The organism is Parajatrophihabitans canadensis (assembly GCF_053764775.1).
This window is the reverse complement of sequence record NZ_CM132445.1, coordinates 4345026-4806398: the sequence shown is the minus strand read 5'-3', so window position 1 is coordinate 4806398 and position 461373 is coordinate 4345026. Positions and strand designations below refer to the sequence as shown.

The 461373-nt window shown below is 63.4% G+C and carries 424 protein-coding genes, 6 tRNA genes, 1 other RNA gene and 5 pseudogenes (2 of these 436 running past the window's edge); 228 read left to right on the top strand and 208 right to left on the bottom strand.

All coding sequences use genetic code 11. The annotated features are described in order from the left end of the window. The 4 genes from ACSMXN_RS23090 to ACSMXN_RS23075 all read right to left on the bottom strand — a co-directional run. Positions 1-491 carry the 5' end (the start) of an MFS transporter gene (locus ACSMXN_RS23090; protein ID WP_022915063.1) on the bottom strand. Its footprint begins 859 nt before the window's first position, so only the first 491 of its 1350 coding nucleotides appear in the window; the start codon lies at positions 489-491; the stop codon falls past the left edge of the window. Between the two features lie 157 nt (positions 492-648). Continuing rightward, entirely contained in the window at positions 649-1344 is a 696-nt protein-coding gene (locus ACSMXN_RS23085) for an N-acyl homoserine lactonase family protein (protein WP_455407792.1), read from the bottom strand. Positions 1345-1357: 13 nt separating this feature from the next. After that, positions 1358-1867, bottom strand: a complete 510-nt coding sequence (locus ACSMXN_RS23080; protein WP_022915061.1) for a DinB family protein — start codon at positions 1865-1867, stop codon at positions 1358-1360. A gap of 57 nt (positions 1868-1924) precedes the next feature. Continuing rightward, entirely contained in the window at positions 1925-2116 is a 192-nt protein-coding gene (locus tag ACSMXN_RS23075) for a hypothetical protein (protein WP_027139876.1), read from the bottom strand. A 148-nt stretch (positions 2117-2264) separates the two neighbouring features. Between ACSMXN_RS23075 and ACSMXN_RS23070 the strand changes: the two genes are divergently transcribed. The 3 genes from ACSMXN_RS23070 (at position 2265) to ACSMXN_RS23060 (ending at position 7460) form a co-directional block, all read left to right on the top strand. Then, complete coding sequence (locus ACSMXN_RS23070) at positions 2265-2834, top strand: hypothetical protein (RefSeq protein ID WP_022915059.1); 570 nt, start codon at positions 2265-2267, stop codon at positions 2832-2834. Between the two features lie 104 nt (positions 2835-2938). Beyond that, positions 2939-5803 (top strand): BTAD domain-containing putative transcriptional regulator, encoded by a 2865-nt coding sequence (locus ACSMXN_RS23065; RefSeq protein ID WP_022915058.1) that lies wholly within the window; start codon positions 2939-2941, stop codon positions 5801-5803. A gap of 70 nt (positions 5804-5873) precedes the next feature. Then, positions 5874-7460: an MFS transporter gene (locus tag ACSMXN_RS23060; RefSeq protein WP_022915057.1), complete on the top strand. Its 1587-nt coding sequence runs from the start codon at positions 5874-5876 to the stop codon at positions 7458-7460. Here ACSMXN_RS23060 and ACSMXN_RS23055 read toward each other — a convergent pair. From ACSMXN_RS23055 to ACSMXN_RS23045, 3 genes are all read right to left on the bottom strand, one after another. Then, entirely contained in the window at positions 7445-9457 is a 2013-nt protein-coding gene (locus ACSMXN_RS23055) for an ABC transporter permease (protein ID WP_022915056.1), read from the bottom strand. The two genes, ACSMXN_RS23060 and ACSMXN_RS23055, sit on opposite strands and share 16 nt — an antisense overlap. 126 nt (positions 9458-9583) lie before the next feature. Further along, positions 9584-10408 carry an NAD(P)-dependent oxidoreductase gene (locus ACSMXN_RS23050; RefSeq protein ID WP_022915055.1) on the bottom strand — a complete coding sequence of 275 codons (825 nt, stop codon included), beginning with the start codon at positions 10406-10408 and terminating at the stop codon, positions 9584-9586. Positions 10409-10556: 148 nt separating this feature from the next. After that, positions 10557-11180, bottom strand: coding sequence for a maleylpyruvate isomerase family mycothiol-dependent enzyme (locus ACSMXN_RS23045; protein WP_022915054.1), 624 nt, complete (start codon positions 11178-11180; stop codon positions 10557-10559). A gap of 208 nt (positions 11181-11388) precedes the next feature. On the opposite strand from ACSMXN_RS23045, the gene ACSMXN_RS23040 reads away from it, so the two are divergent. Both ACSMXN_RS23040 and ACSMXN_RS23035 read left to right on the top strand, forming a co-directional pair. Further along, positions 11389-12747 carry a hypothetical protein gene (locus ACSMXN_RS23040; RefSeq protein WP_022915053.1) on the top strand — a complete coding sequence of 453 codons (1359 nt, stop codon included), beginning with the start codon at positions 11389-11391 and terminating at the stop codon, positions 12745-12747. A 122-nt stretch (positions 12748-12869) separates the two neighbouring features. Further along, complete coding sequence (locus ACSMXN_RS23035) at positions 12870-16127, top strand: hypothetical protein (RefSeq protein ID WP_455407642.1); 3258 nt, start codon at positions 12870-12872, stop codon at positions 16125-16127. A gap of 90 nt (positions 16128-16217) precedes the next feature. On the opposite strand, the gene ACSMXN_RS23030 is transcribed toward ACSMXN_RS23035, so the two are convergent. After that, the gene (locus ACSMXN_RS23030) at positions 16218-17456 is read right to left on the bottom strand and encodes an ABC transporter substrate-binding protein (RefSeq protein ID WP_022915254.1); all 1239 of its coding nucleotides are present in this window, start codon (positions 17454-17456) and stop codon (positions 16218-16220) included. 370 nt (positions 17457-17826) lie between these two features. Between ACSMXN_RS23030 and ACSMXN_RS23025 the strand changes: the two genes are divergently transcribed. After that, positions 17827-18441, top strand: a complete 615-nt coding sequence (locus ACSMXN_RS23025; RefSeq protein ID WP_035944650.1) for a TetR/AcrR family transcriptional regulator — start codon at positions 17827-17829, stop codon at positions 18439-18441. Here the strand turns inward: ACSMXN_RS23025 and ACSMXN_RS23020 are convergent. Beyond that, on the bottom strand, positions 18428-19570 hold the full coding sequence (locus ACSMXN_RS23020; RefSeq protein ID WP_022915256.1) for a glycosyltransferase family 4 protein: 1143 nt from the start codon (positions 19568-19570) through the stop codon (positions 18428-18430). The genes ACSMXN_RS23025 and ACSMXN_RS23020 overlap by 14 nt on opposite strands. Next, the gene (locus ACSMXN_RS23015) at positions 19567-20766 is read right to left on the bottom strand and encodes a cytochrome P450 (protein WP_081649335.1); all 1200 of its coding nucleotides are present in this window, start codon (positions 20764-20766) and stop codon (positions 19567-19569) included. Before ACSMXN_RS23015 ends, ACSMXN_RS23020 begins: the two co-directional genes overlap by 4 nt. 485 nt (positions 20767-21251) lie before the next feature. On the opposite strand from ACSMXN_RS23015, the gene ACSMXN_RS23010 reads away from it, so the two are divergent. Continuing rightward, positions 21252-21821: a GNAT family N-acetyltransferase gene (locus ACSMXN_RS23010; RefSeq protein WP_022915258.1), complete on the top strand. Its 570-nt coding sequence runs from the start codon at positions 21252-21254 to the stop codon at positions 21819-21821. Positions 21822-21825: 4 nt separating this feature from the next. Here the strand turns inward: ACSMXN_RS23010 and ACSMXN_RS23005 are convergent, their stop codons facing one another. Together ACSMXN_RS23005 and ACSMXN_RS23000 are read right to left on the bottom strand one after the other, a co-directional pair. Beyond that, complete coding sequence (locus ACSMXN_RS23005; RefSeq protein ID WP_155958538.1) at positions 21826-22035, bottom strand: hypothetical protein; 210 nt, start codon at positions 22033-22035, stop codon at positions 21826-21828. Positions 22036-22512: 477 nt separating this feature from the next. Further along, positions 22513-23238 carry an alpha/beta fold hydrolase gene (locus tag ACSMXN_RS23000; protein WP_022915260.1) on the bottom strand — a complete coding sequence of 242 codons (726 nt, stop codon included), beginning with the start codon at positions 23236-23238 and terminating at the stop codon, positions 22513-22515. Between the two features lie 107 nt (positions 23239-23345). Between ACSMXN_RS23000 and ACSMXN_RS22995 the strand changes: the two genes are divergently transcribed. The 6 genes from ACSMXN_RS22995 (at position 23346) to ACSMXN_RS22970 (ending at position 27383) form a co-directional block, all read left to right on the top strand. Further along, positions 23346-23906: a hypothetical protein gene (locus ACSMXN_RS22995; protein ID WP_022915261.1), complete on the top strand. Its 561-nt coding sequence runs from the start codon at positions 23346-23348 to the stop codon at positions 23904-23906. Between the two features lie 170 nt (positions 23907-24076). After that, positions 24077-24916, top strand: coding sequence for an alpha/beta fold hydrolase (locus ACSMXN_RS22990; protein ID WP_022915262.1), 840 nt, complete (start codon positions 24077-24079; stop codon positions 24914-24916). 31 nt (positions 24917-24947) lie between these two features. Further along, positions 24948-25805: an alpha/beta fold hydrolase gene (locus ACSMXN_RS22985; RefSeq protein ID WP_155958539.1), complete on the top strand. Its 858-nt coding sequence runs from the start codon at positions 24948-24950 to the stop codon at positions 25803-25805. A 59-nt stretch (positions 25806-25864) separates the two neighbouring features. Beyond that, on the top strand, positions 25865-26503 hold the full coding sequence (locus tag ACSMXN_RS22980; protein WP_081649330.1) for a TetR/AcrR family transcriptional regulator: 639 nt from the start codon (positions 25865-25867) through the stop codon (positions 26501-26503). Between the two features lie 89 nt (positions 26504-26592). Next, complete coding sequence (locus tag ACSMXN_RS22975; RefSeq protein ID WP_022915265.1) at positions 26593-27075, top strand: hypothetical protein; 483 nt, start codon at positions 26593-26595, stop codon at positions 27073-27075. Further along, positions 27072-27383, top strand: coding sequence for a transcriptional regulator (locus ACSMXN_RS22970; protein ID WP_022915266.1), 312 nt, complete (start codon positions 27072-27074; stop codon positions 27381-27383). Before ACSMXN_RS22975 ends, ACSMXN_RS22970 begins: the two co-directional genes overlap by 4 nt. A gap of 48 nt (positions 27384-27431) precedes the next feature. Here ACSMXN_RS22970 and ACSMXN_RS22965 read toward each other — a convergent pair whose 3' ends face one another. From ACSMXN_RS22965 to ACSMXN_RS22955, 3 genes are read right to left on the bottom strand one after another with little or no spacing between them, the layout of a single operon-like run. After that, the gene (locus ACSMXN_RS22965) at positions 27432-28004 is read right to left on the bottom strand and encodes a dihydrofolate reductase family protein (RefSeq protein ID WP_022915267.1); all 573 of its coding nucleotides are present in this window, start codon (positions 28002-28004) and stop codon (positions 27432-27434) included. Positions 28005-28028: 24 nt separating this feature from the next. After that, on the bottom strand, positions 28029-28514 hold the full coding sequence (locus tag ACSMXN_RS22960) for an SRPBCC family protein (RefSeq protein WP_022915268.1): 486 nt from the start codon (positions 28512-28514) through the stop codon (positions 28029-28031). Beyond that, the gene (locus ACSMXN_RS22955) at positions 28511-28843 is read right to left on the bottom strand and encodes a metalloregulator ArsR/SmtB family transcription factor (protein ID WP_022915269.1); all 333 of its coding nucleotides are present in this window, start codon (positions 28841-28843) and stop codon (positions 28511-28513) included. Before ACSMXN_RS22955 ends, ACSMXN_RS22960 begins: the two co-directional genes overlap by 4 nt. A gap of 226 nt (positions 28844-29069) precedes the next feature. Here ACSMXN_RS22955 and ACSMXN_RS22950 point away from each other — a divergent pair, with 226 nt between their 5' ends. Further along, positions 29070-29294: a DUF5652 family protein gene (locus ACSMXN_RS22950; protein WP_027139915.1), complete on the top strand. Its 225-nt coding sequence runs from the start codon at positions 29070-29072 to the stop codon at positions 29292-29294. A 214-nt stretch (positions 29295-29508) separates the two neighbouring features. Further along, a complete protein-coding gene (locus ACSMXN_RS22945) occupies positions 29509-30342 on the top strand; it encodes an acyl-CoA thioesterase domain-containing protein (RefSeq protein ID WP_022915271.1) in 834 nt (277 codons plus the stop codon). 78 nt (positions 30343-30420) lie between these two features. Here the strand turns inward: ACSMXN_RS22945 and ACSMXN_RS22940 are convergent, their stop codons facing one another. From ACSMXN_RS22940 to ACSMXN_RS22930, 3 genes are all read right to left on the bottom strand, one after another. After that, on the bottom strand, positions 30421-31521 hold the full coding sequence (locus ACSMXN_RS22940; RefSeq protein ID WP_022915272.1) for an acyl-CoA dehydrogenase family protein: 1101 nt from the start codon (positions 31519-31521) through the stop codon (positions 30421-30423). 105 nt (positions 31522-31626) lie between these two features. Beyond that, positions 31627-32751 carry an acyl-CoA dehydrogenase family protein gene (locus ACSMXN_RS22935; RefSeq protein ID WP_027139916.1) on the bottom strand — a complete coding sequence of 375 codons (1125 nt, stop codon included), beginning with the start codon at positions 32749-32751 and terminating at the stop codon, positions 31627-31629. A gap of 204 nt (positions 32752-32955) precedes the next feature. After that, positions 32956-33522, bottom strand: coding sequence for a dihydrofolate reductase family protein (locus ACSMXN_RS22930; RefSeq protein ID WP_027139917.1), 567 nt, complete (start codon positions 33520-33522; stop codon positions 32956-32958). A 188-nt stretch (positions 33523-33710) separates the two neighbouring features. Between ACSMXN_RS22930 and ACSMXN_RS22925 the strand changes: the two genes are divergently transcribed. After that, positions 33711-35024 (top strand): hypothetical protein, encoded by a 1314-nt coding sequence (locus ACSMXN_RS22925; RefSeq protein WP_022915273.1) that lies wholly within the window; start codon positions 33711-33713, stop codon positions 35022-35024. Between the two features lie 32 nt (positions 35025-35056). On the opposite strand, the gene ACSMXN_RS22920 is transcribed toward ACSMXN_RS22925, so the two are convergent. Beyond that, positions 35057-35641, bottom strand: a complete 585-nt coding sequence (locus tag ACSMXN_RS22920; protein ID WP_022915274.1) for a DsbA family protein — start codon at positions 35639-35641, stop codon at positions 35057-35059. A 286-nt stretch (positions 35642-35927) separates the two neighbouring features. Then, positions 35928-38768, bottom strand: coding sequence for a LuxR family transcriptional regulator (locus ACSMXN_RS22915; protein ID WP_022915275.1), 2841 nt, complete (start codon positions 38766-38768; stop codon positions 35928-35930). A 201-nt stretch (positions 38769-38969) separates the two neighbouring features. On the opposite strand from ACSMXN_RS22915, the gene ACSMXN_RS22910 reads away from it, so the two are divergent. The 4 genes and pseudogenes from ACSMXN_RS22910 to ACSMXN_RS22895 all read left to right on the top strand — a co-directional run bounded on the left by ACSMXN_RS22910 (position 38970) and on the right by ACSMXN_RS22895 (position 45401). Continuing rightward, on the top strand, positions 38970-41741 hold the full coding sequence (locus ACSMXN_RS22910) for a helix-turn-helix transcriptional regulator (RefSeq protein ID WP_022915276.1): 2772 nt from the start codon (positions 38970-38972) through the stop codon (positions 41739-41741). 230 nt (positions 41742-41971) lie between these two features. Then, positions 41972-43246: pseudogene (locus ACSMXN_RS22905) on the top strand (NAD(P)/FAD-dependent oxidoreductase); the annotation flags it as partial. Positions 43247-43599: 353 nt separating this feature from the next. Further along, complete coding sequence (locus ACSMXN_RS22900; RefSeq protein ID WP_081649336.1) at positions 43600-44760, top strand: LLM class flavin-dependent oxidoreductase; 1161 nt, start codon at positions 43600-43602, stop codon at positions 44758-44760. Continuing rightward, entirely contained in the window at positions 44757-45401 is a 645-nt protein-coding gene (locus ACSMXN_RS22895; RefSeq protein ID WP_022915279.1) for a CE1759 family FMN reductase, read from the top strand. Before ACSMXN_RS22900 ends, ACSMXN_RS22895 begins: the two co-directional genes overlap by 4 nt. A gap of 88 nt (positions 45402-45489) precedes the next feature. On the opposite strand, the gene ACSMXN_RS22890 is transcribed toward ACSMXN_RS22895, so the two are convergent. The 4 genes from ACSMXN_RS22890 to ACSMXN_RS22875 all read right to left on the bottom strand — a co-directional run bounded on the left by ACSMXN_RS22890 (position 45490) and on the right by ACSMXN_RS22875 (position 56814). Further along, a complete protein-coding gene (locus ACSMXN_RS22890) occupies positions 45490-46053 on the bottom strand; it encodes a sugar O-acetyltransferase (RefSeq protein WP_022915280.1) in 564 nt (187 codons plus the stop codon). An 84-nt stretch (positions 46054-46137) separates the two neighbouring features. After that, positions 46138-47529 (bottom strand): mercuric reductase, encoded by a 1392-nt coding sequence (locus ACSMXN_RS22885; protein ID WP_022915281.1) that lies wholly within the window; start codon positions 47527-47529, stop codon positions 46138-46140. A gap of 343 nt (positions 47530-47872) precedes the next feature. Continuing rightward, positions 47873-49834 (bottom strand): alkaline phosphatase family protein, encoded by a 1962-nt coding sequence (locus tag ACSMXN_RS22880; protein WP_081649337.1) that lies wholly within the window; start codon positions 49832-49834, stop codon positions 47873-47875. A 32-nt stretch (positions 49835-49866) separates the two neighbouring features. Continuing rightward, a complete protein-coding gene (locus tag ACSMXN_RS22875) occupies positions 49867-56814 on the bottom strand; it encodes a lamin tail domain-containing protein (RefSeq protein ID WP_022915283.1) in 6948 nt (2315 codons plus the stop codon). Between the two features lie 106 nt (positions 56815-56920). Between ACSMXN_RS22875 and ACSMXN_RS22870 the strand changes: the two genes are divergently transcribed. The 4 genes from ACSMXN_RS22870 (at position 56921) to ACSMXN_RS22855 (ending at position 59603) form a co-directional block, all read left to right on the top strand. Further along, a complete protein-coding gene (locus ACSMXN_RS22870; RefSeq protein WP_022915284.1) occupies positions 56921-57628 on the top strand; it encodes a hypothetical protein in 708 nt (235 codons plus the stop codon). A gap of 71 nt (positions 57629-57699) precedes the next feature. After that, the gene (locus tag ACSMXN_RS22865; protein ID WP_022915285.1) at positions 57700-57978 is read left to right on the top strand and encodes a type II toxin-antitoxin system TacA family antitoxin; all 279 of its coding nucleotides are present in this window, start codon (positions 57700-57702) and stop codon (positions 57976-57978) included. Between the two features lie 6 nt (positions 57979-57984). Then, positions 57985-58488 carry a GNAT family N-acetyltransferase gene (locus ACSMXN_RS22860; RefSeq protein ID WP_196811433.1) on the top strand — a complete coding sequence of 168 codons (504 nt, stop codon included), beginning with the start codon at positions 57985-57987 and terminating at the stop codon, positions 58486-58488. Between the two features lie 416 nt (positions 58489-58904). Continuing rightward, the gene (locus ACSMXN_RS22855) at positions 58905-59603 is read left to right on the top strand and encodes a hypothetical protein (protein ID WP_022915288.1); all 699 of its coding nucleotides are present in this window, start codon (positions 58905-58907) and stop codon (positions 59601-59603) included. Positions 59604-60363: 760 nt separating this feature from the next. On the opposite strand, the gene ACSMXN_RS22850 is transcribed toward ACSMXN_RS22855, so the two are convergent. Genes ACSMXN_RS22850 through ACSMXN_RS22835 form a run of 4 tightly spaced genes read right to left on the bottom strand, consistent with a single transcriptional unit; the run spans position 60364 to position 62685 of the window. Next, complete coding sequence (locus ACSMXN_RS22850) at positions 60364-60807, bottom strand: nitroreductase family deazaflavin-dependent oxidoreductase (protein WP_022915291.1); 444 nt, start codon at positions 60805-60807, stop codon at positions 60364-60366. A gap of 37 nt (positions 60808-60844) precedes the next feature. Then, positions 60845-61180 (bottom strand): VOC family protein, encoded by a 336-nt coding sequence (locus ACSMXN_RS22845; protein ID WP_022915292.1) that lies wholly within the window; start codon positions 61178-61180, stop codon positions 60845-60847. A 24-nt stretch (positions 61181-61204) separates the two neighbouring features. Then, positions 61205-61948: an SDR family oxidoreductase gene (locus ACSMXN_RS22840; protein WP_022915293.1), complete on the bottom strand. Its 744-nt coding sequence runs from the start codon at positions 61946-61948 to the stop codon at positions 61205-61207. 2 nt (positions 61949-61950) lie between these two features. Further along, the gene (locus ACSMXN_RS22835; protein ID WP_022915294.1) at positions 61951-62685 is read right to left on the bottom strand and encodes an SDR family oxidoreductase; all 735 of its coding nucleotides are present in this window, start codon (positions 62683-62685) and stop codon (positions 61951-61953) included. 197 nt (positions 62686-62882) lie between these two features. Here ACSMXN_RS22835 and ACSMXN_RS22830 point away from each other — a divergent pair, with 197 nt between their 5' ends. The 3 genes from ACSMXN_RS22830 to ACSMXN_RS22820 all read left to right on the top strand — a co-directional run bounded on the left by ACSMXN_RS22830 (position 62883) and on the right by ACSMXN_RS22820 (position 64492). After that, positions 62883-63500 carry a TetR/AcrR family transcriptional regulator gene (locus ACSMXN_RS22830; protein WP_081649338.1) on the top strand — a complete coding sequence of 206 codons (618 nt, stop codon included), beginning with the start codon at positions 62883-62885 and terminating at the stop codon, positions 63498-63500. A gap of 262 nt (positions 63501-63762) precedes the next feature. Continuing rightward, entirely contained in the window at positions 63763-64296 is a 534-nt protein-coding gene (locus tag ACSMXN_RS22825) for a site-specific integrase (protein WP_027139921.1), read from the top strand. After that, positions 64289-64492 carry a tyrosine-type recombinase/integrase gene (locus ACSMXN_RS22820; RefSeq protein ID WP_027139922.1) on the top strand — a complete coding sequence of 68 codons (204 nt, stop codon included), beginning with the start codon at positions 64289-64291 and terminating at the stop codon, positions 64490-64492. Before ACSMXN_RS22825 ends, ACSMXN_RS22820 begins: the two co-directional genes overlap by 8 nt. A 51-nt stretch (positions 64493-64543) precedes the next feature. On the opposite strand, the gene ACSMXN_RS22815 is transcribed toward ACSMXN_RS22820, so the two are convergent. The 5 genes from ACSMXN_RS22815 to ACSMXN_RS22795 form a co-directional block, all read right to left on the bottom strand. After that, positions 64544-64843, bottom strand: a complete 300-nt coding sequence (locus ACSMXN_RS22815; protein ID WP_022915296.1) for a helix-turn-helix domain-containing protein — start codon at positions 64841-64843, stop codon at positions 64544-64546. After that, positions 64840-65190 (bottom strand): type II toxin-antitoxin system RelE/ParE family toxin, encoded by a 351-nt coding sequence (locus ACSMXN_RS22810; protein ID WP_035944672.1) that lies wholly within the window; start codon positions 65188-65190, stop codon positions 64840-64842. Before ACSMXN_RS22810 ends, ACSMXN_RS22815 begins: the two co-directional genes overlap by 4 nt. 224 nt (positions 65191-65414) lie before the next feature. Beyond that, positions 65415-66338, bottom strand: a complete 924-nt coding sequence (locus tag ACSMXN_RS22805) for an SDR family NAD(P)-dependent oxidoreductase (RefSeq protein ID WP_022915298.1) — start codon at positions 66336-66338, stop codon at positions 65415-65417. Further along, positions 66335-66655 (bottom strand): DUF1330 domain-containing protein, encoded by a 321-nt coding sequence (locus ACSMXN_RS22800; RefSeq protein ID WP_022915299.1) that lies wholly within the window; start codon positions 66653-66655, stop codon positions 66335-66337. The genes ACSMXN_RS22805 and ACSMXN_RS22800 overlap by 4 nt, the downstream gene beginning before the upstream one ends. A 71-nt stretch (positions 66656-66726) precedes the next feature. Then, the gene (locus ACSMXN_RS22795; protein ID WP_022915300.1) at positions 66727-67476 is read right to left on the bottom strand and encodes an SDR family oxidoreductase; all 750 of its coding nucleotides are present in this window, start codon (positions 67474-67476) and stop codon (positions 66727-66729) included. A gap of 93 nt (positions 67477-67569) precedes the next feature. Here ACSMXN_RS22795 and ACSMXN_RS22790 point away from each other — a divergent pair, with 93 nt between their 5' ends. Both ACSMXN_RS22790 and ACSMXN_RS22785 read left to right on the top strand, forming a co-directional pair. Further along, entirely contained in the window at positions 67570-68175 is a 606-nt protein-coding gene (locus tag ACSMXN_RS22790) for a TetR/AcrR family transcriptional regulator (protein WP_027139924.1), read from the top strand. A 375-nt stretch (positions 68176-68550) separates the two neighbouring features. After that, the gene (locus tag ACSMXN_RS22785; protein WP_155958540.1) at positions 68551-69411 is read left to right on the top strand and encodes a hypothetical protein; all 861 of its coding nucleotides are present in this window, start codon (positions 68551-68553) and stop codon (positions 69409-69411) included. Between the two features lie 281 nt (positions 69412-69692). Here ACSMXN_RS22785 and ACSMXN_RS22780 read toward each other — a convergent pair whose 3' ends face one another. From ACSMXN_RS22780 to ACSMXN_RS22770, 3 genes are all read right to left on the bottom strand, one after another. After that, positions 69693-73283 carry a hypothetical protein gene (locus ACSMXN_RS22780; RefSeq protein ID WP_155958541.1) on the bottom strand — a complete coding sequence of 1197 codons (3591 nt, stop codon included), beginning with the start codon at positions 73281-73283 and terminating at the stop codon, positions 69693-69695. Positions 73284-73896: 613 nt separating this feature from the next. Then, positions 73897-74298 (bottom strand): Abi family protein, encoded by a 402-nt coding sequence (locus ACSMXN_RS22775; protein ID WP_196811434.1) that lies wholly within the window; start codon positions 74296-74298, stop codon positions 73897-73899. Positions 74299-74806: 508 nt separating this feature from the next. Continuing rightward, positions 74807-74880: transfer RNA gene (locus tag ACSMXN_RS22770), tRNA-Phe, on the bottom strand. A 120-nt stretch (positions 74881-75000) separates the two neighbouring features. Between ACSMXN_RS22770 and ACSMXN_RS22765 the strand changes: the two genes are divergently transcribed. Next, entirely contained in the window at positions 75001-75729 is a 729-nt protein-coding gene (locus tag ACSMXN_RS22765) for a peptidase E (RefSeq protein ID WP_022915305.1), read from the top strand. 11 nt (positions 75730-75740) lie between these two features. On the opposite strand, the gene ACSMXN_RS22760 is transcribed toward ACSMXN_RS22765, so the two are convergent. From ACSMXN_RS22760 to ACSMXN_RS22730, 7 genes are all read right to left on the bottom strand, one after another. Beyond that, the gene (locus tag ACSMXN_RS22760) at positions 75741-76433 is read right to left on the bottom strand and encodes a sirohydrochlorin chelatase (RefSeq protein ID WP_022915306.1); all 693 of its coding nucleotides are present in this window, start codon (positions 76431-76433) and stop codon (positions 75741-75743) included. After that, on the bottom strand, positions 76430-77653 hold the full coding sequence (locus ACSMXN_RS22755) for a low temperature requirement protein A (protein WP_022915307.1): 1224 nt from the start codon (positions 77651-77653) through the stop codon (positions 76430-76432). Before ACSMXN_RS22755 ends, ACSMXN_RS22760 begins: the two co-directional genes overlap by 4 nt. Positions 77654-77713: 60 nt before the next feature. Next, a tRNA-Asp gene (locus ACSMXN_RS22750) sits at positions 77714-77787 on the bottom strand. 102 nt (positions 77788-77889) lie between these two features. Then, positions 77890-77962, bottom strand: a tRNA-Glu gene (locus tag ACSMXN_RS22745). Between the two features lie 75 nt (positions 77963-78037). Further along, positions 78038-80575 (bottom strand): amino acid permease, encoded by a 2538-nt coding sequence (locus ACSMXN_RS22740; RefSeq protein WP_022915308.1) that lies wholly within the window; start codon positions 80573-80575, stop codon positions 78038-78040. Positions 80576-80713: 138 nt separating this feature from the next. Continuing rightward, positions 80714-81664, bottom strand: coding sequence for an asparaginase (locus tag ACSMXN_RS22735; RefSeq protein ID WP_022915309.1), 951 nt, complete (start codon positions 81662-81664; stop codon positions 80714-80716). A 69-nt stretch (positions 81665-81733) separates the two neighbouring features. Beyond that, positions 81734-82822 (bottom strand): prephenate dehydrogenase/arogenate dehydrogenase family protein, encoded by a 1089-nt coding sequence (locus ACSMXN_RS22730; RefSeq protein ID WP_022915310.1) that lies wholly within the window; start codon positions 82820-82822, stop codon positions 81734-81736. Between the two features lie 335 nt (positions 82823-83157). On the opposite strand from ACSMXN_RS22730, the gene ACSMXN_RS22725 reads away from it, so the two are divergent. The 6 genes from ACSMXN_RS22725 (at position 83158) to ACSMXN_RS22700 (ending at position 86435) form a co-directional block, all read left to right on the top strand. Then, positions 83158-83646, top strand: coding sequence for a tRNA adenosine deaminase-associated protein (locus ACSMXN_RS22725; protein WP_022915311.1), 489 nt, complete (start codon positions 83158-83160; stop codon positions 83644-83646). 7 nt (positions 83647-83653) lie between these two features. Then, on the top strand, positions 83654-84163 hold the full coding sequence (locus ACSMXN_RS22720) for a tRNA adenosine deaminase-associated protein (RefSeq protein ID WP_022915312.1): 510 nt from the start codon (positions 83654-83656) through the stop codon (positions 84161-84163). 49 nt (positions 84164-84212) lie between these two features. Continuing rightward, complete coding sequence (gene tadA / locus ACSMXN_RS22715) at positions 84213-84644, top strand: tRNA adenosine(34) deaminase TadA (protein WP_027139926.1); 432 nt, start codon at positions 84213-84215, stop codon at positions 84642-84644. 16 nt (positions 84645-84660) lie between these two features. Next, positions 84661-84749: transfer RNA gene (locus ACSMXN_RS22710), tRNA-Ser, on the top strand. Between the two features lie 485 nt (positions 84750-85234). Beyond that, on the top strand, positions 85235-85705 hold the full coding sequence (locus ACSMXN_RS22705; RefSeq protein WP_022914241.1) for an SRPBCC family protein: 471 nt from the start codon (positions 85235-85237) through the stop codon (positions 85703-85705). Positions 85706-85757: 52 nt separating this feature from the next. Beyond that, entirely contained in the window at positions 85758-86435 is a 678-nt protein-coding gene (locus tag ACSMXN_RS22700) for a methyltransferase domain-containing protein (protein WP_022914242.1), read from the top strand. Here the strand turns inward: ACSMXN_RS22700 and ACSMXN_RS22695 are convergent. From ACSMXN_RS22695 to ACSMXN_RS22685, 3 genes are read right to left on the bottom strand one after another with little or no spacing between them, the layout of a single operon-like run. Next, positions 86432-87520: a glycosyltransferase family 4 protein gene (locus ACSMXN_RS22695; protein ID WP_196811350.1), complete on the bottom strand. Its 1089-nt coding sequence runs from the start codon at positions 87518-87520 to the stop codon at positions 86432-86434. The genes ACSMXN_RS22700 and ACSMXN_RS22695 overlap by 4 nt on opposite strands. Positions 87521-87536: 16 nt before the next feature. Continuing rightward, positions 87537-87935, bottom strand: coding sequence for a 6-carboxytetrahydropterin synthase (locus ACSMXN_RS22690; protein ID WP_022914246.1), 399 nt, complete (start codon positions 87933-87935; stop codon positions 87537-87539). Positions 87936-87939: 4 nt separating this feature from the next. Next, positions 87940-88959, bottom strand: a complete 1020-nt coding sequence (locus tag ACSMXN_RS22685; RefSeq protein ID WP_051148960.1) for a dehydrogenase — start codon at positions 88957-88959, stop codon at positions 87940-87942. A 243-nt stretch (positions 88960-89202) separates the two neighbouring features. On the opposite strand from ACSMXN_RS22685, the gene ACSMXN_RS22680 reads away from it, so the two are divergent. Both ACSMXN_RS22680 and ACSMXN_RS22675 read left to right on the top strand, forming a co-directional pair. Further along, positions 89203-89892, top strand: coding sequence for a methyltransferase domain-containing protein (locus ACSMXN_RS22680; RefSeq protein WP_035944228.1), 690 nt, complete (start codon positions 89203-89205; stop codon positions 89890-89892). Beyond that, on the top strand, positions 89889-90770 hold the full coding sequence (locus ACSMXN_RS22675) for a class I SAM-dependent methyltransferase (RefSeq protein ID WP_022914249.1): 882 nt from the start codon (positions 89889-89891) through the stop codon (positions 90768-90770). The genes ACSMXN_RS22680 and ACSMXN_RS22675 overlap by 4 nt, the downstream gene beginning before the upstream one ends. Here ACSMXN_RS22675 and ACSMXN_RS22670 read toward each other — a convergent pair. The 3 genes from ACSMXN_RS22670 to ACSMXN_RS22660 are packed head-to-tail and all read right to left on the bottom strand — an operon-like array spanning position 90725 to position 93127. Beyond that, positions 90725-91393, bottom strand: coding sequence for a GTP cyclohydrolase II (locus tag ACSMXN_RS22670; protein ID WP_022914250.1), 669 nt, complete (start codon positions 91391-91393; stop codon positions 90725-90727). The genes ACSMXN_RS22675 and ACSMXN_RS22670 overlap by 46 nt on opposite strands. Next, a complete protein-coding gene (locus ACSMXN_RS22665) occupies positions 91390-92094 on the bottom strand; it encodes a dihydrofolate reductase family protein (protein WP_022914251.1) in 705 nt (234 codons plus the stop codon). Before ACSMXN_RS22665 ends, ACSMXN_RS22670 begins: the two co-directional genes overlap by 4 nt. After that, positions 92087-93127 carry a lysylphosphatidylglycerol synthase transmembrane domain-containing protein gene (locus ACSMXN_RS22660; RefSeq protein ID WP_196811351.1) on the bottom strand — a complete coding sequence of 347 codons (1041 nt, stop codon included), beginning with the start codon at positions 93125-93127 and terminating at the stop codon, positions 92087-92089. Before ACSMXN_RS22660 ends, ACSMXN_RS22665 begins: the two co-directional genes overlap by 8 nt. Before the next feature lie 140 nt (positions 93128-93267). Here ACSMXN_RS22660 and ACSMXN_RS22655 point away from each other — a divergent pair, with 140 nt between their 5' ends. From ACSMXN_RS22655 to ACSMXN_RS22640, 4 genes are all read left to right on the top strand, one after another. Beyond that, a complete protein-coding gene (locus ACSMXN_RS22655; protein ID WP_022914253.1) occupies positions 93268-95619 on the top strand; it encodes a CDP-alcohol phosphatidyltransferase family protein in 2352 nt (783 codons plus the stop codon). 335 nt (positions 95620-95954) lie between these two features. Further along, positions 95955-96911: a hypothetical protein gene (locus ACSMXN_RS22650; RefSeq protein WP_022914254.1), complete on the top strand. Its 957-nt coding sequence runs from the start codon at positions 95955-95957 to the stop codon at positions 96909-96911. A gap of 16 nt (positions 96912-96927) precedes the next feature. Beyond that, entirely contained in the window at positions 96928-97191 is a 264-nt protein-coding gene (locus ACSMXN_RS22645; protein ID WP_022914255.1) for a hypothetical protein, read from the top strand. A gap of 238 nt (positions 97192-97429) precedes the next feature. After that, a complete protein-coding gene (locus ACSMXN_RS22640) occupies positions 97430-98575 on the top strand; it encodes an amidohydrolase family protein (RefSeq protein WP_027139671.1) in 1146 nt (381 codons plus the stop codon). A 25-nt stretch (positions 98576-98600) separates the two neighbouring features. Here ACSMXN_RS22640 and ACSMXN_RS22635 read toward each other — a convergent pair whose 3' ends face one another. From ACSMXN_RS22635 to ACSMXN_RS22620, 4 genes are all read right to left on the bottom strand, one after another. After that, on the bottom strand, positions 98601-99338 hold the full coding sequence (locus tag ACSMXN_RS22635) for a TetR family transcriptional regulator (RefSeq protein ID WP_155958446.1): 738 nt from the start codon (positions 99336-99338) through the stop codon (positions 98601-98603). A gap of 213 nt (positions 99339-99551) precedes the next feature. Beyond that, positions 99552-100736: a hypothetical protein gene (locus ACSMXN_RS22630; RefSeq protein ID WP_022914258.1), complete on the bottom strand. Its 1185-nt coding sequence runs from the start codon at positions 100734-100736 to the stop codon at positions 99552-99554. Next, the gene (locus ACSMXN_RS22625; protein WP_027139672.1) at positions 100733-101236 is read right to left on the bottom strand and encodes a SigE family RNA polymerase sigma factor; all 504 of its coding nucleotides are present in this window, start codon (positions 101234-101236) and stop codon (positions 100733-100735) included. Before ACSMXN_RS22625 ends, ACSMXN_RS22630 begins: the two co-directional genes overlap by 4 nt. Positions 101237-101350: 114 nt before the next feature. After that, a complete protein-coding gene (locus ACSMXN_RS22620) occupies positions 101351-101491 on the bottom strand; it encodes a hypothetical protein (RefSeq protein WP_022914260.1) in 141 nt (46 codons plus the stop codon). A gap of 133 nt (positions 101492-101624) precedes the next feature. On the opposite strand from ACSMXN_RS22620, the gene ACSMXN_RS22615 reads away from it, so the two are divergent. Continuing rightward, the gene (locus ACSMXN_RS22615) at positions 101625-102806 is read left to right on the top strand and encodes a beta-propeller fold lactonase family protein (RefSeq protein ID WP_022914261.1); all 1182 of its coding nucleotides are present in this window, start codon (positions 101625-101627) and stop codon (positions 102804-102806) included. Positions 102807-102882: 76 nt separating this feature from the next. On the opposite strand, the gene ACSMXN_RS22610 is transcribed toward ACSMXN_RS22615, so the two are convergent. Together ACSMXN_RS22610 and ACSMXN_RS22605 are read right to left on the bottom strand one after the other, a co-directional pair. Then, positions 102883-103125 (bottom strand): hypothetical protein, encoded by a 243-nt coding sequence (locus ACSMXN_RS22610; protein ID WP_455407641.1) that lies wholly within the window; start codon positions 103123-103125, stop codon positions 102883-102885. Beyond that, entirely contained in the window at positions 103100-103765 is a 666-nt protein-coding gene (locus ACSMXN_RS22605) for a sigma-70 family RNA polymerase sigma factor (RefSeq protein WP_022914263.1), read from the bottom strand. Before ACSMXN_RS22605 ends, ACSMXN_RS22610 begins: the two co-directional genes overlap by 26 nt. Before the next feature lie 123 nt (positions 103766-103888). Between ACSMXN_RS22605 and ACSMXN_RS22600 the strand changes: the two genes are divergently transcribed. The 3 genes from ACSMXN_RS22600 (at position 103889) to ACSMXN_RS22590 (ending at position 106233) form a co-directional block, all read left to right on the top strand. Next, complete coding sequence (locus tag ACSMXN_RS22600) at positions 103889-104392, top strand: SigE family RNA polymerase sigma factor (protein ID WP_022914264.1); 504 nt, start codon at positions 103889-103891, stop codon at positions 104390-104392. After that, entirely contained in the window at positions 104389-105336 is a 948-nt protein-coding gene (locus tag ACSMXN_RS22595; protein ID WP_022914265.1) for a hypothetical protein, read from the top strand. Before ACSMXN_RS22600 ends, ACSMXN_RS22595 begins: the two co-directional genes overlap by 4 nt. A gap of 120 nt (positions 105337-105456) precedes the next feature. Then, positions 105457-106233, top strand: a complete 777-nt coding sequence (locus ACSMXN_RS22590) for an IclR family transcriptional regulator (RefSeq protein WP_022914266.1) — start codon at positions 105457-105459, stop codon at positions 106231-106233. 43 nt (positions 106234-106276) lie between these two features. On the opposite strand, the gene ACSMXN_RS22585 is transcribed toward ACSMXN_RS22590, so the two are convergent. The 5 genes from ACSMXN_RS22585 to ACSMXN_RS22565 are packed head-to-tail and all read right to left on the bottom strand — an operon-like array spanning position 106277 to position 111038. Next, the gene (locus ACSMXN_RS22585; RefSeq protein ID WP_022914267.1) at positions 106277-107110 is read right to left on the bottom strand and encodes an ABC transporter ATP-binding protein; all 834 of its coding nucleotides are present in this window, start codon (positions 107108-107110) and stop codon (positions 106277-106279) included. Then, the gene (locus ACSMXN_RS22580) at positions 107103-107897 is read right to left on the bottom strand and encodes an ABC transporter ATP-binding protein (RefSeq protein WP_196811352.1); all 795 of its coding nucleotides are present in this window, start codon (positions 107895-107897) and stop codon (positions 107103-107105) included. Before ACSMXN_RS22580 ends, ACSMXN_RS22585 begins: the two co-directional genes overlap by 8 nt. After that, a complete protein-coding gene (locus tag ACSMXN_RS22575; protein ID WP_022914269.1) occupies positions 107887-108954 on the bottom strand; it encodes a branched-chain amino acid ABC transporter permease in 1068 nt (355 codons plus the stop codon). The genes ACSMXN_RS22580 and ACSMXN_RS22575 overlap by 11 nt, the downstream gene beginning before the upstream one ends. After that, entirely contained in the window at positions 108951-109820 is an 870-nt protein-coding gene (locus ACSMXN_RS22570; protein ID WP_022914270.1) for a branched-chain amino acid ABC transporter permease, read from the bottom strand. The genes ACSMXN_RS22575 and ACSMXN_RS22570 overlap by 4 nt, the downstream gene beginning before the upstream one ends. Positions 109821-109832: 12 nt before the next feature. Continuing rightward, positions 109833-111038, bottom strand: a complete 1206-nt coding sequence (locus tag ACSMXN_RS22565; RefSeq protein WP_022914271.1) for an ABC transporter substrate-binding protein — start codon at positions 111036-111038, stop codon at positions 109833-109835. 212 nt (positions 111039-111250) lie between these two features. On the opposite strand from ACSMXN_RS22565, the gene ACSMXN_RS22560 reads away from it, so the two are divergent. The 5 genes from ACSMXN_RS22560 to ACSMXN_RS22540 all read left to right on the top strand — a co-directional run bounded on the left by ACSMXN_RS22560 (position 111251) and on the right by ACSMXN_RS22540 (position 116580). After that, positions 111251-112078 carry an IclR family transcriptional regulator gene (locus tag ACSMXN_RS22560; RefSeq protein ID WP_196811353.1) on the top strand — a complete coding sequence of 276 codons (828 nt, stop codon included), beginning with the start codon at positions 111251-111253 and terminating at the stop codon, positions 112076-112078. Positions 112079-112087: 9 nt separating this feature from the next. Next, positions 112088-112966, top strand: coding sequence for an isocitrate lyase/phosphoenolpyruvate mutase family protein (locus ACSMXN_RS22555; RefSeq protein WP_022914273.1), 879 nt, complete (start codon positions 112088-112090; stop codon positions 112964-112966). A 36-nt stretch (positions 112967-113002) separates the two neighbouring features. After that, positions 113003-113674 (top strand): cysteine hydrolase, encoded by a 672-nt coding sequence (locus ACSMXN_RS22550; protein ID WP_022914274.1) that lies wholly within the window; start codon positions 113003-113005, stop codon positions 113672-113674. Then, positions 113667-115016, top strand: a complete 1350-nt coding sequence (locus ACSMXN_RS22545; protein WP_022914275.1) for a dihydroorotase — start codon at positions 113667-113669, stop codon at positions 115014-115016. The genes ACSMXN_RS22550 and ACSMXN_RS22545 overlap by 8 nt, the downstream gene beginning before the upstream one ends. 163 nt (positions 115017-115179) lie before the next feature. Then, a complete protein-coding gene (locus ACSMXN_RS22540) occupies positions 115180-116580 on the top strand; it encodes a glutamate decarboxylase (protein ID WP_027139675.1) in 1401 nt (466 codons plus the stop codon). Positions 116581-116642: 62 nt separating this feature from the next. Here the strand turns inward: ACSMXN_RS22540 and ACSMXN_RS22535 are convergent, their stop codons facing one another. The 5 genes from ACSMXN_RS22535 to ACSMXN_RS22515 all read right to left on the bottom strand — a co-directional run bounded on the left by ACSMXN_RS22535 (position 116643) and on the right by ACSMXN_RS22515 (position 122832). Next, entirely contained in the window at positions 116643-117458 is an 816-nt protein-coding gene (locus tag ACSMXN_RS22535; RefSeq protein WP_035944210.1) for a tyrosine-protein phosphatase, read from the bottom strand. 97 nt (positions 117459-117555) lie between these two features. Next, entirely contained in the window at positions 117556-119043 is a 1488-nt protein-coding gene (locus tag ACSMXN_RS22530) for an aldehyde dehydrogenase family protein (RefSeq protein WP_027139677.1), read from the bottom strand. Between the two features lie 104 nt (positions 119044-119147). Beyond that, the gene (locus ACSMXN_RS22525; protein ID WP_022914280.1) at positions 119148-120518 is read right to left on the bottom strand and encodes a cytochrome P450; all 1371 of its coding nucleotides are present in this window, start codon (positions 120516-120518) and stop codon (positions 119148-119150) included. Between the two features lie 125 nt (positions 120519-120643). After that, positions 120644-121306 (bottom strand): TetR family transcriptional regulator, encoded by a 663-nt coding sequence (locus ACSMXN_RS22520; protein ID WP_022914281.1) that lies wholly within the window; start codon positions 121304-121306, stop codon positions 120644-120646. After that, complete coding sequence (locus tag ACSMXN_RS22515; RefSeq protein ID WP_196811354.1) at positions 121303-122832, bottom strand: MFS transporter; 1530 nt, start codon at positions 122830-122832, stop codon at positions 121303-121305. The genes ACSMXN_RS22520 and ACSMXN_RS22515 overlap by 4 nt, the downstream gene beginning before the upstream one ends. A gap of 106 nt (positions 122833-122938) precedes the next feature. On the opposite strand from ACSMXN_RS22515, the gene ACSMXN_RS22510 reads away from it, so the two are divergent. From ACSMXN_RS22510 to ACSMXN_RS22500, 3 genes are all read left to right on the top strand, one after another. Next, entirely contained in the window at positions 122939-123766 is an 828-nt protein-coding gene (locus tag ACSMXN_RS22510; RefSeq protein ID WP_022914283.1) for a GNAT family N-acetyltransferase, read from the top strand. Between the two features lie 46 nt (positions 123767-123812). After that, a complete protein-coding gene (locus tag ACSMXN_RS22505; RefSeq protein WP_022914284.1) occupies positions 123813-125420 on the top strand; it encodes an HD domain-containing phosphohydrolase in 1608 nt (535 codons plus the stop codon). Between the two features lie 113 nt (positions 125421-125533). Then, the gene (locus ACSMXN_RS22500; RefSeq protein ID WP_035944246.1) at positions 125534-125911 is read left to right on the top strand and encodes a cupin domain-containing protein; all 378 of its coding nucleotides are present in this window, start codon (positions 125534-125536) and stop codon (positions 125909-125911) included. Positions 125912-126054: 143 nt separating this feature from the next. On the opposite strand, the gene ACSMXN_RS22495 is transcribed toward ACSMXN_RS22500, so the two are convergent. From ACSMXN_RS22495 to ACSMXN_RS22485, 3 genes are all read right to left on the bottom strand, one after another. Next, positions 126055-126711 (bottom strand): MarC family protein, encoded by a 657-nt coding sequence (locus tag ACSMXN_RS22495; RefSeq protein WP_081649218.1) that lies wholly within the window; start codon positions 126709-126711, stop codon positions 126055-126057. 287 nt (positions 126712-126998) lie between these two features. Beyond that, positions 126999-127736: a DUF5995 family protein gene (locus ACSMXN_RS22490; RefSeq protein WP_022914287.1), complete on the bottom strand. Its 738-nt coding sequence runs from the start codon at positions 127734-127736 to the stop codon at positions 126999-127001. A gap of 7 nt (positions 127737-127743) precedes the next feature. Continuing rightward, positions 127744-128577 (bottom strand): hypothetical protein, encoded by an 834-nt coding sequence (locus ACSMXN_RS22485; RefSeq protein ID WP_022914288.1) that lies wholly within the window; start codon positions 128575-128577, stop codon positions 127744-127746. Positions 128578-128770: 193 nt separating this feature from the next. Here ACSMXN_RS22485 and ACSMXN_RS22480 point away from each other — a divergent pair, with 193 nt between their 5' ends. From ACSMXN_RS22480 to ACSMXN_RS22470, 3 genes are all read left to right on the top strand, one after another. Next, entirely contained in the window at positions 128771-129625 is an 855-nt protein-coding gene (locus ACSMXN_RS22480) for a hypothetical protein (protein WP_022914289.1), read from the top strand. 181 nt (positions 129626-129806) lie between these two features. Next, entirely contained in the window at positions 129807-130385 is a 579-nt protein-coding gene (locus ACSMXN_RS22475; RefSeq protein WP_022914290.1) for a VOC family protein, read from the top strand. A 57-nt stretch (positions 130386-130442) separates the two neighbouring features. After that, positions 130443-131303: an enoyl-CoA hydratase/isomerase family protein gene (locus ACSMXN_RS22470; protein WP_035944211.1), complete on the top strand. Its 861-nt coding sequence runs from the start codon at positions 130443-130445 to the stop codon at positions 131301-131303. 500 nt (positions 131304-131803) lie between these two features. On the opposite strand, the gene ACSMXN_RS22465 is transcribed toward ACSMXN_RS22470, so the two are convergent. Together ACSMXN_RS22465 and ACSMXN_RS22460 are read right to left on the bottom strand one after the other, a co-directional pair. Next, positions 131804-133237: an HNH endonuclease signature motif containing protein gene (locus ACSMXN_RS22465; RefSeq protein WP_196811355.1), complete on the bottom strand. Its 1434-nt coding sequence runs from the start codon at positions 133235-133237 to the stop codon at positions 131804-131806. A gap of 257 nt (positions 133238-133494) precedes the next feature. Beyond that, positions 133495-133890, bottom strand: a complete 396-nt coding sequence (locus ACSMXN_RS22460) for a hypothetical protein (RefSeq protein ID WP_155958448.1) — start codon at positions 133888-133890, stop codon at positions 133495-133497. Between the two features lie 487 nt (positions 133891-134377). On the opposite strand from ACSMXN_RS22460, the gene ACSMXN_RS22455 reads away from it, so the two are divergent. From ACSMXN_RS22455 to ACSMXN_RS22445, 3 genes are all read left to right on the top strand, one after another. After that, positions 134378-135130: a PAS domain-containing sensor histidine kinase gene (locus ACSMXN_RS22455; RefSeq protein ID WP_022914294.1), complete on the top strand. Its 753-nt coding sequence runs from the start codon at positions 134378-134380 to the stop codon at positions 135128-135130. A 132-nt stretch (positions 135131-135262) separates the two neighbouring features. Next, positions 135263-135448 carry a hypothetical protein gene (locus ACSMXN_RS22450; protein ID WP_022914295.1) on the top strand — a complete coding sequence of 62 codons (186 nt, stop codon included), beginning with the start codon at positions 135263-135265 and terminating at the stop codon, positions 135446-135448. Between the two features lie 130 nt (positions 135449-135578). Beyond that, a complete protein-coding gene (locus ACSMXN_RS22445; RefSeq protein ID WP_196811356.1) occupies positions 135579-138503 on the top strand; it encodes a helix-turn-helix transcriptional regulator in 2925 nt (974 codons plus the stop codon). A gap of 36 nt (positions 138504-138539) precedes the next feature. Here the strand turns inward: ACSMXN_RS22445 and ACSMXN_RS22440 are convergent, their stop codons facing one another. Then, positions 138540-139181: an NAD(P)H-binding protein gene (locus ACSMXN_RS22440; RefSeq protein ID WP_022914297.1), complete on the bottom strand. Its 642-nt coding sequence runs from the start codon at positions 139179-139181 to the stop codon at positions 138540-138542. Between the two features lie 43 nt (positions 139182-139224). Next, positions 139225-140601, bottom strand: coding sequence for a DUF3533 domain-containing protein (locus tag ACSMXN_RS22435; RefSeq protein WP_455407640.1), 1377 nt, complete (start codon positions 140599-140601; stop codon positions 139225-139227). 260 nt (positions 140602-140861) lie between these two features. On the opposite strand from ACSMXN_RS22435, the gene ACSMXN_RS22430 reads away from it, so the two are divergent. Continuing rightward, on the top strand, positions 140862-143216 hold the full coding sequence (locus tag ACSMXN_RS22430; protein ID WP_022914299.1) for an arylsulfatase: 2355 nt from the start codon (positions 140862-140864) through the stop codon (positions 143214-143216). 73 nt (positions 143217-143289) lie between these two features. Beyond that, positions 143290-143880 (top strand): redoxin domain-containing protein, encoded by a 591-nt coding sequence (locus tag ACSMXN_RS22425; RefSeq protein WP_022914300.1) that lies wholly within the window; start codon positions 143290-143292, stop codon positions 143878-143880. A 23-nt stretch (positions 143881-143903) separates the two neighbouring features. Here the strand turns inward: ACSMXN_RS22425 and ACSMXN_RS22420 are convergent, their stop codons facing one another. Continuing rightward, positions 143904-144548, bottom strand: coding sequence for a TetR/AcrR family transcriptional regulator (locus ACSMXN_RS22420; protein ID WP_022914301.1), 645 nt, complete (start codon positions 144546-144548; stop codon positions 143904-143906). Between the two features lie 109 nt (positions 144549-144657). Between ACSMXN_RS22420 and ACSMXN_RS22415 the strand changes: the two genes are divergently transcribed. The 5 genes from ACSMXN_RS22415 (at position 144658) to ACSMXN_RS22395 (ending at position 149351) form a co-directional block, all read left to right on the top strand. Then, positions 144658-144849 carry a ferredoxin gene (locus ACSMXN_RS22415; RefSeq protein ID WP_022914302.1) on the top strand — a complete coding sequence of 64 codons (192 nt, stop codon included), beginning with the start codon at positions 144658-144660 and terminating at the stop codon, positions 144847-144849. Positions 144850-144929: 80 nt separating this feature from the next. Further along, the gene (locus tag ACSMXN_RS22410) at positions 144930-146282 is read left to right on the top strand and encodes a cytochrome P450 (protein ID WP_022914303.1); all 1353 of its coding nucleotides are present in this window, start codon (positions 144930-144932) and stop codon (positions 146280-146282) included. A gap of 54 nt (positions 146283-146336) precedes the next feature. After that, on the top strand, positions 146337-147215 hold the full coding sequence (locus tag ACSMXN_RS22405; protein ID WP_022914304.1) for an alpha/beta fold hydrolase: 879 nt from the start codon (positions 146337-146339) through the stop codon (positions 147213-147215). A 105-nt stretch (positions 147216-147320) separates the two neighbouring features. Further along, positions 147321-148493 carry an amidohydrolase family protein gene (locus ACSMXN_RS22400; protein ID WP_022914305.1) on the top strand — a complete coding sequence of 391 codons (1173 nt, stop codon included), beginning with the start codon at positions 147321-147323 and terminating at the stop codon, positions 148491-148493. Between the two features lie 66 nt (positions 148494-148559). Next, positions 148560-149351 (top strand): maleylpyruvate isomerase family mycothiol-dependent enzyme, encoded by a 792-nt coding sequence (locus tag ACSMXN_RS22395; protein WP_022914306.1) that lies wholly within the window; start codon positions 148560-148562, stop codon positions 149349-149351. Positions 149352-149362: 11 nt separating this feature from the next. Here the strand turns inward: ACSMXN_RS22395 and ACSMXN_RS22390 are convergent, their stop codons facing one another. Beyond that, positions 149363-149953 (bottom strand): TetR/AcrR family transcriptional regulator, encoded by a 591-nt coding sequence (locus tag ACSMXN_RS22390; RefSeq protein WP_022914307.1) that lies wholly within the window; start codon positions 149951-149953, stop codon positions 149363-149365. 191 nt (positions 149954-150144) lie between these two features. Here ACSMXN_RS22390 and ACSMXN_RS22385 point away from each other — a divergent pair, with 191 nt between their 5' ends. After that, positions 150145-152868 (top strand): glycoside hydrolase family 3 C-terminal domain-containing protein, encoded by a 2724-nt coding sequence (locus tag ACSMXN_RS22385; RefSeq protein ID WP_022914308.1) that lies wholly within the window; start codon positions 150145-150147, stop codon positions 152866-152868. 64 nt (positions 152869-152932) lie between these two features. Here the strand turns inward: ACSMXN_RS22385 and ACSMXN_RS22380 are convergent, their stop codons facing one another. Both ACSMXN_RS22380 and ACSMXN_RS22375 read right to left on the bottom strand, forming a co-directional pair. After that, positions 152933-153685 (bottom strand): PASTA domain-containing protein, encoded by a 753-nt coding sequence (locus tag ACSMXN_RS22380; RefSeq protein WP_022914309.1) that lies wholly within the window; start codon positions 153683-153685, stop codon positions 152933-152935. 270 nt (positions 153686-153955) lie between these two features. Next, positions 153956-154585 carry a TetR/AcrR family transcriptional regulator gene (locus ACSMXN_RS22375; protein WP_022914311.1) on the bottom strand — a complete coding sequence of 210 codons (630 nt, stop codon included), beginning with the start codon at positions 154583-154585 and terminating at the stop codon, positions 153956-153958. A gap of 177 nt (positions 154586-154762) precedes the next feature. Here ACSMXN_RS22375 and ACSMXN_RS22370 point away from each other — a divergent pair, with 177 nt between their 5' ends. Continuing rightward, positions 154763-156136 (top strand): diacylglycerol kinase family protein, encoded by a 1374-nt coding sequence (locus ACSMXN_RS22370; protein ID WP_081649222.1) that lies wholly within the window; start codon positions 154763-154765, stop codon positions 156134-156136. Next, positions 156133-156720 (top strand): phosphatase PAP2 family protein, encoded by a 588-nt coding sequence (locus ACSMXN_RS22365; RefSeq protein WP_022914313.1) that lies wholly within the window; start codon positions 156133-156135, stop codon positions 156718-156720. Before ACSMXN_RS22370 ends, ACSMXN_RS22365 begins: the two co-directional genes overlap by 4 nt. Before the next feature lie 83 nt (positions 156721-156803). Here the strand turns inward: ACSMXN_RS22365 and ACSMXN_RS22360 are convergent, their stop codons facing one another. Continuing rightward, positions 156804-157490: an N-acetylmuramoyl-L-alanine amidase gene (locus tag ACSMXN_RS22360; protein WP_022914314.1), complete on the bottom strand. Its 687-nt coding sequence runs from the start codon at positions 157488-157490 to the stop codon at positions 156804-156806. On the opposite strand from ACSMXN_RS22360, the gene ACSMXN_RS22355 reads away from it, so the two are divergent. The 3 genes from ACSMXN_RS22355 (at position 157459) to ACSMXN_RS22345 (ending at position 159185) form a co-directional block, all read left to right on the top strand. Continuing rightward, a complete protein-coding gene (locus tag ACSMXN_RS22355) occupies positions 157459-157842 on the top strand; it encodes a hypothetical protein (RefSeq protein ID WP_196811358.1) in 384 nt (127 codons plus the stop codon). The two genes, ACSMXN_RS22360 and ACSMXN_RS22355, sit on opposite strands and share 32 nt — an antisense overlap. Positions 157843-157929: 87 nt before the next feature. Continuing rightward, on the top strand, positions 157930-158379 hold the full coding sequence (locus ACSMXN_RS22350; protein ID WP_196811359.1) for an OsmC family protein: 450 nt from the start codon (positions 157930-157932) through the stop codon (positions 158377-158379). Positions 158380-158507: 128 nt separating this feature from the next. After that, positions 158508-159185, top strand: a complete 678-nt coding sequence (locus ACSMXN_RS22345) for a class I SAM-dependent methyltransferase (RefSeq protein WP_022914317.1) — start codon at positions 158508-158510, stop codon at positions 159183-159185. Positions 159186-159195: 10 nt separating this feature from the next. Here the strand turns inward: ACSMXN_RS22345 and ACSMXN_RS22340 are convergent, their stop codons facing one another. The 3 genes from ACSMXN_RS22340 to ACSMXN_RS22330 are packed head-to-tail and all read right to left on the bottom strand — an operon-like array spanning position 159196 to position 161774. Next, on the bottom strand, positions 159196-159855 hold the full coding sequence (locus ACSMXN_RS22340; protein WP_022914318.1) for an HAD-IA family hydrolase: 660 nt from the start codon (positions 159853-159855) through the stop codon (positions 159196-159198). Positions 159856-159858: 3 nt separating this feature from the next. Further along, positions 159859-160815 carry a non-homologous end joining protein Ku gene (gene ku, locus ACSMXN_RS22335; protein WP_022914319.1) on the bottom strand — a complete coding sequence of 319 codons (957 nt, stop codon included), beginning with the start codon at positions 160813-160815 and terminating at the stop codon, positions 159859-159861. A gap of 41 nt (positions 160816-160856) precedes the next feature. Continuing rightward, positions 160857-161774 carry a hypothetical protein gene (locus ACSMXN_RS22330; RefSeq protein WP_022914320.1) on the bottom strand — a complete coding sequence of 306 codons (918 nt, stop codon included), beginning with the start codon at positions 161772-161774 and terminating at the stop codon, positions 160857-160859. 131 nt (positions 161775-161905) lie between these two features. On the opposite strand from ACSMXN_RS22330, the gene ACSMXN_RS22325 reads away from it, so the two are divergent. Then, positions 161906-163327 (top strand): AlkA N-terminal domain-containing protein, encoded by a 1422-nt coding sequence (locus tag ACSMXN_RS22325; RefSeq protein WP_022914321.1) that lies wholly within the window; start codon positions 161906-161908, stop codon positions 163325-163327. A 106-nt stretch (positions 163328-163433) separates the two neighbouring features. Then, on the top strand, positions 163434-163910 hold the full coding sequence (locus ACSMXN_RS22320; RefSeq protein WP_027139683.1) for a methylated-DNA--[protein]-cysteine S-methyltransferase: 477 nt from the start codon (positions 163434-163436) through the stop codon (positions 163908-163910). Here ACSMXN_RS22320 and ACSMXN_RS22315 read toward each other — a convergent pair. Next, positions 163899-164519: a hypothetical protein gene (locus tag ACSMXN_RS22315; protein ID WP_022914322.1), complete on the bottom strand. Its 621-nt coding sequence runs from the start codon at positions 164517-164519 to the stop codon at positions 163899-163901. The genes ACSMXN_RS22320 and ACSMXN_RS22315 overlap by 12 nt on opposite strands. 80 nt (positions 164520-164599) lie before the next feature. Between ACSMXN_RS22315 and ACSMXN_RS22310 the strand changes: the two genes are divergently transcribed. Then, complete coding sequence (locus tag ACSMXN_RS22310) at positions 164600-164965, top strand: DUF488 family protein, N3 subclade (protein ID WP_022914323.1); 366 nt, start codon at positions 164600-164602, stop codon at positions 164963-164965. 5 nt (positions 164966-164970) lie between these two features. On the opposite strand, the gene ACSMXN_RS22305 is transcribed toward ACSMXN_RS22310, so the two are convergent. After that, positions 164971-166872: a transketolase gene (locus ACSMXN_RS22305; RefSeq protein ID WP_035944258.1), complete on the bottom strand. Its 1902-nt coding sequence runs from the start codon at positions 166870-166872 to the stop codon at positions 164971-164973. Between the two features lie 208 nt (positions 166873-167080). Between ACSMXN_RS22305 and ACSMXN_RS22300 the strand changes: the two genes are divergently transcribed. Together ACSMXN_RS22300 and ACSMXN_RS22295 are read left to right on the top strand one after the other, a co-directional pair. Further along, positions 167081-167590, top strand: coding sequence for a gluconokinase (locus ACSMXN_RS22300; protein WP_051148963.1), 510 nt, complete (start codon positions 167081-167083; stop codon positions 167588-167590). Positions 167591-167759: 169 nt separating this feature from the next. Further along, on the top strand, positions 167760-168551 hold the full coding sequence (locus tag ACSMXN_RS22295) for a methyltransferase domain-containing protein (protein ID WP_022914327.1): 792 nt from the start codon (positions 167760-167762) through the stop codon (positions 168549-168551). A gap of 2 nt (positions 168552-168553) precedes the next feature. Here ACSMXN_RS22295 and ACSMXN_RS22290 read toward each other — a convergent pair whose 3' ends face one another. Further along, a complete protein-coding gene (locus ACSMXN_RS22290; protein WP_196811360.1) occupies positions 168554-168904 on the bottom strand; it encodes a nuclear transport factor 2 family protein in 351 nt (116 codons plus the stop codon). A gap of 127 nt (positions 168905-169031) precedes the next feature. Here ACSMXN_RS22290 and ACSMXN_RS22285 point away from each other — a divergent pair, with 127 nt between their 5' ends. Continuing rightward, positions 169032-171527, top strand: a complete 2496-nt coding sequence (locus tag ACSMXN_RS22285) for a CoA transferase (protein WP_022914329.1) — start codon at positions 169032-169034, stop codon at positions 171525-171527. A gap of 49 nt (positions 171528-171576) precedes the next feature. Then, positions 171577-172218 carry a nitroreductase family protein gene (locus ACSMXN_RS22280; RefSeq protein ID WP_022914330.1) on the top strand — a complete coding sequence of 214 codons (642 nt, stop codon included), beginning with the start codon at positions 171577-171579 and terminating at the stop codon, positions 172216-172218. Positions 172219-172265: 47 nt separating this feature from the next. Here ACSMXN_RS22280 and ACSMXN_RS22275 read toward each other — a convergent pair whose 3' ends face one another. Continuing rightward, entirely contained in the window at positions 172266-172505 is a 240-nt protein-coding gene (locus tag ACSMXN_RS22275) for a CBU_0592 family membrane protein (protein WP_022914331.1), read from the bottom strand. 257 nt (positions 172506-172762) lie between these two features. Here ACSMXN_RS22275 and ACSMXN_RS22270 point away from each other — a divergent pair, with 257 nt between their 5' ends. The 4 genes from ACSMXN_RS22270 to ACSMXN_RS22255 are packed head-to-tail and all read left to right on the top strand — an operon-like array spanning position 172763 to position 176368. Next, positions 172763-173713, top strand: coding sequence for a metal ABC transporter solute-binding protein, Zn/Mn family (locus tag ACSMXN_RS22270; protein WP_196811361.1), 951 nt, complete (start codon positions 172763-172765; stop codon positions 173711-173713). After that, positions 173710-174546 (top strand): ATP-binding cassette domain-containing protein, encoded by an 837-nt coding sequence (locus tag ACSMXN_RS22265; RefSeq protein ID WP_022914333.1) that lies wholly within the window; start codon positions 173710-173712, stop codon positions 174544-174546. Before ACSMXN_RS22270 ends, ACSMXN_RS22265 begins: the two co-directional genes overlap by 4 nt. Further along, on the top strand, positions 174543-175469 hold the full coding sequence (locus ACSMXN_RS22260) for a metal ABC transporter permease (protein ID WP_022914334.1): 927 nt from the start codon (positions 174543-174545) through the stop codon (positions 175467-175469). Before ACSMXN_RS22265 ends, ACSMXN_RS22260 begins: the two co-directional genes overlap by 4 nt. Beyond that, positions 175466-176368 carry a metal ABC transporter permease gene (locus ACSMXN_RS22255; protein ID WP_022914335.1) on the top strand — a complete coding sequence of 301 codons (903 nt, stop codon included), beginning with the start codon at positions 175466-175468 and terminating at the stop codon, positions 176366-176368. Before ACSMXN_RS22260 ends, ACSMXN_RS22255 begins: the two co-directional genes overlap by 4 nt. Here ACSMXN_RS22255 and ACSMXN_RS22250 read toward each other — a convergent pair. The 3 genes from ACSMXN_RS22250 to ACSMXN_RS22240 all read right to left on the bottom strand — a co-directional run bounded on the left by ACSMXN_RS22250 (position 176321) and on the right by ACSMXN_RS22240 (position 179630). Continuing rightward, positions 176321-176719, bottom strand: coding sequence for a DUF779 domain-containing protein (locus ACSMXN_RS22250; RefSeq protein WP_022914336.1), 399 nt, complete (start codon positions 176717-176719; stop codon positions 176321-176323). The genes ACSMXN_RS22255 and ACSMXN_RS22250 overlap by 48 nt on opposite strands. Positions 176720-176723: 4 nt before the next feature. After that, the gene (gene exaC / locus ACSMXN_RS22245) at positions 176724-178247 is read right to left on the bottom strand and encodes an acetaldehyde dehydrogenase ExaC (protein WP_022914337.1); all 1524 of its coding nucleotides are present in this window, start codon (positions 178245-178247) and stop codon (positions 176724-176726) included. 105 nt (positions 178248-178352) lie between these two features. Next, the gene (locus ACSMXN_RS22240; protein ID WP_155958462.1) at positions 178353-179630 is read right to left on the bottom strand and encodes a helix-turn-helix domain-containing protein; all 1278 of its coding nucleotides are present in this window, start codon (positions 179628-179630) and stop codon (positions 178353-178355) included. A gap of 174 nt (positions 179631-179804) precedes the next feature. Here ACSMXN_RS22240 and ACSMXN_RS22235 point away from each other — a divergent pair, with 174 nt between their 5' ends. Together ACSMXN_RS22235 and ACSMXN_RS22230 are read left to right on the top strand one after the other, a co-directional pair. Further along, positions 179805-180419: a cysteine hydrolase gene (locus ACSMXN_RS22235; protein WP_022914339.1), complete on the top strand. Its 615-nt coding sequence runs from the start codon at positions 179805-179807 to the stop codon at positions 180417-180419. Between the two features lie 8 nt (positions 180420-180427). Next, positions 180428-180829: a gamma-glutamylcyclotransferase family protein gene (locus ACSMXN_RS22230; protein WP_022914340.1), complete on the top strand. Its 402-nt coding sequence runs from the start codon at positions 180428-180430 to the stop codon at positions 180827-180829. Positions 180830-180841: 12 nt separating this feature from the next. Here ACSMXN_RS22230 and ACSMXN_RS22225 read toward each other — a convergent pair whose 3' ends face one another. Genes ACSMXN_RS22225 through ACSMXN_RS22210 form a run of 4 tightly spaced genes read right to left on the bottom strand, consistent with a single transcriptional unit; the run spans position 180842 to position 184418 of the window. Then, on the bottom strand, positions 180842-181603 hold the full coding sequence (locus tag ACSMXN_RS22225) for a class I SAM-dependent methyltransferase (protein ID WP_035944214.1): 762 nt from the start codon (positions 181601-181603) through the stop codon (positions 180842-180844). Then, positions 181600-182310 (bottom strand): M24 family metallopeptidase, encoded by a 711-nt coding sequence (locus ACSMXN_RS22220; RefSeq protein WP_022914342.1) that lies wholly within the window; start codon positions 182308-182310, stop codon positions 181600-181602. The genes ACSMXN_RS22225 and ACSMXN_RS22220 overlap by 4 nt, the downstream gene beginning before the upstream one ends. A 45-nt stretch (positions 182311-182355) precedes the next feature. Beyond that, positions 182356-182811 (bottom strand): VOC family protein, encoded by a 456-nt coding sequence (locus tag ACSMXN_RS22215; RefSeq protein ID WP_022914343.1) that lies wholly within the window; start codon positions 182809-182811, stop codon positions 182356-182358. Positions 182812-182822: 11 nt separating this feature from the next. Then, complete coding sequence (locus ACSMXN_RS22210; protein ID WP_022914344.1) at positions 182823-184418, bottom strand: MFS transporter; 1596 nt, start codon at positions 184416-184418, stop codon at positions 182823-182825. A gap of 186 nt (positions 184419-184604) precedes the next feature. Here ACSMXN_RS22210 and ACSMXN_RS22205 point away from each other — a divergent pair, with 186 nt between their 5' ends. Both ACSMXN_RS22205 and ACSMXN_RS22200 read left to right on the top strand, forming a co-directional pair. Continuing rightward, positions 184605-185672 carry a hypothetical protein gene (locus ACSMXN_RS22205; RefSeq protein ID WP_155958449.1) on the top strand — a complete coding sequence of 356 codons (1068 nt, stop codon included), beginning with the start codon at positions 184605-184607 and terminating at the stop codon, positions 185670-185672. 27 nt (positions 185673-185699) lie between these two features. Then, entirely contained in the window at positions 185700-186353 is a 654-nt protein-coding gene (locus ACSMXN_RS22200) for a VOC family protein (RefSeq protein ID WP_022914346.1), read from the top strand. A gap of 7 nt (positions 186354-186360) precedes the next feature. Here the strand turns inward: ACSMXN_RS22200 and ACSMXN_RS22195 are convergent, their stop codons facing one another. Continuing rightward, entirely contained in the window at positions 186361-186678 is a 318-nt protein-coding gene (locus ACSMXN_RS22195; RefSeq protein ID WP_022914347.1) for a hypothetical protein, read from the bottom strand. A 9-nt stretch (positions 186679-186687) separates the two neighbouring features. Further along, the gene (locus ACSMXN_RS22190) at positions 186688-187629 is read right to left on the bottom strand and encodes a LysR substrate-binding domain-containing protein (protein WP_022914348.1); all 942 of its coding nucleotides are present in this window, start codon (positions 187627-187629) and stop codon (positions 186688-186690) included. A 71-nt stretch (positions 187630-187700) separates the two neighbouring features. Here ACSMXN_RS22190 and ACSMXN_RS22185 point away from each other — a divergent pair, with 71 nt between their 5' ends. Beyond that, positions 187701-188654 (top strand): DMT family transporter, encoded by a 954-nt coding sequence (locus ACSMXN_RS22185; RefSeq protein ID WP_022914349.1) that lies wholly within the window; start codon positions 187701-187703, stop codon positions 188652-188654. Between the two features lie 325 nt (positions 188655-188979). Here ACSMXN_RS22185 and ACSMXN_RS22180 read toward each other — a convergent pair. Beyond that, positions 188980-189903, bottom strand: a pseudogene (locus tag ACSMXN_RS22180) (DUF222 domain-containing protein); the annotation flags it as partial. A 225-nt stretch (positions 189904-190128) separates the two neighbouring features. Further along, positions 190129-190929: a TrmH family RNA methyltransferase gene (locus ACSMXN_RS22175; protein WP_022914352.1), complete on the bottom strand. Its 801-nt coding sequence runs from the start codon at positions 190927-190929 to the stop codon at positions 190129-190131. Between the two features lie 41 nt (positions 190930-190970). Between ACSMXN_RS22175 and ACSMXN_RS22170 the strand changes: the two genes are divergently transcribed. Further along, entirely contained in the window at positions 190971-191483 is a 513-nt protein-coding gene (locus ACSMXN_RS22170) for a tRNA (cytidine(34)-2'-O)-methyltransferase (protein WP_027139690.1), read from the top strand. Positions 191484-191502: 19 nt separating this feature from the next. Here ACSMXN_RS22170 and ACSMXN_RS22165 read toward each other — a convergent pair whose 3' ends face one another. The 8 genes from ACSMXN_RS22165 to ACSMXN_RS22130 form a co-directional block, all read right to left on the bottom strand. Beyond that, positions 191503-193578, bottom strand: a complete 2076-nt coding sequence (locus tag ACSMXN_RS22165) for a recombinase family protein (protein WP_022914354.1) — start codon at positions 193576-193578, stop codon at positions 191503-191505. A 180-nt stretch (positions 193579-193758) separates the two neighbouring features. Then, positions 193759-194046 (bottom strand): hypothetical protein, encoded by a 288-nt coding sequence (locus ACSMXN_RS22160; RefSeq protein ID WP_155958450.1) that lies wholly within the window; start codon positions 194044-194046, stop codon positions 193759-193761. A gap of 144 nt (positions 194047-194190) precedes the next feature. After that, the gene (locus ACSMXN_RS22155) at positions 194191-195075 is read right to left on the bottom strand and encodes a replication-relaxation family protein (protein ID WP_022914356.1); all 885 of its coding nucleotides are present in this window, start codon (positions 195073-195075) and stop codon (positions 194191-194193) included. 283 nt (positions 195076-195358) lie between these two features. Beyond that, on the bottom strand, positions 195359-197542 hold the full coding sequence (locus ACSMXN_RS22150; RefSeq protein ID WP_022914357.1) for a type IV secretory system conjugative DNA transfer family protein: 2184 nt from the start codon (positions 197540-197542) through the stop codon (positions 195359-195361). Between the two features lie 320 nt (positions 197543-197862). Further along, entirely contained in the window at positions 197863-198486 is a 624-nt protein-coding gene (locus ACSMXN_RS22145) for an MT-A70 family methyltransferase (RefSeq protein ID WP_022914358.1), read from the bottom strand. Between the two features lie 326 nt (positions 198487-198812). Further along, on the bottom strand, positions 198813-198992 hold the full coding sequence (locus tag ACSMXN_RS22140) for a hypothetical protein (RefSeq protein ID WP_022914359.1): 180 nt from the start codon (positions 198990-198992) through the stop codon (positions 198813-198815). A gap of 17 nt (positions 198993-199009) precedes the next feature. After that, positions 199010-199294, bottom strand: coding sequence for a hypothetical protein (locus tag ACSMXN_RS22135; protein ID WP_155958452.1), 285 nt, complete (start codon positions 199292-199294; stop codon positions 199010-199012). A 252-nt stretch (positions 199295-199546) separates the two neighbouring features. Then, positions 199547-199852, bottom strand: a complete 306-nt coding sequence (locus tag ACSMXN_RS22130) for a hypothetical protein (protein WP_022914362.1) — start codon at positions 199850-199852, stop codon at positions 199547-199549. 242 nt (positions 199853-200094) lie between these two features. Here ACSMXN_RS22130 and ACSMXN_RS22125 point away from each other — a divergent pair, with 242 nt between their 5' ends. After that, complete coding sequence (locus tag ACSMXN_RS22125) at positions 200095-200463, top strand: site-specific integrase (RefSeq protein WP_196811362.1); 369 nt, start codon at positions 200095-200097, stop codon at positions 200461-200463. Positions 200464-200735: 272 nt separating this feature from the next. Here the strand turns inward: ACSMXN_RS22125 and ACSMXN_RS22120 are convergent, their stop codons facing one another. Beyond that, positions 200736-202040 carry an ATP-binding protein gene (locus tag ACSMXN_RS22120; protein WP_081649226.1) on the bottom strand — a complete coding sequence of 435 codons (1305 nt, stop codon included), beginning with the start codon at positions 202038-202040 and terminating at the stop codon, positions 200736-200738. 94 nt (positions 202041-202134) lie between these two features. Between ACSMXN_RS22120 and ACSMXN_RS22115 the strand changes: the two genes are divergently transcribed. From ACSMXN_RS22115 to ACSMXN_RS22100, 4 genes are all read left to right on the top strand, one after another. Beyond that, positions 202135-203292, top strand: a complete 1158-nt coding sequence (locus ACSMXN_RS22115) for a DUF4062 domain-containing protein (RefSeq protein WP_022914365.1) — start codon at positions 202135-202137, stop codon at positions 203290-203292. Between the two features lie 514 nt (positions 203293-203806). Continuing rightward, positions 203807-204490, top strand: coding sequence for a DUF6218 family protein (locus ACSMXN_RS22110; protein ID WP_155958453.1), 684 nt, complete (start codon positions 203807-203809; stop codon positions 204488-204490). Further along, positions 204487-204900, top strand: a complete 414-nt coding sequence (locus ACSMXN_RS22105) for an exonuclease domain-containing protein (RefSeq protein ID WP_051148956.1) — start codon at positions 204487-204489, stop codon at positions 204898-204900. Before ACSMXN_RS22110 ends, ACSMXN_RS22105 begins: the two co-directional genes overlap by 4 nt. Before the next feature lie 241 nt (positions 204901-205141). Continuing rightward, the gene (locus ACSMXN_RS22100; protein ID WP_196811363.1) at positions 205142-205744 is read left to right on the top strand and encodes a hypothetical protein; all 603 of its coding nucleotides are present in this window, start codon (positions 205142-205144) and stop codon (positions 205742-205744) included. A 135-nt stretch (positions 205745-205879) separates the two neighbouring features. Here the strand turns inward: ACSMXN_RS22100 and ACSMXN_RS22095 are convergent, their stop codons facing one another. Further along, complete coding sequence (locus ACSMXN_RS22095; protein WP_022914367.1) at positions 205880-206161, bottom strand: helix-turn-helix domain-containing protein; 282 nt, start codon at positions 206159-206161, stop codon at positions 205880-205882. A 314-nt stretch (positions 206162-206475) separates the two neighbouring features. Here ACSMXN_RS22095 and ACSMXN_RS22090 point away from each other — a divergent pair, with 314 nt between their 5' ends. The 4 genes from ACSMXN_RS22090 (at position 206476) to ACSMXN_RS22075 (ending at position 211320) form a co-directional block, all read left to right on the top strand. Next, positions 206476-207582 (top strand): hypothetical protein, encoded by a 1107-nt coding sequence (locus tag ACSMXN_RS22090; RefSeq protein WP_022914368.1) that lies wholly within the window; start codon positions 206476-206478, stop codon positions 207580-207582. Positions 207583-208987: 1405 nt separating this feature from the next. Then, complete coding sequence (locus ACSMXN_RS22085; protein ID WP_155958454.1) at positions 208988-209596, top strand: hypothetical protein; 609 nt, start codon at positions 208988-208990, stop codon at positions 209594-209596. 746 nt (positions 209597-210342) lie between these two features. After that, complete coding sequence (locus ACSMXN_RS22080; RefSeq protein WP_022914371.1) at positions 210343-210732, top strand: hypothetical protein; 390 nt, start codon at positions 210343-210345, stop codon at positions 210730-210732. A 264-nt stretch (positions 210733-210996) separates the two neighbouring features. After that, a complete protein-coding gene (locus ACSMXN_RS22075; protein ID WP_155958455.1) occupies positions 210997-211320 on the top strand; it encodes a hypothetical protein in 324 nt (107 codons plus the stop codon). A gap of 312 nt (positions 211321-211632) precedes the next feature. Here ACSMXN_RS22075 and ACSMXN_RS22070 read toward each other — a convergent pair whose 3' ends face one another. The 6 genes from ACSMXN_RS22070 to ACSMXN_RS22045 all read right to left on the bottom strand — a co-directional run bounded on the left by ACSMXN_RS22070 (position 211633) and on the right by ACSMXN_RS22045 (position 218429). Further along, positions 211633-212766: an ADP-ribosyltransferase gene (locus ACSMXN_RS22070; protein ID WP_196811364.1), complete on the bottom strand. Its 1134-nt coding sequence runs from the start codon at positions 212764-212766 to the stop codon at positions 211633-211635. Continuing rightward, the gene (locus ACSMXN_RS22065) at positions 212654-215386 is read right to left on the bottom strand and encodes an ATP-binding protein (RefSeq protein WP_022914375.1); all 2733 of its coding nucleotides are present in this window, start codon (positions 215384-215386) and stop codon (positions 212654-212656) included. The genes ACSMXN_RS22070 and ACSMXN_RS22065 overlap by 113 nt, the downstream gene beginning before the upstream one ends. A 357-nt stretch (positions 215387-215743) precedes the next feature. Then, positions 215744-216217 (bottom strand): hypothetical protein, encoded by a 474-nt coding sequence (locus tag ACSMXN_RS22060; RefSeq protein ID WP_022914377.1) that lies wholly within the window; start codon positions 216215-216217, stop codon positions 215744-215746. Positions 216218-216581: 364 nt separating this feature from the next. Next, positions 216582-216797, bottom strand: a complete 216-nt coding sequence (locus ACSMXN_RS22055) for a hypothetical protein (protein ID WP_455407639.1) — start codon at positions 216795-216797, stop codon at positions 216582-216584. 536 nt (positions 216798-217333) lie between these two features. Beyond that, on the bottom strand, positions 217334-218275 hold the full coding sequence (locus ACSMXN_RS22050) for a hydroxymethylglutaryl-CoA lyase (RefSeq protein WP_022914379.1): 942 nt from the start codon (positions 218273-218275) through the stop codon (positions 217334-217336). Continuing rightward, positions 218268-218429, bottom strand: coding sequence for a hypothetical protein (locus tag ACSMXN_RS22045; RefSeq protein ID WP_022914380.1), 162 nt, complete (start codon positions 218427-218429; stop codon positions 218268-218270). Before ACSMXN_RS22045 ends, ACSMXN_RS22050 begins: the two co-directional genes overlap by 8 nt. Positions 218430-218558: 129 nt before the next feature. On the opposite strand from ACSMXN_RS22045, the gene ACSMXN_RS22040 reads away from it, so the two are divergent. Beyond that, on the top strand, positions 218559-219320 hold the full coding sequence (locus tag ACSMXN_RS22040; protein WP_022914381.1) for a TetR family transcriptional regulator: 762 nt from the start codon (positions 218559-218561) through the stop codon (positions 219318-219320). 97 nt (positions 219321-219417) lie between these two features. On the opposite strand, the gene ACSMXN_RS22035 is transcribed toward ACSMXN_RS22040, so the two are convergent. Further along, on the bottom strand, positions 219418-219912 hold the full coding sequence (locus ACSMXN_RS22035) for an Lrp/AsnC ligand binding domain-containing protein (RefSeq protein ID WP_022914382.1): 495 nt from the start codon (positions 219910-219912) through the stop codon (positions 219418-219420). 157 nt (positions 219913-220069) lie between these two features. On the opposite strand from ACSMXN_RS22035, the gene ACSMXN_RS22030 reads away from it, so the two are divergent. From ACSMXN_RS22030 to ACSMXN_RS21945, 18 genes are all read left to right on the top strand, one after another. Further along, the gene (locus tag ACSMXN_RS22030; protein WP_196811365.1) at positions 220070-223600 is read left to right on the top strand and encodes an indolepyruvate ferredoxin oxidoreductase family protein; all 3531 of its coding nucleotides are present in this window, start codon (positions 220070-220072) and stop codon (positions 223598-223600) included. Next, positions 223597-224679 carry a Glu/Leu/Phe/Val dehydrogenase dimerization domain-containing protein gene (locus ACSMXN_RS22025; RefSeq protein ID WP_051148959.1) on the top strand — a complete coding sequence of 361 codons (1083 nt, stop codon included), beginning with the start codon at positions 223597-223599 and terminating at the stop codon, positions 224677-224679. Before ACSMXN_RS22030 ends, ACSMXN_RS22025 begins: the two co-directional genes overlap by 4 nt. A 446-nt stretch (positions 224680-225125) precedes the next feature. Continuing rightward, positions 225126-225503, top strand: a complete 378-nt coding sequence (locus tag ACSMXN_RS22020) for a hypothetical protein (RefSeq protein WP_022914384.1) — start codon at positions 225126-225128, stop codon at positions 225501-225503. A 490-nt stretch (positions 225504-225993) separates the two neighbouring features. Beyond that, entirely contained in the window at positions 225994-226149 is a 156-nt protein-coding gene (locus tag ACSMXN_RS22015) for a hypothetical protein (RefSeq protein ID WP_022914385.1), read from the top strand. Then, positions 226146-226298 carry a hypothetical protein gene (locus ACSMXN_RS22010; protein ID WP_155958456.1) on the top strand — a complete coding sequence of 51 codons (153 nt, stop codon included), beginning with the start codon at positions 226146-226148 and terminating at the stop codon, positions 226296-226298. The genes ACSMXN_RS22015 and ACSMXN_RS22010 overlap by 4 nt, the downstream gene beginning before the upstream one ends. Positions 226299-226329: 31 nt before the next feature. Then, entirely contained in the window at positions 226330-226626 is a 297-nt protein-coding gene (locus tag ACSMXN_RS22005; RefSeq protein WP_155958457.1) for an aspartate/glutamate racemase family protein, read from the top strand. A gap of 556 nt (positions 226627-227182) precedes the next feature. After that, positions 227183-228802: an ABC transporter substrate-binding protein gene (locus tag ACSMXN_RS22000; protein WP_196811366.1), complete on the top strand. Its 1620-nt coding sequence runs from the start codon at positions 227183-227185 to the stop codon at positions 228800-228802. A 41-nt stretch (positions 228803-228843) separates the two neighbouring features. Then, positions 228844-229791: an ABC transporter permease gene (locus ACSMXN_RS21995; protein ID WP_022914390.1), complete on the top strand. Its 948-nt coding sequence runs from the start codon at positions 228844-228846 to the stop codon at positions 229789-229791. A 47-nt stretch (positions 229792-229838) separates the two neighbouring features. After that, positions 229839-230663: an ABC transporter permease gene (locus tag ACSMXN_RS21990; RefSeq protein ID WP_035944273.1), complete on the top strand. Its 825-nt coding sequence runs from the start codon at positions 229839-229841 to the stop codon at positions 230661-230663. Continuing rightward, a complete protein-coding gene (locus ACSMXN_RS21985) occupies positions 230660-232525 on the top strand; it encodes an ABC transporter ATP-binding protein (protein ID WP_022914392.1) in 1866 nt (621 codons plus the stop codon). The genes ACSMXN_RS21990 and ACSMXN_RS21985 overlap by 4 nt, the downstream gene beginning before the upstream one ends. Before the next feature lie 209 nt (positions 232526-232734). Continuing rightward, positions 232735-234147 carry an amidohydrolase family protein gene (locus ACSMXN_RS21980; protein ID WP_155958458.1) on the top strand — a complete coding sequence of 471 codons (1413 nt, stop codon included), beginning with the start codon at positions 232735-232737 and terminating at the stop codon, positions 234145-234147. Positions 234148-234289: 142 nt separating this feature from the next. Continuing rightward, entirely contained in the window at positions 234290-235366 is a 1077-nt protein-coding gene (locus ACSMXN_RS21975) for a M20 family metallopeptidase (protein ID WP_022914394.1), read from the top strand. A 371-nt stretch (positions 235367-235737) separates the two neighbouring features. Then, positions 235738-236313, top strand: coding sequence for a GNAT family protein (locus tag ACSMXN_RS21970; protein WP_196811367.1), 576 nt, complete (start codon positions 235738-235740; stop codon positions 236311-236313). Further along, positions 236310-237407 carry an o-succinylbenzoate synthase gene (gene menC / locus ACSMXN_RS21965; RefSeq protein WP_022914396.1) on the top strand — a complete coding sequence of 366 codons (1098 nt, stop codon included), beginning with the start codon at positions 236310-236312 and terminating at the stop codon, positions 237405-237407. The genes ACSMXN_RS21970 and menC overlap by 4 nt, the downstream gene beginning before the upstream one ends. 108 nt (positions 237408-237515) lie before the next feature. Next, positions 237516-239198 carry a PucR family transcriptional regulator gene (locus ACSMXN_RS21960; RefSeq protein ID WP_035944275.1) on the top strand — a complete coding sequence of 561 codons (1683 nt, stop codon included), beginning with the start codon at positions 237516-237518 and terminating at the stop codon, positions 239196-239198. A 142-nt stretch (positions 239199-239340) separates the two neighbouring features. Then, positions 239341-240270 (top strand): serine hydrolase, encoded by a 930-nt coding sequence (locus tag ACSMXN_RS21955; RefSeq protein ID WP_022914398.1) that lies wholly within the window; start codon positions 239341-239343, stop codon positions 240268-240270. A 211-nt stretch (positions 240271-240481) separates the two neighbouring features. Continuing rightward, a complete protein-coding gene (locus ACSMXN_RS21950) occupies positions 240482-242110 on the top strand; it encodes a CocE/NonD family hydrolase (RefSeq protein WP_022914399.1) in 1629 nt (542 codons plus the stop codon). Then, the gene (locus ACSMXN_RS21945) at positions 242107-243834 is read left to right on the top strand and encodes a CocE/NonD family hydrolase (protein WP_022914400.1); all 1728 of its coding nucleotides are present in this window, start codon (positions 242107-242109) and stop codon (positions 243832-243834) included. The genes ACSMXN_RS21950 and ACSMXN_RS21945 overlap by 4 nt, the downstream gene beginning before the upstream one ends. A gap of 249 nt (positions 243835-244083) precedes the next feature. On the opposite strand, the gene ACSMXN_RS21940 is transcribed toward ACSMXN_RS21945, so the two are convergent. Then, positions 244084-245604, bottom strand: coding sequence for an amidohydrolase family protein (locus ACSMXN_RS21940; protein ID WP_455407791.1), 1521 nt, complete (start codon positions 245602-245604; stop codon positions 244084-244086). A gap of 1122 nt (positions 245605-246726) precedes the next feature. Between ACSMXN_RS21940 and ACSMXN_RS21935 the strand changes: the two genes are divergently transcribed. Together ACSMXN_RS21935 and ACSMXN_RS21930 are read left to right on the top strand one after the other, a co-directional pair. After that, the gene (locus tag ACSMXN_RS21935) at positions 246727-248130 is read left to right on the top strand and encodes a serine hydrolase domain-containing protein (RefSeq protein ID WP_022914403.1); all 1404 of its coding nucleotides are present in this window, start codon (positions 246727-246729) and stop codon (positions 248128-248130) included. Between the two features lie 821 nt (positions 248131-248951). Then, on the top strand, positions 248952-249173 hold the full coding sequence (locus ACSMXN_RS21930; protein ID WP_155958460.1) for a hypothetical protein: 222 nt from the start codon (positions 248952-248954) through the stop codon (positions 249171-249173). Positions 249174-249244: 71 nt separating this feature from the next. On the opposite strand, the gene ACSMXN_RS21925 is transcribed toward ACSMXN_RS21930, so the two are convergent. From ACSMXN_RS21925 to ACSMXN_RS21915, 3 genes are all read right to left on the bottom strand, one after another. Then, the gene (locus tag ACSMXN_RS21925; protein WP_022914406.1) at positions 249245-250615 is read right to left on the bottom strand and encodes an L-serine ammonia-lyase; all 1371 of its coding nucleotides are present in this window, start codon (positions 250613-250615) and stop codon (positions 249245-249247) included. Positions 250616-250626: 11 nt separating this feature from the next. Next, the gene (locus tag ACSMXN_RS21920; protein WP_022914407.1) at positions 250627-251067 is read right to left on the bottom strand and encodes a hypothetical protein; all 441 of its coding nucleotides are present in this window, start codon (positions 251065-251067) and stop codon (positions 250627-250629) included. A gap of 1367 nt (positions 251068-252434) precedes the next feature. After that, complete coding sequence (locus ACSMXN_RS21915; RefSeq protein WP_081649392.1) at positions 252435-254669, bottom strand: transketolase-like TK C-terminal-containing protein; 2235 nt, start codon at positions 254667-254669, stop codon at positions 252435-252437. 548 nt (positions 254670-255217) lie between these two features. On the opposite strand from ACSMXN_RS21915, the gene ACSMXN_RS21910 reads away from it, so the two are divergent. After that, complete coding sequence (locus ACSMXN_RS21910) at positions 255218-255919, top strand: ANTAR domain-containing protein (RefSeq protein ID WP_022915803.1); 702 nt, start codon at positions 255218-255220, stop codon at positions 255917-255919. A gap of 68 nt (positions 255920-255987) precedes the next feature. On the opposite strand, the gene ACSMXN_RS21905 is transcribed toward ACSMXN_RS21910, so the two are convergent. Next, the gene (locus ACSMXN_RS21905) at positions 255988-257418 is read right to left on the bottom strand and encodes a helix-turn-helix transcriptional regulator (RefSeq protein ID WP_022915802.1); all 1431 of its coding nucleotides are present in this window, start codon (positions 257416-257418) and stop codon (positions 255988-255990) included. A 185-nt stretch (positions 257419-257603) separates the two neighbouring features. Between ACSMXN_RS21905 and aceA the strand changes: the two genes are divergently transcribed. Further along, a complete protein-coding gene (gene aceA / locus ACSMXN_RS21900; protein WP_022915801.1) occupies positions 257604-258968 on the top strand; it encodes an isocitrate lyase in 1365 nt (454 codons plus the stop codon). A 2-nt stretch (positions 258969-258970) separates the two neighbouring features. Next, complete coding sequence (aceB, locus tag ACSMXN_RS21895; protein WP_022915800.1) at positions 258971-260617, top strand: malate synthase A; 1647 nt, start codon at positions 258971-258973, stop codon at positions 260615-260617. A 710-nt stretch (positions 260618-261327) separates the two neighbouring features. Here aceB and ACSMXN_RS21890 read toward each other — a convergent pair. From ACSMXN_RS21890 to ACSMXN_RS21865, 6 genes are all read right to left on the bottom strand, one after another. After that, positions 261328-261984: a CoA transferase gene (locus ACSMXN_RS21890; protein ID WP_022915798.1), complete on the bottom strand. Its 657-nt coding sequence runs from the start codon at positions 261982-261984 to the stop codon at positions 261328-261330. Further along, positions 261981-262760, bottom strand: a complete 780-nt coding sequence (locus ACSMXN_RS21885) for an enoyl-CoA hydratase (protein WP_022915797.1) — start codon at positions 262758-262760, stop codon at positions 261981-261983. The genes ACSMXN_RS21890 and ACSMXN_RS21885 overlap by 4 nt, the downstream gene beginning before the upstream one ends. A gap of 3 nt (positions 262761-262763) precedes the next feature. Next, positions 262764-263681, bottom strand: a complete 918-nt coding sequence (gene mmsB, locus ACSMXN_RS21880; protein ID WP_022915796.1) for a 3-hydroxyisobutyrate dehydrogenase — start codon at positions 263679-263681, stop codon at positions 262764-262766. Then, positions 263659-264750 carry an enoyl-CoA hydratase/isomerase family protein gene (locus ACSMXN_RS21875; protein ID WP_022915795.1) on the bottom strand — a complete coding sequence of 364 codons (1092 nt, stop codon included), beginning with the start codon at positions 264748-264750 and terminating at the stop codon, positions 263659-263661. Before ACSMXN_RS21875 ends, mmsB begins: the two co-directional genes overlap by 23 nt. Then, complete coding sequence (locus tag ACSMXN_RS21870) at positions 264747-265889, bottom strand: acyl-CoA dehydrogenase family protein (protein ID WP_022915794.1); 1143 nt, start codon at positions 265887-265889, stop codon at positions 264747-264749. The genes ACSMXN_RS21875 and ACSMXN_RS21870 overlap by 4 nt, the downstream gene beginning before the upstream one ends. Positions 265890-266142: 253 nt before the next feature. Then, positions 266143-267627 carry an aldehyde dehydrogenase family protein gene (locus ACSMXN_RS21865; protein ID WP_027140047.1) on the bottom strand — a complete coding sequence of 495 codons (1485 nt, stop codon included), beginning with the start codon at positions 267625-267627 and terminating at the stop codon, positions 266143-266145. A gap of 196 nt (positions 267628-267823) precedes the next feature. Between ACSMXN_RS21865 and ACSMXN_RS21860 the strand changes: the two genes are divergently transcribed. Continuing rightward, positions 267824-268705 carry a LysR family transcriptional regulator gene (locus ACSMXN_RS21860; RefSeq protein ID WP_027140046.1) on the top strand — a complete coding sequence of 294 codons (882 nt, stop codon included), beginning with the start codon at positions 267824-267826 and terminating at the stop codon, positions 268703-268705. A gap of 237 nt (positions 268706-268942) precedes the next feature. Here the strand turns inward: ACSMXN_RS21860 and ACSMXN_RS21855 are convergent, their stop codons facing one another. Next, positions 268943-269260: an ACT domain-containing protein gene (locus ACSMXN_RS21855; RefSeq protein WP_022915791.1), complete on the bottom strand. Its 318-nt coding sequence runs from the start codon at positions 269258-269260 to the stop codon at positions 268943-268945. Positions 269261-270657: 1397 nt separating this feature from the next. Here ACSMXN_RS21855 and ACSMXN_RS21850 point away from each other — a divergent pair. From ACSMXN_RS21850 to ACSMXN_RS21835, 4 genes are all read left to right on the top strand, one after another. Further along, complete coding sequence (locus tag ACSMXN_RS21850; protein ID WP_022915788.1) at positions 270658-273351, top strand: AAA family ATPase; 2694 nt, start codon at positions 270658-270660, stop codon at positions 273349-273351. Positions 273352-273400: 49 nt separating this feature from the next. Continuing rightward, a complete protein-coding gene (locus tag ACSMXN_RS21845) occupies positions 273401-273985 on the top strand; it encodes an HIT family protein (protein WP_155958585.1) in 585 nt (194 codons plus the stop codon). Between the two features lie 102 nt (positions 273986-274087). Then, on the top strand, positions 274088-274663 hold the full coding sequence (locus tag ACSMXN_RS21840; protein WP_155958584.1) for a hypothetical protein: 576 nt from the start codon (positions 274088-274090) through the stop codon (positions 274661-274663). A 346-nt stretch (positions 274664-275009) separates the two neighbouring features. Then, positions 275010-275258 carry a hypothetical protein gene (locus ACSMXN_RS21835; protein WP_022915989.1) on the top strand — a complete coding sequence of 83 codons (249 nt, stop codon included), beginning with the start codon at positions 275010-275012 and terminating at the stop codon, positions 275256-275258. Positions 275259-275365: 107 nt separating this feature from the next. Here ACSMXN_RS21835 and ACSMXN_RS21830 read toward each other — a convergent pair whose 3' ends face one another. From ACSMXN_RS21830 to ACSMXN_RS21820, 3 genes are read right to left on the bottom strand one after another with little or no spacing between them, the layout of a single operon-like run. Next, complete coding sequence (locus ACSMXN_RS21830) at positions 275366-277309, bottom strand: DUF3732 domain-containing protein (protein ID WP_022915988.1); 1944 nt, start codon at positions 277307-277309, stop codon at positions 275366-275368. Beyond that, positions 277306-277800 carry a three component ABC system middle component gene (locus ACSMXN_RS21825; protein ID WP_022915987.1) on the bottom strand — a complete coding sequence of 165 codons (495 nt, stop codon included), beginning with the start codon at positions 277798-277800 and terminating at the stop codon, positions 277306-277308. The genes ACSMXN_RS21830 and ACSMXN_RS21825 overlap by 4 nt, the downstream gene beginning before the upstream one ends. After that, complete coding sequence (locus ACSMXN_RS21820; RefSeq protein WP_022915986.1) at positions 277797-279035, bottom strand: ABC-three component system protein; 1239 nt, start codon at positions 279033-279035, stop codon at positions 277797-277799. Before ACSMXN_RS21820 ends, ACSMXN_RS21825 begins: the two co-directional genes overlap by 4 nt. 472 nt (positions 279036-279507) lie before the next feature. Between ACSMXN_RS21820 and ACSMXN_RS21815 the strand changes: the two genes are divergently transcribed. From ACSMXN_RS21815 to ACSMXN_RS21795, 5 genes are all read left to right on the top strand, one after another. Beyond that, positions 279508-279777 (top strand): hypothetical protein, encoded by a 270-nt coding sequence (locus ACSMXN_RS21815; protein WP_022915985.1) that lies wholly within the window; start codon positions 279508-279510, stop codon positions 279775-279777. Positions 279778-279803: 26 nt separating this feature from the next. Beyond that, on the top strand, positions 279804-280013 hold the full coding sequence (locus tag ACSMXN_RS21810) for a hypothetical protein (RefSeq protein ID WP_155958610.1): 210 nt from the start codon (positions 279804-279806) through the stop codon (positions 280011-280013). Between the two features lie 146 nt (positions 280014-280159). After that, the gene (locus ACSMXN_RS21805) at positions 280160-280717 is read left to right on the top strand and encodes a hypothetical protein (protein WP_022915983.1); all 558 of its coding nucleotides are present in this window, start codon (positions 280160-280162) and stop codon (positions 280715-280717) included. 270 nt (positions 280718-280987) lie between these two features. Next, positions 280988-281278, top strand: coding sequence for a transposase (locus tag ACSMXN_RS21800; RefSeq protein WP_022915981.1), 291 nt, complete (start codon positions 280988-280990; stop codon positions 281276-281278). After that, a complete protein-coding gene (locus tag ACSMXN_RS21795; protein WP_022915980.1) occupies positions 281262-281609 on the top strand; it encodes a hypothetical protein in 348 nt (115 codons plus the stop codon). Before ACSMXN_RS21800 ends, ACSMXN_RS21795 begins: the two co-directional genes overlap by 17 nt. Here ACSMXN_RS21795 and ACSMXN_RS21790 read toward each other — a convergent pair. Further along, positions 281606-282019, bottom strand: coding sequence for a hypothetical protein (locus ACSMXN_RS21790; RefSeq protein ID WP_022915979.1), 414 nt, complete (start codon positions 282017-282019; stop codon positions 281606-281608). The two genes, ACSMXN_RS21795 and ACSMXN_RS21790, sit on opposite strands and share 4 nt — an antisense overlap. Positions 282020-282353: 334 nt before the next feature. Between ACSMXN_RS21790 and ACSMXN_RS21785 the strand changes: the two genes are divergently transcribed. From ACSMXN_RS21785 to ACSMXN_RS21765, 5 genes are all read left to right on the top strand, one after another. Then, the gene (locus ACSMXN_RS21785) at positions 282354-284225 is read left to right on the top strand and encodes a P-loop NTPase fold protein (RefSeq protein WP_022915978.1); all 1872 of its coding nucleotides are present in this window, start codon (positions 282354-282356) and stop codon (positions 284223-284225) included. A 440-nt stretch (positions 284226-284665) separates the two neighbouring features. Beyond that, positions 284666-285049: a hypothetical protein gene (locus ACSMXN_RS21780; protein ID WP_196811483.1), complete on the top strand. Its 384-nt coding sequence runs from the start codon at positions 284666-284668 to the stop codon at positions 285047-285049. Next, positions 285046-286338 (top strand): hypothetical protein, encoded by a 1293-nt coding sequence (locus tag ACSMXN_RS21775; protein ID WP_022915976.1) that lies wholly within the window; start codon positions 285046-285048, stop codon positions 286336-286338. Before ACSMXN_RS21780 ends, ACSMXN_RS21775 begins: the two co-directional genes overlap by 4 nt. Then, complete coding sequence (locus ACSMXN_RS21770) at positions 286335-287111, top strand: TatD family hydrolase (protein ID WP_022915975.1); 777 nt, start codon at positions 286335-286337, stop codon at positions 287109-287111. Before ACSMXN_RS21775 ends, ACSMXN_RS21770 begins: the two co-directional genes overlap by 4 nt. Positions 287112-287209: 98 nt before the next feature. Continuing rightward, on the top strand, positions 287210-287611 hold the full coding sequence (locus ACSMXN_RS21765; protein ID WP_155958608.1) for a hypothetical protein: 402 nt from the start codon (positions 287210-287212) through the stop codon (positions 287609-287611). Here the strand turns inward: ACSMXN_RS21765 and ACSMXN_RS21760 are convergent. Further along, the gene (locus ACSMXN_RS21760; protein ID WP_022915973.1) at positions 287608-288072 is read right to left on the bottom strand and encodes a hypothetical protein; all 465 of its coding nucleotides are present in this window, start codon (positions 288070-288072) and stop codon (positions 287608-287610) included. The genes ACSMXN_RS21765 and ACSMXN_RS21760 overlap by 4 nt on opposite strands. A 287-nt stretch (positions 288073-288359) precedes the next feature. Here ACSMXN_RS21760 and ACSMXN_RS21755 point away from each other — a divergent pair. Beyond that, positions 288360-288989 (top strand): annotated as a pseudogene (locus ACSMXN_RS21755) (caspase family protein); the annotation flags it as partial. Between the two features lie 135 nt (positions 288990-289124). After that, complete coding sequence (locus tag ACSMXN_RS21750; RefSeq protein ID WP_455407790.1) at positions 289125-291386, top strand: DEAD/DEAH box helicase; 2262 nt, start codon at positions 289125-289127, stop codon at positions 291384-291386. A gap of 498 nt (positions 291387-291884) precedes the next feature. Here ACSMXN_RS21750 and ACSMXN_RS21745 read toward each other — a convergent pair whose 3' ends face one another. The 3 genes from ACSMXN_RS21745 to ACSMXN_RS21735 are packed head-to-tail and all read right to left on the bottom strand — an operon-like array spanning position 291885 to position 293913. Beyond that, a complete protein-coding gene (locus ACSMXN_RS21745) occupies positions 291885-292337 on the bottom strand; it encodes a hypothetical protein (protein ID WP_455407638.1) in 453 nt (150 codons plus the stop codon). Between the two features lie 56 nt (positions 292338-292393). Continuing rightward, positions 292394-293026 carry a TlpA disulfide reductase family protein gene (locus ACSMXN_RS21740; RefSeq protein ID WP_022914555.1) on the bottom strand — a complete coding sequence of 211 codons (633 nt, stop codon included), beginning with the start codon at positions 293024-293026 and terminating at the stop codon, positions 292394-292396. A gap of 47 nt (positions 293027-293073) precedes the next feature. Beyond that, a complete protein-coding gene (locus tag ACSMXN_RS21735) occupies positions 293074-293913 on the bottom strand; it encodes an SDR family oxidoreductase (RefSeq protein ID WP_196811374.1) in 840 nt (279 codons plus the stop codon). Between the two features lie 129 nt (positions 293914-294042). Here ACSMXN_RS21735 and ACSMXN_RS21730 point away from each other — a divergent pair, with 129 nt between their 5' ends. The 4 genes from ACSMXN_RS21730 to ACSMXN_RS21715 all read left to right on the top strand — a co-directional run bounded on the left by ACSMXN_RS21730 (position 294043) and on the right by ACSMXN_RS21715 (position 297832). Further along, positions 294043-294477 (top strand): MarR family transcriptional regulator, encoded by a 435-nt coding sequence (locus tag ACSMXN_RS21730; protein WP_022914553.1) that lies wholly within the window; start codon positions 294043-294045, stop codon positions 294475-294477. Positions 294478-294963: 486 nt separating this feature from the next. Further along, a complete protein-coding gene (locus ACSMXN_RS21725; protein ID WP_051148976.1) occupies positions 294964-296157 on the top strand; it encodes an amidohydrolase family protein in 1194 nt (397 codons plus the stop codon). A gap of 103 nt (positions 296158-296260) precedes the next feature. Beyond that, a complete protein-coding gene (locus ACSMXN_RS21720) occupies positions 296261-296899 on the top strand; it encodes a TetR family transcriptional regulator (RefSeq protein ID WP_081649245.1) in 639 nt (212 codons plus the stop codon). Positions 296900-296971: 72 nt separating this feature from the next. Continuing rightward, positions 296972-297832, top strand: coding sequence for an LLM class F420-dependent oxidoreductase (locus ACSMXN_RS21715; protein WP_022914550.1), 861 nt, complete (start codon positions 296972-296974; stop codon positions 297830-297832). A gap of 8 nt (positions 297833-297840) precedes the next feature. Here the strand turns inward: ACSMXN_RS21715 and ACSMXN_RS21710 are convergent, their stop codons facing one another. From ACSMXN_RS21710 to ACSMXN_RS21660, 11 genes and pseudogenes are all read right to left on the bottom strand, one after another. Continuing rightward, positions 297841-298482, bottom strand: coding sequence for a TetR family transcriptional regulator (locus tag ACSMXN_RS21710; RefSeq protein WP_022914549.1), 642 nt, complete (start codon positions 298480-298482; stop codon positions 297841-297843). Continuing rightward, a complete protein-coding gene (locus ACSMXN_RS21705; protein WP_022914548.1) occupies positions 298472-298897 on the bottom strand; it encodes an OB-fold domain-containing protein in 426 nt (141 codons plus the stop codon). The genes ACSMXN_RS21710 and ACSMXN_RS21705 overlap by 11 nt, the downstream gene beginning before the upstream one ends. Beyond that, a complete protein-coding gene (locus ACSMXN_RS21700; RefSeq protein WP_035944317.1) occupies positions 298894-299958 on the bottom strand; it encodes a thiolase C-terminal domain-containing protein in 1065 nt (354 codons plus the stop codon). The genes ACSMXN_RS21705 and ACSMXN_RS21700 overlap by 4 nt, the downstream gene beginning before the upstream one ends. Positions 299959-300172: 214 nt before the next feature. Continuing rightward, complete coding sequence (locus tag ACSMXN_RS21695; RefSeq protein ID WP_022914546.1) at positions 300173-301834, bottom strand: AbgT family transporter; 1662 nt, start codon at positions 301832-301834, stop codon at positions 300173-300175. 45 nt (positions 301835-301879) lie between these two features. Continuing rightward, entirely contained in the window at positions 301880-303370 is a 1491-nt protein-coding gene (locus ACSMXN_RS21690; protein ID WP_081649253.1) for a leucyl aminopeptidase, read from the bottom strand. 108 nt (positions 303371-303478) lie between these two features. Then, positions 303479-304744: a glutaminase A gene (gene glsA / locus ACSMXN_RS21685; protein ID WP_022914544.1), complete on the bottom strand. Its 1266-nt coding sequence runs from the start codon at positions 304742-304744 to the stop codon at positions 303479-303481. Between the two features lie 40 nt (positions 304745-304784). Continuing rightward, positions 304785-305351 (bottom strand): annotated as a pseudogene (locus ACSMXN_RS21680) (SLC13 family permease); the annotation flags it as partial. Further along, the gene (locus tag ACSMXN_RS21675; RefSeq protein WP_027139740.1) at positions 305317-305703 is read right to left on the bottom strand and encodes a hypothetical protein; all 387 of its coding nucleotides are present in this window, start codon (positions 305701-305703) and stop codon (positions 305317-305319) included. The pseudogene ACSMXN_RS21680 and the gene ACSMXN_RS21675, both read right to left, overlap by 35 nt. After that, positions 305690-306148 carry an SLC13 family permease gene (locus ACSMXN_RS21670; protein ID WP_027139739.1) on the bottom strand — a complete coding sequence of 153 codons (459 nt, stop codon included), beginning with the start codon at positions 306146-306148 and terminating at the stop codon, positions 305690-305692. The genes ACSMXN_RS21675 and ACSMXN_RS21670 overlap by 14 nt, the downstream gene beginning before the upstream one ends. A 146-nt stretch (positions 306149-306294) precedes the next feature. Then, positions 306295-307173: an LLM class F420-dependent oxidoreductase gene (locus ACSMXN_RS21665; RefSeq protein ID WP_027139738.1), complete on the bottom strand. Its 879-nt coding sequence runs from the start codon at positions 307171-307173 to the stop codon at positions 306295-306297. Between the two features lie 152 nt (positions 307174-307325). Next, on the bottom strand, positions 307326-307835 hold the full coding sequence (locus ACSMXN_RS21660; RefSeq protein ID WP_022914542.1) for a hypothetical protein: 510 nt from the start codon (positions 307833-307835) through the stop codon (positions 307326-307328). Positions 307836-308190: 355 nt separating this feature from the next. Here ACSMXN_RS21660 and ACSMXN_RS21655 point away from each other — a divergent pair, with 355 nt between their 5' ends. Then, positions 308191-309087, top strand: a complete 897-nt coding sequence (locus ACSMXN_RS21655; protein WP_022914541.1) for a VOC family protein — start codon at positions 308191-308193, stop codon at positions 309085-309087. An 88-nt stretch (positions 309088-309175) separates the two neighbouring features. Then, positions 309176-310087, top strand: coding sequence for an alpha/beta fold hydrolase (locus ACSMXN_RS21650; RefSeq protein WP_022914540.1), 912 nt, complete (start codon positions 309176-309178; stop codon positions 310085-310087). An 11-nt stretch (positions 310088-310098) separates the two neighbouring features. Here the strand turns inward: ACSMXN_RS21650 and ACSMXN_RS21645 are convergent, their stop codons facing one another. The 5 genes from ACSMXN_RS21645 to ACSMXN_RS21625 all read right to left on the bottom strand — a co-directional run bounded on the left by ACSMXN_RS21645 (position 310099) and on the right by ACSMXN_RS21625 (position 315516). Continuing rightward, complete coding sequence (locus tag ACSMXN_RS21645; protein WP_022914539.1) at positions 310099-310986, bottom strand: hypothetical protein; 888 nt, start codon at positions 310984-310986, stop codon at positions 310099-310101. Between the two features lie 131 nt (positions 310987-311117). Then, positions 311118-312371, bottom strand: a complete 1254-nt coding sequence (locus ACSMXN_RS21640; RefSeq protein ID WP_022914538.1) for an ATP-binding cassette domain-containing protein — start codon at positions 312369-312371, stop codon at positions 311118-311120. A 15-nt stretch (positions 312372-312386) separates the two neighbouring features. Next, positions 312387-313232 (bottom strand): carbohydrate ABC transporter permease, encoded by an 846-nt coding sequence (locus ACSMXN_RS21635; protein WP_155958475.1) that lies wholly within the window; start codon positions 313230-313232, stop codon positions 312387-312389. 2 nt (positions 313233-313234) lie between these two features. Continuing rightward, positions 313235-314203: a carbohydrate ABC transporter permease gene (locus ACSMXN_RS21630; RefSeq protein WP_022914536.1), complete on the bottom strand. Its 969-nt coding sequence runs from the start codon at positions 314201-314203 to the stop codon at positions 313235-313237. Next, a complete protein-coding gene (locus ACSMXN_RS21625; protein WP_022914535.1) occupies positions 314200-315516 on the bottom strand; it encodes an extracellular solute-binding protein in 1317 nt (438 codons plus the stop codon). The genes ACSMXN_RS21630 and ACSMXN_RS21625 overlap by 4 nt, the downstream gene beginning before the upstream one ends. 533 nt (positions 315517-316049) lie before the next feature. Here ACSMXN_RS21625 and ACSMXN_RS21620 point away from each other — a divergent pair. Further along, a complete protein-coding gene (locus tag ACSMXN_RS21620) occupies positions 316050-316388 on the top strand; it encodes a histone-like nucleoid-structuring protein Lsr2 (RefSeq protein WP_022914534.1) in 339 nt (112 codons plus the stop codon). A gap of 248 nt (positions 316389-316636) precedes the next feature. Here ACSMXN_RS21620 and ACSMXN_RS21615 read toward each other — a convergent pair whose 3' ends face one another. Continuing rightward, positions 316637-317092 (bottom strand): hypothetical protein, encoded by a 456-nt coding sequence (locus tag ACSMXN_RS21615; RefSeq protein ID WP_155958474.1) that lies wholly within the window; start codon positions 317090-317092, stop codon positions 316637-316639. 138 nt (positions 317093-317230) lie between these two features. Next, positions 317231-317318 (bottom strand) — tRNA-Ser (locus tag ACSMXN_RS21610). Between the two features lie 135 nt (positions 317319-317453). On the opposite strand from ACSMXN_RS21610, the gene ACSMXN_RS21605 reads away from it, so the two are divergent. From ACSMXN_RS21605 to ffs, 5 genes are all read left to right on the top strand, one after another. Beyond that, positions 317454-318404 (top strand): DUF1206 domain-containing protein, encoded by a 951-nt coding sequence (locus ACSMXN_RS21605; protein ID WP_022914531.1) that lies wholly within the window; start codon positions 317454-317456, stop codon positions 318402-318404. Then, positions 318401-319081, top strand: a complete 681-nt coding sequence (locus tag ACSMXN_RS21600; protein ID WP_196811373.1) for a phosphatase PAP2 family protein — start codon at positions 318401-318403, stop codon at positions 319079-319081. The genes ACSMXN_RS21605 and ACSMXN_RS21600 overlap by 4 nt, the downstream gene beginning before the upstream one ends. Before the next feature lie 9 nt (positions 319082-319090). After that, entirely contained in the window at positions 319091-319978 is an 888-nt protein-coding gene (locus ACSMXN_RS21595) for a diacylglycerol kinase family protein (protein ID WP_022914529.1), read from the top strand. A 73-nt stretch (positions 319979-320051) separates the two neighbouring features. Beyond that, entirely contained in the window at positions 320052-320870 is an 819-nt protein-coding gene (locus ACSMXN_RS21590; RefSeq protein WP_022914528.1) for a phosphatase PAP2 family protein, read from the top strand. 47 nt (positions 320871-320917) lie between these two features. After that, positions 320918-321014: signal recognition particle sRNA small type (ffs, locus tag ACSMXN_RS21585), an RNA gene on the top strand. Position 321015: 1 nt separating this feature from the next. On the opposite strand, the gene ACSMXN_RS21580 is transcribed toward ffs, so the two are convergent. Next, on the bottom strand, positions 321016-321432 hold the full coding sequence (locus ACSMXN_RS21580; protein ID WP_022914527.1) for a hypothetical protein: 417 nt from the start codon (positions 321430-321432) through the stop codon (positions 321016-321018). Between the two features lie 155 nt (positions 321433-321587). On the opposite strand from ACSMXN_RS21580, the gene ACSMXN_RS21575 reads away from it, so the two are divergent. From ACSMXN_RS21575 to ACSMXN_RS21555, 5 genes are all read left to right on the top strand, one after another. Further along, positions 321588-322346 (top strand): FCD domain-containing protein, encoded by a 759-nt coding sequence (locus ACSMXN_RS21575; RefSeq protein WP_022914526.1) that lies wholly within the window; start codon positions 321588-321590, stop codon positions 322344-322346. Then, positions 322343-323734, top strand: coding sequence for a glutamine synthetase family protein (locus ACSMXN_RS21570; RefSeq protein WP_022914525.1), 1392 nt, complete (start codon positions 322343-322345; stop codon positions 323732-323734). Before ACSMXN_RS21575 ends, ACSMXN_RS21570 begins: the two co-directional genes overlap by 4 nt. Positions 323735-323821: 87 nt before the next feature. Continuing rightward, a complete protein-coding gene (locus ACSMXN_RS21565; RefSeq protein ID WP_022914524.1) occupies positions 323822-325204 on the top strand; it encodes an aldehyde dehydrogenase family protein in 1383 nt (460 codons plus the stop codon). Positions 325205-325224: 20 nt separating this feature from the next. Continuing rightward, entirely contained in the window at positions 325225-325992 is a 768-nt protein-coding gene (locus tag ACSMXN_RS21560) for a 3-oxoacyl-ACP reductase (RefSeq protein ID WP_022914523.1), read from the top strand. 20 nt (positions 325993-326012) lie between these two features. After that, on the top strand, positions 326013-326771 hold the full coding sequence (locus tag ACSMXN_RS21555) for a gamma-glutamyl-gamma-aminobutyrate hydrolase family protein (protein WP_022914522.1): 759 nt from the start codon (positions 326013-326015) through the stop codon (positions 326769-326771). On the opposite strand, the gene ACSMXN_RS21550 is transcribed toward ACSMXN_RS21555, so the two are convergent. Further along, the gene (locus tag ACSMXN_RS21550) at positions 326745-327206 is read right to left on the bottom strand and encodes a 2-oxo-4-hydroxy-4-carboxy-5-ureidoimidazoline decarboxylase (protein ID WP_022914521.1); all 462 of its coding nucleotides are present in this window, start codon (positions 327204-327206) and stop codon (positions 326745-326747) included. The two genes, ACSMXN_RS21555 and ACSMXN_RS21550, sit on opposite strands and share 27 nt — an antisense overlap. 170 nt (positions 327207-327376) lie before the next feature. Here ACSMXN_RS21550 and ACSMXN_RS21545 point away from each other — a divergent pair, with 170 nt between their 5' ends. From ACSMXN_RS21545 to ACSMXN_RS21535, 3 genes are all read left to right on the top strand, one after another. Continuing rightward, a complete protein-coding gene (locus ACSMXN_RS21545) occupies positions 327377-327802 on the top strand; it encodes a cupin domain-containing protein (RefSeq protein WP_455407637.1) in 426 nt (141 codons plus the stop codon). Positions 327803-327876: 74 nt separating this feature from the next. After that, a complete protein-coding gene (locus tag ACSMXN_RS21540; RefSeq protein WP_455407789.1) occupies positions 327877-329973 on the top strand; it encodes a DNA polymerase III subunit gamma and tau in 2097 nt (698 codons plus the stop codon). A gap of 4 nt (positions 329974-329977) precedes the next feature. After that, positions 329978-330484 (top strand): low molecular weight protein-tyrosine-phosphatase, encoded by a 507-nt coding sequence (locus tag ACSMXN_RS21535; protein ID WP_022914517.1) that lies wholly within the window; start codon positions 329978-329980, stop codon positions 330482-330484. A gap of 118 nt (positions 330485-330602) precedes the next feature. On the opposite strand, the gene ACSMXN_RS21530 is transcribed toward ACSMXN_RS21535, so the two are convergent. Further along, positions 330603-331949, bottom strand: a complete 1347-nt coding sequence (locus tag ACSMXN_RS21530) for a trypsin-like serine protease (RefSeq protein ID WP_022914516.1) — start codon at positions 331947-331949, stop codon at positions 330603-330605. A gap of 523 nt (positions 331950-332472) precedes the next feature. Here ACSMXN_RS21530 and ACSMXN_RS21525 point away from each other — a divergent pair. From ACSMXN_RS21525 to ACSMXN_RS21510, 4 genes are read left to right on the top strand one after another with little or no spacing between them, the layout of a single operon-like run. Then, the gene (locus tag ACSMXN_RS21525) at positions 332473-332781 is read left to right on the top strand and encodes a YbaB/EbfC family nucleoid-associated protein (RefSeq protein ID WP_022914515.1); all 309 of its coding nucleotides are present in this window, start codon (positions 332473-332475) and stop codon (positions 332779-332781) included. Next, a complete protein-coding gene (gene recR, locus ACSMXN_RS21520; protein WP_022914514.1) occupies positions 332781-333377 on the top strand; it encodes a recombination mediator RecR in 597 nt (198 codons plus the stop codon). The genes ACSMXN_RS21525 and recR overlap by 1 nt, the downstream gene beginning before the upstream one ends. A 2-nt stretch (positions 333378-333379) precedes the next feature. Further along, a complete protein-coding gene (locus ACSMXN_RS21515; RefSeq protein WP_155958472.1) occupies positions 333380-334474 on the top strand; it encodes a hypothetical protein in 1095 nt (364 codons plus the stop codon). Then, positions 334467-335759 (top strand): S8 family serine peptidase, encoded by a 1293-nt coding sequence (locus tag ACSMXN_RS21510; protein ID WP_022914511.1) that lies wholly within the window; start codon positions 334467-334469, stop codon positions 335757-335759. Before ACSMXN_RS21515 ends, ACSMXN_RS21510 begins: the two co-directional genes overlap by 8 nt. A gap of 89 nt (positions 335760-335848) precedes the next feature. Here ACSMXN_RS21510 and leuA read toward each other — a convergent pair whose 3' ends face one another. The 3 genes from leuA to ACSMXN_RS21495 form a co-directional block, all read right to left on the bottom strand. After that, positions 335849-337645 carry a 2-isopropylmalate synthase gene (gene leuA, locus ACSMXN_RS21505; protein WP_022914510.1) on the bottom strand — a complete coding sequence of 599 codons (1797 nt, stop codon included), beginning with the start codon at positions 337643-337645 and terminating at the stop codon, positions 335849-335851. 221 nt (positions 337646-337866) lie between these two features. Continuing rightward, a complete protein-coding gene (locus tag ACSMXN_RS21500) occupies positions 337867-338703 on the bottom strand; it encodes a class I SAM-dependent methyltransferase (RefSeq protein ID WP_155958471.1) in 837 nt (278 codons plus the stop codon). A gap of 68 nt (positions 338704-338771) precedes the next feature. Continuing rightward, positions 338772-342356, bottom strand: coding sequence for a methyltransferase domain-containing protein (locus ACSMXN_RS21495; protein ID WP_081649240.1), 3585 nt, complete (start codon positions 342354-342356; stop codon positions 338772-338774). Between the two features lie 192 nt (positions 342357-342548). On the opposite strand from ACSMXN_RS21495, the gene ACSMXN_RS21490 reads away from it, so the two are divergent. Beyond that, complete coding sequence (locus tag ACSMXN_RS21490) at positions 342549-342770, top strand: biotin/lipoyl-binding carrier protein (protein WP_022914507.1); 222 nt, start codon at positions 342549-342551, stop codon at positions 342768-342770. Between the two features lie 2 nt (positions 342771-342772). Then, positions 342773-344068 carry a DUF4915 domain-containing protein gene (locus tag ACSMXN_RS21485; protein WP_022914506.1) on the top strand — a complete coding sequence of 432 codons (1296 nt, stop codon included), beginning with the start codon at positions 342773-342775 and terminating at the stop codon, positions 344066-344068. On the opposite strand, the gene ACSMXN_RS21480 is transcribed toward ACSMXN_RS21485, so the two are convergent. Both ACSMXN_RS21480 and ACSMXN_RS21475 read right to left on the bottom strand, forming a co-directional pair. Further along, positions 343990-345198 (bottom strand): acyltransferase family protein, encoded by a 1209-nt coding sequence (locus ACSMXN_RS21480; protein ID WP_022914505.1) that lies wholly within the window; start codon positions 345196-345198, stop codon positions 343990-343992. The genes ACSMXN_RS21485 and ACSMXN_RS21480 overlap by 79 nt on opposite strands. A 149-nt stretch (positions 345199-345347) precedes the next feature. Further along, positions 345348-346271 carry a LysR family transcriptional regulator gene (locus tag ACSMXN_RS21475; protein ID WP_155958470.1) on the bottom strand — a complete coding sequence of 308 codons (924 nt, stop codon included), beginning with the start codon at positions 346269-346271 and terminating at the stop codon, positions 345348-345350. An 81-nt stretch (positions 346272-346352) separates the two neighbouring features. On the opposite strand from ACSMXN_RS21475, the gene gabT reads away from it, so the two are divergent. From gabT to ACSMXN_RS21445, 6 genes are all read left to right on the top strand, one after another. Further along, positions 346353-347714, top strand: a complete 1362-nt coding sequence (gene gabT / locus ACSMXN_RS21470; protein ID WP_022914503.1) for a 4-aminobutyrate--2-oxoglutarate transaminase — start codon at positions 346353-346355, stop codon at positions 347712-347714. A 70-nt stretch (positions 347715-347784) separates the two neighbouring features. Continuing rightward, positions 347785-349239 (top strand): aldehyde dehydrogenase family protein, encoded by a 1455-nt coding sequence (locus tag ACSMXN_RS21465; protein WP_022914502.1) that lies wholly within the window; start codon positions 347785-347787, stop codon positions 349237-349239. A 467-nt stretch (positions 349240-349706) separates the two neighbouring features. Then, positions 349707-350975 (top strand): aspartate kinase, encoded by a 1269-nt coding sequence (locus ACSMXN_RS21460; protein WP_022914501.1) that lies wholly within the window; start codon positions 349707-349709, stop codon positions 350973-350975. Between the two features lie 105 nt (positions 350976-351080). Then, positions 351081-352139: an aspartate-semialdehyde dehydrogenase gene (locus tag ACSMXN_RS21455; RefSeq protein ID WP_035944280.1), complete on the top strand. Its 1059-nt coding sequence runs from the start codon at positions 351081-351083 to the stop codon at positions 352137-352139. 78 nt (positions 352140-352217) lie between these two features. Further along, positions 352218-352580: a hypothetical protein gene (locus tag ACSMXN_RS21450; RefSeq protein WP_027139724.1), complete on the top strand. Its 363-nt coding sequence runs from the start codon at positions 352218-352220 to the stop codon at positions 352578-352580. Then, positions 352577-353143: a DUF559 domain-containing protein gene (locus ACSMXN_RS21445; RefSeq protein WP_022914498.1), complete on the top strand. Its 567-nt coding sequence runs from the start codon at positions 352577-352579 to the stop codon at positions 353141-353143. The genes ACSMXN_RS21450 and ACSMXN_RS21445 overlap by 4 nt, the downstream gene beginning before the upstream one ends. A 71-nt stretch (positions 353144-353214) precedes the next feature. Here the strand turns inward: ACSMXN_RS21445 and ACSMXN_RS21440 are convergent, their stop codons facing one another. Further along, the gene (locus ACSMXN_RS21440) at positions 353215-353349 is read right to left on the bottom strand and encodes a hypothetical protein (RefSeq protein WP_022914497.1); all 135 of its coding nucleotides are present in this window, start codon (positions 353347-353349) and stop codon (positions 353215-353217) included. A gap of 154 nt (positions 353350-353503) precedes the next feature. On the opposite strand from ACSMXN_RS21440, the gene ACSMXN_RS21435 reads away from it, so the two are divergent. Then, entirely contained in the window at positions 353504-354034 is a 531-nt protein-coding gene (locus ACSMXN_RS21435; RefSeq protein ID WP_027139722.1) for a ferritin, read from the top strand. Positions 354035-354094: 60 nt separating this feature from the next. Here the strand turns inward: ACSMXN_RS21435 and def are convergent, their stop codons facing one another. From def to ACSMXN_RS21405, 6 genes are all read right to left on the bottom strand, one after another. Beyond that, a complete protein-coding gene (gene def, locus ACSMXN_RS21430) occupies positions 354095-354634 on the bottom strand; it encodes a peptide deformylase (protein WP_022914495.1) in 540 nt (179 codons plus the stop codon). Between the two features lie 61 nt (positions 354635-354695). After that, positions 354696-355421: a class I SAM-dependent methyltransferase gene (locus ACSMXN_RS21425; protein ID WP_022914494.1), complete on the bottom strand. Its 726-nt coding sequence runs from the start codon at positions 355419-355421 to the stop codon at positions 354696-354698. Further along, positions 355418-356860, bottom strand: a complete 1443-nt coding sequence (locus tag ACSMXN_RS21420) for an MATE family efflux transporter (protein ID WP_155958469.1) — start codon at positions 356858-356860, stop codon at positions 355418-355420. Before ACSMXN_RS21420 ends, ACSMXN_RS21425 begins: the two co-directional genes overlap by 4 nt. After that, positions 356838-358028, bottom strand: a complete 1191-nt coding sequence (locus ACSMXN_RS21415; RefSeq protein WP_022914492.1) for a glycosyltransferase — start codon at positions 358026-358028, stop codon at positions 356838-356840. The genes ACSMXN_RS21420 and ACSMXN_RS21415 overlap by 23 nt, the downstream gene beginning before the upstream one ends. After that, on the bottom strand, positions 358012-360159 hold the full coding sequence (locus tag ACSMXN_RS21410; protein ID WP_022914491.1) for a hypothetical protein: 2148 nt from the start codon (positions 360157-360159) through the stop codon (positions 358012-358014). Before ACSMXN_RS21410 ends, ACSMXN_RS21415 begins: the two co-directional genes overlap by 17 nt. Further along, positions 360146-361069, bottom strand: a complete 924-nt coding sequence (locus ACSMXN_RS21405) for a decaprenyl-phosphate phosphoribosyltransferase (RefSeq protein ID WP_022914490.1) — start codon at positions 361067-361069, stop codon at positions 360146-360148. The genes ACSMXN_RS21410 and ACSMXN_RS21405 overlap by 14 nt, the downstream gene beginning before the upstream one ends. A 251-nt stretch (positions 361070-361320) precedes the next feature. On the opposite strand from ACSMXN_RS21405, the gene ACSMXN_RS21400 reads away from it, so the two are divergent. Next, complete coding sequence (locus ACSMXN_RS21400; protein WP_022914489.1) at positions 361321-362571, top strand: cytochrome P450; 1251 nt, start codon at positions 361321-361323, stop codon at positions 362569-362571. 64 nt (positions 362572-362635) lie between these two features. Here the strand turns inward: ACSMXN_RS21400 and ACSMXN_RS21395 are convergent, their stop codons facing one another. Continuing rightward, complete coding sequence (locus ACSMXN_RS21395) at positions 362636-363343, bottom strand: TetR/AcrR family transcriptional regulator (RefSeq protein WP_022914488.1); 708 nt, start codon at positions 363341-363343, stop codon at positions 362636-362638. Between the two features lie 304 nt (positions 363344-363647). On the opposite strand from ACSMXN_RS21395, the gene ACSMXN_RS21390 reads away from it, so the two are divergent. Further along, positions 363648-364448 carry a sugar phosphate isomerase/epimerase family protein gene (locus tag ACSMXN_RS21390; protein ID WP_455407636.1) on the top strand — a complete coding sequence of 267 codons (801 nt, stop codon included), beginning with the start codon at positions 363648-363650 and terminating at the stop codon, positions 364446-364448. A gap of 30 nt (positions 364449-364478) precedes the next feature. Then, positions 364479-365663: a cytochrome P450 gene (locus ACSMXN_RS21385; RefSeq protein ID WP_022914486.1), complete on the top strand. Its 1185-nt coding sequence runs from the start codon at positions 364479-364481 to the stop codon at positions 365661-365663. Between the two features lie 76 nt (positions 365664-365739). Here ACSMXN_RS21385 and ACSMXN_RS21380 read toward each other — a convergent pair whose 3' ends face one another. The 3 genes from ACSMXN_RS21380 to ACSMXN_RS21370 form a co-directional block, all read right to left on the bottom strand. Next, positions 365740-367020 (bottom strand): lysylphosphatidylglycerol synthase transmembrane domain-containing protein, encoded by a 1281-nt coding sequence (locus ACSMXN_RS21380; protein WP_081649239.1) that lies wholly within the window; start codon positions 367018-367020, stop codon positions 365740-365742. Between the two features lie 195 nt (positions 367021-367215). Continuing rightward, positions 367216-367292, bottom strand: a tRNA-Pro gene (locus ACSMXN_RS21375). A 117-nt stretch (positions 367293-367409) separates the two neighbouring features. Then, entirely contained in the window at positions 367410-368324 is a 915-nt protein-coding gene (locus ACSMXN_RS21370) for a metallophosphoesterase (RefSeq protein WP_022914484.1), read from the bottom strand. Between the two features lie 90 nt (positions 368325-368414). Between ACSMXN_RS21370 and ACSMXN_RS21365 the strand changes: the two genes are divergently transcribed. Beyond that, a complete protein-coding gene (locus ACSMXN_RS21365) occupies positions 368415-368870 on the top strand; it encodes a GatB/YqeY domain-containing protein (protein ID WP_022914483.1) in 456 nt (151 codons plus the stop codon). A gap of 27 nt (positions 368871-368897) precedes the next feature. On the opposite strand, the gene ACSMXN_RS21360 is transcribed toward ACSMXN_RS21365, so the two are convergent. Beyond that, positions 368898-371345 carry a transglycosylase domain-containing protein gene (locus ACSMXN_RS21360; protein WP_022914482.1) on the bottom strand — a complete coding sequence of 816 codons (2448 nt, stop codon included), beginning with the start codon at positions 371343-371345 and terminating at the stop codon, positions 368898-368900. A 290-nt stretch (positions 371346-371635) separates the two neighbouring features. On the opposite strand from ACSMXN_RS21360, the gene ACSMXN_RS21355 reads away from it, so the two are divergent. After that, a complete protein-coding gene (locus tag ACSMXN_RS21355) occupies positions 371636-371968 on the top strand; it encodes a WhiB family transcriptional regulator (RefSeq protein WP_051148973.1) in 333 nt (110 codons plus the stop codon). Between the two features lie 56 nt (positions 371969-372024). Here ACSMXN_RS21355 and ACSMXN_RS21350 read toward each other — a convergent pair whose 3' ends face one another. Then, positions 372025-373284 (bottom strand): ArsA family ATPase, encoded by a 1260-nt coding sequence (locus tag ACSMXN_RS21350; protein WP_022914480.1) that lies wholly within the window; start codon positions 373282-373284, stop codon positions 372025-372027. Then, complete coding sequence (locus tag ACSMXN_RS21345) at positions 373281-374285, bottom strand: ArsA-related P-loop ATPase (protein WP_022914479.1); 1005 nt, start codon at positions 374283-374285, stop codon at positions 373281-373283. Before ACSMXN_RS21345 ends, ACSMXN_RS21350 begins: the two co-directional genes overlap by 4 nt. A gap of 162 nt (positions 374286-374447) precedes the next feature. Here ACSMXN_RS21345 and ACSMXN_RS21340 point away from each other — a divergent pair, with 162 nt between their 5' ends. From ACSMXN_RS21340 to ACSMXN_RS21330, 3 genes are all read left to right on the top strand, one after another. Next, entirely contained in the window at positions 374448-374927 is a 480-nt protein-coding gene (locus ACSMXN_RS21340; RefSeq protein WP_022914478.1) for a RidA family protein, read from the top strand. Next, complete coding sequence (locus ACSMXN_RS21335) at positions 374920-375771, top strand: NUDIX hydrolase (RefSeq protein WP_022914477.1); 852 nt, start codon at positions 374920-374922, stop codon at positions 375769-375771. The genes ACSMXN_RS21340 and ACSMXN_RS21335 overlap by 8 nt, the downstream gene beginning before the upstream one ends. Before the next feature lie 69 nt (positions 375772-375840). After that, positions 375841-376701 carry an MBL fold metallo-hydrolase gene (locus ACSMXN_RS21330; RefSeq protein WP_081649250.1) on the top strand — a complete coding sequence of 287 codons (861 nt, stop codon included), beginning with the start codon at positions 375841-375843 and terminating at the stop codon, positions 376699-376701. Here the strand turns inward: ACSMXN_RS21330 and ACSMXN_RS21325 are convergent. Continuing rightward, positions 376661-377335: a Crp/Fnr family transcriptional regulator gene (locus ACSMXN_RS21325; protein WP_022914475.1), complete on the bottom strand. Its 675-nt coding sequence runs from the start codon at positions 377333-377335 to the stop codon at positions 376661-376663. The genes ACSMXN_RS21330 and ACSMXN_RS21325 overlap by 41 nt on opposite strands. A gap of 262 nt (positions 377336-377597) precedes the next feature. After that, a complete protein-coding gene (locus ACSMXN_RS21320) occupies positions 377598-377891 on the bottom strand; it encodes a hypothetical protein (RefSeq protein ID WP_022914474.1) in 294 nt (97 codons plus the stop codon). Between the two features lie 11 nt (positions 377892-377902). Here ACSMXN_RS21320 and nth point away from each other — a divergent pair, with 11 nt between their 5' ends. From nth to ACSMXN_RS21300, 4 genes are all read left to right on the top strand, one after another. Continuing rightward, the gene (gene nth, locus ACSMXN_RS21315) at positions 377903-378649 is read left to right on the top strand and encodes an endonuclease III (protein WP_022914473.1); all 747 of its coding nucleotides are present in this window, start codon (positions 377903-377905) and stop codon (positions 378647-378649) included. Further along, positions 378646-379296 carry an NUDIX hydrolase gene (locus ACSMXN_RS21310; RefSeq protein ID WP_022914472.1) on the top strand — a complete coding sequence of 217 codons (651 nt, stop codon included), beginning with the start codon at positions 378646-378648 and terminating at the stop codon, positions 379294-379296. Before nth ends, ACSMXN_RS21310 begins: the two co-directional genes overlap by 4 nt. 56 nt (positions 379297-379352) lie before the next feature. Then, positions 379353-379793 (top strand): cupredoxin domain-containing protein, encoded by a 441-nt coding sequence (locus ACSMXN_RS21305; protein WP_081649238.1) that lies wholly within the window; start codon positions 379353-379355, stop codon positions 379791-379793. Positions 379794-379862: 69 nt separating this feature from the next. Continuing rightward, a complete protein-coding gene (locus tag ACSMXN_RS21300) occupies positions 379863-381047 on the top strand; it encodes a MarP family serine protease (protein ID WP_022914470.1) in 1185 nt (394 codons plus the stop codon). Between the two features lie 21 nt (positions 381048-381068). Here the strand turns inward: ACSMXN_RS21300 and ACSMXN_RS21295 are convergent, their stop codons facing one another. Both ACSMXN_RS21295 and ACSMXN_RS21290 read right to left on the bottom strand, forming a co-directional pair. Continuing rightward, positions 381069-381992 (bottom strand): alpha/beta fold hydrolase, encoded by a 924-nt coding sequence (locus ACSMXN_RS21295; RefSeq protein WP_022914469.1) that lies wholly within the window; start codon positions 381990-381992, stop codon positions 381069-381071. Then, on the bottom strand, positions 381989-382468 hold the full coding sequence (locus ACSMXN_RS21290; protein WP_051148965.1) for a phage holin family protein: 480 nt from the start codon (positions 382466-382468) through the stop codon (positions 381989-381991). Before ACSMXN_RS21290 ends, ACSMXN_RS21295 begins: the two co-directional genes overlap by 4 nt. Positions 382469-382598: 130 nt before the next feature. Between ACSMXN_RS21290 and ACSMXN_RS21285 the strand changes: the two genes are divergently transcribed. Next, entirely contained in the window at positions 382599-383459 is an 861-nt protein-coding gene (locus ACSMXN_RS21285) for an SDR family NAD(P)-dependent oxidoreductase (protein ID WP_022914468.1), read from the top strand. A gap of 1 nt (position 383460) precedes the next feature. On the opposite strand, the gene acs is transcribed toward ACSMXN_RS21285, so the two are convergent. Then, the gene (gene acs / locus ACSMXN_RS21280) at positions 383461-385449 is read right to left on the bottom strand and encodes an acetate--CoA ligase (protein WP_022914467.1); all 1989 of its coding nucleotides are present in this window, start codon (positions 385447-385449) and stop codon (positions 383461-383463) included. 148 nt (positions 385450-385597) lie between these two features. Here acs and ACSMXN_RS21275 point away from each other — a divergent pair, with 148 nt between their 5' ends. Beyond that, positions 385598-386410 (top strand): hypothetical protein, encoded by an 813-nt coding sequence (locus ACSMXN_RS21275; RefSeq protein WP_196811371.1) that lies wholly within the window; start codon positions 385598-385600, stop codon positions 386408-386410. Positions 386411-386899: 489 nt separating this feature from the next. Here the strand turns inward: ACSMXN_RS21275 and ACSMXN_RS21270 are convergent, their stop codons facing one another. Next, positions 386900-387697: an HAD-IB family hydrolase gene (locus ACSMXN_RS21270; RefSeq protein WP_022914465.1), complete on the bottom strand. Its 798-nt coding sequence runs from the start codon at positions 387695-387697 to the stop codon at positions 386900-386902. A gap of 169 nt (positions 387698-387866) precedes the next feature. On the opposite strand from ACSMXN_RS21270, the gene ACSMXN_RS21265 reads away from it, so the two are divergent. Genes ACSMXN_RS21265 through ACSMXN_RS21250 form a run of 4 tightly spaced genes read left to right on the top strand, consistent with a single transcriptional unit; the run spans position 387867 to position 391511 of the window. After that, entirely contained in the window at positions 387867-388613 is a 747-nt protein-coding gene (locus ACSMXN_RS21265; RefSeq protein ID WP_022914464.1) for a helicase, read from the top strand. Then, on the top strand, positions 388610-389842 hold the full coding sequence (locus tag ACSMXN_RS21260; protein ID WP_196811370.1) for a TadA family conjugal transfer-associated ATPase: 1233 nt from the start codon (positions 388610-388612) through the stop codon (positions 389840-389842). Before ACSMXN_RS21265 ends, ACSMXN_RS21260 begins: the two co-directional genes overlap by 4 nt. After that, on the top strand, positions 389839-390723 hold the full coding sequence (locus tag ACSMXN_RS21255) for a membrane protein (protein WP_022914462.1): 885 nt from the start codon (positions 389839-389841) through the stop codon (positions 390721-390723). Before ACSMXN_RS21260 ends, ACSMXN_RS21255 begins: the two co-directional genes overlap by 4 nt. Continuing rightward, positions 390687-391511: a type II secretion system F family protein gene (locus ACSMXN_RS21250; protein ID WP_022914461.1), complete on the top strand. Its 825-nt coding sequence runs from the start codon at positions 390687-390689 to the stop codon at positions 391509-391511. The genes ACSMXN_RS21255 and ACSMXN_RS21250 overlap by 37 nt, the downstream gene beginning before the upstream one ends. 15 nt (positions 391512-391526) lie before the next feature. Here ACSMXN_RS21250 and ACSMXN_RS21245 read toward each other — a convergent pair whose 3' ends face one another. The 6 genes from ACSMXN_RS21245 to ACSMXN_RS21220 all read right to left on the bottom strand — a co-directional run bounded on the left by ACSMXN_RS21245 (position 391527) and on the right by ACSMXN_RS21220 (position 396852). Further along, a complete protein-coding gene (locus ACSMXN_RS21245; protein WP_022914460.1) occupies positions 391527-392246 on the bottom strand; it encodes an urease accessory protein UreD in 720 nt (239 codons plus the stop codon). Next, the gene (gene ureG, locus ACSMXN_RS21240; protein ID WP_027139716.1) at positions 392246-392887 is read right to left on the bottom strand and encodes an urease accessory protein UreG; all 642 of its coding nucleotides are present in this window, start codon (positions 392885-392887) and stop codon (positions 392246-392248) included. Before ureG ends, ACSMXN_RS21245 begins: the two co-directional genes overlap by 1 nt. Before the next feature lie 151 nt (positions 392888-393038). Next, the gene (locus ACSMXN_RS21235; protein WP_022914458.1) at positions 393039-393755 is read right to left on the bottom strand and encodes an urease accessory UreF family protein; all 717 of its coding nucleotides are present in this window, start codon (positions 393753-393755) and stop codon (positions 393039-393041) included. Continuing rightward, entirely contained in the window at positions 393755-395512 is a 1758-nt protein-coding gene (locus ACSMXN_RS21230; protein ID WP_022914457.1) for an urease subunit alpha, read from the bottom strand. Before ACSMXN_RS21230 ends, ACSMXN_RS21235 begins: the two co-directional genes overlap by 1 nt. Beyond that, positions 395509-396159: an urease subunit gamma gene (locus ACSMXN_RS21225; RefSeq protein WP_027139714.1), complete on the bottom strand. Its 651-nt coding sequence runs from the start codon at positions 396157-396159 to the stop codon at positions 395509-395511. The genes ACSMXN_RS21230 and ACSMXN_RS21225 overlap by 4 nt, the downstream gene beginning before the upstream one ends. A gap of 132 nt (positions 396160-396291) precedes the next feature. Continuing rightward, a complete protein-coding gene (locus tag ACSMXN_RS21220) occupies positions 396292-396852 on the bottom strand; it encodes a YceI family protein (RefSeq protein ID WP_022914455.1) in 561 nt (186 codons plus the stop codon). A 145-nt stretch (positions 396853-396997) separates the two neighbouring features. Between ACSMXN_RS21220 and ACSMXN_RS21215 the strand changes: the two genes are divergently transcribed. The 6 genes from ACSMXN_RS21215 to pucL all read left to right on the top strand — a co-directional run bounded on the left by ACSMXN_RS21215 (position 396998) and on the right by pucL (position 403768). Then, positions 396998-397402, top strand: coding sequence for a winged helix-turn-helix transcriptional regulator (locus tag ACSMXN_RS21215; protein WP_022914454.1), 405 nt, complete (start codon positions 396998-397000; stop codon positions 397400-397402). Between the two features lie 4 nt (positions 397403-397406). After that, the gene (gene uraH, locus ACSMXN_RS21210; RefSeq protein ID WP_022914453.1) at positions 397407-397820 is read left to right on the top strand and encodes a hydroxyisourate hydrolase; all 414 of its coding nucleotides are present in this window, start codon (positions 397407-397409) and stop codon (positions 397818-397820) included. Between the two features lie 162 nt (positions 397821-397982). Beyond that, positions 397983-399329 (top strand): 8-oxoguanine deaminase, encoded by a 1347-nt coding sequence (locus tag ACSMXN_RS21205; protein ID WP_027139713.1) that lies wholly within the window; start codon positions 397983-397985, stop codon positions 399327-399329. A gap of 6 nt (positions 399330-399335) precedes the next feature. Further along, complete coding sequence (locus ACSMXN_RS21200) at positions 399336-400205, top strand: FAD binding domain-containing protein (RefSeq protein ID WP_022914451.1); 870 nt, start codon at positions 399336-399338, stop codon at positions 400203-400205. Further along, positions 400202-402862: a molybdopterin cofactor-binding domain-containing protein gene (locus ACSMXN_RS21195; protein ID WP_022914450.1), complete on the top strand. Its 2661-nt coding sequence runs from the start codon at positions 400202-400204 to the stop codon at positions 402860-402862. Before ACSMXN_RS21200 ends, ACSMXN_RS21195 begins: the two co-directional genes overlap by 4 nt. 18 nt (positions 402863-402880) lie before the next feature. Beyond that, positions 402881-403768 (top strand): factor-independent urate hydroxylase, encoded by an 888-nt coding sequence (gene pucL, locus ACSMXN_RS21190; protein WP_022914449.1) that lies wholly within the window; start codon positions 402881-402883, stop codon positions 403766-403768. 41 nt (positions 403769-403809) lie between these two features. Here pucL and uraD read toward each other — a convergent pair whose 3' ends face one another. After that, positions 403810-404319 (bottom strand): 2-oxo-4-hydroxy-4-carboxy-5-ureidoimidazoline decarboxylase, encoded by a 510-nt coding sequence (gene uraD / locus ACSMXN_RS21185; protein ID WP_022914448.1) that lies wholly within the window; start codon positions 404317-404319, stop codon positions 403810-403812. 9 nt (positions 404320-404328) lie between these two features. Here uraD and allB point away from each other — a divergent pair, with 9 nt between their 5' ends. The 3 genes and pseudogenes from allB to ACSMXN_RS21170 all read left to right on the top strand — a co-directional run bounded on the left by allB (position 404329) and on the right by ACSMXN_RS21170 (position 408187). Next, complete coding sequence (allB, locus tag ACSMXN_RS21180; protein ID WP_022914447.1) at positions 404329-405690, top strand: allantoinase AllB; 1362 nt, start codon at positions 404329-404331, stop codon at positions 405688-405690. A 34-nt stretch (positions 405691-405724) separates the two neighbouring features. Continuing rightward, positions 405725-406794: pseudogene (alc, locus tag ACSMXN_RS21175) on the top strand (allantoicase). A 28-nt stretch (positions 406795-406822) separates the two neighbouring features. Continuing rightward, the gene (locus ACSMXN_RS21170; protein ID WP_022914445.1) at positions 406823-408187 is read left to right on the top strand and encodes a DUF6986 family protein; all 1365 of its coding nucleotides are present in this window, start codon (positions 406823-406825) and stop codon (positions 408185-408187) included. 1 nt (position 408188) lies between these two features. On the opposite strand, the gene ACSMXN_RS21165 is transcribed toward ACSMXN_RS21170, so the two are convergent. After that, a complete protein-coding gene (locus ACSMXN_RS21165) occupies positions 408189-409076 on the bottom strand; it encodes a phytanoyl-CoA dioxygenase family protein (protein ID WP_022914444.1) in 888 nt (295 codons plus the stop codon). A 114-nt stretch (positions 409077-409190) separates the two neighbouring features. On the opposite strand from ACSMXN_RS21165, the gene add reads away from it, so the two are divergent. The 5 genes from add (at position 409191) to ACSMXN_RS21140 (ending at position 414113) form a co-directional block, all read left to right on the top strand. Further along, positions 409191-410171 (top strand): adenosine deaminase, encoded by a 981-nt coding sequence (gene add, locus ACSMXN_RS21160; protein ID WP_022914443.1) that lies wholly within the window; start codon positions 409191-409193, stop codon positions 410169-410171. 215 nt (positions 410172-410386) lie between these two features. Next, complete coding sequence (locus ACSMXN_RS21155) at positions 410387-411544, top strand: ABC transporter substrate-binding protein (protein WP_022914442.1); 1158 nt, start codon at positions 410387-410389, stop codon at positions 411542-411544. A gap of 40 nt (positions 411545-411584) precedes the next feature. Beyond that, positions 411585-412418 carry an ABC transporter ATP-binding protein gene (locus ACSMXN_RS21150; RefSeq protein ID WP_051148967.1) on the top strand — a complete coding sequence of 278 codons (834 nt, stop codon included), beginning with the start codon at positions 411585-411587 and terminating at the stop codon, positions 412416-412418. Between the two features lie 10 nt (positions 412419-412428). After that, positions 412429-413250 carry an ABC transporter permease subunit gene (locus tag ACSMXN_RS21145; protein WP_051148966.1) on the top strand — a complete coding sequence of 274 codons (822 nt, stop codon included), beginning with the start codon at positions 412429-412431 and terminating at the stop codon, positions 413248-413250. Continuing rightward, complete coding sequence (locus ACSMXN_RS21140; RefSeq protein WP_022914439.1) at positions 413247-414113, top strand: ABC transporter permease subunit; 867 nt, start codon at positions 413247-413249, stop codon at positions 414111-414113. Before ACSMXN_RS21145 ends, ACSMXN_RS21140 begins: the two co-directional genes overlap by 4 nt. Positions 414114-414158: 45 nt before the next feature. Here the strand turns inward: ACSMXN_RS21140 and ACSMXN_RS21135 are convergent, their stop codons facing one another. Next, entirely contained in the window at positions 414159-415748 is a 1590-nt protein-coding gene (locus ACSMXN_RS21135; RefSeq protein ID WP_027139708.1) for an MFS transporter, read from the bottom strand. Between the two features lie 61 nt (positions 415749-415809). Here ACSMXN_RS21135 and ACSMXN_RS21130 point away from each other — a divergent pair, with 61 nt between their 5' ends. Further along, complete coding sequence (locus tag ACSMXN_RS21130) at positions 415810-416202, top strand: MarR family transcriptional regulator (RefSeq protein ID WP_081649235.1); 393 nt, start codon at positions 415810-415812, stop codon at positions 416200-416202. Here ACSMXN_RS21130 and ACSMXN_RS21125 read toward each other — a convergent pair. Both ACSMXN_RS21125 and ACSMXN_RS21120 read right to left on the bottom strand, forming a co-directional pair. Next, positions 416199-417887: an ABC-F family ATP-binding cassette domain-containing protein gene (locus tag ACSMXN_RS21125; protein WP_035944278.1), complete on the bottom strand. Its 1689-nt coding sequence runs from the start codon at positions 417885-417887 to the stop codon at positions 416199-416201. The two genes, ACSMXN_RS21130 and ACSMXN_RS21125, sit on opposite strands and share 4 nt — an antisense overlap. Positions 417888-418087: 200 nt before the next feature. Then, on the bottom strand, positions 418088-419245 hold the full coding sequence (locus tag ACSMXN_RS21120) for an FAD-dependent monooxygenase (RefSeq protein WP_027139707.1): 1158 nt from the start codon (positions 419243-419245) through the stop codon (positions 418088-418090). A gap of 49 nt (positions 419246-419294) precedes the next feature. On the opposite strand from ACSMXN_RS21120, the gene ACSMXN_RS21115 reads away from it, so the two are divergent. Next, positions 419295-419876 carry a TetR family transcriptional regulator gene (locus ACSMXN_RS21115; protein ID WP_022914434.1) on the top strand — a complete coding sequence of 194 codons (582 nt, stop codon included), beginning with the start codon at positions 419295-419297 and terminating at the stop codon, positions 419874-419876. 39 nt (positions 419877-419915) lie between these two features. Here the strand turns inward: ACSMXN_RS21115 and ACSMXN_RS21110 are convergent, their stop codons facing one another. After that, positions 419916-420467 (bottom strand): DinB family protein, encoded by a 552-nt coding sequence (locus ACSMXN_RS21110; protein WP_027139706.1) that lies wholly within the window; start codon positions 420465-420467, stop codon positions 419916-419918. A 66-nt stretch (positions 420468-420533) separates the two neighbouring features. Then, positions 420534-420965 (bottom strand): VOC family protein, encoded by a 432-nt coding sequence (locus ACSMXN_RS21105; protein ID WP_022914432.1) that lies wholly within the window; start codon positions 420963-420965, stop codon positions 420534-420536. Between the two features lie 74 nt (positions 420966-421039). On the opposite strand from ACSMXN_RS21105, the gene ACSMXN_RS21100 reads away from it, so the two are divergent. Then, the gene (locus ACSMXN_RS21100; protein ID WP_155958464.1) at positions 421040-421420 is read left to right on the top strand and encodes a hypothetical protein; all 381 of its coding nucleotides are present in this window, start codon (positions 421040-421042) and stop codon (positions 421418-421420) included. 91 nt (positions 421421-421511) lie between these two features. Then, a complete protein-coding gene (locus ACSMXN_RS21095; protein ID WP_022914430.1) occupies positions 421512-422366 on the top strand; it encodes a MaoC/PaaZ C-terminal domain-containing protein in 855 nt (284 codons plus the stop codon). Between the two features lie 122 nt (positions 422367-422488). Here ACSMXN_RS21095 and ACSMXN_RS21090 read toward each other — a convergent pair whose 3' ends face one another. Then, entirely contained in the window at positions 422489-423544 is a 1056-nt protein-coding gene (locus ACSMXN_RS21090) for an MBL fold metallo-hydrolase (RefSeq protein ID WP_022914429.1), read from the bottom strand. Positions 423545-423798: 254 nt separating this feature from the next. Between ACSMXN_RS21090 and ACSMXN_RS21085 the strand changes: the two genes are divergently transcribed. Next, a complete protein-coding gene (locus tag ACSMXN_RS21085) occupies positions 423799-424809 on the top strand; it encodes an alcohol dehydrogenase catalytic domain-containing protein (RefSeq protein WP_022914428.1) in 1011 nt (336 codons plus the stop codon). 45 nt (positions 424810-424854) lie between these two features. On the opposite strand, the gene ACSMXN_RS21080 is transcribed toward ACSMXN_RS21085, so the two are convergent. Continuing rightward, positions 424855-425208 carry a TraR/DksA C4-type zinc finger protein gene (locus tag ACSMXN_RS21080; protein WP_022914427.1) on the bottom strand — a complete coding sequence of 118 codons (354 nt, stop codon included), beginning with the start codon at positions 425206-425208 and terminating at the stop codon, positions 424855-424857. A 37-nt stretch (positions 425209-425245) separates the two neighbouring features. On the opposite strand from ACSMXN_RS21080, the gene ACSMXN_RS21075 reads away from it, so the two are divergent. The 3 genes from ACSMXN_RS21075 to ACSMXN_RS21065 all read left to right on the top strand — a co-directional run bounded on the left by ACSMXN_RS21075 (position 425246) and on the right by ACSMXN_RS21065 (position 427634). Further along, positions 425246-425899: an O-methyltransferase gene (locus tag ACSMXN_RS21075; protein ID WP_022914426.1), complete on the top strand. Its 654-nt coding sequence runs from the start codon at positions 425246-425248 to the stop codon at positions 425897-425899. 84 nt (positions 425900-425983) lie between these two features. After that, entirely contained in the window at positions 425984-426841 is an 858-nt protein-coding gene (locus tag ACSMXN_RS21070; protein WP_022914425.1) for an aldo/keto reductase, read from the top strand. A 79-nt stretch (positions 426842-426920) separates the two neighbouring features. Then, positions 426921-427634 carry a VOC family protein gene (locus ACSMXN_RS21065; RefSeq protein ID WP_022914424.1) on the top strand — a complete coding sequence of 238 codons (714 nt, stop codon included), beginning with the start codon at positions 426921-426923 and terminating at the stop codon, positions 427632-427634. Here ACSMXN_RS21065 and ACSMXN_RS21060 read toward each other — a convergent pair. The 5 genes from ACSMXN_RS21060 to ACSMXN_RS21040 form a co-directional block, all read right to left on the bottom strand. Next, positions 427563-428375: an alpha/beta fold hydrolase gene (locus ACSMXN_RS21060; protein WP_022914423.1), complete on the bottom strand. Its 813-nt coding sequence runs from the start codon at positions 428373-428375 to the stop codon at positions 427563-427565. The genes ACSMXN_RS21065 and ACSMXN_RS21060 overlap by 72 nt on opposite strands. 121 nt (positions 428376-428496) lie before the next feature. Then, a complete protein-coding gene (locus ACSMXN_RS21055) occupies positions 428497-428952 on the bottom strand; it encodes an SRPBCC family protein (protein ID WP_022914422.1) in 456 nt (151 codons plus the stop codon). Between the two features lie 206 nt (positions 428953-429158). Continuing rightward, positions 429159-431372, bottom strand: a complete 2214-nt coding sequence (katG, locus tag ACSMXN_RS21050; protein ID WP_196811376.1) for a catalase/peroxidase HPI — start codon at positions 431370-431372, stop codon at positions 429159-429161. Positions 431373-431473: 101 nt separating this feature from the next. Then, on the bottom strand, positions 431474-431923 hold the full coding sequence (locus tag ACSMXN_RS21045; RefSeq protein ID WP_155958463.1) for a Fur family transcriptional regulator: 450 nt from the start codon (positions 431921-431923) through the stop codon (positions 431474-431476). A gap of 160 nt (positions 431924-432083) precedes the next feature. Continuing rightward, positions 432084-432638, bottom strand: a complete 555-nt coding sequence (locus ACSMXN_RS21040) for a hypothetical protein (RefSeq protein ID WP_022914419.1) — start codon at positions 432636-432638, stop codon at positions 432084-432086. A 269-nt stretch (positions 432639-432907) separates the two neighbouring features. Between ACSMXN_RS21040 and ACSMXN_RS21035 the strand changes: the two genes are divergently transcribed. After that, positions 432908-433333, top strand: a complete 426-nt coding sequence (locus ACSMXN_RS21035; RefSeq protein ID WP_022914417.1) for a DUF3592 domain-containing protein — start codon at positions 432908-432910, stop codon at positions 433331-433333. Between the two features lie 101 nt (positions 433334-433434). Here ACSMXN_RS21035 and ACSMXN_RS21030 read toward each other — a convergent pair whose 3' ends face one another. After that, positions 433435-433698 carry a helix-turn-helix domain-containing protein gene (locus ACSMXN_RS21030; RefSeq protein WP_035944277.1) on the bottom strand — a complete coding sequence of 88 codons (264 nt, stop codon included), beginning with the start codon at positions 433696-433698 and terminating at the stop codon, positions 433435-433437. A 125-nt stretch (positions 433699-433823) separates the two neighbouring features. Here ACSMXN_RS21030 and ACSMXN_RS21025 point away from each other — a divergent pair, with 125 nt between their 5' ends. Genes ACSMXN_RS21025 through ACSMXN_RS21010 form a run of 4 tightly spaced genes read left to right on the top strand, consistent with a single transcriptional unit; the run spans position 433824 to position 435295 of the window. Further along, positions 433824-434009 (top strand): DUF4244 domain-containing protein, encoded by a 186-nt coding sequence (locus tag ACSMXN_RS21025; RefSeq protein ID WP_455407788.1) that lies wholly within the window; start codon positions 433824-433826, stop codon positions 434007-434009. A gap of 13 nt (positions 434010-434022) precedes the next feature. Beyond that, positions 434023-434424: a TadE family type IV pilus minor pilin gene (locus ACSMXN_RS21020; RefSeq protein ID WP_196811369.1), complete on the top strand. Its 402-nt coding sequence runs from the start codon at positions 434023-434025 to the stop codon at positions 434422-434424. Between the two features lie 26 nt (positions 434425-434450). Further along, positions 434451-434918, top strand: coding sequence for an Rv3654c family TadE-like protein (locus tag ACSMXN_RS21015; protein ID WP_081649246.1), 468 nt, complete (start codon positions 434451-434453; stop codon positions 434916-434918). A 20-nt stretch (positions 434919-434938) separates the two neighbouring features. Beyond that, entirely contained in the window at positions 434939-435295 is a 357-nt protein-coding gene (locus ACSMXN_RS21010; protein WP_022914411.1) for an ArsC/Spx/MgsR family protein, read from the top strand. Positions 435296-435339: 44 nt separating this feature from the next. Here ACSMXN_RS21010 and ACSMXN_RS21005 read toward each other — a convergent pair whose 3' ends face one another. Beyond that, the gene (locus tag ACSMXN_RS21005) at positions 435340-437595 is read right to left on the bottom strand and encodes a DEAD/DEAH box helicase (RefSeq protein ID WP_455407635.1); all 2256 of its coding nucleotides are present in this window, start codon (positions 437593-437595) and stop codon (positions 435340-435342) included. Positions 437596-437802: 207 nt separating this feature from the next. On the opposite strand from ACSMXN_RS21005, the gene ACSMXN_RS21000 reads away from it, so the two are divergent. The 5 genes from ACSMXN_RS21000 (at position 437803) to ACSMXN_RS20980 (ending at position 445225) form a co-directional block, all read left to right on the top strand. Continuing rightward, a complete protein-coding gene (locus ACSMXN_RS21000; RefSeq protein ID WP_022914409.1) occupies positions 437803-438267 on the top strand; it encodes an STAS domain-containing protein in 465 nt (154 codons plus the stop codon). Positions 438268-438570: 303 nt separating this feature from the next. Then, the gene (locus tag ACSMXN_RS20995) at positions 438571-440907 is read left to right on the top strand and encodes a sodium-translocating pyrophosphatase (protein WP_022914408.1); all 2337 of its coding nucleotides are present in this window, start codon (positions 438571-438573) and stop codon (positions 440905-440907) included. A gap of 196 nt (positions 440908-441103) precedes the next feature. Beyond that, positions 441104-441685 carry a hypothetical protein gene (locus ACSMXN_RS20990; RefSeq protein WP_022915578.1) on the top strand — a complete coding sequence of 194 codons (582 nt, stop codon included), beginning with the start codon at positions 441104-441106 and terminating at the stop codon, positions 441683-441685. A 148-nt stretch (positions 441686-441833) separates the two neighbouring features. Beyond that, positions 441834-444746 carry a type I DNA topoisomerase gene (gene topA / locus ACSMXN_RS20985; RefSeq protein WP_081649365.1) on the top strand — a complete coding sequence of 971 codons (2913 nt, stop codon included), beginning with the start codon at positions 441834-441836 and terminating at the stop codon, positions 444744-444746. A gap of 5 nt (positions 444747-444751) precedes the next feature. Continuing rightward, on the top strand, positions 444752-445225 hold the full coding sequence (locus ACSMXN_RS20980; RefSeq protein WP_022915576.1) for a DUF1990 domain-containing protein: 474 nt from the start codon (positions 444752-444754) through the stop codon (positions 445223-445225). Positions 445226-445234: 9 nt separating this feature from the next. Here ACSMXN_RS20980 and ACSMXN_RS20975 read toward each other — a convergent pair whose 3' ends face one another. Beyond that, positions 445235-446002 carry a methyltransferase domain-containing protein gene (locus tag ACSMXN_RS20975; RefSeq protein ID WP_022915575.1) on the bottom strand — a complete coding sequence of 256 codons (768 nt, stop codon included), beginning with the start codon at positions 446000-446002 and terminating at the stop codon, positions 445235-445237. A 70-nt stretch (positions 446003-446072) separates the two neighbouring features. On the opposite strand from ACSMXN_RS20975, the gene ACSMXN_RS20970 reads away from it, so the two are divergent. The 4 genes from ACSMXN_RS20970 (at position 446073) to ACSMXN_RS20955 (ending at position 451233) form a co-directional block, all read left to right on the top strand. Beyond that, a complete protein-coding gene (locus tag ACSMXN_RS20970) occupies positions 446073-446567 on the top strand; it encodes a MarR family transcriptional regulator (protein WP_022915574.1) in 495 nt (164 codons plus the stop codon). Between the two features lie 208 nt (positions 446568-446775). Next, the gene (gene tmk, locus ACSMXN_RS20965) at positions 446776-449001 is read left to right on the top strand and encodes a dTMP kinase (RefSeq protein WP_455407787.1); all 2226 of its coding nucleotides are present in this window, start codon (positions 446776-446778) and stop codon (positions 448999-449001) included. Further along, entirely contained in the window at positions 449001-450233 is a 1233-nt protein-coding gene (locus ACSMXN_RS20960; protein ID WP_022915572.1) for a DNA polymerase III subunit delta', read from the top strand. The genes tmk and ACSMXN_RS20960 overlap by 1 nt, the downstream gene beginning before the upstream one ends. Positions 450234-450348: 115 nt before the next feature. After that, positions 450349-451233 (top strand): regulatory iron-sulfur-containing complex subunit RicT, encoded by an 885-nt coding sequence (locus tag ACSMXN_RS20955; protein ID WP_022915571.1) that lies wholly within the window; start codon positions 450349-450351, stop codon positions 451231-451233. Here ACSMXN_RS20955 and ACSMXN_RS20950 read toward each other — a convergent pair. The 7 genes from ACSMXN_RS20950 to ACSMXN_RS20920 form a co-directional block, all read right to left on the bottom strand. Continuing rightward, positions 451190-452455, bottom strand: a complete 1266-nt coding sequence (locus ACSMXN_RS20950; protein ID WP_022915570.1) for a bifunctional glycosyltransferase family 2/GtrA family protein — start codon at positions 452453-452455, stop codon at positions 451190-451192. The two genes, ACSMXN_RS20955 and ACSMXN_RS20950, sit on opposite strands and share 44 nt — an antisense overlap. Positions 452456-452681: 226 nt before the next feature. Continuing rightward, positions 452682-454793: a glycosyltransferase family 39 protein gene (locus ACSMXN_RS20945; RefSeq protein ID WP_022915569.1), complete on the bottom strand. Its 2112-nt coding sequence runs from the start codon at positions 454791-454793 to the stop codon at positions 452682-452684. Further along, on the bottom strand, positions 454790-456268 hold the full coding sequence (locus tag ACSMXN_RS20940) for a sensor histidine kinase (RefSeq protein ID WP_455407634.1): 1479 nt from the start codon (positions 456266-456268) through the stop codon (positions 454790-454792). The genes ACSMXN_RS20945 and ACSMXN_RS20940 overlap by 4 nt, the downstream gene beginning before the upstream one ends. Positions 456269-456338: 70 nt before the next feature. Further along, on the bottom strand, positions 456339-457076 hold the full coding sequence (locus ACSMXN_RS20935; RefSeq protein WP_022915567.1) for a response regulator transcription factor: 738 nt from the start codon (positions 457074-457076) through the stop codon (positions 456339-456341). A gap of 162 nt (positions 457077-457238) precedes the next feature. After that, positions 457239-458732, bottom strand: a complete 1494-nt coding sequence (locus tag ACSMXN_RS20930) for an aldehyde dehydrogenase family protein (protein WP_022915566.1) — start codon at positions 458730-458732, stop codon at positions 457239-457241. A 170-nt stretch (positions 458733-458902) separates the two neighbouring features. Then, entirely contained in the window at positions 458903-459424 is a 522-nt protein-coding gene (locus ACSMXN_RS20925) for a gamma carbonic anhydrase family protein (RefSeq protein ID WP_022915565.1), read from the bottom strand. Then, positions 459424-459834, bottom strand: coding sequence for a cupin domain-containing protein (locus ACSMXN_RS20920; protein ID WP_022915564.1), 411 nt, complete (start codon positions 459832-459834; stop codon positions 459424-459426). The genes ACSMXN_RS20925 and ACSMXN_RS20920 overlap by 1 nt, the downstream gene beginning before the upstream one ends. 251 nt (positions 459835-460085) lie before the next feature. Between ACSMXN_RS20920 and ACSMXN_RS20915 the strand changes: the two genes are divergently transcribed. Next, a protein-coding gene (locus ACSMXN_RS20915) for an amidohydrolase family protein (protein ID WP_022915563.1) crosses the window boundary here: on the top strand, positions 460086-461373 show its 5' portion. Its footprint extends 8 nt past the window's final position; the window shows 1288 of its 1296 coding nt (coding positions 1-1288); it begins with the start codon at positions 460086-460088; the stop codon falls past the right edge of the window.

The following is a 461373-nucleotide window of genomic DNA, read 5'->3' as shown; positions in this document are numbered from 1 at the left end:
ATGAACGCGACGGTCGCCGGCTGGGTGAATGCCTGACCGATGCCGCCGACGAATACCAGCAGCAAGAGTGCCAAATAGGTGATGTGCCCGGTTTCGATCAACAGGCCGATAACGAACGGCGGGACGACCATTGCCAGGTTGCCGTACATGACCAGACGGCGACGGTCCTGTCGATCAGCCAACAGCCCGGCCAGTGGGGAGAAGATCAGCGTCGGCCAGAATTGTGCCGAGAAGGCCAGGGTGATCAAAAACTTCGAGTCCGTGACCGAGGTCGCGACCCAGCCAACCGCTACGTACTGTGCCCAGAACCCGAGCTGGGAGACCGTATTGCCCACGACGATGAGCCGAAAGTCCCGATGCGCGAAGACGCCTAGTCGATGGGCCGGGCTCGTTATCGTCGGCGGCGCTGGCGCGAGCGCGGCGAATTCCTCCTCCGCCTGCAATGGCTCGCCCTCAATGCCAGCGGGGTGCTGCGACGCCTCGGCAGTCACATCGGCGGCGCTGAACGGCTAGGGCCGTCGCTCAGCCAATCCGGTCCTTGCATAGCGCAGGACTATAACAACGATGGTGCCGCTTTTGACCCGTCACGTGGGCAATTACTCGCCCAGCGGGTAGTGACCGACCGGCGCCGTACCAGTAGCGCAGCGTTCAGGAAGGCTCCCAAACGGCAGCGTCGTGAGCGAAGAACACCCGCTTCGGATCAAACTCCAGCAGCCGAGACATCCAGGTCGGCACTGCTGGCAATGGTTCGGTATGGCCCAATTCGCCGCTTATCGCCGCCAGTGCGTCGGCACTCCATGCTGATGCCGCGTCATGTGATTGACCAGCAAGAATGACGGTGCCGTCATCGCACTCGATCACTAGTGATTGGTGGCCCTCGACATGTCCCGGGGTCGGGATCACATGCACGCCAGGTAGAACCTCGGCTTCGCCATCGAGCAGCTCATACCGGGCACCGACGTAATCAACGAGTTCGGGCAGCGTGTACTCGCCGCCGTGCGCGGCGGCAAGCTCTCGTCGCTGACAGATGACTGGGGTGCCACCAAACTGCGGGTTACCGCCACAGTGATCGAAATGGAGGTGACAGTTGACCACGAGATCGATGTCGGCTACCGAGACACCCTGATCGGCGAGCACTTGTGGCAATGGAATTCGTTGTGGCCGGTACCAAGCATTCGTTTCTGCGTCGGCGTCGCCAATGCCGGTATCTAGCAGGACGAGGCCCGCGGGGTGCTTGGCCAAATAACCAAAAACCGCCTCTACCCGTGGCTTATCGGTTCCGGTCTCTTCGGCTGGACGTACAAAAGTTCCTAGGAGGACCCGACGGACGTCCGTTGTTCGCAACACCTTCGACAGGTTATTCCCCGAGCGCCACTCCTGCGAGCTCGGCCACCACGTCGAGCTGGCCGAGGTGCCGAGCGTATTCCTGCAATAGATGAAATAGGACGCGTTCGAGCGTCGCTGGGTCGGCACCCTCCCACCGTGGCCCTGGCTGGCCGATCTCGGAAAGGTTGTGAGCCTGGATTATTTCGAGAGTGCGTTGACCTCGCGCACGAAGTGCCGCCACCAGGTCATCCAATGACGCCTCGGCCTCGACGTACCAGCGCTCGTCGCGATTGTCTCCCCACGGGTCACCGACCTCGCGCCCCTCGAAACCCCATTCAAGCCATCGCATTTCTACATGAGTCAGGTGATTGAGAAGCTGCACCGGCGTCCAGCCGGACGGCAAGCGACTCTGCCTAAGATCGCTTTCCGGCAATGCCTCGACCTTGTCGATCACTCTGGCTCGAAAGTAATCCAGATACCGGACAAACACTTCGGCGAGCGACCCGATGGGCTCGGTCGCTTCGGGTAGCGACAGCGTCATGGGCCGACCGCCGCGAACCCCTGGACGAGGACGGACGATCGGCGGTCCAGCAGCAGGTTATGGAGAGACAACGGTTATGCGTGGGCTGCTGACGCCGGCCAGCAAAACAGACACGAGTATGCCCAGCGGCAACATGCCCCAGTAGGACTGCTCGAGCCCGACGTTGCCGGCGAACAGCATCAGCAGCCAGGTCGCGGGAAACGTCGCGATGAGGAAGAAGACAAGACCGAATATCAGTGCCCTAATCATGTGCGTCTCCGCTCGACGATCGGCACGAGCTTTTTCGCGCTCGCAGTCAGCATCATCCACTCAACTCGCGCCGGTTTGTGCGTGACACGCGAGAGCGTGGACGATGCCGGGTGCGCAACATGGCGCGGGTCGTTGCTGGCGCTCGGCCGTGGATCGACTTGGAGCGGACTTGGAGCCCGTCCGGGCAGGCTCGATTCATGAACGTGATTGCGGCGCGACGCCGATGATGAGGCAGCTGGTGGTGTGGGTGTTCCCGGAGAAGGACGAAGCGAGGCGGATCGAAACAGTGTTGGGCCGCCTGGCCGCTCAACAAGGGCTGACGCTGCGCGATGGTCGGGTGCTCAACTGGCCGTCCGATGGCGAGGATCCGTGGACGCGGCGGATCTACAGCGTCCCGCTGACTGATGCGCTCGACGAGATCGTCTGGGGATTGATGTTGGGCGCTGCTCTGTATGGTGACGCGCCTCTGCCGAAGTTGCCCGAGCCGAAGTTGCCCGGCCCGCTTGTTGCGATCGGCATGGACGACGATGCGCTCGCGCAATTACGTGACGCTCTGGCGCCGGGCTGTTCCGGCCTGCTCGTACTCGCTGACGGTGCACATCTTCGTTTGCTCGGCGAGGCATTCGCGCCTGAGACTCCTACCGTCCGAGTCAGCATTCCAGACGATGTGCCCGCGGCGCCGCGCGATCATGTTCGCCGAAAGGGCCCCAACCGATAAGATCAGCCATCTGAGTCCGAGCTCATCAGTCCGCTCTGGTCGCGAGGGTGCCGATGTACGTCGTTGAGCCCGAGTAATGGGCGCCGCTTAATGGCCACCGTCTAATGAGCATCGTTCTGCACGATCTAGGAACCCTGCTCGTGCAAAACGGGGACGACCAATCAACGCCGGGCGGTAAGAAGCCGGCGGCGATACTGGCCGCCCTGCTGGTCGATGTCAACCATCGGGTCTCCGTCGAGACGCTGATGTATGCGGCCTGGGGGGAGCGCGCCACCGCCTCGCCTTCCACGCTGGAATCGCACATCTGGCGGCTGCGACGCGTGCTTGAACCAGCCCGCGACGCCGGGCAGCAACCGACTGTGCTCGTGAATGACAGCGGCGGCTACCGGCTGCTGCTCGGCCCGGACCAGCTGGATTCGGTCCGATATCAGCAACTTGCCGACGACGCGCGTGACCTGCTTGCCGCTGGCCGACCGGCGCGCGCACTGGATCGCTTGGACGCGGCGAGCGCGCTGTGGCGTGGTCGACCGTATTCGCCGATGAGCGATGAGGATTGGGCGGCGCCCGCGGTAGCTCGGCTCAGTGAGATTCATGACCAACTCGCCGAGCGAAGGATCGACGTCCTGCTGGCCCTTGGCCAGCCCGAACAAGCGCTCTCCGATCTAGAGCCGCTGCTGCTGGCCCTGCCGTATCGCGAACGACTCTGGGGCCAGCGGATGCTCGCTCTGCATCGATGTGGACGAAGCGAGGAGGCGCTGCAGACGTTTCAAACGGCCCGCAGCGTCCTGATCGAAGAGATCGGCCTGGAACCTGGCGCCGAACTGCAGTCACTTCAGGGCGGCATCCTCGATCAGGATCCAGCGCTGTTGTCAGGTACAAACGCTGAGCCTCCAACGCGCTCCGTTGAGGTTCACCTGCCTGCCCGGACGACGTCGCTGATCGGTCGCGACAGCGAGCGGGCGACTATCGGCGCGCTGCTGCAACAGCACCGGTTGGTCACGATAGTCGGCGCAGCCGGTAGCGGAAAGACGCGCCTGGCCATCGAGGTGGCAGGCGAGGTTGCCACCTCATCATTCTCCGACGGCGTCTGGTTCCTCGACCTAGCGCTCGTCGAGGATTCCGACCTCGTCGTAGATCTGGCCATGTCGACCTTGGGGGTTTCCGCGCCGACAGCAGGCGAACCCATCGACGCGCTTCGCGGATTCATGCGTGATCGACGGCTGCTTCTCGTCGCGGACAACTGCGAGCACGTACTGACCGGGGTTTCCGCACTTGCTCGGTCAGTGCTGAGTGGCGAAGGCGAGTGCGCGTTCTTGACCACCAGCCGCGAGCCACTCGGCGTCGGCGGCGAAGTGCTGTGGTCGCTGAAGCCACTCATTCTGCCGGCCGAGTCAGCCACGGTCGAGAGCTCTCCGGCGGTGCAACTCTTCACCGAGCGGCTGCGCGCCTTGGATCCGACCTTTGTGATGGACGCCGATGCGCTCGAGACCATCGCTGCGATCTGCGTCGATGTGGACGGGTTGCCGTTGGCGATCGAACTCGCGGCGGCACGTGCCCGCGCGTACTCGCTGTCCGAGATTGCGGCTCAAGTCGCCGAAGACCCGAGTGATCTTGCCCGGGTGACCGACCGCGGGCCGGAGTCGAGATCGTCGATGCGGTCGACAATCGAGTCGAGCTTCCAGCTGTTGAGCCCACCCGAACAGGACTTGCACCGGCAACTCTCCGTTCTGCCTGGGCCATTCACGCGGACGGCGGCCGCGGCAATTGCATCGCTTCCCGAAGACGGCCCTCAGGTCAGCGATGTGCTGCCGATGCTGGTGAATCGATCACTGCTGACCGCCACTAGGGCCGCGGGGCCGGGCGGGCCTACGTCGTTCAGACAGCTCGTCACGGTTCGTGCGCATGCTCGGGGTGCACTCGCCGCCGGTGGCCGGCCGCTCGACATGCTGGACCGCCGCGACGACTGGGTGTTTGGGTTGTCGCAGTCGCGCCCGCGTCTGGGCCGGGTCGAGATATTGCCGTGGTACCAGGCAATCGACGATGACTACGCGACTGTTCGCGCCACTCTGCAGCGACGTCTCATCGACGGTGAAGATCCCGAGGCGGCGCGGTTGGCAACCAGGCTTCTGATGTACTGGTATTACCGCGATCAGTTAGTGGAGGGCAGCCGCTATCTGCGCAGAGCCGTTGAGCTCGCAGCTCACTTGCAGCCGTTCGACTCGCTGGCCAGCCAACTGAGCCTCGCCGCCGTCGAGACGCTGCAAGGGCGTAGCGATCTGGCTCGGCCCCGCATCGACGTTGCCTTGTCCACCCTGGACAAGGTTCCCGAAACGAGCTGGCCGGACGTCGGCGATCTGCTGGTTGCGATTTCGGCGGCCGCCGGATTGGCCGATGCCGAACTCGCGGTGAGCATGATCGCCAAAGCGGCTGACTTCGCTGCCCGGACGGCCGACCGAGACCTGCAGATTTTGGTGGCGGCGCAGGCGCTTCGTGCTGAGCTCCCAACCCGCGACGCTGCCGACCCCGCGGAGACGGCTGCGCGTGCCGAGGAGATCTATCGCGATGCTCTGGACGCCGGTCAGCTGTTGGCGGCGTGGATCGGCTGCAGCGCCCGCTGCCTGACCGCCGTGCAGCTCGGTGAGGCCGCCGTGGGGCTCAGGTGGTCGCAGCGGCTCTTGGCGATCCACGGGCGATTCGGTAGCAGGCGTGGCGGCCCGTTCGTCGAGATGTATGCGATCTTCGCCGCGATGGCCGGCGAGACGCCCAAAGCCGTCCGCTCGTTCTCGGCGTCACAAGCCAACGCCCGCCGAGCGGGCGTGCCGTGGCCGCGCCGGCCGATCACGCTCGACCTGCTCGCCCGCTGCCGTCGCGCACTGACCCAGGCGGACTTCGAACAAGCCTGGCAGGACGGGGAGGGTCTTGATCTGGCCGGAATTCTCGACGAGAGTTCGGATGAGAACCGATCTTGACCCGTCTGGATTCACCCGGACGGCATTGCGTCGAACGGCAACCAGCCGCCCCGACCCCTGAAGGAATCTGATGGACGCCACCATCCGATCAGCCCACCCGACAAATGCGATCGCGCCACGCCACGGTGCTATCACGGCGGTCGTCTGCATCGCGCTGGCCGCTGTCGTGGCCGCAATGTCGTCCCTCAACGTCGCGATCCCTGACATCGCTCGGTCGACGCACGCGTCGCAGACTGAGCTTTCCTGGGTGATCGATGCCTACTCACTCGTCTTTGCGGCCCTGTTGCTGCCTGCCGGTGCGCTGGGTGACCGTTACGGCCGTCGCAAAGCGTTGATAGCCGGCCTGCTGATCTTCGGTGCGGGCTCGGCGGTCGCCATGACCGCCTCCAGCGCGACCGAGTTGATCGGGCTGCGTGCCGGTCTCGGTCTCGGCGCCGCGTTGGTGATGCCAGCCACGCTGTCGACGATCACTGGTACGTTCCCACCCGCCCAGCGCATCAAGGCGGTCAGCATATGGGCCGGCGTCGCGGGCGCTGCGGCTGTCGTCGGCGTCGTGTGTGCCGGTGCCTTGCTCGAGTTCTTCTCGTGGCGATCGGTGTTCGGACTCAACGTCGTCCTCGCCGTCATCGCGCTCATCGGTACCTTGCGGGTCGTTCCCGAATCAGCCGACAAGGACGCCCCGCGCCTTGACGTAGCTGGCGCAGTTCTCGCCGTCGTGGGTCTTGTCGCGTTGGTCTACTCCATCATCGAGGCACCCACCGCTGGCTGGCTGAGCGCGAGCACGCTCATCGGCATTGCAATCGGCATTGCCGTCCTCGTCGGTTTCGTGGTCTTCGAGCTGAAGCAGCAGAACCCGATGCTCAACCCGAGGATCTTCACCCACCGCGGCTTGAGCGCTGGCAGCATCTCGATCTTCGTGCAGTTCTTTGCCTTCTTCGGTTTCATCTTCCTGGTGTTGCAATACCTGCAGATCGTGCGGGACGAGTCGGCTTTGGTGGCCGCGCTCAGCATGCTGCCGCTGGCGGTCACCATGATTCCCATGTCGCGATTGGCACCGAAGTTGGCTTCGAAATTCGGCTCTCGGCAGGTCTGTGCCACGGGACTATGTCTGATCGCCGTGGCCTTGGTCGTCCTCGCCCAGCTTGGATCCTCCACTCCGTACTGGGTCCTCGCGGTCGGACTGCTCGTGCTTGGCGCCGGTATGGGTTCAGCGATGACGCCGGCCACCAGCGCAATCACTTCTGCGCTCCCGAAAGCGCAGCAAGGCGTCGCCTCAGCCATGAATGACCTGTCCCGCGAAGTCGGCGGCGCGCTCGGCATTGCCGTACTCGGCAGCATCATGACCGCGATCTACCGCAGCCACTTGACCCTGCCGGGCCTGCCGAGCGCGATTGCCGACAAGGCAAAGGACTCGCTCGCGGTGGCGGCGCACCTTGGCGGTCCGGTCGCAGCAAAGGCCAACGCCGCCTATGTCGACGGCATGCACGTCGCGTTCTTCGCTGCGGCTGGGGCAGCTGTGCTCGCCGCCGTGCTGGTCATGATCTTGCTTCCACCACGTGACGCCCCCATCACCGAGGATGGTGTGGCCGCCGATAGTGTCGCCGATAACGGTGCCGCGGCTGACCACTCGGCAGGTCGCGGTCAGCGGACTGGGTAATCCTCGTGAAATGGCCCGGATACCTCAACCGGGGTCGGCATTCCTGCCAGGTCGGCAGGGTCGTAGGTCGGGGTCGCAAAGCGGTCGAAGAACGCGCGGACCCTGTAGCGCAACGCGGCGATCGAATCGTCGGGGTTTGCCGCGACAAAGACCGCACCAAGGCCGAACAGAAGTGTGGGCAGACCGCCAAGGCCGGCGGGCAGGTAGGCGATGAACAGCCCAGGCAGGAGGTTCAAAGCAAGGCCAGCGAGTACTGCCGCGGTGACCGACCGCACGCCCCAACTGACCGACACCGCCAACCACACCAATCCCGCGAACGTCGTATACACGCTCGGTGTGGCCGACTCGGTGTCCAAGGCGAGCAGCGCGCCACCGAGAGCTGCAACGAAAGTGCTCAGCCCAGCTGCGATCAGCTTCGTGGTCAGCACGCTGAGCCCGATCGTGCGCGCAGCAGGCTCGCTGGAGCGGGCCGCCGCGAGGGCGAGCCCGGTGGTCGAACGTTGCAGATTGACGACGACCACCGCGAGAATTAGCAATACGCCAAGGCAGAAGTAACTGAAGTACTTGTCATCTCCGAGGAATGAGGGTCGCTCGATCGGTACCCCGATTCCATCGTGGTAGAAGATCGAACGCGTGAAGATGAGGGTTTCGGTCAGCAAACCAAAGCTCAAGGTGGCAAGGGCGATGTAGAGGTTGCCGAGCCTGACAGTGAGCAGGCCCACGAGCAGCCCGATCGGTACGGCGAGCAGCGCGGAGCCGAACGCGGCTGCAATCGGGTTCCAGCCGTGGTTGGTGGCAAGTTGGGCGGCACCGATCGCGCCGAAGCCGACGAAGGCGGGCTGGCACAACCACATCATGCCGCCCTCGCCGACCACAATCGTGAACGACAAGAAGATGATTGCGAAGGCAAATCCGGAGGCCGCCAGAGTCAACCAATATCCCGACGCGAAGATCGGAATCAATGCGATCGCTCCGGTGAAGATCAACGGCCGCAGCACATAGCGCCGCTGAACGCCCTGGCCGTGTTGAGCCGCAAGTCGTGCAGGTAGGCCGCTCTGACGGCCGCCCTGTGGCCTGATCGCCGAGTCCAGCGGCCCTCCAGTTGCTTCGCTGTCATCGTCCACCCGACCGCTCGTGGCCAAGTAAGCCAGCAGAAACGTCGCTGTGACGAGAAACGGAATGCTGGTGATGACAGCGGAGGACAGCGAACTGTTCTCCGGTAGATATTTCTGCGACACCTCCGTGACCAGCCCCATCGCCATCGCGACGCTTACCGCGACGGCCAGGTTGTGAAGGCGTCCGGCGACCACCGCGGCGAACGCTGCGGCCATCAGCCCCGTCATCCCCGAAATCGTGAGCCCACTCGCCGGTGCCGTGAGTACCCCAGCCAGGCCGGCGAGCGTCGTGCTGATCATCCACGCCGCCCCGGCGATCGCGCCCGGGTTGATGCCGGAGAGCGAGGTCAGGGCTGGTGAGTCAACCATGGCCCGCACATGCAGGCCGACATTGGCGAACTGGAGTAAAGCCGTGCCGAGGACGACAAGGGTGAGCACGCTGCCGAACGCGATCAACTGGTTCAACGTCGCCGTGGCCCCGAACAAGGCGTAGATCCGAACCGGCTCGTGGGCAAGGCCTGGTGCAGTCGTGATGGTCTCGTTTCCGAACAGCAAAACCGCAGCCGCCGGCAACGCGACGGACAATCCGATGGTCGAGACGATCTTGACCAGCGAGGACGCCAAGGCCAACCGCCGGAACAGGGCGAAGTAGAGCAGCACACCTAGCGTTGGCCCAGCCACGAACACCGAGATGATCAGAGCCGGAAATGAAGCCCAGCCGTGTTGCGTGTTCAGAAAGTAGAAGAACCGTCCCAGGAAGAACGCCATCGAACCGAAACCGAAATTCAGGACGCCCGCCGAGACGTAGGTGACCACCAGCCCTGAGGTGGCGATGGCATAGATCGATCCCAGGGCTACGCCGGCAAAAATATAAGCGAGCATGCGTTTCGATCCCTTTGCCCGACGGGTGTCGAGGGCTTGGGACGAAGGTATCCGGTTCGAGCGACGCGCGGCAACGCCTGTGTGACGCGTTTGTTAGCAACGCCGGGCGGTCACCGCTCGGACAGGTCAGCTGCTTGGGCGAAGCACCTTTTGTTCTACGGCGTCTGAGGACAGGACCGTCCCAATGATTCCGAGATCCGTCCCTGAGCGCTCAGCGACCTCGCGCACCACGGTCACATCCTTGAACATGAATTCCGACAGCCGATCACCGACCGCCTCCACAGACCCCATACCCGCGACGATGCTGAGGGCCCGGCTGGCGCCACTGCCGTGTTGCACCGCCGCGAGGATGGCGCTCTCAGCTATCCCCAGGGATCCCGCGACTCGGACGGCGTCGACGGCAAGGCCGACCTGGGCCACGAACAGCGCATTGTTCACGAGTTTGACCCGCTGGCCGTTGCCGAGTTGTCCGACGTGCAGGATGGGCGAGGCGTACGTCTCGAGCAGTGGGCGCAGCTGTTCGAGCAGGTCTTCGTCGCCGCCCACCCAGAGGGTCAGCGTCCCCGCAACAATGTTGTCGGGGCCGCCCGAGAGCGCGGCGTCCAGCACTCTGATCCCACGGCCCGCGCCCGCCTCGGCCAGTAGCTGTGCCGTCGCTGGATCCGACGTGGTGTGCTGGACAAGGGTGGATCCATCCGGCATTGCTGCAATCGCTCCGTCCGGGCCGAGGCACACCGACCGCACCTGATCGTCGGTCAGGACGGCGACAAAAACCACGTCGGCGTCGTGCACCGTCGCCGCGACCGTGTCGGCTCCGGTCAGCCCGTCAGCCTCGGCGGTTGCCCTGGCCTCCGACGTGCGCACCAGGACAGTGACCTCATGACCCGCAGCCACAAGGTGGTCGACCATCGGTCGACCCATGCGACCGGCACCGAGGAATCCGACCTTCACTATGCCTCCCGATTGCGTCCAGAGAGCAACACCGTAGTCGTTCGTAGCGACCGGGAGGTGGAGACGTGAGTTTCTGTACTGAAATAGCCTGGTTCGCTGTTGCGGCTCGGCGGCGATCTCGACTCGATTTCGAGCCCGAGGTGCCGGCTCAGGCGCGCGTTCGGAGGGTTTGGACGCCAGGGCCCGCCAGCTCGTCCAGCGCGGCCTTCCGACCAGAGGCGGCGAGCAACAAGGAGACGGCCGGGCCTTGGACGATCGGGCCGGAGCCGAGCGAAAGCTCCGTATCGGTGGCTTCGAGAGTCACACCCGCGACCCGGGATCGGCCGCCGATGATCGCGTTGCTCTTGGCGTAAAACGCGAGAGCCCGGGCGACCTCGGGTAGCGGGTACTCGTGTTTGATGCCTACCGCCCGGCGGATGTCCTCGCCGTGTACGAACGCCTCACCGAGCCACGTCTCCTTCGGGCCCGGCGGCGCGGTCTGGCGCGGTTGCGCCGCGCGGAAGGCGGCCAACGTAGCCGACGACCCCCCGCTGCCCTCGATAGCCACCTGATTGGCTGTGAACCTGTCGAACTTGAAGCCGGCGGCAGCGAACTTTGCAATGAACTTGGGCGGCGTCATCTTCGCGGCCGAAGTCAGATGAGCCAGTACCTGATGGACGTTCCATTCGCTGCACATTGTCGGCAGCGCCCACTGCTCGTCGGTCAGGTCGGTCAGGCTATCGGCGAGAGCCTGCCGCTCGGCGTGAATCGTGGGCCAGATGCTGTCGGTCACGGTTGGGCTCCTAGGTAGCGGCGAGGGCGCTGGTTTTAGACGCCCACGAATATCGACGAACGAAGTCGCGCCAGATCGACAGCCGAGCCCGCGGTCAGCTGTATTTCTGCTCGCGATCGATGCCAGTAGTCCCTGCTGAGCCCTACGCTGTCGAGGTGCGCTGTACCGGGCGCCGGCTGATGGGCTTCACCAACTGTGGAGGTTAGGGATGACGACCCAACTCGCGACGCCTCTTCAGATCGTCGAGTCCTACTTCGACATTCGTCTTGATCGTTCTGGTCTCAAACGGCTTGAGCGTAGCTCCGACGACGAGTGGATTGACTTCAGCAAGCACTATCTAGCGACGATGGACCGGGACTTCGAGGCACAATTTCTCGCTGGTGCGAACGACCAGGACCGGTCGTTGCGCCTTTACTTCGAGCCTCGGTTGGCCCATGCCTGGGACTCAGCAGTCCGTCACTCGTACACGCCGACAGCACTACTGGGTGTCAGCCCGGATGTCGGCCTCGCACGTGAGGTGAGCCGCGACGACGTATCGCGAATGCTGACTCCACTGAAGAAACACCTGCTCATAGCGGACTCGATCTACCTTCGGGATAGCTTCTATTACTGCTTTGACATGGTCGCTGAAAACACTCATCGCGGGCGCTGGCGTGACGACCCGAATACGGTCAGGCTCGTTGCCGACAGCATTCGCAGGCTCAAGGCGTGGCTCCCCGTCCTCAGCGAGCTCCGCGCACTGATCGAGTCGCGAGCCATCGTTTTCATGCCTTACTACCTGACCCCGTCATTCCCTTTCGCCGGTGATTCGCCTGCGCTCAAAGAATCTCTGCAGAGACTCAAGGTGCGAGCTCATCCGGACGCCGCCCGGGGCGGTGCCGCACCACCTCGCATGGACTTCGACCTCGATCCGGAACACCTCGAGCGCGAAAGGCAAAGGGTTCTGGCCAAGATGGGCGAGAGCACCGACGGCGAGACCGGCCCGGGGTACTTCAGCGAGACGGAAGTCGTGGGTGCGTGGCTCAACGCCAGACTGCTCGGGCTTGATCCAGTGTTTCCGAATCGGGCCATGTTCGATTGGGCCGCGGACCTCTACTTTGACGAAGGCCCAGGTCCAGGAGAACTCACCAGCGACCTTATTACGATGGACATTCTGCCGTTCGGCAAGGCTGAGGGCATTGGGCTGGACGATCTCTTGAAACTGCGGAAGAACGAGGAGGTCTTCGCGCACGTCCGCAGCACTGTCGTCGACTGTCAGGCGTTCCTGGAGCAGGAAGTCGGGCTGGACTCGTCACGGCAGGGAGTCAGTGCCGCATGCGACTCGTTCATCCGGGAACGGCTCGATGGCTACGAGCGTAAGTCAGTTGTCAGGTTCATCGACAAGCATCCCGTGGCGGGGATCGCGTTCTCCGCTGCTCTGGGCGCCGCGTTGTTGCCGGTGGCGCCGATCGCTCCGGTGCTACCGGTGATCGCGGGTGCCGTACTGACCCCGCAGATCGCACTCCTGGCGCAGCGCCGACACGACCCGAAACGCCGCGCTGTCAGCTATCTGCAAGCCCTGCTCTGAGCGTGACGCTGAAGCCTGAGCAGAGGAGACTTATGCGACGTTATTTACATACACCTCAGTTGGACGCTACTCTCGGCGTCCTTTGTCTGTAGGCCGCGAGGCCTTGGCCCCGAGGGGACCCGATGGGGTTTCGGCGCTCGCTGTTCATCTTCGTGTGCGCTGTCGCCTTCTGCGGCGGACTGATAAACCTGCCAGTCCAGGTGAGCGCGGGCGCCGACGCGCCGTCTCCAGGAGCCTTCGTCTCAGTGCCGCCGACTCGGTTGTTGGATACGAGGTTGGCTGGGGGGTTGGTGCCGGCTGGTGGGGTGCGGTCGGTGGTGGTGGCTGGTCAGGCGGGGGTGCAGGTGTCGGGTGTGTCTGCGGTGGCGGTGACGTTGACGGAGACGGCTGCGGTGGCTGCGGGTTATGTGACGGCGTATGCGCATGGTGCGGGGGTTCCGCGGGTGAGCAATGTCGATTATGTGGCGGGTCAGACGGTGGCTGATTCGGCGATTGTGCCGGTGTCGGCTGATGGTTCGATTGATGTTCGGGTGAGTGCGGCGACGCAGTTGATTGTGGATATCTCCGGCTATTTCGTGGCGGGTGCGCCGGTGGTCGATGGTGGGTTCGGTGCGGTGGCGCCGACTCGGTTGTTGGATACGAGGTTGGCTGGGGGGTTGGTGCCGGCTGGTGGGGTGCGGTCGGTGGTGGTGGCTGGTCAGGCGGGGGTGCCGGTGTCGGGTGTGTCTGCGGTGGCGGTGACGTTGACGGAGACGGCTGCGGTGGCTGCGGGTTATGTGACGGCGTATGCGCATGGTGCGGGGGTTCCGCGGGTGAGCAATGTCGATTATGTGGCGGGTCAGACGGTGGCTGATTCGGCGATTGTGCCGGTGTCGGCTGATGGTTCGATTGATGTTCGGGTGAGTGCGGCGACGCAGTTGATTGTGGATATCTCCGGCTATTTCGTGGCGGGTGCGCCGGTGGTCGATGGTGGGTTCGGTGCGGTGGCGCCGACTCGGTTGTTGGATACGAGGTTGGCTGGGGGGTTGGTGCCGGCTGGTGGGGTGCGGTCGGTGGTGGTGGCTGGTCAGGCGGGGGTGCCGGTGTCGGGTGTGTCTGCGGTGGCGGTGACGTTGACGGAGACGGCTGCGGTGGCTGCGGGTTATGTGACGGCGTATGCGCATGGTGCGGGGGTTCCGCGGGTGAGCAATGTCGATTATGTGGCGGGTCAGACGGTGGCTGATTCGGCGATTGTGCCGGTGTCGGCTGATGGTTCGATTGATGTTCGGGTGAGTGCGGCGACGCAGTTGATTGTGGATATCTCCGGCTACTTCACCGGCGAACCGGCCGACACGACCGCACCGGGTCCGGTGACAGGCTTGACCGTTGCCGCCGCGAGCGAGACGTCGATCTCTCTGTCTTGGACAAACCCGACGACAGCTGACTTCTCCAAGGTGATGATTCGGCGATCGGCGGGCTCGACCCCGCCCGCAAGCCCATATGTGGGCACCGAGGTCGGCGACCTAGCAGGCTCGTCGTTTGTGGACTCCAATATGCTACCCGGAACGCCCTACAGCTACGCATTGTTCGCGCATGACGCGGAACCGAACTACGCCTCAGGCACGGAGATCAACCAGTCCACGGCGGACCTTCAGTGGTCCCAGCCGTCGGCCATCGATCCGTATATTGGCGCTCCAACCGACGTCTCGTGCACGAGCGCAACGTTCTGCATGTCTGTTGACAGCAGCGGTCAAGCGCAAAGGTTCAACGGCACGTCTTGGAGCGCGCCGGTCATGGTCGACCCACAGCAAGAGATCTACGCAGCGCAGGGGTTTATCGCGATCTCGTGCCGTGGCACGACTTTTTGCATTGCCGCTGACTCCGAGGGCAAGGCATTCCGGTACAACGGAACCAGCTGGTCGAAAGCAGTGCAGGCGACGGCCGCTGGCAGCGATCTGCGCGCGCTTTCCTGCCCTTCGACGACAAATTGCACCGCGATTTACAACAACTTCAACGGTGGCAATTCCCTTTACGTCGTCACCTACAACGGGGTCAGTTGGAGTTCGCCGCGAAAGGTATTCGCCTCAGGCGGTCTGGTTAGTATCTCGTGCCCGTCGACCGCATGGTGTATGGCGGTCGGCCGGTCCGCAGGTGGACTGAGCTATGCCGTTCGTATCACGGCGACGGCAGTCACGGCGACGGTGATAGAACCGGGCGGATATAACACCAGCGCAGTGTCGTGCCCGACGACGACGTTTTGCGTCGCGACCGACAGCTTCGGTAAGTGGCTGAAGTACAACGGCACCAGCTGGAGTGCGCTTGGTGTCGTCGATCCGTCCAATGGCTTCCAGGGGACCTCGGTGTCGTGCGCCAGCGCGACCTTCTGCGTGTCTTCCAGCATCAGCGGTGATATCGCTCGCTACGACGGCAAAAGCTGGTCCCTTCCAGCGAGGCCTGCCGTACCCGATTGGTACAACGTTCGCGTCTCCTGCGTCTCCGCCGTGTTCTGCGTCGGCATGAGCCCGGACGGTTACTGGACGCGCTGGAGCGGAACCGCCTGGACGAGCCCGGCCCGCTATGACAACACTTTCGGTGGGATGAATCAGATCTCCTGCGGATCGCCGAGCAGCTGCGAGGCGCTCGACGAACGTGGCAACGTGCTCAGCTATAGCAACGGAGTCTGGACCAAGCCGTCCCGAATTGGAAACGGCCTGCAAGGTATCGACTGTCCGACGGCGACAATGTGTCTCGCAACCGATAGCCAAGGGGGAAGCAGGCTACTGCGCAATGGGACCTGGTCCGCTGCGACCTCGACGCATCTTCTCACAGGTCCCCCGACTTGCTCGAGTCCGACGTTTTGTATGGCGTTCTCGAGTGACGGACGGTACGTGGTCTTCAACGGCTCGAGTTGGAGCAACCCACAGGCGATGCCGGGCCGTGGCGACGTCAGCAACCCGGAGGCTGGCAGCTGCCTTTCATCGTCGTTCTGTATCGCAGTGAACTCGGCCAACGCGTGGATGCGGTTCAACGGCAAGACGTGGTCTGCGCCCGTACCGATCGACCGGTCGCTGGGCCTGTTCGGCATCTCAGTCTCGTGCACCGGAATCTCGCAATGCATCGCAGTCAACTCCAGCGGTGCGTCCTACCTGTTCACGGGCACGTCCTGGCGGCGACTGCCACAAAGCGAGAGTTACTACATCGGCGTTGACTGCAAGGCGGGTCATCTGTGCACTGCACTCGATAGCTTGAACGCACTCCATATTTTCAATGGGACCTCCTGGGATCCCTTGCCCGCGCAACCCGTCGGGCTCCTTTCTGAGGACTCCGCGAGGGCGGCGTCCTGTCCTGCTGTCACCACGTGCTTCGTCATCAGCCACGAGTACGTGGCGCGGTCCAGCTGACCCGAGCAGAACACACGAAACCACGAATCGTGTAACGCTCGGCATCCCTACGGTGCCGAGCGTTACACGATTCGCCGATTGAGGTCCGGGTTAGATCGTTCCTGAGCAGAACGGGCTGTCAGCGACTGGCGTGAAGGTAGTGCCCTGCAGCTTCACGGCCCACAAGCAGCCCTGGCTCGGTGCGTAGTTGTTGAAGTCCACCTTCATGGGTGACAAGAGTCCGTCCTCGTCGAAATCGTTGACCTTGCGCAAAGCATCCATGTACGCCTGGCGGGACGGATTCGGACCGGCGGCCTGAAGGCCACGGACGAAACCAGAAGCGGCTTGGTAGGCAGACTGGATGGCGAAGGTCGGAGTGCCGGTGTAGCCGACTGCAGCGAGGTTCGCTTTGAGCTTCGCCGTTGCCGGAGTGGCCATTTCGATCGGCTCACCGCTGCTTGCGAAGTAGTAACCCTGCGCCGCTTCGACCGCCGCTGGCGACTTCAGCAAATCGCCGCCGTAGCCGGTGGCCAGGAAGACCACCTTCGGCTTGGCACCTGCAACGCGCAGAGCCCCAGCCAAGGCAAAGCCGGTGTTCGGGTCCACTGGCATGTAGACCCCGTCGACGCCGGCGTTCTTCATCGCCAGCGCGATCGGAGCTACGTCGGTACTGCCGAACTTCACACCGGTCACGTAGCCGCCCTTGAGGCCCGCGGCCTCGCATGACTTCAGGACGTTCGTCGCTGCTTTCTGTGAGCTCGGAGAGTCGGAATAGCCAATCGAGCCGCAGTTGGTCGCGCCGAGGGTCTTGAAGAACTGCCCTGTGTTTGCGTAAACCTTGTCGAAGTCGCTGACACCGATCGTTTGGAACAGGTTGGTGTTCTTTGGATCCGACCACTCGTTTCCGTCAAATCCTGCCCCAACGACGGGGATTCCCGCCTTCAACGTGTACGCCTCGGCGCCGTACCAACTTGAGGTGACGCTGAGAATCGCGAACACCTTGTCGTCCTGGACGAGCTTCTGCGCCGCGGTGAGCGTTGCGGCGGGTGAGGTCTGTGAGTCCGCCATGACGTATTCGATTTTCTGGCCGTTGACGCCGCCAGCGGCATTGATCGCGTTGAAGTAAGCCTTGATTCCGATCTCTGTGGTCGCGAAACCGGAGGCGCCACCGCCTGTCGTGTCGGTTACTACACCGACCTTGATGGTCCCGCCCGCAGAACTGGCGCTGCTGCTACCGCCGCCGCTCGCATTGCTGCTACTGCTGCTTTTCTTCGACGAGCTACACGCGCTCACCGCCAGCACTGCAGCGACCACCGCGGCCGAGATCGCAACATACTTGGTACGCCTCACACGAGCCTCCAGTTGTTGTTCCGAACGGACACCGAAGCCGGATTGTGGAAGCAACGCGCCGAATTGCGCTTGCGAGGATCCCGAGACGGCCGCGGCCGAAAAGCTGAACGTGGCGCGAACGTAGCCGTGATTTGCGTCTCACGTCAAGGGAAAGTTTCAGCATCGTAACAATCAATATCGGTTTTGCAGACGTGTTGCCTACTTTTTCGGTGCGGTCTTCATAACTTTTCAAGGCACCTTCACCCACAATCGCCTGGCGCGCCCTTCCGACGCTCTGGCGGAGTTGAGTTATAGAAGAGGTCGTCCTAGAACAGTGACCCGGGCGCAGAGCTACCTCACGTCAGGCGAGCCAGTCAGTACGATCGCTGCCATGGCAGAGCCCGCCCGCCGACCCGGCCGTCCACATGACCTGACCATCAACGAACGAGCCCTAGTGGCAACCTGCGAATTACTGGTCCAACGTGGCTTCGAAGCGACAACGATTCAGGCGGTGGCGGCGTACTCCGGCGTGCACGCCTCCGCGATCTACCGACGCTGGCCCTCACGGTACGAACTGATCCAGGAGGCAACTTTCCCGGGGTTCAAACCCCACCGCGTACGTCCAACCGGAGATCTCCGCCGCGATCTACGCCGCTTCATCCGTGCCTTCGACGCGGCCTTCAGCGCGCCTGCCGCACGCGCAGCGGCGGCGGGCCTGCTCACCTACCACCAAACGTCCAACCCTTCCCGGACGCCCGAGGTATATCTGCGCATCTCTGCGCGGCCCCCGTTTCGGGACATCCTCTACGCGGCACCGACCGGAAGCGTCGACCCCGAAGTGGACCCGGACGACGTCTTCGACATGCTTCTGGGAGCAATCGTTACCCGCACATTGTTGATGAACGTCACGAGCCGACCTCGGCCGCTGGAGCGCGTCGTCGAGATGGTGCTTCGGCTGTTGCAGCCGCTCGATTTGTCCGCGGGTAGCTTGCCTACAACGCGGTAGCGGGCGTGCGTTGAGGTCGCGCGGCCATGGCTCGAACGTAGAGCCGCTCGACTGCGCCCATGGCATGATCCGGCGTGACCGTCGGCCGGATGGCGATGGCGTTCTGCCGAAGCCGCTTCAGCTCGTTGGGGTGGCTCACGAGTTCTACGAGAATGTCGACCAGGTCCGCCGCGTCCGTGGCCAGTACGCCGTCCACGCCGTCGGCGATGAAGTCGGCCAATCCGTTTCCGCGAAAGCCGATTACCGGCAGGCCCGCGGCTCGGGCTTCAAGCGCAGCTATGCCGAACGACTCCTGGCGCGACGGGGCGATGAAGACATCGGAGTTGTGCAGCAGCGTCCGGACGTCGGCGGGCTCCCGATGACCCAAAAGCGTGACCCAGTCGCCAAGGCCGAGTCGGTTCAGTTGCTTCTGCAGGTCATCGTGACGGGGCCCCTCGCCGACGATGTCCACGCACACCCGGGTGCCCACCGAGACTCGTGAACGTACGAGCGCCAAGGCATCGATGAACTCGTCCACGTGTTTGCGCTTTTTCAGGCGGCCGACCAGGATCATCCGGACCTCGCCTGCATCGAAATGGGAATCAATGCCTGCGTCGAGTTCGTTCGGCTTCCACCAATCAACATCGACTAGATTCGGGACGATCAAGACCTCACCCGCGCGCGGTAATGTGCGGCGCACGCGCCCGGCCGCGACCGTGCTGACGCCGGACCAGGTCGCCCTGATGCGCCCCCAACCAAAGGGCACGAAACACAGCCGAGTGGCCATGGCGACCTTCCACCACAACGAATGGACCGTGATAGCAACGGGAATACCTCGTCTGCTGGCGGCTCGAACGACATAGATCGCGAGCGGTGAGACGACGGTCAGGTGTGCGTGCACGACGTCTATCTGGCCGCCGTCCAAAACTTCGGCGACCATTCGGTAGTCCCGCCACGGAAAGGCAACGGTCAACCAGCGTCCGGCTCTGGCACGCGCGACATGCAGATCGAGCTCGGCGTGGTCATGAACAGCAGTGATGACCGTGACGTCATGACCGTCGGCTTGTTGGTTCAGGGCCAAAGCCTCGACCTGGCGTTCGATTCCACCGACGTCCGGTGCGAACGAGTCGGCCACATGCACAATTCTCATGACGCGTCCAAACCTTGCAGAACGGCAGGCACCATCGACTCGACGGGGGCCAGGCGCACCGGCAGCGACTGCAAGCCATACACGATCGACAGATCGCGGAACTGCAACTCTGCAGGTTTCACGGCGAGCTCCATCGTGGGGAATCGGCGGCCAAGCTCGCGGAACGCGACCTGCAACTCCATCCGTGCGAGTTCTGATCCCACGCAACGATGAAAGCCGTGGCCGAACGCTAGATGAGAGCGCCCGGCTCGTCGCGGCTCGAAGCGGTCAGGAAGCTCGCCGAACGCAGCGTCTCGGTTCGCACCGGAGAGCGAGCAGACCACGACGTCGCCGGCTTTGACGCTCTTGCCGAAGAGATCCATGTCGGCGCGGGCGAACCGCGGGAAGGCGATCTGGACGACGCTCAGGTACCGCAGGAGCTCATCAACGACGCCCGCGACAGCTCCATCATCCTTGCGGATCAACTCGAACGACTCAGGATCTCGGAGCAGGCACAACGTTCCCAGGGCGATCATGCTCGCCGACGTTTCGTAGCCGCCGGTGAAAAGCCCGTCGGCGAGACCCGCGAGCGCGAGGTCGTCGACGTCGTCACCATGATCGCGAATGATGGCGCCGATGAGTCCGTCACCGGGGTTGTTGCGCTGGTTGCGGACGGCGCCCAACAAGAAGTCGCGAGACTGCGACATGGCGCCGAAGGTGCCCGCGCCGCCGCCATTGACATCGAATCTCGCCGAGCCGAGCTCCCGGAAACGCTCACGGTCCTCGACCGGCAGGCCTAGGAGTTCACAGATCACCAGAAACGGGATTGGAAACGCGAACTCCGATACGAGATCTACCACCGCGCCGCTGGAGTTCAAGAGATCGAGCTGGTCGCCAACGATCTGCTCGATTCTGGGCAGCAGCGCGGCCAATCGACGGCCCGTGAACTCCGGCGTGAGAAGGCTCCGGAGCCGGGTGTGGGCGGGTGGGTCGGTGAAGCCCAGGCCACCAATCGGCTGATCGGTGCCGCTGCCGAGCAGCGAGCGAATGTCGGTGCTGTAGCTCTTGGTGTCGCCGAGAACCGCTCGAGCCTGCTCATAGCCAGTCACCAGCCACACGTTCATTCCGAACACCCGACTCAGCTTGCTCACCGGTTCGGCAGCCCGCAACTCACCGAGGGCAGTCAAGGGGTCCAGCCCGTCCCGACGGATAGGCATCACCAGCTTCTGAGGCAGTACGGAGATCCCGGAAAGACCAGACCGCCGCCCGGCAGATGTGAACAGCAGTCGGCGGGCCAACCATCGGCGCACCGGTAGGGGCGATCTCAGCGTCGCAGTCCTGACGTCCGGCGAGTCGGGTCATTCTCGTCACCGCTGAATGGATAGCTCACGGCAGGCCCTCGGCCGGTACTAGCTGGTGGCCCGAGGCCCATCATTCTCCCTCTCGTTGCATACCCGAATGACATCACAGATTGACCCGCGCGCCGTAATCGGTGACCCTCGACTGCGCTGCAGACCTCGTAACGGCGGTGCAAGGCTCGTAACGGCGGTGCAGACCTCGTAACGGCGCCTCCACTTAACTATTGCCATAGTAGTTGTCGGCTGCGTTGCTCGTACTGACCCCCGTGGCCTGGCCCTCGCCGAACTCAGGGACCAGGAAACGTGGGGCTTGCGCTAACTTCGCAGGCAGTAGTTTGCAAGGCGTGACTGGACTACAGCTTCCGATTGAGACTGAACGCCTGCACCTTCGTGCTCATCGCGCCGGCGATCTCGAGTCGTTGCTGAGTTACTACTCAGATCCAGTGGTGGCCCGCTATCTGCCATGGGGCCCCTGGTCTCGCTCTGACGGTGAGCAACACCTCCAAAAGCGCCTTCAGCGGACCGGCATCGGCAGCCCCGGTGCCGCGCTGGGGTTGGTGGTCGAGCGGGCAGGTCACGTCATCGGCGACGTCGTCCTGTGGCCCGCTGACGAGACGCTCGAGCGCGGCGAGGTGGGCTGGGCCTTCCACCCCGATGCTGCCGGCCGCGGGTATGCCACCGAGGCAGTGCGGGTGTTGATCGACGTGGCCTTCGATACCTACCGAATGCGTCGCCTCATCGCCCAACTCGACGCCCGCAACGTTGCCTCGGCGAAGGTATGCGAACGAGTCGGCATGCAGCGGGAGGCGCACCTCCGCCAGGACTACTGGTCCAAGGGGGAGTGGACGGACAATGTCATCTACGGCCTGCTCGCCGATGAGCGGCAAGGACCGCCGGCGTCGGTCGGCGGTTGATAGCTCAATCTCCGGGTGCCACCGACGTCGACATCGCCAACACTGCCCTCAGTGGCTCGTTGGCCCAGCTGATCATGGCTTCGGCGAGCGCGTTCAGGGCGACATCTCCGGCCCGAATCATCGCAGTCGGCTCATGAGTTGGAATCCGTCGTCCAAGGGGGCGCAATCCGATCTCGGTGCTCGACGACGACCAGGGATTGAGTTCCAAGTCCACCGGCCACCGTCGCCAACGCCAGCAGAGCCGCGCAGAACGGCTCCGCAGAGGTTGTCTCGGCTTGCCGGTAACGATCGCATCGCCCCGCGCCAGCAGTCTGGTGCCGAGACGATTCATATCCTCGGCCGCCGGTTGGAGCTGTTGTGCATCGAATGCTGCCTGAGCAACTCGTGGGGGCAGGTCAACAACCAGATTCATATATAAACAAAGGGAACGACTCGACTCGAACACAATCAACCCCCGAATACCTGCAGGCGACTTCGGAACAGACCCTGAGCGGTCACGTAGTCCAGAGTGAGCCACCTCGGTGACGATGGCGTGACTGTACGTTCACAAGCGCAAAAACATTCTTGCGGGAGTCGGGGATCCTTCCGCGCCGCCGGAGGTCGCAGCGGCGAACGGTGATGGTCAGCCTTACGGACCGTCGGAGTAAGAGAGCTCGTGTACCTGGCTGAAGATGGAGCGCTGGGAGGTGTCTCAATCACCGACCGAGGCGGCCGCGGCCAGGATCGCGTCGATTGCCACCTGTGGGTGGGACACCATGGAGACATGTGAGCCGGCGACTTCAGTGATCGTTGCGCCGGCTCGCTGTGCCATGCGCCGTTGGGTGTCGGGTGGGATCACGCGGTCCTCGGTGCCCACTACAGCCCAGCTCGGAATCGTCTTCCAGGCAGCGGTAGCCGATGCGGTGGTGTTCGCGCTCAGGGTGATTGGTCGTTGGCTTTGCACGATCAACCAACGGTCGGCCTCGGGCAGGTCCTGAGCGAAGTAGTTGTGCACCGTTTCAGGCTTCAGGAACGCCTCGACATCACCCTCAGGTGCGCCCGGGTAGCCGGCCAGGTCGAGGACGGTTGTCGGGTCGGGTACGTCTAGTGCCGAACCGGACCCGCCAAGGATTTGAAAGACTGTCTCGCCAACCTCGGGGACGAAGGCGTCGACGTAAACGAGTGCTTTGACGTCGCCACCTTCGGTCGCGGCGTTGGTGATCACGAAGCCGCCGTAGGAGTGACCGACCAGGACAACCGGTCCGCTTGTGCGTTGGGCAAGGAAGGATGAGACGTAGGAGGCGTCGGTCGCGCCGCGCAGCAGATTCGTCGGTGTGAAGATGCTGAAGCCCTGGCTATGCAACTCGGACGCGACGGCGTTCCAGCTGGAGCCGTCGGCCCAGGCGCCGTGTACCAGGACGATCGTGGGCTTTGGCATGTGTCTCCTCGTCGAGTCGTCACGCGTTAGCTAGTCGCACTCAGCGTACGGGCGATCGGTCCCGTGGTACACCAGCAAGGTCTTGGCAGTGCTTGACTGGGCCAATCATGGATCTTGATGACGTGGTGCCCAATCCGCAGTTTCGGATGCGTCACGCACGCACGGTCCGAGCGCCGATCGCGGTTGCGTGGGACGAGCTGAACCGAGTGCCCATGTCTGCGCTTCCCCTGGGGCTAGCCCTCGAGTGGGTCCGCCTTCTGCCTGCGCGGCTCAGTGGGCGCAAGGTTCCACGCCTGGCTGGCCGCACTTTTCTCGACGTGACGCCCATTCCGATTCTCTTCTCCCGGCAGCCGGACGCCGTTATCGAGGCGGGCCTCAGCCAGGCTTGGCGATTGCTCGGAGGAAGCCGGCCGCCAATTCTGGACGCGTCGGCGTTGCGGGCTTGGACGCAACCTGGATGGATAAAGGTTGCAATGGAGTTTCGCCTTGCCTCCACGTCAGTTGGGACTCTCGTGAGTACCGAGACCCGAATCCTCGCGACCGATCCGAGGACTCGGCGAGCCTTCGGCGTCTACTGGTTCGTGATCCGCGGGAGCAGTGGTGCAATTCGTCGCGAGGTATTGCGAGTAGTAGCGCGCCGCGCAGAGGAGAAGGCAAAGGCGCCATGACGGAATCGGCCAGCACACCGAGGGCAAGCTCGGCGCATCGTTGACCGATCCACCTACGCGTCGTACGCTGCACATACAGGCTGTAGGTACGGGCGCTGCGAGAACCCTGTCGACGTCAGATCAGCTCGATTCCTCAGCCGTCTGGTGACCAACCGAAAGGTGACTAACTCATGAGTGATGCGTCGGAAATAACCGTCGAGGCGGCCGGGGTGCCGGTGCATGTCAGGCGAGTCGGCAGCGGACCGAATGTGCTTTTCATGCACGGCGTTTACGTGAACGGCTCGGTGTGGGATGACGTGGTCGACCTGCTCCAGGGCGAGGCGACGTGTTGGGTCCCAACGCTGCCGCTGGGCGGTCACGATCAGCCGCTCGGCCCGGATTGGCAGCCGACCCTGGAGAGCATTGGCGATATGACGCTCGACCTCATCGATGCGCTGGAGCTATCCGACGTCACGGTTGTCGGCAACGACAGCGGTGGCGGCTTCGTCCTGTTGGCGCTGGCGTCGGATCGCCCTGCAGTGAGCAAGATCAGCCGGTTGGTATTGACGAATTGCGATAGCTATGACCACCTTCCACCGACCTCCTTCAATCCCTTGATCGATCTGTGCCGGCAAGATCCCGCCGCGGCTCGTGGGCAATTGCAGCCGATGTTGTTCTCCGACGCCGGACGTGAGCAGTTCATGGGCAGCATTGCCAGCAAGCACCTTTCCTCCGATCGCATCAACGCCATGTTCGGCAACGAGGCTGTGCTCGACGATGTGGTTAAGGTAACCGCGACACTCAAGCCGTCACCGGTCCAGCAGGCTATGGCGTGGTTGTCCGAGGTGCAGATTCCGACAGATCTCGTCTGGGGGGACGCCGATGTCTTCTTCCCGCCGAGTGATTGTGATCGTCTCGCGGCAGCCCTGCCGAACACGACGGTCACGTGGCTCCCGGGTGCAAAGACCTACACGCAGCTGGACGCGCCGGACGAACTCGCACGCGTGATCCGGAAGTCGCCCGCGACCTGATCGGCGACCGATAATGACGATGGAATCGCCGATGGATGACCCGATGAACTCCCCGATGGACGGCCCAGCCTTCACGGTGCAACAGGTACGGCTTCCGACCTCGACGGTCGAGGTGCGGCGTTACGGCAGCGGTCCCGATGTGCTTTTCATTCATGGGGTGTATGTCACCGGCCGCGTCTGGGACGACGTGGTCACCATCGTGGCTCAGACACACACCTGTTGGGTGCCGACCCTGCCGCTCGGTGGCCATGGCGTCCCGCAGAGCCCCGGCTGGAAGCCTGATCTCGACGAGCTCGCGGCACTTGTGCCGCAGTTGATTGATGCTCTCGACTTGCAAGCACCAACGGTTGTCGGCAACGACTCGGGTGGCGGCTTCGTCTTGCTTGCCCTCGATGGCTCGTTGCCGGCCATGCAACGGGTCACCAGGCTCGTCCTGACGAATTGTGACAGCTATGACCATCTGCCGCCGAAGGCCTTCGGACCATTGGTGACGCTGAGTCGGCGGGCACCGTTCGTTGTGAGACCGCTGCTACGGCTGCTGCTGTGCTCAGGCCGAGGTCGGCGCCAGTTTCTCAAAGGCGTCGCCGCTCGGCCGGTGCTACCGGCGCGTATCGCGACGATCTTTGGTGGTACGAACGTGCTCGCAGACGCGGTGAAGGTCACTGCCGCGCTGAGGCCGACGGATGAGCAGCAGGCGATGGCGTGGTTGCCGACGGTGCAGATCCCGACGACCTTGGTCTGGGGTGATGACGATGACTTCTTCCCCAAGGCGGACGCCGAACGGTTGGCTGCTGCGCTGCCTAACACGGAGATCACTTGGGTTGCCGGCGCCAAGACCTACGTCCAGCTCGATGCGCCAGAAGCTGTTGCTCGTGCGATCTCAGGCTGAGGGCGGCTCAGGGAGCGCGGCCCGGCCTGACTCGCGCATCGTCGTGCCAAACTGTACGGATGAGCAGGAGCGTGCAGCGTAAACCACCCTCGCAGCCGGCACGCGCCATGGCCGTCGCCGAGCGAGCCGAGGCGACCCGCGAAGCACTGATCGTCGCGGCCCGGATTCTGTTTGTCGAAAAGGGCTATTACAACACGGGCACTGAAGAGATCGTCGCTGCCGCAGGGGTCGGCACGAGGGGCGCGCTGTATCACCACTTCGCCGACAAGCGGGCGCTGTTCCGCGCAGTCTTCGAACGGGTGGAGCACGATCTGGTCGGCGCGGCTGGCAAGACCAAACCGGCCGCTGACGCCTACGGCCGGCTGCGTGACGGGTTGCTGGGATTTCTCGATGCCTCGCTGACCCCTGAAGTTCAGCGCGTCCTGCTGATCGATGGTCCCGCCGTGTTGGGCTGGCAGGACTGGCGTCAACTGGAGGAGCAATATGGCCTCGGCAGTATTCAGGGCCTGCTCGATCTAGCCATTGCCGAGGGCACGATAGCCGCTCAACCGACCGGCGCGCTTGCCCACATCCTGCTGGCGGCGATCGACGAAGCGGCGCTCTACATCGCCAACGCGAAACAGCCGAAGAAGGCCCGCGACGAGGCAGTCCAGGTGGTGAAGCGGTTGTTGACGGGTCTGGTGGATAAGCCAGCCTAGCCACGGTGGCGGCCGATCAACCTCCTTGACTTTCCTGATGGGAAACTCTATCGTTACTTTCCAGTCAGGAAAGTGAAGGAGGTCGGAACGTGGAACGTCCGGTGACACAAGAGGAAGCCCGAGCAGCGCTGGATGCGGTAGAGCATGGACGGCGGCGGGTGATCGACGAGATCGACGTTCCCAGCTGGTACTGGTGGGGCCTGGCCGGCTGCTGGATTCTGCTCGGTGTCCTCGCCGACGTGGGCAATCCGTGGGTGACCTCGGGCGCCACCCTGGCCTTCGGTGCCGCACATGCAGCCATCGCGCCACGCGTCGTCGACGGTCGGCACCGAAGCCACAATCTCAGCGTCAGCGCGGCCGTCGTGGGGCGGCAAGTGCCGCGATTGGTCATAGGTGGCCTGGTCATCATGACCGCGGTGACTGTTGGTGCTGCGCTCGCTGTCAACGCCGACGGTGCACGGCACCCGAGCATCATCGCCAGTATTTTCGTGGCCGCGATCGTTGCACTCGGCGGGCCGCAACTATTGGCTGGCGTCCGGCGCAAAGCGGCACGGGCTGCCGGGCCAGCATGACCGAGGCACGCTTCGACGAGCTCATCCACCCCAGCACGCGCCTTTCGATCGTATCGATTCTCGCGGCCGCCGATTGGGTCGAATTCGCCTTTATTCGCGATCAGCTCAGCCTGTCCGACTCGGCGCTTTCCAAGCAGCTGTCAACACTTGAAGATGCTGGCTACCTGCACATCGAACGTCCGGTCAGCGATCGCCGGCGGCGCGTCCGAGCCCGCCTGACCGACACCGGCCGAGCCGCCTTCGAGGGTCACGTCGCCGCGCTGAGGGCAATCGTTGCGAACGCCGAACTGCAGGCTCCGCTTCGCTAGTTCGGCCCGGCAGAGCCGGTTCGGCGTACGAATCCCCGTTGAGTCGTGTCAGTTCGCCGCCCGAGGAATGTCTTGGCCCGTAGGGCGATACTCGACGAGCAGCACCCGGCCATCCAGTGCTCGGTGATTAACCAGTTCGAGATCGGCTGAGGCCATCTCCGAGAACGCTGCTTCGCGCCCTGAGTCCCCGGCGATCAAGGGAAAGGTCATCAGGCGCAGGCGCTCGACCAAGCCCGCGCTCATGAGTTGTTTGGCCAGTGACAGGCTTCCCATGGTGCGAAGCGGAACATCGCTCTCGGCCTTCATCTTCGGAATCGCCTCGACCAGATTTTCAGAGCAGATCCGAGTGTTGGGCCAGGCGGCTTCCTGCAGAGTCCGGGAGAACACGACCTTCTCCAGCCGGCTCATCCTGGGCCAAGAGTCGCCATGCGCCTCAGGAGGGAGAGCGGCGAGAGCTTCGTAGGTACGGCGCCCCATGACCACAACCTGTGGTGCGTCTAGCTCGGACGTGATCCATTCCTGTAGTTCTCGGCCGAGATAGCCGAAGTATCCAGGCAAGCCGTCCGACCCGGCCCACCCGTCGACGGAAAGGAATACGTCAACAGTCAGGGTGCTCGTCATGTCCGCCTCCTTTGCCGGAGGTTCCTAAATGCCCTTTGCCAGCAGAGCATCCAGCGCCCGGTAGCTCTCGTTCAAACCGTCTTCCATACCGGTCGCGATCATCCCGTCGCGTTCCTCAGGCGTGTGGAACTGCGATTCGGTCACGAGCTTCGTCCGGCCATCGCCCAGGTCTTCCAGGGTGACTGTGTCGATCGAAACGTAGGCCGGCATGCCGTCCCACTCGAAGGTGTAGACAAGGCGTTCGGGTGCGGTGATCTCTCGGAAGCGACCTTCGAAGCCATCGACGCCTTCATCATGGTGCTCAACGAATCGCCAATGACCACCGACCTGGAATTCCCAGCGTTCGATGTCGAGTTGGTTGCCGCGGCCCCACCACTGGGCGATCAGGTCGCGTTCGGCGAAAGCGGCCCATACGCGTTCGCGCGCAGCATTGAAGATGCGTTCGATGTGGATCTCGCGATCGCCTTTGAGCGTAACCCGTGCCGGGACGGGAGCAGTTTTCGCTGTCATGACTTCGTCTCCGTTCGGTTGAGGAACTCTTCGAGACGGTCCATCCGGGCGTTGACCATCGAGCGATACGCGTCGATCCACGCCAGCTCGCGATCAAGGGAGTTTCTGCTTAACTCGCAGTATCTCGTTCGCCCATGTTTCTCGGTTACCACCAAATCTGCTTGTTCCAGCAGCTGAATGTGCTTGCGCATGCCGGTCAACGTCATCTCAAACTTCTCAGCAAGCTCGCTGACCGTTGCTCGACCTTCACCGAGTCGGTGCAAGATGCCACGTCGCGTCGGATCGGACAACGCTGCGAACGAAACATCTAGAACCGAATACTGAACCATCCAGTTCAGTATTGCTCTGGTGCCACGTCAATGTCAAGGGCAAACCGGACTGATCAGGTGCGCTCAAGCGCGAGCCGGCCCGCGAGCAGGCCGGACAGAGCCGTCGGTGAGCAACTCGAGGATGACGAAGATGCGCCGCCGCATTCCGACCTTCGCGCATGCGACCGGGTTGCCGATTGGGTCTCTACTGGTTGCCCCGGCTCGCCGGTTGGCGCAAAGTGGTGTGATGAGCAGGAAGAGATGGAAAGACCTGAGCCCCCGCACCCGTCGCGTGATCATCTCTGTCGGCACTGTCGAGGGCATGCTCAAGAGCGCTGCTCTGTACGACTTGGCGCGGCGGCCGGCGCGGCAGGTCCGCGGCCCGAAGCTGGCCTGGGTGGCCGCAATTACATTGATCAACTCGTTTGGCGCGGTGCCCGTCGTTTACTTCGTCCGGGGTCGACGTCAGTAGCCGCATCGCCGCCACCGTCTGGCGTCCGCCTACCTTTTTCTGAACGCTCCTTCACGCGGCGGACTCGATCAGGCACACTGTGCAGAGTTGCACGAGGACGGCTACCCGAGTGGGCATGCCGGAGATGGCCTGGACGACTGGCGCAATCCGGCGCCCGTTGCCGTGGCAAGATCACACAGCGCGGGCGCGTCCAGCCCGCAGGAGGAGAAGAACGATGGCCAACAACCTGGAACTCCTGCACCTGGAATCTCTCGGCGAGAACCGGTTCTCGGTTCACCAGCCGGAAGGGTCACCCGAAGGCGGCAACGTCGTATTCGGTGGTCAGCTCATGGCCCAGATAATCATGGCCGCAGACGCCGAGTGCGGCGGCAGCAAATACGTCAAGTCGATGAACACGGTGTTCAGCCGGGCGGGCTTGTACTCCGAGCCGATCCACCTGACGGTGGAGCCGTTCCAGTCCGGGCGTACGTTCGGCGCGGATATCGTCACCGCCTGGCAGGGTGAACGACTCCTGACGCGCGCTCAGGTCATGCTCAGCAGCGACGAACCGGATCTCATCACCCATCAAGTTGAGCGCCCAGACGTCTCGAACCCGGAAGACGGCGAGACGTCGCCGGCTATCGCGTTCCCCGGAGCCGACGTTCGCACCGCCAAACTCCCGTCCGACACCGCGAACGGCGTTTCCGTATCGGCGTTCTGGACGCGTATGCCTGAGCCGGTCGGCTCCTTGGCCGCGAGCCAGGCGATCGTTGGCTACGCGACGAACGGTCAGCTCATCGAACTAGCGATGCGCGGGCACGACGACGTTGTTCGCATCCAGGACGCGCACCTCACTCTGACCACCGGCGTCGTGAATCACACTTTGAACTTCCATCGGGAGTTCGACGCCGGCGACTGGACGCTCATCGTGCAGGAAGCGACCTTCGCCGGTAAGGGCCGGGTGCACGGGCGCGGGACGATCTACCGACAGGACGGCGCGCTGGTGGCAACCTTCTCCCAGGACAGCATGGTGAAGCCAGGCGGTCGGGGCCCCGGCTCGGCGTTGTAGCGCCCAGCTGACCGCCCGCCCGGCCAGGGTCCGGGCATAGCCCAGTTGGCTATGCCCGCACCACGCGGTCAGCCTTCGTCAGTGGGCTGCGAGGTCGAGGCGGCGGGCCAGTGATTCGCGGTGCGCTGCCGAGTCACCGAGCAGGGCCTCATCGAGCTTTGCCCGACGCAGGTAAAGGTGAATGTCGTGCTCCCAGGTGTAGCCGATTCCGCCGTGCAGATGCAAGGCTGTCTCGCCGGCGAGCGGGGTGGCCTCTGAGGTGTAGGCCTGCAAGACGTGCGCCTGTTCGGCAGCTTCTTCCGGGTCGGCGGCAGCTGCGGCAGCGACCAGCGCAGCCGCGGACTCCTTAGCGACGAAGAGATCTACGCACAGGTGCTGCACTGCTTGGAACGAACCGATGTGGACACCGAACTGCTTGCGGACGCCTGTGTATTCGACCGCGAGCTCGACCATCGCCCTGAGCAGCCCGAGCTGATCGGCGCCGATCGCCACCGCGCCGGCAGTCAGCGCGACGGCGAGGCCGGATGCAACATCGGTGCCGACGATCGTTGCCGGCGTGTCGGCGAACGTCAGAGTGCACAGTCGCCGCGTCAGGTCGATGCTTGGCAGCACCTCTACCGTCAGGCCCGGTGCGCCCGCCTCGACTACCGCGAGATCGGTCCGCCCGTCGACGTCGACTGGCACCACGAACAGGTCAGCAAGCTGGGCGTCGAGGACGTAACGAACGGTGCCCGACACTGTGGTGCCACCGGCCTGCAACGTCACCGTCGGCACCGCGTCGTCAAAGGGCCGGTCGAGAGCGGTAACCAGCGTGGCGACAACGGAGCCGTCGGCCAACTGGGGAAGCCACTCGGAACGCGCGCCCTCGTCCGCGCACTCCAAAAGCGCAAGCGTCGCCAACACCGAGCTGGCCACGAGTGGGCCGCCCCACAAGCTATGGGCGGCCTCTTCCAGAACGATGGCCATTTCTCGCAGCGAACTTTCCTGCCCGCCGTAGGCCTCTGGAATCAACAGACCCTGGGCACCGACCTGCTCGGCCAGCTGCAACCAGGTCTTGGTGTCGTAGCCACGCGGGTCGTCGAGAAATTCGCGCACCGTCGAGATCGGATTCTTGCGCGTGAAGAAGGACGCGACGACCTCGCGCAACGCGGTCATCTCGGGAGTGACAGTTAGATCCATCGGAAGGCCTCCGGCGTTCGAGCAATCGTTGGTGGGATGGCGCGGCGAAGCGTGGCGCGGTGATTCTTGGGGCGGTGATGCATGCTGCACTGACCGTTCGTGCAGTTAGGACGACGGCATTCCAAGCACGCGCTTGGCGAGGATGTTCTTCATGATCTCGGTGGTGCCGCCGGCGATGTCAGCCGACCGCGCGCCCAGGTAGGCAAGCTCCGCATCGTCGTCCGCGCCGGTGAGCGCTGCCATGCCGCCGAGAGCGACACGCGTCGCCGCCAGCCGCTGGGTCACCTGGCTGTGAAGCAGTTTGATGATCGACTGCTCGGCTCCGGGCTCGCCGGTGGCGACGATGGACGCCAGAGACCGGTTGCCGAGGGCGCCCAGCAAGCGGCCCTCGACAAAGCGCCGCACGAGCTGGTCGCGGTTGTCGGCTGACAACGCTGGGGCACCGGCGGCCGCGGAGTTTGCCGAAACCAATGCCTCGACCTCTTGCTCGATGTCTTTGGCGAAAGCCACCACGCCCGAACGCTCGAATGACAGCGTCGTCATGGTGACGCCCCACCCGCCGTTCATGGGCCCGAGCAGCGAACTTCGCGGCACTCGGACGTCGGTGAAGAAAACCTCGGCAAACTCTGAGCCGCCGGTGATCTGGCGGATCGGACGCCGCTCGATACCGGGAGTGTCGAGTTCGATCAGCAACGCCGAGATGCCCTTGTGCTTCGGAGCGTCTCGGTCAGTGCGCACCAGCAGTTCCATGTGGTCGGCGCGCATCCCGGAGGACGTCCACACCTTCTGGCCGTTGATCACGAACTCGTCGCCGTCGAGCTCCGCGCGAGTTTGCAAACCTGCGAGGTCGGAGCCGGTGCCGGGCTCGGAAAAGCCCTGGCACCAGATTTCGTCGCCACGCAGAATCCGTGGCAGGTGTTCGCGCTGCTCTGGCGTGCCGTACGCGGCAATCGTCGGGCCCACGTTCTTGACCCCGAAGATGCCAGCGGTTCGCGGAACGTGATTCTCGGCCAGGACCGCTGCGCAGGCCAACGCCGACAGGACGTCGAGGCCCCGGCCGCCGTTCTCCACCGACCACTCGGGCGCCACCCATTGACCGGTCTGCATGATTCGCTGCCAGTCGAGGGCTGCCTCAAAGGAGTCCTCGCCGTTCCAGCGCGCCCGCCAGTCCGGCAGATTTTCCGCTAGAAATTCCGCGAGTTCCTGAGCTGGTGCGGGGGTGTCAGACATGTGCCCTCCCAATAGAGCGACGTGGCGGCGCGAGGTGATGACGGCGGTGCAGGAATGACGACGGCGCGGGTGATGACTGCGTGCGATTAAGAACAATGACAGCACACTCGTTTTCCGCGCTGTGAACAGTCCTCGGGTTTCGGGCTTTGGTTGTGCCGATTCTCCCAAACACCCACTCATCCGACGTCCTCGAAGTGGGCAGCTTCAGGTAGCCGAGGTAGGCACAATCTCATACATCAGCCGCGCAAACTGGCCGTGTGCTGTGGCCGAAATCAGTCGCATTCGATCGGCCTCGATGCGTCGTGGCAGCAGGGGCGCACCGCCGTCGAGGGCGACGGGGGCGACCGAGAGCGCTAACTCGTCGAGGGCGCCGGCATCGAAGAATTGCCCGACCAGTTCACCCCCGCCGACCAGCCATACGTCACCGGCACCGGCTGCCTCACGAATTGCGGGCAATGCAGCTGCGACTGGACCGTTCACGAAACGGATATCGGCACCGTCAGGCGTCGGCAAGTCTCGGCTGGTGAAGACGAACGTTGGACGGTCACCGTGCAATTGCTTCCACCGCTCGGGGTGGGCAAGAATGTCCGATTCCGCGAGCACCCATTCGTAGGTCGTTGACCCCTCGACCATCACCGTGGCAGCCTGCGGCAGCAAATTAGGATCCGGTTCGGTGCCGCCGGGGACCGCGAAGAGCCACCCGAGCGAGTTCTGCTTGTCGGCAATCCAGCCGTTCAGGGTCGCGGCCGTGTCGAAGACGAACTTGGTCATGCCGTCAAGTTAATCCCTAGAGATGATCATTGTGCGGCCCGAGATTCCGGTTTCGGGCGCGTGAACCGGAAACTCGGGCCGCACAATGGCAACCCGGTGCCTGCAACCCTTGTGTGACCGACCACGGTCAGCGGCTGGTGGCGAACTGCGTTGGTAACCTGCGACGTGGTCCTAAAAGGAAGAACGACATGATTTTGACGAGAAACGGCCAAGGCGACAACAGGCGCTGGGTGCCGGGCAAGATCTTTGGGCTCGAGGTCCCGGCCGATGTCGAAGCATTGCTGTCGAACGGCACCGACTTTCTCACCCGAGCCTTTTGGGCTTCCGGCGCATTGGGCGCCAGTAACAGCGTCAACGGCATCGTCGCAACGAAAGAGTTCGTTGGGGGTGGCACCGGCAAGAAGTTCTTGCTGACCGTGGAGTACGAAGTGCCCGAGCCAGGTCTGCCCGAGCAGCTGTTCATCAAGTTCTCGCGCAACTTCGACGACGAGTTGTGGGACAGGGGACGCTTCTTGACGATTTCGGAAGTGAACTTCGCCGTGCTGTCCATGGCACCGGACTTTCCCGTTATGGTTCCGACCACTCTGTTCGCGGACGTGGACCCCGAGTCTGGCTCCGGACTCATCGTCTCCGAGTGCATCACCTATGGCCGCGAGGGCGTGGAACCGTTGCACCTCAAGTGCATGGACTACGAGGTGCCGGATCAGATTAGCCATTACAAGGCGATCGTGAAGGGCCTTGCCACGTTGTCGGGAGCACACCGGGCCGGCAAGCTACCGCCCGACTTCGACCGGGAGTTCCCATACGACCGAGAGCAGGCTTTGGCCGCCTCCGGCACGGAACTGCCGGAAGACAAAGTCATCCAGCGGGCAACGCGAATGTTCGACTTCATCGAGCGGTACCCAAAGCTCTTTCCCGACAATGTGCGCACCTCAGAGTTTCGCGAGCAATTCATGCGAGACATTCCCGACGCGGTTGCCGCGGGGGCCCGGATCAGAGAGTTGCTCCACGGCAATCCCGATTTCATTGCTTTCTCGCACTGGAACGCCAACATCGACAACTGCTGGTTCAGGCGTGAACCGGACGGGTCATTGCAGTGTGGCTTCCTGGACTGGGCAAACGCCGGGCAGATAAGTGTGGCTCAATCGATCACGGGCGCGATCAGTGGCGCCGAGCCACTCATCTGGGATGAGCACCTGGACGAGCTGTTGACCGTGTTCATCGAGGAATATGCGGCTCAAGGTGGCCCGCTGCTCGACCTGGACGAGCTCAGGCTTCACGTCCTGTTGATGACAGTTTCTGGTCTGGCGTGGTCAATGGGAGCTCCCATCGCCGTGGAGCGAGCGTTCGACGACATCGACGGCCTGGAAGGTCATCAAGACAGCCGATTCCGGTACCACGAAAATGCTCGGATCCAACTGCATGTGATGACCAGAATGCTCAACGTCTGGCAAACGAGAAAACTGGGCGAGGTTGTTCGTGGACTCGACGCGATGCGGTAGTGATTGAGGTTTCAAAACCTCGGCCCGAGTCACTACCCGGGCGTTCTGCTCAGGGTGCGGGCGAGCGCAATGAAGAACGCACGCGGGCGCAGCCCGGCGATGAGTTCATCGCCGTTCACCAACCAGCTGGGCGGAGCGGTCACGTGGTGCTCGCGGGCTCGTGATTCGGCGAATCGCAGTTCGTTGTCCGCGATTCCCGCAGTGATCGAGTACTTGAAGGCGAACGGCTCGACACCTACGTCCTGAGCGCACTGGGTGATGACGGCCCAGTCTTCGATGTCCTGGCCGCGTGCGAAGTAGGCGCCGAACACGGCGGCATTGAATGCTGGGTGATACTCCGGCTGGGTGATACGAACGGCTTCTGCAGCGGCCAACGCGAACCGTGAGTACGGAATGCGTGCGGACCAGTGCAACTCAAGCGCGGCCTCGCGGGCCTGTTCGGCGAGCAGCTCGTACATCGGTCCCGTCCGGGCGGGTGCCGGCGTGCCCCCGGGCGCGACGTCCTGGTGGGCCTGCAGGGGCAGCTCGATGACGGTCAACCCGGCGTCGCGGAGGATCCTGTTGCGATCTTGCGCGATGTAACAGAACGGGCAGACGAAGTCGAACCAGTGCAGCACGGTTCAATGTGTTTCCCCGGTCGCTGTTGGCAGCCATGTCGTCGGTCTCACCTCCTCGTTGGGTGACGGAACGGCCAGCGTCGACCGACGCCTGGACGTGCAGTCGACCGACGCCTGGACGTGCAGTCGACCGACTCCTGGACGTGTTAACGGTGCCGCTCGACGAGCTGCGTGGCCTCAGGGATAGCCCGGGGGTCGTCCCCGGCTTCGGCTTCGTCCCCGACTGAGGATGGGCCAGAGGTGTTCCATCCGGTTCGTCGCCCGGACAGGGCGTTCGCTCGCCTGTCTATCCGGCGAATGCCCGGTGGAGCTCCCGGCGCGAGGTGATGCCGAGTTTGGCGAACACGTTGCCGAGATGCCATTCGACCGTACGTGAGCTGAGGAACAGGCGCGCTCCGATCTCGAGGTTCGACAGACCGTCGCGAGCTAGTTGAGCGATCTGATCCTCCTGCGAAGTCAGGTGGGCGCGCGTGTCGGCACTACGTCGGCGAACGTTTTCGCCGCCGGCGCGCAACCCGCGAGCGGCCCGCTCGGCCCACGCCTCGGCGCCCATGCCGGCGAACATGTCGTGTGCGGTGCGCAGATGATCGCGCGCCTCGGTGCGCCGTTGCGCACGCTGCAGCCACGAGCCGTACAACAGGTGCGCGCGGGCGAGATCATTGCGCATACGAGTACCGGCCAGCCGATCGATCGCCTCCTGGTAGAGCTCCCGCGCGCCAACCCCGGTGGTGAGCAACGCACGGCAGCGAGCCTCAACGCCCAACGCCCAGCCGGTACCGCTCGCGGTGGTCGTGGCTGACAGTGATTGAAGTGCCGTCCGGGCGCGATCTCGATCCCCTGCCCGCGCGGCCGCCTCCACGAGTTCGGCCAGGCCCCAACACGACGAGACGAGATCGTCCGGATTCGCGCTGGCCACCGCGGCTGCGGTCATGGCGTTGCGGTGGCGGCCGACGCTGTTGTGCATCACGGCAAGGGCGGATTGGACGACGCCCACGCCGATCCCTTCACCCCGATTCACTGCTTCGCGGATGCTGGCCTCGGCCAGCCGCTCGAGGTCCGCCTCGTCCCCTCGCCAGGCGGCGAGCAGAACGGCACCGTACGGGACGAGGTGACTGCGGGTTACGTCGCTGACCGCCCGCGTCTCGTCTACCAGTGCCGCGACCTCGGCAAGTTGGCCGGTGCAGATGAGAACCGCGCTGCGTTGGCTCAGAGCGAGCGGGAGTTCGCTCAGTGCTCCGGCCTCGCGGACGCGCGCGACGTACTGGGCGGTCAGCGTGTACCAGCTCTCGTCGTCCCAGAGTTCCGCGGCACAGGTGCAGGCCAGCCACAGCCGGCGGATCTCGTTCTCGGGCGCGAGGTGCCCGTCGGCAAAGGCCAGGACCGCGCGCTGCAGCGGTACCTTCGCTGCCGCATATCCATCCGTGAACCGGATCGCGAGCGCGTCCAGAAGGAGATCGGTTGGCCGGGGCGGTCGGGGCGCGGGTGGTCCGGTGCGCGCGGCCTGCGCAACGTCCAGGGCAGTGACGCCCGTCGCGAGGCGGCCGGCGAACATGGCCGCGGAGAGCGCGTCGAGATAGGTGTCGCGGGCGAGCAGCGGGTCGAGTCCCTCAAGCCGGCGCGCAGCCTTGAGCAGCAGCGGCGGGGCCTGGCTGCCGCGGTCCATGGCGAAGCCAATCTGGGCGCCGAGCAGTTCGGCCCGAGCGCGTTCGAGGTCGGGAAGCGGCCCGGATCTGGCGGTGAGGAGCAGGTCGCCGGCGGCCTCGGGTGCGCCGGCCTGCAGCTTCGACTGTGCGGCGGTCAGGTAGCGCGTGCGGCGACGCTCAGGGTCGATCGTCAGCTCGGCGGCGCGTTCGTGGAACGCGGCCGCGGCCGCGATTCCAGCCCGGGCACGAGCGCGGCCTGCCGAACGCTCCAATTCCTCCGCGACGTCTTCGTCGGGGCCGATTGCGCCGTACGCGCGGTGCCATGCCCGGCGATCGGGATCGGTGCTCGCATCGGTTGCCAGGGCCAGGGCGCGGTGGACCCTCCGCCGATCGGTGGGGTCGGCGGCATGGTAGATCGCGGAACGCGCCAGCGGGTGACGGAACCGGACCCGGGCTCCGAAGTCGATCAGTTCAGCCGCCTCAGCGGCGCCCGCCGCCTCAGGACGGACGCCCAACTGCTGAGCAGCCCGCCACAGCAGACTCGTATCGCCGACCGGTTCAGCGGCGGCTGCAAGCAGTAGTAGCCGGGTGTCGGGAGGCAGGGCGTGTACCCGGCGCAGGAAACTGTGCTCGATGCGAGTCCTGAGCGAACTGGCGCCGGGTATCACGAAGCCACCTGCCAGCCGATCGGGGGACCACCCGCGCGGCAGCTCCTGTAACGCCAGCGGGTTGCCGTGCGCCTCGGCCACGATGCGGTCGCGAACGTGCTCGTCCAGCGGCGCGTGAACCGACGACGCGAGCAACTGATGGGCATCGGCCCGGCCTAGGCCGCTCAACGAGAGTGCGGGCAACCCGGTCAAGTCGCCCACCGCGGCACCCTCACGCAGCCCGAACACGACCGCGATCGGTTCGGCGGCCAACCGTCGAGCGACGAAGGCCAGGGTCTGCAAGGACGGTTGATCCAGCCATTGAGCGTCATCCACCAAGCAGAGCAGCGGCTGCTTGGCTGATTTCATGGCGAACAGGCTGAGGACGGCCAAGCCGACAAGGAATCGATCCTGCGCTTCGGAAGTCGCGACCATACCCAGCGCGGAATGCAGGGCGAGGCGCTGCGGCTGGGGCAACCGATCCATCGGACCCAGCAACGATGAGCAAAGCTGGTGCACGCCCGCGTAGACAAGCTCCATCTCGGATTCGACGCCACAGCAGTCGAGCACGTGAAAATCACTCGCAGTCCTCCGTACGTACTCGAGCAGCGCCGACTTGCCGCACCCCGCCTCGCCGGTGACGACAAGCGTGGCCGAGCGCCGACTTCGCGCCTCGAGGAGGAGCTTGTCCACCGCGGCACATTCCCGGCGGCGACCCAGCAACCCAGACATGGCACATCGCGGCGAGCTAGTGGTCGGCAGCGGGGATATGGCAGCATCGTCCACGCTCTGGCTCTCGTGCTTCGTCCGGTCACCAACGGCGAACAGTCCGATCATCACGCCTCCTCGTTCGGCCGTGCGGATCGATCAATACTGTCCGGCTTGGGCCCTGCTCGTACCCGGGCATACCTGGGTCGGGACCCCAGGTCCGTACAGGGGACTCAAAGCCCGGACCCAGGCCAATTGCTCGTCGTTGCCTGCACGAAACCGCCATAAACAGCCCCTACCGGCCTTCGATCAACGGGGTAGTGTCACCACATGTTGGTGGATCGGCGTTCCGAATGTCGGGCGCTCGACCACATCTTGGGCAATGTGCAGAAGGGGATCAGTCGGTCGCTGGTCATCCGAGGTGAGGCCGGGATCGGAAAGTCGGCGCTCCTGGACTACCTGGTCGGCCGGGCGTCCGCATGCCGGGTCGTCCGTGCCGTCGGCGTGCAAGCGGACTCCGAACTCGCCTTCGCGGGACTGCACCAGCTGTGCGCGCCACTGCTGGACTACCTCGATCGCGTCCCGAGCCCGCAGCGTGACGCGCTGGGCACGGCGTTCGGTCTGCGCGCAGGTGTGCCGCCGGAGCGCTTCCTGCTGGGCCTGGCCGTGCTCAGCCTGTTGGCCGAGGCAGCCAGCGAACGACCGGTCCTCTGCGTGGTCGACGATGCGCAGTGGCTTGATCGGACGTCCGCACAGACGCTCGGGTTCGTCGCTCGTCGGCTTGGGGCCGAATCTGTTGGGCTCGTCTTCGCGCTGCGCGAACCGACCGACGACGAATCGCTGGTCGACCTGCCGCAGCTGGCGCTCGGCGGTCTTCCTCCGGGGGACGCGCGCGACCTGCTTGCAGCGGCACTTCCAGGACCGCTTGACGATAGGGTTCGCGACCGCATTCTGGTCGAGACGCGCGGGAATCCGCTTGCCTTACTGGAACTTCCGCAAGACTCGAGCTACGCCGTCCTGGCTGGTGATTCCGACGCGCTGGGCGCGCCAAGTGTCGTGCACCGGATCGAAGACAGCTTCCGCCGCCGGCTCGCACCCCTGCCGCCCGAGGTTCGTCGCCTGCTATTGGTCGCCGCCGTTGAGCCGATGGGCGAGCCATCGCTGGTGCATGGGGCTGCTCAGCTTCTCGGCGTCGATATCGACGTTGCCCGGGCCTCGGAGCTCGGAGGCCTGCTTGAGTTCGGAGAGCGGGTCACGTTCCGTCATCCCCTGGTGCGCTCGGCGGTCTATCGAGCGGCGACGCCGGTCGAACGGCGGCAAGCGCACGGTGCTTTGGCCGAGGTCACCGACCCGGCACTCGACGGCGATCGGCGCGCCTGGCACCTCGCCCACGCGGCAAGCGGTCCGGACGAGTACGTCGCCGGCGAGTTGGAGAGCTCGGCGGACCGTGCCCGCGCACGAGGCGGACTCCCCGCCGCGGCGGCCTTCCTCGAGCGGGCTGCGTTGTTGTCTCCCGATCCGGCGCAACGGGCCGGCCGGGCGCTGGCCGCCGCACAGGCGAGGATCCAGGCCGGCGCGTTCGACGCGGCCCTGGACCTGCTGGCCATGGCTGAGATCGGGCCGCTCACCGAGCTCCAACAGGCACGGGTGGACGTCCTGCGAGCCCAACGCGCGTTCGTGACGAACCGGGGACGCGACGCACCGGGCCTCTTGCTCAAGGCCGCCAAACGGCTCGAACCGATTGACGCCGATCAGGCGAGGGCGACGTACTTGGACGCTCTGTCCGCGGCCATGTTCGCCGGCCTCCTGGCCAGCCCAGGAGGCGGTGCACTGGAGGTTTCGCGCGCGGCCAGTTCAGCGCCGCGGCCGATGAGCCCAATGCGCGCACCGGATCTTCTCCTGGACGGCTTGGCCGCCAACTTCACCGACGGGTACGCGGTCGGAGTGCCCATCCTGCGCGAGGCGCTGAGAGCCTTCGGCAGCGGCATGTCCACCGACGAGGAGTTGCGCTGGCTGTGGCTGGCCTGCGTCGTAGCCCTGCACCTGTGGGATGACGAGCGCTGGGACGTGCTCTCCGAGCGGTACGTCCAACTCGCTCGATCGACGGGAGCATTGGGGGAGCTTCCCCTGGCACTGAGCATGCGGGCCTACCTGCTGCTCTTCGCCGGTGACCTGGCCGCCGCATCGTCGCTGATCGACGAGATACGGACCGTAACCGAGGCGACCGGAAGCAATCCCGCTCCCTATGCCGCCCTGTCTTTAGCAGCAATGCGGGGGCGCCAGGGCGAGGCATCAGCGCTGATCGAAGACACCATCGCCGACGTGACCCAACGCGGCGAAGGGGTCGGTCTAGCCGTCGCCGAGCGGGCGAACGCGGTGCTCAACAACGGCCTTGGCCGTTACCGAGAGGCGGTGGCCGCCGCTCACCATGCGCTTCACGACCAGCAGCATGCGCACCTGCGGTATCCGGGCGTGGCTAACTGGGCCGCGGCCGAGCTCATCGAAGCTTCCGCTCGCAGCGGAATGACCGAGCTCGCGGCCGAGACTTTCGGCTGGATCGCCACGATGACCGGCGCAAGCCGCACCGATTGGGCGCTCGGGATTGAGGCTCGATCGCGCGCACTCATCGTCGACCAGGACAGCGCCGAGACTTACTACCGCGAGGCGATCGAGCGCCTCGGCCGCACCCGGCTCCGGACTGAGCTCGCTCGGGCCTGGCTGCTCTACGGCGAGTGGTTGCGACGGCAGGGCCGGCGCACCGACGCGCGCAAACAGCTTCGCGCCGCCCACGAGGCGTTCGCCGCGATGGGCGCCGAGGCGTTCGCCGACCGCGCCCGCCACGAGCTGGTGGCGACGGGGGAGAAGATTCGCAAAGATGCCCTTGCCGCCAGCTCCCGCCTTACCCCCAGGGAAGCTCAGGTTTCCCGCATGGCGCGCGACGGGCTCTCCAATCCGGAGATCGGCGCTCGGTTGTTTCTGAGCCCACGAACCGTCGAATACCACTTGGGAAACGTGTTCACGAAGCTCGGCATAACTTCACGTCACGAGCTCGACGAGGCGACGTCCCGTATCGGCGGGCAGGGCGAGGCTCGAGTCGAGTAGTGGCGGTCAGCTGGGCGAGGCCCTCCCAGGGTCGAGGCCACCCCAGGGTCGGGCCCGGGGCCGACCCGGAGGCGAGCGCGGATCATCGGCGCGAGAGTGGGAACACCAGCAACTAACTCATCGAGGAGGAATCGTGAGATGTCGCCGGACCACTGTCTCCCGTCCTCGGCCGCCACGACCCGGGGTCGTGGCCGCATGATGGCCACGGTTATCCCCAACTCCGAGTTCCGATGAGCGCGGCGCGGGTCGTGATCGTGGGGGCCGGATTCGCCGGGTTCACCGCGGCTCGAAGGTTGCAGAGGTACGCGCCGGACGCCGAGATCGTGTTGATCAACCCGACCGACTACTTCCTGTACCTCCCGCTACTGCCCGAGGTGGCGGCGGGAATCCTCGAGCCGCGACGCATCTGCGTGTCGCTGTCCGCCCGGCTACCGAACGTCAAGCTGGCGCTCGGCACAGTCACCAACGTCGACGTCGTCGGACACCGGGTCGAATGGGTCGATCCGGAAGAGCGGCGCCACGCAACCGACTTCGATCGCCTTGTGCTCACGGCGGGCAGCGTGAACAAGCTGCTCCCCATCCCGGGGGTCGCCGAATACGCACACGGCTTCCGTGGGATCTCCGAGGCCTTGTACTTGCGCGATCACATCACCCGGCAGCTGGAGCTTGCGGCTGCGACGGATGACCGCGAGGAACGGGACGCGAGGTGCACGTTCGTCGTCGTCGGGGCCGGATACACGGGCACCGAGGTCGCCGCCCAGGGCCAGTTGTTCACTGCCCGACTGGTGCGCCAACTCCGGGCGCTACGAAAGCAGCCGATCCGCTGGGTGATCGCCGACCTGGCAGACCAGTTGCTGCCGGGACTCAGCCCGCGCATGTCGAGGACTGCCGAGCGCGTGTTGCACCGGCGCGGACTCGAGATTCGCCTCCGGGAGTCCATCGAATGTGCAGGCCCGGACTCCCTGCGCATGACGAGCGGCGAGGAGATCAGCACCCGATCGCTGATCTGGTGCGTCGGTGTTCGCCCCGACCCACTCGTCGGTGCACTGTCGTTGCCTACCGATCGGGGGCGGGTCCAGGTGCACGACACCCTTCTGGTCCGCGGCCAGGCGCACGTGTTTGCGTGCGGGGACTGTGCCGCCGTGCCGGACGTCACGCGCCCCGGGACGATCACCGGGATGACCGCTCAGCATGCACAGCGGCAAGGCAAGCTAGTGGCCCGCAACGTCGCGGCGTCCCTCGCGCACCAGGACCTCGAGAGCTATCGACATCGCGATCTCGGCTTCGTGGTCGACCTTGGCGGGGGCAAGGCTGCGGCGAACCCGTTGCACATCCCCCTCGCTGGCCTTACGGCCAAGACGATCACCCGTGGCTATCACCTCCTTTCGCTGCCGGGCAATCGAACCCGCACGGCAACCGATTGGACCCTCAACGCGGTCGTGCCCGCGCGCGGTGTACAGCTCGGGCTGGTCGACGCTGGGCGCGTACCGCTCGAGTGCACGAGTGCAGCTGATGGCTCGCCGACGTCGGAGCGCGCACCGTCTATGCCGATGCCGATGCCAAGACGTGATAGCCAACCGCTGCGCGCGCTGAAGGCTGAGGTCGAGGCGGAACTGGCGATGGCCGAAGCGAGCCATCCGGAGGAGGAACTCCAACGCCCGCAGCGGGAATGGCGCTTCGACCCGATCGACGTCGAGCACGAGGAGGCCGGCTTGCGCAACCTTCTCGGCGCCGTCGAGGCTCTGCAGCATGACGACGGGCGGGGGCCACAGTCTCAGACGATTGCGCCGTGACAGCCCGGAGGACGAGGATCGAGCGATAGACCTGACCGCTTGACGGAGGACCGCCGATGACTGGTATGCAGTTCGGAATCTTCACCGTCGGCGATGTGACCGCTGACCCGACCACGGGCCGCATGCCGTCAGAGGCGGAGCGGATACGGGCGACGGTGGCGATCGCGAAGAAGGCGGAGGAGGTGGGCTTGGATGTCTTCGCCACCGGCGAGCACCACAATCCGCCGTTCACACCGTCCTCGCCTACCACGTTGCTGGGCTACATCGCCGCGCAGACCGAGCGGTTGATCCTCTCGACGTCGACGACGTTGATTACCACGAACGATCCGGTCAAGATCGCCGAGGACTTCAGCGTGCTCCAGCATCTTGCCGACGGCCGGGTCGACGTGATGCTCGGACGAGGGAACACCGGCCCGGTTTATCCCTGGTTCGGACAGGACATCCGGACGGCGGTGCCTTTGACGGTGGAGCACTACGGGTTGCTTCGCCGATTGTGGCGGGAACCAGTGGTCGATTGGAGCGGAAAGTTCCGTTCCCCGCTGCAGGGGTTCACCCTGGCGCCGCAGCCCTTGGATGGAGTGCCGCCGTTCGTATGGCACGGGTCAATCCGCACGCCAGAGGTGGCCGAGTTGGCAGCGTTCTTTGGCGACGGATTCTTCGCCAACCACATCTTCTGGCCGGCCTCGCACACCGAGCGAATGGTGCGGTTGTATCGGCAACGGTTCGAGCATCACGGGCAGGGCCGAGCAGACCAGGCAATCGTGGGGTTGGGTGGTCAGGTGTTCATGCGCCCGAATAGCCAGGACGCGGTCGCTGAGTTCCGGCCCTATTTCGACAATGCCCCCGTGTACGGTCACGGTCCGTCGCTGGAGGAATTCAGCGCCGAGACCCCATTGACGGTCGGGTCGCCACAGCAGGTGATCGAGCGCACGTTGGGGTTCCGTGAGTATGTGGGCGACTACCAACGTCAATTGTTCCTGATCGATCATGCCGGGCTGCCGTTGAAGACGGTGTTGGAGCAGCTTGATCTGCTGGGCGAGGAGGTCGTGCCGGTGTTGCGCAAGGAGTTCGCGATCGGACGAGGTGAGCACGTACCGGACGCCCCGACGCACCAGTCACTGGTTGCGGCGGCTGCTGCGGAACGCGCCGAGGCGGACGATGATGGGGGCACACGCGAGGCCGAAGACGTGAGACCACCCGCCGACGGGGATGAGGATCGGACATGACGACACTGGCAATCGTGAGTGGCGGGCTGCGCGAGCCGTCCTCGACGCGGCTGCTGGCTGACCTGATCAGCCGAGCGGTGCAGGACGAGCTGGTCGCCGGTGACGCGGACGTAGCCGCCTCTGTGATCGAGCTGCGCCGGTTCGGCCGGGCGATCATGGACGCGATGCTGACCGGTTTTGCGACGAACGAGCTCCAGGAGACGTTTGACACCATCGCGGCCGCCGACGGGCTGATCGCCGTCACCCCGGCGTTCAACGCGTCGTTCAGCGGCCTGTTCAAGTCGTTCTTCGATGTACTACCCGAGGGCAGCTTGTCGGACATGCCGATGCTGATTGCGGCGACCGGCGGCACCGAGCGTCACTCGCTGGTTTTGGAACACGCGTTGCGTCCGATGTTCTCCTACCTGCACGCGGTGGTATCGCCGACCGGGGTGTACGCAGCCACCGACGATTTCGGAGCTCGTCCAGCGTCCGGGGGTCTGGCTGAGCGGATAAGCAAGGCGGCCGGCGACTATGCCCGGTTGCTGCGCTCGTGCGGTCCGCGCACCCGGCGGGATGTCTTTGCTGAAGAGCTGTCCGAGATGGAACAGCTCCTGGATCGCGCCGCGCCGGCGCGTGGCCGGCAATCGCCTGGCCGCTGAGGCGTTGACCGTCGCAGGACTGAGCGCGCTGTAGCTGAGGACGTAGCTCGGCTGTTCCGCGCACCGAGCGGCGCCTGATCCCGACCGCCTAGAGCCCGGTCTCTGCAGGCTTCAAACGCCGGCGCTCGACGTAGCCGGGACCAGTGACGACAGTCAGTGGGGGTACGTCGTTGGCAACGACCGCGCCCGCGCCGACGACCGAGTCATGGCCAATCGTCACCCCGGGCAGGATGGTCGCCGCTGCGCCAATCCAGACGTCCGCTTCGATCACGATCGGTGCCAGGGTGATGAAGCTGTAGCGCTCCGCCGGGTCGACGGGGTGCCCCTCCGTGATGAGGGTGACCTTCGGAGAAATCATCGTTCGATCACCGATGGTGATGCCTCCAAGATCGAGGAACGAACACGCCTGGCCTACGGAAGTCCGCTCGCCGAGCTCAATCCCGAGACCGTACGTGCAGTAGAACGGCGGATGGATGATGGCCTTATCGGGGAGCGACTTGCCCAGCAGCTCCCTGAGCAGCGCGTTACGCGCCTCGAGGTCGCTAAACCGCAGGACGTTCAGACGTGAGGTCAGCTCCATCGCGACCTGGATGCGATCGTAGATGGTTCGCCACTCGGGCGTCCGGGTTCGAATTCGTCGCTCCGCCAACATCGTTCGATGCTCGCACGGCACCGGTCCCTGGCTGCGTACTGACGCGTCCAGATCCGAATACGGATCCTGCTGGCTCGAGCTTTCTCAGGCCACGAACTGGGCGAAGAGGCTGTTGAGGCCTTCGGCAAGAAGGGGATGCGCGAAGATCGCATCTGCCATGGCGGTATAGGGAAGCTTGCCCAGCATCGCGACCTGGATCATTGTCATGACCTCGCCGCCTTCAGTGCCGAGGATCGCGCAGCCCAGGATCTGCCCGCTATCAGCGTCGATGACGGCTTTCATGAAACCGCGCGTCTCACCGGTCTCGATTGCCCGGATGACCGCGCTCATCGGGAGCTTCGCAACTCGAACCGCACGTCCTTGCGCTCTGGCCTCACGCTCTGTCAAGCCGACGCGGCCCAGCTGCGGATCGATGAACACGGTGTACGGGACGATCCGGTCCTGCGTGCTGCGCACCTTCTTGTCGTTGAGGAGGTTGGTGTGCAAGATGCGGTAATCATCGTAGGAAAGGTGGGTGAACGCGGGCCCACCTTTGACATCGCCCATCGCATAGACGCCGGGGGCAGTTGTCTCTAGATGCTCGTCGACCTTGATGAAACCGTTGTCGTTGAGGTCGATGCCGGCTGCCTCGGCGGTGAGCGCTTCGGTATTGGGCATGCGGCCGATGGCAGACAGTAGCTGCGAGCCCTCGATGGTTCGCTCACCGTCCTGCGTTGAGACGGTCAGGCGCACGCGGTCACCGTCGGCAGGCTCGACCCGGACCGGCGTCGAAGAGGTGAGGATCGTGACCCCGTCATCGCGCAAGATTGCGGCGACTTCGTCCGAGACGTCCTCATCCTCGATCATCATGAGACGGGCGGCGCTTTGGATGATGGTGACCTCGCTGCCGAAGCGGCGGAACATCTGTCCGAACTCCAACCCGATGTAGCCGCCGCCGAGGATGATCAGGTGGTCCGGGATTTCGTCCAACTCCATGATGGACGTTGAATCGAGGACGCGGACGTCCCCCGCCCCGGTGATCGAAAGAGGCTTGGACCGAGTGCCCGTATCAATGACGACCACTGGTGCGGTGATCTGCCGAGACCCGCCGTCTGCCATGGCGATCTCTACGGCCTTCGGGCCCGTGAAGTGGGCCTCGCCTTCGATCAGATCGAGCCCGGGCTGCCCGAGGCGGCTCGCGTAGTTCTGGCGCGCGCCCGCGACCATCGCCCGTTTGCGCTCGCGAACCGCGGCAAGATCGACCGATATCGGACCGGTGCGCACGCCATATTCCGCGCCGCGACGCGCCTGATAGGCCAGGCGCGCACTGGCGACCATCGTCTTGGTTGGAGTGCACCCGGTGTTGACGCAGACGCCGCCGAGTTGGTCACGCTCAACGAGCGCCACCTTCCGGCCGGCCTTCGCGAGCTCGACAGGGAGGAACCGTCCGCCCTGACTCGTCCCGATCACGATTACGTCGTAGCGCTCCTCGGCCATCGCTATCCACCTCCACTTTCAGGTGAGCGCGTTGGCGCGACTCGCGGGGCGCTCACCCCGAAAAGTCAACACTCCAACGCCGGCCTGCACCAGCGATGGCGGAGAGAGCTCGGAGGCCGTTTCTATCCACTGGACGGCGCCGAAAGGCTGGTTTCGTGGCTGCTACGCGACGCGCACTCGTGGGGTCATCTGCACGACGAGGTTGGCGTCTAACGCGGCAGCAAGGCGATCGAGACTAGAGCCATTTCTGGGCGCTCTCCGTGGCGCCTCGACGAGACAGGGTCGGTCCCGGGGAGAGCAGCTCCTCGGGACCGACCTGTGCTGTGGTGCTTGAAGTACAGGACTACTTGGTGACCTTCACGGCCGTGCCGGTCGCGCTGGCCGCGACGTAATTCGCGTCCCCTGGCCACGAGACGGCCACCGCCCAGGTGCCCTTGCCAAGGTTGCCGAGCGGGATCGTCGCCGCACCGCCGGACAGGTTGCCCGTAGCGGTGTGCGTCGTCGAACCCAGCTTCAGCGTGATGGTGACTGTGCCGGTCGCTACGGCGTGGCCGCTGGGTACGGAGATGGACACCTTGTAGCTGCCGGTCGCCTTGGTGCTCGGCACCTTGGCGACAGCGGTCGTCACCTTGGTCACCGTTGCCTTGGCCACCGGCTTGGCGGGCGCGGCGGGCGTACTCGTCGGCGAGGACGGCGAGACCGGGGTTTCCACCGGATCCTGGTGCGGCAGTGACTGCGCCGCGCCCGGGCGCGGCGGCATGGGCTGCGCAGACGCGGTGAGCTGCGCGAGGTAGTTGGCCTGCCGGGTGTCCTGGTCGAACTGGGCGTCCGTCGGTGCCGGCAGCGCGGCATCCTGGAAGACCCCGGCGAGGTCGTCGAAGGTCGCCCGGCGCCACGGCGTGATCGCGTCGAAGGTGACCGCGGTACGGCCGGCCGCCTGCGTTGACGGAGTGCCGTTCAGGCCACCGGCTGCGGTGATGGCTTCGATGAGCTGCAATGGCGAGGTGTGGTCGGCGACCTGGGAGTAGATGTGCCCGCCGACCGTCCACGGCGAGATGATGAAACAGGGCACGCGGAAGCCCGAACCGCTGGGCAGTCCGCCACCGGGCGTGCCGCGCGGTGACGGCACCGTGACGTATTCGTCGGGGTACTTCGTGCGGTCCGGCACGGGTGGTGGGACGTGATCGAAGAAGCCGTCGTTCTCGTCGTAATTGATGATGAACACCGTTGAGTTCCACAGGTCCTCGTTCGCGGCGAGCGCCTCGAGCTTGGACGCGAGGAAGTACGCACCGGCAGCCGGCGTGTTCGGCGGGTGCTCGTCCGAAGCGTAGGGACCGTCCGGGAACAGCCAGGTCACATCGGCGAGCGTTCCGTTGGCGCAGTCTTCTTCGAAGCCGAGGTACGCCGTCGAGGCCGCCGTCGGGCTCGCAGGGTCGCCGATGCCACCCTTTCCATCGCCGAACAGCGTTCCGTTCTGCATGACCCGGTTGTAGAGAGCGGTGTCAACTTGACCCGTGGTTGCGAAGCTCTTCCACCAACTGAAGTAGTTGTACGAACCCGAACTGGTGTAAGTCTTGACCGTGTAGCCCGCGTTGTAGAGCACCTCGGCGGCTGACTTCCACTGCAGGACGTTCGGCTTGACCGTCTCGAGGATCGGTCCACCCTGCGTGCCCGTCGGGTCGTTGGTGCCCGACATCCAGACCGCGCGGTTCGGATAGGTGGGACCCATCACCGAACAGTGGTAGTTGTCGCAGAGGGTGAACTTCTCCGCCAACGCCCAATGGAACGGGATGTCCTGCTGCTCCATGTAACCCATCGTGAAGGAGCCCTTGACGTCGCCGTCCGAGGCGACGTGGGTGAGCAGCCAGCCGTCCATCGCGCCGTTGTTCCACGCGGCGTGCTGGTCTCGCCAGTCATGGCTGAGCGAGGGAACCGCGGCCGCGCCAGTGGTGGTGGTGTCCATGTGGTACGGCTCGAGGTAGCCGTCCGGGTTCGCCGGGTCGGGCTGCTGGAAGACCGAGTTGCCGTTGGCCAGGGTCATCGCCGTCGGGTCGTCGAAACCGCGGACGCCCGGGAAGGTGCCGAAGTAGTGGTCGAACGATCGGTTCTCCTGCATCAGGTAGACGACGTGCTTGACCTTCGACAGGTCGAAGCCGCCACTGGGCGGTGCGGCGGACGCGGCCTTGGCCAGGCGCTCCGGGAGTAGCCCGGCCATGCCCAACGCGCCGGCAATCGCGGCAGCTCCCACGATCACGGAGCGGCGCGAGACCGGCTTGTTGAGGAGGTTGTCGCTGTTCTGGGTCATGATTCTTTTCTCTCGTTCGTCGCGGGTGGGCGTCACTTCTTGACCGCTGCGGTGGCCTTCGAGGTCCTGGATGCAGTCGCGTAGCCAGGGTTGCTGCCCGTCACGATCACCGTGATGTTCTGGCTCAGGTAGGACGAAGCGATCTTGTAGCTCGACTGGGTAGCGCCCGCGATCCGCCTTCCGTTCGCATCCCACTCGTAGGTGAAGTGGGAGGCTGACAACGTGTCCGTGCCGGCCTTCCACACACCCGGCTTCGCGGTCAGAGTGCTACCTACTTTGGCGGTGCCGGAGATCGTCGGCGCCGCGGTCGTGAGCAGGCCGGCGGCGACCGTGTGCAAGGTCGAAGTCCGCGACGCGGTCGCGTAGCCGGGGTACTTACCGGTGACCGTGACCGAGACCTGCGTGCCGTTGTCCGCAGCTACCAGGGTGTAGGTGGACTTCGTCGCACCTGCGATGTCACGGCCGTTGCGCAGCCACTGATAGGTCAGATCCGACGCCGGCAGCTTGCTCGAGCCGGCCTTCCACGTCCCCGGGTTCGCGGTGAGCTTCTCATCGACCCGGAACGTTCCGGAGATCGTCGGCGCCGCGGTCGTGAGCAGGCCGGCGGCGACCGTGTGCGAGCTCGAAGTGCTCGACGCGGTTTCATAGCCGGGGTACTTACCGGTGACCGTGACCGAAACCTGCGTGCCGTTGTCCGCGGCGACCAGGGTGTAGGTGGACTTCGTCGCACCTGCGATGTCGCGGCCGTTGCGCAGCCACTGATAGGTCAGATCCGACGCCGGCAGCTTGCTCGACCCGGCCTTCCACGTCCCCGGGTCCGCGGTGAGCTTCTCGTCGACCCGGAAGGTGCCGGAGATCATCGGGCGGTCGGTGGTCAGGGTCTTCGACGCACCCGTTACCGAGACAGCCGCCGAGGTGGCGCTGGCCGATGCGTAACCCGACTTCGTCCCCGTCACTGTGACCGAGATCTTGTGACCTTTGTCAGGCGAGCTCGGCGTGTACGTCGCGCTCGTCGCGTCGGCAATCGGCTTGCCGTCACGCAACCACTGGTAGGTGAACGAATCCGGAGTGGGCGTCCAGGTGCCTGGCTTCACCGTCAAGGTCGAGCCCACCGTCGGTGTGCCACTGATCTTTGGTGTGCCGGCGATCAGGCTCGGCACCGCCACGGTCACCGACGCTGACGTCGCGGTCGCCGAGCCGAAGCCCGCCTTGCTCGCCGTCACCGCAACCGACACGAGGTGGTTGCCGTCATCGAGGGCCACGTCATACGTCGACTGGGTCGCGCCGTCGATCGCCACACCATCGCGCAGCCACTGATACGTGAACGAATCCGGCGTCGGCGTCCAAGTGCCTGCGCTTGCCGTCAGTTTCGCCCCGACCGCGGGCGTGCCGCTGATGGTTGGAACTGAGACGGACGCGACGGGGCCATTCACGAGTGCCGCGCAGGCGTTGGTCGCTGCGGGTGAACTCGAGATCGCGAGGGCGGCCGCCGACTCGACCGGACCGGACGCGTTGCCGCTGTGGCCGGCATTGCTCACTTCGGCGATGGCGTTGTTGCGCGTATCGGCGAGGTACAGCACATTGGCGCTCCGGTCGATCGCCACGGCCTCGGGGGTGTTGAGGCGTGTCGATGCCGGGACCGCACCGCTCCCGGTTGGGCTGGTGTTCTCAGCACCGGCAACCGCGCTGGCGTTCACGAGAGTCGTGATCGTGCCGTCCGGCGTGACCTCGCGGATGGCGTTGTTGAACGTGTCCGCGATGAACAGGTCACCGGCGCCGTCGAGCGCGACCGCCTGGGGGTCGTTGAGCTGGGCCGAGGTGGCGACGCCACCGTCACCGGTGAATCCGCCCAGGCACTGGTTGGCCTTCTGGTCGGCGGCGTAGTCACCGGCGATCGTCGTGATCACGCCGGTCGATGCGTCGACCCGACGGATCACGTTGTTCGACGAGTCCGCGATGTAGACGTCGTCCTTGGCGTCCACCGCCACGCCGGCTGGTTGCGAGAGCGTCGCGCTGGTCGCCGCCGCACCGTCACCGGTGTAGCTGGCCTTGCCGGTGCCCGCGACGACCGAGATCGCGCCAGCAGTAGTGACTTCGAGGATGCGATTGTCAAAGGTGTCGGCGATGAAGACATTGCCTGAGCTGTCGACGGCGACGCCCTGCGGGTGCCAGAGATTGACCGTGGTCGGCGTGCTGGTCGACGTGACCGCTTCAGCCGCGCCACCGGCGGCGCCAGTGCCCGCGAAGAGGTGGATTGTGCCGTCCGTCGTGATCTCGCGGATCACGTTGTCACCGCTGTCCGCGATGAAGATGTCACCCTTCGCGTCCTCGGCCGTGCCCCCTGGCTGATACAGGAAGGCGTCCGTCGCCGGGCCACCGTCGCCCGTGTCGCCCGAGCCCTCGAGCGAGCCGGCCACGATGGTGTTCGCGCCGTTGGCCAGGGCCGCGACCACGTTGTCGCCGGTGTTGGAGGCGTAGACCGTACCGTTCTGCGCCGACACACCCGCCGGTCGGTACAGACCGCCGGCCGGGGGCAACGGCAGGCCCGTCGTGGGGTCGATCACGGGCGGCTCTCCGGAACTCGCGTCGTAGGCCAACGTGTGCAGGAACGGGCCGGTCGTGTCCGCCAGGCCGATGCCGTCGGTGTACGCGTAGCCCTTGGGTGCGAGCAGGGTCGCGAAGTCGTCACCGCCGAACGTCAGGCTGGAGTCGCTCGCCTCGACGATGAGGTCGGCACCGGCCGCGACCGTGGTGCCCGGCGGCAACGTGTAGGTGGCCCCGGCACTGTCCTTTTGCAGCACGTAACCCGAGAGGTCGACCGCCGCAGTCGAGGTGTTGTGCAGGGTGATCGCGTCGCTCGTGACCGAGGTGATCTTCACCGCCCGGGTGAAGCCGACCTGCTCCAGGTCGACGGTGTTCGGGCTGCTGAGCGGCTTCTTCAGGACGAAGTTGATGTCGTCGCCGCCGCTGTGCAGCGAGTTGTACCAAACCGCCGCCACCGGACTGGTGCGGTCGGCGGCCACCTCGTAGTGCTCGGCGTAGTTACCGTTGGTGGCCGTGCAGACGGCCGACCCGTTGAGCGTGTTGGCGGCGCAAGGGGTGTCGACCCAGGCCTGGGAGATTGTCGTCTTGGCGCCCTGGTTCACCGAAATGTAGTAGCTGTGATCACCGCCGGAGTTGGCCATCGACGTGAACCCGTAGGCCAGCACCACATTTGTTGACGCCGGGAGACCGTAGTTGGCGAGGAACTGGGCTGTGGTCTTGACGCCGAAGTACTGGTTCTCGACCCACCAGAAGAGCTGGGTGCCGTGCGCCGGGATCACCGGGTCGACGGTCGGCGAGGCCTGCGTGGTGTCCGACGGGTCGTGCAGCGTCATGACCGCCCCGCTCTTGGTGAGCGTGAGGCCGTAGGCGGCGAAGTCGATCGGGTGGTCGGTGGTGTTGGTGACCTCGCTGTACTCGTACCAGTCCGTCGAGTTGTTGTCGTAGTTGACCTCGGAGACCAGCAGGTCGTTCGGCTTGATCACCGGGGGACCCGAGTTCGCTTTGCCCTTGGTGGGAAAGGCCGAGAGGCCGAAGGCGCCGGTGCCGTCCGTGGTCCGCGCCCACGAGGTGGTCTGGTACGACGTCCACGAGGTCTGATCGAGGACGGTGCCGTTGGTCTCGGTCAGGTACAGCGTGTCGTTGGCGGCCAAATCGAGCCCGGCGGTGTCCAGGGCAGAGCCCTCGATGACCACGTACCCGTGGGCGGCGATGTCTTGGACGGGCACCGAGTAGGTGTCACCCTCGCTGTCCACGAGGCTGAGCGATGCGCCGGTCAGGGCGCTGCCCGTGTTGTAGAGCTCGACGAAATCGTTCGTGGGAGTGCCGGTGGCCCTGACCTCGTTGATGGTCAGGCCTGCAAGCGGATCACCGGAAGCGGGGCCGCCGAGCGGCGGGAGCTCGATGAAGGTGAAGGCCAGCGACACCGATGCCTGGGCATCACCCACGCCGCTGTCAGTGGCCGTCACGTGCACGGCGTAGCGGCCGACGGCGCCGGTCGGGGTGCCGGAGATGACACCGGTGCTCGGGTCGAGCGTGACGCCGGCCGGCAGCCCCGTAGCGGAGTAGGTGTACGGCGACGTGCCTCCGTGCGCCTTCACGTTGATGGCGGTGAGCGCAGTGCCCTTGGCCACGGACACGTCTGCGACCGAATCGAGGCGCAGAACCTTGCTCACCTTGAGGGTGAAGCTAACCGTGGCGGTGTCGCCCGCCACGCCGTCGCTGACGGTGACGGTGACCGGGTAGTCCTTGAGCTCGTCGGCGGAGTCCGGCGTGCCGCCGATGACCCCAGTGCCCGGGTCGATCGTGATACCGGCTGGGAGGCCGGTTGCCGTGTAGTTCAGGGCACCGAAGATCGCCTTGGCCTGCACGTGAATGGGGTCCATCGCCTCGTTGAGCGAGATCTCGGTGTCAGCGACAGGCGTGATCGCCACGCGATCGTCGTTCTGCGAGTGGGGCGTGAAGGCGTCGAGGTCCGTGACCGGCGTGAAGTCGGAGCTGTTCGAATCGGTGTCGACGGCGAACCCATTGGCGAAGTTCCTGGCGATGACGCACGTGTTGTTCGTGCCCGAGTCGAGGCCAGTGACCTTGTCCGAGCCCTTGCTCTCGGCTGCCGTCGGCTGGTTGGTGGAGGCGTTCATCCAGCCGACACCGTCGACTTCGCCCGCACTCTTCGCGGCGGCCGACGACAAATCGCCGTTGATGGCGCTCGTGCCTACCGTGGCATCGAGCAGCTCGATCTGACCACCCGTGTTGCAGCCACCCATGTTGCTGCCGACCTGGTTGCCGTTACCCGGCGTCTTCACCGAGAAGTCCAGGTCAGGGGTGAAGCCCGCTGGGTAGGTTCCGTCGTCCGCCGGTGTGTGAGCGTTCGCGTACCAGATGAAGAAGTAATGGTGCGGTGCCACGGTTCCGTACAGCTTGACGAGACTGGTGCACGCGCCGGTGGACGAGTAGCCGCGGTAGCACAGGGCGTACTTCGGAGTGACCGTGGCGTTCGGCGTTGTCGTCGTGTCGATCGAGCCCAGCGAGATGGCACTGTCGGTCGGGTTGTAGAGCTCGACCCAGTCGTTCGTCCAGCGGACGGTGTCGGAGTTGGCGCCGAACACCCCCGCGATGACTAGGTGGTCGGTCGCGAACGAGTCAGGGACGGCGTTGGTCGCGCCCTTGGTGGCTTGCTTGGAGACGGCGAAGTCGCCGGTGCCGTCGGGGTAGCGCGCCCAAGAGGTGGTCTGGAACGACGTCCACGAGGTTTGGTCGAGCAGCGTGTTGTCGCCGGCTTCGGTCAGATAGAGGGTGTCGCTGGCGGCGAGGTCGAGTCCCGCGGCGTCGAGGTCCGAGCCGTTGACGACGGCGTAGCCACCGGCGGCGATGTTCAGCCCGGTCGCGTGGTACACCGCGCCGGACTTGTCGGCGAGGTCGAGCGATGCGCCGGTCAGGGCGCTGCCCGTGTTGTAGACCTCGACGAAGTCGTTCGCTGGAGTGCCGGTCGCCTTGACCTCGTTGACCGTCAGACCGGCCAGCGGGTCACCAGCGGCGGGGCCGGTGAGCGACGGAAGCTCGGTGTAGGTGAAGTCCGCGGATACGGTCTGCTGAGCATTGCTCCCAGTGCCGGTACCGCTGTCGGTAACGCTGACGTGCACGGAGTACTTGCCGACCGCGCCGGTCGGGGTGCCGCTGATGCTGCCGGTCGAGTTGATGCTCACGCCGGCGGGCAGGCCGGTGGCCGCGTAACTGTAGGCCGGCGTGCCGCCGTGGGGCTGTACCTGAATGGGCGGTAGAGCAGCGCCCTTGTTGTTCGACACGTTCGAGATCGCGTCGACCCGCAGGTCATCGCTGAGCGTCAGGGTGAACGATGTCGTCGCGGTGTCGGGGGTGCCAGGGGTCTGGTCCGTGGCGGTGACCGTGACGGGGTACGCGCCCATCGTGTCAGCCGCCGCCGGGGTGCCGCTGATGATGCCGGTGCCGGAATCGATGGAGACACCGTCGGGCAGCCCGGTGGCCGAATAGCTCAGCGTGCCGATGCCCTTGGAGCCGGCGACGGTGATCGGAGTCATGGCCTGGCTGCTCGCGATGGTGGTGTCGCTGATGGACGCGACGGCAACCCGGCTGCTCGTCTGCGAGATCGGGTCACGCTGGCTGACCTGGAAGTCCGCGGCGTTGTCGTTGGTGTCCTGCGGGATGCCGTCGACGAACTTGCGCTCATCCCAGTGCGACGCATCCTGGACCGGCGCGGAGTGGACAGCGGTCGTACTGGTCCAACCTTCCGTACCGGCGAGGGTGGACGCAGTCGACGTGGGCGTGAAGCCGATGGCATCCACTACCGGTGACGGGTTGATGCTGGCGTCGGCGAGGTTGCGGTTGGTGGAGCTATAGGCCGACGGCGAGTAGTTGGCCGTGGTCGGGTACGCGCCCGTGGCGTCGACCGAGGCGTCGAGCAGGAGGAGCTGCCCACCGGTGGAGAAACCACCGATGTTCTTCGCCGCCTGCTGAGAGGGGTTGACGGTGGCATCCGTGCTGCCGAAGTTCAGATCCGCCGTGACCCCGGTCGGCAGGGCAGGCAGCGAACCGCCCGCGTCATAGATCTCCACCAGGAAGTGGTGGTGCGCCATGACCGTTCCATACAACTTGTACGGGCTGGTGCAGGTGGTCCCGGCCTGGCTGGCGTAGCAGAGGTAGTAGCTCGGGGTGACCGTCGCGGGCGTGGTCGACGTGTCGACGGTGCCGAGCGAAATCGCGGAGTCGGTCGGGTTGTAGAGCTCCACCCAGTTGGTGCGGTACACGCCCGACTGGTCTCCGTTGACCTCGGAGATGACGAGATGACCGGGCGGGGTGGGGCCGGGATCGGCCTGAGCCCCTGGCCCGAGGACCACGAGCGACCCGAGCCCGAGAATCAGGCAGAAGAGACCAACCAGGACACGACGGATATCGGGGCGCATTTACCTAGATAATTGGACCGATCTGAACGATTGGTGAACGTCGCCTTGTCGCGAGGCGACGAGGCGGAGCCCGGGAGATCAACTTTCGTTGTGAGAGGGTGCACGCATGGACGACCTCGTGTTCCCGCTGGTGCTCGCTCTCGACGTCCAGTCGCTGACCATGTCGCTCGTCAACATCGCCTCGCCCCTCGGCCGCGAGGGCGCACTCGCCGATTCCATTGAGGCAGCGCTGCGCAACCTCACCCATCTGGAGGTAGAGCGAGCAGGCGACGCAGTCATCGCTCGCACGAATGCCGGGCACGACGAGCGGGTCATCGTTGCCGGGCACCTCGACGTCGCGTCGGAGGAGGATCCGCTGGCCTATGTCGAGATGGGCAAGCTCGTCGGCCCCGGCGCGAGCGATGCCAAGGGTGCGCTGGCGGTGACCCTCAAGGCCGCCGCTATGCCCAGCTACAGCCGCGATGTCACCTTTATTTACTACGCCGGTGGACAGGAGGCGGCGGGGCTCAGTGGCCTTGGTGACGAGCTGCGCGAGTCCGACTTCGTCCTGCTGGCCGAGCCCACGAACTCCGCCGTCTGTTCCGTCAGTGGCGGGGCGCTGGATCATCCGTGGGCGCAGCGGCTGATCGGACTCACCGACGTCGCCCCGGTCACCGACGCTAGCGTTGCGCACGCGCGTTACGCGTCCCTCGATGTGCACGCCGTTGCCTTCGGCCCCGGCGACCCATCGGTCGCGGGCACGCCGGGTGAGTTCGTCCCCACCGCCCAACTCGCCCAGTGCGAGTTCGTTCTGCGGCAGTGGTTGACGGGTTAGCCGCGCAACGCAATGCTCACTTGACCGCAGGCTCCTTTGTCCGTACACTTGTACGGGACAAAGGAGGCGTCATGTCGGCAGCAACTGCACGCATCGAGGTTCGTGTCTCACCTGAGATGAAAGCACGTATTGAGAGCGCCGCCGCCCTGGACGACACGAGTGTCAGCAACTTCGTCATCGTCGCCGCGGCAGAGCGTGCTGATGAGGTTGTTCGCCAGCACGAAACACACACGAGCGTCCCTGCCGGGTTCTTCGACGACCTTATCGCCTCTCTCGACGAGCCAGCTGAGGTGAACCCAGCGCTCGTAAAGGCTGCTAAGCGCTCCCGCGCTCGCGCCGCCCAGTTCTGAATGCCGGTGCTCTCATCGACCTCACTGGACGACACGCGCCACACACTGACGGGGTTTGACTCTGGCGAACCAGCCCTTGATGGGTGGCTGATCACATCCGCGTTGGGGTCAGACGCACGGGGTATCACTCGCACATTCGTCTGGACCGAGGTCGATACGACCGTCGTGATTGGCTACTACTCGTTGATGGCCCACGTCTTGCAGCGTGACGCCCTCCCGAAGTCTCTCGGCCACGGGAGCCCGATCGATATACCCGCCATCCTGCTGGCCCGGTTGGCCCTCGACAAGAATTCTCACGATCAGGGCCTCGGTGGCGCACTCCTTGCCGACGCGCTAGAACGTGCAGCGTTGGCTGCCCGCAACGTCGGCGCGCGGTTCGTCGTTGTCGATGCCTTGCACGAGAAGGCGTGCGCGTTTTACAGGCATCACGGCTTCAGGCAGATACCCGGAACGCTCCGCCTCGTGCAAAAGATGTCGTCGATCGACGCCGCGTTTACCGCAGCAGACTGAGCAGGATCTCCGCCGTGGTTTGTGCCGGCGAAAGTCTCGCGTGCTGCTACTTTCTGCAACGTTCGCTGGAATCTACGCAACTGAGACTTGTTCGTGCGTGGCTGCCGGTCCGCAGATTGTGGTTCGGCTGGCGGCCATGCATGGCCATCCCTCGGCTCGTACAGCGCCCGACTGACGCCCTCGAATTATCCGCAGCTTGACTAGCTATCTGTCGCTCGAAACCTTCCGGTCACGGTGCTGACCTCTGTTTGTCGGCAGCAAGTGAAACTGATCGCCGCGCGCCGACAACTGGTCACTCTTTCGCTTGCCGTTGACTCCGAAATCCCCGGCCTTCAATCGCCGGACCATCGCGGATACCTGCCACTCACGCCACCACATCCGGACGAAAATCATCGACCCTGTGATATCCAGTACGGATGAGCACCGAACCTGATCCGCGATCGGAGGAGGGCGGCAGCCGCACGGAGCGCGCGCAGGAGAGTTACACCTGGCCGCTGGTTGCCATCGTCGTCGCGATCCTGCCGCAGGTGCTAATACCGACCAGCGACCGAGTCGGGCCCCCGTCGCTCGTCCCCATCATCGAGACCGTCGCATTCCTGGTCATGCTGATCATCGCGGCGAAGCCGGGCCCGGTTCCCCGGCGCCTGCGGCCCACCATTCTGTTGCTGTTTGGCGTGCTCATTGGGGCCAACGCCATCGCCACGGGCCGGCTCGTCGTGCTCGTCCTTGACGGCGGCAAGGTCGATGGGGTCGCATTGAGTGCCAGTCGGCTGCTGATCGCCGGTTCGCTGGTACTCATGGCCAACGTCATCACTTTCGGGCTGCTCTACTGGCAACTCGATGGCGGCGGTCCGGCCGGACGAGCAGGCGATCCGGTGCCCTATCCGGACTTCCAGTTCCCGCAGACCTCGACGGCAGGCCTCGCCGCCCCGGGCTGGCGACCTCGATTCCCCGACCATCTCTATCTAGCCTTCACCAGCGCCGTCGCCTTTAGCCCGACGGACACAATGCCACTCACGATCCGCGCGAAGGCACTGATGGCGTTACAGTCGCTGATTTCACTATCCGTGCTCGTGGTGGTTCTAGCGAGAGTCATCAACATCCTCCCGTCCTGATGCCGTGGTAGGAGACTCCGCTGTCCACCTCGAGGTCAGAAGGCGCAGCGACAGGCCCGCTTTGTCGGCATGGCAGAGCGGCTCGCGGTCATGGCAGGGCTAGGGAGCAGAAGCGATTTCGATTTGTCAGTCCGTGATTGCGGCTGCGTGTTCTTCAGGTGCAGGGCCGGTCATATGGTTGTGCCGTCGATCCAGCAACGCCAGAGGATCCGGGTCCAGCGGGTGCCCACGCCGCGCAGCGACAGGCGTGTAGTTTGCCGCGGTCTCTGGCATGTTGGTAGGCCTCGTGGGGCCCAATCGTTCTCGCGAACCGCGACGAAGGCCCACTCGTGACGGCGTGGCGCATTCGTTAGTCGGCCGCATCGCGGACGCCGACCTGTGCGCCTGCGGCCGCTGGAGCGGGTCACCGGCGCGGTTCCGGTCTCGTCGTCGCCGATCTCTCCGCCCCAGTATCGCAATGACTACCAACGCGGTTTGCCCCGCGCCGCGCCGACCGCCGACGTGATCCTCAATAAACACGCGGGATCCGTCGCTATGCGCGGCACGAGCCTTCGCGCTTGACGCTCAGATGGGTCTTTATGTGCGAGCGCACGAGCGCACGCGATCTGATCTGCCGCAGGTAGTGCGCGGTCGTGCCCGGTTGGAGCGATCAGTTCTTTGCGGGCGGGACCGTCGGACTTGCGCGGAGGCTTGGGTGGGCCGCGACTGCCGCGAGCGATGTTGGACGTCGTGGCCAGCGGGCGCTGACGGCGTGCTTCAGTTATGGACTTGGTTCGAGCAGTAACACGGGGATGTCGCGTCCTGCGGCGGCCCGGTAGCGGGCGTAGGCCGGATTGCCGCCGTCGGCGATCGCCCACACTCGCGCCTTCTCGTCACCGGAAACCTCCCGGGCCCGTACCGGTACGCGCCGCGCGCCGTCGCGGATCTCGGCTTCGGGGTCGGCGCTCAGGTTGTAGTACCACGCGGGATTGCGGGGGTTCCCCGCGTACGAGGCAATGGCTATATAGCTGTTGCCATCCACGACGCGCATGATCGGGGTCTTGCGCAGCGCACCACTGCTCGCCCCGCGGGTCGTCAGTATGACAACCGGCCGGCCGTCGAGCTCGCCGCCGTCGGTGCCGTCGCTGGCCTCGTATCGAGCGACCTGATCGCGCGCTCGTTCGCTGGCGCTTGGCCGGTATTCGGACGGCTCGTTGCTGGTCATAGGGTCTCCTCGGCGCGCGCTTGTCGTGGTTGAACGGTCAGCCGCGGATGAGGTCGAACTCGTTGCCTTCTGTGTCGGCAAGTGTCGTCCAGGCCGGGAAGCTCGCCAACTCGGTGGCGCCCAGGCTCAGCAACCGCGCCAACTCGGTCTCGAAGTCGGTTGTGATCAGGTCGAGATGGAGCCGGTTCTTCACCGTCTTTGCCTCGGGCACACCGTGGAACAAGATCGGATGATCGCCGTTCGCGGCGGCGAGCGAGGCTGACTCTGGGGTTGCTCCGGGATTCAGGTCGCGTCCAAGCGCAGCGGCCCAGAAGGTCGCCAGCGTCGCCGCGTCGGCGGCGTCGACGCTCGTCGCGTAGATGCGGATCGTCATGTATTCGGGTCCTCTCGATCGTGGTCAGATCGCGGTGCGACCGCCGTCGACGGCAATCATCGCTCCGGTGATGTAGCTGGCCGCGGGCGAGGCCAGGAAGCCGATTACTCGGGCGATCTCTTCCGGCTGGGCGGCCCGGCCGAGGATCGTGCTCTGGCCGAGCGCGGTGATGCGTTCGGTTCCAGCCTGGCTGCCGGTGTAGACCGGTCCCGGCGCCACGGCATTGACGCGCACGCCGTGCGGGCCGTACTCGGTTGCCCACGAACGAGTCATCCCGGCGACCGCTGCCTTCGTCGCGCTGTAGGCCGCGCCGCGTGGCAGCCCGACCGTCGCCGCCATGCTCGACACGTTGACAACTGCGCCGTCGCCGCGTTCGGCCATCCGGGCGGCCAGGGCCGCAGTCAGCAGATATGGCGCTCGAACATTGGCCGCGAAGAGACTGTCGACGCCCTGAGCGTCGAGTTCATCGCTCGGCCCCCACCACGAGAATCCTGCATTGTTGACGAGGATGTCGACGTCACCGACCTGGTCGAGTAGAGCGCGCGCGCCGTCCGGATCGGTCAAGTCGGCGGCTACGAACTCGGCAACGCCGCCAGCCGCAACGATCTCGACGACCACGGCGGCGCCGCGGTCTGCGTCGCGTCCGTGGATCACCAGCGCGGCGCCCAAGCGCGACAGTTCGACCGCGCTGGCTCGGCCGATACCGTTCGTCGCGCCGGTGACCAATGCGCGCTGGCCGATCAACGAGAAGGGATCAGTGGGTGACATGGTCAGATCGCCGTCCGCCCGCCGTCCACCGCGTAGATGGCGCCGGTGACGTAACTGGACTTGTTCGAGGCCAGGAACGCGATCACCTCGGCGATCTCATCGGTCTGTGCCGCCCGTCCGAAGATGGTCGTCGTGCCGATCGCCGCGGTCTGCTCCGCCGGCTGCACCGCGGTATAGACCGGGCCGGGCGACACGGTGTTCACCCGCACGCCGGACGGGCTGTACTCAGCTGACCACGAACGCGTGAATGAGGCCAGCGATGCCTTGGTCGCGCTGTACGCGGCGCCGCCGGCCATTCCGATCTGGCCGGCCATGCTGCCGATGTTGATGATGCTGCCGCGGCCGTGGGCGACCATCTTCGGGGCGACGGCGGCGACGACGAAGTACGCCGAACGGACGTTCGCATCGAACAACCGGTCGTAGGTCGCCACATCGAGACCAGCGGTCGGGCCGAACCAGGCGATGCCTGCGTTGTTCACCAGCACATCGATATCGCCGAGCTGCTCGGCGAAGCCCGCGATCTCGCTCGCGTCAGTGAGGTCGGCCGCCACGAATCGAGCCTGGCCGCCGCTGTCCTCGATCGCTGCGACCACTTCCGCCCCGCGCCGGGCGTCGCGACCGTGCACGACCACCGAGAAACCGTCCGCCGCTAGCCGCAGCGCGGCCGCCTTGCCTATTCCCGAAGTTGCACCCGTCACCACCGCAACCAGCGGGGCCGCGTCCGGCTGAACCGTCATACTTGCTCCTCTCGAGGTGCCGTGACTGTACCGCTCGTTCTAGCTGTGGAACGACCGGCCTGGGTCGATCTGGGATTCGGTCACGGGCGCCGAGCCCCGTGGACAAGCGCACTTACATCGAACATTGCTAGAAAAACGGTCTACCGTTCCGGATGGCCGCCTTCAGATCAGCTAGACCGATCGTTATAGTGACCATCATGACCAAGATCTCGGATGCCAGCTCCACGTACTTGAGTGACTCGGATCACCCGAGGAACGGGTCCGGCGCGTCGGCCCGCGAACGTCTGCTCGCCGCGGCCGATGAACTCTTCTATTCCGAGGGCGTTCAATCAGTCGGGGTCGAGCGGGTCCTCGAGCGGGCGGGCGTCGCCAAGGCGTCGCTGTACAACCTGTTCGGCAACAAGGAGGGACTCGTGCTCGCCTACCTACAGGCGCGCCACGACGGAACTACCGAGCGCCTCCTGGCCGAAGTCAACCGACACCGAGATCCGCGGCGACGCATCCTCGCCTTGTTCGACGTCCAAGCTCAGGTATTCGCCCAACCCGGCTTCCGCGGCTGCGCGTTCGTGTCCGCCCTCGCCGAAGCCCCCCTCGCCAGTCGAGTTACCCACGCCGCCAACGACTTCCGCGCCTGGATCCGCAACCTGTTCACCACGCTTTGCGTCGAGGCCGGCGCGGCCGACCCCGTCGAACTCGCTCGCCAACTCAACATCATCTACGACGGCGGAATCACCGCCGCCTGGATGGACCACGACGCCTCTATCGCCAGTTCTTCGCGTGCCGCCGCCGAAGCAATTCTTGACGCTGCCCTTTAGCGGCCGCGCCCCGGCAACACCCTGCGTCGGCTAGGCCGCATGCTCACGAACGAGATTTGCCTCGTCTAAGACCATCCAGACGATGCCGCGATCTACGCGCGATAACCGTCGATATCGCGCTCAGCGCGGTGGTTGGTGGTCCGCGCAGATCGATCGGTAGGGCGGCGTGATCGTTGGATTTACGCTTGTTGCTTCATCCGTTGTGCTGGAGCGACGACGCTTCCAGGGACGCCGGGCTCTGGCCTGAATCCTGGAGGTTGGTATGACCACCATCAGTTCTGCCGCGACCGAGGTCGTGGTGCATGTCGAGCCGTTGTTCAGCGACGGCGAACGTCTCGCGTTGGCTGGTTTCCTTGCCGGTTATAGCGGTCTGACCCGTGAGGCCTACGCGCTGGATCTGCGTCAGTACACGAGTTGGTGCCAGCAGCACGGTCTGCATCTGTTCGCGGCTCGCCGCCCCGACATTGAGTGTTTCGGTCGTGACATGGAGGCCCGCGGACGGGCGCGGGCGACGATTGCTCGCCGGCTGTGCAGGGTGTCTGGGTTCTACCGCTACGCCGTCGAGGAAGAATTGCTCGAGCACTCACCGGCCGTTCACGTCCGCCGACCCCGGCTGGACTACGAATCACATGCGATCGGATTGGACCGTAATGAGGTCGGTGCCCTATTAGTTGCCGCCGGTCTGGGTCTAGCTCAGGAGCATGCGTTGATCTCGCTGCTGGCGATCAACGGGTTACGGATCTCCGAGGCATTAGGGGCGGACATCGACGCGCTCGGTATTGAGCGCGGTGAATAAGCCGATCGGGCCGCACACCCTGCGCCATGCATTTATCACTGCTGCCCTGGACGCCGGTGTGCCGTTGCGTGATGTGCAAGAGGCGGCTTCCCATGCTGACCCGCGGACGACGATGCGCTACGACCGAGCCAGGGTGTCTCTCGATCGCCACGCGACCTACATCGTCGCGGCTTACCTTGCCGGAGCCGCCCGGTAACCACCGCCATACGCTGCCGCGTTCTTGGCCGAGAGCTACGCCTCGCGGCGGCTAGGCGACGTGAACGCGCGGGGTCATCTGTACCACGAGGTTGGCGTCCAATGCGCCAGCAAGGCGGTCGAGCACCGGCAGACTCGGCACGGTACCGCCAGCTTCGAAACGAGCCACCGCAGATTGGGTCATGCCAGCAGCACCCGCGAGCTGGCTTTGGCTCCAGCCGCGTTCCTCGCGGAGCTGGCGGACCGTGCGCCCGAGCTCGTAGGCGATCGCCGCAGCGTGGTACGCCTCTGGCGCCCCGGGCTCGGCCATGCGCCGGTCCCGGATCTCGTTCCAGCTACCTCGCTCGCTCATGTCTCGCCTCCTTCAGTGTCATGCTCTTCAGCTATACATCTGGCTAGTGCGCGTCTGGCTCGCTCGACTTCGCGATCCTCACGCATCCGCGTCTTCACAAACGTCGTCAACAGCACGATCCGCCGGCCAGAGGCGATCCAGTAGGTCACTCGCACCGCCTGCCGGTCGAGATGGAACCTCAACTCGCGGAGCTTGCCGTCCAGCTGCCGGGAGTAGGGCTCGCTCAGCAACGGACCCTGTTCAGCCAGTAGGTCGATGTAGAACGCTGCCGTCGCGAACCGAGCTACCGGCAACTGTTCGAGCCAGTCCCGAATCTCTGGTTCCAACTCAACGGTACCCCAAGCCATAGCGTTGATGCTATACACCGAGTACGACACGGCACCGAAGAATGACGCGAGCCGTCGATATGTGCGAGTGGTTGGCTAGCGGACACGCGCTCATATGAATCTATAGTCCGCGACGACAATGGCCGCTCGTGGACACTCGCCACTGACCTCGGACCGAGACCACCCGGGAGCCAGTTGTTGACCTCGCGTTTGTGGACACTAGTCCGCGAGGTATTGAGCAAACGTCATTTGGTGATGAAGCGGTGGATGGCTTCGTTGGCGTGGTCCTGAAAGGACAGGTTGGCCAGATCGGGGAAGATGTCGGCTTGATTGACCAACGGACCGGTGACAGCGTTGGCTGGGCTGGCGTAGAACACGCCGCTAGACAAGGCCGGGTTGATGACGCCGTCGACCAGTCGTCTCGCGCCCACGTCAAGTTTGTGGGTGAGGCCCAGGCCGGGCATGACGTATTTGGCTGCTATACGTAGCGGCAGTTTGAGGTCGTTGGCGGCTTGAGTGCCGGTAGTGCCGCCGGGGCTCACGGTGATAAGACGGCGGTCGGGGTGTTGGCGGGCCAGGTAAGCCATCCACAGGGCGCCGATGTACTTGGCCTGCCCGAACGCCAGGTTGAAGTCAGCTTTTCTGCTGGCGAAATAGACGCCGTCGATGACGGTGGCGAGTTCATCGGCTGAGGTTGAGGCGAAGGATGGCCGTTTCATCCGCAACTTCGGAACTCCGCGGGCTGCTTCACTTCCGGCGAGGACCGCAACCTCGCCAAGCCGCCCCTCGGCCAGGAGCCCTTCGAGGAGAACGGCGTGGCCAAGAACATTCGTCGCGAACACTTTGGTGACCCCGTCAGCGGTCAACTCCATCGACTGCGGGCCAATGACACCAGCGTTCATGACCAACGCGTCGACCGATCCGTCGATGGCCGCAAGGCCAGCTCGTACCGAACCCAGATCGGCGACATCCATGACAACGACATCGAAAATGCGCCGGCCGGTCGCCGCTTCAAGCTCGGCCTTCGCCGTTGTGCCCCGACCTCGGTTCCGGCACGCCAAGTAGATCCGCGCGATCTCGGGACGTAACGCCAGTTGCCGGGCCACGTCCTTGCCGATCCCGGCGTTGCCGCCCGTGATCAGCACCGTCTTTGCTGGGAGTGAGCTCATACGGATTGCCTGACATCTTCGGCGGGCATGGGGAGGCCGTCGAGCAAACTGAAACGGGCATCCATCGCGACACCTCGAACATCGATCAGCTGCTGATATTCGGGCGAGTTGTACCAGTTGAGGGCCGCATCCCGGTCGGTAAACCGCACGAGCGCTCCTGAAGTCAGCGAGCCATCGCCGTGCAGGACTTCCCGGTTACCGGCGGCGATTACCTCACCTCCATGCTCTTTGGCCGTCTGCCCAGCAATGGGCGCGTATCTCTCGCGGTACGTTTCCGGCTCCTTGACCGTGAATTCGACAATTACGTATGCGCTCATATGAATAGTCCTCAGTTCTTGGTTGATTTCTGCTCTAGGTCTTGACCCTTGAACGTCATCGCCTGCAGGCATCACGTCGCTACTCGGCCGCCATCGACCGCGAGGGTGACGCCGTGCACGAAGCTGGCATCGTCGGTGGCGAGGAAGACGATCGCCGCAGCAAGTTCCTCAGGCTCAGCTACGCGAGCTGCTGGTGCCAGTGCTGCGAGGTGGTTGACCATCTCTTCGGGGACCGCTTCCATCATCCGGGTGCGCGTCGGGCCGGGAGCAACGGCGTTGACCCGAACGCCACGTCCGCCGTACTCGGCGGCCCAGGCCTTCGTCAAGAGTTCGAGCGCTGCTCGGCTCGCGCCATACAGAGCCATGCCGGCCTGTCCGAAGCTGGCGACCATCGTGGAGACGTTAACGATCGAACCCCAACCGCGTTCGGCCATGGCTGGCGCCAGTGACGCGACGAGGAAGAACGGAACCTTGACGTTCACGGCGAAGGTCTCGTCGAAGTCTGCTTCGGTTGCTGCGTTGCTTGGTCCCATCAAGGCGACGCCGGCGTTGTTGACGAGGATGTCGACGTGACCGTTGCCGGCATCAATGGCCCACTCGACCAGCTCCCGGGCCGATTCGAGGTCGACCAGCGACGTGAGCCGGAACGTCGCGCTACCCCCGCTGCCCTCGATCTCGGTGACCACGTCTTTGGCCCGTTGCTCATCGCGTCCGACTACCAGCACATGAGCGCCGCGGGCGGCCAAGGCGATGGCCGCAGCCCTGCCGATCCCGCTCGTCGACCCGGTAACAAGCGCGGTCCGGTCCTTTAGATCATTCATTCACTGTCTACCCTCCGATGAAACTGGGTTGGATAACTCACTCTCACATAGCCGGACTGGGCTGTCAAACTCAAAATTGCTAGGATGGAAGGCATGGTTAACGACACCAGCGAGCGGCCGAAGCTCACCGTCAAAGGAGCACGTACACGGGCACGAATAGTGGAGGAGGCCGCCGCCCTGATCCACGAACGCGGAGTCGTGGCGACCACCCTGGAAGACGTCAAGGTGGCGGCGGAAGTCAGCGGCTCGCAGCTGTACCACTACTTCCCCGATAAGGATGACCTCGTGCAGGCGGTCATCGACTATCACGCCGACGGCATCGTCAGTCGCAACCGGCAGGCCTTCGGTAGCGCGAACGGAGTCGAGGCTTGGCAGAAGATGGTGATCACCGCCGCGAAGCGCACCAAGGCGAAGGGGGGCTGCGCACTTGGCTCGCTCGTTGGTCAACTCGCCGAGAGCGACCCCGAGGCCCGAGCACTTATCGCCTCCGGGTTCGATCAGTGGGCAGCCGCCATCAGCGATGGACTAAGGACCCTTCATGCCGAGGGGAAGCTCCTGTCCGACGTTGACCCGGACGATCTAGCCATTACCCTGCTCGCCACGCTCGAAGGAGGGCTGCTACTCGCCCAGGTGCAACGGAGCACCCGCCCATTCGAAACCGCGGTCAATTCCGTCCTCGCGCTCATCACCGGCAGATAAGCCCAAGCCGAATTCATTCACAGCCCTCGCCGAGGGACCAGCTCGCGCTTGGTCTCACCTGGGCCTCGGCGAGCGGACAAGTCACCGCCCAACGGCTCGTCGCCGGGCGCCGAGCCTCGCCGTCACGGCCCGCGAACCGTCGATCTGCACGGCCGCAGATGCTCCGAGGGCTCGCGCAGATGAGACGTTCTGCGATGGTCGACCGTCCGGACATGCCAAGCTGGGCGGAGCGCGTCCGACCGGCTGGACACGGAGAATGGGTTTCGCCTCGCTGTGTCGTTAGTCGAGGCGCCGAGCAACGCCGCAGCTGCTGCCCCGAGCCCAGATCGCAGTGGCGCGCCCGGTGTACGAACTGTGGCATATGAGGAGGTTCAGATGCAGATTAAGCTTTTTGACGCTGCAGAGGTCAGCTACGAGGACCCTGGCACTCCTGTACCTATCAAAGGGCTGCCGACTCGGACCGTCATCGTTGCCGACGGCATGACGGTCTCGGACGTGCTCATCGCGGGCGACTTCATGGGTGCTAGCTCCTTCGCTCTTCTCACGGGTGACCTCGCGGACGATGTCCGTAGCGGTCAGCGCCGCACTGTGGCATTTGCGCACAACCTGTTCGGTCTAACCGCCGACGGTGCTCTCGTCGCGGAACAGTCGACTCAGACGCTGTGGGCCGACTTTTTCCGAGCGGTACAAGCCGGCATTTACCAGGGTGACCCCAGCCACCTCGTCGTATACGCGTATGGCACCGCCGGAGGCTCGGGTCTCAACGAGTGGGTCGAGACGGCGCAAACCATTTGGGACGCACACGAGGAAATCGGCTTCGCGATCGGGACCCTCACCGGGGTAGCGACGTTTACAGAATGGTTGCGCAAGAAGATCGCTTCCCGCGAGGGACGGCGACTCCGAAGCACGGGTCGTCCGTCGAGAGCGATGGAACTGTGGGCCCAGGATCAAGCGCAGTTCTCAACGGAGTCCTTCGCAGAGCATTTCCGGATCCCAACGGCGGAGGCTGCTGCTGCGCTGCGGGGCCTTGGACTGCAACGGGGCCTTGACGACCTGTGGCGCCCGCTATCCCCGCAAATTCTGGTCAGCATGAACGACTGGATCGCAAATTGTGACGCGTTCTCGGCGAGAGCTTTCTCGGAGGTGTTCAACATGCCGGACGTTGAGGCCCGATTGTTGCTTTACGGGTTTGGCTGCCGCGTCGAGCCGAATGGGCTGTGGCACCATAAACCATAAGCCGCGACGGCGCACATGACCGGTCGCAGATCCGCGCACGGGCGATCGGGGGCCCTACCCCGATGCCGTCACATCAGTCGCCCTCACCCGTGTCACCATCGACCCGCAGCGTTGGACCATGCACCGGTGACCCCGACCGCTCGAGTCTGCCACGATATGCGCGCACGGTCCGTCCGTCCGCTCTGATCGTCAATAGCGGCGGACGGCGCAAGAGCCGTCGATACCGAGCAGACGGTCGGATCGGCGGGAGCGCACAGATGAATGCGTAGGCGCTGAAGCGCCTACCAGTCCCCTTCGGCTTCGCGGCGGAGAGCGGCCTCACGTGACTTCTTCAGGCTCGCGATCAACTTCCGCGCCCAGCGCCTGAGGCCCTCGGGTTCGTCGACGTCATCGACCCAAGCCTGGAGTTGGTCGATCTGGCGTTGCAGCCGGTCCGACTCGTTGCCCATCCATGAGCCGGTTACGAAGTCACTGATCAGCCAATCAGATATAGCTGGATCGTCGCCGAAGTGTTCGAGGAGATGCCGAACAACAGCACTCGGCGCGCCGTCGCTTATCCCAACGAGGGTTACTGCAGTCCGAGCACGAGTCACGTCGTCGCCGATCCAAGTGACGACCTCATCGCCGGGCATCGCGTCGGCGAACCAACCCCGGAGATCCATCTGGAGTCGCCAGTTGTCATCGTCCAGTTTCGACATGACTTGATCCCAGGCAGACATCCCGACTTGCTTCAGCGCCTCCTGCGCGAGCTTCAATTCCTCGCTGTGTTCGAACATGTGCAGCCCGCCTGCATGGACGAGGTCGATGAGTGAAGTCCAGAGTTCGGCGGGTGCCGACGCGAGCCGGCGTTGCGCTAGACGGGTCCAGTCGTGGCTCTGCTGACCGACGTCTGGGTACAGGCGACGGAGTTCAACCAGCTCGACCACGCGAGACTCGACGGCTCCGGCTGGTGCGTCGCGACGGTATAGGGCCATGGCCACGAAATCGACGGCGGCGGTGTAGTCGGCCTGGCTGGCGATGCGCGGTAGCCAATCGATGAGGGTTGTATTCAGCTGGTCGGTATTGAAATCGATGTGCCATCCGAACAGCCCTACCGCGCCCGCCTGGACGGGCATACTTGGCAGCAGCTCATTGACTCGATCCCATCCCCGGGTTGACTTCGGGCCGCGTACGGTCAGAAATAGTCGGTCGCCGGCGGGCATAGCCGTGCCGTGTGGCCCGTCAAGAAAGTCGTCGAAAGCTGACGCTCGACCACCAGCGACCAGTCCTTGTAGATAGCCCGTCAGTCCGGGTGAGTTGGGCTGGTCTACGAGAGTGACCAACCGGTCTTCGACCTCCTGACTTGGGACAAGTTGGCTGAGGCTGTTGCCGAGTTCGAACGATGCCTCCCATCGGTCCTCATCGAAGACGGCGAGGAGCGAGGCGACGGACTCAGTTTTCAGCAGTTCGGTGACCGCCTCCGTGATGCGTCGTTGGAGCTCGTTCTCGTCGTCGAAGTCCCAACGACGTGTCTGGAGAAGGGAGCGAAGGCGGTCGTCTGGATTCTGCTTAGGTAGCGCGGCTTCGAGCAGCTCTAGTCCTACGCGGCGGCCTTCGACTCCGCTGACCCTGTCGAACAGTGCCTCAAGGTGTGAGACTTCGGTTCGGACTTGCCGCAATCCAGGCCCAGGCAAGGAGGCGAGGGCGCGAATCAGGTCGTCGCGGACGGGTTCGTATTCGAGGAAGGGATGGATCGCACGCACGAGTGCCGCGATGGCGGCTTTGGCAATCTCGACATCGCTGTCATCCACGAATTGGCGCACCAAGTTGATCCCCTCGCGCTGGTAATCCCAGACATCTGCCCAAGTCAACGGCCGGCCGCGCGGCTCGACCATGACGCCAAGTTGTCGTTCGCCGGATGAGAAGCTGGTCTCGTGAGATTGAAGCAGGCCGGCCGCAGCCTTTGCCGCCAACCGGCGCAGTCGCACATCGGCTGAGGTTGCGGCGCGCTTTAGGTAGTCCAGCCGCGTTGTTGGGCTGGCCGCGGTGTTCGGGAGCATCACACCGAAGAGGGCACACCACGCGCCCGTCGCGTTGTTGGTGAAGTCCTCGGTCTCAGTCAGCGCTAGGCGAAGAAGCGCATCGGCGGCAACTTCGAAGGTAGCCGAGTGCCACGCGAGGGCCTCAAGGCTCCGAACCAGCGTCCGTCGACTTCGATTTGCGCCGACGAGCTGCTCGTCGGTCGCGCCCTCAAGCATCGTGCTCAGAGCAGTCATCATCGCTTGGGGTACGAGGATCGCGAGCGACCGGACGAGACCTAGGTGCTCACCCTCTTCGAGCGCATTGAGGGACCCAAGAATATCGGCGCGGCCAATCAGTACATAAGCAAGGCGAACGACCGCTGCGCTAGGTCCGATCTCAGCCGCTCGCTCCACGAGGAGCGCGAGCAACGGCGCCTGCAGCGTAGGCATCAGGTCGTCGACGATCTGGTCGCCGAAGTCCTCCCATGCCCGAGTGGCCAAGTACACCGCGAGCGGTTGAGGAGTCACGCTGCGGTAGCGCCCCTTGCGACTCAACAGCCCTAGCTCGGTTAGCGTCCGAAGAGCAGCGCGGAGCTGGACAAGTGGAAGACCGAGCCCGTCCGCAAGAAGCGATAACTCCCCTGCTACGTCATCAGCGACGCCGACACGTGTAAGGAGAGCCAAGGCGGCCGACGCCATGAAGTCGGTTCCAATAGGCAGGGATTCGGTGACGTACGCTTTAATGAGATCGATATTGATCAGGCGCGCAGCGATGACGTCTGGGGACTGGGCCACTGCGTCAGCAAGCACGAGCGCCAACCGCACATTGCCATCCGCGATCTCAGCCACGAAGCTAGCCGACTCTGGACCGATCGCCGGTCGGTTGAGTCGAACCACCTCTGCCAAGGTGTGACTCTCCATCGGCGGGAGAGCCGTAGGTCGACCTTCGGACCGTGACGGTTCAAGCTCACCGATTGTGATGAGACGAGAGCGGCTGCCTTGAGGCATGGCAGCGGCCAGATTCTTGTGCGTGCGCGCGTCGCACTCATCCACGACCAAGATTGCGGTACGACCCTCTCCAGTCAGGTATCGGATCAGGCTTGCTGGAAACTTGTCGGCCTCGCGAATGTAGATAACGATCGCCTCATACGGCTCGCCCCGGAGTGCCTCCAGCACGATCCGCGACTTGCCGAGCCCGCTGACCCCCTCGACTCGCATCGCACACGACTCCGAGCCGACGACAAAATCCTGAATCACCTTGACGGTTCGTTTGCGCGCATCAGACTCGACGTATTGTGTCGCCGCGCCGTCAGAGCCGCTCCACTCGTCAAAGTCCTCGACGGCGCCCCGGACACCGCCCAACAAGTTCGACACTGCCAACGACGGATGGAGCTCTATCCATTCGGCAAGGTCGCTAGCCGTAAGCACCTCGATCGCGTCGTCAGATGCAAGCGCGATCCCGAGCGCATTCGCTTCCTCAAGTAGCGCCTTGCGACGATTGCGGACCTTCAGATCATTGAGGTCAGCGCCAAGGACAAGCCGGTACCTTCCGCCGCTACGAAGCACCTCCTGCGCCTGGGTGGCGCCTCGCAACTCCTGCTTGGACTTGGCTGGCGCGAGGTCCCCTCGCTTGAACTGCCAAGCACTCTCGCCAGCAGGGATGTGTCGCGACTCCACCGCGCGGGTGATGCCGACATCAACACCGCGATCGCCGATGTTTTCGATGTCGGTGGTTGTGATTGCAACGCTGCTCAGACCGGCGACGGCAACCTCAGCGCGTAGCAGCGCGTTGACGAGCGGAGTGAACGATTGACCCAGCGCGCCGACCTGCGTCGACGTGACCGCGTATGGCCCTAGAAGCTCGTCCGTCATGTCCGCCTCCGCTCGAGAACGCGTCTCGCTTGCACCGGCGAACGCAGTGAACACGTCGGCTACATCGATGCCTTGCGATGATCATGGCATCTGCGGCGCACCAGCAGTTGGATACCATGCGAGCGGCTCACCCGGCCCAGCATCGGCCAGCGCCCTCAAGGTGCGGGCGATGCTGCGATCGAACCAGTGATGCCGCGCATATCGCGTTCCGATCTCCAGTCCGCGGCTCGACATCTGCGCGCAGAGTCGGCGATATGCCCTCGGGGACCGCCCACGCTCTCGCTGTCAGGGTCTGCGGGTGCGCATGTGCGGGACGGGTTTGTTGTTGGCGATCCATGTGGCTAGGTCGCGGTCGATGAGTCTGGCGAGTTTCATGAAGGCTTCGTGTCCGAGGGGTGCTGGGAGTCGGATCTGCTTGCCGTGTTTGTCTTTCTGGCCGGGCAGCGGGAAGCCTGCGATCATTGGTGGTGCGGGGCCCGGTTGCGTAGGGCGTGAAGGACGCGAACCGTGCTGTGTATCCAGGCCCTGGTGAATCGCCCCCCGTCCGGACGAGCTTCGGTCTTTCCGCCGGGGAAGGCGGTGTGAAGACCGCGTCTCCATAATTGTTCATAGTTCATATGGAAGTTCTGTGGTTCTTTGCCGGCGACGGCGCCAACGTCGAGGAGTCCTGCCAGAAGCCGAACATGAGTTGCGACACGACCCGGCCGGGTGTTCGCCTGGCTGCGGGTAGACCGTTCCAGGCTCGTGTCAGCGCGCCGCGCGAACGCTCATCAAAACCAACGTCCTGCCGATACCATTCTCGACCGTAGCTCGTGGTGAGTGACTGGTTCAAAGCATTCCGCAAGGCCACTTCGAGGATGGCGATGTCGGCCAGGATGGCTGATGCGAGGTCGCGATCCCACAGATAGAGCTTGAAAGCCGTTGCGGTATCTCCCGTGGCCGCAGCGATATACGTTCCCAGTCGATCAGGTGAGATTGCGCGTTCGAGGGCTGCGTGCGCAGTCGTGCTTGTCATGGTCGATCTTCCTCGTTGCGCTATGGTGGTGTTCGCATTCCCCGGTACCCGCCTCTCCGACCTTGAGTCGTGATGCGGCCGGGGTCTCCTTTGTGCCGCCGTCTGCCACCGTTTGCGCGCCGAACTGGTTCCGGACGAAGCTGAGGCCAGCCCGCTCGGCCGTACCGTCCCCCAGGCAAACCGACCGTACTCACGGGTGTCGACCGTAGAACAAGACGCAGGGCCACGTTGTGGATTCCGGATTTCTATCCGCCAACCTTTACCGAATCCGCTCCTCACCCGACCTAGATCTTGATGGTCTTCGTCGCCGGCGCGTAGGTGCAGCTCGAACGAAGGCAGCAGGGCATCCAAAATGTGATTCGGCATCGTGCGCTATCCCTGCGCTGGTCCGTATTTGGAATACGGGCCACGCGGTAGTTCATTGAGCGCTGTACGGCGCCTGAAATTTAGGTCAAGAAACACAAAAGCCCCGGAAAGCTGTGCTTTCCGGGGGCCTGCGTCACCGCTGTGGCCAGGGGCAGGATCGAACTGCCGACCTACCGCTTTTCAGGCGGTCGCTCGTACCAACTGAGCTACCTGGCCGTACGACGCTCGAAGAAATGCTACCCAAACGCCGTACCATCCGCCCGGCATCCACAAAGCGCGGACGCGAGCGAACCTCCGACAGCTTACAGGTAGCCGGCCGACGATAGATTGCCCCTTATGACTGCACAGGCACCCACGATCTTGGCCACTTCGGGGGGCCTGCGGCACGCTCCGCGCACCCACTGGCGCTTCTCACCCCTGATGGAGTTCGCGGTCGAACTCGCCCGAGCTGACGCCGCCCCGAAAATGTGTTTCATCCCGACAGCGATGGGTGACGCGTCCGAAATCATTCGCTACTTCTACGACACCGCGCACGCGGCCGGTTACCAGCCCAGTCACCTCGCGCTCTTCCCGATGCCCAATATCGAGGACGTCCGGACCCATCTGCTCAGCCAGGACGTCATCTGGGTCGGTGGCGGCAGCGTCGCCGGACTGCTGGCGATGTGGCAGCTGCACGGCCTCGGCGACATCCTGCGGGAGGCCTGGCAGGCAGGCGTCGTGTTGACCGGCGTCTCGGCCGGCTCGATCTGTTGGCACGTCGGCGGCCCCACGGACTCGTTCGGCCCCGATCTGCGCCCGGTGACGAACGGGCTCGCCCTTGTGCCGTTTTCCAACGGCGTGCATTACGACTCCGAAGCGCAGCGACGCCCACTGTTTCAAGCCTGCATTGCTGACGGCACGCTGCCCGCTGGCTATGCAACTGATGACGGTGTCGGCATCCTCTACCGAGGCACCGAGTTCGTCGAGGCAGTGTCCGATGTTGAAGGCAAAGGCGCATACTACGTAAGCCGAAACTCGTCCGGCGAAGCCGTCGAGGAGCGAATCGAACCGAGACTGCTCAGCTGAGCCCAAGCGCATCAGCCGAGCGCGCTGACCCCAGCCAGATATCGCTCGACGATTACCTCGGCGACCAGCGGATGCGCACCGATGGGTTCGCCGACCACATGCTCGGCGGTCTGCCCGCGCAGCTTGTCGTTGAAGTGGCCGGAGGACAGCAGATACGTCGCGACCTGCACCGTCGGTGACAGCCGCGCGAACGGATCTTTGTCGGTCAACTGGGCGATCGTCACATGGTGGCTGTTCCACGCCTCCAACTGCCGCCCGACGGCAGCGAGCTGCAAGCGCGCCTCGGGGTCGGACGACCCGGCTGCCATCACGACTACCTCGTCCTCGCGGGGCTCGTCCTCGTCCCAGTCGAAGGCAGCCCGGGCTTGCTCCAAGCGTGCCTGCACCGCGCCCGACACCCGCTCGTCGGGACCGATCGGAGCGGTCACGATCGTCCGCGGCCGATCTCCAACAGCCGATGGAATATCGGATTTCACGTGATGCCCGGTGGCCAGCAGCAACGGGACGACAACAGCCGGGCCCCGCAACGCCTCGAGAACACCGGCCAACCGAGGTTCGACGACGTCGACGAAGCACAGTTCTATCGCAACCCCGGGCAGTTTCGTCCGCACTACGTTGCACAAACGGCGAAGTTGCGCGATGCCGTCAGCGTCTTTGGTGCCGTGCGCGACGGCGACCAGGGTGGGGGACACAGGTTTCGTCATGGCGAATCTAGTTCTGCGGACACACTTCTTCTGGAGTCGGTGATGACCGACACCGCGACCAGCGAAGCCACGATGGCCGCTATCACCACGATGACACCACCAACCGAAAGGGCATGAACAGCCAACGGAACAAGAAGGATCACTACCACCGCACCAAAGAGCACAGGCGGCGATATTGAGAACCCTGACAGCAGCGAACCGTGCAGGATCTGCAACATCAGCAAATAGATCGCCACCGGAATCGCGACCGAATAGCCGACGCCTGCCTCGCTGATCTCTAGGTGATTTTCCAGCGCCTCGGCTGAAACTTCGAGACCGGCCCCGAGCGCCGCCAGCGACGCGAACACGAAGTAGTGGCCGTAACCCCAGAAGAAGGCGACCTCTGGCTTGTCCGACAGCCGATGCCCGGTTGGACTCTGAAAGTACAACCACCACAGCCCGAACAGCAACGCCAGCGCACCGAACCCAGCGAGCACCAGTCGCAGACTGACACCATCACTCTGCAGGCTCGACTGAATCGCGACCGTCGCGGCCAATACGCACTCGCCCAGCACGATGATCGTGAACAGCCCGTACCGCTCAGCGATGTGATGCGGATGCCAACTCGTCCGATTGGGGCGGCCCTGCTCAGCCCAGATCGGCACCAGCATCTCGCAGACGGCCAGAGTGGCGAACGTCCAGGTTGGGTAGTCGTGCGGCACCGCGAGACGCGCGACCCAAAGCAGCTGAACGACCCCGATGCCAACGGCGTAACGCAGCGCCACCGCTCGCCGCTCTCGATCTGACCGGGCCGCGCGCAGCCACTGGCACACCATTGCCGACCGCATGATCACGTAACCCACCGTGATCCTGCCGAATTCGCCGTGTTCGAAGGCGCTGGGCACTCCCGCAGCGAGTACCAGGACGCCACCCATCTGCACCGCGGTGATGAGCCGGTACGGCACGTCGTCGGTGTCATAGGCGGAGGCGAACCAGGTGAAGTTCATCCACGCCCACCAGATCGCGAAGAACACCTGCAGGTAGCCGTTGATGCCGTCGCCGATGTGACCGGCAGCCACGGCGTGGCCGAGCTCGGCGGCCGCCTGCGAGACCGCCACCACGAAGGTCAGGTCGAACAGCAGCTCCAGTGGCGTCGAGACCCGACCAACCTCATCCGCGGCGCGAGCGACCATCGGCACGCGCCACTGCTTGAGGACCGAGCCCGTATCGCCAGACGTCATGCGGTCGATTCTCCTTGGTGAATGCAAAAATCCGGCTCCACCTGGGAACCGGATCGTCTGCGACCCCGACGGGACTCGAACCCGCGACCTCCGCCGTGACAGGGCGGCGCGCTAACCAACTGCGCTACGGGGCCTTGGTAGGCCTTGTTGAACGTGCTCACCATCTTGCTCGGCGAACCTTCGGAACTCTACTACGCCGGGCCGAGGTCGATTTACACACCCTCTGCGGCCCTGCGTACCCCCAACGGGATTCGAACCCGTGTTACCGGCGTGAAAGGCCAGCGTCCTAGGCCACTAGACGATGGGGGCTTGCTGCTTGACCGACCTGCGCCGAACAACCGCACCATCTTAGCTTGCAATTCGATCCGGTCAGCACGGGTGCGGCTACTTGGTGACCGAATCGGTGGGCAGCAGTTCGTACCGCGGATTCGCGAGCGCGAGATGCCCCTTGTATTCGCCGACGGTTCCGCTGACCCGAACGACCGATCCGGGCTCGATACCCGGAATCCGGGTCCGGCCGAAGAACAGCAGCCGCATACCGCCGGTCGAGTCGAAAACCTGCGCCTCCAGCGACTTACCCGCTGCGGTGCCGACCTGGACGATCTTGATGCGACCCTCGATGGTCACCCGCTGCTTCCACTTCACGCCGGCGATCGGCATGATGCCTTCGGCGTCCGGTTCGTAGTCCGGCTCGGCCTCGTCCGCCGTGCCGTCGGCGGTCAAGATGCCCCGCGGATCCGACGGCGACGGCGGCCGCCCCGTCCCGCCGTTGGCAAGCTGCTTCATCCCGTCAAGCGGTCCCTTGATCCCCTCGCCCGGCGCGGTGGGCTCGACCTCTGCCAGGGTGGTCGCCTTGTCGTTGTGTGAGGCGTCCACCGTGGGCATCGGCAGCGACTTCTCCGCCTTCTTACGCATCTTCTGCAGCTCGGCCTCTTGCTGCGGGTCGAGGGTGGTGTCGAAGGGCACGATGGTCGCCGACACGTGCGGGATCTTGGCCATGGCCGCCGCGATCCGGTCCGCGGTGCGGTCGTGCAGCAGGCGCTGGGAAACCCGGCGGAAGGTCCGTCGCGGCAGCAGCACGGTCACCTCTGCGCTCTCGCCCACGACAGCACCGAAGGCTGCCTCGCCGACCGCACGGATCAGCCGGCGGTCGGGGCACTCCACGATCTCCAGCGGCACCCGGTCGCCGAGACCGCGTTCGATCCATTCTCGCTGCAGCGCGTCAGCCCGTTCGCTGTCGAGGGAGATGTGGACCGCGCGCAGTTCGGTCGGGCGTAGCGACCCGGCGTAGCGCAATGCCCGGATGATGGCCAGGTCCAACCGATCGACGAGGACTAGGACGACGTGTCGCGGGTAGTTGGCACCGGTACGCCCAGCCTTGCCGTACGCGGTGATCAGGTCGAGCGAGCGGGCTTCGTCGCGGTACTGCTGGTTGAGCCGCATCAGTAGCAGCCACAGCAGCGGCGCCAGCACCAGGACGAGCCACGCGCCCTCGGTGAACTTCACGACTGCCGTGATGATGACGATGGCCAGCGACAGGGCTCCGCCCGAGGCGTTGATCCACCACTTGTACTTCCAGCCTTCTTCTTTGTGGATCGTGTGATATTTCGCCATGCCAAAGCCGGCGAGCGTGAACCCCGTGAACACCCCGAGGGCGTAGAACGGCACCAGCTTGTCGACATTCGCCTGGCCGATGATCAGCAAGATGATCGAGAACAGCGTGAGCACGAAGATGCCGTTGCTGAAGGCCAGCCGATGCCCGCGTCGGGTCAACTGGCGCGGCAGGAATGAGTCCTCAGCCACGAAGTTTGCCAGGAACGGAAAGCCAGTGAAGGGCGTATTCGCCCCGGTGAACAAGATGAGCGCGGTCGCGATCTGGACGAGGACGAAGCCGATCTGGCCGAACACCCCGCTGCCCAGCGCGGCCTTGGCGACCTGCGAGATCACCGTCGGCGAGCCGTTCTCGAACGGCGCGGAATGGGTCTCCATCGACAGGTAGCCGACGCCGACGACGAGAAACGCCAGCATGGACGACATGATGCCGAGCGTGCGCCGTGCATTCGGGCCGGGCGGCGCCTTGAACGCGCTGACGCCGTCCGAGATCGCCTCCAACCCGGTCAGCGACGAGCCACCATTGGCGAAGGCTTTGAGCAGGTAGAAGATCGCCAGGCCCGACAAGATCGGATGGCCCTCGTTCACGATCGGCAGCTGGGGATTGCCACCGACCACCCGGTCCAGCCCGTACTGGGGTAGGTCACCGAAGATCTCGCGGACGACGCCGATGATGATCACGATGGAGACGGACCCGAAGAAGAAGTACGTCGGGATGGCAAAGGCGTTGCCGGCCTCGCGAATGCCGCGCAGGTTGCCGAAGGCGAGCAGCAAAACGACCGCAACGGTCATTTCGAGTTTGTAGTCGACAAGGGAGTGCACCGTCGACGTGATGGCCGCGACCCCGGCCGCGGCCTGCACCGCCACCGTCACGATGTAGTCGATCAGCAGCGCCACCGCGGCGATCTGGGCGGTCTTGTAGCCGAAATTCTCCCGGCAGACGACGTACGAGCCGCCGGCCCGCGTGTAGACCATGACGACTTCGCGGTACGACAGCGTCATCAGGGTCAGGATGACGAGAATGACTGCGGTCATCGGCGCCAGGATGTGGAAGCCTGCCAGCCCGAAGACCGCCAGCAGCACGATCAACATCTCTTCGGTGCCGTACGCCGAGGACGAGATGCAGTCCGATGACAGCACGCCGAGCGCGACGCGCTTGGACAGCTTCTCTTCGTGCAGTTGCGAACTCACCAGGGGTGGTCCGAGGAGCACCCGCTTGATCCGGTAACCCAACCGATCGGGGAGTGAGACGGTGTTGGCCAGCGCGGGAGCCGCCGCTTGCTCGGTCCGGGCTGACTTCACATCTGTCATAGCGAGGAGGCTACTTCTTTCCTAGCGACTTCCTCACGGCGAACCCTGTGATCCCGCACCTACCTCACGTCCGGTGTCGGATTCGAGTAGTTCGCGGGCCCGCCGGAGCTGCCTAGGCGTGTCTCTAAAATCGCGTCTCTAATAGATCGGACGGACGGAGCCGACCCGCTCGTCCCCGCCAAGAAGCGGTGCAGTCTCCAGGTCGTCGAGCACCGCCGCGCTCACCCCGAGCCGTCGCAGGCCGGCCACCACCGCACGGTCAGCCGCCCGGCCGGCACCGTCGTCGATCTTGCACGCGATCGCGCCACCGTCTGGTAGCGCCGCCGCGAAGACGCCCTCGGCGCCGTCCTTGGCGATGAGGCCGCCGATACCCTGCATGAGCCGAGTGGCGGTCCGCCCATTGCCGGCGACCAAGTCGGGGTGGCGGCGCATCGCCTCGGCGACCTGGCGATCGGGGCCGTCGGTGGCGCGGGCGATCCGGCTGAAACCGCGGGCGATACCGCTCAGGCTCACGGCAAACAGCGGTGCGCCGCAGCCGTCCACCCCGGTCGCCGCGACCTTCTCACCGGCAAGATCGGCGACGACCGATTTCAGGTGCAGCTGCAGCGGATGGCCGGCCGAGCTGTAGCCCGAGACCACCCAGCCGTTGGCCAGACACGCGCGAAGCATGCCCGCGTGCTTACCGGAGCAGTTCATCGCCAGGCGCGTCTCGCTCAGGCCGGCGATCAGGTATTGCCGACGCTCGTCCTCGCCCAGGGGCAGGTCGGGTGGGCATTCCAGGTCGGTTTCAGTGAAGCCTCCCGTGGCCAGGCTCGTGGCGATCAGTGCTCGATGCCGGTCAGAGCCCGAGTGTGATGCCGCAGCGAGCGCGAGATCTTCGGGTGACAGGTCCAAACCGGATCGCAACAGCCCGACAGCTTGAAACGGCTTGAGCGAGGACCGTCCGAAGATTGGCTGAAAGACATTGCCCGCCGCGAACACGGTGCTGCCGTCAGGCCCCAGGGCGATGATGTGTCCGGAGTGAACGGACTCGACAACTCCACTTCGCTCGACTTCGACCAACGGGACACCGGGCTCTAGGCGAATCACCCGGCTATTGTCGCGCAGTGCGGGGCGTCCCGCAGCGCTTCTCCTGCCAGCGATCGAGGCCAGCGATCGTCAGCGGGCGTTGACGTCGGAGTGCTTGGCCGCGTCTTCGTTTGCCGAGCCCGCCTCGATCTCGTCCGGCGACCCGGCGACCCGGGACACCGGTCGCATGCCGAGCAGCCGCATCTCCCCGCCGCCACCGAGCTTGCCGGTGGCGGCGCCGTCGGTCAGCACCGCGTCATCGACCACCGCGGTGATCCAGCCACCCTGCCGTCCGTGGGCGCGCAACGAGTCCGCGTCGGCAGGTAGTTCAACTGGTACGAAAGCCCGGTGCTCCCAGTCCATCCGGGCATCGTGCCCGGCTTTGGCCAGCGGCATGATCGAGCCGCCGTTGGCGAGCGCATCACGACTGGAACGAAGCCATTCGATCGCGTCGTCCAGCGCCGTGACGAGTGCAGGGTTGCCGTCACACCAGGTCGCGACCAGCTCTGGACGAGTACGGGCGACCCGGCTGCCGGACATGTAGGACCCGGCGGCCAACGACAACCCGAGGTCTCCACCGTGCAGCCCGGTCAGGGCGAGCGCCTCGGCGAGCACGTGCGGCAATCCGATGACCCGGGCGATCGCGGCGTCTTGTTCGGCGGCTGTCGTGGGCACGGGCTTGGCCCCGAGGTCGCAGAGCAGCACGGCGAGCGAGAGCCAGGCTTCGAGGTCGGTGTCGTCCTCGAGAATCAGCGACCAGGGCGCGTCGCGGAACAACATCGGATCGGCGGCAAGAAAGCCTGATTGTTCGGTACCAGCGAGCGGGTGGCCACCGACAAACCGGGCGGAGGGCATCGCCGTGCGCACCAGGTCGAGCACCGGAGCCTTCAAGGTGCCGACATCAGTGACGATGGCGTCGCTGTGCACGGCGTCCTTGATGGCCGTCAAGGCGTCGCTCAATTCGGGCAACGGCATCGCGAGCACGATCAGATCAGCGTCTTTTACGGCTTCCGAAGCGCTTGCGGCGACCTGGAATCCGGCGCCGCGCGCTGCACCCGCTTCACCCGGGTCAGGGTCGAAACCGACCACGCGGTAGCCGCTACGCGCGAGGGCGTGCAGCACCGAACCGCCAATCAGGCCGAGGCCGAGGACGGCGATGTGGGTGAAAGTTCTAGGCACCTATCGAACGTAGCCGGGCATGTCTACAAAGTATTCATCCGGGAGCGCAGCGTGACCTAACCGAAGCCGGAGCGTCACGAGATAGGAACGAAGCGACATTTAAACGTGATCTGGCCAACTCTGAGCCGTCGACTTGGCCCGGTGTTGGCCCGATCGCGATATCGGACTTTGCCTCTACGCCCGCACGTGCCAGGATCGTGAGACACACCGCACTGCGGTGCCGACAAGTTCACAATCCGCTCCCTACGATCCCTGTCCACCCGGTCCACATCGACCACGATCCGACACCGCAGCAAAACGACGCGCCGCACGCTTGGCGCCGGAGGAAATCGGCCATGGCTCAGAATGGTTTCGTTGTCGCGGCATACCGTGACAGCGGACGTTGGAGGTGTGAGGCGATGCCTCCATCGCTGCTGGAAGACCTTGGTTCGCTGTTGTCGGCCCTGCGTGGCCAGCCCCCGGAGGGCGGCCCATTCGTAGTGGCAAGTGTCGACGACGAATTCTTTCTCGTCGCGAGGTCGCATGGCGCCCGGATAGATCTCTTGCTGTCGGATTTGACGGCAGCGGTCGAATTTCCACTGGCCGCCCAGGTACTGGACCGCCTCGGTGAAGACCCGCCCGAGGACGACGAGCTGGACGAGGTTTGGCCGATCGGCGAGCTCGACCTGTTCAATGATCTTGAATTGCCCGAGGACGAAATGGAATCGATCCTCGACGACCTGGACGCGTATCCGGACGAGATGCTGGATGCAGTCATCAGCAGGATCGGGTTGGAAGAACAGTTCCGCGAGGCTCTGGCCGCGTCAGGCCGGGTGGCCCGGTAGGACTGCGATGAGTTTCTTCGGATGCGCGTTACTCGGCGACCGAGGTGGTTGGCGGGTCGAAGAGGTTGACATCCTCGAGTGCGAATCCGTTGATGATCTCTTGGAGTTGTTGCGCGATTTCGATGAGCCGGTGCGGGTGCTCGCTCTCGAACAGGACGATGAGTACGCGGCCCTGATCCGGTTCGACACGGCGCGGGGTGATGACGACGAGCTGGTGCGGGTGTTTCTGACCAGCGGGCACGCAGGCGATGACTACCCGCTGGCCGGGCTCCTGCTCGCGGGGTTGACCGAAATCGGTGGCGATCCGCTGGACGACGACGAGCTCGCCGACGACGTGACCCGTTCTGCGCATGATGACGCGCCTTTCGGTGATGCGGATCTGATCGCCGACTTGGGCCTGAAGGCGCCCGAGCTCATCGAATTGGCCGTTCACGAAAGCACATTGCCGATCGACCTGATCGAGGCGGTGTGCGAGCGACTCGGCTGCCTCGACGAGTTCGAAGCCGTTCGTGTCTGACGTGGACTTCGTCGAGGATCCACACAGTCCGGGGGCTTTCGACGCAGCGATGGCGGCCGCGCTCGCGCAGGCTCGGCTGGCGCTCATTTCCGCGGACGTGCCGATCGGTGCCATCGTCCTCGGGCCTGATGGCGACGTGATCGCGACGGGGCGTAACGAGCGGGAAGCGCTCACCGACCCCACGGCGCACGCCGAGGTCGTCGCGCTTCGCGAGGCAGGCGAGGCGCTCGGGGACTGGCAACTGACCGGCTGCACGCTCGTCGTGACCCTCGAACCGTGCACGATGTGCGCCGGAGCCGTCGTCCTATCTCGGATCGACCGGTTGGTCTTCGGCGCGTGGGACCCGAAAGCGGGTGCGGTCGGATCGCTGTGGGATGTTGTGCGTGACCGGCGGCTGAATCACCGCCCTGAAGTGATCGCCGGCGTACGTGAGGCCGAGTGTGGCCAGCTACTGACCGATTTCTTCGCCAGCCGCCGCTGACTGTATTGTCTTCCGCGGTGGCGTGTCCGAGCGGCCGAAGGAGCACGACTCGAAATCGTGTGAGGGTAAAAACCTCCGTGGGTTCAAATCCCACCGCCACCGCCAAACGAAAGTAGCCCGTCCCGCTTTTTGGGACGGGCTACTTTCGTTTATCTGTGCTGCGGGATTTGGGAGGAGCCTGCGAGCGGCAGCGAGCGTTTAGGCGACGGTTCCCACCGCCACCGCCAAACGAAAGTAGCCCGTCCCGCTTTTTGGGACGGGCTACTTTCGTTTATCTGTGCTGCGGCATTTGGGAGGAGCCGCGCCCTTGTTGGTCGGCCATGGTCCACCGAGTCGGCAGCAAGCCTTTTCAATGCATGGGTAAGCCCAGTCGCAGGCTCGACTTCTCCCTGCGGCGATGGGCGCTCCGCGCACTAGGTCCGTCCCCCGACGCATGGCGAGAGAAGGCCTCGGCGGAGTTCATATTTACAGTGCTTGGCGGGCGAGATTCCCCTGATGTTGCCGCCGTCGAAGCTTGCTGGCGTCTGAGTCAGAGGTGTAATTTCGCGGGAGAAGTCACGCAACCGGGAAGTGAACACAAAGTCTGCCCGATGACACTCAAAATCGAGAGCCGCAAAAAAATCGCCGGCAGCGTCGGTGAAGTGTGGGCGTATGTCTGTGACGTCGGGCGCTGGCCGGAGTGGGCCCCAACGGTTCTCGAATGCAGGGTTCGCGGCGGAGCTCCGCTTCAGCCCGGCGCGTGGGTGGACCAGCGGGCCAAGGGGATCCTCTGGTTGACTCACGGCCGCAGCCAGCAGGTGACCACTGTCGAGGCGCCCCGCCAGGTGGCGTTCGCCGGGCCAATGGGTACTTCCGCGGCGCGCTGGGGAATGGAACTCGAGCCGGTGGACGATCGGCAGACCGACGCCAAGATGTGGATTGAGGTCGATCTCGCGGGCATCATGCGCGCGATCCCCGGCCGCGCTCTCAAAGGCAGAATCCAGCGCGTAAGCGATCTTGAGATGGCGGCGATCAAGGCTGCGGTCGAGTCCGCTACGCCGGCAAGGCGCGAGGAGTCCTAGACGGGGTGGCGCCCAGTTTGACCGGGACGCCACCGAGATCGAGGAGCACACCGTGAGCCAGATCGACCGTACGCGAGAGCACCTGATCGAGACGTACCGCAAGAAGGCCAAGCACTACGACATCACGTCCCGGCTCTACCCCGCGCCCGGCTACCCCCAACGCTCACAACGACTCCGGGCAGTGCAAGCGCTCGGCCTTCGCCCGGGCGACAGCGTGATCGATATCGCCTGCGGCACGGGTCTGAACTTTCCGCTGATTGAGGAGGTGATCGGCCCCGACGGGCGGATCGTCGGCGTCGATCTGACCGACGCGATGCTCGCCCATGCCCAGGATCGGATAGAGACGAACGGCTGGAGCAATGTCAGCCTGGTGGAAGCCGATGCGGCCGACTTCGGCTTCCCAACCGAGGTCGACGCGATCCTGTCCACCTACGCTCTGTCGCAGGTGCCCGAGTGCGCAGAGGTCATCGCCCACGGTGCCACGGCACTCTCCGCAGGCGGACGCTGGGTTGTGCTGGACCTCAAGGTTCCCGACAACACGCCGGGCTGGCTAACGCAGCTCGGAACCGCGACCGTGCGGCGGTTCGCCTCCATAGATGAGTGGATCATGCGCCGTCCGTGGGAGGCGATTCGCGCAGCCATGCAGGAAGAACTGGTCGATGTCTCCTGGACCGAGTTGTGCTTCGGAACGGCATTCCTCGCCGCGGGATCGCGCGGGCCTGGAACCTAGCCGCACCCCAACGACGCTGCGTGCAGGGCTGCTGCCACCTCGCGGACGGTGTCGTTCCAACGCGGCAGTCTGGATCTTCGCTCGAATGCCGCGGCCCGCAACTGCTGCCGGTTCGGCTCGCCGTGCAGCCACTGCGCGAGTGCAGCGGTCAGGGCGGCAGGGTCATCCGGGGGAACCAGCATGCCCGGCCGACTGCCGTCCGGCGCGAAGCCGAGAGCCTCAGGTAGCCCGCCGACCGCCGTGGCGAGGACTGGCAGCCCGTGGGCCAGGGCTTCGGTGACCACCATGCCGTAGGTCTCTGACCGCGACGGTACGACGAGCAGGTCAGCGTCGGCATAGGCGCGGTGCAGCGCCGCGCCGGTCAGGACACCGGCCAGCCGGACTCGCGGGTTGAGCCCCTGCTGGCTGATACTGGCGCTCACCCGGTCGGTGAACTCGGGTTCGCGATCGAGCGGTCCGACCAGTACAAGGTCCCAGTCCGTGTCCCGATCTGTCCGGACTAGTCCGGCAAGCGCCTCGATGAGGAGGTCCTGCCCTTTATGCCGGGCGAGTGCCGCTACACACAGCAGGTGCCCGCCGGCTGCCGGCACTTCGCGGAGTCGGGACGCGGAGTCGCCGCGGTCGGCTCCGGGGCGGGCGACCCGAACACGGTCGGCGGGGATCGAGAATCGACGCAAGACTTGATCGCGGCTCCACTCGCTGGTCACCACGACGCCGGCAGCAACAGCGAGTACCGCTCGTTCCGACCGCAGCGCCGGGCCGTCGTGGCATCCGTCAAGGGCGGTGGCCAGCGGCATGTGCAGCAACACCACCAGTCGCAGGCGCCGCGCATGGGGCAGCAGCTGGGCTGCGGACGGTGAGGCGATCAGGCCGTCTATCAGCACCGTCTCACCGTCGGGTATCGCAGCCAGCGCCTGACCCAGGCCGCCGCTGTCACCCGTCGGCCACGCCCCGGCGGCGGTGATGATCCGCACGTCCCATCCCGATGCCGCCAGCCCGGCACACACCCACCGGTCGTAGATGTTGCCGCCGCTAGGCCGACCGTGATCGTCGAATCCTCCTGGTACCACTACATAAACGCGCACGATCCGGCTGCCGCGTTCAGAGCGCTCGCTCGTAGCTGGCCCAGGCCACGTGTGACTCGTGCAGCGTCACCGTCACCCCGCTCAAGCCGCGCGCCGCATCACCGAGTGCGCCGGCCTCGATCTGATCGACGAGGCGGTCGGCCACCAGGCGAGCGAGCGCCTCGGTCGTGGTGTTCATACCGTGCAGCGTCGGCTCGTCATCGAGGTTGCGCATCGTCAGCGCGCCGAGAACAGCGCCGAGGGCAGTAGCAGCGCGGTCGATGTCAACCACGATCCCGTCGCTAGTCAGTTCGTCGCGTCGGAACGTCGCGTCCACCACATAGGTGGCTCCATGGATCCGCTGCGCCGGGCCGAAAGCCTCGCCACGCAAGCTGTGCGCGATCATCATGTGGTCACGGACATTCAAGCTGAACATCGGCTCACTCCCCGTTGCTGGTCGTCGTGGATGCTGCGGCAGATTCATAACGGATGAGGTGGCACAGTCCGGGCCGGTCGGCCAGCGTCGGCAGCAGCGCGGGCAGCTCAGTGAAGTCCGAGACGTCGCTGATCAGACAGTCGTAGGCCGGATCATGCAGCAGCTCCAGGGCCAGGGCGAGCCGGTCCCGGCGCGAGCGGGTCCCCTGGCGGGCGGCTGCCACCGTGCCGACCTGGCTGGCCCGGATGCCCAGTCGCGCGGAGTGAAAGGCACCGCCGAGCTCCAGGCTCACCGAACTCGTGCCGTACCAGCTCAGTTCGAGCACTTCGCCGCCTGGCGCCAGCAGACCCAGGCAGCGTTGCAGCCCGGCGGCGCTCGCGCTGGTATGCACGACGATCTCGTGCTCACCGACGATCTCGTCTGGAGCGGCGAAGGCGACACCGAGGGCGGCGGCGATGGGCGCGCGGGCGGGGTCGATGTCCACAAGGGTGACCTGAACGCCGGGAATCTGTGCGAGCAGCCGGGCGACGCAGCAGCCCACCATCCCAGCACCGACTACACATGCACGATCACCGAGCCGGGGTGCCGCGTCCCACAACGCGTTGATCGCGGTTTCCACGGTGCCGGCCAATACCGCCCGCCGGGCGGGCACGCCGTCCGGGACCGGCAGCGCCGCGGTCGCAGGGAGCACGTAGGCGCTCTGGTGTGGGTAGAGACAGAACACCGTGCGCTCGAGCAGTTCTGGCGGGCCGGCCTCAACGACACCGACGTTGAGATAGCCGTACTTGACCGGACCCGGAAACTCGCCCTCTTGAAACGGTGCGCGCATCGCCTGCCGTTGATCGGGCGGTACCCGGCCGGCGAACACCAGCAGCTCGGTACCGCGGCTGATCGCCGAGAAGTGGGTTCGAACCAGTACCTCGTCGGCCGCCGGGGCCGGCAGGGTTACCGGGCGGATCTCGCCGTGCCCCGGCGCGGTCACCCAGAACGCCTGCGCATGCTCCACAGACCCAGCGTCCACCATCCCGGCGGCCTCCACCATCCCGGCGAACAGAACCGCCTGGTCCACCGAGCCGTCTCACCGGGTAGTTCAGGACATAGGGTGACCTGGAGTTGCTGTACACACGATTCGATCCGCGACGATCGTCAACGTGACAGTGAGGACGCCTTGGTAAGACAAGACAGTCGCGCGCCATTCAATGCAGCGCTGCAGCGAGCCAGGACGGCCGCTTATCCGCCAGGCGAGTACGTCGGTCAGGAGAGCTTCATGAGCGCCGGCGAAATTCGGCAGTTGGCCCACAGGGCCCACATCGGTCCCGGCGTCTGCGTGCTCGACCTGTGTTGTGGGGTGGCTGGTCCGGGCCGGCTGATCACCGCTGAGCTGGGCTGCCGCTACCTGGGCCTGGACGAGTCCGCGAGCGCCCTGGAGATCGCCCGAGACTTGGCCGGCGACCTGCCCTGCCGCTTCGGGCAAGCCCACGTACCACCATTGCCCGACGGCCGGTTTGAGGTCGTGCTGCTGCTCGAGACGATGTTGGCCTTCCCCGATAAGCGATCACTCGTGGCGGAGGTAGCGCGTGCGCTCGAGCCAGGCGGGCGTTTCGCCTTCACGATCGAAGAGGGTCGGTCGCTCTCGACGAGCGAAAGGGCGCAGATGCCCGACCCCGACACCGTGTGGCTGGTCGAGTTGGCCGAGTTGAGCACCCTGCTGGCCGAGGCGGGGTTGATCGTGACTTGGCAGCGTGAGTGCAGCGCGGAGCACTGGACGAGGGCGACCGCACTGCTGAGTTCGTTTCAGGCTGACTCTGCGCAGATCGCGACCCAGATCGGGACGCGGGCGTTGACTGACCTGATCAACGCCCACCAGCTGTGGTCTGGCTGGCTTGCCAGCGGACGGGTGCGCAAGTTCGAGGTTTTAGCACAGAAACCGGCACCGATACCGGTGAGCGACGGATGAGCTTGGACTACGGCCGCTACCTGGCCGCGAAGACGAGCGTGGACGATCGAGCCCTCAACCGGCAGGTCCTGTCCGAGCTGAGCCGATTGATGCCGTCTGCAGCGCCGCGAGTGCTGGAGATTGGCGCCGGGTTGGGGACGATGGTGGCGCGCCTGCTGGACTGGGGAATTATCGACGCCGGCGAATACACCCTGCTGGACGTCGATCTCGAGTTGCTGAACAACTCTCGCCAGTGGCTACGCGACTGGGCCGCCACTCGGGACCTGCGCTGTGAGCTGTCGCCGGAGGGGCTGCGAGTGGGCGATCTACGCGTGCGCTTTGTGCCCGCCGAGCTTGGCAGCTATCTAGAGGCCGGGTATGGTCAGCCGGCCGACGTGCTGATCGCCAACGCGCTGCTGGACCTGCTGGATGTGCCCGCCATCCTGCCCGGACTCCTGCACTTGCTCGTGCCCGGCGGCGTCTACTGGTTCACGATCAACTACGACGGCGAAAGCATCTTCGAGCCCGGGCACCCCCGCGACGCTCAGATAATGCGGGCATATCACCGAGACATGGATGAACGCGTTCGCTACGGCCGGCCCGGCGGGGACAGCCGAACGGGTCGCCATTTGTTTCACCAGCTGCGGGCCGCAGGCGCACCGGCCGTGGCTGCCGGCGCGTCTGACTGGGTCGTGTTCGCCGCGCAGGACGGCACATACCCTCACGACGAGGCCTACTTTCTCGGCAGCATCCTGCGCACCGTCGCGGACGCACTCCAAGATCGCGTGGAGCCAGTCGAGCTAGCCGAATGGGTGAGCGCGCGAGAACGCCAGCTGGCCTGCGGCGAGCTGGTCTATATCGCGCACCAGCTCGATCTCGTCGGGCGCTCGCCAGCCTGAACCTCGAGAGCCCGGGAGAGCGGATCGTGCCCACCCCGACGGGCTTTCGCGGAGAGGTAATCGGCATTGGCCTCCGTGAGGTGCAGTCCGGTAGGTATCTGCTCGTCGATCGTGATGCCGCCCGCGACCAGCTGAGCGCTCTTGTCCGGATTGTTGCTCAGGAGCTTGATGCGGGCAACGCCGAGGGCGAGCAGTATCTGCGCGGCGCCCCCATAGTCACGTTCATCGGCTCGGTGACCGAGCGCGAGGTTCGCGTCGTAGGTATCCAGGCCGCCATCCTGCAAGGCGTACGCGTCGAGCTTCTCGTACAGGCCGATGCCGCGTCCTTCCTGCCGCAGGTACAACACATACCCGCCGTGCTCGGCGATCCGTTCCACCGACTCACGCAGCTGCGGACCGCAGTCACAACGTTGGCTGCCGAACACGTCGCCGGTAAGACATTCACTATGCAGACGCACGAGCGGCACCGCTGCGGGCTGGCCCAGTTCAAGGGCCAGATGCTGCTGGGCGTCGGCCAGTCCGATAAAGCTGACCGCCGTGGCCGTGGTCGAGTAGCCGTCAGCGAAACGCAGCGGAACACTTATGCGGCGACGGATCGCCGCCGCCGGGAGCGACCCACTCATGGGTCGAGCCGCTCGTCCTCGTAACGCGCCGAGAGTGCATACCGCAACAGGACGACGTCGCCGATGCGCTGCACGTTGGTCAACTCGGCCCGTCTCACCGGATTCCAGGGATATTGTCCGTCGAGCGCGAACCGGCGCGCACGGGAGTCGCCGATGAATACCGGGGCAATCACGAGCTGCAATTCATCGGCGAGATCGGCGGTAAGGAACTGGGTGTGTAGGGAGCCGCCTCCTTCGACCATGAGCCGATTGACGCGGCGGGCGGAGAGGTCCTCGCTCACATCGCGCATCGTTAGCTGGGCGCCGAGATCGACCACGGTGGCTAGGCGCTCAAGCTGGGCTCGCACGGTGTTGGCGATGCCTCGCGGGCAGTACACGAATTTGTCGGCCTCGCCGGCAGTGAAGAACTGTCCGTCTGGGTCGAGCCGTCCCGAGGCGGTGACGGTCACCTTCGCGGGCGACGGGGACAGGCCACGGGCGACCCGATCCTCCCGGCTGCGGGGCGAGCGCACGAGTAGCCGTGGGTTGTCGTTGCGGACGGTGGCAGCGCCGACGAGGATCGCGTCGCTGCTGGCCCGCACCGCATCGACCCGCTCGAAGTCCGCGTCGTTCGACAGCCTCAGCCGCGTGGTGGTCGGGCAGTCCAGATAGCCGTCCAGTGAGACACCACAGCTGAGCAGCGTGTAGGGGCGATCAGCCACGGATCGCCTCCCATTGCTTCCCTGGCGACCGAGCCACCTCGAGACAAGGTGATTCATCTGCCATCGTGCTATCACGGCTGCCGGCTCGTCGAACAGCGTCATGCAGCAGCAGGACCGCGCCGGGAGCGAACGCCACGAGGGCGATAACCGCGTAAAGGGTGGTGACGGTGACCCCAACGGCGGCACCGAGCCCGGCGGCGGCAAAAGCCCAGGCCGCAGCCCCCTCTCGCGCACCCCAGCCACCGACGCTGAGCGGGATCACCGCGGCAGTCTGGACCAGCATCAGCAACGCAACGAGTTCACCCGACGGCGCGGTCGATCCAGCCACGCGGGCGGCAATGAAGAACGTGGTCGTGTGGCCGGCAACGACCAGCACCGAGATCAGCGTGAGGCGCGGCCAGACGCCTCGCGCCAGCAGGCCACGGCGCAGGTCGTGGATGACGGCCTGCGCGGCCCGCGCCGGCCGCGACCGGCCGCGTCGAGCGGCGACGCGCACGGCGAGCGCAGCACACCCGGCCACACCCGCGAGGCCAGCTAAGAGATACGGCAGCGCCGGACGAACCGGCGAGGGCAACGCGAGCAGCACGATAACGGTTGCCACCACCTGGACGACCTGGCCGCACAATCGTTCCCAGGCAACCGCTCGCAGTCCCCGCCCGACGTCACCCTCGTGTCGGCCATGCACCACCCCCCGGTGCACGTCGCCGAGCACACCGCCAGGAAGCACCAAGTTGAGAAACTGGGAACGGTAGTAGGCACCGACCGCGGCCGGCAGAGCCAGTTCGACGCCGAGTGCATGCGCGACGACGCGCCACCGCCAGGCGGAGCACAGCGTGGTCGCGGCCATGAGTGCGACGGCGGCCACGGCTGCGGGCCACGTGACCGCGCGCAGCCCGTCCTGAAACGGCCCGGCTCCGACCTGCCGGCCCAGGAGCAGCAGCACGATCACGCCGCCGGTCGCACGGAGCACCGGCGGGCCGAAGTGGCGTCGGACCGGTCGGATCCCCAGAGGCTCAGCGTTGGGGCGCTGCACACTGCAAAGATACGCACCAGCCGGCGAACAGGTCCAATGTGTGTTGCTACGCGTCAGCTGCGGTGGCAGCATGATGATCACATTGCACGCGAGCCCGTATTCCTTATCGACGACAGTGGTGAGTCGATTTCGGAGGCGCGATGCGTACCGTTCGACTCGAGGCGACCCTGGGCACGCTGGGCACGCTGGTCGTGCTCTGCGCGTTGGCCGCGACTGCGGATCTCGGTGTCGCGGGCTGGGTCGTCGGATTGCTGGTGGGTTTCGCGGCGACCGCGCTGCTGGCCGCCGCTCGAGTGCGTAGCGAAGAGCCGAGGATCTTCCCAGCGGACTGGATCACCTTGGCCCGGGCGCTGCTGACTGCCGGTGTCGCGGGACTGGTCGCCGACTCCTTCGACCGGTCGATATCGGTGATCGCGCTGGTCGTGCTGGCCTCCGTGGCGACGATCCTCGACGGTGTGGACGGCCAGGTGGCGCGACGGACCGGCACCGCCACCTCGCTGGGCGCACGCTTCGACGCAGAGGTCGACGCCTTCCTCATCCTGCTGCTCAGCATCGCGGTGTCCGAGCACTACGGCAGCTGGGTACTGATCATCGGCGCCGCCCGTTACCTACTGCTGCTGGCCGGCTGGCTCGTCCCGTGGCTGGCCGCGCCGCTGCCGCCTCGCTACTGGCGCAAGGTCGTGGCCGCGATGCAGGCCATCGTGCTCACCATCGCGGTGTCCGGATTGCTCGACAGGCGCGTCGGCATGATCGCTGTCGCCCTGGCGCTGGTATTGCTGGCCGAGTCGTTCGGCCGTGACATCGTCTGGCTGTACCGCACCGGCGCCGGCCCACGCAGCCACACCGTGCTGCGTGGGGCGACGGTAACCGTCTCGGCGCTCATCGTCTGGGGCGTCCTCGTCGCTCCCGATCAGATCGAGCGCATCAGCCCGGGCGCGTTCGTCCGGGTCCCGATCGAAGCTTTGGTCCTATTCGCCGTGGTACTCGTGCTGCCGCCCCGGCCCGGGAAGGCCCTCGCCAGCGCCGCCGGAGTGCTCCTCGGCCTGATTGCCGTCATCAAGATCCTCAACCTGGGCTTCTACGAGCAACTGGGCCGGCCATTCAACCCGGTGCTCGACTGGGGCAACCTCGGCCCGGCCATCGGTGTGGTGCGCGACTCGATCGGGGACGCGGCGACCGACGTCGCCCTCGTGGTAGCCGTACTCGTCCTCATCGTTCTCGTCGGCGCGGTCACCGCATCGACTATCCACCTAAGTACGCTCGCCTCCCGACATCGCCGCGGCTGGGCTCGCGGAATCGCGGCTTTCCTCACCGTCTGGGCGGTCAGCCTGCCGCTCTCCCTAGAACTCGTCTCGGGAGCCCCCGTCGCGTCGACCAGCGCCGTCGGGCTCGCTGCCGCGCAAATCCGCGACGCCCATAAGGCGATCCGAGATCAGCAGCGATTCGAGACCGCGCTCCACACTGCCGACCCCGAAGCCCACATCCCCGCCTCGGACGGGCTCACCCGGTTGCGGGGCAAAGACGTCCTCATCGTGTTCATCGAAAGCTATGGTCAGGTCGCCGTTCAGGACACCAGCTTCTCTCCCGGCGTCGACGCTGTCCTACACCGCAGCACCGTTGCGTTGAGGCAGGCCGGGTGGTCCACGCAGAGCGCGTGGCTCACCTCGCCGACGTTCGGCGGTATCAGCTGGTTGGCCCACTCCACCCTGCAGTCCGGACTCTGGGTCGACAACCAGCTGCGTTACAACGAGCTCGTCACCAGCGACCGACTCACCCTCAGCGGCGCCTTCAACAAGGCCGGCTGGCGCACGGTCAGTGTCGTCCCCTCTGACGACACTGAGTGGAGCCCGGGCACGACTTTCTACCACTACGACCAGCTCTACGACCGCCGCAACGTCGGCTACCACGGCCCAACCTTCAGCTACGCCTCGATGCCCGACCAGTACACCCTGGCCGCCTTCCAACGCAACGAACTCCAGCCCGGCCACCAACCCGTGATGGCCGAGATGGACCTTGTTTCATCGCACACTCCTTGGGCTCCGCTGCCGAGCATGGTGCCCTGGAACCGAGTCGGCGACGGCTCGATCTTCGATCAGCAGCCCGCCGAAAGCAAGTCCGCAAGCGATGTCTGGCGCAGCAACCGTACTGTCAAGCAGTTCTACGGGAAGTCCATCCAATACTCGCTACAGGCCCTCACCTCGTGGGTCATCGAGCTCAACGATCCCAACCTCGTGATGATCATGCTGGGCGACCATCAGCCCGCTACCACGGTCAGCGGCGTGGGCGCCAACCACGAGGTACCGATCTCGATCATCGCCCGCGACCCGTCGGTATTCCGCCAGATCGACTCCTGGAAGTGGCAGGACGGCCTGCTCCCGAGTCCATCGGCCCCCCTCTGGCCCATGGACGCTTTCCGCAACCGGTTCCTCACTGCCTACCGCGCCCCACTGGTGAGGTCCACTCCCGCGGTCACCTCCACACCGCACCAGTGAGCGCGGAAGGGAAGGCAGGGGGCGTCTTGCCGACAAGACGCTTCGCCAGATCGCGAAGCGACGCTATGGGCGACGAATAACTGGCAGGGTCGCGTCGAGCAGTCCTGCCTGCTCGCGAACTGCGGTCAAAGGCACATGACCATGAGGCATTGCGCTGCGCGACTAGTTGGGTACGGCCCGTGCTGTGGGATACAGACCGTATCTGCGGTTGCAGGCTGCAAATCAGCCATACGGCAGACAAGCTTCGGAATCGCACTTAGGGTGGCTTATGTCGGATAGCTAATCAGACGACAGTCTAGCTAGATCGTCGTCTAGGGCCGAAGGAGCAGGGCAGCGTGCAACATAGAGTTCCAAGATGGACGGCCACCGTCGTCGCCTCAGCACTAGTCGTCAGCGGTTTCAGCAATCCGGCATTTAGTTCGCCAGTCAACGCTGAGACCAGGGTCTTGAACAAGGTGACGAACGCGGTCGCCGCCGCAGAGCAGGCAGCCGGCGCCAGCGGCACCCTCCGCCCCGATGCAATCGCAGGCAGCCGCACGGCCGAGACGGTGCACTCAAAAAATGGCATCGTTAACATCCCCAACGATCCGACAGACGGCGTATCACTGGCTACCTCCACGGGCGCGAAGATCACCGTAGGCATTCCACACGCTCGTTCGGCGGCCCGAGGCGCGCTGGGTGCGTCAGGCACCACTGTCTACATGGACGCCGCCTCAAATAGCGCCACCGCCATCCAGGCCACCTCCGATGGCATGCGCCAACTGTTCGTCCTCAACAATTCAGCCGCTCCGACGACGTTCACCGTGCCGCTGTACCTTCCGGCCGGCGCGCACATCATGGACGGTCGGTCGGGCGGTTACGAGTTCGTAGCCGGCCAAGAGAACTCTGCCGGTTTGGCCACTGTCGCTTCGATCGGCGCGCCGTGGGCAAAGGACGCTACCGGTAAGAGCCTTCCCACTACCTACAGCCTCAACGGAAACCAGCTTAGCCAGCATGTAGATACGACGGGCGCGATTTTTCCGGTTGTGGCAGATCCGCATTACACCTGGGGATGGGTAACGGGAACCATCTATTTCAACAAGACGGAAACTAAGAAGTTCGCGGTCGGCGTCGGCGTCGCAGGCTTCATCGCGAGCCTGACCGGGCCCTGGTCAGCGCTTCTGCGCGGCTATGCCGCTTGGATTGGAGCCGTCGCGGGATGGGCGCTAGCCGACAACAAGTGCGTGGCTTTCAAGTCGACGCTTCAACCGGTTATGTACAGCGGAAATCAAGGCGGCGGATTCTGCCGTTAGTCGGGGGGCAATCAGCATGTTCTTTGTCTGGGGGGTTCTACTTCCCGCGTTCGCTGCGTCCTTTCTGGCTGGCTACCTCAAGCGACGCCAGACAGGTCGAAGCGAGGGAGATTGGACGTTTCTCCGCAATCGACGCGCCTTGATCGTCGGAGGAGCCGTTTCGCTATTGCTGATCGCGCTGAACATCACGTCGATCTCGCATCTGCTGCTCGCGGTGCCGCCAGCCTTACTGGTCGGCGGTGTGGTCGCGATGGCCGTGAATCGCTTGAAGCCCGAGTAAAGCTGACAGCCCGCCGCGCAAAGGGAAACGTTGCACCCCGAAGCGTTGACAGCGCGGATCGCTCGGTTCTAGCCTGACTTTGCTAGATACGGAATAGCTACCGTAGGCCTTCCGTATCTAGTGGGCATCGACCTGGCGCCGCGGATGATCCGATGTGGGATCCGTCGGATTGCGATGGCTGTGAAGGTGCCGCCAGCCGGATACGTGCTCACCAATACTTCTCCTGATGGGACTGGACATGCTGCCAGATTCGACCCAGATCGTTTCCGTCGACGACCATGTTGTTGAGCATCCGCGGGTCTGGCTCGACAGGCTGCCGAAGAAGTGGCTCGAAGATGCACCGCGCATCGAGCGCACACCCGACGGCAACGACTGGTGGATCTACGAGGGCGCCAAGGCGGCGAACTTCGCAACGAACGCGGTGGCCGGCAAGGACCCGAAGGAATTCAATCAGGACCCCCGCAGCTACGACGACATGATCCCCGGCTGTTACGACGTCAAGCAACGGCTGATCGACATGGATCTTGAGGGCGTAACAGCCCAGCTCTGCTTCCCCACCATGGGCGGATTCGCGGGAAGCGTCTTTGCTAAATCGAAGGACAAGGAGCTCGCTAACGCCTGCGTCTCGGCCTACAACGATTTCATTCTTCAGGAGTGGTGCGCAGCCGCGCCCGATCGGCAAATCCCGCTTGTCATGATGCCGTATTGGGACGTTGCGGCGTGTGTTGCCGAGATCGAACGAGTCGCGCCTTTGGGTGCGCGAAGCGCAACCTTCCCGGAGCTGCCGGATCGAATTGGCTTGCCGTCGTGGCACACCGACCATTGGGACCCGGTGCTCGCTGCCGCCTCGGCAGCCAACATGCCGCTGTCCCTGCACTTTGGTTCTGGCGGGACGCCGCTCGTTTCCCCCGAAGGCGGCGACCCCAGCAATAACTTCACGGTGGCCATCGCGCTCTTTGGCTACAACTCCGCCTCAGCGCTCACCGAGCTATTGCTGTCGCCGGTATTCCACAAGTTCCCCAACTTGAAAATGGCTCTGTCTGAGGGTGGCATCGGCTGGATGCCGTACAGCCTGGAGCGCATCGACTACGTCTGGGAGCGGCACCGCTGGTACAGCAACGTCAACCGCGAGGTACGCCCTTCCGATCTCTTTAAAGAGCACCTCTATGGCTGCTTCATATCGGATCACGCCGGCATCGCTGCCCGCGAGACGATCGGGGTCGCCAACCTGATGTTTGAAAGCGACTACCCGCATTCAGACAGCAATTGGCCTTATACGCGAAAACTTCTCCAGGACGCCTTCGCCGATGTTCCGGATGCCGACGCTGGGGCGATGTGCGAGTGGAACGCTCGCAAGCTCTACAACTTTCCACGGTCCGCCTAGGCAATGCCCGCCGAAGGTCGGTGTCCTACGGCTTGCGCGTCGTTGTGCTGACGGGCTGCGTCGACTGCCCGCTGAGTAGCTGACGCAGGCCGCGGATCGTGTTCGTCAGCCCGAATTCGAAATCGTCCTCCACCGCCATCATGAGCGCGTGAGTCTCCTGCACGTCCTGGGGATACGTGGTCGACGTGGAGGCATCGCCCGCCAAAACGAGAGGGTCGTACGGAGGAGCAGTACCGCGGGTCGGGGGTGTGTTTTCACCCATCCGCTCGATCATCAGACACCCGCGCGTGTACACGGACAGTGCGAGGTAGGCGTGGGCGGCCGATTCCCGACTGAATCCGGCACGCACGAGCGTCCCGATCATCCGCTCGACATGGGTCCACGCGTGGTCGTATACGCGGTCGTTGTGCCGGTTGCTTCGCATGATGATGAGGTCACACAGGAGTCTGTCTTCGCGGAAGATCTGACGGAAGCTCGTAAAGAACGAGGTCAGTTGCACGTCCCAAGGTTCATCGGTCAGCGGTGGCAAGAGCTCGTTGAATCGGACCAACGCTATGTCAGTCATCGCGTCGAGTAAGTCCTCTTTACCGCGAAAATACCAATAGAGGCTGGTGATCGCTACGTCCAGCTTCTCGGCAATGCGCGGCAACGTGACGCTATCGACGGAGCCCTGCTCGGCCAGTTCGAAGGCGACCTTCACGATCGCGTCTGGAGAGATGGAATTTCGTGCACGCCGCCGCCGCGGTGGTGGTGTTTCAGGCACGGCTTCCAATTTTCCTCTTCTGCTTCGTGGCCGCGCCTCGATCGGAGCTAAGACCGCTGCTCGGTCACCATGCCCGTCTAGGGCTCCGCATCGCAGGCTGGCCAGGCGAACGGACGTTTCCGAGGGTAGCGGACCAGATGTTCGTCCATTCGCGAAGCTTCTGGTGGCGATCCCAGGATCCGCCGGGCGGGGGAGTTCTATCGACGATTGCAGTTAGGGCAGCATGCTTCCGCCGTCGAACCAGGTCTTCGGATCGTCCATGTTCGTCGGCAGTGTCATAGCTTTTGCGATCTTGAGCGTGTCCGAAGGCAACGCGTCGGGTCCGGAATAGGAGATGTGGATGGCGTACTTGCCGATGACGGCATCGATTGTGTGGTCACCGACCTGGATCACGTGGCCCTGAATCGTGATATCGGTATGTGCGGTCGGCACGGCGGGAGGGGGACCCGTTTCGGCATTCGGGCCGTACAGATCCGTCTTGAGCGTCGTCTTCTTGTCCGTTGAACTGTAGTTCGTGACGAACAGGATTGGCGTCCCAATCGGCTTGGGAAGCAGTTGCCCCGATGCCAGCTCAGTCAGAACCTTGGGTCGGTAGCCGAAGTTGACCGGCACGGGCGAGGCAGGAGCGACCTTGGTGGACACGGGGTTGTTGCCGGGATCTTCGATCTGTGCCGCGTTGGCGCGAGCCAGGGCAAGCGTGGCCGCGGGGGTCATTTTCTTGTCGGTCTGCACGACGGCCCAGTAGCCGGAGCCGTACTCCCACGCCACGGTCGGCACCGGCGTCGGCGCGTCGATCGCGTCAGGGAGGTACGCGAGGCGGAGGCTGTAACCGTTGTGACCGTTAACCATCACGCGGGAGCCGGACATGACCTTTGATACGTCAAGGGTATTGGGTCGGTATCGAAGGGCCGAGCCGCAGTCGTCGATGTTGCCGACGTAGTTCGACTTCACGACAGGACCGAACGGGCTTGTGGAGCCGCATTCAACGCTGCCGGAGGAGGCCCAGCCGTCCGGCGTGTGCCCTGACCAACTGATATACGAGGGCGTGGTGGGCGCAGTCGGCTGCGGAACCCGCCCCAGCGTGATTGATGGACAGCCGGTGCCGGTGACAATGACAGTGCCGCCGCTAACAGCGCACTTGTGAGCGCCCAAGCTCGGTGGACTCGGGTGAGGGTTTGCAGGTGCAGAGTTTGAGCGTCCGAACCCCAAGGCGAAGCTGCTAGCAACGAGGACGGCGCAGATTGCGGCTGCAATGGCCAGCGGCATGCGCCATCGGACTAACCAGCTCGCACGAGTCGGCGCGTGCACCGTGTGCTCGAGGAAGGACTCGGGGAGGCCCGTCGGTGCTGCCTGCTCGAGCTTGGAGAAGGCAGCACGGATGGTGTTTACAGTCCTCACGTCGTGACTCCCTCGGCCATGGACGAGCTCTGCGTGGGTGGGGCAGCGATACGTAACGTAGACAGCGCCCGGGATGCGTAGCCGCGGACAGTGCCGGCCGAGCATCCGAGTACTTCTGCGATCTCGGTATCCGACAGATCGTCGTAGTAGCGGAGTACCAGCACGGCACGTTGTCGTTTCGGCAGCTTTGCCAGTTCCAGCAACACTGCGTCCCGCTCGGCATGATTCTCAGCGTGGTCTGCGACGTTGCGGTCGTGCTTGAAGGCGTCGAACGGCTCGATCCTGGCGAACTTGCGCCGCCAGGAGAGAAAGTCGTTGACGATCATCCGCCGGATGTAAGCAGAGACGTAGTCCATCTCGCCGATCTCGGACCAACGCTCGTAAGCGCGGACCAGCACGGCCTGAACGACCTCCTCGCCTAGGCGTGGATCCCCCGTCAGAACGGTCCCGAATCTAAGCAGGCTGACTTGTTTGAGCCGCACGAATTCGTCGAACGTCAAAGCTCCTCCTGGTGCCATCCCCTCTTCAACGCGCGACCTGATCAATCTGTTGTGCCAATGTGCAAAGCCGATCTTGCGCGGACCTGTAGCGAGGAGATTGCGGAGTAGCAGCTATCAGGCGAGCGCTGCGCGGATCACGTCGGTGTCGAGCGGCTCCCCGAACTTGGAGGGGTGGAACTCGATGAGCGTGTGGCGAGCCAGCCCCTGCACCGCGAAGGGGTCTGCGGCTACTGCGGCCTCGATGGCCTCTCGCATTCAACCGAGGATGAGATTGGGGCGCAGCAGGTTCTTACAAATTAAAGACACGATCCGGGTAACCGGTAAGCCCCGCCCTCGGTGGGCAGCTAACTGTTCGTCCAGCACAGTGAGCTACTCACCTAGGAGCGTCATGAAGACCACTCCCCGCATAGCGACAATCGGCGCCGCAGCCAGCTTGACCGCGGCGGCCGCAGCCGCCGCGTTTGCCGGCCCCGCGGCCGCGGCCCCCGTCCACCAGCCTGAGCACGGATCAGTCCGACAGGTCATCCACCGGCTACCGCTGCGCGGCGAGGGCGCGGTGTTCGTACAGACCGACAACCTCGCCGGCAACACTGTCGTCGCGTACGACCGGGCCCCTGACGGCACGCTGACCCAGGCCGGGGTTTATCCCACCGGCGGTCTTGGTGGCCAACTGTCCGGCTCGGTCGTAGACCACACCGCATCCCAAGGTTCATTGGCTTACGACCAGGCGAATCACCTGCTCTACGCGGTCAACGCCGGGAGCAATACGATCACGTCGTTCGCCGTTCGCGGTGACCGCCTCACCAGACTGCAAACCATCGGCTCGGGGGGCGAGTTTCCGGTAAGCATCACGGTCCACGGCGGGCAGCTCTACGTTCTCAACGCCCGCGGAGGCGGCTCGATCCAGGGCTACCTGCGCCTCGGCGGCCTGCTCGTGAAGGTCCCGTCCTGGCACCGTGACCTCGGGTTCAACCCCAACCCGACCCCGGAATTCACCAGCACCCCGGGACAGATCGCTTTCACCCCCGACGGCTCAAAGCTGATCGTCACCACCAAGGGCGACGGCCAGAGCATCGAGGTGTTCGGTGTCGGGCTGCTCGGTCCGTCGATCAAGCCGGTTGTAACGTCAGACCCGGGTAACGTGCCGTTCGCGATCGAATTCGACCAGCAGGCCCACGTGTTGATCGCCGAGGCCGGCCCGTCCGCGGTGGCCACTTTCACGATCAACCGCAATGGCACCCTGACCCTGCTCGCCCGGACTGCCACCGGGCAGGCTGCGACCTGCTGGGTGACTAGCACCGGTGACCGGCTCTATGCCTCCAATGCCGGTAGCGCGAGCGTCTCCGGTTACCACAACGACAATGGGACGTTGACCCCGCTCGGTAACACCAGCACCGACCCGGGCACGGTCGACGCCGCAGCTTCGCCGAATGGACGCTTCCTATACGTCCAGACCGGCGGCAACGGAGTCGTCGACGAATTCAAGATCGGCGGCAATGGCTCACTCACCGAGATCGGTTCGATCACCGTCCCCGGTGGCGCCGGCGGCGAGGGCATCGTGGCGAGTTGACGTCAAGCGAAGCGGCCCTCGGGGCCAGGGCATCCGGTACTTACAGGGCCGCTTCGCTGGACAGGCCTCGCACGGATCAGAGCCGATTGGCCTGCACAGCAGCCAGCAGGCCCGCATAGTCCTCACCGCACGGGCCGCACGCCTGCAGATGGACGGCGACACCGGACAGTTGTCCGTCGGCAGCCGCACCGCGGTCGACCAGGTCGACGTAAACGTGCAGCATCGCCATCGCCTCGTCGCACCCCACATCGCGCGGGTCGGTCGCCAGGAAAGCGTCCAGGCCGGCCAGTTGGTCATGACGTAAGCCCTGCGCTGTCATCGGCCAGATAACCGTTAGCGGCTAACGAGGCTCGTAACTTACGCCGCGCATCGAACATGATCTTGTAGATCGCGTTTCTGTTCGAGCCCAGCTGCGCGACCAGCGCGTCCAAGGGCACGCCGTTCAGCACGAGGGCCACGAAGATCTCCCTTTGCCGATCGGTGAGTACTTCATCCACAGCGCGGTGCAGAGCGGCGAGTAGCTCTCGCCATTCGGACTCGTGTTCCGGTTGCAACCCGAATCGGTCGGGAAGCTGGTCCCAGTCCTCGGCGTCCAACGACGCTCGTGGCGTGCGCCAGAAATGGCGCCCGATCTTGCTCGATACCTCAAACATCACGAACTTGTACGCCCAGGTGGTGAATCGACTTTCACCGCGAAACTGGTTCAACTTCGCCGAGATCGCCAGCAGCGCATCGGCGGCCGACTGGTAGGCAAGGTCGTCGAGTTCAGGGCCGGAAATCTGGAGTTGACCGTCTCGCCGGCGTACCTCACCGCGGGCGATGCGCAACAGGAACCGGTGCAGCTCCTCGGTCGCGGCTTGTTGGTCAGTGCCGGCGGCGCCTAGGCGTCGCACCCACTCAGCCGAGTCAGCGTCCAGCGCCGGGTGCGAATTCGCGATCACCGGGTCGATCGGGAACATGGATCCGATCCTACGGCGGGACCGATGCTCATCTAGTTTCACAGCGCATGCAACAGATCGGCTCACTACTCCGTTGAGGAGTGCGATCGTCAACAATACGAGTATCGAGGGTGGGGCAGGGCGTTGGAGTTTGAGGATTATGTGGCACAACGACGCCTGGCGTTGCTGCGCTTCGCCACCGTTCTGACCAGCCAGACATGGTTGGCCGAAGACCTGGTGAGTGATGTACTCGGCCGCGCATTTGAGCGGTGGGACAGGATCTCGCAAATGTCGGAGCCGCACGCCTACGTGCGCCGGATGGTCGTCAACGAATACCTGTCCTGGCATCGGCGACTAGCCAGGACGTCGCCGCACGCCGACGTGGAACTCGACGTCGCGTGCGTCGGTGACGGCGCTGATCAACACGCCGAGCGAGACGAGATGCTCCGCCGCCTGGCCACTTTGCCGCGCCGCCAGCGCGCCGCCGTCGTTCTGCGCTATTACATCGGGTTGTCGGACGCCGACATCGCCGCACACCTCGGCTGCCGCGAAGGCACAGTGCGAAGCCAGATCTCGCGCGCACTCGCGTTCTTACGCGTCCAGCCACCTGCAGTCACCCCGGTCTATCTGCCTCAGGAGACAAGATGAACGGCTTGAACACCTTGAACGAAGCCTTTTCCGAGCTACAGCGCCGTGCCGATGCCGCGTTCGCCGGATCCACAGAGGACGACGGACGATACCTGGCAGACATCACCCTGGAGGCAGCGGACTTAGCGACCGCGCCGGCCCGTGGTCGGTCCAGATTGCCGCTCGTCGCCGCGAGCATCGCTACGGTTGCGGTCGTCACCGCTGGAGGCGTCGGCTTCGTCCTCTTCAGCCGGGACACTGCGTCCACTTCCGGGGCTGCGGGGTCGGGTAGCAAGACTGTTTCCGCTGTTTCCGCTGCTGCCGCAAAGACACCGGCAACTGCTGGCTCGGCGGCATTTCAGATTCCGCAAACACCGGCTGAGCTTGCCGGCCGGTTTCGGACGGTGCTCGGCACGATGGCGACGTTCAAGGTGACCGACACCGGGGCCGCGGAGACGATCACGTTGCCGTCCGGACCGAAAAGCGTTGCAGCCGGCGCGGACAGCCATCCTCCCACGGCGACCAGAGCGGACCCGTCGGCGAGTGGCGTTCCAGGTGTGCCAAGCCAGCCGTCCAAGTCGGCACGCATAGATAATTCCGCCCCGCAGAAGAACGGCGCGGCTATCGTCGGAACGCTGACGTCAGCTGGTACGACGGGCGGATTCGACCTACAGATTTACCAAGCCGGCGCGGGTGAAAAAGCTTGGTGCGACGATCCAGATCGTGCTGATTGCGTAGTCAAACGCTTGGCCGATGGCTCCTCGCTCGCCATCGGTAACGAGCAACTGGAAGGGGCAGGCAACGGCGTCACCTACTCGGCAAACCTTATTCGGCCGGACGGTGTCGAGCTCCTCATGCATGTCAGCAACGAGGCGAGCCCCAAGGGTGCGAGCACTGTCCTCGCGACTCACCCGCCATTGACCAGCCAACAGCTGACGGAAATCCTAACCTCAAGCCTTTGGTGATTCCGGCGCAAGCCGTCTGTCCCAGCCCGAACGGTACCGCCCAGCTAGCCTGGCGGTACCGTTCGCGATAAGGGCGCCGCGCGCGTCGTTGATCACGTTCGACTCGGCAAGGGGGCTTGCGTGCCAGGCAGGCAGAATCACATCGCATCGGTCCTCAAGGCGGTAGCCCTGATCGACGCCCTGGCGAAGTCGCCCGGCGAGCGGACCCTCACCGAACTCGCCGCGGAGACCGGTCAGCCCGTCCCTACCGCTCACCGACTGCTCGCCACGCTCGAGTACGCAGGTTGGCTGACCCACGACAACCGCGGCTACGCGCTTTCGGTGCGGATGGCCGAGATCGCTGGGCACGTCCTGTCCGGTATCGGCGTTCGAAGCGAGGCGTTGTTGCCGATGCAGCGGCTTACGGCCGAGACCGGCGAGACGAGCTACCTGGGGATCCGTGAAGGCGACACCGTCCTCTGCGTGGAACGGATCGAGAGCCTGGACATGGTGCGCGTCATGTCGTGGGACGTCGGCAAGGTGTTGCCGTTGCGAGTCGGAGGCGCTGCACTTGCACTGCTCGCCTACCAGACCGACGAGGAAGCCCGCCGCATCGTCGCCGAGACGCCTCTGAACGACACGATGCCGCACGCCGTGTCCGACGATGAGTTGCTACACAAACTGCCGGAGATCCGAAAGCGCGGCTACGCCTTGAGTAGCGAAGAAATCATCCCCGGCATCACCTCGGTCGGTTCGCCGATCTTCGACCAGGCTGGTGCGCTCACGGCCGCGGTCAGTATCGGCGGGTTGACACCACGGATCGTCGACAACCTCGAACGTGTCGGCGCAGCAGTCATGGCCGCCGCCGAGCAGGTATCGCGAAACCTGGGCTATTCCGGCGCGTACCCACCCCCCTGAGGCAGCGCCGGCCGAGCCGGGACGGACCCACGCTGGTTGGGGGTCAGTGCCGCCAGAGGTGGCGGTACGCCGGCCCGCCTGCGGTCACGGGCACGCCGTCGACGGTGACCTCGGCCGGATCGGCGAGTACGGCCACATCGGTTCGGGACGAGCTCTCACCGGCCCGACTGCCCAGGTAGGCGTCGGTCAATTCGCTGCTGTTGCGCAGATCGGCGGCCGAGCCCGAGTGGACCATGGTTCCTAGGGCAAGCACGCAGCCGCGGTCGGCGAACCGCAACGCCATCTCGGCATTCTGCTCCACGAGCACCATGGCTACGCCTTGCTTCTTGAGCACGGCCAGCGAGTCATAGATGCGGTGCATCATCTCCGGCGACAGCCCTAGCGATGGCTCGTCGAGCAGCAGTAGCGTCGGTTCGCGCATAAGCGCACGGCCGATCGCGAGCATCTGCTGTTCGCCGCCGCTCATCAGCCCCGCCGGTTGCCAAGACCGCTCGAGCAGCCGCGGGAAGAGCTCGAACACCCAGCCCATCCGCTCGGCGCAAGAGGCGCGCGGTGTGCCGATGCCGCCGAGTTCGAGGTTCTCCTTTACCGTCATCTGCGGAAACACCCGGCGCCCTTCCGGCACGTGCCGCAGACCGCGTCGCGCGGCCTCGTGTGGGCTAGTTCGCCGCAGGTCCTGGCCGCCGAGCGTCAACGTCCTCGACTCCGAACGGATCAACCGCGACACCGCGCGCAGCGTGCTCGTCTTGCCCGCACCGTTTGCGCCCAGAATTACGAACACCTCACCGTCGCTGACGGTGAAGCTCAACCGGTCGACGGCAACGACCCCGCCATAGCGAACCGTCAGCTCGGAGGTGGCGAACAGCGTTTCACTCATGACTCTTCCCCAGATAGGCCTCGGCGACCGCGTCGATACGCAGCACCTCTCGCGGAATCCCGTGTGCGAGCAGCGACCCGAGATTCATGACGTACATGTAGTCAGAGATGCTGAGGACGAAGTCCATGTCATGCTCGACCACGCATACCGAGACGCCGCCGGCACTTACCCGCGAAACCACCCTGGCCAGCTGCTGCTTCTCCGCGCTGTTCAACCCCGCCGCCGGTTCATCCAGCAACAACAGGTCAGGCTCGGTCGCGAGCGTGCTCGCCAGATCAAGCAATTTCGCCTGCCCGTAAGACAACTCGTCCGTCCGCCGGTCACCGATATCGGAAAGCCCCACCAGTTCCAGCAGATCGGCGGTACGAGCGCGTCGTTGCCTGGCCGAACCGCGCGAACCCGAGCGGCTCCACCACCGCCTGGTGCTGAATTGGTCCATCCCGACAAGCACATTCTCTGCCGGGCTCAGCGAGCGGAACACGCTCACATGCTGGAAGGTGCGCGAAAGGCCTTTCAAAGCCAGCCGATTCGAGGCAAGTTTGGTGACGTCGTCACCGCGATAGCTGATCCGGCCGGACGTCGGCTGCAGGTAGCCCGACAGGAGATGAAACAAGGTCGTCTTGCCGGCGCCGTTCGGCCCCACCAAGGCGGTGGTCCGGCCTTCAGGCAGGTTGATCGTCACATCGTCTACGGCCTTCACTCCACCAAAAGCCTTGGACAGTCGCTCCGTCTGCAAGATCATCGGACCAGTCAGCAAAGCCGGCCGGGTAGCGGTCTCAGCGTGCATCGTCATTCACCTCCAGGCGAACCGGCATCGCACCGGCGCGCGGTGGATGCGTGCGTCGCGCAAGTTCGACAAGGCGCGTGATCCGCGCCGGGATGCTGACGAGGCCGCCACGCAGGAACAAGATCACCACGATGATCAGCGCGCCGTACACGATCAGGTAGGAACTACCGAGGAACCTCAAGTACTCCGGAAGCAGCGTCAGCAACACGGCAGCGACGATGACGCCATATGTACTGCCCGCACCGCCGAGCAGCACCATCGACAAGACCAGGATGCTGTTCTGAGTAACGGTGAAACTGCTCGGATCGATGTAGCCGGTGAACGACGCATACAATCCACCGGACAGGCCGCTGATGGCCCCACAGCACGCAAATGCGATCAGCTTGCGCCTTGTCGTCGGTACGCCGCGAGCCTTTGCGGCCGGCTCGTCGTCCTTGATTGCGAGGAGGCTTCGACCCAGCGGCGAGTGCCGGATGGCAAGGCTGACGGCCGAGACCAGCGCGAGCACCACCGCTGCGAGGTAGAAGAAGCTGTATGGGTCGTCGAAGCTGTAGCCGTCCAAACTGAGAAACGGAACGCCGGCGATACCGTCACCTCCCTTGGTTACGGCCGTCCAGTTGCCGGTGATCGCCTCGACGACCTCACCAGCGGCCAGCGTCACCAGCGCGAAGTAGTGGCCGCCGAGCCGGGCCGCCGGAAGGGCGACCAGCCCGCCGACAACTGCACCCGCCAGGACACCAATCACCAGACAAAGCCAGGGGTTCCAGTGTTGAGTCGTACCCAGCACCGCGACCATGTACGCACCGGTCGCCATGAACGCCGACTGCCCGAGGTTCACGAAACCTGCATATCCGAGCACGATGTTCAGCGCCAGCGCGTTGATAGCCCAGATGGCGCCGAGCGTCAGCAACCGCATGTAGTAGGTGTCGGCGACCAACGCTGGGACGGCGATGGTCACCACCAGCCAGCCCCCGATCCACAACGCGATCAGCATCGGCCACGAAGACAGACGCTCTCGGATTGTCCGGGCCTCCCGGGCGGTGGCGATGCCGTTCACAGACTGACCTCCTTGAGCAGGCCCTGTGGGCGGCCGAGTAAGACGACCACCACAAAGCCGAACAGGATGGCGGTTACGTAGGTGCTGGAGATGTAGGCAGACATGAGCTGTTCCGCTACCCCCATCACCAGGCCGCCGACGACGGCGCCGCGGATGCTCCCGAGGCCGCCGATGACCGCGGCCGCGAAGGCGCGCAGTGAAATCGGCACACCCATGTTGAAGCTGACGAACGTGGTCGGGCCGAGCAGGATGCCGGCAATCGCTGCCATCACGCAGGCGCTGACGGTGGCAATGAGCACCATCCGCCCGCTCGCGATACCGACGCTGAGTGCGGCGTCTTGATCCTGTGACACGGCGCGGACCGCCTTGCCTGTCATGGTCTTGCGCAGCCACAGTTCGAGCACCACGACCAGCAGGATGGAGACCGCGATGGTCACGACGGCCTGCGGATCGACCCGAACGCCGCCGACCTTCCATGGGGCGCCGTTGCCGACGTAACTGGGGAAGGGCTTCGGTGCTGGGCCGAAGACTCGTAGCGCGCCGTTCTCGAGGACGATCGACAGCCCCAGGGTCGCGATGATGCCGTACCAGACGGGTAATTGCCTTAGCGGGCGGAACATCGCGAACTCGATGACGACACCGAGAAGCGCGGCACCGGCGATGCCCACAACCATGGCAAGCCCGAGTGGCAATCCCCAGCTGTCGTGCGCCTCAAGTGTGGTGAACGCGCCGACCATCAACACATCGCCCTGCGCGAAATTGATGATATGGGCTGTTCGCCACAGCAACGAGATGCCCAGAGCGACAGCGGCGTAGATCCCGCCGCTGGCGACTCCGGCAATGAGTATCTGGATGAACTCAGACATTGTTAGGGAAGATCACTTGGCCGTGTTCAGGAACTGCACGACATTCGCTTGGCCGCTGTCGACCTTCGCGATCACCCCGCTGTGTGCGATGTCAACGCCGGACGAGTCGAACTGGATCGGGCCGTTCACGCCTTCGTACTGCAGGCTCGCCAGTGCGCTGCGGACCTTGTCCGCGTCAAAACTGTTGGCATTTTTCACCGCCTGAGCAAGGAGATTCATCATGTCGTAGTAGATCGAGGCGTGATCGTTGGGCGTCGAGTTGTACTTGGCCTGGTATTTCTTCACGAAGGCCTGCACCTGCGCGGCCGAGTTCGTGCTCACGAACGTGGTCGCCGCGGTCGCACCGTTGGCCGCGGCGCCGGCAAGCTGCAGAGTGGTCTGGTTGACCAGTGCGTTGGCGCCGAAGATCTGCCCGTGAAAGCCGAGACTCTTCGCAGTCTTCAAGGTCAACGCCGCTTCGGGCAGCAAGCCCCAGAACTCGATCGACTGAGCACCGCTCCGGATCGCCGTCTCGACCTGGCTGGCTGCCGTGGTCGCACCGTCCTGAATGCCCTCGACGCTGAGCACCTTCAGCCCGGCGGCCGCGTCGTACTGCTTGATGAACGGCAAGGTCGGCTCTGCGTAGGCGTCGGTGTTGTAGATGACGACGGTGTCGGTCACCTTCAAGGTGCTCGTCGCGTACTGGGCCATGATCTGCGCGTTCACCGAGTCGGTCGGGCGGCCGCCGAAGATCCACTTGTTGCCGAGCTGGAAGTCCTTGGGCGAAATCGCTGACACGACCCAAGGAATCTGGGCGCGCGTCACGGTCGGACTGACTGCTTCGACGATCGAGCTGATGTCCGGGCCGAGCAGGGCGTCCCGGCTTCCGTTCTCGGTGAGTTTCTGGGCGGCGCTGACTCCCGTCGACGGCAGGCCCGCGTCATCCTGTGCCGAGATCGAGACCTTCGCCCCCAGTAGGCCGCCGCTTGCGTTGATCTCGTCTGCTGCGAGCTGAGCGCCGTTCACACTGTCCTGGCCGATCTGTGCCTGCGCGCCCGTCTGAGAACCGATCAGGCCCACGCTGTAGGTCTTCGAGCCTCCTGCCGAGCCACCGGACGAGCTGTCGCTGTGGGCGCAGGCGGCCAACGTGACCGCCACGGCCGATGCAACGGCGACAACTGCGAGGCGGCGCCGAATTGGCCTGCGACGACCCGGTGACTCGGATCGGATGTCGTTCATCTTCACGGTCTCTCCCTCGTACTCATGTCAGTTTCTGGGAACTTCGGTGCGGATACGCCCAGGTTCGAGCACTATTGCCCGGTATTGTTACTCTCACATTACGAGAGTGGCTACCGCGATGTGGTAAGAAAACCACAGACCAGCCGAAGCTGGCAACCATCCCAGCCCGATACCGACAGGCAGGCCCTACTGATGAACGCCACGGAGAACGTGTGACATCCGCGTCCAGCCCCCGGCGTAACGACGCGTACGTGAGCTCGGTGCTGAAGGCGGTACAGGTCGTAGAAACACTGGCCGAGCACGACGGCGACGTGAGTCTGAGCGACCTGGCCCGGCACACCGGCCAGCCGGTTGCCAGCACCTATCGGCTGTTGAGCACGCTCGAGCACGCGGGTTGGACTTTGCACGGCAGCAGCGGTGGTTACCGGCTCTCGCTTCGCCTCGCTCAGATCGCCGGCGGGGTCCTTTCTGGTGTGAGCCTTCGCACAGTCGCCCAGCCGATCATGCGGCAACTGACTGCCACCACGGCTGAAACCTCGTATCTGGCGTTGCGCGACGACGATCGAGTGGTCTGCCTCGAGCGAATCGAAAGCAAGAACCTCGTGCGGCTCATGACTTGGGACGTAGGCAAATCGCTGCCGCTGGATCGCGGTGGTGCAGCGCTGGCCATCCTCGCCAACCTGCCGCCAGCCGAGGCGAAACGCGTTGCGCAAGCCCACGAGCCCGGAACGGGCCGCGATGTGCTTGCGCCCGAGCGACTGGACGGCATCCGCAGTGACGGCTACGCGCTCAGCGTAGAAGAAGTGACACCCGGTGTCGCCTCGGTAGGGGCGGCGATCTTCAACGCCGAGGGCGAAGTCATCGCTGCGCTCAGCGTTGGTGGTCTCGCTCCGGCCATCCGTGGCCGGATCACCGATATCGGCACCGCTGTCCGGCACGCAGCGCACCAAGTCTCACGTGCCATTGGCTACAACGGCGAATACCCGCCCACCCCTCACCGCGCGAAACGGACCGACGGCCCGCTCGCGCACGACGTCTAGGAGTCAGACATGACCGAACACCAGAGTTCGTTGCGCGAGCTCATCGCCCGTCCCGAGACCCTGATTGCGCCCGGTGTTTATGACACGGTCAGCGCCAAGCTGGTCGAACGTGCCGGCTTCTCCTGCGCTTACCTTTCCGGATCGGGCATCTCAATGTCCGGAATGGGGTTACCGGATATCGGCCTGGCGTCCTTCGCCGAAGTTGCCTACCGACTGGAGGTCGTCGCCGACAGCACTGCGCTTCCGATCATCGCCGACGGCGACACAGGCTACGGCGGCGTCCTGAACGTTGTCCGAACGGTGCGCGAGTTCGAACGGCGAGGTGCGGCAGCGATCCAGCTCGAAGACCAGGTTTTTCCCAAGCGCTGCGGGCACGAAGCTGACCGCCGGTGCATCCCGGCGACAGAGATGGTCGACAAGCTGCACGCCGCCACCGACTCCCGCCGCAGCGACGACTTTCTGATTGTCGCCCGCACCGATGCCCGCACCAGCGAAGGCCTCGATGCGGCGATCGCCCGCGGGATCCAGTACGCCGAAGCTGGGGCCGACGTTGTGTTCGTCGAATCGCCTGAATCCGTTGATGAAATGCGCCGTATCTGCGCCGAGATCGATGCACCGGTGCTGGCCAACATGGTCGAGGGTGGCTGGACGCCACTGCTGTCGCGTGACCAACTCACCGAGATCGGCTACCAGGTGGCCATTTTCCCAAATGCGGTCCTGCGGTTGGTCTGCCGTCAGATCGAACGTTTCCTGAGCCACTTCCACGAGACCGGGGAGACCGTCAGCAGCCTGCCGGACATGTACTCGCACGACGAGCTGTTCGCTCTGTTCGACTTTCCGGCGTGGGCCGAACTCGAGAAGAAGTACGTCGCTGACGCCCGACCATAGTGACTGATCGATCCCGACACAGAGACAGGAACCGACATGAAGAACGTCAACGGAGTCGAGGTGTTCAACACCATGGCTGAGATCCTCGACCCCGTCCACACCGCATTGCTGGTCATCGACGTGCAGAACGACGGCGTACGGCCGGAGGGGTGGTTTGGGCAGAACGGCAAGGACACTTCTGCAGCGATCGAGATGCTGCCCCGACTAGTCGCACTGGTTGCAGCGGCCCGCGGGGCGGGCGTGCTGCCCATCTTCATCCAGCAGACAACGCTCAGCGCGAACAAGAGTGATCCTCCGGCGTGGCTGTACTTCAAAACCCGCGATGGTAGAACCCGTACCGACTACTCCATCGAGGGGACGTGGGGACATCAGGTTGTCGACGAGCTCGACGTGCAGGACTCCGAGATTCGGGTGACGAAGTTCCGGCCCAGCGCCTTTCATGGCACGCCGCTCGACGATCTGCTGAAAACAAACGGCATCCGCTCGGTCGTCACCTGCGGTGTCGTCTCGCAGGGGTGCGTCCAGGCCACCACGATGGACGCCTCATTCCACGATTACTACACGGTCATCGCGGAGGACTGCATCGCCGGCTACAACCCTGAACTGCACGACAACGCCATCACCTTCATGAAATCCCGCTACGACGCCGTCACCGGCGAACGACTTGCCGCGCTGTGGGCCGGCATTAAGGACGGCTCCAATGCTTGACCTGCGCATCGATGGTGGCCTGGTGGCTCAGCTGAGCAACGCACCCCAACGGGCTTCGATCGGTATCAAGGACGGCATGATCGTTGCTCTGGGCGAGCTGGGCGATGTGCCGGCCCGCGAGACCCTCGACGTCTCGGGCGCACTGATCATGCCCGGTTTCATCGATACCCACGTACATCTCGGTTTCACCGATCGCGACCTCGAGTGGAGTACCGAAACGCAGCAAGCGGCGATCGGCGGCGTGACGATGCCCTTGATCTACTTTCGCGATACCGCGCGCTACGACGAAAACCTGGCGCAATTCATCGAGACCGGCAGGCAGAACTCGCACACCGACTTCGTCGTCCACCTCGGCATTCTCAACGACGATCACCTCGACGAGTTCGACACGATCCTGAACCGGTTCGCCATTCGTTCGATCAAGATGTACACGACCTACAAGGACGGCTCGTTGAGCCGGTTCGGCGTGGTCGGTCAGGACGACGGCTTCATTCTCGACGTTATGCGACGGGCCGCAGCGCGCGGTGACATCGTCGTCAACGTGCATTGCGAGAACGACGACATCGTTCGCCGCGGCCAGACTCACTGGGCGCGCGACGTCGTCGGCGCGGCCGAGCAGTGGGCTGCGATGCGCCCGCCAATCGCGGAGGTCGAGGCGATCCGGCGGATCTGCCTGTTGGCCCGCGAGACCGGGGCGCGGGTCCACCTGCCACACGTCTCGTCGCAGCGCGCGATCGAGACCGCGTTGGCCGAGCGCCAGCTGGGTACCGAGGTGAGCATCGAATCCTGTCCGCAGTATCTGATGCCGAAGCTCGCCACGGCCACTGGCTCCCTGGCAAAGGTCAATCCGCCCGTCCGTCCGGAGGAAAATGGCTCGCGTTTATGGCAGGCCCTACGTGCCGGCGAGCTGGACACCCTCGGTACCGATCACGCGTGCTGGTGCCGGGCCGACAAGACGGCCGACGACGTGCTCTCGGTGGCCGCGGGTTTCCCAGGTCTGGGCACGCTCGTCCCGCTGATGATGGACAGCGTGCATCGCGAGTTGATCTCGACCAGTGACCTGGTGCGAATGAACCTGCGAGCCGCCGAGGTGTTCGCGCTCGATCGACGCGGTCAGATTCAGCCGGGCTATCACGCCGATCTCGTCGTCGTCGATCCCACCGCCACCCGCGACGTGACACCAGAGGCACTCGGCGGGCTCAGCGACTTCTCGCCTTGGGAGAACCACCCGCTCACCGGTTGGCCGGTGATGACGTTACTGCGCGGTCAGATCATCGCGCAGGACGGCAAGATCGTCGGGCCGCCTACTGGTACCTACGCCCGCGCCGCCTACCGCGGCTGATCCGCCACGCCGAGGTTGGTGATCGCGCCGAGGTTGGTATACGCAGGGTTCGCCATGGCGACTCGCCGGTATACCAACCTGGCGGCTCGACGGATCGATCTCGTGGTCGCTAGCGTCAGGGGTGTACCGGTCGCGTCGGTCCAACTCTGGAGATGATCGCAAAATGCCCCTGCATGATCGTGAATCCATCCGTTCATCGCTCGACGATTCCGTCTACGCCTGCGGTGATCTCGCCAAGGCCGCACCGAAGTATCGCTTTCCACCCGCCGAGTGGCGCAGTGAAGACGCGTTCGCCCTGGTCTCCGACGAGCTGCTCCTGGACGGCAACGCCCGCCAAAATCTGGCCACTTTCTGCCAAACCTGGGAGGAGCCAGAAGTCCACAGGCTGATGGACCTGGCGATCGACAAGAACATGATCGACAAGGACGAGTACCCGCAAACGGCTGAGCTCGAGCGCCGGTGCGTGCACATGCTCGCCGACCTATGGAACGCGCCCGACTCGGTCAACGCGGTCGGCGCGTCCACGATCGGATCGTCGGAAGCCTGCATGCTCGGCGGTTTGGCGGCAAAGTGGCGGTGGCGGGCCAAGCGCGAAGCTGCCGGCAAGTCGACCGATCGGCCGAATATGGTGTGCGGGCCTGTCCAGGTCGTGTGGCACAAATTCGCGAAGTACTGGGACGTGGAGATGCGTGAAGTCCCGATGTCCAAAGGGCATTACGCGATGGACGTTGATGACATGCTCGCACGGGTGGACGAGAACACGATCATGGTCGTCCCCACCTTCGGAGTCACGTACACCGGCGCGTACGAGCCGGTCCGACAACTCGCCGACGCCCTGGACACCCTGCAGGCCAACACCGGGCTCGACATCGACATTCACGTCGACGGCGCCAGCGGCGCGTTCCTCGCGCCCTTCTGCGCACCGGCAGTCGAATGGGACTTCCGGATCCCGCGGGTCAAGTCGATCAGCACGTCCGGCCACAAATTCGGACTGGCCCCGCTGGGAGTGGGCTGGATCCTGTGGCGCGATACAGCCGACCTGCCCGAGGACCTCATCTTTCACGTCTCCTACCTCGGTGGCGACATGCCGGTCTTCCAGATCAACTTCTCCCGGCCGGCCGGGCAGATCGCAGCCCAGTACTACGACTTCGTCCGACTGGGCCGCGAGGGATACCGCCGGGTGCACCAAGCCTCGTACGGCACCGGCCAGTACCTCGCCGAAGAAATCGTCAAGCTCGGCCCGTTCGAGCTGATCTGCGATAGCAACCCACTGACCGGAATCCCCGTCGTCGCCTGGAAGATCGCCGATGGCTCCGACCCCGGTTACACCCTGTACGACCTCGCTGACCGGCTGCGCATCGATGGCTGGCAAGTGCCTGCCTACCCGCTCACCGGATCGGTGTCGGACGTCGCCATTCAGCGCATCCTGGTACGTCAAGGTGTCAGCCGGGACCTGGCGGAGATCCTGCTCGACGACCTGCGCAATGCGATCGCGCACTTCACCCGGCACCCAGTCACTGTGGCCATGACAGCAGAAGAAGCGGCCGGCTTCAGCCACACCTAGAAAGGGCCTACGTTTAAGGCCCAATGGGTTAGGAAGGCTAACGGGTTAGGAAGGCTAACGGGTTAGGAAGGCGGTGGTTCCAGCAGCGCGGCCCGCAGCCGAGCCTGGTCCTGCGCTGTCCAGCCCTGGCTGGCAAGCCAGCCGTTGATACCGCCGAAGTCGTCCTCGATCGCATCGAGCAGCGCCAACATGAGGTCGGTACTGGGGGGCGGAATCCGTTCCGATCCTGACATTTCCCGGCGGTAGATGTCGCTGGTACTCCGGCGCAGGTGCGCGGCGATCGCCTTGATCTGCAGTTCTGTGGCAGCGTAGTCGGCCGCGATGAGCTCGGGCGACACCCCGAGTGAGGAGAGGATCAGCGCCACCACCACGCCGGTACGGTCCTTGCCGGCGGCACAATGCACGACCGTGCCGCCGGGCTCGGACACGGCGTGGAACGCAGCGAGGATGGAATCCGGTCGTACTTCGAGGTAGTGCAGGTAGTGCGCGACGGCGGTTGGCCGACCGTCGACCGGTTCGTCTTCGGCCTCGCGGAGCAGTCCGACGGTGCTTATCGTCGTTTCGGCGGGCTGGCCGAACGACCCGTCGTCGGGATAGAGCGACAGGTGGTGAATGAGAACCGTGGGTTCGGCGTGCATCGGGCCCGGGCCTTCGCTGGACACCTCGACGTCCGTACGCAGGTCCAGGACCTTTCGGATGTCGAAATCCTCACGCAGGGTGCGAATATCTGCGGGCGTGAGGTGCTGCAGGTTCGCCGAGCGCAGGAGCACGCCACGGCGAACCCGCGAGCCGTCCGCAGTGAGGACACCGCCGACATCTCTGACGTTGACGCTGCCCTCCAACTCCACCCAGTTGATGGGCACAAGATCAGAGGTCATCGTCTGAATATAGAGGTGCCGGGTTGCCCCTTGAGTGGCCTGTTGGGTTAACGGTAAGCAAAACGCTGTTCGTCAAGCCAAGCCGTTGGTACGAGCGTCAGAGCGCAGGAAGGCCGATGGTCTTGATCTCCAGGTATTCCTCGAAGCCCTGTTCGCCGTTTCGCCTTCCCAGACCGCTTTGCTTGTAGCCGCCGAACGGGCTGGTGAGGCCGAAGAAGCCCCCGCCGTTGACAGTGATGCTGCCGGTTCGCATCCGCAGCGCGACCCGCATGGCCCGTTCCTCATCTGAGCTGCTGACCTCGCCGGACAGGCCGTAGATGGTGTTGTTCGCGATCGCGATCGCTTCGTCCTCGGTGTCGTACGGGATCACACAGAGCACCGGACCGAAGATCTCCTCCTGCGCGACCCGCGAATTCGGGTCCACATCGGCCAGGATCGTCGGCTGTACGTAGTAGCCCTTCGGCAAATGCTCAGGTACGCCGCCGCCGGTAACCAACCGCGCGCCGGCCTCCACGCCGACCTTTATCAGCCCAAGCACCTTGTCCTGCTGGGTCTTGCTGATCTGCGGGCCCTGGAACACGGCCGGATCCCACGGGTCGCCGACCAGCATGGCCTCCATCGCCGCTTTCATGATCTGCAAGCCCTCTTCATAGCGCGAGCGGGGCAGCAGGACGCGGCTGGGCAGGACGCAGCTCTGGCCGGACATGGCACAGGCCATCGCGGCCGCACCAGGCAGCACGGTCGTGAAGTCGGCATCGTCGAGCACGATGTGCGCGGACTTGCCGCCCAACTCGAGCATGACGCGCTTCACCGTCGGGGCGCCGGCGGCCAGGATCGCGCGCCCGGTAGCCGTCGAGCCGGTGAAGGTGATCATGTCGACCCGCGGGTCAGATGACAGCGCCGCGCCCACCTCGTTGGCATTCGAGACGACGATGTTGAAGATGCCGGCCGGGATGTCTGTGTGTTCGGCGACGATGCGGCCCAGCTCGCTACCTGACCATGGGGTGAGCTGCGCGGGCTTCAACACCACGGCGTTGCCGGCCATCAAGGGCGGCATCGTCTCGGCCACGTTGAGGTAGAGGGGAGAGTTCCAGGGCGTGATCGCACCGACGACACCGATGGGGTCGTACTGAATGGTCCGACGTGCCATGCCGCGCCCGGTGTCGTGCAGACCCGTGTCACGCAGGTAGTCGAATCGCTTGCCGTAGTCGGCCCAGTGGCCAACCTCGGCCAGCGGGCTCTCGACCTGGCTGCCCGTCATCATCACGGGGGTGGCGACCTCGGTCATGATGATGCGGCGCAAGCGTTCCTTGTTCTGCTCCAGCGCCTCGGACAGTTGCATCAGGCAGTGGTAGCGGAAGTCCACATCGCGGGACCAGTCCGTCTCGTCGAACGCCCGGCGGGCAGCGCCGACCGCGCGTTGCATGTCATCGACGGTGCCGTCGGTCGCCTGGCCGGCGACTTCCTCGGTGGCCGGGTTGATCACGTCGAATTTCGCACCGCTTGCCGTGTGTTGCAGCTCGCCGTCGATGAGCATCCGCTCGTCGCCGGCCAGTACGCCGGAGTCGGTCCCCAATGTCGTCATTCTGATGCCTTCCGTTAGCGTCGCCAACCGGCAACGGTTGAGATAGTTGGTCGAGCGAGTCAGCGAGCGGAGCAGGAGGCGCCGCTGACCCAAAAGTACGCCCCTTATCGGCGATCCCCGTTGCTGTCGTTGACTTTCGCGGCCCGGGCGTTGACGGTGATCGGCTCAGCCAGTCGCTGTTCGTCGCATACTTTCTGCAGGACCTCGAGAGTCTCGTCCAATCCTGCGCCTAGGCGGGGACTCGGCGTGAAGGACGCCGGCAGGTGCTTCATACCGTTGATGACGCCGATGGTGTCGTAGTGCACGGCGCCGGACGAGTCGCACACGAAGTCCGGCATCCGGTCGAGCACGGCGATGAGCATTTGTTTGAAGGTCATCCGCGCCACGTTCGAACCGATGCAGCGGTGGATGCCCAGGCCGAAACTGCTGTGCCGGTTGTTGGTCCGCGAGAGGTCGACGGTGTTCGGTTCCGGGAACACTTCGGGATCTCGGTTGGCCATGGCCCAGGACAACCACAATCGGTCACCCTCGCGGAAGTCGGTCTCCAGGACTTCACCGTCAGCCTTGAACGTCCGGGCGATCCCGGGTGCCGGGGTGAAGTACCTGAGGAACTCCTCAGTGGCCGAGTCGAGCAGCGTTTCCCGTTCACGGGACAGGCGCTCGCGATCGTCCGGATGCTCGGACAGGTATTCCAGAGTGTGCGCGGTCAGTGCGGTGGTGGTGTCGAAGCCGCCACCGATCAAGAGGGAGCCGACGCTTGCCAGGTCCTCATCTGACGGCTTCTGACCGTTGATGGTTGCGTTGACCAATGCGTCGATCAGGCCGGGTCGTCGATTGATCCGTGCTTCGCGGACGGCCTCGAACAGCCGTAGATGGGTGGCCATGGTCATCTCGCGCACGCGCGGCATGTCGGGCGAATCCGGCTTGGTGTAGACCCCAGCATGAGCGGGCTCGCAGTAGATGACCCAATCCTTGAGCGGCAGTCCGAGCATCGCCAGCGTCAACACAGCGGGGACGATATTTGCCAGATCATCGACGAAGTCGATCTGACCGGATTCGATCTTGTCATCCAGGGCTGCGCGGGTGATCTCGGCGGCCACTGGTGCCCAGCGCGCGACCGCGGCCGGCGAGAGATAGGGGTTCAACGTCTGCCGGTAGTACCGCTGATCCGGCGGGTCCATCTCTTGGAACACCGCCCGAAATTGAGCCGAGCTCGGGATGGTTATGCCTTGGTAACGTGGCCCACCACGCTCGTTGTGGATGTCGTGATCGCTGGAAAGCAGGTCGGCACGACGTGCCAACTCGAACACTTCCTCATGCCCGGACGCAACCCAGTGGCCATCGTAGGTGTCCGTCCACGCAATTGGGCATTTGCCCTGTAGCTCTGCCGTGATTTCCTCAAAATGATGGCGATAGTCCGAGGTATGCCGGTCGAAGTGAAACTCTTTGCCTAGCTTGCGATCGTCGTCGAGCAATCGAGTACCTCTCTCGTCGATTCATCGCGATTCGCACCGCTCCAGAGCGCCCTGCAGGAAGACTAGATGAGCATCCGGAGAAAATGAAGATGCCTTCACCAGATTGATAGTGGAGTCTATGTTAGTCAAAAGTGGTACTGCTCAGGGGCAACGATGGCCAGGCCGTAGCTTGGTTGGACGGACTGCTCCGGGTTCAGCAGGCGCTCGGCCAGCTCGGCGACCAAGCGGCCCACTTCGGCCGATGGCGCATCGGCCAAGGTCGAGAAGGCTCCCGAGGTTCGGCTCAGCAGAATGCCGGCGAGGGCTGCCGTCACGATCTCGGCTCGCAATTGGGCGTCGCCGTGACCACTCGATGCGGCCCGAGCGTGGGCCGGGCGAATTATCCGCCGCTCGAGCACGTCCACGGCTGCGGCCTGTAGTTCGTCGTCCTCGTGTGGGCGCACGGCCGCGTAGATCGTCGGCGTTGGCCCGCCGGTGGCGACCCGGTCCAGCAGCCTCTGGATGGCGTCCGCGGCGGTGAGGTCGAGCGGGTCGGCACTCGGTGGCTCGCGCCGGATGGAAGCCAGATACAGGCCGGCTTTGCCACCGAAGTAGCGCGCGATCATCGCCGGATCGACCTCAGCCCGCTGGCCGACCTCGCGGACAGTGGTTCCCTCGTAGCCCCGTTCGGAGAAGAGCTCGTGGGCGGCGCTGAGCAGCCGTTCCCGACTGTCCGCGGCGTTGCGGCGCCGGGCGACCGGTGCCTCGGCAACGGCGGTTTGCGCAATCGGGGCGGATTGGCCGCTCACGAGGTCCGCTCCAGGGCATCGACACCCTGTTCGAGGGTGAGCGTCCCCGAGATCGCGGCGTCCACGTCCTCCTCGATCTCGAGTTCTTGATCGGCGGTGAAGGGGGCCGCGACACCGCGCGGGCTTGGCAGGACCCAGCTCAATACCGCTGCGATCAGGCAGAGGGCGATGGCGACGAAGGCGCCGACGGTGTAGCCCTTGTCGGACGGGAACTCCGATGCTGCAGCCGTGTGCGCGGTCAGGATTGTGGCCGCCAAGGCGCTGCCGATGGAGTAACCGATGGTGCGCAACACCTGGTTCGAGGCCAGCGCGCTGCTGGTTTCTTCGGCCGGGATGGCGCTCACGATCATGCGAGGCATCACGGCGAATGAGCAACCGACGCCTATCCCGCCGATACCCATGATCACGAAGATCTCCCACAGACTGCCTCGCGCGGTGGCGAACATGAGCAGTGACGCTCCCAGCGCCAGCACACCCAGCGGTAGCACCCGCTCCGGACGGATCCACTTACTCAGGTAGGTGACGAGCTTGCTCGAGCTGAAGCTGAAAGCCGACATCGGAAGCAGGACCAGTCCGGCGACCACGACTGACGCGCCGATGCCGTAGGTGACCGCGGTCGGGGTCTGTACGTAGCGGATGATCATCGACATCAGCATGTACATACCGATTCCGGCGATCAGCCCGGTTGCGTTGGCGGTGAGCACCGTACGGTGCCGCAGAAGCCGCAGATCAATCAACGGTGATGGGGTTCGCAGTTCGTGCCAGCCCCAGACGGCCAGCAGCGCCACCGCGACCACCAGCACGCCCCAGAGCAGCCCTGAGCCCCAACCCCACTCTTGCGCTTCGCTGATCGCGAGCAGCAGGCCGGCCAGGGCGAAGCCGAGCAGCACCGCGCCGGCGAGGTCGAAGTGCTGCACGGGTCGGTGCACGCTCTTGGGGACGACGAGGGCGACCGCGATCATCGCGAGAATGCCGAGCGCAGCTGCCAGCCAGAATCCGTCACGGAAACCAAGGTGTTCGGCGATCAGGCCGGTGATGGGATAGCCCAGCCCGACGCCGACCACGGCTGTCACTGAGAGCGTGGCCAGGGTGGAGCGCGCACGCACGGTTTCAAGGTGGTCGCGGGCTACGCTCATCGCCAACGGCAGTAGGGCCAGGCCGACGCCCTGCATGCCTCGTCCAATGATCAAAAGGGCAAACGTCGTCGTCGGTAGCGCGGCGAGAACGCTGCCGAGCACCAGGATCGCCAACGCACTGAGCAACACCAGTCGGCGATGTGGGCCGTCCCCGAGCCGTCCGACGATCGGTGAAGCGACTGCTCCGACGAGAAGGGTGATCGTCAGCGACCACTGCGCGAGGCCGAGCGAGACGTGGTAATCAGTGCCGATCGTCGGGATGAGGGGCGCGCCGAGGCTGCTCACCACCGCTACTAGCAGACCCACGGAGATCAGCACGGGAACCAAGGCTCGACCGCGCCGAGTGGTGGCATCGACGATTATCGGGGGACTGATACTTGCTGCTGTCACGTTCGTGCTCCAGGGACTACATCACCAGCTGATGTCACCAGCTGATGTCTACGACTGATGTCTACAGTTGAAGACTAGTCTCGGTTGGGCCGAGATTGTTAGCCAAGTGAACGAAATCACCGAATTGGACTCTGCCGTGGACGCTGTACGAGAACTTCTCGAGGTTTACGACGCTCAGGTCCGGGGAACCGTGGCTAGCCGGCTGCCTGGGACTTGGACGGCCCACCCCGACGCCCGCGTGCTGCGGGTGAGAACGCCCCATCGAGGCTTCGCCTTCTCGGATGGACTTGTCGGGGCGACGGTCGACGAGCTGGACGGCTACGTCCTCCGGACGCGGGAGTTCTTCGCCGCCAGCGGTGAGTCGGTCGAATGGAAGCTCTACAGCAATGATCATCCGCAGCTGCCGGAGCGTCTTCGAGCGGCGGGCTTTCGACCGGAGGACGAGGAGTCGGTGATGGTGGGCCGGGTGCAGGATCTGCTCGAGGCCGGTCAGGCGCCACCCAGCGTGACGATCCGCGCGACCACTGAGCGTCGGGACCTTGACCGGATCGCGGCGATGGAGTTGTCGGTCTGGGGCCAGGACTGGTCGTGGCTGGCCGAGGACCTTTCCGACCGGGTCAGTAGCGCACCGGCTGACATCGTCATCCTTGTCGCCGAGGCCGAAGACACCATCGTGTCGGCCGGGTGGCTCGTGATCATGCCGGGCACGCAGTTCAGCGGGTTGTGGGGTGGCTCGACCCTTGCAGAGTGGCGCGGCAAGGGCATCTACCGGGCGCTGGTCGCTGAACGTGCGCGGATCGCGAATGCAAGGGGCTTGACCTTCGTCCAGGTCGACGCCTCCGATGACAGCCGTCCAATCCTCGAAAGGCTTGGGCTGGTCCGCGTTGCGACGACGACGCCTTGGGTGTGGGAATTCCCGGGCTGTCTGGGCTGACTATTCGGCATATCGGATCAAGCCTTTCAGGATTAGCCTCGGGGATATGCACGCTGGCGCAGAGCCCGGCCGGATTCGCCTAGCGGAACTCGTCGCTGCCCTGTCGCTAGGCATCGACCTGGGGTTCGGGCAGCCAATGGAACACGTGTTGCGACAGTGCCTGATCGCGTTGCGGTTTGCCGATCGCCTCGAGATAGATGTCGAGGCCCGCACGGGCGTGTACTACACCGCCCTCCTGGTAAACGTTGGTTGTCACTCGGATGCGTACGAGCAGGCAAAGTGGTTCGGCGATGACATTGCGTTGAAGTCGGGAAAGTACGAGTACGAAGGTCTGCGTGCAACCGCGGCAACGATGCGGTTGCTCGGCTCGGGCAATCCGCCGCTGCAACGTTTTCGCACCGCAATCGAATTCGCGGTATCCGGGCACCGCGAGGTCGGCGGGATGATCGCCCAGCACGCGCGGATGGCGCGGTTGCTCGCGGAGCAATTGAACCTGCCCGCAGCTGCGGTGGACGGTGTCGGCTCGGCATACGAGCAATGGGACGGTCGGGGATGGCCTGGTGTCCTGAGCGGTGCTGAGGTGCCACTGGCAGCTCGCATCGCGCAGCTGTCTGAATACGTTGAGGTCGCCCATCGAGTTGGCGGCGTCGAGGGGGCGCGAGAACTTGCAAAGCGTCGGTCGGGTAAGCAGGTCGATCCGATGCTGGCCGACATTCTCTTGAGCGACGCTGACCTGTTGCTAGATGGGATCGAGACGGCGCGGTCCTGGGACGCGGTGATCGAACAGGAGCCATCTCTCGCAGTGACGTTGTCGTCCGATGAATGCGACGCGGCGCTCGTCGCGATCGCCAACTTCGTCGATCTCAAATCGCCGTACACGCTGGGGCACGCCGTGGCAGTCGCGGACCTCGCTCGGGAATCGGCACATGTCCTCGGCATGCCGGCGAGCGACGTGCACCTGTTGTATCGCGCTGGCCTCGTTCACGGCCTCGGGCGACTAGGCGTCTCGAACTCGATTTGGGATCGTGTGGGTCCGCTCAGTGCCGGCGAGTGGGAGCGGGTACGGATGTATCCATACCTGACCGAGCGCATGCTTCATCAGTCGCAATCACTGGCGGTGCTCGGAAAACTGGCCGTACAACACAGAGAGCGGCTCGATGGCAGTGGGTATCCGCGGGGCCTTTCCGCTGGCGCGATATCCCGCCCAGCTCGTGTCCTGGCGGCCGCCGAGGCGTACCAGAGCAAACGGGAGCCGAGGCCGCATCGACCGAGTCAGGCACCCGGTGCCGTCGCCGCCTACCTTCGCGATGAGGTGAGTGCTGGACGGCTCGATTCGGAGGCAGTCGATGCTGTGTTGACAGCGTCGGGTCATCGAGTGCGGCGGAGGCATGAGGGGCCCGCCGGATTGACGTTGCGCGAAATCGAGATTCTGCGGCTGCTGGCTCGTGGCCGTTCCAACAAGGAGATCGCGCAACAACTGGTGATCACGCCCAAGACCGCTGGCAACCACATCGAACACATCTACGCAAAGGTCCATGCTTCGACGCGCACGGCCGCCGCACTGTTCGCGATGCAGAACGGGCTGCTCACGGATGAGGAATTCCATTCCACGGCCCCAGGGTGGGCAGGCATCGCTCTCGACGATGCAGACTGACCTCCTTCGAAGATGAGGTATTCGCCTCATGTTGCGAGGTCGGCACGGCGCATAACGTCGCAGCCAACGTCGAGTCGTCCGACGCGACACACATCCCGGCCCAGGAGGCAGCGATGCCGAAAGTATCCCGATCGAGCGCAACGATCACCAACGACTTCGGATTGGCAGTCGACCGCACTGAAGAGTTCGGCGATTACACGGTCAACTTCGTCACGATCCGGCAAGACGCCGACCTGACGGCCATGCTCAAGGGGTTACCGGACGACAGTTGCCAATGCCCGCACTGGGGCTATGTCTTCGAGGGCCAGCTTACGGTTCGTTACGCCGACCACGATGAGGTGTTCGAGGCCGGCGAAGCCTTCTATATGCCCGCGGGGCACATCCCCGCGGCGGTCGCCGGCTCGGAGTTCGTCCAGTTCAGCCCGGCGGAGGCGCTTCGAGTTTCCGAAGACCAGATAGCACGAAACATGGCCGCGATGCAAAGTCGCTGAGCGGACGGCTCAAGTGCAACAAAGCCCGATCAGTCTCGGCCCCATCGACCGACCGCTAAAGCAGACGGACCTCATTTCGGTTCACCGTCGGCGAGGCCCACCCAGCTTCCTAGCGCGCAGCCGTGCCGACGTTTCACGTTTGTTCAATGATTGTTGAGGGTAATGGTCCCGACGTCGGCGAGGCCGGTAAGTACGAGCTGTACGGCGAGCGCGGCGAGTAGAAAGCCGAACACCTTCTCGGTGAGCAGCATGCGCGTTTGATCCAGATGCTCACTAACTCGATTGGCCCAGCGGAAGACGAGGAAGTCGATGACGAAGACGAGCACCAGCATCCCAAACATGATCGCTGCCAGGCCGAGTGATCGGGTCTCGGCTGAAATGGTGACGAGCAGGACTATGCCGGCCGGGTTGACCAGGTAAGGCACTGCTAGGGGAAACACCGCCAGCTTCATCGGATCTGTGGCACTCGGGGCAGGATGCTCGGCTTCGGGCTCCTGGGATTTGAGAACCATCGATACCGCGATGATCAGTAGGATGATGCCTCCGGCAACGCCCAGGGCGCCTCGGGAAAAGTGCAGCAGGCGCGTTAAAAGTCCGCCGAGCAGCACGAGAAGGACGGCAACGGTCGCTCCAGTGGTCAGCATCTTTTTGCTCACGCGTGACCTTGTCGCCGGATCCATGCCGTCGGTCAATTCAAGGAATGGCACCAGCGCGATCTTGGGTCCGACTCCTATCACTAGCAGCAGGAACGTGTCGAAGACAAGAGCCGCATCGATCGATTCGAAATCCATAGCGGCCATTCGTCCTCCGATGTTTCGCGAATCAGGCGACTATCAGCCGCGGGACGTAGGCGCGCAACCAGCGACGGCAGGGCCGCGCTGATGGCAGGACAACTCACTGAACGTTCTCGTGAACGGGAGGTGTCCGCCTCACCCGCCAGGGATGACTGCTCGCTCCAGGCATTGCTCGCACCGCGAGACGTTGAATCACGCTTTGTTAGCTACTTGCGCGTGAGCATGCGGAACCGGACGAGCCCATCGAGCCCAGTCTTGCTGGAAGTGCGGTTCCAAACCAACTCGCTGAGCGGTCACCGCTTTGGCGGTAACGTGACGCCGAAGCCGGCGAGCCGTAGTAGCACCTGTCCCGGCGCGAGCAAGTCGGCTATCCGTGCCGCGCTGAGCACCTCGAGTTCACCGAGCCGGGCGAGGTAAGCACTTTCACCCATGAGGCGTGCTTCATTGAGCTCTCCCACGTTGTGCCAGACCTTCTGGCGGGCCTCACGCAGGAATCGTTTCGAAGCGAGTCGGTTCAGCGGGCTCAGGACCCGGTCGAGCACACTCCTCGCGTCACCAAGGAGTTGGTCCTCGTCCTTCACTCGCATGGCAAGCACATCATCAATTCGCCCGTGGTCCAGGCGTCTGCTGTCGATGAGGCGCCCGTCGTTGAAGTCGTTGGGACTGATCACCTGCAGCATCGCCTGCGGCAGGTCGTAATTCACATGGGCGTTGATGCCGAGCAGTACGTGCCGAAGAGTCGCAAGATCGTCCGGCGCACTGAACGCGAGCCGCCACGGCCGTGGCACTACGTCCGAGGCGCCGTTCACGAACGCATCGTGCGCTTGCAGGTACAGCTTTGCAAAGGCCACGTCCCACCGCTCGACCCAGGCTGAGTCAAGAAAGCGCCCGGAGTCGACCGCGTCACCCACGGCCTGCGTGGTGCGAAGGTAGGTCGCGAGAAAGGCCCGGCGGGGAGACCCGGCGGGCAGGGCGTCCAGACGTGCCTGCATCTGAGCGACAACGTCCTCGACCAAACCGGAACCAGCCATGTCCAACTCAGCTTTCTTGTTTCGATGACCGCAACTCCATGCGCACGTATAGCGCGCCCAGCGTCGCTGTTGCGGCCACGAAGCCCACGAGGAAGATCCAAGTGAGCGCGTTTGACGTGTCAAATTCGGAGTGCGCTCTTGCAGCGGAGATGAGGATCAGGACCAACATCAGTGCGGCCACCTGCACCAAGGTCCGCGACGCGCTCCACCGCCGCTCCCGCCATGCGCCGATGCCGGCAACGCCCAGTGCGAAGATCGCGCCCAGCATTCGTGCGGTCAGCAAGGTCAGATGCCACGGCCAGATGCGTATTGCGCGCGCCGGGAACAGGTATAGGAAGAGGCACATGGCAAGTGACACGCTGCCGGCGAAAGTGAGGCCGGCCGCAGCTGCGGCGTCGATCTGCCCTGACGAGTCGGGCGCCGAATCGTACTCACGTTGATTACGGACAAACACCGCGAACACCGCTATGGGCGTGGTGAAATACAGTGCTACCCAAAGGACAAACGCGAAGTTGGAGTGCAAGAACCGGTTCCAGTGAAGGATCGTCGTGATGCCCATCAACGTGGCAAACGTTCCGACTGGCACGAATCCACCGGCGACCGTGTGCCATCGCGAGGCGCGAAGAACGCGGATGAAGAAATAGGCGCCGCCGAGGTACACCGACCCGAGAACCATGGCCGACATCGTGGGCTTGATGTCCCAGGCGAATAGTCGCTTGGTGTCAGTCGGCCATGGCACAAGGACCAGGAACGCCAGGATCAGAAAAGGGACGATTACCGCTGAAAGCACACGCGTCGGCATCAGCACCCTGTCGCTCTTCGTCCGATCCAGGTCGGCCACGTCGCCCCTCCGTGTCGTGCACAGCCTAGTGAGGAAGGGGAGGGTACGCATACGGCTGACGAGGGAACTCTCCCGCGCGCTCGCACTCGAGCGTTTCGAATGACAGCGGGTATCAGAGGCGGCATGCTTGCGTCATGTTCGAGGCCAAGCCATTGAGTCCGGTTGCCGACCCTATTGCCCGGCGCGACGTTTGATGGCCGGTCGCTATCGCGGTCTGCACCCGTTCGACGCGGCGAGCCAGGCATGGATGCTGGCGAGCAGCAGGCGTTTCGATGCGGCGGACGTGCCGTGGTTAGTCGGGCCGGCGGCCGGCGCGGTGGTTGTTGGTCATGGCTGGGTAGACGACGCGGCTGCTGCCATGGGAGGCCGGGTGAGCCGCGGACCCGATCACGGACTGTTGCCACGTTTTGCCGATCTGGCCGGCGCATCATTTGACCCGGGCGATGTCGACCCGAAGATTGTCGACTTCTACGAGAACACCTCGCGCTGGCGGATGGATCTGTGGTCGGAATGGTCACCGGTTGCGTGGCCGTTCGGTCGCGCGATCGTCGCTCTCTGGAGCCAGCGCCTTCAGCAGTTGAGCCTGCCGATGCGCCCGTTGGACGTGTCTTACGGCATGGACAGCACAGTCGTGCACTTACACGATCAGGCCGATACGGTCGTCGGCTCCGCTTGGCTGCGCACCATGCGCAAGACCGGATTGACGACCTACAGCGGCCAGTACGGTACGGCGACGCTGCCCGGGTCAGCTCAGCCAAGCGTGCGGGTGGTATTCCCGCTGCCCTACGGTTCGCTGCCGGTATTTCTGACGCCATCAAACGGCGCTGACGGCGGGCTTTACCTGCGATCCCCGATCGGCGCTTTCGGCGGGGACGGTGCGTACCTCGTGCTCAATCGATCCGATGGCACGCTCAACGCTCGACGGATACCGATCGCCGAAGAGTTCCACCTGTACGTGGACGACAATCGGGATGTACGCACTGATCATTCGCTGCGGCTTTGGGGCATTCCGGCAGTCCGGTTGCATTATCGGTTGCAACGAGAGTAATCACGTCAAGTCGCTGTCGCACGACGGGAGCGCGGGGCCGCCAAGGCGCAATTGGCCGCAATCGTCTTGTGCTCGGCGCGCAAGGCAGCGATCGTAGATGTAACGGCCCGGTGGAAGCGAATGAACACCCGACCGGCCGGGCACCGAAGACCTTGTGTCATCAAGGAAAGGAGCCAAGGTCATGGACATGAAGCTCGAGGTGGTCACCATCCCCGTCTCGGATGTCGACCGCGCGAAGGAGTTTTACCAGAGACTCGGGTGGCGGCTGGACGTCACACCCCCGACCGTTGTTCAGCTGACGCCGCCCGGCTCGGCGTGTTCGGTTCAATTCGGACCGAACCGGACGTCGGCCACGCCTGGATCGGCCGAGAACCTGTACCTGATCGTGTCCGATATCGAGGCCACCAAGAAGGAATTGGGCGCTGCGGGCATCGAGATGGGCGACATCTTTCACCTCGGCCCGGACGGCCCGGCGAGCGGCCCTGATCCCGAGCGTCGCAGTTACTTCTCGTTTGCGTCGTTGAGTGACCCGGACGGCAATCGATGGCTGTTCCAGGAACTCACGACCCGACTTGCCGGGCGGGTAGACGCTACTGCGACCACGTTCGGTTCGAAGGCCGATCTCAAGAGCGCGCTGAAGCGCGCGGCGGCCGCCCACGGTGAGCACGAGAAGCGCATCGGCGAGGCAGATCCGGATTGGCCCGACTGGTACACCGAATACATGGTTCGTGAGCAGGCTGGCGAGGAACTGCCCACCTGATCGCGATGGCAGCGAACGAGTCTCATCGTCATACCGAAAGGAGCCGCGGTCGTGGACATGCAACCTGCCGCAACGAATACGACGGAGCAGTTCCACGTTGAGGTCATTTTGCCTTCGTACTGGCGGGTGACCTTCACGAACGGGCCGGTGAACCTTCTTGACCCAGACACAGTGGACCAGCTGGGTGAACTCGTAGATCGGATCGAGGCAGCACCAGAACTGACGGTTGTGGTCTTCCGCAGCGGAAACCCCGATTACTTCATGGCGCACTGGGATCTGCTCTCCGACAAGGCGCGCGTTGCCGCCATGAAGCCTGGACCGACCGGGCTGCATCCCTATCTCGATAACATGGTTCGGCTCAGCAAGGTGCCCGTGGCCACGATCTCGGCTGTCCGTGGACGCGCGCGCGGTGCAGGTAGCGAGTTTGTGCTGGCGACCGACATTCGGTTTGCGTCCAACACCGCGATTCTCGGACAGTTCGAGGTCGGTCTCGGGTCTGTGCCCGGGGGTGGTCCGATGGCCCGGCTGGCGCGTCTGGTCGGTCGCGGGCGCGCGATGGAGATTCTCCTTGGTGGCGATGACATCCCTGCAGCCAGGGCTGCCGAGTACGGCTACGTCAATCGCGTCGTGCCGGACGCCGAACTCGACGTATTTGTAGATCGGTTTGCCCGACGAATCGCGGCATTCGACAAGGTCGCGGTCTCGGGCATCAAGGAGCTGGTCGACGTTGCGTCCCTGCCTCCGGACGCCGAATTCGCGCCCGGGCTTGCTGCATTTTTCGCCACCTCTGGTCGACCCGAAAACGCCTCGTTCGCCAAGACCCTTTTCGCGCAAGGGCTTCAGCACCCGGACGGTGTCGAGCTCGATCTCGGCGTCGCCGTCGCGCGACTGCGCCAGGAAAGCCAGCGCGCAGGGTGAACCCACGTGGCTGTGCGCCGCAGCCGCAGCGGAGGCGCCAGTCGCGTCGCAGCGCCAGCGGCGGCGCCAGTTGCGTCGCAGCCCCAGCCCCAGCCCCCAGCCCCAGTCGCGTCGCAGCCCCAGCCTCGTCGCAGCCCCCAGCCCCAGTCGCGTCGCAGCCCCAGCCCCAGCCCCAGTCTCGTCGCAGCCCCAGCCCTAGTCTCGTCGCAGCCCCAGCCCCAGTCTCGTCGCAGCCCCAGCCCCAGTCTCGTCGCAGCCCCAGCCCCAGTCTCGTCGCAGGCCCAGCCCCAGCCGCGACGACGGTCGCAGTCGCAGCCCTAGCCGCAACCGCAGCCCCAGCCGCGGCGCCAGTCGCAGTCGCAGCAGCCGCCGCGCCGCAGCCTCCGCGAGACGCCACCTCGCGACCTTGCGACCTCGCGACGGCATGCGGCACCCACCCGTGCCCTGGGATCGGTCTGCCGCGCGCACCGGCGAACCCGCCGTTGCACTTGCGGTGGTGGTCAGGGGCGGTGGTTGCGTTGGGGGGTGCGGGTGGGGTCGATGTGTGGGGGTGGGGTGAACCAGGGAATGCCATGGTGGGTGGTGATGGTCCAGCCTTCGGTGTCGATGCGGTCGTGGTGGTGGTCGCAGAGGAGGCAGAGGTTGTTGATGCTGGTGTCGGGGGTGTCGCGCCAGGGAGTGATGTGGTGTCGTTCGGTCCATTCGGGTGGGTCTTGGCAGCCGGGGAAGGCGCAGCCGCGGTCTCGGGCGATGAGGGCGCGGGTTTGTTGGGCGCTGGCGATCCGGCGTTTTTCGCCGTAGGCGAGGACGGCTTGGTGGGAGTCGTGGACGAGCCAGCCGATGAGGGCTTGGTCGGCGTGGCGGAGCGCTTCACCGACCCGGATTTTGTGGCCGTGGGAGGTGACGGCGAGCCCGGTTTTGGTTTCGTATTGGTCGGCGGTCATGGTGATGAGGACGGTCGCGGGTAGCCCGCCGGTCATGGGCAAGCTGCCCGCGTGCAGGAGTTTCTTCAGCCCGGCGCGCAGCGCATCGTGTAGCCGTTGCCCGGCAGTGCGGGGGTCGGGCACGCTCCGGCCGTGGCCGAGATCGGTGGCGGGTTTCGGGGCGGCAAGGGCGTTCAGGACGGTGAGGGCGAGGTTGCCGGTCTGAGTGTCGAGGTCTCCGAGGATGCGGACCATGCCGTCACCCAGGGGTTGGATCGACAGATACCGGCGGCGTTGGATATCAGCCTCATCGGCGAGGGCCCCGTCGGGGTCCAGCGCGTCGAGCAGGGCGCGGCCGAGGCCGGCGACGTCGCGCGGTGCCCACCGGCGCGCCTGGTCGGTGAGGTAGGCCTCGGCCTCGGCGGCGGTGTCAACCGGGGTGGCGGACGGGAGGCGGTCCAGGGTGCGGAGCACGACCTGGACGTGTTCGGCCGTGACCGAACCCTGGGCGCGGGCCGCGGCCAGCGCGGGGTGCAGCGGCGGTAGCGGCTGCCCGGTCAGGGCCCGACGCTCGCCGAGGGCGTGGGCGTGGCCGACCCGGCGGGCCGCTTCGGCGGCGGAGAGGTTCAAGACGGCGCTCAGCCAGCGGGCGGTGCTGCGGTGGACGTGTTTGGCGGGCAGCCCACGGGCCTCGATTTCGGCGACGAGGGGCGCGTCATAGGCCTCCAGCTGCCGTCGGGCCGTCTCCACCTGCCGTACCACCGCCAACGCCGCCTGGTCATCCAGCCCGGCCCAGGACGAGCCTGCCAAGCCCGCCACCGCCGCCGACAGAGCCGCGACCGCCGCCAGCACCGACCCCGCGGGGGCAACGGCGACTTCAACGCCAGGTTCGACGGCAGGCTCGGCGGCGGCGGCCGGCGCGAGCTCAGAGGCATGCCCGACGACAACACCCGCGGCGAGGTCAACGCTGGCAGCAGCCGCGTGCTCGTCGTCGCTAGCCCCGGTCGTCATGATCATCAACCTAGGTCAAGGGTCCGACAAAACCGTGACACTCACAATGGACTTTCCGCATAGTGCACAACCCATAACCCAGCGCAACAAGTTGAACGGCGAACCAAAAACAACAGACCCGGTAAAGGATCACCTGACGACTGGAGGCCGGCTCACGCCCGCGGTGGCCTGAGCAACATGGCGGCCCGAAAGGGAGGGCCCTAGGTCAACGGATAAGCGCCTGATTCAACGGTCCTGGCGGCGGGATCTGTGTAAGGTCAGCGTTTCCGGTGCAGGATCCTCTGCTCCCGGAGCGCCCCTACGGTCCACTCCGGCGATGACCAGGACGACGTGATCTTCGGTGCCTTTCCCTCCCGATGCGAGATGACAACGAGCCCGTAGCCATGACGTTGGAGCGCACGACGCATGCTCCACGTGCGAACTAGCCACGAGGTCGGCAGTTCGTCCACCTCGACAGTCCGATCGGATCCAAAAACCCAGATATTGGTGACACTCCATGAACGACCGGAGCCGAAATACCGCACGCAAACGAACCCGACGTCGCGGTGGCCGAGCGACACGCACCGCCGACGCCGTCGTATCTCCAGTTGTTCGTCGGTCACCACGAGCGTCAAGGCACCGCACGCGCTGGCGATCCGTCCTCCTGAAAGCATGATGACCACGATGAGGCTGAAAAAGATAAATCGATGGGCTTCATCGCGGTCGTTGGAGGCGAGTGCGCACAGTCCGACGGAAACCAGAACCGAGGCTAGCGGCGGGGTCGGCCAGTAAGTACTTCTTTCCCGACGTCTAATGCGCACGCCGAGCGATCTTGCCATACGCCAGGCGAAATCCGAACGACGGCAAATTACCTCTTTGTCTTCAACTCATTCCGCGTCACGGCCTCACGGCAAAGCGCCTTGAACGCTTTCTCCGCTTGCTTCTCGTCCTGTCCGACGTCGATGGCGCGCCGAGGATTGCCTTCAGGACTGGAGTTGAACAGCCCGAAAGGATCCTTCAGAGCCGTTCCCCGACGAAAGTCAGCTATCCGCTAGCTGTGGTCGATCAGGCGATCTCACGCGCCCTCACAACACCCGGTCCTGGGGCCGGGCGCCTCGGCAAGGCCTTGACTGCCCGACGTGACAGACGTAGAAGGGTGAGATGAAGGCCATCGCCTGGCTCACCCGGGACAGGCTGGCGTTATTACTCGGGTTATTCGCACCGCTGGTGCTTTGCGTCGTCCTCGTGCCCTTTCGGCATTCGCTTGAAAATACCCATGCTGCGCTGCTGCTCGTGGTGGTCATCGTGGGTGTCGCGGCCCTCGGCAACCGTCTCGCCGGGTGGCTGGCGGCTCTGTCGGCCGGTGTGTGGTTCGACTTCTTTTTGACCGAGCCGCATGAGCATTTCACCATCACGTCACGCGACGACGTGGAGACGACCGTTTTGTTGCTGGTCGTAGGGGCCGCCGTGACCGAGCTGGCGGTGTGGGCCCGCCACGAGCAGAGCCGAGCAGTCCGTCAAGCGAGCTACGTCGAGGGGGTGCATCGGGCGTCCGAGGTCGCGGTCACCGGTACGTCGCCGACCCAGCTCATCGACCGGGTGGCCGGGCAGCTGATCACTTTGCTCGGCCTACGAGGTTGCCGCTTCCACTACGGAACCGGGATTGGCAACCCCCGCCTGGAACACGACGGCGGGCTCATGTGGGGCGCCAGCCGCTGGGATGTCGACAGCGAAGGCTTCCCGGATGGACGGGAGACCGAGCTGCTGGTCTCCTCTGGTGGCCGGTTCTGGGGACGCTTTCTGATGACGCCGACCTCAGGTGCCCGTCCGGATCTGACCCAACGGTTGGCGGCGATCGCGATGGCTGACCAGGTCGGCGCGGCGCTGAGCGAGTACCGCGCCGAACAGGACTGATGGCCGAACAGGACTGATGCCGGAGTCCGACGCGAAATCTAAGTGCCCAACTCTCGGATCTAAGGCTTTCTCCCGATGTGCGCGGCCGGGCCTTAGAGCGAGGCTTGATCTATCGGATCAAGGAGGCACGAAATGTACACCAACCCATACATCAGCAAGATGATCAACGACGACCACGTCCGGCAAATGCGCTCCAGCGCTGCAGAGGCGGCGAAGGGCGGCCGGTCTCGGGAGGCCCGGGCAGTCGCCGGTGACAACAGCCGTTCGCTCGGCGGCCGGACCCGGCGCTTGTTCGCCCGGCTCGCGCCAGCCGCGTGACCGCCTCAGCACAGCGGCTGGCTCGCGCCAGCCGCATGATCGCCTCAGTACGGCCGCGGAGCTCGGACGACTCGGCACCGTCGGCATGCGCCGACGAGTCGGCATCGACGCGACGGGTGATACTGGCACAGTGACGCGGCGGGTTACTTCTGATCGATTCATCGGACGCGATGCCGAAGTGGCGACGCTGCGCGCGGTCATCGGTGACGCGGCCGCTGGTCAGAGCCGCATCGTAGCGATCGGTGGCGATGCGGGCATCGGCAAGACCCGGCTCATCGGCGAGGCGGTAAGCATCGCTCGCGCGTCCGGCTTGCTGGTCGGGATCGGTGGATGTCTCAACCTGGGTTCGGTGTCCATTCCGTATGCCCCAGTCGTCGAGGCGCTGCGAACGATCCGATCCGAAGTCGGCGTGGCGGAATTCGACGTGCGACTGACGGATGCCTTTCGCGGCGTCCGAGCGCTGATCGGAGACGGCAGTGACACGAACGTTCCCGACGCTGGGACCCTCTTCGAACATCTCCTCGGTTTTCTGGCGAGCTTGAGCGCCGACCGGCCGGTGCTTCTGGTCTTCGAGGACCTGCACTGGTCCGATTCGTCCACCCGAGACCTAGTCGCATTTCTGGCTCGCAACCTGCGCGACGTACCCGTCGTCCTGCTGCTCACGTACCGGACGGATGAACTGCACCGTCGCCACCCGCTGCGTCCGTTGCTGAGCGATCTCGACCGCCTGCCCGGCACCGAACGGCTGACCCTGTCGGGGTTCAGTCGCGGCGATGTTGCCCAGCTGATCGCCGAAATCGACGGTCCAGGTTTGGACGCCGACGCCGTCGACGAACTAGTGAACCGCAGCGGCGGCAACCCGTTCTACGTCGAGGAGCTCACCGCAAGCGGGTCAGTTGCCGGACGGCTGCCAGACACGTTGGCCGAAGCGATCCTTGATCGGGTCGGCCGGTTGGATCCGCAGACCCAACAGGCACTGCGGATCGCCGCGGTGCTGGGCGTTGATGTCGATGAGGATCTTGTGGCGGTACTGGCCGGCGTGCCGGCGGCGACTATCACCATCGCCCTGCGCGAGGCGGTCACCGAACAGCTGCTCGTGATCGAGGGCGATCGCTGCCGGTTCCGCCACGCGCTGGTCGCCGAGGCGCTGTACGACGATCTGCTGCCCGGCGAGCGCAATCGGCTGCACGTCGCCGCGGCCGACGCCTTCGCGTCGGCCGGTCGGCTGGACGAACATGCGCGCTGGGCGATGATCGCGCACCACCGGCACAGCGCGTCGCAGATCCCGCAGGCGTATTCCGCCTCCGTCCGGGCAGGCCTCGAGGCGGAGAAGGTCCACGCGCCAGCCTCGGCCGCCGAACAATACGAGCGCGCGCTGGGCCTGTACGACCAGGTGCCCGACGCCATCGAGATATCGGGCCTGAGCCACCTCGAGTTGCTCCAGCGGGCCGGGAACACCATGTACTGGACGGCCAATCTGCCCCGCGCCCTGGCGCTGTTCAAGCAGGCGCTGAGTGAACTGGGTGCCGACGCCTTGCCGGAGGATCGAGCGCTGATCTTCGAGCGCATTGGGCGAATTGCATGGACAGACCGGGACGGGGAACGTTCGAAAGCCGCCTACGAGCAAGCGGTTGCCTTGCTTGCCGACAGGCCGTCGTCGCGGGAGAAGGCGTTCGTCTACTCGGCACTCGGCCAGAGCTTGATGCTCGACGACAGGACTGCCGATGCCGAGCGGTTCCTGAGGGTGGCCCTCGAAGCCGCTGAGGCCGCGGGTGCTCGCGACGTCACGACACATGCACTGTGCAGCCTGGGGGCGGTACTGGTCGAAAGCGGATTGCCGGACGAGGGGATCGACACCGGACGTCGTGCGTTGGAGATGCTGCTCGAAGACGAACAGATGGTCGGCGAAGCCGGCAGGGCGTACAACAACCTGGTGCACAGCCTGGTCTTCGCCGGCCGGTACGAGGAAGCCATCAGGGAGGGCCGCGCGGGTATCGAATACGCAATCGCCAGCGGAATTACCAGGCACCTGGGTGAGGCGGTCGCTGGGAATACCATCCTGGCGCTGACCCTTTCCGGACGCTGGGACGAGGCTGCAGCGGTGAGGCTGGATCACCGAATCCCCACCGGGTCAAACTCGTACAAGGCCCTGCGGTGCCTGCCCTTGCTGTTCGGTACCGGCCAAATCGATCTGGTTCGCGAGATCATCGATCTCGCAATCGAGGCTACGACCGAGGCCGCAGACGTTCAGCACACCGCAAACAGCCAGCTGTATGCAGCCGAATTAGCCGCGCTGGACGGCAAGTTCGACGCTGCGCGAGCGCATGCAGCTACCGGCCTTGCCCGTTGTGCAGACAGTGATGGGGTCTACTACCTCGCGCGGGGACTCGCGGTCGCGTTGCAGGTCGAGGCCGATCGAGTGGCTCAGACGCGAGGTACGGCATCAGACAGTGAGGTTGCCACCGCGCGTCAGATCGCAGACGAGCTCGCCGTGCTGGCCGCCAAGTTCGCCGAACGGCCGGAAGCGCTCGCGCTGCCAGAATGCCGAGGCTGGATCAAGGTGGCCGCAGCCGAGTATGACCGTGTCTGGGCACGCGATAACGCCGATCAGTGGCGCAACGTTGCCGAGACCTGGGATGAAGTCGGAGTGCCGCATTATGCGGCGCTGGCTCGCTACCGCCAAGCGGATACCATCTTGCGCGACAAGGGTGATCGGACGATGGCGGCTGATGCCGTTCGATCCGCAGCGACCACCGCCGATCGACTGGGCGCCGTGCCGTTGAGAGATGCCCTGGCACAGCTGGCCAAACGCGCACGACTGGACATTGTCCCGGGCCAGCTGAGCGCGCCCGAGCGGCCAGACGTTTCGATTACCCAGCGAGAGCTCGACGTCCTGCGGTTACTTGCGATTGGGCGCACCAACCGAGAGATCGGTCGGGAGCTGTTCATCAGCGAGAAGACCGCGAGCGTGCACGTTACGAATCTGCTGCGCAAGCTGGACGTCGGCAACCGCGTCGAGGCGGGCGTAGCGGCACGCCACGCTGGCCTGGTTTGACCAGCAGCGCCAACGGTTTCGGAGTTCGCGATCGAATCAGTACGCGACCGTGAACCGGGTCCGATGGTGGTTCGGCGTTTCGATCTCGTCCACAAATGCGATCGCGTAGTCGTCGCCGGAGATGGCTGAATTGCCGTCAGCATCAACCAGCATCACGTCGTCCCCGACCCGGTACTTTCCAGTTCGCTCGCCTGGCGCGTATGAACCGAACCCGCCCGCCGGACTCAGATAGAACCAGTCGGTGTCGGAGCTGGAGGCGCGCAGCGCGTCGAGCGCGGCGGCGTGGGCAGTCACCTCAGGCATGGCGAAGTCCGGCAACACACCGGTGTCCATGAACCGCGGACCGTCCGGGCTCACACGAAGACTGCCGGCGCCCCCAACCACGCCGATGCGTGTCCCGTGTTTGCCCGCGGTCTCCAGAATTGAGGGAATCGAATCCACCAAGGTGCCGTCCTCGCCTCGGCTTGGCACCGCGATGACGAGCACATCGGCGGCTTGTGTCAACTCCTCGATGGTGGCCTTGTCGTGTACCGAGCCGGCCCGGAACGAGATACCGTCGCGTGTCTCGGTCGGTGCAGACCGCGAGATGCCGAGGACTTCATGCCCGCGTCGGACTGCTTCGGCGGCAATATGGCCGCCTGCGTACCCGGTTGCGCCAACTACTGCGATTACGGTCATGCGTCACTCCGTCTTGTTCTCGAGGATGTTAGGGGTTGAGCTGTCATGGCGATGGCGCCTGGTCCCGTGTAGCCACGTAGTTGCGGGCCGACTCGTTGACGTAGGCGAGCAGTTCTGGCTGTATCCGATAGAGCTTTCGCCGGTCGTACAAGACCGTGATTGCGACGCCGGCGACGAGCCAGATGACGAGTCCCACGCCAGTCATGACGAATCCTCGCGTCAGTCCGGCAGCACCGGAGGCATCGAAATAGAGAATTGCGCGAACCCCGTCGAGAATCTGTCGAAGCGGCTCGAAGTGTGCGGAGAAGCGGAGGACGGGCGGTAGCGCCTGTAGCGGAGTTGTTCCGCCGCTAGAGGCCAGCGCGAGATAGATGAAGACGAGCATCGCGATGAGCTGTCCGAGCGCTCCGAATGCTGCGAACAGCACCAGGGTGCCCATGGCGACCACGACGGCTGCGAGCGTGGTGAAGACCCACAGTGTTGGAATGTGCGAAGCATCCATTTTCAGGATCGCGATCGACACGACGAGCATGACGGTGGTCAGAATCGGTACGACGCCGAGCGACAGCAGCCATTTCGCTAGCAGGGTTTGCCACCGGCTTATATGCACCGGCGCTCGTTGCCGCCACCTCGGGCCGACCTCGTTGGTGGCATAGCCCAGCGCCGAATCGACAGTGGAGTTCACCAGGACGGCGCCAAGGAAGCCACACATGATCGTGAGCAGGGAGATGTAGAAGGCGCTCAGCCCCAGAGCCGAGTGCGGAGGCAGCGGGCGGAATGCAACTGTGGTGACAGCGATCGGGTCGGATCGATAGGCGTTCGCAGGCGCGCCTCCGCCGGCGGCCTGCGCAGACAGTTGCTTGCCGATATTGCTCGAGATCGCGGCCAGAGCCGGCTGAGCGATGTTCGTCGCCAAGCTGACTCCGACGCTGCCCGAGCGGACATTGGTGAGCAGCTGGATCCGAGGGATCGCCGGTGTCGCTGCTGAGGTCGAGGCACCCGGTGCCGAGCCGTACAGACTCAGCAGCGAAGCGCTGAAATCTGACGGAATGACGATCGCTGTGTAGGCGGCGTTCTTGTTCAGCTGTTTCGTGGCCTGCGCCAAGGTCACCGTCTTCAAGGAAAGTCGACTGGTCACCGCGTGCGAGCCCTGCAGCCCAGACACCACCTGCTGGCCGATCTCAACCCGCGAGGCGCCTGCCGTCACGCCTGCGTCCTCGTTGACGACGAGCACCGGTAGCCCGCTCAGGTGACCAAGGGGATTGACGACTGATCCGATGTAGATCAGCGTGATCAGAAAGATCAAGACCGATGCGATGATCGCAGGCGAAATCCACACTGCGCGGACCTGAAGCAGCTGAGATGCCCGCATCTGGTGGCCCGCCGTTGGATCATCGGGCGGGTCAGTTACATCAGCCACGAATGAACCCTAGCCGCCGTAGCGCGCGCCTCCAAGAGAGCTGAGGGCTTCCGTCGGCGGTCCTCAGCACGAGCCACTCGCTGCCGCGCTCATCGGTGGCGCCGCTCGGGTCACTCCCGGCGTACTGAAGCCCTGACGGGCGTGTGGGTCATCCTTGCTGGATGAATCGAGACGACCTCCGACCTACTAGCGTCCACCGTGTCGGGGGGCCAGCCACGTCGTCGTGTTGGGTCCCCGTCAGGTGACGATGGGAGTGGGTCATGGCGAAGCTGTTCGGCGGAACGATCAACAATGATATTCGCGACTCGGCGCCAGATTGGTCGCCCTTCGAACCGCCGAAGGCTCCAGCGGGAGCGCCCAGCGTCGTGTACATCGTCCTGGACGACGTGGGCTTTTCGGCCATGGGTTCCTACGGTGGCCCGATCGAAACGCCGAACATCGATCGGATCGCCGCGGATGGAGTGCGATACACGCAGTGGCATACCACGGCGCTGTGCTCGCCGACCCGTTCGTGCTTGCTGACCGGGCGGAACCACACCCGCAACAGCATGGCCTGCATCACCGAGGCGGCGGTCGGTTTCCCGAACGCGAGCGGCACCATCCCACCGGAGAACGGGATGCTGTCAGAAATCCTCGCCGAGCAGGGCTGGAACACCTACATGGTGGGCAAATGGCATCTCTGTCCGACCGATGAAATGAACTTGGCGGCGACTCGCCGGAATTGGCCGAGCGGTCGGGGTTTTGAGCGTTGGTATGGCTTTCTCGGCGCCGAGACCAATCAGTGGCACCCGGACCTGGTCTATGACAATCACCCGGTGGATCAGCCGCGCTCGCCGGCGGAGGGCTATCACCTCACCGATGACATCACGGACAAGGCGCTGGAGTTCATCAAAGACGCCAAGGCGATCGCGCCTGACAAGCCGTTCTTCCTCTATTACGCGCCCGGCGCCTGCCACGCACCGCACCATGCGCCGAAGGAGTGGATCGAAAAGTTCCGAGGTCGATTCGACATGGGTTACGAGGCGATTCGGGAACAGACGTTGGCTCGGCAAAAGGATCTCGGCATCGTTCCTGCCGACACCGAGTTGCCGCCGCTGAACCCGATCGGCACCCCCGAGAACAGAACCGGCCCGGATGGCAAGCCGTTCCCGCCGCTGGACTACACCCGGCCGTGGGACACGCTCAACGACGACGAAAAGCGGCTGTTCTGCCGGATGGCCGAGGTGTACGCGGGATTCCTCGCCCATGCCGACCACCACATCGGTCGGCTGCTGGACTTCCTGGAGGCCACCGATCAGAGGGAGAACACCCTGGTCATCGTGGTTTCTGATAATGGCGCCAGCGGCGAGGGCGGCCCGAACGGTTCGGTGAACGAGATGAAGTTCGCCAACGGTATCGAGGACGATCTTGCCGAGAACCTGGCCAAGATAGACGACCTCGGTGGCACGACAACGTACAACCACTACCCGAACGGCTGGGCGATGGCCTTCAACACCCCGTTCAAGATGTGGAAGCGTTACGAGTTCAATGGCGGAACCTGCGATCCGTGCATCATCTCCTGGCCGGCCGGGACGAAGGCTCGAGGAGAGATCCGCGATCAATATCATCACGCGATCGACATCGCGCCGACGATTCTCGATGTTCTGGGTGTCGCCGCGCCGGAGACGATCAAGGGGCACGTGCAAAGCCAAATGGATGGCGTGAGCATGCGCCCGACCTTCGACGATCCGGCGATGGCGTCGGGCCGCAAGACACAGTTCTATTCGATGCTCGGCTCGCGCTCGCTCTGGCACGAGGGATGGAAAGCCGTCACCACCCATCCCACGCTAGCCGGGTGGAGCCATTTCAACGACGACGAATGGGAGCTCTACCACACCGATACCGACCGGTCCGAGATACATAACCTCGCGGACGAACACCCCGACAAACTAAGGGAACTGGTCAATATCTGGTTCTCGCAGGCCGGCGCCAATATTGCGTTCCCGCTGGACGACCGGTCTGCGTTGGAAATCCTGTCGACACCTCGGCCACAACTCACCGCGCCGCGCACTCGCTATGTCTACTACTCCGACGTCGCCCCCGTCTCGGAGTGGCAGGCTGTCAACACCCGCAACCGGTCTTTTACCATCGGTGCGCTGGTCGACATCCCCGGCCCTGGCGCCGAAGGAGTGCTGTTCGCCATGGGCGCTCGGTTCGGCGGGCACGCCCTTTACGTCAAAGGCAACCGGCTGCACTACGTGAACAGTTACGTCGGCAGCATCGAGCAGCGGATCGACGGAACCGAGGACGTCCCGACGGGTGAGAACCTGGTGCTGTCTGCCGCGTTCGACAAGGATGGCGATGACCCTCAATACGCCAGCGGAATCCTGTCGCTCTATCACGGCGACCACAAGGTCGGCGAAGGTCGGATCAAGACCCAACTCGGTGCCTTCGCGATCGCCGGATCGGGACTCTGCGTCGGTCGCGACCCCGGTGAACCGATCACCGAGGACTACCCGGGCGTACCGCCGTACCGATTCACCGGCGGAACCATCAACCGGGTCGCCGTCGACGTCAGCGGCGAACCCTACGTCGATCTGGAGCGCGAGGCCGAACTGATGCTGATGCGGGAATAGCTAGCTTGGGCAGCGCGAATCGGCCATGCTGGCAATGACGGCCCCGCCCCGGGGCGCCTTATGAGGAGGTCACATGCGTTCTGACATCCGCCCTGGTGGCACGTTTCCCGATTACGCCTTGCCGGATCACACCGGCACCGTCCGCACCCTCAGCGAGCTGCAGGGAGACGACCCGCTGATCCTCACGCTCGCACGCGGCCACTATTGCCCGAAAGAGCATCAGCAGCACCTCGATTTGGCGGCATTCCAGTCCAAGATCGCGGTGGCCTACACCCAGATCGTGACGATCTCGACCGACAATCACCATACGTTGCAGGAGTTTCGCGCGTCAGTCGGCGCTCAGTGGCCGTTTCTGTCCGATCCTGAGCGGACGATCCAGAAAGACCTCGACATTCAGGAGTACACCGATCCCGACAATGATCCGATGATCCCGTACACGCTGGTGCTGAAGCCGGGACTGACCATCCACAGCATCTACAACGGCTATTGGTTCTGGGGTCGCCCGTCTGTCGATGACCTTTGGCGTGACCTGCGCGCGGCGTCGAGCGAGATACGCCCGGACTGGGACCTCAGCACGCCGGGGCTTCGGGAAGCTTGGGCTTCCGGGGACTACTCGCACTTTCACGGGTGGGACAAACAAGCCTCGGGCGCCGACACCAGCTGATCGATGGACTACCGCAACGGACGTTAGCTTCGCGACCGCAGTTCGTCATGCCGCGGGCTCAACCGACTGGCTCGCTCAGCTGTCGGTACGCAGATACCGGTGAGGAGGATGTCGAGCAGGCCGTCGGCGTAGGAGTCTGGTGTCGGGCTACTACGGGCAAGTACCCGGTACAAGAAAGCACCCATCATCGCGTCCGCTACGGCCTCCAAGTCTGTGCCGCGTCGAAGCTGTCCTGCGCGCTCGGCACCTAGCAGGCGATTTCTGAGTGCGTCCCGTAACGGAGCGACCCCTTGGGCGTAGAGGCGCTCGGCGTCGGTCTCTCGTTCGGCCGATGCCACGGCAAGTGCACGAGTCAGCGCCGTGGCTTGCGGATCATTGAGGGCAGAAACCAACCGATTCACCCAGGTCCGCAAATCAGCGGCGATGCTGCCGGTGTCCTCGAGCACGCTGGTCTCGCCGACGATGACACCAGCCAAGACCGCCTCGGCGACGATGGCCGCCTTCGAGGGCCACCACCGGTAGACGGTCTGCTTGCCAACGCCAGCACGGGCCGCAATGGCCTCGATCGTCAACCGTTCGTAACCGCCGCCGATCAGCAGGTCGCGGGTGGCCTCGAGGATCGATCGATGCGCATCGGTGCTCCTCGGGCGCCCTCGCTGAACTGACATGCGCCTGAGCCTAGACAGAAAAGCATTCGAGCGTAACAATACGTTGCGTCTCGTTATTAGCGGGCCAGTGAGATCTCCACGACATTCCGCTTCACGAAAGGAACCATTCATGCAGGTTCGGGTCGATCCGGACAAGTGCCAAGGTCACACGTTGTGCGCCATGCGGGCACCAGCCATCTTCGAACTCAGCGACATCGACGGGCATGCCACTGCAATGTCGGGAGACGTCCCGGAAAGCGAGCACGCAGCCGTCCTCGAAGCCGTCGGTTCATGTCCAGAGCAGGCGATCTCACTGTCCTGACCCGCGCTGTGCTGACCAGCCCTTTCCTGACCAGCACTGTCCCGACCCGCACTGTTAGCTATCACCTCGAAGGAATCGATATGACTGACCTCGCCGACGACGCCCGCAAGGCGAAGACCTTCCAGTTCACCCGGCATAGCCCGACGTTTCGGAACGAGTTCGAGTCGGTGGCGCAGGAGATGCAAGCCCGCTGCCCGGTTGCCTGGTCTGATACGTACGGCGGCCACTGGGTGGCTGCCAGCCACGAGGCGATCTTCGCTATCGCCCGCGAGTCCGACGTGCTGTCCAACGATCACGATGTGAGCGGCACGAAGCGGGGCTACCAAGGCATCAGCATCCCGGCGGCGCAGACTCAGTACCGAGGTGGGTTTCTGGAGATGGATCCGCCGGAGCAGCGGCAGTACCGTCAGGCGCTCAATGCCTACCTCTCGCCGGCCGCCGTGGCGCGGTGGAAGCCATTCGTGGAGGTACTCACCCGGGCCTGCCTGGACGAGGTCATCGAGTCGGGCCGGGTCGATTTCGTCGATGACCTGGCGAATGTCGTGCCCGCCGTGTTCACACTGGCGATGCTCGGTTTGCCTTTGAAAGACTGGGACATCTACTGCGAGCCGACGCACGCGGCCATCTACACTCCTCCTGAGTCACCAGACTTCCCGCGGGTGATCGAGCAGAGCATGCTCATGCAGCAGCGGTTGGCCGAGGCGGTCGTTGAGATCCGCGAGAACCCGCGTCCGGGCATGATCGACGCCCTCATCAACGCAGAGATCCTCGGTGAGGCGCCACCGGACCACGAGATCATCGGAGCGCTGAACCTCTTGATCGGCGGTGGATTCGACACCACCACCGCGTTGACAGCACACTCGTTGGAGTGGTTGTCCGAGCATCCGGCCGAGCGGACGAGGCTCAGCGACGAGCGCGAGACGCTACTCGACGCGGCAACAGAGGAGTTTCTCCGCTTCTACACGCCCGCTCAAGGTGACGGCCGGACGTTCAGCGCCGACTGTGAGCTGGCCGGGACGAAGTTCGAAGAGGGTGAGCGGCTGTGGCTGTCGTGGGCGATGGCTAACCGGGACCCTTCGGTGTTCCCGAACCCGAACGAAATCGACTTCGACCGGCACAACAACCGGCACACCAGCTTCGGCCTGGGCATCCACCGTTGCATCGGCTCGAACATGGCCCGGATGGCGTTCAAGACCATGCTGACCCAGGTTCTCGATCGGATGCCCGACTTCGTGACCGACTCGAGCGGTGCGGTGCACTACGAGACGGTTGGCGTGATCAACGGCATGCAGCACCTGCCGGCGACCTTCACGCCCGGCAAGCGTCTGGGCGCGAGTTTCGCCGACACGCTCGAGTTGTTGCAGCAGGCGTGCGACGAGCAACGCCTGGCCGAGCCGGTGACGGTCCGAAGCGCCACGGCAAAGATCGGGTAGTTGCCCTTTCATCTGCAAGCTCTTGTACCCCGCAACCACTAGGAGGTCGTGAACATGGCTGATGCTGAAGTCGACGTCAACGGCGGCATCGTCGTCTATGAGCTGATCGGACCAGAAGATGGCGACGTGGTCGTCGTGACTCCAGGTGGCCGGTTCAGCAAGGACTATGGCGGTGTACACGAGTTGGCGTACGCGTTGGCCGAACGCGGCAAGCGGGTTCTGCTTTGGGACCGTCCCAACACCGGACGGTCAGACATCCAGTTGTACGGCCGGTCGGAATCGCACATGCGGGCCGAGACCCTGGGTCTGATGCTGGAGAAGCTGGGCATTGACCAGGTATTCGTGGCGGGCGGCTCGGGCGGTGCCCGCGACAGCATCGTCTTCACGCTGATGTTTCCCGACAAGGTCCGCAAGCTTGCGACCTGGCACATCGTCGGTGGCACCTACAGCAGCCTTTCCCTCGCTGGCGTTTACGTCCTGAACGAGCTACGCACCGTGCGGTCGCAAGGCATCGAGGGGGTTATCCAGATGGCGGGTGCGGCCGGAAGCTGGGCGGAACTCTGTGCCGCCAATCCCCGAAACGAGGACCGGCTGCGGGCGCTGGGGGCCGCTGAATTCGAGCGGGTGATGAATCGCTGGCTTGACGCGTACATCCCGAAGCCCAACGAGGCGATCCCGGGCGTGCCCGACTGGGAGTTCGAGCAGATCAAGGTGCCGACACTGATCATTCGCGGCGGTGAGATGGACTATGACCATCCGAAGCGCACCTCGTTCGAGATACACGCGCTGATCAAGGGCTCTCGTCTGGTCGAGCCGCCGTGGCCCGAAGACGCCTGGGAACAGGCCGGCAAGGCGACTGCCGAAGGCCGAGGCAGCCTGTTCGACCCGTGGGCGAAGGCCGCGCCCATGCTTGTGGACTTCATGAACGAGTAGTAACAAGCTCCGCGTTCGCACTGCCGAAAGTCTCGACCGACGCACTCATGGCTTGAGCCCGTGAGGCGCCGACCCTCATGCCACTTACCTGGGAGGTAACGAGTAATGAGCACAATCGCAGACGAGGTTCGCGTTATCGATGCTGACACCCACCTGACCGAGGCTCACGACCTCTGGACAAAGCGGGCGCCTGCCGCTTACAAGGATCGAGTGCCGCGAGTCGAGACCGTTGAGGGCAAGCCCACCTGGGTGGTCGACGGTTCGCCTCTGGGATTCGCCGGCGGCGGCGGTGTTATCGATCGAGAGGGCGAGAAATTTCCGTTCGCCGAGTCCATGATCGAGTGGGGAATCGATCGGATTCATGAAGCTGCGTACAACACCGACGTCCGACTTCAGGTCATGGACGCCTGCGGAATCCACGCCCAGGTGCTCTATCCGAACTCGATCGGCCTCGGTGGTCAGGCACTGTCTACCGCTGTCCAGGATCCGCTCTTGCGTCGGCTGTGCATCGAGATCTACAACGACGCCGCCGCCGAGTTGCAGGAGTCGTCGAACAAGCGATTCATCCCGATGCCCGTCCTGCCTGCGTGGAGCATCGACGAATGTGTCCGGGAGGCCGAGCGCGTCGCTGACCTCGGGCTGCTAGGCGTGAACATGACTTCAGACCCTCAAGACGCCGGGTCGCCGGACCTTGCGAGCCGGGCCTGGGACCCGTTGTGGGAAGTGTGCGCGGACCGAAACCTGCCCGTCCACTTCCACATCGGTGCGAGCCTTACGGCGATGAACTTCTACGGCAACTACTTCTGGCCCTCGCAGCACGAATACGTCAAACCGGCTATCGGCGGCGCGATGTTGTTCATCAACAATGCGAGAGTCCTGATCAACACCGTCTACGCCGGAATTTTCGATCGCTTTCCCAAGCTCACGATGGTGTCGGTAGAAAGCGGTGTCGGCTGGATTCCGTTCATGCTCGAAGCCATGGACTACGAGCTGCTGGAGAACGCGCCCGTGCAGGCCGCGCAGCTGTCGAAGTTGCCGTCGGAGTACTTCAAGGACCACTGGTACGCGACGTTCTGGTTCGAGAAGGGTCAGGGCCAGTTGCAAAGCCTGATCGACACCGTCGGCGAGGACAAGGTGCTCTTCGAGACTGACTTCCCACACCCGACCTGTTTGTACCCATCGCCCCTGGACAGCATGGAAGAAAAGATGATGACGCTCCGTCCGGAGACGCGCCGCAAGGTCATGGGGGAGAACGCCGCAAGGTTGTACCGCCTCTGAGGGGTCGTACCCGCAGGCCTGCCCGACACGCGGAGCGGGGGCCTCGGCAACGGTATCTTCGTCGCTATGACTTCCTTTGTCGATAAGTCCATCGAAGCGTTGCGCTCCACCCACGACGAGCTGGCCGGGGTAGTGAACGACTTGTCCGATGACCAGCTCACCGCGAAATCGGCAGCATCGGAATGGTCGGTGGCCCAGGTTCTCTCGCACCTGGGTAGCGGCGCCGAGATCTCGCTCGCGACCCTGCGGTCAGCGGTGGACGCGACGCCGGCTCCAGATCAGGGTTTCAACGAGAATGTATGGGCTCGATGGAACGCCCTTAGCGCGCGCGAACAGGCTGCGGGATTCTTGGCCGCCGACGAGGAACTTGTCGTGGCGTTGGAGGCCTTGACGGCTGCCGAGCGGGAGGCATTGCAGGTCAAGTTGGCTTTCCTGCCGACCCCGATGCCGTTGGCCGGCTATGCCGGTATGCGGCTGAACGAGGCGGCTCTGCACAGTTGGGACGTCCGGGTATCGCTCGATCCAGCCGCTGTCATCGCGGACGACATCGCAGACGTGCTCGCCGAACACCTCTCGACAGACCTGAGCTTTCTCCTCGGCTTCACGAGTAAGGCTGACGCGCTCGCGTCCCCCGCCGTCGTCGAACTCCGCGGAACGCCTTTCGTCCTGGCCATCACAGACACAGTCAGCCTCGCGCAAGCAGCGGCCGTGCCGCCGACCGCAACGTTCAGCGGACCGCTCGAAGCCGCGCTCCGCCTCGTTGCGGGCCGGCTGACCGCGGCATACACGCCCGACGGTGTCGACGTCACCGGAAATGTCAGCCTCGACGATCTTCGCCGGGTGTTCCCTGGCTTCTAATGTGGCTGCGTTCAGGACGCGGTTCGCACCAACGCGATGAAGGATTCCATGGCGCTGACCATGTCGACTTCGTCCGGAGCAAGCAACCACTGAAGCTGGAGGCCGTCGAAGAGGGCAATGAGCTGGACGGAAAGAGCGTCGGCGTCCAATGCCGCAGCGAGCAGGCCGGCCTGCTGGTCCTGTCGAAGCGCGCCTGCGATCAAGTTTCGCATGTTGCTGTAGCGGTGTTGGAACCACAAGTGACCGGGGTTTTCCGGATCCGTACTTTCCGCAGACAGGGTGACGAAGAGCCGAATCAGGCCAGGGCGTTCGGCGTTGTGGCGGCAAAGCTCCAGTAAGGCATCGAGGTAGCTGCCTTCGTACTTCGAGACCCGTTCGATGTCGGTGTCTTCGCGGCGTTCTAGTACAGCAAGCAGCAGATGCTTCTTCGAGGCGAAGTAATGCAAGACGCCCTGCTGGGTCAGACCCGCTGCCGCTGCGATGTCTGCCATCGGCGCGCCGCGAAATCCTCGCACCGCAAACGCGTCCTCTGCTGCGCCGAGGATGTCGTCTCGTTTGGATTGAGCGCTTCCGGAAACCCGCCGCCCCGCCGTGTCTGTCACCCCAAGATCGTATGGCCGTTGTCTGCAGATGAGGCGCGAGGCGGCCTTACCAAGACCAAACCGCAACCAGTTATAACTCTTCGTAATCAATTTGTTACTACCGAGTACTCGGTAGGGCGACTATGGTCCAGGTCACAGTGTCGTCCGGCAATTCACATTGCCTTGGCAAAGACGATCGAAGGTGGCAGCAGATGACCATGCGCCGACGGACCCTGTTCAGCTCGCTCGCCACCATTGTGGCCGCGATAACTCCTCTGCTTGTGATGACGCCGGCCTCGAACGCCGCGACGCCGTCTACGCCGGCCACCACGCCGTCTACGCCGGCCACCCCGCCGCGCACGCTGGCAGCCAGACCGTGGCTCAACGCTGAACTCACCCCGGCCCAGCGAGCTCAGGCGCTGATGGCACAGATGACCTTGCCCGAGAAGGTCGACCTGATGACCGGCAACCAGGGCGACGCGCCCTACGCGTACTACAACGCGCCCATTGTTCGGCTGGGAATTCCAGCCCTCAAGATGGCCGATGCCAGCTCGGGTATTGCACCGCGCGGCTGGTCGCTGCTCGGAACAGGCCAGAACGCCACCGCGATGCCGTCGATGGAAGCTCTCGGCGCGACCTGGTCGGATGCCACTGTGGACAAGTTCGCCGGCGTGGTGGCCGATGAGGTCCTCGAGACTGGCCAGAACGTCTTGCTCGGGCCGGACAGCGACATCATCCGCCAGCCGTGGTGGGGTCGGGCCAACGAAACCGAGAGTGAAGACCCGATCATCAATGCGAACATCACCAGCCGCTATGTGCAGGCCGTACAGGCGAAGAACATCATCGCCGACCTCAAGCACTATGCGGTCTACAACCAGGAAACCAATCGCAGCAACGGTCAGAACAGCATCCTCAGTCAGCGCGCCCTGCGCGAGGTCTACACGCTGGCCTTCGAATCGGTCATCCGGCGCGCCAACCCCGGCTCGGTGATGTGCTCGTTCAACAAGATCAACGGCGAGTACTCCTGCGACAACGCCAACACGCTGCGGACCGTGCTGAAAGGACAGTTGAAATTCACCGGCTTCGTCATCACCGACTTCGGCGCGCTGCACGACACCCTCAAGGGATTGCAGGCCGGAACGGACATGGAGACCGGCACCCAGACCTTCTACGATGGTGCGTTGCTCGCTGCGATAACCGATGGAACTGCCTCGGAAACCCTCGTTGACCAGGCAGTGTTGCGGATCCTGACGACGATGTTCCGTCTGGGCGTGTTCGATCATGCCTATACGCCATCGGCGATCCCGGTTGCGGCACACGACACGGTCGCCCGCCAAGCCGAGGAGCAGGCGATCACCCTGCTGAAGAACAGCAATAACACCTTGCCTCTCAGCCCGAGCACGAAATCGATAACGGTGGTCGGCGCCGATGCCAACATCCTCGCGGCACCTAGCGGAGCACCCTGGGTCAGTCCGACCGAGACCACCCCTGTGCTCAACGGAATCGAGGCTCGAGCTGGATCAGCAAGCGTCAATTGGGTTGCCGGCAACGACCCGGTCAATGCGGCGTCGATGTTCGAGGCCACCGACATGACGACCGTGCCATCTTCCGTCCTCAAGCCGACCAATGGCGTCGGCACCGGACTGCAAACCTTCTACTGGAACAACACCACATTCCAGGGCGCTCCAACGACATCGAGGGTCGAGAAGCAGGTCAACTACGACGCCGGCTTCCTCAGCACGTTCGGCTCGTGGGCGGGGCAAACGTCCCAGGTCCCAATCCCCCCGGTAGATTCGCCCGCCGCGCAACAATCAGTCGTCTACGACGGCAGTATCACCGCCCCCAAGACGGGCGACTACATCCTCAACCTGACCGGCTACGGCGACGCCACGTTGGCCTTGGACGGCACGCAGATCGTGACCATGACCGGCGCAGACGCCGTCAAGTCCAGCGCCTCGTCCGCGGTGCTTCACCTCACCGCCGGCCAATCGCACACCTTGCACATCACCTATCAGGCCACTCATCCCTTCGACAGCCTGGAGCCGGGGACCTTGCTACTGCAATGGAAAACTCCTGCGAACACCTACTCGCCTGCCATCAAGGCAGCGGCAGCTGCGGCCAAGAAGAGCCAGGTCGCCATCGTGTACGTCCGGACATATGAAGGAGAACAACGCGACCGCGTCTCACTGAAACTGCCCCAGAGTGGGAACGAGCTCGTGAAAGCAGTACGCGCCGCAAACCCCAACACCATCGTCGTACTCGCCAACTCTGGGCCGGTCACGATGCCCTGGCTCAGCTCCGTCCCGGCTGTGGTTGAAACGTATTTCGGGGGCCAGGAACAGGGCAGCGCGCTGGCCCGGATCCTTTGGGGCGATGTCAACCCATCAGGGAAGTTGCCCATCACATACCCGACCAGTGACACCGCCGTTCCGCCGGGCGTGACCAACCCATGGGCCACTGCTTCTGACCTCAACGTCAGTTACGGCGACGGAATCAACGTTGGCTACAAAGGCTATGACACGGCGGGAATCACGCCATTGTTCCCGTTCGGGTACGGGCGTTCCTACACAACGTTCAAGTACGCGAATGTCGCCATAGCGCCGGCCGCGATCACCACGAGCACGCCCTTCCGGGTCAATTTCCAGGTGACCAATACCGGAGCCCGGATCGGATCGGAAGTCTCCGAGGTCTATGTCAAATTGCCCACCAGTACTGGTGAACCACCCAAGCGGCTCATCGGCTATGTCAAGACCAGCATCGGGGCCCGCCAGACCAAGGCCGTCAGCGTTCCGATCGATCCGCGAGCGTCGACTCACCCCCTGAGCTACTTCGACAGCACCAGCAACTCTTGGAAGATCAAGCCCGGTACGTACACGGTCTACGTAGGCGCCTCTGAGCGAAACATCAAGCTCACTGCCACGCTGACCGTGTCGTAACGAACTGGAGAAACGCGGGCGACTGCAGCCAGCCACCAGTGCGGGCCAGCAACGCCAGATCGCTCTAGTTGGCGACGCTTCTGGGGTACGTTTCCCGTTCTTCGGTTGCCGATGTCGGCGACGGCGTGGGTCGGCGTGGTTCTCGTACCCCGGCAGTGCCCCGGCCATGTTCGACCCAGAGGGTGACCGAGGAGCCGGCACGTCGCACCGCACCGGCGGACGGAACCTGATCGACCACCGTGCCCTCAGACGATGCTGACAGCGGGTGCGGCTTGCCGCCGGGATTATGGCCGAGAGCCACAAAGCCCGCGTCGTGAAGCACCTGGCAGGCGTCGCCAGAGTTCATGACCAAGACGTCGGGCACCACGATCAACGCTTCGGCCGGTCGCTTGCGGCGGACCTTGCCGGCCAGGCCACGGACGGTCGCATCGAGGGCAGCGCTGGCCGAACCCTTCGCTGTGGACGCACCCGGGCTTATAGCTGCGGTTGCTGCGGTTGCTGCGGTTGCTGCGGTTGGCGCGGTTGCTGCGGTTGGCGCGGTTGCCGGCTCGTCGAGGTCGCGCCACCTTTCCCACGCGGACTGACGGCTCACCCCAAGGTTGGTCGCGATCTCCGCCCACGACTTGCCGAGCCGTCGGGCAGCTCTGACCGCGTCCAGCTCTGCTTGCTCGAGCAGGCGTCGAATCACGCCGATGTCAGCCAACGCGTCAAGCGGGGCTCGATCGCTCGCGGTTGCCTCGTCTACCTGCGGAAGACGCCTGATGAGGCGTCGCCATGCCCGGCGGCCTTCTTCCCAGGCAGGTCCTGCTATATCCATGACCTCACGTCCCCGACCTCACGTCCCCGACCTCACGTCCCCGACCTCACGTCCTTGTCTGTCAGGTTACCCTGACGCTTGCCGATGAACCAGAACGTTCTGAGCGGCGGCTCGCGCGGGATATACTGGACGATATAGTCCAGTGTGGTGTTGCGGTAGTCATGGGCGGAAGGTGCCAGCGCGACTGGCAGCACTGCGTGCCTAAGCAGAAGACGTCGGCCGGGCCGCGCAGCAGCGCGCATTCCAGCAGCCGTCAACAGGTTTAGCCGACTATGCAGTGAGGTAGGTCTTGATCTGATTCAAAGCCATGTCCAGGGCGATCTCCATGGGTTTTATGTCGTGATTAGTCTCGGCGAGCAGGTAACCGCCTTGCAAGGCCGCCATCAGACCAGTGGCCAGCGCGTCCGGGTCCGCATCGGCCCGCAACGACCCGTTGGCCTGCATGCGACGTAGGCCGTCGGCGATCAAACCTTCCCACGACGCGAAGAGGGCGGCCAGGGTTGAACGAGCTTGCTCGTCCTGGTCGGACAGCTCACTGGCCAGCGATCCCAACGCGCACCCGTAGGCGCCTCGCTGCAGCGAGTTGACCTGAACGAGCATGTTGCGCCACCGCGTCAAGCCGGCAAAAGAGTTCAGGCGTTGGAGCCGCTGACTCTCACGCGCCAGGATCTCCTCGCCGCGCAACGCTACGACGGCATGCACCAAAGCGTCCTTGTCGGCGAAGTGATGGTAGAGCTGCGATTTGCTCGTCCCGCTGGCCGCTCGGACGTCGTCCAGGGTGGTGGCGTTGACCCCATTGAAATACATGAGATCCGCCGCGGCCCGGACAATCCGGGCCTTCGTTGCTGCCCCGCGCGAAGTCACGCGGGTAGCCGACGTCGTTGTTACGGCCTCGTCCACGGCGCAACACTACCTGCGCGATGGATCATTCCGCTGCATCGCAGCGGACTGCATGGTCCACTGACGAGGCGTTTCATCGCACGGAATCGAGCATCGGCGGGGTGTGAATCATCCTTGCGGGAGGAGGAAGCATCGCCGCAAATGCGCGATCGTAGAGGTCAATGCGAGGGAGAACCGATGGCGTCCTTGACGAGACGGGCCAAGCATGTGAGCGGAGCGGCCGTCGAGACCACCCGCGGAAGGGCGTGGCTGGCTCGGACGGCATTTGTCGCGGCGTTTGCTGCTGCCGCTATCTTGCTGGGGTTTGCCGGACTGAAGAGCCTCGTCCTGCTGGCTTCGGGAGCCGCGGGAGCCGTTGTGACGGTTGCCGGCCTTTACGGCTTTCTCGTGACTCGTGGGGCGCTGCGTTGGCTATCGCTGGCCGCGGCGGTGCTTGCCCCGATCGCGGTGCTGGTGCTGTGCATCCGCAACAACCTCCTGCTCGTCGTGCTGATTTCGCTGGCACTTGCGGCAATCTGCGTTGTTGCCGGTGGCGCCGCGCTGGCGGCGGACCTACCCAAAGCAGGGATGCCGACCTATGAGATCGCTGCCCCGCGCCATCCGTACTTGATCATGAATCCGCGTTCAGGCGGTGGCAAGGTGGCGAAGTTCGGGCTCAAGGAGCGGGCCGAAGCCTTAGGCGCGGAAGTAGCGCTGCTCTCCGGGCCTGGCGAGGTCGATGTGGCCGAGCTTGCTCGCGAAGCGGTCGCGCGCGGCGTCGACCTGCTCGGAGTGGCCGGCGGGGATGGCACCCAGGCGCTCGTCGCCGGGATCGCCGCTGAGCACGGACTGCCGTTCCTGGTGATCAGCGCCGGTACCCGCAACCACTTTGCGCTCGATCTCGGTTTGGATCGCGAGCAGCCGGTGAAGTGCCTCGATGCGCTCGAAGACGGGGTCGAAGTCCGTATCGATCTCGGTGATGTGAATGGGCGGACGTTCGTGAACAACGTGTCCTTCGGCGCCTACGCAGAGGTCGTCCAAAGTCCGGCTTACCGTGACGACAAGCTGCGAACCACGTTGGACCAGTTGCCGGATCTGCTGAACGGTCGGCGCGGAGTGCGGTTGCGGGTCGAGGCAGCCGGGGTCACGGTAGACGGGCCGCAGGCCGTGCTCGTAAGCAACAATCCATACGGCACGACCGACCTCGCGGGCTTCGGCCGCCGAGCTCGTCTGGACGAGGGCACGTTGGGGGTAGCTGCGGTATCTGTCGCCAACGCCCGGCAAGCCATCGGCCTGCTCAATCGCGCCCACGAGCGGGGTCTTGAGCGGCTCACGAGCAGTGACGCGGTGGTGTATGCCGAGGCGGCTGAGATCCCGGCCGGGGTGGACGGCGAGGCCCTGATGTTGTCGACCCCCGTGAGATGCGTCGTGCATCGGCAGGCGCTGCGGGTTCGGGTGCCCCGCAACCGGCCCGGGGTACCAAAACCCCGCCCGTCGATGGACTGGGCGCGGCTTCGGCAACTCGCGTTCTCCCGACCCGGTCGACGGTCCGAAGGCGGCGAGCGAGCGTGACGGCACGTCCCGCGATCGCCGATCAGCTGCGGTCCGCCCTCGGCGAATTCGATCGGCTCGATCAGGCGGTGTACACGACGATCGCGGCGACGCCCACTCCGACGCTCGATCAGTCGCTGCGCAGAATCTCCAACGCCGCAAACTACTCCCGGCTCTGGATGGTGACAGCGGCTGGTCTGGCGCTGTTCGGTGGCCGGCCCGGGCGAAGGGCAGCCATACAGGGCATGGCCGCGATCGGTGTCAGTTCGGCGGTCGCGAACCTGATCGGAAAACAACTGCTCGTGCGCGCGCGACCAGACCGGCTGTCGGCGGCAGTGATCCAGGAGCGCCACGTACGGATGCCTACTTCGACTTCATTTCCCTCGGGGCACGCTGCCTCGGCGTTTGCCTTTGCTACGGCGGCGGGAAGTGAGCTGCCGTTACTGTCGCCGCCGTTGCAAGCGCTCGCTACAGCTGTCGCCTATTCCCGAGTACATACCGGAGTTCACTATCCGGGGGACGTCATCGTCGGCGCTGCCATCGGATCGGCCGCGGGCAGCCTGGTCGGAAGCCTCGCCCGGCGCATAGCTGGCCGTAGGGGCTGACCTGACTCGAGTTGTGCTTTCTGGGCTTCTGGGCTTCTGGGCTTCTGTGTTCCTGGGCTTCTGTGTGGGTTGAGACCGGCAGGCTACCGAGGCGGTACGCACCGTTCCACGCTGGCGACCAGCCCGTTTGCGTACCTGTTCTCGTCGGCGGAATTCAGGCCTGACATTCCGGCGCTGTTTCCGCCCGCCTCGTTGTAGATCCAGGGGACGTTCGAGAGCAGCTGGACCGTCCAGATGTTGCCCGCCGGCAGCCCGCGGGTGCCGAGGTCGTACCCGACGTTTCCCAGCAGGGTGATCGGGTGCCCCTCGGCGCTGGCTCGCTGTGCCTGAAAGATTTGGCCGTACCGCATGCTGAGCGCGGCTACCCGGCTATTTGTGAAGACGATCTTCTGCCCGCTGGGTGCAGCACGGTAGTTGCCGACCGATTGGTAGTACACGATGTTATTGCCTTGGTTGAATCCGATGCCACCGTTTGAACCGGCCTGATCATGGATGCTCAACGCCAGCGCAGCATGGGCGTTGTTGGCGATTCTCGCCCGGTCGCCGAGCGAGGTGGGCGAACCGGCGCTGGCCTTGGTCATGACCACCCGGTAACCCACCGCCTGCAGCTTTGCCTTCACGAGTTCGGCGACCGAGAACACGTCGCGCATCTCGGGTTCGTTCTCGTAGTCAGAGACGTTGAGTCCGGTCGCGGGATCGGTGGCCGTGATCGTGGGACTATGCCCCGGGTCGATGACGATGACCGGACCGGTGCCCGGTGGCACCGCCACGACTTGGGGGACTGTCGGTGGCGGCGCAGCGGGCGGGGGAGTGCTCGATGATGGAGCCGGACTCGATAGCTTCGGCTTCGGGGTCGGTTTCGCAGTGGTGCGGACGTGGCTGGTAGATGGCGCAGCTTTGCTCGTCGGCGGCGAAGCCACTTGCGCCGTCGTCACGGCGGCAGCTGCCGAGGTAGCGGCCACCGTCGGTGACTTGGCCGCCTGGCATCCGGCGATTGCCGTGGTCGCGCACAGGACGGCGGCAACGCAGGCCGCCACCCGTAGGTGCGGTACCGCCCGCCGGACTCCGGGCACCGGCCTGCGCCCGAAGCGGCTGCGATTCATTCGCCTACCGTATCGGTAGGGGGCACGTCAGCCGCGTTCTGGTCGAGGTGGCGGCGTCGGCCCACCAACTGCATCAGCCCACAGAGCAGTGAGAGGGAATCGAGACATGACCCCTGACAGCGACCCCATGACTGACCGACCAAGCGACCGAATCGTGGCGTCTGCCCGAGCGAGCTTGACTGCAACCAGCCGTCTCGAAACTGAGATCAAGGCCCGAGACTTCAGCTTCGTAGCCGACGATCCGCGCTCGGGTTCGGCGGGCGCCGGGCCCACGCCGACTGAGTTTCTGCTCATGGCGCTGGCGTCTTGCACGGCGATAACACTGCGTGAATACGCAGACCGGAAGTATGACTACGCCGGTGGCATCACCGTCGATGTCGCCTATCACGAACCCACCGAAGAAGGCGCCGAGCGGTTTCTGCGTCGGACGATAACGCTCTCCGAGAAGGTTCCTGAGCCTGACTACGAACACATGCTCGATATTGTCGAAAAGACGCCCGTGACGCTGTTACTGAATTTCGCCTGGAGCGTTCGGACCGAGATCATCAACGCTTAGATCGCGCTTAGATCGCGCTTAGATCGTCAACGCTTGGGTCTTGCCGATCCGGGGCCAGTTTGTCCCGACTTTGCCAGATCAGCAAGGATGGTTGCCAACACCTCGCGCGAAACGGCACAGTCGTCTGCATGCGCCACGATCATCCAGCCGACCCGTCCGAGATGTTGACTCAGCAATTCTGGGACGACCGCTATGGCTCTGCGGACGCGATCTGGAGCGGAAACCCCAACCCGCTTCTCGTCGAGTACGCGTCGAAACTGCACCCGGGAACCGCTCTTGACGTCGGCAGCGGCGAAGGCGCGGACGCGATCTGGCTTGCTTCGCGCGGCTGGACGGTGCTCGGCATCGACATCTCGGCGGTAGCGCTCCAGCGCGCCGCCGACTTGGCCGCGATTGCTGGCCAGCAGATCGCGGACCGAATCGACTGGCGACAGATGGACCTGCTCGCTGGCGAGACGTCCACCGATGCTGTCTCGGGGCCATTGGAAGCACAATACGATCTTGTGTCCGCGCAATTCATGCATCTGCCCCGCGTAGACCGAGAGTTGTTGCACCAGCGGCTTGCCGCCGCGGTCCGCCCCGGCGGAGCGCTACTAATCGTCGGCCACCACCCGGCAGATCTGGAAACCACCATGGGCCGACCGAGTCTTGCCGATTTTCTGTTTACCCCGGAGCAGGTGGCGGCTCAGCTGGACCGCTCCGAATGGAGCGTCGTGACCGCCGCGCCCGAACGACAAGCTCTCGATCCGGACGGCGTGATGATCACGATCACCGACGCAGTGCTGTACGCGACCCGACGTCGCTGAGGACGCCCCCTCAGCCAGCCCTGAGCACGAATTCGGGCCCGACCTGCAGACCGGTTCCAGTCCAACTGCACGCACGCAGGTCGATGACCACGCTATCGGCGTCCGATTGCACCGCCTCGCTCCCGATCCCCAGCACATGTCCCGCGCCAGCTGATCGGCCTGCCCGGATCCCGTTCAGGCTGTCTTCTACCACTATGCAATCGCTGATGGGTACGGAAAGCCTGTCGGCCGCAAGGAGATACCCGTCCGGAGCGGGTTTGCCGGCACTGACGTCTGTCGACGCCACGACGACCCGTGGCAGTTTGAGCCCGGCCGCCGTGAACCGTGCTGACAGCAACGCCGTGCTCGCGGACGTAACGACGGCCCAATTATCCGGAAGCGTTCTAAGCAAGTCGGTCGCGCCCGCGATCGGCTTTGTCGTGTCAGCATCGGCGATCTCCAGATCATCGATCGCTTCGAGCCCGCTCGCTCGCTCGGCTTCGGGAAGGTAACGCGCGACCGTGTCCACCGAACGCCGGCCGTGGACGCCATCCAGCACGATGGACGGATCAAGGCCGCGCTCGTTCGCCCAGCGTGCCCAGGCCCGGTCGCCGCTGGCTTTGGAGTCGACCAGGACCCCATCAGAGTCGAACAGGATTGCCCTGCAAGGGATTTCGAATCGAGCGCTCATGGGCTAGGAAGCCTTGCCCCGGCGAGTGGCAACAGACTTGGTCGCTGACTTGCTTTTGGTTGTGGCCTTTTCGGTTGCGGTCTTCTTGGCCGTGACCTTTTTGTCCGTGACCTTTTTGGCGGGCGCATTTTTCTTCGCGGCCTTTTTCGCGGACGAAGACTTCCCGGGTGTGGACTTGTTTCCACGCGCCGACTCGACGCTGCGTTGCAACGCAGCCATCAGGTCGATCACGTTCGTTGGCTCGGGTGCTTCTTCGGCAACGTTCACCTCGGCGCCCTTACCCTTGGCCGCGATCAGTGCGTTCACCCGCTCGGTGTAGGTGTCGTGGTAATCCGCAGGGCGCCAGTTGCCGGCCATCGAGTTGATGAGCTGACCTGCCATCTTCAACTCCTTGCCACGCCCGGAGACGGCAGCGGGCAGATTCTTCAGTTCGGATTTCGGGTCGCGTACCTCGTCAGCGAAGTAAAGGGTTTCCAGCACCAAGACGTCGCCGTCGGCACGAATTGCCGCGAGATACTCCTTACCACGCATGACGAAAGTTGCGATCGCGGCTTTGTTGTTATCACTCATGGCATCGCGAAGCAGCGCGTACGTTTTGGCGGTGTCCTGGTCTGGCGGCCCGAGGTAGTAGGACTTCTGGAAGTAGATGGGATCGATCTCCTCGAGGTCCACGAACGTCTGGATGTCGATTGACCGCGAGCGACCGGGCGCTACCGCGTCGAGCTCGTCCTGATCGAGCATCACGTAATGACCCCCGCCGATATCCGCACCCTTCACGATATCGGCATATTCGACCTCGGTGTCGGTGCGTTCGTTGACACGTTTATAGCGAATCCGGTCGGTCGTACCTTGCTCGAATTGGTGGAAGGACACCTCGTGTTCCTCGGTGGCCGAATACAGCCCGACCGGGACGGATACCAGCCCGAAGCTGATCACGCCCGTCCAGATAGCCCTCGCCATCAAGACCTCCCCTTATCCTCGTCGAATCCGTGCCAGTCCACTCAGGTCTCGAATCGCTGCCTTCGTGCGCTCGCGTCCCTGAGCCGCCGTTCGGCATCACGTACCACGCGTTCGGTCTTCTCGAGGGCGGTGCGCGCCCTACGCTGGTCGCGTTCGGCATCGCTCTGGTTTTCGCGAGCCTCGTCAAGGGCTTGCTTGAGGCGCTCGACTTCGGCGGTGCTATCACTGACGAGCCCGCTTGCCTCATCAAAGCTCGATTGGGCTTGGTCGCGATCGGACTCGGCGTTCTGAACAACCTGCCACGCCTGATCTTCGCTTCGCCTCGCGCTGTCCAGTTGCGCTCGCCGACGTTCCTCGGCGGCCTCCTCCTCAGATTTCGGCCTGCCGGTATCGGAACGCTTCGTCGGCGACGCCGCGCTTGCGGTCCGAGCGCGGGTTCCTGTTGCGCTGGCGGTAGCCGTCGCCGTCGCCGTTGCTGCATCGGTCTCGGGGCCGAACCCCGAGCGAGACATCGCTTCGGTGAGGCGGCCGGCCAGCAGTTCCTCGGCCGCAGTCTCATCGGCGAGGGCAGCGTGCAGGGTCTCCTCGAGCCCGCGAGAGGTGTCTTGGCTGACCTGCTTGCCTGCGGCGTTGGCGAGGCGTTTGGCCTGTTGGACGAGGGCATAGACGAGTTGATGTTGCTGCTTGCCCAATTCACGCAACTGCTGCCCGGACAGGTTGGCAGTGGCCTCCCGCAGGCCCTCTCCGAGTTCGAGTAACGGACGCAGTTCGTCGGCGTGCTCGCGAGCGAGTTGGTTTGCCAGCCAGGCCACCGCGTTGGGCTTGCGAAGCTTGCGAATCTCGGCACTCAGGTCGGCCTGACCCGCGGCTTTGGCTTCCTTCTCCCGAGCGGTGCGGGTCGTCGTGAATTCGTCCGGGGGTAGTGAATACAGCTCGTCAGCTACGTCGTCGAGGTTCACCCCTCAACATTTAGCACCTCCGGGCGGGGAAGGGGCGACTATTCGGCTGCCACCGGCCGACTGCCAGTGCTCACGTTGGTGTCTGAAAACCGCTAACGACAGCTCGGCTGCGCCGCCATAATTGATGTGTGATGCTGCCAGAGGCCGATACGTGTTACCGCGCCGTCGCAGGCCGGGACGCCCGCTTCGATGGGTGGTTCTTCACCGCGGTGCGAACAACCGGAATCTACTGCCGCCCGTCGTGCCCAGCGGTCACGCCGCAGCGGCGCAACGTGAGCTTCTATCCCAGTGCCGCGGCGGCCCAACGGGCGGGCTACCGGGCCTGCAAGCGATGCCGACCTGACGCCTCGCCCGGATCGCCGGAGTGGGACGTCCGCGGCGATCTCACCGGGCGCGCCTTGCGATTGATCGGTGATGGCGTGATCGACCGCGAGGGCGTTTCGGGCCTGGCCCGAAGACTGGGTTATTCAGAAAGGCAAATCGATCGCGCTCTCATCGCCGAGGTCGGCGCAGGCCCGCTGGCGCTGGCGCGCGCCCAGCGTGCTCAGACTGCCCGGGTGCTGCTGGAGACGACTGTGCTGCCGATGACAGACGTCGCGTTTGCGGCGGGCTTTTCCAGCGTGCGCCAGTTCAACGACACGGTCCGGACGATCTTCGCGACCACCCCCTCGGCCCTGCGTTCGGCCCGACGTGGGCCGGCTGTGGCTGAGCCTGGGTCCATAACGCTGAGGTTGCCCTACCGCGCACCAATGGATGTCGCGGCAACGCTGGCCTTTCTTGGTATGCGGGCAATCCCCGGCGTTGAAGTAGCCGAGACCGACCGCTACACCCGCGTGCTGGTTGCACCGTCGGGTCCAGCGAAGGTGAGCCTGTCAGCAGCCGAAGGTGCAGTCATCTGTCAGACGGGTTTGGCCGATCAACGTGACCTAGTCATGGTCGTATCGAGGGTCAGGCGGCTTCTCGATCTCGACGCCGATCCCTGCGCGATCGACGAACTGCTGGGTGCCGATCCGGTGCTGGGCCCGTTGGTCGCCAAGCGCCCCGGTTTGCGTTCTCCGGGTGCGGTCGACGGCTTTGAGATGGCGGTTCGGGCGGTGGTTGGCCAGCAGATATCGGTCAGCGGGGCACGGACGTTGCTCGGCCGAATTGCTGCCGAGCACGGTCTACCGGCGTTCGACGGCCAACCATTGCGACTATTCCCTACAGCTGCGAAGCTCGCCGAGCTCGACCCGGCATCGTTGCCGATGCCACGGTCGAGGGCAAAAACCCTGTTGGCGTTGGCACTCGCGTGCGCGTCTGGTGAGCTGAGCCTGGATCCCGGGGCGGACCGTGACCGTGAGCGCGCCACGCTGCTCGCGCTGCCCGGTGTCGGCCCGTGGACGGCCGACTACATCCAGATGCGCACCATGAGCGATCCGGATGTGCTCTTGACGACCGATCTGGGTGTGCGCCGATCCGCAGCGAAGGTCGCTGTCGATCTTGCGGGCGGTCGGGCCGATTGGGCACCGTGGCGCTCCTATGCCACGCACCACCTTTGGGTAGCCCTGCATTGAGACTTCTCGATTGAAGCTTCTCGATACAGACCTTGCGGTTCAACCCTCACGGTCGAAGGTCACCGTTTGGCATTGCTACGAAAAGACAACGAAGGAGAACGCCCAAATGCGCTACACGATCCTGGCTTCACCGGTCGGTGAGCTACTCCTCACCGCGGACGAGGGTGGCTTACGCCAGCTTTATTGGGAGAAGTCACGACACCCTGCACTGATCGGCGCCGACTGGCAACGCGATGATCAGGCACTGGCAGAGGTTCGTGACCAGCTGGGTGAATACTTCGCAGGCCGGCGCCGGGAGTTCGAGCTGCGGCTCAACCCCCGCGGCTCGGTGTTTCAGAAGCGTGTCTGGGACGCGCTGATGGAGATTCCATACGGTGAGACGACAAGTTATGGCAGGTTGGCGGCGAAGTTGGGCCAGCCGACCGCTGCTCGCGCGGTTGGCTTGGCCAACGGCCAGAATCCGCTTTCGATCATTGTGCCGTGTCACCGGGTGATTGGTGCCGACGGCTCACTGACCGGTTACGGCGGCGGCCTGCCGACCAAGAAATTCCTCCTCTCGCTCGAGGCCGCCTCAATTCCCTAGGGCGGAATCATCTAGTTGGACGGGGTATCCGGCCCGAATCACTGCAACGCTCGATGGTGGTGTGATGACCGTTGCCTGGCCGTTGCGGGGCCGAGGGCGGCGGGAACCGTACCCGCCGCTCGTCCACTCTCTAAGGTGATCGCCGATGACGACGGCGGGCGTCTCATCCATCATCACGAAGGTGGCGTCGGGCAAATCCTGCCAGGGCAACTCGTGAAATCTGCGGCGATGAGTGCCCGCGACGATCCTTTCGGCGTGCAACCGTCGATTGATCTCCTTGGCTGACGGCACCTCGACTCCGAGCCCCCGAGCCCAGCCCGTGCGGTACGAATCATAAGCTTCGCGACGGCATTCCGCGCATGGACGATGCCCAGCCGCTAACGAGACCGCCTCGTCCTGAAAGAACAAGAAGGTGTAGTGATGCGGCTGCCATTGTTCTTGCCAGCGGCCCTGAAAGTTCAAGGAGCAGGTGATCCACAGGTCGCTGGCGTGAAAGCGAACAATCTCCCGGTCGCGGTGCAGTATTCCGCGGTTCCCGGTCCAGGCGCCGCGCAGCGGGATCGCCTCGATCGTGCCAGTTGGCGTGACGCGGTTACGTTCGGGACTCATCTAGCTTTTCCAGATTGGGCCGGCGGTCGAGTTGTTGTAGGGGCTGGCGCGGTGAACTGTCTTTCGCAGACAATGGGCTCGTGGAGTCTTCCGCAGTACGAGTGGCACGGGTCTATGACCCTCCCGGTTCGGCTGACGGCAGTCGCGTACTGGTCGACCGGCTCTGGCCGCGTGGCTTGGCCAAAGAGGCAGCCGCACTGGACGACTGGTGTCGAACGATCGCGCCGTCGACGCAGCTTCGTACCTGGTACATGCATGATCCCGCGCGATTCGAAGAGTTTGCCGTCAAATACCGCGCAGAGCTCGCTGACGCTGAGCAGTCTGCAACACTTGCCGGACTGCGTCGCCTCAGCGAACTCGGGACGCTGACCCTGCTCACCGCCACCAAGGCACTGAGTATCAGCCACGCCGTCGTGCTCGCGGGCGTCATTGCTCAGACCGCCTGACGACGTCACGCGTTCTGGAGCAATGACCTAGCACCGGACTCGATGTGTTCGGCGTCGATGCCGGCTGCCGACATCAATTCAGCCGGCGTGCCGGAGCCAGGCAGCTCTCGCACGCTGAGATGAACGAGGTGAATATTCTGCACTCCTGCGCCCACCAGGGCGTCAACAACAGCTGAGCCAACTCCGCCTTCTGGATGGTGATCCTCGGCCACGACGAGCCGGCCGCCGGTGGCGCCGACCGCAGCTTGGAGTGTCGCCGTGTCGAGCGGTTTTATCGAATACAGGTCGATGACTCGTGCCTGGATGCCGTCCTGGGCTAAGTTGTCAGCCGCAGCGAGGCAGGCATGCAGCGTCACTCCTGCGCCGACGAGCGTGACCGAGTCGTCGGAGCTCGAACGCAACAGCTTCGAACCACCGATGGGGAACTCCTCGCCGCTGTTGTACAAACCTGGATAGGCACCGCGAGTCGTCCGCAGATACGAGATGCCCGGCTGTGCTGCCATCGCCTGCACCAGTGCTGCGGTACTGGTGCCATCGCAGGGGTAAAGCACGGTCGAGCCTTGCACTGCGCGGAACATCGCCAGATCCTCCAGGGCCATTTGCGACGGACCGTCCGCGCCGATCTCGACGCCCGCGTGCGAGCCGACGAGCCGGATATCTGCCTGCGAGATGGCTGCCATCCGGATGAAGTCGTGGGCGCGGGTGAGAAAGGCCGCGAAGGTTGACGCGAACGCAACGTAGTGCCGAACGCTGAGGCCGACCGCAGAGGCAACGAGCTGCTGCTCGGCGATGAACATTTCGAAGTAGCGCTCGGGATAGGCTCTGGCGAATTGATCGGCGTGGGTGGAGTTGCTGACCTCGCCATCGAGGGCCACTACCCGAGGGTTTCGTTGACCGAGCGCGACCAGCGCGTCGCCATACGCCTTGCGGGTAGCGATCTTCTCACCAACGGGGTAGGTGGGCGCGGACAGTGTCGCAGGCGCCTGCGCCGGGGGACGAGCCTCAGCCTCCTTCGGCAGCGGGCCCCGTACCAGCAGGTCGCTCGCCCCGCCTAGTTCGGCGATCGCGCGCTCGGCCATGTCTGCCGGGAAGGGCTTTCCGTGCCACCCCTCGTGATCCTCGACTTCGGAGAAACCACGGCCCTTGATGGTGCGGGCGAGAATGACTGTCGGCTGATGAGTGCCATCTTGCCCGGCGGCCGATTGTTCCGCCGCCGTCAAGGCTTCGTCGATCTCGTCCAGATCGTGGCCGTCGATGCTCAGGACTCGCGCACCGAAAGCGCTCGCCCGCCGAGCATAAGCGTCTATGTCCCAGCCCAATTCGGTCGGCCCGCGTTGGCCGAGGCGGTTGACGTCGACGATAGCGACGAGATTGGAGAGTTGATAATAAGCGGCTTTGTCGAGGGCCTCCCAGATCGAGCCCTCTGCCATCTCGCTGTCACCACACAACACCCACACGCGATAAGGCAAGTGATCGAGGTACTTGCCGGCCAGAGCAACGCCTACGCCGTCGGGTAGCCCTTGGCCCAACGAGCCGGTGGCCACGTCGACCCATGGCAATACGGGCGTGGGATGGCCTTCCAGCCGGTGACCGAAGCGCCGGTATTCGGTCATCAACTCTTCGTCGGTCACGACGCCGACCGCCTTGTAGACGGAGTACAGCAGCGGCGAGGCATGGCCTTTGGAGAAGATCAGGTGGTCGTTGTTCTCAGCACTCGGATCGTCCCAGTCGTAGCGAAGGTGACGAGTCACCAGGACTGCGAGGACGTCGGCGGCCGACATGCTCGAGGTGGGATGGCCCGATCCGGCTGAGGTGCTCGAACGAATCGAGTCGACCCGCAACTGCGCGGCGAGCCGACCGACGGTTGGGAGGTCGATCGAGGTCAAGGGTTGGCGGGTGCTGGTCAAGGCGCTCACCCCTTTCGGTTGGAGGACTATGCCCTCACCTGATCGTCCAACTGCCCGGGTAGATACTCAACAGAATCCGGGTAGCAATATCACCAGCGGGTATGAGCCGGCCGTCAGATCGGCAGCGTTCGATCGGCGGCGCAATGAGAGTGAGGCGGAAGTGACTCAGCCAAGCACAGCTATCGCAGAGCCGGTCGTCCTGGTGTTGATGGGTGTCTCCGGTAGTGGCAAGTCTAGTGTCGCCGGTCTGCTCGCTGGACGGCTCGGCTGGGATCTCGAAGAGGGCGATGACCTGCACTCGTCGGAGAACGTCGCCAAGATGGCAGCAGGTCACCCGCTGACCGATGATGATCGCTGGCCGTGGCTGGCAACGGTCGCAACCTGGATTCGGGAGCACACCGATGCTGGCCGCTCGGGCATCATCACATCCTCTGCGCTCAAGCGCAGTTATCGCGATGTTCTGCGCGGCGAACACGTGGTCTTCGTCTACCTCGCCGGCGACCACGACCTCATCGCAAAGCGGCTAGAGGCCAGGCATGGCCATTACATGACCGCGGCCCTGCTCGATTCGCAGTTCGCCGTTCTCGAGCCACCCTCGGCGGACGAACGGTCCATCGAGATCGATATTGCGGCAGGCTCTGCCTCCGAGGCCGACGAGATCGTTGCCAGACTCGGGCTTGAGCCGGGCGGCGCGACGAGCCGAGCGGCGCAGTCATGATGACAGCGGCCTTGACCGCCGCGGCTACGACCGCAGGCTCGTCGGCCTGGACATCGCACGACACGAGGCTGATCTCAGTTACCGTCTCTCAGTTACCGTCATCGGTATCGCGATCATCGTCGGCCTGATCGTCATTTGATGCTCGCTACTGAAAGGCGGAACGCTGCCAATGGACGGCGATGACGGCTACCTGCTGGACAACGCCAGACAAGAGGCCGGCCAGCGTTTCGACGCGTTGGCTGAGCTCTTCGACGCCTCGACGTTCCGGCACCTTCGAGCGGTCGGCGTCCGCTCCGGCTGGCATGCCTGGGAGGTCGGGGCGGGCGGATCGAGCGTCGCCTCTTGGCTTGCAGAGCAAGTCGGTAGCGAGGGCCGGGTCGTCGCCAGCGACATCGACACCTCCTGGACGCCAGGGGCAATCGACTACGAGGTGATCAGGCACGACATTGGCATCGATGACCCGATCGACGGGCCCTTTGATGTCGTGCACGCGCGCCTGGTGCTGGTACACGTACGCGAGCGCGATCGAGCCCTCGCCGCCATGATCGCGTCCCTGCGACCGGGCGGCTGGCTGGTCATCGAAGACGCCGACCCCGCCCTGCAACCCCTGGTCTGTCTGGACGAATCCGACGCGGCAGCGGCTCTGGCGAACAGGCTCAAGGCCGGGTTTCGAAACCTGCTTGCCGCTCGCGGCGTCGACCTCGCGTTCGGGCGCAGCCTGCCGAGGCGTCTTCGTACAGCGGGGCTCGTCAACATTGCCGCGGACGCCTACTTTCCGGTTACCGGATCAGCCTGCATCGAGCTAGAGCGGGCCACGACCGAGCAGATTCGTGATCAACTCATCGACGCGGGGCTTGCCACCGAAAGTGAGATAGCTGAGCATCTAGCGAACGTCGTCAGTGGCAAACTCGACCTAGCCACCTCACCGATGATTTCGGCCTGGGGCCAGAAGGAGATCTGAGATCAGCGCGGCGCCGAGCGGGTGTACGCAGTCATGCAAGTGATCTTGCCGTCCTCATCCACATCAAAAATGTCCACGACCTCGATCGCGTGCGCATCGGCGCTGAAGACCAGTTCCGCTACCACGGTCGAGCCGTCTACCAAGTATCGAGTTGCCGCTATCTGCAAGGCACTGCTGCGCTCGGCTTGCTCCGGCGCGGAGTAGCCCGCCTTGATCGCCGGGCCACCGTGGACCTCTGGCGCGGGCGGCGGAGGGCGCCAGACCGAGTCCTCGGCAAACAGCGCGCCCATCTCGGCGTATTGACCGGCGTTGAACAACTCTACGTAGCGGCGTGCGGTCTCCAGTGGTGTCATGCGGCACATTATTACAGCGTCGCTATGCCGATCGTCGGCCATCAACACTGATAGCCGATCGGCCACCAAGACCGGTATAGCCGATAGGGTGGCGACAGGTGGCCGGCGCAGATCGAGAGGCTAAGCAATGCAGCGTGTGTTGAGCGATGTCCGGGTCATCGAGTTGGCCGCTGGTGCCACCGGCAGTTATTGCGGAAAGCTCTTCGCCGATCTGGGAGCGGATGTCGTCAAGGTCGAGCGCCCGCAAGGTGATCCGCTACGCCGGGCGGTCGCTGGCCGCAAGAGCGACGTCTCGGGTGCCTTTCTCCACCTGAACACCAACAAACGCAGCGCAGTTCTTGACCCCGCGGTCTCCGACGTCGCCGACCTCTGGGATCTACTGGCTGAAGCCGATGTCGTGATCGAGGCGCGCGAGGGCGGCTCGTTGGCACAGTGGGGTATCGGCTGGCGGGAGTTCCACGAGCGGATGCCGACCGCGGTCGTCGTCGGTATCAGCGGTTTCGGTGCCGACGGACCGTATGCGGATTACAAATCGACCGAACTCATCGCGCAGGCCATGAGTGGGACGATGCTCTTGCAGGCTACCGATCAGGATCCATTGCGGTTACCCGGTCACCTCGGTGCCTGTTTCAGCGGGAGCATGGCCGCGGTCGGCGCTCTGGGTGCCATCGCCTTTGCCCGGTCCACCGGGCAGGGATCGTACGTCGATTCCGCGGCGGTAGAAGCGCTGGCGTCGATGCCTAGCCGAGCAACACCGTTGTTGACCTACCAGTACCGGGGCGCGGTCGCGAATGCCACGCAGAACAGCAACCCGTTGACTCTGATTCCGACCGGGGTTTTCCCCTGCGCGGACGGATATGTCGGCATGATGTCGACACCCCAGCAACTCAAAGAAATGCTCGAGGTGTTGGACAATGACGAGCTGAAGGCGGCGTTCGCGCGGCCGGACGCCTTCGAGCGAGGCGAGACCAAAGAAGCCCTGGACGCTGCCCTGTATCCGTGGCTGTTCGCGCACACCCGCGCGGAAGCAACGGCGGCGGCGCAGAGCGCCGGCTGGCCCTTGGCGGGGCTCAACTCGCCCGACGAGGTCTTGCACGCCGATCATCTGCACCAGCGCGGTTTCTGGGTGCACGCTGATGATCCGCGAGCTGGCTCGGTCGATTTACCAGGCCCCGCTCATCGATTTCAGGAGGGTGGGTGGGCTCTGAGGGGACTGGCGCCCGAGCTCGGCCAGCAGGAGCCCTTTCTCGAGCGCGAGACCCACCCAGGTCCGGACGCGCTGCAGGATCACCATACGCAGCAACGTCGTCCGTCGGGCGGCGCTACCAAAGCACTGCCGTTGGAGGGTATCCGGGTCGTCGATATGACCACGGTCTGGTCGGGCCCGTATGCCACGATGCTGCTCGCCGATCTCGGCGCCGAAGTCATTAGGGTGGAGAACCCGTTCGTGCTTCCGCCGACGACAAAAGGTTATCAAGCCCGCCCGACCATCTCCAACCTTGGCCTGCTGGGCTCCGGCTACGGGCCTGCCGCGCCCGGACGCCCCGACCGGCCGTGGAACCGGCACGCCCTCAACAATTCGGTGTCTCGCAACAAGCTGTCCTGCACCATCGACACCCGCCGGCCGGAAGGGCGGGAGCTGTTGATGCGCTTGGTGGAAAAGGCAGATCTGTTCGTCGAGAATTTCAAGGCAACCGGGCTGACGCGGATGGGTATTCAGGTCAGCGAGATGCAGGCTCGCAATCCGCGGTTGGTGGTGTTGCGGTTGCCTCCGACCGGTCTGAGCGGGGATTGGTCGTCCTACACAGGTTTTGGTACACAGTTCGACGCGTTGACGGGGTTGCTCTGGATCTGTGGGCATCGCGACTCCGATCTGACCACGAGTCCCGCGACCACGTACATGGACGCCGCGACCGGGCCTGCCGCCGCGTTTGCGGCGATGGCGGCGTTGCGTTACCGGGATCAGACCGGCCGCGGTCAGCTGGTTGAGCTTGCACAGAGCGAGAACGTGCTCAACCATCTCGGCGATGTCTACGTTGATTACCAGTTAGGCACCGAACCCGTTCGGATGGGCAATCGTGATCGTGATCGGGCACCGCAGGGGCTCTACCGGTGCCAGGGCGACAATCGTTGGTTGGCCATCTCAGTCGGCGACGACGAGGAATGGGGCCGACTCGCGGCGGTGATCGGTCGCGCCGAGCTTGCGCACGACGGCCGCTTCGCCGACCTCGAAACCCGGCAGCGCAACCACGATGAGCTCGATGCCATCATCGGCGCGTGGGCAGCGGAGCAAGAAGTCACGGCGGCGTTTCACCTGCTTCAAGGTGCAGGTGTGGCCGCAGCACCTTTGATGGACGACACGATGTTCTGCACCGACCCGCACATCCAAGCGCGGGGATGGATGCGGCCGCTCAACACCACCGACGTCGGGACTCACCCCCATCCAAGCCAGCCCTATCGGGGTGTGCCTCAAGCCTGGCGGCGTGGCTCGCCGGCGTTGGGCGAGGACAATGAGTACGTCTACAAGGACATACTTGGGGTCACGGACGACGAGTTCGAGCAATACCGGGAGAGCAGGATCCTCGCCGAGGACTACCTGGCCCCAGACGGGTCCGCGCTCTGATGACGCCTGGACCGTTCCACGTTGGCCTGCAGGTCTATAGGCTCCAGCCATGAGGGTCGAACTGTCCAACGATGAACTTCTCAGTACCACTCGGGTTGTGCGCAAGCGGCTGGACTTCACACGTCCCGTCGAGCGCGACGTGATCGAGGAATGCCTCGAACTCGCCGTCCAAGCCCCGACGGCTTCCAATCGTCAGGAATGGCATTGGATCTTTGTCACCGACCCCGACAAGAAGAAACAGTTAGCCGATCTCTATGTCGCCGACGAGGGCGAGTACGTGCCGCTGCCGTGGCCCGACCTGGCCGCCGACGACACTCGGGCGTTGCACAGTGACGCGATTTCAGAATCGGCACAATATCTGCGCGAACACATGCATGAAGCGCCCGTGCTGCTCGTGCCGTGCCATTTGGGGCGCGTTGACAATGCCGCGATCGCTACCCAGGCGGCACTGTGGGGATCCCTGCTCCCCGCGGTATGGAACTTCTTTCTGGCACTGCGAACCCGCGGTCTGGGTGCGGCCTGGACGAGCGTCCACCTGAGAAGCGAACGGAAGGCCGCGGAGGTTCTCGGCCTGCCGTATGACCTTTACACGCAAGGCGGCCTATTTCCGATCGCGTACACCAAGGGTGACACCTTTCACCGTGCCGCCCGAAGGCCGCTCGATGAGATCGTGCACTGGAACGGCTGGTAGGTCGCGCCCCGAGTTACACCGATTGCCAGCTAAGCCCGCTAAGCCCACTAAGCCAATCGTGATCTCCTCGTCCTGGCGAGACTCCATCCTGACACGGCGGCCCAGACGCCTTCCAGTACAACGAAGCCCCACTGCGCTTCGGCTAGCGCGCTCAGACCGAGCGCGGCCGATCCGAGCACGTTGAGCAGAAGGTACACAGGCGATGCGTGTTCGAGTCGCCCCAACTGGGCTGCGACGAAGGAGACCAGGACCAACAGGGATCCGAAGAGCTGGATGTACAGAAACATGACGACGCGACCTCGTAAGCCTCGCGTTGTCCGGTGCTCGATGCCCCACCATCCCGGGAGCTGTCAGGTCTGCCAGCTCCACTCCATCATCGCACGGTCGGACGCCGGTGTGGGCGGGTGGTTGCGAAGGTCACCATCTCTATTAAACGAGCTTGACAATCGTTGTCATTACCAACAAGACTCAGGCCTAAGCCACTGGTCCGACAGCAGCTAACGGTCGGGCCTCGCAGATCGTCAAATCTCATATGGGAGTTCAGATGGTGCATCGATCTCGACTCGCGCTTGCCATGGTGATCGCGGCCTCGGCTGCTGCGGTTGTCCTCAGCGGCTGCGCGACCTCTCGCCAGGGCGCTCAGCCAGCAGCCGCAACGTCGGCCGCGAGGGTTGGAACGGTGATGACAGCGGTGGCATCGATCGATGCCTGGGGGAGCATTCTCAGCCAACTCGGCGGCACCCATGTCAAAACCACCTCGATCATCAGCAATCCGGCTACCGACCCGCACGATTACGAGCCCACTCCTGCAGACGGGCGCATGATCGCCAACGCCTCGCTGTTCGTCGAGAACGGTGTCGGCTACGACTCGTGGGCGGCGAAGGCGGTTGCGGCGAACCCGTCAGCTGACCGCATCGTCATCACGGTCGGCAAGCTCGTAGGTGAGCCGGACGACGGTAACCCGCACCGTTGGTATTCACCCGCCGACGTCGAGACGGTCGCCGATGCCATCACGGCTGGGCTCAAGAAGGCTGATCCTGGTGATGCGAGCTACTTCGATTCGCGAAGGCAAGCCTTCGAAGACACCGACCTGGCCGAGTATCACCAGTTGATCTCGACGATAAAGTCCAAATACGCCGGGACACCGGTGGGTGCGTCGGAGAGCATCTTTGCGCCGCTGGCTGACGCGCTGGGTCTGGACCTCGTCACGCCGGCTTCCTTCTTGAGGGCAATCAGCGAGGGGACCGATCCGTCGGCGGCTGACAAGGCAACGATCGATGCCCAGATCGCGACCAAGAAGATAAAGGTCTATGTGTTCAACAGTCAGAATTCCACGCCGGACGTCTCGGCACAGGTGACTGCAGCTAAGAGGCAGTCAATCCCGGTTGCTTCGGTCACCGAGACGCTGTCGCCCAAGGGCGCAACCTTTCAGGACTGGCAATCGGCCCAGCTTCGCGCTTTGGAAGCAGCGCTCGCCGTGGCCACCGGCACATGACGGCTTCGACCGACCGGCGGCTGCTGGCTGATGTCGTGGTGCTCGAACGTGCAGCAGCCAGCGTTGCCGGGCACACAATCTGGTCTGAGGTCAGTTTGTGCTTAGCCGCTGGAGAATTTGCGGCCGTCCTCGGCCCGAACGGTGTAGGCAAGTCAACGCTGTTGAGGACGATCCTCGGATTACACCCCGTCGCGGCTGGTCGGGTGAGAGTGCTGGGCGCCAACCCGGGCCGCCATAGCGAGCGGATCGGCTACCTTCCACAGCGACGCGCGTTTGACCCCAGCACACGAGTCCGGGGCGTAGATGTCGTCCGCCTCGGATTGGACGGTGATCGCTGGGGTACACCGCTACCCGGATGGCTGCCCGGTGCACGGCGCCGCCGGGCCCGCGAGCGGCTCGGCGAGGTTATCGAACTGGTGGGAGCTTCGGCTTACGCCTACCGACCGATTGGCCAATGTTCCGGCGGCGAACAGCAACGGCTGCTGATCGCCCAAGCGTTGATCCGGCGGCCGAGCCTGCTCGTGCTGGATGAGCCACTCGACTCGCTCGACGTGACCAATCAAGCATCGATCAGCTCGCTGATCCAGCGGGTTTGCCGCGCCGAGGGGGTGGCCGTTCTACTCGTTGCGCACGATGTAAACCCGATTCTGCCGTACCTGGACAAGGTCATCTATCTCGCGCACGGGGGTGCCGTGATGGGCTCTCCGGTTGAAGTCATCACCTCTGAGACGTTGTCGATGCTGTATGACACCCCGGTTGACGTCCTTCGTGATCGTGCCGGCCGACTGGTCGTGGTCGGACAGCCGGACCTACCGCCGGGGCACCTACTGTGAGTGGGTTGACTTGGAACCTCACTGGCGATGCTCGTCAACTGTTGAGCTATCACTTCATGCTCAACGCCCTGCGCGCCGGGACGATCGTAGCGGTCGTCGCTGGGCTGATCGGCTACTTCATGGTCTTGCGGCGGCAGTCCTTCGCCGGTCATACGCTGGCCGTGGTCGGCTTTCCCGGCGCGGCCGGGGCCACCTGGTTGGGGCTGAATCCGGCCGTCGGCTATTTCGGATTCTGCGTGGTCGCGGCAGTTGCCATTTCAGCCTTACCCAGTGGACGAAATCCGTCGGACGTAGGCGGCTACGGTGAGGAGTCGGCGGTGATCGGCACCGTCCAGGCCTTCGCACTGGCCTGCGGGTTTCTGTTCGTCAGCCTGTACGGCGGATTCCTGTCGGGGTTGAACAGTTTGCTGTTCGGCACGATAACGGGGGTCACTGACGGCCAGGTGTTGGTCCTTGCCATCGCGGGCCTGCTTTGCCTGCTGGTGCTGGCGATCATCAGCCGACGGCTGCTGTTCATCACGATTGATCCGCTAGTCGCTCGCGCCCGTGGCGTGCAGGTTGCGCTGCTGTCGGCCGTGTTTCTGGTCATGCTTGGGATCGCGGCCGCGGGAGCCAGCCAGGTCACCGGCAGCTTGCTGGTATTTGCCCTACTGGTGGCCCCGGCCGCGACCGCGCTGAAGCTCACTGCCCGTCCGGTCCTCGGTGCGATGTTGTCCGTCGGCATCGCTGTCGTAGTTACGTGGGTCGGTGAGGCGGTCGCCTTCTACTCGCCCTATCCGATTGGCTTCTGGGTCACCACTCTTGCCTTCGGCCTGTTCTTGATTGCTGCGGGGTATCGCGCGCTGGCCGATCGCGTCGGGCGCCGACTTGTCGCTGGCGGTAGCGCTCGGCCGCCGGTTGCGCTGACCGGGCTCCGGCGATGACCGCTGCCAGAGTGTCGCTTGCAACTGGGCCGGTGACCGGTCTTGGCAACATGCTCTCCCACCCGTTCATCCAGCATGCTGTTGTCGCCGGTACCGCGATATCGATGTTGTGCGGTCTGGTCGGCTATTTCGTGGTCTTGCGCGGTCAGGTTTTCGCCGGCGACGCCCTGTCGCACGTCGCCTACACGGGAGCACTGGCCGCCCTCGCGGCTGGCGTTGATCTGCGTTTCGGATTGTTCATAGCCACCATCGCCACTGGCCTCGCGCTTGGAATGCTGGGTGGCCGCGCCGGTGCTGATGACACCGTGATCGGAGTTGCCTTCTCCTGGGTTCTCGGGCTGGGGGTGTTCTTCCTTGCGTACTACACGGCACACGGCAGCACCGAGAACGGCGCGGCCGGTGTGCGGGTGCTGTTCGGATCCATCTTCGGAATCAGCGGCTCCGCCTCGGCTCTCGCTGTTATCGTCGCGGTGGCGGTGATCGTTGCCCTGCTTGCCATTGCTCGTCCACTACTGTTTGCCACACTCGACCCGGCCGTGGCGGCCGCCCGTGGGCTGCCGGTCCGCCTGCTCGGCGCCGTCTTCTTGGCTGTTGTCGGCGCGAGCGCGGCGGAGGCAAGCCAGGCCGTGGGCGCGCTACTGCTGTTCGGCTTGCTGGCCGCGCCGCCAGCCGCCGCGCAACGCCTCACTGCGAAACCGTGGTCAGCCTTCTGGCTCTCGGGCCTTCTTGGAGTGACTGCTATGTGGACTGGTCTGGTGCTGGCATATGCCTTTCCGCGCTTTCCTGCCAGCTTCACCATCATGGCCGCGGCCACCACCGAGTTCGCCTTGGTGGCCGGATTCAGCTCGCGTTCAGATCAAGCCAAAGGCGCTCGTCTCCGCGTCAGTCATCAGCCGTGACCGGATCATGAAGCGCACACCCTCGGGCGCTTCAACTGAGAATCCGCTGCCGCGACCTGGAACAACGTCCACGGTCAAGTGGGTGTGTTTCCAATATTCGTACTGAGACACCGACATCCAAAACGGAATCGGCGCGTCCAGACCGTCGACGGCAAGCTCTGCCAGCCGGATATCCGCGTCCCCGGTGATGAAGTCCCCATCTGGAAAGCACATCGGGGACGAGCCGTCGCAGCACCCACCGGACTGGTGAAACATCAGTGGGCCATACCGGCCGGTGAGGCGGCGGAGTAGGTCCGCCGCCGCATCGGTCAGCTCAACCCGCGACAGACTGTCAGTTGGGATTTCGGTCATCGGTTTAGAAGAAGCCCAGTGCCTTAGGCGAATATGAGACCAGCAGGTTCTTGGTCTGCTGGTAGTGATCGAGCATCATCTTGTGATTCTCGCGCCCTACGCCAGATTGCTTGTAGCCGCCGAACGCAGCGTGCGCCGGGTACTGGTGATAGCAGTTTGTCCATACCCGACCGGCTTGAATCTCGCGTCCGGCGCGATAGGCCTGCGACCCGTCGCGGGACCAGACACCAGCACCCAAGCCGTAGAGGGTGTCGTTGGCGATTTTGAGGGCGTCGTCTTCGTCGTCGAACCTCGTCAGCGAAAGCACCGGGCCGAAGATCTCTTCTTGAAAGATCCGCATACCGTTGTGGCCTTCGAAGATCGTCGGGTCAACGTAGTAACCGCCCGACAGCTCGCCACCGAGATCGGAGCGGCCACCACCGGTGAGTACCTTGGCTCCTTCGGCCTTGCCGATGTCAATGTATGAAAGGATCTTCTCCAGCTGGTCGTTCGAGGCCTGCGCACCGATCATGGTTGTCGAATCCAGCGGGTTGCCCTGCTTGACAGCCTTCGTGCGCGCAACCGCATCGCCGACGAACTGATCATAGATCGATCCCTGGACCAGCGCCCGTGACGGGCAGGTGCAGACCTCACCCTGGTTGAGGGCGAACATCGTGAACCCTTCGAGAGCCTTGTCGTAGTAGTCGTCGCGAGCAGCCGCGACGCTATCGAAGAAGATGTTCGGGCTCTTGCCACCCAACTCAAGTGTTACTGGAATCAGATTCTGACTCGCATATTGGGAGATCAGGCGGCCAGTGGTGGTCTCGCCGGTGAACGCGATCTTCGCGATTCGGCTGGACGAGGCGAGCGGCTTGCCGGCCTCGACCCCGAAACCATTGACCACGTTGAGGACGCCCGGCGGCAGCAGATCGGCGATGAGCTCGACGACCTTCAGTAGTGACCACGGAGTTTGCTCGGCGGGCTTGATGATCACGCAGTTTCCGCCGGCCAACGCTGGCGCAAGTTTCCAGGTTGCCATCAGAATCGGGAAGTTCCATGGAATGATCTGCCCGACCACGCCTAGTGGCTCGTGAAAGTGGTAGGCGATGGTGTCCGGGTCGATCTCGGAGATGCCACCTTCTTGAGCGCGGATCGCTCCTGCGAAATAGCGGAAATGGTCAACGGCGAGCGGCAGATCCGCGGCGAGGCATTCGCGGACGGGTTTACCGTTCTCCCACGTCTCGGCGATCGCAAGCATTTCGAGGTTCTCCTCGATCCGATCGGCGATCTTGTTCAAGATGTTGGCACGTTCTGCCACCGTCGTCCTTCCCCAGGCTCGTTTGGCTCCGTGGGCGGCGTCGAGGGCAAGTTCGATGTCTTCCGCCGTCGACCGAGCCACCTCGACAAATGGCTGGCCTGTGACGGGTGAGGGATTTTCGAAGTAGTCACCCTTGCTCGGCGGGACGAACTCGCCGCCGATGAAGTTTCCGTAGCGGGACTCGACACTGACCGGGCTGTCGGCTTGGCCAGGTGATGCGTAGATGGTCATGGATGAGCCTCCTAGATTCGCTTCGCCCCGAAGTGCGGGCTGTCAGCCGCAGGCTAGGTCGCAGAACGTTGCAAGTACGTTGCAACGCTCTATGCGGGGCAGGCTTCAGCGCAGCGGCGTCGGATTCGCGAGTTCCCGTTCGAGTCGAGCTATCTCGGCTACCGCGAGCTGTCGCAGCGGTGAGCTGTCGGGTAGCGCCGCGGCCTGTCCGTGCCACATCGGCAGGTCATCGGCACCCCAGCGCGATCGCGTCCATGCCACCATGAGCTCGGGCTGAGCAGAGGCAAGGACCGCCTGACGAAGCTGTTCCTGCAGGCTGTCGCGACGCGCGACGATTCCTGGCGCTTCAGACTGCGGGAGTAGCGGACCGTGGTAGCCGGCCAGCGCGTCGCGGACGCGGCCGGCGGCTAGCTGTGCGGCGACGGCCTGCCAGTCGCAGTCGGTCTCGGCCACGAGTCGGTACGGCCTTGACTGCAACACCTCAGGCCCGAGCAAGGATCTCAGCCGGGTCATCTCGGCCCGCATCGTCGAACCGTGCACGTCTGCCGCATAGACCTCGACCTCGAGTTCCTCTGCTGTAAGGCCGTGCGGATGATCGACGAGCACCACGAGGATTTCACTGTGCCGTGGGCTCAGGCGGCGCGAACCTGCGCTCAGCGCACTGAGTTCGGCTACACACTCAGGGCGCCCAAGTCCGTGTAACCGCAGGACCGGGCGCTTGGCGGCCTCGGCGGGCAGCCAAAGCGTGCCTGGCGGCGAGCGGTGCGCGGTTGAGCTCTCCGCAGCAAGCCTGCCGAGTTCGGATTCGGCCATCCTCGCCGCGGCCCGGACCATGGCCAGTGTCTGCGGTGACGTGACATCCTCGCCGCCGGTGATGTCGACCAAACCCAGGATCTTGTGCGTCTGGGGGTCGTGAATGGGTGCCGCAGCGCAACTCCACGGTTGGACGAGGCGATTGAAATGCTCGGCGGTGTGTATCTGGACGGCGGCGTCGAGGTGCAACGCGGTGCCCGGGGCATTCGTGCCGGCGTGCAGTTCGTCCCATGCGGCGCCTTCGACGAAGTTCATCGCTTCGGCCTTACGCAGGACGCTAGGGGTACCACATACCCACAGCAGCTTTCCCTCCGCGTCGCCCACGGCCATGACGCAGTCACAGTCCTCGGCGGCCTTGCCGAGTACGTCGTACAGCAGCGGAAACACCCTGGACAAGGGGTGTGTGGACCTATATTCGAGCAGGTCGTCGTGCTCGAGCACGAGGGGCGGCAGGTGAGCATCAGGATCGATTCCGGCGGCCGCCGAGCGCAGCCAGGAGTTGGCAACGACCGTTCGGACTGTGGCCGGTTGGCTGCCTGTTTCGAGAAAAGCGGCATGCTCGCGGTGCATCACCCGGCGAAGGTCATCGGCGGCGGCCACGCCCACAGTCAAGCTCGCGAATCGGGTCAAGCCAAGTGTTCTGCGCAAATGCCTCCGTTATACCTTGGTTGCGCGAATCTCGAGGTTGCGCGAATCTTGAGCAAACCGCAGTAGCGGCTAGCCCGTTCAGGTAGGGGTGTTGACATGTCGATCGACCCGAAGACCACCGCAGTAGTACTGATCGAATTCCAGAACGATTTCACCTCAGAAGGTGGCGTCCTGCACGGCGCAGTCTCGGAGGTGATGGACAAGACCGACATGCTGTCGAATGCTCGCGACCTCGCCGCCGCGGCTCGGGCAGCTGGCGCGACCGTGATGCACGCTCCCATCACGTTCGCGGAGGGCTACAACGAGATCAGCTCCCACCCATACGGCATTCTCAAGGGTGTGGTCGACGGCAACGCCTTCGTCAAAGGCTCCTGGGGCGCGGCCATCACCGACGAACTGGCGCCCGCCGATGGTGACATCGTGGTCGAGGGCAAGCGCGGCCTCGATACGTTCGCCAGTACGAATCTCGATTTCATGTTACGTAGCAAGGGGATCACGACGATCGCCCTCGGTGGTTTCCTGACGAACTGCTGCGTCGAATCCACCATGCGCAGCGGGTACGAGAACGGCTATCAGGTGATCACCCTGAACGACTGCGTGGCAGCGACCTCGGTTGAAGAACATGACAATGCCCTAAAATACGATTTCCCCATGTTCTCAAAGCCGATGTCGTCAGCGGAGTTCATCAAGGAACTCGCGGCAGGGGAGTAGCTCGTACATTGCCTGAGGACGCAAGCGAGGCTGACAACGACACGGCTGACGACGGCGCGGCGGATATCGTCCGGCTATTTTCTTACGGCACCCTGCAGCAGGAGGAGGTGCAGCGCGCCAACTTCGGGCGCGAGCTGCCCGGCCGTCCGGACTCGCTGCCCGGGCACCGGATGTCATTCGTGGAGATCACCGATGCCGAAGTTGTCGCGTTGAGCGGATCGGCACTCCATCCGATCGTGCGCCGGTCAACCAATCCTGACGATGTCGTCGAAGGCACCGTATTCGTCATCACTCCGGACGAGTTGGCAGCCGCCGACGAATACGAGGTCGACGACTACGGACGGGTGCTCGTCACGCTGGGTTCGGGTGATCTGGCGTGGGTTTACCTCGCCGCCGACGAGCTGACCTAGCCCGCAGCACTGTCAGCCCGGCAACGCAGTGATCAGGCGTAGCGCGCCGACGAACTCCGGCTGGGTGCGCAGCGCGCCGTAGCGGCGGTCCCACTCACCCGATTCGAGTTCCACCCGCAACCGTTCGACGTAGCGATTTGCGGTGGCCTCGTCGATGAATCCCCATGCTGACTGGGACTGCCGTACGGCGGGGTCGAGAAAGCGTTCGGGCCGGGCGTAGTACGCCTCGGTGAAGCCGTCCACACAATCGATCGGCACCGGCACGGCAACGACGGAACTCTCCCCACCGAGGACCTGCTGGATGTGCTCGATCGCGGGATAGCGGACGCGCTCGGCGGCAATCAGTTCGGGCGCGTAGTCGGCTAACCAGAGCGAGTCGAGCGCGCTGCCGTCGAAGGTGAGGATGACGACCGGCTCGCGACTGACGCGGCGAAGCTCGCGCAATCCCTGATCGACATTCGGCCATTGATGAATCGTGACCGTGGCCATCGCCGCGTCGAAGGAGTTGTCGGCGAACGGCAGGTTTTCTGCGACGGCATCGATGGCCTCGCTGAGGTGGGCTGGGCGTTGGGATCGCATCGTGGCCGACGGTTCAACCGCGGTCACCGCTCGGTCGCTCGGCTCGTATGAACCGGCGCCCGCCCCAACGTTGAGCACGGTCTTGGCATTGCCGAGCGCATCGTGGATGTAGCGCGCGATCCGTTCATCGGGCCGACGCTGCTGCGCGTAGCCCGAGCCGCCAAGCTCGTAGTCGTAGTCGCCGGCCAACATCATGCCGCGGGGCCGATATCGAGCAGTTCTTCGTAGAAGCCGCCGATCTGACGTTGGCGATCCACCAGGTGAATCTCAAGAATCCAGTGGCACACTCGGCCGGTGTGATCGAGGCGCCGCATCGGCTTGTCACTGCCCGGTGCGATGTCGTACTGAATCTCATCGCCGATGATCTTCTCGTGCGGGAACTCGCCGATGAGGTGGCCGGCGATCCGGCCACCGAACTCCCACCCGGCCCCTTCAGCCAAGCTGACGACATGGCCGAAGAGTTGCTCACCGGTTATGCCCGGCTGCGATTCGAAGTACGCGCGGCCCGCGTCGAACAGCACCGGCAGGTCGTCGCGTAGCCGGTGTTTGACCGGATCCGTACCGAGCACGAAGGTGCGACCGAAGTCGGCCTCCCACTCTTCGAAGATCGGGCCGAAATCGCAGAACACGATGTCGTCCTCAGCGATCACTCGATCGGGCGGGTTCTGCCGATAGGGCTCGAGGGTGTTCGCCCCGGCCCGAACAATTCGCTTGTGCCAGAACCTGCTCACACCGAACATGTCGGCGGCGAGGTCGCGAATCGCGTTACTGGCCGTCGTTTCAAGGACACCTGGCGCGATGAGCCCGCTGCTCCCTACCGCGACGAAAAGCTCGGCTGCCTTGGCTTGCGCATCGAGCAGTTTCGCGACCCGGACGCTCTCGGTCTCGATCGTTTCGGTCACCGACAAACCGTATCGCGTCGCCGCCAGCCAATTCTTGCTCGGGCATCAGTGCACGCAGAACTCGGCACCTTCGGGGTCTTGCATCGCAACGCCGTAGTGGCCGACGACGCCCTCGCTCGGGACCACACCGATCCGTTTCGCACCAGCGGCCACGAGCCGCTCGACCTCAGCGTCCACCCGGGCCTTGCGGAGCTCCAGCGGTACGCTGCGCCCGCCGCTGACGCCCAAGTCGAGGTGCAGGCGATTCTTGATCGACTTCGTCTCTGGCACCGGTTGAAACCAAATGCTCGGCCCCCGTCCGCTCGGATCGATCAGCCGGTCGCTGCCGTCGCCGTCGAGGTCGAGTTCATCTTCGGCAACACCGATGCTGCGGTAGAAGTCATTCCAGGTCGCGAAGCCGTCCGGGGCGGGCGCGATCTCATAGCCCAGAGCGGTGGCCCAGAACCGGACGAGCACGCTCGGGTTGTTGGCGTCCATCACGAGTTGCAAAGGGACGGGCATGGTTCCCACCCCTAAGTCGATACCGACGGTGCAGAGTCTGCTCGCGAATCGGGTTCGGTCGAGTCATGTTCCTGCGGCTTGCCACCGGGGTGCCGTAACGCGACGAAGAACGAGATCCCCAAGGCAATCGCCATACCGTACAGAACCCACTGAGTGGCAACGGCGAAATCGTGCGCGACGGCGGCATCTATCTGGCCTCGAAGTGCGGCCGGCGCCGAGTTTGACGCTGCGGAGCCGCCGCCCTCGGTCGAGCCTTGCGCGATGGACTTGGCGACCTTGCTCGGTATCTTCAACGCGTCGAGCGACGTCGTGAGCCGGTTGGTGAACACGGTCGTGAGCACGGTGCCGAGGACGGCGATGCCGAGGGTTGAGGCGTAGTTGCGGACGGTCTGGGTGATGCCGGTGACCTCGCCGTACGAGGCGCCGATCGACCGGTTCACGGCATCGGTGCTGGCGGGGCCGAGCAACAGCCCGATTCCGGCACCGGCCAGCACGATGTAGGGCCACTGCGCAGCTTGACTGAGGTTGGTGAGCTTTGAGGCCCAGAGTGCGAAGCCGACCGTCGCCAAAGCTGACCCGAGCACCATGGGCCGCCGGGCACCGCCATTGTCGAGCATGCGGCCGCCAACCTGCGCTGCCGGTGCGAAACCGGCGAAGAAGATCAGCAGGTAAAGCCCGGCCTCGGTTGAACTGAAGCCGAGCGAGACCTGTGAGTAGACGCTGGCGAAGAAGAACACCGGGACGAACGCGATCATCGAGAAGAACAGCACCCCGTTGTCGACGACGAAGGCTCGATCCCGGAAGATCTGCACCCTGATCAACGGAGTTTCGGTTCGTGATTCCACCCGGACGAAGATCGCGATGATCACTGTTCCGCCGACGATGCACAACCAGGTGCCCGGGTTGCTCCAGCCCCAGGTCGGCGCCTGCTCGAAGCCCAGCACCGATAGGCCCATGCCGAGTGCTATCAGCACTGCGCCGACCGCGTCGATGGTCTCCCGCCGGCGCGATGCGGGGATGTCAGCCATGACCGTGAGGATGAGTGCGATTACCGCCACCGGAATGTTGATCCAGAAGATCGCTCGCCACGTCCACTCGGTGAGGTAGCCGCCCGCGATCGGGCCGATTGCCGTTAGTCCGCCGCTGACGCCGAAGAAGATGGCCAGCGCCTTACCTCGTTCGGTGATCGGAAAGCTCGCCACGACGATGGCCAGCGCCGCGGGAATCATGATCGCGCCGGCGACCCCCTGCACAACCCGGAAAAAAATGATCCAGGTTTCGGCCAATGAGCCTTTTGGGGTTGCGCCACAGAGTGCGGACGCGCCGGCGAAACCGATGATTCCGATGGTGACCATTCGGCGATGTCCGAGCACGTCGGCGAGCCGGCCACCGAGCGCGAAGGTGGCCGCGAGCGCCAGCAGATATGCGTTGACCACCCACTGCGTCCCGCCTCTGGTCAGTGACAGCTCCGATTGGATACTCGGCGAGGCGATGGCCACGATGGTTTGATCGATGAAGGTCATCGCGACCGCAAACAGCATTGCCGCCAGCGCGATGTACTTCGACTTCGAAGCGCCCTCTGCTGTAGGCCGATCCGGGACGTGCATGGTGGCACCCTTCTGATGGAGCGGCTATCTGTTTGGGTTGTCTCTGGCAAGCAGGTCCTTGGGTAAGCGTGATTTCTGTATAACACGGCAATCCGGACGATTGAAGCGCGGCGAAGCCAATAACGATCTGGATCCACTGGTGATCGTCAGGTGACCGGCGGCCACCGCCAGGCGCATGCTGTCGAGGTGGCTGTGTTTCGATCCCGGAACGCCGAGATGCCTACCTGGTATCGCGGGCTTGCGATCGCGATCGCGGCCGTGCTGCTGCTGACTACGGTGGGCCTGCTCAACGAGCATCGCGCTCAGGACAAGTCAGCAGACCATCCCGTTCTCCCACCGCCTCCCAGCGCGCTCACCGTTCAACCGGACACCTCAGTCGTGCCGCTGTCGGGCACGCCGATCGATATCGCGTCGAACGGCCCGTACCTCTATGTGTTGACGTCGCGACCAGAAGCGCTGGACGAGCTGGTGCGGATCGGCCCTACGAACCGGCAGCAGGTGTTGCGACGCGTCCTCGTAGCCGACACCAGTTACCGGATCATCCTCGATGGCACGTCCGGACGGGTTTGGCTGTTGCAGCACGGTCCTCAGCCGGCGCTCACCACGCTGAAGGAGTTCGACCCGCTCACGTTGAAGATGGTGCACGAGGCTTCGGCTCCGGCGCTGATTACGAACGCCGTCGCCCTGCGCGGTCGGCTGTATCTGGCAGCGGCAAGCGGAATCTACGGGATGAGCTTCGACGACACGCGGTCGCAGAAGATAGCGGTGTTCGGCGACATGGCCGTTTCTTCGATGGTTGCCGATCCCACTCGGGACCAGCTCATTGCGCTTTCACCCCATGGTCGTGGTTCCACCCTCGCCGTCCTTGATGCCGAGGCCGGGACGTATCGGAGTCTCGATCTTGATGTGCAACATGCCTCGCTGGCGTTGGTCTTCGTCTACCTTTGGGTTGCCGGCACGGACGAGAAAGGCACACCGTTGTTGGTTAATCTCGATCCGCAGAAGCTGCGAATAACGTCCTCGGTTCGGTTGGCAGCTGCTGATCCGGTGCCGACGATATGGGCGGGCGATACCGTTATCTGGATTTCCGGGACGCGGTCGCTGGTCTGTCGCGATGCCCGGACGGGTAACACGTTGACGGTCGCTCCGAACCTCACCGGGCCGGTTGTGCCGAGCAATGGGTACGCCTATTCACTGGGGCCTCAATTCATGCGGGCGCTCGACTTGTCGCGGACCCGTTGCTACCAAGGCTGAGTGGGTTGCGCTAGATAGGGTGGCGCCATGGCGATCCCGCGCGACCTCGATCATCTCGTCTATGGTGTGCCCGATCTCGCTGACGGGGTATCGGCATTCTCCGCATTGACCGGTGTCGAGCCGATGCCGGGTGGCCGGCACCTGGGTCTTGGCACCGCCAACTATCTGGTCGGGTTGACGGATGGCTCCAGCACGGTGGGGTATCTGGAGCTGATCGGTCCCGACCCGGCATCGCCGGCCCCCGATCGACCGCGACCGTTTGGTGTCGACGACCTCAGCTCGCCCCGACTGCTCACCTGGTGCCTGCGTCCGGCTGATCTCACTGCGACGATTGACGCCGCGAAGCAAGCCGGTTACGACCCGGGCGAGCCCGCGCAGATGTCGCGTGTCACCACGACCGGAGGTCTGTTGCAGTGGCGGTTGACCCCGGACACCGTTGGCGAGGACGGGGTGTTCGGCATCGTGCCGTTTCTCATCGACTGGGAGGCGAGCAGCCACCCGACCGAGAACCCGTCGCTGCCGATGGTTGAACTGCATTCGTTGGTCGCGGTTGGGGCAAACCTCGCTGTGGCTGAGCAGCACCTGGCCGCGCTGGATATCGATCTGGCATTCGAGCAAGGTCCAGTCGTGGGGCTGCGAGCAGTGTTGTGGACGAGCCATGGCGAGATCACGTTGGATTGAGCCGGCCTTAGGCTGACGCGGTTGCCAGCCACTGCACCCGGGCCTGGTCGCTGGAAATACCCCACACCCCGCCGAGTACGGAGGCAACGGCCTTTGTCGCGGCGGCCAACTGCGTGGGTTCGGGTAGCGGGGCGTAGACGACGGCGACGGGTCTGGCCGGGCCGCCTTTCGTGCCGATTGCCGACGCTGAGGCGGCGACGAACGTGCTGTGGACGGTGTCGGCAGGTATCCCCAGCGACCGTGCCGTGGCAGCGTTGATGGCGATGAGTGCGAGGTTGATCTCCGCCGGACTCAAGGGCGGCCCGAATACGGTGATGACCGGCACTCGGTCAGGCTAGCTGGCGTCGCGTGAGGGCCGGGCGCGCACCGCTCGATCGATGGCGCGCATGCGGTCAACCGCGAGCGCCACGACCGCGCTGCTGGCCGGAGACAGCTCGACACCGCGACGATGCACCACCGCAAATTCGTCGTAGATCCTGGGACGCAACGGTACCCAACCGAGGTTGGGAGAGAGCCGGTCGCCGAGTCGGTGCAGGATCCCGCGGGCCGTGATGGCGTCCGCGAGGCCGAGGGCTGCGATCTCGAGCGCGGTCTCGATATCTTCGACTTCGATCCGCGGCGTCAACGTTCGGCCGGTCGATTGGACCGCCCGCTGTAGCTGCCGGCGGGTCGAGTCGGTGTCGCCCCAACTGGCCTCTGAGAGCACCAACGGCGCGGTAGCGAGGTCGGCGGCGGTGACCGGTTTGGCGAGCCGGGCGGGGTCGGCGCTGACGTAGACGACTTCATCGCGCATCACCGGGCTGATCTGCAGGCCGTCGTCATCGATCGGCAACGCGATGATCGCGGCCTCGAGTCGTCCGCGCCGCAGCGCTTCGAGCACGTCCAACGAGTTCTGGCCGACGAGTTCGAGTCTGATGCCTGGATGCTGAGCCAACATGTCGGCCACGAGGTCGCCGGTGAGGTAGATCCGGGCGGTGCCGAAGACACCGAAGCGGACGGTGCCGCCGACGACATCGCGGACGGAGGCAACCGCGCGGGCGGCTTCGTCCACTGCAGCAAGGGCATTCTCTGCGTACGGTCGAAGTACTTCGGCTGCTTCGGTCGCCACCACGCCGCGGCCGGCACGCCGGAACAGCGCGGCATCGACGGACTTTTCGAGCAAACGCACCTGCTCCGATACCGACGGTTGAGCCATGTCGAGCGCATCGGCCGCGGCGGTGAACGAGCCGTGCTCGATGGTTGCGAGGTAGCAACGCAGTTGATGGAGAGTAATCAAAGGAATCTCCTTGGGTATCTCAAGGAGTCATAGCCTACCGCTGGCAATGCCTCCGGCCTTACGGTCGTGACATGACGACACTCGCTCCGGCACCGCAGGTGACCGCGGGCACGCGCCGCGGTCTCGTGCTGTGCGTGGTGTCGGGGGCCTCGTTTGGCCTGGCCGCGGTGGTGGCTAAAGAAGCATTCAGTGCTGGTTTCAATGTGCCGTCGATGCTTGCCGGTCGATTCGGCATGGCCGCGATTGTCTTCTGGCTGATCGTGGCGGTGCGCAGCCGCGCTGGCCTATCGGCTCCGCGGCCGCTCGCGCGTTTGTCAGGACGCGCGCTGTTGACCGCGATTGGTCTCGGCGCTATCGGCTACGCCCTGCAGTCAGCGTTCTATTTCGGTGCGCTGACGCGGCTGGATGCGTCGGTAGTTGCCCAACTGCTCTACATCTACCCGGCTCTGGTGCTGATCATCGCGCTTGTGCGCCGGCAGGAGTCGGCTGAGGCGCGCAAGTTCATAGCGCTGCTCTGCTCGGCTGCTGGGCTGGTGTTGCTACTGCACGGTGGCGGAGCTGCTGCGTTGCCGTTGCCCGGGGTTTTGATGGCGCTCGGCGCAGCGGGCACCTACGCGCTCTACATCACGGTGGCGGGCAGCTTGCCCGAAGACTTCGACGTGTATCTGCTGTCAGCGATTGTGTGTTCTGCCGCCACGGTGAGTGTCGGCGGGTACGCAGCAATGACGGGCAATCTGCACGGCCCGGCGAGTTCGATTGGCTGGTTCTGGCTGTTGATATTTGCGATCGTGCCGACGGTTGTCGCCATCGTGACGTTCTTGGCTGGCCTGCGTCTGGTCGGCGGATCGGTCGCGGCCATCCTGTCCTGCGTTGAACCCGTGGTCACCGTTTGCTCGGCGGCGTTGGTGTATTCGGAGCGGTTGACGGGCGTGCAGATTCTCGGTGGCGTGGCGGTGTTGTCGTCTGTGATCGTGTTGCAGGCACGGCGCAGTGCCGGTCGGGTGCCGCCGTCTCAGGTGGTGTGAGGGTCCCTGTCTGGGCGGCCGTGGCCGGACCGGTTTGGTTTTCCGGGTCCTTGGGTTTCAGGGCCAATTCGGGATGATGGTGGTAGTTGCGCAAGGGACGTCGATCCGGGTCCCTCCAGGGCGGTGGTTTCCAGTGCGGGACACCGTCGATCATCAGTGTTTGCCAGCCCTTCTTCGGGGCTTCGTTGTTGTGGTAGCCGCAGGTGATGGTGAGCGTGTCGAGGTTGGTCAATCCGCCCTGGGCCCAGTCGATGACGTGATGGACTTGGGATTCGGCGGCGGGCCGTGTGCAGTCGGGAAAGCTGCAGCCGCGGTCGCGGGCGAAGAGCGCCAGTCGCTGGGTGCGGCTGGCCAGTCGTTGGGTGCGGCCGTGGGCAAGTAACTCCCCGGCGTCGCCAAGAACGACGGGGATGAGGCGTTGTCCGGCGGCCAGGCGCATGGCCTCAGCGATCGACAGGGTGCCGCCGTGGTGTGTGGTGGCCTGTCCGATGCGCTGCTCTAGGTCGGTCAGCGCGACGCTGACCACGAGGGTGGTGGCCAGGCCTGCATGGGCGGGCAGTTGGCCGGTCTCGAGCAGTAGCCGGCCAGCCTGTTCGAAGGCGTCGTGCCAGCGATGGGCCGGGCTGCGGTCATCGGGACCGGTGAGGTCGGTCGGGCGAGCCGCGGCGAGCGGAGTGAGGATGGTTTCCCAGATCGCCTGGCAGGCCGGACTGAGGTAGCCGGTCAGCATGCCGCCCGAATCCGGTTGGCGGTGCAGGCTCAAGGCGCGGCGGTGTTGCTGGATGCGGTCACGGTCCTCAGCGAGCCGACCGTCCGGGGCGAGGTGCGCGCCGATCCGGGTGGCGAGGTCGCGCAGCCGGCGAGTGTCACAGGAGGCGGCGTGGCCGGTCAACGTCTGCTCGACTTCGGCGCCGTGTTCGGCTTGGACGTCGGAAGGCAGGTCGGTGACTGCGGCGGCGATCACCTGAGCGTGCCCGAGGCTGATCGTGCCGCCGGCGAGTGCGGTCGCGACGACCGGGAATGACGGGGCGAGCGCGGGACCGGTCAGTGCGCGCCGCGGCCCGAAGTGATGTGCGACCAGTAGCCGGTCACCGGCCTGGCGTGCCGTTAGGTGCAGCAGGTCGGCAACGAACGAGGCCTCGGACCGGAAACTGTGTGCGGCGGCCAGACCCCGGTTCACGAGTTGGGTCAGCACCTGGGCCTCGACCGCGGGAAACCGGCGGGTCTGCTGCTCCCCGCTGCGCAGCACGTCCAGCACCTCTGCGTCGGTGAGCCGGTCATAGTCCAACCCCAAGAGGGTGTCGAGCGCAGTGGCGATCTGGGCCCACGCAGCATTAGCCTGCGCCGCCACCGATACCTCAGAATCGCTCACCTGTTCGATTTTAGTCGATGGTTGGGCAGCCCGCTACCCAAATTCCGATCGTGTAACACCCGGCATCGTATCGATGCCGAGAGTTACACGATTCGCGAAGACCTATCGCCAGTGGCTCAACTGCGATCGTGCTTCGTACAACAAGACGGCGGCTGAGATCGACACGTTCAGCGAATCTGCTACGCCCAGCATGGGAATGAAAACCTTGGCCGCCGATTCGGTATACCAATCCGGAGAGATGCCGAACCGTTCGTTGCCCATCACGATTGCAGTGCGGGGGCCGTAGTTGGCGTCGGAGTAACGAGAGGCACCGTCGGTGTCTGCGAGGTAAACCCGAAAGCCGTGCTCGTCCAACCACGTTTGTGCTTGCAAAATCGAATCGAACGAAACTGTGGGGATGCGCAGTATCGTGCCGTGGCTGGCGCGGAACACCTTGACGTTGGTGCGCTTCGTCCGGGTGTTCGTCATGATGAGGGCATCGGCACCGCAAGCATCAAGGGTTCGGACGAGGGTGCCAAGGTTGCCCGGTTGCTCGATGCCGTCGGCCACAAGCACGAGTGCGCTGGCGTCCAGGGCAAGGTCGGCCGGCTGCCAGGAGGCCATTTCTACTACCGAGATCAGGCCGTCTGGCTTGTCACGATCGGCCAATCGGTCGAGAGTCCGCGCGGAGATTTGGTAGCTCTCCTCGGCAAGATCGGCCATTTTGGCCGCCAATTCGGCTGCTTCTGGGCCACGAAGCGCGTCAGGGCACCAGAGGAAGAGCGGGACGCGCAGGCCGGAGTCGAGTACGGACTGACAAGCCCATAAGCCTTCAGCAAGCGTGAGATTCTCATCGTCAGAGGCTTGATTGCGTTGCAGTGCCAGTACCTGGCGGACCGCTGGATGACTTGTACCGATCTGCACCGTCGATGGCCTAACCTCGGAAGCCTGGCATGATCTGTCAAGTGTTTCACGTTGCGTTCGTTGAGCCGAAGATCCCACCCAATACCGGTAACGCCATCAGAATGGTGGCGGCCACCGGGTGCGAGCTGCATCTGATCGGCCCGCTCGATTTCGATTTATCCGATGCCCAATTGCGTCGCGCGGGGCTTGACTATCACGACCTTGCGTCCGTCCGAGTACACGAGAACCTGGTTGCCGCGTGGCCGGTACTTCTGGGTGGCCACGTCGCGAATCCCGATCCATCCTCGACTGAGCCGGGCCGACCGCCGCGGGTTTTCGCTTTCACTGCAAAGGCAACTCTGTCGTTTGCCGAGATCGCCTACCGGCCCGGCGACGTGCTGATGTTCGGCCCGGAGCCCACGGGCCTGTCCGAGGATGTGCTGAGTGATCCGCGAGTTACCGAGCGCGTTCGGATCCCGATGCTGGCGGGTCGGCGATCGCTGAATCTGTCGAACGCTGCAGCGATTGCGGTTTACGAAGCCTGGCGGCAGAACGGCTTCTCTGGAGCAGTGTGAGCAGCGACGGCCCTGTGTCTCAGGCCACTTCGTGGCGTGCCAGGGGAAGATGCGCGACGACTGTGCGGTTACATAAGGTGCCGACCCTGGATGCGATGGTGGTTCTCACCGACAGACGACGTCTCACGACGTGGCAGTCGAGCACGGGCGATGCGGGAGGTTCGATTCCTCCCGGCGGCACCAGCTGCGCCTTACTGCAACCATCGCCTTGTTGCGCCGAGGCCAGTAAGTCGTCCACCTTGGTTTGAGCAACGCCGCCCGTACGGGCGGCGTTGCTTCGTTCTGGGGCGTGTCGAGCAAGTGCTCGCTGAGCGATCTCGTTGGGATTGCCGACCTGGCGCGTGGAGCGCACCTGCAGGCCTTCTTGCACGGCGTGTAGCTCGGCGAACGGATCTTTGAGGTCGTGTGCGGCGACCTCGTCGTCGTGGATCCATAGTCTGGCGAAGACCGCCTGATTCAATTTGCGCCTCACTTCGTCGCCGGCCAGGGCATATAGCTCATGGGGGGATTCGAGAAGTTGCAGGCAGCGGTCGAGGTAGGCCGAAGCGCCTCTGAGATCATCGGTCACAGCGTCAAGCTGAATCCGCAGCTTCGCGCGTTGGAGTTCCACAGCGCGCAGCCTCGACCGGATCTTGACTTGCGGGAGCGCTCCGTCGGCTGCCAAGTCGAGTAGGTTCTCCTCCTGGACGTTCAGCTTGGCGAGCTGGTCCTGCAGCTGGCGGTGTAACAGACGTTGGGCGGCCTTACTGTCGGCAAGGGTGTCTTGTACGACGCCTCGCATGGTGCTGATGAACTCGGGCGTGAAGCGAATAGTCTTGTAGTGTTCGGTGACGGCGTCTTCGACCCTGCTCAAGTTGCTGTACGGAGCGTCGCATACATGGTCTTGAACGCCACGACAGAAGAAGTAGAAGTACTCTCCTCCTGCCCGTCCGATTGCCCGCTGCACGATCATCCGCCGGAGCACACGCTCGGCTCGCCAGCAGCGACCGCAGAAGAGACTACCTTTCAGGTAGTGGTGGTTCGTTCGGCGTCGTTCCCCGGAAACGCTGCGGGCGTCCAGCAACTCTTGGACGCGGCTGAAGAGCTCGTCAGAGATAAGCGGCTCATGCCGGCCGGCGTAGGCGTCTCCCTTGTACGTGATGATGCCGAGGTAGTAGGGGTCGCGCAGCAGCTGAGCAAGTTTGGAATACGAAATCGGTCCAGCAACGCGCGCCCCGGTCGGACGGGTGGTCAATCCTCGGTCGGTCAGGATCCCGGCAATATCCTCGATCGTGGTGCTGCCATCCGCGTAGAGCTCGAACGCTAATCGCACGAAGGGCGCCCGGACCCGATCGATCGAGACAGAGCGGATCTCGCGTCCTTCGACGCGATCAATCGTGTTCAGGTAGCCGATCGGGGCGCGGCCGAGCGTGCCGCCCTTCTTAGCCTTCTCGCCCATTTTGTAAGCAATGTCCGCACCATCCTTTGCCGAGCGGTACTCGTTAAACGCGGCCAGCAGGCCGTGCATTAGCTGGCCGACCGGAGTCGCATCGATGTTTTCTGTGGCGGAGATGAGGGTGACACCGCGTTTGCGTAGATCAGCCATGACGATTGCGTCGTCGATCCGGTTTCGAGCTAAGCGGGAAAGCTCGTAGACGATGATGGCGTCCACGTCACGGGTTCGTCGGACTCGTTCGAGCATCTGTTGGAAGGCGACGCGACGTGTCATCTCGGTGCCGGACTTGCCTGGCTCCACATACTCGCCGACGATCGTTAGGCCAAGTTGCGCAGCTTTACGAAGGCATGAGGCTCGTTGAGCCGGGATCGATAGACCTTCGGGGTCGTAATCGGTGTTGACCTGGCCGTTCGAGGACACGCGGAGATACAAAAGTGCCCGAGTGCCGGGCTCAGCATCTTCGGACGATGAGTCGTCGTCTCTCTGCTCCGTTGAAGCAGCGATGGGACCTTCAAATGGGGAATCGTCAGACTCGGCGTAGGCGTAGGCGCTGACGAACGCAGCGTCCTCGTTGGTGGCTTTCAGGTCACGTTCGCGTGCGCCTGCCCGGTCGGTGATCGATTGATCGGTTCGGTTATCCCGCTCGCGTCGATTGGTCATGACTGTATTTTCCCCTTTCCACGCCTTGGCATTTGACCTACATTTATTTGCTGCGGCGTCTCCGAGGGCATCGGACATATTACCTCCAAGTACCATATCGATCCAGTCGATTGACACAATTACCGGCACGACGAATTCGAGTCAGATCGCCACCAGGAGGTTCACCCCTCGCAGAGATTTCTACCTCCAGAACGCATATACCGCGCGATGCGCGGGGACCGCATAGACCATTTGTTCGGCAATCGCGGTTAATGCGCTTCGATCGAGCGCTACAAAGCCGGTTAGACCTCGCTCGCGAGCGAATGCGTCGAGCTCTGCCTGCCAACGCCCAGCATCTGTAACGGCATTGACAACGGCATCGACATGCGGAAATACGCCAAGGAACGTCTCAGCGATTCTGTCGACCTCGGACAGATCGTCCGACGCGTCGAGGTTAAGCAATACCAAGAGCGCGCGGATCTCCTCCACGTACTCGCCTCGCCCGACAAGCGGTGTGGACCTCGCACGCGAATTTCGAGCCTCGAGCAACGTGACCAGTACTCTGACTACCGCTTCGTGTTCCTGTTCCCGTCTCGCCTTATCATATACGGAATCTCTATGCAGCATGTTCATTCAACCGTGAAGCGTCTTAGTGTCGTTGCCTTGCTCGCCAGCTAGATGAGCCTTGCTGTTACCTCCTTGGTTCGATATCGGTAAGAGGTGTTCGGCGCCGGCCGCGAAGAAGCCAATGAATTCGACGTTTGTGCATACCCTGAAAACGTGTCTGCTCAGGCTGGGCTCGGCGTCTATCGCAGCGCGGATGCCGGCTGCGCGAGCCTCGGTAGGCGTTACCCAGAGCACGGCCGGAAATAGTCCATGGGTGCTCTGGTACCGACCGCTCAGTAAGTATTGGTGGTACGAATGGCACTGACGCAGAATCACCGGCAGATGTTCCGTGTCGAGGTCGGCCTCGATGAACCAGTGGTCTTCGAAATCGCCTATGGTAATGACTACGTGTAGGTCGGGTTTCAACCAAGCCGGGGCGCCATACGCATTCAAGTATCGCTGCCAGTTGCCCGGCTCCGTCTGGACTCGTGTCAGCTGAAAGGAGCTGTCGCGGGCCGCTTCGGTTAGCTGGATGGCCAGACCTGCAACGGCAAGTGTGTGGTTGACAAAGTGTCGTGACGGCTCAACGAATCGACGACGTTTTGCATGCCCGTGAAGGTCGCGCAGAAGCCGTTCGCCTGTCGGTCCAAGGTGCCAAACCAATCCGGCCGAGCCCTTGCGGATTCCGCCGATCCGGCGATCGAGGCTGGACACTAACCTGTACCTCCTCAGCCGGCCCAGCACCCTTGTGCAGGCCCGAGTACCCGCCGCCGGCGTGTTGTGATTGTCAGCGAAGTGCAGTCTCTGGACTTGGCGAGTCGTGAGAAGCCTGAAACTCGCGATCGAACTAAGCACCGCGATGTCTCGCTCAGACAGGCCTTCAAGCAGGAGGTCGAGGCTTCGCTGGCTCATCGGGGCACTCCCGATTCGGGTCGGTCGAGCTCAGTCAGACCCTGACGGTTGTTCGCCAAGTCACGCCTATCTACGGCCCCGTGGCACCGGCTGCGCTGACCCCATGAATTGGGGTCAGTCCCATCCCGCAAGGGGCGGAAAGGGCCGACAAACGGGGACCAACAGTCGAAGTTGACGGTCACGGCCGGACGGTGGAAAGGATGGGTGACAGCGGGAGGACACTTTGCAAGGCCCTCGCCGAACGCTCTGGTGTGGACCCCGGATGGCTGTAGAGGCTGTTTGCTCATAGGGATCTCCGTTTCCGGCCGATACGACCTTCCGCGGTTGTTTCTGATTCGGCGGTCGGCTGCGGCGGTGGAGGTGGTTGGCCAAGTTGTCTAGTCGCCGCTCGTACCTGATCTCCCAGACCGGTGACTGCTGGCGGCGGTAGCGTTTGGATGGAGCACCACCCCGACGGAGTTCCCCTCGTCGTCAGGTTTGCGTACGCGGCGTGTGCGCCTAATGATTGAAAATCAACTGGGTCAAGTTCTGGGGACTGCCGAGCCATATCGCGGGCGTCATCCGGGTCGTTCGGTCTAAACACGAGCTTGGACTTTGCGTTGCTGTCGACGGCTGCGCGCATCTCAATCGGCAGCTGTGCGCGATACTGATGGGCGATATGCCATCCCACGCCTAGTGACCTCGACTGAGCAAGGGCGTTACCGATCGAACTGGGGAGATGCAGATATTGTTGGACTTCATCCACAAATATCGAGGCGGGATCTCCAGCCGGATTACGTTCGTTGGCCCTCTCGAGCGTCGCCGACCAGGCTTCGGCGACGATGAGCGAGCCCAGGAGTTGTGCAGTCAGTGGGCCAATCAGCCCCTCGTTCAGCGGCACCAAAACGATCCGCCTCCGCTGGAAGATGTCCCGTAGCCGAAAGACCGGCTGCGGTTGGCCGAGGATGCGCCGTAAGCTTGGCCGAAGCAAGTACTGGCGCAACTTATTGAGAGGCGCTGATATGGCCTGGGCCTGTGCAGTGGGCGTCATGCCTTGATACCAGGCCCAGAACTGACCAAGCCCAGGGTCCCCAGCCACCTCTCCGATGATTGGCGTGCGAAACGCGGATTCCGTTAGTAACCGCGGCAAGTCCAATAAGGTGAAGGGCAGCAGGCCGTCGCCGGAAGTGTTGGACCGTATCGCTCGCTCGTGCCCGACTCGCGCCAGAGTCAGCAGCCCACTGTGGACGATGTCCTGCGTCCGAGGTCCCCACCCATCATGAAATACCGCGGCTAAGACAGCCAGCAGGCCGTCGACCACTACGTCGGGATCACGCGCGCCCACATCCAGCGGATTGAATCCCGCCGGGGTCAGTTCAGCCGGGTCAATAATCACGACATCGCTGATTCGATTTTCCGGTATTGCTCTGTCGACGATGTCGTCGATTAGCTGCCGCTTTGGATCGATCACCAGCACCGCTCGCCCAGCTTCGATGTCTGCGCGAATCAAGTGAAGCAAGGCGGTTGACTTGCCCGAGCCGGTCGGCCCCAAGGCGACTAGATGTCCAAGGCTGTCCGCCGCTGATATGCCCACGGGACGTGCCTGGCCATGGGCAATCGACCTCGCGAATACACGGTCGCTGGTACTCACCGATGCCGGTACTGGAAGCCGTCGAGGATGAAGAGGTGGCAATCCAGGCATGTCCCGTTCGCCGATTGGCCAGCCCAGCAAGCCGGACAGCTCATTGATTGCCAAGTGAAGCGGCCAACGCCATGGTGCTGACGCCGCATCCACCCGACTCGGCCGTTCGCCAACCATGTCGATATGGACGTTGCGGCTCTGAGCGGTAGATATTGCGCCGAGAATCCCTACCGTCAATTGATGTCGACGCTGCGGGGACCGGGCAGCAACCCCAATGCGGATGGTCGCAGCGAAACCGTGCTTGCCTCGACGCTCGAGGATCTGGTCGCGGACGGGCTTAGGTGCGACCAGTTGGCCACGGGAGATGCGCTGCCACCACGGTTGGAGCGGGTCGGCGATATCACCACGTAGGTGTTTGGGCGACAGCCTTGGTCCGAGCATCACCTGCAGAACCAGAGTTTCCCCCTCGTACATATGTGCGTTCAGGGCGGACAGCAACGCCAAATTACTGCTCTCTGCCCGATCCGTCGCAAGCGCGAAGGAATGGGGGCGGAGCCTAAGACGCCGGGCGCACTGTACCCGGATCCGGTGCTGCCGGCCTTGGAGCCCGCTTATCGCCAGACCTGGCAGAAAGTCTCTCAAAGTTCGTTGCGCCCAGCGCACATTGTCGGCTCGGATGCCGAGCATATGCCGAATGCCGCTGCTCGTGGCACGAGCTTCGAGCACGATCAGCGGCGCTGCGCGGTCCGCTGAGAGACGCAACAGCAGCAGTTCGATCTGCTCAACCGTGAGCGGCCGCGGCAGATCCAGGTCCGAGAACAGCAATTGCTCCTCAGCTATGGACATCGACGTCCTCCGGGTCAGTATCGGAAGTTGAACGTTGCCGTGAGGCGTCACCCTGTCGGGCTGCGTCAGCTTCGGCCTGCGCCTGCTCCATCTCATAGGCCCGCGCAAGGAGGGCCTTGGAGAGACGGATCGGGTCGGGCGGGTCTCGTCTTTGACTGCGGACATAAATACGTCGCGCCTGCTGCTGCCGATGCTTCCGTCGCCTGGCCGTCATAGAGGACACCTCCCGTCCGTAAATAGACTTGCTGAACTGATGAAGCGGTGACCGGGCACACTCGGCATTCCCGTTTCGTATTTAGTTACTGCCAAAATGCTTCTCATTACAAGGGCTCACTTTCGTCGTGGCGCGTTCTGGGATCGCTGGGAACGGGATAACCCGGGATAGTCACATCAGAGTCAATCTGGTTCCCCCACGCGTCCCATCCCGGCTGCCGCCGCCGCGCGAAGAGCTCCAGATACGGTCCCGAGCTAATCCGCTCGATGACGGCGTACTGCTCCTCTGGCTTGTGAGAATGATCCTGTAACGGAGCGAACATCCAGGTTGGCTGCGACCGGTAGTTCACCGGAGCTCGACCACGCGTCCCGAGGATTAGGTGCTCGGTCGCGTTCCTTAGATATTTACCCAGGCCGATTCGAGGTTTGATCCAAGTTAATGGACTGCGTGGCGTAAATCCCCACGACTCCATCACGTCGTAGCCGGCGCGGAGCGTCGCGTTAGTAACCCACAGCCATAGGTGAGCATCCGCTGCCGCAAGACTGCAGATGGGCATAGTCGTGATTTGCTCTAAGGACATGAGGTCGTAGTGTCGCGCGGCACCGAGTGTCCCGCGTTGCTGAACGTCCCAAGGCGGATCGGCGAGAATCGTGCGATACCGCGCTTCACTCTCTTCAGGGTTTTCTGACGGCAGATCGCTTGGGTTCTGGTCGCATGTGAGTTCTGACATGGGTTGCAAGTCCTTTCTGTAGAATGAAGTGAGCGCACGAACCTAGCTCGGCACTTCTGTGGATGAAACTGGCCCTTAGCGGGCCGCATAATCCCCCGGGCGGGACTGCCTTTTACTTAAAGGCGAGACGAGGTCTAGTTCAATATTCCGTTGGAGTGACGCGTCGCCCGAGGCGACGATCGACAAGACAGAGCTTGACATCTACAAATCTCGTAAATCTGCGCGTCTATTTGCGCATGCCGCCGTCCGTAGTGGAATTCACAACACCTCACCGTAGGCAGCCCAGCTTGGGCGAGCCTCATGCGTCGGCCCGTTCCTACACATGACTACCACTTGCGTGAATCGGAGCGCGCCCGCACGATAACCACGGCCGCGACGATGAAAAGACTGACTCCGAAAATTACCAACAGGGCGCTCCAGATAGCCTCGATCAGGCGAACTGCGACGTAGAGCGCCGCTGCTCCCAGTAGCAAACTGAAGCAGACACTGACCAGCCTGTCGTGCATGGACCTAGGATCTGGGGTCATCGCTTTCTCCCGCGATCAACCTTGCGCATCTGCGCTGCCGCCTGTTCGAAGGCCCGCACGATATCTCGGACTGCCCGATCCGCTTCGTCCTCAAGTCGGGCCACCTCGTGTGCGAGTTGTACTTTCACCCGCCGTTGATGCGCGAGCCGGCTCTGTCGGCGTCTTACGGCGCGGCCGAGTATTACGGAGATCAGCGTGAGTACGACTGCGACGGTGACCTCGAGGGCGATGAATCCAAGTGTGACGAAGGCCGCCACACCGATATCGAATGGGTGACTCACGTCGGCCAACCTGAGACGAGGGATAGTGTGTTGGCGGCGATCGTGCTAGCCAACTCGCGCACGAGCGACTCACACGGCTGGTCACCGGTTAGCTGGTCCGCGGTGTGCTCGAGTGAATCGACGACATCCGTCACTTGCTTCAGCAGCAGCTTGAAGCCCTGTGCTCGGGTTAGGGGCAGTGCGCCAATGGCCTGGCCGCATATTGGCGAAGGCGGATCTATGTTTGACATTGCATAGCTCGCTATCTGTTCGTCACTGAAATCGGGCCACGGCGCCGGCTGCGAAAAGCGTGTAGCTGTCAACGATGTGTTCCAAGCGGGCCGCCGCCGCTGCGTCGTCACCAGCCAAGAATGCGGCCTCTCGGCTCAACATTGCGGTCGCGTGGATCGCGATACCCGCTACGAACCCGGCAGCCTGAACGCGCGTGCCGGTGATGAGCCCGTGCGCGATCTCGGCGTTTTGGTGACGGGCTAGGTCTCGGCCTTCCGCTCGGCTAAAACCGGCTGACGCGTCCCCTGTAGTGGTTGTGGAGTTCGTGCGCAGGACGATGTTCGGCATGGTTGCTCTCTTCCTCCAGGTGAAGGGGATGCTCCAGGTTGTGGCACAGCGGTTACCGTTGACCTGATGGCTTTAACTCCAACACCGATGCCGAACAATCCAAAGCACTAGCGTGATAGCACCCCATCGGTATAAGGCGAGTGGTCATTATCAGCGAGAATCAGAGCTCTCAGATCGGCCTGGAGAGACCCCTTGCAGCCGAAGGGGTACGGGATACACCGCCCGACTCTGCGGACACGCCCTTGAAGAGGGATCTCTATCCGGAGTACCTCGGCCCCATAGTCAGCGAAATTGCAGGCAGAGCCGATTCGTTTGATTTGCTTCGGGAACAGGCATTGGAGGGCCAGCGATACAACACCGCACGGGCCTACTGGGGCGATCTGGAACATTGGCGCGACTGGTGCGAGCGGGAATGCATGACGGACCCGTTTGGCGCCACGACGCAGTCGATCGTCGCCTACCTGAACGAGTTGTCGGAGCTGGCGTACAGCCCGAACACACGAGCGCGCCGCTTAACTGCGCTGCGCGCGTTTTACAGGGCTGCCGTAGCTCAAGATCTCGTCGGCTCAGACCCGACGGCCGCGGTTCCGCCTATTCGACGGCGTAGGTAATTCATCGATCCGATGCTGAGCTCTCAGATACACGGAGTCGATGCTCCTTACGTCAACCTCGGACCCGTCAATTCGGTCGATTCACGCCAATCCGTTTCGCCAAACGACGGAGAGTATGTTAGAAGGGCCCGCATGGTCGCGTGTGCTCCGGAAGGACTGCCCTGGACTAGTCGGGTCGTCGGCTGTGTCGCAAGTGCTTCGGCAACGCACAACACGTGATACAACGACACTTCGGTGGACCTTGAGTCGGTTCTCGTTTGGCGCGTTTTGAGCTAGGCGCCGGGGTACAGCCCGGGCGCGCCGCCGATGTTCTGCGCATCTCCCATGCGTACGAGTCGGCGCACCTCATCGACACTGGCGCTGAAAGTCGTGCCGTTACGGCGGATCCAGTAGGTCTGCCTCGCAGGCTCGATGCCGTATGGCGGGGTACCGCCGGCTTTCACGGTGACTATGACGACCGTCTCGCTGGCGCCATCACCTACCTGCGCAAGCTCAATGGTGAACTCCGGTAACGGAACAACCCAGTCCGAGATCCATCGCGTAACAGTGTCCATGCCGGCGCCCGTCGCCTCCTCGGCTCGAATACCAACGACCTCACCGGAGTCGTCAACGCCCATTAGGAGCCAGCCGCCGTCGCCATTGGCGAACGCCGCAATCGTCCTCGCAACATTTCGCCGTTCGTCCCGATCTCTTGGGACCACTGATTTGAACTCCACCTTGGATGATTCGCCAGTCGCGATGAGGGAACGGACAGTGCTGACCGGGTCACCCGAAGTGGCCGACTCCTCCGCGACACCGAAGGCGGACACCAGCGTCCGTTCATCCAGAAGCTCAGAACCGTGCTTCAGCACAAGCCACGCTTCCGGCTCGAGTTCAGAGGCAATGGGCAGCGTGATTCTCTGAACACCGCGCGGCCGCGGCCCTAACCATTCCGATGGACCCGGCGTCGGACCAGCAAGCTCGATCACGGCGCCATCCAGGCGCTGGCCATCGATCGAGACCTCGATCTCGGTTGGACGCACGGAATAATCGAGAATCCGACCGGACGGATCTTGGAACCGCACCGCGGGCCGAGCTGCGGAGAAGCTTGAAGTTCGCGCGTATCCAGCACTGAAGAATCGTGACGAGGCCTGAGCAAAGGTCAGAAACGACGGCGCGTCGGACGCGATGAGCGGCTCCGCGGCCTGGGTTGACACCGTGGCGTCGCCGAATTCGACAGTGTCTGTCGGCCAATCCAGAGGCTCGTACACGTAATGTTGTCGGCTGGGGATGCGACGGGCCCACAGTTGACCCGCACCGAGGGTCGGCAGCTTCAGGGTCTCGCCGCCAAGTTCGATGCGCTCATTAGCGAGGGCTTCCGCCAGGTCGATGCCTGTCAAGTCGATTGCCGCGAACAGCGCCTTTGGGTACTTCCACTGCAACCGCTGCCAGGACGGAGGTGGCCCGTAGGAAACTGCCTCGAACAACCGGATCTTCCACGCAGCATCTTCGAGGGTGACCGCGAAACGGAGCCAGAACCGGCGTTCGGCCTCACATCTACTCAATAGTTCCTCTGCGGTCATTGACGTTATCTGCATGAGCAAAGGTTCTCACCATCCCGACGTAAACCGCGACCGCGGTGTACGCGGAGGCGATGCTGGACCTGTCGGTCGCCCTCAATAGGCTGTGGACATGAGTCCCTCACCTCCCGCAAAACTGCTGGTTGATCTTTCGCACGCGCCTGCATCGGACGAGGGAGAGATTCGCGCATGGGCCTCGAGCCAGACGGTGTTCATATCCAGTGTCATGGGCGGCATGGCGGACGAGCGTCGGGCAGTAGTGGACGCCGTTGAGGCTGTTGGTGCGCGACCCATCTGGTTCGAGGAGTTCGGCGGAATGGACGACGACCCAGAGGAGGCCTACCTCGGCAACGTCGCGAGTAGCAGCATCTACGCCGGGATTCTAGGCCCTCGATACGGCGCTGCGTTGAAGAGTGGCTACAGCGCCACTCATGCCGAATACAACGAGGCTGTGCGCCGAGGACTGCGTATCTCCGTCTGGGCCGCCACCGATGGCCTCGACGGGCCGCAGCGGGATTTTCTCTCCGCCGTACGTGTCTTCCACACGACCGGCACCTATTCCTCGGCGGAGGACCTCGGTGACCGGGTCAAGGCTCGGTTGCGCGCAATGGGCGGTGACGCTCTCTCGCCCTGGGCGAAAATCGGAAATGCCCTTGTGCGTGCGACGAAAATCGATCACAGCGGTCAGGAAATCGTTCTTACCAGTCGCGTCCGAGACGACACCGTCGCGAACGCGGTCGAGGCTATGCGGCCCAGCAATTCGTTCGGCCGCAACTCAGAGACGCGAATTACCTGGCCGTCCGGTACTGCCGCGGTACGTGTAACGAAGGTATCGAGTACGACTACGAGTGCACTCCGTCGCGACATCACGATCACGGCGACCGTGTTGCCCAATGATGGGAATTCATCCGCGATGCGGATGGGTATAAATCAATACAGCCAGGAGGACTTGACGGAGGTAGCGCTCCGTTCGGCGCTGTTCGGCGAACCGAATCCGCTAGGAAACATGTCGTTCCTTGCACAAATGAGTAACCCACTGCCCAGCCTGAGCGGGCTTGGGTTGTCGGAGGATGCATTCGGGCAGATTGCACGCCTGCTGATCACTGAGGAACTCGAGGGCCGTCTGCACGGCGGTCGCATCATCAGTTTTCTCATAAGCCCTGCGCGCAGTGGAACTCGGCGGCTCAGACTCAGTTGGATGCCCGATCGGGTCTATGAAAATGTCGCCCCGCAACCCCGCTCGATCGAAGGGGAAGTAAGTACGATATAGAACGGCGATGCCCGCGAAGATCGGCGTAAGTCCGCGGGGTAGGCATGCAAGACGCTGTTGTGTCGTCTGCGCTCGATGACTAGCCAGATGGCCACGCGCCCTTAGATCGTTGCTAGCTGCGATGGCGACCGACAGAAGCGTTCCTCCGTTGGTTGTATACCAATCAGCCACGGGTTTCAGCTCGCCCGCGAGGCAGGTCAAGGCCATGTTCCGCTTTCTTGCGCCCAGCACCAACTGAACATGATCAGCGTCGTTGAGGCGGGAGGGCCTCCTGGAGCCATAGCGAAACGTGCTGAGGATGACGTGACCTGCTCTTTGGTAATTGCCTAACGGGACCGCTCCTACCCGCCCGACGATCAAATAGCGGCGATGTGGTCGCGTCAACGTCCAGGGGAGAGGTGACGCGGATTAGTCGCTGTGTCGCTGGATCCTGTCGCGATCGAGCTAATTTTGGCTGACGCGATCCGGTTAGCGGGTCCCGGAGCTCGACGAATTCATTGCTACCGTGCTCGACGTGACCGAGCCTGACGAGTCGATTTTAGCCCAGATAGGGACTCTTGGCGGTGTCCGAGGTCACGTCGTCCTCGGGTACGACGAGAGCCAGCCAGAGTCGAATCTTGCGATATGGCAGGTCACACCGGAAGGTCACCCGTCCGGGGCATGGGTGCTACGAATGGAGGAGCTGCTTCAGCAGCCGATCGAATGCCGGCGCAAGCTCGCTTTGATAGAGCGTCGATGTCTTGTCGCCGCCGACCCCCAGGTGTCCGTGCCTCTAGCGACCCGGATTGCTGAAGGGGGCGACGTAAAAATCAAGAATGACGAGTTCCGAAGGTCAACACTGTCATTGGCCCAAATGTGGGTCAGCATCGTCGCGGCTCGAGCCGATTACGTTACCGGCGCCGGGACGTCGCTGCCGTGGCGACGAGAGCTTGACGATTCGGCGCCCGCAACGTTGGAAGCTTTCGCGGCCGTCGTCGGCTTGCGGGCAAGGTCGGACGTGCCTGTCACCCGGCGAGCCTTGATGACCGCCGACGTTGTCGCGTGGCTAGTTGCGCAATGGCAGGATACGGAGACAGTACGGATGCGGCGCAAGCCTCTGAAGGAACAGTTCGGGCCGGCGGCAGCTTTGCCACCTGACTGGTTGTCGGCATTGCAGCGAGCCTACGAACGAGTCCTGCCTTTTCCTGATGCCTCATGAACGAATCAGGGGGGTACGCGATAGTTGACCTGGAGACGACAGGCATCCTCACCGGCTACCACCATCGAGTGGTGGAAGTAGCAGTGGTCCAGCTTGATGAACAGGGCCGAGTCACGGGTGAATTCTCAACGCTGCTGAACCCAGGACGAGACCTAGGACCGCAGCACATCCACGGCATCCGAGCCGCCGATGTCCTGGATGCCTCGCAGTTCGGCGACGTCGCCAGCCACGTCTCGGATCTGCTCCGCGGCCGCGTTCTCGTTGCGCACAACTTACGGTTCGAACTTATGCACCTGTCAGCGGAGTTCGGCCGGTTGGAGGTTCAGTTCCCCGTCACCTACGAAACCCGGGGTGTGCACGATGGGCTGGGCAGCACGGCTGCTACCCGGCGCCGGACGCTCACTATCTGACTGCTGCTACTGGGCCGGAGTTCCGTTCGAAAGAGAGCGCGCCCATGACGCATTAGTCGATGCGCATGCAACCGCAGGACTATTGTCCTCCTATCTGCTGCTGACTGCGCCGGAACCGCCATGGCGCAGTACATGTGACGCGGCCGCAACGGTGAGGTGGCCAGCCCTACCGCCGGTGGCGTTCGCTCCGCGATGTAGGGGCGCCGTAGCGGATGCCGCCGAGCCTCATTTTCTCGCGCGGATGGTAGATAGGCTGCCATTCGTTGGTGACGAAGCGATGGATTCCTACCTCGCGGTCCTCGATTCGGCATTGTTAGACCGCCTGCTATCGGTCACCGAGGCCAGAGCCCTCGTAGAGGTCGCTTCGTCACTCGGTCTGGGTCGGGCGGAGGCCGGAGACGCACATCGCAGGTATCTGGATGCCTTGGCGGCTGCGGCATGGGAGGACGGTGTCGTTACCGATACTGAGCAGGACGATCTGATTGCGGTCGCGAGCATGCTGGGACTATCAGCAGACGACGCGCGCGCGTCGATCGAGGACAAGGAGCCTTCCTCCTACCAGGGTCGGCATGCCTCACCGGAGCCGACTGTCCCGCACTTCGCGTTATCGGCCGGCGATCAGGTCGTGTTCACAGGCGATATGGACCGTGACCGCGCGAGCTGGGAGTCGGAGGCGACGGCTGCCGGTCTGACACCACACCCGGGCGTGACGAAGAAGACGCGGCTAGTCGTTGCGGCCGATCCCGATTCTTTGTCGGGTAAGGCCGCTCAGGCACGCCGATACAAGATCCCGATTGTCACCGAGGCTGCGTTCGAGAAGCTGCTTGCCCGCATCACGCCATAGGGATCAGTCTTCGCGTTGTTGGCCAGTGAGTATCGCGTTCTGGACTAAATGAGCAAGGCGTCGCGGCCGGGCATGTCCGCCGCCATCGTGCGCGGTTCGATTTGTAAAATCGACAAGAGTTGTTTTTGCTGGCCTCTATCGACCAACTGCGACGTCAGGGGTGCCCGGCGGCAGAAGTTCAGCAAGTTCGACTTCGAGGGCGCCCGCCAACGCCGCGAGCGTTCGTAGGCGGGGATTGGCTGGGGTACCTGGGTTGGATTCACCTTTCTCCAGCTTGCGGTACGTGAACGCCGTGATATCAGCAGCGACAGCAAGCCGTTCCTGTGAGAGGCCCCGCTCGATGCGCAGTTGATGCAGGCGGACGCCCAGGTCGCGGGTATAGCGGATCCAGGGATCGTCGGACCCGCGTTTCGCCACCGATTAAGCGTGTAGGACGTTCTCGGTTGCCCTACGCATGTATACATGCCAAAATCTGGATGCGCATGTAGCGCGAGGAACAGACAACGGAGGCAATCATGAGCGGTGGCGGTGGCGGCGATTTCCTGACGGATCGCGGACGGCGATTCGGAGTGATCGGACGGCTAGTGCGGGCGATGGTGGCTCGCATCGGCTGAGTTCGCTTGCTCAGAATCGAACCGGCTCGGAAGTGAGGCTACGCCCGAGCCGGTTCTCAGCGCCCGACAGCGCACGTGCAATTTCCTATTAAATTGGTATACTTTCATATAGGTACCATGCATGATCCGCTTCACCGCCTTTACCAAACCAAACTTGCGTTGCTTGCGACGACCCTATTCTTCGTCGGCCTGGCGCTCCTGATCCTCGGCCACTGGTTGCCACACCTGAACGGGTGGGCATGGAGCGGCAACTGGCCGATCGTCGATATTGGTTCGGCAATGTTTACAACTGGTTTGCTTGGCGTTGCCCTGCAATACATCGACGGACAAGATAGTGAGGACCGGGATACCGCACGTTTGGAGCGCGTCCTGGGCGCGGCGGCTCCGGCCATGCGAGACGCCGTAATTGCAGGCTTCGCCTTCGAGCCGCAGGACATCGCACGCGTCGCGACATCTGAAACACTCGACAAGATCGTGACTAACGGCCTAGCGCTGCGCTTAGGAGATCAGGCGTTCGCCGAGGAGCTGTATGACGATCTGCGCGGGCAGGCGGCGGACGCGCCCGAGCGACTTGAAGATGTTCGGATTGCCGTTCGTATATCTACAGACAGGCGAACGCCGAAGGGCTGTGCGCCGCGGCTCATCATCACGATGCGCTGGGAATACAGCCTTCGTCCGCATTTTGCTGTCCGCCGCTTTTCAGCCGTTTCCGACTTGCGCGAGTATCGGGACATCACGCAGGACACGGCGGCTAACTCGGTTTGGTTTGTGGGCCGCCGTGCAGGCCTGGAGGCCGCAGACAAGAATGCCTTTGAGCTTATGGACTTCGCCGTGGATGGTGTTGAGCGACCGATCCGGCGAACCGCCCGTCAGAGCGGCCAAACGTATACCGCCCGTTTGGGGGATGAGGCAATAGGCGCAAGCGAGCCGGTCGGACTGGCGTATACCTACCGGACGCGAGTGCCACTCCAGGAAAACTTGCTGCAGCTTCGCGTAGACCAACCGACGCGCGGGTTGTCGGTCATCGTGGATTATACCGATACCGAATTTGATCATCTGAACGTTTTGGATTTCATCGCCAGCAACGACCGGACGCGGATCAGCAGGAGTCCCACGGAAACACCGGGCAAGGTGGTCACAGTCGAGTTTGACGGATGGGTCATGCCCCGATCTGGGATGGCGTTCGTCTGGCCGAGCGAGGAGCGAACAGCGTGGGACACCTAGGCGCGCGGACCTTGGCAACCATGCGCGCTGTGGCAGTGATAGGCAGGTACAACGGAAGTGCCTAGCCCGAGGATGCGAACCACAATCTGAGCTGCGTCACCCAATTTGTTGATGGGCGCGCTCACTTCTTCGATGCTGACCTCAACAACGCGGGGAGGTACGGGCTCTAGATCGGTCTGCAGAACAACTAGGTCGATAGTCCCTGGAATGCTGCATGTAAGCATCTAAAATCCTGGCCCGTCGTCGTCTGTTGCTTTCAGTCGGGCGGAGTTCGCGCAGCTTCTGCTTGCATTGTCGGCACCGCTGTGTACTGCACGCGCGCCGCCGCTTGTTGAGGCCGGCTTGATACCCCCAAGAGCGCCGAAACCGTCGCCCCATGCAACCGCACCGCAACCTGGATTGGCAGTCTCACTTCCGCCCGGGCTCGAGCTGATCAGGCTTCCGCAGTAACCCGAATGCCGTAGATCGAGCGCATCGACCGTTCCGGAACCGCATGACGCGACTGTCCGCTGAAGCTAGCGAAGAGATATATCCTTGGCCGTACGGGACTCGAAGGGTCGGGGTGCGTCTGCTGTCGTCGGTCTGCAGTGCCCATACAGAGCACTTTGGGCGCTTAAGGCCATCATGTTCAGGTGACGGAATCTGGACTTTTCCAATTGAGGAGGCGCGCGGGGCTGCGTCACCGACTCCCGGAAATACGTAGCGTTGCCGCGCGTTCGGGCCATAAGGCCCCTGACCCACTGCGATATCGGATTGGTGCGTAGTTTACTCACGCTTGGGTGCAGACAGTGCACATGTGCGAAAGAACCAGCCACCGCTCTATCCCTTTCAGATCATTGTTTAGAGGCGGCGGCGAAGATATTCATTAGCGGCCTGCTAATCGATCGGCCGACTTGGGATTGCCTTTCTAACTAGCCGCCAACTGGAGCTCGAGAGTTTTGGCCTGCTTCCAGGACCGAACATAGGGCTTGCTGTGCGTGGACTCCGAAACGCCGAGGTCGCGGGCCCATAATCTTATCGCGCGAAGAGCGACCGCGGCCTCTGTGCCTGCTAGTGATAGTTGCCGAGGTTCAACGCCTTCTGTGGCTGCCCGCATCGCTCGGACGCCGAGTAAGAAGTATGGTTGTTCCTCGATGTTCCTTCGCTGTGTAGACGCGAGCTCCGAGCAGGCCACTCCTAGTGACTGAATTTCATCCGACCCCTCAAATACGACTTTCATTTTGTCCACCGAGTTACTTTCCAAACCTTCGTAATGCATTTTTGCACCTCCTGTTAATGTTGCGTTAATTATTATAATGCCTGCATATCGATTGTGCTATAGCAAGCAACCTCCGGCGCAGGTGTGGTGTGATAGCGTTCCTGAGCTGCCGATACTGTTCGGGCGCCCCCATGGAGGATGAGAGATTTGACGAAGCCCGATCAACGGCGGTCGTACGAGCCCGAAATCGACGCCGCGCTGAACGCGTTTAAGGCGCTTCGCGACCAATGGGCGCTGCTGCGAAGGACGGGTAGCTACACGAGTGGGCAGCGCGACGAACTTTCTAGGCTTCAGACCGTCGCTCAAAGGTCGGCGGCTATGGCGGACCCGTTCATTGTCGAGAGCCGAGACCGCTTGGACAGTGACAGCAGCACCTACGAAGATCGACACCTGGCGCTTAGTCGGATCGATCATGCGACGGCGTTGTGGGTAACCGAGCGTGAAGTTGTAGGCGGCTTCGTGGAGCCTCGCGAGTTGGATGGATACCTGCACGAGGCCAAGAAGACTCTCGGGAACAAACGGCGAGCGAAGTTGCCCTTGCCGCCGCCGTTTTCCGACGACGCTCCGATCGTGAGCCTCGCGAATCAGCTGTCGGTTCCGCGACAGATTCCTAAACGGCGCGACGTGGGCAGAGCAGCCGACGTTCGAATCCTCGCTATCAACGCGATTCTCGTCGTGTTGTCCAACTGCTTCATTGATGCGCCGGACGTCACTTTTGATATGTCTTACTCGGTAAGTGTCGGCATCGCAATCTAGAACCGCCGATCGGGGGAGACGTGCCTGATGACCGCCACTGTTGTTATCGCTTGCGTCAGCCTGGCTATCTCGGCCGCGTCGTTTGTGAACTCGGTGTGGTGGAATCGGCGAGCTGACAGGAATCACGCGACTAACCTTGCGGCCGAGACAACCGCGCAAAACGTGCAAATCCGATATGATAGAGCAACGGGTGGTTTGACCGTATATAATCATTCGTTCGAAGTTATTGAACTCCACGCAGTTGTAATCGGTAGGGATGATCCGCTGACGCCGACTAACGTCCGCATGGAGCCGAAGAGCGACGAGACGTGGCAGGTACCACCAAATACTCCGCTCGCCGATGCGCGGTCGGCCACGATCACTTTTCAAGATTGCCGCCACTGGACGTGGGAACGCGTAGGCCGTCATCAACCGCGCATTGTTTCGAAGGGCGGAGACGCCTAGAGGCCTCGCACTGAGAGTCGCGTTTGCCCGCACGGTGGCTCTCCCGACGCGAGTAGGTGCTTGAGAGGCAAGTGTGCGCCCTGCCGAGGCACAGGGGACGAACCGCCTGTAAAACTTGGGAGAAGACTCGTCGACTACCAGGACGGTGGCCCACACCGCCGGAGAAGGTGTCCGCCGTCAGTGCCGCAAACAGGCCACCCGAACGCTTCGCGTGCACTTCGCCAGTAGACACTAGGCAACCTACCGCTGCGCTCAGGCGCGCCGACGAAGACGCGTTACGCGTTACGCGTTACGCTTTGCGTATGCGGACACTTGACACCGCGCATGTCAGCCGGCTGGAGCCGCTGTCACGGGCGGTATTCGGTCAGAAGCTACTGCTGCCGATTGTGTTGGCGGTCGGATATATGACGAGTGAGTTCACCATTGCGGATGTGGCCGCGGCCGTGAGGGTGAAGAATGCGAGTAGTGTGCAGCGGCCCATGACCAGGTTGTCACAGGGCGGATTCATCACGAAGTTAGGTTCAAGACCTGGCGAGAACGTGCGATGGTACCGACGAGAGCCGAGCACTCTGTGGTCCCTTGCCGAGGAGCTGGACCGGCGTGCATCCTCGCTCGGGTACCCGATCTCGATCTCGGCGGTGTCTTCCAAGGAAGTCGCTCTCTTCGATCTGCCCGGCTTAGCCGATCGGTGAGCGCTGCCCGAGGACCGGACTCATGCTCCGACTTCCCAGGCCTGGACGGCGAGTTGGCAGGCGAGTGTTTACCAGGGGCGGGTGTCCGTGGGAATGGGAAAGTCCTCGGTAGTGGCCAGGTGTAGGTCCCCGCTGGTGGCTAGATGAAGTCCCGACGCTCGGTCGTCGTGTCGAGCTGGTCGTCGAGGTCCCGGCTATGACGGTGCTGGTGCCAACCAATGACCGCACCGCGGAGGGTCTCCCTTGAAGACTGCGAGGCAACGTATGAACACCATTTCCGCCTATCGAGAGGTCGGCAGTTATCGGGCTGCAGCACGACCCCGAAGACCGAACGTGCTCGAGCGTCACGATGCCGACGGCGTGCGCCCGGTCACGGCCTTAAGGGCGACGAGCTACGCGGGCGTGACCGGCATGGTCCTGGCAAAGGTCGCCTGCGCGAACGGCGGGATAACGGGGAAGCTGCTCCGCGCCGCTCAGGTCCCCGGGGCCATGAAGGCTCGGCGCGGGAACTTCCGGCGTGTGGTCGCGGTAGCGAAAGCCTCGCAACGAAAGGACGACCACCGCGGCCGCGGGCCGGCGGTGTGTTAGCGCGCGGAGCGGGCGAGCTGGCGGCGCTTCTAGTCGAACGGAGCCGAGGATTTCCGGACCAATTTACGCGACCGTATGCATGGTTCCTTAAGAGATGGAATGACGATCGTTAGTTGGCCCGCTGATCCTCATCCGTTTCGGGAGATCCTATTGGCCCTTGAAATTTTGGGCTCATTTGAGTCTCATTCTGCTTCTTCGACGCCATGTTTGTTTCGACTCGTTCAAAGATCTTTCGCTGTTCTGCCTGATCTGAGGGAGGGAGGGACTGTATGTACGGGTCTCGCATGGCTTCGTCGACGAATGCACCCATGACTATTCCTTTCTGTTTATTTCTCTAAGCACGATTATACGCTCACCGCTATTTTGGTCAAGGAGATTCGCGCGAACCTCGAATTGTGTTCCTCGCTGAAATAGCACTTCCTTTTCCTGCGGTACAGCCGACCACTCGCTAACATCTCGGCCATTCTTCGAAGTGATGTAGAAATGCGTGTTGCCTGGAAACGTCTCTCGCGATTCTTGGCTCGTGGAGAGGAACGAGTGCTCGGTGACGATCTTTCCTGGGACATAGCGAGCTGCTTGTTCCTGACTGAGGTCAGTTCCCCGTTCGACAAGTCCGTGATATATGGGCAGGTCGGTCAATCCGACGTCGATCGCATCAATCTCAGTCCTGTTGTGTTCAAGCAGCCTGGAGTCACCTGACCGCAGCGCGGCGTTGACTACGGCGTACCTCATGACGGTGTAGTCGTGAATCGCTCTGCGCGCCTCCTCGGAGAGTTCTGGCGAGCGGCTAACGGACCGGTACTCGCGCCGCCGCTCACCTTTGGGTAGCGCCTTTTGGTGCGCACGGGGGTCTTCGTTGGCTTCGATAAGGATTTTATCGGGCGTCGGTCTGCGGCGCTGCTCATGCGCGGAAGCTGTTCCGTCGTAAGGTTGTGCACGCAGTATCTGACCGCCACCAATCCGCTGTGCGATGGTTGCGGCGTGTTGATCGGTTCCTACCCGGTCATCCAGAGCTTCGCGGATCGAGTCCCGATGGGGGATGTCGCCACGGTTGTTCCTCGGTAGGCCGACTTCGCCTCGGTCCGAAGCCGAGTCTTCGATTTCTGCGTAGTTGCGGTGGTCAGCTGGCTGCGTCGCGCGTGACCGAGCGGGCGGGGTCCCGGCTTCTAAACGTCTGCCGTTACTGACAGATGTTGGGGTTTCCTTTGACTCCGGGCTTGAGCCGTGTAGTACCTCCCGGCCCCAGGCCGCGGCGTCGGCGCGGAGCCGTTCGGTATCCGTTTCAACGGGCCCTTTGACCTCGCGTGAATCTTCAACGTTCGATTCTTTGGCTTCACTGGTGCTGATCCTGCACCACCTCGCGAGCTGACTGAATAAGTGTTGGGCGGTCGTCGATGCCTGGGCGTAGGCGGAAGGCATCACCATTAATTGAGAGGTGGACGGCACCGCAATAGGCTCGCTGCACATCATGGTCGCTGGTCTTGCTTAGCAACTCCAAGATCGGACGAACGGCGTCGCCAGTACCAGCGAGGTTGCCGCGCCAGAGTTCCCGGGCTTCTACGCCGAGCTCGTCCGCGATACGACCGCCTGCACGTCGGACGTCCGTACGGCATCCAGTCGCGCAGATTTCAGACGCACAAAGGCTATATGGCAGCAGGCGCATAGTCTGTCGGCGGAGGTCACCCATGTGCTCGATGACGGTCTCATCCGGGACCTGCCGGCCGCTGTCGACGCCAGGACTGGGTTCTACTTGGACTAGTTCGATCTCATCTTGTTCGGGCCAGCGGGCGATCGCTTCACCCTTCGTCAGCCGAGCGGTAATCTCGCGGGTCTGGTCGCTTGCGTCCAGGTCATCGAGCATCGCGTTGCGGTCTACCGAACTCTCCATACGGTGCAGAATTCGTGTGCCCGTGTTGGCGACGGCCGCGTCCGCGAGCGCCCCCGGACTCTGGCTGCTCAAGATGAAACCTTCGCCGAGTGAGCGGAGCTCACCGATGGCTTCGCAGAAGCCCCGGACCGAATCTGCCCGTGCATGTGCAGTAGAAGCCGCATCGTCCGAGCCAAGGTTTCCCTTCGCAAGTAGGCGGTGCGCCTCCTCGACCACGGTGACATGTCGGAGCTGGCCGCCGGTGGATCCCCGCCGTTTGGCAGCTGACCGCACTCGGTCGAGCACGAATGCCGCCAACACAGCCTTCTCGTCAGCGTCATGAATGTCGTTCATCTCGATCACCGTCGGACGGGCCATCAACGACGGGAAATCTGATGAACGCACGGTATCTAACAGCTTGCCTCTACTGCCCTGCAAGAGACTCTCGAGACGCACCTTGAAAGCGCGGCCGATGTTTCTAGCCTCCCCCTCGTAGCCAGCCTTGTCGAAGACTGCCTGGTAGACATTCATCAGGTCACGCAAAGTCGGCGGGGCAACTCCATCGGCGCCGGTGGTGTCGTCGTCCCACCCGGCGCGGTAGTAGGTCTCAGGAAGTGCCTTGGCCAGGATCTCTGGTTGTGGTGGGAATAGCGGCAACGCCATCTTGAGCGACGCGATGATGGCGCTCTGATGTATTTCGCAGCGCACGCCAGCGGGTGGATCCAAGGGGTTCAATCGCAGGGGTGAAAGACCTTCGTTGCCGAGTGTGACGATGAGCAGTTCATCAAGTCCTGCAGTGCCGAGCAGCGACCGGTACTCGGTTTTAACCGACTCGATAACGAGAAAGGGAATCCGGAAGTCACGCCAAAGCTGAACGAGAAGGCTGAGTACCGTGGTCGTCTTGCCAGAGCCTGATGCCCCGACGATCAGCGCATGTCGATTAATGGCCGCGAGCGGCAAAACAACCTGGCGGCTTCGCCGACCGCGGTGGAGCGTCGAGCCAAGATGCAGCCCCGGCGCTGCTGAACCGGTCACCGTCACCGTCTCGCGGTGGACGGCGGCACGGCGTGATAACGGCATCCCGGCAACGCCCTGTTCGTCTGGCACAGGCAGCATCAATAAACCGGCCGCTTCCTGCTCACTGAAGAAGTACGGCATGCGCTCCAAAGTGATGGGTGCCTGGTCATCGGACATCGACCAGACGGGGTGGCGCCGTCTCGGGAAGACCAGTCCGAGCGTCGCCGTCTGCCAGGCCTCAGAGTCGCTGACGTCGTTTACGAGACTGAATTTGGCGGGCAGCGGGTTATCTGACTGATCGGTGCCTTCGGTGACGATGGAGCCAACCAGCGACGCAATCCGCTGCAGCTCATGCCTAGGCGCGGCTACCCCGATACGGGCCAGAACACCCATGCGCTCGGGGAATCGCTGCCAGGCTGCCAGGACGGCCTGGGCGCCTGCATCCGGTGGGTTCACGATCTGGTTGCCGAAGAAGTCGTAGGTTTGCTGCGGCGCTGCCAAATGGGTCGCGATCGAACACACGTGATCGACCGCCCGACGCTCGAGGTCAGTCATCGCGGTTGGTAGGAGGACGATGCTCAGGAAACCCGGTTGGTCAATTGAGGCCAGCGCGTTCGCCAAGCTTGGCCAGCCACTGCCGGAGCCGCCCAACGGGTGTATGAGGTAGTAGTAACTGGCTACGTCGGTTGGCACGAAGGGCCCGGTAGCCCGGGTTTCTTCTGCACGCTCGATCTCGACCCATGATTCGATGCCTGCTGGAAGCGGCGATTGGACGGAGCTGAATTCGTAGCCTGGAGGGAATAGCGCGACGGCGTTTTCGACCATTTGGCCAGCCCAGCTGCGCGCTGTCTCAAGTCGGCTTCCGAGCGCTCGTCCGATGATCAGCACCCGTAGTCGGTGCCCGGTCCCACCCCAGATGTAACGGAGCTCTAGGCTTCCCGCATTCTGCCAAGCCTGCAAGCTGCGAACGATTCGCGCAGCGAGCTGACGATGCTCGTGTCCATTCAAGGACGCTTGTTGACCTGCCTCCAGCCTCGGGGCGGCGAGAAGCTCCACCGCGGCGGCACCCCAGTAGTAGTCCGGAGCTTCCAAGAACCGCCCATCACCAGTCCATATTGGTGGATCGGAGGCCCACTCGAGGGCGGCAATAGGGCCCGCACGACGACCGGCGCGAGGATTCATAACTGGTGATTCAGTACTCTAGCTATCGAACGGATTTTGGATTTTGAAAGGCATAGGCTCATCCCGATCCGTGGATGGCTGCGGGGGGCCGCCTCCAATGATGCGGTCGTGAGCGACGCTGCGCTCTGCGCCTGCAGCCTGACTTTGCTGCTTTCCGTTGAAGTAGGCGAACGTCTGATAGGGCCAGCCGAATGCGTATGCGAGACCGAGACCACGCCGCACTATTGGTGCCTGGGACCGGTCTGTCTTCTTAGCCCAAAAGTATGGCCACGTTAGCATCACGCCGATGAAATAAAGACCAAAAATTAGTCCGAAAAAAGCGCCCATAACTAAAAATCTCCTTGGCTTCGAGGTTACTCATACTCCGAGAAAACCGCCTGGGTGTTGGTGACCATGCTGGAGCAAGTCCACAATTTGCTGGATAGCAGGAAGCACCGCGTACGTGTGGACGGTTTCAACGATGGACATCACTTCGTCTACATCCAAATCGGTCGCTGCACCAAGATTGAAATAGCCAATCTGGCGTCCTCCTGCGCGCTCGGCACCCACGAGATACCAGCCGACCTTGAGGCTTGCGCCTGAGGGAGCGCCATAGTGGGCTGCCTTATAGTGACGCAGGCGGGGGCTCGTTGGCTCAACCACCAAACATTGTATTTGCGGAGAGCGAAATCCGCCCGATGAGAAGAAGTCGATCGACATTGTGACTGGAGGTTCGTATTCCTGAACCCCGTTCGCAACGGCCCGAAGATACTTCTCACCGTGCGAAGCGGCGCGCGGAATGGTTTCGTTAAAGGAATGCAGTACTGTACCGTCGCTGATTCGAATTGGCATTCCATTTCCCCGTGTTACACGCTGCCGACCGCCCAGCGTTGCGTCGTACTGACATCTGCCGCTCGGCAGTAGACAAGACTATAGAGGTCGGGGCCTTCGCCATCGCGGGGGCGGCGAAGAACGACGTTGTTTGTTCATCCTCTATTTAGCTTTGATGTACGCGTCCCAAATCGGGATGGGCATTCGTATAGGTGCTCCGCGGATCGGTCTAATCGGACGTGAGTAATTGAGACGCGGACCGGCGTGTCGATTCGCCCGTGGACGCAGATGGGCCCGTTCCATCGTTTGCGCCCATTTCGCCATGTATCGGCTGTGCGCGCAGCTTGTAGGAAATTGCCGAAGGTCCTCCATGATTTCGGTCGCTTCAAAGATATTGCCAGCATCCGCCAGCGGCTAGTACACGCCTGGCAGATTTGACTCGACAGTGGCGTATTCCTAGGGCGGTTAGCTTACCTAGGAGGGGACGGTCAATTGCCCTGCCGCCGTCCAGACTTGTCGCCTTGCGAAGCCATTGCCAAACCAGGCATCGGGCGATCGCAGCCGTGGCGGCTCGGCGGTTAGCCCCTGATGGCCGCTGCATCCTGCCCGCTCACAGCCAAGCGTCAGCCCCAGGGTATTGCGATCAGAGAAAGCCGTGATCAGGCTGAAGCGGTAGTCCCGAAGGCCGGCATCAACCCGGGCGAATGTACCCCCGCAACTCGACGAGGAACTCCGCAATCTCGTTCGCAGCGAAGATCGTCTCGATCAACATCCAGCCCACCCCCTAGCCCATGCGCTGTGACTGGTCCGGCCGGCCGGCCCCCGGTGCGGCGGCTGCTGTCGACCCTCACAGAGACTCGTGCCATTGTCTTCGGGCGGCGCATGGCTCTGCTGGTGTGAACCGTCCTGGCGGGGCGCTGTTTAGCCACTTGCCGGCTATCAGCCGCCTGCGGGCCGCGACGATGGACGACCTACCGAGCTTGGGTTTACCGGCGGCACGATTGCTGTAGGAGCATTCGGCCTATGCTGCGTTCCCTCCATACTGATCGCCGGGGCGCACAGCCTCGGGGCTGACGCAGCTTGCTCAGCGTGCTGGGCCGTTGTTTCTTTGTCCATGATCAGTGTCTCATCAGGAATTCAGGACGGGGTGAGCGCGGTTACCACGCGCGATCGGCTGGGTCTACCGAGCAACTCGGCCATCCAAATGCTCGTGTCGACCAACTTCTGCAGATCGACTCCGGTCTCGATGCCGAGGCCGTGGAGGTGCCATATAAGATCTTCGGTTGCGAGGTTTCCGGTCGCGCTGCCTGCGTAGGGGCACCCGCCAAGCCCACCGGCGGAGGCGTCGACTGTCGTGAGACCGCATTGCAGCGCGGCAAGGGTGTTGGCGAGCGCCTGTCCGTAGGTGTCGTGGAAGTGGACGGCTATCCGGTCGATGGCGACGCCGGCGGCTACGAGCCTGGCTAGCATGCGGGTCACGCGACCCGGGGTGGCCACACCGATCGTGTCCCCGAGGCAGAGTTCGGTGCAGCCGAGGTCCATCATGCGGGTGGCTACCGCCACTACCTGTGTTTCAGGGACCTCCCCCTCCCACGGGTCGCCGAAGCACATAGAGAGGTACGCGCGTACTGACAGGTCGCTCTCGCGGGCGCGCGCTACGACTGGGGCGAACATCTCCAGAGACTCGTCGACGGTTCGGTTGAGGTTGCGTCTGGCGAAGGTCTCGGTGGCGCTGCCGAAGATCGCAATGTCACGCACACCAAGGTCGATGGCGCGGGACAACCCTCGCTCGTTCGGCACGAGCACCGGATAGCGGACGCCAGGCGAGGGCGTGATCGACGGCAATAGCTGCTCCGCGTCCGCGAGCTGCGGAATCCACTTCGGGTGCACGAAGCTGGTTGTCTCGACGATCGTGTTTCCGGCATCAACGAGTCGAGCGATGAACTCGGCCTTGACCTCTACCGGCAGAATCGTCGGCTCGTTCTGCAATCCGTCCCGAGGGCCGACCTCGCAGATCGCGACCCTTGTCGGCAGTCCGGGCAGCGGGACGGCGCCGAAGGAGAAACCCGACTCAGACACCGTGCACCGCCCGTACGTCCTGCCAGACGAGGGTCGGCCGCCGGTCGGTCGGCGCGTCGATGACCGGGCCGCGGTCTACGTCGCATCCGGCAACGCGGACAGGCCCACTCCAGATACTGCCGACGAGGTGGGGAGCTTCTGGAACTACAAGCATGGCGTTCTCCCTCACAACATCGGGCCCTATGGTCGAGCCGAAACTAACTGACTGACCAACCAGTCAGCCATGCTTTGCGAGCTGCGTCACTGATAACGGCGACCGGCGCGAGACGGATACAGTGGCGCGGTGGCGGGTCGTTGGCCGAAGGCGAGTTCGCGGGACGCTATCCTTCGCGTGTTTGCTGAGCACGTAGCTGATCGTGGCTACGCCGAGACGAGCCTGGCCGAGGTTGCGACCGAGCTCGGGCTGGTGAAGGGGACGATCTTTCACCATTTCCCGACGAAGGAAGCGCTGCTCGGGGAAGTGCACGTCGCTTATTTCGGACGACGGTTCGCCGAGACTGCCTACATCCAGTCCGAACTCGACGACCCAGTAACCCAGGTGGTCGCGATGATCTACGCCCTGTTGGCCGCTCACCGCGACGATCGAGCGGCGAGTCTGGCCTGCCTGAGGGAGCTTGTCCGTCTCTTCGACGGCGGACTCAACGAGTACGTGCGCACAGAACGCACCCGATACACGAAGACCCTGGTCGGCATCATCCGTGCCGGTGTACGCCAAGGGGCGTTCAACAGCTCCGACCCAGAGATGACTGCTTTGCAGGTCTTTGGCATGTGCAATTACGCATGGACGTGGTACCGGCCGGACGGGTCTAAATCGGTCGAGGAGATCGCCACTCTGTTCGCTCGGGACCTGCTCCGCGGATTGAGCGCACGCAATAGCGCGACCATCGAGTTCGATGCACTGATCGCAAAGGCCATCGACACCGTGAAGCGTGCACCGGGCAGGCTGCCTGGCGACGCGCGGACCAGCGATCGCGCACCGAAAGTTCAAAGCACCGAAGGTGATGTCCATTCGACGCGACCGCGCCGTACTACCACCCGCGATTAGCCGAGCGAGTACGGGATCAGGCAGGGCCGGGTCGACGACCCTAAGGGGCTAGGAGCGCGAACGTTACGCGCTCGCTCACCGTTGCTGTGCGGGTAGGTCAGCCGCTCGCATTCACCGGTCCGTCAAGTAACGGCAGAATCCGGCGAGCGACTCGCTCATGAAGCGCCAACTCGGTGCGAATGCGCACGACGCCGGGCAAGCCGAGAATGCGCTGCACGACATCCTCCAAGTGCAGATGATGGCGTGCGACAACGCGACAAAACACGTCGCTGTCGCCAGTGATGGAATGCGCCTCTATCACTTCCGGGATCGTCGCCAGTGCGGTGCTGACCGCCTCCAGTCGGCCCTGGGCAAGATGTAAGTGCGCGAACCCGAGAACCGGGTAGCCCAGCGCCGCAGGGTCCACGTCCGCGGCGAAGTTGCGCACCACGCCCTGCCGAATCAGCCTGGCTGCTCGGTTCTGTACGGTGCCGCGGGCAACCCCCAGAACCCGCGCGTACTCGCGCATCCCGTCGCGAGGCCGGTCGACTAACAACCGAAGCAGGGCGAAATCTATGTCGTCGAGGTCTACTGCGTTGCGGTTAATGCTCACCCGGCCACTCCAAAGCGCGATTGGCCCAATATTTGTGGGCTATTGACCAGAAGACTATCGCTAACACTCGGCCAATGATCCTCTAGTTCCTACACTTCTGGAACCAGCTGGGCAAGATCTGCTGTTGCCCGAGTGCTCCTGTTGAATGAAGGTGCCCGTGACCTCACCCTCGCCCTGTCCTGAGCTGCCTCGGGCTGATTACGACCTCGACAAGCGGTACCTCACCGACCCAGGAACTATCCACTTGACTGGCATTCAGGCCCTCGTGCGGATGATCCTGGAACGACAGAGATACGACCACCGATCCGGCCATAGGTCTGCCGCCTATGTGTCCGGATACGAAGGTTCGCCCCTGGCCGGACTCGACCTAGAGCTAAGCCGCCAGTCCCGCCTGCTTGTCGATCACCAGGTAGTTCATGTACCGGCTCTTAACGAGGAACTCGCTGCAACGGCCGTGTCAGGCACACAGCTCGCCGCCACGGTTGCAACGCTGAAAACCGCCGGAATCAGCAGCTTCTGGTACGGCAAAGCTCCCGGCCTCGACCGCGCAACTGACGCGCTGCGACACGCCAACCTCATCGGCACGGCGGCCGCCGGCGGGGCCGTTGCGTTCGTCGGAGACGACCCCGGTGCCAAGTCCTCAAGCGTTCCCTGTAGCTCGGAGTACGCGCTCGCGGACCTCCTTATGCCGACCCTCGCGCCAGCCGACCCCAGTGAAATCATCCACTTCGGCTTGCACGCAGTGGAGCTCTCCCGCGCCAGCGGGCTGTGGTCCGCCGTCAAGGTGGCCACAGCGGTCGCCGACGGGTCCCGTACCTTTGCGCCGAGCCCATGGCAACGAGCAGATATGACCGGCGTTAGGGCGGCCTACAGCCACCAACCGTCCGCTCGCCTGCTCGGCGCGGAACTCATGAACCTCGAACGCAGCCAGATCCTGATCCGGCTCCCGACCGCAGTAGAGTACATACGCCGATCTGGCCTAAATGTGGTGTCCGGAGACTCGACAGCGACGATCGGGATCGTCGCTTCGGGCAAGACATACCTCGACGTGATCAGTGCGCTCGATCTTCTTGGTCTCGAGCCACGACACCCTGAGCGCTACGGATTACGACTGCTCAAACTCGGCGCTGTCTATCCCCTCGACCCGGAGCAGATGCTAGCTTTCGCCCGCGGTCTGACGGAGATCGTCGTCGTCGAAGACAAGCGGCCCTTCATCGAGGACGCCATCAAGAGCGCCCTCTACGGCCGCGCTGGCGCCCCTACGATTAGCGGTAAACGGAGTCCAGATGGGCGGACGCTGTTCACCCCGGTCAACGAATTGGACCCGGTCTCTGCAGCAGTAGGGCTTTCGGCACGCATCAGCGCCCACCTCGACCTGCCATCGGTACAAGCGTTCACGCCATCCGCCGTAAGGCAACGCACCACGCTGCATATCGCCGAGCGGCGGGAGCCGTACTTCTGCTCCGGGTGCCCCCACAATTCCTCTACCCGTGCTAGCGCCGGCACGCTCGTCGGCGGCGGAATCGGTTGTCACGCAATGGTGTTGTTCATGTCGCCCGAGCAGGTCGGCGACGTCACCGGCCTGAGCCAGATGGGTGGAGAGGGTGCCCAATGGATCGGAATGGCGCCGTTCGTCGCGCAGCAGCATTTCATACAGAACTTGGGCGACGGCACGTTCGCGCACTCCGGCAGCCTGGCTATCCGCGCAGCGGTAGCCTCAGGCGTCAACATCACCTACCGGCTATTGCGCAACTCTGCTGTCGCAATGACCGGCGGGCAAGACGTTGTCGGGGAGCTTCCTCTGCCCCACCTTGTGAGCCTGCTGCAAAGTGAGGGCGTTGCGCAGATCATCGTGACTTCCGACGAACCCAAGCGCATTCGCCGGGGTTTGCCGCGCAGCGTCGAGGTGCGGCACCGCGACGAAAGCGCCGCCGTCCAAAAACGTCTTGAGGCCGTGACAGGCGTGAGCGTGCTCATCCATGACCAGGAGTGCGCTGCGGAAAAGCGACGCAAGCGGCGGCGCGGAACCGCCGAGACACCCAACCGGCGCATCGTGATCAACGAACGCCTTTGCGAAGGCTGCGGCGACTGCGGACGAAAATCTAACTGCCTGTCGGTGCAGCCTGTCAACACCGACTTCGGACGTAAAACCCGCATCGACCAGTCCACCTGTAACCTCGACTACTCCTGTCTGACCGGCGACTGTCCATCATTCCTTGCCGTGGATGTGCCTTCCGCCCCACGCAAGCACAAGCGGGTGCCCCGATCTGTTCCAGCGACCGCCCCGCTGCCTGATCCTGTCTCACGTTGTGGCGACCCGAATCGGATTCGCGTGCGGATCGCAGGCGTCGGCGGTACAGGGGTCGTCACCGTGGCACAGATCCTTGCGACGGCCTCGCTGCTGGACGGCAAATTTGCGCATGGTCTGGACCAGACCGGCCTTGCGCAGAAGGGTGGCGCCGTCATCTCCGACCTCACCATCACCGCAGACGGCGAACCTCGCGCGGCCAGACTAATTGACGGGGGCGCCGATCTTTATCTCGGATGCGACTCGCTGGTCGCTGCCGATCCCACCTATCTACGGGCCGCATCCCCGGATCACACGACGGCAGTCGTGTCCACGTCTGAGGTGCCGACCGGTCGGATGGTCACGAATACATCGGTGCAGTTCCCTATTATGCACAAGCTCGGATCAGCCATCGACGCTGCATGCGCCCGCACCATCTACTTGAACGCGTTCGAGCTAGCCGTCCACCACCTCGGCTCCGAGCAGTACGCAAACATGATCGTTGTCGGGGCTGCGTACCAGGCCGGCACATTGCCCTTGACCGTAGCCGCGATCCAGCGTGCGGTGGAACTCAACGGGATCGAAGTCGAAGCGAACCTCCGTGCATTCGATCTTGGCCGGGCCCAGCTCATCTCGTCGGAGGCCACAACACAAGCGGCGCAATCTAGCGTCGACCCCGGTACGGCTTCCGCTGCTACGGAGACTGCGGCTGCCCTCGTCGCGGCCCACACGGGCTTGGGCACGGCAGACCCGGCGTACGCCACCGTGTTGCGCCGCGTTCTCGAACTGATCGCGTACCAGAACACTGCATACGCCCGCCGCTATCTCACCGATGTGGAAGGCGTACGAGCCGTGGAAGCGCCGCTGAACAGCGAGCTTTCGCTCACGGACACGGTCGCAACGGCGCTGTACACGCTCATGGCGTACAAAGACGAGTACGAAGTGGCGCGGCTGAGCCTGCGATCCGAACTTCGCTCCGAGCTCGCCGAAGAGTTCGGCCCCGACGCGCGAGTCAGCTACCAGCTGCACCCACCGCTGCTCCGGGCGCTCGGGCTGCAAAGAAAGGTCTCCCTCGGCCCCTGGTTCGACCCGATCTTTAGAACCCTGTACGCGGCCCGACGGTTGCGAGGATCGATATTTGACCCCTTCGGCGCCACCGTCGTTCGACGCACGGAGAGGCGCCTCATCGAGGAATATCGAAAGTTGATCCACCAGCTACTGCGCGAACTGACGGCCGAGTCGCTGACCGGGGCCGTCGAAATTGCCGGACTGGCCACCATGATCCGAGGCTACGAGGAGATCAAGATGAACAATATTGACCGTTACCACGCCGCACTCGCGGAAGCGCTGACGCAACGCCCGTCGACGATTCCCGATTCGCTGGATGGAGCGGCCCGATGACCGCGGCGACGCTGCCTACCGAGGTGGCACTGGACTTCAGCAACTGGGAACACGAACGAGTCCTCGTCAGCAGAGGATCTCGTTCCGGAATCCCCATCACAGTTGCTGTGCACTCCACGAAGCTGGGTCCCGCACTCGGCGGATGCCGGCTTTGGTCCTACCCCACGTGGCGGGAAGGAGCATTGGATGCGCTGCGACTGTCCGCCGCCATGACAGTGAAGTGTGCTGTTGCCGGCCTCCCCACGGGGGGCGGTAAGTCCGTCATCGCGCTGTCGCCGGGGGAGGAACTGACGCCCGACCGGCGACGGGCCGCGTTGCTCGACTTAGGCGACGCTGTGGAGATGCTCGGAGGCATCTACCGAACGGCCGAAGACATCGGTACGTCCACCGCCGATATCATGGTCGTGCGCGAACGCACGCAACACGCGCTCGGGCTCCCCAGCTCGGCTGGCGGTGCAGGTGAACCGGCGGAACCCACCGCCAACGGCGTCTACGCCGCGCTTGAAGTAGTCCTGAACTGGGTGTTCGGCTCGCGCCAGCCGGCCGGCCGCACCTTCACTGTGGTAGGGCTTGGACAGGTCGGTTCCCGCCTAACAGCCCGTCTCGTGGCGGCCGGCGGGGAGGTCACGGTGACCGACGTCGACCCTAGAAAATCTCGGCTCGCTGATGACCTCGGCGCCCGATGGATTCCAACGACTGAGCAGGCGCTTCACGAGCCGTCCGACGTCCTCATCCCGGCAGGAGTGGGAGGTCTGTTAGAGCCTGCTGGCGTCGCCGACCTAACCTGCAAGGCAATCATCGGGCCAGCGAACAACCAGCTCGCCTCCCCAGAGACTGCTGAGTTGATCGCGTCCCGCGGCATCGTCTGGGCGCCGGACTTTGTTGTCAACGCCGGCGGTGCGATCTCGGCGATCCTCGCCGACAGCCAAGGCATGGACGCGGTGACAGTTTCGGCGCGGGTTCAGGGCATCGGCGCAACGACACAGTTGCTGCTCGACGCCGCCGCCCGCGAAGGGATAACCCCGCTCGCCGCCGCGCTAAGCCTTGCACGCCAGCGCCTCAGCCACGACGCCGGCTGACTTTCAGCCGTAACCGAACGGGGGAGCGATCCTGACCTGAAGGCAGTCGCGCGTCACGTCAACGATCGACTACCGGGCTTCTCGGCCGGCCTCGACGACCCAGGGCGCCTGTGGCGTGTCATTCCGGCTGGTAGGACTCCCACCGAGATCTCAACACCCCGCGCCGGTCGCAGGCTGATTGACGCCGACGAGAACGCAAGGCGGCTTGTCGTGTCAAAGAACTCAACGCGAGGGGCCTCGACAGCTGCGAAGTTCGGTGCTCGTGCGCCAGGAAGTGCGAGCGTCTAGAAACCAACATAAGCGGCGCACGCATGCCTGCCGTGGACGATCAGCCAACGCGCGGGCGCCGACCCACGCGATACGTTCATTTATCGCTGCTAACGCGGTTGGGAGGGTTGGTCCCGAAAGGGTCCGGATCATGGATGCGGTTCCGATTAGCCTGTCCTATGTCTGTCACATCGCTCGGTCACGTGGGCGTGATTGAGGCCGACGCGCCGGAAGCGGGTGCGTTCAATTGCAGCGTTGGCTGGGCATGGCTTCGACTGGCGGACCTGCGCCGTCGCCTACATCCCTCGGGCCGGCCTGAAGACCACGAATCGCCCGACCAGCCCACTCTGGAGCCCGTCAACGCGATCGGCAGGGGCTGCACCGCTCCCGCTAGCGCAGTTCCGACCGCTGACCGCTCGTTGATGATCAATGTTTGCTTGACTGGCCTAATCGGTCGTACGGGTAGGGTGGTCGCCGAAGCCTTGGTAACCGACCCTCGGGTTCACGTTGATCTCTGGCGTCCGCACGGTCCGCCGCCGGGCAACGGCTGGCAGTGACCGGCACAGACGGGCTGGTTGAGGTCTACGCCAAGCGTTGCTGAGGCTCTCACCACTCGTCCTGACAGCGACGCGCTGGTCGACGATACGGTCACGCTTCGGCTTTTCCTCACGCCCTGGAAGGGGTGCTCGCTGGGGTTAACACCGTACTCGGTTCGTCCCGAGGGCCGCAGATCAGTTCGAAAGGCTGGACGAGGCGCAATCCATCGGTGTCAGCGGGACCGCAACTTCTCCCTCACTGCCGCGTTGGCCCAGGCAGCCGCCTGCCTCGACGCCCGCTTCCTGCCCACCTCGGAGAACATCGACTTTCGCTCGCCGCCGACAAGACCAATGCCCCAAGGAAACCGTCGGCGAACTCGCAGTGCAGATGACCGGCGCCCGGGCGCCGCAATGGCATTACGCGTGGCGCAGCTGGCCGGACAATGTGATGCGCGCAGGGTGCGACGGTCGCCGCCACCCAGTTGCACTCAGTACCCCTGGGTGGTTTGGGATGGCAGACCGAGGCGGTGCTGCGCCTACCGAACGAGTTCCTCCGGACACCGGCGACAGTGCACATCCCTACGGGGCCGTCAGCAAAATCGCCGGCCTGGTCCGCGGCCTGGACCGACTCTTGCTCGACCCACCACAACAAGAGGAGTATCGATGAGCACCCGTATCGTGTGGATCCACCCCGTCATGACAGACACCTACGACCGGCCGATCGGTGATGTGCTTTCGCGTCGAGGCCAGCGACGACACCCGCATGGCCTACCGGAGTCGGCCCAGACAACTTCGAGTTCAATGCGCTCGAAATGACAGTGGCCGCACCAACGGTGGGCGCAGTGCGTTGGCGGAGGAGCACAGCTACGACGCTCCGGCCATCGGTCGGTTCTACGACCCGTTCTTGCGCGCAGCTCGCGAGGTCTCTCAGGCGATGCCCATCACCGCACCCGCGGAGGCGTGCCTGCACATAGCTAACACCTTGGGCGAGCGGGTCTCGATCTTCGTCGGACAGGCGATCCAGGTCGCTGAGGTGCGAGCAAGTATGCGCGTCGCAGCGAAATCGGGGACAGCCGGCGCCTTCGGTGCGCGACACGAAGAACATCTTGACGGCAGCGGCGGTGTGCGGTCGATTAGCCGATGACCTGGCGCATCCGCAGTGTCTCGATTGCCCGCAGCCGCGGGGGCCACAGTGCTCTACCTCGCCATCCGCAATCTCGACGGCTTCGGCGGCCAAACGTCGGGACGCAGAGCTCGCGCCTGGAAAGCGTTCACCATTCACTTCGATCGACGCATACCTGCGCCATGATCGCCACGACCACTTGCAGAGACGCCCCGACCCGTCCTCAACCCCACCACGAGCCGGGCCGCCGCCCGGATGGAAGGCCAGTGTTTACCCATCAACGTGGAGTTCTGGCGTTCGGCCGACCCCACTGTGTGGCGTTGAACAGCATTCGCCCCACTCTTTCGTGGATCGGAATGAACTCCGTGGTCGGTCGCGAGCGCACACTCATCTACCAACCGGAGCCGAGCAGACGCGACGTCCCCTCGCCGGCAGCGGCGAGGGCGCTGGTTGCACGGGTCTACCGCGGTGATCGGGAGGCCATCGGAGGTTCGTTGTTGCAGCAGGAATGCGCTTTCGATATGTCGAACAGGTGAGGAAGGGCGAGACTCAGATGAAGAGACTTAAGGGAGACCGGATGGGAACGCATGCACGCAAGAATCGTCCACGAGCAGGATTGCTCACAGTGGTCGCGCTTCCAACGCTCGTTGTGGCGTTGACGTCATGTACAAGTTCAGGATCGTCCTCGGCGTCGAAGACGCCTTCGCCACACGGTAAGGCCTTTACGATGGCATTGTCGGCACCCATCAGCTCATTGGATGTCAGCAAGGCGGCCGCCAACGGTGCGCAACCGATATATGCCCTTACAAACGACCTATTGGAGCGGCTTGGTGCCAATGGCAAGCTGAATCCAAGCCTGGCGACCTCGGTCACGACTCCCAGCGACACGACCATCGTCTATCAACTTCGCCCAAACGTTAAGTTCTCCAACGGAGACGCGCTCACTTCTCAGGATGTCGCGTGGAGCTTAACTAGAGACTTCGCGTCCGGCACGCCTTACGGTGGATTCCTGACTTCGATCAAGTCGGTGGCAGCGACGAGCGCGAATACGGTCACGGTAACGCTCAAGACATACGACCCGACGGCGCGCGCAATTATCGCGAGCGGTGGGTTCGTTTACGATCAGTCGCAAGCGCAAGCCAACTCTAAGGACTTCGGTACGCAGAGCGCCGTGCCGGTTGGCACCGGCCCGTATCGGCTCGTAGCCTGGACTGGCAATGGCGTCACGCTTGAGCAAAATCCTACGTATTGGGGTCCGAAGCCAGCGGTTGGCAGTTTCAAGTTCACAGTTATCACGAGTGACAACACGGCGCAGTTAGCCATGAGATCGGGATCGATCCAAGGGGCACTCATCACTAACCCTGCGACGATTGCACAGTGGAAAGCAATTTCCGGCACCACGATCTACTCGCTACCGCCAGCGCTCGTAACCTACCTATCCTTTGATGTGGCCAGTGCGCCATTCGACGACGTGCACGTTCGGAACGCTATCGCACATGCGGTCGATCGCTCCGGCCTTGTGAACGCAATTTATCACGGCCAAGCAAACGTCGCGCAGAGCGTGGTCGATGTTAGCAAGGTGGGCGCTGTCGCCCCGTCACTGAGCGCCGCCCAGCAGTTCCTCGATGGTCTGCCTGAATACAACTATGACCTTGATCAGGCCAAGACCGAGATGGCCAAGTCGAGGTATCCCAATGGCTTCACGACAACACTGCCCTACCTAGCATCCGACAATCCGTCGAGCGTGACCGCCCAGAGCATCCAACACACGCTCAAGTCGATCGGCATCACCGTGACACTTAGGCCCCTGCAGTTCAGCGAGTTTTACGCGCAGCTGTACGCGCACAAGGACCTCGGCATGCAGCTGTCGAGCCGAGCAGGCGCAGGGACTGGGGAACCAGCGGAATTCTTGGGAATTCTCGTAGGCAAGGCGAATGCGGTGCCAAACGGTGCCAACACCGCGAACTACTACCCGCCGAACGTCGAGCAGGCGTGGGGTGTCCTCACCAAGTCTCCGGATAGGTCCGCCCGGTGGCAGGCGACCCAAACCATTCTCACCCAGATGGCGGACGACTTGCCGTACGTAGCGCTGTTCAATGCGCCGTGGCCATTCGCGGTTAGCGGCGGCTTCACGCTGTCCGGCGCGGCGAGCCTCGCCGACGTCCAGAACGGTGGATTGCCCTTCTTGCTCAGCTGACGCACCGCGACAATATTTCAACGTCCACCAGGAGGCAGCAAGTGCTGAGGTTCGCAGTCCGGCGATTAATGGCGGTCGCCGGGCTCCTCATCGTCGTGAGCTTTATGATCTTCGGGCTACTTCAGATAACTCCCGGTTCGCCAATCGACGCGCTCCTCGGCAATCGACCGCGTACGACCGAGCTCGTCCAATCGCTCACCGCCACCTACCATCTCAACGACCCGTTCCTTGTTCAGTACTGGCATTGGATGCGCGACATTCTGCATGGCAATCTGGGGACGTCGGTTCAATCCGATCAATCGGTGACCAGTCTGCTGGCGCAGCGACTTCCCGTGAGCATCGAACTCGCCGGACTCGCACTCACCGTAGCGGTTCTTCTCGGCGTCCCAGCCGGCTTTACTGCAGGCGTCCGTAGGGGGGGTCTTATCGATCGTTCGCTCTCTTCTCTGTCCGTGGTCGGAATGAGTGCGCCAGCGTTTGCCGTTGGGATACTGTTCATCTTCGCCTTCGGTGTGAAGCTGGGATGGTTCCCGGTGTTTGGCGTAGGGCAGGGCTTTGCGGACCGAATCGCGCACCTTACACTGCCCGTTCTCACGCTTGCGGTTAGTCTGACCCCTCTTGTTGTAAGGCAAACGCGCGCAGCAGTCTGGGACGTTATGGACCAGGACTACATAACCTTCGCACGTGCGCGCGGACTATCGCCCTGGCGGATCATGGTGCCCTACGCATTGCGGAACAGCTCCCTGCCGATCGTGACTGTCACCGGTCTATTAGCAATCGGCACCATGACGGGGACCGTAATCGTCGAGCAGGTCTTCTCAATTCCGGGCGTCGGATCGCTCCTTGTCACCTCTATCCAGAACAAAGACATACCTGTAGCCCAAGGTGTCGCGCTAGTTATTGCTTTAGTGGTTCTGACCATTAATCTCGTCGTCGACATGCTCGTCCTAGCCCTCGACCCTCGAACTCGAAACCCGAGAGGGGTATGACGATGGCCGTGGATGTTCCCCTTGCGCCTTCCTCGCCAGATCAAGGAATGACTTCTAAGCGTCGTCTTCCGATCACCGTCGCCCTGGCTGCGCTCGTCTTGCTCACGATCGTGATCTTGGCCATCTTCGGCAGACTCCTGGCACCTCAAGACCCGGCAGCGCAGAACCTGCTCACAACGCTGCGCCCACCGGGCAACGGCCATGTTCTCGGCACTGACGACTTGGGTCGCGACGTCCTGTCTCGGATCATCGTCGGTACCGCAGCGGCGGTTCTCGGCCCGATCGTCGTCGCCACGGGGTGCGTTGCGATCGGCGCGGCACTGGGCGTTCTCGCAGGCTTTCGCGGCGGGGCTATCGACATAGCAATTAGCCGGTTTACCGACGTCATGTACACATTGCCTGGACTGCTCGTCGCCGTCGTGGTCGTCGGCGTTGCTGGCGGCGGCTACTGGCTGACCGCCGCAGTTCTCCTCCTGTTGTCTTTCCCATTCCAGACTCGGCTATGCCGGAGCGCGGCTCTCGCGCAAAGCAGATTGGCGTACCTGGACGCGGCACGGACCCTTGGCCTCTCGTCCACGCGCATCATGGTTAGGCATCTCCTGCCGAATATCGCGCCTGTCCTCGTGACGACCTTCTTGCTGGACTTCACCGGCGCGATGATCGGATTCACTGGCCTCGAGTATTTAGGCCTGGGTCTCGCGCCTGGCCGACCGGACTGGGGCGGGACCATTGCTGAAGGTCAGGCCTACATCACGCTCAATCCGTGGATCTCGCTGGGGCCCGCGCTTGCAATTATCGCGACCGCCACGAGCGCCACGCTCTTAGGTGATTGGGCGTACGACCGACTGTCGATGCGAACGGCACGCCCATGAAAGTGATCAACCAACGATGTACCGCAGCACCAGGCGCCCGGGAGAGCGATCTTCTGCTCTGCGCGGAGAATTTGACGATTCGGTCGGGAAGCGGGTCGGGGGCGAAAACGCTAGTTCAGGATGCAAGCCTCCATCTCGGCTACGGCGCGACACTCGGAATCGTGGGCGAGTCAGGGAGCGGCAAGACCTTGACCGCGAGGTCCCTCGTTCGTCTGCTCCCCCGAGGACTAACCGCAACCGGCCGCGTGACATTTGGCGGGCAATCCCTGCTGGAACTATCCGACCGTGATATGCGGCGCCTTCGTGGGAGCCGCATAAGCCTGCTGATGCAAGACCCGTTTACCATGTTGAACCCCCTCCAGACCATATATGGGCACATCGCGGAGTCACTTGCACAAGGCAACGGTCGTTCTCGCGTGAAACTCCGCTCCGAGGTCGGCCGGCGCTTAGCCGAGGTTGGCCTGCCGCCCGATGTGATGACCCGATACCCACATCAGATCTCAGGCGGTATGCGTCAACGCGCCGCGCTCGCTGCGGCTCTGGCAGGCGACCCGGACCTCTTGATCGCAGACGAGCCGACTACCGCGCTGGACGTGACGACCCAGGACGAGGTACTGACTTTATTGAAACAGGTTCAACGTCAACGCGGTATGGGCCTCATCATGATTACGCACGACCTGCGCATCGCCTTCTCATTGTGCGACACGGTTGAGGTGATGTACGCCGGGTCGGTGGTTGAGCGTGGGCCGGCGCGCCTACTAAATGAATCGCCAACTCATCCCTATTCGCTGAAACTGCTTCAGGCAGATCTTCCAGTCACTCACTACGTGGCGCGCATACCGTCTATTCCAGGGCATGTGCCGCCCGCTGATGCGGTGGCCAGCAGGTGTTCGTTCGCGGATCGATGCGATTGGCGCGAGGATCTCTGCGTCGCTTCCCGCCCAGTGCTATCCGTGGTCAGAGCAGACCGCTGGTCGGCGTGTCGTCGCGTCGATGAGATCGAAGCGGAGATGAGGCAGCGGAGAACTGAAAGGCCTCAGATCGGCACTCCGATTCGGGCCGAGCCAAAGCCTGGCGGCCCGCTCGCGAGCGTCCGCGGGATTTGCAAGACCTACCTGCACTCGTCTCACTTCGAATCGAAGCGTATAACCGTGCTCGATGATGTCTCGTTCGAGATATTCCCTGGCGAATCGGTGGGTCTCGTAGGCGAGACAGGATCCGGCAAAACCACAATCACCCGATGCCTACTCGGCCTGACGACCGCGGACAGCGGCAGAATCGAACTCGCGGGAATCAATGCGTCCGACTATGGGGCCATGACGCGAGCCGACCGCCGTCGCATCCGGGCTAGCGTACAAGTCGTCTTCCAAGACCCATACGCATCGCTCAACCCGGCGTTGACGGTTGGTGCGACACTGCGAGAGGCGTGTCGGCTGAACTCCGGGACCGAGTCGGTACCAACCGTTGATGATCTGCTTAACGACGTCGGTTTGCCCGCGGCGTATGCCTCCCGTCGGCCGGGGGCCTTGTCCGGCGGGGAGCGTCAGCGGGTCGCTATTGCTAGAGCGCTAGCGTTGCGGCCGCAGCTGCTGCTGTGCGATGAGCCGGTCGCTTCTCTGGACGTGTCGGCGCAAGCGCAGGTACTCGAGTTACTGCGTGACATCCGTCGCGAGCGCAACATGAGCATGCTCTTTATCACGCACGATCTCGCTGTCGTCCGCCAGATGGCCGAGCGCGTCATCGTGTTACAAAACGGCAAGATCGTGGAGGAAGGCGATACCGATGACGTCTTGGACTCCTCTACCCACCCTTACACAAAGCGTCTCCTGGCCGCCGTCTCGAGGGCGCCGTCAACCACATGATATGCGGAGAGGGCGAATCAAGGACGTTAATGCCTGTCCACCGGAAATAGGTTGTCCCCATAGCGTCGCGGACCCAGTGAAATGTTCAGGCGTTGGCGCCGAAGCTACCGCACAAGGCTAGGGCAGGCCTCTCACTCAGAACTGCGCTCGGGCCGCTCAGCGGCCAGCAGACGGGCCTAACACATAATCATTAGAAAGGCACAATCGAAGTGGCGATTGAACCGCTAGGACAGATGCGCGCAATCATCGGGGCCACAGTGATCGACGGTACCGGTCGTTCCCCGATCAAGGACGGCGTAATACTTGTGCGAGGCGCACGCATCGTCGAGGTCGGCGATAGCAGAACGCCAATCCCCGCGGACGCTGAGCGAATCTTCGCGAGTGGCAAGTTTGTGATACCTGGGTTGATCGAGCCTTACACCGTGCTCACTCCTAATGGATGGCCCCCTGTGCTGATTGAGTACGAAGGCCGACATCACGAGTTGATCATCGAATCCGCGCAACTCGCGCTCAAAGCCGGTATCACGACGGTACTCGATGGTGCCGGCGCCCGAGACACGCTGATCACCGCTCGAGAAGCCATCAGCAATGGGCGCGCAGTGGGCGCACGGATCTATCTATGCGGGAACCAAATTGGATCGGCCGGCCCGTTTTCTCCTGATCTTCGTGATCATTCGCAAGAAAACGTGGGCGAGGATTCAGCAAAGCGGCGAATCGGGCGCGTTATCGCAGAGGTCGATCCAGCTTTCAAGGCGCGACTCAACGCATCCTGGGAGCTCAATGTAGGCGAGCCTATGGCGAGGCTCTCGCTTGATGCCGCGCGCAAGGAAGTCCACGAATATGTTCGAAGCGGCATCGACTACGCCGCGTTCTCGATCAACGCCCATCGGTTTGGCTCATATCACTACATAATGTACTCCCCCCGCGTACAGCGCATGATCGTGGAAGAGTCCCGCGATGCTGGGATTCCCGTGATGGCCTTGTTTGCAACCACTGAAGAAGGTGCCAACATGGCGCTCGACCTCGAACCCGATTGTTGGATGCACGCGTCGTGGGGGCGAAAATCACTTACTCACACGACGCTTGAACGCGTCGTTCGAAGTCGGATTCCGCTTCACCTGGCGGCCGCGTCGATGGACGATATGGAGTGGTACAGGCGACAGCCGGACAGCGCCTTATGGCCAGGCTTCTTGGAGATGCTCGAGACAAAGCATGCGGACAACCGTGCACTTATTGCGACGGGCGTCCCAATCGTCTCGTCGCCGAACACTGCAGTGATGACCCCTGGCGAACGTAAAGTCTTCGGCGGGACGATTCCCCCCAACGGGTTCCCCGACCTGGGAGTGAGCCATGTCAAGAATCTCCAGGCTTTGCAGGATCTCGGACTGCCTGCGTCGGACGCGTTGGTTGCAACCACCCTCAACGCTGCGCGCGCATTCAAGCTTGACAGAGATCTCGGAAGCCTCGAGCGAGGCAAACTCGCAGACATCGTGATCCTGAACGCCGACCCGTTGGCGAGGTCCGAAAACTACCTGACGGTGTCGACGGTCTTGAAGGAAGGTGCGGTCGTCAATCGGGATGTCCTGCCGAGCCAGGCGCTCTGGAGCGTTGACGCGGAGTAATGCGCGGCAACGGCCGGCAATGACCTAGATCGCGGAGACCGCGAGGTCGGGACACAACCGATAGCTGGTTCGGGTTTCGTATGTCAGGTAGTGCGAGTGTGTGACCAGAGGGGAACATGTTTTGGCAAGCCGTGCGCAGATCATGCTTGATGAGATTGAATACCTGGTCCGATGTGAATCCCCGTCGTCCGACAGAGTTGCCGTCGCGCGCAGCGCCGATGCCGTCAGCGTGGTTGGCATCTCCCACCTAGGGTTCTCGCCAGAACGGATCGTGCTCGATGGACGTACCCATCTGTTGTGGCGTACTGGCAAGCGTCCTCGAGTTTTGATCTTGGGTCACCACGACACGGTGTGGCCGATCGGCTCATTGGAGACGCATCCGTTCGAAATAGCCGGTGACAAAATGCGCGGACCGGGCTGTTTCGACATGAAGGCCGGCATCGTAATGGCATTCCACGCCATGAGCCGACTGGGTGACCATGACGGCATTGCCGTTCTGATCACAGGAGACGAAGAACTTGGGTCTCCGACCTCGCGCGCTCTGATCGAAGAGCACGCCCGAGGTTGCCGTGCGGCACTCGTGCTGGAGGCAGCAGGACCGGGCGGCGCTCTGAAGACTGAGCGCAAAGGTGTTTCGCAGTACAACGTGCGGATTCATGGCCGAGCGGCTCACGCTGGCCTGGAACCCGAACGTGGAGTTAACGCGACTGTCGAGGCGGCGCATCAGGTCCTAACGATCGCCTCGTGGGGTACGGCAGACACGACCGTGACACCAACTAAGCTAGAGGCTGGCACGACCCGCAATACGGTACCCGCAGAAGCGTGGTTCTCCGTCGACGTCCGGGTACGTGATGCTGAGGCACAGAGCCGAATAGACGCCTCGATGCGTTCGCTGCGCCCCGTGCTAGCCGGATCGCGCCTCGACCTAGACGGCGGCCCGAACCGGCCACCGCTCTCCCGGCGGGCATCTGCGGAGCTATTCGCCGTAGCCGCGCGACTCGCTGACGACTTGGGCCTTGGCCCTCTGAGCGAGATTGCGGTCGGTGGCGGTTCAGATGGCAACCTGACAGCGGGCATCGGAACTCCGACGCTTGATGGACTGGGTGCGATCGGCGGTGGTGCGCATGCGGACGACGAACATGTATTAGTCGGGGCGCTTCCCGCCCGAGTGTCCCTGCTTACCGCTCTGATCGCGAGTCAGCTTTCCGCGCACACGTAGCAGTTCTAGTCGACGAATCGGTTGACGTCTACTGGTCCGACTTCACGAACATGGCCTGCGGGGGAGCCGCGAGGATTGTCGTCGTGGGCAACCCCTCGCTTGTATCTCCCGACGCCGCAGCAGCAGCAGCAGCAGACGCTGCTGCATGCACGGCCCAGGTGCTGGTCCGCCAACTCTCCGATCTGGAAGATCTCGTAGCTGCCGAGAGGTTATGCACGAAGATTTGGCGCCCGGGATCGCAAACCGGTTCAATTACAGCCGACTTGCTGCGGGCTTTGACAAAGGCCGGTAATTATGTCAGTGGAGCGTTCGTTGACGGTAAGCTCGTCGGGTCGTGCGTCGGTTTCGTTTCGCCGCCAGCTAATGCCTCGATGCATAGTCACATCGCAGGCGTCGACCCGGCCATGCGGGCCCGGAACATCGGATTCGCACTGAAACTGCATCAACGAGCGTGGGCGTTGGTTCGGGGAATATCCGAGATTTGCTGGACCTTCGATCCGCTGGTCCGTCGCAACGCCTACTTTAACCTGGTGAAGTTGGCAGCCGATGCCACGGAGTACCTCCCGAACTTTTACGGTCCAATGGACGACGCTATTAATGGTGGCGACGAAACTGATCGGCTGCTTGTTCGGTGGCAGCTTGACTCTCCCGCGGTTTCCGCCGCGTGCGAGGGAAGGCTTCGAAGTAGGTCGCCGGGCGTTGAAGCGGTTGACGCCCTTAAGGCCGGCGCGGACGGCGGTCCGCTGATGGGCTTGGTCTCTGGAGCCACGATCAGAATCGCCATTCCCGCGGACATCGAATCACTGCGTAGGACCGATCCGAAGCTAGCCGCGGAATGGCGACTGGCCGTGCGCGACGTACTCGGGGGCAACCTCGGCGACGGGGGCCGGATTGCTGGATTCGACCGTAACGGCTGGTATCTCATGGATCGGAAGGACATGCAGTGAAGCTGACAGGAATCGAGATGCGGCATATCGCGATGCCGCTTGTAGCACCGTTCCGCACCTCATTCGGTATTCAAACGACGCGTCCGGCTCTAATTCTCCGTGCGGTCACGCCTGACGGCGAGGGTTGGGGTGAGTGCGTTGCGATGAGCGATCCGGTGTATTCCGCTGAATATATTGATGGGTGCGCCGACGTGCTCCGTCGGTTTCTTATACCTTCAGTCTCGAACGTCGAGAACGCGTCCAGCGTTGCGCCTGCGACCTCCCGGATTAAGGGTCATCGAATGGCCAAGGCCGCACTTGAGATGGCCGTTCTCGACGCGGAGCTGCGTCTCCGAGGCGTTTCGTTAGCTAGCGAGCTTGGCGCGGTAAGAGAGCGTGTGACGACGGGCGTTTCGGTCGGCATCATGGACTCTATCCCACAGCTATTAGACGCGGTCTCCGATTACCTCGAGTCGGGATACGCGAGAATTAAGCTGAAGATTGAGCCGGGTTGGGACATTGAGCCGGTTCGCGCGGTTCGTGAAACGTTTGGCGACATAATGCTGCAGGTCGACGCTAACACCGCCTACACCTTGGGCGACGCCCTACATTTGTCCGCCCTCGATTCGTTTGAGCTACTGCTGATCGAGCAGCCGTTGGACGAGGAAGATGTTGCGGGACACGCCGAGCTCGCGCAGATTGTCAAAACGCCGATCTGTCTGGATGAGTCGATCACCTCCGCACGCAGTGCGATCGACGCGATCGCGAGGGGGGCCTGCCAAATCATCAACATCAAACCTGCCCGTGTCGGCGGCTATCTGGAGGCGCGTCGGGTTCATGATGTCTGCGTCGCTCGCGACATACCCGTCTGGTGCGGTGGAATGCTCGAAACTGGCATCGGACGAGCAGCCAACCTCGCGCTGGCTGCGCTGCCGGGGTTCGCGCTCCCGGGCGACATCTCGGCCTCGGATCGCTACTACGAGCAAGACCTCACTCTGCCCTTTCAACTCGACGGCTCGGAGATCGCTGTACCGACCGGCGCCGGCCTCGGAGTCGAGCCGCTTAGCGCGGTACTCGATTCCGTGACCACCCGGTCCGAATGGATACCTTTATAGCCTTGAAGAGGATGCAGATTGGTCCTCTCGACAACTTCCAGCCTCGTTCTCGTGTGAACGAATGACGTAGTGTCAGCATCCTGGGCTTATGGTCTAGGGGTGTTCGTGATGTCAAACGCGAGGCCTCGCGCCAGTCTGCGTCGGTTGTTGGACGATCTCGGATCGATTCTCCTCGAACTCGTCCATGGCGAGGCTGACCCTGACATCGAGATCAGCGGAGTGGTGATCCACGATCCGCTGGATGAACCGGAGCTTGCGCGTGGAGCCCTAGTGCTCGGCGTTGGCGTCGACGGTGACGCCGCAACCACGCAGTTGCTTGAAGCCATCGGCAGGCAGGGTGCGGCGGCACTGGTCTTGCGAGCGCCCGTGTCGACGAGCCAGAGCGTCGCTCAGGCGGCGGAGAGGTCTGGCGTCCCCGTCGTATCGCTCACTCGCGGAGCGTCCTGGGTTCAGCTCGCCTCTATGGCGCGCTCTGCACTTGTCGATGAGGCGCCCGCAGACGTGGACGCAGAGACCCTCGGAGGAATACCGTCCGGCGATTTGTTCGCCCTGGCCAATGCTATTACCGCGCTTGTCGATGCCCCCATCACCATCGAGGACCGAAATTCGCGTGTGCTCGCATATTCTGGCCGGCAGGACGAGGCCGATCAAGGACGGATTGAGACCGTCCTCGGGCGACATGTGCCGGAACGGTTCACCCAGATGCAGGCCAGTCTCGGTGTGTTCCGCGACCTTTACCGTAGCGATACGCCGATCTGGCAGGATCCGCTGACGTCGGACCAACTGCCCCGTGTCGCCATAGCCGTACGTGCCGGTGACGAGGTGCTTGGATCCATTTGGGTTGCCGTGCGTGAGTCGCTCGACGCAGACCGAACTACGGCTCTCTGCGACGCCGCAAAACTAACTGCGCTCCACATGCTCCGCATTCGAGCGGGCTCCGACGTGCAGCGCCGTTTACGGGCGGACTTGCTGAGTACGGCGCTCGAAGGCGGACCCGGAGCACGAGAAGCCCTAAGCCGCCTCGGACTGGCGAATCAAGCCATGATCGTGCTCGCCCTAGCCATCCCGGAATCGCACAGGGACGCCACGGCCGTGCGCCCCAGTGCCCGAATCGAAGCGGATCGTCAGAGGTTGAGCGACGCCTTCGCCATGCACCTTGCTGCGATGCAGCCCCATAGTGCTACGGCGTTGATCGGACATGTCGCTTATGGGCTACTGCCGATGAACCAGGATTATCGAGATCCAGAAGAACGAGCGAGCCGGATCGCGAACGAATTCCTTGACCGCACGATCCGCTACGGCGACGCGGTGATTGGTATCAGCCCGGTCGCACAGGGAGTCTCGGAGTTGTCGAGCGCCCGCATGAACGTTGACAGATGTGTGCGCGTACTTTGCGCGCGCCGCGGCAGGGGCGGCGATCGATCTGCACAACTGAGCGATGTGCACGTCGAAGCGCTGATGATGGAGTTAAGCGATCTCGCCGCAGCGCGCGGCGACCGCCCCACAGGGCCCGTCGCGCGACTAGTTGCATACGACGCAGAGCACCACAGCCAACTCGTTGACACGTTGCGCTCGTGGTTGGAGTGGTTCGGCGACATCAATGCAGCATCGAAGGCTCTATCTGTTCACGCGAATACATTTCGCTACCGACTGCGCCGTGCGTCCGAGGTAGGAGGCATCGATTTAGATGACCCGGATTCGCGGTTCGCCGCCATGGTGCAACTGCGGATTTTGAATGAGTCCGCGGATCAGGTGGGCGGCGCGGAATTGCCTCAACCGAGCAGCTCGTGACGAGCGCCATGAGTCGACCTGCCTCGTTCGTCCAGCTCACCGATAACTCGACCCTCGGTTCGTCGGAATACGCGAAATGCTAAGGGCTGGGCTCGCCGAAACTTCTACATGGTTAACACTGCCGCGAGGAAGGAAGTCGAACGTGACGGGCCTGGATCAGCAGACATCGGCCATTTCAAACATCAAAGAGGAAGCCAGCAAAATCGGAGCGCGAGTCTTCGCGCACGCTATTGACATCGACACAGGCGTCGACGCGGGCATCGACGCAGAGCATCCAGTCGTAACCGCTTCAGTCTTCAAAGTTCCGGTGCTTGCCGAATACGTTCGCCAGGTTTCGATCGGAGATCTTGACCCGCGTACACGGATTGTGGTGAAGGCCGCGGATGCTACGCCTGGCCCGACCGGTCTCTCGGTGTTCAACGATGATGCGGATTGGTCGCTTCGCGACATCGCGACCTCGATGATCACGGTGAGCGACAACACGGCGACTGACATCGTCTGCAGACTCGTAGGCATCGATCGTGTCAATGCCCTTATGGAGTCGCTCGGTCTTTCTGGCACCAAGCTCGTCGGCGATTGCGTCGATACTTTCGCCAGCATCAACAAGGATCTCGACCTTCCGATGTCTACGCCTGACGAGGATCTAGAGCAGGTCATGCGCGCCAATGCGGAGCGGGTGCCGTCTATGGCCATATGCACGCCTAGCGCGACCAACCGGACGACGCCGCGAGACGCGACACGGCTGCTGGAGCTGCTCTGGACCGATAAGGTTGCATCACCAGATGCGTGCGCCCAGGCTCGCGCGATACTTGGCAAGCAGGTCTGGACGCACCGCCTCAGCTCGGGCTTTCCTGACGACGCAATTCGCGTGAGTGGCAAGACAGGTACGATCGGCATCGTTCGCAACGAAATTGGAGTTGTCGAGTATCCTGACGGACGGCGCTACGCGGTCGCGATCTTTGTCCGAACCGGCGAGATGCTTTACCGTAATCCGGCCGCCGACCGATTGATTGGCACTGCCGCTCGACTCCTCGTCGATCGACTTTCACTTGCTGCTCACACGCTGAAGTAGCAACATGGCGTGTCGTCGCTGCCTGGCGTCGCGCTGGATCGCCTGAGTATCGAGCGAGTCATGTCGTGCCGGCCTTACTGCCGCCCTGGCTCGAAGGCGTCGGCCATCGTGCAGATCGGTGAGCTGGGTCCGAATCAAAATGCGGGGCAGTCAGCCAAAAGTGGAGGCGTGAGTGCAGGTATCGAGAACGCTTTGGAACCGTCGAGTGCCGATGCGGGATGGCACAGAGTTAGCCGCCGACGTCAAATTGCCGGCAGGTGACGGGCCATTCCCGACCATCGTCACGCGTACGCCGTACATGCGCGGACGTTTGACGGCTCAGACGTCCTGGGGCCGGCTCGTTGACTACGGATTCGCATACGTGGCGGTCGACGTCCGCGGTCGAGGAGACTCCGAGGGAGACTTCGCTCCGTTCATCGAGGACTCAAGCGACGGCTTCGATACCGTTGAGTGGGCAGCGGAGCAAATCTGGAGCGACGGCAAGGTGGGGATGGTAGGTGTCAGTTACGACGCTTTGACGCAATGGTGGACCGTAAAGGCCAAGCCGCCTCACCTTAGATGCATTGCGCCCATGGCGATGGGTGCGGCAAAGATCGGCCCCCGGCCGGGTGCGGACACGGGGGTACCAGCGCTCTTCTGGATGTGGTGGTTCAACATGGTCTCGGGGCGCACGATGCAGAATCCGATGGCTGCGTCGTGGGAGTCGAATTTACTCCGCCTCCCGTTACGGACACTGCATGAGGAAATCGGTGTGGCCAAGAAGTTCTGGCCGCTATACGTTCAGGGTCGGATCGACTGGCTGAGCGATGACTTCGTGCTGTCTGACGATGACTGGATCAATGTTGACATCCCTGTCCTAGTAGCACTCGGGTGGTGGGATGACCAAAACACAGTTCAAAACTGGCTAGCGTTGCGCCGGAGCCGAGCGGCGGCGAGCGCGCGGCTCCTAATCGGCCCTTGGGACCACCCAGGCAACATCGCCCCACGGCCGGAGTTCGGCGGGCTCGACGTCTCTGAATCGATCGAAGACAACCTCTCCTACGTTGCAGGATTTATGGCGGAACACCTCAAGGCTCAGCGACCTCCGGAGTCCAAGAAAGTTCCCGTTTGTCGCATATTTCGGACCGGTCGTATGCGATGGGAGGAGACGCTCGACTGGCCCGCGCCGACCACCAAGCCGCATTCCTGGTATCTGGCCAGCGACGGCAGCGCAGAAGGACTGTCAGGCAACGGACTTCTAGCTCAAACGCCCCCGACCCGTTGTGGGGCAGACGCTTTCACATATGACCCGGAAGATCCGCCGCGCGCCTTTTCGAATCTCAACTCGACGACATGGGGCGACCCACCACTTGACAGCCGCTACTGGATGCGCCGTGCGGACGTCTTGGTTTATACGAGCTCGGAGCTCGTGCAGCCGATAAATGTGAGCGGACTGGCCGAGTTCGACGGCTACGTCGCAATCGATGCGCCAGATACTGACATCGGCGTCACCCTGTATGACGTCTGCCCCGATGGCCGGGCAATCCTGGTGAGTGGAGACGTTCCGCAGGCCGTCCTGCGCTTAAGCCACCGAGAGGGTTACCATCAAAAACCGATGTCACCCGGCGACGTGGTCCGGGTCCGAATTCCTATTACGTGGCTGCACCACACCTTCCTTGCCGGTCATCGAATCGCGATGTCAATTTCGCCAGCCGGCATGCCAACCTTCGCGCGCAATCTGAATGGCGGTGAGTCGTGGGCCGACGCAATTCGCGCCAGCGTCGTGCGCATAAGCATCCACCGAGGTCCGAAACATCGGTCTCAGCTAGTTTTGCCCGTCGAAGGTGACGCATTGGTATGAAGTTCCTGGATACACACGATATTCGCTCTCGATTCGATGAGCGAATTACGATGTGCGACGGTATCGAGCTGTCTGCGGACATTTATCGCCCGGCCAAGACGGGGGAGTACCCGGTTCTCCTTACCCGGACGCCCTACGACAACAACCGACTAGCGCGACCGGCCCGCACGGGTCAGGCGCCTGTAGCTCCTTCCGAACGGTACAAGCGACTCGCCGCATGCGGCTTCATCGTGATCGCGTGCGACGTACGGGGTCGCGGCGACTCAGACGGCGTCTTTGTGCCCTTCGTAAACGAGGCTCAGGACGGCCAAGCCGTTCTCGATTGGGCGAGCGCACAACCTGAAGCTAACGGCCAAATTAACACATTTGGAAGCGGCTATAGCGGCTTTACCGCGCTGTCCAATGCCAATCATCCGGCGGTCTCTCGCATAGCTGTTTCCTCGCCGTTCGGTGCGGGAGAAGGTATGCCGGCACGCGGAGGGGCGATTAGGTTGGATTGGCTCTTCTGGCAGCACCTCGTCGGAGGTCGGACCGTTCAACCGGCCGACGTACCGTCGTGGACGGACGTGTTCATGTCTCGCCCGGTTTCACGGATGGATGACGTGCTCGGGCGCGCCGACATACCATGGGTTGAGTGGCTTGAGCACGTGAATCCAAACGACCATTTCTGGTCATCGCTTGACATTTCGTCGACTCTAAAAGAGGCCAGCGCCCCCAGCCTATTCATATCCGGCTGGTGGGACCCTGGTCTTGCTCCCACGCTTCGCTACTGGTCACTTATGCGCAGCGCACCGGCCGGAGGCCGTCATAGGATTGTCGTCGGACCATGGGATGCAGATGCGGTCCGGCGACCGCGTGCCGACGTTGGGGGTGTGCAGTGGGGCCCAAGAGCGGCCATAGATCCTGATGAGGTGCTAATCGACTGGTTCACTCCAATCGACGGGGAGGGTTCCCAGCCAGGTTCGACCTCAATCTTCATCACCGGCCGCAATGCCTGGACGGATATCGATGGATGCCGAAGTTCTGAGGCCCCGGCGGTTCGCTGGCTGTCGTCTGAAGGGCGCGCGAATACGCGGCGGGGAGACGGAAAACTCAAATCAGCGCCTGTTACGAATGAGCCACCTGATCAGTTCATATACAACCCCGACGAACCGGTCCCGTGGCAGCCAAACGCTGGTTCGTTTGCCCGGCTGGGCGTTGAGGCATTCACGCTCGATACCTCGTTTGCTCTCAGCCGTGATGACGTACTGGTTTACACATCTGAGCCGCTGGTCGAGCCGATGCTCATATGTGGCCGCCCAGAGGTTGTGCTTTGGGCGGAAACGGACGCGAAAGACGCCGACTGGATAGTCTCGATGGAGGACGTGTTTGCTGGAGACATCCAGTCAATCCATCTCGCGCATGGCGTCGTTCGCGCGCAGACGCAAGCGACCTTCGCTCCCAACATCCCTCATCGGTACGAGATTAGGCTCACCCCCGTTGCTCATGAGCTTCTGCCGAACCATGCCGTGCGACTCACTGTAACCTCGAGCTTGTTTCCCCTTTATGCCGTCAATCTCGGCGGCGAACACTATACGGAGGAGTTGTATCCGCGGCTGGCTCGCCAGGTCGTTCTCCACGATCGAGTCCACCGGAGCAGCCTTACGTTGCCGTCGATCAGTCATACGACTGAACGAGGACCGCGACGATGGCAAGATGGTTCGGCGTCCGACGGGTGGCTATGAGCGCTCGATCGAAAGCCAGTCACGAGGCTTGAAGCGAGACTCTCGAACCGCACCCGATGCGGGCCCTCCGGCATCGGCCGTCGCGCGTCATAGAGTCGAACCTGTCAGGCGAACTCACACTGGAGACGATCCGGTTCCGGAAGTGCACATGCAATGCGACCATCCGCAAATGCCCGAGCGCAGTGCTGCCGCTGGCTAGGTCTGCTACCGGCTATCACCATCGACCGGCGACTCGTACGGAGCGCATCCTCATCGACCTGGCTCCCCTCGGATCGCGCGACCGGAAAGCGAGTCTATTTGTAGGGCGCCATCTCGAACGACAAATTCACCACCTACTAGAAGGTGTCGCACGCCGATTGACGGTCTTGTTGGATTGCGGTAAGTCGCTGCATCCGTGACGCTCGACGGATCCAACACGACGAGGTCGGCATCCGCGCCGACTCCAAGATGACCTTTACGACGCATTACGGGCGCAACCTCATCCAGTATCCGCGAGGGAAGGTATGCGCAACGGCGGAAGGCTTCGGACCACGTCCAAACGCCAGCCTCGCGCACCATCATCCGAAGCGTCTTAGCAAACGTTCCCGCCGTGCGCGGATGGGTGCCGCCGGCGGGCGGCAGTGGCCACTCACGTGAGTCGATAACGTTGCCCCTCCACAAAATCGGCATGGCGTCGCTAGCGACAATAGCGTCGGGAAAAGCTATGGACCGCTGGACGAGCTCTTGATCATGAGTGTCGTTCTCGTCGAGGAACTCAACGATGCACTCGGCGCCAGGAGTTGTGGTCCGAACCTCACGGAGACGCTCGAGATCTGCGATGCGTTCGCCAGTTTCCACCAACACGATATTCCGCGGCGCGAGTCCCCAAACGCCGAGACGCTCAGGCGCCAAGAAGTACGCGCCCACGCCGGTGCTCCCCGCTCCATACGGATACGTCTCGACGGTCACGCGCGACCCCGAAGCTTGAGATCGTTCTAGAGTCGCCAATACTCGATCGAGGTGCCTACGCGAGGTGCTGTTCACGTGACAGTGATGCATCGCCGCCCCCGTCTCCGCAGCGGCCATGACGATCTCGTCACAGCCGTCGATCGGTGTCGTAGGGTCAGCCTCGACGAGTTCGCGTACGTGCGTATACGTGGGGACGTTCGCATGTGCCGCCAGCCGTGCGACCTGCAGGAATTCGTTCGGCTCAGTGCGAGGTGCGTACCCAAGGAGAACGCCGATACCGAGGGCACCATCTGAAAGCTCACGGTCAAGCAACGACAGCCACTTCGTGAGCTCAGCCTGCGAAGATGTTCGCTGCCAACGCGGATCTCCTAATATGGCCAGACCCGTCATGACCTGAGCGTCGGGTTCGACTCCTAGAAGCACTTGGCTGCGGGCTGCACTCCACGATGCCGAGAACCCGTAATTCAACGGCCGCCCGTCGCGAGCCGCTTCAGCGTACGCACGCCGTACGGGCATTAGCCCGGCCTCGAGGTCGAACGCCGTGGTCACTCCGTCCATAGCTTGGAGCCGATGGCCGGCGATCGAATGCACATGGCTATGCAGATCCACGAACCCCGGCCCGACGACGAGTCCAGTTACATCGATGACGATGGCGCCGCTGGGGACCGGCACCTTCGGAGCAACGGCCGCCACGGATCCGTCGCGCACTAAGACATCGGCGTGTGTATCTAATCCCGTACCTGGATCGACAACGCGCCCTCCGATCAAGAGGATAAGCATTGCCTCAGCCTTCCAGGGGAATGCGAGCGCTGGGAGGGACAGATCGACGAACCGACGCTCCAGGTTCAGTTCGAGCTAACAACTCCGCGGACGGTTTTGCCCGAGCAGACGATCCACGAGTGTCGCCTGAGGGATAGGACCTCTGGGGTGTGCCGGTGCCGAACCGGGCGCGAGCGCCTTTGGAGGCGGTACGTGTGACCGTCGCGATTGGAGACGCATGACGGCCGGTGCACGGTTTGCGACAGGTCGTCACACCCGTTGATCCATCAACGCGGCTGCGATGCTTCGAATTCGATCGGGTCAATTGGGTTGAGGCGTCGAGGCTGGTGGCCGCGGTTCGATCTTGTATCGACCGCGATGGGTAGTAGGACGGGCCGCCGTCGCTGCCGGTAGGAGGTTGAGTTGGAGCAGGAAGAAGAAGGCGTCCGCGGTTGCCTTCTGGATGACCGAGTCAAACTTGGCCTCTGGAGCAGGTCATCTGGTATCGACAGCGATTGCCGCGGCTTGCGTGATTCGAGCAGTTGGCTGGGTTCCCTGCGGAACATTCGCTGACCCTGCCCGCAGCGGTGGCAGCCGCTAGTGGCATGACCGCGGTTCGAAGTTTTCCATAGGGATGCTGATCAACTAGTGAACGCTTCTGTTGGCCAGACGCACTACCCTGCAGAGGCAGGGCTCCTTCATCGGTGCCGTGTCCGCCGGAGCGTCCGTTGACTCGGTCGGCAGCAAAGTCGCGGCTGGAACCAGTCGCAATGATCAGGAGCGCCGCTGCGACAACTCCATCCGGTTCAACCCGAGTGGCTCGTCGTTTGATCCAGCGTTCCCTGTACGGCGGCCTGCCGGGCGACCCACAACATCCCGGCCGTACTCTCTTCGAACGGTCTTGGTGCGCCGACACCAACCCCGGCGTGGGCGGCCAAGCGATCCGTCGTGTTCCAGATCCGTGGCATACCCATCGGCGCTCGATCCGATGTTGCCGTACGCCACTAAGCGAGACAGGGAAAGCTGTCAAGATTTCCAGGCGCCGACGCCAGTTGGACCGCTATGTTCACCTTCAGTGGCTAGCTTCGGTGGCGTGCCAAACCCGTTGACTCGGGTTCGGGGGCGTTCGCAAATACCCTGCGTCGACAACCGGTGGACGCGCGCTGGCAGGCATGGAGGTACGTGATGTCCGACCAACTTAGCCGGCCAATCCAATCCAATCACTGGCAGCGAAGACTCGATTACCTTGCCAAAAAGTACGACGTACCCGGCGCCACTTTGGGCATTCTGCGCGTTAACCAAAATTACGACGACGTTGCCGTCGTGGCATACGGGCGGTTAAGTCGAAAGACGGGTATCCGTACGACGCCCGACTCACTCTTTCAGATCGGGTCCATCACGAAGCTGTGGACGGCGACACTGGCTATGCAGCTCGTCGACCAAGGCCAGCTTCACCTCGACGAGCCCCTCGTGGAGGTCATGCCTGAACTTGAACTCGCCGATCCGGCGGTGACAAAGCAGTTGACAATGCGGCATTTGTTGACGCACACCAGTGGGATCGACGGTGATGGTTTCACCGAAACCGGGCGTGGTGACGACTGCTTGGAAAGATACGTGGCCTCGCTCGCCGGAGCAAGCCTGACGCACCCGTTAGGTGCGACGCTTTCTTACTGCAACGCAGGTTTCAGCCTCGCTGGCCGCGTGATCGAACGCCTTACCGGATCGACATGGGACGAGGCGCTCGAGGAACGCCTGATACGACCTCTCGGTCTGGAGAACACCGTCACACTTGCCGAGCACGCAATTCTGCATCGTGCCGCGGTTGGTCATCTCCAGAGGAGCGAAGGGATAGCGGTACCAGCAAAACACTGGACCTTCCCGCGTTCGACAGGTCCGGCTGGGCTTATTTGCGCTTCAGTCAATGATGTGCTGACGTTTGCCCGCCTCCAACTGACCGGTGGCCTTGCAGCAAATGGAGCGCGCATACTTGAAACAGAATCGACGAGCGCGATGATTAATCAAGCAGTCCCTGTACCAGATACGACTTATGATGCGTCATTGGGACTTGGTTGGCAGCAGTATGATTGGAACGGCCGGCTGGTAGTTGGTCACGACGGAATGACAATTGGTCAACAGGCTTATCTTCGGGTGGTGCCGGACGCGAATTTCGCGGTTGCCCTCTTAACCAACCGAAGTCTGTCCGAGAACTTGTATGAGGCGCTCTTTCGCGAGATCTTCGCCGAGGAGACTGATGTCATAATGCCTAGCCCGCTTACGCCACCGGCAGACGATTTTATCGTCGATGCGAGCAGTCACGTAGGACGCTATGAGCGTGCAAGCGTTCGCTATGACGTCCGTCAGGTCGACGGTCATCTTCAGATGGAATTGACAATGACCGGCCCGCACGTGGCCTGGGGTATGCAGGACGCACCGCGGATTTTTGATCTCGTTCCCTACGACCAGAGTGGCAACGTGTTCGTTTTCGCCTACCCACCGGTAAACGTGTACGTCGGAGTGGTGTTCTATAGGCTGCCAACGGGTGAGTCGTACATGCATTCCGGCTTGCGTGCGACGCCGAAGACGGCGTGATTCGCCGTATCCATGCCGGGCCGCCGAAGGTCCTCTCAGGGCAGAGATCCAGTTGTTGTCCTAACCCCGCCCGAGGCCGCGGCGCTGAGGGCAATCCTGAGCGTGCGGCCGAGTTAGGTGGAGATCCGACGGGTCCTTGCACGCGCGCCCGTATCCAGAAATATGTGTGCGCCGAGCGCGAATGATGCTCGGCGCTCTAGGCGCGTGCCTTCTAGCAGCGACAATCGAGTCATACCCACGTGGTTGCCCTCAAGCCGAGCGCGCCGCCAGAATGTGCCCTCGAGCCCGCGCTCGCCTGGCCGGTCGAGAACTTTCGGGAATCCGCTGGCGTCGGCGAAAACCGCGGGTCGTGATGTCGACCGGCTGCTGGAGCTCGCGATTTCCCACTCATATTTACACTCATATTTAATGGGGCACAGTTCGTGCAGGTGCTGTAGAAGCGTTGCGACGCGCTGCCCGTAGCAGTCGGTCCACGTCGGTGTCGTGGCCTCGCCGCACGGTCGCCTTCGCGACGCGACCGCCTCGAGCGCTGCCCGCAGTCCGGTGCGTGGGCCGAACGCTAATGGACAGCCTCCTTGCCGTGTCTGCGACGCTCGATATGTTCCGACCCAGACCGCGCCGTGTGCACGATCGTGAAAGTACCGCACGTCGCCAGCCTGTGCGTTCTCAGCGATGAACAGGGTGACGTCGAGACCACCGTCACGCGGGGCGAGTGCCAAGCACCGCGTCCGCTGTTGCCTCGCCGGTAAGCCAGGTGAACGGGCTGTCCGCACGGAACGGGTCGTCGGTGTCGTTTGCGCGCACACCTTCAGGGAGCCGGCGTGAACGACAACGGGGTACATCGCGGACAGCGCGGCGCGTCTACGCCCGGTGTACGGCGCTATGTCCAAATGCGCTGGATGCGGCGTCGGTGGCGCTCGATCTCAATTGCGCGAGAAGGCACGATGGCGGTGCTCAGCCGTAGGCAGGCCGTCCACGTCGACCTCGATTGCGAACAGATCCTCTTCTCGAATTTTCGGTCCTCGGTAGCGGCTGACTACTAGTCGGCTCAAGTGGGGCGAGCATGACCATGAAACGGGAGGTCCGCCTGCCGATCACACACCGGCGGCCATGTTCAACATTCGATGACGTTGACGGCGAGTCCGCCGCGGGCGGTCTCCTTGTACTTAATTTTCATGTCCGCGCCGGTCTCGCGCATCGTCTTGATTACGTTGTCGAGGCTGACGATGTGCTGCCCATCGCCCCGCAAGGCGATCCGAGCCGCGTTTATCGCCTTCACGGCGGCCATCGCGTTGCGCTCGATGCAGGGCACCTGGACGAGCCCGCCGACCGGGTCACACGTCAGGCCGAGGTTGTGCTCCATGCCGATCTCGGCCGCGTTCTCGGCTTGACGCGGCGTGCCACCGAGCACCTCGCACAGCGCGCCGGCCGCCATCGAGCAGGCCGACCCGACCTCGCCCTGGCAGCCGACCTCAGCGCCCGAGATCGAGGCGTTCTCCTTGTACAACACGCCGATCGCACTGGCTGCCAGCAGAAACCGCACGACCCCGTCGTCCGACGCGCCTGGCACGAACCGCACGTAGTAGTGCAGCACCGCAGGGAGGATGCCGGCCGCGCCATTGGTCGGCGCGGTCACCACCCGTCCACCGCCCGCGTTTTCCTCGTTCACGGCCAGCGCGAAGAGGTTGACCCAGTCCATCACCCGTAACGGATCGGTCGAGTACGTCTCGGCGCACAGGTTCCGGTACAGTTCGGGCGCGCGGCGGCGTACCTTCAACCCGCCGGGCAGGGTTCCTTCGTGCGAGTAGCCGTTGGTGACGCACTGCTGCATCACCGACCAGATCGTCAGCAGCCGTTCGCGCACCTCGGACTCGGGCCGCCACGCCGTCTCATTCGCAAGCATCACCCCGCTGATCGGCAGCCCCGATTCGCGACAGCGCAACAACAGGTCGTTGCCGGACAGGAACGGGTAGCTCAGCACGGTGTCATCGGTCTTGACTCGGTCGGCGCCGGCCGCGGCCTCGTCCACCACGAACCCGCCGCCGACTGAGTAGTACGTGCGCTCGCGCACGCACGAGCCGCTAGCCGAGTACGCGAAGAACCGCATGCCATTGGGATGGAACGGCAGGCTCGTGCGCCGGTGCAGGACGAGGTCGTCCGCGGTCAGCCTGACCGGATATTTGCCGAGCAGTACGACCTGCTCGCTCTCGTGCACCACGGCGGCTCGCTGGCCAGCCGTCGCCGTGTCGACTGTCTCGGGACGCTCGCCTTCGAGCCCGAGGATGACCGCCCGGTCGCTGCCGTGGCCGTGGCCGGTCGCACCGAGTGAGCCGAACAACTCGACCCGCAACCGGGTCACCTCCTCGATCAGCCCTTCCTCGGCAATACCCTCGGCGAACGTGCGCGCAGCTCGCATCGGTCCCACCGTGTGGGACGACGACGGTCCGATGCCGATCGAGAACAGGTCGAACACGCTGATGGCCACGGTGGATGCCCTCACGCGGCCGGGCGAGCGGGGCCGCGCCGACGTGCTCCGCGTCCTCGGCGAATTGGTAGGAAGAACACCGTCCAATCCAGGACCACCTTGCCGCACTGTCCGCCGCGGGCCGTCGCGAATCCCTCGGCCCACCTGCTCGCCGGAAACCGGCGAGGGATGACGTGTGAGACGTCGAGGCCGGCGGCGAGCGTCGGCGACATCGCGTACCAGGTGTCGAACAGGTCCCGCCCGTAGAGGTTCTCGATCGTGATCATGTGCGTCACGACCTTGCCCCAGTCGATCTGGATCCGTTCGGACGGCAGGCCGAACATCGCGATCCGGCCGCCGTGGTTGAGGTTCGGAGAGATGCCGAAAAACCCTCGACCATGCCCAACTTCTTTTGCGCCGGTGCCACGAATTCGGTCGACGCGTCCAGGGTGAGGTCGATACGCATCGAGCATGCGAGATCCAATCGGTAGGGGGAGACGTAGGTGATCACGACGACAGTCCAAATGCGGCGCCAGCACGGGTGACGGACTGCCACACCTCGGGGGGGGGGGGGGGGGGGGGGGGGGGGGGGGGGGGGGGGGGGGGGGGGGGGGGGGGAGACTCTGGCTGCGGTTCTAACAGCGCGATCTGAAGTAAAACACTGGTACTTGGCGGTCACATTGTTCGAATGTCCGAACGGAGTGTTCAAATTTTGGTTGACTTGATGGTGTGGGCTTGCCATAAGTGATCGTTTGTCGCCATGGCGGACCGCGTCGTCGTTGGTATTCCTGTAACCACCAAGACGGAGCCTGCGGTCTCCGACGTATCCCAGGGCGCCGCCGTTTCGGCTCGCAGATCCCGCCCGTTCGAAATCACGAGCCGCTTCACAACTACCGCGGCGCCACCGCAGGTCCAGGCGCAGTATCTCCATCTATTCCACCGCGCCCTTGGCCCCGACTGAGGGCACGCGCTACCGCCATTACGTGTCTGAGGGCTGCGGCTCTAGGTGACGCGATGGCGCTCTCGCGCGCCACGCGGTACCGAGACGGCATGTTCAGTGTCGCGATTTGGCCGCGGCACCGCAGCAATCATTGGTGACCGGCATTGCGAAAGACCGTGGGCCTACTTCGGAAATATGGCCGATCAGTCGACACTCTTGACGTTCAGTACGACATCGTTCGCGACATTGGGATAAACATCGAGGGTGTCGCCGTGACTGCTCGTGAGGCAAAATGTAACCGGTCATCCCTGCCACCGCATGTGCTGGCGATTCTTCAAATCTCAGCGCATGCGGAGTTTTCAGCGCGGTTGACGCAGTCGTCGCGGTTCGTACTTTCGCTGTTTGATGCCGATTTGGCACGACGTGGTTCGTCTTCGTACGCATCTCGAGCCCGGCTCGCCTACCGGGCGCATACGCGCTTTGTCCTTCCGCCTCGGTGTGCAACGGAATGACAAATCCAAGGCGTCTCGACCCTAAGCGGGTGCTCATCAGTTTTGCTTGCGCGGCGAGGTCCACACGGGACAACTTCGCGGCATGCAGATGAACGTCACGCCGTTCCGGCCGCCGGCAAACCGACCTGCTCCAGCGGTGCTTCGGCCCTGCGCTGGGTCGATTGGTTCCCCCACTACTGGCTGCTCGAGGTCAATGGCGACCTTGGCCCGATCGAGCTGGAGCACGGCCGAGACGGGATAGACGACGACCCGAGTTTCTGGACATCGCTGCACGTCAAGTCACCCGTGGAGGAATCGAACGATTGACTGTAAGGATTCCGTGCAAGAGGTCCTTGGTGTCAAGCGTCGAGGTTGTTGGACAGGCCTTCTGAAGGCGTCGCAGGGGTGATCAGTCGACAAGGTCTAGCGCGACCCCGATAACGGATTCGGCGTCCAGGCCGAAGTGCCGGTACATGTCGTCGATATCACCCGACTGACCAAATGCAGTGACACCAAGATGAGTGGCCGGGACCTGGTTGATGCCGGCCAGGAACGCCAGGGTGTGCGGATGCCCGTCGAGAAGTGTCACCATCGGTGCTGCGCGGCTGCTACCGAACACGGTGTTCAGCACCCAGTCTTCAGCCGCGCCAAGCCCTCGCCTGCTTTGCATGGCCCGAAAGAGTAAGTCGGGACTTGTGATGCACAGGACGTCTGTCGCGAACCCGAGCTTCGTGAGGCGCCCCGCTGCATCCAGAGCCTCCGTAACGACGGCGCCCATAGCGCAAATCGTCAGGTCTGGGCGATGGCTGCTTCGCAACACATATGCGCCAGCGATGACGTGTCGCCTGCGCCGTTCCCGCGCCGCAGTATCGCTGGGTACGGCGGCAAGGGCCTGGTTAACGGGGCGGGTGGACAGCCTAAGGTAACCCGATTGCCCATCGGGCTTCCCGAGCTGGCCGAGCATTGAGAGTAAGATCCATTCGGTGTCGACCGCAAACGCGGGCTCATACGAAACGCAGCCGGGCTGTTCGAGCCCGATCGACGGCGTCTTGATGGACTGGTGTGCGCCTCCCTCCGGCGCAAGACTGATGCCGGACGGCGTCCCCACTAGCACAGCTTGGCCGCCGGCGTAGATCCCGAAAGACCACGGTTCCAGTGCGCGCTCGACAAACGGATCATAAAGTACGCCGATCGGTAGGAGTGGTTCGCCCCATCGGCTCCAGGTCGCACCGAGCTCGCTGATCGCTCCGACGAGATTGACCTCGGAGATTCCGAGCTCAATGTGCTGCCCCGTGGGTCGCTCCCGCCAACGGATCGTCGTACCCTCGTCGTCGGCAAACCAGTCTTTGCGCTCGTGCGGCGACCATACGCCAACCCTGTTTACCCAGCCACCGAGGTTCGTGGTGGCGCTGACGTCTGGGCTGACCGTCACCACGCGCGCGCCAACGGTAGGCGCTGCTCGGCTGAGGTCGAGTAGCGCGCGGCCCAAAGCCGCCTGTGTGGTGGCGATGCCTGTCGGAGTGCGTCCTAGGTCGCACGGGACCGACGGTTCTATAGCGGACCGTGCGCCGGGATCCGTCCGCAACCGGTGGGCGACGACGCCGCAAAAGTCGGCCTCGGGGGTACCAGCCTGAAATCGCTGCCATGGCAGTTCGATGTCGGCGCCGACTCGATGAGCGAGCGCGCTCAGCTGATCCGCGGTCAACAGCGCTGAATGGTTCTGCGGATGGCCCTCAGTGGCCAAGCCGTGACCCTTGATGGTGTACGCGAAGATCACGGTCGGCCGGTGATCGTCGATTGCGTCGAACGCCCTACCGAGCGCCCTTAGGTCGTGACCGCCGAGATCGCGGACCGCAGCGAGTAGCTCCGACTCAGACAGGTGGTCGAGGAGCATGCGTGTCGGGTGTCGGGCACGGGCGGAGCCGACGAGGCGATTGCGAACCTCTGGCGCCTCGCAGCGCAGCAATCGTTGATACTCGGCGTTAGGCATTCCGTCGATCCGAGCGCGGAGGCCCTCTCCGCCAGGTTGGGCGAAAAGGTTCTCCAATCGGCCGCCGTACTTGACTGTGAGGACTTGCCAGCCAGCTGACGTGAACATGCCCTCCAGTCGCTGTGCACCAATACTCGGAACCACACGATCGAGAGATTGACGATTCAGGTCGACGATCCAGACCAACTCGCCAAACTCCGAGACCATTGGGTCGATGATCGCTTCCCAGCAAGCACCTTCGTCAAGCTCTGCGTCGCCAAGCAGTGAATACTGACGCCCGGTCCCCTCTGTGTCGAAATGGCTGGCGATATAGCGATGCGCGAGCGCCCCCCACACTGGCGCAGTCGCGCCGATGCCCACTGACCCCGTCGAGTAGTCGACCGGGTCGGGATCCTTCAGTCGGCTTGGATACGACTGCAGACCACCGAACTCCCGCAGTCGCGGCATATACGACTCGTCCAGGTTCCCGAGAAGATAGTTGATGGAATGGAGCACGGGCGACGCGTGCGGTTTGACCGAGACGCGGTCGCCGTTGCGCAGGTGGTTGAACCACAGTGATGTCATGATCGACACCATTGACGCGCACGACGCCTGATGACCACCGATCTTCAGTCCCGAGCGGCTCGGCCGATCCCGGTTAGCGTGATCGATCATCGCCGTCGACAGCCAAAGCAGCCGACCTTCGATAGCCCGAAGGACGCCGTATTTATCGGCGTCAGCAGGACCCAGGTCAGCAACGGCAGATGCTTCAACTATCGTCAAGAACACCCCTCACCCTCAACGGCAAACGAGAATGCGACACCGTAAGGACGGGCGCCATGGAATACGACGTCTGAGTTGGCGCAGGGCCGCGCTCTCGACGCCTGGCGTCAGCATGGCAGTAACGTCGACCGTCGTTGTGGGCCAATCGAACAAATAGTGGTGTCAACATTCGTCCCAGGCACCGGCATCATGTGCCCGGCGTGCCTAGTCAGTTCTCAAAACGCGATTTACGATCAAGCTCGTGCGGTCGCAGTTGGCGCGATCCTGCCGGGTGCGACGCGAGCGTGACCGCAGCGGCGCTCGGCGGCTGCCTGCTCGACGACGTCCGGCCGCTTGGACACGCCACTCCCCGCAGCCTTCGTGGTTCACGGAGCGGAAGACCAACTGGATCTTCCAGGTAAGACCGAGCACGCAGAACTCCTGAGCTGGCTAGTCGGCGCATGATGCCCTATCGGGGTAGGGCTGACGACTTCGCCCGGACCATAGTGCGCCAGCCCAATCTGCCGGCGACGCTGAACACCACGGTTGCCCACGCGTCCCACACGATCCCCGGTGAGGACGAGGCTGCAATCACCATCAAACGTGGAAGGGGGACGTACGAGACCGTGGCGGTAACGGGAGACCTGCCCGGTCTGGTGGACACCATTCAGTATCAGACGGGGGAGGCCCGTGCGGCGACAGCTTGCGCGAGCACATCGTGGTTCACACCGACGATCCAGCAGCTGATGACCGGTAACCAGTTTCGGCTGGCTCGCCACTCGCGAACCGGGCTTACGAGCACGTTGTCCGACCCGCTGTACGTCGAGGATGAGGAGACGTTAGGTGCAGGAAGGTATTCGAAGAAACCGGCGGCGTTTACCACCACGAGCGTGCTTGTCCTCAACAGCCTGACCACTCAACGTGCGATCGTCGTAGCCAAAGCCAACGCCGAAGAGCGCAGTGAGCATCTTCATGCCGCGTTGCGAACCAACCGCACTATCGGCACCGCCGTCGGCATCCTGATGGCGACCTACAAAACGACGGAGCAGCAAGGGTCCGAGCTTCTGCGGATGGCGAGCCAGAACGACCACCGCGAGCTCCGTGACGTGGCTCAAGGCGTTGTCGAAACCGGAATGCTCGCGCTCGTACTCGATCCAAGATAGCGAGTACCGGAGCCTGACGAATCAGCGTAGCGGCGCGCGTCGAAGCTGAAAGGCCTTGCGGCGACGGGTTAGGACACAGCCGGCGGTCGGCCGCTGTTCTGTACTGGGTACGGGATGAAGGTGCCGCGGTCGGGGTCGATGTCCAGTCGGCGCCCGACGGGCGGGAAGGCCCGTTGCGGGCAGCCGGTCCGCTCGCATACTTTGCAACCAACCCCGATGGGGGTAGCGGCGTCGCGGTCGCGAGGGTTGAGTCCGGCGGAGTACACCAGCCGGCCTGCGTGCCGGATCTCGCACCCGAGCGCGACCGCGAACAGTTTGCCTGGCGCGCCGTACCGTTGCGGGCTTCGGAACACGGTGCGGGCCATCCAAAGGTAGCGCCGGCCGTCGGGCATTTCCGCGACCTGAGTGAGGAGCTTGCCGGGCGAGGCAAAGGCTTCATAGACGTTCCAGAGCGGACACGTTCCGCCGGCCCGGGAGAAGTGGAATGCCGTCGCTGACTGGCGTTGCGACATATTGCCGGCTCGGTCGACTCGGACGAACGCGAACGGCACCCCGCGTGCTCGGGGTCGCTGCAGGGTGCTCAACCGATGACAAGTGCTTTCGAAGCCCAGGTTGAAGTGCGCGGACAAACGCTCGATGTCATAACGGAAATCCTCGGCCGTGTCGCGGAAGATCGTGTATGGTAGCAACATTGCGGACGCCACGTAGTTCGCGAGTCCGATGCTCAGCAGCTCACTGGCTTGCGGATCCTCGAATGAGGTGCGACGCACCACCTCACCAATCTGGTCTGCGAACTCTAGATTCGCCAGTTGGTGCGCAAGTCGGAACACCTGTTGGCCCCATAACAGTTGCGGCGAGAGTCGGATAGTCTGGGTCGCCCGGTCATATCGGGCCAACTCGTTCGCGTCCGGGCTGGGGTCGTGCGCCACGATCACTCTGATGCCGTGCGCCTCGCGCAACCGTTCGACCAGCGCCTGGCGCTTCTCACCGTGGTTGAGCCCGATCTGATCGGCGTAATTCTCGGCCGCCTGATCGAGAACGTCGACGTAGTTGCTGTGGTCGTAGAAGAAATCGCGCACCTCCTCATGCGGCATTAGGGTTGCCCGTTCGGGCTCTTCCCGGGTCGCCGTCGCCAGTTGGTCGGCAAGAGACCGGTAGCGTCGGTGCAGCGCCAGCACGGCCTGCGCGACCGACGGATGACGAGACGCGACCTCGGCGATCTCTGCCTCCGCGGCGCCGGCGCTGACGTCGACATCGGACAGCGCGTCCCGCAACTCGGCCATCAACCGGATGGTGTCTTGAGGTGCGAAAAACCCGGCGTCCACTCCGTAAAGGTCGCTGATCCGTAGCAGCACCGGCACCGTGAGCGGGCGGGAGTTGTGCTCGATCTGGTTGAGGTAGCTGGCGGAGACATCGAGCTCGCGGGCCATTTCGGTTTGGCTGAGTCGGCGTTCAGTCCGTAGCTGGCGCACACGGGCACCAGCGAAGGTCTTCTCCATGTCTGGATATTACAAGAGCGGATTTCGCAGACTTAACAAATGCGGCCGACAAGATTTGCTGAATTTAACAAATTACGTCTCTAGCGGCGCAATGACTGGCTTGGCCAGAGTGTCACCGGGATGTTCATCTCTTTGCAAGGATGCCAATTTAGCCACTGACGGTGGCTCACTACCAAGGAGTCTGCATGACCGATCAGACGAATCCGGCACTTAGCCCCCTCAGCCAAACCGGCGGTTCCGATGGTGCAGCTGACGCGGTCAGCCCCACCACAGAGACCGAACGCGCGACGGCCGCTAGCGATCTGGCTGACAGTTGGCGTACGGATCCGCGCTGGGGTGGCGTCGAGCGTAGCTACGCCGCCACTGACGTCATCACCCTGCGCGGCCGAACTATTGAACGGCACACCCTGGCGACCCGCGGGGCCGAACGACTCTGGCAGTTGTTACACACCGAGGACTACGTGCACGCGCTCGGCGCGCTCACTGGCAACCAGGCGGTGCAGAGCGTCCGCGCCGGCCTTAAGGCGATCTACCTTTCCGGTTGGCAGGTTGCCGCGGACGCCAACCTCGCGGGGCAGACCTACCCGGATCAGAGCCTTTACCCGGCCAACTCAGTGCCTTCGGTTGTCCGGCGGATCAACAACGCGCTGCTGCGCGCTGATCAGATCAGCTGGTCCGAGGGCGTTGACGATGACATTGAATGGCTGGCCCCGATCGTGGCCGACGCCGAGGCAGGCTTCGGCGGCCCACTAAATGCGTTCGAACTGATGAAGTCGATGATCGCCGCCGGCGCCGCTGGAGTGCATTGGGAGGACCAGCTGGCGTCGGAGAAGAAATGCGGCCACCTTGGGGGCAAGGTACTGATCCCGACCGGGCAGCACATCCGTACCCTCAACGCAGCGCGGCTGGCCGCCGATGTGCTTGACGTGCCGACGGTCATCATTGCACGCACGGACGCCGAGGCGGCCACGCTGATCACCACCGACGTCGATGAACGTGACCGCAGATTCATCACCGGCGAACGCACGGCCGAGGGTTTCTACCGAGTGCACAACGGCATCGAGCCCTGCATCGCGCGTGGTCTGGCTTATGCCCCATATTCTGACCTGCTCTGGATGGAGACCTCGCTGCCTGACCTCGAGCTGGCGCGCACTTTCGCCGAAGCTATCAAGGCGGAGTATCCGGATCAGATGCTCAGCTATAACTGCTCTCCCTCGTTCAACTGGCGCCGGCATCTCGACGACTCGACGATCGCCAAGTTTCAGCGCGAACTGGGCCACATGGGCTACTCCTTTCAGTTCATCACTCTGGCTGGCTTCCATGCGCTGAACCACTCGATGTTCGACCTGGCCCGCGGCTACGCAGCCGACGGCATGCCCGCCTATGTCGAGCTTCAGGAGCGGGAGTTCGCGGCCGAAGCGTCCGGATATACCGCCACGAAGCACCAGCGTGAGGTCGGCACTGGATACTTTGACCTGGTGAGCACCGCTCTTAACCCGAACTCTGAGACGACAGCCCTGACGGGTTCGACCGAACATGCGCAGTTCTAGCCATGGCCACCACCTATAAGAGCACTGAGATGGACAGCAAAGTCATCGTGGTCGGGCCCGTCACGGCTGACTCGGCCCGTATCCTCACCCCAGAGGCACTCGCCTTCGTGGCAGCACTCGATAGCCGCTTTGCCGCGCGGCGAACCGACCTGCTCGGCGCGCGACGTCAGCGCGCGGCCTCGGTTGCCGCCGGGGCAAATCCCGACTTTGACCCGGAGACCGCGCCGATTCGCAACGATTCGTCCTGGCAGGTCGCCCCGCCCTCGCCCGGGCTGTCCGACCGAAGGGTCGAGATCACCGGACCGCCGGAGCGCCGAATGACCGTGAATGCGCTTAATTCGGGCGCCAAAGTGTGGCTGGCCGATTTCGAGGACGCGAACACCCCGACCTGGCAGAACCTTGTCACCGGGCAGGCTAACCTGCTCGACGCAATCTCCGGAACGCTGTCGTTCGACGCCCCAGGCGGCAAGCACTACGAGGTCGGCCCAGAGCCGGCCACCATCGTCGTCAGGCCCCGAGGCTGGCACCTAGTCGACAAGCACCTGCTGATCGACGGGCGCCCAGTGTCGGGCTCGATGCTCGACTTCGGACTCTACTTCTTCCATTGCGCACAACGACAGATAGCTAACGGCAGCGGACCATACTTCTATCTGCCGAAACTCGAGAGTGCGCTCGAGGCTCGGCTGTGGAACGAAGTGTTCCTCGCCGCACAGGACCTGCTCGGCGTTCCGCGAGGCACCATCCGAGCCACCGTCCTGATCGAGACGATCTATGCCGCGTTTAAAATGGAGGAGATACTCTACGAGCTACGTGACCACTCCGCCGGCTTAAACGCTGGACGCTGGGACTACCTATTCAGCATCATCAAGGCCTTCGCGTCTCGCGGCGCCGATTTTGTACTGCCCGACCGGGCCGCGGTCACCATGGCCGCACCCATGATGCAGGCTTACGCCGCACTGCTGGTGGACACCTGCCATCGCCGCGGCGCTCACGCTATCGGTGGCATGTCGGCATTCATCCCGAGCAAGGACGCGGCAGCCAACACCAAGGCCCTTGAGCAGGTGAGACTCGACAAGCTGCGGGAGGCCGACCTCGGATTCGACGGATCATGGGTCGCACATCCCGGCCTCGTCGACACCTGCCGCACCGTGTTCGACGAGGCACTCGGTGCCGCCCCTCACCAGATCACCGCACCCGATGACCCCGTATCGATCACCGCTTCCGACCTCTTGGCAGTATCCGCCACACCCGGGCAGGTCACCTTGGACGGCGTGCGGGCCAACATCGGCGTAGCCCTGCGCTACATCGCCGCCTGGCTCGCAGGCAACGGCGCGGTCGCGATCCACGGCCTGATGGAGGACGCCGCCACCGCCGAGATCTCCCGTTGCCAGATCTGGCAATGGCTCCACAACGCCACACCGATCGCCAGCAGTCCCGACGCAGCAACCGTCGATCGTCCATTGGTGCTCCGCTTACTCGACGACGAGGCCGCAGCGGCTGCGGCAGAGGCCCCGCCGGGCAACCGTGTCAAGGACGCCCGCACGGTCTTCGAGGCCGTCGCATTAGCCGACGAGCTGCCGCCTTACCTGACCAGCTGGGCCTACGCCCGTTACATAGTTACTCGTCCTTCGTGCGCGAAAGCCCCCTAGGGCCATGGCGAAACGAAGCTCCTAACCGAGGCGAGCTTCGTAGCGCCACTGCCGAGGCCGGCTACGCCGAACGGGCAAAGGCTCGGATTCGGCCGCGCAGCTGGAGATCGCAACGCTCGCCGAGGGACCCGGCAGAAGCAGAACAGACCGAGCTCGCCAGCTCCGTGTCGCCGCGCCCAGGATCGCCGCACCCGCCGAATCTGCTTGCGCGATCGTCCGCTCACCGGTTGGTTCTGGAGATGCCTCCGGCGGGCCGATGCCCCTGGATGGCCCACACGGTCTTCCGCAGCCTTAGCGTTTCGGTGCGCTGGCAAACCCTGCGCCGTCGCGCTCGGGTGCGAGATCCGGCAGCCGATCGGCGTTTGCTGCAAAGTCTGTGAACGCACTGGCTGCCTCTAGCGGGCATTCCACCGTTTGATCGCAAGCTCGGCATCGACCGCAACCGGGGAAGCTTCCTGCCTTATCCGGTGCATACGAGCGGCTGAACGCAGCCCAACTAGGTTGATCCCTGATTCCCTCACGATGGCATGTCTTTAGCCTTGCTAGCCAACAAGCAGAGTGTCACGGACGTGATCAGCCCACGGTCTTGGGGTGAGGATGCACTGTGCCGGCCACGCTCACGGGATCGTCCACTTACAGCTTTACACCGTTACTATTGGGTGAGCGTTTGCCTGGTCGTGATGTGCCTCACCGGGCTCAGGTAGCGGTGATCAGCTGGGTGGGAATGGTGGGGTTCGAAAAGCCCGGGACGAGACTACGGCGCCCAGAAGTGATGTTCGGACGGCTTGGCCCGACCCCGTTCGGTTGCGTTCTCCGACGGCGGCGACAACACCGTAGGCGCCGTACATCCCGGCTCGGAGGTCGCTCACCGGCACGCCCACGCGCTGGGGGTCATCGGGGCTAGATCCGCTGAGGGATCTCCGCCCGGCTTCGCCTTGTGCGATCTGGTCGTAGCCCGCTCGCCCCGCGTCAGGGCCGTCGTGGCCGAATCCGCTGAGAGACGGAGATATCAGCCGCGCGTTTCCTGCTGCCATGACGGTGCTGCCGAAGCCGAGGCGAGCGATGACATCCGGCCGGAAGTTCTCGATGAGAACGTCCGCCTTCTCAATCATCCGGCAAAGGACTTCCTTGTCTCGACCCTCCTTGACGTCAAGGCAGATTGACTCTTTGTTCCGGTTCGCCGCGAGAAAATAGGTAGACTCTCGTTCGCACTCCGGGACAGACATCAAAGGCGGTCCCCAGGTGCGTGTGTCGTCACTCACGTGAGATTCCACCTTAATGACTCGCGCGCCAAGATCTCCAACATCATGGCAGCGTGCGGCCCGGCTGAGATCGACGACGACCAGTCCATCGAGCGGGCCGCTCATTTGTGTTTGAAGTTCGGCGAGCGCTTCTCGTTAAAGGCAGCCATGCCCTCGCTCTGATCTTCAAGCCCGAAGGTGGAGTAGAAGAGCCGGCGCTCGAGGAAGACGCCTTCTGCGAGCGACGCCTCAAAGGCCCGGTTCACCGCCTCCTTGACCATTAATGTCACAGGCTTCGACATCGACGCGATCGTTTCTGCCAAGGACATCGCCTCCCGAAGGAGGCTATCGCCGGGAACGATTCGCGAGACGAGACCGGAACGTTCAGCTTCTTCAGCATCCATCATGCGACCGGTGAGACACATCTCCATAGCCTTGGTTTTGCCGATTGCGCGCGTCAGGCGTTGGGATCCGCCCATACCCGGAGTGACGCCGAGCTTAATCTCGGGTTGCCCGAACTTCGCGGTGTCGGCGGCGATAAGGATGTCGCAGAGCATTGCGAGTTCGCAGCCTCCGCCCAGTGCGTAGCCTGCCACTGCGGCGATCAAGGGTGTCCGTGCCGATGAAAGCGAGTCCCACTGCGAGAACCAGCCATTTGAGTAGACGTCGCTGAACGACTGCTGGGACATCTCTTTGATGTCGGCGCCGGCTGCGAATGCCTTGCCGGAACCGGTGATCACGATTGCGCCGACACCGGGGTCCGTGTCGAGAAGAGCAACCGAACCGGTGACTTCGTGCATCATCGTGCTGTTGAGCGCGTTTAGGGCGGTGGGGCGATTTAGCGTTACGACGGCTACACGTCCGCGGCGGTCGAGCAAGATCGTTTCATAGTTGGTCGACATGGGTTAGCCTTCCCGGGATGGATGCTCGCGGATGTGGTTGATTACCGTCGAGAAGTCCTCACGGGCGCGGTCAGACTCCGCGAGTTGCCTGTAGAGGCTCGCCGCCGCCGCGCCCAAGGGCGCGTCGACCGCGGACTCTGTGAGCGCATTCGCAGCGAGCCCGAGGTCTTTCGCCATCAGGGACACGGAGAACCCGGCTTGGTAATCGCGGTTTGCTGGGCTCGTAGGTACCGGACCCGGCACCGGGCAGTTGCTTGTAAGGGCCCAGCACTGTCCGGTCGCTGTGGAAGACACGTCGAACAACGCCTGGTGAGATAGGCCGAGGCGCTCAGCGAGAACGAATGCCTCGCTGACCCCGATCATCGAGATAGCAAGGATCATATTATTGCAAAGTTTGGCGGCTTGGCCGGCACCTGAGGCGCCGCAGTGCACCATCTTGCGCCCCATTGCAGACAGAAGCGGTCTGACGGCTGCGACGTCGGCGTCGGTGCCGCCGACCATGAAGGTGAGTGTTCCCGCCTCGGCTCCAACGACGCCTCCCGAGACAGGCGCGTCGATTGCTCGATGGCCGGCGCTTACCGCTGCCAATGCCGCGTTGCGGGCATCCTCGACATCTATAGTCGAGCAGTCGATAAAAACTGTGTCGATATTGGCAGCGGACAGCAGGCCAGTTTCGTCGCCATAGGTGCTTAGCACGTGCCTCCCGGCCGGAAGCATCGTCACGACGAAATCCGCACTTTTCGCAGTCTCAGCGGCGGAGGGCACGATCCCAACACCGGCGCGGCGCGCTAGTTCTAATGCGGCCTCGGAGAGGTCGAACCCCGAGACGTGATAGCCCGCTTTGACCAGGTTCGCAGCCATCGGCCCTCCCATGTTGCCGAGGCCGACAAACCCAACGCTACCAATTCTGCTGCCGTCCATGATTGCCCTCCAGTCCAGGTACGTAAATTGCCAGCTTGTTCGCATTCACCGGATCGAAGTGGGAATCAATGATTGCGTTGCTTACGTCGGTCAAAGTCGCAGGGTTCCACCTTGGTTGTCGATCCTTATCGATGACTTGAGCACGTATGCCTTCGATGAACTCGCGCCCTGCGATGCACCGCAAGGACACCCCCATCTCTCGGATCAGGCTATATTCCAGCTGCGCGTCGGCGCGGGCTTCTCGCAGAGCTCTGAGCGCCACCTTGAGGGACGTGGGGGAGGCCGACTCGACCTTGACCGCAGCCTCTTGGGCGGCGGGATCGCTGTGCGAATGCAGACGTTCGAGGATTTCCTCGACAGTGTCGGGTGAATAGCACTCGTCGATCCAGGATTGGTGGGCCGGGAGCGATGCTTGCCCAGGGTCTGAGGCGTATTCCTGCAAGGCCACGCCGACATCGCGCGATGTTTCGAGGTCCGTCAACAGCTGATCACGTTGCGCTCGAGGTATGAAGATGTCCGCAAAACCGCAGTAAATTGCATCGGCCGCATTCATCCGGCTCGCCGTCAGGGCCAGATGCGTCCCTAACTCTCCGGGAGCTCGCGAGAGCAGATACGTGCCGCCCACGTCGGGACAGAAGCCAATGGCTACCTCGGGCATGCCTATCGAAGAGCTCTCGCACACCACCCGATGACTTGAGTGCGCGCTGACGCCGACTCCCGCGCCTAGCACGATTCCGTCCATGAAGGCCACGATCGGCTTGCGATACCGAGCGATCGCGGCGTCCAGCCGGTATTCATCGGCCCAGTAAAGTTCGGACGCTCGACCACCGGCGAGTCCGTCGTGGTAGATCGCTCGGATGTCGCCGCCCGCGCAAAGGCCCCGTTCGCCCGCGCCGTCCACTACGACGTGGCGGACGTCTTCGCTCATGCGCCATTCCTCAAGGAAGCGACCAAGGATATTCACCATTCGATGCGAGAGAGCGTTGATTGCTTCCGGCCGATTGAGAGTGAGGTGCCCGAGCGCCCCACGACGTGACACAGAGACCGGGTCGCTTGTGGCCGCGTTCACAGTTCAACGCCTATCAGCTCACGGGCAATGATCATTCGCATGACTTCGTTCGTCCCTTCAAGAATCTGGTGAACGCGCAAGTCCCGAACGATCTTCTCCACGCCGTACTCGGCCAGGTATCCATACCCGCCATGAAGCTGCAGTGCTCGGTTCGCAACATCGAAAGCGGCATCGGTGACAAATCTTTTCGCCATGGCGCAACGGACCGAATAACCTTCCTCCCGTGAATCCAGGGAAGCCGCGGCTCGCCACAGGAATGTCCTAGCCACTTCAAGCTCCGTGGCCATGTCTGCAAGTTCGAACTGGAGCGCTTGAAACTGGTTCAAGCTCGAGCCGAAGGCCCGTCGCCCTTGCATGTACCTCAATGTCTTCTTGAGCGCGGCGCTAGCTCCGCCGAGTGAACTCGCCGCGATGTTGAGCCGACCGCCGTTGAGTCCGTTCATCGCGATACGAAAACCGGCGCCCTCCTCGCTCAACATCGAGCCAGAGGGCACCCGGACGGATTCCAATATGACCTGCCGCGTCGGCTGCGCATTCCAACCCATCTTTAGCTCATTTGCGCCAAAGGACAGTCCCGGTGTGTCGCGTTCGACAACGAAGGCGCTTATGCCACGCGGACCTTTCTCTCCCGTACGGGCCATAACGATGTAAATCTCTGCCGCACCGGCTCCAGAGACGAACTGCTTGACTCCGTCCAATACGTAGTCACCACCGTCACGCGTGGCTCGAGAAGTCAGTGCTGCGGCGTCAGAGCCAGAACCGGGCTCCGTCAAGCAATAGCTGCCTAGCGTCGTCATGGTGCACAGGTCGGGCAGCCACTTGGCCCGCTGCTCTTCATCGCCATACTCGTCTATGATCCACGCAACCATGTTGTGAATTGAGATATAGCTTGCGATTGAAGGACAACCCTCCGCCAGTGCCTCAAATATTAAAGCCGCGTCCAAGCGCCTCAGGCCCGAACCGCCAAACTTCTCACCGACATAGATCCCGCCCATGCCGAGTCCGGCTGCAGCGGACAGCACATCGACGGGAAAGAACTTATCCCTATCCCACATCACCGCGTAGGGCGCGATCTTATCCGCCGAGAAGTCATGAACGGCTTTTGCCAGGTCTCGGTGGTCTTCGGTAAGCGCAAACACCAGTGAGCTCCTATTCGGGCCCGCGATCGACAATAATCCCGGTCGCCGATTGATTAGATTGTTCGGTTTGCTAATTGCTACGTTTCATTGATGTGATCTCGTGAAGGCCACGGGCGGCGTCCTTTTCGGATGCGATGAACGGCCACTGATAAGAATACTAGGACGTCAAACTAAATCTGTATACGGAACCGTCCTCAGTGTGGATGCCCACAGACGCTGGTGATTTGCTGGTTGCTGCGCATCTATCTGGGGCTCACGAGCCCTGGTCGAGCTTCACGTTGATCTGCTTGATCCGAGTGAAGGACTCGAGCATTCCTTCAAGCGAGAACTCCCGGCCGATGCCGCTGTCCTTGACTCCGCCATAGGACTGCCCGACCAGCTGGCCGCCCCCCTGATTGACCTGCACCCAGCCCGACTCGACTCTGTGGGCGGCCGACAGCGCGCGCTCAAGGTCGTGGCACCACACAAATGCGGCAAGACCGTAGTGACTGTCGTTGGCCATCTCGATGACCTTGTCTTCGTCACTCCATGGAATGATGACCATGACCGGCCCGAAGATCTCCTCCTGGGCTAGCCGCCAGCTGTTCTCGGCGCGGGAGAACACAGTCGGTCCAAGAAAGTATCCGTCGAGCCCACTGGGGATCAGGTCGGCCCCGTCGAGCACGAGGTCGATGTCCGGCCTGGCCCGTCCTTCATCGATGTATCCGCAGACCCTCCGATACTGTTTGGCGTTGATGAGCGCGCCCATGTCGGTCGACTCCTCCATCGGGTCGCCAACCACCATCTGCCGAAGACGTCGAACGGTCCGGTCAATGAAACTGTCATAGATGTCCTCGTGTACGAACAGTCGCGACCCGGCTGTGCAGCTTTGACCCTGGCGAGCAAATCTCATGGCAGTAATGACGCCCTCTGCGGTCGCGTCGTCGTCCGAATCGGGCCACACGATGCTTGGACTCTTGCCACCGAGCTCGAGCGATGCCGGCACCAATCTCTCGCCGGATGTCCGCGCGACACCTCGGCCAACCTCGGTCGAACCAGTGAATGAAACCTTGTCAACGCCAGGATGAGCCACGAGGGCAGCGCCGCACTCGCTCCCCAGGCCAGTGATGACGTTTAGCACACCCGCAGGAAGGTACGGCGCACAGAGCTCAGCCAGCTTCAGGACCGACAGCGGTGCATCCTCCGCCGCCTTGACCACGATCGTGTTCCCGGCGGCAAGGGCGGCCGGAATCTTCATCCCCGCAATCATCAGCGGCGAATTCCACGGCAGGATCGCGCCAACGATGCCGACGGGCTCGCGAATGCTGTATTGAAGCTGCGCGTCACCAGCTGGCAACACGACGCCTTTCGTCTCTGTTGCGATCCCACCGAAATAGCGGAACAACTGCGCGGCGGTCTGGCTCTCAGGACGAGCCTGGGTACGCAGCGCGTTACCCGTATCCGCGGCAGTGAGGCGTGCAAGCTCCTCGGCATGTTCGAACAAAACATTGGCAATGTCGAGCAACGCGGCCTGCCTTACCGTGGCTGGCAGCGACCGCCACCCGGGCAACGCGGATCCGGCAGCGAGGACGGCACGGTCCACGTCCGCTGCCTGCGCTCGCGGCACTCGTGCTAACACGGCGCCTAGGCGCCCGGGCGACAAGACATCCATCCACTCGTCCGCAAGCGCGCCAATTTGTTCACCGCCGATATGCATGCCTACGACTGGCGGGACTTCTAGCGACTGGGCGGCTTGCATCCCGGCATGAAGCGACACAGATCTCCCCTGGCTAGGTGTGACCGACTGGAGCGTCGTAGTGAGTCAGATCGTCAAACGTGCATCTACGTATGCTGAATCATCCGCGGGACAGTTCATTGAGTCGATACCGAACGCTGCGCATGGAATGTGCAAAAATGCACGGCATCGCGCATACGACGTCAAGGACGGCAGGCTCATGGTCGACCCAACGGACCTTCTCTATCTGCTTGCCGTCGCCCGCGGACGCACTCACACTGCTGCAGCCGAAATTCTCGGGGTCAACCATACGACAGTAGCTCGCCGGCTCAAGGCCTTGGAGCGATCGATGAGCGCGCGACTTCTTGTTCCGGCACCGGATGGGTGGGAACTAACAGCGACCGGCAAACGGGTACTCGTCTCCGCGGAGCTGGTCGAGCAAGCGCTTAATAAGCTCACCGGCGAGCACGAGTCATCGGCCGAGCCGGCTCCGCGCGGCCGGGTACGGGTCAACTCCACTGAGGTATTCGGGCTCCTCGTCGCAGTGCCGGCGCTTGCCGCCGTTCACCGGGAGTATCCGGGAATTACCTTCGAACTAACCTCCGTCACGCGCCCATCTCACACCTATGGTCCAGCGTCCGATCTCGACATTGGGGTGACGCGGCCAGCCTCGCCACGGCTGACGGTGCAAAAGCTCACCGATTACGAGCTTGGCATCTTCGCATCTGACCGATACGTGCAATCGCACCCCAGGCCCCGAAGTCTCGCCGATCTTGCTCAGCACGTACCGATCTACTACGTGGAGTCAATGCTCCAAATCGCAGACCTCGACTTCGTCGAGAAGTTGTTCCCAAACGGAGCTCACGTACTCGGCGCAACAAGCGTTCTCGTCCAGCTCGAGCTGACGCGTAGCGGTGTGGGCGTCGGCATCCTTCCCGCGTATCTTGCGCGGCGATCGCCAGATCTCGTTCGAATTCTTGACGACGAAGCGAGCGTCTACCTGACCTACTGGATGAGCAGCAGGTTGGAGAACGCCCGGCGAAGGGAGGTACGGCTCGTCGCCGAGGCGATCGAACGACAGGTAGCTGTTGTTTTCAACTGAGTAGCAAGCGCGAACCTCGATCGGCGCATGGTAGGGCTGGCTGTCGTAACGAAGGTGGTTCTGGCGCTGCGCGAATCCGAATTTCCGTAATTCCCGTTCGTTCCTCGATCCAGTCTGCCGATCGCAATATGCGGACGCCGAGCTCGTGTCGGAGAGCTTGGACATCGGCTGTGCCGCTCCGAACGCAGTCACACGAGTTCCCCGAATCCCCACCCCGTCCGGGTGAATGCTCGCGGATCATGTGACGTGAGCCTCGTTCGGCGCCGATTCGACGACATCGATGACGTCGTCGAGAGTTTGAAGCTTCCGAATGAGCTGGTTACATGTCAGCCGGTCAGACATCCGTACTGAAAGGCGGATCGCGCCGGTCCCACCGGGTGACGCCTGGGGCGCGTGCAGAGCAAGAACGTCTACACGGAGCCGCCCGATGAGCGTTAGAACTCGGACAAGCGTCCGCTGTCGGCTCCGGGCAGCGATCAAGATCGTCCGTTCGGCGGCCCCGTGCGAGGTCGCCGGGTTGCGGGTCCGTGCGTGGTGCTGTGTCGGAGAATTCATCGATCGGCCTTGTCGAGTTCGCTTGGGCTGGGATTTAGCTTTCGCCGCACGATAAGCCGGATCCCCAAACGGAAGTTCGTTGGAGCCGACTACTTGAGACGCCGGAGGTTTGCCCTTCAGAGCGAGATTGGACTCAGGTATCGCGAGTTGTCCGTTCGTGAAGCGACTCGTCGCGGTTTGAAGGCAGGTCTCATCACGCCGGCAGTACCCCTACGCGATGATTTGAGCGCATTTTCCATGCTCGCCGCCGCTATTATGTGCGCTTCGTGATCTGACTTGTTCCATGACCGTACGCCTTCGCCATCACCTGTTTACGGAGCACTCAGTTCGGATATTTGTCGGCTACTCGCACGGATCGACGTGGATGGCGGTGAACTGCCGCTGGTTGCTCGGGCTGCGGATGCTGCGGCGCGCGCGTCTTCTTGGGCGGCATGAGCTTGCCAAGATGACTGACGTCAACGCCGCGCGACAAATCAGTGAAGATGGAAGAAGGTCGATGGCCGACGTCCACGGGTTCCCCACATCAGCTGTCCAGTCTTGACTACCGCTCGCGCAGGCGGCTCTCAGATATTCGGGGGTTACCGGGTGGAGGTTTTCGATGTCCGCTTCGCCTCACGCATCGGTGACCGCGCGGTCCGGGTAGTGTCGCTCGCCATCTACACGTAACCCGTCCGTCCCCATGGCATAGAAGCGATCTGTTCGACCGTAGGGCAATCGACTCGATGGCCCTGGTCGGCGTGATTCGGCTATCCCGAATCGATCCGTCCGCCCGCAGTGCCAGCCTGCGCTCGGCGCCGGGGATCGTCACCGATTCCGGACGTGGCATTTCATGACAGAGTCATCGTTCGGGCCTACGACGCGGATGTGGCCGGTCATGTAGTTGTTTGGGCGGACCGGGCGTTGGACTGAGCCTCCGTGTCGGGTTTGCCAGCGAAAGCCTGCCGTACGGTCAAGCGGGGCGAATGCCGAGTGCGCCTATGAGCACACGGCAGCCGCTTACTTTGGAACAAAGAACTGTCTTACTCATGCTTGAGGCCTTGCCGTGACCCGGCTCGCGCGCTCATAAGCATCAGGCCACTCGTCATTACCCCGTGTTAACGATGGGTGTCTGAGCGCAGCCAATATCCCTGAGACACTAAGCCGAATCGGTAGCAGGGCATATCCATTGCGATCTGCGCGGCGCCGCTTACGCTGTCGGGCTCAGAACGGGCCTGCCACGAAGCTGATTCCACGGGTGTCGCGCTGCTCGCAGGACGGCCTCAGGGTAAGAACGAGCGGCGTCTGCTGACCAAGCTCCGAGCTTTCGTCGAGCGGTTCTTCGGCCTGAGCTATTGTTAAGGAGCGGCGTCGTGCACGCATTGCTGGTCGGGACTGATGGGGCGGCAAGGGGGCGCAACGTGAGCACCGTAGATGAACAGATTCGCGGTGCAGCGGGCGCGATCTCGTCGAACATCGCCACGCCGAGTCAGGGTCGCGCGCTGCTGGCGCAGAACATCCTCAGCCAGCTGCGCAACCTGGTCGAGGGTGTGGTGGTGCGACTCCAAGCGGGTAGCGGAGACGTGGAGTTCCAGTACACGTCGGTAGCTCCGGCTCTCGCCTACGTGGGCGCGAATGGCAAGCTGAACTTCCTAAAGCGATTCCATAAGTTGCTGCAGATCAGCGCTTCGCACTACACGCTGGGCGGGGATCCCTCCGAGCGGCTGATGCTCAAGTACTACGACTACCTGCATCGGGTTCGGGACTTGGCTCGCACCCAGCTCACGCTCGACATCTTGGCGAACCTGGAAGACTTTCCCGTCGATCTAGACCCCTCGCTTCAGGAGTACCACCAAAAGATCGCAGACCGGATCGTGGCCGCGCGCTCGTTGCCACCTAGCCAAGCTCCGAAGAGGCGCTATTACATTCACGCGGTGCGGCCCTTCTACATAGGCGGGCACGTGTTTCACGAAGTGACCTTCTACAACGCCGTCAACAGGGTCAGCAAGTTCGATCGCATCATCGGTTTCACGGACATCGACATCACCGACAAGTACGCGGCGAACCTGACGCTCGAGAGCGACTCGATCCGGGTGCTCGGACAGACCATGCCGATCACGATCATCCGGGAGTGGGAGGTGTCGATCCGCCCATGCGAGTTCGATAACTTCGCGCGGATACTCGGCCAGTCGATCAAGGTGTCGGCCGGCGGCGCTGAGTACCGCAACCTGATGCAGTACATCACCACAACCTCGTCGAGCCTGCTCGACATTGTGGACATGGGGGACGCCCAGTACGCAAGGCTCAAGATTTGGGCGACACAGAGGTCGCAGCAACCACAGATCTTCCCCGCGCTCGACGTAGCACGTCAGATGATTCGCGCAGATGTCGCGGGATCCAACGTGCTCCGCTACCTGATGCTGCGGATGAACAACCAGATCATCAAGCGGCAATACACGCCGGCCGCCTGTGGTGTGTTGTCGAACCTGCGCCTCGAATATGGGTGCAAGCCGTTCGACAGCATGCCTTTCTGTACGTCGCTGTATGGGCATAACCCCCGATTCACTGATCTCGCCGAGTGCCTGGACGCAAGCGGGCGCACCGACGAGCTCCTGGCACGACGCGTGAAGATCAACGTTGAAGATCGCGGCATGCTCTACACACCGGTCGCTGACCTGGAGGACCTTGGAGACGTCGAAAAACTGATCGCGACCTATAACCGGAAGCTGTACTACAAGCACACCGGTCGCAAGTTGCTGAAGGACAAGGGGCACATCTTCATCAAAGACTACGAGGACGGCACCGTCGCAATCATCGACAAGCTCCAGCAGTGCGCGGCCAAAGGCATCGCCGGCTACGAGGCTGCCGTCAAGCAGTGGCTGGCGCAAACGATTCCAGCTCCCGATGACCCGCTCAAGGTGAGGGCGCTCCAGGAGCTGTTCATCGACTCGCAGGTTGCACTGATCTATGGCGCCGCGGGCACCGGCAAGTCGACGATGGTCAGCCTCGTCGCCAACTACTTCAATAGCAACGAGAAGCTCTTCCTCGCTCATACGAATCCGGCCGTCGACAACCTCAAGCGGAGAGTCAACGCGCAGAACGCGACCTTCCACACCATCAGCAGCCAGATCGGCCGCACGGACGGGACCAACTACGACGTCGTGATCATCGACGAGTGCAGTACGGTCAGCAACTCCGACCTGCTGAAGGTGCTTGAACGGACGTCCTTCAAGCTCCTCGTGCTGGTTGGCGACGTCTTCCAGATCGAGTCGATCCAGTTCGGCAACTGGTTCGGGCTTGCTCGGTCGTTCATCCCCAACACGGCGGTGTTCGAGCTCAAGACGCCGTTCAGGACCAAGAACGCGAACCTTCTGGACCTGTGGTCGACGGTCCGCGAGTTGAAGGACGACGTCGCGGAGACGTTGGCCCGCAACAGCTACTCCACGGTGCTCGACGAGTCTCTTTTCAAGGCGCAACGGGACGACGAGATCATACTCTGCCTGAACTACGACGGGCTCTACGGCATCAACAACGTCAATCGCTTCCTTCAGAGCGCCAACCCCGGTGCAGCGACGGTCTGGGGCCCCTCGACCTACAAGGTGGGCGACCCGGTGCTGTTCAACGAGACCGACCGGTTCAGGCCGGTCATCTATAACAACCTGAAGGGCAAGATCGTAGCCATCCAGACGTTCCCGGGCCGCATCGAGTTCGATGTCTCACTTGATCGACCGGTGACTGCTTTCGATGTGGATGGTGTCCAGCTCCGCTACGTTCAAGATTCGACCGTGCAGTTCGACGTGTACGAGCGCGGCAACGGTGACGACGATGACGATTCGACGACCGGGTCGGTGCCGTTCCAGGTCGCCTACGCGGTGTCGATCCACAAAGCGCAGGGCCTCGAGTACGACTCGGTGAAGGTCGTTATCACGGATGCTAACGAGGACGACATTTCGCACAACATCTTCTACACCGCAATCACCAGAGCGCGAGAGCACTTGCAGATCTTCTGGACGCCCGAGACGGAGCATGCAGTCCTGAGCAGTTTGCAGCGGAGCGCGAACCAGAGGGACGCCGCCCTGCTGTCGAGTCGACGGGGATTGTTACCGGTGGCGTAACGGGTAACTGAGCCAGCGGAATAAGGTCTCCGAATGACCACGCGGGCTGGTGAAAAAGCGGGGCCAAGATTTGGCGGGCGCGTTTTTAGGCGCCGATTTTTTTTGCGGTGATCCGGCGCAGAACTGTCGTGTTGAGGACATGACGCAGAAGCAAGAGGACAACCGACGAGGTGCGAAGGAGACCTTCCTGCCCGCCGATGAGGCGATGCCGGGCACCTACCCGCCGCTGTGCAACGACCAGATGCGGAGACAGAGGTCATCCACGAAACCGAAGACTGGGTTGCATTCTTTTCCATTGAATCCTGCCACGCCAGGGCATACCTTGATCATTCCGAGGACGCACGTAACCGACTTCTGGAGTGTCGAACTGCCGCTCGACGCCAAGCTGATGGCTGCAACGATTCGGTTGGGCCAGGCAATTGAAGCGGCGCTGAGGTCGGAAGGGATGAACCTCACTATCTCTGCGGGCGAGACCGCCGAGCAGACGGTGTTTCATCTGCATCTGCATGTAGTACCGCGGTGGAAGGCAGACGGATTCGGAAAGATTTGGCCCGTCGAGGACAAACACGAAGATGCTGACCTGAGCGATGCCGACACTCGAATTCGCGAGGCGTTTGAAGGTCTGCCTCCCTGATGCCAAAGGCTCGTTGAAGACGGTTGGTCTTGTAGATCCCAGGGTTTTTGCATCGGCTGCCCCGTGTCGGCTTTCCGCCGGTGGCTTAAGTAGACCCAACTGATGGGAGTCAACGCTTTATTTAACCGGGAGCTCGCAGCCCTCTTTTGGATCGTTGCTGCTCTGGTTTGGGTCTTGTCGATGAGAGATCTTCGGGCAACGCTTGCGAATGTCGTTTCTGCCGTGTGCAATTGGAAGATCTTGGCCGCGCTGGGCGTCGTCGGCGTATGGACTTTGCTAGCGGTCTTCTGGCTGACATGGCTCACTTCTGGGGCACGGATCAGATTAAGGACATCGTCATCTGGTTCGTTCCAGCCTCTTTTGCGCTGCTCTCTGCTCCAGCATAAAGGCTGGAGCAGACCACGCATATTTTCGTCTTACGGCTTTAGCGACGCTTGGTGTCAGCACCTTCATCGAGTTCTCTTCGTGAACGTCCCCACATCCCGGTTGTGGGTTAAGCTGCTGGTGCTTCCGATCAGCGTGTTCATCACGATGATGTCGGCCTTTGCTGCAACGAGGGCGGAGTATCGCCCAGTGCAGCGCCTGTTTGATGGCTTGCTTGTGATCATCAGGTTGACTTTTGTCGTTGCGACGACGGTGGATATTCACAGCCAGTGGAAGGCACTTGACCATGGTTAGCTTGCGTTGGCGGTCTGGCTGCCCATTGCGATGTTGCCGGCGGTGTACGTGTTAGCACTGCTGACGGAGTACGAGCAGGTGTTCCTGCTGATGGATTTCCGTGCCCAAGATCGGAAGGCGCCGCGCTGGCTGAAGCTGGCGATAGCGGTGGGGCTACGAGGCCGGATCACCCTGGTTCATGAGCTAAGGCAACCGTGGCTGTATCGGCTCTCGGAAGCTACCTCTTTCCACGATGCTCGCGATGTATTGCGTTCGTACCGTCGTGACCGTATCGCGGCTCTCAGAGCCGTCCCGTCAAAGTCCTCTTTAAAATCCGGGGGGGGGGGGGGGATAATTTAAGTGCAGCATGTCCCGCACCGCCAATCAGCAGTACTTAGCTACCCATAATCGTCTTCGCCGGTTGTGGCTTACTGCTGCGGGCAACTATTCCCGGCTATCAGCTACGGAGCAGTGGCAGCTGGATGCCTACTTCCAGCCCGTGAACAACTTGACCCAGCAGCAGCTGCTTGAAGCACCGGCAGCTGATCACCTTGGATCGGCCCAGCCTGCCGCAGCAGCCTGGTCGGGCATTGGCCAAATTGGAAGCCCAGAGTGATGCTCCGGAGCCTGTTCTGGTCGCTCGTTTACGTGAACAGGTCCACCCACGGAAGAAACCTGTCAGGTCACGAGCAGCCTCCGGTCATCTGAGCGGTGACACCCTGCTCACTCACCGATCTGGTTGATCCAGCTCGCTGGGATCAGGGCCTGGCCGTCGACGCGCCACCTTTCGACCACTGCCTCAGCAAAACGCCGGTCGTTCAAATCTGCATGCTCGAGTATCAGAAGCTGAAAGCTTCCATTCGCGCTGTCGGCAAACCGGAAGAGAGCGTCAAACACTAGTGCCAACGACGCGTGGTCGTCATCGCCCAGCGATTCAAGGCCGGTCGAGTCCGGGGGGAAATAGACTTGCGAAGGTTGATCAAGAACTAAGAAACGCGGGACTGGTCGAGTGTGCTCAGCAAAGAACATATGCAGACCGATCAACGTGGCGAGATGGTAGCCGAGCCAGTTCGCGCCGCTCCCAATCTCACGGAGCCGATAGCTGCCGTGAGCGGTGTCGATTACGACGGTCAGCGCCCGTGCATCAAGCCGAACCGGCGCCGGTGCGTGCTCCAGTTCCAGCCTCGCAGCAACATCGGTGATTTGGTACGAGATGCGCGATAGTGCGGCGGCAAGTCGTTCCGCCGCCGCGTCAACATCAAGTTCGCGTCGAAGGATCTCGATCTCAGTTTGGATCTTGTCTAGTCGTACAGACGCGAACGCGGATTCAGTCTCGCGTGAGACTGAATCGAGAAATAGGGAGACCCGACCACGAACGGCCGCCCGCTGCAGCGATGTCTCACGGACAGATTCGAAGGTCTCGATGCTCTCCGACACACGTTCGATCTCTTGCTGGTTCGATCCGAGCTCGACAGTCAGCGCCGAAAGATGGCCCTCCGCAACGCCGAGTGCCACTTGGATTCGGGGACGATCCTGATTGACATCTGCTATTTCGCGACTGACCTGGGCAAGGTGTTCTTGGATGTCCGAGACGGCCGTGAGCGGATCAACCAGGACGGACTGGCACAGTGGGCAAGCATCGTTGTGCGGCTCGTCGTCGTCGGCCAACCTAAGTAGGTTAAGCGACTGTAAACGGCTTCGTCGTTCGCCAGCTTCGCCGGTGAAGTCGTCCTCGTATTTCGCTAGTTTCCGAAGCCGGCGAACTTCCGCTCGTGATTCGGAGTATGCGGTCCTGAGTTGCTCTCGCGCGCTGAGAAGGTCGGCCAACTCGTCCGTGCGATCTGAAGGAGGCAACAGCTCGACGCCTGCCTCGAGCACGCTAGATAGGGCCTCAATCGCACTAGATCGTGTCAGTGTCTCCGGCCGCGCGGCGAGCCCTACCGCCACGGCCTCCGACAGCAATCCCGCGGCCCGTCCAGGCGCGTGTGCAAGCGCAGTCTCATCGCTTGATCGCCGTTCGAGTTCTCGAAGCTCGCGCTCGCGTATCCGAAGCAACTCGCGCTTGACGACGTACTGTGGGTCGATCGTGCCAAGGAAATAGGGCAGCACGTCCCGAATAGCCTGCGGGATCCGCTCCTCACCCTGGTTGTGGAACAAAGTGTCTTGGTTGGCAATCTCGCCCTGGGTCTGGATACAGAAGAACAGCGCATGTCGAATGGTGGCGTCGAAGGCCGCTCGGCGACCGCTGCCGGGGTCTGTGATGTTGTCGTCGATCCCTGCAGCCCGGGATAGGAAGGCGATGCCGGAGTCTAGATTCGAGTTGATCGTGCAGTCCTCGATCTCGGGTGGCGGCGCATCCCTGTCGCGGTAGCTCACGTGCATCTGTGTGCTCGTGCCTCGGCCCCCGGCGGGCGCTGGGCGAGCCACGAGCACCACTCCGTCTTTCGTTTCCAGTTCCAGTGCGTAAACCTGCACTGCCTGGCGAACGACCCCAGCGGCAACGTGGTAGCCGGAGCTGCCGAGGCAGTAGTCGATGATGTCGATGATGGAGCTCTTACCTGTAGCAGATCGGCCGGTGACGATGTTGATTGCGTTCAAGCGGAACGGCAGAGTGCGACGGGCCCCAGAGGCGTTGTACAGATGCAGCGCCCGGATTTGGAAGGTCATGGAGTTACTCCCAGAATCGCACAAACGGTTGACGGCTGCCCTGCATGCGCTAGCCACCGACCGAGGTACACCGCGGCGCGCTGAGCGGCAGTTACATCGCTACTCTCGCTCCTTACAACCTTGGTCGGTCCATGCGAACCGGACGTGAATCGCGCCGCTGAGAGCTTGAGAACATCGTGTCGTAGGGCGAACAGTAGTCCTTCGTTCACGATCGGGACCATTCCAGCGATCTTTGACTGAAGTGACAGCTGCATATCGTCGTTGGCCATCGCCCAACTCGTGAACTTCGTCGTCACGTTCATGGAGAGTGTGGCACGGGCGTCGGGATATAGCGCAATCGTCGCAACGATTGGTGCGTAGATGTAGGGCATTCCTGCAGCATCAACGCCCTGGTACCCATTTGTTGCGCGTGATAGCAGCAACGCGATCAGCGCCGGATTCAGCAGGGTTGCGACTTCCGGCGGCTCATGACGACTGTTCCTCCTCGTCACGCCGTGAGCGCCGGTTCCAACAGGCCCATCAGTCGCGCCGCGAACTCCGGATGCCAGCCGACGCCGGTTTCGGATCGGTCCGCCAACATGTGCAGCGAGCCGCGAACGAGAAACCTCTCGGTACAGTGTTCTCGAATTGGTGGGGCCGTTGCTTCCTCTACCCACCGATATATCTCGCGGGCCACGGCGGTCTTGGCAGCCTCGCTGGAGTCGGCGGACAGCTCCTCCGCGTATCGGTCGAATACGTATCGCCACTCTTCAACCAGTCGCCGCTCATAGCCGTCGAGCTCGTCTGGACCTACGAGGCTGTCACGCGTCCATCTCGATCGCTGGGTGTATGCCCGTAGGTAGTCCCTGACCGCTGAGGCGATTCTCGATGTACCTACCCCGGCCCAGCCGATTTGCGCGACGAACAGGTGATCTGTGAAGGCACTAGTGTCAGGCTCGAGAAGTGGGACGTCGCTGTCAATTGGGAGATTTTCGGGAAGGAACGCTTCGCGCATGTCGCTAACGAAGGCGTCGAATTCGTCACCGGTGACGTAGGCGACTGAGGTTGCCCGAAGAATCTCGATGCACCGCTGGAACCACCAACCTTCAAGTCGTGACACAAACGCAGAGATCTGGCTGCGACGCACCGACAAGCCACAGATGTCGTGGAGGAGATCTTTCACAGCATCGATGTCTGGGCTCTCTGGAACTACGGTGACGCGGTCCAGTAGTGCTAGCCGTTGGGCGTCAGTCAGTGCCGTCCAAGCGGCGTAAGACTTGGCGTTGGACTGCGATCCGCCGGCGTCAGCGATTGCGTTCAATTCTGCGACTGCCACATCCACATTCCGGCGTTCCCCGTCGGCTACGAGGTACTCCGCTATCGTGCCTTGCACGGCCGTGCTCGTCGTCACCAGGAACAAGTGGCTGGTCGGAAGCTCGATGGTTTGATCGTTGACGCTCTCGGCCCAGATCCGGAGCGTCTTCCACAGGTCCGAACTCGCGTTTGTCAGGGTTGTCCCCGGCGCGCGATGCTTGATTTGGAAGAGGCTTCGGTAGCCATTCGCCGATACGAGCTCCACGTCGTCGCCCGCCTCGACAGAAATCTGCCAATCGACGCCGACTCTGAGCAGCTCGAGTGCGCGCAGGAGAGCGTAGCGCATCTGCATTGCGTAACCCGCCGCTGCCGCGCTCGCATCGAACAGACTTTTGGGTTTCGTCGTGGGCGCTGCGGCGCCGTCCTCAGCCATGCGTCTGATCATCTACTATGCGACCCGATGCGATCTGCAGCGGGCCTGCCACGCCGCGCGCCCCTACTGCCGCGCCCGAAGAGGGTTCGACCAGGAATCCGACCAGGGTGCTCGTACGCCCTCGAACCCGCGATCGCGGATGCCATCGGCAGGTGTCGCCCACACCTACGTATCAGCGGGCTGCGAACGAGGCATCGGATGATGCGTGACATCGAGGTACTGGATCCGCGTGGCAGGCCGATGAAGGCTGCAAGTATCGCCGACGGCGCCTCGTTCGAGCGTCGATGCTCTCAAGCTGAGAGACTTCGCGAATGGTCTTCTCGTTCCGACTCCACGTGCTTTCGTGAATCTCACACCACGGAATTGGTGCGAACGCGGGTGTGCCTGAATCGTCATGGACGCACATGAGCGAAGCTGGTGTCGCGCACTCCCGCAAAGTGTTCGCCATCCCCGAACGCCACGCCTGTACTGGATGATATGCCGGTCACCAGAAAAGAACGGCTACGCTTACTACGGCGCCACGCTGAAGATCATTCCCCGGGTACTGGAGCGCGTCGCCCCGAAGACCATGAAGAGAGTCGACCTCTGGTTCAACAAGAGATGGATCAACGGCGAGATGGACGCGGGCTCACGCATCATCAACATCGGCGAGCCACCTGGCATACCGCCTAGCGACTTCTACAACATGGAGCTCGACCAGGTTGACGGCTATTGGAACTATTTCCAGGACATCCAGCCATGATCCACATCCGACGCGTATCGTCCAAGATGCCGTTCTCTCGACGTTACGAGGTCGAGGTTGCGCCACATGGCTGGCCCGAGAACGCGCGACGACAGATCACGAGCACGCCGAAAGGTGTTCTCGAACCGCTCCTCGGTGTTGGCGACGCATGGTCGTTCGTCGAGGAAGCCGATCGTCAGTGGGCCGCAGGGAACCGGGGCTGGGCTGTCGAGTTCGAAGAGGAAATAGGGAATTGAAATGAATAGGCGGCGGCCTCGGGCTTTCTGCGCCATCGCCTGCCTGCTCGCGTTAGTCGTCGGTTCCTGTTCACGCTGCTCGGGTTGACGTTGGCGCCTGATCCTGCCTCCTCTTGCACGGGGGTTATCCGACATCGTGGACGTCGATGAGCGATGAGGCCGAGTTGTCGATTCAGCGTGTCAGGTACGACGAGATATTCAACGGTAAGCAGATCGTCGGCGACGCGCGGGTGACCCTGAGAATCACGAATCTGGCTTACCTCACCGGGCAGGGTGACGTGGTCAAGGCTGAAGTAACTCTCGACGTCGAAGATCTCGACCTGCTGATCTCGGGGCTGAAACGTCATCGACGAGACTTTGACCGATTCGAGAACAACTTCGAGCGAAGAGGTGTTCGGACGATGACCGCGGCAACCGTTGGTCAGAGCGCAACGGACGACGTCATTGAGCGGAAGACTAAGAGCAAGGGTCCGATCATCGTGACGGTGGACTCCCGCGCTAAGTGGGGCCGGCGGAGGTTCAAGCTGTACGCCGCTTCGCGGCTGGTGGCGTCGCACACTGGTGTCGCTGCTCTCGTATTGGTGGTTGCGCGAGACCCACGCCGAATGCAGACGTCAAGTATCCGATTGTCGTGGCTGCAGTCATATCGGACTTCGGCCTTGCCGAGGCAAACAAGATCGTCATCCTCCGGGCCCTCGAGTTGATGGCTCTCGGGCGGTTCGACCATGACCTCATGCGAAACAGCAACCCGCGGACGATCGAGGAGTCCAGTCGGGTACTGGACGAGATCGGGGCAGCGCTTTAGCCTCTCAGAAACCGCAACCGGCCCGGGTACGCAGTCACCGCGTACCCGGGCCGAACCATGTTCAAACTCTTCGCAAGGTCATCCTATTAAGGCGAGTGTCCGCCCCCCGCTTTTCGGTCCACATCTTGTGGGAGTCGTCGAAAGATGAGAGGACCTGTGGGGGTGGCTGATGCCTGGTAAGCGGTACACGGCGGAGCAGATCGTGGCGAAGCTGCGAGAGGCGGAGAAGCTGCAGGGCCAGGGGATGACGATCCCGCAGGTCTGCAGGCGGCTGCAGTGCAGCGAGCAGACGTTCTACCGATGGCGCGCGAAGTGCGGCGCGTTGAAGGAGGACGAGGCCCAGCGGTTGAAGGCGTTGGAGCAGGTGAACGCCCGGCCAGAAACTTTGTACCAGAGACAGAACTGTACCGACGCGGTGCAGTTCTTTTGGTCGTCTTCGCCGGTTGTGGCTCACTGCTGAGGGCATCTATTCCTGGCTATCAGCTACTGAGCAGTGGCAGCTCCATGCCTACTACCAACCCTCGAACAACTTGAGTCAGCCGGAGCTAATCGAGCACCGCCAGCTGATCACCCTGGATCGACCGAGTCTGCCGCAGCAGGCTGGTCGGGCCCTGGCCAAGCTGGAAGCCCAGCTAGCAGAAGGCGATCCGCCGCCGAGAGTCTTATCCGCTAAGCGTCGCTGGGCCCATACCGAGCGTCGGATCACGGTCACGTCGGTCGTTCACCCGGAGCCGGATGCGGAGCGACTGGCCAAGGTGCTGCTGGAGATCTTCCGGGAGCAGCAGCCCTAGTCGGCTCGCGGCTTGCTCCGCCAGGCCGTCGGGCTGCGCAGGACGCCGCCAGCTTGCTTGAGCCGCAGCCGAATCGTGTCCGGACTGACCTCGTAGCGCGCCGCCAGCGAATAGGTCGATAAGCCGGACTTGTACTGTATAATAAGTTCCGCGACTTGAGCATCGGCCAACAGGGACTGGTTCGAACGCAACGGGATACCCAGCCGAACCAAGTGGTTCCGGGCCGTCTCGCGGTCGATCCCAAAGGACTTGGCCAGTCCATTAATGGTGTCACCAGCCTCGTAGCGGGCGACAACGTCCTCGAGCTCGGCTTCGGTAAGCAGGCGCATCTTCTTCACCGGCTTCGGTGATTCCGCCGGTTTCCGGGGGCTGCATTGGGCTTGCTCGAACAGAGCTGTCAGCTTCTTCATTGGCTGTTCATGATTGCAGTAAGTTCGCAAGACCCGCACCAAACAGGTACCTTACGAGTCTTACTAGAAACTTTGTACCAGCGACAGGGCTGTACCGATGCGGTGCAGTTCTTTTGTTTTGACCGCTATCCGACCGCATCGGGCGAACGGCGCTCCAGAGGTGGGGCCGGGCTCGGTACGGCCATCGGTACATGTTTTCGTGCCGTTCAGCCCCAGGGGTGGATGTACCGATACTGTTCCCGAGGACCTTCAGAAACTCCTCTTACCACTGCTGAGTTTGTCATTCGTGCGGAAAATAGCAGCTTTTGTCCAGAATAGTGAGATAATAACAAATATGACTGAGGCCGTTTTTCCGCTCTGGTCCGACGAACCGTCTGGTACAGACCTGCTTTCCTTTGATGCTGTTGCTACGACCCTCGTCGACGCAATTTTTGATGAGGGCCTTGACCCTATTGCGCTTGGCCTATCAGGCTCCTGGGGCAGCGGCAAGACAACTGTGCTCTCACTGGTGCAGGCGGAGATTGAGCGGCGCTCGAAGAAGTCTGCCTCAAGTGTTCTCGTAATACCGGTCGAACCGTGGCGATTCGATCCTTCGCTTGGGCCCAAGGAGAGTCTCATCTCCGAAGTCTTAACCGCGCTTGCCGGCGAGATCAGGGAGGCCGCGGGAACGGGCGACAAAGCGAAGAAGCTCCTCAGTGACCTAGCCAAACGGGTTAATTGGGCGAAGGCCCTCAAGATGGCTGCGATGACCTCGATGACGCTGCAGCTGCCGAAGCCGGAGGATCTGCTTGGGTTGATTAAGGAGGGCGCCGCGGATGAGCTCGGCGGCGAGCGGGGGTTAGGTAAGTTTCGTGAAGAGTTTGCGAAGCTTCTAGAATCTGACGAGCTATCGCATGTATCACGGGTAGTTGTCCTGGTAGATGACCTTGATCGCTGCTTGCCAGACACAGTAGTTGAAACGCTTGAGTCGATCCGCCTCTTCTTGTCGGCTAAAGGGATGTCGTTCGTACTAGCTGCAGACGAAGAACGAGTCGCGGACGCAATCCGCCGCCATCTGGGCGGGTCACCTGTGCCGCCCTCTGAGGAAGAGGACGTTGCCACCCTCTACCTTCACAAGATAGTTCAAACGACGATTCCGCTTCCAGGCCTGAGCAGATTCGACACGCAGGCATACCTTTTCTTGCTCCTCTCGCGGGCGAAAGTCGGCGAGCCTGAGTTCAATCAGCTAGTGGCGCAGTGTGCGGCAGTTAGGCAGAGCGGCGGCAGCGTTGACGACCTTGAACTTCCCAAGGACGTTGATCTGACCGAGGCTCTTACGACAGCAGGGCGTCTGACGCCAATCCTGTATGAGAAATTCAAAGGGAATCCGCGTCGTATCAAGAGGTTCCTCAATGATCTAAATGTGCGTCTGGCTGTGGCCAGGAGACGTGGCATCAAGCTTCCAACCGACGCGGTCGCCAAGCTTATGGTGCTTGAACGTCTTCTGCCTGAGGACTTCAAACTTGTGTTGGATTGGCTGGCGACGGGCCAATTGCGTGATCGACTGGAGGCTCTTGACGCCATCGCGAACAAAGGCGTTGCCGCATCCGCACCAAATAGGGACACAGCGAAAACACCATCTACGTCGTCTGCCGCGAAACGCGTAGCACAGAAGAAACCCGCTGAGGACGTGTCGCCGGCCGCCGATGAAACCGGCCTGACCGATACCCTTGTGCGGTGGGCGAAACTTCCGCCCGTACTGGATGCCACGGACGTGTCTGGGTATCTGTACTTGGCCGCCTCGTTCGCTCGCATTGAGTTGATTGACGAAGGTCTCCCGCAGCGTCTGCGAGACATTGCCGCGGCTCTGACCTCGGGCCTGAAAGTTGATCGCGCCGCAGTCACAGATGACGATCTCCGGGCACTCTCCGAATCTGACGCGCAGCTACTCGTGAGTTTCCTTGGCAAGCGAACACGAGACCAGCCGTCACTTCAGAAGTTCACGGTGTCCGCGATTCTGCGACTGGTTGATGTGCATCCGACCGTGACGCCGAGTGGCTTGGCGGCGCTTAAGATTCTGCCGATCCCAGATATTGAACCTGCGACCGCACTGAAATTTAAGGCACTACCGGTTTACCGGTCAGTTCTTGAGGCATGGAAGACAGGGAACGGGTCGCACTCCTTCGTCAATGCCGTCACTCTGGTTATCGACGGGTGGGATGAATAGGCATGGGTACGAGTGGTTCATTTGGCGGCAGCGGCGGTAAGGATGCGTCTGACCTTCGAGACTCGATCGCCGAGTGGCTTGATCAGGAAGCCGACGCCTCATCCAAGCCCATGTCACCGGTCGACTCGACGGATGATGGCGCAGGTAGCTCAAACACCCCTCAGCCCCACGCAATCGATCTCGGACCAGCGATACGGCTCCTTCTAAGGTCTGGTAGCGGTAGCGGCGGCGGTGGTGGCGGTGGTTCCAGCTCGGGTGGTGGTGCTGGCGGTGGTAGATCGTCGGGAGGGCCAGCGCGGTCAACTTCAAAAATATCCCGCGCGGCAGGTCGCGCCGGACAGCTGGCCAGGGCATACGCCACAGGTGATCGTGAGAGCCTCGAAACGGCCGGGCTCAACTACAACGACCTTCAGGCGCTGAACGATCCGATTCAGGTCGGCATGCTCATTGTAGAAGCGGCGTTTGATACACAACCAGACAGCTCGATCGACGACGCGGAAGCGCGGGACATGATCGCTGAGGTCGTGGACTGGATACTCCAGGCACCGAGCGATCAAACCCCATCTCCTGACGACGTCGTGCGCAAGACGATTGAAGTGATGGTTGTAGACGTGATTCTCACTGAGGTTGGAGCCACGATCCGCAAGGACGGCGCTTCGTACGAGAGTCGCAAGAGCAGCGAAACAATGATCCGCAATGCTGCCGAAGAACTTGCTTCTCAGGTCTCCCTGTCAGCCACAGGCGCAACAGCTGCTGAGATAACGAGCGCGATCGACAGTTGCGTTGAACAGCTCGGCAAGATCTTCGGTGAGGGTAACTCATGACTCGCCATATCTTGACCCTTTCGGAAGAAGTCGCTCGATCCGTAGACGGCTACGACGAAGTGTTCTTATGGGACAAGGGTAAAAGCTCAGCGTTTACCGGCTCGCTCGGCCCGTACCTGGAGAAGCTTGGCCCAATCGGCTTGTTGAACCTGGACTTTGTGCGTATCGCCCTTGGCGTCTTTGCCTCCGATCGATCTACTAGCAGACAACGTGGCGGTTCAGACTGGAATAGGCGCCAATTCGAGCTGACGGTATCCGTTTCCGAACCTGATCTCTGGCAGCGTCATGCCAATCGCCTGTCAGAGATCGTCAACTTTCTTACGGGTGACCAATGGGCCTTCGTGTTCAGGGAGGCGGAAGTCGGTCCCGAAAATGTGCTCACGCTCGACGATGCCTCGTACGAGCGCACTGTCCTCCTGAGCGGAGGAGCTGATTCGGCGACGGGAGCGCTTCTCTCACGACACGAACTTAAGGTGGGCGAGGGCCAGGCGCTCGTATCTCATTTCAGTTCCACCACAATCTCACCACTCCAAAAGCAAGCCGCCACTACTATCCGAGACCTCGTACCCGGACGAAAACAGATACACCACCAGCTGTATCTAAATCGCGGGGCACGCCGGCTAGATGGCAGCTCGTTTCAAAGTGAACCATCAAATCGGTCGAGGTCACTATTGTTCCTGGCCGTCGGACTCGCCGTCGCGGAGCAAGGCCAGACACCCCTGTGGATACCGGAGAACGGGTTCGCTTCGCTCAACCCACCGCTCGGGCCTGATCGTCGCGGGAGTCTATCGACTCACACTACCCACCCCAAGTTCCTACACGACCTAGGGCGATTGCTGACGGATATAGGTGCGCACGGCGCGATCACGAACCCGTTCGAGAGGATGACTAAAGGGGAAATGTTCGGGAGGTTGGCCAAGACAGTGGGCACCGATGCGGCGTCACACCTCCTGAGTGCCACGAATTCGTGCGCTCATACTGACGGCCGCTACAGCGGCGCCTCCCCAGCGCGTTCATGTGGAGTCTGTTTTGGCTGCATCGTGAGGCGGGCATCCTTCGCGGCAGCCAAGCTCCCTGACTCAACCGTCTACTTAAGTGATGACACGAGCGGCAAATACACCGAGTTCGTCGATCAGAAGTCCATCCTGACGTCAATGCGCGACTTCGCTACCGATGGCGTCAGCCGTCGAACGATCATGGCTATGTCTCTGCCACCTGACTATCCAGCACGTGAGGCTTTGGATTTATGCAATAGGGGTATCGAGGAACTGCGAGCGTATCTAGGGTGAGCCCAAACCTTCCACCGCTAGACATGCACGCCCATATCAACCCTTCCATCTCGGCCAGAGAGCTCGAGGGACTGGGTGCCGTAGTTTTCGCCGCAACACGCTCGTCGCATGAGTTTCAGCAGGTAATGTCTCGAAAGGATCAAGTAACCATCTGGGGTCTTGGTTGTCATCCAGGTATAGCCGATGCTCAGCGAGCTTTCGACACGACCCTCTTTGGCGACCTGCTGCAACATACGGCATTTGTGAGCGAGATCGGGTTGGACGTCAAGTCAGCAGTTCCATTGAAGTTGCAACGCAAAAACCTCGACGCCATTCTGGATCTTGTGGCGTCGCATCAACGGATACTGTCAATTCACAGCTACGGAGCGACAGGCGCAGTCCTGAGCGCCCTTGAGGACAGACCGTTGCATGGGGTAGTCCTGCACTGGTGGCTTGGCAGTACCCGAGAAACTGAAAAAGCGGTTGATCTCGGGTGCTACTTCTCTGTCAACTATGCGATGACCCGGGCAGGTGCCCAAAGGAGTTTGCCCCTTGACCGCATACTCTTTGAAACTGATCATCCGGCTGGCAACCGACACTCTGCCGTACCCCCTCGACCTGGTGGGCTAACGGACGTCGAAGACCTAATGGCGCGGGATTTTGAGCTCGAACCGGCGGAGATCAGGCTTCGAGCTTGGCAAACCTTCTCACGGATGGTTGAAGATACAGGCGTAGCAGAGCTTTTGCCGGTTCCGGTCAGGCGCATGATCACTGCGGCATCTAATTCAAACTAGTCGGGTTTGACCTTCAAATCAGGAACCCCGTTCAAATCCTCTTGAAAATCCGGGGGGGGGGGGGGGGGGGGGGGGGGGGGGAATAATCTAATTGCAGCATGTCCCGCACCACCAATCAGCAGTACTTAGCTACTCATAGTCGTCTTCGCCGGTTGTGGCTTACTGCTGAGGGCAACTATTCCTGGCTATCAGCTACCGAGCAGTGGCAGCTTCATGCCTACTTCCAACCCTCAGGCAATCTCAGTCAACAGCAGCTGCTTGAGCACCGCCAGCTGATCACCCTCAATCGACCGAGTCTGCCACAGCAGGCTGGTCGGGCTCTGGCCAAGTTGGAAGCCCAGCTGGCAGAAGGTGATCCGCCACCAAGAGTCTTATCCGCTAAGGGTCGCTGGGCCCATACCGAGCGGCGGATCACGGTCACGTCGGTCGTTCACCCCGAGCCGGATGCTGAACGACTGGCCAAGGTGCTGCTGGAGATCTTCCGGGAGCGGCAGCCCTAGCCGGGTCGTGGAGCCGCCGGCGGCTTGCTCCGCCAGTCCGTCGAGCTGCGCAGGACCACCCCAGCTTGCTTCAGTCGCAGGCGAATCGTGTCTGGACTGACCTCGTAGCGCGTTGCTAGCGAATAGGTCGATAAGCCGGACTTGTACTGTATAATAACTTCCGCGACTTGAGCAGCGGTCAACAGGGACTGGTTCGAACGCAACGGGATACCCAATCGAATCAAGTGGTTCCGCGCAGTTTCCCGGTCGATCCCGAAGGACTTAGCCAACCCATTGATGGTGTCACCGGCCTCGTACTGGGCGACGACGTCGTTGAGCTCGGCTTCGGTAAGTAGGCGCATTTTCTTGACCGGTCTCGGCGGTTCCGCCGGTTTCCGGGGGCTGCGTTGGGCTTGCTCGAGCAGAGCTGTCAGCTTCTTCGTCGGCTGTTCATGATTGCAGTAAGTTCGCAGGACCCGCACCAAACAGGTACCTTACGAGCCTTACTAGAAACTTTGTACCAGAGACAGGGCTGTACCGATGCGGTGCAGTCCTTTTGTTTTGACCAATACTCGCCCGCACAGACCGAACAGCGCTTCAGGGGTGGGGCTGCGCTCGGTACGGGCATCGGTACACGTTCTTGCTGATTTTGCCTCAGGGGTGGATGTACCGATGGTGTTGCAAACCGAGGCACTGTAGATGCTGTCGCCCTCCTCCAGAAAACTCCTTGCGATACTTTGAACACGAATCGCGGTAGAATGGGAGAGTCGTGTTTAAAGGTTTATTTATTGGCATTGATCGCTATAGCCCACCCGTCAATCGGTTGTCTTGCGCGCGCGCCGATGCCGTCGCCTTGAGCAGTCTCTTTCAAGACAACACAGATGGCGACATCAGGGTTCTAACCGATGCGGATGCGACGCGAGTAAACATTCTTGCCGGTTTAGATGCTTTGAAGTCGGCAGACGTGGATGACCTCGTTGTCGTGACGTTTTCCGGGCACGGGACACACGACCATCGCTTGGTTCCAGTCGATGCGGACGACACTGATTTGGCAGGGACGTGTCTTTCGCTTGATGAACTCGCCCTGCAGCTTGATCAGATACCGGCCAGGCAGCTCGTTGTGGTGCTCGATTGCTGTTTCGCAGGCGGCTTCGGTGGGGCCCGCGTTTTCGCCCCAACAACCGCAAGGTCTGCCGTCGAAGATCGACAGGTTGTCGAGCGCCTCGTTCGAGGCGATGGTCGCGTTGTACTCATGGCGTCTGGCAGAGGAGAACCAGCTCTCGAAACGCAACGGTTCGGTCATGGCCTGTTTACGTATCACCTTCTGGAAGCCTTGCAAGGTGTAGGCGACCTCGCAACCGCGGCCCAGATCCCGTTATACGCGTTGCTTGACCATGTGACTACTAGCGTCATCGACTCAGCGCACTTACTCAGTGAAGTCCAAACCCCAACACTCTATGGATCAGTCGAGGGTTCTCCCGCTCTGCCGCGGCTGACTCCTGGTGCCGCTTACGCGGCGGCATTTCCTGATCGGGTGCGGCCGCCCGCCAATCACGAATGGAGTTCGCTGCTGCCGTATGGCTTTAGTCCACAAGTTGTGGATCGGTGGTCTGCGGTGATGCCGGGGATCAACGAACTACAGCAGCAAGCTATCAATGACTTTGGTGTGCTTAGCGGAAAGTCATTACTCGTCGTAGCTCCCACTTCGTCGGGCAAGACCCTGATCGGAGAGCTGGCGGCGATCCGCGCGGCCGAGAGCGGGTCCCGGGCCATCATGTTGTTGCCAATGCGGGCGCTGGTTAACGACAAGTACGACTATTTTGCAGGGTTGTACGGAGATCATCTGACTGTCGTTCGTGCGACTGGCGAACACTCCGACCAAGTCGGCTCGATCTATTCAGGGCAGTACGATTTGGCCCTGCTCACATATGAGAAGTTTCTCAACATTATTACGGGTAGCCCTTGGGTGATGCGCGGGATTTCACTCGTTGTTATTGACGAGGCGCAAAATATTTCGGATCTGTCGCGTGGAGCATCTCTGGAGTTCTTGATCACTCTGCTGCGTTCCGGGCATGCGCGGGGAGGTGCTCCGCAGATTGTGGCGCTGTCCGCAGTTATTGGCGAGACCCATGGTCTCGAACGGTGGCTTGACGCTGGCCTGCTGAAGACTGAGGCACGGCCGATTCCGTTGCGGGAGAGCGTAGTTAACGCTGCTGGGCATGCCATTCATCTAATGCCGGATGGTTCGACAGTAGAAGAACAGTTCATCACGCCGGCCTGGGGAGTTGGTGGTCAGGGTAGCAAGCCGACTATCATTCCTCTTGTTCAACGGCTAGTTGCTGAGGGCAAGAAGGTCATCGTTTTTCGCGCCATGAAAGGCGAAACGATCGGCACGGCCCACTACCTAGCTTCAGCGCTGGGCCTGCAACCCGCACAGTCTGTACTTGATCAACTTCCGGATGGTGATCTTTCGTCTTCCTCTGATTCATTGCGGCAATCGTTGGCTGGAGGGGTTGGCTTTCATAACGCCGACCTCAGCGCTGCCGAGCGGACAGCTCTCGAAACGCGGTTTCGAGAGCCGGGGTCGGATCTAAAAGTCATCGTTGCTACGACGACTTTGGCAATGGGTATAAACACTCCGGCAGAAGCGGTGGTAATAGCTGGCCTGACTCATCCTGGCCTGACGCCTACCCCGTACTCCGTCGCAGAATACAAGAACATGGTTGGACGGTCGGGTCGTCTCGGTTTTGCCGCGGCCGGCGAGTCGTACATCGTTGCCACCGGTGATCCTTCGCCACAGCAGGCGTGGCAGCGATATGTCTTGGGCCAGCCGGAGGCGGTCACGTCCCACTTCCTCGATCAGACCACAGATCCACAGACGATGATTCTTCGTAGCCTTGTGGCGCTCGGTGGGTCAGTTGCCGAGTTTGAGTTGCTTGCCCTTCTCGAAAACAGCTTTGCGATTTGGCAAAGAGTCGACCGAGGAGGAAACGGCTGGGACAGGGCTTCGCTCCAAGAAAGCCTGAGCGCATTGCTACAGGCGCAGCTCCTGGATATCGAGCCTGGGGGCCTCCTGACCGTAACTGAGCTGGGTCGGTTCGCAGGTGAGTCTGGGATTGAAGTTCGATCCGTGACGCAGGTTTCATCGCTCCTGCGTTTCGTGGACGGCACGCCGCTATCGGAAGCCGATTTAATCGTGATTGCGCAGGTCACCGTTGAGATGGATGGCATGTATCTCCCGGTGGCAACTCGCTCGCACCAGGAACAGGCAAGGTGGCCGCAGGCGCTCCGGGTGCTTGGGGTTCAAGACAATCTACTGAACGGACTGCATGTCGGTGGAGGCACGTCCTTGGCCAGGGCGAAGAAGGCAGTCGCTGTTCTTCGGTTCGCGAGCCGGGCGCAGATGTCAGCGATTGAGGATGAACTCATGCAGCACATGCGTGATCGATCGGCTGCGGGCGCCATACGCGCAGTATCTGGACGCACCCGGGACGTCATCGATGCCGTCGCCACAGTGTGTCGTGTCCGTGGCGCCAGCGTCGCTAATCAGGATGGCATCGCCGATCTTGGTACTCGCCTGGAGATCGGATTGCCTGCCGAACTCGGCACGCTCGCGAGCAGTCTCGGGAACGTACTCTCGCGAGCAAACTACCTGTCGTTATTGGGCGCAGGCCTTACTACTTTGGAGGCGATCGGTGCGGCGGCTGAAGAACAGCTAGTGGCTCTCTTGGGCGAGCTAACTGCGCGAAATACCAGAGCTTCGATTGCGGCAATGAGACAGCCGGGCGGCAGCTAAGCCTGGCGCTGGCAGCAATCGAGTTGATTTATGAAGCCCAACCGGTATCTGGTCAAATGGCAACATATTGACCCAGCGGGGGGGGGGGGGGATAATCTAAGTGCAGCATGTCCCGTACCACCAATCAGCAGTACTTAGCTACCCATAGTCGTCTTCGCCGGTTGTGGCTTACTGCTGAGGGCATCTATTCCTGGCTATCAGCGACGGGCAGCTCCATGCCTACTTCCAGCCCTCGAACAATCTGAGCCAGCCGCAGCTGCTTGCGCACCGCCAGCTGATCACCCTCAATCGACCGAGTCTGCCGCAGCAGGCTGGTCGGGCTCTGGCCAAGTTGGAAGCCCAGCTGAGAGAAGGCGATCCGCCGCCGCGGGTCCTATCCTCTAAGGGTCGCTGGGCCCATACCGAGCGACACATCACGGTCACGTCGGTCGTCCACCCGGAGCCAGATGCGGAGCGACTGGCCAAGGTGCTGCTGGACATCTTCCGGGAGCAGCAGCCCTAATCGGCTCGCGACTTGCTCCGCCAAGCCGTTGGACTGCGCATGACCACCCCAGCTTGCTTGAGCCGCAGCCGAATCGTGTCCGGACTGACCGCGTAGCGCGCTGCCAACGTGTAGGTAGATATGCCGGACTTGTACTGTATAATTATTTCTGCGACCTGAGCAGCGGTCAGCAGGGACTGGTTCGAGCGTAAGGGGATTCCCAATCGAATCAAGTGGTTCCGTGCCGTCTCGCGGTCGATCCCAAAGGATTTGGCCAGCCCGTTGATGGTGTCTCCAGCCTCATAGCGGGCGACAACGTCCTCGAGCTCGGCTTCGGTAAGCAGGCGCATTTTCTTGACCGGCTTCGGTGATTCCGCCGGTTTCCGGGGGCTGCGTTGGGCTTGCTCGAGCAGAGCTGTCAGCTTCTTCGTCGGCTGTTCATGATTGCAGTAAGTTCGCAGGACCCGCACCAGAGTGCTCTCTTTCAAACCTTCGGCATGCGAGGTGTTCCAGACGCCCTGCAGGCTCAGGCTTCCTTGGCTAGCACGTCGAGGTCGGGTGTCAGATCATCTGGCTGGAGGCGCCCTAAGTAAACCGCCGCGACCCGACCGTGCTTGTCGATCACGATGGTGCCCGGCAAAGTGATCGGGATGCTTCCGATCTCCAGCGCGGTCTTCGCCGGCGGGTCATAGATGATCGGGAAGCTAAGTTTCTTCTCCGCTATCCAGGACGAAGCGCTGCTCTTGGATGGATCCTTGGTATTCACGCCGACGAACTTGACGCCCGAAGCCTTGCGCTGGCGATAGAGCGCATCCATCTCTGGGGCCTCGGTTTGGCATGGTCCGCACCAGGAAGCGAAATAGCTCAGCACCACGACGTTGCCCGCATCCTGGCTCAGTTGATACTGGGCTCCACCATCCAACAGTGAGCCCGACATCGCCCCGGCCTGTGCGCGGCGATCAACGGGAATGACCGTTCCGAGCGGTGTCGACTGTTTGTAGCGATACAAACCATCCGGCGTGCTGTTGCCGGTGCAACCGGACAGTACCGACACCGTTACCGCCGCCATGCAAAGTGCAACCACATGGTTTTTCTGCTCACGACGGTCATGGAGCCAAGTCTGCAATGGCGGCGAGATCCAAACACCGCTTTCCGCCATTTGAGACGGAGCCCATAGCTGCGGCGGGCCGGACAAGGGGCTGTCTTTCAGGCAGTAGCCATGGTGAGAATTTGGCCGCTGAACGTCATCGGATCTTCGGCGGTGATGACGTTGAGCACGGTGGAGACCAAGTCACCCATGGACGCGTACTCGGTGGTGTTGATGAAGCCGCGCCCGGCCATTAGATCGGCGAGTTCGGTACGGATCGGTCCTGGGGATACCGCCACGATCGCTATCTTGTCGGCAGCCAATTCGGAGGCCGCTTTGTTGGTCAGGCGGTTGAGAGCGGCCTTCGTCGTCGCGTAACCGAGGCTGAGGTTGTCCGCTGAACGCTGTGCGTCGACCACGCCCGCGGACGGCGGAGGAACGATCTCGGCCGCCTCAGAGCTGATGTTCACAATCACCCCGCCGCCGTCTCTGCGCAGATAGGGAGTCGCCAAGACCATCAGCAAGAACGGGGCGTGGACGTTGATGGCAAATTGGCGCAGCCAGCTGTCGAGGCGGTCGTCTGCGGACGTGGTGTCCGCAGCTGCAACATCAGCAAGCCCTAGCATTGCCTCCACCATCGGCTCGAGCTCCTGGCCCACCATGTCGGCTGCGTTGTTCACGACGACGTCGATGCCGCCAAACGCGGCGACGGTCTGCTCGACCAGCAGCCTGAGGTCGTCGGGGTTTGCGACGTCGCACTTCACCGCAAGAGCGTCTCCGCCGGCTTGCTTGATCAGTTCGACGGTCTCGCCGATGGTGCCCGGCAGGGTCCGCCGAGGTTCGACGGTGCGCGCCGCGATGACGACCTTCGCTCCTTGTCGGCCTAGCTCCAGTGCGATCTGCCGCCCGAGCCCGCGGCTACCGCCGGTGACGATCGCGACCTTATTCGTCAGGTTCACTATTTCTCCTTGAGCGTTCTGCTTGAGCGCAGGCAAAAAAATCATTCGTGTCGGTTCCATGACCGACCTCGGATGTACGTTAGAATCAATAGTTGAGTTAGTCAACTACGTAGTTAGGAAACTATCGTCGTGAGCACGCCCGCCGACAGTGACGACGCCGCGGAGGATCTCAGGCAGCTCGCCATTACGTTCATCGCGCAGTCTCGGGTGATCTTCAACGATCTGGACGTCCTGGTCCGCAGTTTGGGGCTCACCGGCCCGCTCGGCGAGTTGATGTGGCATCTGGCGCCCGAGGAAGACCCGCCAGCGATGAAGGACCTAGCCACCGCGATGCACTGTGACCGCTCGAATATCACCGGTCTCGTGGAGCGGCTCGTCAAGCAAGGGCTGGCTGAACGTACGGAGGATCCTGTGGATCGTCGCTCCAAGACAATTCGGCTCACACCGGAAGGCGCGGGGATACGCCGGACGCTGCTGGAGAACTTTCAAGAGCGGTCCGTCTTCTCCAGTTTGCACCCCGATGAGGTGCGCGATCTGCTCCGCCTGCTTCGCAAAATTGGCTAGCTATTCGAAGCCGAATGGGCACTCAGATCTGCACAGGTTCGGCCTAGAGACTTGAGTGTCGGCTATACCTGATTCCTAGGGGCCATGGATTGCGGCCGCCTCGGCGAGAAAAAGTGGCCCTTGCCGATGCCAGTAACGCTGTTACGATCGACGCAAACCAAGCGATGGTCAACCTGCGGTGCATGTGCCGAAAGGAATGTCACGTGGGACGAGTAGACGGCAGAGTCGCATTCGCTAGCCGAAGTGTGCCGTTCTCTTACCCAGAGTCAGCGGACGGCGCCCCACCCCGTCGCAATCGCTGAGACCGGCCCCAGCAGCGGCTGAACGCCGTTCTGTTAACGACCGAAACTCCAGACGAACCGAAACTCGAGACGAACCGAAACTCCAATCGACCGAAACTCCAGACCACCCAAAGACTCCACCACCGAGAGAGAGGCTCCTGTGTCCAGACTTCTGGATTACCCGGTGTTTGATGCCGACAACCACATGTATGAGACGACGGATGCGTTCACCAAGTATCTGCCGCCAGAGTATGCGGGATTGGTGAAGTACGTACAGGTGAACGGCCGGACGAAGATTGCGCTGCGCAACGTCATCAGCGAATACATTCCGAACCCGACCTTCAACAAGGTCGCGCCTCCCGGTGCCCAAGAGTTGGAGTTCCGGCTCAAGAACCCTTCGTCGAAGCACAAGTCGAAGCCTGGCGACAAGGAGCTGTTGCCGCCGCCCCGCTACATCGAAGCCGAACCGGCGTTTTTCAACCCCGAAGAGCGTCTCGTGCTCCTGGACTCGCAAAACGTCGACCGGGCGATGATGTGGCCGACACTGGCCAGTTTGCTGGAGGAGCGACTTGCCGACGACCCGAAGGCAACCGCCGTGGTGGTGCACGCGCTCAACGAATGGATGCACGAGCACTGGACCTACAACTTCGAGAACCGCATTTTCCCGACGCCCGTCATCAATCTGTCGATCGTCGACGAGGCGATCCGCGAGCTTGACTACGTCGTCGAGCGCGGGGCTCGGGCCGTCCTGATCCGGCCGGCCCCGGTACCGGACTTCGGAAGCCGTCGCCGCTCGATGGCGTTGCCCGAGTACGACCCGTTCTGGAAGAAGGTCCAGGAGTCTGGCGTGCTGGTCGGCATGCATTCCTCCGACGACGGTGCGCAGCGCTTCCTGAATGAATGGGAAGGCCACACCGGTGAGTTCCTGCCCTTCGGCGGCCGTCCGAGTGCCTTCTCAGCGCTGGTGAACAGCGAATACCGCAACATTCGCGACACGATCTACTCGATCATCGGCCACGGCCTGGCAACCCGGTTCCCGGACATTCGATTCATGCCGATCGAAAACGGCAGCCAGTGGGTTCCGACCGCGTTGAAGCAGTTCCAGAAGCTGTATGCCCGGTCGCCCAACATCTTCGACGAGGACCCATTAGTGGCGTTCCACCGCTCGATCTTCATTCACCCCTTCTTCGAAGAAGACGTGATGGGCATCGTCGAGCTCGTCGGCGCGGACAATGTCGTATTCGGCTCCGATTACCCGCACCCCGAAGGATTGTTCGACCCGGTCACCTTCGTAGACGAGATCGACGAGTTGCCCGAAGCCGACAAGGCCAAGGTCATGGGCGGCAATCTCGCCAAGCTCATGGGTGTCGACCCGACTTCCAGGGCCCTTCCGGTCTGAGGCGTACCGCGCGGGGCCAGCCGAGATCGGCTGGCCCCGCGCGTGGTAATAACGGCGTCTAGTAACAGCGTCACTGGGGGCGGCAAGGAGCAAATCAACGAAGATGACCGCGGCAAACCTAGCGCTAGGACGAGTGGCACCGGCGGGCACCAGCCCTGATCAAAATTCTCACGACGCGATTCTCGATGCTGTGGTGCAGCTCATCGAAACCAAGGGTTACGACGCAGTGCAGCTTCGCGATATCGCGAGCGAAGCGCACGTGTCACTGAGCACCATCTATAAGCGGTACGGGACCCGAGATGAGCTCATGGTCGCCGCGATTGCACGGTGGATGGACGACAATCGCTACGCCGGCCTGAAATTCACCCAACGCGACGAGCCGGTGTTCGACGGCTTGATGCGCGTCTACCGCACAATCTTCGAACCGTGGGAACGGCATCCCCGCATGCTGCATGCCTATCACCGTGCGAGGTCGAACCCCGGCGCCGATCAGCTCGTCGCGCAAGGTCGATCTGCTGTCGAGCCGATCAGCCACGCGATCTTGGGCGATGCCGACCCTGAATGGATGGCAGACGTCGGCCTCATCTTGTGGAACATGGTCTACGCCCTCATGGGCCGCTTCACCGACGGCGAGATCGCCATCACCGAAATCCTGCCGACGCTCGAGCGGACGTTGTTCCGCTTGACCGACGGTTGTGGCCAACCGCCGAGGGCCGTCCCGAAACGCCAAACGAAATCCTGACCCTCCAAAGCCCTCGAGCCAAGCCGGATCGCGAAGCGCAGCCGCTACAGTGCTTGCCGGGAGGAAATTCATATGGATCTGTCGGGTATAGGTATCTGGAGTCACCAGCTTCGTTTCGGTGATCGGAGCGAGTCAGCTGAAGCGGCTGCGGAGTTGGAAGAGCTCGGCTTTTCCGCGGTGTGGATTCCGGACACCGGCGGTGCGGTGTTCGCCGCCGTCGCCCATCTGCTCGCCGCGACAGACCAGATGGTGGTCGCAACCGGCATCCTGAATCTCTGGATGAATTCGCCCGAGGCAACCGCGGCGGCGTATGCCGAACTGTCGGCGGCGCACGGTGATCGGTTCTTGCTGGGTATCGGCGTCAGCCACGCCCCGCTCATCGACAGAGACGAGCCCGGCCGGTACCAGCGACCGCTTGCCGCCATGGCAACGTTCCTCGATGGACTCGACCAGGCGGACAAGCCGGTGCCCGCATCGAGCCGAGTGCTAGCGGCGCTTGGTCCGAAGATGCTGGAGATGGCACGACTGCGGTCGCGGGGAGTGCATCCATACCTCGTGACACCGGAGCACACTGCACTGGCTCGTCAGGCGGTAGGCGCCGACGCGCTCGTCTTGCCAGAACAGACGGTGATTCTCTGTTCCGGAATGGAGGAAGCACGTTCCATCGGTGACGCCTGGCTGCGTCAATACCTCTCGCTTCCGAACTACGCGAACAGCCTCCTGCGACTCGGCTTCTCGCCCGACGATCTGACGTCGGTGAGCGACCGGCTGTTCAGCGCCGTGATCGCCTGGGGAGACGAGGACACAATCGGGCGCAGAGTGGACGAGCATCGTGCTGCGGGTGCCGACCACATCTGCGTACAAGTGCTGACCAGCGAGCCGAATGACATGCCGCGAACGCAGTGGCGACGCCTCGCGGCCGCCCTGCTGTAGGCCGGCGATCACACCAGCTTGCGATGTGCCAACCGCACAGTCCTCTCGCCGGCGACGATGCCACGAATGAGTTCGAAGCTCTGTGCTGTGACCTCCGTGAGATCGCCCTTGGACTGTAACCAGCTCTGGTACGCGCGATCCATCGCCAGACCCGCAAGGCTGGCCGTCACCTGACACCTCTCGTCAGCCTGGGCAAGAGATCTCCGGGCGGCAAGCGCCTGAGCGACGGCTGTGTTGTGCTTCGCGCTGTCCTGAGCATGTTGACCCACCAGCGCGGTCGAGGTCTGCAATGCGCGGAAATAAAGCGAGATGCGCTTCTTCAGCGGTACGACCAGCGGGCACAGCGAGATGATCGTGGCCTCGAGTGCGGCGAAGTCGTCAAGTTCGAACGGTTGTCGAGGCAGCTCGCGCACAATTGCTGAATTGAAGGCATCCCCACCGAAGAACAACACCCGGTCCTTGGTCTCGAAATACCTGAAGAAGGTCCGCGGTGAAACGCCGGCCCGTTCAGCAATCTCTTCGGTCGACGTGGCGTCGTATCCCTTCGCTGCGAACAGCTCCAGCGCCGCGTCGATCAGCGACTGACGGGTCTGGCTCTTGTGTTCGCTGCGGCCGTCGACGCGTTGGCTGGGTTCGGCTTCAGGCGTCAAGGGGCGCGAACACCGGGACCTTGAAGTCGCCACCGGGCAGGTCGACAAGCTGTGCCCGTACCCGCATGCCGCACGAAACCCGTTCAGGCTCGAGGCCAACGATTCGACCTGGTAGCCGCAGACCTTTCTGCTCATCCAATTCGATGAGGCCGACGACGTACGGCACGCTCTCGACGTAACCGGGCGCAACCGCTTGGCGCTGAACGATGAAGGTGTACACAGTTCCGGTTCCGGCCACGTCCTCGAAGGACGTCGGACCGGCGCAGGCGCGACACCGTTCCAGCGGCGGTTGCAGCCACAAACCGCACGCCTGACAGCGACACATCGCCAGGTGGCCCGCGGCCGTCGCCTGCCAGAAAGGCGCGGTATCGGCATCGGGCGCCGGCTGCGGCGGTATCGACATCGTCGGCGTCACAGCGGGGACGTCCCATAGACAAGAGCCCCACCGTAGGGGCCCGCGCCGGAGGTCACGAGCGCAGTTTCGGCATCAGCGACCTGACGATCGCCGGCCTCGCCACGTAACTGCAGAACAGCCTCGTAGTGATGGTTCATGCCATGGATGTAGCCCTCGGACAGCAACCCGCCGTGCGGGTTGACCACGACGTCGCCCCCATAGGTCGCACGCCCGGCTCGAAAGTAGTCGCCGACTTCGCCCTTTTCGCAGAAGCCGAAGTCCTCAAAGGTTGCCATCACGGTAAAGGTGAAGCAGTCATACATGCAGGCCACGTCGATATCAGCCGCGCTCAGTCCGGTGCGCGACCAGAGTTTCGGTGCGGTGTCGCGGGAGAACATCGACGTCATGTCGTCCCACTGATCGACCGAGCCGCCGAACCGGTTGCCATCGGCGGCACCGAGCAGATACACCGGCTTGTGCGGCAGATCGGCAGCGCGCTCTGCAGAAGTCACTACGATCGCGACTGCTCCATCGACCTCATAGCAGCAGTCGAACAGCCGGAAAGGCTCGTTGATCCAGCGGCTGTTGAGGTAGTCCTCAATAGTTATCGGGTTGCGTCCCACCGCATGCGGGTTGTTCGAGGCGTGCGCTCGCTCTTGCACGGCGATCGCGCCCAGGTCCTCCGACGTCGAGCCGTATTCGTACTGATGACGGCGGCAGAACATCGCAAACCACTGGGGCGGCACCAGATACCCCTGGGGCGCGGCGAATTGGGCTTCGCCGCCGACCTCGACCCGGCCGAACGCCTTGCCGTAGCGGGTGTTCGAGCCAAGCACCCGGTACACGACAACAACGTCGGCCTGACCCGAAATGATGGCGGTGGCAGCACCAGCGACAGTGCTGGTGACGATGTTGCCACCCCCCGCCACGCTCAGGCTCCAGCCGAGGTTGTCGACTCCGATCGCGTGCGCCACCTGGCTAGGGCCGGACGAGTCGCCCGTACCGAAGCAGGTGAACCCGTCAACGTCGGCCGCAGTCAACCCGCAGTCGGCCAAGGCGTTACGCGCAGCCTCGGCGGCCATCGACAGCGTGGTCCGTCCGGACGATCTCTGATATTGGGTGCGGCCGATGCCGACGACCGCGGCGCCCTGCAGCGAACGGTTCACTGGACCTCCTGGGTGTCCGGCGCCAACCGGCAATTTCAGCAGGTCACGTCGCCGGGCAAAGTAGTGACACTCGACTGCCAGAAGCATAGAGCAGGCCGCCGACGGACACCAGGCAACGGACAGTCGGCGACTACACCTTGACCGGGTAGCCAGGTCCAAGCGGAATGCCGAGGAAGTACCAGATCACGAAGAAGATCAACCAACCGATGGCGATGATCACGGCGTAGGGAATCATCAGGGAGACGACGGTCCCGATACCGGCGTCCTTCCGATATTTCTGTGCGAAGACCACGATCACGGCGAGATAGACCATCAGCGGTGTAACCACGTTGAAGGGCGAGTCGCCCACACGGTAGGCGGCGAGGACGGTCTGCGGGGCAACCCCGAGGCGGATCATGAGCGGTATGAAGATCGGCGCCAGGATAGCCCACTTCGGTACGACGCCAGGGATGATCAGGTCCAGCAAGAACGTGACCATGATCAGCAGAATGAGCAACCAGATCGCCCCGATGTTTGCCCGCTCCAAGGCGTCGGCCAACTTCACCGCCGCGATCTGCGCCATGTTGCTGTAGTTGAAGTACGCCAGGAACTGGCTGATGATCAACAACATGAAGATCATTCCGGACAGGCCGGAGTAGGTCTTCACCACCGCCGCAACCGCGGGAACGCTGCCGCGCATCGTTCGGGCACCGACGCCGTAACACAGCCCGACGACCAAGAAGATGATCGAGATGATGAAGATGAGGCTTTCCATCAAGGGTGAATCACCGATGATGGCACCAGTTTCCGGGTTTCGCAGCGGTGCGCCCGATGGGGCGGTCAGGGCCACCAGCGCGGCGAGAGTGGCCAGCAACCCCCAGAGTGCATAGCGCAGTCCCCTCGACTCATCGGCCGGGTCGATCGGCACCTCGGCCTGCACATCCTTCGTTCCCTCATACTTGCCGAGGCGAGGTTCGACGATTCGAGTCGTCACGATGGTGATCAAGAACGCGAGGAAGAACGTCGATACGATCGAGAAGTACAGGTTCGCGGTCAGATCGATCGACTCGTTCGGATTCACTGTGTGGATAGCCTGATTCGTGATCTCGGTGATCATCGCGTCGACCGGGGTGATGAGCACGTTGACCCCGAAGGCACCACCGACGCCGGCGAAGGCTGCGGCCAGGCCCGCCAACGGATGTCGGCCGAGCGAGACGAAGGCGGCCGCACCCAACGGAATGAGTACCAGATAGCCAGCATCAGAAGCGATGCTCGAGATGATGCCCAGCAGCACGATGATGAAAGTGATCGTAGGTCGCGGTGCTACCTTCACGAGCTTTCGGATGAGCGCGGCGATAAGGCCAGCCTCTTCGGCGACCCCGACACCGATCATGGCGACGAGAATGACACCGACCACGCCAAAGCTCGTGAAGTTCGTGACGGCGGAGGTGAAGATGAACCGTAGACCTTTGACCGTGAGTAGGCCTTCGATCCGGACGATCTCGGTGTGCGTGTGATAATCGCCGACGTGTTCAGCGCCCGGCGGCAACACCGAACTACCACCTGGATAGACGTTATCGGGCTCCACACCGATAGGCGTGGTGGATTCGATCTTGGCGTGGACGTTGAACAGATACAGGATCTGGGAAAGGACGATCACCAGGCCGCACAGGTACAAGAAGATGATCGCGGGGTGGGGCACCTTGTTGCCGAGGACCTCGATACCATCGAGCATCTTCTGGACAATCCCGCGCTTGGACGCGACATCGCCAGCGTCTTCGCTGTCGGCAGTCAGGTCGGTACTTTCGGCCATGTCAGGTCCTTCCGTGCTGAAGTCTCAGGGCCCGCGGTGAACAGCTCAGCTGGCTACGGCGACGAAGTTCATGGCCAGGTCGATGAGAAGTCGCGTACCACTACCGGTTGCGCCCTGATTCACCCAGCCGTACGGGAAATCGGCCTGTGCAGTGCCGGCGATGTCGATGTGAGCCCACGGCCGGTCTCCGACGAACTCGGCCAGGAAGAGCGCTGCGGTGATCGTGCCGGCGTTGATACCGCCCATGTTGCTGAGGTCGGCAACCGGCGAATCCAGTTGGTTTCGATATCGATAGGTCAGTGGTAGCTGCCACACCGGCTCGTCGGTGATCTCCGCTGAGATCTTGAGCTGATCTACCAACGCTTGATTGTTGCCCAGCACACCGGCGATCTCGGTCCCGAAGGTACGAAGGCAGGCGCCGGTCAAGGTGGCGATGTCAACAATCGCATCGGTGGGCTCTTCGGCCGCCAGTACAAGGGCATCAGCCATCACCAGCCGTCCCTCGGCATCGGTATTCAAGACCTCAACCGTGCGACCCCCGCGCATCGTGATGACATCGCCCAGTTTCAATGCGCTGCCGGAGGGCATGTTGTCGGTACACATGAGGTAGCCGGTGACCGCGACCCGGCAGTTGAGCGCGTCCAGTGTCGTCATAGCCGCCAGGACGGCCGCGGCGCCAGTCATATCGTTTTTCATCGTGGCGTGCACGGCATCGCTCGGTTTGAGGCTGATGCCGCCCGAGTCATACATGATTCCCTTGCCCACGAGCGTGAGGTGGCCCGAAGGGTTCTCCGGCCGATAGCGCAGCCGTACCATCCGGGGCTCGTCGGCGCTGCCGCGATTGACCCCAAGCAAGCCGCCGCAACCGAGTTCGAGCAGCGCTGCCCGGTCGAAAACCTCCACCTCGAGTCCGCTGGTTCCTGCAACCTCGACAGCCGTGTCGGCCAACACCGCAGCCGTCAGAAGGCTACCGGGGGAGTTCGCCAGGTCGCGGCACAACCTGGTTGCGTCCGCGACGACGTGACCTCGGGTTGCCCCTGCCTGCACCAGGGCCGAGGACTGATCATCTGTGAGCAACTGCAATTCCGAAACCTCGGCCGGCGGCTCGCTGTGGCCGCGAAGGTTGAAGCTGTAGCGGCTGAGCAGAACGCCTTCGACGATCGCGGCGGCGGCCTCGTTGGGCGAACCGTTGGCAAGGGTCGGAACCGTAAAGGCAAGCCGAGTGTCCTCGGGGACTGCGCTGGCGAAGGCCGCAGCGGCGTTTCGCAGCGCGGCGGTGTCGAACTGCGCGCGGGAGCCCACACCAACGGCAACCGTGCAAGCTCCGTCAGATCTTGGAATGCACAGTGCCTGCCCGACCAGGCCGCGGAACCCAGACCGTTGCAGGGCTTGACGATCGGCGCCCAATTCGGCCGGCACGTCGTGGTCGGTATCGACGGCTATTGCGAAGGCATCGACGTCACCCCGCTCGGTTGACACCATTACGGTTGCCCGCCGACGCAAAGACGGGGTTGGATCACTCGGTACGGCAGGCATCTGTTTTGCCTCCATGCAGCTACCCGGTGCGGGTTGGTCGTTGAAAAGCTGTCATGGGCCAAATGGGGCTGTCATCATTCGAACCGGGTGAGGCGATCTTCAGACCAGCTAAACGTCGAGGCACCAACTGACGGCGTCGGACCGCTGTTCGAACCGTCGGACTTCGGCCAGCTCTGGTAACGCATCCCCGACGGCGGCAACCAGTACGCCTTGCTCCGTCAGCGCGGCGATGGCGGCGGCCAGCAGGCGCACTGCGACGGGCCAAGCGTGGGTTACCGAACTCAGGTCCAACACCAGCGCGCGTACCTGCGGCGGTGTCAGCCCTAGGAGCTCGATGAGCACGACCTCGGCTGCTGCGAAGTCGAGTTCGCCCTGCAGCGCACGGATAACAACAGCGGATGTGACCTCAGTGCGAAGCGAGACCACCGGCGAAGTCAGCCCGGGATGGCGGGTGAGATCCAGTTCGAAGGTCTCGCTGATGCGCTGCACTGCGCGCACCCCGCGGACGCTGTTGCCACGCTCGTCCACCAGCGGGCTGTACAGGCCGATCCCGAATTGGGCTGGGCTCGCGGCGATTAGACCGCCCGAGACCCCACTCTTCGCCGGCACGCCTGCCCGTACCAGCCATTCACCGGAATAGTCATACATACCGCAGGTGGCCATCACCGTCAGAGTCAGCCCGGCCTCACGCTCGCCGATCACTCGTTCGCCAGTGCGGGGATTCACGCCGCCGTTGGCGAGCGTGGCGGCCATGACCGCGATGTCGACGGTCGTGACCAGAACGGAGCACTGCCTGAAATAGGTGTTCACAGCCTCGTCCACTTCGGCCGTCAGTGACCCCGCTGCGCGCATCAGATATGCCAGCGCCCGATTGCGATCACCGGTTCTGCGTTCAGAGGCGTAGGTATCCTCATCGACTTCCAACTCGCGCCCGGCAAAGGCCGAAAGGCCGGCATGGATGTGGTCGAAACGCTTGGCCGGGTCGTCGGTTCCGACTAGTGAGGTGCCGACTAGTGAGGTGGCGACGATGGCGCCCGCATTGATCATCGGATTTGCCGGCCGGCCCGCAGGGTCGATGCTGATCGCGTTGAACGCCTCGCCGCTGGGCTCGGCACCGACCTGCATGAGGATCCGGTCCAAGCCGTGTTCAGCGAGCGCGAGTGCATAGACGAAGGGCTTCGAGACGGACTGGATGGTGAAGGGCTCATACGCATCGCCGGCGGCGTAAACCTGACCGCCCAGACTTACGACCGCCAGGCCAAATCGGGACGGGTCGGCAAGCGACAGCTGCGGGATGTAGTCAGCCAGTGAACCTTCGTCACAGCCGGCCAGCTCGCCATGAATCGCTTGCAGCGCGGCAGTGATCGGGTCCATGACGCTCCTCAGACGCAGACGTCAGCTTCGAACGTAGACATCAGAACGGGAAGAAAACCGGCACCAGCAGCGTAGCCACCGCCAGAAACAACAGCATCATCGGCAACCCGAGCTTCCAGTAGTCGCTGAAGCGGTAGCCGCCCGGTTCCATCACCATCATGTTGGCAGGTGTCGCGACCGGCGTCAGGAACGCCGCGGCAGCAGCGACATTGACGGCCATCAGCAGCGGCCGCGCCGAGACCCCCGAATCCGCAGCGGCGGAAATCGCAATCGGAATCACGATCAACGCGGTCGCGGTGTTGCTGATCAGCTGGCCCAACACACCAGTCAGCACACAGAGCCCGAGCAACAGCAAATGCGGACTACCCCCGCCAACCACGTCGACGAGCAACTTCGCGAGCTTGTCTGCTGCCCCGGTCTCGCGCATCGCGGTCGAGAGCGGAATGATGCCGCCGATCAGAATCACCGTCGTCCACGAGATACCCATTGGAACAACCTGGCGTCGGACGAGCTCTGGCGAATCGACCACGAGCACATCGGGATCACCGAGATTGTCGGCAAAGGCCTGCCAGCTACCTTCTAGTAGCAAGGTGTCGCCGGTTACGAGGGGGAATCACGACCTCTGCGACACCTCCCTCACCGGTGAACAGCGATGAGGCTTCGTCCTGATGCCAGCCGTCGAGTTCGTTGGCGCGTGCTAGCCGCCCGACCTCGGCGGAGTCGCCATAGACAACCACAGCGTCGTCGACGGCTAACACGTCCTGGTGCACGTAACCGCCGGTCCCGTCCGGCCGGACACCGAGCACCCGCATCTGTGGGTAGCCGCTGAGGTCGACGTCGGCAGGTGCCATGCCGACCCAGGGCGAAGTAGGCCGTATCCGAAGCTGAAACGTGCGTTCCTGGCGCAGGTACTGCTCGACAAGCGCCTGCGCGTGGTCGCTGAAATCAGGTGTCAGCACTCGCGGTTTGCGCTCGGGCAACAGGCGGTTGCCGAAGAAGTAGACAATCACGATCGTTGCGAGCACTAGCGGCTCGCCGAACGACCACCGGCATCAACGCCGCGACCGAACCATTCGGCGTGATGAACGCGGTCAGCACCGCTACCAGGACGAGGGTCGCGACCAGAAGTCGCCGTGGATCGCTGCTGCCTCGCGCCACGAGTTCCCGACCGATCCAGGCCACCACACCACCGGCGTCCAACCCCTCGCTCACCACGAACAGCGCCGCGATGAACACCACCGTCGGGTCGCCGAACCCGGAGATTGCGGCGTTGAGGTTGATGACCCCGGCGCCATAGAGCGCGAGGCCGGAGCCGAGCGCGACGAGCTCTACGGGGAAGCGGTTCCAGATGAACAACACCACCACGAGTCCCAGGACGAGAAAGGTGATGGCGATGTTGCTCACGCACGGACGATGGCCGTTACGTCGTTTGGGTGCATCATCCTCAAGGCATGGGCGTCACCGAGTCGACCGATGCGTCGTCCATCGCTGCTGTTTTGCTCTGCTGTTCGGGCTGCCGCTGCCGCCGCCGCTGTGGACTCGGCCGACGGCTACGGGGCAGCGGCGTCGATTACCCCGATTTCGGCGGCGATCAGTGCAAGGACATCCAGGTGGTCGTCCACAGTGTCGAGTCCGGCGCCCATCGTGTTGACCGACAGGTGAGTGGCGCCGACGCTCTTCCAGCGATCGGTCTGGTCGATCAGTTTGCTGAGGTCGCCCCGCCAGTTCACCCTGCCTTCCATGCCCAGCCCGCTGGGGTCCCGGCCGGCCTCAACCGCTGCCCCCTCGACGACGCCGCGTGCCTCGTCCAACTTCGGGCCTGGCTGTACTTGAGGGAACCAGCCATCGCCGAGCCGACCAGCCCGCCGAAGGGCCGGGGCCGACTGTGCGCCGAACCACACCGGGATCGGACGCTGAATCGGAAGCGGTGCTATTCCGGCCCCGGTGACCCGCTCGTCCGCGCCTTCGAAGGTCACGCTCTGTTCGGTCCACAAACGGCGCATCAGCTCCACCTGCTCGTTCGCGCGCCGACCGCGGGTGCCGAAGTCTTTTCCGAGCGCCTCGTATTCGACCGCGTTCCAACCGAGCCCAACGCCCAGTCGAAAATGGCCGCCGGTTAGCAGGTCCACCTCGGCGGCCTGTTTGGCGACGAGTGCGGTCTGGCGCTGGCCGAGAATGATGATGCCGGTGACCAACTCGAGCGAGGTCAGCGCCGCCAGATAGCCGAACAGCACCAGCGGTTCATGGAAGGTCGTGCGAACGTCGTACGGGCCGTCCCATCCTCGGTGGACCTCCGGATCAGCCCCGACGACGTGGTCATAGGCGAGCAAGTGACGGTAGCCGAGCTGTTCGACCCGCTCGCCGTAGGCGCGCACCGCCGCCACATCCGGCCCGATCTCGGTTTGGGGAAAGACGACACCGATCTGCATGAGTGCCAACACTAGGCGATGCCTACTACAAGACGACCACTACAGGGCCCACTACAAGACGACTACTACAGGACGAACGAGTCCGGGCACTGACCTCCTCATGAGGTCAGTGCCCGGGGCGTCAGCGTGCAGCGTCGTCAGGACAAGATCGTTCAGTTGATAACGCCTGCGGTCTCCGTGGTCTGGGCGGCGGTCTCGTTCGGGGTGTTCGCACCCAGAGCCTGGGCCCGGCGCCAGATGATTTCGGCCTGTACACCGACCATGACACCGATCATCAGGAGAATCTCGCCCATCCCACCGCTGTAGGAGATGTGCTCGAAGTAGGCGAAGGTGCCCAGCAGGAATTTGAAGGCGATCAAGGCCAGGAAGATTCCGACTGTGAAGGCTGTACCGCGGGAGAAGACGCGACCGGTTGCATCGAGCCACATCCGGCTGTGCCGGCCGCGGATGAGTCCAACCGCGAGGCTTGCGAGCAAGCTCACCGCGAGCAGGACGAGCGAGGCGGGCGTGTGCGCCACGTGAACACCGAGCACGATGCCGACGACGACGTAGATCGCGGCAAGCTTGAACCGGTTGTGCCCGGTGATTTCGTGGGTGCGAGTCTGCTTGTAGACGGCGTAGCCGGTAAGGGCGAGGATGGCGATCAGTTCGTAGACGGACATCGGGTGCGGCTTTCTCTCGGGGCTTCATCTGATGTCGCTAACTCTCGTCCCGAACTCCGCCGTCACCTGTCCGCCGATAGCCCCAACGACAGGGTGATCTCGGTGTCCCCCAATCGGTGGACGGCGCAAGCCTGGCCTGCGTGAGGGCACGACTGTGACGTCGCGACATTTCCAACGTGTGAACCTGGTCGCTTGGAGCAGGAGATGCTTCCGCGCAGGCCGCCTCGTCGGCATACTGCAGAACGAGGACGCTGACGAGAATTGGCAACTTTCGGTCTGAAACGCGCATCGACAACGATGCGCAGATGGCGCCCTTCAACGACCATGATCATGCTCGTACAGAAGGGAAAAATCGATGCCGTTCAAGATTGGCCGGTTGTTCCACATCATTCACGTTTCCGAGGATCTCGCACCCTTGGATGCCTGGTATGACGATGTCTTCGCTCCCCGCCGCGGAATCATGGACGGTGGGTACTCCGAGATCGAGAAGCGAGATGCCTCGCTGATCGTGATCGGTGACGCAATCATCGAGCCGATGGCCGCCAGCAAGGTTGAGGGCGCTGAGCTCATGCCGGTTGGACGCTTCTTCAACAGGTTCGGCCGACACTGGCATTCACTCGCTTGGTACGTCGACGACGTGGGTCCGCTCTGGGAGAGCATGCAGGCACAAAACATTCGGGTTGTAACCGACGGTGGTGTGCCACTGCCGACCCGGCCCACCGACGGCTCGCTCTTCACCCACCCCAGGGACACCCACACCCAGCTCGAGTTCTACCCGCACATCATGCCGGTGGACTACCGGTTCGACCCAGACTTCGACGCCCTCGCCTGGCTGAACCACCCGCTCGGCTTGCGCCGGCTGGCTTACACGACCGTCGTGGTGAAGGATCTCGAGCGAGCAACCGCCGTCTTCACCTCGGGTATCGGCGGCACCAAGATCGGCGAGAACAGCTCAGATCTCACGATGACTCGCAACGTTTATGTCGCCGTGGGCGATGACACCGTGGTCGAGTTGGCCCAGCCATTGGAGGAGAACTCCATCGCCGGACGCGATCTGGCCGCGAACGGGGACATGTGTCATGCCGTCACCTGGCAGGTCACCGATCTCGACCAGACGCGGGAGTATCTCGCCACCAAGAACATCAAGATCCTCGACTCCGATGACACAACCATGCTGGCCGACCCGGCTGATACCTACAACGGCGTCATGCGGTTCACGACCGAATCGATTGCTGGCGATCCCCGGGACTGATACAGCCTGATGGCTGAGCGACGGTGCTGGCGGCGCAACTGAGGCGGACGGCGCGATAGCGCAGGACAGGCGGACGGATGGGAACGGGATGACTTTCGGTTCGGCCGGCCTGACCGCGCACGAGCTTGCCCCGCTGACGGATTCGGTCGAGGTGAGCCAGCACGTCTACTCGACCAGCGACGGCTCGCTGATCGCAACCACTCATTACCTGCCGAGTGGTTCGCCACCTGTCGCGGTGGCCTGGGGGCTGGCCGGCGGTGGCTGCACTCGCGACTTCTGGGACTTCGAAGTCGCGGGTGCTCCCCGTGAGAGCTACAGCGTGGCACGGCATCTCGCGCGGCGCGGCGTCGCCGTGGTGACGGCGGACCACCTCGGGGCAGGTGAGAGCACCCGTCCTGACGACGAGAGTCTGACGACAGCTGATCGGCTGGCCGATCACATGTCCGAAGCGGTTGCCCTGGCCCGCAAGGAGGAGGCTTTCGCTGACCTGCCATTCGTCGGGATGGGACATTCCTTCGGCGCGGGCATGACGATCGTCCAGCAGGATCGAAACCATGATTTCGAGGCGCTGGTGTTACTCGGGTGGAGCAGCACGCAGCTCGCAGTCGTCTATGAGGACGGCTCGATCCGAGCACTTGGCACGCCAGGCCGACGGGCGCGGATCGTCGTAACCAACTTGGGGTTCGACGCCGACCAAGCGCTCATCGATGCGAACATGTCGGTCAAGACCCCGATTGTCCAGCCCGCAACGGGTGACAACAACACTCCCGGCCATCTGGTGGAGGCCTCGCGAAAAGTGCGGGTGCCGGTTTATCTCGGCTATGGGGAATTCGACACTCTGCTCGACGCGCGGGCCGAGGCTGATCTCTATAACGAGGCGCCACACGTGACGACGGCTCTATTGCCGGGTTCGTATCACTTCCACAACCTGCAACCGGGCCGTGAACGAATGTGGGGCGGCATAGTCACGTTCATCCGCGAGCAGGTCGCGGCCGACTGAGCTCGGCTGCTCTAGCCGGCGCCTAACGATTCGCTGCTGTGGTCGGCAATGCGCTGGCATGCGTCGAGCAGCTCGCTTCGGAGGGTTGCGGCGCGCAGCGCAAAGGCCTGTTGGGCGCGCGCATACGCGGCCTTTCCGTCGGTTGTCTCGATGGTAAGCGGCGCGATACCCAGCTCTGCCAGGTCATATGGCGAGGCGCGCATGTCGAGTACCCGGATATCCCGGGCCAGCTCGAAACAGTCTGCGATCAAGTCGCTACTAACCGCCGGGGCAAGCTTGTGAGCCCACTTGTAGAGGTCCATGTTCGCGTGCAGGCAGCCGGGTTGCTCCATGGCTGTCTGTGTTTCTCGTTGCGGCGTAAGTAGATTCAACGGACGGGCGGGCGGGGTGAAGAACCGGTACGCATCGATGTGGGTACATTTCAAATGGTGGGCCTCGACGACTGCATCCGTTCCCGTCGCACCCAGACGCAGCGGCCATTCGGGGTGCCGCCGGTCATCTGATTGCAGCCGGTAGACCATCGCCCACTCGTGCAGGCCGAAGCAGCCGAACTGCGCCGGGCGCTGTTCGGTCTGGTGAAGCAGTTCGGACGCGAACGCGAGTAGCTGGCTCTTGCGGCTGAGAAACGCGTCCGGATCGACGTAGGCCGCCGTGCCGTCGTAGTGGTAGCTCTTCCAGGCGGATCGTTCGCTGGCGCCCTCCAGCCTGATCCCGATGCCGGGGTGCCAGCTGCGCAACTGTGCGGGCCGATAGGAGTAGTAGGTGAACATGAAGTCCTCGACCGGGTGCTTCTTCGCGCGCTGAGCGCGTTCCCGGTGCGAGGCAGTAGCCGCGTCGATGCGAGCGTGATGCGCTTGCTCGGACGCCCGCCACGCGGCCTCAGCCAGTACCTCTGACACCAGTCGAAACTAACATCTCCGACCGCCCACTCCCACCGCGGACAGCACTCGGCGCCGTCCGATATGGTCCGGCGCCGGGTGCTGTCTGCTAGTTACGGTGTGCGAGACGATATTGTGGGGACCTCCTCGGGTCAGGCAGGCGCCGCGACCGGCTTGCTGTTCTCCAGCTGCCGCAGCCGTTCCTGTTCTGATTCTTCCGCGATCTCCTTGGCCTTGGCCTCATCGCGTGTGACGTTGTCGCCGGTTTTCGGATCGAAGATATGCATTGAACCAAGACTGAACCAGAGCTCAGCCTGTTCACCCTGACGCACCTTGCTCGCCCCGTCGAGGTTGGCGACCAACTGGGTACGCATCGCCTCGCCGTCCAGCTCCCGATCGAGGTCTGCCAGCTGCTTCTGAACCTCCGGGTGCGGTTCGAATGGCAGGTAAGCGTACTTTTCGTTGCCCAGCCATTCGGTGACGTCCACCGGTGCGGTGAACGTGACGCCCGTGGAACGCCGGGTCTCCTCGACCAAGTTCACATCTTCAAAGCTCTCCGGACGGATGCCCACGATCGCGAGTTCGCCTTCGGCGAATCGTTCTTTGATCGCGGCAGGTGCGTCAACCTCGACGAAAGGCAATTGAAGTCGGCCGTTGGAGATCGTCGCGGGCAGGAAGTTCATCGGAGGCGAGCCGATGAACCCCGCGACGAAGAGATTGATCGGCTGTTCATAGAGCTCACGCGGGCTCGCTACCTGCTGTAGTACGCCGCGTCGTAACACTGCGACGCGGTCGCCCAGTGTCATCGCCTCGGTCTGGTCATGGGTCACGTAGACGGTGGTGATGGCCAGCCGTCGCTGCAACCTCGAGATCTCGGTCCGCATCTGGCCGCGCAGCTTTGCGTCGAGGTTGGAGAGCGGCTCGTCGAAGAGAAACGCGTTGGCCTGGCGAATGATTGCTCGTCCCATCGCAACCCGCTGGCGTTGGCCACCGGAGAGATTGGCCGGCTTGCGTTGCAGGTGCTCCTGAAGTTCGAGCACATCGGCGACCTCGTTGACCAGCCGGTCCACGTCTTGCTCGCTGTGCTTGTTCTTGTGCAGCCGCAGCGGGAACGCGATGTTCTCGTAGACGGTCAAGTGGGGATATAGCGCGTAGTTCTGAAATACCATGGCGAGGTTTCGATCGCGCGGCGCCTTCTCATTCACTCTCTCACCGGCGATGAGCAGGTCTCCGCTGGTGATGTCCTCCAGGCCGACGATCATGCGCAGCACGGTGGATTTGCCGCTACCTGATGGTCCGACCAGGATGAGCAGTTCGCCTTCGGCGACCGTAAGGTTGACGTCGGTGACGGCGGCGAAGCCGTCGCCGTATTCCTTCGTGATGTGCTTGAGTTCAATAGTTGCCATCGCTGAGCCTGCTCCTTAGCCTTTGACCGCGCCTGCGGTCAACCCGGACACGATTCGTTTCTGGAATACCAACACGAGCAGGACAACCGGAATTGTCACGATGACAGCCGCAGCAGAAATAGCACCGGTTGGTTGAACGAACTGCGACGCACCGGTGAAGTTTGCCAACGCTGCGGGGACGGTCTGCGCCCTACTCGTCGAGGTGAGTGATGACGAATAGACGAAGTCGTTCCACACCGTGAAGAACGTGATGATCGCCGTCGTGAAAACGCCCGGCGCTGCCAGCGGCACGACCACCTTACGGAAGGCTTGCCACGTGGTCGCACCATCTACCTGGGCTGCTTGTTCCATCTCCCACGGGATCTGCCGGAAGAACGCTGACAATGTCCAGATGGCAAGCGGCAGAGTCAGGGACAGATAAGGGATGATCAGCCCTGGCCAGGTGTTGTAGAGGCCGATGTTGCGCCACAAGTTGAACAGCGGCGTCACGATGCTGATCACGGGAAAGACCGCAACTGCGAGCGCGCTGGTCAAGATCAGCTTCTTGCCCGGAAATTCAAGTCGGGCGATCGCGTAGGCGCAGGTTGTCGCAAGCAATACACCTAGGAACGTTGAGATCAGGCAGATCCCGATCGAGTTTCGCAGCGCTGGCACGAACAAGCTGTGGGCCGAGCCGGTGAGTATCAACCGGTAGTTGTGGAAGTCCGGGCTTACCGGAAAGTACTTCCCGTCGGACAGATTCGCGTCCGGTTTCAGCGACAGCGACAGAATCCAGCCGATCGGTAGGAGCGTGTACAGGATGATCGGGATGGATGCGATGCCAAGCCAGGTTTTGGCCTTGCTCGAGATGTCGGCAGCCATGCTCATTCACCTCGCATACTTGAGAGATCGGTTCGGAAGACCTTGATGAAAACAAAGGCGATCAGGGCTACTGCGAGAAACAGCAGGATCGATATCGCCGAGCCGAGGCCGATTTCGCTTCGAGTCAATGTTTGGTTGTAGGCCAGGAATGCAACGGACTCGGTGTTCTGGGAGCCCTTGGTCATGATGTAGATGTTGTCGAAGATCCGGAACGCATCCAGAGACCGGAACAGCAACGCGACCATGATGGCGCCCTTCATGGACGGCAACGTGACCTTGCGAAGCCGTTCCCAGAAGGTCGCTCCGTCTACCTCTGCGGCCTCGGTGAGCTCGCCGGGCACTTGAGCCAGCCCGGCCAGTAGTAGCAGCGACATGAAGGGTGTTGTCTTCCAGATTTCGGAGACGCTGATCGCAATCATCGCTGGGACGTGACTACCGAACCAGTCGTACTGACTGCCGAACCAGCCGAAGGTGAGAAAGTGCAGCCAATGGTTGATAAAACCGGTACTCGGCTGGAATGCGTACTGCCAGCCGAAGGCCGATACCACGGTGATGATCGAGTAGGGAATCAGCACGACCGTCCGCAAGGTCTTGCGTGGTATGACGATCTTGTTCATCACCATTGCCAGCGCCATACCGAGGAAGAACTCGATGACGACGGTAACGACCATCAGGATCACGGTCACCTGAACCGCACTCCACCACAGGCTGTCGGTGAGAATGACCTTGTAGTTCTTCAGGCCGATAAACGAACGACCGTTCGGGTCGGTGAGCCGGTAGTTGTAAAGCGACAGGTAGAGGGCGTCGGCGATGGGATAAGCCGTGACCAGCAGCATGATGATCCAGGCCGGCGCGGCCAGCCGCCAGCCGAGCGCACGCTCGGCGCGCGCCCGATCGGTAAGCGGTGCCTTCGATTTCGGTTTCGGCTCAGTTATGCCGACAGCAGCAGGGACTTCCAGTGTCGAGCTCACAGGAGTTTGTCTCCCTTCAGGACCTGCGTGATGTAGGTGGAGGCCTTGTTCGGCGTGGCGTCATTGACCGAATTCGGCGGGCTGAAGGACTTCTGCAGTGCGGTGGACAGATCCCCGTAGTACTGCGTCTGCGGCCGCGGCGCCGAGGCCTCCAATGATTGACGAATGAGGGCTGCCAAGCCATTCGGATACTGCTTCTGGATAGCTGGATCGTCGAACACGGTCTTGTTCGCCGCAGGGTTGCCTGAATTCAGCATGTACTCGGTCTGCTTGGCTTGACTCGTGATGCATTGAGTGGCCGCAATCGCAGCCGCCTGGTGTTTGCTGTAGGCACCCACCGCTACCTCGATGCCACCGAAGGGCGGCTTGGAGTCTTGCCCGGCTATGGTCTCCGGGTAAGTCGTCCAGCCGATGTCGTTGAGATATGGGGGCTTGGAGACGGTGGTCAGCTGGGAGTAGGTGTAGGGCCAATTCACCAGGAATCCGCTGGTCGACTCGGTCGAGAACAAGTCCAGCGATTGGGTTTCTTCGTTCGTCGACAGGGCGGGGCCCCCGACGCCGGCCTTGGACAGCTGCGCGATGATGGTGGCCGCATCTCTGCCAGCGGGGGTGTCTAGTCCGAGCTTGATGTCGTTGGCCTGGGCACCGGGGTTCTCCACGATCGTCCCACCAGCTCCGGAGATGAGGGCGTTGATCCAGACGGTGTACCCCTCATAGAGGTCTGCCTGCACGCCTACCGTCTTGCCGGCCTTCTTGGCTGCGTTGATGATCTGGTCCCAGGTCACGGGCTTGCTCATGTCCAAGCCCTGGGCCTGCGCGATGGATTTGCGATACCAGAGCAACTGGGTGTTGGCCCAGAACGGCGCCGCGACGAGCTTTCCGTTCCAGGTAGCGGCCTGCACGGCCGGTTCGACAATGTCCTTGGTGAACTGGGCGTCGTCAGCCGTCGGGATCGGCGCCAGGAAGCCCGCCTCGGCAAATTCCGCAACGAACACCGGATCGATGCTCATCAGGTCGATCGAACTGTCCTTTGCGGCGAGTCTGGTGACCAGTTGCTGCCGTTGCTGACTTGCGTCGTTGGGCAATATCTGGGTCGAGATCTTGAATGTGCCGTTGGACTCGGCCGAGCACTCTTTGGCGAGCGTCGCCTGTCCGCCGTTGTCGGGGTTGATATACCAGGTCAGGCTGGCTGTATTGCCACTCGAGCTGCTGCAGGCACTGAGTAGTGCGGTAGCGGCTGCGGCAATCGCCAGAATGGCGGCGCTTTTACGCCTACGCCGCCCTTGTCGCCTGTGCCTTGACTGTTGCCGCATGACCAAATGCCTCCTGCCAGCAGACACGTCTCTGCCGCCAGTCGTCCCAACTGCTGTCTAGTGGGGCATGCCGGGACGTTGCTTCTCACGAAGCGGCGCCTCGGCCCTAGCGGCTCGGTGATCCAGACGTACGCGTGACCCAGTTCACCACCAAGCGCGATCGGTCGCAAGGGTTTCTTGATCATTTCTGCAACGTAACCAAATCGTGAACAACCGGTCGGGTTCGAAGGTGACGAACGCCGGAAGTGAGCCTCGATGGCTATCCGACATATCTGCGTCGGCCGCGCGGACGGGTGTACAGCCGTGCGTTGTCGCCCGGTGCGTCTGGCGCCTGACGGCGGTCCGAATGGCGCCTAGCCGGGGGCACCCCGATTGCAGCTGAGCGAACAGCCTGAGTAGTGAAAAGCAACGACCGAGTACGCATCGCTTCGACGTTGATTTGGATCGGTCTATTCACCATCGGGGGGGCCAACCAATTGGTATGATGTTGGCCGCATCAGCTATTGGCTAAACAAAGTAATTTAAGGGGAACCGTGGCTACCGAAACCGTCACTCGACTCGTCGATGACCTCGATGGGGGTGCAGCCGACCGCACCATCGCGTTTTCCTGGGAGGGTCGAAGTTACGAAATCGATCTGAGCAAGAAGAACATCAGCAGCTTCGAAAAGGTCATCAAGCCTTATGTGGCAGTGGCACGTCCCTCCGGAGCGGACCGACGACCAGCGAGGCGTAACGCGTCTGCTGCCGCACGGGCGGCAAAGAAAGCCAAGCTTCAGGCGATTCGGGATTGGGCTCGGGCGAACGGGCACGATGTCTCCGACCGGGGGCGCATTCCGGCATCAATTTCGGAGGCATTTAAGGCCGCTCAATAGTCAACGGCTCTCCGACAGTAAGCCTGACCGATCAGATAACGAATACGAACCCGGTGCGGATTAGTGCCCAAGTTTGTCGTCGCATTCCCGGCGACCCAACCCGATCGGATGATGCTGCACAAGATATTGCGGCCTGCAAGTCTGGCGCCTGAGATGTATCTGCGTGACGGTCGCAACGCTGCGCACATTCACCCGTGCCTATTGCGTTGAATGGTCATTCTGTCCACGCCAAAGGGTCGCCTAGCGGATTACGCGGCTAGCGGAAGTGAGCCGACCACGAAGTCTTCTGTCACGAGGATGTGCGCGGCCCGGAGCGGAAAGTCCGCTGCCCAGCTCGAATAGCTTTCCTGAATCGAGGAATCAAGTACCGGGCAGCGATGCGGACGGGCCTGTAGGACGGCACTGAGCGCTCTGACAAGTAGCGGGCTTTTGCGCGCAAGGTTGACGTGCGAGGTAAGTAAGGCCCAGGCGGGGCCGTCTCCGTCGTGCACGACGCCAAGTAACCGGGTGTCGTAGCGATACCGCTCCGCATGAGCCATGGGGATTTCGGCCAGCAAGGGGACGACGTCACCCCGCTCTTCGGCGTCGAGGGCGAGTGACACCCGTACGTGCTCGGGTCCGAACTCGGCGGCCAGCGCGCCGCACGTGTACGCGGCTGCCAGCGCCCCGTGCACAGATGAATATTCAAAGGTCAGTGTGGTCAAGGTGTCCGCCTCCTGCCAGCGTCCAGGTGATGCTGAGGACCAGTGAAGCTGGCAGGTGTGACGGCGGTATGACGCAGGAGTGACAAGCATGCAATTTGATCATCGGAGCTCGACGATCGATGTCCGAAATATTACATTTGGCGGAGGATAGGGGATTCGAACCCCTGAGGGGTTTCCCCCAACACGCTTTCCAAGCGTGCGCACTAGGCCACTATGCGAATCCTCCGTCGAAGAGAATACGGGCTCGGGTGGATTGAGCTGAACCGCGGGTCGGCCGAGCCGCACGCTCGGTGCGGCTGATAGGCGTGTCATCGCGCCGCAAGTCTGTTTTACTCTGGCAGACCACTGGGGGAGGACGTTCATGAGTGCCCGAGGCTCGGCTGCACGGGATTCGGCCCAACGGGATTCAACCCAACGGGATTCAACCCAGCAGGACTCGACCCAGCAGGATTCAACCCAGCCGGATTCAACCCAGCAGGATTCAACCCAGCAGGATTCGGATCCAAGTTCGCTGGAGGAATCGGCACGCGAAGTTGCGCAGAGCGACGGGGTCAAGGGCCTGGGACGCCTCGGCCTGGCCTCGCGGGCCACGATCTACCTCTTGATCGGTGTTTTCGCGCTGCTGCTGGCGCTCGGCCAACGCCCCCCAGAGGCGGATCAGCGCGGCGCTATGCAGGAGGTCGCCAGGCACACCGGCGGCTTCGTCCTGCTCTTCGTGCTCGGCGTGGGGCTGGCGGGCTACGCCGTCTGGCGGTTCACCGAGGCAGCCGTCGGCGTGAAGGGTGAGCCGAACAAGGTCCTGCCCCGATTGCAATCGTTCTCGAGGGGTTGCATCTACGCCTTCTTCGCTGTGACCGCGTTCAACGTTCTCGCCCATTCGCGAGTCGAGAGTCAGGCCACCCAGCAGCAATTGCTTACCGCACGGGTCCTGCAACACCCGGCCGGGCGATGGCTGGTGGGACTCGCCGGAGTCGTGGTCATCGTCATCGGGGCGGTGCTGGTCGTCGAGGGCGTACAGCGAAAGTTCAAGAAGTATTTCGCGCTGTCTGATTTGCGGCCGCCGGCTCGTCGAGTGGTGTGGATCTTGGGTACCGTCGGGACGACGGCGCGCGGATTGGTCTTTGCGCTGACGGGCTTTCTCGTCGTCAAAGCCGCCTGGGACTACGACCCCCAGCAGGCCCGCGGCCTGGACGGGGCGCTGCGCAAGCTGGCCGATTCGCCATACGGGCATTGGTGGGTCGGCGCTGCGGCCGCCGGACTGATCGCTTTCGGCCTGTATGGGTACTGCGAGGCAAGGTGGCGGCGAGTGTGAGCGCGCTCGCGGAAAAGCGGCAGCCGACCGTCGGCGTTGAACTCAGGACGTCCGTCCCGAAACTGGCGGCGGCAGCCATCGCAATCTGGCTTGTCCTTTTTGCAGTGGGGCATCTGCTCACTCATGGCTGGCAGGACTCGGCGGTCGTGCGCTGGGACCAGTCGGTGGATCGTAGCTTCGCGGGCCACCGCAACCCCACCTTGAACACCATCACCCACTACCTGACGTTCGGCGCCGAGACTGCCACGGTCATCACTGCTGGCGTCGTGATCTTCATCTTGCTGAGGGTGATTCTCAAACGCTGGCGAGAATCGATCTTTCTCGCGGTGACCCTGATTGGTGAGGTGACGATCTTCGTCAGCACCACCCTCGTGGTTGACCGCGCCAGGCCCACCGTTGCGCATCTCGACAGCGCCCCGCCTACGTCGAGCTTTCCGTCCGGTCATACCGCCGCGGCAGTCACCTTGTACGCCTCGGTTGCGGTCATTGCCTTCAGCGTTGGCGCCTGGGCCTGGCTTCGGTGGACCCTGCTCGCGCTGGCCATCCTGATGCCGGTCGGCGTGACCCTTTCCCGGCTGTACCGCGGCATGCATTATCCGACCGATGTGCTGGCCGCTGCCCTGTTCGCCCTCTGCTGGTTGCTGATCACCCGCGCCGTCATCCTTCGAAACCGCTGAGGGCTCTCAGTGAACAGCATCGCGGTGGTCTTCAATCCCACGAAGGTTGACGAGTTGGGGGCCCTGAAATCTGCGATCGCCGAGAGGTCGATCGCCGCCGGTCACGGCGAGCCGCTCTGGCTGGAGACGACCAGCGTCGATCCGGGCGCTGGAATGGTGGCCAGTGCACTGGCGGACGGTGCCGAACTAATCGTGTGTTGCGGTGGCGATGGCACCGTAGCGGCCTGCGCGGGCGCGCTGGCCGAGGCGCGGTCGACAGTCGCACTCGCGATCGTGCCAATGGGTACCGGCAACCTGCTCGCTCGCAACCTCGCTCTGCCCTTGAACCTCACCCCCGCGCTCGACGTGGCGTTCGGCGCCGGCCGGACCGAGCTGGATGTTCTCAAAGCTGGAGACCGAAGTTTCGTCGTCATGGCGGGACTAGGTTTCGACGCCGCGCTGATCCGCGACACCAGCGATGGCCTGAAGGCCAAGATCGGTTGGCTGGCCTATCTCGGCGGGTTGGTGCGCGCGACACGCTCGCCCCGGGTGTGGTTCGAACTCAGGGTGGACGAGCAACCCGTTCTGCGGCGCAGGGCTGTCGGTGTGCTGATCGGAAACGTCGGACGGGTACAGGGCGATGTCGCGATTCTGCCCGACGCCAAGCCCGACGACGGCCTGGCTGACGTGCTCGTGCTGCGCCCTCGTCGTCTTCGAGATTGGCCCGTCCTGCTCTGGCGATTGCTGCGCGGGTCACCCGACTCGGGCGAACAGGCCGATATTGTTCGTGGCGTACACGTTTCAGTGCGCGCAGACCGAGACGTTCCGGTCGAGTACGACGGTGACTTCGCAGGCACTGTTCGGCAGATGGACGTTCAGGTACTTCCCGGCGCCGTCCTGCTGTGCGTCCCTGAGTGATCGCCCGCTCAGCCTGCGTGCAACAGCGGGGCTGGGGAGGCGGTTCGCGCTCGAGCGGTGTACATGTGGGCAGATGACCGAAGACTTGCCCGCCGGGCACGCCGAGCCTGTTCAGCCGCAGGCCGCTCGCCGATTCGGTCGCGGGGTAGCGCTCGCGTTCGTGGTGGCGCTGGTCGCCGCTGTCCTGTTCGCGGCACTGGCCGCCCTGGTCGCGACAGCGTCTGCCCCCGTGCTCCGCCTCGATCGCAATACAGCAAATGACTTTCACAATTTCGCGATCTCCCACCCTGGCTGGACGGACGCGATGAAGGTGATCAGCTTCATCGGGTCCCCGTTGGCATGGTGGGTGATTCTCGGCGCCAGCTTCGGTTGGCTGTTGTACCGCCGGCTGTGGTGGCTGGCGATGTTCGTAGCCGTTGGGGGCATCGGAAGTTCTCTACTCAACGGACTCATCAAGTCGCTCGTCGATCGAACCCGACCGGTATTGCACGATCCGGTTGCCATGGCCGCCGGCAAGTCCTTCCCGAGCGGTCATGCCCAGGCCGCGATTGTGGGTTACGGCATTCTGCTCATGGTGTTCCTGCCGGTGCTCTCCAAGGCCTGGCGCCCGCGTGCGGTGGTTCTCGCGGCCGTCATGGTGCTTGCGATCGGCTTCTCGCGAATCGCACTCGGAGTGCACTACTTCTCCGATGTCATCGGCGCTTATCTGATCGGAACCGTCTGGCTGATCGGTTTGATCGGAGCATTTCGCAATGCATTTCAGCCAAGTCGTCCGACATCGGGCGGTTTGACCGCGGGGCTGGCAGCTGAGCTAGGCGATGGCGCTCGCGGCCTGGGGCAGGGGCTGGAACACGGTCTCGAACCTGAACAGCGGCGGCGGCTGGGGCAGTGACCTCACTGCCGTGACCGCGGCACCGTCCCGCCTCCCGTAGACTCTTCGCAGACCCCTCGCGTGGCGCTCAACCTGTGAACCTCCCCAGGGCCGGAAGGCAGCAAGGATAAGCAGGCTCTGGCGGGTACGCGGGGGGTCCCTGCGTTCAGCTGACTGAGTCGGCCGTTCGTTTCGCCGGCGGCTCGCCACCGAAACGAAGTAGCACCGAGTCTTTGGTGCACAAGAAGCGGTACGAGACGTCCCGCGGAACGAGCACGCCTTCATCAGGCGCCAGCTCTGCGATCAGCCGATCGTCCTCGCCGTGAAACGTGACCGCGCCCTCGAGCACCAGCCAAATTCCGTCAGTGTCGTGAGAGTGCAGACCGTTCTCGCCGCCTCCCTCGCGAAACCGCCGTAGGTAGACGCCCAGATTTTCCGTTCTAGCCAACGCAACTGCCTTCGTCGTCGGATCAACGTCGGCGCCGGAGAAGACCTGGAAAGGATCTTTGAGGGACGTCATCGTGGTTAGTGGTAAGTCCCACGCAACTCGATCCGGAATGCGTCCGTAGTTCTTCTCGGTCATGTGCACACGTTAGCAATCGCGCGCTACGTTCGGTACTTCTCCTTTCGGAGCAGCTATTGGTATGAAATCGAACCATTGACTCGATGATTGACGAGAAATAGACTCACGCAATCCAGAGGTGCTTGACCGTAAAGGTTCCGAGCGGAGACTTATAGATGACCGAAGCCCAGCTGCGGGGCCAGCGCCTCCCGGATGCGGTGCTTCGGCCACCCAGCGACACGAACGCCTTCGAGTCCACAGTCGAGCGATTGGCGGCCGCTATTCGGTTGGGCGTCTTCACCGCCGGCGAGCAGTTGCCCGCCGAGCGCGACCTGGCTCTTCGCCTCGGTGTGAGCCGGGTGAACCTACGAGAGGCCATCGCGGCGCTTCGCGACGCAGAGATGGTGCAGACGCGGCGCGGTCGCGGCGGCGGAACCGTGGTCACGTACGCCGGGCTCGACACGAACGATGCGGCATCGGAGCGAGGCGCCGAGCACGCGGCGTTCTTGAAATACCGCGGTCCGCGGCTTCGTGACGGGCTCGATTTTCGCCGCGTTGTCGAACCCGGCGCCGCCTATCTGGCCGCGACCCGCGACCTGTCGGCAGATCAGCGGGCGTGGCTGGTCGCTTCTGAGGCCGAAGTCGTCGACGCTGCGCTCGGCGGCCCGCACCGGATCGCGGATTCACGGCTGCATCTGGCCATCGCCACCCTCAGCGGGTCGGCGATGCTCATCGAAGCGGTAACCCGCGCCCAAGCTGTCTTGCACGATCTGCTTGCCGCTATTCCGGTGTTGCCGCGAAACATCGCCCATTCCCATGAGCAGCATCGGGCCATCGTCGCCGCCGTCTTGGCTGGTGACGCCGTCGCCGCTCGAGCCGCAATGGAAGAACATTGCGACGCAACCTCGGCACTGCTCAGAGGACTACTCGGATGACCCTCAACCCCGGGAGCGACATGACCCTGTACACAGAGGAACAACTGCGAATCGATATCGGCGAAGGTCAGATCGATACTGTCCTGGTCGCGTTCACGGACATGCAAGGTCGGCTGCAGGGCAAGCGGATTCACGCCCAGTTCTTTGTCGATTCGGTGTTGGAGCACGGTACTGAGGGTTGTAACTATCTGCTTGCCGTCGACGTGGACATGAACACCGTCGGCGGTTACGCGATCTCGTCGTGGGAGACCGGCTACGGCGACTTCATGTTCGACCTGGACCTGAGCACCCTGCGCCGCCTGAGTTGGCAACCTGGTACGGCGCTGATCCAGTGTGACCTCTCGTGGCTGGACGGTCGCGGGCCGGTGCGTCCGGCACCGCGGCAGGTGTTGGCGGCGGTGACCGAGCACGCCCGCGAGCTCGGGTACGAGGCACTCGCCGGCACCGAGCTTGAATTCATCCTGTTCGACGATACCTATGAGGCGGCGTGGGATTCGGGCTACCGGAAGCTGACTCCCGCGAACAGGTACAACGTCGACTACTCGGTGCTGGGCGGTACCAAGGTCGAACCGTTGCTGCGCGATATTCGCAATCACATGTACACCGCAGGCCTCACCGTTGAATCCGCGAAGGGCGAGTGCAACTTCGGCCAGCACGAGATCGCGTTCAAATATGACGAGGTAATGCGGACCGCGGACAATCACTCGGTCTACAAGACCGGCGCGAAGGAGATCGCGGCTTCGCATGGCAAAGCCCTGACGTTCATGGCCAAATACGACCAGCGCGAAGGCAATTCCTGCCATATCCACATGAGCTTGCGCGGTACCGACGGGACGATCGTGTTCGACGATGGGAGTGGCGACTCGGGCATCGCCGGTGGTACCCGGACCTTCGATCACTTCGCCGCCGGGATCCTGTTGACGATGCGTGAGTTCACCCTGCTCTACGCGCCAAATATCAATTCGTACAAGAGATTCCAGCCCGGCTCGTTCGCTCCGACCTCGGTGGCCTGGGGTCACGACAACCGCACCTGCGCGATGCGGATGGTCGGTCATGGCCCGGGTTTACGGCTGGAGAACCGGGTCCCTGGGGGTGATGTGAACCCCTACCTGGCGATGGCCGGCATGCTGGCCAGCGGGTTGCATGGCATCGAAGAGCGCCTCGAACTCGAACCGGCCTTCGAGGGCAACGCCTACGCCAGCGACAAGCCGCGGGTCCCGACCACGCTGCGCGAAGCTCGGGATCTGTTCGCAGCATCGGCGCTGGCGGAGCAATTCTTCGGCCGGGATGTGGTCGATCATTATGTCAATTATGCGGATGTAGAGCTCGCCGCCTTTGACGCCGCGGTCACCGACTGGGAACGCTATCGCGGCTTCGAAAGGCTCTAAACATCAACAGCCAGCGAATCGTGTAACGCTCGGCATCGATGTGATGCCGACCGTTACACGATTCGGTAGCAGGGGACGGAGATTGGGTTGCTACAACTAACGGGTGGCGGGCAGTACGACGTCATCAATCCCGCAACGGAGGCGATAGAGACACGCGTCGGCCTCGCCTCGGAGGTTGATACCGATACCGCGATCGCTCAGGCCGCAAAAGCCTTTGAGACCTGGCGAACGGTGGCACCCGCCGATCGTGGACGGTTGCTCAGGCGGTTCGCCGACGTGATCGATGCCAACCTCAGCGAACTGGCCGGTCTTGAAGTCCGAAACTCGGGCCACACGATCGCAAACGCGCGCTGGGAGGCCGGCAACGTCCGCGACGTTGTGAACTACTACTCAGCCGCCCCTGAACGGCTGACGGGTCGTCAGATCCCGGTCGCGGGCGGAATCGACGTCACGTTCAAAGAGCCGCTCGGCGTAGTCGGGGTGATCGTGCCCTGGAACTTTCCAATGCCCATTGCCGGCTGGGGTTTCGCGCCGGCATTGGCCGCCGGCAACACGGTGGTGCTCAAACCGGCCGAGCTGACCCCGCTGACTGCGATCAGGCTCGGCGAGCTGGCTATCGAGGCCGGTTTGCCCGAAGGCGTCTTCACGGTGATACCAGGCAAGGGCTCCGTCGTCGGAAACCGGTTTGTCACGCATCCAGCGGTACGCAAGGTCTGTTTTACCGGTTCGACGCCGGTAGGGCAGCAGATAATGCGGGGAGCTGCCGACCAGATCAAGCGGATAACCCTCGAGCTCGGCGGCAAGAGTGCCAACATCGTTTTCGCCGATAGCGACCTCGAGAAGGCGGCAGCGACGGCGCCGTACGGGGTGTTCGACAACGCTGGCCAGGACTGCTGTGCCCGCAGCAGGATTCTGGTCGAGTCGAGTGTGTACGACCGATTCCTGTCTCTGCTGGAGCCAGCGGTACTGGGCGTCAAGGTGAGCGCTCCGGAACTGGACGATGCCGAAATGGGCCCGCTGATCTCGGCGAAGCAGCGGGACACGGTTTCATCATATGTCGAAGGCGATTCTGTCGACGTCGCCATTCGTGGCAGTGCCCCGAGAGGTTCAGGGTTCTGGTACCCGCCGACGGTCGTGTTGCCGAAGTCGACGCAGGATCGAGTATGGCGCGAAGAGGTATTCGGACCCGTCGTATCGGTGCTGCCCTTCACCGACGAGGCAGATGCCATCGCCAAGGCCAATGACACCGAGTACGGACTGTCCGGATCGATCTGGACAAGAGATCTCGGCCGCGCGCTGCGGGTGAGCCGCGGCGTGGAAGCCGGAAACCTAAGCGTCAACTCGCACTCGTCCGTTCGGTATTCGACGCCGTTCGGTGGTTTCAAACAGTCGGGCATCGGCAGGGAACTGGGCCCGGATGCACTCGATTCATTCACCGACACCAAGAACGTCTTCTATGCCAACGACTGAGGAAACCGAGGGATATTTCGATGGGAACACGGTTACAGAACAAGGTCGCGGTCATCACCGGCGGTTGCAGCGGTATTGGTCTGGCGACGGCCCGGCGGTTCGCCGAAGAGGGCGCTCGGGTCGTCATCGGCGATATCGACAAGGCCAACGGTGAGCGACTCGCTGACGAGCTCGACGGCGGCTTCGTGGAGGTCGACGTCACCGACAAGGCACAGGTCGATGCCATGTTCGCCACCACCAAGAACCTCTATGGCGGTATCGACATCGCCTTCAACAACGCTGGTATCTCTCCGCCGGACGATGATTCGATTCTGACCACCGAGCTGGACGCCTGGCGACGCGTGCAAGAGGTGAATCTGACGTCGGTCTACTTGTGTTGCAAGGCGGTTCTGCCGTACATGCTCGAACAAGGTAGCGGGTCGATCATCAATACCGCGTCGTTCGTGGCCGTAATGGGAGCGGCCACGTCGCAGATTTCCTACACCGCCTCCAAGGGCGGGGTGCTTGCACTCTCACGGGAGCTTGGCGTGCAGTTCGCCCGCGATGGCATCCGGGTGAACGCCTTGTGCCCCGGACCGGTGAATACCCCACTCCTGCAGGAGTTGTTCGCCAAGGACCCGGAGCGAGCCGCTCGCCGGCTGGTGCATATTCCGGCCGGACGGTTCGCCGAGCCGGACGAGATCGCGAACGCCGTTCTCTTTTTGGCGTCGGACGAATCAAGCTTCATCACGGCATCGCAGTTTCTGGTCGACGGCGGGATCTCCGGCGCCTACGTGACTCCGCTCTGAGGAAGAGGAACCGGACAGCCATGCCAACGCGCCCGATCATCGGCATCACGGGTTACCTTGAGCCGGCGTCCTGGGGCGCCTGGACCGACGTCCCGGCTGCTTTGATCCCCCATGCCTACGTGGCGAAGGTCGAGGCCGCGGGTGGAATCGCGCTGATGATTCCGCCCCGTTTGGACGCCGACCCAGCCTGGGCATCCGCCGTTTTGGGCCGGCTGGATGGGCTGGTTCTGGCTGGCGGGGTCGACGTTGAGCCCGGCCGCTATGGCCAATCGGCGCACCCGGCGGTACAAGCGGCGAGACGTGATCGCGATGCCGCGGAGTTGTCGTTGGCCAGCGTCTCGGCCGAAATCGACCTGCCGGTGCTTGGAATCTGTCGCGGTATGCAGGTGATGGCCGTCGCCGCCGGCGGCACCCTGGAGCAGCATCTGCCCGATCGGGTCGGGCACAACCGGCACTCGCCCGCGCCTGCCACCTACGGCGAACACGGTGTTCGCATCGATCCGGCGAGCCAGCTGGCCTCGATTCTCGGCACTTCCATCGATGTTCCGAGCTACCACCATCAAGGCGTCGCTACCTATCCCACCTACGTCGCCAGCGCGTGGGAGAAAGGCGACGCGACGGTCGAAGCCCTGGAGGATCCCAAAGCGCGATTCCGGTTAGCTGTGCAATGGCACCCCGAGGTCTCGGCGGACAAGCGAACCTATCTGTTGTTCGAGGCGCTCGTAGAGGCGAGCAGGCAAGCGGCGGGTCGCTCAGCGGAAGGCGCTGGCGAGCCGTAGCCGGACGAGCTTGGCGAGTTCGGCACGGACGACTTCCCGCTCGGCGACGGGATCGTTTCGCAGTCGGGACCGCAAGGCGACCATGACCTGGGCCTCAGTGAGCCCGGCGGAACAGATGACAAAGGCGTAGCCGAACCGATCGCGGTAGGCGCCCATGCTGAGCATGCCCACGGCAGCTCGAGATTCGGCGCCGTACGGGTGTTCGGCTGAGTGCTCGGGGAGGGCTTCGAGCAAGTCGGGCCACGGTAGAGCGGCCAGTACCCCGTCCGATGCTGAACTCAGCCGGCTGAGGCTGGCGTAGGGGCGATTCTTGACCAGCCGCGAAACCCATCGCCTGCTGGCGCAGCAAGGTACGAGTTCGGCGGCGGCATCGGCCGGCGGCGCAGCGTCGAACTCGCCCACGTCGATCGGGCCACCCGCGTTCGCTGTCGTCACCTCGGCTCACTCTCCCTGTCCGGACTCGCCATCGCCATCGCCGCCATCGCCATCGCCTCGGCATCGCCCTCGCACAGCGTGTCCTGGTGCGCCACGCTAGCGCGATCTCGTCGGGCATGTCAGACGCTGGGCGTGTTTGGATAGGCACAGTCGAGCTGGAGGTTTCCGCCGTGAGCGTCGGTGAAGAACTGTTCATATCCGATCCCGAAGCGCTCGGCATGCAGTCGCATCCCGAAGGCGGCTGGTACCGCGAGACCTGGCGCCACCCGACAACGGTGACCACAGCCCGTGGCCAACGACCGTTGGCGACCTGTGTGGCCTTCTTGCTACTGCCCGGCGAACGTTCGGCCTGGCACCGGGTGGCCTCGGACGAGCTCTGGCTGTGGCAAGGCGGCGGCCCAGTGCTGCTGACGGTCGGAGGTCATGACGATGCGCCGATCCCCGGGTTCTCCTGCGAGCTCGGGGTCGGCGGTCAATACCTCGTGCGCCCCGACGAGTGGCAGACCGCCGAGCCGGCCGCCGATCGGGCGACGCTTGTGGCGTGTGTGGTGTCTCCCGGCTTCGATTTCGCCGACTTCACCCTGGCGGCCCACTGACCAGACCCTGGCGGCCCACTGACCAGCTGTCTCAACCGGCTGTCGTAGTACTCGACTAACCTGACCGGGTGGCATTGGCGCTCTATCGCAAATATCGGTCAGCAACCTTCGCTGAGGTCATCGGCCAGGAGCACGTGACCGGTCCGCTGATGCAAGCTCTCAGCGCTGGCAAGATCAATCACGCTTATCTGTTTTCAGGCCCGCGAGGCTGCGGTAAGACGTCGAGCGCCCGGATTCTGGCGCGCAGCCTCAACTGCATCCAGGGCCCGACACCAACCCCGTGCGGGGTGTGCGACTCCTGCAAGGACCTCGCGCCGAACGGTTCGGGCAGCATCGATGTCATCGAAATCGATGCTGCGAGTCACGGTGGTGTGGACGATGCCCGTGACCTGCGGGAGCGCGCGTATTACGCACCCGCTCGTGACCGTTACAAGGTCTACATCATCGATGAAGCCCACATGGTCACCACGCAGGGTTTCAACGCCTTGCTGAAACTGGTGGAGGAGCCGCCGGACTTCCTGGTCTTCATCTTCGCGACGACCGAACCGGACAAAGTTCTGCAGACGATCCGGTCCCGCACGCATCACTACCCGTTCCGGCTGATACCGCCGTCGACGCTGCGGGCCCATCTGGAACGGATCTGCGTCGCCGAGCACGCCACGGTTGAGCCCACGGTGTTTCCGCTGGTCGTTCGCTCCGGCGGCGGCTCGGCACGAGATTCCTTGTCGATCCTCGACCAGCTGCTTGCCGGCGCTGGTCCGGCGGGCGTTACCTACGCCATGGCGGTCGGGCTGCTCGGTGTCACCGATGCGGCCTTGCTGGACGACATGATCGATTCGCTGGCGGTGGGCGATTCGGCTTCGGTCTACTCGACGATCGATCGGGTCGTCGAAGCCGGTCACGACCCGCGTCGGTTTGCCGCAGATCTTTTGGAACGGTTCCGCGACCTGATGGTCATCGACTCCGTGCCGGACGCCGCAGCCAAGGGTTTGATCGACTATCCGTCCGATCAGGCCGAGCAGATGGCCGATCAGTCCCGTCGTATCGGGACGGCGACCTTGGTCCGGTTTGCCGATATCGCGCACACCACACTGACCGACATGCGGGGCACGACGTCTCCGCGGTTGATGCTCGAGCTGCTCTGCGCCCGGATGTTGTTGCCCGACGCGGCGACCGACTCGGCGGCGCTGCTGCAACGGCTCGAGCGACTCGAACGCCGGCAGGGCATGGGTTTCACCGCTGATGCGCAGCCGGACGGGTCGCGTCCGGCGGCCCAAACCAAGTCTCCCGCTCAGGCTGAAACACCACCTGTGCCAGCTGAAACACCACCTGTGCCAGCTGAACCGGCCCCGTCTAAGCCAGCGCCCTCCGAACCGGCCCCGTCTAAGCCAGCCATCTCGGAACCGGCCCTAACCGAATCCGCGCCGACCGAATCCGCGCCGACCGAATCCGCGCCGACCGAATCCGCGCCGACCGAATCCGCGCCGACCGAATCGGCCCAGCTGGCCGAGCCGACCCAACCGTCCGTGACCTCGGACTCGGCTGGCCTCCGGCGCATCTGGCCCGAGGTGCTCGAAGAGGTCAAGCAACGCAGCCGCCGCGCCCATGCCCTTCTCGATCACGCGACGATCACCGAAGTCGACGGCACCACGATCAGACTCGGCGTCAGCTCGGCACCGATCGCCAAGATGATCTCGGACGACAAGAATCTGTCGGTCCTTCGTGAAGCCATTGCGTCGGTGGTGGGGGGCGGCTGGCAGATCGAAGTCAGCGCCACGGCTGGCATCGCGTCCCAGGGTCTTGATGGTTCCCACGGGGCCACAGCTGCTGCGGGCGTTGCGAATGGTCAAACAGCTGGCGGTACCCAAGATCCCGGCGGATCAGTTCAGGTGCAGGGCCGAACCGATAATGGTGACAATTCGGTTGATCCGGCGGCTCAACGGGCGACGGCGACCGAGCCGTCCGATGCCCGCCCCGCGCGACCCGTCCGCCCGACCCGTCCAGCCAAGCGGACGGCTGACGAGCGAGCACTGCCGAGTGAGCCGCCTCCCGAGGACTACGGAGTCGACGAGGAGTCGGACGAGCGGGAGGCATCAGGCGGCTCAGATCCCGAGGTTGCCGCGATGGAGCTGCTGAAGAACAGCCTCGGTGCCCGACCGATGGACAGCTGAACCGATGCGGGTCTGCTTCGTATGCTCGGGAAACATCTGTCGCTCCCCAACGGCAGAGGTCGTGTTCACCGCTCTGGTGCAGAAGGCGGGTCTCGCGGACGAGATCGTTGTCGATAGTGCGGGGACGGGCGACTGGCACGTCGGTGACGACATGGACGCACGATCACGCCGGCTCCTGATAGAGCGCGGTTATTCGAGCCCGGGAGATCCATCGCACCGTGCCAAGCAATTCATACCGAGCGACTTCGCCGATCGGGACCTGGTCGTAGCACTCGACGGCGAACACCTCAGCCGCCTCAAGCAGCTGGCACTTGTGGCCGATGATCCGGCCGTCGCTGCCGACTCGATTGTGCTGCTGCGCAGCTACGACCGGACCGCGGTGGCCAGCGCAGATCTCGATGTCCCCGACCCCTACTACGGTGAATCGGACGATTTCGCTGACGTGTTGGCTCAGATCGAACGGGCGTGCACCGGTCTACTTGCGGCGCTGCAAGGTTGGCCCCGTACCTAGGCTGGCTAACACCCACTGTGGCGAAACAGCCGAACGGAGCCGGACCGTCGGCCTTCGTTGATGGTCCGGCTCCGCGGGCGAATTAAGAAGAATCCTTATCCTTCGGTCACAACAGCAGTCATGAATAGTCGAGCCACATATTGAGCGCGGCCTGCACGCGCCCGATATTCACGGCGTAGAAATCCGAGTAGCACTGTTCGACGCCGCCGTTGGGCCCGCGCATCGTTCCGGCTGGCCCACTGCCCGCGACCTCGATTCCGTAGGCTGCGTGCCCTACGTAGACCGGACCGCCGCTGTCGCCTTGGCAGGCTCTGGCATGCACCTTGATCATCCCGTTGAGACCGGCAGTCCCTGCGTTGAGGCTCGTCACCGGCCCACACGCGGTGCCGCTGGTGGCTCCGGTTCGGCACAGGTAAGTCCCAATCGCGGGAAACGCGGTTGTCTTGATGCTGTAGAGATCGTTGTAGGTCGTCGGATAGCCAGGGCTGGACGCGTCATTCACGACGACATATCCGCTCGGCAGGTGCCACCCCGCAGGGTTGTTCACGGCTATTGAGGCTTCATCGTCCGATGCGCCCCGTACCGCTTTGTGAGTGTTACCGACAACGTGAAAAGCGCCGTCACTCAGGAGCTGTTCAGTCCATGGTCCGCCGTACTCGGACCCACAATGGCCGGCAGTGATCAGGTAGTGCTTACCGTCTACGAAACTGGTCGCGTTGAATCCGGTCGAACAGTAGCCAGAGCCCCATCGAGCTCCCTCATTCAGAAATACACCCCCACGCGACGGCGGATTGCAGAATGGAAAGACACACCCGGACGTTAATCCCCCGGGTTCGGTGTCACGCCGGTGAACTGGTTCACCGCGATTGGCTGCGCCGTTATACCAGCTCGTCTGCGCGGCCGTCATTGATTTCGAATTCCCGCCTACCGTCCCGATCTCTACGCGGTTTTGGACGATGTCCACGTCCGCGGCGAGGGATGCCCCATTCTTCGGAGACGTGGCGACTTCGGTCTGGGCGTCGCTGTAGGTCTTCTGCAACTGGCTGAGGCTGAAGCGCACCGAGCGTTGAGCCACAATCGGTGTCAGGTGGTACTTCTTCGCGTAACTAGCGATGTGCGCATCACCGGTGTGCGCAACCGTCTGTGCCACCACCGCGCCGCCGTGCGCCTGATCGATCCATAGGCCGCCGAAGTCAGGATCATTCTTCGTCAGATCCTGATTGAGCTGGCTGATTGCCGGCTGAAGACGGACGCGGGACAAGGCAGACGCGAACGAAATACCTTCGTCTTGAGAGAGCTGGCGCGCGGCCGCATCGTTGGCAACGTCATCATCGGACGACGCGGCTGCAGAAACCGAAGCCGCCGAAGCCGCGACCTTAACTGGTGAAGGCGCAGCGGCCGTCGGACCCGAGGTCGCGAAGGTGCCGACGGCCAATACGCTGACGGAAGCGGCGGCAATTGTCATACAAGCCAGCCGTGAGCGGGAATTCATAAAGCTCCTATCGTTCGTCGTGGAGGAACACTCCCGAAACACGGCAAAGCCATCACAGGCCGAGTTCTCAATTGGGCGACTCTGTGATGCACGAATCGGGACGGGATAGTTGTAGCGCAACAACCGGACGGGCGGAGGGGTGTTTGCGAAATATGGCGGCGGTTACAAATAATCGGCCCGAGGTAATTGGAACGAATATGCTTTGTGACGTAGTCATAAATTGTTACCTAGCGTGAATCAGAATTGGCAGCCGGTGCACAGTTCGGCCGATAATCGTTGATAAGCGCCCATTAAGGTTACTTTGCGCGGAGCGTGCGGAGCCCGCCTCGAGGACGTTGAGCCGGCGATGGGCCGAGTTCGTCCGAGGCCGTCTCGATTGCTGCGCGAGTGCACGGACGCGCGTGACCGGCGGAGTGACGGAGGTCCACGTTAGGCTGACGGAAAAAGATGCGGTACCCCGAGGGAGAATCCGGTGCGACCAGGCGGCCAGCCCAATATGCAGCAATTGATGAAGCAAGCGCAGAAGATGCAGCAGCAGCTCGCAGAGGCACAGGCAGAGCTGGCTGAGACCGAAATCCAAGGCTCGGCGGGCGGCGGGCTGGTGGTTGCGAAGGTGACGGGCGGCGGTGAGTTGTTGTCGGTGACCATCGATCCGAAGGTGATCGATCCCGACGACGCGGAGACCCTGCAGGACCTGGTGGTAGCCGCCGTTCGGGACGCCAACAGCAACGCCCAGCAGGTGGCGAGTGAGAAGCTCGGTCCACTGACCGGAGGCATGAGCGGACTGGGCATCCCCGGCCTGTGATGTATGAGGGTCCCGTTCAGGATCTGATCGATGAGCTGGGCAGGCTGCCGGGTATCGGGCCGAAGAGTGCCCAGCGGATCGCTTTTCACGTTCTGTCGGCCGAAACCACTGACATCGAGCGCTTGGCGGCGATCCTGCGACGCGTCAAGGCCGAGGTCAGGTTCTGCCGAATCTGCGGCAACGTCGCCGAGGCGGACGAATGCCGGATCTGTCGTGATCCGCGGCGCGATCTCACGGTGATCTGCGTGGTCGAGGAACCGAAGGACGTCGTTGCCGTCGAACGCACTCGGGAGTTTCGTGGCCGTTATCACGTGCTCGGTGGGGCCATTAGTCCGATCGACGGGGTTGGGCCTGACGACTTGAGGGTGAGAGAGCTTTTGCAGCGCCTGTCAGACGGCACGGTTACCGAACTCATCATCGCGACCGATCCGAACCTTGAGGGCGAAGCAACCGCGACCTACCTGGCGCGGCTGATCAAGCCGATGGGCGTAACGGTGAGTCGACTTGCCAGCGGGCTGCCGGTTGGTGGCGACCTCGAGTACGCCGACGAAGTCACTTTGGGTCGGGCGTTCTCCGGACGTCGGACGGTCGACTAGTCATGTCAGGGGATTCCGACGACGAGCGGCGGGCGATCTGGCGGCCGCCGCCGGCCGATCGGAGTTCAGCGGATTCAGGGCCGGCACCGTTGCCGCTGCCCGATTCAGCGCCATTTCCGCCACCACCGATTGCTAGGGGCAGGCGCCGACCCGTGCTTGTGGCCGCCGCTGTTCTCTGCCTTGTCGCGGCTGTCGCGACTGCGCTGACTGCGTACGTACAGGTCCGCCAGAGCCACGGGCCGGCAGCGGTCGCCAAGCGTTATTTCGCCGCAATCGCCGACGACGACGCGAGCCGGGCACTGGCTTTCGCAGCGACGCCGCCGGCCGGGTCTGCTGCACAGTTTTTGACAGCCGAGGTGCTCGACGAGCAGCTCAGAACAGCGAAGCTGACTCACTTCACGGTCACCACGACCACGACCACGGGCTCAACGGCCACTGTCGACGTGCGCTACGTTCTGGGCTTTCCCGATGGTCCGAAACAGGTGGCTGACACCGTAAGACTGGCCGATCGCGGGTCTGGCTGGCGACTGAACCAGGTGGCGGCCACGATCAAGATTCCCGACGGCGAGGGAGGCTCTGACCGCCTGACGTTCGCCGGTCGTCCAATGCCGACATCGGAGATACAGCTGTTCCCGGGTGCCCTGCCCGTAGGGACGGATTCGCCTGCTGTCGTTGTTGCGGGCAATCCAGCCGCCAAACTCAGCGACTCGGCCGCTGTCATCAGCGTGGTGCCCACGCTCACCAGCCAGGCCAGGCAACAGGTCGCCGATGGGATGGATGCCGCATTGACCAAATGTCTGGCCAGTACGTCGACCGACCCACTGTGTCCGATAGCGAAAACCCAACGGCCGGTGCCCGGTAGCTTGCACGGCACCCTGACGAAGAAGGTCGGCGACAGCAGCCCTTCGATCGATCTCGACCACAACGGCAAGGGGCTCATCACGGTAAGTGTCGAGGCCAGCGTCGACGCGACCTGGAAGGTGTGGAACTTCGACAATCAGCAGGTTGCCGAGAAGGGTTCCACGATGGTGTACGCCCAGGCCATCGCCTCGGTCGATAACCCACGCGCCGTGAGCTGGGTTGAGCCCCGTGAATGAGGTTGGCCTCTCGGGCGCTGGGCGTGGGTTTCGGGCTGCCGCCCTGGTGCTGTCGATGCTGTGTGCCTTCACTGCGCTGAGCGGGCTGAATGCCTCGTCCGCGCATGCCGCACCGGGTCCGGCCGAAGCCCCGGAATGGTGGTTCGACGCGTGGCAGGCTCCTGCGTTGTGGGCCTCGGGTGCCGATGGTCGCGGGATCACGGTCGCAGTCGTCGATACCGGTGTCCAAGGCGATCTTCCGGAGCTGGCGGGCAAGGTGCTTCCGGGCGCGGATCTCATCGGCAACGGCACCGATGGGCGGACTGACTTCGACAGCGATGACTTCTCGCACGGCACGGCGATGGCATCGCTCATCGCGGCGTCGCCCGGATATGGCGATATCGAAGGCCTCGCGCCTGCTGCGAAGATCTTGCCCATTTCGGTGCCCTTGAGGGGCGTCGTCAGGCAGGGCACGCCAACGGCGAACGCGACTTCGCAGGCGGTCAGGTACGCCGCCGATCACGGGGCAAAGATCATCAGCATGAGTTTGGGCGGATTCGTCGATGCGGCCGAAGATCCTGATCCGTGTCCCGGGATGTTGCAGGATGCCGTTACATATGCGTTGCAAAAGGGCGCGTTGGTGGTGGCAGCATCGGGCAATTCCGGTCAGTCGGGCAGCCCCGTTGAGGAGCCGGGCGTCTGCCTCGGTGTCATTTCGGTCGGCGCTGTCGATGCCTCGTCCACGGTGACGAGCTTCTCCTCGAGGCACCCGTACCTGACCGTCGTCGCGCCAGGCGATGACATCGCGACCCTGTCGAAGGTATCCGGGCGAGCCTTCGTCGGCGGTGGCACGTCCCAGGCCACTGCGATCACCTCGGCGGCACTGGCTGTCATCTGGTCGAAATTCCCCACCGCGACGAACCAGCAGATCCTGTCGCGGCTCCTGGGGTCGGTAACCGATCTTGGTCCCAAGGGTGACGATGACCAATACGGCCTCGGGCTGATCAACCCTGCGGCTGCGATCAACGCCAATGCCGCCGCTTCGAAGCCGAACGTGGTCTTCGCCGGCGTCAAGCCGCTCCTCGACCTGGCGGCGACGACACCGCGGGTGCCGCCGGCCAAGGCGGTGGCGGGTAAGACCGACGCTGCGATCGGCACGCTGGCGATCGGAGCGCAGGGTTCATCGCTGGGCCTGTCGTTCTACCTCTTACTGATCGCAACGGTGCTGCTCGCCGTGGCAGGAGTGATCCTGCTCGTGCGAGGACTACGCCGTCGGCCGCGGCGCTTCACGGCGCACCAGGCCTGACTTCATTGGGTGCCAGGCCTGACTTCATTGGGTGCCAAGCCTGACTTCACTGCGAGCCTGAAGTGTGCGCCGCGCCCGACGGCAGTTGATCAACGGTTGCGTGCGACCCGATTGAGCGCGCTGACGACGGCGTGCAGTGACGCCCCGACGATGGATTCGCTGACGCCAACGCCCCACAGCACGCGCTCACCGATTTCGATCTCGAGGTAGGCGGCGGCCTCGGCATCGCGTCCCGAGGTGAGGGCATGCTCGGCGTAGTCGAGCACTCGTACGTTGACCCCACCGAGACCCATATCGGTCTCGGACAAGGCAGAACAGAAGGCGGCGATCGGGCCGTTTCCGACGCCGGAGATCTCCCAGTCCTTGCCGAACGCGCTGACCTTGGCGTTGACTCGCTCGACGCCGTCCTCTGAGGAGGACGTGAACGACCGCAGCGCGAACGCCTGATCGGCTTGTTCGGGGTTGAACAGGTACTCGTTGGCGAAGATCTCCCACATCTGGGCGGCGCTTACCTCGCCACCCTCGCCATCGGTGTGCCGTTGAATCACCTGGCTGAATTCGATTTGCAGGCGGCGGGGCAGGTCGTAGGAGTGCTCGGCCTTCATGATGTAGGCGACGCCGCCCTTGCCGGACTGCGAATTGACTCGGATGACTGCCTCGTAGGAGCGTCCGACGTCCTTCGGGTCAATTGGCAGGTACGGAATGGACCATGCCATCTCGCCGACTGGCTTGCCGGCGGCTTTGGCCGATTCCTCCAGCGCCTCGAAGCCCTTCTTGATCGCGTCTTGATGAGATCCGGAGAACGAGGTGTAGACGAGATCGCCGGCGTACGGGTGCCGTTCGTGAACGCCGATGCGATTGCAGTACTCGGCAGTGCGGCGAATCTCGTCGATGTCACTGAAGTCGATCTCGGGATTGATGCCCTGGCTGTACAGGTTCAGGCCGAGGGTCACCAGATCGACGTTGCCGGAGCGTTCACCGTTGCCGAACAAGCACCCTTCAACCCGGTCCGCACCCGCGAGGACTGCCAGTTCGGCGTCAGCCACAGCGGTGCCTCGGTCGTTGTGGGTGTGCACCGAAAGCGCGACGTGCTCGCGGCGCGGCAGGTTGCGGCTCATCCACTCGATCTGGTCGGCGTAGACGTTCGGCGTCGAGCGCTCGACCGTACAAGGCAGGTTCAGCACGATCTCGCGGTCTGCGTCGGGCTGCCAGATATCCATGACTGCCGAGCAGATATCGAGGGAAAACTCGAGCTCGGTGTCCATGAAGATCTCGGGGGAGTATTCGTAGCCGAAGTTGGTGCCTTCCAGGTATTGCTCGGCGAACTTGACTACCGCCTGGGTGCCCTGGGTGGCCACTGCCCGGCACTCGTCCCGGCCGTCGCCGCCGTCCTTGCCGAAGCCGAAGACAACCTTGCGGAAAACCGGTGCTGCGGCGTTGTACATATGCACGGTCGACTTGGCTGATCCGACCAGTGACTGGACCGTGCGATGGATCAGTTCCTCACGTGCTTGAGTCAACACCGAGATCGTGACGTCCTCGGGCACCCGGTCGGACTCGATGAGTTCTCGGACGAAGTCGAAATCGGTTTGGCTGGCGGCCGGAAAGCCAACCTCGATCTCTTTGTAACCCATCTTGACGAGCAGATCGAACATCGCCAGCTTGCGAGCGGTGTTCATCGGATCGATCAGCGACTGGTTGCCGTCTCGAAGGTCGGTAGCCAGCCACCTCGGCGCGTGCGTGATGGTGCGCGTCGGCCATTGGCGGTCGGGCAGGGCGACGGGCGGAAACGCCGAATAGCGATGGACGGGCATCGAGTTGGGTTGCTGGGTACTGCGGGCGCGGGCTGGGCCTACTGGTTGGCCGTTGGCGTCGAACGCGTTCATCTATTAGCTCCTGTTGCCGGGTTCCACGATCAGGGGCACGTTTGCCCGTTCGGGTGATCAGTGGTTGAGCGGAAGCGTCGGCACAGCACTGCGACCCGCGACGAGGGGCCGACTGAACGGGTCTGTTGACCTAGCGCTCGAGTGCCTCGTCACGGCCACCAAGAAGGAGCAGTGCGCGCATGATGGATAAATCGTAGCCGAGGTCGGCTTTGATGGCGAATCTACGGACGCCGTGTGAGTTGCTCCGGGTTGTCGCGACCAGACCCGGGCGACGTCTCAGCCCGGATGCTCGTTTTGCGAACATCATTTCTCAGCAACACGATGTCCTGAAATTCGAGCGCTGCCCGCGGAAAATACCCGACGACGGTGAAGAACTCGGCCCAGTGAGTCATGACGTAGTTCGGACTGTGGAAGGCCGAATGGTAGAAATCCGGGAAGTCGGTGCCTGACCAGGAGTCGTCGGCTATATAGAGGAAGCCGTCCTCGTTGATCGCTCGCTTGAGTTCGGACGGGTCAGCAGGCCAGTCGAGATAGGACTGAACGAGGCCCCCGAACGCGTGTAAGCCTGCGACCGACAGCGCCAGATGACCGCCCGGTTTCACGACCCGCGAGAGCTCGGCCAGCCACGCGTCCTGATAATCCGCGGGCAAATGCGTGAACACGCTGTGGTTGATCACGACGTCAAAGAAGTCGTCACCGTATGGCAAAGGCGGCATGCCGTCATTGCAGACATACGATGCGAAGGGCAGGTTGGCCGTGTTCCAGTCGATCGGCTCTTGTTCGATGTCGCAACCGTGCAGCTCGACCTTGCCCGCGATCGAGGCTAGGTGTCGCATGATGCGGCCACAGCCGCACCCGAAGTCAAGGAGGCGACCTATTTCTTTCAGGTCCACTCCGGCAAAGGCAAGAACCCGACGGAGATCGTTCAGCGACTCCGCGCCGATTCTGTCGAATTGGTCGGCAGACAGATCGTAGCCGGTAACTCGCCACCTGAGCTTGGCGTCGGGCACCGGCAGCGCGACTTCAGGTGCACCGAGGGACGGCATTGCGTTGTTCAACTCATTCTCCAGCGGCCGGGGTCGGAAATGAACTTGCTCTGAATGTTGACGAAGCGCAGACGGTTCGGTCAGTCGCGTTTTGTTGCGATGATCGCGTACTCCCCGCAGGAGCGGAGGTCCTGATCAAGTTCGCCGGAACCTTGCGGGAAGTAGATCTCCGCCCTCTGAAATCCAATTTCCTTCGCAAGGAAGAGGAGCGACTCGGGGAACAGGGGCCGGACGTGAGTCAGATCGAGCCAGAAGGTCTTCAGGGCAGCTGGGGAATGGGGATTCACAGTCTCGGCGATGAGGAGGCCGCCCGGTTCCAAGGCACGATAAGCCAGATCGAACATTCGCCGGACCTCGCTTGGAGGCAAGTGTTCGGCAAGCTGGAACGACACGATAGCCCCTAGCGAGCCCGCGGGTTGTGCGCCGAGATAGTCGTTGCCGTCGCCGGATGCGACAGCGTGCCCTTTCTCTCGGCAACGTTTGAGCATCGAATCGTCCAGATCAACACCGCGAGCCTCGACGCCGCCGTCTCTCAACAGGTCCAGCATCTCGCCGCGGCCACAGCCGATGTCCAGTACGGGGCCGTGCGCGTCAAGCAGCGGGACGTAGGACTTGAGGCGTCCGGAAACGAAATCCTCCGATCCGCGAAAGACATCTTCGAAATCCGCGTATCCGGCTGATGCGGAATCGGCGTAACCGAGAGCAGCGCGGCCCCGGCTGTCTCGCACCACCAAGGCGTCAGCGTCGCTACGGAAAGGTGTCGCGACGAGTTCGGCTACGACCCTGTCCAGCTGCAATTTGCTGTCGTTCAACCGTTCGACTACCTCACCGAACTGGTCGTCGTGGCTATCAACGCGAGCTGAGGCTAAAGCTAGTTGTCTCGCCAGGTCGTCGACGCGCGCGCGCTCGGCCTGCAGTGCGTCGACCGCCTTAACCAGGTGTGCACCTTCGCTGATAGAGGTGGCCCGCATCGTGTTTATCCTGCGTTCAAGACGGTCTATCGAGTGATTGGCCGTATCGAGTGTGATCCGTAGCCTGTCCACCGTCTCAGAAGTTTGCTCAATCTGATGGATCTGATGCAGGTCGGCCGCTCGAACATCTGCCTCAACCGACTGGACTGACTGAACTATCGCGGTCATCCGTTCGTTGACCTGCTGATCATGGTGGGCCAGTGTCCGGTAGACGGCATGGCGGAACTTCTTGGCCAGTCGTGGGTGTCGGCTTGGAGTGCCGACGTCCGGCGGAGTGTTGACGAAGGTCAATGCGTCCGTGAGCGCACCGGAAACGGTCAGATATTCTGGCTCATCCGCGTCCGCGGCCGCTGCCTGGCCGAGTATCGCCTCGACGCGGTCGCTGACGAAATTGACGGCTCGGTCCATGGTTGCTGACAGGCCAACCGACTCGCGGGCGCGTATACCGAGTTCGTGAGCCTGCTGCGGATTGTCGATGACCCACCTCAGGTATGCGGCGGCGCTGGGGATATCCGGGTCTGCCCAGCGAGTCGACGTCGGATATGGTCCGCAGCCAGGTAGCACTGGCACCAGCCGAAAGGGTACGAGCAGGCTGTTCTCGTCGTTCATGAAATCGGTGTTGCCGGAGTAGGCAGTCGCGATGACCGGCTTTCCCATGGCCATCGACTCCGAGAGGGTCAACCCGTAACCCTCACTGCGATGTAGTGATATGTAGGCCGTCGCATCGGACATCAGGCTGCGGACGACGTCGCGATCAAGGTAGTCCTCGATGAGGAATATGTCCGCACGGGCACTTGCTGCTCTCCGCAAGCGCTCACGCTGGTCGCGATGGCGGTCGCCGCTGACTGTCTTGATCACCAGCAGTGGTCCTTCGCCATCATCGAAGGCGCTGGAGAAAGCGTCTATAACGGCGAGCGGGTTCTTACGCTCGAAAATGCTCAGGTAGTCGAAGGCAAACAGGAAATATGGCCCCTCCGGCAAACCGAGCGACCGCCTGTCGAGCGGCGCCGGTTCCGGCGGGAGTGGGATCGGGTACGGGATGACATGCACAGGCTTCGACGTACGACCTTCGATCGCCTGTTTGGTGAAATTGGAGATTGCCCATATCTCGTCAACCAACGACAACGCGCCGGCCGCGCTTGCGGGGAACTCCTCGACTTCCCACGCCCACACACCGATGACGTAGCCGTCGTCCGCTAGATTTGTGCCGACTGACTGGCGCCACTGCGGGAATTGATCGGCGTTCACCGATGCGATCGTGATGGGATAGCGTTCGTGGCTTGCTCGCGGTTGGAATCGGGCCTCCTGCCGGGATACCGAACTCGTGGTCGTCAGCGTGTTGTACGGGATGTTGCTTTCCCTGACGGTGTCGACCAGAAGTCGGCCGATCTCACCGACACCGGTTTCGGTTGTGAAGTACCCGGCTAGGTTGACTCCGCGTGATGCAATCTCGCCGCGCACACGTGCCGGCATAGATCGCGCGACGGGCGGGGCGGGACAAAAAGTACTAGGTATCGCTCCTTCGCTGACGCCGGACCCTTCCATCCACAGCAGCAACCCGACTTCGTCCGCACCGTATGGGTCCGGGTAGGCGCGGTGTAGGTCGAGGCGGCTGCTCCATACCTCATGTTGGTAGGTCGTCAGCGTCTTATTCGGCTGGCCAGGACGCAAGAACCATCGAGTGATCGCGCAGGGGTCCTCGAGCAGCCAGACCGACGGTGGCGAATCCGCGTTGGTCCTTTCTGCCTCAAGGAGTGCGTTCCGATAGTGGCGACGCATCGGCGCCTGTATCTCTGTGCGGTCGGGCAGGTAGTTGTATCTGTACGGCGGAGGGGCCGCCATGGCCTCCGACCTGGTCGCCACCTCGGCGGCATACTCGTCGCAGAGCCGACGGGCCACGTCATGTTCGCTCAACAGCATGCGCGGTGTTGTCCCAGGATGCTTGCTGAGCAGCCAGGGTTCGTGAGGGCGGAATCCACTGAAATGAAAAAATCGCAATGGACTGCCGTTGACGGTGAGGCTGCCATCGGAGCAGTCCACCTCGCGAGCATCGAGATTCCAATACGCGACGTTGTATCCCGGATCGCGAAGGATCTTGTGGTCAAAATAGCCGGGGACTAGGTCGATCCATCGCTGATCGGTGAAGAGCATCTGAGAGGGTTCGTTGATGGCATCGCGAAGTAAGCGCTCCTGCCACCAACTCAACATCTCAACGCTCTGCGCGTTTACTGCTATAAATCCGAGGTTGTAGATGCCAGCCGCCATGATGGTCGCCTCGCTGGGTTGCAAGCCGTCGCGCCGCATGGGGCTCACGGTGTGCGGAGTCAGCACAATCCCGTGTTCGTTGCTCAGTTTCTCGATCTCGGACAGCTCCGAATACACATAGATGTCAGGGTCGAGATAACTAGCAACGTCCGCGCCCAACCCGATCAAGTATTCGAGAGCCCATGGCTTCAGGGCGGTACTCAATTCGGTGACGTCATAGATCAACGCCATCCGATCGAACTCCACGGGGTCGAGGCTGAGATCCTCCGGAGTTACTACGGTGTACGCATCGGTACTGGGAACCTCCCCGCGGCGAGCGTCCACGATCAACACGTAGAAGACGTCACTCGGATTGTTGCGGCCATACGAATCCGCGAGCACCGCCGCCATTGGAAGATAGTTCTGCGCAGCGATGGTTACTACGTGCATTCAAGCGTCCTCTCCCGGGCCAGCGCATCGCTCGCCAATAGCCTCACGGCGCGTACTCACACTAGATCATTACATCCCGCTTACTGGGAAAGCAGCACGTTGTCGGAAATGTGACGTTTCTCGATCGCGTCTGCTCGCCGTCCCCGTTTCAAGTGACTCGGTAGTAGGCCACCGCGGGCGTAGGTTGCCCGTATGACTCACACCGTGCTCGCGGAGCTCGTCGCCAACGTCTTGAAGGTCGTCGTCAATCCGGGTGACGAGGTTCTGGCTGGCGACATGTTGGTAATCCTGGAGTCGATGAAGATGGAAATCCCGGTGCTGGCTGAGATCGCTGGCACCGTAGCGGAAATCGCCGTCCATGAAGGTGATGTCATCACCGAAGGCGACACCATCGCGGTCATCGTCGGCAGCTGAGCATGGCGTCTGCATTGCTGGCAAGTTCGCCGGCGACCGAAGGTGGTGGCGGTGGTGTCTACCTCGTGGGTCCGGACGGAGCCGAGTTGCTGGATGCGGTTCCAACCTCGGGCATGTGTGCGTCGCCGGATGGATCTCGGTTGGGCCGACTGGCCTGGGCGCCACAGGACAACGTCCGCAGCGAACTTTTCATCACAGACAGCACAGGCTTGCTGCTGTACCGGCGACTTGACGACGTCTCGGAGCCGCACTCGATGCTATGGGATGGCGACGAGATCATCGTCGTGTCGACGCACACCGATTCCGTGCTGTGGTTGGACGAGACGGGCCGTGAGATCCGGCGGTGGTCTCCGGCGGCCCTCGGCGGGCGGGGAGACAACTGGCATCTGAACGGACTGTGCCGGATGGGTGAGCGGGTGCTCGTTAGCTGCTTCGGCAGGTTCGACCGGCACCGCGGTTGGTCCGCCCCCGGAGCCCGCGACGGCGCCGGCATTGTCTTCGACCCGGTGACCAGCGAGGTCGTGCTGTCAGGATTGTCAGCTCCGCACGACCCGGTATGGCTCGGTGACGGCTGGCTGGTCTGCAACTCGATGACTCGTGAATTGTGGAGCCTTGATCCCGCCGGAGATGTGCGCGCACAGGTTGACCTGGGCGGCTGGACCCGCGGCATCGAGGTCGACGATGAGTTCATCTACGTGGGGGTGGGTGTTCACCGCGATACCGACCCTGCTGTCCGCGCGCGGATCGCGGTGCTGGATCGGCATACGTTGATGGAGCTGAACGCATTCGAGCTTCCCGGCCGGGAAGTGTTCGCGCTCGCCCGAGTCTCGGAGGACGTCGTCGACGGCCTTCGAGTCGGCGCCCGAACGGGCGCACTCGAAGCCACGGGTTCGCCGCAGGTGCGGATGGACGAGCCGCTGGCCGCAGCCGATTGCGCCGTTCGGCTACGGATCGTTGAGGGCCTCGATGAAGACGCGATGTGGGGCCTCGGCCCTCGCCGTGTGACCGTGCGAGTCACTAATCTCTCCTCCGTTTCCCTCAGCGGTCTCGGACCGTATCCGGTGCGGATAGGGGCACGCTGGTACAGCGAGAATGGAGACTCGGTAGATGGCGAACGTGGCTTTCTGCCCGCTCCGCTGCGCCCAGGCGCATCCGCCGATGTCGAGTTGACGGTCACTTCTCCGATGACCGGACCGGCGGTGCTCCGCCTCGGAGTCGTTCAGGAATTCGTCCGATGGTTCGACGAGGTATCTCCCGCTGCGACAGTTGCGGTCAAGGTTGACGGCGCTACCGTCTGAGGACGGCTGGCTGTTCGCCGGGTCAAGAGTTTGGCGAGGCGCTGGGACGGTCGCTCAACCAGCTGGTAGCAGAGTTCGGTTGACAACAACAGCGCGGCGGCAGCAAGAACCAGGCTCGCTGTGAATCCGAACCGTCCTATCGTTGCGTCGAGAACGAACAAGGCGATCGGACCGTGCAGCAGGTAGAGGCTGTAGCTGCGATTGGCGAGAAAGAGCGCGATGCGGGGCTGCGGAAATCGGTCATTCATCAACATCGCCAGAACGAACGCGCCGTAGGCGATCGCGACCGAAACGCCATAGGAATTCGCCGAGGTCAAGAACGTCGGCTGCAGGCGTTCCAGACCAACGACAAACTCGATCCACGCAGCTACTGACAGCAGCACGCCGTGCCACACCGTGATTCTTGTGGACCACATCAGCCAGAGGATTTGGCCCAACATGAGCAGCGGAACGTAGCTGACCGATGCCGCGAACAGGAAGTAGTTCGCGCCGTGCATGCGCATACTCCACAAGACGAGCGCGATCACGCCCAGAATGAGCCACGTTCCCAGTCCCTTTCTGCCCAGCAAAGGACGTACGGCGAATACGAATAGGTAGAAGATCACCTCGATCGCCAACGTCCACGCGACGCCGAGGACGATTGGTTGGGGCGATTGGACCCAATTCAGCAACGTCATGGACCACAGCGTGCCGCTGCTGGTTGGCATCGACGGGACTCGGTGGAGTTGGCTGTCACCCACGCTGAGCCAGTGCCGCATGACGACAATGGCGACCGCGGCGAGGACTGCGACGATGAGTGGCGGATAGATTCTCAGTATTCGCCGAATGGCAAAGGCCTTCGATGTCTCCGATACTGCGACGTGCGTGATGATGAAACCGCTGATGAGAAAGAAGAGTGAAACGCCCAACCATCCGAAATCCTGGATAATCGCCAGCGGCCCGGCCACGAACCGGTCGACTTCTTTCAGCGGGATCCAGCTGCGCTGATTCCAACCCAGCCATTGGCCGACCATGTGGTCCCACAGGACAAGCAGTACGGCGGAGCTGCGCAGGTAGTCGAGAAACAGGATGCGGCGCCGCTCAGGGTTGCCGGTTGCGATCTCAGGTGTGGAATGTTTTGGCGTGTTCACAGGTGGCGTTCGGCTCTCTACTCGCTGGTGGAACGAGACTTAGCGGCAGACAAAGCCAACTAACCGGACGGATCGTAACCAATGGCAGTGACCGATGAACCGCGACACGTCGGACAGTTCGCCGTGTGATGCGCAGCGCCTGGAAGTCGTTATCGGGGCAGCACCTGGGACCCGTACCGCGTCGCACAATATTCGCGCAGCCGCCCGGCCAGCGACTCGATCGTTTCCGCGGCGTGATGGCGGGGATTCCAAGCCGCCTGTAATTCGAGCGTGAGCAGACCGTCCGGTCCCTGGATTCGCAGCCCGTGCAACCCGAAACGCGCGTCGTCAGACACGATCGCCACGCCTCGGCCCGCAGCGGCCAGTGCCTGTGAGAGCTGGGGCGAGGTGACCTCGACCGGGCGGCGCAGCATCAGGTTTGCCTCGCTCGTCGCTCGATCGAGGACCTGCCGCGGCTTGTAGTTGACGGGCAACAACAGGGTGACGGCCTCTTCGCCGAGTTCGGCAAGGGTGACCGCTGATCGATCTGACCACGGATGCTGCGCCGGGACGAAAGCCCAGATCGGCATGATCGCTATTGGGGTCGAGGCCGTGTCCTCAGGCGCCCGTTCGGTGGAGATGGCAAGGTCGGCCCGACTTCGCAACGCCGCATACACGTTCGCCGGATCCTCTTCCAGCAACGCGGGAAACGGGTCGTCCGGTCCGATGGTCGCGATGAACGGAGCGATGACATCGGTGAGTGTGGTGGACGGGGCAGCGATCCGAATCCGGTCGAGGCGCCCTTCGGCAAGCGCTGAAGCAGCAGCCCGGACGCCGTCCGCCCGGGTCAGCAGGTCGCGCGCGATCGGTACGAAGCTCTCGCCCGCTGGAGTGAGCACGAGCCGGCCTCGCGTGCGGGCGAAGAGCTCGACGCCGAGCTCGTTTTCGAACCGTCGGATCTGCCGTGACAACGATGGCTGGGCGACGTGCAGAAATTGCGCGGCGGCTGTCACCGAGCCGGAGTCGGCGACAGCCAGAAAATAACGCAGCGAGTGAAGTTCCATCGATGCCTGACAGGTATGGGGAGTAGTCAAACCTAGTATTGGACAGCATAGTCGTGTGGGACGAAAATAGGGGCAGATGTCCGTTCAGCTCAGTCGCTCCCGGGAGTCCTCATGTCCTCATCAGATCTGGCCAGCTCGGACCGTATCGAGCAGCGGCTGGTTCTCAACACCTCGATTCCGGGCCCGAAATCGGCGGAACTGCATGCGCGAAAAGCCGCCGCGGTCTCGTCCGGTGTCTCGGTCGGCCTGCCCATCTACGTCGAACGCGCCGGCGGCGGCATCGTTGTCGATATCGACGGCAACCACCTGATCGACTTCGGCTCTGGCATTGCGGTCACGACCGTTGGTAACTCCGCGCCGAAAGTCATCGAACGGGTCCAGCGCCAGGTCGAGGACTTTACCCATACCTGTTTCATGGTCACGCCATACTCGGAGTACGTCGAGGTTGCCGAAGCGCTCAACGAGCTGACCCCGGGCGCGCACGAAAAGCGCTCCGCACTGTTCAACTCGGGCGCTGAGGCAGTGGAGAACGCGATCAAGGTCGCGCGATCGGCAACGGGACGGCAAGCAATCGTGGCCTTCGACCACGCCTACCACGGCCGGACGAATCTGACGATGGCGCTGACCGCGAAGAACATGCCGTACAAGCATCGTTTCGGTCCGTTCGCCAACGAGATCTATCGAGTCCCGATGGCCTATCCGTATCGCTGGCCGACGGGCGCCGACAAGTGCGCCGACGAGGCCTTCGAAACCTTTACCTCTCAGGTGCACGCTCAGATCGGCGAGGACAACACCGCTGCCGTGATCATCGAGCCCATCCAGGGCGAAGGTGGTTTCATCGTGCCGCCGCCCGGTTATCTCATGCGCGTTGCGGATTGGTGTGCCGCCAACGGCATCCTGTTCATCGGAGATGAGATTCAGACGGGATTCTGCCGGACCGGCGAGTGGTTTGCCTGTGACCACGAAGGTGTCGTGCCGGACCTGATCACCACCGCCAAAGGCATCGCCGGTGGGCTGCCGTTGGCGGGCCTCACCGGCCGCGCTGACCTGATGGATTCCGTCCACGTCGGCGGCCTTGGTGGCACGTACGGCGGCAATCCCGTTGCTTGTGCGGCCGCTCTCGGCGCGATCGAGACGATGCGGACCTCGGATCTGTGTGGTCGCGCCCGCCAAGTCGAGGCGCTGTTCATGCCGCGGCTGCAACAGTTGGCGGCGAAGTATCCGCAGATCGGTGACATCCGCGGCCGCGGTGCCATGCTCGCCATCGAACTCGTGAGCGACCCGGTCGCCAAGACGGCGGATGCTGCCCTGGCCGGGGCCGTCAACAAAGCCTGCCACGCCTCCGGGCTGATCACACTGACCGCTGGGACGTACGGCAACGTGTTCCGCTTCTTGCCGCCGTTGGCGAGCGGTGATGATTTGCTGAACCAGGGGCTGGACATCCTCGAAGAGGCCTTTGCCCAGTCCACCTAAGCGAATCGTGTAACGCTCGGCACCGTATCGATGCCGAGGGTTACACGATCGGTGAAGATTTGGAGTATCCATGCCCGACCTCAAAGCTGACGCGAATTCAGTCAAGCCTTTCTACCTTTCGGGAGTCCCGACGACTGGTGTGGAGACCCTCGAGGTGACCTCGCCGTGGGACGGTTCGCTAGTCGGAGTCGTGTCGCTGCCGACGGATGCGCAGGTCGAGCAGGCGGTGACAGACCTCGACGCGGTACGGCTCGAGGCCCAAGCCACACCGGCCCACGTCCGGGCGGCCGCGCTGGACCACATCTCAGCCCGCTTGAAAGAGCGGTCGGAGGAGATTGCCGCGCTGATCACTGCTGAAAACGGCAAGCCGCTGGTGTGGTCACGAGGCGAGGTCGGACGGGCCGTGTCAACCTTTCGGTGGGCCGCAGAAGAGGCGCGCCGGTTCTCTGGTGATCTCCAGCGGCTGGACACCGACGCCGCTGCAACCGGGCGGCTCGGCGTGGTTCGCAGATTTCCGCTCGGACCGGTACTCGGCATCGCGCCGTTCAACTTTCCGCTGAATCTGGTTGCCCACAAGGTGGCACCGGCGATTGCGGTCGGAGCTCCGATTCTGGTCAAACCCGCTCCGGCCACACCTCTCACCGCGCTGTTGCTGGGCGAGATCATCGCCGAGACCGATCTGCCCGCGCGAATGGTCAGCGTCCTGCCCGTCGCGAACGACAAGATGTCGGCGCTGGTCGCTGATCGGCGGCTTCCGGTCATCTCGTTCACCGGATCGGGCCCGGTCGGCTGGTCGATCCAGGCGCAGGCGCCCCGAAAGCACGTCACCCTCGAACTGGGCGGCAACGCTGCGGTGATCGTCAACGACGATTGGCCGGACCTGTCCGCAGCGGCATCGCGGATCGCACTGTTCGCCAACTACCAAGCCGGCCAGTCCTGCATCGGCGTGCAACGCGTGCTGGTGCACACCGACATCTATGACACGTTCGTCAGCGAGCTGGTGGCCGCAGTCGAGAAGTTGCCCACCGGTGACCCTCGCGCCGAAGGCGTGCAGGTCGGCCCCGTCATCAACGATGCTGCCGCGGAGCGGATCGTGAGCTGGGTAGACGAGGCGCGCGAAGCCGGTGCCTCGGTGTTGACCGGCGGCAGCCGCGAGGGACGTACTGTGGCCCCCACCGTGCTGGCCGAAGTGCCCGCCGGTACCAAGGTCGCCGATGAAGAGGTGTTCGGACCAGTTCTCTCGGTTGCCCGATTCCGAGATGTCGATGAGGCCTTCGCCCAGGTCAACGCCAGCAAATACGGGCTTCAGGCGGGGTTGTTCACCTCCGATCTGCAGATCGCATTCCGGGCCCACCGGGATCTCGAAGTTGGCGGTGTGATCGTCGGAGACGTGCCCAGCTACCGCGCCGATCAGATGCCCTATGGCGGCTGGAAGGACTCGGGCGTCGGCCGCGAGGGCTTGAAATCGGCTATGAACGACCTGACCGAAGAACGGGTTCTCGTGCTGACGGGCCTAGCGCTGTAGAGCGGGGGTGCCGATTAGGGAATATCCGGACGTCCTGCTAGCTTTGTCTTAGCAGCCCGCCTAGCGGCTGTCAGATTCGTGTGAGCTACAACGTTCAGAATCTGGACTTCGCCCGGTCATCAAGCTGACATTTCAGCGAAACCCGGAGCAGGTAGAAAGAAACAGCCATCGCCACTTTCTTCAAATGAGCGTCGCAGAAGGCTGTGTTTTGTTCGAGAGGAGACGTCCATGGATAAGGACGATGACTACGGTCCCTGGGACGACTGATCCCAGTTGACCCCCAAGTCGTGAACACAACGGCCCCTTCCGGTATGCGGAAGGGGCCGTTGTCATCTGTCTGTCATCTGTTTTGTCATCTGCGTCCGAAGCCAAGCTGCAGCCGCAATTCTGTTTGGGTGCGGCGTCTAGACTCAACACCGAATGTTTCATCCGTCCGCGCTCGAACAGATCAGTTACTGGAGTAGGCAGTGGGACTCGTCGTACAGAAATACGGCGGCTCATCAGTCGCTGACGCCGAGCGGATCAAGCGGGTCGCAGAACGAATCGTCGATACCCGGCGGGCTGGCAACGACGTCGTCGTCGTGGTCTCTGCGATGGGCGACACCACGGACGAACTGATAGATCTGGCCGAACAGATCACCCCGATACCCGGCGGCCGCGAATTCGACATGCTGCTTACAGCGGGCGAGCGAATTTCGATGGCGCTGCTCGCGATGGCGATCCAGTCCCTCGGCTATCAGGCCGAGTCCTTCACCGGCTCGCAGGCCGGCGTTCTCACCACCGCGGTGCACGGTAAGGCCCGGATCGTAAATATCACCCCTGGACGGGTAGAAAATTCGATCGCCGAGGGCAACGTGGCGATCGTGGCAGGCTTCCAGGGCGTCTCGCCCGACACCAAAGACATCACCACGCTCGGACGAGGTGGCTCCGACACGACCGCCGTAGCCCTGGCCGCCGCCCTGAAGGCTGACGTCTGCGAGATCTACACAGATGTCGATGGCGTGTTCACCGCCGATCCGCGGATCGTGCCGAACGCACGTCGTCTGGACACCATCACCTACGAAGAGATGCTCGAAATGGCCGCGTGCGGGGCGAAGGTCCTGATGTTGCGCTGCGTCGAGTACGGCCGCCGCTACAGCGTGCCGATTCACGTCCGCTCGTCATTTTCGACCAAGCCCGGGACCATCGTGTCCGGGAATATGGAGGATCTTTCCGTGGAACAGGCCATCATCTCCGGCGTCGCCCATGACCGCAGCGAGGCCAAGGTCACCGTCGTCGGTGTGCCCGACAAACCAGGTGAGGCCGCAGCGCTGTTCCGCGTGCTCGCCGAGGCCGAAATCAACCTAGATATGATCGTGCAGAACATCTCTACCGGCGGTACGGGTCGCACCGACGTGTCATTCACCCTGCCCAAGACGGACGGCCAGGTTGCCGTGCAGGCTCTGAACAAGGTTGCTGCGTCAGTCGGCTTTCAGAATGTGCTGTATGACGACCACATCGGCAAGCTGTCCCTCATCGGAGCGGGCATGCGGTCGCACCCGGGCGTATCGGCAACCTTCTTCGCGTCGTTGGCAGAGGCCGGTGTCAACGTCGAGATGATCTCGACGTCCGAGATCCGGATCTCGGTGGTGTGCCGTGACACCGAGCTCGATGCGGCCGTGCGCGCCGTCCACGATGCGTTCGAGCTCGGTTCGATCAACGAAGAGGCCGTCGTCTACGGCGGCACCGGGCGATAGCGACGCGCGTCGGCTTAAATAGGCGGCCGCAGGCCCCTAAAAGGCCGCCGGCTCAACAATGGAGAGATGTAGACAGTGAGTGTTTTCGAGGTCAGCGACAGCTACATGGGCGACGAACCCGAAGCCAGCCCGGGGCTGCGCGTCGGAATAGTCGGGGCGACCGGCCAGGTCGGCAAGGTCATGCGGCAGATCCTGGCTGAACGCAACTTTCCGATCGCCGAGATCAGGTTCTTCGCGTCTGCTCGCTCAGCTGGCACGACCCTGCCGTGGGGTCACGAGCAGATCGTGGTGGAGGACGCCGACCTCGCCGACCCGTCCGGTCTCGATATCGCCTTGTTCTCTGCCGGTGGCTCGACCTCGAAGCGGCTTGCGCCGAAATTCGCGGCCGCGGGCGCAATTGTCATCGACAACTCCTCGGCCTGGCGGATGGACCCGGACGTGCCGTTGGTGGTTTCCGAGGTCAATCCCGAAGCGGTGAAAGAGGCCCGCAAGGGCATCATCGCCAACCCGAACTGCACGACCATGGCGGCGATGCCGGTGTTGAAACCACTGCACGACGAGGCTGGTCTCGTCCGTCTGATCGCCTCTACCTATCAAGCGGTCTCCGGCTCTGGTCTGGCTGGCGTCGAAGAGCTTGCCGGCCAGGCGTCGGCCGTCGTCGACCGCGCCGCCGAACTGACCCACGACGGTGCGGCGCTGACCTTCCCCGCCCCGGTGAAGTACGTCGCGCCGATCGCGTTCAACGTCTTGCCGATGGCAGGCTCGGTCGTCGACGACGGCACTTTCGAAACGGACGAAGAGCAGAAACTTCGCAACGAGAGCCGCAAGATTCTGGCGATTCCCGAACTTCGGGTGTCCGGGACGTGCGTCCGGGTGCCGGTATTTTCAGGGCATTCGCTGTCGATAAACGCGGAGTTTGCCGAGCCGATTTCGGTGCCCCGGGCAATTGAGTTGCTTTCGGCGGCCCCCGGAGTCGTGGTCACTGAGGTGCCGACGCCGTTGCAGGCAGCCGGGCGTGACCCCGCGTTCGTTGGCCGAATCAGGCAGGACTCGTCGGTGGACGGCGGCCGCGGGCTGGTGTTGTTCATCTCCAACGACAACCTGCGCAAGGGTGCCGCGCTCAATGCCATCCAAATCGCCGAGGTAGTGGCCGCGACCCTCTAACCCTCATTTTGGCGAATCGTGTAACGCTCGGCACCGTATCGATGCCGAGCGTTACACGATTCGCGGGTTTTGGGGGCTGTGGATAAGTCTCGGACGGTCACCGCGGTTTCGGTGACACTTTCAGACGTGAATTGGACGGCTACCGCACGGCGTCAAGGCGGTGTCATCACCCGGGTTCAACTCTTCGGCACCGGTCTGGGGGAGGGCGCCGTGGACAAACTGGTCACGCGGCGGGACCTTCGCGAAGTTCTTCCGACGATCTACGTACACAGTTCAGCACCGGTGTCGGCACAACAGCGATTGTGGACGGCCGCCTTGTGGACCGGAGGCGTGATCAGCCATCGATCTGCGGCGGCTCTGCACGACATTCCGGTCATGCACACCACCACCGTCCACGTGATCGTGGGCGATCGCCGATCACTCGGTATCCGGCTTGGATGACTCTGCACCGGGTGCCGCTCGCCGCTGATGATCATGGCCACGTCGAAGACCTGCCCGTCACGACACCGAGGCGCACACTTATCGATCTGATGCGCAGTGAGCGGCGTGGGGTCGCGCAGACCCTGTTCGATCGGGCTCTCCAGCAGGGCTGGCTCAGCGCCGACGATGTCCTGGCCAGTGTCCGCGCCGGCAAGGGACGTACGGGCAATCGACAGCTTCGGGACTTGGTCAGCGCTGTTGAGCCGGGTGCCGAGGCTGAATCCGAGCGACTGTTGCATCAGCTGCTCAGGCGGGCGAGTCTCAGCGGATGGGTGCCGCAATACGTCATCGGCCTGCCTGGGCGTGAGGTTCGCGTGGACGTGGCGTTTCCCGATCTGATGCTGGCGATCGAGGTCGACGGAAAGCTCTATCACGATGAGTCTTCAGACCGCTTCGAGGACGACCGAGCCCGCCAGAACGAGTTGATCAACGCGGGCTGGCGCGTTCTGCGGTTTACCCGGCGACAGCTGAATGATCAGCCATACCTGGTCGTCGACACCATCAAGCGCTCGCTCGCCGCCTAAAACCAGCGAATCGTGTAACAACCGGCATCGATACGGTGCCGAGCGTTACACGATTCAGTCTAGAGCGGGGTCTAGGCCGCGACCTTGACCAATTTGCGTTGCTTCACGGTGTAGCCCTTGGGCAGGGTGCCTTCAGCAAGCATCCGGATCGGGCACCGCTTACAACGCGGCTTGTCGACGCAACACTTCTTCTTCGGCTTCGGCACGCTGGTGAGGTTAGCATTGCCTAACAAGATCAAGATATAGGTTCGCGAAGTGAAGTCAGTAACATCTAGTCAATCGTGATGTTTGTCCGGGGAGCCCGTGATCGACTCGACTATGACTGTGCGGGGTTGCCGCGCTACCGACGAAAGTGAACTGATGCCTGCTGATCGACTCGTTGACCAACTAAATGCTCAGATCGGGAACGAATTCCATGCCCATCAGCAGTACACCGCTGTCGCCTTCTATTTCGACGGCCTGACGATGCCGCAGACCGCAGCGTTCTTCTACCGCCAGGCGCGGGAAGAGCGCAACCACGCGTTGATGATGGCGCAATACCTGATCGACTCGGACGCACCCGTTCGCATTCCGTCGGTGGATGAGCCGGTGAACGAATTCCATTCCGTGGTCGAGCCGATCGAACTCGCCGTGGCCCAGGAGCATCGCGTCACCAGGCAGATCTCGGCGCTGATGACCACCGCTCGAGAGGAGTTCGACTTCGCTTCCGAGCAGTTCTTTCAGTGGTTCATCAAGGAGCAGGTTGAGGAGACGGCGAAGATGTCCGATCTGTTCACCGTGGTCAGCCGCGCTCCGGAGAACATCGAGGCCATCGAGGACTATGTGCTTCGCGAACAGGGCACCAACGCTGCCGACCCGACCGCACCGCGGATTGCCGGCGCAACCGCCTAAATCACCGAATCGTGTAACGCTCGGCATCGATACGGTGCCGCGCGTTACACGATTCGGGGCTCAGAACGTGAGGGCGTCGGGAAGGTCGGCGTTCCACGAGGACGGCTCGATGGACGCCAGCACCCGGCTCCGCCGCCGGCGGTTGAGGTGGTCGATGTACAACCTGCCCTGCAGATGCTCAGTTTCGTGAAGTAGGCACCTGGCGAAGAACCCACTCCCGGTGACCTCGATGGGCTGCCGGTTCGAATCGAGCCCGGTCACGGTGACGGTATGGGGGCGAGCGACCGGAGCGTACGGTCCGGGCACCGACAGACAGCCCTCGTCGCTCTCGTCAGTGTCCGCACTGGTCGCGGTGACGACCGGATTGATGACGTGGCCTTTGTGATACGTGCCCTCGTCATCGGGGCAGTCGTAGACGAACACCCGCAATGGGACGCCGACCTGAGGCGCGGCAAGCCCGACGCCCTCGGCCAGATACATCGTCGCGAACATGTCATCGATCAGCGCACGCAATTCGTCGTCGAAATCAACCACTGTTTCGCTCGGACGATGGAGCACCGGGTCGCCGACAATGACGATGGGACGAGTGTGACCGCTCATAGCGGACAAGTCTAAAGCCGCGACTCGTCCCTGTTCGAAAGACGGTCAGAAAGAAGGACGGTCAGACCCGCTCGAGTACGAAGATCGACGATTCGCCGCTACCTTCGCGCAAGAACAGCCTGCCGGAGAGGAACTGGGCGAGCGCTGGGCCCGCGTGCAATCCCGCGTCGACCAGCTTCGGCAATTTTCGATACGGCACATTCCACATACCGTCGCTGCCCTCGCGCAACACGCGCATGCCGCGCGACTGCAGGAAGGATCGCCACTCGGCATGCGGTTTGAGGTTGATGTGCGTGGGATCGGAGAATCCGTTCCACCGTTCCTGCGTCATCCGACGAGCCCGTCCGGCCGGGTCCGGCATGACGACGAGCGCGCGACCGCGAGGTTTCAGAATCCGTCGCCACGTCTCGATCGCCTGATCGGCAATGTCGTCGCTCAGATGCTCCAGCACATGAACCGCCGTGACCCCACCGATGCTGCTCGCCGGAATGTCAGCGACGTCGGTGTAGATCGTGCTGTCCGGCGCGTGCCGCCGGGCAATCTCTGCCGAATACTGCGATATCTCAAATCCGGAGGCGACAGAACCTTCGGTGGCGGCCAGCTCGGCGAGGTGGCGCACGAGATAACCAGTACCGCAGCCGAAGTCGAGGTACGGACCCGCGCCGACGTAACGCTGCACCAGCCGGGTGTAGTACCGCAGGGCTGGACGGTCACCGAGCTGGCCGTTGTTGCGGTAGTAATCCTCATCGAAATGGCCCTGCCCGAACTGATCAGGCTCAAAAGTCATCCGCGTGCGCCTCCGCTAGTCGCCGGTTCGTTTTTCCATACCGGCAGTTGGGTCATGCCAACCAGCCAGCCCACCCCGGATCCGATCAGGAACGACAGCTCCGCAGCGAGCACGAAGTCGGGGACGACGAAGTAGACGACCGTAGCGGCGGCGAGTCCGGCCAGCCAGCTCCAGGCAACCTTGATGTGCAGGCCTGCCGCGACGAGCGCCTGGGTGATGAGGACAAGCCCGAGATAGAACGTCACTCCGAGCGACAGGATGGCCAGGCCGTTGCGTGATACGTCGTAGCGATCGCCGAAAACGATGTGCATCGCGAGCGGTCCCGCACCATAGGCGATCACGAGTCCGGTTGCCGCGAGCGCGATGAGCAACATGACAAAGCGTGTCATCACCGAAACGACAAGGTCGCGACGCCCGGAGCGAAACAGCGTGGTCAGCGCGGGCAGGATCGTGGTCTGCAGGGGAACCGCGAGAAACAGCGGAATTCGGACGAGCTGGAACGCGGCCTGAAATTGTCCTGCAGCGACTTGTTGATGCACTCCCGCGGTCGCCGCGACCAGGATCGGTATGCCGTTGAGTAACAGTTGTGCCGCCAACGAACCCAGCAACAGGGGGCCAACGGCCTTGGCCATCGCCCGAGCCGACGAGCCTGACTCGAGTGCCAAGTCAGACTCACCCGGCACAACCCGCACAACCGGCGTGCCCGGCACAACTGGCACAACCGGCGTGCCCGAATCGGGGAGACCCTCAGGCACGCCATGCTGAAGTGCAACAAACAGGACCGGAAAGTGCGCAACTGCCACCGCGGCAACAAGCGTCCACGCGTAACCAGCGCTGTCGGCCTCGACCAGGTGGCCGAGCAGCGCGGCGAATACGACCCGCAGCACTCCGTCCAGCAACAGCACCCCGGCGTACAGCCGCATCCGGTTCAACCCGATGAGCACGCCGCGAACGACGAATTGAACTCCGGATACCAGGCAGAACACGGCAAGGGCGATCAGAGCACTGACGTGATGACCGAGGGACGGCAACAGTAAAGGTGCTCCGGCCAGCACAAGTACCAGCTCGATCCCGGCGAGCCCTGCCGCCACTCGTAGCGCCGATCGCAGCGCTGCCCGATGGCTGGATGCGCCCTGTAGCAGCCGGGCCAGCTCCTGCTCGATCGGCAGGAACACGCCGAACCCGACTACCAGCGCCAGCGACCAGTACGAGCTGAAATACAGATAGTCCTTAGGCGCCAGGTTGCGCGCCACGATCGCCAGGTAGACATTCACCAGGACGCCGGACGCGATCAACGCGAGCGCGACGATGCCGATACCACCGGCCGTACCGCTGCCGCCCGCGGCGCCGCCCGCCGCGCCGCCGCCAACCGCCATTTCGTGGCCCGACGTAGCAGCGTCCGAACGGCGCGGCGTGTCAGCCATCGGCAACTCGGTCATCAGCGTCACCGGACGAGGCACCGAAAGCGCCGCCCGGCGAAGCACCTAGCTCGCGGAACACCGCCTCGTACGCGTTGATCGTGCTGATCACGCCGTACCGCTCTCGGGTCAGCCGTCCGCCGAGTTCCCGGTCGCGCGGCTGGTCGCGCAATTCGGTTATCGCGGCCGCGATCGCCGAGGCATCCCGAGGTGGCACCACGACCCCGAAGCCGGTGTTCTGCACCGGCGTGCGAACCCCGGGGATGTCCGTGGCAATTGCCGGCACCCCGGTCATCATTGCTTCGACCTGGACAATCCCGAATGCCTCGAGAGAGTTCACCGAAGGTAGCGCGAAGACGTCGAGCGAGGCGTAGAAGTCATCGAGAGAACCATCCGGCAGAAATCCCAGAAAGCGCACCCGCGCGTCACCACCGGCCCGTGCCCGCACCCGATCGATCACGCTCCCGCCGGCCACCTTGGAATAGTCTCCACCGATCAAGAGGCGGTCGTCCTGGCCTGCCGCTCGGAGAAAGCCCTCGACCAGGTACTCGAGCCCCTTCTCCTCGACGATGCGACCGAGAAATCCGACGTGCACCCCGTTGCCGTCGCGAAACGTCGGCTTTCCGCCGCGACGGTCCAGACACGGTGGCGATATCACGGTCGTTCGGCCCTGCATCGAGGTCCACAGCCGCGAGTTGCGCGCGTAGTCATCGCTGGACGGCACGACCACCTGGGCTCGGGTCAATGCACCTCGCGATGAGGTATCGACGGCTCTGACCTGAACGCCGTTCACGATGCCCGGCGGTAGCGAAACGTCGCACTGATAGGTCGCTACCAGCGGTGTATTTCGTGCCAATCGGGAAATCATGCCGGCTTCGAGCATCGGCATGTGCAGGTTGAGAACCGACGCCTGCCGCGCCGCCCGGGCGGCAACGAATGGCAGCTGAGGGCTGATCGTGCCCTTGCCGATTCGTGCGACGACGGGTGTGCGGATTACGTCCACCCCGGCCAGTCGTTCGGATACCGGCAGCGAGCGGTCGTGTCGGGCCGCGATCACCGTGACCCGCCAACCGCGGTCTGCCAGCCCCTCGGCAACCACCTTGGCAGTATCGGTCAGACCGCTGACGTAAGGCGCGTAGTAGTTCAGCGCAATCGTCAAGTCCGCGCCGCGATCAGGTTGTCGCTTCACGACTCATACCCGTGACGATGAAGGTCGAGGTGCCATCCGACATTGACAGGTTGGCGTCGGGCGTCGCCGGTAACGGCACGTCGATGAACGTAGTATCCGGATGCAGGGTGCCCGGTTTCAGTTCGCCTCGGGCCGCGGCCCGCGGACCGGGCAAGGGTGTCCTCGTGCCGGCGGGCACGACATGACCGGTCAACCGAACTTTCGCGGCTGTCCCCGGCGTACGCATCACGAAGTAGCTCGGATGACCCGCAGTGCTCGAGTCGAAACCGACCGCTACCTGACCGACGGTGAGGTCGACGAGCTTGAAACGGGCATTCGTCCTGACCACCGTGCCCGGGTCGGCGTCCAGCGTCGCGGTGTCGTCCACCAGCAACCATCGGGTGAGCTTGCCGTCCCAGAAACGGGAGTAGCCCTGGTAGCTGATGTAGAGAAATGGGTACGCCGTAAGCGGTTTGGACCGTAGGGCCTGGGTGATCCACAGTTGATCGAAGAACTGGGGTGCGAGCACCATGCTGTCGCTGCCCTTCGGACCGTCGACTGCCGACAACCACCCCGCTGCCTGCGCGAAGTCAGAATCCACGTGGCGTGCGCGGATCATGGCTACGTTGCCGACCATCCGAACAGAGGTTCGTTCGTTGACGGCAATCCACAGCAGGCCCGGTAGCACCGCGGCGACCAGTACCGCGACTCGAAATCGGCGAAATTCGGGTCGTTCTTGGGAACTCCACCACTGGTACAGGCGGTCGAAGCCGAAGGCGGCGACCAGCAGGAGCAACGGAATCCAGATCTCGATGGTCCGTAGTTGGCTGTACGGGCGCTGCTTGACGGCCGCCAGGTCATAAGCCAGAGCCGCACCTGTCCCGGCGAGCACCACCATGAAGAGCCGACGGCGGGAGAACACCGCAGCGAGGGCAACCCCGACCACCAGCGCGAGGGCAAGCAACGGAGCTTGCCACGATCGCGCAAAGCCCTGCTCAAACGGTGTCGTACCGGTAAAGCGGTTCAGAGTCTCCCAGCGGGTCGCTCCGGAAAATGGCGAAGTGAGATGGTCCGGCGCGATCTGACCGATAAACACCAGCGAACGAAAGGCATTGGACCAGGCCAACGGCGCGATCGCGATACTGAGGCCGACGACAATCAGCGCGGAACGAGCGGCCGGCCAGATGTTGCTGGGCCGGCGGGCGAATACGGCCAGGATCAAGGCTGGAAGGATCAACGGGGTGAACTCCGCATAGGTCCCCAGCAACGCCGCCAACATCAGCGCGGCGAAGACACGGCCGAAGATGGGTGAACGATCGAGCGCTTGCACCACGGCAGCAACGGCGAACGGCGCTAGCGCCACCCCGAGCAGGGAGTCTGAATTCTGGTTCGCCAGCTGTAGCAGCGTCAGCGACGAGGTGGCTATCGCAACGCCGAGGATCAGTCCGCTAGCCGCTCGCATTCTCAGACATCGGGCCGCGCCGAGGCCAGCCGCAGGTAAGAGCAGGATCCACAAGCCGCTCAACGGATACCAGGTGTCGACCGAGGACTTGCCGAGCACGACGTTTATCGCCGATTGAGTGAGCTCGTCGCCTATGCGCAGGTGATGGCCGATCTGCGAGCTCGCCGATACATAACTCATCGGCGCCCCGCCTTGCTGCGGGGTCTGGTGAAAAACCGGCCGGTCGATGCCGCGATTGTGAGTGACCCAATCGACCACCGTTACGTAGTAAAAGGCATCGTTGGCGTTGCTGAGTTGCACGACGCGCGAATCGCCGACGACCTTGGACGGATACAGCACCGCGGTGGCCGGAATCGCGCCAAGGGCCGCGGCGAGAACCATCAAACCGAGCGCCGACCGAGAAGTGGCCCACCAGCGCCGATCTTTTCGAAAGTTCAGGACGAGCAGAACTCCCGCCGCGCCTGCGACGAACCACAGGCCTACCCGGACCGAGGTGATCAGCGTTGTGTAATGCAGGACTGCAACGAGAGCGGCAGCACCTATCAAGGGCGCCGCGGGAAGGAGCAGATTTCGCTTCGATGCGGTGAATTGACCTAGGACGAGCCATCCGACCAATGACAGGATCAGCCATGCCGCAGCCATGATCAGCAGCGTCTGAAACAGGGTGTCAGCCTCCTCAATAGGTCGCACCCGCGAACAGCGCTATCCAACACAGACCAAGCACAAGCAGTGAGCGATCGCCGAATACTACGTCTTCGGGGTTTTCGCCCTTACCCCCTTCTAGCAGCAGCGCATACCGGAAGACGGCGGCGACGAACGGCACCGCGGAGAGCTGATACCACGGAAAGTGGCCCGGCGTGGCCTCTGCCTTCTGGAAGGCAAAGAGGCAGTACGAAACCAGGAGCGCCGACGATGCCACGGTGCGGACATAGCCGAGATAGCTTGCCGTGTAGTGCTTCATCACCGCCCGAACGTGACCGTCCTCAGATTCGGCGAGAGCAGTGTGCTCGGCGTAGCGCTTTCCGGCGACCATGAACAACGATCCGAATGACGCAACGGTCAGGAACCAGTCCGATAGGACAAGCCCGGTGGCCGCCCCGCCCGCGATTGCGCGTAGCAGGAATCCACCTGCCACCGACAGGATGTCGTAGACCGGCATGTGCTTGAGCCACTTCGAGTAGGCGGTCGTGTTGGCAATGTAGATCGCCACAATCACGACAAGCTGCCAGCGCAGACATGCTGAAGCGACCAGCAAACTCAGCAGCATCAGGCCGGCGCCCACCATGCGGCCGGTGTTGGGCGAGAAGACTCCGGCGGCCATCGGCCGGAGTCGTTTGGTCGGATGCCGACGATCGCTGTCGACATCAGCCGCATCGTTGAGGTAGTAGGTGCCGCTGGCTGCTAGACAAAACGCGACAAAAGCAACGCCCGAACGCCACGCGTAGTCGAAATGCCCGAGTTGCCCGGCAGCCCCCGCCGCGGCGAAGACCAGGACGTTTTTTGCCCACTGCTTGGGGCGCGCCGCCTGCCACAACCCGTGAACCAGGTCTGGCTGGCTACCGGGCCTGGCTTCGCGATCGAGCACACGCAATACAAGCATGAGAGCAACGCGATCGCAGCAAAACACGCACAATTCACTGTCAGTTACCTGGCAATTACGTTACAAGACGTTGTCGAACGCAGACGGCCCCGTGTCCAGCCGCGAGCTGCACGCTCCGCGAGCTGAAGCTGTGCTGTGGCTACCGCCCGTGACCCTGTTCACCGGGCGGGTCAACGCGTATTGTGTGACGAAACCCGCAGCTGTCTCGCCCCTGCGACTTGCCGTGGGCGGCGTCCAAATCCGGAGGAAGAATGACTCAAGCACCTGAGATCGATGTTCGTGATGAGGTGATCGCGGCACGCTGCCCGGTCACAGATCTGCAGATGCAAGGCGGCGATCGGCCAGCGATGCTCGGCTTCGCCGAACTCGATGCGCTACGGGAGTCCTCACCGGCACACACCCTGCCTGGCGGAGACATCATCTACACCCGCTACGAAGAGGTCCTTGAGATTGCCCAGCGCTCCGATGTGTTTTACAGCAAGGCCTATGACCCGGCGACCGGCGAAGAGGCAGAGTTCGTGCTCGTGCCGCAGGCGATCGACGGACCGCTGCATGCGAAATGGCGGCGGCTGACCGGGCGGGTGTTCTCGCCTGGAAACATGGCGAAGTTGGACGATTCAATTCGGCTGCGGGTCAACGAGCTAATCGATGGCTTCATCGACAAGGGTCATTGCGACTTCATCAAGGAGTTCTCGCTTCGGTTCCCGACCTCTATCTTCCTCGAGCACGTCATCGGCCTACCCGTCGACCAGCTGGAGCGCTTCATCGCCTGGGAATCCAACATCTTGCATCCCAAGGACACGGACCCGATTGCGGCCTACCAGAAGTCGGTGCGCGCGCAGACCGAGGTGACCGAGTACCTGGGTCAGATCATTGCCGAGCGTCGCGCGCAGGCACCGGAAGACCGTGGCAACGATCTGATTTCGGTGGCTATGAACTGGGAGATCGACGAAGAGCCGATCCCGGACAAAGACCTGATGTCGTTCTACCTGCTGATTTTCGAAGCGGGTCTCGACACTGTCACTGCCGAGCTCGGTTACGGTTTCCACCACCTGGCCACGCATCCTGCAGACCGCGAGCGCATCGTGAACGACCCGTCGGTGATTCCGGTCGCCGTGGAGGAGTTGTTGCGCGTCTACGCCATCGTCAACATCTCGCGGACCGCGATGGAGGACACCGAGGTCGCTGGCTGCCCCGTCAAGAAGGGCCAGCGCTTCACGCTCAGCCTGCCTGCCACCGGCCGCGACGATCGGCAGTTTCCGAACGCCGCCACCGTCGACTTCGACCGCAAGGACATTTCGCACCTGGCGTTCGGTGCAGGACCACACCGTTGCCTTGGGTCGCACCTTGCCCGGCACGAGCTTGCGATCGCGTATGAAGAGTGGCACAAGCGAATCCCGGTGTACCGCGTCGACGAAAATGCCGAGTACAACGAGTCGCGCAGCAGCATGATGGGCCTCAACAGCCTGCCGCTCGTCTGGGACCCAGCAACCACCAAATAGGTAACGCAACGACCGTCAAACGGGCCAACTCCGCGACTCAGGAGTTGGCCCGTTTGGGAACCGCTTAATCCACCGAAGGAACCTTGGCGTTCGTCAACGGTGTCCGCGCTTGCGTGAGCGAGTGGGAAAGTGCGTCCACTCTCTGCTCGACGTCGGTCAATACCGCGTCGACTTGCGCGAGCAGGTCCGGGTCATGTCCGAGCGGATTGAGAGTCGGAAGCATGTAAGTCCGTACCCACGAACGGGCTGCGTCCTCGTCAAGGTCAAGCCGGATCACGACGAACTGCATCTCGCTGATCCACGACATGACTTCTTCAGGCGAGAGATCCGTCCGGACTTGACCGTTCAGCTGCCCCCCGCGGATGGCGGGTCCGAGCAGCTCCAGACCCAGCGCCCCGATGGCCGCGGCGATGGCCGGCGAGCGACGCGAAGTCATGAGCATCCGCAGCATGGGGTCGGTCCGCATCGCGTAGGCGGTATAGGAAAAGGCCTCCTGAAGGGTGGCGGCGACCGTTGCCGCACGCGCGATCTTGGACTTGCAGACGTCGGCGTGATGGCGCGCGACCCGGGTGGCGGCCTCGTAGAGCAGGCCTTGCTGATCGCCGAAATGTCGGTAAGCGGTGGCGCGAGAGACCTCCGCGAGCTGCGCGATCTGTTCGACGTTCACCTCCGCGATGTCGTCAGCCTGCAGCGTCGCCAGGTAGGTCACGAGCGCTTGATCGAGGCGTTCGCGGACCGATGCAACGGCCGCCTCGGAAGCCGGTTCAGCCATCGGACGATACCCATCTCTCTCGGTACTGCTTCTGTCGGTACTGCAAAGTCAGACCCATTGTGTGTAGCGTAGCTCACTGATACGTTGTCTCTCAGATCGCCAGATTACGAGATGGCGTCTCGCGACTGCGGGAGAATCATCTCGGGCCCAAGGCGGTGTGCCAGCCAGCGTTTGCACAATCAGCACAAGGTCGAAGTCCACAGTTAGCGGATCAGTCGCGGGAGAGTGCAGATGGCAGGACGCGTTGCGGGCAAGGTCGACGCCGACACGATGGCAAAGCACGAATCGAAGATTTGATCGTCCGGTGAAGCTGTCTCTCGCGCCTGGGTGCGGTATGTCGATTCAAACGGTGGACGATTTCGAGGCTTATCTGGTCGCGGCGGCAAATGCGGGCTTCCAAGCGGTGTCTTTGGATCGACAGCAGCTTGCACCGGTTGTCGCTGGCGGCCGGCGCGGCGTGTCTCGGGCGCTGTCCGTCCTGCACTGGCACGGGTTGGAATGTAGCGACGTCCTTGCATTAACTGTTCGGGGGCGGCAGGCCGACGAGATTGCCGAGGCGCAGGAGTTGGTCGACCTGGCGGCGGGTCTCAATGCCGAGTCTCTCCTGATCTTGTGTTTCGCCAATCCGACCGAGGCCGTGATCGATCGGCTGGACCGGCTAGCCAGTATCGCCGCGGATGCAGGTGTTCGGCTGGCATTGGAGTTCGCGCCTGGTCTGGCTATTCATTCGATCTCCACGGCGCTGGAGGTTGTCAACCAACTCGGCGCAGATCGAGTCGGTTTAGCCATCGATACCTGGCACTTCTTCCGCGGCGACAGTAGCTGGTCTGATCTGGAAACGATTCCGTTGGAGTCGATCGCGTTGGTTCAATTCGATGATGCCCCGCCAATGCTGAGCGACGACATCATGGATGAGACGGTCAACCGCCGGGCGTGGCCCGGTCTTGGCGAGTTTGATCTGACCGGCTTCGCACACACATTGAGCGTGCGCGGGTATGACGGGATCGTGAGTGTCGAGGTTCTGTCGCGGGAAACGCGATCACTGAACGAGAACGATTTCGCGCAGCGGGCATACGCCACGACTGCGAGCTACTGGCCGTCTTGACCGCGTGTTCGGCCCACCCTGGAGGACGTCATGACAGAAACTGCAGCGCAATGCTCTGCTCTTACGACGGTCGACCCCAACTCGCAGCGAACAATCTGGGGTGAGGACGCGCAGCAGCACTGGCTCGAACTGTCCTCCACCGCTGCGCGCTTGAACGAGTTCGGTGCCACCATCACCTCAGCCGCGGGCGTCGACTTCGCCATGCACGAGCCGAACTTGTTCTCTTCGGGGCCCGAAGCGGGCTATATCGGCTCAGAGACGGGGCTGATTCCACTCCAGATCGATCCGCCCGACCACGCCCGCTACCGGCGGATGCTCGATCCACTGTTCTCGCCTCGTCGGATGGCTGCTCTGGAGCAGAGCGTTGTCGAGCTGGCAAATACCTGTATCGATTCGTTCATCGATCGTGGCCGGTGTAACTTCAGCGACGAGTTCGGCAATCCGTTCCCGATCGGGATCTTCCTTGGATTGCTGGGATTGCCTCTTTCCGGAATGCCGGAGTTCATCCGCATGAAGGACGACATGATCCGACCGGCGTCCGACGATCTCGAGATCGCTGACCAGATTCGCCATCGCGCCGCTGAAGAGATCATGGCCTTGTTCAGCAATGCCTTGCTGGCCAGGGAGACCGAGCCCAAAGACGACTTGCTCGGTCACTTTGTGGAGCGTGAACGCGCCGGAGATCTGAGTCGCGAGGACTCGCTCAACATCTGCCTTCTGCTACTGCTGGCGGGACTGGACACCGTTACCGGCACGCTGGAATGTGCCTTCGCGCTCTTGGCCCGGCGGCCGGATCTCCAACGTATGCTCACCGAACCCGCTGGGATCGCGTCAGCTGTCGAAGAGTTACTCCGCTGGATCGTGACAAGTCCGACGCAATCGCGCATCGCAACGTCGGACACCGTCGTCGACGGCTTGGCGATCAAGGCAGGCACCCTCGTCAAGATCGTCCAAGCCACCTGGAACTTTGATCCGAACCGAGTCGAGGAGCCGCTGACGGTCGATCTGACCCGTCGTGCGAACCAGCACTCCTCCTTTGGCATCGGCGTCCACCGTTGCCTCGGTTCGCATCTCGCCCGCCTCGAACTGCGGGTCGCACTGACCGAGTGGCATCGCCGTATTCCTGAGTACCGACTGCCCGACGGGTACGAGGTCCGCTACACCCAATCGCTGCGCGGCGTCACCGACCTGCCAATCGAGTTTGGCCACGCATGAAACTCGACGCCGACTCCAACCTTGCCGCCTTCGACGACGACGCGGCAATCCGTACCGTGATCATGCGCTGACGTGGCTAACCCCGCGTGGGCCGGGAGATCTTGGCTTTGAGTTCGGCTGACGAGGGAGGGGTCCGTCCCAGCTGGCTGATCGTGGGGATGTTCGTTCCAGCTGACGATTCGGTTGCGGCCGGCGTTGCATAGGCCACGCCGCTGCTGATCAACGCGGCAGCGACCGCGGCGACCCCGGTCAGCAGGCCTTTCTGCAGCGCGCCGAACCGGTTGCTGCGGCGGCGAATGATGGTTGGTCGCGAAACTGCTGATGCTTCTCCGGCAGTACTGAGCGCTCCACCGCGGCGTAGCCATAGCAGCGCGCATGCCCCGGCCAAGCTGGGTAGCCAGAACGAGATCAGCCGAAAGACGAGGACGGCGGCCAAGGCTGGCGCGGAAGGGATTCCAGTCGCTGTGAGCCCGACGGTCAGGGTAATTTCGGCCGGTCCAAGACCACCCGGCACGGGTGCCGCGCCCGCGACGGCCATGCCTGCGAAGTACACCATCGCGGCGGTCGTCAAGCCAAGGTTCAGTCCGACGGCGTGCGCAGCGGCCCAAAATGCGATCGCTCGAGCGAAGCTCGACCCGGCGGGGCCGGCAATCACCCGCATGAGGACCCGTCGGTTCCGGGCGAGCGCGCACAGGTCGACGACCACGCAGCGACCATGCTCGAGCCAGCGCTGCCGCCGCGCACTGATGTACCTCCAGCGGCTCAGCGCCCAGCTGCTGCCGAGCACGACAAGGGCGGCGCCGCTTACTGCAACTACCGAGTTCATATCCACCGGGACGCGAGGTCCGGTCAAGCTGCTGCGGTCCGCCGCCAGGACCGCAAAGCCTAAGCCGGCCGCCTGGCTGATACCGCTGCCTATGGAGAGGATCGCAGCTGCCGACAGCGCTCGATCGAGGTCGAGCCCGGTGCAGCGCAGGTAGCGGATACGTAGCAACGTACCGCCGAGCGTTCCGGGCATGAACCGGTTACAAAACGAGCCCGCGACTTCCACCGCCGCTGATTGTCGGTAGGAACCCCGCACCCCTGACACGGTGACGATGGCAACGGCCGAGGCGAGAAAGCTCGCCGCAACCGCCGCAGCTGCGACGAGCGTCCACAAGGGCGACGCGGCCAGAGCAGCCGAGGCCGCATCACGGAGCATCCGCCTCGTACTGATCCCCAGCGCGATCACGGCAGCAGCTACCCCGGCGGCAACTGCTAACGCCGTCACCCGGGCCGGTGGCCGCCGCCTCGCTCGGACCGCGTCTGCAGGTAGAGAAGGCGCGGCTGGAGACGGCGCTACCGGAGCGGTCGTCATGGCCAGGCATCTACTTTCGATGGAATTGCACTGCCATGAGTATGGCTGCAATGCGCAGCCTTGTTCGTCAAGATGTGGATAAGATCAGCGGCCCGTTAACGACCTCAGCTTGGGTGGACGGCACGGACCCCCTACGGAGACCGCACAGCCGCTCATAAGCGCTCCGCTTAGCGGGTGTCTCGGGTAAGTCGGTGATGGTCGGGGTGACAGGATTTGAACCTGCGGCCTCTACGTCCCGAACGTAGCGCGCTACCAAGCTGCGCCACACCCCGCTCGCAACCGGACAAGCATAACCGACCATCGGCGGGGTGCCGACGTCGGGCTGATGAGCCTGGGCGTGGAACCTGGGCGTGGAATGAGCATGGGGCGACGGCGACCGGCTGACGCTCTCAGCTACGCGCAGCGTCCCTGGGTTGCAGGGTCAACAGGACCGCTTCTGGCCGACAGCCGAGGCGAAAGGGCATGTACGGGTTCGTGCCAAGGCCGGCGCAGACGTTGAACCACATCTCATCGTCCCAGCGGTGCAACCAGCGCGCCCGGTGTACATCGATACCGCAGTTGGTCACGATCGCCGGGCCGAACGGGACCCTGATCTGACCACCGTGGGTATGACCGGCGAGCACCAGATCGTAGGAATCGTCGGCGAACCGCGAGAGCAACGATGGCTCGGGGGAGTGCATGACGCCCACCCTTACGGCCGCGGTTTGATCGGCGGCCCCGGCGATCTTGGAGTACCGGGCCTTCTTCAGGTGCGGGTCGTCGGTCCCGGCAAACGCCACCGGGACGCCGGCCACGTCAACCGTCGTTCGGACGTGCGTCAGATCGAGCCAGCCCCGCGATGCCATCGACCCTGCCAACTCGGGCCAGGGCATCCTGGTACGCCTCTCGAGATTGCCCATCTTGTCGTCCAGAAAGTACCGGGCCGGGTTCTTCGGCTTCGGAACGTAGTAGTCGTTGTTACCGGGGACGAATGCCCCCGGGAAGTCGAACAGCGGGCCGAGGGCGTCCATGATCGCGGGTATCCCGTCCGGGTCTGACGAGGTGTCGCCGGTATTCACCACGAAGTCGGGCCGCAACCTGGCGAGGTCAGAAATCCAAGCCTGTTTGCGTTTCTGAGCGGCGGTCAGGTGCAAGTCAGAAATGTGTAACACCCGCAGCGTAGGCGTGCCGGGGTCAAGCACCGGCACGGTGAAACGGCGCAGCGTGAACAGGTTCCGTTCGATCAGGCCGGCGTAGGCAGCGGTGGCAAGGCCCGCGACGCCTATCGCGGCCGCCACCTTGGTGGCGCGAGGCGATGCGGGCATGCAACACAGGGTACGTGCGGGTGAGGAAGCAAAATCCAGGCTGGCCGTAATTGCTGAAGCCCGCGGCGTGCTGGTGACTAATCTGATCCCATGAGTGACCTCAAGAGCCAACTGCGATCGGACCTGACGACGGCCATGAAAGGCCGCGACGAATTGAGCACCGCCACCTTGCGGATGCTGCTGACCGCTGTCACGAACGAGGAAGTCTCAGGTTCGAGTGCTCGCGAGTTGTCCGATGAGGAGGTGCTCAAGGTCATCAACCGGGAGGCGAAGAAGCGTCGCGAGGCGGCCGAAGCCTTCGCCGGAGGTGGGCGCACCGAGCAGGCCCAACGTGAACGCGACGAAGAGACCGTCCTGGCCCGCTATCTGCCGACCCAACTTGGCGACGATGAACTTGCCGCGCTGGTTCGCGCGGCCATCGCCGAGGCAGGGGCAACGGAGCAGCGCCAGATGGGCGTGGTGATGAAGGCAGTCTCTCCCAAGATCGCCGGACGCGCTGACGGCAAGCGAGTGTCAGACGAGGTCAAGCGACAGCTGAGCAGTTAGCGACTGCACAGCTGAGGATCGGCGCCGCTAGCGGCGTCCGTGGCTTGGTGGCGCTACCGGTCGGGTGGGTACGACCGGCGTCGCCGGCGGCTTGGTCGGCTTGATGACCGGCGGCGGCGGCGGAGACGCGACTGGTACCCCGCTGGAGCGGCAGAGGGTCACGACGGTGGACCCGGGCACACCGATTTTTGGACTGTAGTAGGCGATGTTTCCGGCGATGATGTTGCTGCCACAGAAGAAGTTGTCGACGGTCGACTTGAACCCCAGCGCGGTGAGCTGGGCCTGGGTCGTGGCTGGATCCTGACCCAACGAAACGTTGATCTGCTCGCCGGGAGTCGAATCCGGCGTCTGCCAGGTCCACTGTCTCGGGGCCAGGGTGGGACCGTAGGCCTGTAGCCAGAAGTTCGCGGCACTCGCACCGAAGGTGTCGCCGCCATCGTTGTTCTGCGTGACACCGGGCACGTTTGAGATCTTCTGATTGGGATTCTGTGGGTTGACCAGTGCCGCAGCTGACGTGAGGCTCGGCGTGATGCCGACGAACCACAATGCGGAGTTGCCGCCGTTGTCGTTGCCGTTGGCATCAGAGCTGTTGTTCGTACCGGTCTTGGCGGCGACCAGACTGCCACCGTTGTTGTACCAATTGCTGAAGAACGACCCCGCGGTGCCGTAGCCGCTGTGGGTGTCATTGGTCATGATGTTGACCAGCGTCCGCGCGACGTACGGGTCGTACTGGCGGGTGCACCCGGGGTGCTTGTACGGGACGGGCTTGCCGCTGGTGTCGGTGATCGAGACGATCGGCGTGGGCGGGCAGAAGACCCCGTCGTTGGCCAGCGCACTGAAGGCGCCGGTCAACTCCAGCGCCGAGGTCGGGCGCTGACCAAGCGTGAAGGTGGCCGCCTGATCCTGAATCGTGGCCTGGGCATAGGTGCGCTTGAGCCGATCCGTCGGGTCAACGGCGTTCAGAGCGTTGAGCCCGAGACCCGTTGCGGTCCCGACAATCGGTGCCAGGTTGCAGCCGAAGAGCTGATCTTCCATGCCGACGAAGTACGTGTTGGACGATTCCGGTAGCGCGAGGCTCAACGGCAATGTCGCCTTGTACGACCCCGCGTTGTGGTAGCCGCCTTGGGGTCCGGTGCCGGCCGGGCAGTTCTTGGTCGTGTACGGATCGCCAGCGGTCAGCTGGAAGTTCGGATCGACCCCGGCCTTCAACGCCGTCAGCGCCGTGAAGTACTTGTACGTCGAACCAGATCCGGCGTAGGCCGCTGAGAACACCGGATTGACCGAGTACGACGCATCGCCCGGCCGCACGCCGTAGTGCAGATCGGTGATCATCGTGGTGATCGCGCCGGTATTCGGCGTCACTGACGGCATCGCGAGAATGTAGCCGCCGCTGTTTTTGGGGTCGAGCCCGCTCTGTGTCCAGATAGCATTCTCGCCGGCGTTCTGCAGGTTCACATCGAGGGTCGTGGTAATTCTCAGGCCCGCAGTGTTGATCTTGGCATTTGTAAAGCCACCAACCGAGGTCAGCCAGTTCACTACGTAGTCGCAGAAGAATCCGGCGTTGGCGATGGGGGTACCGGAGACCGGCTTCGTCCCGGCGAAGGCGCAGCCACGTTCGGGTACCGCCCGGGCCGCAAGTTTGAGGACAGCGCCCTTGGAAGCCTTGTCTTGCGCGGGGGTGATGTATTTCTGGTCGAGCATATTGTCGAGCACGAGGTTGCGACGGGCAATTGCCGCGTCTGGATCCTGAAAGGGGTCGAACGCGCTGGGGCTCTTGACCAGGCCGACCAGCAACGCGGACTGCGCCAGCGTCAGCTTGCTGACGTCGACGCCGAAGTATGTCTGGGCTGCGGTCTGGATGCCGTAGGAGTTCTCGCCGAAGAACGCGATGTTGAGGTACTTCTCCAGAATCTGAGCCTTGGTGTTCTGCTTCTCGATCTTGAGCGCGCACTGCGCGTCGGCGATCTTACGGTTGATGTTCTGATCGATCGCGGCCTCGGCGGCCGCCTGGTCACCGGCACTGATCGCGTTGTAGTAGTTGACCTGCTTGACGTACTGCTCGGTCAGCGTCGAGGCGCCCTGGGTGTCACCGTTCGACGTGTTGAGCGCGCCGCGGATCAACCCGCGAATGTCGACACCGTGGTGCTGGTAGAACCGCCGGTCCTCAGTGCTGATCAGTGCATTGGTGACCGCTTTTGGTACCGATGTCAGCGGCACGACCTGCCGGTTCTGGTCGAACAAGGTGGCGATCACGGTCTTGCCGTCGTTGGCCAGCAGCGTCGTCTTCTGCTGCAAGGGCTCCTCGGTCAGGTTGCAGGTCGTGTCGAGGAACTTGTCTGCGCCGGCCTTTGCAGCTAGCCCGGCTCCCCCCACGTAGGGCACCACAACACCGGCCGCGAGCACACCCGTCACGACGATGAGTGCTGCGAGTTTGGCGAGTTTGGACAAGATCGTCAGTCCGGATGCGCGAGCCACGGGAGGTGAGTCTACGTGGCGAATGCCCGGTGACCGATTCTCACAGCCACGTCACGCCTTACCTTGCCGGCGGAAAAAGTTCTCCGGACTGCGTCATAGCGGGCCTCTTGTGGAGTCATTCGGATAGATCACTAGATGCCGGCACTCGCGATCAAGGTAGAAAGCTCGTAAATACGAAAAACCTGATTTCAAGTAACTAAGGAATTAATTAACGTATCTTGCGAGACGTTCAACTCGCAGGTTTGAAGCTAGGGAGAGCAATGACCGCGGCAAAGATGCCGAAGCGGCCGATGATCCTCGACAGTTCGGAATGGGCGTCGAAGGGATCGTGCAGGGACGTAGATCCAGAGACTCTCTTCGTTGCCGGTGCTGCTCAACATGAGGCGAAGACGATCTGCAACCGCTGCCCGGTGCGGCTCGAGTGTCTAGCCGATGCTCTGGACAGTCGTGCGGAATTCGGGGTCTGGGGCGGTATGACGGAACGAGAGCGGCGCCAGCTGTTACGCCGACGCCCTGATGTGAAGTCATGGCGCAAGTTGCTGGCCTCCAAGGCCGCGCTGCATGACTACGCGAGCGTCGTCAGAGGGCGGGTGCGCCCGCTCGGCGGCCGCCCTCGGGACTAGGCCCGATCGACGTCGCCCGCCGACGTCGCCCGCCGATCGTCACGGCCCGACCGGGCTCAGCCCGCGAGCGACTCGCCCACCGTTCGCAAGCCGGCCAGGTCGTGCACGTCGGTCGGCAGCGCCGGGACGCCGCGCTGCGCGACGTCTGGATGCGCAGCGGCAAAACGCGTGATCATGGCCTGATCGTGCATGGCTGCCTCGGCGGATTCGACATGTACCGATAGCGCGGCGGCAGCCAACCGGGTCGCTGCGGTCTGCTCGTCCAACTCGGCGAGTCGCTCGGCTGCCGCGCTAGCGCCTTGGCCAGACAACCCCTCAGCGACAGTTCGAAGCCGGTTGAGGACGACGCCGGCCAACGGCATCTGCTCCTGCTGCAGACGTTCGACGAAGAACGAAGCCTCCCGCAGCGCGTCCGGTTCAGGAGACGCGACCACGATGAAAGCCGTATCCGGCGCCTTGAGAAGTTCATAGGTTTGATCGGCGCGTTCTCGAAACCCGCCGAACATGGTCTCGAGTGACGCGACGAAGGCCGAGACGTTGCTCAACAGGTCATTGCCGAGGATCTTGGTCAACACTTTCCCGAAGACACTGAACCCGGCGCTCACCACCTTGAGGTAGGCCTTGCCGCCAGCGCGAGCCGGCGCAGTCAGCAGCCGGATCATCCGACCATCCAGGAATCGGCCAAGCCGCTGCGGAGCGTCCAGAAAGTCAAGTGCAGACCGAGACGGTGGGGTGTCGACCACGATGAGATCCCACTCGCCGTTGGCGACCAGCTGGTCGCGCAGCTGCGAGAGCTTCTCCATCGCCATGTACTCCTGGGTGCCGGCGAACGACGCCGAGAGCGATTGATAGAAGGGGTTGGCGAAAACCTGCTCGGCCTTCTCGGGGGTCGTGTGCGCCGACACGACATCATCGAAGGTCCGCTTCATATCGAGCATCATGGCGAGCAAGGCGCCGGTGCCGACATCGGATCCGGTGCCAACGATGTTGGAGCTGGCTGCACGGAAATTGACGTCATCCGGCTGAGCGGCGGCCGTGCCGCGAGCACCGTCAGGACGACCGACCCCAGGTACCCGGCGAGGGGTGTTGTCGAGCTGACTCAAACCCAGGGATTGCGCCAGCCGGCGTGCCGGGTCGATGGTGAGCACGACGACGTTTCGCCCCTGCTCTGCGGCTCGAAGCGCAAGGGCCGCCGCGGTCGTCGTCTTGCCCACGCCGCCGCTGCCGCAGGTGACGATGACCTTGATTTCAGGGTCCTTGAGCAATTGGTCGATCTCCAACGTGGGCGGCACCGGCCGCCGCTTCGCCGTCGTCATACCCATTCCGCCACGTCGAGCGCGTGACCGAGCTCAAAGAGGCTTCCCAGATCCATCGGCGGGATCAGTTCGGGCAGCCGGACGATCGGCGGCCCCGATACGGACAGCTCAGCAAGTGCACGTTCGGCGTCATGCTGGACGGTCTGACGCTGGGCATAGTGATCGACCTGCGCGGCCAGCGACTCCGCCAGACCATTACCTACCTTCAATCCTGCGGCGGTCAGGCCCTCGGTGAGCAGACCTACGTCTGCGAGACCGGAACTGTCCAGCACCCCGGCTGAGACGAGCTCTGGTCGGGCACGGTTGACGATGATCCGGCCGAGACGGTAGCCAGCGGCGGTGAGCTCGGCCGCCGCATCCAAGGTCTCCTGCACCGGCATCTCTTCGAGCAACGTGACCAGGTGTACGGCGGTCTGGCTGGAGTGCAGCAACGAGGTGACGCCGACGCTCTGCTTGTGAATGGGGCCCATCTTGGTCAGACCGGCGACTTCATTGGTGGTTTCGAGAAACTGGGCGATCCGTCCCGTCGGCGGTGCGTCGAGCACGACCGCGTCGAAGACCCGACGGCCGCCGACCTGGCGTGTGACCGACTCCTTGACCTTGCCGGTGAGCAACACATCGCGAAGGCCGGGAGCGATGGTCGTGACGAAGTCGATCGCCCCCATCTTTCGCAAGACCGATCCGCCGCGCTTGATCGAATAGAACATCTCGAGATACTCGAGCATGGCCGCTTCTGGGTCCACGGCCAACCCGATGACCTCACCGCCCTGGCTCGCGGCCAGGCGCGTTTCGACGTAGGGCAACGGTGGCGTGTCGAAGAGCTGAGCCAGGCCCTGCCGTCCCTCGACCTCGATCAGCAGGATGCGGTGGCCGCCCGCGGCCAAGGCCAGCGCCAGCGCGCCGGCAACCGTCGTCTTGCCGGTGCCGCCCTTGCCCGTCACGATGTGGAGCCGAGGCGAGGCAGTAGGCGAGGACGAAGTCGCTGGGGGAATTGACGGCACTCACTCAGCGTACAAACCAGCCACCGGCAATGCTTGCCATCTCGGCCGTGGCAGCTGAACCGGCACGGGCGGCCGGTGGCTGGCGCGCAAGTGTGGCTTGGCTCTCGTACCGAGCTACTCAAGCACCGGCCACAGCGAGGGGCGCCCAGGTAGTTTGCTGACATGATCTCTGAACGCCCATCGGTGTCTGCCCGCCTCGCTGAGCTCGGCATCGAGCTCCCGTCCGCCCCGGCGCCGCTGGCCGCCTACGTTCCAGCGGTGAGAAGCGGCTCGCATGTCTTCACCTCCGGGCAGTTGCCGATCGTGGCCGGTCAACTGAAAGGCACCGGAAAGGTAGGCGGCGAGGTGACCGCGGATGAAGCGGCCGGCTACGCCCAGATCTGCGCACTCAACGCCCTGGCCGCCGTCCACGCACTCGTCGGGATCGATTCGGTCGTGCGGGTTGTAAAGGTGGTTGGCTTCGTGGCATCGACACCGGACTTCACTGGTCAGCCCGCCGTGATCAACGGCGCGTCGAACTTTCTCGGCGAGGTCTTCGGCGCCGCGGGTAGCCATGCGCGCTCCGCCGTCGGAGTAGTGGCCCTCCCGCTGGACGCCCCGGTCGAGGTCGAGCTGATCGTCGAGGTCGACACCGATGGCTGACGCCGTGACGACCGAGACGGCTGCGGTACCCGCCCGAGTCCAAGAAGCGGCGACCGTGATCTTGCTCCGGGACGGCGAGAACGGTCTGGAGACCTGGTTGCTCCGCCGGGTGGAGAAGATGGCGTTCGCCGCCGGGATGTCCGTATTCCCCGGAGGCTCCGTCGATCCAGGCGATGCCGACACTGCCGCGGCCGGTTCCGGCTACCCCGGCAACCTCTCCAGCATCGCCGCACAGCTCGAGACCGATGTGTCGCACGCGGGTGCGCTGGTCTGCGCCGCGATCCGTGAGACCTTTGAGGAGGTGGGCGTGCTGCTGAGCCGACCGGCCGCACTCGCCTCGGAGCAGGCCCGCACCGACGTGGAGGACGGCAGGCGAACGTTTCTTTCCTTGCTGTCCGAATTGCAGGTGGAGCTCGACGAGTCGGCGATCCGGCCATGGGCGCGCTGGATCACCCCAGTAGGCGCGCCGATCCGTTTCGACACCTATTTCTTCGTCGCGGTGGTGCCTGACGGTGCGACAGCGGCGTCAGTCACCGGCGAGGCGTCCCACGCCGACTGGATCCCGATCAGCGAGGCCCTCTCCGAGTTCGAACGGGGCGAGCGGCCGATGCTGCCACCAACATTTACCAACCTGCGCCAGGTCGCCCAGCACACCACCGCAGCCGAGGTCCTGTCGGCCGCCGCCGGTCGAGAGATCCGACAGGTTGCACCTGTGGTCCACAGGTCAGAAACCGGCGAGGTGACACTCGTGATCGACGGTGCCGAAGTCAAGATGCCGGGCGGTCTGCCTGAGGTGCCTGACCCGGTCACGCGGACGGGCCGACCGGAACAGGGGAGCAACTAGGTGCCGGACTACGAATCGCTGCGGCAGATAACTCCGCTCGCCGGCGTCGTGCTCGCCAACAACCCCGGCATGATGTCGTTGGAAGGCACCAATACCTGGATCCTGCGCGACGAGCCAGGTCGTCGAAGTGCGGTGGTCATCGACCCAGGGCCGGACTCGGACGAGCACCGCGGTGCGGTCCTCGACGCAGCGGGTTCGGTCGAACTGATCCTGCTCACGCATGGCCACATCGATCATTCCGAGGGCGCTCGCCGGATGCACGAGGTCACCGGCGCGCCTGTCCGGGCGCTCGACCCGGCCCATCGTTACGGGACCGAGGGGCTCGGTGAGGGCGACACCATCGAGGCGGCGGGCGTCCGGATCGACGTCTGGTCCACGCCCGGCCATACGTCCGATTCGCTGTCTTTCGTGTTGCCCGCGGCTCAGTCGGGCGCGCAGAGTCCGAGTGAAGCGATGGCCGAAGCCGCCGCCGCCGACACGCCGCTGGCGGTCTTGACCGGTGACACGATTCTCGGTCGCGGAACTACCGTCGTGTCGTACCCCGACGGGGTACTCGAGGACTATCTGAATTCGCTGAACAGGCTTGCTGTGCTGGATGGGGTCAGCCTGTTGCCCGGGCATGGCCCAGAACTGGTCGACGCCGGCGCGGTCGCCCGTCAATACCTCGCACATCGGGAGCAGCGACTGGATCAAGTCCGGCAGGCGCTCCTGAACGCCCGCGGAAACCTGACCCCGCGGCAAGTCGTCAAGCGCGTTTACGCCGACGTCGACAAGGCCTTGTGGCCAGCTGCTGAGTTGTCCGTCCGGGCTCAGCTCACCTATTTACGTGCACACGGAATGCCCGACGTCGGCCTTGAAGGCTGGCGCCGGTTCGGTCTGCTGCGCAGGCTCAGCGAGCGCGGCGGGCCAACCGCTCGCGGTCGAGGATGACGACGCTCTTGCCTTCCAGGCGCAGCCAACCGCGCTGAGCGAAATCAGCGAGAGCCTTGTTCACCGTCTCGCGAGAAGCACCAACGAGTTGAGCGAGTTCTTCTTGCGTCAGGTCGTGGGTGACGCGCAATTGGCCACCGTCCACTGATCCGAACCGTTGCGCCAGCTGCAGCAGCTGCTTGGCGACGCGACCCGGGACATCGACGAAGATCAGATCGGCCAGCATCGTGTTCGTCCGGCGAAGTCGCCGTGCCACGACCCGGAGCAACTGCAGACCGATATTCGGCCTGTCGATCACCCATTGGGTCAGCGCTGATTTCGGCAGTCGCGCGACACGCGCATCGGTAACGACCACTGCCGTTGCGGTGCGCGGCCCTGGATCGAATAGTGAGAGTTCGCCGAACTGGTCCGCTGGACCCATGACGGCCACCAGGTTCTCGCGACCGTCGGTGGACTTTCGTCCCAATTTCACCTTGCCGGAGAGAACGATGTAGAGGCTGTCTCCAGGCTCGCCCTCGTTGAACAGGGTCGTTCCGCGTGGCGCGTCGAAGATCTCGAACTGGCTACCCAGCGCCTCCACGTCTGCGGGGTCGACACCTTGGAATAGCCCGGCCCTGCGTAGCACCTCGTCCACGCCAGCTCCTTTTCATAGTCATGCTGTCTGCTCATACTGACTGACCGATGTCCGCACGCGATCTCGGCGCCCGCCCGTAGCCAGCTGCACGCTGCCGAAAAAACTCAGCAGCGCCTTAGATAGTGCCACGGGCCTTGGTCAGCAAAATGCCCTAACGCCGGATTGTAGGGGGCTGTTTGCAGAGGAGCACTCCTCGACCCACCTGTTTCGCCGTACGAGATCGTTCGGTCGTGCCGATCTTGACGCTGGCCCCGCCCTGGCGTCAGCCCGACCGGCTTCTATTCCGGCGTACCGAGATCGGCAACCGCAAGCGGGTGCGGAACCGTTTCAAGGCTGAATCTGTGCCCTCTCGGACGAAGGTGTCCAGCTCGGCCGTGTTTGCGTGATCGAGAAATTCTTCGACATCGCGTTCAGGTGCACTCCTCGTCAGCGGCGCCTCGATTCGCTCCATGAAAAGCATGAAGGCCATCAGGAGCACCGGGAACAGCAAGACGAGGAATCCGATCATGATGACTCCATTGTGCCTCAGCTCGGGCTCGTGTCGGGGGCGCAACATAGGCTGAGGGTGTGCCTAGAGCGAAATCCGATGCGGTCAACGGCGCGGAGACAAACCTAGCCCTGACCAGGCGGGCGCGGCGGATCAACAAGCAGCTGGCTGAGCTCTACCCTCACGCACACTGCGAGCTCGATTTCGCAACGCCGCTGCAACTGTCGGTGGCCACGATTCTCTCCGCGCAATGCACCGACAAGAAGGTCAACGAAGTCACGCCGGCGGTGTTCGCAAAGTATCCAGATGCAGCTGCCTACGCAGGCGCCAACCGGGCCGAACTCGAAGACCTCATCCACGCCACCGGCTTCTTCCGGGCGAAGACGAACACCCTGATGAAACTCGGTCAGCAACTGGTGGAGCGGTTCGACTCCGAGGTGCCCTCGACCCTCGCTGAACTGGTGACCCTGCCCGGTTTCGGCCGCAAGACCGCGAACGTGGTGCTTGGCAATGCCTTCAACACACCGGGCATAACTGTGGACACGCACATCCTCCGGTTGTCCGAGCGCTGGCAGTGGACCACCAACAACGACCCGGTGAAGGTCGAGTTCGACATCGCTGCGTTGATCCCCCGCAAGGACTGGACCCTGATGTCGCATCGGGTGATCTGGCATGGTCGCCGGATGTGTCATGCGCGCAAGCCGGCCTGTGGTGTCTGCCCTATCGCGAGATCGTGTCCGTCCTACGGCATCGGGGAGCTGAATCCCGTCGCGGCCGCGAAGCTCGTCAAGAGCCCGTCCCAGATGCATCCTGAACTGACCGGGTGAAGGGCGTACCTCCGACGCCTGACTGGCTGCGGCCGCTGGTCACGGCATGCGAGCCACTCGAGGCGCGCGACCTGTCTCGGTTCCTACCCCCGCAGGACGGCACCGGGCGGCATTCGGCCGTGCTGATGCTGTTCGCGTCCGAGACTGGGCGTTTCGCCGATGCCGACGTGCTGCTCCTGCTGCGCTCGGCCACCATGCGCAACCACGCAGGTCAGGTCGCGTTTCCGGGCGGGGCGACCGATGCCGAAGATGCCTCTCCGACGGCCACCGCACTGCGAGAGGCGCACGAAGAGGTGGGCTTGCGCGAGGAGACGGTCGAGGTCTTGACCGAGCTTCCGGCGCTGTACCTGCCCGCTTCCAGCTTTGTCGTGACGCCGGTCCTGGCTCACTGGCGCGAACCTCATCTCGTTGGGATTGTCGATCCGGTCGAGGTCGCAGGCGTCGACCGGGTCCCGTTGCCGGAGCTGGTCGACCCCGCGAATCGGTTTACGGTCCGCGGCCCGTCCGGCTTCATCAGCCCGGGTTTTGAGGTGAACGGGCTGTTCGTCTGGGGATTTACGGCCGGGCTGCTGGACCGGCTCATTCGCCTCGGCGGCTGGGAGCAGCCGTGGGATAGCGACGTGCAGCGCGAACTGCCCGACCTTTGAGGCAGGTGGCTCGTCAGGGCTGCATAGGTAGGCCAGGTAGCGTCCTGCGCGTGCCTATGCCCGCAAACTGTCGTCCACACCGCGCTGCCCGAATGGCGCTCGGCGCCGTCGCGGTCCTCGGTGTGGGCCTCATCCTGAGCGGGTGTGAAACCAAATCCGCGATCAATCGTGAGCCGCAGACCGGCTCGACCACGGCCGGCGCCGTCGCCGGTGTGCAGCAGGTGGTCCTGACAACTGACGAAAAGTACCGATTCACACCCGCGACTGTGACGGTTCATCCCGGCAAGGTCATGATCACGCTCAAGCACCTCGGCACGAGCGGCGCTCCGCACGATTGGCAGTTGCAGGGTTTCCCGGCCGACTACGTGCCGCTGACCCAGGCGGGCCAGACGCGGTCCATCGAGTTCACCGCGCCGTCGCCTGGCACCTACGTCTTCGTCTGCACTATTCACGTAACCCAAGGGCAGACGGGCACTCTCGTCGTGCTCCCCAACTAAGGAGACCGGGCTGGCGACACTGGCCGCGATGCGTGTGGCACCGGGTAGCGACCACCCACTGGGGCAACCGTGAGGCCCGATTGGCTCGACTTGATCCTGGTCGTGGCTGCCGTGGCGTACGCGATCGGCGGCTTCCGAAACGGCGCGCTTGTCGGCGGGCTGTCTTTCGCCGGGTTCTTCGGCGGTGCGGCGATCGGTGCGCAGCTGGCCAAGCCCTTGGGCAAGACGCTGGCCAACGGATCTGCGCAGGTTCCCGTCGCGATCGTCTGCGTGCTGTTCTTTGCCATGTTCGGTCAGATCGTCGCGGTGTGGATTGCCGGGCGAATCCGATCCCGAGTGACCTCAAGGCCAGCGCGGCGGGTCGACAGCGTCGTCGGGGCGCTCTTCTCGGTGCTTGCGGTGCTGCTGGTCGCGTGGATGGTGGCCGTTCCGGTGGCCTCGTCGCCATTTCCGACCTTGGCCAACCAGGTGCGCCGCTCGGTCGTGATCCGATCGGTCGACAATTCGCTGCCGGGCAGCGTGCGCAATCTCTACAGCTCGTTGCGCCTGTTCATCGACCGCAGCGGATTCCCCCAGGTTTTCGGCGCGCTCCAGCCGACTCGGATCGTCGATGTGCCGCCCGCCGACCCGGCACTGCTGAAGTCACCGGCTGTCGCGGCGGCGGGGCCCTCGGTGCTGAAGGTCAAAGGAATCGCGCTCTCCTGTGATCGGGCCATCGAAGGCTCGTCGTTCGTCTACGCCGACGAGCACCTGTTGACCAACGCCCACGTCGTCGCCGGAACGAACGATGTGCACGTCCAAACCTCGGCAGGCTCGTTGCCGGCCAAGGTCGTGCTCTTCGATCCCAGCCGTGACGTGGCGGTCTTGTTCGTCCCTGGTTTGAAGGCCAAGCCGCTTGCGCTGGCAACCAAGCCTGCGGTCACCGGGCAGGACGCGATCGTGCTCGGCTACCCCCAGGACGGTCCCTTCGACGTGCGGCCGGCCCGGGTACGCGATCAGGAGAAGATCTCGGGCCAAGATATCTACGGCCGCCAATCCGTGGTGCGTGACATCTACACGATCCGGTCGGTCGTGCGGGTCGGCAACTCTGGCGGTCCGCTCATCGCTACTGACGGCAGCGTTCTCGGGATAGTTTTCGCCTCGGCCCTGGACTCGCCCGACACCGGATTCGTGCTCACCTCGGGTGAGGTTTCCTCAGATGCAGCAACGGGACGGGCCGCAACGGCATCGGTAGGAACCGGCGACTGCGACTAATCTCTGTCAGTCGAGTCTCCGTCAGTCGAGCTTGGCCCACCGGATCAGTTCTTCCGAGACTTGTTCGGGAGCCTCCTGCTGGGGAAAGTGACCGACTCCGGTCAGCAGCCGCCATTCGTAGTGGGCCGAAACATAGCTGGACGAGCCCTGAGCGGTGGGCGGCAGCACACAGCCATCGAAGTCGCCATGCAGTTGCAGTACTGGACGCTCGATCTGTGCCCGCATCGATGCGGCGTAGGCACGACCGTCCGGCCTCGGCAGCGAGCGGACGGACCAGCGGAAGAATTCCAGCGAGCAATGGGCAACCGGATGAATCCGCATGGCCTGGGTGTAGCGGTGGACCGAATCGTGGTACCCCGGCGTACCCCGCCAACGGGGTCCCGACCAGGTGTCGAACAGCGATCGGATGAACTCGGGGTCGCGGGTGAGCAGGCGCTCGCCGTAGCGGGGTAACTGGAACTTTCCCAAGGCGTACGCCGAAGCCCGTCGCTGTCCGGTCCGGTCACCAAAAATTGCGCTCCGCATCCGCAGCGGGTGAGCAGTGCCGAGGACAGCGATCCGACGGACCACCTCAGGTGCCTGAGCGGCGACGGTCCACGCAAGCTGGCCGCCGACATCGTTGCCGACGATGACCGCATCCTGCTCACCGAGGGCGGCGACCAGCTGCGCAATATCGGCCGCGAGAGTGGTCGCGTCGTAGCCGCGCGGCGGCTTGTCCGAGGCGCCGTAACCTCGTAGATCGACTGCGACCGCCCGAAAGCCCGCGTCCGCAAGGTCGATCAGCTGCTGAGCCCAGGTCCACCAGAACGTCGGCATGCCGTGCAGCAGGAGCACCAGCGGACCCGATCCCAGTTCGGCCACATGCAACGACACCCCATTGGCACCCACCATGCGGTGAGTCCACGGCCCCTCGATGAGGACGAGCGAGTCGTCGGGTTCGGTCACGATTTGCTGGTGGCCTGCCGCAGCGCGGTAACGGTGTCCTTCGTAGTGGCGATGGTCTGTTCCGGCGCCTTGACCCGTTTCACCTTCCGGTACCCGATGAACGAGAGCAGCGCGGCAATCAGGACCAACAACCCGAACACGATGAGGTACGCCGCCCATCGCCAGATGTGCAGCGCGACCAGACCCTCAGCGAGGGCGATCAGGCCAAAGGTCAGCGAAAACACCAGGAGGACGGCAGCGCCGGCGAACATCCCGACGCCCGTCCCGGCGTTCTTGACCGATGATTTGACCTCGAGTTTGGCCAATTCGATCTCGCCGTGCAGCACCGTCGAGAAGCTGGTCTGGGCGTCAGCGACAAGGCTGCCCAACGAGGGCTCAGCGCGGTGGTTGGCGACATCACCTTTGGCGGCGGTACGCGATCGCTGACGATCACGGTCTTCGGGCAGCACAACTGCGTCACTGTTGTTCGCGCTCACTCGAGCATCCCCTTCGGTCTGTCCTGTGCGGATTCCTCGTAGCGGCACGGTTTCGGCCGAGTCGTCACGTGCCTATCATGCCGGACCGGGCCAGCTGCTGTGCTCTACCTGCGCTTTCGGGTGCTTCCGGGTGGCTTTCGGGTGGCTCCTGATCTGGGTGGTGGCCCGGGTACCTGCGGTCGATAGGGTGCTTGCTGTGGCCCGCTACCTGATCACCGGAGTGTCCCGGGGCATCGGGCGGGCCGTTGCCGACGAGTTGATATCTCGCGGCCACGACGTGATTGGGCTGGTACGGACTGCTGAATCTGCTGAGCTGGTCAGCCAGCGCGGCTTGCGCAAGGTGCTTGTCGCCGACCTGGCGCACCCCGAGTCGCTGTCCGGTTCGATCGGTGCCGAACTCGCCGAACTTACTGCGACCTCGGCCGAGCTTGGCTCCGCCACCGATGGGCCGGTCTCCGACACCGATGGGCCGGTCTCCGACACCGGGTTGGCAGGTTTGGTGCACGCCGCCGGCATCGTGCGGCCGGGCAGCCTGGCGTCGTCGGGTCCGGCAGAGTTTGCCGACCAGTTCGCGGTCAACGTGACTGCCGTAGCTGAGCTGACCCGCTTGGCCCTACCGGCTCTGCGTGCTGCCGGCGGCACCTTGGTACTCGTCAATTCGGGATCAGGTCTCAACGTGCGGCCACCACTGTCGACGTACGGCATCTCCAAGCACGCCATGCGGGCTTATGCCGACGCACTACGCCAGGAGGAGCCGTCGATCCGGGTGTCGACCGTGTTCCCCGGACGCACGGCGACCGATATGCAGCGCGCTGTACGGCACGCCGAGAATGGCCGATACGACGAAGCCGCGTACCTGTCGCCCGCCACGGTCGCGGGTGTCATCTGCTCAGTGCTGTTCTTGCCAGAAGACGGAGTGATAACCGATGTGACGGTTCGTCCGGCGACTCAACCAGGACCGTCTGCGCCGTCGCCGGACGCTGTTCCCTAGCTCAGTCCTCGCTGGCACCCGTGGACATGCCCTGAGAAATGAGCTGCATGACCGACGAGTCAGCCAGGGTCGTCACGTCGCCGATCGAACGATTCTCGGCGACGTCGCGCAGCAGCCGACGCATGATCTTGCCGGAGCGCGTCTTGGGCAGCTCGGCAACGACCATGATCTGACGTGGTTTGGCGATCGCACCGATCTCTTTTGCGACATGGTTGCGCAGCTCGGTAACCATCTCCGCTCCGCCGTCGGCAGCCGAACCTCGCAGGATCACGAACGCCACGATGCCTTGGCCGGTCGTTGCATCGGTAGCTCCGACGACTGCGGCTTCAGCGACCGACGGGTGCGACACGAGGGCCGACTCGACTTCGGTCGTCGAAATACGGTGGCCGGACACGTTCATCACGTCGTCGACGCGTCCGAGCAGCCACAGGTCGCCGTCGTCGTCCTTCTTCGCGCCGTCGCCGGCGAAGTAGAAGCCCTCGTCGGCGAACTTCGACCAGTAGGTCTCAACGAATCGCTCATCGTCGTGCCAGATACCGCGGAGCATCGCCGGCCACGGTTCGGTGAGTACGAGCAGGCCGCCGCCGCCGTTGGGCACCGGAACTCCACGAACATCCACCACGTCGGCAGCAACCCCCGGCAACGCTCGGGTGGCTGATCCGGGCTTGGTGGCCGTCACGCCGGGCAGCGGGCTGATCATGATCGCGCCGGTCTCGGTCTGCCACCAGGTGTCCACCACCGGACACCGATCACCGCCGATGACCGTGCGGTACCACATCCAGGCCTCAGGATTGATGGGCTCACCGACCGAACCGAGTACCCGCAACGATGTCAGGTCGAATTTGGCTGGGATGTCATCACCCCACTTCATGAACGTGCGAATCGCGGTCGGCGCGGTGTACATGATCGTCACGCCGTACTTCTGAACGAGCTCCCAAAAACGTCCCTGATGTGGTGTGTCAGGCGTCCCCTCATAGATCAGCTGGGTAGCGCCGTTCGCCAATGGCCCATAGACGATGTAGGAGTGCCCGGTCACCCAGCCGATATCGGCTGTGCACCAATAGACATCTGTTTCCGGTTTGAGGTCGAAGGCTGCGTTGTGGGTGTAGGCGACCTGGGTGAGGTAGCCGCCTGTGGTGTGCAGGATTCCTTTTGGTTTTCCGGTGGTTCCCGAGGTGTACAAGATGAACAGCGGGTTCTCGGCATCGAAATACTCAGGGTCGTGCACAGCTGGTTGATTGGCTACCGTATCGGACCACCAGACGTCCCTGCCGCTCTCGAATTCAACGTCGTTGCCACCACGCTTGACGACTAGTACGTGTTCGACAGGGGATTCGTCGGCGGGGAACTTCGCCAGCGCCTCGTCGACGACTGGCTTGAGGGCAAAGACCTTGCCGCGACGCCAGCCTCCATCGGCGGTGATCACGAGTTTCGCGTCGGCGTCGACCACCCGGTCATAGATGGCCTGGGCTGAGAATCCGCCGAAAATAACTGAGTGAACTGCACCGATACGGGCGCAAGCCAGCATCGATATGACCGCCTCGGGGATCATCGGCAGGTAGATCGCGACCCGGTCGCCGCGGGTTACACCCAGCTCGGTCAAGGCGTTCGCCGCCTGCGCCACCAGCCCGGCCAGCTCGCGGTAGGTGATCGCGCGGGTATCGCCTGGTTCACCTTCGAAGTGAATGGCGACCTTCTCGCCTCGACCGGCTTGCACGTGCCGGTCGACGCAATTAACCGAGGCATTCAACGTTCCGCCGACGAACCATTTGGCAAACGGCGCAGCTGACCAATCCAGTGTTTGCGTCCACTCCGACTGCCACTGAAGGCGTCGGGCCTGGGTGTCCCAGAACGCCAGCCGATCGGCCGCCGCGAGATCGTAGCTGTCGGCCGAGTAGTTCGCCGCGGCCGCAAACTCCGGCGACGGCGGAAAACGGCGCTCTTCGTGCAACAGATTCGACAGGCCATCTGAGTTGCTCGCCTCGGTCATTTCGCTCCTTCGCTTGCGTCCTCGTCCGTCGATACCGAACCTAGTCGGCAGCCGCCAGAACAAGTAAGGCGCCTTCCGGGTCGGCAATTCTTCGGGTCGGCTTGTGGTGGTGTCACTTCGGATCTGGCCATTGGCTAACGTTCCGGGCGTGAGTAACGACCCGCTGGCACCCCTGATGCAGATTTCGGCGATTTCGCAGCAGGTCGCCAGGAGCCGGGAGACCGTAGACGCGGTGCTGGGGCATCGGGTTGTGAAACGCCGGCCGGCGGAGGTTTCAGCTGAATCGCTGCTGCGCGGAGCCTGGGCATCGGCCGTCCTCGCAGGCTCGGCGGCGACCATGGCCGACGTCCGGGCGGCGGGTGCTGCCTCTGGGCCAGATGTTTCTGGGCCAGATGATTTTGGGCCGGAGACGGGCGCGGCCGCCGTGGCCCAACTCGATCCGGTCCTGCGGGGAGCCTTGCGCGTCTCCGCTGAACTCAGGGCATTGGCCGATCCTTGGCGGAGCGCCCACCGGCAGGTACTGGCGCGGTTGCACGCACTCGCGGCTGCTGACCTGGTGGAGTCCGACGATGAGCTCGGGCGGCCTCGTCCTGATCGTGAAGTCGTGCACCGACTCGACATTCTTGCCGACGTTCTCGGCGAGACCAAGGCCCCTGCCGTGGTTGTGGCCGCGGTCGTGCAGGCCGAAATCCTGTCGCTGGATGCCTTTGCACCCGCCTCCGGCGTAGTCGGGCGGGCGGCCGCGAGATTGACGCTCATCGAACGCGGGCTCGATCCGCGATCGCTCGTCGCGCTCGAAGTCGGGCACCTTGCCTTGCGAGCTGAGATGGCTGAGGCCCTGGACGCCTATCGGGCAGGCGACGAGGCCGGCGTGGTCACCTGGATCACTCACTGTTGCCAGGCGCTGGAGATGGGCGCGCGCGAGTCGCTGAGCATCTGCGAGGAGCTGCAACGAGGCTGACGGCGGCCTCGTGGCCGACGGCGGCCTCGCGGCCGGTGCAGTCAGGGTGCGTGCGACACAAGGCCGAGGGCACCGGGCCGGAGCGCGGTGCCCTCGTGCGGGCAATCGGGTTACCAAGCGTGCACCTCTAAAGGTCAGGCGCGGGCCGGTAGGTCCGCGTCGACAGCCGTTAGCGTGGCTTCATCGCCGCGTGGGTGCCCGTCTGTCCACTGGCGGAGTCCACGACCGGTGGGGGCTGGACCGCCATAGCCGATCGAAGATTCCGTGTCCCTATTGGTACTCCTGTCGGCGGTGCTAAGCAATAGTAAAGGCCCCCGATTCGCCTTTATCTATCGCGGGAATCTAGGTGCGATAGGGCGGAGCGGGTGATGAAAACAGCGGATCGCCCCAATTGGCGGGACATTGTCCTGTGCGACAGGTGCGCGTGGTCGACGGACCAGCATGAAGGCCGAAGGGTGAGAGCCGGCGGCGGCCCTCGGATCGTTGGACTCAGTCCCGGGCAATGCGCCGCGCGTGGCTGTACCACGCGAGAACGGCGGCGCCGGCGAGAGCGCCGGCAACCGCAGCCGTTGCACCTGCCCGGGGAGGTTTGAGACCCGAGAGACGTTCGCGCAGCGGTACTGCATTCGTGAACGCCAGCACCGGCCAGTCCTTCTCGGCGGCCAACTTGCGCAGGGCTTTGTCGGGATTCACCGCATACGGATGTCCGACAGCTTCGAGCATCGGCGCGTCTGTGATGGAATCGGAATAGGCATAGCTGGCGCTCAAGTCATAGCCGCGCTCCTGGGCGAGCGTTCGAAGGCCTTCGGCTTTGTGCGGACCATAGGCGTAGTACTCGATCTCGCCGGTGTACTTGCCGTCCTGAACGACCATGCGGGTAGCGATGACGAAATCTGCGCCGACCATTTCGCCGATCGGACGCACCACCTCGTCTCCGGACGAGGAGATGATCACGACATCTCGCCCGGCAGCTTTGTGCTCACCGATGAGATCGACGGCTTCGTTGTAGACCAGCGGATCGATTATCTCGTGCAGGGTTTCGTTGACGATGTCACGGATCTGCTGGACGTCCCAGCCGCTGCACATGGCGGTCAGGTAGTCCCGCATCCGGTCCATCTGATCCGCGTCCGCGCCGGCCAGGGCGAAGACGAACTGTGCGTAGGCGCTGCGGAGCACGGTCCGACGGTTGATCAGACCGCCTTGGTAAAAGGGCCTGCCGAAGGCAAGCGTGCTCGATTTGGCGATGATCGTCTTGTCGAGATCGAAGAACGCCGCTGCTCTGGCCACTCGCCGAGGATAGCCACTTACGCTGGGTTGCTCGTTCGCCCGGCCGAGTGGTTGGCCTTTTGCTTGGTGGCCGCGTGGGTTGCGGTTGGACTTCTCCACAGCCTGACGCGTCATCCACAGCCGACGCCGATGAGGCCAGCGGCCGCGGGCCGCAGGCCACAGTTGTCCTATGAGTTCACGGCAGGTCATAGGCGTCATCTCGGGCTGCGGTGGCGCGGGGGCGAGCGTGCTCGCGGCCGTGCTCGCCGGGTGTGCCGCCGATCCGGCGGCAGGTCGTTCGGGCACTTCCGGTCCGGTGTTTCTTCTCGATTGCGATCCCTTGGGCGGCGGTATCGATGTTTTGCTGGGTTGCGAGCGGGTGCCTGGTGCGCGCTGGCAGCAGGTACGTCTGAGAGGCGGCGATCTTGACCCCGCAGTGCTGCTCGAGAGCTTGCCTCGTTGGCGCCGGGTTTCCTTTCTGGCTGCGGACAGTCCTACCGAGCTCGACGCGGACGTCGTTGACCAGGTGATCGGTACAGCTAGCAACGCCGGAACGGTCATCCTTGATCTTCCCCGGTGGCCGTCACCCGTCCGAGTGTTAGCCCAAGCGCGTTGCGATCGGGTCATTCTGGTGGTGCCGGGCGAGGTTCGCGCGGTAGCGGCCAGCGCCTTCATCGCCGGAGGACTCGACTCGGCCAAGACAGTCGTCGCAGTACGAGGCACCAGCCGGTCGCTCCCCGCCGAGCGAATAGGGAAATTGCTGGGGTTGCCGGTGCTCGGTGAGATCAAGTACGACCCGTTGAACGCTCGAGCCTCTGGTTTGGCGAGGTCTCGTTTCCGCCGCGATACCCGGCGCTTGGCGCAGGCAGCCTTCTCTTCTGAGGCGGCACTCTCTGCGCAGACGGCACTCTCTGCGCAGGCGGCGAGCGCGACGTGAGCAGCCACCGGGGCTCGAACCATGGCGAGGCGTCGGGCATTCGGCCGTTAGTTCTGTTGGAGCGAGTTCGGACGAGGCTGGCCGCTGAAGGGGTGGCCGGCGGTGCGGGTGGATCGCACCTCACAACAGCGGAGCTGGGTGAGCTGGCCAGGAGGGAGTCCGCGCTGGTGCTGGACTCGGTGGTCCTCGATGAGCTCTCCACCGACCTCTCCGCGGCAATGTGCGGCGCTGGCCCACTGGAGGAATTGCTGGCCCTTCCCGGCATCACTGATGTACTCGTTAACGCCCCGGACGAAGTGTGGCTTGACCGCGGCGCGGGCCTGGAACGTGCTTCGGTGCGGTTCCCGTCGGATGTGGCGATACGGGTCCTTGCGGTACGGCTGGCGGCTCAGGCTGGCCGGCGACTCGACGATGCCGCGCCGTTCGTAGATGCTTCGTTGCCCGACGGGACGAGACTGCACGCGGTCCTCCCGCCGCTGGTTGCGCACCCGGCGATGTCGCTTCGGGTCCTCAACCGGCGGCGATTGTCCATGGCCGACCTGATCGAAGCGGCGATGATGAGCGCCGAGTTGGCCGAGCTCCTGACTGCCGTCATCGGTGCCCGGTTGACCTTGCTCATCAGCGGCGGGACGGGCGCTGGCAAGACCACGCTGCTCGCGGCGCTGCTGTCTACGGTGCCGTCGGCCGAGCGCGTCGTCACCATCGAGGACGCGCCTGAACTCGCGGTGCAACATCCGCATGTCGTCGCGTTGCTAGCCCGCTCGGCAAACGTAGAGGGTGCCGGTGCGGTCGATCTGCGTGAGCTCGTTCGGCAAGCCTTGCGGATGAGAGCCGACCGTCTGGTGGTGGGCGAATTCCGTGGCGCTGAGATAGCGGAGTTGTTGGCCGCACTAAACACGGGCCACTCCGGCGGCGCCGCGACTGTACATGCCAATTCGCTGGCCGACGTCCCGTCTCGGCTGGTGGCACTGGCTGCTCTGGGCGGAATGTCAGCCGACGTGCTCGCGGCCCAGGCCAGCAGTGGACTCGACGTGGTCGCGCAGGTGGGGCGTGACCAGTCCGGTCGCCGACGGGTCCGGGAGGTGGGACTGTGGCCGCGATCGGGCGCCTTGGCCGCGCCCGCGGTGGTGTGGACGCGGCAGCACGGCCTTGGTCCCGCGGCCAGCGCCCTCGCGGCTCGCATTCGGGCGGCCGGAGCGCCCACACCGGGCATGCTGACCGCCTTATGAGCGCCGGACCGGCGGCCCCGCTACTCCTCGGTGCCGGACTGCAACTCATGTCCGGCACGAATGCAGCGAAAGCCCGGCTGTCATGGCTACTGGTCCAGCGAGTCCATGGAGCACAGCGACAAGCACTTCCCGCCCGCAGCGGGCTGTGGCGGCGCAGCGGGCTGGCTGCCTGGTGCGGGCTCGACAATCCACGGGTGTTGCCACGAGCCACGGTCGGCGCAGCTGCGGCTGGTACCGCGGCCAGCGTCGGCCTCGTACCGGCCGCACTCGTTCTCGTCGTAGGTCTGGTGCTGACCCAATGCTGGTTCCGGGTCCGAGCGGCTCGCCGGCGTGAGCGGCGACGGACTGAGTTAGCCACCTCGATAGCGGCGCTGCGTGAGGACTACGCCAGCGGCGCGACCCCCCAGAGAGCCTTCGAGGCGGCTGCGCTAGCTGCAGGTCACTACCGACCAACCTTCGAGGCCGCCGCGGTGGCCGCCGCGCACGGCCACGATGCCCGCTCGGTCTTCTACGAATACAGTCGGGGCCCGAACAGCACCTCGGCCGATACCGGTCTGCTCGGCCTCGGTTTGGCCTCCGCCATCGCCGCGCGGACTGGTGCGCCACTTTCGACGGCCTTGCAGGGCGTCAAGATCGATCTGGTCGTAGACCGCGAGGTTCGTCGCGCCGTCTCCGGAGTGCTCGCGGGTCCAAGAACCTCAGCGACGCTGCTGGCTTTGCTGCCGATCGTCGGCCTGCTGATGGGTTTGGCGATGGGCACCCGACCCGATCGAGTTCTGCTTCGGACGCCGATCGGCCTTGCCCTGTTGACGGTCGGGGCATTGCTGGACCTCGCGGGCTTGGTATGGACGCTCGCGATGACCGAGCGAGCTACGCCTTGAGTTCGGTGTTCTGGTCTGCGCTGTCAGTGGCGCTGTACCTGGCTGTCCGGTGGCGGGTGCCGCGATCGCGGCCGGGCGGGGTCCCGGCATCGCGAATGGCGCCGACCAGTCACCGCTCGGCTGGCGTGCCAAGTCAGCGAGACCGATTGCTATGTGCAATAGCGGTGGCTCTATCGGCCGCTACGGCGCTCGTGACGTTCGGAATAGTGGCAGCGGCCATGACGGGTCTCGTCGCCTATTCGGTTATGCGCCGAATACGCACGGCCTCGTCAGTGCGCGCACCGAACGCACGCGTGATCGCCTTGTTGCTCGATCTGATCGCAAGCGCGCTGAGCGCCGGAGCACCACCGGATCATGCCCTCTCCGTGGTCAGTGGCGCCGTCCGTGAGGCTGTTTTCGACGTCGGTCGAGCGGGGTCAAGCGACTCGTCGGGACTGGCACTGGCACTGGCGGTCGAGCCCTTGCGACAAGTTGGAAGGCTGCTCGAGCTCGGGGCCGAACCGAGCGCGGCTTGGGCAACGCTCGAGCGTGTTCCTGGCTACGAACAGATCGGTGTCGCCGGTCGCCGGTGCGCGAACACCGGTGCCAGATTGGCCGCAGCGCTGGGCGATATCGCGCATGAATTGCGGGCGAGCTGGCGCGCAGACGCCTTGGTCCGTGCCGAACGAGTCGGAATCTGGTCGTTGCTGCCGCTAGGCCTCTGCTTCTTGCCGGCGTTCGTGTGTCTCGGCGTCATCCCCGTCGTCATCGGGATTGCCGGTGAGGTGCTTACCTCCGCAGCGCCCTGAGCCGTTCGGTCGCCATCACTGCCAATACTTCAATAGTTGATCAAGGCGAAACTCGGCATCTGTCGCCGAGGAGGCGAGAACTGTGAGCAGCGCCGTGTGCTCGTCCACCTGCTGAGCGACGGCAGTCGAGTCGAGAATGACCGTCTGGGCCTCGACATCGGGTCCGGTTACAAGTGCCGTTGCCAACACCCGCTGGCCGGAAAGCATCCCAGGCCACTCGAACCGCCAGCGTTCACTCAGATCGATCCGTTGCCGCAGTAGTGGTGCACCGCCACGATCGACTTTCCAACTCAACAGGGCAGCGCCGGAGCGTTCGCCGCTACGCCCCAGCACCAGCAACTCTCGCCAACGCACTTTGGCTGTTGCGGCCAACTGAAAATCGAGTTCAATGCGCACGAAACTTCCGTCGGAAACGATGACCGGGGCCGGCGTCGCATCTAGCTCTGCGAAGTCACCGACCGAGACCTGGGTGCGCAGTCGAGCCGGCGAGCCGCCACTGCGTCCTTGGGCAATGCTGGCCCCGGCCGCAACCACGTTGGCTCGACCGTGATTGGCCACGGTCAGCTCGAATTCCACATCATCACCCGCCAGCGGACCCGCAGCGCTGCCGACAAGGCATATACCGCATACGGTTGGGTCATCGACGCGGACTTGGCGCACCGTCAACGGCGGGCTGCACGAGACTGTTCGAAGCACCCCGCCAGGGTCGACCATGGCGACCGATCGCGATTTCATCAGCCTTCGGCGTCCCCGTCTAATCCGAGGAGTTCTGCTCGGACGGCACGTACCCAGTCCGCGACCGCGCTGGCCCCTGGATCAGTCACGAGGGACGTGAACAAGACGGGCCGACCGCTGCGTACCGCCTCGGCATCGCGTGCCATCACCGAAAGATCTGCACCCACCAGTGGCGCGAGATCGACCTTGTTGATCACCAGCAGGTCAGATCGCGTTACACCCGGTCCGCCTTTGCGTGGCACCTTGTCGCCGCCGGCAACGTCGATCACGAAAATCTGCTGATCGATCAGACCGTAGGAGAAGGTCGCGGTGAGGTTGTCGCCGCCACTTTCAACCAACACGAGATCCAAGCCTGCTGTGTCGGCTTCGAGCTGTTCGACCATGTCGAGGTTGGCGCTGATGTCGTCGCGAATCGCGGTATGTGGGCAGGCCCCGGTTTGGACCGCTCGGATCCGCTCGTCCGGCAGCACACCGGCTCGCCGGAGGAACTCAGCGTCCTCCTCGGTGTAAATATCGTTCGTTACGACCGCGAGTGACAGTTCACCCGCCAGTGCGCGGCAAAGCGCCGCAACCAGAGCCGTCTTGCCGCTGCCTACCGGACCGCCGATCCCGATTCGCGGCACCGAACGCCCGGCAGGCAAGGCGCGCCTGCTTTGCCCGCCTGGCAAGGTGAATTGACCGCTCGGGCCCGCCTCATGGCTGTGTTCGAAGGTAGACCCGTGGCTGTGTTCGAAGGAAGAATTGTGGGCTGGTACGAGGGGGATGCTCCGCCCGCCAGACCGGCTATTTCTGTCACGAAGCAAAGAGACGCACCTCCTGCGTCGAATGGACATCGGCCAACAGATCCAACGCCGGTGACGAATCGCTTGGTAGCCACGCCAGATCAGCGACACCGATCTGGTCGAACTCAGTAGCCACCGCGTCTGCTACTACCTCGATCTCTGCGGCTAGTCCGGCTGTCACGCGGTGAACTGCGAACGGATCCAATCCGAGTATCCGCACTGCCGCCGATGCCGGGCTCGTGCAGATCGCGAGAGCGGCAGCGCGTGCCGCCAACTGGCTCGTTCCGCCGGTCATCGCCGCTGCTGCCCCCAGCACGAGCGGTTGATGCGGGCTCGGTGCGGGGCACTGACGAAAGCGTTGAGTGATCTGTTCCAGTTCGGTCGGTTGGCTGGACACCGTGGCTCGCAACAGCCGCTGCAGCCCGCTACCCAAGCTGCGTGAAGCGGCACGGGTGGCTGCTGACGGGATCCGCGCGGTCAGCTCCGCGTCCAGCATTGCCCATTCGCCGGCGGTCCAGCCCGCGCGCCAGGCTCGGAACGCCGCCACCGCGAAGCCAGCTGCGACCCGCCCGGCTGTATACAACCGACCGTGGCAGAAATCCTGCACGTCCTCGACGGTGTTTATGTAGCCTGCCGTAACCGCAGCCTCCATGCCGCCGGAATGACTATGTGCCCCGGCAGGCGAGCGCGAATCGAGCAAGACCAACAACTGCAGGGGAATCGTCATCAGAAAAGGAAGTATCTCTGCGCCAGTGGGAGTTCGGTCACCGGCGCGGGTTCGATGAGCTCGCCGTCGATGCGTACGGCGAAGGTCTCGGCGTCCACCTCGATGTCAGGAAGGGCGTCGTTCTCCGGAAGATCAGCCTTGGACAATCGCGAGACATCTTTGGTGGCAAGCAAGGGCCGATGAGACTCCCATCGATCCGCGAAGCCCGCCTCGAATGCTGCCGGAGAGATGAAGTGCCGTCCGAGCCTCGCTGGCAATTCGCCGAACGATCCGAACATCGGCCGGGGTAACACCGGTTGTGGCGTAGGGATAGAGGCATTCGCGTCTCCCATCGCAGCCCAGGCGATGACACCGGCCTTGATCACCAAATCTGGCCGAACCCCGAAGAAGGCAGGTTCCCACAACACGAGGTCTGCCAGTTTGCCTGGTTCGACCGAACCGATCTCGTCGTCCAGACCGTGGGTAACGGCGGGCGCGATGGTGTATTTGGCGATATAGCGCCGGGCGCGAAGGTTGTCTGAGCCCGGCAACTCACCCGCCAGAGACCCGCGACGGGACTTCATCACGTGGGCCGTTTGCCAGGTTCGAATGATGGTCTCCCCGATTCGACCCATGGCTTGTGAATCGGACCCGATCATCGAGATCGCCCCGAGGTCGTGCAAGACGTCCTCGGCGGCCATTGTCGAGGGCCTGATCCTGCTTTCGGCGAAAGCAAGATCTTCGACGAGCGACGGGTTGAGATGGTGGCATACCATCAGCATGTCGAGATGCTCGTCGAGAGTGTTGTGGGTGTACGGCCTAGTGGGATTCGTCGATGACGGCAGCACATTCGCAAACGAGGCTGCGCGGATGATGTCCGGTGCGTGGCCGCCACCGGCGCCCTCGGTGTGGTAGGTGTGGATCGGGCGGCCACCGATCGCGGCCAATGTCGATTCGAGGTAACCGGCCTCGTTGAGGGTGTCGGTATGAATAGCTACCTGGACACCGGCCTGTTGAGCAACCGTCAGGCAGGCATCGATCGCCGCCGGTGTGGTGCCCCAGTCCTCATGCAGTTTGAACCCGCCGGCGCCTGCCCTGAGCTGCTCCCACAGGCCCTCGCTCGACACGGTATTTCCTTTTCCTAGCAACACAATGTTGATCGGCCAAGCAGCTAGCGACTTCAGCATCGCGTCGAGCCAGAACGATCCCGGTGTCACCGTCGTCGCCTTGGTTCCGTCCGCGGGGCCGGTGCCGCCGCCGATCAGCGTCGTCATGCCGGCCGCGATCGCCACCGGGATCTGCTGCGGCGCAATCAGGTGCACGTGACTGTCGATGCCACCAGCGGTGAGGATCTTGCCGTTGCCGGCGATGATCTCCGTGGACGGCCCAATGACCAGCTCGGGCGTCACGCCGTCCATGATGTCGGGGTTGCCGGCCTTGCCGAGAGCGACGATGCGCCCGTCCCGAATGCCTACGTCGGCTTTGATGATTCCCCAGTGATCGAGCACCACGACGCCGGTGATGATCAGATCCGGCGTGCCCTCGGCTCGCGTGAGTCTGGCTTGACCCATCGACTCGCGGATCACCTTGCCGCCGCCGAACACCGCCTCGTCGCCGGCCAGGTAGCTGCCGGCCTCGTTCGGCAACGGCCCACCGCAGCGGTCTTCGGTCACCTCGATCAGCAGATCGGTGTCGGCCAACCGGACCCTGTCGCCGACGGATGGTCCGTAGAGCGAGGCGTATCGACTTCGGGACAAGCTGTGCGAGAAGGAGCTCATGGTTGGGCTGCCGACGGATCGCCGCTATCGAGGGGACCTGCATATTCCAGGCGCAAACCCGGGACGACCCGAGCACCCGCGAGCGCTACCAGACCGACGGTACGGCTGAGGCCCGGCTCGAATCGGATCGATGTGCCAGCCGGTATATCGAGTCGATAACCGTGTGCCGCCTCGCGATCGAAGGACAGGCTCGGATTCACAGCGGCAAAATGGTAGTGCGAGCCGACCTGAATCGGCCGGTCGCCGACGTTCTCGACGAGCAGTTCGAGCTGGGGCCGTCCGACGTTCAGCTCGATATCGCCCTGCGCAGGCAACACTTCACCGGGACGTGCCGCCGGAGCACTCACGGCGATCGGTCGATGGACGGTTACCAGCTTCGTTCCATCAGGAAACGTGGCCTCAACCTGAACGGAATCGAGCATCTCGGCAACGCCAGGCAAGACATCGTCGGCGGTCAGCACCGCCCGAGCCGTGCTCATCAGCTCGGCGACGGTTCGGCCATCGCGAGCACCTTCTAGCACGTAGCTCGTGAGGATCGCGACCGTCTCGGGATGATTCAGTTTCAAACCGCGCGACCTTCGCCGTTGCGCCACATCGGCCGCGAGGGTGATCAGCAACCTTTCGCGCTCGTGTTCGGTCAACCGCATGGCCGCCACGATAGCGTCACGAACGTTTCTGTCGTGTGACAGGCGAGAGCCCTCGACCCCGGTCAGGGTCGAGGGCGGTCGGGCCACCTGGCTTGAATTCCCGGGGGCTTGCCTTCGACTCGCCGATCAGACCTACTCGGTGACGAGATCAGCCTCGACTTCGAGGACGATCTGGACCTTCTCGCCGAGGGCCACGCCACCGCCGGGGATGGGCCCGTTGTAGCTGACACCGAAGTCGGTGCGGTTGACCTCGGTTGTGGCCGAAAAACCCGCCTTCGTGCCGCCCTGCGGGTTCGGGCCGAATTCGGGGGTCTCAGTGGTCAGAGTGACCGGCTTCGTCACGCCGCGAATGGTCAGGTTTCCGTCGATGTAGAACTCCCCGCCCTCGAACCGGATCCCGGTCGAGACGAAATCGATGGTCGGATGGTTCTCGACCTCGAAGAAGTCCGCTGATCGAATGTGGTCATCGCGCATACCGTTGTCGGTGTCGATCGTGCTGGCGTCGATGCTGACGGTCACGCTCGACGCGAGCGGGTCAGGCGCGGTCACGATCGTGCCGGTGAAAGAACCGAAGCGACCTCGGACCTTGCTCACCATCATGTGCTTGATGACGAACCCGACATGCGAGTGAACTCCGTCGATCGTCCATTTACCCGCGACATAGCCGGGAATTTCTAATTCGGTGGCAGTCATGAAGGCTCCTAGAAATAGTTGAGGGCTGCACTGGTGGTTCCTGTAAGTTCCTCGGTACCCTTTCGGAACCATACTCATCCTCGGGCATCCAGTGCGACAGGGGCAATTAGGCACATACAAGTGCCTCAGTTACGTGGAGGTAACCATGCCGGCCAAGCCCGCTGCAGGTCATGATCCAGCCGGATGTCGCGCCCGAGCGGTGCTCGACCTGGTGGCAGACAAATGGTCGCTCTACGTCGTATCGTCGCTTGGCGAGGGTCCGCGGCGCTTCACCGAACTCAAGCGGCTGATCGATGGGATCAGCCAGCGAATGCTGACGGTCACCCTGCGCGGCCTGGAGCGCGATGGCATTCTCATCCGCACTGTCCATGACATCATGCCGCCGAACGTCAGCTACCAGCTGACCTCGATGGGCCGCTCGCTGCTCGTGGCGACCGCGCCGCTGATTGAGTGGAGTGAAGAGCACCTGCCCCTCCTCGACGCGGCCCGGGCAGACTATGACCGCAAGCACAACGCCGCGCCGAGCGCCACGGTCGGAACGGCGAGCTAGCACGATGACCATCTCGACGCACGTCCTCGACGCCGTCCAGGGCAAACCGGCCGCCGGCATCGCAGTCGCTCTGGAGACGCTCGGTGTCGGTGGTTCCGGGCCGGAGTCGATCGAGCAGCAGCCGCGCTGGACCGTGCTCGCCGAGCAGGTGACCAACGCCGATGGACGGGTGCCAGATCTGATGGCGCCGGCAACCAGACCCCATGGTGGCGACGAGCTCGGCGGCCTGGGTTCGTCCGAGGGCAGCATCCTGGGCCCAGGGACGTACCGCCTTCGGTTCGATACGGGAAACTATTTCCAGGGCGAGACCTTCTACCCTGAAGTGGCGATTACGTTCACGGTCATCGACGCAAGTGCCCACCATCATGTGCCGTTGCTGCTCAGCCCGTACTCCTACTCGACGTATCGGGGCAGCTGAGCATCGGCAGTTGTGCGGAATTCCCGCGAGGACTAGCCAGTGCCGGGGCCGCAGAAGTGTCCACGCTCGAAATCTGGTGTCAATATGGTCGCAACGGGACCCGGCAACAGTGACGATCTGTCTGAACGACGGACGGAGACCGACGCGAGGAGGCGCACGCACTTGATCGCGATCGAGGGTTGCTACCTCGCCACCATGGACGCGCTCGGTAACGAGTACGCCAGCGGTCACGTCGTGCTGGACGGCAACCGCATCCACGCGGTCGGTCCGGGCCCGACTCCGGCTGAGTATGCCGACGCGACCAGAGTTGACGGTTCAGGCTGCCTGTTGACGCCAGGCCTCATCAACACCCACCACCATCTCTATCAGTGGCTCACAAGGGGATTCGCCACCGATACAACTCTCTTCGGCTGGCTGAGCGCGCTGTACCCGGTGTGGGCGCGAATCGACGCCGAGCTGGTTTATGACGGCGCCGCAGCGAACCTGGGCTGGCTCGCTCTCACGGGCTGCACCACGAGCACCGACCATCACTATCTGTTCCCGAGCAATGGTGGTGACCTGCTGGAGGCCGAGATCACTGCCGCGGCCGACATCGGTTTGAGATTTCACCCGGCCCGCGGCTCGATGAACCTCGGTGAATCCGACGGTGGCCTACCACCGGACTCGGTCATCGAAAAGCACGACGAGATTCTGGCCGCGACAGAGGCTGCGATAACCCGCTGGCACGACGACTCGTTCGATTCGATGCTGCGCATCGCGGTGGCTCCTTGCTCGCCCTTCTCGGTGACCGCTGAGCTGATGCGCGATTCGGCGACGCTTGCCCGTGCCAACGGCGTCCGGTTGCACACCCACCTTGCCGAGACCGACGATGAGGATTCGTTCTGCCGCGAGACCTACGGGCGCTCACCGGCGGAGTACGCCGAGGACCTGGGCTGGCTCGGCGAGGACGTCTGGCTCGCGCATTGTGTGCACATCTCCGAAGCTGCAGTAAAGCGTTTCGCCGAAACCGGAACGGGTGTGGCCCATTGCCCGACGTCCAATGGTCGGCTCGGCGCGGGTGCCGCCCCGATCACGCAGCTGTTGGCGGCCGGCGCCCCGGTTGGGCTGGGGGTCGACGGCTCGGCGTCGAACGAATCCGGGCGGATGATCGACGAACTACACCAGTCGTTGCTGGTCGCCAGAGTGCGCGGCGGACCGCTGGCCTTGAGCGCGCGGGATTGCCTGACGATGGCAACGCGCGGGGGTGCACGCTGTCTGGGACGCGAGCAGGAGATCGGCACGATCGAACCAGGAAAACTGGCCGATCTCGCGCTCTGGCAGGTCGATTCGCTGGCTGGCGCCGGAATCGCAGATCCTGTCATCACCCTCGTCTTCGGCGCTCCCACGCTGAAGGCGCTGTACGTAGGCGGCACGGCGGTTGTCGATTCCGGGCACCTGGTGACCGCAGATGAAACAACACTCGCCTACCGGGCCGGACTGGCGAGCGCCGCGCTTCGGACGGGCGGATGAGCCCCGATGGATCTGCCTACGGTGACCAACGTGATGAGCCCAAGCGAGCGCGCGGACTTGAGCGGCTGGCGAGCGGGCGACAGTTATCTTGCCGGCGGCAGTTGGCTGTTCTCCGAGCCTCAGCCCGAAACGGCCCGGTTGATCGACCTGACGGCCTTCAAGTGGGTACCTACGCACATCAGTGATGCCGGGCTCGACATCGCTGCGACCTGCACGATTGCTGAACTGGCCCAGCTGGAGCTGCCGGCGCGGTGGAGCGCAAGCAATCTGATCGATAGATGTTGCAAGGCATTACTCGGTTCATTCAAGGTGTGGAACGTCGCGACTGTCGGTGGCAATCTCTGCCTTGCACTTCCCGCCGGCCCCATGATCTCGCTGACCGCAGCGCTTGATGGGATGTGCACGGTGTGGTCGGTTGACGGCAGTGAGCGCCTGTTGCCGGTCACCGACTTCGTCACTGGCCCGCGGCGCAACAGCCTGCGATCGGGTGAGGTGCTCCGCTCGATCGCGATTCCAGCTACTACTCTGACAACCCGGACGGCATTTCGCCAGTATTCGCTGAGTAATCTCGGCCGCTCAGCGGTCCTTGTGATCGGTCGAGCTCCGGCCACCGGAGCTACGGGTCCCGTCGTCTTCACGGTGACCGCCTCAACGACCCGGCCAGTCCAATTGAGGTTCGATCAGCTGCCGTCGTGGACCGAGCTGGAAGAACGTCTGGACGCGACTGTCGATCTTGCGGTTCACGCGCTCGACGGCAAGACCGACCGGGTGGCGTACTACGACGACGTGCACGGGTTACCGGAATGGCGGGCGGATCTGACCCGACGGCTGCTCGCGGAGGTGCTCGTCGAGCTCAACCAACAGGCGATCCGATGATCGTCAATGGCCGCGCAGTTGAACGACCGCCGTCGCCTGGCCAATGCCTGCGAACCTTTCTACGCGACGAGGGCTGGTTGGGCGTGAAGAAAGGTTGCGACGCCGGCGATTGCGGCGCCTGCACGGTGCACGTCGACGGTGTCGCGGTGCACAGTTGCCTCTACCCGGCCGCTCGCGCCGAGCACAAGCACATCACAACGATAGAAGGATTGTCCCTACCGGATCAGGACTTGCACCCTGTACAACAAAGCTTCGTTGAGGCGCAGGGTTTTCAGTGTGGCTTCTGTACTGCCGGAATGATCATGACCGTTGCCGGTATGGATGACTCGCAACGGGCTGATCTACCCCGATCGCTCAAGGGCAATCTTTGCCGCTGCACGGGTTACCGTGCCATCACTGACGCCATCTGCGGCGTGAGCCACGTGCAGGACGATGCAGGCGGGGTCTCGGTCGGCCGCAACGTGGGTGCGCCGGCGGCTCGTGACGTCGTCACCGGCAAAGCCCGCTTCACCCTTGATGTGCCTGCTGATGATGACCAGGTGCCGCCGGGGATGTTGCATCTGAAGCTGGCTCGGTCTCCGCACCCAAGCGCGTTCGTCCGTTCGATCGACACGTCGAAGGCTCTCGCGGTACCCGGCGTCCGGTTGGTGCTCACCTATGCCGACGCACCGGATCACCTCTATTCAACTGCCCGACACGAGAATCCCAAAGATGACCCCGACGACACCATGCTCCTGGACCGAGTCGTTCGCTTCGCCGGCCAACGCGTTGCAGCCGTCATCGCCGACAGCGTGCCAGCCGCTGAGGCCGGCTGCGCTGCGTTGCAAGTGGATTATGAGGTCCGCGCGGCAGTCTTCGATCCACGCGCCGCGATGCTTCCGGGGGCGCCGTCGTTGCATGGCGACAAGGGTTCGGCCTCGCGTATCGCGGCTCCAGACCGCAATATCGCGGCCGAGTTGCACAGTCACCTCGGCGATGTCGAAGCCGGGTTAGCAGCAGCTTCGCAGGTGTTCACCGGCCGCTTCGACATTCAGCGGATCCAGCACGTGCACCTCGAGACGCATGGTTCGTTGGCGTGGGTAGCTGCCGACGGCCGGCTCATCGTGCGGACATCGAGCCAAACGCCATTTCTGACCCGCGACGCGTTGAGTGCGATATTCGGCCTGCCTCGCGACCAAGTGCGGGTTTACACGACCCGACTCGGGGGTGGTTTCGGAGGCAAGCAGGAGATGTTCACCGAGGACATCGTGGCGCTGGCCGCGCTGCGAACGGGCCGTCCGGTGCAGCTTGAACTGACCCGCGAGGAGCAGTTTGTCGCTACCTCGACTCGGCATCCGATGCAGATCGACGTCACGGTTGCTGCCGACCAGGCCGCGAACTTGACGGCGATCCGAGTGGAGATCGTGGCCAATACCGGAGCGTATGGCAACCATTCTGCGGGCGTCCTCTTCCACGCGTGCGGCGAGTCGATCGGCGTCTACCGGTGCCCGAACAAGGCGGTCGATGGGTACTCGGTCTACACGAACACCTTGCCTGCGGGCGCATTCCGGGGTTACGGCTTGAGTCAGATGATCTTTGCTGTCGACAGTGCGATGGACGAACTGGCGCGCCGGCTGAAGACCGATCCTGTCGAGTTCAGGCGGCGCAACGTGATCGCCTCGCACGACGCCATCACCTCAATAGCGGGCGCGCCGGACGATGTCGTGATCGGCAGCTTCGGCTTGCCCGCGTGCATCGACGCGGTGCAGGCCGCCCTGAAGATCGACCCCCGTGTCGACGCCAATGCCGGCCTTGGCCCGGATTGGTTGATCGGCACCGGGTTAGCGGTGGCCATGCTGGACTCGACGCCGCCGGGCGGTCATATCTCGCATGTCCGCATCTCCCAAGCCGCTGAGTCCGGCCATTCGACCGAGGCGATGTTCGATCTTGTGGTGGGCACGGCCGAGTTCGGAAACGGCACCGCGACGGTGCATACCCAACTCGCCGCACACGCCCTTGGCGTGACCGCCGATCGAATCAGACTCATACCTTCAGACACCGAAGGGTTGGAGCACGATACCGGTGCGTTCGGTTCGACGGGAACGATGGTGGCCGGAGCGGCAACCTTGTTGGCCGCCACCGAACTCAAGCGCAAGATCGATGGCGCGGTAGATCAGCGAATCGATGGCGGACCGCTCCTGTCGGCAGAAGCACGGACGTCCGGAAGCCCTCGCGCGGTCGGCTTCAATGTGCACGGATTCCGGGTGGCCGTACACCCGCCGACTGGTGAGGTTCGGATCTTGCGCAGCGTGCACGCAGCCGATGCGGGCACCGTGATCAACCCGATGCAGTGCCGGGGTCAGGTCGAAGGTGGCGTCGCACAAGCGCTGGGCGCGGCGATGTTCGAACACGTTGACATCGATTCCTGCGGGGTGGTCCGGACTCGGGCGCTGCGCGAGTATCACATACCGACGATGGCCGATATCCCAGAGACTGAGGTCATCTTCGTTGATACGTATGAACCGCTGGGCCCGCTCGGTGCGAAGCCGATGAGTGAGAGCCCGTTCAATCCAGTTGCGCCCGCGCTCGCCAACGCGATCAGGGACGCGACCGGAGTGCGGTTCTACTCCCTCCCGTTGACCCGCGATCGGGTATATCTCGGCCTGAAGCATCGATGAAGGCGAAGGGGCAATGCGATGGCAGTTCTCGGATTCAACCGGTACGGCAAGGCCGAAGTCAGGGTGGTGCGCGTCAGCCGCGGCGTCGGGACGGACGGCGCTGACGAGCTGCGCGACTGGAATGTCTCCACGAGCCTTTCCGGCGACCTGAGTGCCGTCCACCTGAATGGCGACAATTCGAGGGTCCTCACGACGGACACCCAGAAGAACACGGCGTACGCCTTTGCCAAGACCGTTGGTGGCGTCGAGCCTGAGGTCTATGCACTAGCGCTGGCCGAACATTTCGTGAGAACTCAGGAGGCCATCACGAGAGCGAGGGTTTCAGTCGAGGAATATGGCTGGAATCAGATCGGCCCGGGACCGCACTCGTTCGTACGTTCAGGGCAGCAGACGCGGACGACCACGGTCGTGTATGACCAGGTTGTCGGCACCTCCGTTGTCTCAGGCATTGCCGACCTCATCGTGATGAACACGACCAACTCTGAGTTCTGGGGCTTCCCGAAGGACCAGTACACGACCTTGGCCGAGACGAAGGATCGCATTCTTGCGACGCAGGTCACGGCCCAATGGCGTTTTCGCAGTTCCGACCAGGGGTTCTCGAAGCTCGACTTTGCGACCGTCTACCGGCTGGCCACCCAGACCCTGCTCACCACGTTTGCCGATACGTACAGCTATTCGTTGCAGCAGATGCTGTACGTGATCGGCGAGCGCATTCTCGCCGCGGTCCCGCAACTATGTGAGGTGCGGCTGGCGCTACCGAACAAGCATCACTTCCTTGTCGACCTCGAGCCATTCGGCCTGAGCAACGACAACGAGGTCTACCTGGCCTCCGACCGACCATACGGGCTCATCGAGGGTCAGGTACTGGCCGAGGATGCACCTGCTGAGGGGTTGGCTTGGTTGTGAAACTGGACTTCAAACCCGTCGGAGGGCGCCTTCCGCCGTCGTTAACGCAACGCCTTCGTCAACCGCAACCGAACGATTTTCGTCAATTCTGCACGTACTATCTCGCGTTCGGCCGCGGGCGAATTGCTGAGACGTCCCTGCAGGGACCTCAGCATCTGCGCGGTGCTCAGGCCGGTTGCGCAGATCAGAAACACCTGATCGAAGGCGGCCTCGTACGCGATGTTGGCCTCGCGGAGTTGGGCACGGATCGACTCTGTGGAGTCGGCCGTGGCTGATTGTTCTTCGCGGGACCACGCCGACTCCCGGCCCGGGCCGGCGGCTCGTTCGCCGATGCGAGGGTGGGCCGCCAGTGCCTCATCGAGATCTTGCGAATTCAGATCGTTCAAGATCTCATCCGAGACTGCGATGACCGAGTCGCGGCTGCCATACGGCCGGTTGGCCAGCATGATCGAGATCCAGGATCGGCTTGCGCAGCATGCACGCAGCAGGTCGGTAGCCACCGTCACCGTCGACTGGTTGAACTCGGCGACGCTGATCGGGCCCTCGGTCATGGCCACAGCATGAATGAATTTATCGTGCGCAGCAAACGCATCGTCACCGCTGATGGCGAGCATCCCGGTGAGCTGCACATCGTCGGCGAGAAGATTGTCCGGGTAAGGCAAGGCGATCGCCTGGGTGAGCCAGCACCGGGCGTCCCGGTCGTCGAGATCCCTGATGACCGCGCGGTCCTGCCGGGTCTGGTAGATACGCACGTCCACATCAACGAACCGGGTCGTACGGAATGGGAAGGCTTCGTCTCCGCTACGGCGGCTGCTGCGGCCGGAGGTGTAACCACGCTAGTAGACATGCCGTTGAACAGCATCCCGCCCACCACGAACGTCGCTGCGCTCGAGCTGAAACGAGCCGCAGCGAACCAGCGCGTCTCGGTGGACGTGGCATTCTGGGGCGGTGCAGTGCCGGGCAATCTCGATGATCTGCCGCGCTTGCACGATGCCGGGGTGATCGGCTTCAAGTGTTTCTTGTTACCGTCGGGCGTCGACGAATTCGGCTACCTCACCCGGCTCGAGCTTGTCGCTGCGATGCGCAGGATTGCTGACTTCGGGGGACTGATCATCGCGCACGCCGAGGACGCCGGCGTGATCGACCAGGCGCCCGCGGCCACCGGACGCAGCTATGCCGGTTTTCTGGCCTCCCGTCCGCCGCGAGCCGAGCATTCGGCGATCGAGATGCTGATGGATGCAACTGAAGAAACAGGTTGCCGTACACACATCGTGCACCTGTCGAGCGCGGGTGCCTTGGATCGCATCGCCGTCGCCCGGGCAGCAGGGTTGCCGGTCACGGTTGAGACCTGCCCGCACTACCTGACTCTTGCAGCCGAGGGCATTCCCGAAGGTGCAACGCAGTACAAGTGTTGTCCGCCGATTCGCGATGCTGCGAACGCCGATGCCCTCTGGCAGGCGCTGTCAGAGGGCCTGATCGATTGCGTTGTTTCTGACCACTCGCCGTCCACTGTCGACTTGAAGCAGCTCGACAGCGGCGACTTCGGCGCTGCCTGGGGCGGTATCGCATCCGTTCAGCTCGGCTTTCCGGTGATGTGGACCGAAGGTTCGCGTCGTGGCTACGCCCTGTCCGACCTGGTCCGTTGGATGTGCAGCGGTCCTGCGTCCTTCACGGGACTGAGCTCGATCAAAGGCGAACTGCGTCCCGGTCTGGACGCCGACTTCTGCATTGTCGCGCCTGACGAGTCGCTGGTGGTGGATCCTCGCTCCCTCCTGCACCGCAATCCGGTCACGCCGTACTCCGGGGCTAAGCTCCGTGGGGTGATACACGAAACGTGGCTGCGCGGTGAGCGAGTCGATCTTGCTCAGCCACGTGGGCAGTTGTTGCAGCGTCCATCGAAGGATCGGCACCGTCGTGGTTGAGTTCACTCAGTGGCCCGAGGTCGCGAACCGGTCCATGGGCGGCAGCGTGGTCGCCACGAATGACGAGCTCTTCGCATCCGCGGACAACCTGATCAATCCAGGGCCGGCGGTACATGACCGAAGTGCCTTCGGGCCCAGGGGAAAGCTTTATGACGGTTGGGAGACTCGCCGCCGCCGCGGCCCGCACGATGCCGCCGGGGCCGCCGGGGCCGCCGGGGCCGCCGGGGCCGCCGGGGCCGCCGGGGCCGCCGGGGCGGGCGGGGACATCTCGGATTGGGTGTGATCATCAGGTTGGGTGCGCCGGTCGTCGTCCGGGGGGTTGTCATAGATACCGCCTTCTTCACCGGGAACTTTCCGACCGGTGCTTCGGTCGACGGTGCGACCCTGATTGGTTACCCCGCCGAGTCTGAGGTTTTGGCGGCGTCGTGGAGTCCGCTGCTCGACAAGGCTGAACTCAAGGGTGACGCCGCGAACTCGTTCGTAGTCGGCGGTGCCGAACGCTTGACAACCCACGTCCGCCTGCGAATCTACCCTGATGGTGGCGTGGCCCGGCTGAGGGTGCACGGCGAAGTCGTAGCAGACCCCCGCTTTCTCGGCGGCCGGATAGATCTCGCGGCAACGACGAATGGTGGCCGGATCACTGGCTGCAGCAACATGTTCTACTCGTCGCCGTCGAACGTGCTCGCTCCCGGCCTGGCAACTGTCATGTCCGATGGTTGGGAAACTTCGCGACGACGAGACGACGGAAACGACTGGCTGACGGTCGTACTGGCCGCGCCCGGCATCGTCCATGACGTGGTAATAGACACGACGCGATTCGTCGGCAACGCACCCGCCCGGGCCCGCTTGACCGACACCCGGACCGGTGCAGAGCTGTTGCCCTCGACGCCTCTGTTGCCAGACACCGAACATCGCTTGCGCGTCCGGGCGGCGCCTGAGGTGGCCGAGGTTCGGCTCGACGTCTTTCCCGATGGCGGCCTGTCGCGGCTGCGCGTCAACGGCGAGGTTGCCGAGTCCAGCAGGCGGCCCATCGCTGAACGCTGGTTGTCGCTGTTGCCGAGCGAACTTGCCGACGAGCTCGATCGGTCCGCTTTCTTTGACTGAGTTTTCAGGGGCAGGAGGGGAGACCGGCGTGACGGGCGCGTCGGTCACATCTGGCAGCCCCGACGATCTGGCGGCGCGGCTGGCCGGTCAGCTTGATGATCTGCTCAGAGTCGATGACCGCGAACGCGAAGCGCGATACCCGGGTGCGACGCTCGACCGCCAGCCAGTGCACACCGTGTACATCCCAGCCGACCAGTTTCGGGCCGATTCAGTCGCACAATGGCGGGCGCAGGCCATCGAATCACTAGACCGGTATGGCCCAATCGATCCTCATGTCCTGCCGCACGGGGCCGACACCGGCCGCGTGGCAGCGCCGACCACCGCGCTTGACGACCAAGTACGGCGAAAGCTGCAAGCCGAGCCGATCGAGGATCTGCGCATCGACTTCGAGGACGGCTACGGGCTGCGCACCGATGCGGTCGAAGATGCCGACGTTCGGGCCGTCGTCGTGGCCCTGCGCTCAGCCCGCGACACGGGAATGGCAACTCACTCAGTGGGGCTGCGGATCAAGTCTCTGGAGGCGCTCACCAGAATGCGCGCAGTACGCACGATTGCGCTGTTCTTGGAGTCGATCCTTGTTGATGACGGCGTGCTTCCGGCCGGCTTCGTCATCACGCTGCCGAAGGTCACCTCGGTAGCTCAGATTCTGGCAATGAACCAGCTTTGCGGCACGCTCGAGGCCGCGCATGGCTTGCCGGGTCGCCGGCTCAGGTACGAGATCCAGATCGAGACCCCGCAGGCCATCCTGGCCGCGGACGGTACTGCCCTGGTGGCTCGGATGATTCATGCCAGCGACGGTCGGTGCGCCGGATTGCACTACGGCACCTATGACTACTCCGCATCGGTCGGTATTGCGGCCGCCTTCCAGAGCATGGAACATCCCGCTGCCGACTATGCAAAGTCGGTCATGCAGGTCGCTGCAGCCGGTACCGGGATTCCACTCTCGGACGGGTCGACGAACCTGTTGCCGGTTGGCACCACCGAGGATGTTCACGCTGGCTGGCAGCTGCATGCGAGGCTGGTTCGCCGTTCGCTCGAACGAGGCTTCTACCAGGGTTGGGATCTGCACCCGGCGCAGTTGCCCACCCGGTTCGCTGCGACCTTCGCCTTTTACCGAGAGTCGATGCCAGCGGCGGTCGCCCGTCTGCAGCGCTACCTGCAGCGGTCGTCAACCGGCATTCTCGACGAACCGGCGACCGCGCAAGCTCTAGCCGCCTACCTGTGCCGCGGTCTCGACTGTGGCGCAATCGACGTCACTGATATCGCCAAGAATGTTGCTAGGAACATTGCCAAAAGCACCACTACAGAAAGGCCCGATGAGACCGGCTCGGTCAGTGCTGTCACGCTGGATCGTCCCGCATTGGAGAGTCTCGCTCGCAGAAATGGCCGCTGACTCACCGCGCGGCGTTCTTCAGAAACTCCTCGGCGTGTTCGTAGCTGCGATCACCGGCGAAGTAGCCACCACGTACGTGCCGCCTGGTCGTAGTCTCGTCGGTGGCGCGAGCTGCCGAGTGCCATAGGTAGCAATCATGGAGTATCACGTCACCCCGCTGAGCGAAGATCGGGATCTCGCCGGGAACGGCCTCGAAAGTCAGCGGCATCTCGAACGGCGGCGGGCTGTCGGTGTACCCACCAGTCGGTTTCGCCGTCGAGGGAACCGCGACGTTGTTGACGTTTCGGTACGGGGCGGGCGTTGCCCAGCGATGACTTCCGGGAACGACCCGCAGAAAGCCATTGGCGGGAGAGGTCGCGTCGAGGTGAAAAGTGAAGGCGGTGGAAGGCCAAACCTGAAGGCTCGGACCGGCCTGCCAATCGGAATGCCATCCGATTCTGCTATAGCCCGATTCCTGGCCAGGTCGCGCGTCTTGATAGACGATGCCGAATTGATTGCTCGCCCTGAGCCAAGCGTTTTCGCCGAGTATCCGGTGCAATACCTTGAGCAGGACCGGGTGGCTCGCGGCCTCACGAACGGCGGGTGACAGCTCGTTGATGAACTCCACGTAGTTGGCGAAACGGTCGGCCTTGGCGGCGTCGTCGAGAAATACGGTCGAGCCATATCGCTCGGGGAGTTCGTGGGCGACCACTTGGCGCTGCGCGTCGACGCATTCGCGCTCCATGCGATTCATCAGCGCATCGGTGAAGATTGCCCGAAGCACCACGAATCCGTTCTCGTGATAACAGAGCTCGAGATCGTCGAGGACGGCCCCGTGCTTCGGGTCGTCGGCCGCGTGCAGGTCGAATGGGCCGAACACGGCGGACTCGGCGGCGGGGCGCAGCGGCATACCCACGATGCTAGAGACCTACCGGTGGGTTTGGACACCGTTGCGACTGATCATTTACGACTTGGAAACAGAACAGTACGGACGCGAAATGCTTCGCTCCTACCGTCCTAAGTCGTGCCAGCAAGAGATCTTCGCAATCTGCCGAAAGCTCATCTGCATCTGCATCTCGAGGGTGCGATGCGACCGATCACCTTGGCCGAGATGGCCGCCGCGTATGGCATCGCCGTACCACCGATTCGCGGGTACGGCTCCTTCACCGCTTTCGTCGGCCAGTACAAGGCTGCCTGTGATGTCATGCGCACGCCGCAAGATCTGGCCAGGCTGGTGCGCGAGGTCGTCGAAGACGCGGCCCTGGCCGGCGCAGTGTGGGTGGAACCGCAGTTCTACCCGATGCATCATGTGGAACGGTTGGGCAGCCCTGCTGAGACCACGGACCTGGTTCTCGAAGCAGGACGTGCGGCCGCCGCTGAATTCGACATCGGGTTCGGGCTGATGATCACCGCGGACCGTACCGGTGATCCCGCCGAGGCCGAGAGTCTGGCGCGATTGGCTGCCGAGCGCGCCGATTCTGGAGTAGTGGCGTTCGGTCTGGCCAACGACGAGGACGGCTTCGGGCCGGAACCCTTCGCGAAAGCCTTTGCCATCACGAACGAGGCGAGACTGATCAGCGCTCCGCACGCAGGCGAACTCGCTGGCCCAACCAGCATTCGCGGTGCACTCGACCTGCTCGATGCGAACCGAATAGGCCATGGTGTGCGGGCAATCGAGGACCCCGACCTGGTTCGACGGTTGGCCTACGAGGGGATCTGCCTGGACGTGTGCCCGACCTCGAACGTGATGCTGTCCGTCGTGGGCTCCATGACCGAGCACCCCCTGCCGCGGCTGCTGGAGGCAGGCGTTCGGTGCTCGATAAATGGCGATGACCCGCTGCTTTTCGGCCCGGGTCTGCTGGACGAATACCACACAGCCAGGGAGGAGCTGGGCCTTGACGACTCGCAGCTTGCATTCGTAGCAACGTGTTCTATCGAGGACTCCGGTGCTCCTGCCGAGCTGGTCGAGGGCGCGGTGGCTCGCATTGCCGCTTGGCTTTCATGAGACCAGCTTGCATGAGACCAGCTTGCATGAGCCGCCTTGCTCGGTCGGGCAAGTGTGATCTCCCGGCAATACAGCGACGCACGGCCGAAACGGTGGACTCGTAGCTTTCGGCAGCAAGTCGCCCTCGTGTCAGCGACTCGTTCGAGTGCAGTCGCGGTGGATGGTGCCACCCGATCCGGATCCCCGAATCGGTCTTCAAGCAGTCAGGAGCGTCCATGCCAGATCAGCTACCCGCCCGTTCTCGAATGGGCCGTCGGTCCTTCCTGCAGTTAGGCGGCCTTGGCGTTCTCGCCTTCAGCGCCGCACCCCTGCTCGCCGCATGTTCCAGTTCGGACTCGAGTACACCGGCCGGCGGGTCGAGCGGGAGCGGTAGTGCAACGGCTACGAAGGATTTCGGCAACGCGACCGTCCAGCTGTCGTGGATCAAGAACATCGAGTTCGCGGGCGAGTATTTCGCTGATCAGAAGGGCTACTACACGGACGCGGGATTCTCGGGTGTGACACTCACGGCGGGCGGCTCGGCAGGTACCAGCGCAGAGGCAGCGGTAGCCACCGGCAAGGCGATGGTTGGTCTATCTTCGGTGACGGTCACTGCGCCTGCGATCTTGAAGGGCGCCAAGCTCAAGACAATCGGCTCGACGTATCAGAAGAACCCATTCTGCATCGTATCGGTTGCGAAGAACCCGATCCCGGACGTTCAGTCAATGAAGGGCAAGAAGATCGGCGTGCAGGCCGGTGGCAACACCACCATTTTCAAGGGCTTGCTCAAAGCAAACAACATCGCAGAGTCCGACGTCACGATCGTGCCTGTGCAATACGACCCCACCGTGGTGACCACCGGCGAGGTCGACGGTTACATGGCCTACATCACCAACGAGCCGATCCTGCTCAAGGGTAAGGGTTTCAAGACGACCACCTTCCTCTTTGCTGACTACGATCTGCCCTTCGCTGCCGAGACATTCGTCGTTTCTCAGGACGACATCGACAAGAATCGCGACAAGCTAAAGGCATTCCTGGTGGCCGAGATCAAGGGCTGGACGGATGCCGTGGGCAATCCCAGCCAATCTGCTACCTACGCCGTGACGAACTATGGGAAGGACCAGAACCTGTCGCTTGCCGAACAGACCGAAGAGGCTACGGCTCAGAACGGTCTGATCGTGACGCCTGACAGCATCAAGAACGGAATCTTCACCATCAGCGACGAGCTCATCGCCTCCAACATCAAGGCCTTGGCCCTTACCGGGGTGAGCATCACCGCCGATCAGCTGTTCGACATGTCGCTGCTCAAAGAGGTCTATGCGGAGAACCCAGATCTGATCACTGCCTACGCGTCGGCAGCGGCGTCTGCATCGCCGTCGGCCTCTGCCAGCTGATCGACTTCTCAGACGGAGGCAGCGCGAAGTTGGAGGATTGATGGCACGGTCGATTGCAGTGGCGTCACCGGCGCTCGCGCAGGTGGCGCCGACCAGTTCGGGAATCACGTTGCAGGGCCTGGAGAAGACCTTTTCGATGGGTCGCCGGTCGATTACTGCGCTGGCCGACACCGACCTGAAGACCGAAAAGGGTCAGTTTCTTGCCCTCTTGGGCCCGTCCGGCTGCGGTAAGTCAACGATCCTGAGGATCCTGGCGGGCTTGGAAACTCCGACAGCAGGTCTTGCGCTGGTCGAGGGTCGTACGCCGGCTGAGCTGAGACGCCAGCATGATCTGGGCATCGCCTTTCAGGATTCAGCGTTGCTTCCCTGGCGCAGCGTGCTGTCCAACATCCGCTTGCCGCTCGAGGTTTCAGGTACGAAGGTCGACAACGCCTTCATAGCCGATCTGGTTCGGCTCGTCGGGCTACAGGGTTTCGAGAAGGCGAAACCTGCGCAACTGTCCGGCGGAATGCGCCAGCGCGTCTCGATTGCGCGCGCCCTGGTGGTGAAACCGTCTGTGCTGCTGTTGGACGAACCCTTCGGGGCGCTGGACGATATGACCAGGCAGCGATTGAATCAGGAGTTGCTTCGAATCTGGACCGAGAAGCCTGCGACGACGCTCATGGTCACCCACGGTATTTCCGAAGCGATCTTTCTCTCCGACATCGTTGCGGTCATGAGCCCTCGACCAGGGCGGGTCGTCGAGGTCGTCGAGATCGACCTTCCGCGCCCGCGCACGCCGGAGATGATGCGCACGCCGGAATTTCACGCCATTCATGATCATCTTTCCGAGGTTCTGTTCGGCCGCGGTGGCGCGGCGATGGGTGAGGACTGAGGTGGGCGCGATGTCCGTGACGCACGCGGCACCCAAGCGGCGGTGGTTCGCCACGACACCGAGCTGGCTCGGAGGCTTGCTCGGCGTGCTGCTGATCATCGCGGTATGGACGCTGTTCGCGGTGACGAAGTTCCGCGAGAACGGAGCGGTGCCTACGCCACTTGCGGTGCTAAGGCAGTACCACAAGGACGGTTTCCAGTTCTATTGGACGAACGTGGGTGTGACCGTTCGCGGTGCTCTGATCGGATTCGCCTGGGGAAACCTCCTCGCGATCGCCGTGGCCCTGGTCGTGCTGCTCGTTCCGGTGGTGGAAGGTGTCGCGACCCAGGTGGCGGTCATCAGTTACTGCATGCCGCTGACTGCAATTGGGCCGATCATTCTGGTCGTCTTCGGTGGTCGGGCACCGACGATCTTTCTCGCGGGCGTCTCGGTATTCTTCACGACCCTGGTCGGAGCGTTGCTCGGGTTGAAGGCAGCCGACCGGACTGCGCTCGACGTGGTTACCGCCTATGGTGGTGGTCGGCTCAAACGGATGACGAAGGTTCAGGTCATCGCGGCTTTGCCAGCCACTCTGTCGGCGCTGAAGATCGCCGCCCCCGCAGCAATGTTGGGCGCGATCATCGGTGAATATCTGGGCGGCGTGGACAGCGGTCTCGGGGTCGTGATTACCGCAGCGCAGCAGGAATATCTCGTTCCTCGCACCTGGGGACTCGCGTTGGTGTGCGGATTGGTCGCGGGCATCGGCTATTTCGTCATCGGCCTGGTTGGCCGGTTGCTCACGCCCTGGGCGTCAACGGCTGCTTCAGCCTTGTCTTCCGCTGGTCCGCGATGACCGCGATAGCGACCGTTCAGCCTCCGCCGGCGCCGGCTGCCACGGCGACGGATTTGCGGACGGGCACGGCTCGGACGATTGGCCGCGCGGTGTGGAATCTGGTGTGGCCGATTCTGGTGGCCGTGGGCCTGGTTTTGATCGGTTGGATCATCTTTCTCAAGGCCTTCGATGTCGCTCCGGTTGTCGGGAAATCGCCGAAGGCGGTATGGCAGTACCTCTTCACCGACCCGGAGGCCGCTGCAAACCGGAGCGCAGTCTTCGGATTTGTCAGGATCACCTTGCACGATGCGGCACTTGGGTTTGCCGGCGGCATGCTTGCCGCGCTGGTGGTTGCCGCACTGTTCGTACTTTTCCGGCCAGCCGAACTGGCGTTCATGCCCATCGCGATGCTGCTGCGTTCGGTCCCGTTGGTGGCGATGACGCCGATCATTCTCTTGATCTTCAAACGTGGTTCCGCTGGTGTCGCGGTCATCGGTGGCATCGTGGTGTTCTTTCCTGCGCTCGTGAACATCGTGTTCGGCCTCCGCTCGGCGTCACAACAGACCACCGACCTCGTGCTGGCCTTCGGCGGAAATCGATGGACGGTGATCCGCAAGGTGGCCATCCCGACTGCGCTACCTGCGATCTTCGCGTCCGCGCGAATCTCGGTGCCCGGTGCTCTGATCGGAGCGTTGGTCGCCGAGTGGCTTGCGACCGGTAGAGGTATCGGCGGGGCGATTCTGAATGCCATCGGCGCCTTCGACTACGGGCAGGTGTGGGCCGATATCGTTGTCCTGACTGGCGTTTCGCTCCTGCTCTACACGGTGGTCGGGGTTATCGAGACTGTTGTCCTGACCGCGTACGGTCAGAACAACAGTCATTGATCAGGCGGTCATTGATCAGGCGGTCATTGATCAGGCGGTCATTGATCAAGCAGTGGCTGATCGATCGGTGGCCGGCTCAAGTCGTCGGCTGATGGCCCGAAGCCTGAACACCGTTGCCAGCAAACCGAGCGAAGACACCCCGACGACGACTCCGATCGCAGTCGTCATGCCGGGCAGTAGGTGGTCATGGACAGACGTTGCCCCGGATCCGCCAAGGATTGCGCTTACCACGGCGAGCACGATGGCGCCGCCGATCTGCATGCTGGTATTGACCAACCCCGAAGCCAATCCCTGCTCGTGATCCGGCACGCCCGCGGTGGCTTGGGAGTTGACGGACGGGAAGCAGAGCGCGAAGCCGATGCCGAGTAGCAGCATGGTCGGTAGCAGGAAGTTCGCATACGACATGTTCGGCTCGACCCGAAGGAACAGGGCGTACCCGCCGAGCAAGGACAGCAGCCCGAAGAGAATCAGCTTGGTCGTATGGACGCGCTCGAGGATGGCGCCCATCCGTGGCGCGCTTGCGACGACGATCGCCCCGGTCGGTAGAAACGCCATCGCCATGCCGAGCGGCGACCAACCGAGCGAGTTCTGGACATACAGCGTAACTACAAACTGGAATGCGACGTACCCACCGAACATCGATGCCGCGGCGATGTTGGCGTGCACCAGGGAGGCCGAGCGCAAAATGCCCAGGCGCACCAACGGCCGCGGGTGCCGGCGTTCGATGAGCACGAACGCCGTCATCAGGGCCGCGCTGACACCGAGTAGCACGATGGTCAGCGGCGCTCCCCAACCGCGGGTGGGTGCCTGGACGACCGCGAAGACCAGTATCAGCAAGGAGGCCGTGCTGCTGAACGCGCCCGCGAGATCGAAATGGCTGAGCGTCACGCGCTCACGAGCAGCTGCGGGGATGACCTTGATACCGGCGATGAGCAGCGCGATGGCGACCGGTCCCGGAACGAGAAAGGTGGCGCGCCAACCTAGCTCGGTGAGGAGGCCACCGAAGACAAGTCCCAACGAGAAGCCGCTGGCCCCGCAGACCGTGTAGATGCTGAGGGCGCGACTTCGGGCCGGACCTTCAGCGAAAGTGGTGGTGATGATCGATAGGCCGGCCGGCACCGTGAACCCGGCCGAAGCGCCTTTGACGAAACGCAACGCGATCAGCGCCAGGTCGTTGCTCAGAAATGCGCTGATGACCGAGGCGGTGCCGAACACTGCGATCGCGACCAGGAAGACCCGTCGTCGTCCGAGCAAGTCGGAGGCTCGTCCGCCCAACAGCAAGAAGCTGCCGTAGCCCAGGACATATCCGCTGACGATCCATTGCAGCGAACTCGCCGACAGGTGAAGGTCGGTACCGATCGACGGCAGCGCCACGCCAACCATCGAGAGGTCGAGCCCGTCAAGGAAGAGCGCGCCGCACAGCACAACGAGTAGCGCCCAGGTTGCGCCCGTCCAGTTGAGGCCTGCGGTCGTCGGTGTCGTCGAGTTCGAGCCGAGGCTCCGCGGCTCCGGCCGGGCGAGGGTCGCGACCGGACTGGACTGCTCAGGCGGTTCGGTAGATGACAGTGAAGTGGGTGTGGGCGCATCGGCGCCCAGATCGAGGTCAGTCACGTCGACTATCTTATGCATATGCATCTAATGCGCAAGCATAATATGAGCAGGAATATTATGCTGTCGCATGTGTTATAGTGCGATCATGTCCCAGCGCAGCGATGACGACCTCGCCGCGGAATGGCATGACCTCATGGGCCGCTATCACCGGCTGACCTGCAGTCTCGATCGCGAGCTGCTGGCTAAGCACGACATCACCGTGAGCGATTTCGAAGTGCTGCAACAGCTGCACGCCACGACCAGCCCCGACGGCCAGGTACGGATGCACGAGCTCGGTGAGCAGGTTCACCTCACGCAGAGCGCGCTTTCCAGGCTCGTCAGCAGGCTCGAGCGCGATGGTCTGGTCGAGCGAGGAATGTGCACCGATGATCGACGGTCGGTATGGACCAAGATCACCCCCGCCGGAGAACAGCGTTTCATCGAAGCCAAACCGACACAGCGCGCCATCCTCCGCGAGCAGAACGCCGAACGCGTCTAAGTCCTTGGCTGCACTGTCGGTCGGTGGCCACTTGGCGCGTCGAGTTCATGCTCGCTTCGAGGTGCCAGGCGAAGCTCGGTGCCGGCCCAGCGCGATCGCAACCATCGATCGTGACTGGCGATGACGATAGCTCCGGGCCCCGTGCCCAACGCTTCCTCCAGTTCGTCGGCAAGCTGCGGTGAAAGATGATTGGTCGGTTCGTCGAGCAGTAACAGCTCGGGTGGGTCTGCAAACAGCAGCGCCAGTGCGAGGCGACGACGCTGGCCGACGGAGAGGTCGCCGGTCAGCGTTGAGCTATCTCGCGGTGCGATAAGGCCGAGCGAGCGCAGTGGTACCGCCTCGGCGCGTTCAACCCCGACGAAGTCTTCGTACGTCTGACCCACCGTGCGATCCGGTCGGTCGAAGACGGTGTCCTGAGCTAGCAGTGCTACCCGGAGAGCGTGTCGCCGGTGCACATCACCCAAGGCCTCCAATCGTCCGGCCAACACCGCCAGCAGTGTGGACTTACCGGCACCGTTCGGGCCGGTGATGAGCAATCGGTCACAGGCTGACACGTCGAGGCGCTCCAGCGCGAGCCGACCCGGCACCCGGACGCCGCGCAATGAGACCAGCAGACCGTCCGATGCGGGGACCACGAGCGTCGACGCCTGTAACCGAAGTGGGTCCGGCGGCTTGCGAACCTGGGTGCGCTCCAATTCGTCGAGCCTGCGAGCGGTGTCTCGCACCCGTCGCGAGATCTGGTTCTGCACGCGGCCGGCGGTGTGGCCGGCGCCCATCTTCTCGTTGTCGCGGGGCGCGCGGCCGGGCGCAACGTTTCGCGATGTCACCGCGACGGCGCGGCGCAATTCGGCGAGTTCGTGCTGGTCTTCGGCGAAGCGCCGTTCCCAGCGCTGTCGCTCCTGGTGTTTCTGCGCCTGGTACGCCGTGTAGTTACCCCCGTAGCGAATTGGGCCTTCGACCGCCGGGTCAAGGTCGATCAGGTCAGTGCAGACAGCGTCGAGCAGCGCGCGATCATGGCTGGCCAATACGACGACGCCAGGTAACTCGCGCAATTGCTCCTCGAGAAAGGCGCTGGCGTCGTCGTCGAGATGGTTGGTGGGCTCGTCCAACAACAGGGCCGTCGGCCGGCGAATGAGCAGTGCTCCCAGCGCAAGCCGGGCCCGTTGGCCACCAGAAATGTCGGCGAGCCGGCGGGCGTGCTCGATACCTGCGAGGCCCAGCCCGTCAAGCACCAGCTTGGCTCGCCGGTCGGCATCCCAGGCGTCGTGCTCGTGCGCCCGTTCAAGTCGGTCGCCATACTCTGCCAGCACCTCGTCGTAGCCACCAGATCGCTCCAGCGCACTGCGGTGAGCAATGCCAGCGAGCTGGCGGGTCAGTCGATCGAGCTCGGCAAGGTCCTCGCGCGCGTCATGAAGAGCATCGTCCATCACATCGGCAATCGTTGCGCTCGGATCGAACGGCATCTCCTGATGGAGAAAGCCGAGATCGACAGGCCGTACGACGGCGCCGGAGTCGGGTTCGTCCATGCCCGCAAGTAACCGGAGCAGGGTCGACTTTCCAACGCCGTTTTCGCCGATGAGCCCGATCCGTTGGCCCGGGGCACCGATCAGCGAGATGCCTTCCAGCACCCGCCGTGAACCGAACGTGCGGACGAGATCACGAGCAACAAGAGGAGATACAGCCACTGGGACGCCGCCAAACGAGGTTGTTCTCTCGCCCGCCGGGCACGGCCACGGTCGCGGGCATTGGGGAAGTCACTGGCTCACATCGCAGCTGAGCCTAGCGGAGGCCCGCGCGAGGCGCTCGTCATTTATTGGCGACTAGCTACCTGCCTGCCTGCCGACTGGTCATGCTGTCGCCGCGATGCCGAAAGCACCGGCATCACTCATCTGATGGTTGAAATGGGTTGCCAGTCGAGTACCGGCCGCAGCGAGCGGGCCATGACCCCTGCTGGCAACGCGGTCGACAAGAGCGCGACGGTCCGCGAGATCGTGGCAGGTGCTTGAAAGATCCGACCGGCATTGTGTGAACGTCGCACCAGGTCAGCGCCACGCGGCACCCGCAACGCCGAATATTGCTGCAGGGCATCCAGAACGGACGGCTGCGAAGCCAGCAGCGCCCCGAGCGTCGCAGCGTCTTCCAGCGCTTGGCAACCGCCCTGGCCGAGGTCGGGTGTCATGGCGTGCGCCGCATCGCCGACCAGGGCCACCCGGTCGCGATGGTAGGTGGTCATCGGCGTAGACATCTCGTAAACATCGGTACGGATCGCGTCGCCAACCCCCAGGGCGCCGATGATCTGTGGGATCGGACGATGCCAGGAACCGAAGCGGCGCATCAGTTCGACGCGTTCGTCCGCAGCGTGCTGTCCGGCCTCGCCATTGGCGGTCGCGTAGCAGTAGACCTCGTCGTCGGCCACTGGCAGGACCGCGAAGCGCAGGCCTCTTGCTCCCCAAGTCTCCGCCGGTTCAACAGTCTCCTCGACGCGAGGGGTGAGCATGCGCCAGGTCGTGTAGCCGGCGTAGCTCAGCTGCCCGTTGCCTGGAAACAGCTGGTCACGTAACCGTGAATTGGCACCGTCGGCGATCACGAGCAGATCGCAGTGATGTTCTTGGCGGTTGGTACGAATCGTGACACTGGTTTCGTTCAGGGTCACGCCGGTTGCCGTTTCGTCGAAGTTGAGTCGGCCTGACCGGAGCTGATCCCGGAGCGCGGCCAGCAGATGCTCACGATGTGTGAGTACCAGCGACAGGCCGAAACGGCGCTCGATCGCTGCCGTGAGGTCAGTGCGCGCGATCCAGCGCCCGCTCGGCGTACGGACGCCGCTGCGTCCGCTCAGCGTGGCGCCGTGCCTGACCGGCTCCTGCACGCCGAGCGCAGCGAGAGCGCGAAGCGCGTTCGGCCACAAGCTGATAGCTGAGCCGGCAACGTGATCGGCTGCTCGACGCTCCAGGACGAGCACCCGCCAGCCGGCCTGCTCGAGTGCGACTGCCGCCGCCAGCCCTCCCACGCCTGCTCCGACGACCACCGCGTTCCCTGTCGACATGTCGTCTCCTAGGCTCCTCTACAGATGTAGAGGAGCCTACGCTTCGGGGATGCCCAGCAGAACCGAGGATCGCCGGACCGCGATCGCCGACACGGTCATAGAGGTTCTCGCATCCCAGGGCGCTCGCGGGCTGACTCATCGCGCGGTAGACACCGCCGCTGATCTACCGCCCGGCTCGACCTCGTATTACTTCCGGACGCGTGAAGCGCTCCTCATTGCTGCCGCAGGTCGTCTGGCCGACCTCGATCTAGCGGCTGGTGGCCACGCGACACCGCCTCGGACGATTGACGAGCTGGCGGAGATGCTTGCCCGCCTCGTCTACGCGCAGGCCAACCTCTACCGCGACAGAACACTCGCCCGATACCACCTCAGCCTTGAAGCAGCCCGCTACCCGGCAGTGAGCGCAGTGCTTGACGAACTCGGGACACGCTTCACGCTGGCAGCAGTCGCCCTGCTTACTGCCGTAGGTGCGGACGATCCGCACCGCGATGCACGTGCGCTCGTTGCCGTCTGCGCAGGCATCGTCTACGAGTCCACCGTCGGCGGACAACGGCCGTTTACCCGGGCCGAAACCAAGGCCGTACTTCTCGACCTGCTTCGGGCGCGTACGGCTAGCGACACCGCGACATAAGGAGTTCCGCGGCGCTTGGTGGCACTAGGAACAGCGCTGTCAACGCGGTGGATCCTCCCCGACGAGCCCGTCAACCGACTCCCGAATGAGGTCTGCGTGGCCGATATGGCGCGCATATTCCTCGATCAGGTCGATGAGGATGCGCCTAAGGCTGGGCGAACGGCCGTCTGGCCAGATGCGCCGTGCGAGCTGGTCCAGCCCTCCTTCGGCCAACACCTCGTTCACCGCTGCCCGGGATCGGGCGACCGATTCCGCCCAGAGCGCCATCAGTTCCTCGGGGGTGTCCTGGGCAGCCGTCCGCCATTCCCAGTCGGGGTCAGCGTCCCAGTCCACCTGGTCCCACGGTGGGGACGGCGCTTGGCCGAGCAGCCGGCCGAGAAAGTAATCGTCCTCGACGAGGGCAAGGTGCTTGAGCAGTCCGCCGAGGGTCATAGTCGACGGGGCGAGCGTGGATCGCAGGCCGGCCGCATCTAATCCGCCGCATTTCCAAGCGAAAGTCGCTCGTGCACGGTCAAGTGAGCCCAGCAGGGTGGCGGTTTCGTCGCCTGCGACGGGCGGTTCGGGGTAAGCCGCTTCGTTCAGATCTGCCATGGCTGTGACGGTAGCGGCCGACGGCGACAACTTGTCATTGCTTGGACGCTGAATCGATCCACCGGGTCAATCGAAACCGACCGATACTCCGCCCCATTCCTCCGGGGCGACATCGGCGAGGGTTTGGGAGAACGTCCATTGGTGACCCGCTGGGTCCTCGGCGGAGTACTGGCGTTCGCCGTACTCGAAGACAGTCGGTTCCATCAGAATGCGAGCGCCGTTTTCGCGCGCACGTTCGCAATGCGCGTGCACGTCCGCCACGCGGACCGTCACCGAATGCGTCTGCTCGCCTGGGCGGGGTGGGCGACGATCGCCGTGCGCTTCGCCGACGATGACGGCTCCGTCACCGAACTGAAGCTGAGCGCGGTGATTCTCGCCTATACGTACCCGTTCAACGAAGCCGAAAGCTGCGGAGAGCCACCCCACCGCCTCCCGAACGTCGGGGTAGATCAATACCGGAATCACGGTGGCCGACGGCATCGAACGGTTGGGTTGCATGCCGCCATTCAACAACGACGGTAGCGTTCGCGACCAAAGCTATGCCCAGCTGGCTTTCACCGCGAGGAGAACCGTTGATTCTGAATCTGCACGAGCGGTGGCTCCTGCGAACGTTAGGGGTCGGTCGAGCCGAGCGACAGTCCTTGTTCGGCGCGCTTGCCGAGCAGGCACTGCCAGCAGGCGACGTCGACCTGCTCGCCGAGGCCGGGGGCTACACGCTTGGCAAACGATCGGTACGCAAGGATTTGGAATCTCTGTTCGACCGGCTGTTGAGCCCCTACGCGGTGGCGACGCACGGCGTCGCGTACGGCAATCGCCGTTACCGAAGGGACGTAATTCTCGTTGCCGCTTTGCATCAAGCTGGTGTCGACGCCTCGGAGTATCGGACCGGAGCCGCCGCTGGCTACTGCAGCCTGAGTCAATTCAAGGAGCTTGTCGGCGCAAAGCCCTCATGACGTGCTTCACAGTGCGCACTCTGGTTAAGCCAGGGTCGCGTCCGTAACGTGCGAAGTGAGCCCGCCTTACTTGGTTAGGAGATTGCCCGTGATGGACAGCACCAAGGTTCCGTTCGGCGAGAAGATCGGGCCGTTCACGAATTTCTGTGACCCGGACGAGATCGCCGCATTTGCGTTGGCGATCAACGACGACAACCCGCTTTACCAGGACGGGCGCGCGATTCCGCCGACTTATGCGGTGGTTCCGGTGTTCCAGGCGATGCGAAGCGTTCCACAAGTACCCGAGGACGCGATGAATGGGGGTCGCGGCGGCGGTCACGGTGAGCACGAATTGCTCATCCACAAGCCGATCACGCCGGGAATGGTGTTGCACACGACAGCTGACCACTATGCGGCGATCGTCAGCAAGGCCGGGATGAACGTTTTCATCCGGTTGATCAGCGTCGATGATTCCGGCGAGACCGTGCTCGAGCAGTACTGGTCCTCAATCATGGTCGGAGAGGCTACCGGCGGAAATCAGGGCGGCCCGATCCCAGACCACACCTTCCCAGAGGACGCCCGTGAACGGCTGGTTGGCACGATGACCCTGACGTCGACTCGCGACCAGACCTTCCGGTACGCGGGTGCTTCAGGAGACCGGGCGATCATCCATGTGAGCGATCAGGCCGCGACGGGAATGGGCCAGTCCGGCAAGTTTTTGCAGGGCGCCTGCTCGCTGGGTATCGCCAGCAAGGCGTTGGTGGCCCTAGCAGCGGGCGGAGACCCTCGGCGCATCCGGAGAGTTGCCGTCCGCTTCGCCGGTTACGTCTTTCCCCAGAAGTACCTCGATGTGTCGGTCTATGACATCGGGCCAACGGACAACGGCCGACACGCATATGCCTTCGAGGTGATCTCGGAGGGCCGGGCGGTATTACGCCACGGCCGAGTCGAGGTTCTGCCCGCGTAGTCGGCTCGTCGTGATCGCTCGCTAGTTATGGGTCGCTAGCCGCCCGTTGGCTGTCGTACGAGTCGCCATTTCAGCCGACTCAACATGAGACCAGGCGCTAGGTATGAAGCAGGGACAGGTAGTTAGGCCGCAGAGAACCGGAAGGATGATCCGCTGCTGCCCGCGACCCATGCCTCTGGTAGAGCCTTCGCCAGGGCGTGCTGAGCGCGCCAACCAGTGCAGTGGCCGGCTACCACGAGAGCTGGCGCCATCTCGGTGAGCGCGTCAGCTGTGCGACCGATGATCGGTTCGAATGCCGGGCCGCCAAGGTGCAGACCTCCCATCAGAGCGTGGAGAACGGGCACCTGGGTGAGCCGCTGTGCGTGCCGGACGATGTTGATCGCGCCGGCGTGCCCGCAGCCGGTCAGGACGACCAAACCGCGGCCGCGCACCTGCACGACCAGGGCCTGATCGTCGAGCACCAGCGGGTCAGGTTGCCAGGTCGACCCGTTCCAGGCTTGGTGCGTCGGCGGCATTCCGTGTTCGAAGTCGGTGGTTCGATCGACCTCTCCGGTGATCAGAACGCACCCGTCCACGAGGAGTGAGGGCTCCCGCCGTTCGATCATGGCAAAGCCCTCACCTTGCAATGCCCGCTTGCTCAGGGTCGGCAGCTCCTCCGGCTCCCGTCCGGGAACCGCTAGTCGCCGCCGTGTCCAGATCATCGGGTGAACCACCATCGGCAACGATTGGACACCTCGTTTGCCGGCCATCCCGGCAAGGCCGCCCGCATGGTCGAAGTGGCCATGGCTGAGCACGATCGCTTGAATCTGCGAGAGGTCGAGGCCGAGCCGGTCAGCGTTGATGACCATCGCATCCGGTGAGAGGCCGGTGTCGAACAGCAGGGTCGTGGTCGTTTCGCCGCGGCGCACGCTGACGAGGGCTGAGAAACCGTGCTCGGCCATCAGTCCCACTGTCGTCGACCCGGACTCGAACTGCGGTGCTCGTGCCGTACCGACGTCGAACGGTGCTCGGGTGGTGGTCTCGTCTCCGGTGAGTAGGGCATCGTAGACGTTGTCGACGAGCGTCGTGATGACGAGCTCGTCGACCGGCTCCAGCGGTATCGGATCAACGGCGATGCCGGCAGCGGCACGCGGCGCGGACTCAGCGGCCTGTCCGAAATTCGTCGGGTCGTTACACATTGATACATTCCAGCGTTGCGTCGATGTTTAGCATGGGTTCTTCCTCGTTGGATGCGGTTCAGATCTTCTTCGGTGTCTTGATCGCAGTAAGTGCTCGTGCCTACTCCATGATGAGCACGCGACGTGGCGAAACGCTCCTCAATTGCCCGCGCGACACTGGCGGCGGTCGAGGGCTATGTTCTACAACGTGTCTGCGACGACGTGGACCGATTCAGCCTCAGCGTGAGGGGATTCGCAGACATGGGAACGTCGCGATGAGAGCGGCCGTCTTTCGCGGCGTCGGCCAACCGCTGGCCTTGGAGACGCTGCCCGATCCTGAACCCGGGCCCGATGACGTCATAATCGAGGTACATCGGTGTGGCATCTGTGGCACAGACCTTCACCTGACGTCGGGGGAGCAATCCGGCATGCCGGAAGGCTCCGTAATGGGCCACGAATACGCGGGCGTCGTAGTAGAACTGGGCTCAGCAGTTCACGACTACCGGGTGGGTGATGTGATCACCGCGTTGCCCTCGACCGGTTGCGGTGAGTGCGAGGCGTGCAGGCACGACAACGTCACGCTCTGCTTCGGTTGGCCAGGTGTCGTCGGTGGATTCGGTGAATTCCTTCGCGTTCCGACCAGTACGGCGATCAAGCTGTCGAGCGCGCTGTCGGTTGCTGATGGCGCACTCGTCGAGCCGCTGGCCGTGGGCCGCTACGCCACGCGGCTGGCCGCCCTTCACCGCGATGCGCGCATCCTCGTGCTCGGTGCAGGCGCTCTCGCGCTCTGCACCGTCTATTGGCTTCGTCGGTCGGGTGCCGCGCGGATCGTTGCTATGTCGCGATCACCGCTGCGGGCCGAGATGGCAATCAGCATGGGCGCCGACGCCTTCGTCCAGTCCGGTGAGAACGAGATCGGTGAGGCCATCGAGGCCCTCGGGGGCCCTCCAGACGTGGTCTTCGAGTGCATCGGCGTTCCTGGTGGGCTGACCCGGGCCGTCGGGCACGTCCGCCCTTTTGGGCAGGTCGTATCGATGGGCTTTTGCACATCACCTGACATGCTGGTGCCCGCTATGGCGGGGATGAAGGCAGTCAGCCTGCAGTTCCCGGTCGCCTACACGATGGGCGACTTTCAGCATGTGGCTGATGTGATGGCTGCCGGTCATGTCGACCCGAAGATGCTCATCAGTTCGGTCGTGTCACTGGATGACCTTCCACACGCGTTTGAGCGACTGCGTCGCCCGAACACCGAAACGAAGGTGCACGTCGCCCCAACGGGCGGTTGATCGTCACCGCTCGGCCGTCACCCTTCGATCGTCACCGTATGGCTATCACCGTTTTGCTCGTGCGGCGCAGGTGATGCACAGCCGCGCCCCAGGTAGCAGCGCTAACCGTTCCTGCGCGATGTTTTCGCCGCATCGCTCGCACAGACCGTAGCGGCCGGCGTCCAGCCTGACGAGCGCCGCTTCAATGTCAGCGAGGTGCGCTTGCGCGGCCGCTCGAACCGCTGCCAGTTGCTCGCGTTCGAACGCCACTGTGGATCCTTCGGGGTCGTGCTCGTCGTCGAGGTTGCTGTCCACCGCAGCCGCCGCGATCGCCTCGAGGTCTGCCGTCATCGAGGCGATCCGAGCGAGGGTGGCATCGCGATCGGCTGCGAGCACCTGCGCCACTGCCTGCTTGGCCATAGTTCTTCATACCTCATCCCCGGACTAGCCTGGGACCATGCGTAACTTCACGGTCACAGAAGCGGTACGCGACTACGCAGTCGATCATGGCAAGTGGTTGCCGGACGATGTGATTCGCCAGCTGCACAAGGAGACTGCAGAGTTGGGCAGCGCCGCCGGTATGCAGATCGGCGATGATCAGGGTCAATTCCTGACGATGATGGCCCGGCTCGTCCAAGCCCGCCGGGCCGTGGAGGTCGGAACGTTCACGGGTTATTCGAGTCTCTGCATCGCACGCGGTTTGGTCGATGGCGGTTCGTTGCTGTGTTGTGACGTCAGCGAGGAGTGGACGTCGATCGCCAGGCGCGCGTGGGAGCGAGCCGGACTGAGTGATCGGATCGAGCTGCGCCTCGATCCGGCCATCAAGACGTTGAAATCGCTGCCGATGGAGGCCGACCTCGATTTGGTCTTCATCGACGCGGACAAGCCCGGCTACCTGTCGTACTGGGATGAGCTGGTTCCGCGGGTACGTCAGGGCGGCGTTTTACTCGCGGACAACGTGCTCTGGAGCGGCGACATCGTTGATGAGACCATCGCCGATGCGAACGCGGTGGCGCTTCGGGCTTTCAACGACAGGGTCGTGGCCGATGACCGGGTCGAGGCCCTGATATTGACGGCATTCGACGGCCTCACCATCGCGCGCAAGCGCTGAACGGAATCGACTGTGGCCCGCACCCGGATCGCACAACAAGCTCGCATGCGTTGATCGGGACACGCGCCACCAGAAGGAGGAGCAATGAGCAACGCTGTATTGGCATCTGAGGCTGGTTCCATCGATATCGGCGGGGACCTCACCGTGAACCGCCTTGGTTTCGGCGCGATGCGCCTTACCGGTCCGGGTATTTGGGGGCCACCGCCGAGCCTGGAGGTAGCCCGAGCTGTGCTTCGACGGGCGATCGAGCTCGGAGTGAACTTCATCGATACCGCCGACTCCTACGGACCGCACATCAGCGAAACCTTGATCGCCGAAGCGCTGTACCCGTACCCGGACGATTTGGTGATTGCGACGAAGGGTGGCCTCGAGCGCACCGGCCCCGGTGAGTGGCCGATCAATGCACATCCGGAACACCTCAAATCCGCGTGCGACGGCAGCCTGCAGCGGTTGCGCCTCGAACAGATTCCGCTGTATCAGCTGCACCGCCCCGATCCGAGGGTCCCTTATGCGGAGTCGGTTGGTGCCCTGGTTGAGTTGAAGGATCAAGGAAAGATCCGGCACATCGGAGTATCGAACGTCAACGAGGAGCAACTTCGCATCGCGCAGACACTTACGCCGGTCGTGTCGATCCAGAATCGCTACAACCTGACCGACCGTGATTCGGAGACGTTGATCGACCTGTGCGAACAGGAGAGCCTGGTATTCCTGCCCTGGGCTCCGATTCAAGAGGCCGAGGGCAACGCCACGATCGTCGAGATCGCGAAGCGGCGCGACATCACTGCCTTGCAGGTCGTGCTCGCCTGGTTGCTTGGGCGCTCACCGGCCATCTTGCCGATTCCAGGTACCGGATCGGTCGAGCACCTCGAGGCGAACGTCGCCGCGGCGGGAATTCACCTGGACCCGCGTGAGATCGCCGATCTCAACGAGAGCGTCTCCTGACTGACCAAAGCTGGGTGACTCGGCAAACGGTTGGTTCGGAGCCATCGCGTTGTCGGAGGTCGGGCGCAGAATTGTCCGCATGACAGTCACCGGACGTTTGGAACTCGCCGCGTTTGATGCGCGGGACATCGACACGCTCGCTTCGTTCTACGCCGCGCTGGCCGGGTGGGAGATTGCGCGCAAGGATTCGGACTGGATCACGATCCGCGCCGAAGACGGCCAGGAGGTGGGCTTCCAGTTTGCCCCCGACCACCTGCCACCCCAGTGGCCTGGTCAGAAGCTTCCACAGCAGTTCCACCTTGATCTGCAGGTCGACGGCATCGAGGCCGCGGCCGTGCGGGCGATCGAACTGGGGGCGACCCGGCTGGCGGACGGTCCGACATGGATCACGTTGGCCGATCCGGCCGGTCACCCCTTCGACCTGTGCCAGGCGGAGGGAGTCGGCCCGGTCATGAAGCTCTTCGCGGTGACCATCGACACGGCGGATGCTTTGCCGTTGGCTCGCTTCTACGCGCAACTGCTAGGTATGGAGATCACCTACGACGGGCCAGAAGGAGCGTTGATAGCAGGCGATGACAAGAGCATCATGTTCCAGCAGGTTGGCGAGTACACGCCACCGGGTTGGCCGGACCCAGCACGTCCGCAACAGGCGCATCTCGACATCACCGTCGATGACCTCGATTCAGGTGAGGCGCGCGCGCTCGAGCTTGGCGCTTCACGGCTAAACGGTGGCGGCGAGCGCTTCCGGGTCTTCGCCGATCCTGCCGGGCATCCGTTCTGCCTCACTCTGTAGCGCAGTCCGATCGGCGGATTGCGAGGCTCGCTCGATCCCTAACAGAACGAGATCGGCGAACGCTTCGGGTGCCGTGCGGTGGGCGTTGTGTCCGCCGCCGGCAACCGATACCAGGTCGACCTGACCGAGGACATCGGTCAAGTGATTCTGCATCGAGACGACTGGAAAGGTGTCGCTGTAGCCGTATACGACGGGCATCTGGAGCTCGGCGATGTCATAGGGCGGCGTCTCCCCGCGAACTCCGCGTTCTTCGACGACGAACGACCTAGCCTGTACGCGGCGCCGCGATCGTTCCTCGGCGCTCATCTCGTCATACCTAGCACCGAACATCAGGCGCAGTCCGGCGTCTTCAGGGTCCTCGCCCCACAAAAGCTGTCGGAGCCGGTCGTCCCACCCAGGAACCCATGCCATCACAGACTCATACATGACCAGGGCGCTGACGAGTTCTGGCGCCCGAACCGCTGCCCCGGCGGCCACGACACCGCCGAAGGAATGACCGACGACGACGGCTCGACGGTTGTCCAATACGGCGATCAGGTCGTCTACGTGTGACTCGAAATCCGCGGGCGTGCCGGCTGCGTCGGTTGAGGAGCCGTAGCCACGACGGTCGTAGCGGAGCATGCGGCACTTGGAGTCGAGAATCTCGGTGACGCGGTTGAAGGACCGTCCGCTGTCGAGAACGCCGTGAACGAGCAAGACGAGGGGATCGCCCGCGCCGGTCATTGTTACCGAAAGGTCCATAAGACGAGGACGTTACTAGGCCAGTGCGGCCACCGAATCGTGGCCCCAGGCGCGGACGGTCGCACTGGCCTTACCGGATTGCTGAAACTTTCATCGTCCAGGCGTTGTTACTGGCTGGTTGTTACTGGCTGGTCGTCAGTGGCCGGGTGGCCCCGACGCCCGTGCTGATCAAACTTCGCAAACTATCGTTGACCAAGAAGGTCCACGCGTTCGAACAGCTATCGAAGCACTCATACTCGGGCACCAGACCCAGGTGGGTGAATCGGACCTCCGTCCGATTGCCCGCTTTCGAGATGTCGAACCGAATTTCCGTCCCCTCCCATTCGGTCTTGTTGTCGGCAAAGCTGAGATGCGCTTCTACCACTCGCCAAACGACCGTCTTGCCAGGGACGAACTCGGTTACCTTTTGGGTACTTCGATGGACATCCTCGTAGCGGTAGGTGAACTCAGACCCGAGCTGGTCGGCGTCACCGTCGATTTCGCCCAGCCACCATCCGCGGACGTTATTGATTGCCGCGAAGGCTTCCTGCGGGGTCTGATCCACCGTTATGGCAGTCGTGAACTCTTGACCATTCATCGTTCCTCCAAGGTTAAGCAACTAATGGTTGCGTAATAACGCTAGCAAGCGTCGCCGTGCTTAGCAACCCTTGGTTGCGAAGCGGACTGGGGCTTGACGCAGCAGCGACGAGAGAACGAAAAATGTCCAGGTCGGCCGTGAAGGCCGACCTGGACATCTCGGAACGGATCAACAGGTGAAACAGCTGGTCACGCGGATCAGGCGGATCAGGCAGAAAGGTCGTACCGATCGAGGTTCATGACCTTGGTCCAGGCGGCGACAAACTCCCGCACGAACTTTTCCTTCGCGTCATCGCTCGCATAGACCTCCGCGAGTGCACGAAGCTCCGAGTTCGAACCGAAGACCAGGTCGACCCGGCTACCGGTCCACTTCAGCTCACCCGTGGCGCGGTCGCGGCCCTCGTAGGTGGCCGGTTCTCCGCTTTCCTCGGACGCCGCCGTCCATGTCGTGGCCATGTCGAGCAAATTCACGAAGAAATCATTGGTCAGCGATTCGGGCGTTGAGGTCAGGACCCCGAGCCGGGACTGGGCGAAGTTCGCGCCCAGCACTCGCAGGCCGCCGACCAGGACGGTCATCTCGGGCGCACTCAGATTCAGCAAGTTCGCCCGGTCGACCAGCAGGTATTCGGCCGGCAGCCGGTGGCCCTTTCCTAGGTAATTGCGGAACCCGTCCACGGTCGGCTCGAGCGCGGCGAAGGACTCAACATCGGTCTGCTCCTGAGACGCGTCGGTGCGCCCTGGGGTGAACGGAACCTGGACATCCTGGCCCGCGGCCTTTGCGGCCCGCTCGACCCCGGCGCTGCCGCCGAGCACGATGAGATCGGCAAGCGAGATCTTCTTGCCGCCGGTCTGGGAGCCATTGAACGATTCTTGGATGCTCTCCAGGGTGCGCAGCACCGTTGCCAGCTCGTCGGGACTGTTGACCTCCCAGTCCTTCTGAGGTTCGAGTCGGATGCGTGCCCCGTTTGCGCCGCCGCGCTTGTCGCTGCCGCGGAACGTCGACGCCGATGCCCACGCGGTCGAGACCAGCTGCGCGACGGACAGGCCCGAGGCGAGGATCTGGCTCTTGAGGTTTGCCACGTCCTCGGAGTTGACGAGCTCGTGGTCGACCTCAGGGACCGGGTCCTGCCAGATCAGCGTTTCCTGCGGTACCAGCGGGCCGAGGTAGCGTTCCCGCGGACCCATGTCACGGTGCGTCAGCTTGTACCAGGCTCGGGCAAAGGCGTCCGCGAAGGCGTCCGGGTTCGCCAGGAAGCGTCGCGAGATCTGCTCGTACACCGGGTCGAACCGGAGTGCGAGGTCGGTCGTCAGCATCATCGGCGTGCGCTTCACCGATGGATCCTCAGGGTCTGGCACGGTTCCGGCCGCGGCACCGTCCTTCGGCTGCCACTGGTTGGCCCCGGCTGGGCTCTTGGTGAGCTCCCACTCGTACCCGAACAGGTTCTCGAAGAAGCTGTTGTCCCACGTGATCGGGGTGGACGTCCAGATGACCTCGATCCCGCTGGTGATCGCGTCTCTGCCCTTGCCGGTGCCGAAGGAGTTCTTCCAACCGAGCCCCTGCTCCTCCAGCGGCGCGCCCTCGGGTTCGGGGCCGACGTACTCGTCCGGGTCGGCTGCGCCGTGTGCCTTGCCGAAGGTGTGGCCGCCCGCGATCAGCGCGACCGTCTCCTCGTCGTTCATGGCCATCCGCCGGAAGGTTTCGCGGATGTCCCGGGCCGACGCCACCGGGTCGGGGACGCCGTTCGGCCCCTCGGGATTGACGTAGATCAGGCCCATCTGGACAGCTGCGAGCGGGTTCTCCAGCTCACGGTCACCGGTGTAACGCTCGTCGCCGAGCCAGGTGTCTTCGGGACCCCAGTAGACGTCCTCGTCGGGTTCCCAGACATCTTCCCGACCGCCGGCGAAGCCGAAGGTCTTGAACCCCATCGACTCGAGAGCGCCGTTGCCGGCCAGGATGATCAGGTCAGCCCAGGAGATCTTGCGGCCGTACTTCTGCTTGATCGGCCAGAGCAGCCGGCGGGCCTTGTCGAGGTTGCCATTGTCGGGCCAGCTGTTGAGGGGCGCGAAACGCTGCATACCGGCGCCAGCACCGCCGCGTCCATCGCTGATGCGGTACGTGCCCGCACTGTGCCACGCCATTCGGATGAAGAACGGCCCGTAGTGACCGAAGTCGGCCGGCCACCAGTCCTGCGACGTGGTCAGCACCTGCGCGACGTCGCTGCGCACGGCATCGAGGTCGAGGGTCGCGAACTCTGCGGCGTAGTCGAAGTCCTCGCCCATCGGGTTTGCGACCGCTGGGTGCTTGCGCAGGATCGCGAGGTTGAGCTGGTTCGGCCACCAGACTCGGTTTCCCGCGCCTTCAGTCGGATGGTTCGGATGCCCGGTCGCAACAGGGCACTGGCCTCCGCTCTCCTCGTTCATCTCTCCAACAACGGCGTTCGGACTGTCAGACACTGGAAAATCCTTCCGGGTTCAGCGGGTGTGATCAGTGGGCGTAATCAGTGATGACTTCAGAGGTGCACTCAGGCACTTTGTTCGGTGGAACACGCGGGGCAGACGCCCCAGTAGATGACCTCGGCCTCGTCGATCGCGAAGCCATGGTCGTTGGAAGCGGTCAGGCAAGGCGTGGTGTCGACGGCACAATCGACGTCGGCGATGATGCCGCATGATCGGCACACGACGTGGTGGTGGTTGTCGCCGACCCTCGACTCATAACGGGCCACAGAGCCTGCCGGCTCGATCCGGCGGACGAGTCCCGCGGCTGTCAGTGCCCGCAGCACGTCATAGACCGCCTGGTGCGACACCTCGCCGAGATCCTGACGCGCGACACCGAGAATGTGGTCGGTGTCGGCGTGCGGATGTTGGTAAACGGCCGATAGGACGGCCACCCTGGGACGCGTTACCCGTAGGGAGGCCCCGCGCAACAAATTTTCGATACCCGACGTCGTGGACACTCTCAGAGGTTGTCCCATTTTCTGGAATCAGTCAAGAGCAGCCTCGGCGTGTGAGTCCGATTCACAGGCCAGGTGCTGGCTCGCGACCAGCTGGACCAAGACGGCGAGGGCATCCTGATCGGCACGGAATCACTTGGCATTACAGCGGATAGCGCATCACCGCGGATACCGAGCAGGATCAGTGCAGGTGCGAGATGGTGATCTTCAGCAGAATCATGACCACCCCTAATCCTCCCGCCGCGCTGGTCATCACCAGCAGGCCACCGCCGCGCAGGTGAAGAGCACGACCCGCCGACCAGCCGTAGTAGGTGAGCATCGCGACGGTGACGCCCAGCGCCGTGTAGGCGGCGCCGGGCGCAGATGCCCCGAGTAGTCGGGCCACGGCCAAGGCCAGCAGAGGTACGTAGGACGCGCTGACCATCGGCCACTTGTGTGCCAAGCCGGAGCGAATCTGCGGCCACGACGGTAAGTGCCCAGCGCTGGCGTGCTCTCCCACTTCGGCGTATTCCTCGGCCAGCCAGTACACGAGAAGGGTGACAAAGACAGCCAGCACCAACGGCACGGTGTGGAGTTGACCCCCTGCCGACGCCAGCACGGCCGCAGTCACGACGAGCCCGTAGAGTCCGGCGGCGCGGCGCACACGGACCGGGCGTACCTCTTCGCTTCCGTCCTGCTCTGCGTCCGGCGTCGGCGTCGAGGGCTCGGTCTCGTCATGCCTTTCGGGCGGCACCATGGGTCATCCGATCTGTCGCGGTTCGGCGCCCGGACGTGACCGCGTCGTGGTCGCGTTTTCCATCGCGGGCCCTTTCGACGTTGCGCATCGCGCCTTCGGTTGGCGCCAGAAACCGTAGCCGGATCGGACACCACGATGGCCTTGCCGCGCATCCGAGTGCATCACCCCGCCAGGGTGAGCAAGGACGGAGTTCTCGCTTTGGACGCTTCGACATGATCCCTGCCACAAATGATTCTGCATCCGGATGATCATGGTCCAAGCTTCGAAGCATGGCGGTCGTGTGGGCGCTCGGATTCATGGGCGCAGTCGGTTTGATCGGTGCTATCGGCCTTTTCAGCCAAGGATGGCGAGCCCGTAAAGGGACGATCGTCGCCGGCACGATCGTCGCCATCGAGGCGAAGCGGATGAGTCCGTCTGCCAACATCCCCCAAAACGGCCGCTCTCAGCGGACCAGGACGTATGCCCCCGTGGTGGAATTCACCGACTCGACGGGGCAGCTTCATCGGGTAACGGCCAGCCTCAGTGGCACCGGGCGTCCCGAAGTCGGCACCAGCGTGCAGGTCTCCTATCAGCCCCAGAACCCCGACCGGGCCATCGTCATGGAACTGCCCGGGCAAGCTGGCGCCAAATGGGTGTTTCTCGTGCTCGGCATTGTGTGTGCCGCGATCGCGATCGTCGTCGCCGTCAACGGCTGATCTGCCCCGACACGTCAACCGCCGATTGAGCGTTCTGGATGAGCTGCCCCGCGTGGACACCCGCGAGGACGACCTCCAGCACTTTCGGCTTGAGCGGGGGGTCATCGGCTCGAGTCGTCTCTGCGCGACTCGTCCCGGCGGCCGTGGCCCATAGCGGCTCGCAGCGAGAGCTGCGACGTTTCGCGCTCGCGGACATCGAGCGACAGGCCCAGCGCACCGAGTAGCTGGAGCAGCTTTGCCAGAGACGCGCCGCCGTGGCCGGTCTCGACCTGGTGGAGCCACATCCGGCTGACGTTGGCCATACCCGCTAAGTCAGACTGAGTAAATCCCATTGCGACCCGTCGATCCTGAACGATGTTGCCCATGTCCTGACGCGTTAGGCGCCGACGGTGGCTGTTCACAGGACGGAGCGTCGTCCACAGGCGCGCTCCTGACGACCCACACCGAGGCGAGCGACGGTTGGCTGATCGGCATGAACTCCTTCAGACGAATCGCCCAGCGGGTAAAGGGAAGCAGGATAAGTGACAACGAGCTTGGGATGAGCACCGCCGAATATGCGGTTGGGACGGTGGCGGCGGTTGCCTTTGCTGCGGTGTTGTTCAAGGTTGTGCAGTCGCCTGCGGTGCAGTCTGCTCTGTCGGACATCGTGACCTCGGCGTTGCATGTCTCGCTGTAGGTGGTTTGTGGGCGTGCATTCGCGCGTGCGCCGAGGCGGCGGGGGTGATCTGGGCGATCGGGGCATGGTCACCGCTGAGCTCGCGACTGCGTTGCCGGTGCTGGTGGTGTTGGCTCTGGTGGGGGTTGCGGCGGTTGGTGTTGGTCAGGCGCGGGTGCGGTGTGCCGATTCAGCGCGGGAGGCTGCTCGTGCGGTGGCCAGGGGTGATGCCGCGAGCGCCGGTGCTCTCGCGCGGGCGGCAGCGGGCCGGCCGGTGACGGTGTCGACCGTGGTGGTGGCAGGCGACACGAGCGTGACGGTAGGAATGCAGCTGCGCCCGGTGCGGTGGTTGCCGCCGCTGACAGTGTCTGAGACGGCAGTGGCCGCCACGGAGCCGGACGCGTCCAACTCCGACAGCTCACCCGATCCGCCATGACCGGTTGCGGTATTCAACGTCTCCGGGTGCGGTTACTGCGGCGCGCTGTGGTTGGTGAGTCTTCGGCCAACGATGTGGGTTCGGCGACGTTGTGGGTGTTCGCGTTCGCGACTTTGATCATGACGGTGGCGATCGTGGGGGTGGCCAGGACGGCTGCGGTGCTCGCTCGTCATCGGGCCGAACGTTCGGCAGACCTCGCCGCACTCGCCGCGGCGCAACAGATCGGTACCGGGGGAGACTCCTGCGCTGCCGCGCGACGCATTGCAGCGAGCAACCAGGCCGCGGTCGCGTCGTGTGTGACAGCGATCGATGCAAGCGGCCGGACGGGCACGGTCACCGTTGTCGTCAACGCCGAGGTTCGGCTGCCGATCGCGGGTGCTCGGCAGGTGACAGCACGAGCGAGAGCGGGCCGTCTTCCCGCCGTAGCGGGCGCAGCGAACGGCCAGCGCAACGGCGCTGCCGACGGTCAAGTCCGAGGCGATCAATCGCCCTGACCTCTACTAGGCTTGCCGTCATGGCCGATCTGACCCTGCTCCACAACACCGCCTGCTCTACCTCTCGGCACGCATTGGAGGAGATCCAGTCGGCGAAACTCGATGTCGACGTCGTTCAGTATCTCAAGACCCCACTCGATCGGAACGCCCTGCTCGACCTGATCAAGCAGCTCGAAGACCCCGCCGCCGATTTGGTCCGCAAGGACGACTTCTTCAAGCAGCAGAACCTGATTGCCGAAGATTATGTGACGCCTGAGGCAGTTGCAGATCTGCTCGTGAAGTACCCCCCACTCATGCAGCGCCCGGTTCTGGTGCGCAACGGCCGGGCCATCATCGGTCGTCCCAAGGCACGCGTCGGGGCCTTTCTCGCCAACTGAAGGCGGCTCGCAGTGACGCGGTGGCCGATGAGTTAGGTGATGAGCTAGGCCAGCGCGTCCAGCACTAGCTGGAGCACGGTCAAAGCACCTGCTTTGTACAGGGGATTGTTGCCGTTACCGCATTTGGGTGACTGGATGCACGATGGGCAACCCTCAGCACACTCGCAGCTGGTGATGACCTCGTGGGTTGCTCTCAGCCAGTCAGCCAGCACGCTGTGCCCGTGCGCGGCGAGGCCGGCCCCGCCGGGATGGCCGTCGTAGACGAAGACCGTGGCCAAGCCCGTATCAGCATGTCTCGCAGTGGAAACGCCGCCGATATCCCATCGGTCGCACGTTGCGAAGAGAGGTAGCAGCCCGATCGCGGCGTGCTCTGCTGCGTGCAAGGCACCCGGCAGGTCCAGCGGGCTGGCACCAGATCCAGATCTGTCCGAATCGAGCCCGGAATCCATCACCACCGCGTCGTCCAGGGTGTACCAAACCGCCTTTGTGACCAGGCGATTCAGCGGCATGTCGAGGGCGATCTCGTCCAGAATCTCTCCGGACAGCCGCCGCCGCTGATAGCTGGTGACCTGATTCGAGACCTCGACTGATCCGAAACAGATGCGCACGCCGGACGACTCGCAGGTCTGTTCCACCTCCAGAATCGAGATATCCGTTATCTCGCGCGGGTTCGTCGTCCACTCTGGATCCTCGGCATGGACGACGGCAACGGATCGGTCCAGATCCAGATCGTCAACGATGAACGACCGACTCTGGTGCAGATAGACGGCACCGGGATGCACGGTGCCCGGCGCGGTCGCGTGGTCCACGGTGCCTAGCAACGAACCCGAGCCGGCTTCGACCAGAGTGACCGGTTGACCGCCTGAACCGCGAATATCGGCCCGTGGCCACGAACGGTCGGTCCAATACCAGCCTCGCGCCCTCCGGCGCAGCACACCTCGGTGCACGAGTTCATCAAGCACGACCCGGGCCGGCTCGCCACCGAACAGCTCGACGTCCGCCTCTGACAGCGGCCGTTCGGCGGCAGCACAGCAAAGCTGCGGTCCCAGAACGAACGGATTTGTCGGATCGGTCACCGTTGCCTCCACCGACGAACCGAAGATGGCCCGCGGATGATTGACCAGATACATGTCGAGAGGGTCGTCCCTGGCCACCAAGACCACGAGCGACTCACGCCCGCGGCGCCCGGCCCGCCCGGACTGCTGCCACAGTGAGGCGAGAGTGCCCGGATAGCCAGCGAGCACCACCGCATCGAGTCCGGCGATATCGACGCCAAGTTCGAGGGCGTTGGTCGAGGCGACGCCGAGCAGCTCGCCGCTGGCCAGTGCGGCCTCCAACGATCGACGCTCCTCAGCGAGGTAGCCGGCCCGATATGCCGCTATCTTGCCCGCCAGCTCACCCGCGCCAGCTGCCTCGAGGTGGCGCTTGGCAGTCATCGCGGTCAGCTCAGCGCCCTTTCGGGGCCGAACGAAGACCAGCGTGCGGGCGCCCTGGATGACCAGATCCGCAAGTAGCCTCGCGGCTTCCGAGCCGGCGGCCCGGCGAACTGGTGCACCGTTCTCGCCGCGCAGTGGACTCAGCGGCGGCTCCCACAGCGCGAACGTCCGAGCACCGCGCGGTGCGAAATCCAGCTCGGCCGACACGACCTTGAGCCCAACCAATCGAGACGCGGAATCCGCCGGTGCCCGTGAGGTCGCTGAGGCCAGCACGAAAACCGGTGCGGATCCGTACGCCGCGCACAAGCGTCGCAGCCTGCGCAGGACGAGCGAAACGTGCGAACCGAACATGCCTCGGTAATGGTGGCATTCATCGATCACCACGAATTTCAGTCGACGGAAGACCGATGCCCATCGTTCGTGCTGCGGCAGGACCGACCGATGGATCATGTCGGGATTGGAAAGGATGACGTTGGCGTGCTGGCGGATCCAGTCACGGTCGTCGATGGGCGTGTCGCCGTCGAGCGTCGCCGCGCGAATGCCGCCGAGGCCGAGCGCGTCGATTGATCTCAACTGATCGGCGGCCAGGGCCTTGGTGGGTGAGAGGTAGAGCGTCCGAGCCCGGTCGTCGGCAAGGACGGCAGACAGCGCCGGAAGCTGATATCCGAGCGACTTGCCGGTTGCGGTTCCGGTTGCAATCACAACCGACTGCCCCGACCAGGCCAGCTCCGCTGTTTCCACCTGGTGCGGCCATGGTGCCAGCACGCCTGACGCACCCAGAGCAGCCACCAATTCGGCGGGTACCCACGATGGCCAGCGGTCAACCGTCTCGAGTTGTCCTGGTACCTGCTCGACATGGCGCAAGGGGGACTCTTCGGGTGGGCAGGAGCTCACCAGCCGGGCCAGCAACGGGTGATCGACGGTGTTGATGGCGATGCGCTTCCGTTCTGGTCCTCGGCAGGCCTGAACGGCTCACCTATGGCACGATGATGACTGCAAGTCGGCTGTCAGAAAACTGTCTTCATTGTCGCTCACGCGAACGCAGCGTCGCCGCTCAGACGGGCGCCGCACGTGTTTCGCCTGCGCGAGTGCCCTGGAGTTGAAGCGTTCATCTACGTGCCGTCGCAAGAGCAGGTGCGTGCCGAAAGAGTGGTCGGAGGGGCTGTTGTGGACCTGAGCTTGAGCAAGAACACGATTGATGATCAGGTGGTCATCGAGGTTCGTGGCGAAGTCGACCTGCATTCGGCGACGCACTTGCGCGACCGGCTCATTTCGGCCATTGACGACGGATCGAAAATTGTCATCGTGGATCTGACGAACCTCGGCTTCATCGATTCGACTGGCCTCGGAGCGCTGGTGGCGGCCCGGAATCGTGCCGAAGAGAAAGGTGCGACGCTCCGGCTGGCGTGCGCGGCTGAACGACTGCTGAAATTGTTCCGGATAACCGGCCTGCACGAGGTCTTCTCGATCTACAGCTCGGTCTCCGAGGCCGCGGGAGCCGACGCGACCGGGTCATTGCCCTCTTCGACCGCCTGAGCCTGCGGCGGTGCCCGCCTGAGCGCGGGGCCCGGACCCTGAATTCAGCCCAGTTCTGAGCAGGCAATATCACGGTCAGATGACCCGTACGTCACTGCAATGTGACCTCAAAGTGCCTTAGAGTGACCCACGACACGCCCAACGCGGTGGCCTGTCCCATAGACTCCGCCGCAGCCGCTTCGGACAGTGAGCCGACACACAGCACAGTCGATCGACGCCAATTGTCGACGACGTGCCTCACGTGTTCGTCGCTGACGAAGCGATCCCCACATACGAGTCTCGAAGGTCGAAGGAGTTTCTCGCATGGCGTTGTCCCAAGGGTCGTCTGTGCTCGCCGACTCGGCGTTTTCATCAGGCGACAAGGGACTGGTTGCGGTGATTGGCCTTGTAGCCATCGTCGCTCTGGTCTTCTCGTTTTTCCTATTCCGTGAAGTCCTCGCGGCCGATCAGGGCACTCCGAAGATGATCGAGATCGCTGAAGCTGTGCAGGAAGGCGCTCAGGCATACCTGAAACGCCAATTCCGCACGCTGTCGGTGGTCGTGGTCATCGTCTTCCTGATGCTGTTCGCGCTACCTGCCGATGACACCGCCCAGCGGGTCGGAAGGTCGATCTTCTTCTTGGTCGGTGCCGGCTTCTCCGCCTCCATCGGCTACTACGGCATGTGGCTGGCCACCCGGGCCAACGTCCGGGTCGCCGCGGCGGCAAACCGCGAGGGCCGTGAACGTGCCATCAGGATCGCGTTCCGGACCGGCGGCGCGGTCGGTATGGCCACCGTCGGCCTGGGCCTGCTCGGCGCGTCCATCGTCGTCCTCGGCTACACCGACCACGCCCCGAAGGTGCTCGAGGGCTTCGGTTTCGGTGCGGCCACGCTCGCGATGTTCATGCGTGTCGGCGGCGGTATCTTCACCAAGGCGGCAGACGTCGGAGCCGACCTGGTCGGAAAGGTCGAAGCCGGCATCCCCGAGGATGACCCGCGCAACGCCGCGACAATCGCTGACAACGTCGGTGACAACGTCGGTGACTGCGCCGGTATGGCGGCTGACCTCTTCGAGTCCTACGCGGTGACGCTGGTCGCCTCGTTGATCCTCGGATCGGTGGCCTTCGGCACCAAGGGCCTGCTTTTTCCGCTCATCGTGCCGGCAATCGGTGTCATCACCGCGATCATCGGCGTCTTCATCACCCGGGCTCGCGCCGGCGAGGGTGGCCTTACGACGATCACCCGCAGCTTCTACATCTCGGCAGGCATCTCCGCCGTTCTGTGCGGCATCGCTGCGTTCACCTACCTGCCCAGCAAGTTCTCGAAGTTCAAGGGCGTCTCGGGCGATATTGCATCCAACGGCGGCAACCCGGCCCTCATTGCCTTCGTCGCGGTGATCATCGGGATCGTGCTGGCGGCAGTGATTCTCTGGCTGACCGGCGTTTACACCGGCACCGAAGGCAAGGCCGTTCAGGACGTCGGCAGGAGCTCCCTGACCGGCGCGGCCACGGTCATCCTGGCGGGTATCTCGGTCGGATTCGAATCGGCTGTGTACACCGCGCTGGTGATCTCGGCCGCGGTGTTCGGCGCCTTCTTGCTGGGTGGCTCGTCCATCGCGATTGCGCTGTTCGCGGTTGCGCTCGCAGGTTGTGGACTGCTCACCACCGTCGGCGTCATTGTCGCGATGGACACCTTCGGCCCGGTCTCTGACAACGCCCAGGGCATCGCGGAGATGTCTGGCGACGTCAGCGTTGACGGTGCGCAGATCCTCACCGAGCTCGACGCGGTCGGCAACACGACCAAGGCGATCACCAAGGGCATCGCGATCGCGACCGCTGTATTGGCTGCGACCGCGCTGTTCGGTTCGTACCAGGACGCGATCACTCAGGCGCTGGCCAAGGTCGGCGATACCAGCGGCGCGTCGACGTTCGTCAAGAACTCCTTCACCTACGAGATCATCAGCCCGAACACGCTGGTCGGCGTCATCATCGGCGCGGCCGTCGTCTTCATGTTCTCGGGGCTGGCCGTCAACGCCGTTTCTCGCGCTGCCGGTGCCGTGGTTTACGAGGTCCGGGCTCAGTTCCGCGATCACCCCGGCATCATGGACGGCACCGAGCGCCCGGAATACGGACGCGTCGTCGACATCTGCACCCGCGACTCGCTGCGTGAACTGATCACGCCCGGGTTGCTCGCAGTCATGGCGCCGATCGCGGTGGGCTTCGGCCTGGGTGTCGGCCCGCTGGCCGGGTACCTCGGTGGAGCGATCGCGGCCGGCACGCTGATGGCGGTCTTCCTGGCTAACTCCGGTGGTGCCTGGGACAACGCCAAGAAGCTGGTCGAGGACGGTATCCACGGCGGCAAGGGTTCTGAAGCGCACGCCGCCACCGTTATCGGTGACACCGTCGGTGACCCGTTCAAGGACACTGCCGGCCCGGCCATCAACCCGCTGCTCAAGGTGATGAACCTTGTCTCGGTGTTGATCGCACCGGCCGTCGTCCAGCTGTCGATCGGCAAGGATGCGAACGCACCCGCGCGGATCATTATCGCGCTGGTCGCAGTTGCCGTCATCATCGCAGCGGTCGTCATCGCCAAGCGGCGGGCGTCGTCGATCAATGACGACCCGGCGAACGCACCAACCGCGGGAGCCTCGATAGCCAGCTAGCCTGCACGCCATAGTGCGGCCCGAAGTTCCGGTTGCGATCCACCCAACCGAAACTTCGGGCCGCACAATGCGTTTACGGGGGGCGTTTACGGGGGGGGGGGGGGGGGGGGGGGGGGGGGGGGGGGGGGGGGGGGGCTGAACACGCCACTTATGGGCGGATGAGCGGGACTGGGCAGCGGGTGGGTCAGAATGCGGCGTGCAGTTCTCCCTGTTCGGTGCCGAGGCCGCGGATCCGATAGTCCGCGATCTCGATGGTCTGCTGCTGTCCGGCGGCGACTGGGTGCGTACCGATCGGGCGAGCGCGGCCCGGCTGTCCGTGCTGGTCATCGACGAGTGGCGGGCGGCCGCGCTCGCCGAGGAACTGCAAGCCCGCGATCTCGCCTCCGACACGGTGATCGCGCCCGGTGACCTGATTGCCGTGCGTACCGAGATCACTGACCGGCTGGTCGCCGAGGCTGCCCGGTGGACGAGGGGAGCATCACTGCGGCTGCCGGTCGATCTCACACTCAGCCCGTCGGGACTTCGACTGTGGGCGATCGCGACGGGCCGCAGCGACGAGGCCGGCTATCTGTTGGGGGTGGCCGAGCCTGATGGCGAATTGCACCGCGCGGCCGGTTCGCAGCTGGCCAAGCTGGGGGTCGCAGCCGTCGAGGTGGGCATGCGCGGCGGCCCGGGATGGCGCGTCACCTCGCTGAAGCGGCTTCGACGGTTGGCCGAACTGGTCGGTGAGGCACCTCCGGGCGCGGGCAATGACTGGCCGACACCACTCGTCGAGTAACTACCCAAATCAGACAATCGGTGAGGTCTTACCCCACCACCTGCACACACTCATAACAATGGTGGGGTACCGTCCGCCTGCGCCCATTAGTTGATTCTGATGCGGGCTCGGCCACCGCCGGGCCCGTGTCGCATCTGGGAGCAGCACCATGATCGCCACACGTGACATCGTGGCGAACCTATCGAGCGAAGGTCGCCCGCGACGGCGACCACCCGCTGCCTGCAATGGCAGCACAGACAGGAGAGTTGAAGTGCCACCACGCAAGAAAGCGCCGACCGGTAACAAACTGGTCATTGTCGAGTCACCGTCCAAGGCCAAGACCATTGGCGGCTACCTCGGCCAGGGTTACACCGTCGAGGCATCGATCGGTCACATTCGCGATCTGCCTCGCAACGCAGCGGACGTCCCAGCGGCCTACAAAGGTCAGCCCTGGGCCCGTCTCGGAGTCAACACCGACGACAACTTCGAACCGCTCTACGTCATCAGCCCAGATCGCAAGGCTCAGGTCACCAAGCTCAAGTCCCTCGTGAAGGACGCTGACGAGCTCTACCTGGCAACAGATGAGGACCGCGAAGGTGAGGCAATCGCCTGGCACCTCGTGCAGACCCTCAAGCCGACGGTTCCCGTCCGGCGGATGGTTTTCCACGAGATCACTCCTGAGGCGATCGCGCGGGCCGTGGCTGAACCCCGCGAGATCGACGCCGACCTCGTCGATGCCCAGGAGACCCGCCGAATCCTCGACCGTCTCTACGGTTACGAGGTCTCACCGGTGCTCTGGAAGAAGGTCCTGCCCCGGCTGTCGGCAGGTCGCGTGCAGTCCGTCGCCACCCGGATCGTGGTCGAGCGCGAGCGCCAGCGGATGGCCTTCCACACCGCCAACTACTGGGACATCGAGGGCACGTTTGCCCCGCTCACCCGCAAGGACGGCGATCCGGAGACCTTCGGAGCCACGCTGGTCGCCCTCGGCGATGAGCGCATCGCAACCGGTCGCGACTTCGACGCCGCGACCGGCAAGGCATCCAACGACGTCCTGCACCTGGACGAAGCGGGTGCCCGCGGCCTGGCCGCCCGACTCGAGGGCGTCGATTTCACGGTCACCCGGGTCGAGGAGAAGCCCTACCGCCGTCGTCCCTACCCGCCGTTCATGACCTCCACCCTGCAGCAGGAGGCCGGCCGAAAGATGCGCTGGTCCTCCCAGGTCACGATGCGGGTAGCCCAGCGGCTGTATGAGAACGGCTTCATCACCTATATGCGAACCGACTCGACAAACCTGTCCGAGACGGCGCTGAGCGCCGCCCGGGCGCAGGCCCGCGAGCTCTACGGTGATGCCTACGTGCCGGCCGCGCCACGGCACTACTCGCGCAAGGTCAAGAACGCTCAAGAGGCGCACGAGGCGATTCGGCCCGCCGGGGATTCGTTCAAGACTCCGGGCCAGTTGGCCTCGCAGCTGTCTTCGGACGAATTCCGGCTGTACGAGCTCATCTGGCAGCGCACGCTCGCCTCGCAGATGGCCGATGCGGTCGGAACAACGATGTCGATCAGGCTGGCCGGCACCTCGGTTGCCCAGGAGCGGGCCGAGTTCGCTACCTCGGGCCGCACGATCACCTTTCCGGGCTTCATGCGTGCCTACGTCGAAGACACCGACGACACCGCCGCTGAGTCGGATTCTGATGCCGGGCGCGACGACAGCGAGCGGCGGCTACCGCAGCTGACCCGCGGCGACGATCTTGCCGTCCGCGAGCTCGAGCCGTCTGGGCACTCGACGAACCCGCCGGCCCGCTACACCGAGCCGTCGTTGGTCAAAGCCATGGAGGAGCTCGGCATCGGCCGGCCGTCGACCTACGCCTCGATCATGCAGACGATCCAGGATCGCGGCTACGTCTGGAAGAAGGGCGCTGCGCTCGTCCCGACCTGGGTGGCGTTCGCGGTCGTCGGCTTGCTCGAAGGGCACTTCGGACGGCTCGTCGACTACGGCTTCACCGCGTCGGTGGAGAACGATCTGGACTCGATTGCCGGCGGCACGACGTCGCGGGTGGACTGGTTGCGCAAGTTCTACTTCGGGTCGAACCCAGGCGCTGAACTCGATGCCGACCAGGCCGGTCGGATCTCGGCGCAAGGTGGCTTGAAGAAACTGATCGCCGAACGCCTCGAGGACATCGATGCCCGTGGCGTGAACTCGATCCAGCTGTTCGGGCCAGACTCCGACGTCGTCGTGCGGGTGGGTCGGTATGGCCCGTACGTGCAGAAGGGCGGTCCCGATTCGGCGCTGCGCGCATCGGTGCCTGAAGACATTGCACCGGACGAGCTGACCCCGGAGAAGGTCGAGGAACTGCTCTCGGCGCCGTCTGGCGATGTCGAGGTCGGTATCGATCCGTCCACCGGCCGGGAGATTACCGGCAAGAACGGCCGCTACGGGCCGTACGTCACCGACGGCGAGCGGACTGCGTCGCTTTTCAAGACGATGTCCTTCGAGACACTGACCCTCGACGATGCCGCGAAGCTGCTGACCTTGCCCAGGGTGGTCGGCACCGATCCGGCCGCGAACGAGGGCAAGGGTGAAGAGATCACCGCGCAGAACGGGCGCTATGGCCCGTACATCAAACGAGGAACGGACTCGCGCTCGCTGGAAACCGAGGAGCAGCTGTTCTCGGTCACGCTTGACGACGCGCTGGCGATCTTCGCCCAACCGAAGCTGCGTGGCCGTCGGGCTGCCGCTGCGCCGCCGCTGAAAGAACTGGGCAACGATCCGGTGTCGGGTCAGCCCATGGTGGTCAAGGACGGCCGGTTCGGGCCTTACGTCACTGATGGCGAGACCAACGCCTCGCTTCGACGTGATGACTCGGTCGACGAGATCACCGACGAGCGAGCATCGGAGCTGTTGGCCGACCGTCGCGCGCGCGGCCCGGTCAAGAAACGGGTTACCAAGAAGGCCCCGGCGAAGAAGGCGGCGGCGAAGAAGGCCGGTGCCAAGAAAGCCGGCGCTGCTCCCAAGAAGGCTGTTGCCACAAAGGCTGTTTCGACGAAGGTTGCCGCCAAGAAGGTTCCTGCGAAGAAGGCCTAGCTCCAGTGCCGGGTCGGTATCGCCACCTCACTCTCAGCGCCGAAGTCGGCCGCGGTGAGGTGGCTTTCCGGTCTGCGGGTGCTGCGATCATGTCGCTGCAGATGCAGCGCGGTACCGGTGTGAAGTTCCAAGCCGACCACGAGCCGGTACGGGTGGGCGACGTGGTTCGGCTGCGAGTCGGGCCGTTACGATCCGGTCCGCTTGCCATCACCGGTTCCTGTGATGTCATCGAGGTATTCGATGAGCCACGTCGCCTCGGTTTCACCTACCGCACCAGGCGAGATCATCCCGAGGACGGCGAGGAGACTTTCGAGGCGCGTTGGCTGGCCGATGACCGGGTCGTGGTGAGCGTCGATTCCTGGTCGCGTCCGAATAGCTGGATAACTCGGCTCGGTGGTCCGATTGCTCGTGCCGCACAGCGATTCATCAACCAGCGATACCTGAAGTCCGCGCAGCGGATCGTGGCAGCTGAACGTTGACGCTCGCGATCATCGCTTGTGGACGCAGACAAACGTGCGTAGGAACGCAAACACGGTGCCATACGGCCTTGGCGGATAGGCCTGTCGCAACAGCGCGGCATATTCGGCTTCGAATTCGGCGGCCTGGTCATCGCCGAGCGCATCGAGAATCGGCCGCAGCCCGGTCCCTTTTACCCATTGCAGAACGGGGTCGTCACCGTTCAGGACGTGCAGATACTCGGTCTGCCAAACGCTGACGTGCCGGCTCGGGTCGGCGAGCAGATCGAGATAGTCGGCTGGTTCGGCCACGGCGTCGTCGTGACGCAGCACGGTGCCGACCAGGTCGCCCCAGCGTGGCGACGAGGCCACCTGCCGCATCAGCTGATGCGAAGGTGAGGAGAAGTTCGAGGGCACCTGAAAAGCCAGCCACCCGCCCGGATTCAGTTCGTCCAGCCAGCGAAGCATCAGTTGCCGGTGAGTGGGAACCCACTGCAAGAGGGCGTTGCTGATCAATACATCGAGTCCACTCGCATCGAATTCCTCAGCGTTTCCAAGGCTAAACTTGACGGAATCGCTGACGTGTTGCTGAGCGCGTTCGATCATCTGTGGCGACGAGTCAACGCCGAGAACCTGCGCGGCGGGCCACCGCTGAGCGAGGCTGGCCGTGAGCTCGCCGGGGCCGCAGCCGAGATCGGCGACCTGCTCAGGTGTCTCAGCGAAGACCTGTCCGACCAGATCGAAGAATGGTCGACTGCGTTCGTTGGCGTAGCGGGCATATTGCGTAGGGTCCCACTGCATTTGATGTGCTCCAATCTCTTGACGTCAAGATAATATCTCTTGATGTCAAGGGAGTTGGTAAGGTACGCGCATGACCGACGAAGTGGACGAGATCGTCGCCGCATGGGCAGCCGCGCGGCCAGACCTGATGCTGGCGCCGATGCAGGTGCTCAGCCGGGTACGCAGGCTGGCCCAGTTACTGGACGATCAGCGCGAGCAGGCTTTTGCCGAGCACGGTCTGGCTGCGCATGAGTTCGATGTGCTCGCGGCGCTGCGACGGAGTGGGCCCGCCGCTGAACTCACGCCAGGGCGTCTGATCGAGGCGACGCATGTCACGTCAGGAACGATGACCAATCGCCTTGACCGGTTGGCCGACCGCCGTCTGATCACCAGGCGTCCGCATCCTTCCGACGGGCGCCAAACCCTGGTGAGGCTCACCGCGGCGGGCCGAAAGCGAGTGGATAGAGCGTTGGAATCATTGCTGGGTTACGAGGCCGAGCTCGTGGCGACTCTCAACGAGCGAGAGCTGGCCGTGACCGTCAAGGCGCTTCGGACCCTGCTCAGCAATCGTGCGACGAATGCTTAGGCCGCACGTACCCAATCAGCGATTATCTGGTCAGCTCTGGACAGGGACAGGGACAGGGACAGGGACAGGGACTGGGCCAACGGCAACCTTTGTATGAGCTGAGAGACACGTTCGCTTGCCCAAGGACCGATGACAGCCCCGCCGGATAGGCTGTCTTGACCTCCGGTCCACAAGCACCACCCTTTGAACAGCAGCAGCGCGAGGAGCAATCATCTCCAGTGATTCCGGCCGTCAGAGCGGCGGCCACACCTCGACCGGCGCGCCGGTTCCCGGTGGGCCTGACGCTCCGGCCGGCGTATCCGGTGCCGCCGCGATCAAGGGCGTTCTCACGATCACCCCGTTTCGTCGACTCTGGTATTGCACCGGTCTCTCGAGCCTGGGTGACTGGCTAGGTCTTCTTGCCACGACGGCCCTTGCCACCCAGCTGACGACCGGCTACCAAGCGCAGAACTACGCGCTCGGCCTGGTGCTGGTTGTCCGCCTTGTCCCGTCGGTCATCCTTGGTCCGTTAGCCGGAGCTTTTGCAGACCGTTTCGACCGTCGCTACACGATGGTCGTCACCGATATTCTGCGATTCTTCCTGTTTATTGCAATTCCGATCGCTCACACCCTGCCTGTTCTCTACGTTGCGACCTTCCTCATCGAGTGCATCGGTCTCTTCTGGAACCCCGCCAAGGATGCCTCCGTCCCCAACCTGGTCCGTAAGGATCAGCTCGAGACGGCCAACCAGCTCAGCCTGATCACGACGTACGGGTTGACCCCCGTTGGTGCAGCAGCACTCTTCAGCTTGCTGGCGCTGATCTCGCAGGCCTTGAGCGAGCGGTTCTCGTTCTTCAGCACCAACCAGGTCGGCCTGGCGCTGTACTTCAACGCCGCGACCTTCCTGGTCGGCGCAGGCACGGTTTTCTTCATCCGGCAGATATCGAGCCAACAGCGGAGCCAGGCGGCACACGTCGGCGAGGCACAGCCAAGCCTGTGGCGGATGCTCCGCGACGGGGCTCATTTCGTCCGCACCACCGGTTTGCTGCGCGGGCTGATCCTCGGCATTCTCGGCGCCTTCGCCGCTGGAGGCGCCGTCATCGGTGCGGGCAAGACCTACGTACGCAGTCTTGGCGGTGGCGACGCTGCCTACGGTGTGCTGTTCGGCACGGTCTTCGTCGGTCTTGGTCTGGGCATGGCGTTCGGACCGCGGGTGGCACGCGAGGTTTCGCGGCGGCGATTGTTCGGCCTCAGCATCGTTTTCGCCGGTATCTGCCTAGCTCTCACTGCACTGATGCCGCATGTGTTGCTCGCGATGATCATGGTGCTCGGCGTCGGTTTCGGCGCGGGCGTCGGCTATCTCGCTGGGATGACGCTGCTCGGTTCAGAGATCGAAGACGAGATGCGCGGGCGGGTGTTCGCCTTCATCCAATCGATGGTCAGGGTCGTCATGATCCTGGCTCTGGCCGCCGTGCCAGTACTCGTGGGCACGATCGGGCCGCGGACCCTGCCGGGTACCAGCGACACGGTGGACGGGACGCGCATCGTGCTGTTCGCTGCCGGGCTGTTGGCGATCCTGTCCGGAGTTCTCGCGTACCGGCAAATGGATCAACGCAGCAAGGTCCCGGTACTCGCTGACCTCATGACGGCACTGCGCGGAGATACGTCCGGTCGCCGACGACTACACTCGGGCGGCGTGTTGATCGCTTTCGAAGGTGGCGAAGGCGCCGGCAAATCCAGCCAGATCGATTTGCTGGCAAAGGCCCTTCGCGCTGAGGGCAATCAGGTTGTCGTCACTCATGAACCTGGTGCCACCGCCATCGGCCAGCAGATCCGCAAGCTGCTGCTGGACACTGACGAGCCGATCTCGCCCCGGAGCGAAGCGCTGTTGTTCGCCGCAGACCGGGCGCATCACGTGGCAACGATTATCCGGCCGGCCCTCGATCGCGGCGAGGTCGTGATCACCGATCGGTTCGTCGATTCCTCGCTGGCCTATCAAGGCGCGGGTCGGACGCTGTCGACCGACGATGTCAAGCGGGTCTCGCGGTGGGCGACCGAAGACCTCGTACCTGATCTGACGATCTTGCTTGACATTCCGCCCGAGATCGGGCTGCTCCGGGCCAAGGGTCGAGATGCCGAGGTTGGGCCTGACCGTCTGGAACGCGAGACCCTCGCCTTTCACGAACGGGTGCGACAAGGCTTTCGGAAGCTGGCCGAATCTGACCCGAACCGGTACCTGGTGCTGGACGCGACCAAGAGTGTGGACGAGCTCGCCGCAACAGTTCGAACGACGGTGCTCGGCGTGCTCTCCTTGCGTCCACCGACAGCGCAAGTCGTCGCGACTTCCGGTACCCAATCGGGACCGGCCGAATCGGGACCGGCCGAATCAGGACCGGCCGAATCAGCAATCAGCACGACGAAGACGGCGCGGGCGACCGCGGAAAGGGTCGAGTAGTGAGCAGCGTCTTCGACGACCTGATCGGTCAGCAGGCCGCGATTACCGAACTGGCCAAGGCGGCCGCGGCGGCTGCCGACGTGGTGGCAGGTCGGCCGGTGCAACCGGGCGCTATGACGCACGCGTGGCTCTTCACCGGACCACCCGGATCGGGTCGTTCGGTGGCCGCGCGGGCGCTCGCCGCTGCTCTGCAATGCGATCGGGCCGAGGAGCTCCGAGCGGACCGGTCCGAGGGACCCGAGGGCGGTACGCCAGGTTGTGGCCAGTGCACGTCCTGCCGATCGGTTCGTGCAGGCAGCCATCCTGATGTTCGTTCGTTGGTCCCAGAAGGTCTGTCCATCGGGGTCAACGAGATGCGGGCCGTCGTCGCCAGTTCGGCTCGCCGTCCCTCGCTCGGGCGCTGGCAGGTCGTCCTCATCGAAGATGCCGACCGGCTGACCGAGGGCGCTTCCAACGCCGTCCTCAAGGCCATCGAAGAACCGGCTGATCGAACCGTCTTTCTGCTGTGTGCGCCGTCCACCCACCCGGACGACGTGATCGTGACGATCCGTTCGCGGTGCCGGGTGGTGAATCTGCGTATCCCGCCGGCCGCCGACGTCGCCGCGGTGCTGGTTGCCGACGGCATCGACGAGCGGACAGCCACCTGGGCTGCACAGGCCGCTCAAGGTCACATCGGCCGGGCCCGGCGACTCGCACGCGATGAACAGGCGCGTGATCGCCGCGCAGCCGTCCTGGCGATTCCGGCCCAGCTGACCTCGCTGAACGCCTGTTTCGAGGCCGCCGATCACCTTGTGAAGGCCGCCGAAGCCGAGGCCAAAGTGCTGACGACCGAGCTGGACGTGACTGAGACCGAAGAGATGAAAGTCGCGCTCGGTGCCGGTGGAACGGGCAAGGGTGCCGCCGGTGCGTCGCGGGGCAGTGCTGCGGCCCTGAAGGAACTCGAAAAGAAGCAGAAATCCCGGGCGACCCGGTTGCAACGCGATGCCCTCGATCGCGCTCTGGTCGACCTGGCCAGCTTCTTCCGTGACGTGCTGCTCGTTCAGGCTGGCTCGCCGGTGGCCGCGGCCCATCCCGATTTCGCCAAGGACGTTTCGCTGGTGGCGCGATCCATCGATTCATCGGGTGCGCTGAAGCGCATCGATGAGGTGCTCGCGTGCCGCGAGGCGATCGACCTGAACGTGAAACCGAAATTCGCGGTAGAGGCCATGACGGCTGCCCTCCGACTGCCGTAACGGTGTCCTCGGACAGCTAGGCCGTCAGGTGTCCGGGTTCGAGATCGCCACGCGTGACTGAAGAATTTCCAGCAGGCGCAGGCCGATTTGAGCCCCGCCGGGTTACGCTCAGCCGATGGGCATGATCTGCGCCGTCACGTTCACCGACAAAGGACGGCTTTACTACGCCGACCCGGGTTCGCTTTCTCCGTCCGTGGGTGACCACGTTCTATACCCGACCCCCGAAGGTCCTGAGGTCGCTCAGGTGATGTGGGCGCCGCAATACACGGCTGATGAAGTCGGCGCGCTGCCGCAGCTGGTGGGTCTGGCTTCCGACGACGATCTACAGGCTTTGGCGGAGGGAAAGAAGAAGCGTGCCGAAGCGCGGGTGGCGGCGAAGCGGTTGATCCGCGAACACGGGCTGCCGATGAAGATCGCCGGCGTCGATCACGTACTGAGCGCGAACCGAACGGTGATCTACTTCAGCGCCCCGAACCGGGTGGATTTCCGGGCCCTGGTGCGTGATTTGGGAGCGACGCTGAAGGGTCGAGTCGAGCTGCGCCAACTGTCTGCTCGCGACGAAGCTCGGGTCATCGGCGGCATCGGATCGTGCGGCCGCGAGCTGTGCTGCTCGACCTTTCTGGTCGACTTCGAACCGGTGTCCGTGCGGATGGCCAAAGACCAGGACTTGCCGCTCAATCCGATGCGCATTTCGGGGGCGTGTGGGCGGCTGATGTGTTGTCTGAAGTACGAACACCCGCTCTATCAGGACTTCGACGAACGGGCACCTGCCATCGGCTCGTGTGTTTCAACACCGGAGGGGGAGGGCACCGTCATCAGCCACTCCGTCCCGAGCGAATCCGTCGTCGTACGGATGAGCGCCGACGGTCGACGGGCGCCGTGCGCGCTCGCCTCGGTGTGCTCCTCGCGCAAGGCTCACGACGAGTTCTACGGCGACGGGACGGTCGGCTCGGGTCTCAGTGGCCCGGCGGGCGCCGAGGCTCCTGATGCGGCTGGCTGACACTAGCTCGAAAGACCCACCTGCGAAGCAGGACGAAGCGCAACAACGTCGCCACGAGATTGGCCACCACCAGGGTCGCCACCTCGATCCCACGGTGTGGCTGTGCGCTCACCAGATGCAGTACCGCTAGCGCGCCACTGGTCAGGACCAAGCCGAGGACGAACACCACCAACCCCTGAGCCTGGTGCGTGGCTGCTTTACTCATACCGGATATGCCGAAAGTAAGGCGCCGATTTGCTGCCGTATTTGCCAGGGCAGTGACCAACAAGGCGAAGAAATTCGCGCCCTGGGCGCCGAGCGCTCCTCTGGTGAGGACGAACAGCAACAGGTACGCCAGCGTACTCAAGATGCCGATGCAACCGAACCGCACGAGTTGCCGGAACAGGCCCGCAGGAACGTCCGGGCTCGGAGTGCCCAACGGCTGACGGCCCAACTGCGCCCGCACCTCAGCCAGCGGCAACGCACCCGTCGCCAGTGCCCGGCCGACCCGGAACACCCCTTTGAGGTCGGCTATTGCAGTGGGCACGAGGTCGACCCTGCTATCTGGATCATCGACCCAATCGACCGGAACCTCGTGGATGCGCAGCCCCGATCGCTCCGCGAGGACCAGAAGCTCAGTATCGAAGAACCAGCCGGTGTCCTCGACGAGCGGCAACAGCTGACGACCGACATCGGCACGGATAGCCTTGAATCCACATTGGGCATCGGAGAATCCCGTTGACAGGGCACTCCGAAGGATCAGGTTGTAGCACCGGGAGATCACCTCTCGCTTCGTTCCGCGGACGACCCTGCTGTGCCGCGACAGCCGGGAGCCGATTGCCACATCGGAATGTCCGCTGATAAGCGGAGCCACGAGGGGCAGCAGCGCGTTGAGGTCGGTGGACATGTCCACATCCATATAAGCCAGTACCTCGGCATCGGAGGCCAGCCATACCGCGTTGAGGGCTCGTCCTCGCCCCTTCTGTTCCAATCGAACGTGACGGACGTTGTCGAACTCGGCGGCAAGCGCGGTAGCGATCTCCGAGGTCGCGTCGGTACTGGCATTGTTGGCAATGGTGATCACGAATGCGTAGGGAAAATAGCGCGAAAGGTGTGTGTTCAATCGACGGATCGCGGGCTCGAGATCTGCCTGCTCGTTGTAGACCGGGATGGTCACGTCCAGGGTCGGACGGTTTCGCGGCGATATGGAATCCTCGGCGCTCGGCTTGGCCAACGTGGTCATAGGTACAGCGTCGGGGCCGAGGCTTTACTGCGATTGTGGCCAGCCTGTGTGGCACCTTTGACTGTTGCTGCCCCCGATCGGTGCCTCGTGCGGCGGTGTTTGCCCCGGTCCGCGCGGCGAATACTCATTCACCCAAGCCAAAAGTACGGCCCGATGCAACTGGCGCTCTCTGAGTGCCTAGCTGCGTCGGGCCGTACCAGTGGTCACGACTGGGACGAGATTACCCTTACTGGGTCAGGTCGTACAGTGTCACGCCGCCCACCGTGGTCGAGGTGAAGTTGCTTTCGACCCAGCTCGCAATATCCGAGGAGGCGCTGCTGCCACCCATCTGCGCTCCGAAGCCACCACCGCCGCCGCCACCGCCGCTCGCGATGAAGTAGTGGATCTTCTTGGCCGCGACATAGGCTTTGAACTGGGCCAGCGTCGGGGACGGATCACTACCGTTGAACCCGCCGATTGCCATTACCGGTTTCTGCGTCGCCAGCTGGAAACCGGCCGCACTGTTCGATCCGACCGCGGCCGCGACCCAGGTGTAGTCACCTGAATTCGCCTTGAGGGCGCTGACCACTGCAGCTGAAGGCGTGCTGGAATTCAACAGGCCGCCAGACCCGCCGCCACCAAATCCGCCACGCGCCGCACCGCCTGCTGTGCCGCCGCCAGCGGTCGGGCCGCCGCCGAAGCCACCTGCGCCGCCGCCGAACCCGCCCGTGCCGCCGCCGAAGCGCGCCCCGCCGCGGGCGCCGCCACCGCGGGCGCCTCCGCCGAAGCCCGGACCGCCGCCAAACCCGTTGGAAAACCCTGCCGGGCCAGAGGTCGGAATCGAACCTTCATGAGGTGTCGCCGCCGTCGCGATCGAAAACGCGGTCGGACCCGCGAGACCGGAGGCCAAGGCTAAGAGGGCGACAACGATCCCGATCTTCGCGGCCAGCTTCGTCAGTAGCAGCAGAAGCAACGCGGCCGCGAGCCCGACGATGAGAATCGAGTATCTCAGCCAAGGTAGCCAACTCGGATCGCGATCCAACAGGATGAATTGCCAAGCCGCGGTTACCGCCACCGTCAGTGACAAGACGACGTTCGCCGTGAAATCGTGTCGCATTCGCCATAGACCGACCGCGGTCACACCGATCACGCCACCGATGGCGGGCGCCAATGCCACGGTGTAATAGGGGTGAATGATGCCCTTGGCAAAGCTGAACACCAACGCGGTGACGACTAGCCAGCCGCCCCAGACGATCAGCGCGGCGCGGGTTCGGTTGATCCGTGGGGCCCGCCGGGTGTACCAGAGACCGATACCAAGCATGAGTAGCGAGGTCGGCAGCAACCAGGCGATCTCGCCACCCATTTCGCTGCCGAATAGCCTGCCCCAGCCGGTAGAACCCCACATCCCGCCGGCGTTTCCGCCACGTCCACCGCCTCCGACGCTTCCGGTCTCGTTACCGGTGAGCCGACCGAATCCGTTGTAACCAAGGGTTAGTTCGAGGATCGAGTTGTGTTGCGAACCGCCGATGTAGGGCCGATACCTCGCGGGCGTCAACTGGACGATCGCGATCCACCAACCCGCGGCGGCGACCATGGCACCACCGGCGATGAGCAGCTGGACGATGCGGCGCCTGACGGGGGTCGGCGCGCAGATGAGGTAGCCCAGCGCAAAGGCAGGCACGACGAGCAGCGCCTGTAGCTGCTTGGTCAGAAAGCCAAATCCGGTCAGTACGCCTACGGCGACGAGCCACTTCGTCGATGCACTTTCCAACGACCGCAGCACGCAATACGCGGCGATCGTCATCAGGAGCACGAGCAACGCATCCGGATTGTTGAACCGGAACATCAGAGCGGCTACCGGAGTCGCTGCCAGAACGGCGCCGGCGATGAGTCCGCCCGCGGCGCCCGAGGTCCGGCGCACGGCGAGGTACAGAACGCCGACCGCTGCTATGCCTTCGAGGGCCTGGGGTACCAGAATGCTCCACGAGCTCAGCCCGAAGATCCGCACCGACAGGGCCATGATCCACAGCGAAGCCGGTGGCTTGTCGACCGTGATGGAGTTGGCCGCGTCCGAGGAGCCGAAGAACATTGCCTTCCAGCTGACCGAACCGGCCTGCGCGGCCGCGGAGTAGAACGAGTTGGCATAACCGGACGCGCCTAAACCCCAGAGGTAGAGCACGGCTGTGGCGAGCAGTAACCCGAGTAGCGATGGGCGTACCCAGCGAGGGTCAGTCGTTCGACCGCGAACCAACGAGCGGCCGCGGTCGGCCCAGGAGGACCGCCGGGTGATTTGACCCGACCCGGATGCTGGCCCGGAATCACTTGGATAGCCAGGCGCGATAAGGGTATCTGTCGTCATACCTGAAGAATGTGCCCGGGTAGCCTTGCCAGAGTCTGTGAGCGCGTTGTGCTGAGTCCGTGGATCGGCAGCCGAACCTGAAAGAGCGTCTCACCCGGTTTGCTGGTAACCGTGATCTGCCCGCGATGCGCGGTCACCACAGCCGAGACGATGGCCAGGCCAAGGCCAGTGCTGCCCGCAGCCCGAGAACGTGACTCCTCGCCCCGGGAGAACCGCTCGAAGATGTCGGGCATCAGCTTCGGAGGTATTCCGGGGCCATCGTCGCGGATCTCGATGACCACGGAATCCGCCTTCTCCAGCAGGGAGATCCAGACGTTGGTGCCAGGCGGTGTATGGGTGCGGGCGTTGGCGAGGATGTTCACCAGCACCTGCTGCAGTCGGGGTTCGTCGCCGAGCACCGTGACAGGCTCCTCGCCGAGATCGAGGTGCCAGTTGTGATCGGGGCCAGCTGCGTGAGCATCGCTGACGACATCGACGGTCAACCGGGTGAGGTCGACTTCGGCGGTGGCCAGTGGGCGGCCGGCGTCAAGGCGTGCCAGCAACAGCAAGTCCTCGACCAAGGTTGTCATCCGATTTGCTTCCGACTCGACCCGGGTCATCGCGTGTGCGATGTCAGGTGGGGCAATCTCACGGCTACGCCGGGTCAACTCGGCATAGCCTCGGATCGATGCGAGTGGCGTCCGGAGTTCATGGCTGGCATCGGCAACGAACTGCCTCACCCGCGTCTCGCTCTTGTGCCTGGCGTTCAAAGCGTCGTTGACGTTCTCGAGCATCCGGTTCAGCGCGATACCGACCTGGCCCACCTCGGTATGTGGGTTGGGTTCGGTCACCCGGACGGCGAGCGCGACTTCACCTTCGTCCAAAGGCATTTCGGCGACCTTGGTCGCGGTCGCGGTGACTCGTCGCAGCGGCCTCAAGGCGAGGCGGACGATGAGCGTGCCGAGAAAGCCAGCCAGAACGAGGCCGATGAGTCCGACTGCGGTGATGATGAGCGCGAGGCGTACCACCGTGTTGTTCACCGGCGCGAGTGGCAGGCCCGTGACAATCGTAGAGCCGTCGGGCGTCTTGACCGCGAGGACCCGATAGGACCCGTAACCCGTGACGTCCATCGTTTGTGGTTTGTTGGTAGTGGGAAGCTGGATCAGCTGCGCTAATGCCTGTGGGCCGAGGTCTCGATCGAGCTCGCCGTTTGACGGCCGGAAATGGCCCTGCGGAGCGCCCGTCGGTTGGATGAATACGTTGATGGATCCATCGGGTTGGCCATTGGGGATCCGCGCCGGTCCCGACGTGGTAGTCGCTCCGAGGTTCGGCCGTTCTCCGGGAAAGCCGCCGTTCTGGTGCGGGTCGCTGGCCCGCGCACCGGCGGTCGTCAGCTGATCGTCCAGTTTTCCAACCAGAAAGCTGCGTAGCGACAACGTCGTGAACAGTCCGATCCCGACGCTGATGATGACGATGAGGCCAAGCAGGCTGGTCACCAGCCGAGCACGTAGGGTCCAATCCCGAAGCGGTCTCGGGCGAAGTCGGCCCAACGCGCGAACGTTCACATCAGCTCGCGGCGCGCAGCACGTACCCGACGCCGCGCAGGGTGTGGATCATCGGCTCGTGGCCGGCGTCGATCTTCTTGCGCAGGTAAGAAATGTAGATCTCGACGACGTTGGCCTGGCCGCCGAAGTCGTAGTTCCACACCCTATCGAGGATCTGTGCCTTGGAAAGCACCCGGCGGGGATTGCGCATCAGGTATCTGAGCAACTCGAACTCGGTTGCCGTCAGCGAGATCTCGTCGTCGCCGCGAAAGACCTCGTGGCTCTCCTCGTCCAACGTCAGGTCGCCGACAGTGAGGGTCGAGCCGCCTTTTGCGCTCGCGATCGCGGTGCGGCGCATCAGTCCACGGACGCGTGCGACAACCTCCTCGAGACTGAACGGCTTCGTCACGTAGTCATCGCCACCTGCCGTCAGCCCAGCAATCCGATCTTCGACGGCGTCCTTTGCGGTGAGGAACAGGACCGGCAGATCGGGGGAGTCGTCACGAAGACGGCGCATCACCTCCAGCCCGTTGAGGTCGGGCAGCATGATGTCGAGAACCACGGCGTCGGGTTTGAATTCCCGCGCGATACGCACCGCGCCGAGCCCGTCGTTGGCGGTTCTGATGTCCCAGCCTTCGTAGCGCAAGGCCATGGTCAGCAGATCGGCGAGGTTCGGCTCGTCGTCGACTACGAGTACCCGGACGGGCGAGCCGTCGGTACGTAGCAGCGATGCGGGGCGCGGGGCAGAGGTGGTTGTCACGATCTACACATTGTGGCAGATCGCTGGCGCGACCCTTGGTGAAGTCTGTGGTTAACCTGTGACTCCGCCGTCACCGCCCTTTATGCCATTGTGCGGCCCGAAGTTTCGGTCTGGTCGTCGCCAGCCGAGAATTCGGGCCGCACAATGCGGTTCCGGGAGGGGTCAGAGGACGGGTAGGCCGATCGTCTTGAGCTCGAGGTATTCCTCAAAACCGTGCTCGCCGTTACGCCGGCCCAGGCCGCTCTGCTTGTAGCCACCGAGCGGGCTGGTCAGCCCGAAGTACGAGCCACCGTTGACCGTCATCGTGCCGGTACGCATACGCCTGGCAACGCGGAGCGCGCGCTCTTCGTCACCGCTGCTCACCTCACCCGACAGGCCGTAGATCGTGTCGTTGGCGATGTCGATCGCTTCCTGCTCGGTGTCATACGGCGTGACCGTGATGACCGGGCCGAAGATCTCTTCCTGTCCGATTTGGGACTGCGGGTCGACGTTGGAAAGCAGCGTCGGTTGTACGAAGTAGCCAACCGGCAGGTGCTCCGGGATACCGCCGCCGGTGATCAGCGTCGCGCCCGAGGCGATGCCGGACTGGATCAGGCCGAGCACCTTCTGCCGCTGCGTCTCGCTGATGGACGGGCCCTGGAAGTTGTTCGGGTCCCACGGGTCGCCGTACGGGAAGTTCTCCATGGTGGCCTTGAGCAGTGCCAGGCCTTCGGCGTAGCGCGAGCGGGGCAGCAGAATCCGGCTGGCCAGCGTGCAGCTCTGACCCGACATCGCACACGCACCGGCGGCCGCCATCGGCAATACCGTCTCGAAATTGGCATCGTCGAGCACGATGTGGGTTGATTTTCCGCCGAGCTCGAGGAAGACCTTCTTGATGGTCGGGGCACCGGCAGCGAGCACCCGGCGTCCAGTCGCGGTCGAGCCGGTGAAGGTAATCATGTCGACCCGAGGGTCTGTCGAGAGCGCTGCGCCGACTTCGTTGGCGTTGGAGATGACGACGTTGAAGATGCCCGGCGGGATGTCGGTCTTCTCGGCGACGATTCGGCCGAGTTCGCTGCCAGACCACGGGGTCAGCTGTGCGGGCTTGAGGACGACGGCGTTGCCTGCCATCAACGCAGGTACGGACTCGGCGATGTTGAGATACAGCGGGCAGTTCCACGGCGTGATCGCGCCGACGACGCCGACCGGGTCGTATTGCAACAGGCGGCGGGCCTGAACGCCGCCGATGCTGTCATGCACACCGGTGTCGCGCTCGTACTCGAAGTTCTTGCCGAACTCGGGCCAGTGGCCGGCCTCGGTGATCGGGAATTCGAGCTGGATGGAGTGCGTGGTCGCGATCGGTGTGCCCACCTCGGTCACGATGATCCGGCGGAGACGCTCCTTCTCTTCGACGAGTGCGTCGCGGAGCTGGATCAAGCAGTGGTACCGGAAGTCGACATCTCGTGACCAGTCGGTCGTATCGAAGGCTTTACGTGCCGCGCCGACCGCACGCTCCATGTCGGCCACCACGCCGTCGGTTGCCTGGCCTGCGACCTCCTCGGTGGCCGGGTTGATCACGTCGAACTTTGCGCCGCTCGCGGTGTACTGCAGTTCGCCGTCGATGAGCATGCGCTCGTCACCGGCAAGAACGCCGGTCTCGTTCTGAAGGGCGGTCATCGTGGTCCTCTCGGCTCTGTCGTGGTCAGCTCGGACGGATCAAGCCGGGCCGTCGGGCCCGGTACGAAGGTGCTGGTTGGAACTTGATGGTTAGAAAGTAATCAATCAATGCGGTTTTGTCGCCGTTGACAAAGTTCGGCGACTCCGATCTTCACTTACTGAACGGGCCTTCAGTCCAGTGAGCGCAATCCGGCGGAATACCGTTTCGCCAGCTTGCGGTAGGTCTCGCCGTTGTCGTCGACCCAATGGCGCGCGGACTCGGTCAGCGGGCCACGCACCTTTGCGGGCGTACCCATCGCCATCACCCCGTCCGGGATTACGGCATTCGGCGGCACGGTCGACCCGGCGGCTATCAGCGAGCGGCTACCGACCCGAGCGCCGTCGAGGACGATGGCGCCATTACCGATCAAGGTCTCTGCACCGACCTTCGCACCGTGTACGAGAGACATATGCCCGAGTGTTGCGCCCGGCCCGATCTCGGTGAAGTCCGCCCCGCCGTGTAGTACGGCGCCGTCCTGGACATTTGCGCCCGCACGAATGGTGATAGGCCCGTAGTCAGCGCGGATGACGACGTTGAACCAGATAGAGGCATTCTCCTCGACTATGACCTCGCCTATGAGGACGGCGGTCGGCGCTATGAAGGCGGTCGGATGAATTGAGGGCTCGTGCTCCTCGAAGGCGAATAGGGGCACTACTGAGCACCTGAATTCGAATCCGAATTGGGCAGTGCGCTTATGTCGGGGAATTCGTAACCGCCGGTCGTGACCGTCAGATGAGCCATCGGTCCGTCGGCCAGAGCGCCATGGGTATGCAACTCGCCAGGCGGAGTGATCACAAGATCGCCGGGTCCGATCGATACGCGTTCATCGGCGGTCTCGACGAAGCCGTGCCCAGACAGCACCACGATGAGCTGGCCGCCGAGATGCGAATGGGCTGGTGCGCGCCCGCCGGCGGTGAGCGTGACCAGCCCGACATCCAGGGGTTCGCCGTTGGTAGGCCCTTCCAGCCAATTCACGTTCAGACCGACTTCGGGGTCGGGCAGCACGGTCGAAAGCTGATCGACCTGGTCCGAGCGGAATACCTTCATACGAAGTTCGTCCATTTCTGTGATTGTGCATTGGCGGGGGACAAACATTGGCGGCGGCTTAGACGGGTTGGACGGCTTAGGCGGCTCAGCCCGCCAAATTCTGCGATGTTAGCGTGCCCGATCGCTGGACCTCCGATTGTGGCGTATTAGCGCTTGCTACCCCCTTGCTGCGGCCGCGTGGTGAGAGCAACATCAAGTTCAGGAAACATGCTCGCAATACTTCCGTCGGCATAAGCCGACGTCGGCCACTGCCGCTGGAGGTTCTAATGCGCATTGAAGACATGATTCTGATCAGCGTGGACGATCACGTAGTCGAGCCCCCCTCGATGACGGAATACATCCGTGATCACGTACCCGCGAAGTTCAAGGACAGGGCCCCTCGGGTGATCCGCCGCGAGGACGGCACAGACGCCTGGCTCATCGAGGGCAACGAGATCCGTACGTTCGGCCTGAACGCCGTCATGGGTAGGCCGCCGGAGGAGTGGGGCAGCGACCCGGACACGTTCGAGGACGTCCGGCCGGGCACGTACGACATCCACGAGCGCATCCGCGACATGAACGCCAACGGCGTGCTGGCCGGTATGAACTTCTCCTCCTGGCCCGGCCTCGGAGGTCAGTTCTTCGTCACGAACGACGATCACGAATTCGCCGCCGCCATCCTGCGTGCCTACAACGACTGGCACATCGACGAGTGGTGCGGCGCCTATCCGGGACGGATGATCCCGTTGGCCCTGTCCGGCTTCGCGGTGGGACCGGAGTTCATGGCTTCGGAGATTCGTCGGGTCGCCGAGAAGGGTTGCCACGCAATCTCCTTCCACCCGGAACCGCACCGCTTCGGGATGCCCGACATCCACGGTGACGAGTGGGATCCGGCGTACCAGGCTTGCCAGGACGTCGACAGCGCCGTGGTGTTCCACTTTGGCGCGGTCCCGAACTTCATGCCGCGGTCCCCGTTCGACGTTCTCATCCACACCATGCCGTTCGCGACTGGCATCTTCGCAGCCGAGCTGCTCTGGTCCCAGGTGTTGCGTAAGTTCCCGACGCTGCGCTTCGCGCTCGCTGAAGGTGGCATCGGCTGGATTCCGTACTGGCTCGAGCGGGCCGACTACACCTACCAGCACCATCACCTGTGGACGCATCAGGAATTCGGCGGCAAGCTGCCGAGCGAGGTGTTCCGCGAGCGGGTTCTCACCTGCTTCATCGATGACACAACCGGTCTGGAAATGCGCAACAGGATCGGCATCAACAACATCTCGTGGGAGTGCGACTACCCACACTCCGACGCCACCTGGCCGCAGTCGCCCGAGATCCTGATGAAGTCCCTGGAGGCCGCGAAGCTTTCCGACGACGAGATCAACAAGGTCACCTGGGAGAACGCAAGCCGGTTCTACCGGTTCGATCCGTTCGCCAATGTCACGCGGGATCAAGCCACGGTCGGCGCGCTGCGTGCACAGGCGACCGATGTCGACACGACGCCACGCAACTACGGCGATGCACACGGCGAGATCCCGTCCAGTTGGAAGGACATTCCCGGACGGGCGCCCGCATCGGCGT

What these genes read in the sequence shown, in the direction of transcription:
- ACSMXN_RS23080 (WP_022915061.1), bottom strand. Translation starts at nt 1,867, where the DNA reads ATGACGCTGTCGCTACCCGAAGCGACCGAGCCCATCGGGTCGCTCGCC.
- ACSMXN_RS23075 (WP_027139876.1), bottom strand. Translation starts at nt 2,116, where the DNA reads ATGATTAGGGCACTGATATTCGGTCTTGTCTTCTTCCTCATCGCGACG.
- ACSMXN_RS23065 (WP_022915058.1), top strand. Translation starts at nt 2,939, where the DNA reads ATGAGCATCGTTCTGCACGATCTAGGAACCCTGCTCGTGCAAAACGGG.
- ACSMXN_RS23060 (WP_022915057.1), top strand. Translation starts at nt 5,874, where the DNA reads ATGGACGCCACCATCCGATCAGCCCACCCGACAAATGCGATCGCGCCA.
- ACSMXN_RS23055 (WP_022915056.1), bottom strand. Translation starts at nt 9,457, where the DNA reads ATGCTCGCTTATATTTTTGCCGGCGTAGCCCTGGGATCGATCTATGCC.
- ACSMXN_RS23040 (WP_022915053.1), top strand. Translation starts at nt 11,389, where the DNA reads ATGACGACCCAACTCGCGACGCCTCTTCAGATCGTCGAGTCCTACTTC.
- ACSMXN_RS23035 (WP_455407642.1), top strand. Translation starts at nt 12,870, where the DNA reads ATGGGGTTTCGGCGCTCGCTGTTCATCTTCGTGTGCGCTGTCGCCTTC.
- ACSMXN_RS23025 (WP_035944650.1), top strand. Translation starts at nt 17,827, where the DNA reads ATGGCAGAGCCCGCCCGCCGACCCGGCCGTCCACATGACCTGACCATC.
- ACSMXN_RS23020 (WP_022915256.1), bottom strand. Translation starts at nt 19,570, where the DNA reads ATGAGAATTGTGCATGTGGCCGACTCGTTCGCACCGGACGTCGGTGGA.
- ACSMXN_RS23015 (WP_081649335.1), bottom strand. Translation starts at nt 20,766, where the DNA reads ATGCCTATCCGTCGGGACGGGCTGGACCCCTTGACTGCCCTCGGTGAG.
- ACSMXN_RS23000 (WP_022915260.1), bottom strand. Translation starts at nt 23,238, where the DNA reads ATGCCAAAGCCCACGATCGTCCTGGTACACGGCGCCTGGGCCGACGGC.
- ACSMXN_RS22995 (WP_022915261.1), top strand. Translation starts at nt 23,346, where the DNA reads ATGGATCTTGATGACGTGGTGCCCAATCCGCAGTTTCGGATGCGTCAC.
- ACSMXN_RS22990 (WP_022915262.1), top strand. Translation starts at nt 24,077, where the DNA reads ATGAGTGATGCGTCGGAAATAACCGTCGAGGCGGCCGGGGTGCCGGTG.
- ACSMXN_RS22985 (WP_155958539.1), top strand. Translation starts at nt 24,948, where the DNA reads ATGGATGACCCGATGAACTCCCCGATGGACGGCCCAGCCTTCACGGTG.
- ACSMXN_RS22980 (WP_081649330.1), top strand. Translation starts at nt 25,865, where the DNA reads ATGAGCAGGAGCGTGCAGCGTAAACCACCCTCGCAGCCGGCACGCGCC.
- ACSMXN_RS22970 (WP_022915266.1), top strand. Translation starts at nt 27,072, where the DNA reads ATGACCGAGGCACGCTTCGACGAGCTCATCCACCCCAGCACGCGCCTT.
- ACSMXN_RS22965 (WP_022915267.1), bottom strand. Translation starts at nt 28,004, where the DNA reads ATGACGAGCACCCTGACTGTTGACGTATTCCTTTCCGTCGACGGGTGG.
- ACSMXN_RS22960 (WP_022915268.1), bottom strand. Translation starts at nt 28,514, where the DNA reads ATGACAGCGAAAACTGCTCCCGTCCCGGCACGGGTTACGCTCAAAGGC.
- ACSMXN_RS22955 (WP_022915269.1), bottom strand. Translation starts at nt 28,843, where the DNA reads ATGGTTCAGTATTCGGTTCTAGATGTTTCGTTCGCAGCGTTGTCCGAT.
- ACSMXN_RS22950 (WP_027139915.1), top strand. Translation starts at nt 29,070, where the DNA reads ATGAGCAGGAAGAGATGGAAAGACCTGAGCCCCCGCACCCGTCGCGTG.
- ACSMXN_RS22945 (WP_022915271.1), top strand. Translation starts at nt 29,509, where the DNA reads ATGGCCAACAACCTGGAACTCCTGCACCTGGAATCTCTCGGCGAGAAC.
- ACSMXN_RS22940 (WP_022915272.1), bottom strand. Translation starts at nt 31,521, where the DNA reads ATGGATCTAACTGTCACTCCCGAGATGACCGCGTTGCGCGAGGTCGTC.
- ACSMXN_RS22935 (WP_027139916.1), bottom strand. Translation starts at nt 32,751, where the DNA reads ATGTCTGACACCCCCGCACCAGCTCAGGAACTCGCGGAATTTCTAGCG.
- ACSMXN_RS22930 (WP_027139917.1), bottom strand. Translation starts at nt 33,522, where the DNA reads ATGACCAAGTTCGTCTTCGACACGGCCGCGACCCTGAACGGCTGGATT.
- ACSMXN_RS22925 (WP_022915273.1), top strand. Translation starts at nt 33,711, where the DNA reads ATGATTTTGACGAGAAACGGCCAAGGCGACAACAGGCGCTGGGTGCCG.
- ACSMXN_RS22915 (WP_022915275.1), bottom strand. Translation starts at nt 38,768, where the DNA reads ATGATCGGACTGTTCGCCGTTGGTGACCGGACGAAGCACGAGAGCCAG.
- ACSMXN_RS22910 (WP_022915276.1), top strand. Translation starts at nt 38,970, where the DNA reads ATGTTGGTGGATCGGCGTTCCGAATGTCGGGCGCTCGACCACATCTTG.
- ACSMXN_RS22900 (WP_081649336.1), top strand. Translation starts at nt 43,600, where the DNA reads ATGCAGTTCGGAATCTTCACCGTCGGCGATGTGACCGCTGACCCGACC.
- ACSMXN_RS22895 (WP_022915279.1), top strand. Translation starts at nt 44,757, where the DNA reads ATGACGACACTGGCAATCGTGAGTGGCGGGCTGCGCGAGCCGTCCTCG.
- ACSMXN_RS22890 (WP_022915280.1), bottom strand. Translation starts at nt 46,053, where the DNA reads ATGTTGGCGGAGCGACGAATTCGAACCCGGACGCCCGAGTGGCGAACC.
- ACSMXN_RS22885 (WP_022915281.1), bottom strand. Translation starts at nt 47,529, where the DNA reads ATGGCCGAGGAGCGCTACGACGTAATCGTGATCGGGACGAGTCAGGGC.
- ACSMXN_RS22880 (WP_081649337.1), bottom strand. Translation starts at nt 49,834, where the DNA reads ATGACCCAGAACAGCGACAACCTCCTCAACAAGCCGGTCTCGCGCCGC.
- ACSMXN_RS22875 (WP_022915283.1), bottom strand. Translation starts at nt 56,814, where the DNA reads ATGCGCCCCGATATCCGTCGTGTCCTGGTTGGTCTCTTCTGCCTGATT.
- ACSMXN_RS22870 (WP_022915284.1), top strand. Translation starts at nt 56,921, where the DNA reads ATGGACGACCTCGTGTTCCCGCTGGTGCTCGCTCTCGACGTCCAGTCG.
- ACSMXN_RS22865 (WP_022915285.1), top strand. Translation starts at nt 57,700, where the DNA reads ATGTCGGCAGCAACTGCACGCATCGAGGTTCGTGTCTCACCTGAGATG.
- ACSMXN_RS22855 (WP_022915288.1), top strand. Translation starts at nt 58,905, where the DNA reads ATGAGCACCGAACCTGATCCGCGATCGGAGGAGGGCGGCAGCCGCACG.
- ACSMXN_RS22850 (WP_022915291.1), bottom strand. Translation starts at nt 60,807, where the DNA reads ATGACCAGCAACGAGCCGTCCGAATACCGGCCAAGCGCCAGCGAACGA.
- ACSMXN_RS22845 (WP_022915292.1), bottom strand. Translation starts at nt 61,180, where the DNA reads ATGACGATCCGCATCTACGCGACGAGCGTCGACGCCGCCGACGCGGCG.
- ACSMXN_RS22840 (WP_022915293.1), bottom strand. Translation starts at nt 61,948, where the DNA reads ATGTCACCCACTGATCCCTTCTCGTTGATCGGCCAGCGCGCATTGGTC.
- ACSMXN_RS22835 (WP_022915294.1), bottom strand. Translation starts at nt 62,685, where the DNA reads ATGACGGTTCAGCCGGACGCGGCCCCGCTGGTTGCGGTGGTGACGGGT.
- ACSMXN_RS22830 (WP_081649338.1), top strand. Translation starts at nt 62,883, where the DNA reads ATGACCAAGATCTCGGATGCCAGCTCCACGTACTTGAGTGACTCGGAT.
- ACSMXN_RS22825 (WP_027139921.1), top strand. Translation starts at nt 63,763, where the DNA reads ATGACCACCATCAGTTCTGCCGCGACCGAGGTCGTGGTGCATGTCGAG.
- ACSMXN_RS22815 (WP_022915296.1), bottom strand. Translation starts at nt 64,843, where the DNA reads ATGAGCGAGCGAGGTAGCTGGAACGAGATCCGGGACCGGCGCATGGCC.
- ACSMXN_RS22810 (WP_035944672.1), bottom strand. Translation starts at nt 65,190, where the DNA reads ATGGCTTGGGGTACCGTTGAGTTGGAACCAGAGATTCGGGACTGGCTC.
- ACSMXN_RS22805 (WP_022915298.1), bottom strand. Translation starts at nt 66,338, where the DNA reads ATGAGCTCACTCCCAGCAAAGACGGTGCTGATCACGGGCGGCAACGCC.
- ACSMXN_RS22800 (WP_022915299.1), bottom strand. Translation starts at nt 66,655, where the DNA reads ATGAGCGCATACGTAATTGTCGAATTCACGGTCAAGGAGCCGGAAACG.
- ACSMXN_RS22795 (WP_022915300.1), bottom strand. Translation starts at nt 67,476, where the DNA reads ATGAATGATCTAAAGGACCGGACCGCGCTTGTTACCGGGTCGACGAGC.
- ACSMXN_RS22790 (WP_027139924.1), top strand. Translation starts at nt 67,570, where the DNA reads ATGGTTAACGACACCAGCGAGCGGCCGAAGCTCACCGTCAAAGGAGCA.
- ACSMXN_RS22785 (WP_155958540.1), top strand. Translation starts at nt 68,551, where the DNA reads ATGCAGATTAAGCTTTTTGACGCTGCAGAGGTCAGCTACGAGGACCCT.
- ACSMXN_RS22780 (WP_155958541.1), bottom strand. Translation starts at nt 73,283, where the DNA reads ATGACGGACGAGCTTCTAGGGCCATACGCGGTCACGTCGACGCAGGTC.
- ACSMXN_RS22775 (WP_196811434.1), bottom strand. Translation starts at nt 74,298, where the DNA reads ATGACAAGCACGACTGCGCACGCAGCCCTCGAACGCGCAATCTCACCT.
- ACSMXN_RS22765 (WP_022915305.1), top strand. Translation starts at nt 75,001, where the DNA reads ATGACTGCACAGGCACCCACGATCTTGGCCACTTCGGGGGGCCTGCGG.
- ACSMXN_RS22760 (WP_022915306.1), bottom strand. Translation starts at nt 76,433, where the DNA reads ATGACGAAACCTGTGTCCCCCACCCTGGTCGCCGTCGCGCACGGCACC.
- ACSMXN_RS22755 (WP_022915307.1), bottom strand. Translation starts at nt 77,653, where the DNA reads ATGACGTCTGGCGATACGGGCTCGGTCCTCAAGCAGTGGCGCGTGCCG.
- ACSMXN_RS22740 (WP_022915308.1), bottom strand. Translation starts at nt 80,575, where the DNA reads ATGACAGATGTGAAGTCAGCCCGGACCGAGCAAGCGGCGGCTCCCGCG.
- ACSMXN_RS22725 (WP_022915311.1), top strand. Translation starts at nt 83,158, where the DNA reads ATGGCTCAGAATGGTTTCGTTGTCGCGGCATACCGTGACAGCGGACGT.
- ACSMXN_RS22720 (WP_022915312.1), top strand. Translation starts at nt 83,654, where the DNA reads ATGAGTTTCTTCGGATGCGCGTTACTCGGCGACCGAGGTGGTTGGCGG.
- tadA (WP_027139926.1), top strand. Translation starts at nt 84,213, where the DNA reads ATGGCGGCCGCGCTCGCGCAGGCTCGGCTGGCGCTCATTTCCGCGGAC.
- ACSMXN_RS22705 (WP_022914241.1), top strand. Translation starts at nt 85,235, where the DNA reads ATGACACTCAAAATCGAGAGCCGCAAAAAAATCGCCGGCAGCGTCGGT.
- ACSMXN_RS22690 (WP_022914246.1), bottom strand. Translation starts at nt 87,935, where the DNA reads ATGTTCAGCTTGAATGTCCGTGACCACATGATGATCGCGCACAGCTTG.
- ACSMXN_RS22685 (WP_051148960.1), bottom strand. Translation starts at nt 88,959, where the DNA reads ATGGTGGACGCTGGGTCTGTGGAGCATGCGCAGGCGTTCTGGGTGACC.
- ACSMXN_RS22680 (WP_035944228.1), top strand. Translation starts at nt 89,203, where the DNA reads ATGAGCGCCGGCGAAATTCGGCAGTTGGCCCACAGGGCCCACATCGGT.
- ACSMXN_RS22675 (WP_022914249.1), top strand. Translation starts at nt 89,889, where the DNA reads ATGAGCTTGGACTACGGCCGCTACCTGGCCGCGAAGACGAGCGTGGAC.
- ACSMXN_RS22670 (WP_022914250.1), bottom strand. Translation starts at nt 91,393, where the DNA reads ATGAGTGGGTCGCTCCCGGCGGCGGCGATCCGTCGCCGCATAAGTGTT.
- ACSMXN_RS22655 (WP_022914253.1), top strand. Translation starts at nt 93,268, where the DNA reads ATGCGTACCGTTCGACTCGAGGCGACCCTGGGCACGCTGGGCACGCTG.
- ACSMXN_RS22645 (WP_022914255.1), top strand. Translation starts at nt 96,928, where the DNA reads ATGTTCTTTGTCTGGGGGGTTCTACTTCCCGCGTTCGCTGCGTCCTTT.
- ACSMXN_RS22640 (WP_027139671.1), top strand. Translation starts at nt 97,430, where the DNA reads ATGCTGCCAGATTCGACCCAGATCGTTTCCGTCGACGACCATGTTGTT.
- ACSMXN_RS22620 (WP_022914260.1), bottom strand. Translation starts at nt 101,491, where the DNA reads ATGCGAGAGGCCATCGAGGCCGCAGTAGCCGCAGACCCCTTCGCGGTG.
- ACSMXN_RS22615 (WP_022914261.1), top strand. Translation starts at nt 101,625, where the DNA reads ATGAAGACCACTCCCCGCATAGCGACAATCGGCGCCGCAGCCAGCTTG.
- ACSMXN_RS22610 (WP_455407641.1), bottom strand. Translation starts at nt 103,125, where the DNA reads ATGACAGCGCAGGGCTTACGTCATGACCAACTGGCCGGCCTGGACGCT.
- ACSMXN_RS22605 (WP_022914263.1), bottom strand. Translation starts at nt 103,765, where the DNA reads ATGTTCCCGATCGACCCGGTGATCGCGAATTCGCACCCGGCGCTGGAC.
- ACSMXN_RS22595 (WP_022914265.1), top strand. Translation starts at nt 104,389, where the DNA reads ATGAACGGCTTGAACACCTTGAACGAAGCCTTTTCCGAGCTACAGCGC.
- ACSMXN_RS22585 (WP_022914267.1), bottom strand. Translation starts at nt 107,110, where the DNA reads ATGAGTGAAACGCTGTTCGCCACCTCCGAGCTGACGGTTCGCTATGGC.
- ACSMXN_RS22580 (WP_196811352.1), bottom strand. Translation starts at nt 107,897, where the DNA reads ATGCACGCTGAGACCGCTACCCGGCCGGCTTTGCTGACTGGTCCGATG.
- ACSMXN_RS22570 (WP_022914270.1), bottom strand. Translation starts at nt 109,820, where the DNA reads ATGTCTGAGTTCATCCAGATACTCATTGCCGGAGTCGCCAGCGGCGGG.
- ACSMXN_RS22565 (WP_022914271.1), bottom strand. Translation starts at nt 111,038, where the DNA reads ATGAACGACATCCGATCCGAGTCACCGGGTCGTCGCAGGCCAATTCGG.
- ACSMXN_RS22555 (WP_022914273.1), top strand. Translation starts at nt 112,088, where the DNA reads ATGACCGAACACCAGAGTTCGTTGCGCGAGCTCATCGCCCGTCCCGAG.
- ACSMXN_RS22550 (WP_022914274.1), top strand. Translation starts at nt 113,003, where the DNA reads ATGAAGAACGTCAACGGAGTCGAGGTGTTCAACACCATGGCTGAGATC.
- ACSMXN_RS22545 (WP_022914275.1), top strand. Translation starts at nt 113,667, where the DNA reads ATGCTTGACCTGCGCATCGATGGTGGCCTGGTGGCTCAGCTGAGCAAC.
- ACSMXN_RS22540 (WP_027139675.1), top strand. Translation starts at nt 115,180, where the DNA reads ATGCCCCTGCATGATCGTGAATCCATCCGTTCATCGCTCGACGATTCC.
- ACSMXN_RS22535 (WP_035944210.1), bottom strand. Translation starts at nt 117,458, where the DNA reads ATGACCTCTGATCTTGTGCCCATCAACTGGGTGGAGTTGGAGGGCAGC.
- ACSMXN_RS22530 (WP_027139677.1), bottom strand. Translation starts at nt 119,043, where the DNA reads ATGACGACATTGGGGACCGACTCCGGCGTACTGGCCGGCGACGAGCGG.
- ACSMXN_RS22505 (WP_022914284.1), top strand. Translation starts at nt 123,813, where the DNA reads ATGCACGCTGGCGCAGAGCCCGGCCGGATTCGCCTAGCGGAACTCGTC.
- ACSMXN_RS22500 (WP_035944246.1), top strand. Translation starts at nt 125,534, where the DNA reads ATGCCGAAAGTATCCCGATCGAGCGCAACGATCACCAACGACTTCGGA.
- ACSMXN_RS22495 (WP_081649218.1), bottom strand. Translation starts at nt 126,711, where the DNA reads ATGGCCGCTATGGATTTCGAATCGATCGATGCGGCTCTTGTCTTCGAC.
- ACSMXN_RS22490 (WP_022914287.1), bottom strand. Translation starts at nt 127,736, where the DNA reads ATGGCTGGTTCCGGTTTGGTCGAGGACGTTGTCGCTCAGATGCAGGCA.
- ACSMXN_RS22480 (WP_022914289.1), top strand. Translation starts at nt 128,771, where the DNA reads ATGGCCGGTCGCTATCGCGGTCTGCACCCGTTCGACGCGGCGAGCCAG.
- ACSMXN_RS22475 (WP_022914290.1), top strand. Translation starts at nt 129,807, where the DNA reads ATGGACATGAAGCTCGAGGTGGTCACCATCCCCGTCTCGGATGTCGAC.
- ACSMXN_RS22470 (WP_035944211.1), top strand. Translation starts at nt 130,443, where the DNA reads ATGCAACCTGCCGCAACGAATACGACGGAGCAGTTCCACGTTGAGGTC.
- ACSMXN_RS22465 (WP_196811355.1), bottom strand. Translation starts at nt 133,237, where the DNA reads ATGACGACCGGGGCTAGCGACGACGAGCACGCGGCTGCTGCCAGCGTT.
- ACSMXN_RS22460 (WP_155958448.1), bottom strand. Translation starts at nt 133,890, where the DNA reads ATGCTTTCAGGAGGACGGATCGCCAGCGCGTGCGGTGCCTTGACGCTC.
- ACSMXN_RS22455 (WP_022914294.1), top strand. Translation starts at nt 134,378, where the DNA reads ATGAAGGCCATCGCCTGGCTCACCCGGGACAGGCTGGCGTTATTACTC.
- ACSMXN_RS22450 (WP_022914295.1), top strand. Translation starts at nt 135,263, where the DNA reads ATGTACACCAACCCATACATCAGCAAGATGATCAACGACGACCACGTC.
- ACSMXN_RS22440 (WP_022914297.1), bottom strand. Translation starts at nt 139,181, where the DNA reads ATGACCGTAATCGCAGTAGTTGGCGCAACCGGGTACGCAGGCGGCCAT.
- ACSMXN_RS22430 (WP_022914299.1), top strand. Translation starts at nt 140,862, where the DNA reads ATGGCGAAGCTGTTCGGCGGAACGATCAACAATGATATTCGCGACTCG.
- ACSMXN_RS22425 (WP_022914300.1), top strand. Translation starts at nt 143,290, where the DNA reads ATGCGTTCTGACATCCGCCCTGGTGGCACGTTTCCCGATTACGCCTTG.
- ACSMXN_RS22420 (WP_022914301.1), bottom strand. Translation starts at nt 144,548, where the DNA reads ATGTCAGTTCAGCGAGGGCGCCCGAGGAGCACCGATGCGCATCGATCG.
- ACSMXN_RS22415 (WP_022914302.1), top strand. Translation starts at nt 144,658, where the DNA reads ATGCAGGTTCGGGTCGATCCGGACAAGTGCCAAGGTCACACGTTGTGC.
- ACSMXN_RS22410 (WP_022914303.1), top strand. Translation starts at nt 144,930, where the DNA reads ATGACTGACCTCGCCGACGACGCCCGCAAGGCGAAGACCTTCCAGTTC.
- ACSMXN_RS22405 (WP_022914304.1), top strand. Translation starts at nt 146,337, where the DNA reads ATGGCTGATGCTGAAGTCGACGTCAACGGCGGCATCGTCGTCTATGAG.
- ACSMXN_RS22400 (WP_022914305.1), top strand. Translation starts at nt 147,321, where the DNA reads ATGAGCACAATCGCAGACGAGGTTCGCGTTATCGATGCTGACACCCAC.
- ACSMXN_RS22395 (WP_022914306.1), top strand. Translation starts at nt 148,560, where the DNA reads ATGACTTCCTTTGTCGATAAGTCCATCGAAGCGTTGCGCTCCACCCAC.
- ACSMXN_RS22385 (WP_022914308.1), top strand. Translation starts at nt 150,145, where the DNA reads ATGACCATGCGCCGACGGACCCTGTTCAGCTCGCTCGCCACCATTGTG.
- ACSMXN_RS22380 (WP_022914309.1), bottom strand. Translation starts at nt 153,685, where the DNA reads ATGGATATAGCAGGACCTGCCTGGGAAGAAGGCCGCCGGGCATGGCGA.
- ACSMXN_RS22370 (WP_081649222.1), top strand. Translation starts at nt 154,763, where the DNA reads ATGGCGTCCTTGACGAGACGGGCCAAGCATGTGAGCGGAGCGGCCGTC.
- ACSMXN_RS22355 (WP_196811358.1), top strand. Translation starts at nt 157,459, where the DNA reads ATGACCGGACCGGTGCCCGGTGGCACCGCCACGACTTGGGGGACTGTC.
- ACSMXN_RS22350 (WP_196811359.1), top strand. Translation starts at nt 157,930, where the DNA reads ATGACCCCTGACAGCGACCCCATGACTGACCGACCAAGCGACCGAATC.
- ACSMXN_RS22345 (WP_022914317.1), top strand. Translation starts at nt 158,508, where the DNA reads ATGCGCCACGATCATCCAGCCGACCCGTCCGAGATGTTGACTCAGCAA.
- ACSMXN_RS22340 (WP_022914318.1), bottom strand. Translation starts at nt 159,855, where the DNA reads ATGAGCGCTCGATTCGAAATCCCTTGCAGGGCAATCCTGTTCGACTCT.
- ku (WP_022914319.1), bottom strand. Translation starts at nt 160,815, where the DNA reads ATGGCGAGGGCTATCTGGACGGGCGTGATCAGCTTCGGGCTGGTATCC.
- ACSMXN_RS22325 (WP_022914321.1), top strand. Translation starts at nt 161,906, where the DNA reads ATGCTGCCAGAGGCCGATACGTGTTACCGCGCCGTCGCAGGCCGGGAC.
- ACSMXN_RS22320 (WP_027139683.1), top strand. Translation starts at nt 163,434, where the DNA reads ATGCGCTACACGATCCTGGCTTCACCGGTCGGTGAGCTACTCCTCACC.
- ACSMXN_RS22315 (WP_022914322.1), bottom strand. Translation starts at nt 164,519, where the DNA reads ATGAGTCCCGAACGTAACCGCGTCACGCCAACTGGCACGATCGAGGCG.
- ACSMXN_RS22300 (WP_051148963.1), top strand. Translation starts at nt 167,081, where the DNA reads ATGGGTGTCTCCGGTAGTGGCAAGTCTAGTGTCGCCGGTCTGCTCGCT.
- ACSMXN_RS22295 (WP_022914327.1), top strand. Translation starts at nt 167,760, where the DNA reads ATGGACGGCGATGACGGCTACCTGCTGGACAACGCCAGACAAGAGGCC.
- ACSMXN_RS22290 (WP_196811360.1), bottom strand. Translation starts at nt 168,904, where the DNA reads ATGACACCACTGGAGACCGCACGCCGCTACGTAGAGTTGTTCAACGCC.
- ACSMXN_RS22285 (WP_022914329.1), top strand. Translation starts at nt 169,032, where the DNA reads ATGCAGCGTGTGTTGAGCGATGTCCGGGTCATCGAGTTGGCCGCTGGT.
- ACSMXN_RS22280 (WP_022914330.1), top strand. Translation starts at nt 171,577, where the DNA reads ATGAGGGTCGAACTGTCCAACGATGAACTTCTCAGTACCACTCGGGTT.
- ACSMXN_RS22275 (WP_022914331.1), bottom strand. Translation starts at nt 172,505, where the DNA reads ATGTTTCTGTACATCCAGCTCTTCGGATCCCTGTTGGTCCTGGTCTCC.
- ACSMXN_RS22270 (WP_196811361.1), top strand. Translation starts at nt 172,763, where the DNA reads ATGGTGCATCGATCTCGACTCGCGCTTGCCATGGTGATCGCGGCCTCG.
- ACSMXN_RS22265 (WP_022914333.1), top strand. Translation starts at nt 173,710, where the DNA reads ATGACGGCTTCGACCGACCGGCGGCTGCTGGCTGATGTCGTGGTGCTC.
- ACSMXN_RS22255 (WP_022914335.1), top strand. Translation starts at nt 175,466, where the DNA reads ATGACCGCTGCCAGAGTGTCGCTTGCAACTGGGCCGGTGACCGGTCTT.
- ACSMXN_RS22250 (WP_022914336.1), bottom strand. Translation starts at nt 176,719, where the DNA reads ATGACCGAAATCCCAACTGACAGTCTGTCGCGGGTTGAGCTGACCGAT.
- exaC (WP_022914337.1), bottom strand. Translation starts at nt 178,247, where the DNA reads ATGACCATCTACGCATCACCTGGCCAAGCCGACAGCCCGGTCAGTGTC.
- ACSMXN_RS22240 (WP_155958462.1), bottom strand. Translation starts at nt 179,630, where the DNA reads ATGCACCGCGAGCATGCCGCTTTTCTCGAAACAGGCAGCCAACCGGCC.
- ACSMXN_RS22235 (WP_022914339.1), top strand. Translation starts at nt 179,805, where the DNA reads ATGTCGATCGACCCGAAGACCACCGCAGTAGTACTGATCGAATTCCAG.
- ACSMXN_RS22225 (WP_035944214.1), bottom strand. Translation starts at nt 181,603, where the DNA reads ATGATGTTGGCCGGCGACTACGACTACGAGCTTGGCGGCTCGGGCTAC.
- ACSMXN_RS22215 (WP_022914343.1), bottom strand. Translation starts at nt 182,811, where the DNA reads ATGCCCGTCCCTTTGCAACTCGTGATGGACGCCAACAACCCGAGCGTG.
- ACSMXN_RS22210 (WP_022914344.1), bottom strand. Translation starts at nt 184,418, where the DNA reads ATGCACGTCCCGGATCGGCCTACAGCAGAGGGCGCTTCGAAGTCGAAG.
- ACSMXN_RS22200 (WP_022914346.1), top strand. Translation starts at nt 185,700, where the DNA reads ATGGCGATCCCGCGCGACCTCGATCATCTCGTCTATGGTGTGCCCGAT.
- ACSMXN_RS22185 (WP_022914349.1), top strand. Translation starts at nt 187,701, where the DNA reads ATGACGACACTCGCTCCGGCACCGCAGGTGACCGCGGGCACGCGCCGC.
- ACSMXN_RS22165 (WP_022914354.1), bottom strand. Translation starts at nt 193,578, where the DNA reads ATGACCAATCGACGCGAGCGGGATAACCGAACCGATCAATCGATCACC.
- ACSMXN_RS22155 (WP_022914356.1), bottom strand. Translation starts at nt 195,075, where the DNA reads ATGAGCCAGCGAAGCCTCGACCTCCTGCTTGAAGGCCTGTCTGAGCGA.
- ACSMXN_RS22150 (WP_022914357.1), bottom strand. Translation starts at nt 197,542, where the DNA reads ATGTCCATAGCTGAGGAGCAATTGCTGTTCTCGGACCTGGATCTGCCG.
- ACSMXN_RS22145 (WP_022914358.1), bottom strand. Translation starts at nt 198,486, where the DNA reads ATGTCAGAACTCACATGCGACCAGAACCCAAGCGATCTGCCGTCAGAA.
- ACSMXN_RS22140 (WP_022914359.1), bottom strand. Translation starts at nt 198,992, where the DNA reads ATGCACGACAGGCTGGTCAGTGTCTGCTTCAGTTTGCTACTGGGAGCA.
- ACSMXN_RS22130 (WP_022914362.1), bottom strand. Translation starts at nt 199,852, where the DNA reads ATGCCGAACATCGTCCTGCGCACGAACTCCACAACCACTACAGGGGAC.
- ACSMXN_RS22120 (WP_081649226.1), bottom strand. Translation starts at nt 202,040, where the DNA reads ATGCAGATAACGTCAATGACCGCAGAGGAACTATTGAGTAGATGTGAG.
- ACSMXN_RS22115 (WP_022914365.1), top strand. Translation starts at nt 202,135, where the DNA reads ATGAGTCCCTCACCTCCCGCAAAACTGCTGGTTGATCTTTCGCACGCG.
- ACSMXN_RS22105 (WP_051148956.1), top strand. Translation starts at nt 204,487, where the DNA reads ATGAACGAATCAGGGGGGTACGCGATAGTTGACCTGGAGACGACAGGC.
- ACSMXN_RS22100 (WP_196811363.1), top strand. Translation starts at nt 205,142, where the DNA reads ATGGTAGATAGGCTGCCATTCGTTGGTGACGAAGCGATGGATTCCTAC.
- ACSMXN_RS22090 (WP_022914368.1), top strand. Translation starts at nt 206,476, where the DNA reads ATGCATGATCCGCTTCACCGCCTTTACCAAACCAAACTTGCGTTGCTT.
- ACSMXN_RS22080 (WP_022914371.1), top strand. Translation starts at nt 210,343, where the DNA reads ATGCGGACACTTGACACCGCGCATGTCAGCCGGCTGGAGCCGCTGTCA.
- ACSMXN_RS22075 (WP_155958455.1), top strand. Translation starts at nt 210,997, where the DNA reads ATGAACACCATTTCCGCCTATCGAGAGGTCGGCAGTTATCGGGCTGCA.
- ACSMXN_RS22065 (WP_022914375.1), bottom strand. Translation starts at nt 215,386, where the DNA reads ATGAATCCTCGCGCCGGTCGTCGTGCGGGCCCTATTGCCGCCCTCGAG.
- ACSMXN_RS22060 (WP_022914377.1), bottom strand. Translation starts at nt 216,217, where the DNA reads ATGCCAATTCGAATCAGCGACGGTACAGTACTGCATTCCTTTAACGAA.
- ACSMXN_RS22055 (WP_455407639.1), bottom strand. Translation starts at nt 216,797, where the DNA reads ATGCAGCGGCCATCAGGGGCTAACCGCCGAGCCGCCACGGCTGCGATC.
- ACSMXN_RS22045 (WP_022914380.1), bottom strand. Translation starts at nt 218,429, where the DNA reads ATGCTTGTAGTTCCAGAAGCTCCCCACCTCGTCGGCAGTATCTGGAGT.
- ACSMXN_RS22025 (WP_051148959.1), top strand. Translation starts at nt 223,597, where the DNA reads ATGACCGCGGCGACGCTGCCTACCGAGGTGGCACTGGACTTCAGCAAC.
- ACSMXN_RS22020 (WP_022914384.1), top strand. Translation starts at nt 225,126, where the DNA reads ATGTCTGTCACATCGCTCGGTCACGTGGGCGTGATTGAGGCCGACGCG.
- ACSMXN_RS22015 (WP_022914385.1), top strand. Translation starts at nt 225,994, where the DNA reads ATGGCAGACCGAGGCGGTGCTGCGCCTACCGAACGAGTTCCTCCGGAC.
- ACSMXN_RS22010 (WP_155958456.1), top strand. Translation starts at nt 226,146, where the DNA reads ATGAGCACCCGTATCGTGTGGATCCACCCCGTCATGACAGACACCTAC.
- ACSMXN_RS22000 (WP_196811366.1), top strand. Translation starts at nt 227,183, where the DNA reads ATGGGAACGCATGCACGCAAGAATCGTCCACGAGCAGGATTGCTCACA.
- ACSMXN_RS21990 (WP_035944273.1), top strand. Translation starts at nt 229,839, where the DNA reads ATGACTTCTAAGCGTCGTCTTCCGATCACCGTCGCCCTGGCTGCGCTC.
- ACSMXN_RS21985 (WP_022914392.1), top strand. Translation starts at nt 230,660, where the DNA reads ATGAAAGTGATCAACCAACGATGTACCGCAGCACCAGGCGCCCGGGAG.
- ACSMXN_RS21975 (WP_022914394.1), top strand. Translation starts at nt 234,290, where the DNA reads ATGCTTGATGAGATTGAATACCTGGTCCGATGTGAATCCCCGTCGTCC.
- ACSMXN_RS21970 (WP_196811367.1), top strand. Translation starts at nt 235,738, where the DNA reads ATGCATAGTCACATCGCAGGCGTCGACCCGGCCATGCGGGCCCGGAAC.
- ACSMXN_RS21960 (WP_035944275.1), top strand. Translation starts at nt 237,516, where the DNA reads ATGTCAAACGCGAGGCCTCGCGCCAGTCTGCGTCGGTTGTTGGACGAT.
- ACSMXN_RS21950 (WP_022914399.1), top strand. Translation starts at nt 240,482, where the DNA reads ATGCGGGATGGCACAGAGTTAGCCGCCGACGTCAAATTGCCGGCAGGT.
- ACSMXN_RS21945 (WP_022914400.1), top strand. Translation starts at nt 242,107, where the DNA reads ATGAAGTTCCTGGATACACACGATATTCGCTCTCGATTCGATGAGCGA.
- ACSMXN_RS21935 (WP_022914403.1), top strand. Translation starts at nt 246,727, where the DNA reads ATGTCCGACCAACTTAGCCGGCCAATCCAATCCAATCACTGGCAGCGA.
- ACSMXN_RS21920 (WP_022914407.1), bottom strand. Translation starts at nt 251,067, where the DNA reads ATGCTCGATGCGTATCGACCTCACCCTGGACGCGTCGACCGAATTCGT.
- ACSMXN_RS21915 (WP_081649392.1), bottom strand. Translation starts at nt 254,669, where the DNA reads ATGATCGATCACGCTAACCGGGATCGGCCGAGCCGCTCGGGACTGAAG.
- ACSMXN_RS21910 (WP_022915803.1), top strand. Translation starts at nt 255,218, where the DNA reads ATGATGCCCTATCGGGGTAGGGCTGACGACTTCGCCCGGACCATAGTG.
- ACSMXN_RS21905 (WP_022915802.1), bottom strand. Translation starts at nt 257,418, where the DNA reads ATGGAGAAGACCTTCGCTGGTGCCCGTGTGCGCCAGCTACGGACTGAA.
- aceA (WP_022915801.1), top strand. Translation starts at nt 257,604, where the DNA reads ATGACCGATCAGACGAATCCGGCACTTAGCCCCCTCAGCCAAACCGGC.
- aceB (WP_022915800.1), top strand. Translation starts at nt 258,971, where the DNA reads ATGGCCACCACCTATAAGAGCACTGAGATGGACAGCAAAGTCATCGTG.
- ACSMXN_RS21890 (WP_022915798.1), bottom strand. Translation starts at nt 261,984, where the DNA reads ATGAGCGGCCCGCTCGATGGACTGGTCGTCGTCGATCTCAGCCGGGCC.
- ACSMXN_RS21885 (WP_022915797.1), bottom strand. Translation starts at nt 262,760, where the DNA reads ATGTCGACCAACTATGAAACGATCTTGCTCGACCGCCGCGGACGTGTA.
- mmsB (WP_022915796.1), bottom strand. Translation starts at nt 263,681, where the DNA reads ATGGACGGCAGCAGAATTGGTAGCGTTGGGTTTGTCGGCCTCGGCAAC.
- ACSMXN_RS21865 (WP_027140047.1), bottom strand. Translation starts at nt 267,627, where the DNA reads ATGCAAGCCGCCCAGTCGCTAGAAGTCCCGCCAGTCGTAGGCATGCAT.
- ACSMXN_RS21860 (WP_027140046.1), top strand. Translation starts at nt 267,824, where the DNA reads ATGGTCGACCCAACGGACCTTCTCTATCTGCTTGCCGTCGCCCGCGGA.
- ACSMXN_RS21855 (WP_022915791.1), bottom strand. Translation starts at nt 269,260, where the DNA reads ATGAATTCTCCGACACAGCACCACGCACGGACCCGCAACCCGGCGACC.
- ACSMXN_RS21840 (WP_155958584.1), top strand. Translation starts at nt 274,088, where the DNA reads ATGGGAGTCAACGCTTTATTTAACCGGGAGCTCGCAGCCCTCTTTTGG.
- ACSMXN_RS21835 (WP_022915989.1), top strand. Translation starts at nt 275,010, where the DNA reads ATGTCCCGCACCGCCAATCAGCAGTACTTAGCTACCCATAATCGTCTT.
- ACSMXN_RS21830 (WP_022915988.1), bottom strand. Translation starts at nt 277,309, where the DNA reads ATGACCTTCCAAATCCGGGCGCTGCATCTGTACAACGCCTCTGGGGCC.
- ACSMXN_RS21820 (WP_022915986.1), bottom strand. Translation starts at nt 279,035, where the DNA reads ATGGCTGAGGACGGCGCCGCAGCGCCCACGACGAAACCCAAAAGTCTG.
- ACSMXN_RS21815 (WP_022915985.1), top strand. Translation starts at nt 279,508, where the DNA reads ATGATATGCCGGTCACCAGAAAAGAACGGCTACGCTTACTACGGCGCC.
- ACSMXN_RS21810 (WP_155958610.1), top strand. Translation starts at nt 279,804, where the DNA reads ATGCCGTTCTCTCGACGTTACGAGGTCGAGGTTGCGCCACATGGCTGG.
- ACSMXN_RS21805 (WP_022915983.1), top strand. Translation starts at nt 280,160, where the DNA reads ATGAGCGATGAGGCCGAGTTGTCGATTCAGCGTGTCAGGTACGACGAG.
- ACSMXN_RS21800 (WP_022915981.1), top strand. Translation starts at nt 280,988, where the DNA reads ATGCCTGGTAAGCGGTACACGGCGGAGCAGATCGTGGCGAAGCTGCGA.
- ACSMXN_RS21790 (WP_022915979.1), bottom strand. Translation starts at nt 282,019, where the DNA reads ATGAAGAAGCTGACAGCTCTGTTCGAGCAAGCCCAATGCAGCCCCCGG.
- ACSMXN_RS21785 (WP_022915978.1), top strand. Translation starts at nt 282,354, where the DNA reads ATGACTGAGGCCGTTTTTCCGCTCTGGTCCGACGAACCGTCTGGTACA.
- ACSMXN_RS21780 (WP_196811483.1), top strand. Translation starts at nt 284,666, where the DNA reads ATGCTCATTGTAGAAGCGGCGTTTGATACACAACCAGACAGCTCGATC.
- ACSMXN_RS21775 (WP_022915976.1), top strand. Translation starts at nt 285,046, where the DNA reads ATGACTCGCCATATCTTGACCCTTTCGGAAGAAGTCGCTCGATCCGTA.
- ACSMXN_RS21765 (WP_155958608.1), top strand. Translation starts at nt 287,210, where the DNA reads ATGTCCCGCACCACCAATCAGCAGTACTTAGCTACTCATAGTCGTCTT.
- ACSMXN_RS21740 (WP_022914555.1), bottom strand. Translation starts at nt 293,026, where the DNA reads ATGGCGGAAAGCGGTGTTTGGATCTCGCCGCCATTGCAGACTTGGCTC.
- ACSMXN_RS21725 (WP_051148976.1), top strand. Translation starts at nt 294,964, where the DNA reads ATGTATGAGACGACGGATGCGTTCACCAAGTATCTGCCGCCAGAGTAT.
- ACSMXN_RS21720 (WP_081649245.1), top strand. Translation starts at nt 296,261, where the DNA reads ATGACCGCGGCAAACCTAGCGCTAGGACGAGTGGCACCGGCGGGCACC.
- ACSMXN_RS21715 (WP_022914550.1), top strand. Translation starts at nt 296,972, where the DNA reads ATGGATCTGTCGGGTATAGGTATCTGGAGTCACCAGCTTCGTTTCGGT.
- ACSMXN_RS21700 (WP_035944317.1), bottom strand. Translation starts at nt 299,958, where the DNA reads ATGGCCGCCGAGGCTGCGCGTAACGCCTTGGCCGACTGCGGGTTGACT.
- ACSMXN_RS21695 (WP_022914546.1), bottom strand. Translation starts at nt 301,834, where the DNA reads ATGGCCGAAAGTACCGACCTGACTGCCGACAGCGAAGACGCTGGCGAT.
- ACSMXN_RS21690 (WP_081649253.1), bottom strand. Translation starts at nt 303,370, where the DNA reads ATGCCTGCCGTACCGAGTGATCCAACCCCGTCTTTGCGTCGGCGGGCA.
- glsA (WP_022914544.1), bottom strand. Translation starts at nt 304,744, where the DNA reads ATGGACCCGATCACTGCCGCGCTGCAAGCGATTCATGGCGAGCTGGCC.
- ACSMXN_RS21665 (WP_027139738.1), bottom strand. Translation starts at nt 307,173, where the DNA reads ATGCAGATCGGTGTCGTCTTTCCCCAAACCGAGATCGGGCCGGATGTG.
- ACSMXN_RS21660 (WP_022914542.1), bottom strand. Translation starts at nt 307,835, where the DNA reads ATGTCCGTCTACGAACTGATCGCCATCCTCGCCCTTACCGGCTACGCC.
- ACSMXN_RS21655 (WP_022914541.1), top strand. Translation starts at nt 308,191, where the DNA reads ATGCCGTTCAAGATTGGCCGGTTGTTCCACATCATTCACGTTTCCGAG.
- ACSMXN_RS21650 (WP_022914540.1), top strand. Translation starts at nt 309,176, where the DNA reads ATGACTTTCGGTTCGGCCGGCCTGACCGCGCACGAGCTTGCCCCGCTG.
- ACSMXN_RS21640 (WP_022914538.1), bottom strand. Translation starts at nt 312,371, where the DNA reads ATGGCAACTATTGAACTCAAGCACATCACGAAGGAATACGGCGACGGC.
- ACSMXN_RS21635 (WP_155958475.1), bottom strand. Translation starts at nt 313,232, where the DNA reads ATGGCTGCCGACATCTCGAGCAAGGCCAAAACCTGGCTTGGCATCGCA.
- ACSMXN_RS21625 (WP_022914535.1), bottom strand. Translation starts at nt 315,516, where the DNA reads ATGCGGCAACAGTCAAGGCACAGGCGACAAGGGCGGCGTAGGCGTAAA.
- ACSMXN_RS21605 (WP_022914531.1), top strand. Translation starts at nt 317,454, where the DNA reads ATGAGTGCCCGAGGCTCGGCTGCACGGGATTCGGCCCAACGGGATTCA.
- ACSMXN_RS21590 (WP_022914528.1), top strand. Translation starts at nt 320,052, where the DNA reads ATGACCGAAGACTTGCCCGCCGGGCACGCCGAGCCTGTTCAGCCGCAG.
- ACSMXN_RS21580 (WP_022914527.1), bottom strand. Translation starts at nt 321,432, where the DNA reads ATGACCGAGAAGAACTACGGACGCATTCCGGATCGAGTTGCGTGGGAC.
- ACSMXN_RS21575 (WP_022914526.1), top strand. Translation starts at nt 321,588, where the DNA reads ATGACCGAAGCCCAGCTGCGGGGCCAGCGCCTCCCGGATGCGGTGCTT.
- ACSMXN_RS21570 (WP_022914525.1), top strand. Translation starts at nt 322,343, where the DNA reads ATGACCCTCAACCCCGGGAGCGACATGACCCTGTACACAGAGGAACAA.
- ACSMXN_RS21560 (WP_022914523.1), top strand. Translation starts at nt 325,225, where the DNA reads ATGGGAACACGGTTACAGAACAAGGTCGCGGTCATCACCGGCGGTTGC.
- ACSMXN_RS21555 (WP_022914522.1), top strand. Translation starts at nt 326,013, where the DNA reads ATGCCAACGCGCCCGATCATCGGCATCACGGGTTACCTTGAGCCGGCG.
- ACSMXN_RS21535 (WP_022914517.1), top strand. Translation starts at nt 329,978, where the DNA reads ATGCGGGTCTGCTTCGTATGCTCGGGAAACATCTGTCGCTCCCCAACG.
- ACSMXN_RS21530 (WP_022914516.1), bottom strand. Translation starts at nt 331,949, where the DNA reads ATGACAATTGCCGCCGCTTCCGTCAGCGTATTGGCCGTCGGCACCTTC.
- ACSMXN_RS21525 (WP_022914515.1), top strand. Translation starts at nt 332,473, where the DNA reads ATGCAGCAATTGATGAAGCAAGCGCAGAAGATGCAGCAGCAGCTCGCA.
- recR (WP_022914514.1), top strand. Translation starts at nt 332,781, where the DNA reads ATGTATGAGGGTCCCGTTCAGGATCTGATCGATGAGCTGGGCAGGCTG.
- ACSMXN_RS21515 (WP_155958472.1), top strand. Translation starts at nt 333,380, where the DNA reads ATGTCAGGGGATTCCGACGACGAGCGGCGGGCGATCTGGCGGCCGCCG.
- leuA (WP_022914510.1), bottom strand. Translation starts at nt 337,645, where the DNA reads ATGAACGCGTTCGACGCCAACGGCCAACCAGTAGGCCCAGCCCGCGCC.
- ACSMXN_RS21495 (WP_081649240.1), bottom strand. Translation starts at nt 342,356, where the DNA reads ATGCACGTAGTAACCATCGCTGCGCAGAACTATCTTCCAATGGCGGCG.
- ACSMXN_RS21490 (WP_022914507.1), top strand. Translation starts at nt 342,549, where the DNA reads ATGACTCACACCGTGCTCGCGGAGCTCGTCGCCAACGTCTTGAAGGTC.
- ACSMXN_RS21485 (WP_022914506.1), top strand. Translation starts at nt 342,773, where the DNA reads ATGGCGTCTGCATTGCTGGCAAGTTCGCCGGCGACCGAAGGTGGTGGC.
- gabT (WP_022914503.1), top strand. Translation starts at nt 346,353, where the DNA reads ATGTCCTCATCAGATCTGGCCAGCTCGGACCGTATCGAGCAGCGGCTG.
- ACSMXN_RS21465 (WP_022914502.1), top strand. Translation starts at nt 347,785, where the DNA reads ATGCCCGACCTCAAAGCTGACGCGAATTCAGTCAAGCCTTTCTACCTT.
- ACSMXN_RS21455 (WP_035944280.1), top strand. Translation starts at nt 351,081, where the DNA reads ATGGGCGACGAACCCGAAGCCAGCCCGGGGCTGCGCGTCGGAATAGTC.
- ACSMXN_RS21445 (WP_022914498.1), top strand. Translation starts at nt 352,577, where the DNA reads ATGACTCTGCACCGGGTGCCGCTCGCCGCTGATGATCATGGCCACGTC.
- ACSMXN_RS21435 (WP_027139722.1), top strand. Translation starts at nt 353,504, where the DNA reads ATGCCTGCTGATCGACTCGTTGACCAACTAAATGCTCAGATCGGGAAC.
- def (WP_022914495.1), bottom strand. Translation starts at nt 354,634, where the DNA reads ATGAGCGGTCACACTCGTCCCATCGTCATTGTCGGCGACCCGGTGCTC.
- ACSMXN_RS21425 (WP_022914494.1), bottom strand. Translation starts at nt 355,421, where the DNA reads ATGACTTTTGAGCCTGATCAGTTCGGGCAGGGCCATTTCGATGAGGAT.
- ACSMXN_RS21420 (WP_155958469.1), bottom strand. Translation starts at nt 356,860, where the DNA reads ATGACCGAGTTGCCGATGGCTGACACGCCGCGCCGTTCGGACGCTGCT.
- ACSMXN_RS21405 (WP_022914490.1), bottom strand. Translation starts at nt 361,069, where the DNA reads ATGCTTGTATTGCGTGTGCTCGATCGCGAAGCCAGGCCCGGTAGCCAG.
- ACSMXN_RS21400 (WP_022914489.1), top strand. Translation starts at nt 361,321, where the DNA reads ATGACTCAAGCACCTGAGATCGATGTTCGTGATGAGGTGATCGCGGCA.
- ACSMXN_RS21395 (WP_022914488.1), bottom strand. Translation starts at nt 363,343, where the DNA reads ATGGCTGAACCGGCTTCCGAGGCGGCCGTTGCATCGGTCCGCGAACGC.
- ACSMXN_RS21385 (WP_022914486.1), top strand. Translation starts at nt 364,479, where the DNA reads ATGACAGAAACTGCAGCGCAATGCTCTGCTCTTACGACGGTCGACCCC.
- ACSMXN_RS21380 (WP_081649239.1), bottom strand. Translation starts at nt 367,020, where the DNA reads ATGACGACCGCTCCGGTAGCGCCGTCTCCAGCCGCGCCTTCTCTACCT.
- ACSMXN_RS21370 (WP_022914484.1), bottom strand. Translation starts at nt 368,324, where the DNA reads ATGCCCGCATCGCCTCGCGCCACCAAGGTGGCGGCCGCGATAGGCGTC.
- ACSMXN_RS21365 (WP_022914483.1), top strand. Translation starts at nt 368,415, where the DNA reads ATGAGTGACCTCAAGAGCCAACTGCGATCGGACCTGACGACGGCCATG.
- ACSMXN_RS21355 (WP_051148973.1), top strand. Translation starts at nt 371,636, where the DNA reads ATGATCCTCGACAGTTCGGAATGGGCGTCGAAGGGATCGTGCAGGGAC.
- ACSMXN_RS21350 (WP_022914480.1), bottom strand. Translation starts at nt 373,284, where the DNA reads ATGACGACGGCGAAGCGGCGGCCGGTGCCGCCCACGTTGGAGATCGAC.
- ACSMXN_RS21340 (WP_022914478.1), top strand. Translation starts at nt 374,448, where the DNA reads ATGATCTCTGAACGCCCATCGGTGTCTGCCCGCCTCGCTGAGCTCGGC.
- ACSMXN_RS21335 (WP_022914477.1), top strand. Translation starts at nt 374,920, where the DNA reads ATGGCTGACGCCGTGACGACCGAGACGGCTGCGGTACCCGCCCGAGTC.
- ACSMXN_RS21330 (WP_081649250.1), top strand. Translation starts at nt 375,841, where the DNA reads ATGATGTCGTTGGAAGGCACCAATACCTGGATCCTGCGCGACGAGCCA.
- ACSMXN_RS21320 (WP_022914474.1), bottom strand. Translation starts at nt 377,891, where the DNA reads ATGTTGCGCCCCCGACACGAGCCCGAGCTGAGGCACAATGGAGTCATC.
- ACSMXN_RS21305 (WP_081649238.1), top strand. Translation starts at nt 379,353, where the DNA reads ATGCCCGCAAACTGTCGTCCACACCGCGCTGCCCGAATGGCGCTCGGC.
- acs (WP_022914467.1), bottom strand. Translation starts at nt 385,449, where the DNA reads ATGACCGAGGCGAGCAACTCAGATGGCCTGTCGAATCTGTTGCACGAA.
- ACSMXN_RS21265 (WP_022914464.1), top strand. Translation starts at nt 387,867, where the DNA reads ATGAGTTCACGGCAGGTCATAGGCGTCATCTCGGGCTGCGGTGGCGCG.
- ACSMXN_RS21255 (WP_022914462.1), top strand. Translation starts at nt 389,839, where the DNA reads ATGAGCGCCGGACCGGCGGCCCCGCTACTCCTCGGTGCCGGACTGCAA.
- ACSMXN_RS21250 (WP_022914461.1), top strand. Translation starts at nt 390,687, where the DNA reads ATGGACGCTCGCGATGACCGAGCGAGCTACGCCTTGAGTTCGGTGTTC.
- ACSMXN_RS21245 (WP_022914460.1), bottom strand. Translation starts at nt 392,246, where the DNA reads ATGAAATCGCGATCGGTCGCCATGGTCGACCCTGGCGGGGTGCTTCGA.
- ACSMXN_RS21235 (WP_022914458.1), bottom strand. Translation starts at nt 393,755, where the DNA reads ATGACGATTCCCCTGCAGTTGTTGGTCTTGCTCGATTCGCGCTCGCCT.
- ACSMXN_RS21230 (WP_022914457.1), bottom strand. Translation starts at nt 395,512, where the DNA reads ATGAGCTCCTTCTCGCACAGCTTGTCCCGAAGTCGATACGCCTCGCTC.
- ACSMXN_RS21225 (WP_027139714.1), bottom strand. Translation starts at nt 396,159, where the DNA reads ATGCGGTTGACCGAACACGAGCGCGAAAGGTTGCTGATCACCCTCGCG.
- ACSMXN_RS21220 (WP_022914455.1), bottom strand. Translation starts at nt 396,852, where the DNA reads ATGACTGCCACCGAATTAGAAATTCCCGGCTATGTCGCGGGTAAATGG.
- ACSMXN_RS21215 (WP_022914454.1), top strand. Translation starts at nt 396,998, where the DNA reads ATGCCGGCCAAGCCCGCTGCAGGTCATGATCCAGCCGGATGTCGCGCC.
- uraH (WP_022914453.1), top strand. Translation starts at nt 397,407, where the DNA reads ATGACCATCTCGACGCACGTCCTCGACGCCGTCCAGGGCAAACCGGCC.
- ACSMXN_RS21200 (WP_022914451.1), top strand. Translation starts at nt 399,336, where the DNA reads ATGGATCTGCCTACGGTGACCAACGTGATGAGCCCAAGCGAGCGCGCG.
- ACSMXN_RS21195 (WP_022914450.1), top strand. Translation starts at nt 400,202, where the DNA reads ATGATCGTCAATGGCCGCGCAGTTGAACGACCGCCGTCGCCTGGCCAA.
- pucL (WP_022914449.1), top strand. Translation starts at nt 402,881, where the DNA reads ATGGCAGTTCTCGGATTCAACCGGTACGGCAAGGCCGAAGTCAGGGTG.
- uraD (WP_022914448.1), bottom strand. Translation starts at nt 404,319, where the DNA reads ATGACCGAGGGCCCGATCAGCGTCGCCGAGTTCAACCAGTCGACGGTG.
- allB (WP_022914447.1), top strand. Translation starts at nt 404,329, where the DNA reads ATGAATGAATTTATCGTGCGCAGCAAACGCATCGTCACCGCTGATGGC.
- ACSMXN_RS21165 (WP_022914444.1), bottom strand. Translation starts at nt 409,076, where the DNA reads ATGCCGCTGCGCCCCGCCGCCGAGTCCGCCGTGTTCGGCCCATTCGAC.
- ACSMXN_RS21155 (WP_022914442.1), top strand. Translation starts at nt 410,387, where the DNA reads ATGCCAGATCAGCTACCCGCCCGTTCTCGAATGGGCCGTCGGTCCTTC.
- ACSMXN_RS21150 (WP_051148967.1), top strand. Translation starts at nt 411,585, where the DNA reads ATGGCACGGTCGATTGCAGTGGCGTCACCGGCGCTCGCGCAGGTGGCG.
- ACSMXN_RS21145 (WP_051148966.1), top strand. Translation starts at nt 412,429, where the DNA reads ATGTCCGTGACGCACGCGGCACCCAAGCGGCGGTGGTTCGCCACGACA.
- ACSMXN_RS21140 (WP_022914439.1), top strand. Translation starts at nt 413,247, where the DNA reads ATGACCGCGATAGCGACCGTTCAGCCTCCGCCGGCGCCGGCTGCCACG.
- ACSMXN_RS21135 (WP_027139708.1), bottom strand. Translation starts at nt 415,748, where the DNA reads ATGCATATGCATAAGATAGTCGACGTGACTGACCTCGATCTGGGCGCC.
- ACSMXN_RS21130 (WP_081649235.1), top strand. Translation starts at nt 415,810, where the DNA reads ATGTCCCAGCGCAGCGATGACGACCTCGCCGCGGAATGGCATGACCTC.
- ACSMXN_RS21120 (WP_027139707.1), bottom strand. Translation starts at nt 419,245, where the DNA reads ATGTCGACAGGGAACGCGGTGGTCGTCGGAGCAGGCGTGGGAGGGCTG.
- ACSMXN_RS21115 (WP_022914434.1), top strand. Translation starts at nt 419,295, where the DNA reads ATGCCCAGCAGAACCGAGGATCGCCGGACCGCGATCGCCGACACGGTC.
- ACSMXN_RS21110 (WP_027139706.1), bottom strand. Translation starts at nt 420,467, where the DNA reads ATGGCAGATCTGAACGAAGCGGCTTACCCCGAACCGCCCGTCGCAGGC.
- ACSMXN_RS21105 (WP_022914432.1), bottom strand. Translation starts at nt 420,965, where the DNA reads ATGCAACCCAACCGTTCGATGCCGTCGGCCACCGTGATTCCGGTATTG.
- ACSMXN_RS21095 (WP_022914430.1), top strand. Translation starts at nt 421,512, where the DNA reads ATGGACAGCACCAAGGTTCCGTTCGGCGAGAAGATCGGGCCGTTCACG.
- ACSMXN_RS21090 (WP_022914429.1), bottom strand. Translation starts at nt 423,544, where the DNA reads ATGTGTAACGACCCGACGAATTTCGGACAGGCCGCTGAGTCCGCGCCG.
- ACSMXN_RS21085 (WP_022914428.1), top strand. Translation starts at nt 423,799, where the DNA reads ATGAGAGCGGCCGTCTTTCGCGGCGTCGGCCAACCGCTGGCCTTGGAG.
- ACSMXN_RS21080 (WP_022914427.1), bottom strand. Translation starts at nt 425,208, where the DNA reads ATGGCCAAGCAGGCAGTGGCGCAGGTGCTCGCAGCCGATCGCGATGCC.
- ACSMXN_RS21075 (WP_022914426.1), top strand. Translation starts at nt 425,246, where the DNA reads ATGCGTAACTTCACGGTCACAGAAGCGGTACGCGACTACGCAGTCGAT.
- ACSMXN_RS21070 (WP_022914425.1), top strand. Translation starts at nt 425,984, where the DNA reads ATGAGCAACGCTGTATTGGCATCTGAGGCTGGTTCCATCGATATCGGC.
- ACSMXN_RS21065 (WP_022914424.1), top strand. Translation starts at nt 426,921, where the DNA reads ATGACAGTCACCGGACGTTTGGAACTCGCCGCGTTTGATGCGCGGGAC.
- ACSMXN_RS21060 (WP_022914423.1), bottom strand. Translation starts at nt 428,375, where the DNA reads ATGGACCTTTCGGTAACAATGACCGGCGCGGGCGATCCCCTCGTCTTG.
- ACSMXN_RS21055 (WP_022914422.1), bottom strand. Translation starts at nt 428,952, where the DNA reads ATGAATGGTCAAGAGTTCACGACTGCCATAACGGTGGATCAGACCCCG.
- katG (WP_196811376.1), bottom strand. Translation starts at nt 431,372, where the DNA reads ATGAACGAGGAGAGCGGAGGCCAGTGCCCTGTTGCGACCGGGCATCCG.
- ACSMXN_RS21045 (WP_155958463.1), bottom strand. Translation starts at nt 431,923, where the DNA reads ATGGGACAACCTCTGAGAGTGTCCACGACGTCGGGTATCGAAAATTTG.
- ACSMXN_RS21040 (WP_022914419.1), bottom strand. Translation starts at nt 432,638, where the DNA reads ATGGTGCCGCCCGAAAGGCATGACGAGACCGAGCCCTCGACGCCGACG.
- ACSMXN_RS21035 (WP_022914417.1), top strand. Translation starts at nt 432,908, where the DNA reads ATGGCGGTCGTGTGGGCGCTCGGATTCATGGGCGCAGTCGGTTTGATC.
- ACSMXN_RS21030 (WP_035944277.1), bottom strand. Translation starts at nt 433,698, where the DNA reads ATGGGCAACATCGTTCAGGATCGACGGGTCGCAATGGGATTTACTCAG.
- ACSMXN_RS21010 (WP_022914411.1), top strand. Translation starts at nt 434,939, where the DNA reads ATGGCCGATCTGACCCTGCTCCACAACACCGCCTGCTCTACCTCTCGG.
- ACSMXN_RS20995 (WP_022914408.1), top strand. Translation starts at nt 438,571, where the DNA reads ATGGCGTTGTCCCAAGGGTCGTCTGTGCTCGCCGACTCGGCGTTTTCA.
- topA (WP_081649365.1), top strand. Translation starts at nt 441,834, where the DNA reads ATGATCGCCACACGTGACATCGTGGCGAACCTATCGAGCGAAGGTCGC.
- ACSMXN_RS20975 (WP_022915575.1), bottom strand. Translation starts at nt 446,002, where the DNA reads ATGCAGTGGGACCCTACGCAATATGCCCGCTACGCCAACGAACGCAGT.
- ACSMXN_RS20970 (WP_022915574.1), top strand. Translation starts at nt 446,073, where the DNA reads ATGACCGACGAAGTGGACGAGATCGTCGCCGCATGGGCAGCCGCGCGG.
- ACSMXN_RS20955 (WP_022915571.1), top strand. Translation starts at nt 450,349, where the DNA reads ATGGGCATGATCTGCGCCGTCACGTTCACCGACAAAGGACGGCTTTAC.
- ACSMXN_RS20950 (WP_022915570.1), bottom strand. Translation starts at nt 452,455, where the DNA reads ATGACCACGTTGGCCAAGCCGAGCGCCGAGGATTCCATATCGCCGCGA.
- ACSMXN_RS20945 (WP_022915569.1), bottom strand. Translation starts at nt 454,793, where the DNA reads ATGACGACAGATACCCTTATCGCGCCTGGCTATCCAAGTGATTCCGGG.
- ACSMXN_RS20930 (WP_022915566.1), bottom strand. Translation starts at nt 458,732, where the DNA reads ATGACCGCCCTTCAGAACGAGACCGGCGTTCTTGCCGGTGACGAGCGC.
- ACSMXN_RS20920 (WP_022915564.1), bottom strand. Translation starts at nt 459,834, where the DNA reads ATGGACGAACTTCGTATGAAGGTATTCCGCTCGGACCAGGTCGATCAG.